The organism is Paenibacillus sp. UNC217MF (genome assembly GCF_000686865.1).
In the GTDB taxonomy this organism is placed as follows: Bacteria; Bacillota; Bacilli; order Paenibacillales; family Paenibacillaceae; genus Paenibacillus_B; species Paenibacillus_B suaedae.
The window spans coordinates 403,700-834,549 of record NZ_KK366027.1 but is presented as its reverse complement, the minus strand read 5'-3'; the positions used below and the strand labels follow the sequence as shown (position 1 = coordinate 834,549).

368 protein-coding genes, 10 pseudogenes, 1 riboswitch and 1 other annotated feature (1 of these 380 cut by a window edge) are annotated in these 430,850 nt (G+C 44.8%); of the genes and pseudogenes, 316 read left to right on the top strand and 62 right to left on the bottom strand.

Annotated features, from left to right (window positions below; translation table 11 throughout):
- Positions 1-816 (top strand): exosporium glycoprotein BclB-related protein (locus tag BP95_RS30995; RefSeq protein ID WP_036667301.1); only part of this gene is annotated, 816 nt, incomplete at its 5' end.
- 120 nt (positions 817-936) lie between these two features.
- Here the strand turns inward: BP95_RS30995 and BP95_RS0119720 are convergent.
- Positions 937-1,227: a YxcD family protein gene (locus BP95_RS0119720; protein WP_021253956.1), complete on the bottom strand. Its 291-nt coding sequence runs from the start codon at positions 1,225-1,227 to the stop codon at positions 937-939.
- Entirely contained in the window at positions 1,227-1,670 is a 444-nt protein-coding gene (locus tag BP95_RS0119715; protein ID WP_021253955.1) for an import inner membrane translocase subunit Tim44, read from the bottom strand. The genes BP95_RS0119720 and BP95_RS0119715 overlap by 1 nt, the downstream gene beginning before the upstream one ends.
- Positions 1,671-1,818: 148 nt before the next feature.
- Here BP95_RS0119715 and BP95_RS0119710 point away from each other — a divergent pair, with 148 nt between their 5' ends.
- Positions 1,819-2,379, top strand: a complete 561-nt coding sequence (locus BP95_RS0119710; RefSeq protein WP_021253954.1) for a DUF309 domain-containing protein — start codon at positions 1,819-1,821, stop codon at positions 2,377-2,379.
- A gap of 44 nt (positions 2,380-2,423) precedes the next feature.
- On the opposite strand, the gene BP95_RS0119705 is transcribed toward BP95_RS0119710, so the two are convergent.
- A complete protein-coding gene (locus tag BP95_RS0119705) occupies positions 2,424-2,966 on the bottom strand; it encodes a PadR family transcriptional regulator (protein ID WP_021253953.1) in 543 nt (180 codons plus the stop codon).
- Positions 2,967-3,230: 264 nt separating this feature from the next.
- Between BP95_RS0119705 and BP95_RS0119700 the strand changes: the two genes are divergently transcribed.
- Both BP95_RS0119700 and BP95_RS0119695 read left to right on the top strand, forming a co-directional pair.
- A complete protein-coding gene (locus tag BP95_RS0119700) occupies positions 3,231-4,313 on the top strand; it encodes a CobW family GTP-binding protein (RefSeq protein ID WP_036667298.1) in 1,083 nt (360 codons plus the stop codon).
- Between the two features lie 51 nt (positions 4,314-4,364).
- The gene (locus BP95_RS0119695) at positions 4,365-5,345 is read left to right on the top strand and encodes an AraC family transcriptional regulator (protein WP_021253951.1); all 981 of its coding nucleotides are present in this window, start codon (positions 4,365-4,367) and stop codon (positions 5,343-5,345) included.
- 217 nt (positions 5,346-5,562) lie between these two features.
- Here the strand turns inward: BP95_RS0119695 and BP95_RS0119690 are convergent, their stop codons facing one another.
- The 3 genes from BP95_RS0119690 to BP95_RS0119680 form a co-directional block, all read right to left on the bottom strand.
- Positions 5,563-7,404, bottom strand: a complete 1,842-nt coding sequence (locus BP95_RS0119690; RefSeq protein WP_021253950.1) for an ABC transporter substrate-binding protein — start codon at positions 7,402-7,404, stop codon at positions 5,563-5,565.
- Between the two features lie 117 nt (positions 7,405-7,521).
- Entirely contained in the window at positions 7,522-9,024 is a 1,503-nt protein-coding gene (locus BP95_RS0119685) for an ABC transporter permease (RefSeq protein WP_021253949.1), read from the bottom strand.
- 12 nt (positions 9,025-9,036) lie between these two features.
- A complete protein-coding gene (locus BP95_RS0119680) occupies positions 9,037-10,479 on the bottom strand; it encodes an ABC transporter permease (protein ID WP_028533065.1) in 1,443 nt (480 codons plus the stop codon).
- Positions 10,480-10,611: 132 nt separating this feature from the next.
- Here BP95_RS0119680 and BP95_RS0119675 point away from each other — a divergent pair, with 132 nt between their 5' ends.
- Positions 10,612-12,345, top strand: a complete 1,734-nt coding sequence (locus tag BP95_RS0119675) for an ABC transporter ATP-binding protein (protein WP_021253947.1) — start codon at positions 10,612-10,614, stop codon at positions 12,343-12,345.
- Between the two features lie 104 nt (positions 12,346-12,449).
- Here BP95_RS0119675 and BP95_RS0119670 read toward each other — a convergent pair whose 3' ends face one another.
- Together BP95_RS0119670 and BP95_RS0119665 are read right to left on the bottom strand one after the other, a co-directional pair.
- Entirely contained in the window at positions 12,450-13,070 is a 621-nt protein-coding gene (locus tag BP95_RS0119670) for a beta-class carbonic anhydrase (RefSeq protein ID WP_021253946.1), read from the bottom strand.
- Positions 13,071-13,098: 28 nt separating this feature from the next.
- The gene (locus BP95_RS0119665) at positions 13,099-13,443 is read right to left on the bottom strand and encodes an iron-sulfur cluster biosynthesis family protein (protein WP_021253945.1); all 345 of its coding nucleotides are present in this window, start codon (positions 13,441-13,443) and stop codon (positions 13,099-13,101) included.
- Positions 13,444-13,614: 171 nt separating this feature from the next.
- On the opposite strand from BP95_RS0119665, the gene BP95_RS0119660 reads away from it, so the two are divergent.
- The 23 genes and pseudogenes from BP95_RS0119660 (at position 13,615) to BP95_RS0119540 (ending at position 41,037) form a co-directional block, all read left to right on the top strand.
- Positions 13,615-15,132, top strand: coding sequence for a carboxypeptidase M32 (locus tag BP95_RS0119660; RefSeq protein WP_021253944.1), 1,518 nt, complete (start codon positions 13,615-13,617; stop codon positions 15,130-15,132).
- A gap of 311 nt (positions 15,133-15,443) precedes the next feature.
- On the top strand, positions 15,444-16,448 hold the full coding sequence (locus BP95_RS0119655; protein ID WP_021253943.1) for an ABC transporter substrate-binding protein: 1,005 nt from the start codon (positions 15,444-15,446) through the stop codon (positions 16,446-16,448).
- 38 nt (positions 16,449-16,486) lie between these two features.
- The gene (locus BP95_RS0119650; RefSeq protein ID WP_021253942.1) at positions 16,487-17,287 is read left to right on the top strand and encodes an ABC transporter ATP-binding protein; all 801 of its coding nucleotides are present in this window, start codon (positions 16,487-16,489) and stop codon (positions 17,285-17,287) included.
- Positions 17,265-18,122: an ABC transporter permease gene (locus BP95_RS0119645; RefSeq protein WP_021253941.1), complete on the top strand. Its 858-nt coding sequence runs from the start codon at positions 17,265-17,267 to the stop codon at positions 18,120-18,122. The genes BP95_RS0119650 and BP95_RS0119645 overlap by 23 nt, the downstream gene beginning before the upstream one ends.
- Before the next feature lie 167 nt (positions 18,123-18,289).
- Positions 18,290-19,276, top strand: a complete 987-nt coding sequence (locus tag BP95_RS0119640) for an aromatic acid exporter family protein (RefSeq protein ID WP_028533063.1) — start codon at positions 18,290-18,292, stop codon at positions 19,274-19,276.
- Positions 19,277-19,400: 124 nt separating this feature from the next.
- The gene (locus tag BP95_RS0119635) at positions 19,401-19,961 is read left to right on the top strand and encodes an outer spore coat protein CotE (protein ID WP_021253939.1); all 561 of its coding nucleotides are present in this window, start codon (positions 19,401-19,403) and stop codon (positions 19,959-19,961) included.
- 258 nt (positions 19,962-20,219) lie between these two features.
- Positions 20,220-21,887: a putative amidoligase domain-containing protein gene (locus BP95_RS32080; RefSeq protein ID WP_051614146.1), complete on the top strand. Its 1,668-nt coding sequence runs from the start codon at positions 20,220-20,222 to the stop codon at positions 21,885-21,887.
- Positions 21,888-21,962: 75 nt separating this feature from the next.
- Complete coding sequence (gene mutS, locus BP95_RS0119625) at positions 21,963-24,746, top strand: DNA mismatch repair protein MutS (protein WP_021253937.1); 2,784 nt, start codon at positions 21,963-21,965, stop codon at positions 24,744-24,746.
- Positions 24,747-24,788: 42 nt separating this feature from the next.
- A complete protein-coding gene (mutL, locus tag BP95_RS0119620; protein WP_028533062.1) occupies positions 24,789-27,143 on the top strand; it encodes a DNA mismatch repair endonuclease MutL in 2,355 nt (784 codons plus the stop codon).
- Between the two features lie 55 nt (positions 27,144-27,198).
- A complete protein-coding gene (locus tag BP95_RS0119615; protein ID WP_021253935.1) occupies positions 27,199-27,990 on the top strand; it encodes a class I SAM-dependent methyltransferase in 792 nt (263 codons plus the stop codon).
- Positions 27,983-28,924 (top strand): tRNA (adenosine(37)-N6)-dimethylallyltransferase MiaA, encoded by a 942-nt coding sequence (gene miaA, locus BP95_RS0119610; RefSeq protein ID WP_021253934.1) that lies wholly within the window; start codon positions 27,983-27,985, stop codon positions 28,922-28,924. Before BP95_RS0119615 ends, miaA begins: the two co-directional genes overlap by 8 nt.
- Before the next feature lie 50 nt (positions 28,925-28,974).
- The gene (gene hfq, locus BP95_RS0119605; RefSeq protein WP_005549853.1) at positions 28,975-29,214 is read left to right on the top strand and encodes an RNA chaperone Hfq; all 240 of its coding nucleotides are present in this window, start codon (positions 28,975-28,977) and stop codon (positions 29,212-29,214) included.
- A gap of 207 nt (positions 29,215-29,421) precedes the next feature.
- Entirely contained in the window at positions 29,422-32,139 is a 2,718-nt protein-coding gene (locus BP95_RS30985; protein WP_081819949.1) for a penicillin-binding protein 1A, read from the top strand.
- 307 nt (positions 32,140-32,446) lie between these two features.
- The gene (locus tag BP95_RS0119595; RefSeq protein WP_028533061.1) at positions 32,447-33,430 is read left to right on the top strand and encodes an AAA family ATPase; all 984 of its coding nucleotides are present in this window, start codon (positions 32,447-32,449) and stop codon (positions 33,428-33,430) included.
- A gap of 82 nt (positions 33,431-33,512) precedes the next feature.
- Positions 33,513-34,799: a GTPase HflX gene (gene hflX, locus BP95_RS0119590; protein WP_021253931.1), complete on the top strand. Its 1,287-nt coding sequence runs from the start codon at positions 33,513-33,515 to the stop codon at positions 34,797-34,799.
- A 39-nt stretch (positions 34,800-34,838) separates the two neighbouring features.
- The gene (locus tag BP95_RS0119585; protein ID WP_021253930.1) at positions 34,839-36,095 is read left to right on the top strand and encodes a methionine gamma-lyase family protein; all 1,257 of its coding nucleotides are present in this window, start codon (positions 34,839-34,841) and stop codon (positions 36,093-36,095) included.
- A gap of 207 nt (positions 36,096-36,302) precedes the next feature.
- Positions 36,303-36,713 (top strand): MerR family transcriptional regulator, encoded by a 411-nt coding sequence (locus tag BP95_RS0119580; RefSeq protein WP_021253929.1) that lies wholly within the window; start codon positions 36,303-36,305, stop codon positions 36,711-36,713.
- A gap of 42 nt (positions 36,714-36,755) precedes the next feature.
- Positions 36,756-38,084 (top strand): type I glutamate--ammonia ligase, encoded by a 1,329-nt coding sequence (gene glnA / locus BP95_RS0119575; RefSeq protein ID WP_021253928.1) that lies wholly within the window; start codon positions 36,756-36,758, stop codon positions 38,082-38,084.
- A 229-nt stretch (positions 38,085-38,313) separates the two neighbouring features.
- Entirely contained in the window at positions 38,314-38,781 is a 468-nt protein-coding gene (locus BP95_RS34315; protein ID WP_021253927.1) for a kelch repeat-containing protein, read from the top strand.
- A 523-nt stretch (positions 38,782-39,304) separates the two neighbouring features.
- The gene (locus tag BP95_RS30975; protein WP_021253926.1) at positions 39,305-39,616 is read left to right on the top strand and encodes a hypothetical protein; all 312 of its coding nucleotides are present in this window, start codon (positions 39,305-39,307) and stop codon (positions 39,614-39,616) included.
- Between the two features lie 64 nt (positions 39,617-39,680).
- Positions 39,681-39,944, top strand: a pseudogene (locus BP95_RS0119555) (PBSX family phage terminase large subunit); the annotation flags it as partial.
- A gap of 39 nt (positions 39,945-39,983) precedes the next feature.
- Positions 39,984-40,181, top strand: coding sequence for a hypothetical protein (locus tag BP95_RS0119550; protein ID WP_152521952.1), 198 nt, complete (start codon positions 39,984-39,986; stop codon positions 40,179-40,181).
- 400 nt (positions 40,182-40,581) lie between these two features.
- On the top strand, positions 40,582-41,037 hold the full coding sequence (locus tag BP95_RS0119540; protein ID WP_021253924.1) for a hypothetical protein: 456 nt from the start codon (positions 40,582-40,584) through the stop codon (positions 41,035-41,037).
- 133 nt (positions 41,038-41,170) lie between these two features.
- Here BP95_RS0119540 and BP95_RS0119535 read toward each other — a convergent pair whose 3' ends face one another.
- Both BP95_RS0119535 and BP95_RS0119530 read right to left on the bottom strand, forming a co-directional pair.
- Complete coding sequence (locus tag BP95_RS0119535) at positions 41,171-42,064, bottom strand: SDR family oxidoreductase (RefSeq protein ID WP_231515147.1); 894 nt, start codon at positions 42,062-42,064, stop codon at positions 41,171-41,173.
- A 14-nt stretch (positions 42,065-42,078) separates the two neighbouring features.
- Entirely contained in the window at positions 42,079-43,740 is a 1,662-nt protein-coding gene (locus tag BP95_RS0119530; protein WP_028533056.1) for a thiamine pyrophosphate-binding protein, read from the bottom strand.
- A gap of 865 nt (positions 43,741-44,605) precedes the next feature.
- On the opposite strand from BP95_RS0119530, the gene BP95_RS34060 reads away from it, so the two are divergent.
- The 3 genes from BP95_RS34060 (at position 44,606) to BP95_RS0119515 (ending at position 47,516) form a co-directional block, all read left to right on the top strand.
- The gene (locus tag BP95_RS34060; RefSeq protein ID WP_028533055.1) at positions 44,606-44,719 is read left to right on the top strand and encodes a hypothetical protein; all 114 of its coding nucleotides are present in this window, start codon (positions 44,606-44,608) and stop codon (positions 44,717-44,719) included.
- A 304-nt stretch (positions 44,720-45,023) separates the two neighbouring features.
- Positions 45,024-45,278 (top strand) — a binding site (T-box leader).
- A gap of 105 nt (positions 45,279-45,383) precedes the next feature.
- The gene (trpS, locus tag BP95_RS0119520; RefSeq protein ID WP_028533054.1) at positions 45,384-46,370 is read left to right on the top strand and encodes a tryptophan--tRNA ligase; all 987 of its coding nucleotides are present in this window, start codon (positions 45,384-45,386) and stop codon (positions 46,368-46,370) included.
- A gap of 513 nt (positions 46,371-46,883) precedes the next feature.
- The gene (locus BP95_RS0119515) at positions 46,884-47,516 is read left to right on the top strand and encodes a LysE family translocator (protein WP_021253920.1); all 633 of its coding nucleotides are present in this window, start codon (positions 46,884-46,886) and stop codon (positions 47,514-47,516) included.
- 59 nt (positions 47,517-47,575) lie between these two features.
- Here the strand turns inward: BP95_RS0119515 and BP95_RS0119510 are convergent, their stop codons facing one another.
- Positions 47,576-48,394: a DUF817 domain-containing protein gene (locus BP95_RS0119510; RefSeq protein WP_028533053.1), complete on the bottom strand. Its 819-nt coding sequence runs from the start codon at positions 48,392-48,394 to the stop codon at positions 47,576-47,578.
- 374 nt (positions 48,395-48,768) lie between these two features.
- Positions 48,769-49,398 (bottom strand): transcriptional repressor LexA, encoded by a 630-nt coding sequence (lexA, locus tag BP95_RS0119505; RefSeq protein WP_021253918.1) that lies wholly within the window; start codon positions 49,396-49,398, stop codon positions 48,769-48,771.
- Between the two features lie 276 nt (positions 49,399-49,674).
- Here lexA and BP95_RS0119500 point away from each other — a divergent pair, with 276 nt between their 5' ends.
- The 5 genes from BP95_RS0119500 (at position 49,675) to BP95_RS0119480 (ending at position 52,623) form a co-directional block, all read left to right on the top strand.
- Positions 49,675-50,037 carry a LysM peptidoglycan-binding domain-containing protein gene (locus BP95_RS0119500; RefSeq protein ID WP_021253917.1) on the top strand — a complete coding sequence of 121 codons (363 nt, stop codon included), beginning with the start codon at positions 49,675-49,677 and terminating at the stop codon, positions 50,035-50,037.
- Between the two features lie 179 nt (positions 50,038-50,216).
- On the top strand, positions 50,217-50,432 hold the full coding sequence (locus tag BP95_RS0119495; RefSeq protein ID WP_021253916.1) for a DUF896 domain-containing protein: 216 nt from the start codon (positions 50,217-50,219) through the stop codon (positions 50,430-50,432).
- Positions 50,433-50,496: 64 nt separating this feature from the next.
- Complete coding sequence (locus BP95_RS0119490; RefSeq protein WP_021253915.1) at positions 50,497-51,027, top strand: hypothetical protein; 531 nt, start codon at positions 50,497-50,499, stop codon at positions 51,025-51,027.
- A gap of 56 nt (positions 51,028-51,083) precedes the next feature.
- Entirely contained in the window at positions 51,084-51,890 is an 807-nt protein-coding gene (locus BP95_RS0119485; protein WP_021253914.1) for an HAD family hydrolase, read from the top strand.
- A gap of 286 nt (positions 51,891-52,176) precedes the next feature.
- Positions 52,177-52,623: a FixH family protein gene (locus BP95_RS0119480; protein WP_028533052.1), complete on the top strand. Its 447-nt coding sequence runs from the start codon at positions 52,177-52,179 to the stop codon at positions 52,621-52,623.
- 127 nt (positions 52,624-52,750) lie between these two features.
- Here the strand turns inward: BP95_RS0119480 and BP95_RS0119475 are convergent, their stop codons facing one another.
- Entirely contained in the window at positions 52,751-53,293 is a 543-nt protein-coding gene (locus BP95_RS0119475) for a 1,2-dihydroxy-3-keto-5-methylthiopentene dioxygenase (RefSeq protein WP_021253912.1), read from the bottom strand.
- A 165-nt stretch (positions 53,294-53,458) separates the two neighbouring features.
- On the opposite strand from BP95_RS0119475, the gene metH reads away from it, so the two are divergent.
- From metH to chrA, 21 genes are all read left to right on the top strand, one after another.
- Positions 53,459-56,896, top strand: coding sequence for a methionine synthase (metH, locus tag BP95_RS0119470; protein ID WP_021253911.1), 3,438 nt, complete (start codon positions 53,459-53,461; stop codon positions 56,894-56,896).
- Positions 56,897-57,155: 259 nt separating this feature from the next.
- Positions 57,156-58,073, top strand: a complete 918-nt coding sequence (gene rnz, locus BP95_RS0119465) for a ribonuclease Z (RefSeq protein WP_021253910.1) — start codon at positions 57,156-57,158, stop codon at positions 58,071-58,073.
- Positions 58,074-58,193: 120 nt separating this feature from the next.
- Complete coding sequence (locus BP95_RS0119460; RefSeq protein WP_028533051.1) at positions 58,194-59,189, top strand: metal-dependent hydrolase; 996 nt, start codon at positions 58,194-58,196, stop codon at positions 59,187-59,189.
- 471 nt (positions 59,190-59,660) lie between these two features.
- The gene (locus BP95_RS0119455) at positions 59,661-60,755 is read left to right on the top strand and encodes a Gfo/Idh/MocA family protein (RefSeq protein WP_021253908.1); all 1,095 of its coding nucleotides are present in this window, start codon (positions 59,661-59,663) and stop codon (positions 60,753-60,755) included.
- 475 nt (positions 60,756-61,230) lie between these two features.
- Positions 61,231-62,061: an HAD-IIA family hydrolase gene (locus BP95_RS0119450; RefSeq protein WP_036591119.1), complete on the top strand. Its 831-nt coding sequence runs from the start codon at positions 61,231-61,233 to the stop codon at positions 62,059-62,061.
- A gap of 83 nt (positions 62,062-62,144) precedes the next feature.
- Entirely contained in the window at positions 62,145-63,032 is an 888-nt protein-coding gene (locus BP95_RS0119445; RefSeq protein WP_021253906.1) for a DNA-formamidopyrimidine glycosylase family protein, read from the top strand.
- Positions 63,013-63,924, top strand: a complete 912-nt coding sequence (locus BP95_RS0119440; protein ID WP_051249911.1) for a deoxyribonuclease IV — start codon at positions 63,013-63,015, stop codon at positions 63,922-63,924. The genes BP95_RS0119445 and BP95_RS0119440 overlap by 20 nt, the downstream gene beginning before the upstream one ends.
- A gap of 72 nt (positions 63,925-63,996) precedes the next feature.
- The gene (locus BP95_RS0119435) at positions 63,997-64,338 is read left to right on the top strand and encodes a cyclic-phosphate processing receiver domain-containing protein (RefSeq protein WP_021253904.1); all 342 of its coding nucleotides are present in this window, start codon (positions 63,997-63,999) and stop codon (positions 64,336-64,338) included.
- A complete protein-coding gene (locus tag BP95_RS0119430) occupies positions 64,335-64,703 on the top strand; it encodes a thioredoxin family protein (RefSeq protein WP_021253903.1) in 369 nt (122 codons plus the stop codon). The genes BP95_RS0119435 and BP95_RS0119430 overlap by 4 nt, the downstream gene beginning before the upstream one ends.
- 297 nt (positions 64,704-65,000) lie before the next feature.
- Positions 65,001-66,071: an SAM-dependent methyltransferase gene (locus BP95_RS0119425; protein WP_021253902.1), complete on the top strand. Its 1,071-nt coding sequence runs from the start codon at positions 65,001-65,003 to the stop codon at positions 66,069-66,071.
- A 188-nt stretch (positions 66,072-66,259) separates the two neighbouring features.
- Entirely contained in the window at positions 66,260-67,786 is a 1,527-nt protein-coding gene (locus BP95_RS0119420) for a serine/threonine protein kinase (protein WP_021253901.1), read from the top strand.
- Positions 67,783-69,039: an SAF domain-containing protein gene (locus BP95_RS0119415; protein ID WP_028533048.1), complete on the top strand. Its 1,257-nt coding sequence runs from the start codon at positions 67,783-67,785 to the stop codon at positions 69,037-69,039. The genes BP95_RS0119420 and BP95_RS0119415 overlap by 4 nt, the downstream gene beginning before the upstream one ends.
- A 60-nt stretch (positions 69,040-69,099) precedes the next feature.
- Positions 69,100-69,837 carry a hypothetical protein gene (locus BP95_RS0119410; RefSeq protein ID WP_021253899.1) on the top strand — a complete coding sequence of 246 codons (738 nt, stop codon included), beginning with the start codon at positions 69,100-69,102 and terminating at the stop codon, positions 69,835-69,837.
- 31 nt (positions 69,838-69,868) lie between these two features.
- On the top strand, positions 69,869-70,648 hold the full coding sequence (locus tag BP95_RS0119405) for a CpaE/TadZ family protein (RefSeq protein WP_021253898.1): 780 nt from the start codon (positions 69,869-69,871) through the stop codon (positions 70,646-70,648).
- A 3-nt stretch (positions 70,649-70,651) separates the two neighbouring features.
- The gene (locus tag BP95_RS0119400; protein WP_028533047.1) at positions 70,652-72,574 is read left to right on the top strand and encodes an ATPase, T2SS/T4P/T4SS family; all 1,923 of its coding nucleotides are present in this window, start codon (positions 70,652-70,654) and stop codon (positions 72,572-72,574) included.
- Positions 72,564-74,600, top strand: coding sequence for a hypothetical protein (locus BP95_RS0119395; protein WP_028533046.1), 2,037 nt, complete (start codon positions 72,564-72,566; stop codon positions 74,598-74,600). The genes BP95_RS0119400 and BP95_RS0119395 overlap by 11 nt, the downstream gene beginning before the upstream one ends.
- Before the next feature lie 18 nt (positions 74,601-74,618).
- On the top strand, positions 74,619-75,089 hold the full coding sequence (locus BP95_RS0119390) for a hypothetical protein (protein ID WP_021253895.1): 471 nt from the start codon (positions 74,619-74,621) through the stop codon (positions 75,087-75,089).
- Positions 75,090-75,188: 99 nt separating this feature from the next.
- A complete protein-coding gene (locus BP95_RS0119385) occupies positions 75,189-75,563 on the top strand; it encodes a hypothetical protein (RefSeq protein ID WP_021253894.1) in 375 nt (124 codons plus the stop codon).
- Between the two features lie 11 nt (positions 75,564-75,574).
- Complete coding sequence (locus tag BP95_RS0119380) at positions 75,575-76,126, top strand: hypothetical protein (protein ID WP_021253893.1); 552 nt, start codon at positions 75,575-75,577, stop codon at positions 76,124-76,126.
- The gene (locus BP95_RS0119375; RefSeq protein ID WP_021253892.1) at positions 76,113-77,087 is read left to right on the top strand and encodes a hypothetical protein; all 975 of its coding nucleotides are present in this window, start codon (positions 76,113-76,115) and stop codon (positions 77,085-77,087) included. The genes BP95_RS0119380 and BP95_RS0119375 overlap by 14 nt, the downstream gene beginning before the upstream one ends.
- A 266-nt stretch (positions 77,088-77,353) precedes the next feature.
- Positions 77,354-78,577 carry a chromate efflux transporter gene (gene chrA, locus BP95_RS0119370; RefSeq protein WP_021253891.1) on the top strand — a complete coding sequence of 408 codons (1,224 nt, stop codon included), beginning with the start codon at positions 77,354-77,356 and terminating at the stop codon, positions 78,575-78,577.
- Between the two features lie 134 nt (positions 78,578-78,711).
- On the opposite strand, the gene BP95_RS0119365 is transcribed toward chrA, so the two are convergent.
- On the bottom strand, positions 78,712-79,380 hold the full coding sequence (locus tag BP95_RS0119365) for a thiamine diphosphokinase (protein ID WP_081819932.1): 669 nt from the start codon (positions 79,378-79,380) through the stop codon (positions 78,712-78,714).
- Positions 79,381-79,596: 216 nt separating this feature from the next.
- Here BP95_RS0119365 and BP95_RS0119360 point away from each other — a divergent pair, with 216 nt between their 5' ends.
- Complete coding sequence (locus tag BP95_RS0119360) at positions 79,597-80,091, top strand: low molecular weight protein-tyrosine-phosphatase (protein ID WP_028533044.1); 495 nt, start codon at positions 79,597-79,599, stop codon at positions 80,089-80,091.
- Between the two features lie 120 nt (positions 80,092-80,211).
- On the opposite strand, the gene BP95_RS0119355 is transcribed toward BP95_RS0119360, so the two are convergent.
- Positions 80,212-80,943: an alpha/beta hydrolase gene (locus BP95_RS0119355; RefSeq protein ID WP_028533043.1), complete on the bottom strand. Its 732-nt coding sequence runs from the start codon at positions 80,941-80,943 to the stop codon at positions 80,212-80,214.
- 320 nt (positions 80,944-81,263) lie between these two features.
- Here BP95_RS0119355 and pdhA (BP95_RS0119350) point away from each other — a divergent pair, with 320 nt between their 5' ends.
- The 9 genes from pdhA (BP95_RS0119350) to BP95_RS0119310 all read left to right on the top strand — a co-directional run bounded on the left by pdhA (BP95_RS0119350) (position 81,264) and on the right by BP95_RS0119310 (position 92,613).
- Entirely contained in the window at positions 81,264-82,331 is a 1,068-nt protein-coding gene (gene pdhA, locus BP95_RS0119350; protein ID WP_021253887.1) for a pyruvate dehydrogenase (acetyl-transferring) E1 component subunit alpha, read from the top strand.
- A 94-nt stretch (positions 82,332-82,425) separates the two neighbouring features.
- Positions 82,426-83,403 (top strand): alpha-ketoacid dehydrogenase subunit beta, encoded by a 978-nt coding sequence (locus BP95_RS0119345; RefSeq protein ID WP_021253886.1) that lies wholly within the window; start codon positions 82,426-82,428, stop codon positions 83,401-83,403.
- A gap of 35 nt (positions 83,404-83,438) precedes the next feature.
- Positions 83,439-84,713: a dihydrolipoamide acetyltransferase family protein gene (locus BP95_RS0119340; protein ID WP_021253885.1), complete on the top strand. Its 1,275-nt coding sequence runs from the start codon at positions 83,439-83,441 to the stop codon at positions 84,711-84,713.
- 4 nt (positions 84,714-84,717) lie between these two features.
- The gene (gene lpdA, locus BP95_RS0119335; protein ID WP_021253884.1) at positions 84,718-86,136 is read left to right on the top strand and encodes a dihydrolipoyl dehydrogenase; all 1,419 of its coding nucleotides are present in this window, start codon (positions 84,718-84,720) and stop codon (positions 86,134-86,136) included.
- Between the two features lie 228 nt (positions 86,137-86,364).
- The gene (locus BP95_RS30970; protein ID WP_021253883.1) at positions 86,365-86,841 is read left to right on the top strand and encodes a zinc ribbon domain-containing protein; all 477 of its coding nucleotides are present in this window, start codon (positions 86,365-86,367) and stop codon (positions 86,839-86,841) included.
- Between the two features lie 296 nt (positions 86,842-87,137).
- Positions 87,138-87,932 (top strand): thymidylate synthase, encoded by a 795-nt coding sequence (gene thyA / locus BP95_RS0119325; RefSeq protein ID WP_021253882.1) that lies wholly within the window; start codon positions 87,138-87,140, stop codon positions 87,930-87,932.
- A gap of 85 nt (positions 87,933-88,017) precedes the next feature.
- Positions 88,018-88,503 carry a dihydrofolate reductase gene (locus BP95_RS0119320; protein ID WP_021253881.1) on the top strand — a complete coding sequence of 162 codons (486 nt, stop codon included), beginning with the start codon at positions 88,018-88,020 and terminating at the stop codon, positions 88,501-88,503.
- Positions 88,504-88,722: 219 nt separating this feature from the next.
- Entirely contained in the window at positions 88,723-90,210 is a 1,488-nt protein-coding gene (locus BP95_RS0119315; RefSeq protein ID WP_028533042.1) for a glutamate synthase subunit beta, read from the top strand.
- A gap of 102 nt (positions 90,211-90,312) precedes the next feature.
- On the top strand, positions 90,313-92,613 hold the full coding sequence (locus BP95_RS0119310) for a type IA DNA topoisomerase (protein ID WP_028533041.1): 2,301 nt from the start codon (positions 90,313-90,315) through the stop codon (positions 92,611-92,613).
- Between the two features lie 129 nt (positions 92,614-92,742).
- Here the strand turns inward: BP95_RS0119310 and BP95_RS0119305 are convergent, their stop codons facing one another.
- Complete coding sequence (locus BP95_RS0119305) at positions 92,743-93,501, bottom strand: HAD family hydrolase (RefSeq protein WP_028533040.1); 759 nt, start codon at positions 93,499-93,501, stop codon at positions 92,743-92,745.
- Between the two features lie 84 nt (positions 93,502-93,585).
- Positions 93,586-94,509: an ArsR/SmtB family transcription factor gene (locus BP95_RS0119300; protein ID WP_021253877.1), complete on the bottom strand. Its 924-nt coding sequence runs from the start codon at positions 94,507-94,509 to the stop codon at positions 93,586-93,588.
- Positions 94,510-94,632: 123 nt separating this feature from the next.
- Between BP95_RS0119300 and BP95_RS0119295 the strand changes: the two genes are divergently transcribed.
- From BP95_RS0119295 to BP95_RS0119240, 12 genes are all read left to right on the top strand, one after another.
- Entirely contained in the window at positions 94,633-95,814 is a 1,182-nt protein-coding gene (locus BP95_RS0119295; protein ID WP_021253876.1) for an MFS transporter, read from the top strand.
- A 118-nt stretch (positions 95,815-95,932) separates the two neighbouring features.
- Positions 95,933-96,661, top strand: a complete 729-nt coding sequence (locus BP95_RS0119290) for a phosphonate ABC transporter ATP-binding protein (protein ID WP_021253875.1) — start codon at positions 95,933-95,935, stop codon at positions 96,659-96,661.
- A 124-nt stretch (positions 96,662-96,785) separates the two neighbouring features.
- The gene (locus BP95_RS0119285) at positions 96,786-97,397 is read left to right on the top strand and encodes a DUF3298 and DUF4163 domain-containing protein (protein WP_021253874.1); all 612 of its coding nucleotides are present in this window, start codon (positions 96,786-96,788) and stop codon (positions 97,395-97,397) included.
- Positions 97,398-97,624: 227 nt separating this feature from the next.
- Positions 97,625-98,926: a hypothetical protein gene (locus tag BP95_RS0119280; RefSeq protein WP_021253873.1), complete on the top strand. Its 1,302-nt coding sequence runs from the start codon at positions 97,625-97,627 to the stop codon at positions 98,924-98,926.
- A 27-nt stretch (positions 98,927-98,953) separates the two neighbouring features.
- Positions 98,954-99,652 carry a response regulator transcription factor gene (locus BP95_RS0119275; RefSeq protein ID WP_021253872.1) on the top strand — a complete coding sequence of 233 codons (699 nt, stop codon included), beginning with the start codon at positions 98,954-98,956 and terminating at the stop codon, positions 99,650-99,652.
- Positions 99,631-101,088, top strand: a complete 1,458-nt coding sequence (locus BP95_RS0119270; protein ID WP_021253871.1) for a sensor histidine kinase — start codon at positions 99,631-99,633, stop codon at positions 101,086-101,088. Before BP95_RS0119275 ends, BP95_RS0119270 begins: the two co-directional genes overlap by 22 nt.
- A gap of 191 nt (positions 101,089-101,279) precedes the next feature.
- A complete protein-coding gene (locus BP95_RS0119265; protein WP_021253870.1) occupies positions 101,280-101,795 on the top strand; it encodes a response regulator in 516 nt (171 codons plus the stop codon).
- Between the two features lie 45 nt (positions 101,796-101,840).
- Positions 101,841-103,682, top strand: coding sequence for a HAMP domain-containing sensor histidine kinase (locus BP95_RS0119260; RefSeq protein ID WP_028533035.1), 1,842 nt, complete (start codon positions 101,841-101,843; stop codon positions 103,680-103,682).
- Positions 103,683-103,866: 184 nt separating this feature from the next.
- The gene (locus BP95_RS0119255) at positions 103,867-104,652 is read left to right on the top strand and encodes a transporter substrate-binding domain-containing protein (protein WP_021253868.1); all 786 of its coding nucleotides are present in this window, start codon (positions 103,867-103,869) and stop codon (positions 104,650-104,652) included.
- Positions 104,653-104,804: 152 nt separating this feature from the next.
- Positions 104,805-105,461 carry an amino acid ABC transporter permease gene (locus tag BP95_RS0119250; RefSeq protein ID WP_021253867.1) on the top strand — a complete coding sequence of 219 codons (657 nt, stop codon included), beginning with the start codon at positions 104,805-104,807 and terminating at the stop codon, positions 105,459-105,461.
- Positions 105,454-106,176, top strand: a complete 723-nt coding sequence (locus BP95_RS0119245) for an amino acid ABC transporter ATP-binding protein (RefSeq protein ID WP_021253866.1) — start codon at positions 105,454-105,456, stop codon at positions 106,174-106,176. The genes BP95_RS0119250 and BP95_RS0119245 overlap by 8 nt, the downstream gene beginning before the upstream one ends.
- Positions 106,177-106,435: 259 nt before the next feature.
- A riboswitch (cyclic di-AMP (ydaO/yuaA leader) is annotated at positions 106,436-106,604 on the top strand.
- A gap of 9 nt (positions 106,605-106,613) precedes the next feature.
- Positions 106,614-107,324: a 3D domain-containing protein gene (locus tag BP95_RS0119240; RefSeq protein ID WP_021253865.1), complete on the top strand. Its 711-nt coding sequence runs from the start codon at positions 106,614-106,616 to the stop codon at positions 107,322-107,324.
- A gap of 85 nt (positions 107,325-107,409) precedes the next feature.
- On the opposite strand, the gene BP95_RS32685 is transcribed toward BP95_RS0119240, so the two are convergent.
- Positions 107,410-108,582, bottom strand: coding sequence for a polysaccharide deacetylase family protein (locus BP95_RS32685; protein WP_081676915.1), 1,173 nt, complete (start codon positions 108,580-108,582; stop codon positions 107,410-107,412).
- Between the two features lie 393 nt (positions 108,583-108,975).
- On the opposite strand from BP95_RS32685, the gene BP95_RS0119230 reads away from it, so the two are divergent.
- The 7 genes from BP95_RS0119230 to BP95_RS0119200 all read left to right on the top strand — a co-directional run bounded on the left by BP95_RS0119230 (position 108,976) and on the right by BP95_RS0119200 (position 113,854).
- Positions 108,976-109,677, top strand: a complete 702-nt coding sequence (locus BP95_RS0119230) for a dihydroorotate dehydrogenase electron transfer subunit (protein WP_021253863.1) — start codon at positions 108,976-108,978, stop codon at positions 109,675-109,677.
- A complete protein-coding gene (locus BP95_RS0119225) occupies positions 109,658-110,593 on the top strand; it encodes a dihydroorotate dehydrogenase (RefSeq protein ID WP_021253862.1) in 936 nt (311 codons plus the stop codon). The genes BP95_RS0119230 and BP95_RS0119225 overlap by 20 nt, the downstream gene beginning before the upstream one ends.
- A gap of 45 nt (positions 110,594-110,638) precedes the next feature.
- Complete coding sequence (locus BP95_RS0119220) at positions 110,639-110,986, top strand: prenylated flavin chaperone LpdD (protein ID WP_021253861.1); 348 nt, start codon at positions 110,639-110,641, stop codon at positions 110,984-110,986.
- Between the two features lie 293 nt (positions 110,987-111,279).
- A complete protein-coding gene (locus BP95_RS0119215; protein WP_021253860.1) occupies positions 111,280-111,957 on the top strand; it encodes a PspA/IM30 family protein in 678 nt (225 codons plus the stop codon).
- Between the two features lie 180 nt (positions 111,958-112,137).
- On the top strand, positions 112,138-112,569 hold the full coding sequence (locus tag BP95_RS0119210; RefSeq protein ID WP_021253859.1) for a DUF350 domain-containing protein: 432 nt from the start codon (positions 112,138-112,140) through the stop codon (positions 112,567-112,569).
- Between the two features lie 31 nt (positions 112,570-112,600).
- On the top strand, positions 112,601-113,107 hold the full coding sequence (locus BP95_RS0119205; protein ID WP_021253858.1) for a DUF4178 domain-containing protein: 507 nt from the start codon (positions 112,601-112,603) through the stop codon (positions 113,105-113,107).
- Positions 113,108-113,116: 9 nt separating this feature from the next.
- Positions 113,117-113,854 (top strand): DUF4247 domain-containing protein, encoded by a 738-nt coding sequence (locus tag BP95_RS0119200; RefSeq protein ID WP_021253857.1) that lies wholly within the window; start codon positions 113,117-113,119, stop codon positions 113,852-113,854.
- Positions 113,855-113,986: 132 nt separating this feature from the next.
- Here BP95_RS0119200 and xerS read toward each other — a convergent pair whose 3' ends face one another.
- Entirely contained in the window at positions 113,987-115,075 is a 1,089-nt protein-coding gene (gene xerS, locus BP95_RS0119195) for a tyrosine recombinase XerS (protein ID WP_021253856.1), read from the bottom strand.
- A 146-nt stretch (positions 115,076-115,221) separates the two neighbouring features.
- On the opposite strand from xerS, the gene BP95_RS0119190 reads away from it, so the two are divergent.
- The 10 genes from BP95_RS0119190 (at position 115,222) to BP95_RS34055 (ending at position 126,528) form a co-directional block, all read left to right on the top strand.
- On the top strand, positions 115,222-116,583 hold the full coding sequence (locus BP95_RS0119190) for an MATE family efflux transporter (RefSeq protein ID WP_021253855.1): 1,362 nt from the start codon (positions 115,222-115,224) through the stop codon (positions 116,581-116,583).
- 570 nt (positions 116,584-117,153) lie between these two features.
- The gene (gene abc-f / locus BP95_RS0119185; protein WP_021253854.1) at positions 117,154-118,911 is read left to right on the top strand and encodes a ribosomal protection-like ABC-F family protein; all 1,758 of its coding nucleotides are present in this window, start codon (positions 117,154-117,156) and stop codon (positions 118,909-118,911) included.
- Positions 118,912-118,965: 54 nt separating this feature from the next.
- A complete protein-coding gene (locus BP95_RS0119180) occupies positions 118,966-119,610 on the top strand; it encodes a histidine phosphatase family protein (protein ID WP_021253853.1) in 645 nt (214 codons plus the stop codon).
- A 343-nt stretch (positions 119,611-119,953) separates the two neighbouring features.
- On the top strand, positions 119,954-120,943 hold the full coding sequence (locus BP95_RS0119175) for a LacI family DNA-binding transcriptional regulator (RefSeq protein ID WP_021253852.1): 990 nt from the start codon (positions 119,954-119,956) through the stop codon (positions 120,941-120,943).
- Positions 120,936-121,814: a ribokinase gene (rbsK, locus tag BP95_RS0119170; protein ID WP_028533032.1), complete on the top strand. Its 879-nt coding sequence runs from the start codon at positions 120,936-120,938 to the stop codon at positions 121,812-121,814. The genes BP95_RS0119175 and rbsK overlap by 8 nt, the downstream gene beginning before the upstream one ends.
- A gap of 1 nt (position 121,815) precedes the next feature.
- Positions 121,816-122,214, top strand: a complete 399-nt coding sequence (rbsD, locus tag BP95_RS0119165; protein WP_021253850.1) for a D-ribose pyranase — start codon at positions 121,816-121,818, stop codon at positions 122,212-122,214.
- 147 nt (positions 122,215-122,361) lie between these two features.
- On the top strand, positions 122,362-123,843 hold the full coding sequence (locus BP95_RS0119160; protein WP_028533031.1) for a sugar ABC transporter ATP-binding protein: 1,482 nt from the start codon (positions 122,362-122,364) through the stop codon (positions 123,841-123,843).
- 1 nt (position 123,844) lies between these two features.
- On the top strand, positions 123,845-124,813 hold the full coding sequence (rbsC, locus tag BP95_RS0119155) for a ribose ABC transporter permease RbsC (protein WP_021253848.1): 969 nt from the start codon (positions 123,845-123,847) through the stop codon (positions 124,811-124,813).
- An 18-nt stretch (positions 124,814-124,831) separates the two neighbouring features.
- Positions 124,832-125,749 carry a ribose ABC transporter substrate-binding protein RbsB gene (gene rbsB, locus BP95_RS0119150; RefSeq protein ID WP_028533030.1) on the top strand — a complete coding sequence of 306 codons (918 nt, stop codon included), beginning with the start codon at positions 124,832-124,834 and terminating at the stop codon, positions 125,747-125,749.
- Between the two features lie 623 nt (positions 125,750-126,372).
- Positions 126,373-126,528, top strand: a complete 156-nt coding sequence (locus tag BP95_RS34055; protein ID WP_231515168.1) for an IS3 family transposase — start codon at positions 126,373-126,375, stop codon at positions 126,526-126,528.
- A 119-nt stretch (positions 126,529-126,647) separates the two neighbouring features.
- Here BP95_RS34055 and BP95_RS30955 read toward each other — a convergent pair whose 3' ends face one another.
- Positions 126,648-128,648 carry a CAP domain-containing protein gene (locus BP95_RS30955; RefSeq protein WP_051614145.1) on the bottom strand — a complete coding sequence of 667 codons (2,001 nt, stop codon included), beginning with the start codon at positions 128,646-128,648 and terminating at the stop codon, positions 126,648-126,650.
- 345 nt (positions 128,649-128,993) lie between these two features.
- Here BP95_RS30955 and BP95_RS34640 point away from each other — a divergent pair, with 345 nt between their 5' ends.
- From BP95_RS34640 to BP95_RS0119070, 13 genes are all read left to right on the top strand, one after another.
- Positions 128,994-129,302 carry a hypothetical protein gene (locus BP95_RS34640; RefSeq protein ID WP_028533029.1) on the top strand — a complete coding sequence of 103 codons (309 nt, stop codon included), beginning with the start codon at positions 128,994-128,996 and terminating at the stop codon, positions 129,300-129,302.
- Positions 129,299-131,854 carry a flippase-like domain-containing protein gene (locus tag BP95_RS0119125; RefSeq protein WP_028533028.1) on the top strand — a complete coding sequence of 852 codons (2,556 nt, stop codon included), beginning with the start codon at positions 129,299-129,301 and terminating at the stop codon, positions 131,852-131,854. The genes BP95_RS34640 and BP95_RS0119125 overlap by 4 nt, the downstream gene beginning before the upstream one ends.
- 225 nt (positions 131,855-132,079) lie before the next feature.
- On the top strand, positions 132,080-132,457 hold the full coding sequence (locus BP95_RS0119120; RefSeq protein WP_028533027.1) for a CidA/LrgA family protein: 378 nt from the start codon (positions 132,080-132,082) through the stop codon (positions 132,455-132,457).
- Positions 132,454-133,146: an LrgB family protein gene (locus BP95_RS0119115; RefSeq protein ID WP_021253842.1), complete on the top strand. Its 693-nt coding sequence runs from the start codon at positions 132,454-132,456 to the stop codon at positions 133,144-133,146. The genes BP95_RS0119120 and BP95_RS0119115 overlap by 4 nt, the downstream gene beginning before the upstream one ends.
- A gap of 288 nt (positions 133,147-133,434) precedes the next feature.
- Positions 133,435-134,589 carry a hypothetical protein gene (locus BP95_RS0119110; protein ID WP_021253841.1) on the top strand — a complete coding sequence of 385 codons (1,155 nt, stop codon included), beginning with the start codon at positions 133,435-133,437 and terminating at the stop codon, positions 134,587-134,589.
- Positions 134,590-134,970: 381 nt separating this feature from the next.
- Positions 134,971-136,647 carry a DUF4855 domain-containing protein gene (locus BP95_RS30950; RefSeq protein ID WP_051614144.1) on the top strand — a complete coding sequence of 559 codons (1,677 nt, stop codon included), beginning with the start codon at positions 134,971-134,973 and terminating at the stop codon, positions 136,645-136,647.
- A 131-nt stretch (positions 136,648-136,778) separates the two neighbouring features.
- Positions 136,779-138,461 (top strand): DUF4855 domain-containing protein, encoded by a 1,683-nt coding sequence (locus tag BP95_RS0119100; protein ID WP_028533026.1) that lies wholly within the window; start codon positions 136,779-136,781, stop codon positions 138,459-138,461.
- 249 nt (positions 138,462-138,710) lie between these two features.
- The gene (locus BP95_RS0119095; RefSeq protein WP_197035313.1) at positions 138,711-140,024 is read left to right on the top strand and encodes an erythromycin esterase family protein; all 1,314 of its coding nucleotides are present in this window, start codon (positions 138,711-138,713) and stop codon (positions 140,022-140,024) included.
- 273 nt (positions 140,025-140,297) lie between these two features.
- Positions 140,298-143,945: a DUF4855 domain-containing protein gene (locus BP95_RS32675; protein WP_081819928.1), complete on the top strand. Its 3,648-nt coding sequence runs from the start codon at positions 140,298-140,300 to the stop codon at positions 143,943-143,945.
- 463 nt (positions 143,946-144,408) lie between these two features.
- A complete protein-coding gene (locus BP95_RS33240) occupies positions 144,409-144,579 on the top strand; it encodes a hypothetical protein (protein ID WP_155987312.1) in 171 nt (56 codons plus the stop codon).
- Between the two features lie 6 nt (positions 144,580-144,585).
- Positions 144,586-146,520: an LTA synthase family protein gene (locus BP95_RS0119080; protein WP_036667286.1), complete on the top strand. Its 1,935-nt coding sequence runs from the start codon at positions 144,586-144,588 to the stop codon at positions 146,518-146,520.
- Between the two features lie 127 nt (positions 146,521-146,647).
- Positions 146,648-148,342 (top strand): stalk domain-containing protein, encoded by a 1,695-nt coding sequence (locus BP95_RS0119075; protein WP_028533023.1) that lies wholly within the window; start codon positions 146,648-146,650, stop codon positions 148,340-148,342.
- 178 nt (positions 148,343-148,520) lie between these two features.
- Entirely contained in the window at positions 148,521-148,709 is a 189-nt protein-coding gene (locus BP95_RS0119070) for a hypothetical protein (protein WP_021253833.1), read from the top strand.
- A 138-nt stretch (positions 148,710-148,847) separates the two neighbouring features.
- On the opposite strand, the gene BP95_RS0119065 is transcribed toward BP95_RS0119070, so the two are convergent.
- On the bottom strand, positions 148,848-149,834 hold the full coding sequence (locus BP95_RS0119065) for a DMT family transporter (RefSeq protein WP_021253832.1): 987 nt from the start codon (positions 149,832-149,834) through the stop codon (positions 148,848-148,850).
- Between the two features lie 149 nt (positions 149,835-149,983).
- Here BP95_RS0119065 and BP95_RS0119060 point away from each other — a divergent pair, with 149 nt between their 5' ends.
- From BP95_RS0119060 to BP95_RS0119050, 3 genes are all read left to right on the top strand, one after another.
- Entirely contained in the window at positions 149,984-150,544 is a 561-nt protein-coding gene (locus BP95_RS0119060) for a helix-turn-helix domain-containing protein (protein WP_021253831.1), read from the top strand.
- A gap of 50 nt (positions 150,545-150,594) precedes the next feature.
- Positions 150,595-151,041: a thiol-disulfide oxidoreductase DCC family protein gene (locus tag BP95_RS30940; RefSeq protein WP_051614143.1), complete on the top strand. Its 447-nt coding sequence runs from the start codon at positions 150,595-150,597 to the stop codon at positions 151,039-151,041.
- A 115-nt stretch (positions 151,042-151,156) separates the two neighbouring features.
- Positions 151,157-151,993, top strand: a complete 837-nt coding sequence (locus tag BP95_RS0119050) for a hypothetical protein (RefSeq protein WP_028533022.1) — start codon at positions 151,157-151,159, stop codon at positions 151,991-151,993.
- Between the two features lie 103 nt (positions 151,994-152,096).
- On the opposite strand, the gene BP95_RS0119045 is transcribed toward BP95_RS0119050, so the two are convergent.
- A complete protein-coding gene (locus BP95_RS0119045) occupies positions 152,097-153,221 on the bottom strand; it encodes a mandelate racemase/muconate lactonizing enzyme family protein (protein WP_028533021.1) in 1,125 nt (374 codons plus the stop codon).
- A 118-nt stretch (positions 153,222-153,339) separates the two neighbouring features.
- Here BP95_RS0119045 and BP95_RS0119040 point away from each other — a divergent pair, with 118 nt between their 5' ends.
- From BP95_RS0119040 to BP95_RS0119030, 3 genes are read left to right on the top strand one after another with little or no spacing between them, the layout of a single operon-like run.
- Positions 153,340-153,735: a hypothetical protein gene (locus BP95_RS0119040; protein ID WP_021253827.1), complete on the top strand. Its 396-nt coding sequence runs from the start codon at positions 153,340-153,342 to the stop codon at positions 153,733-153,735.
- A 32-nt stretch (positions 153,736-153,767) separates the two neighbouring features.
- Positions 153,768-154,364, top strand: a complete 597-nt coding sequence (locus tag BP95_RS0119035; protein ID WP_021253826.1) for a gluconate 2-dehydrogenase subunit 3 family protein — start codon at positions 153,768-153,770, stop codon at positions 154,362-154,364.
- Positions 154,361-155,932 carry a GMC family oxidoreductase gene (locus BP95_RS0119030; RefSeq protein WP_021253825.1) on the top strand — a complete coding sequence of 524 codons (1,572 nt, stop codon included), beginning with the start codon at positions 154,361-154,363 and terminating at the stop codon, positions 155,930-155,932. Before BP95_RS0119035 ends, BP95_RS0119030 begins: the two co-directional genes overlap by 4 nt.
- Before the next feature lie 236 nt (positions 155,933-156,168).
- On the opposite strand, the gene BP95_RS0119020 is transcribed toward BP95_RS0119030, so the two are convergent.
- The 3 genes from BP95_RS0119020 to BP95_RS0119010 form a co-directional block, all read right to left on the bottom strand.
- Positions 156,169-156,603: a MarR family winged helix-turn-helix transcriptional regulator gene (locus BP95_RS0119020; RefSeq protein WP_021253824.1), complete on the bottom strand. Its 435-nt coding sequence runs from the start codon at positions 156,601-156,603 to the stop codon at positions 156,169-156,171.
- Positions 156,604-156,669: 66 nt separating this feature from the next.
- Positions 156,670-159,180 carry an excinuclease ABC subunit UvrA gene (uvrA, locus tag BP95_RS0119015; RefSeq protein ID WP_028533020.1) on the bottom strand — a complete coding sequence of 837 codons (2,511 nt, stop codon included), beginning with the start codon at positions 159,178-159,180 and terminating at the stop codon, positions 156,670-156,672.
- A 242-nt stretch (positions 159,181-159,422) separates the two neighbouring features.
- On the bottom strand, positions 159,423-160,532 hold the full coding sequence (locus BP95_RS0119010; RefSeq protein WP_021253822.1) for a nitric oxide synthase oxygenase: 1,110 nt from the start codon (positions 160,530-160,532) through the stop codon (positions 159,423-159,425).
- A gap of 235 nt (positions 160,533-160,767) precedes the next feature.
- Between BP95_RS0119010 and BP95_RS0119005 the strand changes: the two genes are divergently transcribed.
- The 8 genes from BP95_RS0119005 to BP95_RS0118975 all read left to right on the top strand — a co-directional run bounded on the left by BP95_RS0119005 (position 160,768) and on the right by BP95_RS0118975 (position 168,947).
- Entirely contained in the window at positions 160,768-161,742 is a 975-nt protein-coding gene (locus BP95_RS0119005; RefSeq protein ID WP_028533019.1) for a helix-turn-helix transcriptional regulator, read from the top strand.
- A gap of 83 nt (positions 161,743-161,825) precedes the next feature.
- Complete coding sequence (locus BP95_RS0119000) at positions 161,826-162,512, top strand: AlkZ-related protein (RefSeq protein ID WP_028533018.1); 687 nt, start codon at positions 161,826-161,828, stop codon at positions 162,510-162,512.
- Positions 162,513-162,592: 80 nt separating this feature from the next.
- Entirely contained in the window at positions 162,593-163,486 is an 894-nt protein-coding gene (locus BP95_RS0118995) for a hypothetical protein (protein ID WP_028533017.1), read from the top strand.
- A gap of 105 nt (positions 163,487-163,591) precedes the next feature.
- Positions 163,592-164,500 carry a helix-turn-helix transcriptional regulator gene (locus BP95_RS32075; RefSeq protein ID WP_231515167.1) on the top strand — a complete coding sequence of 303 codons (909 nt, stop codon included), beginning with the start codon at positions 163,592-163,594 and terminating at the stop codon, positions 164,498-164,500.
- Positions 164,501-164,613: 113 nt separating this feature from the next.
- The gene (locus BP95_RS30930; protein WP_051614142.1) at positions 164,614-165,624 is read left to right on the top strand and encodes a hypothetical protein; all 1,011 of its coding nucleotides are present in this window, start codon (positions 164,614-164,616) and stop codon (positions 165,622-165,624) included.
- A 37-nt stretch (positions 165,625-165,661) separates the two neighbouring features.
- Complete coding sequence (locus tag BP95_RS32070) at positions 165,662-166,651, top strand: hypothetical protein (protein WP_051614141.1); 990 nt, start codon at positions 165,662-165,664, stop codon at positions 166,649-166,651.
- 24 nt (positions 166,652-166,675) lie between these two features.
- Complete coding sequence (locus BP95_RS32670; protein ID WP_021253815.1) at positions 166,676-166,867, top strand: hypothetical protein; 192 nt, start codon at positions 166,676-166,678, stop codon at positions 166,865-166,867.
- Between the two features lie 334 nt (positions 166,868-167,201).
- A complete protein-coding gene (locus BP95_RS0118975; RefSeq protein WP_028533016.1) occupies positions 167,202-168,947 on the top strand; it encodes a methyl-accepting chemotaxis protein in 1,746 nt (581 codons plus the stop codon).
- A gap of 76 nt (positions 168,948-169,023) precedes the next feature.
- Here the strand turns inward: BP95_RS0118975 and BP95_RS0118970 are convergent, their stop codons facing one another.
- Entirely contained in the window at positions 169,024-169,656 is a 633-nt protein-coding gene (locus tag BP95_RS0118970) for a LysE/ArgO family amino acid transporter (RefSeq protein ID WP_021253813.1), read from the bottom strand.
- 156 nt (positions 169,657-169,812) lie between these two features.
- Between BP95_RS0118970 and BP95_RS0118965 the strand changes: the two genes are divergently transcribed.
- The 8 genes from BP95_RS0118965 to BP95_RS30915 all read left to right on the top strand — a co-directional run bounded on the left by BP95_RS0118965 (position 169,813) and on the right by BP95_RS30915 (position 177,984).
- A complete protein-coding gene (locus tag BP95_RS0118965) occupies positions 169,813-171,291 on the top strand; it encodes an aminotransferase-like domain-containing protein (RefSeq protein WP_155987309.1) in 1,479 nt (492 codons plus the stop codon).
- Positions 171,292-171,381: 90 nt separating this feature from the next.
- Positions 171,382-171,585 carry a helix-turn-helix transcriptional regulator gene (locus BP95_RS0118960; protein ID WP_021253811.1) on the top strand — a complete coding sequence of 68 codons (204 nt, stop codon included), beginning with the start codon at positions 171,382-171,384 and terminating at the stop codon, positions 171,583-171,585.
- Positions 171,582-171,785, top strand: coding sequence for a hypothetical protein (locus BP95_RS0118955; RefSeq protein WP_021261482.1), 204 nt, complete (start codon positions 171,582-171,584; stop codon positions 171,783-171,785). Before BP95_RS0118960 ends, BP95_RS0118955 begins: the two co-directional genes overlap by 4 nt.
- 179 nt (positions 171,786-171,964) lie before the next feature.
- Complete coding sequence (locus tag BP95_RS0118950; RefSeq protein WP_028533013.1) at positions 171,965-172,297, top strand: YbjQ family protein; 333 nt, start codon at positions 171,965-171,967, stop codon at positions 172,295-172,297.
- Positions 172,294-172,518, top strand: coding sequence for a hypothetical protein (locus BP95_RS0118945; protein ID WP_036667284.1), 225 nt, complete (start codon positions 172,294-172,296; stop codon positions 172,516-172,518). The genes BP95_RS0118950 and BP95_RS0118945 overlap by 4 nt, the downstream gene beginning before the upstream one ends.
- 368 nt (positions 172,519-172,886) lie before the next feature.
- Complete coding sequence (locus BP95_RS30920; protein ID WP_051614140.1) at positions 172,887-176,066, top strand: glycoside hydrolase family 10-like protein; 3,180 nt, start codon at positions 172,887-172,889, stop codon at positions 176,064-176,066.
- A gap of 286 nt (positions 176,067-176,352) precedes the next feature.
- Entirely contained in the window at positions 176,353-176,973 is a 621-nt protein-coding gene (locus tag BP95_RS0118935; RefSeq protein ID WP_021253806.1) for a 50S ribosomal protein L25, read from the top strand.
- A gap of 237 nt (positions 176,974-177,210) precedes the next feature.
- A complete protein-coding gene (locus BP95_RS30915; protein ID WP_231515146.1) occupies positions 177,211-177,984 on the top strand; it encodes a M15 family metallopeptidase in 774 nt (257 codons plus the stop codon).
- Between the two features lie 64 nt (positions 177,985-178,048).
- Here the strand turns inward: BP95_RS30915 and BP95_RS33235 are convergent, their stop codons facing one another.
- Both BP95_RS33235 and BP95_RS0118920 read right to left on the bottom strand, forming a co-directional pair.
- Positions 178,049-178,168: a sporulation protein YjcZ gene (locus BP95_RS33235; protein ID WP_138186242.1), complete on the bottom strand. Its 120-nt coding sequence runs from the start codon at positions 178,166-178,168 to the stop codon at positions 178,049-178,051.
- Positions 178,169-178,318: 150 nt separating this feature from the next.
- Positions 178,319-178,525 (bottom strand): DUF1657 domain-containing protein, encoded by a 207-nt coding sequence (locus BP95_RS0118920; RefSeq protein ID WP_021253804.1) that lies wholly within the window; start codon positions 178,523-178,525, stop codon positions 178,319-178,321.
- A gap of 163 nt (positions 178,526-178,688) precedes the next feature.
- Here BP95_RS0118920 and BP95_RS0118915 point away from each other — a divergent pair, with 163 nt between their 5' ends.
- From BP95_RS0118915 to BP95_RS0118875, 9 genes are all read left to right on the top strand, one after another.
- Positions 178,689-179,552 carry a DUF421 domain-containing protein gene (locus BP95_RS0118915; protein WP_021253803.1) on the top strand — a complete coding sequence of 288 codons (864 nt, stop codon included), beginning with the start codon at positions 178,689-178,691 and terminating at the stop codon, positions 179,550-179,552.
- A 31-nt stretch (positions 179,553-179,583) separates the two neighbouring features.
- Complete coding sequence (spoVAD, locus tag BP95_RS0118910) at positions 179,584-180,603, top strand: stage V sporulation protein AD (protein WP_028533010.1); 1,020 nt, start codon at positions 179,584-179,586, stop codon at positions 180,601-180,603.
- A gap of 376 nt (positions 180,604-180,979) precedes the next feature.
- Complete coding sequence (locus tag BP95_RS0118905; RefSeq protein ID WP_021253801.1) at positions 180,980-182,740, top strand: ABC transporter substrate-binding protein; 1,761 nt, start codon at positions 180,980-180,982, stop codon at positions 182,738-182,740.
- Between the two features lie 243 nt (positions 182,741-182,983).
- The gene (locus BP95_RS0118900; protein WP_021253800.1) at positions 182,984-183,475 is read left to right on the top strand and encodes a ribonuclease domain-containing protein; all 492 of its coding nucleotides are present in this window, start codon (positions 182,984-182,986) and stop codon (positions 183,473-183,475) included.
- On the top strand, positions 183,472-183,753 hold the full coding sequence (locus BP95_RS0118895; protein WP_021253799.1) for a barstar family protein: 282 nt from the start codon (positions 183,472-183,474) through the stop codon (positions 183,751-183,753). Before BP95_RS0118900 ends, BP95_RS0118895 begins: the two co-directional genes overlap by 4 nt.
- Before the next feature lie 745 nt (positions 183,754-184,498).
- Positions 184,499-186,436, top strand: coding sequence for a B12-binding domain-containing radical SAM protein (locus BP95_RS0118890; RefSeq protein WP_021253798.1), 1,938 nt, complete (start codon positions 184,499-184,501; stop codon positions 186,434-186,436).
- A 47-nt stretch (positions 186,437-186,483) separates the two neighbouring features.
- A complete protein-coding gene (locus BP95_RS30910; protein WP_021253797.1) occupies positions 186,484-187,743 on the top strand; it encodes an MFS transporter in 1,260 nt (419 codons plus the stop codon).
- Positions 187,744-187,766: 23 nt separating this feature from the next.
- Complete coding sequence (locus BP95_RS0118880; protein WP_028533009.1) at positions 187,767-189,062, top strand: CapA family protein; 1,296 nt, start codon at positions 187,767-187,769, stop codon at positions 189,060-189,062.
- Between the two features lie 28 nt (positions 189,063-189,090).
- On the top strand, positions 189,091-189,642 hold the full coding sequence (locus BP95_RS0118875) for a GNAT family N-acetyltransferase (RefSeq protein ID WP_021253795.1): 552 nt from the start codon (positions 189,091-189,093) through the stop codon (positions 189,640-189,642).
- 140 nt (positions 189,643-189,782) lie between these two features.
- Here BP95_RS0118875 and BP95_RS0118870 read toward each other — a convergent pair whose 3' ends face one another.
- Complete coding sequence (locus BP95_RS0118870; protein WP_175460738.1) at positions 189,783-190,607, bottom strand: undecaprenyl-diphosphate phosphatase; 825 nt, start codon at positions 190,605-190,607, stop codon at positions 189,783-189,785.
- Between the two features lie 486 nt (positions 190,608-191,093).
- On the opposite strand from BP95_RS0118870, the gene BP95_RS30905 reads away from it, so the two are divergent.
- Positions 191,094-192,770 (top strand): M28 family peptidase, encoded by a 1,677-nt coding sequence (locus BP95_RS30905; RefSeq protein ID WP_051614139.1) that lies wholly within the window; start codon positions 191,094-191,096, stop codon positions 192,768-192,770.
- A 43-nt stretch (positions 192,771-192,813) separates the two neighbouring features.
- On the opposite strand, the gene BP95_RS0118860 is transcribed toward BP95_RS30905, so the two are convergent.
- Positions 192,814-193,710: a hypothetical protein gene (locus tag BP95_RS0118860; protein WP_021253791.1), complete on the bottom strand. Its 897-nt coding sequence runs from the start codon at positions 193,708-193,710 to the stop codon at positions 192,814-192,816.
- A gap of 431 nt (positions 193,711-194,141) precedes the next feature.
- On the opposite strand from BP95_RS0118860, the gene BP95_RS30900 reads away from it, so the two are divergent.
- From BP95_RS30900 to BP95_RS0118840, 4 genes are all read left to right on the top strand, one after another.
- Entirely contained in the window at positions 194,142-195,053 is a 912-nt protein-coding gene (locus tag BP95_RS30900) for an ATP-binding cassette domain-containing protein (protein ID WP_051614138.1), read from the top strand.
- Positions 195,046-195,750 (top strand): ABC transporter permease, encoded by a 705-nt coding sequence (locus tag BP95_RS0118850; protein ID WP_028533008.1) that lies wholly within the window; start codon positions 195,046-195,048, stop codon positions 195,748-195,750. Before BP95_RS30900 ends, BP95_RS0118850 begins: the two co-directional genes overlap by 8 nt.
- A 334-nt stretch (positions 195,751-196,084) precedes the next feature.
- The gene (locus BP95_RS0118845) at positions 196,085-196,351 is read left to right on the top strand and encodes a CD3324 family protein (RefSeq protein ID WP_021253788.1); all 267 of its coding nucleotides are present in this window, start codon (positions 196,085-196,087) and stop codon (positions 196,349-196,351) included.
- A gap of 266 nt (positions 196,352-196,617) precedes the next feature.
- Complete coding sequence (locus tag BP95_RS0118840) at positions 196,618-197,667, top strand: phosphotransferase enzyme family protein (RefSeq protein WP_028533007.1); 1,050 nt, start codon at positions 196,618-196,620, stop codon at positions 197,665-197,667.
- A 74-nt stretch (positions 197,668-197,741) separates the two neighbouring features.
- Here BP95_RS0118840 and BP95_RS0118835 read toward each other — a convergent pair whose 3' ends face one another.
- Positions 197,742-199,340 carry a M3 family metallopeptidase gene (locus tag BP95_RS0118835; protein WP_028533006.1) on the bottom strand — a complete coding sequence of 533 codons (1,599 nt, stop codon included), beginning with the start codon at positions 199,338-199,340 and terminating at the stop codon, positions 197,742-197,744.
- A gap of 351 nt (positions 199,341-199,691) precedes the next feature.
- On the opposite strand from BP95_RS0118835, the gene BP95_RS0118830 reads away from it, so the two are divergent.
- The 3 genes from BP95_RS0118830 (at position 199,692) to BP95_RS0118820 (ending at position 203,424) form a co-directional block, all read left to right on the top strand.
- Entirely contained in the window at positions 199,692-200,534 is an 843-nt protein-coding gene (locus BP95_RS0118830) for an aldo/keto reductase (protein ID WP_021261505.1), read from the top strand.
- 191 nt (positions 200,535-200,725) lie between these two features.
- The gene (locus tag BP95_RS0118825) at positions 200,726-202,345 is read left to right on the top strand and encodes an AraC family transcriptional regulator (RefSeq protein WP_139170645.1); all 1,620 of its coding nucleotides are present in this window, start codon (positions 200,726-200,728) and stop codon (positions 202,343-202,345) included.
- A gap of 110 nt (positions 202,346-202,455) precedes the next feature.
- Positions 202,456-203,424 (top strand): ABC transporter substrate-binding protein, encoded by a 969-nt coding sequence (locus tag BP95_RS0118820; protein ID WP_028533004.1) that lies wholly within the window; start codon positions 202,456-202,458, stop codon positions 203,422-203,424.
- Positions 203,425-203,508: 84 nt separating this feature from the next.
- Here BP95_RS0118820 and BP95_RS0118815 read toward each other — a convergent pair whose 3' ends face one another.
- Positions 203,509-204,045, bottom strand: a complete 537-nt coding sequence (locus BP95_RS0118815; protein ID WP_021253782.1) for a superoxide dismutase family protein — start codon at positions 204,043-204,045, stop codon at positions 203,509-203,511.
- A 256-nt stretch (positions 204,046-204,301) separates the two neighbouring features.
- Here BP95_RS0118815 and BP95_RS0118805 point away from each other — a divergent pair, with 256 nt between their 5' ends.
- The 8 genes from BP95_RS0118805 to BP95_RS0118770 all read left to right on the top strand — a co-directional run bounded on the left by BP95_RS0118805 (position 204,302) and on the right by BP95_RS0118770 (position 213,592).
- Positions 204,302-204,646: a CHY zinc finger protein gene (locus tag BP95_RS0118805; protein ID WP_021253780.1), complete on the top strand. Its 345-nt coding sequence runs from the start codon at positions 204,302-204,304 to the stop codon at positions 204,644-204,646.
- Positions 204,647-204,946: 300 nt separating this feature from the next.
- The gene (gene gap / locus BP95_RS0118800) at positions 204,947-206,005 is read left to right on the top strand and encodes a type I glyceraldehyde-3-phosphate dehydrogenase (protein WP_021253778.1); all 1,059 of its coding nucleotides are present in this window, start codon (positions 204,947-204,949) and stop codon (positions 206,003-206,005) included.
- The gene (locus BP95_RS30895; RefSeq protein WP_021253777.1) at positions 205,966-206,145 is read left to right on the top strand and encodes a GapA-binding peptide SR1P; all 180 of its coding nucleotides are present in this window, start codon (positions 205,966-205,968) and stop codon (positions 206,143-206,145) included. Before gap ends, BP95_RS30895 begins: the two co-directional genes overlap by 40 nt.
- Positions 206,142-208,871 carry a pyruvate, phosphate dikinase gene (ppdK, locus tag BP95_RS0118790; protein ID WP_021253776.1) on the top strand — a complete coding sequence of 910 codons (2,730 nt, stop codon included), beginning with the start codon at positions 206,142-206,144 and terminating at the stop codon, positions 208,869-208,871. The genes BP95_RS30895 and ppdK overlap by 4 nt, the downstream gene beginning before the upstream one ends.
- Before the next feature lie 222 nt (positions 208,872-209,093).
- Positions 209,094-209,702 (top strand): helix-turn-helix transcriptional regulator, encoded by a 609-nt coding sequence (locus BP95_RS0118785; RefSeq protein ID WP_227774997.1) that lies wholly within the window; start codon positions 209,094-209,096, stop codon positions 209,700-209,702.
- A gap of 16 nt (positions 209,703-209,718) precedes the next feature.
- Positions 209,719-210,522 carry a pyruvate, water dikinase regulatory protein gene (locus tag BP95_RS0118780; RefSeq protein WP_021253774.1) on the top strand — a complete coding sequence of 268 codons (804 nt, stop codon included), beginning with the start codon at positions 209,719-209,721 and terminating at the stop codon, positions 210,520-210,522.
- 41 nt (positions 210,523-210,563) lie between these two features.
- Positions 210,564-211,541 (top strand): class II fructose-bisphosphatase, encoded by a 978-nt coding sequence (glpX, locus tag BP95_RS0118775; protein WP_021253773.1) that lies wholly within the window; start codon positions 210,564-210,566, stop codon positions 211,539-211,541.
- A 335-nt stretch (positions 211,542-211,876) separates the two neighbouring features.
- Entirely contained in the window at positions 211,877-213,592 is a 1,716-nt protein-coding gene (locus BP95_RS0118770; RefSeq protein ID WP_028533001.1) for a methyl-accepting chemotaxis protein, read from the top strand.
- 472 nt (positions 213,593-214,064) lie between these two features.
- Here BP95_RS0118770 and BP95_RS0118760 read toward each other — a convergent pair whose 3' ends face one another.
- The gene (locus tag BP95_RS0118760; protein ID WP_028533000.1) at positions 214,065-215,591 is read right to left on the bottom strand and encodes a flavocytochrome c; all 1,527 of its coding nucleotides are present in this window, start codon (positions 215,589-215,591) and stop codon (positions 214,065-214,067) included.
- 465 nt (positions 215,592-216,056) lie between these two features.
- The gene (locus BP95_RS0118750; protein ID WP_021253768.1) at positions 216,057-217,013 is read right to left on the bottom strand and encodes an endonuclease/exonuclease/phosphatase family protein; all 957 of its coding nucleotides are present in this window, start codon (positions 217,011-217,013) and stop codon (positions 216,057-216,059) included.
- A gap of 281 nt (positions 217,014-217,294) precedes the next feature.
- Here BP95_RS0118750 and BP95_RS0118745 point away from each other — a divergent pair, with 281 nt between their 5' ends.
- From BP95_RS0118745 to BP95_RS0118715, 7 genes are all read left to right on the top strand, one after another.
- On the top strand, positions 217,295-218,476 hold the full coding sequence (locus BP95_RS0118745) for a multidrug effflux MFS transporter (protein ID WP_028532999.1): 1,182 nt from the start codon (positions 217,295-217,297) through the stop codon (positions 218,474-218,476).
- 222 nt (positions 218,477-218,698) lie between these two features.
- Positions 218,699-219,244, top strand: a complete 546-nt coding sequence (locus BP95_RS0118740; protein WP_021253766.1) for a hypothetical protein — start codon at positions 218,699-218,701, stop codon at positions 219,242-219,244.
- Positions 219,245-219,484: 240 nt separating this feature from the next.
- The gene (locus tag BP95_RS0118735) at positions 219,485-220,201 is read left to right on the top strand and encodes a lipoprotein BA_5634 family protein (RefSeq protein ID WP_021253765.1); all 717 of its coding nucleotides are present in this window, start codon (positions 219,485-219,487) and stop codon (positions 220,199-220,201) included.
- Positions 220,202-220,241: 40 nt separating this feature from the next.
- Entirely contained in the window at positions 220,242-220,934 is a 693-nt protein-coding gene (locus BP95_RS0118730) for an ABC transporter ATP-binding protein (RefSeq protein WP_028532998.1), read from the top strand.
- A gap of 17 nt (positions 220,935-220,951) precedes the next feature.
- Entirely contained in the window at positions 220,952-222,934 is a 1,983-nt protein-coding gene (locus tag BP95_RS0118725; protein WP_028532997.1) for an ABC transporter permease, read from the top strand.
- 85 nt (positions 222,935-223,019) lie between these two features.
- On the top strand, positions 223,020-223,715 hold the full coding sequence (locus tag BP95_RS0118720) for a response regulator transcription factor (protein WP_021253762.1): 696 nt from the start codon (positions 223,020-223,022) through the stop codon (positions 223,713-223,715).
- A 4-nt stretch (positions 223,716-223,719) separates the two neighbouring features.
- A complete protein-coding gene (locus BP95_RS0118715) occupies positions 223,720-224,955 on the top strand; it encodes a HAMP domain-containing sensor histidine kinase (RefSeq protein WP_028532996.1) in 1,236 nt (411 codons plus the stop codon).
- 133 nt (positions 224,956-225,088) lie between these two features.
- Here the strand turns inward: BP95_RS0118715 and BP95_RS0118710 are convergent, their stop codons facing one another.
- The 4 genes from BP95_RS0118710 to BP95_RS0118695 form a co-directional block, all read right to left on the bottom strand.
- Entirely contained in the window at positions 225,089-225,472 is a 384-nt protein-coding gene (locus BP95_RS0118710; protein ID WP_021253760.1) for a hypothetical protein, read from the bottom strand.
- A 222-nt stretch (positions 225,473-225,694) separates the two neighbouring features.
- A complete protein-coding gene (locus BP95_RS0118705; protein ID WP_028532995.1) occupies positions 225,695-226,306 on the bottom strand; it encodes a flavin reductase family protein in 612 nt (203 codons plus the stop codon).
- A gap of 4 nt (positions 226,307-226,310) precedes the next feature.
- Positions 226,311-226,925, bottom strand: coding sequence for an alpha/beta hydrolase (locus tag BP95_RS0118700; RefSeq protein WP_021253758.1), 615 nt, complete (start codon positions 226,923-226,925; stop codon positions 226,311-226,313).
- 2 nt (positions 226,926-226,927) lie between these two features.
- A complete protein-coding gene (locus BP95_RS0118695) occupies positions 226,928-227,872 on the bottom strand; it encodes a ring-cleaving dioxygenase (RefSeq protein WP_028532994.1) in 945 nt (314 codons plus the stop codon).
- 201 nt (positions 227,873-228,073) lie between these two features.
- Between BP95_RS0118695 and BP95_RS0118690 the strand changes: the two genes are divergently transcribed.
- Both BP95_RS0118690 and BP95_RS30890 read left to right on the top strand, forming a co-directional pair.
- Positions 228,074-229,576, top strand: coding sequence for a GMC oxidoreductase (locus BP95_RS0118690; RefSeq protein WP_231515145.1), 1,503 nt, complete (start codon positions 228,074-228,076; stop codon positions 229,574-229,576).
- Between the two features lie 216 nt (positions 229,577-229,792).
- Positions 229,793-230,240: pseudogene (locus BP95_RS30890) on the top strand (NAD(P)H:quinone oxidoreductase, type IV).
- A 21-nt stretch (positions 230,241-230,261) separates the two neighbouring features.
- On the opposite strand, the gene BP95_RS0118680 reads toward BP95_RS30890, so the two are convergent.
- Together BP95_RS0118680 and BP95_RS0118675 are read right to left on the bottom strand one after the other, a co-directional pair.
- Complete coding sequence (locus BP95_RS0118680; protein ID WP_036667278.1) at positions 230,262-230,876, bottom strand: diadenylate cyclase; 615 nt, start codon at positions 230,874-230,876, stop codon at positions 230,262-230,264.
- A 32-nt stretch (positions 230,877-230,908) separates the two neighbouring features.
- Entirely contained in the window at positions 230,909-231,523 is a 615-nt protein-coding gene (locus tag BP95_RS0118675; protein WP_021260955.1) for a diadenylate cyclase, read from the bottom strand.
- 257 nt (positions 231,524-231,780) lie between these two features.
- Between BP95_RS0118675 and BP95_RS0118670 the strand changes: the two genes are divergently transcribed.
- Positions 231,781-232,323: an NADPH-dependent FMN reductase gene (locus BP95_RS0118670; protein WP_036667277.1), complete on the top strand. Its 543-nt coding sequence runs from the start codon at positions 231,781-231,783 to the stop codon at positions 232,321-232,323.
- Positions 232,324-232,389: 66 nt separating this feature from the next.
- Here the strand turns inward: BP95_RS0118670 and BP95_RS0118665 are convergent, their stop codons facing one another.
- On the bottom strand, positions 232,390-232,824 hold the full coding sequence (locus BP95_RS0118665) for a hypothetical protein (RefSeq protein WP_028532990.1): 435 nt from the start codon (positions 232,822-232,824) through the stop codon (positions 232,390-232,392).
- A 1,041-nt stretch (positions 232,825-233,865) separates the two neighbouring features.
- Here BP95_RS0118665 and loaP point away from each other — a divergent pair.
- From loaP to BP95_RS0118585, 16 genes are all read left to right on the top strand, one after another.
- Complete coding sequence (gene loaP, locus BP95_RS30885) at positions 233,866-234,495, top strand: antiterminator LoaP (protein ID WP_051614137.1); 630 nt, start codon at positions 233,866-233,868, stop codon at positions 234,493-234,495.
- 45 nt (positions 234,496-234,540) lie between these two features.
- A complete protein-coding gene (locus tag BP95_RS0118655) occupies positions 234,541-235,689 on the top strand; it encodes an acyl-CoA dehydrogenase family protein (protein WP_231515144.1) in 1,149 nt (382 codons plus the stop codon).
- Positions 235,690-235,720: 31 nt separating this feature from the next.
- Positions 235,721-236,944 (top strand): class-II aminoacyl-tRNA synthetase family protein, encoded by a 1,224-nt coding sequence (locus BP95_RS32065; RefSeq protein WP_139170646.1) that lies wholly within the window; start codon positions 235,721-235,723, stop codon positions 236,942-236,944.
- A gap of 89 nt (positions 236,945-237,033) precedes the next feature.
- Positions 237,034-238,092 carry a pyruvate dehydrogenase (acetyl-transferring) E1 component subunit alpha gene (gene pdhA, locus BP95_RS0118645; protein ID WP_028532988.1) on the top strand — a complete coding sequence of 353 codons (1,059 nt, stop codon included), beginning with the start codon at positions 237,034-237,036 and terminating at the stop codon, positions 238,090-238,092.
- 20 nt (positions 238,093-238,112) lie between these two features.
- Positions 238,113-239,105 (top strand): alpha-ketoacid dehydrogenase subunit beta, encoded by a 993-nt coding sequence (locus tag BP95_RS0118640; RefSeq protein WP_028532987.1) that lies wholly within the window; start codon positions 238,113-238,115, stop codon positions 239,103-239,105.
- Positions 239,106-239,111: 6 nt separating this feature from the next.
- Positions 239,112-240,212 (top strand): dihydrolipoamide acetyltransferase family protein, encoded by a 1,101-nt coding sequence (locus BP95_RS32060; protein WP_028532986.1) that lies wholly within the window; start codon positions 239,112-239,114, stop codon positions 240,210-240,212.
- Between the two features lie 240 nt (positions 240,213-240,452).
- Positions 240,453-241,157 carry an ABC transporter ATP-binding protein gene (locus BP95_RS0118630; RefSeq protein ID WP_021253744.1) on the top strand — a complete coding sequence of 235 codons (705 nt, stop codon included), beginning with the start codon at positions 240,453-240,455 and terminating at the stop codon, positions 241,155-241,157.
- Between the two features lie 2 nt (positions 241,158-241,159).
- A complete protein-coding gene (locus BP95_RS0118625) occupies positions 241,160-243,484 on the top strand; it encodes an ABC transporter permease (protein ID WP_028532985.1) in 2,325 nt (774 codons plus the stop codon).
- Positions 243,485-243,612: 128 nt separating this feature from the next.
- Positions 243,613-249,459, top strand: a complete 5,847-nt coding sequence (locus BP95_RS0118620; protein WP_028532984.1) for a type I polyketide synthase — start codon at positions 243,613-243,615, stop codon at positions 249,457-249,459.
- Positions 249,460-249,506: 47 nt separating this feature from the next.
- Positions 249,507-250,205: a thioesterase II family protein gene (locus tag BP95_RS0118615; protein ID WP_028532983.1), complete on the top strand. Its 699-nt coding sequence runs from the start codon at positions 249,507-249,509 to the stop codon at positions 250,203-250,205.
- Positions 250,206-250,213: 8 nt separating this feature from the next.
- Positions 250,214-251,149 carry an ACP S-malonyltransferase gene (locus BP95_RS0118610; RefSeq protein ID WP_051614135.1) on the top strand — a complete coding sequence of 312 codons (936 nt, stop codon included), beginning with the start codon at positions 250,214-250,216 and terminating at the stop codon, positions 251,147-251,149.
- Positions 251,150-251,176: 27 nt separating this feature from the next.
- Positions 251,177-251,425, top strand: coding sequence for an acyl carrier protein (locus tag BP95_RS0118605; protein WP_028532981.1), 249 nt, complete (start codon positions 251,177-251,179; stop codon positions 251,423-251,425).
- Positions 251,426-251,691: 266 nt separating this feature from the next.
- Positions 251,692-252,567 carry a 3-hydroxyacyl-CoA dehydrogenase family protein gene (locus BP95_RS0118600; RefSeq protein WP_028532980.1) on the top strand — a complete coding sequence of 292 codons (876 nt, stop codon included), beginning with the start codon at positions 251,692-251,694 and terminating at the stop codon, positions 252,565-252,567.
- 101 nt (positions 252,568-252,668) lie between these two features.
- The gene (locus BP95_RS0118595) at positions 252,669-253,919 is read left to right on the top strand and encodes an MFS transporter (protein WP_028532979.1); all 1,251 of its coding nucleotides are present in this window, start codon (positions 252,669-252,671) and stop codon (positions 253,917-253,919) included.
- A gap of 26 nt (positions 253,920-253,945) precedes the next feature.
- Positions 253,946-261,127: a type I polyketide synthase gene (locus BP95_RS0118590; protein WP_028532978.1), complete on the top strand. Its 7,182-nt coding sequence runs from the start codon at positions 253,946-253,948 to the stop codon at positions 261,125-261,127.
- Positions 261,118-270,819 carry a non-ribosomal peptide synthetase gene (locus BP95_RS0118585; protein WP_028532977.1) on the top strand — a complete coding sequence of 3,234 codons (9,702 nt, stop codon included), beginning with the start codon at positions 261,118-261,120 and terminating at the stop codon, positions 270,817-270,819. Before BP95_RS0118590 ends, BP95_RS0118585 begins: the two co-directional genes overlap by 10 nt.
- 54 nt (positions 270,820-270,873) lie before the next feature.
- Here BP95_RS0118585 and BP95_RS34310 read toward each other — a convergent pair whose 3' ends face one another.
- Together BP95_RS34310 and BP95_RS0118575 are read right to left on the bottom strand one after the other, a co-directional pair.
- Positions 270,874-270,996 carry a hypothetical protein gene (locus BP95_RS34310; RefSeq protein WP_260612126.1) on the bottom strand — a complete coding sequence of 41 codons (123 nt, stop codon included), beginning with the start codon at positions 270,994-270,996 and terminating at the stop codon, positions 270,874-270,876.
- Between the two features lie 218 nt (positions 270,997-271,214).
- Positions 271,215-272,162 carry a choline kinase family protein gene (locus tag BP95_RS0118575; RefSeq protein WP_036667395.1) on the bottom strand — a complete coding sequence of 316 codons (948 nt, stop codon included), beginning with the start codon at positions 272,160-272,162 and terminating at the stop codon, positions 271,215-271,217.
- Positions 272,163-272,477: 315 nt separating this feature from the next.
- On the opposite strand from BP95_RS0118575, the gene BP95_RS0118570 reads away from it, so the two are divergent.
- The 37 genes and pseudogenes from BP95_RS0118570 to BP95_RS0118385 all read left to right on the top strand — a co-directional run bounded on the left by BP95_RS0118570 (position 272,478) and on the right by BP95_RS0118385 (position 311,494).
- Positions 272,478-272,774 carry a BMC domain-containing protein gene (locus tag BP95_RS0118570; RefSeq protein WP_028532975.1) on the top strand — a complete coding sequence of 99 codons (297 nt, stop codon included), beginning with the start codon at positions 272,478-272,480 and terminating at the stop codon, positions 272,772-272,774.
- A gap of 23 nt (positions 272,775-272,797) precedes the next feature.
- Positions 272,798-273,091, top strand: a complete 294-nt coding sequence (locus BP95_RS0118565; protein ID WP_028532974.1) for a BMC domain-containing protein — start codon at positions 272,798-272,800, stop codon at positions 273,089-273,091.
- A 36-nt stretch (positions 273,092-273,127) separates the two neighbouring features.
- Complete coding sequence (locus BP95_RS0118560; RefSeq protein WP_036667273.1) at positions 273,128-274,270, top strand: 1-propanol dehydrogenase PduQ; 1,143 nt, start codon at positions 273,128-273,130, stop codon at positions 274,268-274,270.
- Between the two features lie 33 nt (positions 274,271-274,303).
- A complete protein-coding gene (gene cutC, locus BP95_RS0118555) occupies positions 274,304-276,862 on the top strand; it encodes a choline trimethylamine-lyase (RefSeq protein ID WP_231515143.1) in 2,559 nt (852 codons plus the stop codon).
- Positions 276,863-276,949: 87 nt separating this feature from the next.
- The gene (gene cutD / locus BP95_RS0118550; protein ID WP_028532971.1) at positions 276,950-277,912 is read left to right on the top strand and encodes a choline TMA-lyase-activating enzyme; all 963 of its coding nucleotides are present in this window, start codon (positions 276,950-276,952) and stop codon (positions 277,910-277,912) included.
- 84 nt (positions 277,913-277,996) lie between these two features.
- A complete protein-coding gene (gene eutS, locus BP95_RS0118545) occupies positions 277,997-278,350 on the top strand; it encodes an ethanolamine utilization microcompartment protein EutS (protein ID WP_028532970.1) in 354 nt (117 codons plus the stop codon).
- 72 nt (positions 278,351-278,422) lie between these two features.
- Positions 278,423-279,127, top strand: coding sequence for an ethanolamine utilization cobalamin adenosyltransferase (locus BP95_RS0118540; RefSeq protein WP_028532969.1), 705 nt, complete (start codon positions 278,423-278,425; stop codon positions 279,125-279,127).
- The gene (gene eutJ / locus BP95_RS0118535) at positions 279,085-279,924 is read left to right on the top strand and encodes an ethanolamine utilization protein EutJ (RefSeq protein ID WP_021255528.1); all 840 of its coding nucleotides are present in this window, start codon (positions 279,085-279,087) and stop codon (positions 279,922-279,924) included. Before BP95_RS0118540 ends, eutJ begins: the two co-directional genes overlap by 43 nt.
- Positions 279,925-280,245: a bacterial microcompartment protein gene (locus BP95_RS0118530; RefSeq protein WP_028532968.1), complete on the top strand. Its 321-nt coding sequence runs from the start codon at positions 279,925-279,927 to the stop codon at positions 280,243-280,245.
- The gene (locus tag BP95_RS0118525) at positions 280,232-280,495 is read left to right on the top strand and encodes a EutN/CcmL family microcompartment protein (RefSeq protein WP_028532967.1); all 264 of its coding nucleotides are present in this window, start codon (positions 280,232-280,234) and stop codon (positions 280,493-280,495) included. Before BP95_RS0118530 ends, BP95_RS0118525 begins: the two co-directional genes overlap by 14 nt.
- 302 nt (positions 280,496-280,797) lie before the next feature.
- Positions 280,798-281,454: a cupin domain-containing protein gene (locus BP95_RS0118520; RefSeq protein ID WP_028532966.1), complete on the top strand. Its 657-nt coding sequence runs from the start codon at positions 280,798-280,800 to the stop codon at positions 281,452-281,454.
- A 77-nt stretch (positions 281,455-281,531) separates the two neighbouring features.
- On the top strand, positions 281,532-282,287 hold the full coding sequence (locus BP95_RS34305) for a BMC domain-containing protein (protein ID WP_419181940.1): 756 nt from the start codon (positions 281,532-281,534) through the stop codon (positions 282,285-282,287).
- A gap of 27 nt (positions 282,288-282,314) precedes the next feature.
- Entirely contained in the window at positions 282,315-283,787 is a 1,473-nt protein-coding gene (locus tag BP95_RS30870; protein WP_081819923.1) for an acetaldehyde dehydrogenase (acetylating), read from the top strand.
- On the top strand, positions 283,787-284,434 hold the full coding sequence (locus tag BP95_RS0118505; RefSeq protein WP_028532964.1) for a phosphate propanoyltransferase: 648 nt from the start codon (positions 283,787-283,789) through the stop codon (positions 284,432-284,434). The genes BP95_RS30870 and BP95_RS0118505 overlap by 1 nt, the downstream gene beginning before the upstream one ends.
- A 12-nt stretch (positions 284,435-284,446) precedes the next feature.
- On the top strand, positions 284,447-284,728 hold the full coding sequence (locus BP95_RS0118500) for a BMC domain-containing protein (protein WP_019419483.1): 282 nt from the start codon (positions 284,447-284,449) through the stop codon (positions 284,726-284,728).
- Between the two features lie 96 nt (positions 284,729-284,824).
- Positions 284,825-285,106: a BMC domain-containing protein gene (locus BP95_RS0118495; RefSeq protein ID WP_021255535.1), complete on the top strand. Its 282-nt coding sequence runs from the start codon at positions 284,825-284,827 to the stop codon at positions 285,104-285,106.
- A 241-nt stretch (positions 285,107-285,347) separates the two neighbouring features.
- Positions 285,348-286,526, top strand: a complete 1,179-nt coding sequence (locus BP95_RS0118485) for a histidine kinase (RefSeq protein ID WP_028532962.1) — start codon at positions 285,348-285,350, stop codon at positions 286,524-286,526.
- 4 nt (positions 286,527-286,530) lie between these two features.
- Complete coding sequence (locus BP95_RS0118480; protein WP_021255537.1) at positions 286,531-287,286, top strand: response regulator transcription factor; 756 nt, start codon at positions 286,531-286,533, stop codon at positions 287,284-287,286.
- 149 nt (positions 287,287-287,435) lie between these two features.
- Positions 287,436-288,512 (top strand): DMT family transporter, encoded by a 1,077-nt coding sequence (locus BP95_RS0118475; protein WP_021255538.1) that lies wholly within the window; start codon positions 287,436-287,438, stop codon positions 288,510-288,512.
- 4 nt (positions 288,513-288,516) lie between these two features.
- The gene (locus BP95_RS0118470) at positions 288,517-288,804 is read left to right on the top strand and encodes a hypothetical protein (protein WP_028532960.1); all 288 of its coding nucleotides are present in this window, start codon (positions 288,517-288,519) and stop codon (positions 288,802-288,804) included.
- A 545-nt stretch (positions 288,805-289,349) separates the two neighbouring features.
- Positions 289,350-289,472, top strand: a complete 123-nt coding sequence (locus BP95_RS34300) for a hypothetical protein (RefSeq protein ID WP_268632104.1) — start codon at positions 289,350-289,352, stop codon at positions 289,470-289,472.
- A gap of 308 nt (positions 289,473-289,780) precedes the next feature.
- Positions 289,781-290,494: a class I SAM-dependent methyltransferase gene (locus tag BP95_RS0118460; RefSeq protein ID WP_028532959.1), complete on the top strand. Its 714-nt coding sequence runs from the start codon at positions 289,781-289,783 to the stop codon at positions 290,492-290,494.
- Positions 290,495-291,058: 564 nt separating this feature from the next.
- On the top strand, positions 291,059-291,718 hold the full coding sequence (locus BP95_RS0118455) for a hypothetical protein (protein ID WP_028532958.1): 660 nt from the start codon (positions 291,059-291,061) through the stop codon (positions 291,716-291,718).
- A gap of 410 nt (positions 291,719-292,128) precedes the next feature.
- Positions 292,129-293,106: a sugar kinase gene (locus BP95_RS0118450; RefSeq protein ID WP_051614134.1), complete on the top strand. Its 978-nt coding sequence runs from the start codon at positions 292,129-292,131 to the stop codon at positions 293,104-293,106.
- A gap of 41 nt (positions 293,107-293,147) precedes the next feature.
- Positions 293,148-293,810: a bifunctional 2-keto-4-hydroxyglutarate aldolase/2-keto-3-deoxy-6-phosphogluconate aldolase gene (locus BP95_RS0118445; protein ID WP_028532956.1), complete on the top strand. Its 663-nt coding sequence runs from the start codon at positions 293,148-293,150 to the stop codon at positions 293,808-293,810.
- A 181-nt stretch (positions 293,811-293,991) separates the two neighbouring features.
- A complete protein-coding gene (locus tag BP95_RS0118440) occupies positions 293,992-294,891 on the top strand; it encodes a carbohydrate ABC transporter permease (RefSeq protein WP_021255543.1) in 900 nt (299 codons plus the stop codon).
- 29 nt (positions 294,892-294,920) lie between these two features.
- Positions 294,921-295,745, top strand: a complete 825-nt coding sequence (locus BP95_RS0118435) for a carbohydrate ABC transporter permease (RefSeq protein WP_021255544.1) — start codon at positions 294,921-294,923, stop codon at positions 295,743-295,745.
- A gap of 257 nt (positions 295,746-296,002) precedes the next feature.
- A complete protein-coding gene (locus tag BP95_RS0118430; RefSeq protein WP_028532955.1) occupies positions 296,003-296,953 on the top strand; it encodes a hypothetical protein in 951 nt (316 codons plus the stop codon).
- 100 nt (positions 296,954-297,053) lie between these two features.
- Positions 297,054-302,210, top strand: coding sequence for an InlB B-repeat-containing protein (locus BP95_RS0118425; protein ID WP_028532954.1), 5,157 nt, complete (start codon positions 297,054-297,056; stop codon positions 302,208-302,210).
- Between the two features lie 300 nt (positions 302,211-302,510).
- Positions 302,511-303,851, top strand: a complete 1,341-nt coding sequence (locus BP95_RS0118420) for an ABC transporter substrate-binding protein (protein WP_028532953.1) — start codon at positions 302,511-302,513, stop codon at positions 303,849-303,851.
- Positions 303,852-303,972: 121 nt separating this feature from the next.
- Complete coding sequence (locus BP95_RS0118415; protein ID WP_028532952.1) at positions 303,973-305,769, top strand: sensor histidine kinase; 1,797 nt, start codon at positions 303,973-303,975, stop codon at positions 305,767-305,769.
- A gap of 6 nt (positions 305,770-305,775) precedes the next feature.
- A complete protein-coding gene (locus BP95_RS0118410) occupies positions 305,776-307,407 on the top strand; it encodes a response regulator transcription factor (protein ID WP_028532951.1) in 1,632 nt (543 codons plus the stop codon).
- An 88-nt stretch (positions 307,408-307,495) separates the two neighbouring features.
- Positions 307,496-308,611, top strand: coding sequence for a glycoside hydrolase family 88 protein (locus BP95_RS0118405; protein ID WP_028532950.1), 1,116 nt, complete (start codon positions 307,496-307,498; stop codon positions 308,609-308,611).
- 446 nt (positions 308,612-309,057) lie between these two features.
- The gene (locus BP95_RS0118400) at positions 309,058-309,546 is read left to right on the top strand and encodes a TetR/AcrR family transcriptional regulator (protein ID WP_231515141.1); all 489 of its coding nucleotides are present in this window, start codon (positions 309,058-309,060) and stop codon (positions 309,544-309,546) included.
- Between the two features lie 75 nt (positions 309,547-309,621).
- Positions 309,622-309,903, top strand: coding sequence for a hypothetical protein (locus BP95_RS0118395; protein ID WP_028532948.1), 282 nt, complete (start codon positions 309,622-309,624; stop codon positions 309,901-309,903).
- A gap of 33 nt (positions 309,904-309,936) precedes the next feature.
- Positions 309,937-310,011 (top strand): annotated as a pseudogene (locus tag BP95_RS34045) (hypothetical protein); the annotation flags it as partial.
- 409 nt (positions 310,012-310,420) lie between these two features.
- The gene (locus tag BP95_RS0118385) at positions 310,421-311,494 is read left to right on the top strand and encodes a phosphotransferase enzyme family protein (protein ID WP_081819947.1); all 1,074 of its coding nucleotides are present in this window, start codon (positions 310,421-310,423) and stop codon (positions 311,492-311,494) included.
- Between the two features lie 6 nt (positions 311,495-311,500).
- On the opposite strand, the gene BP95_RS0118380 is transcribed toward BP95_RS0118385, so the two are convergent.
- Positions 311,501-312,181, bottom strand: coding sequence for a DUF4386 domain-containing protein (locus BP95_RS0118380; RefSeq protein ID WP_028532945.1), 681 nt, complete (start codon positions 312,179-312,181; stop codon positions 311,501-311,503).
- A gap of 378 nt (positions 312,182-312,559) precedes the next feature.
- Here BP95_RS0118380 and BP95_RS34040 point away from each other — a divergent pair.
- From BP95_RS34040 to BP95_RS34440, 22 genes and pseudogenes are all read left to right on the top strand, one after another.
- Positions 312,560-313,178, top strand: a pseudogene (locus BP95_RS34040) (phosphoenolpyruvate synthase); the annotation flags it as partial.
- A 742-nt stretch (positions 313,179-313,920) separates the two neighbouring features.
- Entirely contained in the window at positions 313,921-315,582 is a 1,662-nt protein-coding gene (locus BP95_RS0118370; protein ID WP_028532943.1) for a phage tail sheath family protein, read from the top strand.
- A 17-nt stretch (positions 315,583-315,599) separates the two neighbouring features.
- A complete protein-coding gene (locus tag BP95_RS0118365) occupies positions 315,600-316,121 on the top strand; it encodes a phage tail protein (protein ID WP_021260932.1) in 522 nt (173 codons plus the stop codon).
- Between the two features lie 86 nt (positions 316,122-316,207).
- A complete protein-coding gene (locus tag BP95_RS0118360; protein ID WP_152523825.1) occupies positions 316,208-316,876 on the top strand; it encodes a T4 family baseplate hub assembly chaperone in 669 nt (222 codons plus the stop codon).
- Positions 316,873-317,670, top strand: a complete 798-nt coding sequence (locus BP95_RS0118355) for a hypothetical protein (protein ID WP_028532942.1) — start codon at positions 316,873-316,875, stop codon at positions 317,668-317,670. Before BP95_RS0118360 ends, BP95_RS0118355 begins: the two co-directional genes overlap by 4 nt.
- Positions 317,667-318,950 carry a Pvc16 family protein gene (locus BP95_RS30865; protein WP_051614133.1) on the top strand — a complete coding sequence of 428 codons (1,284 nt, stop codon included), beginning with the start codon at positions 317,667-317,669 and terminating at the stop codon, positions 318,948-318,950. The genes BP95_RS0118355 and BP95_RS30865 overlap by 4 nt, the downstream gene beginning before the upstream one ends.
- Complete coding sequence (locus tag BP95_RS0118345) at positions 318,947-321,022, top strand: ATP-binding protein (RefSeq protein WP_028532941.1); 2,076 nt, start codon at positions 318,947-318,949, stop codon at positions 321,020-321,022. Before BP95_RS30865 ends, BP95_RS0118345 begins: the two co-directional genes overlap by 4 nt.
- On the top strand, positions 321,006-321,368 hold the full coding sequence (locus tag BP95_RS30860) for a hypothetical protein (protein ID WP_036667269.1): 363 nt from the start codon (positions 321,006-321,008) through the stop codon (positions 321,366-321,368). The genes BP95_RS0118345 and BP95_RS30860 overlap by 17 nt, the downstream gene beginning before the upstream one ends.
- Entirely contained in the window at positions 321,365-323,098 is a 1,734-nt protein-coding gene (locus BP95_RS33615) for an eCIS core domain-containing protein (RefSeq protein WP_051614132.1), read from the top strand. The genes BP95_RS30860 and BP95_RS33615 overlap by 4 nt, the downstream gene beginning before the upstream one ends.
- A gap of 19 nt (positions 323,099-323,117) precedes the next feature.
- Positions 323,118-323,609 (top strand): Imm6 family immunity protein, encoded by a 492-nt coding sequence (locus BP95_RS30845; protein WP_051614131.1) that lies wholly within the window; start codon positions 323,118-323,120, stop codon positions 323,607-323,609.
- 159 nt (positions 323,610-323,768) lie between these two features.
- On the top strand, positions 323,769-323,942 hold the full coding sequence (locus BP95_RS34035; protein ID WP_081819921.1) for an Imm70 family immunity protein: 174 nt from the start codon (positions 323,769-323,771) through the stop codon (positions 323,940-323,942).
- 370 nt (positions 323,943-324,312) lie between these two features.
- Positions 324,313-324,975 (top strand): hypothetical protein, encoded by a 663-nt coding sequence (locus tag BP95_RS0118320; RefSeq protein ID WP_028532940.1) that lies wholly within the window; start codon positions 324,313-324,315, stop codon positions 324,973-324,975.
- A 29-nt stretch (positions 324,976-325,004) separates the two neighbouring features.
- Positions 325,005-325,349: a LysM peptidoglycan-binding domain-containing protein gene (locus BP95_RS0118315; RefSeq protein ID WP_028532939.1), complete on the top strand. Its 345-nt coding sequence runs from the start codon at positions 325,005-325,007 to the stop codon at positions 325,347-325,349.
- Positions 325,342-326,466, top strand: a complete 1,125-nt coding sequence (locus BP95_RS0118310; RefSeq protein WP_028532938.1) for a hypothetical protein — start codon at positions 325,342-325,344, stop codon at positions 326,464-326,466. Before BP95_RS0118315 ends, BP95_RS0118310 begins: the two co-directional genes overlap by 8 nt.
- Positions 326,463-326,981, top strand: a complete 519-nt coding sequence (locus BP95_RS0118305) for a phage baseplate assembly protein V (protein ID WP_028532937.1) — start codon at positions 326,463-326,465, stop codon at positions 326,979-326,981. The genes BP95_RS0118310 and BP95_RS0118305 overlap by 4 nt, the downstream gene beginning before the upstream one ends.
- A gap of 45 nt (positions 326,982-327,026) precedes the next feature.
- Positions 327,027-327,362 carry a PAAR-like protein gene (locus BP95_RS0118300; protein ID WP_028532936.1) on the top strand — a complete coding sequence of 112 codons (336 nt, stop codon included), beginning with the start codon at positions 327,027-327,029 and terminating at the stop codon, positions 327,360-327,362.
- Entirely contained in the window at positions 327,359-327,724 is a 366-nt protein-coding gene (locus BP95_RS0118295; protein ID WP_028532935.1) for a GPW/gp25 family protein, read from the top strand. The genes BP95_RS0118300 and BP95_RS0118295 overlap by 4 nt, the downstream gene beginning before the upstream one ends.
- On the top strand, positions 327,721-330,264 hold the full coding sequence (locus tag BP95_RS0118290) for a putative baseplate assembly protein (RefSeq protein WP_028532934.1): 2,544 nt from the start codon (positions 327,721-327,723) through the stop codon (positions 330,262-330,264). Before BP95_RS0118295 ends, BP95_RS0118290 begins: the two co-directional genes overlap by 4 nt.
- A 32-nt stretch (positions 330,265-330,296) precedes the next feature.
- Complete coding sequence (locus BP95_RS0118285; protein ID WP_028532933.1) at positions 330,297-333,014, top strand: putative baseplate assembly protein; 2,718 nt, start codon at positions 330,297-330,299, stop codon at positions 333,012-333,014.
- Between the two features lie 18 nt (positions 333,015-333,032).
- Positions 333,033-335,195: a hypothetical protein gene (locus BP95_RS0118280; protein ID WP_028532932.1), complete on the top strand. Its 2,163-nt coding sequence runs from the start codon at positions 333,033-333,035 to the stop codon at positions 335,193-335,195.
- Between the two features lie 61 nt (positions 335,196-335,256).
- Positions 335,257-337,626 (top strand): DUF6519 domain-containing protein, encoded by a 2,370-nt coding sequence (locus tag BP95_RS32050; protein ID WP_028532931.1) that lies wholly within the window; start codon positions 335,257-335,259, stop codon positions 337,624-337,626.
- A gap of 661 nt (positions 337,627-338,287) precedes the next feature.
- The gene (locus tag BP95_RS34440) at positions 338,288-338,515 is read left to right on the top strand and encodes an aminoglycoside phosphotransferase/kinase family protein (protein WP_028532930.1); all 228 of its coding nucleotides are present in this window, start codon (positions 338,288-338,290) and stop codon (positions 338,513-338,515) included.
- 391 nt (positions 338,516-338,906) lie between these two features.
- Here BP95_RS34440 and BP95_RS0118265 read toward each other — a convergent pair whose 3' ends face one another.
- Together BP95_RS0118265 and BP95_RS0118260 are read right to left on the bottom strand one after the other, a co-directional pair.
- Positions 338,907-340,184 carry a dicarboxylate/amino acid:cation symporter gene (locus tag BP95_RS0118265; RefSeq protein WP_028532929.1) on the bottom strand — a complete coding sequence of 426 codons (1,278 nt, stop codon included), beginning with the start codon at positions 340,182-340,184 and terminating at the stop codon, positions 338,907-338,909.
- Between the two features lie 109 nt (positions 340,185-340,293).
- Complete coding sequence (locus tag BP95_RS0118260; protein ID WP_028532928.1) at positions 340,294-341,328, bottom strand: DctP family TRAP transporter solute-binding subunit; 1,035 nt, start codon at positions 341,326-341,328, stop codon at positions 340,294-340,296.
- 86 nt (positions 341,329-341,414) lie between these two features.
- Here BP95_RS0118260 and BP95_RS0118255 point away from each other — a divergent pair, with 86 nt between their 5' ends.
- From BP95_RS0118255 to BP95_RS0118160, 19 genes and pseudogenes are all read left to right on the top strand, one after another.
- Positions 341,415-343,019, top strand: coding sequence for an ATP-binding protein (locus BP95_RS0118255; protein ID WP_028532927.1), 1,605 nt, complete (start codon positions 341,415-341,417; stop codon positions 343,017-343,019).
- Complete coding sequence (locus tag BP95_RS0118250; protein WP_021255560.1) at positions 343,003-343,824, top strand: response regulator; 822 nt, start codon at positions 343,003-343,005, stop codon at positions 343,822-343,824. Before BP95_RS0118255 ends, BP95_RS0118250 begins: the two co-directional genes overlap by 17 nt.
- A gap of 394 nt (positions 343,825-344,218) precedes the next feature.
- Positions 344,219-345,703 carry an Lsa family ABC-F type ribosomal protection protein gene (locus BP95_RS0118245; RefSeq protein ID WP_028532925.1) on the top strand — a complete coding sequence of 495 codons (1,485 nt, stop codon included), beginning with the start codon at positions 344,219-344,221 and terminating at the stop codon, positions 345,701-345,703.
- A 256-nt stretch (positions 345,704-345,959) separates the two neighbouring features.
- Positions 345,960-347,006: a Cfr family 23S rRNA (adenine(2503)-C(8))-methyltransferase gene (locus BP95_RS0118235; RefSeq protein ID WP_028532924.1), complete on the top strand. Its 1,047-nt coding sequence runs from the start codon at positions 345,960-345,962 to the stop codon at positions 347,004-347,006.
- A gap of 12 nt (positions 347,007-347,018) precedes the next feature.
- Positions 347,019-349,607 (top strand): phosphoenolpyruvate synthase, encoded by a 2,589-nt coding sequence (gene ppsA, locus BP95_RS0118230; protein WP_028532923.1) that lies wholly within the window; start codon positions 347,019-347,021, stop codon positions 349,605-349,607.
- Positions 349,608-349,747: 140 nt separating this feature from the next.
- A pseudogene (locus tag BP95_RS30825) lies at positions 349,748-349,985 on the top strand (glycosyltransferase); the annotation flags it as partial.
- Positions 349,986-350,352: 367 nt separating this feature from the next.
- Positions 350,353-351,288 (top strand): acetamidase/formamidase family protein, encoded by a 936-nt coding sequence (locus BP95_RS0118220; RefSeq protein ID WP_231515164.1) that lies wholly within the window; start codon positions 350,353-350,355, stop codon positions 351,286-351,288.
- A 14-nt stretch (positions 351,289-351,302) separates the two neighbouring features.
- A complete protein-coding gene (locus tag BP95_RS0118215; protein ID WP_028532921.1) occupies positions 351,303-352,670 on the top strand; it encodes an APC family permease in 1,368 nt (455 codons plus the stop codon).
- Between the two features lie 94 nt (positions 352,671-352,764).
- Positions 352,765-353,067 (top strand): ArsR/SmtB family transcription factor, encoded by a 303-nt coding sequence (locus BP95_RS0118210; protein ID WP_028532920.1) that lies wholly within the window; start codon positions 352,765-352,767, stop codon positions 353,065-353,067.
- A gap of 134 nt (positions 353,068-353,201) precedes the next feature.
- Positions 353,202-354,596, top strand: a complete 1,395-nt coding sequence (locus BP95_RS0118205) for an aldehyde dehydrogenase (RefSeq protein ID WP_028532919.1) — start codon at positions 353,202-353,204, stop codon at positions 354,594-354,596.
- A gap of 55 nt (positions 354,597-354,651) precedes the next feature.
- Entirely contained in the window at positions 354,652-355,326 is a 675-nt protein-coding gene (locus tag BP95_RS30820) for an NAD(P)H-binding protein (RefSeq protein WP_231515140.1), read from the top strand.
- Between the two features lie 214 nt (positions 355,327-355,540).
- Positions 355,541-356,371: a sugar phosphate isomerase/epimerase family protein gene (locus BP95_RS0118195; RefSeq protein WP_231515139.1), complete on the top strand. Its 831-nt coding sequence runs from the start codon at positions 355,541-355,543 to the stop codon at positions 356,369-356,371.
- A 124-nt stretch (positions 356,372-356,495) separates the two neighbouring features.
- Positions 356,496-356,774 carry a hypothetical protein gene (locus BP95_RS0118190; protein ID WP_028532917.1) on the top strand — a complete coding sequence of 93 codons (279 nt, stop codon included), beginning with the start codon at positions 356,496-356,498 and terminating at the stop codon, positions 356,772-356,774.
- A gap of 201 nt (positions 356,775-356,975) precedes the next feature.
- Positions 356,976-357,752: an NUDIX hydrolase gene (locus tag BP95_RS0118185; RefSeq protein ID WP_028532916.1), complete on the top strand. Its 777-nt coding sequence runs from the start codon at positions 356,976-356,978 to the stop codon at positions 357,750-357,752.
- Between the two features lie 159 nt (positions 357,753-357,911).
- Entirely contained in the window at positions 357,912-358,493 is a 582-nt protein-coding gene (locus BP95_RS0118180) for a cysteine hydrolase family protein (protein WP_028532915.1), read from the top strand.
- Positions 358,480-359,964, top strand: a complete 1,485-nt coding sequence (locus tag BP95_RS0118175; RefSeq protein WP_028532914.1) for a nicotinate phosphoribosyltransferase — start codon at positions 358,480-358,482, stop codon at positions 359,962-359,964. Before BP95_RS0118180 ends, BP95_RS0118175 begins: the two co-directional genes overlap by 14 nt.
- A gap of 16 nt (positions 359,965-359,980) precedes the next feature.
- Positions 359,981-360,595, top strand: a complete 615-nt coding sequence (nadD, locus tag BP95_RS0118170; RefSeq protein WP_028532913.1) for a nicotinate (nicotinamide) nucleotide adenylyltransferase — start codon at positions 359,981-359,983, stop codon at positions 360,593-360,595.
- An 18-nt stretch (positions 360,596-360,613) separates the two neighbouring features.
- Complete coding sequence (nadE, locus tag BP95_RS0118165; protein ID WP_028532912.1) at positions 360,614-361,432, top strand: ammonia-dependent NAD(+) synthetase; 819 nt, start codon at positions 360,614-360,616, stop codon at positions 361,430-361,432.
- A 406-nt stretch (positions 361,433-361,838) separates the two neighbouring features.
- Positions 361,839-362,219: a hypothetical protein gene (locus BP95_RS0118160; protein ID WP_028532911.1), complete on the top strand. Its 381-nt coding sequence runs from the start codon at positions 361,839-361,841 to the stop codon at positions 362,217-362,219.
- Between the two features lie 131 nt (positions 362,220-362,350).
- Here the strand turns inward: BP95_RS0118160 and BP95_RS34635 are convergent, their stop codons facing one another.
- On the bottom strand, positions 362,351-362,464 hold the full coding sequence (locus BP95_RS34635) for a stalk domain-containing protein (protein WP_442952337.1): 114 nt from the start codon (positions 362,462-362,464) through the stop codon (positions 362,351-362,353).
- Positions 362,465-362,539: 75 nt separating this feature from the next.
- Between BP95_RS34635 and BP95_RS34630 the strand changes: the two genes are divergently transcribed.
- From BP95_RS34630 to BP95_RS0118145, 3 genes are all read left to right on the top strand, one after another.
- Positions 362,540-362,971 carry a hypothetical protein gene (locus tag BP95_RS34630; protein WP_028532910.1) on the top strand — a complete coding sequence of 144 codons (432 nt, stop codon included), beginning with the start codon at positions 362,540-362,542 and terminating at the stop codon, positions 362,969-362,971.
- A 92-nt stretch (positions 362,972-363,063) separates the two neighbouring features.
- Positions 363,064-364,524, top strand: a complete 1,461-nt coding sequence (locus BP95_RS0118150; protein WP_028532909.1) for an alpha/beta hydrolase family protein — start codon at positions 363,064-363,066, stop codon at positions 364,522-364,524.
- A gap of 65 nt (positions 364,525-364,589) precedes the next feature.
- Positions 364,590-365,054 (top strand): MarR family winged helix-turn-helix transcriptional regulator, encoded by a 465-nt coding sequence (locus BP95_RS0118145; protein ID WP_021252308.1) that lies wholly within the window; start codon positions 364,590-364,592, stop codon positions 365,052-365,054.
- Between the two features lie 361 nt (positions 365,055-365,415).
- Here the strand turns inward: BP95_RS0118145 and BP95_RS0118140 are convergent, their stop codons facing one another.
- Positions 365,416-366,534, bottom strand: coding sequence for an alpha/beta fold hydrolase (locus BP95_RS0118140; RefSeq protein ID WP_028532908.1), 1,119 nt, complete (start codon positions 366,532-366,534; stop codon positions 365,416-365,418).
- 144 nt (positions 366,535-366,678) lie between these two features.
- On the opposite strand from BP95_RS0118140, the gene BP95_RS0118135 reads away from it, so the two are divergent.
- From BP95_RS0118135 to BP95_RS30815, 4 genes are all read left to right on the top strand, one after another.
- Complete coding sequence (locus tag BP95_RS0118135) at positions 366,679-367,236, top strand: TetR/AcrR family transcriptional regulator (RefSeq protein WP_021252306.1); 558 nt, start codon at positions 366,679-366,681, stop codon at positions 367,234-367,236.
- 178 nt (positions 367,237-367,414) lie between these two features.
- On the top strand, positions 367,415-367,597 hold the full coding sequence (locus BP95_RS0118130) for a DUF4177 domain-containing protein (protein ID WP_028532907.1): 183 nt from the start codon (positions 367,415-367,417) through the stop codon (positions 367,595-367,597).
- A 222-nt stretch (positions 367,598-367,819) separates the two neighbouring features.
- On the top strand, positions 367,820-369,562 hold the full coding sequence (locus BP95_RS0118125; RefSeq protein WP_021252305.1) for a Rieske (2Fe-2S) protein: 1,743 nt from the start codon (positions 367,820-367,822) through the stop codon (positions 369,560-369,562).
- A 215-nt stretch (positions 369,563-369,777) separates the two neighbouring features.
- Positions 369,778-370,053 (top strand): GNAT family N-acetyltransferase, encoded by a 276-nt coding sequence (locus BP95_RS30815; RefSeq protein ID WP_081676748.1) that lies wholly within the window; start codon positions 369,778-369,780, stop codon positions 370,051-370,053.
- Between the two features lie 205 nt (positions 370,054-370,258).
- On the opposite strand, the gene BP95_RS0118115 is transcribed toward BP95_RS30815, so the two are convergent.
- Complete coding sequence (locus BP95_RS0118115; RefSeq protein ID WP_021252303.1) at positions 370,259-371,212, bottom strand: alpha/beta hydrolase; 954 nt, start codon at positions 371,210-371,212, stop codon at positions 370,259-370,261.
- Positions 371,213-371,326: 114 nt separating this feature from the next.
- Between BP95_RS0118115 and BP95_RS0118110 the strand changes: the two genes are divergently transcribed.
- Complete coding sequence (locus BP95_RS0118110; protein ID WP_021252302.1) at positions 371,327-371,842, top strand: TetR/AcrR family transcriptional regulator; 516 nt, start codon at positions 371,327-371,329, stop codon at positions 371,840-371,842.
- Between the two features lie 116 nt (positions 371,843-371,958).
- Here the strand turns inward: BP95_RS0118110 and BP95_RS0118105 are convergent, their stop codons facing one another.
- Positions 371,959-372,966, bottom strand: a complete 1,008-nt coding sequence (locus tag BP95_RS0118105; RefSeq protein WP_021252301.1) for an aldo/keto reductase — start codon at positions 372,964-372,966, stop codon at positions 371,959-371,961.
- A gap of 112 nt (positions 372,967-373,078) precedes the next feature.
- On the opposite strand from BP95_RS0118105, the gene BP95_RS0118100 reads away from it, so the two are divergent.
- Positions 373,079-374,056, top strand: a complete 978-nt coding sequence (locus BP95_RS0118100) for an arsenic resistance protein (protein ID WP_197035305.1) — start codon at positions 373,079-373,081, stop codon at positions 374,054-374,056.
- 374 nt (positions 374,057-374,430) lie between these two features.
- Positions 374,431-374,892: a hypothetical protein gene (locus tag BP95_RS30810; RefSeq protein WP_051614130.1), complete on the top strand. Its 462-nt coding sequence runs from the start codon at positions 374,431-374,433 to the stop codon at positions 374,890-374,892.
- An 85-nt stretch (positions 374,893-374,977) separates the two neighbouring features.
- Here BP95_RS30810 and BP95_RS0118090 read toward each other — a convergent pair whose 3' ends face one another.
- Positions 374,978-375,259 (bottom strand): hypothetical protein, encoded by a 282-nt coding sequence (locus tag BP95_RS0118090; protein WP_021252298.1) that lies wholly within the window; start codon positions 375,257-375,259, stop codon positions 374,978-374,980.
- A 171-nt stretch (positions 375,260-375,430) separates the two neighbouring features.
- Here BP95_RS0118090 and BP95_RS0118085 point away from each other — a divergent pair, with 171 nt between their 5' ends.
- The 12 genes from BP95_RS0118085 (at position 375,431) to BP95_RS0118030 (ending at position 388,364) form a co-directional block, all read left to right on the top strand.
- Positions 375,431-376,108, top strand: coding sequence for a response regulator transcription factor (locus BP95_RS0118085; RefSeq protein ID WP_028532906.1), 678 nt, complete (start codon positions 375,431-375,433; stop codon positions 376,106-376,108).
- Positions 376,105-377,910 (top strand): sensor histidine kinase, encoded by a 1,806-nt coding sequence (locus BP95_RS0118080; protein ID WP_028532905.1) that lies wholly within the window; start codon positions 376,105-376,107, stop codon positions 377,908-377,910. The genes BP95_RS0118085 and BP95_RS0118080 overlap by 4 nt, the downstream gene beginning before the upstream one ends.
- 197 nt (positions 377,911-378,107) lie before the next feature.
- A complete protein-coding gene (locus BP95_RS0118075; RefSeq protein ID WP_028532904.1) occupies positions 378,108-378,809 on the top strand; it encodes a GDSL-type esterase/lipase family protein in 702 nt (233 codons plus the stop codon).
- A gap of 30 nt (positions 378,810-378,839) precedes the next feature.
- Positions 378,840-380,246: an MBOAT family O-acyltransferase gene (locus BP95_RS0118070; RefSeq protein ID WP_028532903.1), complete on the top strand. Its 1,407-nt coding sequence runs from the start codon at positions 378,840-378,842 to the stop codon at positions 380,244-380,246.
- Positions 380,247-380,285: 39 nt separating this feature from the next.
- Positions 380,286-381,434 (top strand): DHHW family protein, encoded by a 1,149-nt coding sequence (locus BP95_RS0118065; protein WP_028532902.1) that lies wholly within the window; start codon positions 380,286-380,288, stop codon positions 381,432-381,434.
- 21 nt (positions 381,435-381,455) lie between these two features.
- On the top strand, positions 381,456-381,950 hold the full coding sequence (locus BP95_RS0118060) for a DUF4358 domain-containing protein (RefSeq protein WP_036667265.1): 495 nt from the start codon (positions 381,456-381,458) through the stop codon (positions 381,948-381,950).
- Positions 381,951-382,083: 133 nt separating this feature from the next.
- A complete protein-coding gene (locus BP95_RS0118055; RefSeq protein ID WP_028532900.1) occupies positions 382,084-382,773 on the top strand; it encodes a response regulator transcription factor in 690 nt (229 codons plus the stop codon).
- On the top strand, positions 382,774-384,312 hold the full coding sequence (locus BP95_RS0118050) for a sensor histidine kinase (RefSeq protein WP_028532899.1): 1,539 nt from the start codon (positions 382,774-382,776) through the stop codon (positions 384,310-384,312).
- A gap of 211 nt (positions 384,313-384,523) precedes the next feature.
- On the top strand, positions 384,524-385,687 hold the full coding sequence (locus BP95_RS0118045) for a TolB family protein (RefSeq protein ID WP_028532898.1): 1,164 nt from the start codon (positions 384,524-384,526) through the stop codon (positions 385,685-385,687).
- Positions 385,688-385,716: 29 nt separating this feature from the next.
- Positions 385,717-386,421: a stalk domain-containing protein gene (locus BP95_RS0118040; protein WP_028532897.1), complete on the top strand. Its 705-nt coding sequence runs from the start codon at positions 385,717-385,719 to the stop codon at positions 386,419-386,421.
- 281 nt (positions 386,422-386,702) lie between these two features.
- Complete coding sequence (locus BP95_RS0118035; RefSeq protein ID WP_036667261.1) at positions 386,703-387,710, top strand: fatty acid desaturase family protein; 1,008 nt, start codon at positions 386,703-386,705, stop codon at positions 387,708-387,710.
- A 30-nt stretch (positions 387,711-387,740) separates the two neighbouring features.
- Positions 387,741-388,364: a LysE/ArgO family amino acid transporter gene (locus BP95_RS0118030; protein ID WP_028532895.1), complete on the top strand. Its 624-nt coding sequence runs from the start codon at positions 387,741-387,743 to the stop codon at positions 388,362-388,364.
- Between the two features lie 170 nt (positions 388,365-388,534).
- Here the strand turns inward: BP95_RS0118030 and BP95_RS0118025 are convergent.
- A pseudogene (locus BP95_RS0118025) lies at positions 388,535-388,810 on the bottom strand (helix-turn-helix domain-containing protein); the annotation flags it as partial.
- Positions 388,811-388,913: 103 nt separating this feature from the next.
- Here BP95_RS0118025 and BP95_RS32645 point away from each other — a divergent pair.
- Positions 388,914-389,099, top strand: a pseudogene (locus BP95_RS32645) (two-component sensor histidine kinase); the annotation flags it as partial.
- A gap of 330 nt (positions 389,100-389,429) precedes the next feature.
- Here BP95_RS32645 and BP95_RS0118015 read toward each other — a convergent pair.
- Positions 389,430-390,761, bottom strand: a complete 1,332-nt coding sequence (locus tag BP95_RS0118015) for an FAD-binding oxidoreductase (protein WP_231515138.1) — start codon at positions 390,759-390,761, stop codon at positions 389,430-389,432.
- Positions 390,762-391,380: 619 nt separating this feature from the next.
- Between BP95_RS0118015 and BP95_RS0118010 the strand changes: the two genes are divergently transcribed.
- Complete coding sequence (locus tag BP95_RS0118010; RefSeq protein ID WP_021253306.1) at positions 391,381-391,614, top strand: glycine zipper domain-containing protein; 234 nt, start codon at positions 391,381-391,383, stop codon at positions 391,612-391,614.
- A 171-nt stretch (positions 391,615-391,785) separates the two neighbouring features.
- Here the strand turns inward: BP95_RS0118010 and BP95_RS0118005 are convergent, their stop codons facing one another.
- From BP95_RS0118005 to BP95_RS0117995, 3 genes are read right to left on the bottom strand one after another with little or no spacing between them, the layout of a single operon-like run.
- Positions 391,786-392,298 carry a DUF3231 family protein gene (locus tag BP95_RS0118005; protein ID WP_021253307.1) on the bottom strand — a complete coding sequence of 171 codons (513 nt, stop codon included), beginning with the start codon at positions 392,296-392,298 and terminating at the stop codon, positions 391,786-391,788.
- A 14-nt stretch (positions 392,299-392,312) separates the two neighbouring features.
- Positions 392,313-392,618, bottom strand: a complete 306-nt coding sequence (locus BP95_RS0118000; RefSeq protein WP_021253308.1) for a spore coat protein — start codon at positions 392,616-392,618, stop codon at positions 392,313-392,315.
- 29 nt (positions 392,619-392,647) lie between these two features.
- Positions 392,648-392,848, bottom strand: coding sequence for a hypothetical protein (locus tag BP95_RS0117995; protein WP_021253309.1), 201 nt, complete (start codon positions 392,846-392,848; stop codon positions 392,648-392,650).
- Between the two features lie 264 nt (positions 392,849-393,112).
- Here BP95_RS0117995 and BP95_RS0117990 point away from each other — a divergent pair, with 264 nt between their 5' ends.
- Complete coding sequence (locus BP95_RS0117990; RefSeq protein WP_021253310.1) at positions 393,113-393,742, top strand: LysE family transporter; 630 nt, start codon at positions 393,113-393,115, stop codon at positions 393,740-393,742.
- On the opposite strand, the gene BP95_RS30805 is transcribed toward BP95_RS0117990, so the two are convergent.
- Together BP95_RS30805 and BP95_RS0117980 are read right to left on the bottom strand one after the other, a co-directional pair.
- On the bottom strand, positions 393,684-395,081 hold the full coding sequence (locus BP95_RS30805) for an amino acid permease (RefSeq protein ID WP_021253311.1): 1,398 nt from the start codon (positions 395,079-395,081) through the stop codon (positions 393,684-393,686). The two genes, BP95_RS0117990 and BP95_RS30805, sit on opposite strands and share 59 nt — an antisense overlap.
- Before the next feature lie 355 nt (positions 395,082-395,436).
- Entirely contained in the window at positions 395,437-396,177 is a 741-nt protein-coding gene (locus BP95_RS0117980) for a class I SAM-dependent methyltransferase (protein WP_028532892.1), read from the bottom strand.
- Between the two features lie 414 nt (positions 396,178-396,591).
- On the opposite strand from BP95_RS0117980, the gene BP95_RS0117970 reads away from it, so the two are divergent.
- The 8 genes from BP95_RS0117970 (at position 396,592) to BP95_RS34025 (ending at position 403,900) form a co-directional block, all read left to right on the top strand.
- Positions 396,592-397,161, top strand: a complete 570-nt coding sequence (locus tag BP95_RS0117970) for an RNA polymerase sigma factor (RefSeq protein WP_021253313.1) — start codon at positions 396,592-396,594, stop codon at positions 397,159-397,161.
- On the top strand, positions 397,154-398,635 hold the full coding sequence (locus BP95_RS0117965) for a DUF4179 domain-containing protein (RefSeq protein ID WP_021253314.1): 1,482 nt from the start codon (positions 397,154-397,156) through the stop codon (positions 398,633-398,635). Before BP95_RS0117970 ends, BP95_RS0117965 begins: the two co-directional genes overlap by 8 nt.
- Positions 398,636-398,671: 36 nt before the next feature.
- Positions 398,672-399,676, top strand: coding sequence for a hypothetical protein (locus BP95_RS0117960; protein ID WP_028532890.1), 1,005 nt, complete (start codon positions 398,672-398,674; stop codon positions 399,674-399,676).
- A gap of 323 nt (positions 399,677-399,999) precedes the next feature.
- Positions 400,000-400,515 (top strand): RNA polymerase sigma factor, encoded by a 516-nt coding sequence (locus tag BP95_RS0117955; RefSeq protein WP_021253316.1) that lies wholly within the window; start codon positions 400,000-400,002, stop codon positions 400,513-400,515.
- Between the two features lie 164 nt (positions 400,516-400,679).
- Positions 400,680-402,041, top strand: coding sequence for an ABC transporter substrate-binding protein (locus BP95_RS0117950; protein ID WP_028532889.1), 1,362 nt, complete (start codon positions 400,680-400,682; stop codon positions 402,039-402,041).
- Between the two features lie 143 nt (positions 402,042-402,184).
- Positions 402,185-403,177, top strand: coding sequence for a hypothetical protein (locus BP95_RS0117945; RefSeq protein ID WP_028532888.1), 993 nt, complete (start codon positions 402,185-402,187; stop codon positions 403,175-403,177).
- Positions 403,178-403,518: 341 nt separating this feature from the next.
- A complete protein-coding gene (locus BP95_RS34295; RefSeq protein ID WP_268632145.1) occupies positions 403,519-403,644 on the top strand; it encodes a hypothetical protein in 126 nt (41 codons plus the stop codon).
- A 43-nt stretch (positions 403,645-403,687) separates the two neighbouring features.
- Positions 403,688-403,900, top strand: a complete 213-nt coding sequence (locus tag BP95_RS34025; RefSeq protein ID WP_231515137.1) for an RNA polymerase sigma factor — start codon at positions 403,688-403,690, stop codon at positions 403,898-403,900.
- 96 nt (positions 403,901-403,996) lie between these two features.
- On the opposite strand, the gene BP95_RS33215 is transcribed toward BP95_RS34025, so the two are convergent.
- Together BP95_RS33215 and BP95_RS0117925 are read right to left on the bottom strand one after the other, a co-directional pair.
- Positions 403,997-404,152 (bottom strand): hypothetical protein, encoded by a 156-nt coding sequence (locus BP95_RS33215; RefSeq protein ID WP_155987305.1) that lies wholly within the window; start codon positions 404,150-404,152, stop codon positions 403,997-403,999.
- Between the two features lie 83 nt (positions 404,153-404,235).
- A complete protein-coding gene (locus BP95_RS0117925; RefSeq protein ID WP_021253321.1) occupies positions 404,236-404,808 on the bottom strand; it encodes a DJ-1/PfpI family protein in 573 nt (190 codons plus the stop codon).
- 957 nt (positions 404,809-405,765) lie between these two features.
- Between BP95_RS0117925 and BP95_RS34435 the strand changes: the two genes are divergently transcribed.
- The 5 genes from BP95_RS34435 to BP95_RS0117895 all read left to right on the top strand — a co-directional run bounded on the left by BP95_RS34435 (position 405,766) and on the right by BP95_RS0117895 (position 410,214).
- Positions 405,766-405,894, top strand: coding sequence for a hypothetical protein (locus tag BP95_RS34435; protein WP_268744441.1), 129 nt, complete (start codon positions 405,766-405,768; stop codon positions 405,892-405,894).
- 373 nt (positions 405,895-406,267) lie between these two features.
- Positions 406,268-406,528, top strand: coding sequence for a hypothetical protein (locus tag BP95_RS34430; protein ID WP_028532887.1), 261 nt, complete (start codon positions 406,268-406,270; stop codon positions 406,526-406,528).
- Positions 406,529-406,579: 51 nt separating this feature from the next.
- Complete coding sequence (locus BP95_RS0117905) at positions 406,580-407,926, top strand: extracellular solute-binding protein (protein ID WP_028532886.1); 1,347 nt, start codon at positions 406,580-406,582, stop codon at positions 407,924-407,926.
- 117 nt (positions 407,927-408,043) lie between these two features.
- Positions 408,044-409,153, top strand: coding sequence for a hypothetical protein (locus BP95_RS30795; protein WP_051614128.1), 1,110 nt, complete (start codon positions 408,044-408,046; stop codon positions 409,151-409,153).
- An 89-nt stretch (positions 409,154-409,242) separates the two neighbouring features.
- Positions 409,243-410,214, top strand: coding sequence for a hypothetical protein (locus BP95_RS0117895; protein WP_028532885.1), 972 nt, complete (start codon positions 409,243-409,245; stop codon positions 410,212-410,214).
- A 339-nt stretch (positions 410,215-410,553) separates the two neighbouring features.
- On the opposite strand, the pseudogene BP95_RS34625 reads toward BP95_RS0117895, so the two are convergent.
- Positions 410,554-410,724, bottom strand: a pseudogene (locus tag BP95_RS34625) (transposase); the annotation flags it as partial.
- A gap of 219 nt (positions 410,725-410,943) precedes the next feature.
- On the opposite strand from BP95_RS34625, the gene BP95_RS0117885 reads away from it, so the two are divergent.
- The 10 genes and pseudogenes from BP95_RS0117885 to BP95_RS0117845 all read left to right on the top strand — a co-directional run bounded on the left by BP95_RS0117885 (position 410,944) and on the right by BP95_RS0117845 (position 420,208).
- Positions 410,944-411,600 (top strand): response regulator transcription factor, encoded by a 657-nt coding sequence (locus tag BP95_RS0117885; RefSeq protein WP_028532883.1) that lies wholly within the window; start codon positions 410,944-410,946, stop codon positions 411,598-411,600.
- 3 nt (positions 411,601-411,603) lie between these two features.
- Positions 411,604-412,599, top strand: a complete 996-nt coding sequence (locus tag BP95_RS30790) for a HAMP domain-containing protein (protein WP_231515136.1) — start codon at positions 411,604-411,606, stop codon at positions 412,597-412,599.
- Complete coding sequence (locus BP95_RS0117875) at positions 412,577-412,927, top strand: hypothetical protein (protein WP_021253329.1); 351 nt, start codon at positions 412,577-412,579, stop codon at positions 412,925-412,927. Before BP95_RS30790 ends, BP95_RS0117875 begins: the two co-directional genes overlap by 23 nt.
- A pseudogene (locus BP95_RS34020) lies at positions 412,920-413,321 on the top strand (carbohydrate ABC transporter permease); the annotation flags it as partial. The gene BP95_RS0117875 and the pseudogene BP95_RS34020, both read left to right, overlap by 8 nt.
- An 82-nt stretch (positions 413,322-413,403) precedes the next feature.
- Positions 413,404-413,655, top strand: coding sequence for a CysS/YqeB C-terminal domain-containing protein (locus tag BP95_RS34620; protein WP_442952336.1), 252 nt, complete (start codon positions 413,404-413,406; stop codon positions 413,653-413,655).
- A gap of 391 nt (positions 413,656-414,046) precedes the next feature.
- The gene (rsgA, locus tag BP95_RS0117865) at positions 414,047-415,114 is read left to right on the top strand and encodes a ribosome small subunit-dependent GTPase A (RefSeq protein ID WP_021253331.1); all 1,068 of its coding nucleotides are present in this window, start codon (positions 414,047-414,049) and stop codon (positions 415,112-415,114) included.
- 14 nt (positions 415,115-415,128) lie between these two features.
- The gene (locus tag BP95_RS0117860) at positions 415,129-416,127 is read left to right on the top strand and encodes an aminoglycoside phosphotransferase family protein (protein WP_028532880.1); all 999 of its coding nucleotides are present in this window, start codon (positions 415,129-415,131) and stop codon (positions 416,125-416,127) included.
- A 345-nt stretch (positions 416,128-416,472) separates the two neighbouring features.
- The gene (locus BP95_RS0117855; RefSeq protein WP_028532879.1) at positions 416,473-418,881 is read left to right on the top strand and encodes an NPCBM/NEW2 domain-containing protein; all 2,409 of its coding nucleotides are present in this window, start codon (positions 416,473-416,475) and stop codon (positions 418,879-418,881) included.
- Between the two features lie 255 nt (positions 418,882-419,136).
- Positions 419,137-419,547 (top strand): annotated as a pseudogene (locus tag BP95_RS30785) (alpha/beta hydrolase); the annotation flags it as partial.
- Positions 419,548-419,677: 130 nt separating this feature from the next.
- The gene (locus BP95_RS0117845; RefSeq protein WP_028532878.1) at positions 419,678-420,208 is read left to right on the top strand and encodes a GNAT family N-acetyltransferase; all 531 of its coding nucleotides are present in this window, start codon (positions 419,678-419,680) and stop codon (positions 420,206-420,208) included.
- A 124-nt stretch (positions 420,209-420,332) separates the two neighbouring features.
- On the opposite strand, the gene BP95_RS30780 is transcribed toward BP95_RS0117845, so the two are convergent.
- A complete protein-coding gene (locus tag BP95_RS30780; protein ID WP_081819919.1) occupies positions 420,333-422,204 on the bottom strand; it encodes a S8 family serine peptidase in 1,872 nt (623 codons plus the stop codon).
- Between the two features lie 663 nt (positions 422,205-422,867).
- On the opposite strand from BP95_RS30780, the gene BP95_RS0117835 reads away from it, so the two are divergent.
- The 8 genes from BP95_RS0117835 to BP95_RS0117800 form a co-directional block, all read left to right on the top strand.
- Positions 422,868-423,326 carry a cupin domain-containing protein gene (locus BP95_RS0117835; RefSeq protein WP_021253337.1) on the top strand — a complete coding sequence of 153 codons (459 nt, stop codon included), beginning with the start codon at positions 422,868-422,870 and terminating at the stop codon, positions 423,324-423,326.
- A gap of 312 nt (positions 423,327-423,638) precedes the next feature.
- The gene (locus BP95_RS0117830) at positions 423,639-424,886 is read left to right on the top strand and encodes an MDR family MFS transporter (RefSeq protein WP_028532877.1); all 1,248 of its coding nucleotides are present in this window, start codon (positions 423,639-423,641) and stop codon (positions 424,884-424,886) included.
- A 346-nt stretch (positions 424,887-425,232) separates the two neighbouring features.
- Positions 425,233-427,164 carry a fructose-bisphosphatase class III gene (locus BP95_RS0117825; protein ID WP_028532876.1) on the top strand — a complete coding sequence of 644 codons (1,932 nt, stop codon included), beginning with the start codon at positions 425,233-425,235 and terminating at the stop codon, positions 427,162-427,164.
- A 324-nt stretch (positions 427,165-427,488) separates the two neighbouring features.
- On the top strand, positions 427,489-428,382 hold the full coding sequence (locus BP95_RS0117820) for an NUDIX domain-containing protein (RefSeq protein WP_021253340.1): 894 nt from the start codon (positions 427,489-427,491) through the stop codon (positions 428,380-428,382).
- Complete coding sequence (locus BP95_RS0117815) at positions 428,382-428,933, top strand: NADAR family protein (protein ID WP_028532875.1); 552 nt, start codon at positions 428,382-428,384, stop codon at positions 428,931-428,933. Before BP95_RS0117820 ends, BP95_RS0117815 begins: the two co-directional genes overlap by 1 nt.
- A gap of 41 nt (positions 428,934-428,974) precedes the next feature.
- On the top strand, positions 428,975-429,811 hold the full coding sequence (locus tag BP95_RS0117810; protein ID WP_028532874.1) for a TIGR02452 family protein: 837 nt from the start codon (positions 428,975-428,977) through the stop codon (positions 429,809-429,811).
- A 6-nt stretch (positions 429,812-429,817) separates the two neighbouring features.
- Positions 429,818-430,303: an NTF2 fold immunity protein gene (locus tag BP95_RS0117805; RefSeq protein WP_028532873.1), complete on the top strand. Its 486-nt coding sequence runs from the start codon at positions 429,818-429,820 to the stop codon at positions 430,301-430,303.
- A 239-nt stretch (positions 430,304-430,542) separates the two neighbouring features.
- Positions 430,543-430,850 carry the 5' portion of an STM4015 family protein gene (locus tag BP95_RS0117800; protein WP_028532872.1) on the top strand. It continues 538 nt past the right edge of the window, so 308 of the gene's 846 nt are visible here — the first part of the coding sequence; its start codon is at positions 430,543-430,545; its stop codon lies beyond the right edge, outside the window.

Sequence of the window (430,850 nt, the reverse complement as noted above, 5' to 3'; positions counted from 1 at the left end):
GGAGCGACCGGCGCCATCGGAGCGACAGGAGCAACAGGAGCAACAGGAGCAGGAGCCACGGGAGCAACAGGTGCGACAGGAGCAACCGGCGCCATCGGAGCAACAGGAGCAACCGGAGCAGGAGTCACGGGAGCAACGGGTGCAACAGGAGCAACAGGAGCAGGGGCAACCGGAGCCACAGGTGCAACGGGAGCAACCGGAGTAGCCGGGGTAACCGGAGCCACGGGAGCTACAGGAGCCACCGGAGCAGGAGTTACCGGAGCAACTGGTCCAGCGGCACCTTCTATTATTCCATTTGCGTCGTTCTTACCAATATTGCTAACGACTGGTTTCTGTGGAGTAGCGGGTATTGGTGGTCTCATTGGATTCGGCAACAGCGCACAAACTCCTTCGGTACTTGGACCTACGATAGACCTTACCGGAGGACCTGGGATACCTTTAAATCTTGCATTTACAGTTCCATGTGGAGGAACCATTAAATGTATAGCTGCATACTTTAGTGTTACTTCAGGGCTCTGCTTAGACTGCTTGGGTGGGGTTAATCAAACGTTAACGATTCATGCTCAACTCTGGCAATCCACTGTGCCAGATAATATCTTTACACCAATAGCAGGAACGTTAGTAGATCTGCAGCCATCATTGACGGGAGTTATTACGTTAGGTGAACACGTAAATGGGTTGCTGTCGGGATTGAATATCGTAGTCCCACCTCAAACTCGCTTGCTTTTGGTATTCTCCGTTACGACTACTGGATTGACAGAGCCAATTTCGATTGCAGGTTATGCAAGTGGAGGAGTCACTATCATTTCGAATTAACTGAGAGTCGAATATCCTTCCTGCTCTTTGTTTGATACGAAAAAAAGGCAGCCTCTTGGGCCAACGATGCATCATCGTATGACTCAAGGGCTGCCGCTCTATTTATAGCTGCATCTTATATTATAGGTTTGTATCGATATCTGCCCACATTTCCTCATCCACGTCAAGCTTAATCTGATGACGGAATACACGTTGTCCGTATTCCTTGCTCATGTACTGTTCAATGGCTTCCAGCAGATTGGACTCAATCAAGTATTGGGAGCGATCATGCACCCATACTTCTGCTGTGAATCCATGCTCTTCATCCCAGCACAGCTCAACATTTACATCTTCGGGTCGAACCTGCTTGCGCATCGCGATGTGAAGGCATACAGCATTAATGAGTTCGTCCATAGAGAGACGAAATTGCATTAATTCCACCGCCCAGGACCTGGTGTAGATGGGTTGCGTTTATTTCTGAACCTCTTCACTACCATCATAACAAGGCTGATGAGAAGGAATATTGCCATTACGTTGATCATAAGCCCAAGGATGTCTCCCAGAAATCCAAGATTGCCGAACATGCTGCCGAACAACATTCCAGCTAATCCACCAATCATTAAGCCTTTCATTAGGCCGCCGCCACTGAAAAATCCACGTTGCTGTGTCGGTGCTGTGCTTGATGTATTGCTCTTATTGGTGTTGTCCGTACGATTCACCTGATTCGTAGACTTGTTTGGAGCTGGCTTGTACTTCTGAACTCCTGAGCGGAATGAACCTCCGCGCTTGGCATCAGCCACGTCTATCACCGTCGGTGTTGTTACCGCGAAGATAAGGAAGAATGCCATAACGACCATGATCCATTTATTACGCATGAATTGCCTCCCTATTGATGTAATATTTGTTGACAAGTAATAATACGTGTTCGAGTAAAAAGAGGTTTCAAATAAATATTGAAATTGATACAATAAACGAAATTAAGTTCATTGCAACGAGGACTGTTTTTATAGTAGGAGGAATACGATGCGATATCCAAAAGCGTATATTGAATATTTGGCACATTTCCATGGGCCAAGAGACTGGTTCGAATGTCATGAAATTATGGAAGAGTATTGGAAAGAGGAGCCCTCTGCGGAACGGAAACGTCAGTGGCTTGCTCTTGTACAAATTGCTGTAGGCCTCTATCACGAGCGCCGAGGTAATGTGGCAGGGACATTGAAAATGTTATCAAGTGCACTTGGACATGCGGAAGCGATCGACTGGGGGGCGCTTGGAATTAATGGTGAGACCCTGAAGCATGAATTGAAGGAACGGGTAGCATTACTCACAGATGAGAACAAGATGACAAACGCAGCTTCCACATACTCGGAGTGGAACTTTCCAATAGAGGATCAATATCTGCTTGAATTATGTATCCAATCTTGTGCGGATAAGGGATGGACTTGGTGTATGAATGGCAGTCAATCAATTGCAGCGGTTAGAGACAAGCACCTGCTGCGCGATCGGACAGACGTCATCGAAGCGAGGCAGCAAGCATTCAAGGCTAGAACCACCAATAGAAAGTCGACACGATCAGGAAAATAAGGATCCCGTCTGTAGATACCAAGACACGGACGGGAACCAGATGTTTATGAATCAGAATCCTCTTGTTCTAACATTTGAACAACCCAGCGGCACCATTCAATTTGGGCGGCAGCAAGAGAAATTGCACGATGAAGCAGGATATAGTCGCCGAAATGCTTGGATCGAATATGGCGATCTTCCTCAGAGATGCGATCAAGCAATTTCTCAAAATAAGCCGTTTTGGTCTCCAGTTGTTTCATTCGGGTTAGGAATAATGGAATCGTGATTTCTTTCTCGGTCATCCAAATGCACTTTGTTTTTAAGCTGAGCTCATCACGTGTCATTTGCTCCGCAGGAGGTTCGCCCAGCCAATCCAATACAACAGACTTCCCTTGTTCAGTAATGGAATAGACCTTCTTGTCGGGTTTGTCCCGCTGTTCAATTCGCACAAATTGAACCAAGCCCTCTCGTTCGAGCTTTGCCAATAACGGATAGATCTGGCTGTGCTTCGCTGGCCAAAACGGCTGGATACGGAGCATAAGATCATAACCAGAACAGGAATCGCTAGCTAGAAGGCCTAGCAATCCGTATGACAATGTATTCAGCAACCCTAACACCTCCTCTTTCTTTCAATGTACCCCTTCTGTCGTTTCTACTTCATTCAACTTGTAACCATAGCAAGAATGCAAATGATACAATCCCCATTATATGTAAGAATATACATAATATCAAGTGTGATTTGAAAGATCTCAGCAGTTATTATTTCCCTCATATCGGATGTGGATAGATCCCGTAAGTGGCATGGTTGCTTCGCATAGAGCATGAGGGTATGATGAGAGAGCAAGCATGATTAGGAAACGGGGTTATTGTCAATGCGAACATCACAACAAAATCAAAATCGAGACCGGGCTATACCGGTTATTATATTATCTGGCTTTTTAGGAACGGGTAAGACGACATTGTTGAAGCAGTGGCTGCAGTGGAGCACGGAAGAGAATCTAACACCTGCTGTCATTATGAATGAAGTTGGTGAAGTGAATTTGGACGGTCAGCAGTTGCCGCCTGAAGTGGCGATGAAGGAAATGCTCGGTGGCTGCATATGCTGTTCGTTCCGCGGCGACTTCAGCACCAAGCTGTATGAGCTTGTACAGGAAGAACAGCCGGATGTCATCTATGTAGAATGTACGGGAATAGCAGAGCCGATGGAACTGGTCGAGTCTATTACCGAAGTTTCTCTGTATTCAGATATTGTGTTGACTAACATCGTCACGGTTGTCGATGCCAAACATCTAGGAGACCTGCTAGATGATGAGACTGCCATCCAGAAAGCGAACCGCAAGATGATGCGATTGCTGGAAGAACAGGTACGAGCAGCAAACACAATCCTATTAAATAAATCTGATTTGGCAACAGCTGAACAGCTCGATAAAGTACAGCAGCATGTGAAGCAATGGAATGCACACACTAGCCTTGTCATTACTGATCATGCCGTCGTCGAACGAGAGCTGTGGATTCAGAGCTGTGTACATGCAGGAGGATCGTTATTGCTTGTTGAAGATGATGTACAATCCAGCGAAAATACGAATAATACACATGTGCAGCATGGTCATGATCATCTCCATGTGGAGCATGCGAAGAAGGATTCACACCATCATTCTCATTCACATGCTCATGATTTCGTCACAGCGTGGACGCATCCATTGTCTGAGCCGGTGGACAGTGAACGATTTGAAAATTGGCTGTCCACGCTGCCTTCAAATGTGTATCGTGCTAAAGGGATTGTAAGCTTTACTGATACGACGAAGCGTTATATGTTCCAATTTGCATATCGTCAATCTGAATTTATTCCGATAGCGCCTCAAGGCAAGGTGAAGGATGTGCTTGTCGTTATCGGTGAGCATTTGGATACGGGAATGCTTAAGCGAACTTTTGAAGCGGCCGTTTACAAGGCTTAGGTGTTTGTTGTTGAGTAGATGATTACATCTTAACATGGAGATCGTACAGGGATGAGCCAAATCGACTTTCATCATAATTTCAATCGATTTTTTGACGGACTTGAAATAAAGCGGATGGATTCGAACCGCAACGAACAATTACTGCTCCCTTCTCACATAGGTGAGGGAACGATTCGAAGATTTATTCCGCGTACCGATATTGAAGTTATTGTCTCGAATTATACGATGAACCGTGAGCGAACCATATCGCTGCAAACGGAGGCAGCGATGGTTGAACTGCAGTATTGCTTGCAGGGGACTAGGGAAGTGAGCATAGCTGGTGAGCGAAATGAAATCATCCCAGGAATATGCTCCCTGCAATTGATTAAACAAGCAGATGCGAGGTTTGAGTTTACTGGCAATACGACGTACCATATGGTCAGTATTGGTATTCCGATTCACACTTTTCATCACTTTATGGAGGAAGGTGATGGGACGAGAAGGGTGGATTTCTCGCAGCTACTTGGCAGCCAAGATTATGGGTGTGAATATGAACGGATTACGCCTGATGCAACCTTACGTTTGCATCAGCTGCTTGAAGCATCCTTGATGTCCAGTACTCGAAATATTGAATTGGAATGCCGTGCTATGGAGTTATTAGAGGAAGCCTTCCAACTGTTCTTCTCGAATCCCAGAACATCTCATACGAAGAAGATGAGTAGAACGGATATGCAGAAGGTTAAGCAGGCGAGAGAAATTATGGTGCAGCAAATGTCAGATCCGCCCTCATTGCTAGAGTTGTCTCGCATGGTGGGCTTGAATGATTTCAAGCTGAAAAAGAGCTTTAAAGAAATGTACGGAGCAACTGTATTCGGCTATTTACGAGAGAAGCGGCTGGAGAGAGCACTGTTTCTGCTGCAGCAGGGCAAGCTGAATGTGACGGAGGCCGCTTATGAAGTGGGTTACTCGAATGCCAGTTATTTCTCGGAAGCTTTCCGCCGCAAATATGGTGTGAATCCTGGAAGCTTAGTCCGTCAATCAGAACGAATATAACATCTTTACTACAAACATGTCTATTTATACAGTAATGCAGAATGACCTCATTTCCTAATAATTTGATAATCTTGTAGACCGCTCTTGTGAGTGGTCTTTTTTTGATGGACGACACCGCAAACACGAACACGCAGTATGGTACCGTTCAGAGATCGAACAAGGCTCTGTGTCTCTTACAAGGGGAGGGCATAGAGCCTTGCTGCATTCGAATTGATATTTAGGATTTGGACGCTACTCGATACTTGTCTAAGAATTCCTTTACCTTCTCAGGATCTGCCTTCAGTTCATTCCCGGTCTTTACGATTGGGCTGACCGTCGAGGCTGCCTTGAAGATATGGTTATTGTAGAATTTCAAGAAGTCTTCTTGGTTGATAGAGTATAGAACTGCTTTTCGCAGGTCTGCACTCTTGGCTACTTCTCGATTCGCTGTGTTGAAGAGCAGGTAAGATACTGCATTGCTCTCAATGCTTTGCAAGGACAGCTTGCTGTCATTTTTCACAAGGTCAAATTTTGTTTCAGGCACTCCATAGTTGACATAGATTTCACCGCTTCGAAGTGCGGCCAATTGGCTGTCAGCATCCTTTATGAAGCGCAAAATGACTTTATTGATTTTCGGTTCATGCTTTGTGCCTCTCAAGTAACCCGGATTTTTGTATAGAATCGCTTCATAATCATTTTTATAGGACAAGATATATGGTCCGCTCGTAACCAGTACGTTATTGTATTTGTTTCCTTCCGTAACTGTATTCTGATCTCCATATGGAATGTCCTTGTTCACATCGAACTTCGCTACATCGTATGTATTGATGCGCTCTACCTGCTGCTTCGATACGATTCCTGCCGACTGATGGGCCAAATAATTTAATACTTGAGGGAAAGGTTCAGTTGTTGTCAATTTGATAACTTGATATTTGCCGGTCTTGCTGTTCGCATCATTTTTATTCGTGACAAGTGAGGAAATCTTGTTTTCAAGTCCTTGCTCTAGCACAGTCTTAATTGTGTCACTGCCTCCTGAGAGCTTCGCAGTTACCAGCTCCTTCAAATCTGAGACAATCTCAACGGACTTAATATGCTCATGCAGGCTGTACGTGCGATGATCGGGAACAGAGTTCTTATCCTTTGCCCGATTCAGGGAAAATACAACATCGTCAGCTCCAACGCGCTCGCCGGTATCAACAGCAAGCTTGTTCTCAATTTTGGCAAAATGGATATCATCTCTCAAAATAAAGTAATAATCCGAGTTGCCTTCAGCAATTGCGTGATTGTAGGACAAGGAACCGTCTGAAGTGATGCGGTCATCATCGGTCAGATTAATGAGACGTACATACATATTCGTATTGATCATGTTGATCGATCCATCATTGCCTTTAATCGGATCAAGGGAGGTCAGCGTTGAAGATCCTTGCGCCAAAATGAGAGGAGTTGCTTGACGCTTGGACGTATCCTTAAAGTCTACATCCTCCCAGGCAAAGGAACGAGACTTGGACAATCTCACGGAATCTCCATTCAGCAGGTCTTTATTGTAAGCTTGGCTCTTTAACGAAATATATAAGGGCGCAATATAAGCTTGATCAAACACGAGCCGCTGCTCCAATTGCTTGTATGTCTCGATAAACTCCGCAGGGGTCTGTGAGGCCGCTTTGTCGATCAATGCATCGATTTCCGGATCAGCGAGGATACTGTAGTCTCCTCCTGATTTGAATAGGGAACGTACGGCATAATCAGGATTTCCCGTTACGGTGGTCCAGCCTGACAGTGCGATATCATAGTTGCCAGCTTCCTTCTGAGCCTTGAAGCTGCCGTAATCCGGCTGCAAGTTCAGCTTCACGTTGAAGCCATTTTTGGTTAGTTGATCACGAATGATGTTAAGATCGGATTCGCCAGTGCTCATGCCCAGCAGTTCGATGGTCACTGGTGCTCCTGTTTCTGTTTGCGGTTTATTTTCAGCGCTCTTGGCAGGCTCTTTGCCAACGGTATCGGATTTCGTACTTACCGAGCATCCGCTTACTAACACGAGTACAGACAATAGTAAGATGAAGAACTTGCTTTTGGATAGCATATGAGTTCCCTCCCATAATTTCGTATTTATGATTCTGACTTCTTTGTTCGTGCGCATATTTTTGCAGCATGACTTGCGGACATTTTTGCCTATATTAGGCCAAATAATCGCATTCCCTTAGTGCATTTTCGGATCTAGTGCATCTCGTATTCCATCGCCAAGGAAGTTAAAGGACAATACAAGTGCGATGATAGCAATGCCTGGGTAGATAGCGAGATATGAATGCGACTCAAGATAAGTGCTGCCAAGCTTCAAAATGTTGCCCCATTCTGGGATATGCGGCTCAACGCCAAGTCCTAAATAACTTAAGCTGCTTGTTGAAATAACTGCGCCACCGATTGTAAGTGTCGACTTCACAATCATCGGGGCAAGTGAATTCGGTACAATATGCTGGAATATAATTGCCAACTTCCGTTGACCAAGGGCCCTAGCTGCTTCTACGTATTCATATGTAGCTACGACCATGACGCTAGCTCTCATCGTGCGGGCATAGCTCGGAATTGATCCGATGCTTAGTGCAGCAATGAGATTGATCGTGTTGGCGCCGAATGCCGCGATGATGGCGATGGCAAGCAATATCCCTGGAATAGCGTAGAGTACATCGAGCAGCCGCATAATGATATTGTCCGTCCGGCGTCCATAGAAGCCGGAGATGGCGCCGAGCACACCGCCCACAATGACAGGGATTGCTGTGGAAATGATTCCGACAATGAGTGAAATACGAGCTCCAAATATAATTCTCGAAAATAGGCATCTGCCAAAGTTGTCGGTGCCGAGCGGGTAGGTAAGGCTCGGTGTTTGCAGAATCGAACTGTAATCATTCTCCACAGCGATGCTGTAGTCGAAGGTGAAGAAGCTGCAAATCGAGATCGAGAACAAGAAGAGGATAAAGAATAACCCTGACATGGCTGCTGCATTCCGTGTTATTCGTTCCCATACTTCCTTCCATTTCGCACCAGTCTCATCATACCGATTGTTCAGAAGCAGCATGACTCCAAGCAGCAGAGCGAATAAATTCCCGGTAATCGCTGTGAACAGGAGTAGAATCGCAACGATCCGTATCCATGGCTGTATTCGGTTCTGTATAATGCCGCAAGCTATTAGAATGAGGATTATGAGTTGAAAAATGGCGATCACGAGCAGGATCAGCATCGCCGCTGGGAACGTATCGGCCACATAGGGCTTAAAAAGATTTAGAGCAGAGACACCGATAACAAAGAACTGTGTAAGCAGCATGTATACAGCTAATGAATAATGCAGCGAAGCTCTGCTTTTCAACAAATGAAGGGAGGCGGCTGCAATAAATACATTCCCAGTGAGAAGGCTTAGTAATAACAGATAACCGACAGATCGCGTAGAGGTTCTGATGTCGCCGCTTCTGCTGATATCATGCTTAATCTTGATCGTGACACCCAACTGAAGCAAGGTGAAGAAGATATATAGGACAGCAGCGGTGAATACATAATGCCGTACAGCTTGTTTTGTTACATCATAACTGTTCACCAGCAGGAGTAGAGACAATAAGGATGATACGATGGTCGCGAAGCTGGCGTACGTATATCCTCTGTTTGTTTTCAGTCGGTTTGTGTTATCGCATCGTTTGTCTAGTGATTTGTTCATGATTCACCTGCTTTAGTATTGTTTCATCTTGGTACGAATCCGTGGGTCAATGAAGGCGTACATAATATCCACCGCTAAATTGACCAGTGATATCGTAATCGCCGTGTAGACAACACCTCCCATAATGGCGGGAATATCAGGAATGAACTGCTTATCGATGATATAACTGCCGATACCGCTAATATTGAACACCTTTTCAGTAACTGCAGCTCCTCCAAGCATTGCTCCAAATTGCAATCCCACAACCGTCAGAATCGGAATGAGGGCATTTCTTACCGCATGCCGGAGCAGTACCTGCCGATTGTGCAGCCCCTTCGCTCTAGCAGTTACTATGTAGTCCTCATGAATCACCTCAAGAGTAGAAGCGCGGGTCATGCGGGCTACGGATGCTGTCAATCCTGTTCCAAGTACAATGACCGGCATAATGACAGACAGCAAATTATTCGGATTATAGGTAGCAGGCAGCCATTTCAAATGGATGGAGAAGTTGAGAATAAAGATCAGCCCCTGCCAAAAGTTGGGTATTGATAAACCGAGCAATGCGATGAAGATGAACGTATAATCGAACAATGTATTAGGTCGTGTTGCAGAAATGATGCCGATCGGCAGTGCAATGAGGAGAGCAAGTGCAAGTGAAATAATTGTTAGCGTTAACGTAATTGGAAATTTGGCTGCGATGGCAGGTGATACTTCTTCGTTGCCTGCAAATGAACTGCCTAAATCAAATGTGGCGATGCCTCTTAATGTGTTCCACAGTTGAATGAAAAAGGGTTGATCCAAGTCGTGCATCTTATTGAACGCCTCGATCTGCTCCGCTGTCGCCGTTTCTCCCAAAATATTAACTGCAGGATGGAATGGGGACAGCTTCAATATGGTGAATACGACAATAGAGACCCCGATAATTACAAGCAGACTCATCATCAATCGCTCAAATATGTATTTGAGATATGCGTTGTGATACAAGAGCACAAGCAGATACATCGGAAATCCGGGAAGTAAGGTCAAGATGATAAACAGCGGGTATCGAAGCAAGGCTTGAAAGGTGTCAGAGTAGGTAGTGCGTCTATGGAGTCGTTGGTCAAGCTGCTTAAGGGTATGTTCTTGTACGGCTTGGCGGAATTGTTCTTCAGTCAACTTGTGAACCTGGCGATTGAACTGGAGATTGTCTATGTTCTCACCGAAGAAGCGATGCTTGCAGCGTAGTTGATCCTCGAAGTCGGCTTGAAGCTTCTCTTTGTAACCGGAAGCGAGGAGTTCCTGCGTGACCAAATCTCGTGCCGCTTGGACGTTATCATCCCTTCGTTTAACCTGATAGATAATGTATGCCGCAAGGTGGACAGGCAAGCCGAGCAGTATGGCAAGGCGTGCATAGATTGGATTCAGGCTCAATTTTGTATAGTTGTGGCTGATTGTCTCTGTCCATTTTGGAAGCTTAGGCGCTTCAGTATATTCCATTTGCATGTAGTATAAGCACCTCCTTCACTTTTAAATTGTATAATTCCGATGGATATAGTATATTTTATTTCAAGGTTTTGTCAAGAACTGTTAGCAAACCTATTCATCACTATGATAGACGGGAGAGCGGGCATGGAGCATATCCTTCAAGTTCAGGATTTATCGGTAGCATTTCAGAATCGGGAGCAAGAGATTCATGCGGTTCGAGGCGTAAGCTTTGTGGTCAACCCAGGCGAGACACTCGGAATTGTGGGCGAATCAGGGAGTGGCAAGAGCGTTACTGCACGATCCATCATGCGCCTGCTGCCTTCGTCGATAGCATCAAAGCAGAGTGGTACGATTATTTTCTTAGGTGTGGACGTGGCGATTTATTCAGAGTCCGACATGGAGAATGTTCGTGGACGTCACATCGGGATGATTTTTCAAGATCCGATGACTTCGTTGAATCCCACGATGAGCATTGGAAGTCAAATTGCAGAGAGCTTGATCAAGCATCAGGATATGACAGCTGCACAGGCAAAGGCGGAAGCGATCAACATGTTGAAGATGGTTGGGATCCGCAATAGTGAAGTGCGTTATTCTCACTATCCTCATGAATGCTCAGGCGGCATGCGTCAAAGAGTGATGATCGCTATCGCCCTTGCCTGCAGGCCGGCACTCCTTATTGCAGATGAACCGACAACTGCACTGGATGTAACAATTCAGGCGCAGATCTTGAGTGTTATGAAGCATATGCAGAGAGAATTTGGTACTTCAATCATTCTCATTACGCATGACCTTGGTGTCGTAGCAGGGATGTGTGATCGTGTGCTCGTCATGAAGGAAGGAGAGATTGTGGAGGAAGGCTCGACCGTAGAGCTATTCGCCAATCCACAACATCCATATACGCTAAAATTATTGAACGCGCTTCCCCGATTACATGAGAAGAAGGTGAAGTCTGCCCCATTCGTTCGTCCTCGGTCGGCTGATCAACGTCCATTGCTGGAGGTTCGTTCCCTGAAGCAGCATTTTGATTTGGGCAAAGGGAATATTGTAAAGGCAGTTAACGATATTAGCTTCTATATCCAAGAGGGGGAGACGCTTGGCGTCGTGGGCGAATCCGGCTGCGGCAAATCAACGACAGGAAGAGCGATATTGCGCCTGCATGAGCCGACTGGCGGTGATGTGCTGTATCAGGGCATGTCGGTAAACCGATTGTCAGCACAGGAGATGAAAATCGTTCGCAGGCATATGCAAATGATCTTTCAGGATCCGTACGCGTCATTGAATCCGAGATGGAAGGTTATCGATCTGATCGGTGAAGCGCTGGATGTTCACCGATTGGTCTCAAGCAAGCAAGAGCGGAAGAAGCGGGTAGAGGAGCTGCTCGATATGGTTGGGCTAGAGCCATCTCATGCTATGCGTTATCCGCATGAATTTTCTGGAGGGCAGCGTCAGCGCATCGGAATCGCTAGAGCGCTTGCGGTAGAACCGAAATTCATTGTGTGTGACGAACCACTATCAGCGCTTGATGTATCGATACAAGCCCAAATTGTGCAGCTGATGCAGGAGCTTCAGCAAAGTCTTGGCTTAACCTACTTGTTCATTGCACATGACCTGTCTATGGTCAAGCATATTAGTGATCGGGTAGCTGTGATGTATCGCGGCAAAATCGTAGAGTTGGCAGAAAGCGAAGTATTGTATTCGAACCCGCAGCATGCGTATACGAAGTCATTATTAGCCGCAATTCCTGTACCAGATCCGCAGATCGAAATGCGGAAGCCACGTGCATTCATGGAAGAATTGGGGGAATCCGATCCGTATCAGCTGGATCGTTCCCGATTGGTCGAGGTTGCCTCGGGTCACTGGGTGTCCATTCTTTCGTAGGTCAAGCATATATGGGATATTTGACAATAATAACAAAAAAGCTCCTGTATCAGAACGCAAGTTGGTTCTGGTACAGGAGCTTTGCCCGTGTTTATGTAACGGGATTATCGAGTAGCAGAGGGCGAATGCTGCCCATGCCCTGGTTCGGTATCCTTATCTTCCAAGAAGCGATATCCGTCTGCAACCCATTCCAATGCCCCCGTATCTGGATGGATGACCATGCCATGCACAGGAACGTCAGAAGGAAGAAGCGGGTGCTTGCGCAGCACTTGTACGCTGTTCATTACCCCTTCATGGACGTCATTGAAGCCTCGCAGCCAGTGGTGCAGCTTAATGCCGGAGTTCGTCAGCGTATCCAGAACAACATCTTCAACGCCGCGCTTTTTGGCTTTGTCGATAATTTGTTGAGAGTTCAAGCCAGTCATCCCGCAGCCATAGTGTCCGATAACGATAACCTCATCGGCTTCCAGTTCATAAATAGCGACAAGCACACTGCGCACAACACTTCCGAATGGCTGTGAAATGATTGCACCTGCGTTTTTAATAATTTTTACGTCGCCATTTCGCAAATTCATTGCTTTTGGAAGGAGCTCGACGAGTCGAGTATCCATGCATGTGATAATGACCATTTTCTTGTCGGGGAATTTGTCAGTCAAGTACTGTTCATATTCGCGTTTCTCGACGAATTCACGGTTGAAATCTAAAATGTTGGACATGTTGGACATGTTTTTCCCTCCCTTGCATGTTGACGCTTCACTTGTTGTCACGTCGATCCTTGCATGCGACATGTGTTGAATAAATTTGTTGTGCACTGCTCAGCTTGTAAAAGCCGCCTGTCCCCGATACATCAAGGTTCAATTTCTCATCAAAGAACACCATGTGATGCCGGTTCATGTAGATGTCAAGCGGGGCATTGCTTTGCAGTTGCACGTCATCTGCGTCAGCCTGCGGGGCGATCCATATGGCGGGCACGCCGTTGACGGCGCAGCCGCAGCCTTCCGTATCGTGTACAAGCTTGATAATTCCGCCATCTGCGGAGCTGAGACGCTGCTTGAGCTGCTCTTCGGCAGCTTCAGTCACTTGAATCCAAATTGACATCGAATCTGCTCCTTTATGGCTTGACATGTTCGAGTAAGTGTACAAATAGAAATGTAACAATGATTCCAAAATACGAATCGTTATTCATAATCGCTTTCGAATGTTGATTATATCGTTTTCACCGCGTATCATCAAGAAGGAAGACTATACATAATTCGAGGTGAAATAGGCATGAATGCGCAAAATGAGGCAATCTTGCAGAAATTTCGGGATATAACAACGAAACTGAAAAGTTATGGTGAAGCATTAAGCATTTTGCATTGGGATCTGCGTACAGGTGCTCCGCGCAAGGGGGCTGAACAGCGTTCTAAAACAATCGGAGCATTGTCCGAGGATATGTTCAAGCTGTCCGTATCGGATGAGATGGGAGAATGTTTAGATGCATTGGAGCAGGCTGATGTATTCGGCGAACTGTCCGATGCAGATCGTAAAATGGTTACAGATGCGCGTAAGGAATACAACCGCAGCCGCAAAATTCCTCCCAAGCTGTATCAAGAATATGTCGTATTAACCTCGCATGCAGAGACGATGTGGGAGGAAGCGAAGGAAAAGGCTGATTTTGAAATGTTCGCTCCGTATTTGCGTGACATCGTAGCGAAGACGCAGCAATTGATCGACTATTGGGGCGTGAAGGACACGCGCTATGACACGCTGCTTGATATGTATGAGCCAGGAATGACGGTGGAGAAGCTGGATGCCATCTTTGGTAAACTGAAAGAAGGTCTTGTGCCGCTTGTGCATGCTGTGCAGGAGAAAGGGGAACAACCGGTTCATGATTTTCTGCATCGCGATTATGCAATTGAGCAGCAGAAGGAAATCAGCCTGTATTTGCTGAAGGAAATGGGCTACGACTTCGAGGCAGGGCGCTTGGATGAGAGCGTTCACCCATTCATGATCGGGTTGAACTCAGGCGATGTTCGTATTACGACGCATTATAAGAAGGATGATGCGGCGAGTGCGATATTCAGTTCTTTGCACGAAGGTGGCCATGCCTTGTATGAGCAGAACATCACTAAGGAATTCGATGGCACTCCATTGTCAACCGGAACATCGATGGGCATTCACGAATCGCAATCCCGATTCTGGGAGAACATGATCGGCCGCAGCCGTCCGTTCTGGAATCGTTACTACGGGGAATTGCAGCGTCTGTTCCCAGAGCAATTGAACGAAGTGGATGTTGATACCTTCTACCGTGCAATTAACCGGGTAGAACCTTCCTTAATCCGTACGGATGCAGATGAAGTGACGTACAATTTGCATATCATTATCCGTTATGAGATCGAGAAGATGCTGTTCAATGAGAATCTGCCTGTTGAGGAGCTTCCTCGCGTGTGGAATGAGAAATATGAGTCTTATTTGGGCGTGCGTCCGAGCCATGCTGGAGAAGGGGTCTTGCAGGATGTGCACTGGTCAGGCGGCGGATTCGGCTACTTCCCATCGTATTCCCTTGGCAACATGTATGCCGCTCAAATGATGCATACGATGGAAAGCGCGCTTCCTAACTTAGAGACCCTCGTTGAAAATGGCCAGTTGGAGCCAATTAAGCAATGGTTGACGGAACAAGTGTATCAATACGGGAAGCTTTTGACTCCATCCGAGATCATTATGAAGGTAACGGGAGAGGCATTGAACCCGCAATATCTGGTCGATTATTTGACGAAGAAGACGAATGAAGTTTACGGCATGTAACCGAATCAATTTTGAATGTAGAACGCAGTCCCGGGTGGGGCTGCGTTTTTTTATGATTTATACTACTCATTCGGCGGCAGGGAGCACCTCAATCGCAACGATGGAGGATAAGCTTTTTTCAAGCGTTGCCATTTGATTAGGGTCGGGCGAATAACCATTTCAGTAATGGGTGCATACAATGCAATAACCGAACAACAGGGCAGGTTCAATTAGGTAAGAGTTTACGCGATTATGGGTCGAGCAGATTGACTCAGAAGAGTACGAACAGGTTCCATGGTATACCCATTCCAGATAAGGAGGACAGATATCGGATGAGACACAAGTGGCGAATAGGTACCTTGGCCATCGTAGTTTTTGCTGTGCTGGTGCTTAGTGGATGTGGTTCAAGCAGTGATTTAGTGAAGATCAAGGTAGGAGAAGTGACGCGCTCTGTATTCTATGCCCCTGAGTATGTGGCGCTTGGCAAGGGATTCTTCAAGGAGGAAGGACTGGACGTTGATCTACAGACGACTTCTGGCGGAGATAAGACAATGACAGCGCTGCTCTCAGGGGGAATTGATGTAGCGCTTGTTGGCTCAGAGACGTCCATCTATGTTGCACAGCAGGGGGCTGAGGATCCGGTTATTAATTTTGCGCAGCTCACGCAAACAGATGGCACGTTCCTCGTTGCCCGTGAGAAAAAGGACGGCTTCGATTGGGATCAACTGAAGGGAAGTACTTTCCTCGGACAGCGCAAGGGCGGAATGCCTCAGATGGCAGGTGAATTTACGCTGAAGAAGCATGGCATTGATCCACACAAAGACCTGCAGCTCATTCAGAATATTGATTTCGCCAATATTGCGTCAGCATTCGCTTCAGGGACTGGCGAATATGTACAGCTATTCGAGCCGCAGGCTTCTATTTTTGAGAAAGAAGGCAAGGGGGTTGTTGTCGCCTCATTCGGTGTAGAGAGCGGCAAGCTTCCTTATACGGCCTTCATGTCTAAGCAAAGCTATATCTCTAAGAACAAGGATGCTGTACAGAAGTTCACGAATGCGATCTATAAAGCGCAGCAATGGGCAGAGAAGCAGTCCGCTGAAGAGATTACCGATGTTATTCTGCCATTCTTCAAGGATGCTGACCGGGATATTGTCGCAAGTGCGGTTAAGCGGTATAAGGAACAACAATCGTATGCCGCAGATCCAGTCCTGGATGAGCAGGAATGGAACAATCTGCTGGATGTGCTAGATTCGGCAGGGGAGTTGAAATCTCGTGTACATCACGAGCAGATCGTTACGAATGAATTTGCCGAGAAAGCGATAAAGCTGGTGAAATGACGGATGCCCATAACGCTCATTCGAAGGGAGGCGCCTCAATGATACCTGCAGTAGAGCTATCCCGTGTGACTCATGTCTATGTGACAGATCGAGAAGCGAAGCTGGCAGTAAATGAACTAACCGCTTCCATCATGCCGGGCGAGTTCGTTAGTCTGGTTGGGCCGAGCGGCTGCGGAAAGACGACAATACTATCCATTATCGCTGGCCTGATGAAGCCAACCTACGGATATGTAAATGTAAATGGTCAGCGAGTGAGCGGTACCTCATCTCATGTCGGCTATATGCTTCAACAGGACTATCTCTTCCCTTGGAGATCGATTCTTGACAATGCATGCATGGGGCTGGAATTGACAAAACAGTTAACCCCTGAGATGAAGGAGAGAGTTGTTCAACTGCTTAACGGAATGGGGCTCGAAGGGACAGAGAAGCTGTATCCTCATCAACTGTCCGGTGGAATGAGGCAGCGTGTTGCACTGGTCAGGACGCTTGCGACGGAACCGGAGCTTATGCTGCTGGATGAACCCTTCTCTGCCTTGGATTACCAGACGAAGCTGCAATTGGAGGATTTGGTCGTGGAAACTTTGCGTCTACGAAATAAGACGGCCATTCTCGTTACCCACGATCTGTCAGAGGCAATAGCCGTTAGTGATCGGGTGATTGTGTTGAACCGTGATCCAGGCAGCATTCGGCGAACATTCGTCATACCAGAGTCAATCCGCAACTCCCAACCCTTCTATGCACGTGAGCAGGAAGGATTCAATGATCTGTTCCATGACTTGTGGAAGGAACTTGAGGCGTCAGATCGGAGGGAAAGCAATGAGCCGACATTCGGATCTTGATGATTCACCGCCCATACCCCATCCCTCAGATAATACGAAGGAGCTAGTAGCATCGACCTATGCGCAATATCGCGCACGCAGACGTGCACTGTCAACATCAGTTACGGTGACTCAGCTAATCATTCTAATCTCCTGTATAGCGCTCTGGGAGCTAGCAGGCCGACTGAGGTGGATCGATGTTCTGTTATTCAGTTATCCGAGCAAGGTAGGCGCGCAAATTGTGCAGGATGTCATGAACGGTTCCATTTGGCCCCATTTAGGGATGACAGTAGGTGAGACGATTGTAGGCTTTGTACTCGGTACTGTTTTCGGCACTCTGCTTGCCGTGCTCATTTGGTGGTCAGAATTTCTTGCGCGAGTGCTAGATCCGTACATGGTTGTCTTCAACAGCATGCCGAAAGTTGCGCTTGGCCCCTTGTTCATCGTCGGGTTTGGAGCGGGATTTACAGCCATTGTGGCTACCACTTTATCCATCACCGTAATCATAACAACCATTGTTGTGTACAATAGCTTTCGGGAAGTCGATCCAAACTACATCAAGGTTGTCCGTGTATTTGGGGGCGGGAAGCGGACGATATTTCGCAAGGTCGTTCTGCCGGCCTCATTTCCTGCGATCGTGTCCACGCTGAAGGTGAATGTCGGGCTTGCATGGGTAGGTGTAATTGTTGGTGAATTTCTTGTATCCAAGGTGGGGCTTGGATATTTGATTATATATGGATTTCAAGTGTTTAATTTTACACTGGTTATGTCATCGCTTGTCATTATCGCAATTGTGGCTACACTAATGTATAAAGCAGTTGCGTTCGTAGAGCGGAAAATCGTGAATCGTACGTAATCTTTATATGTTCTCGTGGTTTGCCGAAGTGTATATGGAGTGAAAGGGGAATGCCAATGAATGGCATTCCCCTTTTTTTGCAACACGTCATCCGAGTCGATATAATGAACATGTATCATAAGAAGATAACATTACATAAGGGTCTCATTGAAGGAGCGTACTCGCACATGGTGTTCGGATTTGTTGGTATTCGTGTCATTAAGACAGCGATCGCGTCAATATTGGCGATAATCGTTGCTAACCTTGCAGGAGCAGTGAATCCGCTAGGAGCGGGCTTGCTAGCTATATTAGGAGTGGATGTTACCCGCAAGCGCAGCATAAAGACCGTGTCGGCGCGATTTCTGGCATCGGTTGTCGGCTTGCTGCTAGCTTCATTATTGTTCGGGCTTCTCGGTTTCGAGCTATGGGTGCTGGCTTTATACATATTAGTTGCATTCCCGATTATCGCTAAGCTTAATTTCAAGGAAGGAATCGTAACAAGCTCAGTCGTTGTGTTCCATATCTATGGCGCAGGAACCTTAACGCTGCATGGCGTGTTGAACGAAGTGCTTCTGCTGGCCATTGGACTTGGTGCAGCCAGTGTCGTCAATCTGGTGTATATGCCGAATGAAGAGGATAAGCTTGTCCGAATTAAGAAGGAAGTCGATGCTTACTTTTCCCTGATTTTCACACAAATTAGCTCCAATCTAAGGGATACAACCTATGTATGGGATGGACACGAAATTATTGATGCGGATGAAAAAGTTAATGAAGGAATCTTTATTGCCTCGAAGGCCTTGGAGAATCGACTCATGCGTACGGATGATATTCATGCCGATGAGCAGTGGCTGATTTATTTCTACATGCGCAAGGCACAGCTGGAAAATGTGCAGGGAATCCTTCAGCTGCTCTCTCAAGTGTATCAATCATTCCCTCAGTGCTATTTAGTAGCAGATGTATTCGATCAATTGAGCGAGGATGTGAAGGAGCCGCATTATACGGGCAAGACAGAACAGCTTCTGAATGATTTGGACGAGGTATTCCGTCAAATGGATTTGCCTGTTACACGTGGAGAATTTGAAGTGCGTGCAGCCGTCTTGCAAGTAATTCGCGAGCTTCAACAATATTTGAAGATAGCGAAAAGAGATAAGAAACAACTTCGACTTGGCGTGTAACCCGCGTCAGGCCAGCATATGTTGACTCTCAAAAAATGCGTTCACTCTTAAAAAATTGTTGTCACCCTAGACGACTGTCCTGCATACACTTTAATTGAATGATTGTATGGAGGAGGTCCACAGGATGGCAAACACAGAAAAACACCACTGCCGGGAAATCATCACGAAAGCAGTCTGCGGCAAAGGTCGTAAGTTCTCTGTCGTCACACATACCGTCTCTCCGCCTAATCATCCGACAAGCATATTGGGGGCTTGGCTCATAAACCATCAATATGAATCGGTGCGGGCAGGAGACGGCATTGAAGTAATTGGTACTTACGATATCAACATCTGGTATTCATACGACAACAATTCCCAAACTGACGTTGCGAAAGAAACGGTGTCGTATGTAGATCTCGTTCCGCTGTCGTATGTTGATCCGAAGCATCGTTCTTCCACTGTTGAGGTATCTGCGGAAGCAGTTCAGGAACCGAACTGCGTTGAAGCGAGTGTATCTTCGCATGGACGTGGTGTGACTATTCGTGTTGAGCGGGAATTCGTTGTGGAAATGGTTGCAGAGACAAAGGTATGTGTTCTCGTTTGTAAGGACGGGTGCAATGATTTCGAAGACAAGGATTTTGACTTTAGTGTTCAGGATGAGAGCTTCGACGACTTGGAACCGGACTTGACGGATGAGGAGTTGTAATCATCGCCGCAGGCCCTGACCGCTTGCGGCGGTTTCTCATTTCCTATTGAGGATACTCTCAACCAACATGCGCATGGTGGGTGAGCTGCTGCAAAACCTGTGCTTACAAACTTGATGATATACCCACAGGATATGCAGTAAAGGAAAGATTGTAGAGGGCGGGAGCCCTCCTTTTTTTTGGATTCGCAACAAAAATTCAGGTAATGTTGTTGGTTGGCCTCATAGCTGCAATGTGAATTAATCAGGATGTAATCATATATGCTGGATGCGAAGGGGGAGGCGACGTTGAGCCGAGACCTTGCTTGTGAAGATAGCGTGGTTGTCATAACGGATGACCGGGAAGCCGCCAACATGTGGAAGCAGTATAAAGTGAAGGCGGTCTCCAATACGAGATATGTGCGAGACGGAGCTAGGTCAATTGCTGCTCAGGAGCTTGGGAAATTAATCGTATGGTGGAAGCGCAGTATGGCACAGCGGAATCGGGAGGATGCGGAGAGAGTAGTGGATCGTCAGGAGGAAGAGGGCGCAATCGTACTCAATCGCTATGCTGCAAGTTGGCGCTCAAGCACCATGCGTGAACGCTTGAAGCTATGGGGGTTGCCTGTGGCCGAATGGGCTACGTGGGCAGATGAATTGCCGCCGAATTCGGGCCAGCATTACGTTCGTTCTATATGCTTCTGGGTCAATGGCTGTCGTATCGTTGCTGCCGCACAGAGTTCAACTCCTCCGCAGGGTCTTCCCATGTATCTTGCGCTTGATGATTGGTCCAAGCCGCCTTATCGCCGGCTTGCCCGGCTGGCTCTGCGAGCTGCATATGCAGTAGGCTGGGACATCGCTGCGGTTACCCTGCGCTGCACACCATCTTCTGCCGTGGAGGGAATGACAGACTTGCCGGCGGGTGTGCTGGATGAGCCACAGTTGGGTGATGTAATCGTGCATATCGACCCTATACCGCAGCGAATTCCATCATGGGTACGGGAGAGGTATGCTGCAGCATGGCATGAGGAGACAATACAGCATTCACGAATTCGGAACAAGGGAACACAACTGAAGCTTGGGATGGATGTAGAATTAATTCTATATGATACCCATGCCGAGAAGATCGTCCCCGCTGTTCGGTACTTGCCCAAGGGTGGGGCCGCAGGTTGTGATGCCGTGCGTCTGCAAGGACGTGTCATCTATCCTCTGATGGAGCTTCGTCCGGAACCTGCTGAGCGTCCTGCCCAGCTTGTGGAGCATTTGTGCAGGGCCATGCAGCTTGCAGACCGTATCATTGCAGAGAAGCGTGCTTCTCACTTGCAGGATTCCAAGCTCGTATGGCTGGGTGGATCGCATCCAGCAGGGAAATTCTCGCTTGGAGGGCATATCCATGTAAGTGGAATTTTGCTAACCTCAGACTTGATAAGAGCGTTGGATACTTATGTAGCTCTGCCGCTGGCCCTTCTTGAGAATCCAGCGGGTTCATTAAGGAGGCGTCCAGGGTATGGGACGTATGGGGATGTGCGCGAACATGATCATGGCGGTGAGGGCGGATTTGAATACCGAACACTTCCATGCTTTATTATGACGCCGGTCCTGGCGTTAGAGGTGCTAACCTTATTCCGTACGGTTACAGTGGTGTATCCAAAGCTGACTAGGCGAGACAGTGTGCGTGAAGAGGTGATTCAAGCATTCCATGCTTATCCGACAAGGCGCGATAATTATCTCACAGATGCAGGAAGACAACCTATGCGCATGCTGGCGTTAGAGCTTATGGATGACTTGCTGAGAGAAGTGAGGAAGTGCAGGAATGAATGGAGAGATGACAGCCTATCGGTGCAGGCCGAGCATGCTATTCAAGCGCTGTCTCATCGCATAAGAGCACAATGGATATGGGATGAGCATGAGGATTTGCGGAGTACATGGCTGGGATCGAGTGAGCGGTGACCGCGTGAAATGCGCGTGAGTCCCCGCTCTTTTTTTGATATAATAGAGTTCTACTTATGTTATCGGAGGGTGTTTATGGTGAAGCTGACACCGATGATGGAACAATATTTGAGCATCAAGGAGCAGGTTAAGGATGCCTTTTTGTTTTTCCGCCTCGGAGATTTTTACGAGATGTTCTTTGACGATGCGATTCAAGCATCGAAGGAATTGGAGATTACACTGACGGGTAGAGGCAGCAGCGGTGCAGAGGATCGTATCCCAATGTGTGGCGTGCCTTATCATTCGGCAGATAATTATATTCAGCGATTAATTGAAAAGGGATATAAGGTTGCCATCTGCGAACAGGTGGAGGATCCAGCGGAAGCTAAGGGAGTCGTCCGCCGTGAGATCGTCCGCATTGTGACGCCAGGCACAGTCATGGAAGGCAAGCTGATCGACGATAAGTCGAATCATTATCTAGTCTGTCTATCCCAAGGGAGTACCAGCAATGCACTGGCTGCCTGTGACCTGTCCACAGGGGAACTGATTGTTACTTCAGCACCGATCGGGCAATCTTGGCTTATTGATGAGCTGAATGTCTATATGCCGACAGAAGTTATAGGCCATCCTGCATTGCTGCAGGAGGCGGAGCCGCTTACGAAGGCGTGGAATCGTTCTGTTCTGTTTACCGAATGGAGTCGCAAGGATGAAGCATTGGCAAGGCAGCAGTTCGGCGAAGCCGTCTGGACTCGACTTGAGGATGAGCGGCAGCAGGCGCTTGCTATGCTGATGGGGTATTTGCAAGAAACACAGAAGCGCTCATTGAGTCAGCTGACGAATATTCGAACTTACGACCCGGATCAATATCTGGTGTTAGATCCTTTTACACGTCGTAATTTGGAGCTTACGGAAACCGTGCGTGAGCGTGCTAAGAAAGGTTCCCTGCTCTGGCTGCTTGATCGCACCGAGACGTCGATGGGGGCAAGGCTGCTTCGTCGCTGGATTGACAAGCCGCTCATGAATCGGCAGGCCATTGAGGAGCGCTTAGAGGCCGTTGATACGCTGTATCATCATCTCATATGGCGAGAAGAGCTGCGTGAGCAGTTGTCCTCGGTTTATGATCTGGAGCGTCTTGTAGGCCGGATTGCCTTCGGTACGGCGAACGGTCGTGATCTCGTTGCACTGAAGTCTTCACTGAGTCAGATTCCGATGCTGAAGCAGTTATGCGAGCAGACATCGTCTGCAACACTTCACAATCTTGTTAGTGAATTGGATGCATGTGGAGATATCCACGATTGGATTGAACGTGCGGTGGTGGACGAGCCTCCGGTATCGGTACGTGACGGTGGACTGATTAAGCCAGGATACGATGAATATCTTGATCAGCTCCGAGAAGCCAGTGTGAACGGCAAGCGCTGGATCGCTGAACTAGAGCGCAGAGAGAAGGAAGCGACCGGAATCAAGTCGCTTAAGATCGGATACAACAAGGTATTCGGCTATTATATCGAGGTAACGAAGTCGAATTTGTCATCCCTGCCGGAAGGACGATATGAGCGTAAGCAGACGCTGGCGAATGCAGAACGATTCGTAACGCCTGAATTGAAGGAGAAGGAAGCGCTAATTCTCGAGGCTGAGGATAAGATGCTCGGCTTGGAGTACGAGCGCTTTAGCGAGCTGCGTCAGCGCATTGGAGGCGAGATTCGCCGCCTGCAGGCATTGGCAGAAGCAGTTGCTGAAATAGACGTCTACCAATCACTCGCTGCAGTCAGTGCAGCTAGGAGATATGTTCGTCCGGCATTCACGGAGCAATTGGATATGCATATTGCTGAGGGACGTCATCCCGTTGTGGAGGCCGTCATGCAGGGCGGAGACTTCATGGCGAACGATACGGAGCTGACAGAGCAGAATGAGACGATGCTGCTCATAACAGGGCCGAATATGGCAGGTAAGAGTACGTACATGCGTCAAGTAGCCCTGATATCGATCATGGCGCAGATTGGCTGCTTCGTTCCAGCTGAACGAGCGTCTATGCCGATTGTCGATCGGATCTTCACGAGAATTGGAGCTGCAGATGATCTAATTGGCGGTCAGAGTACGTTCATGGTGGAAATGATGGATATACAGGTGATGACAGAGAAGGCAACGCGCCGCAGTTTGGTCATCATTGACGAGCTGGGTCGGGGCACATCAACGAGTGAAGGGATGTCCATTGCACAGGCTGTAGTTGAGTATGTCCACGATCGAATCGGCTGTAAGGCGCTCGTTTCGACCCATTTCCATGAATTGGCGCATATGGCGGATCGTCTGCCAAGATTGAAGAATGTATGCATGGCCGTGCAGGAAAGCGGCAATCAAGTTACCTTCCTGCGTAAGTTGATTTCAGGCGCAGCCAGCACAAGTTATGGTATCTATTGTGCACGCCTTGCGGGTCTCCCTGATCAAATTATTGATCGTGCATACGACCTGTTGAAGCAGTATGAGACAACGGATCGTGAAGGGACACATGCATCCCCTTCGAGTTCGCAGCAAGAGATTCCTGTCAATCATGTGGAACAGCTGTCCTTATTCGGATGGGATCAGACTGCGGTATCTGCGGATAGTCCCGTTCAGGCACCCGTACAGTATGTGAAGCCTGTACAAGACGGTAAGACAGATGACGAGCAATCTGTCATGAGTATGGCAAGTACTGCCGAGACCCATCAAGCGGCACAGCAAGAGGGGCCGGATCATTCCATTCAACACAGTGCTGAAGTAATAGCAATGAAGGAGTTCATCGGCACTTTGACAGATGTAGATGTGATGTCAATGACTCCATTGGAAGCAATGAATCAACTGCATGATCTGATGAAGCGGGCACGTGAAATTACTCGTGAATCCTAATGAATAGAGCATGAGAAATCGAGAGTTAAGGAGGTGTGAGAGATGGCAATTATTAAAATATTGGACGAGCACATTGCCAACCAGATTGCCGCAGGCGAAGTGGTGGAGCGTCCTTCATCGGTTGTGAAGGAGCTGGTTGAGAATTCGATAGATGCAGGAGCTACACGTATTGATGTATCCGTTGAAGAAGGGGGCCTGCAGCTCATCCGAGTGAAGGACAATGGTTCTGGTATAGCGGATGATGATGCGGAAAATGCCTTTTTGCGGCATGCGACGAGCAAGATCCAGACAGGGAAAGATCTATTCTCGATTCGCAGTCTAGGGTTCCGAGGAGAGGCACTTCCGAGTATTGCGGCTGTTGCCAAGGTTGAGTTGGTAACGTCGACAGAATCTAGCGGGTTAGGCAGGCGGCTTGTTATTGAAGGCGGTGCGATCAAATCGTATGAGCCCGCACAGTCCATGCAAGGGACGGAGATTACGGTACGTGAACTGTTCTATAATACGCCTGCACGGTTAAAGTATATGAAAACAATCCAGACGGAGCTGGGGCATATCTCTGATCTCATCTATCGTTTGGCGTTATCGTATCCAAGTATAGCGTTTACCTTGAAGCATAATGAGCACACTCTGCTGCAAACGATTGGCAATGGAGACTTATTGCAGGTTATTGCCTCTGTATATGGCGTTCAGACAGCGAAAGGAATGCTGCAGGTCAAGGGAGAACACTTGGACTTCGAGGTGCAAGGCTATATTGGCAAGCCTGAATTAACGCGCTCAAACCGCAATGCGATGTCATGGATGATCAATGGCAGATATGTCAGAAGCTTTCCGCTGAATCAAGCGATACTTCGTGCGTACCATACGTTCTTGCCGATCAATCGCTACCCGATGCTCGTGCTTCATGTGACGATGCACCCTTCTCTCGTGGATGTGAATGTGCATCCTGCCAAGCTTGAGGTTCGCTTCAGCAAAGAGGCAGAGTTGTGCGCATTCATCGAAGAGACCGTGAAGCAATTGCTGCATAAGCAGCGTCTTATTCCTGAAGCGGCTCCGAAGAAGGCGAAGGTGCGAACATATGTCGAGCAAGCAGAGCTTCAATGGGAAGCTGCGGAGACGATAGCGGCCAATCAAGAGAAGCAATTAAAGCCAATGGGGGCGCTAGTCATTGAGTCTGATCCATCCTCTGCCACGCAATTAGCGGAGGAAGATCGGGAGCAGTCACGAAGCAATGCTGAAACATCCCATCAACCTAACGTGCAGCGACAACCTGAACGAACGGGGAAATGGAATCAGCCCGCAGCAACCGAAATGTCTCGTGTTGCTCCAGAGGCCTTGCAACCTCCAAATGAATCCGTTATTGATTCTATTGCTCTAAGTGGCTCGGTAGAACAGAAGAAGACGGAGCAGCAACAACTGCAAGAGATAGGTCGCAAGAACGAGGATGAGCTGGCTGTAGCTGCAAGTGCAGATCAAGTGGCTATTAAGTCCGCTGAATCGACTTCTAGTAATGAGGACGCCGTAGACAGTCCGGCGAAATTCAAGCAAACAGTGGATCACGAATTGATTCCATCAACTTCCTATGATGCAGAGAAATCCTCGATTGCGAGCGGTCAAGAGGAGAGAGAGAGAGAGAGAGTTCGAGAGACGTCTCCTTCTTATGGTAGCCGCAATGCGGGAAGTTCCAATACGAGTGCTTATTCGGATCCTTATTCGAATGCTAAGCAGCAAGCAGGGCAAGCCGCAGTGAAGGCCGGTGCGGAGAAATGGAAGGAATGGCTGACGGAGGAAGGTAGTACGGACAACGCTGCATTGCCGAAGTTCCCAGCACTTTCTTACATTGGTCAGCTGCACGGAACATACTTGATCGCTTCAAATGAAGAGGGGCTCTATTTAATTGATCAGCATGCAGCGCATGAACGAATCAATTATGAATATTATTTTGAGCGATTCGGCAAGCCGGTAGAAGCCTCTCAAGAGCTGCTTCTGCCGATCACATTAGAGTTTACCCCTGCTGATGCGGAGCGGATTCGATCGCGTATGCATTTGCTGGAGCAGGTCGGGGTCGTCATGGAGCCATTTGGGGGGCAAACATTCCTAGTTCGTTCCCATCCATACTGGTTCCCTAAAGGGGAAGAAACGGATATTATTCAAGAAATGACGGACTGGGTGTTGAGCGAGAAGGCGCCCGATATTGCAAAATTAAGAGAGGCCTCAGCGACGATGTGCTCTTGTAAGGCATCGATTAAAGCGAATCAGCGCTTGACAGCAGCTGAGGCGGAGACGCTATTCGTCCGATTGGGAACATGCCGCCAGCCATTTACATGTCCGCATGGCAGGCCGATCGTCATTCGATTTACAACTTACGATCTGGAGAAAATGTTTAAGCGGGTAATGTAAGAATACTGGGGATTTGTAATTCCCTTTCCACAGCGTATATAATGAGGAGGAGCAAATGATAGTCACGACAGGCGAGTATACGTCACCAGAGCTTAAGGAGCGGGCGCGGAAGATGGCCAAGCTGTTCGGATGGTTCTATGCTGAACGGCGCGATCAGACCTTGCCTCGCATGCAGCGTAGATATGGCGACGATGAATTTCTCGTCTACCTGAACGATTGTGTCCGCTATTTGAAGTTAGGGGTCACCGAGCTGACTTATCATCCGAGTATGGCCTATGTGCGGGCGAAGCGGATTTTGTCCGGAGATGCGGACGGGATGATTACAGCGAGTGGTGTTACGCCTGGCGATGAGGTGTTAGACTGTACGGCAGGCCTAGCAGGGGATTCTCTGGTGTTTGCCGTCGCGGTAGGCCCTAAGGGGAAGGTTACAGCGCTGGAGAGTGAGCCATCACTTTTTGCGCTTGTGCACGAAGGGCTGCAGCTGTATGAGAGTGGTGTGGACGAGGTTACGGGAGCGATGCGCCGTATTGTGATGAAGCAGGCTGAACATCTAAGCATGCTCAGTTCACTGCCAAGCCGTTCCGTCGATGTGGTATACTTTGATCCGATGTTCCGCTCTCCCGTTACAAGCTCGGCATCGATTGATCCGCTGCGTACGATGGCGAACCATAAAGCCTTGACGCTTGAAGCGATTGCGGAAGCTTGCCGTGTGGCGCGCAAGAGAGTGGTCATGAAGGAAGTAAAGAACAGCGAAGAATTTGCCCGGCTAGGATTCACCCGTGTGTTACCATCCGGAGCGAAATTGGCATATGGGGTGATTGACATTGCTGGAGGCAACGATGAGTAATAAACCGAGGCTGCTTGTACTCATTGGACCGACTGCGGTTGGAAAGACGAAGCTTAGTCTTGACTTGGCTAAGAAATTCCAATGTGAGGTTATATCCGGTGACAGCATGCAGGTATATCGGCAAATGGATATTGGTACAGCTAAGCTGCCAGTAGAGCAGCGAGAGGGCATTCCACACCATTTAATGGATATATTAGATCCCGATGAGCCGTATTCGGTCGCCGATTTTCAACTTCAGTGCCGGACACTTATCGACGAGATCGCGAACCGCAATCATACCCCATTTATCGTCGGGGGAACTGGGCTCTATGTTGAATCAGTATGCTACGGGTATGAATTCAGTGAACACGGTGCAGATGAAGCATTCCGTCAAGAAATGGTGGAATTTGCAGCTTCTCACGGTGCAGAAGCGCTTCTGGAGCGCTTGCGGGGAGTGGATCCGGAAACTGCTGACAAACTGCATGCCAATGATCAGCGCAGAGTAATTAGAGCCTTGGAAGTATATCATCTTACAGGCGAGCCATTTTCGAAGCAATTAGGCCGTCAGAAAAAGGAATCGCCGTTCGATCTGTGTATCATAGGTTTGACAATGGATAGGCAGATGCTATATAAACGAATAGAGGCAAGAGTTGATATGATGATGGAGGAGGGGCTGGTGGAAGAAGTTCGCCGGCTGCTCGAACAGGGCTACTCGCGAAATCTCGTATCGATGCAAGGCCTTGGCTACAAGGAAATCGCAGCGTATATTGAAGGTGACATGTCACTCGATGCTGCCGTTGAACTGCTTAAGCGCGATACAAGAAGATTTGCGAAGCGCCAGCTCTCTTGGTTCCGGCACATGAAGGATATTCACTGGGTTGATGTCACAGAATCAGATTGTGCAGATCAACAATTTGAACAAATTTGTAAGCTCATAGCAGGAAAGTTTCGATAACAGGTTGAATATATTTCAACACAATCTCATGATTATTGGGGGTACGGACGATGAATAAATCTATTAACATTCAGGACACTTTTTTGAATCAATTGCGCAAGGAAAGTATTCCAGTGACCGTATATTTGACGAACGGATTCCAGATTCGTGGTGTCATTCGCGCATTCGATAACTTTACCATTGTCATCGATAGCGAGGGACGTCAACAAATGGTGTATAAACACGCCATTTCCACATTCACGCCACAACGTAACGTATCCCTGATGCAAGATCATCAGAACGAGGCGTAAATTAGATGGATTGGGGCAGATTGCCAATGAAACTTTTTGCCCCTCCATCACGTCTAATGGAATATAGTCGCTGCCGAACAACCCTGAAGGGTTGTTCTTTTCATTCGTAGTCATATTGGGTATAAGTATGAGGGATATGCTTCAATCGTATCTCAACAAGGTATGAAGAGAGAGACAATCAAAGGAATAAAGGGAGTCGGATTGCAGATGACGAGAGAAAAAGAATCAACTCAACGTACGCGCACACCGGCACATGGAAATCCTAAGCGCAAAGCTAAGAAGAAAAAGAAATGGACTTGGAAAAAGACGTTTTGGCTTATGTTTTTCACGACGGCATTTGCCGTGTTCTGTGCCGTTGGCGGTTATTTGTTCGTATTATTGAACGGGGAGCGGCTGATGCGTGAATACAAGGATGCTGATATGTTCAAGCTGGCTGAGGTATCAACTGTATATGATGTGAATGGTACAGAGCTTGCTAAGCTTGGTAAAGGCATAGAGCATCGAGAGATTGCGGAGCCAAGAGATATTCCGGAATTCGTTAGCAATGCCTTCATAGCGACGGAAGACAGACGCTTCAAGGAGCACTCCGGGGTTGATCTGTGGTCAATTGGGCGTGCGATGGTTAAGGACGTTGTGTCACGAAGCCTTGCAGAAGGCGGAAGTACCATTACACAGCAGCTTGCTAAAAATATGTTCCTGACGAGTGATAAGACGTTCTTCCGGAAGGCAACGGAAGTGTCGATTGCGCTTTCGTTGGAGAATCATTTTACGAAGGACGAAATAATTACGATGTACTTAAACCGGATCTTCTTCGGTAAAGGTGCGTATGGCCTTAAAGCTGCTGCTAAGGTGTATTTCAATAAGGATGACTTGAATGATCTGAAGCTATGGGAAGTTGCGACTTTGGCAGCTATCCCAAAAGCGCCATCACGATATAATCCGCTGTCGAGTCCAGAGCGATCGAAGGAACGCCGGGCTGTTGTTCTTCAGCTGATGTATGAACAAGGCTATATTACGGCTGAAGAGGCGAAGAGTGCTGCAGCGGTGGAATATGATCCGAAAATGTCGGGGCACGCGGCTAAGTCGGAGGATAAGCAAAATGAAGCATACAACGCATTCATTGACTACATGGTAGAGGAAGCGACTGAGAAAACGGGTCTTACCGAGGATGAGCTGTATCGCGGAGGATATCACATTTATACGACGATGGATGCGAATGCTCAGCGCATTATGTACGATGCGTTCAACAATGACGATATGTTCGAGCAGAGCCCGGATGATACGAAAATGCAAGGCGCAATGGTTATTACGGATCATAGCAATGGCTCCATCATCGCGATGGTAGGTGGGCGGGATTATGCTCGCAAAGGATTGAATCGTGCTACTGTAAAGCGTCAGCCGGGATCGTCCTTCAAGCCAATCGTGTCCTATGCGCCAGCGCTGGAGACGGGCAAGTACTTCCCGTGGTCGAAATTGAGCAATGAGAAGCAGTGCTTCGGCAAATATTGTCCTACGAACCTTGGGGGCTACACGACATCAGTAGAGATGACGGAAGCGGTTAGACGTTCCATCAATATCCCTGCTGTATGGACATTGAATGAAATTGGAATGAAAAAAGGGTTTGAATTTGCGAAAAGCCTCGGCTTCCCTCTGACGAATGACGATTATAACTTGTCAATCGCATTGGGCGGGATGACGTACGGGGTTACTCCGATCAATATGTCAGAGGCTTATAATGCATTCGCTAACGGAGGAAATTATTATGATGCCTATGCGATTGCAAAGATTACAGACCGCAAAAACAATGACTATTATGTGTATCACGTGCCGAAAGGCAAAAAGGTCATGAGTGAGAAAACGGCTTACTATATGACTGAAATGATGCGCGAAGTCGTTACGAATGGTACGGGTAAAAATGCACAAATCAGTGGTCGTACTGTTGCAGGTAAAACGGGTACGACGCAGTATTCTGTGCCAGGCTACACTGGCAAGGGCGACCGTGATGCGTGGTTCGTTGGCTATACCCCGGAATGGACAGCAGCCGTCTGGATGGGGTATGACAAGACTGATAAAAATCACCTTGTCCATGAGAGCAGCCGCAGAGCATCGAAAATGTTCAGCGAGGTTATGGGTAAGGCGCTGCAAAGCAAGAAGTCGGGTTCCTTCAAGAAGCCGGATAAAGTGGAACAAAAGCCGGAAGAACTGCGGGCGCCTAGCGGGTTGAGTGCATCGTACTCTGAGAATACAAAGAGTGTGGCACTGAGCTGGAACAGCGTATCTGGTGATAATATTTCTTACCATGTTTATCGGAAGTCTTCTAAGGACAACACATTCACACAGCTGCTCAAAGGCTTGAAGAGCAACAGCGCTGAAGATGTTGGTGTCTTCCCTGGAGAAACGTACACGTACTATGTTACAGCGGTAAATGCATCCGAAGAGTCAGGAAGATCGAATCAATCTTCCGTCACGATTAAGGAGGAGACACCGGAAACGCCAATTGATCCACCGGCAGTAGATCCACCGGCCGTTGATCCGCCGACAACGGAGCAGCCTACGAACCCGGATGAGCCGACACCGCCAACTGTACCGGAAAATCCGGATTCGAATAATAATCAGCCGGAAACTGGCGATAACGGTACAGGCATTGGAGACGGCGGTTCTACAGGGACATCTAGTGGGGATGGTTCCTCAGGATCTACAGATACGACGGATTCGAATGCATCTAATGGAACTTCGGGGATGAATAGCTTTGGAACGAAAGGGTCGGATCGCATTATTAACTCTGGCGGTCAGAAGGATAAAGACAACAGCAGCAAAGATAAGTCTGCAGGCAACGGGGCAGAGGATTCTTCGGTAGAAATTCAATCTGTTACTGGGAAGATAATGAATCACAAGCAGAATAAGAATTCGAATAAGGCTGCTTAAGCTAAGAAATAGACCGTGCAAACCGTGAGCAATAGCGGTGTTCTTCATCCACATAAGGTAGCGTAAGGCGATGTGCAGAGTGTGCAGGAGAGAGTTCCTGCACACTTTTTTTGTGATTATGTTTGTGACGTAGTATATATCCATGTTCGGATTGCAATTCCCCTTGATATGAATCATGCTCAGGAATAGCTATAGTAACGAAACTGCTAATAACCTGTCAGACGATAGAATATATTGGAACATCGACTATTTGTGTTCACTGTTGTGAGGAAACATGATTAGGATGAACGTCGAAAGGGTGACAATCATGAATGTTAGGCTTCGAGCGGCAAATTCCGAAGGAAATGCACGTCCGTCTCGTCAAATAAATGTCGTGCTGCGACCTGTGGAGCAATCCAATCAGGAGACAGCCGTAAATCAGACAAATGGAGAAGCAACAGCGGATAGCTTGGCTGTCCCACAGGATGGGCCATTTGGCGAGGTTCGCAAAGAACTTGATCGACTTGTCGGCTTGAAGCATATGAAGGACATTGCCTATGAGCTCTATGCGATTTTACAGATGAATCGTAGACGGCAGGATGCGGGGCTGATCTGCCAATCACATGTATATCATATGATCTTCAAGGGCAATCCTGGCACGGGCAAGACGACTGTAGCCAGGATCATGGCGAAAATGTTCCAGCAGCTAGGAGTGCTCAGCAAAGGGCATTTGCTCGAAGTAGAGCGGGCTGATCTGGTTGGCGAATATATCGGACATACGGCACAGAAGACGCGAGATTTAATTAAAAGGGCAATGGGTGGCATTTTGTTTATAGATGAGGCATATAGCTTGGCCCGTGGCGGAGAAAAAGATTTCGGAAAAGAAGCAATTGATACTTTGGTAAAAGCCATGGAGGATCATAAAAATCAATTTATCCTCATATTGGCAGGGTATTCGGATGAGATGGATTGGTTAATGCAGACGAACTCTGGGCTGCCTTCGCGATTCCCAATACAAGTGGATTTCCCTGATTATTCGGTAGATGAACTTCTGCATATCGCAGAATCTATGGCAAAGGATCATGATTATGTACTAATGCCGACTACACAGGCGCAGTTAAAACAGGTGATTTTGGATGAGAAAATTCTAGCCCCTAATCTGTTCAGTAATGCGCGCTTTGTTCGAAATGTGATGGAAAAGGCGATGCGTAATCAAGCGGTTCGCCTCCTTCAGCTATATCCGCAGCAATCTCCGGGCAAGCTGGAATTAATGACATTGAAACCAGAGGATTTAAAATGGGAGCGAAAATGAGGTATACTGAACAACGTATATGGTCAATGATCATAGTTCGATGGAAATATGGATGATGAACCGATAAGGAGAATGTACGCGAATGCGAAAAGAGCCTCACCAAACGAATCAAAATATACCCGATCGAGCGGTGCTCGTGACTTTAATAACAGATGATGTCAAGCGGAGCGGGGTTGATCCCCAATATTCGCTTGACGAACTGGTGCAGCTGGCGGAAACGGCTGGCGTTGAGGTGTTGACCACCATGACACAGCAGCGTGAATTCCGTGATCCTAGATGGTTCATAGGAAAAGGCAAGGTACAAGAACTCAAGGCGGTCATTGATGAGATGGGTGCAACGACCGCTATTTTTGATCAAGAGCTGTCTGGCGCTCAAGTCCGCAACCTGGAACAAGCGTTGGATGTGAAGATTGTAGACCGTACTCAGCTCATTCTCGACATTTTCGCACAACGAGCAAAAACAAGAGAAGGTATCATTCAGGTGGAGCTGGCACAATTGTCATATCTGCTCCCTCGTCTATCCGGACACGGGAAGAACCTGTCGCGTCAAGGCGGTGGTATCGGCACAAGAGGGCCCGGGGAATCTCAATTGGAAACGGATCGCCGCCATATTCGAGGACGTATAACTGACTTGAAGCGTCACCTGCATGAAGTCGTTCGCAACCGCAATCTGCATCGAGAGCGCCGCAAGAAGACAGGAGCGTACCAGGTTGCGCTTGTCGGCTATACGAATGCGGGGAAGTCAACGCTGCTGCGACAACTGACTCAGGCGGATGTGTATGTGGAGAACCAATTGTTTGCGACGCTGGATCCGACTTCTCGCCAGTGGGAGCTTCCTAGCGGCAAGGAAGTGGTCTTAACGGATACGGTTGGCTTTATTCAAAATTTGCCTCATGATCTCATAGCGGCTTTTCGTGCGACATTAGAGGAAGTGAACGAAGCTGATCTCATTTTGCATGTGATGGACGCTTCTTCGCAGATGCGAGAGGATCATATGCGGGTCGTAGAGGATATTTTGCAGCAATTAGGAGCGGGAGCCAAGCCGCAAATTGTTCTCTATAATAAGAAGGATCTGTGCACCCCAGAACAACGACAGATGCTGCCGCATGATAAAGATCACTTTATTATAAGCGCTTATGATGAAGGGGATCTGGAGCGTATTCGGCAGGCAGTGCAAGATCAATTGTCCGGCCAAACGGTTACCTACCGAATATCCGCGGATCGTGGGGATTTAATTGCCTTGATCTATCGACTGGGAGAGGTTCTGGAGCAGGAGATTGACGAGAATGATCTGCTGCTTAAGGTTCGGTTGGATCGGCTAGCTGCTGAGCAGCATGGATATAAGTTGAAAGATTACATCAATAAATAAGCTTTCCTTCATGGGAATGGATCAAGGGGAATGGATAATATGCAATTTACAGCAAGACTGGAGCAATTGGAGCAGCAAATCGAAGAGAAGATTGCTGGGCAGGTACGGGGAATCGAGCGAATCGCAGAGCGGAATCAATGGAAGGTTATACAGGCGTTTCAGAAGCATCATGTGAGTGATTTTCACTTTGCGGGATCGACGGGGTATGGCTATAATGACCGTGGACGCGAGGTGCTTGATGAGGTATATGCTGAAGTGTTCGGTGCGGAAGCGGGATTGGTGCGACCTCATTTTGTATCAGGCACACATACGATTGGGACGGCTCTATTCGCCGTACTTCGCCCTGGCGATGAATTGTTATACATTACGGGGACACCGTACGACACGCTGCATAAGGTGATTGGCAAAGAGAATGATGGGACAGGCTCTCTGCGTGATTGGGGAGTATCCTATAATGAGGTGCCGCTGACTGAGGCAGGAGATGTAGATTGGGAGCATGTGCGTGAAAGCATAACCGAGCGTACGAAAGTCATAGGCATTCAACGTTCACGCGGTTATGGATGGAGAGCATCCTTCACGGTTGAACAGATCGGTGAGATGGTACGGCAAGTAAAAGCGATTAAGCCGGATGTTGTTGTGTTCGTGGATAATTGCTACGGGGAATTTACAGAACTGCAGGAGCCGACGGAGCTAGGTGTTGATGTAATGGCCGGCTCGCTTATTAAGAACCCAGGAGGCGGTATTGCTGAAACAGGCGGCTATATTGTCGGTAAGCGCCTGTATGTGGAAGCAGCGGCCTCTCGCTTAACTGCACCGGGAATTGGCGGAGAAGTCGGAGCTATGTTAGGGATGACACGTTCGATGTATCAAGGTCTCTTCTTAGCGCCAAGCATCGTTGGACAAGCAGTGCGAGGCAGTGTGTTTGCAGCAGCCTTGTTCGAGGAGCTTGGGTTTGAGACCTCGCCGCATTGGAAGGCGTCTCGTACTGATTTGATTCAAGCCTTGCGATTCCATACAGCCGATCATCTAATCGCGTTTGTGCAGGGGATTCAGAAAGCCTCGGCCGTTGATGCGCACGTCGTGCCTGAACCATGGGACATGCCTGGTTATGAGCATCCAGTCATTATGGCGGCAGGTACCTTCATTCAAGGGGGAAGCTTGGAGTTGTCTGCCGATGCGCCGATTCGTGAGCCATATACAGCATACATGCAGGGTGGGCTTACGTATGCGCATGCGAAGCTCGGAGCGCTGACAGCACTGCAAACCATGGTTGATCGAGGCTTGCTAGAGCTATAAAATTATTTTGTTAGATTTCCTGACATCCATTGACACGTTTGCTTCCAGGGGATAAAATGAGAACAAGAAAGGCATAGCACATACTCTGATCGGAGTAAATTCACTGATGAGCGACCGCGCGTAACAGGCGTTGTTAGACTAGGATGTCAGTTAGCGCACACAGCACGTAAACTTTCTTTTATGACAAACTAGGAAGGTTGATAAGCAGTGGGAGATGAAATTCGCAGAAATATGGCGTTGTTTCCAATCGGCATCGTGATGAAGCTGACGGATTTGACGGCTCGTCAAATTCGTTACTACGAACAGCATGAATTAATTATGCCTGCTCGTACTTCTGGAAACCAGCGTCTCTTTTCCTTCAATGACGTAGAGCGATTGCTTGAAATCAAGTCACTTATTGAAAAGGGAGTCAACATAGCAGGCATTAAGCAGGTACTGAATCCGGTAACGAAGGAATCGGAAGAGGCAACTGTGCTTAGTGAAGCTTCGGAGAGCAAACGCAAGGAATTGTCCGATCTCCAATTGCACCGCATGTTGAAGCAGCAGCTTATAGCCGGTAATAGACCGGGGCAAGTATCGCTGATCCAAGGCGAACTGTCTCGTTTCTTTACAAAATAGATATGAATCTAATCATGCTTATGGAGAAGGAGATGTTACCCTGTGGGTTATACCAGAGAAGACATTGAACGCATTGCGAAGGAACAAAATGTACGATTTATCCGTCTGCAATTTACGGATTTGCTCGGTACGATTAAGAATGTCGAAATTCCGGTAAGCCAATTGCCTAAGGCACTGGATAACAAAATGATGTTTGACGGTTCTTCAATTGAAGGTTATGTGCGCATTGAAGAATCCGATATGTATCTTGTCCCAGATTTGGATACTTGGGTTGTCTTCCCATGGGTAACGGAAGATCGTGTCGCTAGATTGATTTGCGACGTATACACAACGGATGGAACGCCGTTTGCAGGATGCCCGCGCGGAATTTTGAAGAAAGCCTTGAAGGAAGCAGAAGCACTTGGCTTCACGTCTATGAACGTAGGTCCAGAACCGGAATTCTTCCTGTTCAAGACGGATGACAAGGGCAATCCGACGATGGAACTGAACGACCAAGGCGGTTACTTCGACTTGGCACCGACGGATCTTGGTGAGAACTGCCGCCGCGAAATCGTGTTGAAGCTGGAAGAGATGGGCTTCGAAATTGAAGCTTCTCACCATGAGGTAGCTCCTGGTCAGCATGAGATCGATTTTAAATATGCAGATGCAATTAAGGCAGCAGACCAAATTCAAACCTTCAAGCTCGTCGTGAAGACGATTGCTCGTCAGCATGGCTTGCACGCTACATTCATGGCGAAGCCGCTGTTCGGTGTGAATGGTTCAGGTATGCACTGTAACATCTCCTTGTTCAACGGTAAGGAGAATGCGTTCTACGATGAAAGCGATAAGCTTGGCTTGAGTCCGGCAGCACGCCAATTTATGGCGGGGGTATTGAAGCATGCTCGCGGATTTGCGGCAATCACGAACCCAACGGTCAACTCCTATAAGCGCTTAGTTCCTGGCTATGAAGCTCCATGTTATGTGGCATGGTCTGCAAGCAACCGCAGTCCAATGGTTCGTATCCCAGCATCCCGTGGTTTGAGCACGCGTGTTGAAGTCCGCAACCCGGATCCAGCGGCGAACCCGTACTTGGCTCTAGCGGTAATTTTAAAAGCAGGATTGGAAGGCATCAAGAAGAAGTCAGACCTTCCAGCTCCTACGGATCGTAACATTTACGTTATGACAGAAGAAGAACGTCTGGCTGAAGGCATCCCAAGCTTGCCATCGAGCTTGAAGGAAGCATTGGAAGAGCTTCTGCGCGACGAGACGATTTGCGATGCACTGGGTGATCATGCATTGCAGCACTTCTTGGAATTGAAAGAAATTGAATGGGATATGTACAGAACGCAAGTTCACCAATGGGAACGCGATCAATACATGACATTATATTAATTCATCTAAACCCTAGAGTCGTAAGGCTTCTGGGGTTTTTTATTTTGGGGGCATTGTCTGCGGAATCTAAATGGGAATGTACTTGAAGGGATTGTGTACAGAGGGATATCCCCTTCTCAACTTAAGAAATTCGCTACCGGTAAAGGAAACACGAACAAAGATGAGCCTACAGTTCACATTCCAGCATTAAGGATTTGATCACCATAGCGACAACGTAAGAGTTACGTATGTGTTAGATCAAATTGTGCGAGCCATACGGATAGAGAATGCAACTACATGGAGTCCATTCCCTAGTTTAAACGAGGCAAGAACTGGTGCGGGATCTGTTGTTTTAAACGGCAAAATATATGTTTTTGGAGGAACCAGTAATACTACAGCTAACAAGGCTGTAGGAACTGTTGAGGTATTTGGAGACGATGATAATACTAAGCCAGAACAACCTATTCCAGAACCAACAGGTGAAAGAGCTATCTTAGTTGTCACAATGAATACTGGTCTTGAAAAAGAATTCGATCTTAGTATGGAAGAAGTAAATGCCTTCATCACTTGGTACGAAAATAAGCAGGCTGGCTCGGGAACAGCTTCCTATGCAATCAACAAGCACAATAACAATAAAGGGCCATTCAGCGCACGTAAAGACTACGTTATCTTTGATAAGATACTAACGTTCGAAGTGAATGAGTACAACACCAAATAAATTATTACCGCTCCTTTTTTTCAAAGGATGGATTAATTACCGTTTAAAGTTGTCATGGATTTACCAATGTAAGATAGTAACATAGACGTAAAGGGAAACACGAACATGCGCGGCGAACAACTCCGGGTACGGACGCAATGTAGCGATATACCGTACACTTCCGGTGGAAACCGCGCAGCGTCTAACATCTCCAAAGGAAAATGTTATAAGTTAGCGAATCAATGTTATAAGTTAGCGAATCAATGTTATTGCCGTCTCAATTACAACGTCAATCACTACTTCTAACACGTCTTTTGCAAATTGTTCTAAACGTTCCATAGTATCACCTCCTGTTGTTAAGTAATAATACGGAGAAATCTCTTTCTGGTTCACAGGTAATTTTAACCTTTTCGTCCATATAGCCGCTCCTTAGGGGGGCGGTATTTTATTTTAAATAGAATATACTAAATCTATTGCCTATTTCCATATATTAGGATACAATTGGGTTGTAAAACAAAAATACCAATATGTGGAGGATGTTACGATGAAAAAAGCACTAATCGTAATCGGTACAACTGCAGCATTACTGGCAAGTGTTTTGGCTCCTACAACAGGATTTGCTGCCGCAAAATCAAGCGCAGTAAAGATTGCTGCTGAACACGTGGGCGCAAAGATGTGGGTGAAAGATATTCTCAGTAAAGACTACTATTTTGGGGAAAAAAATGTTCCAAAGACTTATTTTTATGTGAGAGGGGAATATGCTGGTACACTCGATCTTGTTGCAATTAGATATGATGGTAGTAAGAAATTGTATGGAGTTTACCAAGGTTGGCTTTATAAACAAGGGCCCAAATAAACCATAGATTATCAAAGTCGCTGATTATTCAGCGGCTTTTTTATTGTATTAAGAACGCGGAGTATTCCGTGTAATCAAGGCTGACAATAATGTCGTGGAAGAAATACGGGATGTCGCTTCGGCGCTTGTCGAAGGATTGATTAAATACAACGATTGCTGCAAAGAAACACTGCGTGAGTTTTCAAGCTATGTATGGGATGAGAAGGCAGCAGCAAGGGGAGAAGACAAACCAGTCAAGGAAAATGATCACCAAATGGACGGAGATCGGTATTTCGTTCGTGGTGTGGTCAAACGTAAAGGTGGCGTGTACTTCCCGGATGCTTCTTAAGAAAGGAGGATGCACCTGTTTTTTCAGTTTGGGGATGAAATGAAGAATATCGAGACAATTTTGAAAGATGGAGCCATGACCGCAGCTATTCTTCCTGACATCATTCAGATAGAAATAGGCGACTGGAAGAAATCAAAGAAACGCGAATGGATGATTACCGGTGAAAACTACTACAAGAATGAAACAGATATCCTTGAACGTGTACGCATTGCTATAGGTGCAAGTGGAGCTCAATAAGCTTCCAAATGCGTTTACACGAAAGCTTATTTATCAGAATGTAGGCTTCGGCAAGCCAATAAGCATTCAAACAAAAAACGAAGGCTATCATGAAATGCTTACTGACATCTTCAATGATGCTATGATGCGCCATATACAATCAAATGGTGAAGAGGCGTTAAGTAAATTGATGGGGCACGGGTTGGTCGAGCCATTATGCCATTACGTGAAGTAGTTGAATTGGCTGGAGGAAAGTCAATGCTTGGGATGGAAAGGAGTTATGTGTGATTATTTGAAAAAAAGTAGATAACTAGGTATAAAGACAATTATCATATTATATTTACAAATATACCCTATTGAGTTAATATGTTGATATATGGGTGTGAATCCCTACTATACTAAATGAAAGGGAAGTGAGGCTATGAAAGCAAAAAAAATGTTTGTCGCGTTTTTGATGGCAGTAGTAATGGTAGTGACTTCGCCTTCTGTTTTTGCATACACGGGTTTCGGTGATACCCTACAAGAAGCTGTGATGCTTTATAGATGGGGGTACTCATATGAAGACCAATTCACTTTACCAATTGATAATATCAATGACTATGATTACTATGTGATCGATTATACAAATGGTGATCAGAGTGCAATGGGTTTCCATATTAGTATGAAGCCCCAGCCAGGAGTTATTTACGATCTTCAGCTTATCGAAACAGATTCAAACGGGAGAATTATTAAAGTAACCGAATACAATGACAACACAATTGAGAAAAATATTTGGCATTCGCTTTATAATGGGCATAAGGCATACATCAGAGTATCCTCACATGGGTTTAATGATTACGGTAAAGATTACACTCTGAAGTTTAAGAGAGTTGTATAACTGATATAACACGAGTATGAGCCGTAGGGAATCCCGCGGCTCTTTTTAGTTTTGGCATCTTTATATGGCTTGCGAGGACGATAAAAGAACGGGAAAGGTTTCGATTTTCGGATCTACACGAAGCTGGATCTCCTCAGCTGTTCACAATAACACCACCTGTAGCATGAATGAACTGTCCGGAAATATACGATGCGTCTTCCGATGCCAGAAATACATACGCGGGTGCGACCTCGCAAGGTTGCCCTGCACGTCCCATTGGATTTTTTTCTCCCCACTTCGCGACTTGAGCGGCAGGAAAGGATGCGGGAATAAGAGGCGTCCATATGCTTCCTGGGACAACGCCGTTTACTCGAATGCCTCGGCTGTGCAACGATTTTGAGAGCGACCGGGTAAAAGCAACGATGGCGCCCTTGGTGGCTGAATAATCGATGAGCTGTTCATTCCCCTCATAGGCAGTGAGGGAGGCGGCATTGATAACGCTGCTTCCCTTTTTCATATGGGGAAGGGCGGCCTTCGTTAAAAAAAATACCGAAAAAAAATTGGTTCGAAACGTTCTTTCCATCTGTTCGGATGTAATACTTTCTAAATTGTTCTGAACATGCTGCTCAGCCGCGTTATTCACGAGAATATCCAGTTTGCCGAATTGTGTGACAGTCTGTTCCACGATTTGTTTGCAAAAATCTTCTTGGCCAAGATCCCCGGCAATACACAGACATTTACCCCCTTTTTGCTCGACAATCTGTTTGGTTTCTTCAGCATCTGTATGTTCGTTGAGATAAACAATGACGACATCTGCGCCTTCTTTGGCGAAGGCTACCGCTATGGCTCGTCCTTGGCCGCTGTCTCCTCCGGTAATGATGGCCACTTTATTTTTGAGTTTGCCGCTCGGTTTGTAGTTCGGATCGTCATAAATGGGACGCGGGTTCATCAGAGACTCAATACCGGGCTGCTCATCTTGGTGCTGAAGTGGATAAGGAGGTTTGGGCATGGTTACGGAGGTAGGATGTTTTTCGGTTGCCGATGTCATATAATCATGCTCCTTTATTTTTGGATTTGAAAATCCGGATGCGTTATTTTTGCCGTCGGGACATCGATGAGGTAAGGTTTGGAGGTTGATTTCGCTTCATCTAAGGCGATGCGAAGCTCATCATTCGTTTTCGCTCGTTTGGCTACCCATCCAGACGCTTCTGCAATTTTGACGAAATTCGGGTTCGATATTTCCGTCCCAAACGGGCGAAGATGCTTCATCATCATTTTGTCGTGTTCCATTTGCAGGGTTCCATTATTGAAAACGATGACTGTTATGGGAAGTCCGTAACGTGCGGCTGTAATCAAATCCGCCTGTACCATTCCTAATCCGCCGTCCCCTGTAACACAAATGACTTGCCTGTTCGGAAATGAACATTTTGCTGCCATTGCGGCCGGCAATCCAAACCCCATCGTTCTCCAACGCTCCGACAACACCAAATGATGGGCGGTTCCCCTGAAGTTTCTTAGAAACCATAAGGTAACATCTCCTTCATCCAGCGCAATAATGGCGTCCTTGTCAATGTGTTGTTCAACGACGCTGACGATCAATGCGGGATGAAGTGGTGACGATGAGATGGCGCGTTCTAGTTTATTTTGTTCATTCCAGACTTGTTTACAGTGGTTCACGAGCTGCAACCAATCTGGATTTGAACGGTAGTCTGTTATGCCTTCTGTAAGTGCTTGAATTATCTCTGCGATATTACCGACGATCCCGACTTGTGACGGAATGACCTCGCCGATAGCTGATATCCGTTCTTCGATATGGATCACTTGCGCATTTTTAGGGACATGATATTCCGGCCACCAAGAGGTACCGATGGCAAGGACGACATCCGCTTGTTTGCATAAGTCGCTTGCAAAAGGATTCCCGCCTTCGCCCAAACCGCCGAGCAGGTAAGGGTGAGAATCCGGAATTATTCCCTTCGCTCCGTAACTCACGACAATTCCGCATCCCCAGCTATCAGCCAGTTTCCGGATCGCATCACAGGCATGATTTGCTCGATTGCCAGCAAGGATCAAGGGGCGTTTCGCCTTAAGCATAAGATTCGCCGCTTGTTGGAGTTGGCTCTGTCCAGCTATTTGATTTATTATTCGAATAGGTTCGCGCGGTTGTGTCCCACAGGGAAGTGTCCATAGATCGGAAGGGATGGAAAGATGAACGGGAATTGCCTGTTCCATTGCCGTAAACATGGCCTGTGCTAAGGTGTCAACGACTGCATTAGGATGAACGACAATTCGGCTGAACCCGGTAATCGCCTGAACTAGTCCCTGCTGATCAATATACTGCTTATACGCTGTTCCGATCTTGGGGGTAGGCGCTTGACCTGATATAGCCAAGACTGGAACGCGATCTAAGTATGAATCTCCTAGGCCAGTCATTAAATTAGTCAAACCAGGTCCCATTTGCGCGGCGCATACTCCGATTCGACCGGTTAATTTGGCTTCGGCAGACGCCATCATGGCAGCGACAGACTCATGTTTTACCCCAATCCATTCCAAATCATTCTGGCGTGAGAGACCTTCCATCAATCCAAAAATGGTATCCCCGATCACCCCGTAAATCCGCTTAACGCCCCATAATTTCAGTTGGTTGATAATCACATCCGCAACCTTTTGAGTTTCGGTTCCTTCCTGCAATTGATTTCCTTTGGCAACTTCCGGGAATATACTCATTTTGGCGCCAGCTCCTTGCCTTTTTCTTAGTATGGATGCGTAGCCTGTTTATTATGAACAAGCTTGGATGAATGTTACGGATGCTTCGTTGGTTTTGATAGTGAGGGATTAATCGACCTTTCGAGAATGGGTCAAGAAGTAATCGGCACTTTCTACAGTCCATAAAATGAGGCAAGTAGGTAGCCGATGTTGAAGTAGAGAATGAGCTGTATAAGCGCACTTGTTAGGTCGTTTTACCTATGTGTCGGTGCATAGAAGCTGTAGGCTATCTGATGATAGCTTGGAATCGGGAGTTGAATACGGTGTCTATCCAAAAACAATGAGCATGGTTTATAGCGGAATATGAAACAGGCTTAATAAAGCACTGCGGGAACGGAAGTCTGTGGATCTTAGTATTTTTTACAATGAATAGGGTATAGCCGAGACACGCACATAACTACCTTAATACTATATGTATTGTATCTAGCGAGAGGAGGGCATCTCAAATGAGTGAAATTGGTCATCATCATCGCTTTACTTCTACAGCCATAATATTGGTTCTGTTTATTTTGTTGGTCATCGTACTCTGTGGCAGCTTTTGTTAATTTGATAAAATGATCTGAGCTCACACAATTCCCCCATAGGCATTTCACGAGGATCAAATTTACTAATGACGCATCTTCAGTATTGATAACTTGAATATCCTGTTGTCGAGGGGGCATAAAGGCCAGTTCGAATAAGAGCCAATTCAATGGACGGAGTCGTGGAATTCTACCCTTTGAAGGGGCAACACCGCCTAATTAATTCAGTATAGGAAATAGCCGGGTCAGAATGAAGGTAACATTTATACGATGTAAATGTGCCAAACGAGAGGAGGTTAACGCATATGGGTGAAGTTGTTGGAGGTTTCTCATGTGGATTTGGAGGTTTCACTTCGATTGGTGTAATCTTGGTCTTGTTCATTTTGTTGGTTATCATTTCCCGTTCATTTATTTTTTAGCATCTAAGTAGACTGATTTCATAGCTCTGTATCTGTACACTGCAAATCTGTTTGAAATACTGGTGTTGTGCTGGCACACCGGTAAGCAAATAAGAGCCGTATGGGCATCCCCCGGCTCTTATTTCTTTTTCCTAGATGTAATTTTCCATTATCCCCTAAATTCATCCATAGCGGGATCCTTCGTAAATACAACAGTATTTGGATCGATTCAATCAAATGATTCCCAACGAGCTGCGAAAGATGCAATTTTATTTGATTTACTGATTGTTATCCATTATAATACTTTCAATTATATATGAACGGATCAACGATGTTGATGAAGAGCAAGTACGTATCAGATAATGAGGTTCAGAGAGTCGGTGGATGCTGTGAACCGATCCTCACCTGATGCCGAATGGGCTTCTGAATCGCTCCGCTGAATTGAGTAGGCTTTGCCGGGATTCTCTCTCCGTTATCATGAGAGGAGTATCGTATTGATGGTTAAACCATCTTGCCGTACTTTAGAGTGAATCGCTAACAGCGATTAAAAAGGTGGTACCACGAAAACCTCGTCCTTTATTGGGCGAGGTTTTTTTATATTACTTGAAAGGGGTGATGGCCATGGATGATGGTTGGTGGATCACAAGATTGCATTTCAGAAATAACATTATGAGGAGGAACATAAGTGAAAGAACGAATTTTGACAGGCGATCGGATTACAGGAAAACTGCACCTTGGCCATTACGTTGGCAGTTTAAAAAATCGTGTGGAGTTGCAAAACCAATACGAAACTTTTTTAATACTTGCAGATGTTCAAGCCCTGACTACTCATTTTGAAAAACCTGAATCAATTAAACAAAACTTGCGCAATGTGGCATTGGACTATTTATCAGCAGGTATTAACCCTGATAGCGCAACAATATTTATTCAGAGTTTGATCCCAGAGATTGCTGAGTTAACCACTTATTTTTCCATGTTTGTTACGGTCAATTCGTTACGTCACAATCCTACTATAAAAGCGGAAGCCACAGAACGTGGATTCCATGATATGTATTACGGATTCCTGGGCTACCCCGTAAGCCAGGCGGCTGATATTACCTTTTGTAAGGCGACTTTGGTTCCAGTAGGAGAAGACCAAGTTCCTCATATCGAACAAACAAGGAAAATTGTCCGGCGGTTTAACCAACTTTATAAACCTGTGTTAGTGGAACCAAAACCACTTGTAGGTGATGTTCCACGACTGGTCGGATTAGATGGAAATAATAAAATGAGCAAAAGTCTAGGTAACTCGATCAATTTGGACTCCACTCAAGAAGAGGTTAGTGAGAAGCTAAAGAAAGCGACAACTGATCCTGCGCGGATCCATAAAACGGATATCGGACATCCTGAAATTTGCCCAGTCTACGCTTATCATCAAGCATTTCGTAAAGAAGGCTCCGATGAGATTTATGAAAGTTGTAAAAAGGGGCAGATTGGATGTATGGAGTGCAAACGAAAGATATCGCAAAGTATCAACCATTTACTTGAACCAATGAGAGAACGGAGAAGAATGTATCAAAACGAACCCAAAAAGATCGATGAAATTCTTATGTCGGGTACAGAAAAAGCACGCCTTGTAGCAAAAGAAACGATGTTAGAAATACGTGATGCAATGAGTATGAACTATTTCTAAGCTGATTGTTTGTTGTACCCAATAGAGTATTAACTTTATACATTCAACCCTACGCTAAGATATTGTGTAAAAGATAAACAGCCAATTTCCTACATGTTAGGGGAATTGGCTGTTTGCTCAGTTATATCACTTGGATGAAATAGCGTACTTAAATAGAACGCAAGTTCACAGATGGGAATATAATCGATATATAACATTATTTGCAGTTGAGTTGGTTAAACGAGGTAAGGAATTTAATGTAGTGCATTATCTGATCACCCAGGAACGATTGTAACGAATTTATCTCAGAATTTATCGGAAGAAGAAATGCGCTCAAATGGAGCTTTTGAGTAGTTAAATATGATGAAGTATTTGGTTCTCTTACATACATATCAATAGTGGTTCATTTTTAGTATATGTCAACTTGCCTAAATATTTTCAAGTTTGTCATGCATAAATATATAATATTATGTATTTATATAGTATAGTGTATATTGACTAGCAACTATTACATATAGAAAGTAGTGTTGGAAATTGAATCTTTTCTTCACGTATTTACTAGCGGGGCTTGCCGTTGCAATGCCTGTAGGCGCCATGACCGTTGAAATGACGAAGCAAGGGATGAAAAAGGGTTTTATGCATGGCTGGGCTGTTGGATTAGGTGGAATGACCATTGATTTTCTATTAATCGTTGCCTTATATATGGGCTTGGCTTCCGTGCTTGCCATCCCTGTTATTCAAATCCCTATGTGGCTCATCGGAGCATGTTTTTTAATTTATTTAGGCTATGATTCCATCAAAAACTCGGATCAAGGCATTACATTGGCTGGCGATAAACCGAATGCATCATTTTTCAGTTCCTACCGAAATGGACTGCTCGTCGCTATATCGCCAGGTAATCTTGTGTTTTGGATTTCCGTTTTTGGTGCGGTGCTATCTGATTCGTATGATACGACACAACCGGCTAAATTTCTAATCGTAGGTGCAGGAATATTAGCTGGTATCCTCCTCCATGATGTTGGGTTGCTTGCCATTGTGGCTGTCACGAGAAGAGTAATGAGCCGAACTATGATTAAGCGGATGTCTATTATCGCAGGACTGATTTTATTTGGGTTCGCGGGGTATTTCTTATATGAGTTTTTAGTAGCAATTCAAGGAATACTGTAACAAAACCTAGAGCTGTTAGGGCTCTAGGTTTTTTGCTTTTGTATTTAAAAGATTGCGTTTTACTTCTGAAATGTCGACTCATTGAAGCGAGTATGACTATTTCTCTTGAAGTGTCCTCCTTTTACATGCTTCAGATGGGCGACGATCATGAAGGAAACGATGACAAGCAAAAACCATGAGCTGAATTTTCCCCACTTTACGAGATTCCAGCCGTTCGTCTGATGTGGATAATACCATGCGCCCAAGAAAGTCCCGATGTTTTCAGCCACCCATATAAAAAATCCGATTAAGACGAACGACAGAACAATCGGCATTCTTCGTGTCACGCCTAATACGGTATATTCCACGTAGGTTCTAAAGAAGATGACGAATAGCAAAATCATCAAAACCCAACGCAAATCGTAAATGAAGTGATGAGTCATGAAGTTGAAGTAAATCGCCGCACCTAGCGGAATCGTTAACCAAGCAGAAGGGTATCGATTTACCTTGACCTGCAGTCGTCGCCACGCTTGACATAAGTAACTTGCCACACTTGCGTACATAAATCCGCTATATAGAGGAACACCCAGTATTTTAGACCAACCGTCTTCCGGATAGCCCCATGATCCCATGTGGATTTTAAATATTTCAAGTGCAAGACCGATGAAATGGAACATACAGATTACTTTACATTCATCCATTGTTTCTATCCCAAACCGGATCATTAGAACCTGCGCCAAGATACAAACAAGCAATAGGAAATCATAGCGATGCATAAATGGAATGTCTATGATCTTCGTGAGTGCCAACATCGCGAAAATATAAGCGGGGAACAAGCAGGACATTGCCTGGTGCCAGCCAAAATTGAGGAATGATTTTAGTTTGAAAAAGTTATTCATAGTTATCTCCTACCTTGTGTTCGTGAAAATGAATTTTGAACAGTTATACGAGGTGTATCATTAGGTATTATCCTATTCAAATAAATACTTTTAGTCAATAAAAAATTATTGTTATACAATAAATATTTATTGCTAAAGTTGATGTGTGTATATATTCGATGTGGTATAAATCTCTCGAACGATTAGGGTTTATAAGAGTGAACAGTGGTGAGGTTGTTTCGATGAAGATAAGGAGAGAAAGTCGAATTTTATGAAGCTTCTTTTCTAGATGAGATTGTTCAGGTACTGTTCAGCAAATGATATGAAATAATAAGAAAGCAAAAATGCCTCGCTCCCTTCTTAAAAAGAAGAGAACGAGGCATCAATGTAATGTCTTAATGAAAATCACGGAACAAACCAATAACTTTGCCCAGAATCGTTACATGCTGTAAGCGAATCGGTTCATAGGTTGGATTCTCAGGCTGCAAGCGGATATGATCCTTCTCACGATAGAAAGTCTTAACCGTTGCTTCATCTTCTTCAGTCATGGCTACCACGATATCACCGTTGTTCGCTGTCTGCTGCTGACGCACGATGACAAAGTCGCCATTATGTATACCAGCCTCAATCATACTATTACCCATGACCGACAACATGAATACATTCTCGTCATCTCCCACCATATGCATAGGAAGAGGGAAGTAATCTTCAATATTCTCTGTTGCGGTAATTGGCTCGCCTGCAGTTACTTTCCCAACGACCGGCACGCGTGCGAAGGAGCGAGAGAAGTCTGTTGAACGTTCAGATTGATCATGGCTAAGCAGTTCAATAGCACGAGGCTTCGTAGGGTCACGTCGAATGAATCCCTTCTTCTCGAGTCGATCAAGATGACCGTGAACAGTGGAACTGGATGCTAGACCAACGGCTTCGCCTATTTCACGAACAGAAGGCGGATAACCTTTAGCTCGAACTTCATCACGTATAAAATCAAGGATAGCTTGTTGACGACTTGATATTTTAGACAAGGGTATCAACTCCAATGAATACTCTTTTGACAAAATTATACCACAGAACCTCCGTTCGTACAAACATAAGTTCTAAAGATTCTGAAGAAAAAGATTGTGAGAAGTTCGTAAATTACGAGAGAGAAACAAGAGAAAGTTAAATGAGGCTAAATGCTTATTTTTCGATAATATAAAAAGGGGAACGAACGTTCTAAAAAGGCATTGACTCAAACGTGTGTTCGTGTTAGATTAAATTATACAAGATAACAGAACAAGTGTTTGGGAGATGAGTCATTTATGATGTATACAACATATCGTTCAATCTATAAGGTGTCGACAACAGCTTCACAACCTATTCAGAAGAAGCGTTTGTTTCCTTTACGTGTTCGATTCATCATGAGCCTGATTGTATTGTTGTTCATTACTTGTGGAAGCATTGTTCAAGCGCTTGGCATGGATGATAGCCAAACGGAAATTGTAAATGGAGCTGCTGTGGAGCGCGTACTTGTTCAGCCTGGAGATACACTCTGGGGGATTGCATCCTCTTATAAGCCAGAACATACGGATACGCGTCAGTTTATATATGAAATCGTTGAGATGAATCAATTGAAAGGTGATATCTTACCGGCAGGAGAAGTATTGCTCGTTCCGATCCGATGAGTCGGGGTCATTGTCGAATTTACGGTTGAGAAGCTTTGCATTCCTATACATAAGAGCAGAAGGTAGGAGGCCCGAAGAGGCCTCTTTTTTGCGATATAAAAGCTTTCTTGCTGCTTGCTTGACAAGCTGTTACCTCCATGTCAAAGTAGAACATATGCTTACACACATGGAGGTACCTGATGAATATCGACAAGCTTATTGCACGAATTAATGAATTGGCCCGCAAACATAAGACAGTTGGGCTGAGCGATGAGGAAATGGAAGAACGCGCGAAACTGCGCGAGGAATATTTGGTTCTATTCCGCAAGCAGGTACGCAATCAATTAGACACTATTCGCTATGTAGAAGATGAAGAAGGAACAGATAACTCTGGATCGAACGGGATCGTTCATTAAATGAACCTTCATCGATAACGATGGATTCACATTATTCGTTTACTATACAGGGGGTTGCGAATTCATGTCTCGCAGTTGGGAACGTAAAGTCCGTCAAAATAGTGAAAAGTTAAACAAACAGCGAATGAAGCAAGGCAAGCCGACGTTCGCTGCTGGCAAGCCTGCACACGAAGAGTTTAAAGGACGCAGCTTCATTATGCCAATCGCTTTAATCGCCTTCGCCATTATGTATGGATTGTTGGGCGGTATCATTACGGACAATCAATATCCAACTCTATATTGGATCACAATCGTGTGTTACGTCGGATTGGGGATTATATTATTCCTGAGAAGACCATTTCTTCGTGTTGGAGCAGGTGAGGTATCTACGATTCGCTGGAATCGTCTCCGTACTCTGTCTGCAAAGGATATGAAGAAAATTGCGATCCAACCTGGTTATGTTGTTATTGAACACACGGGGAAAGGTGCGAATTGGATTTTCTCGCGAGTGCTGAATCGTTATGATACGAATGCAATGGGGGAACGTCTTCGTTCCTTCGCAAATCAACATAAGATTGAATTCGAAGATACATCGAAGAAAGACTCGAAAAAATAGAGAAATCCGATATAGAGGATTCGTTATCATTGTCGCTGTGATGGGAGAGATGAAACTTGGCTATTCGTGCTGTACTGTTCGACCTGGATGATACTTTGTTATGGGATGAGCGTTGTGTTGAGGAAGCTTTTGCTGCAACTTGTAAATACGCGCAAGATAAGACTGGGGTCAATGTAGAACAATTGGAAGCATTGGTTCGTCAAGCTGCTCGTGAATTGTTTGCCTCTTATGAGACTTATCCTTTCACACAGAATATTGGGATTAATCCCTTTGAAGCGCTGTGGGGGAGATTTGCAGAGGGAGAACATCCTGAATTTCGATTGTTGGAACAGCTTGCGCCGATGTATCGACAATCTGCATGGACACAAGGTCTTCAAGCCGCTGGTCAACCTGATGATGCATTAGGTGCCGAGCTGGCGGAGCGATTTATGAGTGAACGTCGTTCTCGTTCGTATGTGTACGATGAGACTTATGAGGTGCTGCGACAATTGATTGCGCAATATCCACTATTGTTGTTAACGAACGGATCGCCTGATTTGCAGCAGGAGAAGCTGAATGGAGAGCGTGAGCTTCTATCCTATTTCGATCATATCGTTATCTCTGGACATCATCCACAAGGGAAGCCTGATCCAGAACTGTTCAAGCACACGATGTCATTGCTCGGCATCGAACCGCATGAAGGGATCATGATTGGCGACAAATTAACGACGGATATTCTAGGCGCGCAGAATGTTGGCATGCATCATGCGTGGCTGAACCGCAAAGGCGTTGAATTGTCTGGCAATATTCACCCTGAATATACGATTGCAAGCTTGCGTGAAATTGAGCAAATTATTGATGAGATAAATTCGAAGGAATCATAAATCGGCGGGGATGTAATTACTTACTCCGCGTGTATGACAAAGAGGCCTGTGGGAACACAGGCCTTTTTGATATACGGTAATCTTCGCGAGGTGTCGGCAAGATTAGTGTGAGTGCCTTGATTTGATTACCCTCCACATGAAACTACAAGGGTAAATGTGACAAATGTCATAGGATCGTCACACAATGATGCTCATTATAGCCCAATGGAGTCATGAGGAATTGGAGAATGCTGTCTATAATGTGATACGATAAATCTAGGATACAGTTGAGGAGTGAACGACGATTATGTTCAACAATAAGAGTAAATTAATCGTACTAACAATGGCAATAGGAGCAATGCTATTAGCCGGTTGTGGAAATAGCTCGTCAGCAGGTGGCGGTCATGAAGGACATGCAGGTCATGGCTCCAGTGATAAACAAGACAGCAAAAATGAGATGCGAGCAATGATTAAGGTAAACTTGCAAGTGCCGGAAGAAATCAAAATCAATGAAGCTGTCACCATCTCTGCACAGGTCACACAAGAAGAGAAAGAGGTAGATGATGCAGATAAAGTAGAGTTCGAGTTGTGGCTGGATGGGGCTGACCACGAGAAGATTGAGGGGAAGCTCACGAAAGATGGCACGTATCAGATTGAGAAAACGTTTGATAAGGCTGGTACCTACACGGTCATTTCTCATGTGACTGCTCGTGACATGCACTCGATGCCGAAGAAGCAATTTACTGTAAAATAAGAATCTAAATACATAACAAGAATTTATGCGAAGAAGGGGCAGCCTCAGAAGATCCAAATCGGGATCTTGTGGGGCTGCCCCTCTTAATATCAGTAATGGGACGTTTTTTATCGATTATGATTCCGAATTAGGCCTGTTGGAAAGTAGGATCCGAATACGGATGCGCGATCCATCCTTCTGTTTCAATGAATAGTCGAACTGCAACAATTTGACGATTATCCATCAGAGTGAAGTAGTGCGGCTTTTCTTCAGGGACGGAAATTACATCCCCAGCCTCCAATTCAACATCCATATAACCAATGTCGTCGCTTCCCTTAATTATGAAAATACCATTTCCGGCCGTAATAGCTCTTACTTCGTCTTCTGTGTGCGTGTGAACCTGTTCAAATTTCTTTAGCAGCTCTTCGATATTGGGAGTAGCGTCTGATAAAGAAATCAAATCCCACGTACGATAGCCTCGTCTTTCAGCCAAATCACGGATTTCTCCTTCATACGTGTCTATAATGGCTTGCTTCTCTTCATCGGATAGTACGTACTTATCACGCAAAGATGGGGCAAGTTTGTTCGGATCCCAGTGTTCATACAGCACTCCTTGCGCTGATAGGAAAGAACGAACTTTTTCTTCGCCACTTATGATTTCGTTCGTGTTTCGGATACGTACCTGTGCCATTTGCAAAATCCCCCGTTTCCCAATGCGATTTATTTATTTAATTATAGTACAGAGGAAATGTTTGGGCAAGAAACATTTTACGATGACTCATTCATGAGTCTTTTCTAATCGGATCACATCTGCTAAACTAGGGTTTAACGTTTAAGACAGAGGGTGGGCAGAGCGATGAAAACGAGAACGATACAGGAACAACTACAAGAACGCATTCTCATTTTAGACGGTGCAATGGGCACGATGATCCAACAAGCCGATTTAACGCCACAGGACTTTGGAGGCGAACAATTGGATGGGTGCAATGAGATGTTAGTCCTGACACGTCCAGATGTCATTTCTAGAATACACGAACAATATTTAGAAGCGGGCGCAGACATATTAGAGACAAATACGTTCGGGGCCACCAGTATCGTGCTTGCCGATTATGATATTGCTGATCAGGCACGTGAGTTGAACGTTGCCGCGGCTAAGCTTGCTGTCGAGGCAGCTGCAAAATACAGCACACCAGAATGGCCGCGTTTCGTTGCCGGTGCTATGGGGCCGACGACGAAGACTTTATCGGTTACCGGCGGGGTAACATTTGATGAGCTAATTGACAGCTATTATGAACAGGCAGTCGCGCTTATTGAAACAGGCGTTCATGCGCTCCTATTGGAGACTTCACAGGATACGTTGAACGTTAAGGCGGGTTCGATTGCGATTCAACGGGCATTCGAGTCTACGGGCATCACGCTGCCGCTCATGATATCGGGGACGATCGAGCCGATGGGGACAACGCTTGCTGGTCAAAATATTGAATCATTCTACATCTCCCTAGAGCATTTGAAGCCAATCTCGATCGGATTAAACTGTGCGACTGGGCCGGAATTCATGCGCGATCACTTGCGTACCCTTGCTTCCATCGCGAACTCTGCGATCAGTTGCTATCCAAATGCAGGGCTTCCCGATGAGAATGGTCACTATCATGAATCACCAGAATCGCTTGCCCGCAAAATCGCAACCTTTGCTGAGCAGGGCTGGCTGAATATTGCAGGGGGATGCTGTGGAACAACACCTGAACATATTCGCGTACTAAGAGAGACATTGCTCGAATATGCTCCACGTACTGCATTCGGCGAACATCCTCCGGCTGTATCCGGGATTGAGACGGTATATGTGGAAAATGAGAGCCGCCCTTATATGGTAGGGGAACGTACAAATGTTCTCGGCTCGCGCAAATTCAAGCGATTGATCGCTGAAGGTAAAATCGAAGAAGCCGCTGAAGTCGCACGTGCACAGGTGAAAAATGGAGCACATGTCATCGATGTGTGCGTTCAGGATCCAGATCGCGACGAAGCTCTTGATATGAAGGAATTTCTGCAGGAAGTTGTAAAGAAGGTTAAGGCACCGCTCGTCATAGATACGACAGATGCCAAGGTATTGGAACTGGCGTTGAAGTATTCGCAAGGGAAAGCGATTATTAACTCTGTTAACTTAGAGGACGGACTAGAGAAATTCGACCATGTCGTACCGCTTGTTCATCGTTATGGTGCCACCTTGGTTGTAGGTACGATTGATGAACGTGGTCAAGCGATTACGCGTGGAGATAAACTTGAGGTGGCGAAGCGATCCTTCGACATCCTTGTAAATGATTATGGTATACAGCCTGAAAACATTATCTTCGACCCACTCGTGTTTCCAGTTGGGACGGGCGATGAACAATATATTGGTTCTGCAAAAGAAACAGTGGAAGGGATTCGCCTCATTAAGGAGACCATTCCGAAGGTTCAAACGATTCTAGGAATCAGTAATATCTCGTTCGGTTTGCCTGAGGCTGGGCGTGAAGTATTGAATTCCGTCTTTCTATATGAATGCACGAAGGCTGGATTGGATTACGCGATCGTCAATACGGAGAAGTTGGAACGCTATGCATCCATCCCAGAACATGAACGCAAGCTTGCGGAAGATTTATTGTACGACACAAACGATGATACACTGGCTGCATTCGTAGCTGCGTTCCGCAACCGTAAAGTCGAGAAGAAAGAAAAGACTAGCAACCTGCCGCTTGAAGAGCGGTTAGCTTCATATGTAGTAGAAGGCACGAAGGAAGGTCTTGTTCCTGACTTAACGGAGGCGCTTCAGAAGTACTCGCCGCTTGAGGTCATTAATGGTCCGTTAATGGAAGGGATGGGAGAGGTCGGACGACTGTTCAACAACAATGAGCTCATCGTTGCGGAAGTGCTCCAAAGTGCAGAAGTCATGAAGGCTTCGGTAAGCTTCTTGGAACCCCATATGGAGAAGAACGAGTCTGCTGTTAAAGGGAAAATTCTACTCGCAACGGTCAAGGGCGATGTGCATGATATCGGCAAAAATCTAGTTGAAATCATCTTATCGAATAATGGGTATGAAATCGTCAACCTTGGTATCAAGGTTCCGCCAGATCAATTGATCGAAGCCTATCGCAAGGAGAAACCAGATGCAATCGGTCTGTCGGGCTTGCTTGTGAAGTCTGCACAGCAGATGGTCATAACCGCACAAGACTTGCGAACAGCTGGAATCAATGTGCCGATTCTTGTTGGCGGTGCGGCATTGACGCGGAAATTTACCAAGAATCGGATTAGCCCCGAATACGATGGATTAGTTTTATATGCGAAGGACGCCATGGAAGGTCTTGATCTTGCCAATAGAATTATGGATTCTTCAGAACGCCAGAATTTAGTGGAAGAGCTCCGCGCTCATAAGGAGCGTCTAGCTCGTGAAGCGGAAAATCAATCGAAGTTGCCAGAGCTTACACGTGCGGTACGCTCGGACATAAGAGAAGCAGAGGTATACATTCCGCCGGATTTGGAACGTCACGTTCTTCGAGATATTCCAATTCCTCAAGTCATCCCTTATTTGAACTTCCAGATGCTGCTTGGCCATCATTTAGGATTGAAGGGATCTGTGGAACAGCTTCTGAAGAATCGGGATCCTAAGACTGTTGATTTGAAAGAAACCGTTGATCAGATTTTAGTGGAAGAATCACAAGCAGGTGTGCTAAAAGCGAACGCGATGTATCGTTTCTTCCCGGCTCAATCGGAAGGGGATTCTATTCATATATACAATCCGGACAACGTTCAGGAAGTACTGCATACCTTTACCTTCCCGCGTCAGCAGGTTGAACCTTACTTGTGTCTTGCAGACTTCCTCCGTACGAAAGAAAGCGGAGTAATGGATTATGTAGGCTTCTTGGTTGTAACTGCTGGGGACGATGTTCGCGGCAAGGCCGATCAATGGAAGGAGAAGGGTGAATACTTGCGTTCTCATGCGCTTCAATCTGTAGCGTTGGAGCTTGCAGAAGGACTGGCAGAACGAATTCACCATATGATGCGCGAAGTATGGGGCTATCCTGATCCAGAAACGATGACGATGAAGGAGAGATTTGGTGCTAGATACCAAGGCATTCGAGTCTCATTTGGCTATCCAGCTTGTCCAAATCTTGAGGATCAAGAACCATTATTCAAGCTCATGCAGCCTGAGGATATCGGGATCCACTTAACAGAAGGATTTATGATGGAGCCAGAGGCATCTGTATCCGCGATGGTCTTCGCTCATCCGCAAGCGCAATACTTTAACGTGGATAAAGCATAAATAAGGCATAATTCTAATTCATTTTCGATTTATCAACGGAAATGGTAAGTTGTCTATATTAGGGACGCCCTCTTATCTACAGATACACAATGAGCTCCGTATTGCCGGCAGGCGTGCGGAGCTCATTATATCTTTGCATAGTGAGGCATACTATGCACGTTAATCATTTATACAACAAATAGTTAACTAGGTTTAAAATATACATATCACCAATCTTAGCTGGATGGATTACTTCAGAAGTAGGAGGTATTACACGAGTATGGATATATACTTCTTAGGAACAGGAGCAGGCATGCCGACAACTAGGCGCAATGTAAGTAGTATGGCGCTGCGTCTGTATGAGGAACGCGGAACCTTCTGGATGTTTGACTGCGGGGAGGGAACCCAGCATCAAGTGCTGCAATCTCCATTAAAGCTAGGCAAGTGCGAATTTATTTTTATCACCCATTTGCACGGGGATCACATTTTCGGGTTACCGGGACTATTGTCCAGTCGTGCCTATCAAGGTGGAGTTTCTCCACTCACCGTCTTTGGCCCGGTGGGACTGCAACGATTTATACATACTGTGTTCGAATTAAGTGAAACGTATCTGCCTTACGAGCTTCATATTCAGGAGGTGGAGTCTGGAGTCATCTGGGAAGATGAACAATTTGCGGTTACGGCACTGCCTCTTGAACACCGCGTTCTATCCTTAGGCTATCGAGTGCAGCAGAAGGAGAGGCCAGGCAGACTTGATTTGAATCTGTTAAAGGAGAAGAATCTGCCGCCGGGGCCGTTATATGGACAATTGAAACGAGGGCAAAATATTGTGCTGCCGTCTGGTGAGTTGGTAGAAGCGTCTTCTGTTGTTGGAAGCCCAATTCCCGGTAAGTCAGTGACGATACTCGGCGACACTCGTCCATGTGAGAATGCAATCAAGTTGGCTCACGGTGTTGATCTGCTTGTGCATGAGGCGACCTTCATGGACGATAAACGTGAAAATGCAAATGAGTTTGGCCACAGTACGGCTTGGCAAGCTGCAGAAATAGCAGTATCAGCAGGCGTTAAGAAGCTTGCGTTAACCCATTTCAGTTCACGATACAATGATGAACGGATGGAGGAACTGCTGCAGGAGGCGTGCGAATTATTTTCTAATACCGTTCTTGCTGATGAACATACGATCGTTACAACATCTTAATATCACCACAATGCACCGTTAATGGTTCCTCGATACGCTATCCATAACTGGGTTAGTTGGATATGCAATTGCCTAGGCAATTGTATGTTCAGCAACCGTGATGCTAAGGAGGAGTTATGGATGGATACAGCGAGTCATTTGCTGCTTGGGACTTCATTGCCTGGAGCTGCTTGTATGCACCCTCAGGTTGCGGAGCAGCCGGGATTGTTCTCTGCAATCTTTACCGCCACACTCATTGCTTCACATGCACCTGACTTTGATGCAATTACACGAGTTCGCAGCTATGCTGCCTATTTGCGCCACCATCGGGGCATTACTCATGCGATTCCAGCATGGTTCGTATGGCCAATTGTCATTGGTCTGCCGATCTCATGGTTATTTCAAGTGGGGGACGAATGGCCGCTCGTTCTGCTGTATACTTGGCTTGCAATCATGGTGCATATTGGCTTGGACTGGCTGAATGCATATGGAGTTCAAGCTGGAAGGCCTTTTTCGCTCAGATGGCTTCATGCTGATGTGTTATGTTTGTTTGATCCTTTCTTATTTGTCGTTCATCTAATAGGGGTGATTAGCTGGTTATGGCTGACGCGAACAGATGCTGCATGGTTATTTATCGGAGGATATGCGGTGACTCTGTTGTATATCGTGTGGCGTTGGAAGGTTCACCAGCGTCTCCTGCATCGATTGCAGGAGCAATTTCCAGGCGGCCTTCATTATCAACTTGTTCCAGAGGTCACTTGGCTTAGCTGGCAGTACGTTGTTGAGTATGAACAGCATTATGAGACAGGTTGGATACGGCACTGCAATCCGTTGCGGTTATCGTCAGCTGTAACTTTTGAGAAACACAGCATATACAACAAACTGTTCATAGACGACCGAGTTATGGAGCCAGCCCTAACGACAGATGGAGTACGGGCATTTCTTGGATTTGCTGAACGAGTGATCGTTCGAACACAGCGCTGGAGCGATGGCTACAAAATCATATGGAATGATGTTCGCTTCTGGCATCGAAGGGGGCTGCCGTTCGGCGTTGAGGTAGAGCTTGATGAGCAGCTTCGAGTAGTTAGAACGAAAGTCGGTTGGAGTAAAAAAGGCTGGGAGCCTCCTTATGTATAACAGAAACGTACTGCTTGAATAGCTGCAGCATTCCAACTGAGAATAATATGCAAAGTGAATCTACATTAGGAATGACTGGCTCATCTACAAGAAACGGAGCAATCCGTTTCTTTCTTTTTCATCAAGGTTATGATACAAATCGTTGGCGATTGACTTGAAATCCAGCAGTCTGATACGAGCGGAAGGGGAAAAGCAGGGGAATAGAAAAGCAATTGTACATAAAAAGTTTCCCGGGAAAGCGCAGAACCTGACAAATAGTCCGGCTTGCAGCTTGTTTGCATCACGCACTGCCTGCAATCGACAGTCTCTGACATCACTCTTCGTCGAAGCGACGCCTTGTTGAGCCGATTATATGCTCTTGCCAGCCTTGAAATGGTTATTTACAATGTAGAAATAAGTTATTTCATTTCCCAAGGCACTTCTATTCGAAACATCTTAGTCGTTGCTGGATACAAGGAAGGTGGATCTGCTATGAATACACTTGGATTTACGATCGTAGGCTTCGGCAATATCGCTAAGACGCATATGATTGCACTGCGTACGATGCCGATTATCAAGCAGCTTCCCGTTACACCGGTATTGAATACACTCGTTACCCGTCGACCTGAACAGACGTTGGATCAGGCACGCCAAATTGGCTTTGTACATGTTACTTCCTCCTTGGAAGAAGCTTTGCAATACGATGGAGCGGAAGCAATTAGCATTTGTACGCCGAATGCGCTCCATGCTGAGCAAGTCCGTATGGCGGTTCAATATAATCAAGCCATCTATTGCGAGAAGCCAGTAACAGAAAGTGCCTCTTCTACCGCGCAAGTGCTGAAGGATGTCCCTTCAACACTGACACAGCAGCTTGCATTTGTCTATCGTTATCATCCGGCAGTTATGCGGATAAAGGCATGGCTAGAAGAAGGGATGATCGGCGATGTGCTTCAGTGCAGACTGGCATATTTGCGTTCAGGATATTTAAGTGATGCCAGGCCTTACAGTTGGCGGGTAGACAACTCGTTATCTGGAGGAGGAGCTATTACGGATATCGGTGTTCATGCACTTGATTTACTCCGTCATTGGTTTGGTGAAATGAAGAGTGTGGATGGCAATACCGAAACATTTATTAAGAGCCGTAGAGCAGGAAACGGAACGGACGAACGGTTGGCTGTTCATGTAGATGATTGGGCACTTATGAATTATGTAACAGAGCAAGGCATTCAAGGAATCGTGGAAGTATCCCGTATTGCATTAGGTCAGGATGCGTTCCGTGTGCACATTGTTGGAACGAAGGGCAGCATCACTTGCGATTTGGAAACCGATAAGAAACCGCAGCTGCATCTAGTCAGCGGTCGTCATGGGGCGACACCAGAACCAGAATCACTTGCACTGCTTCCTGATGAGAAGGCAACAATGGGCATATTCCAGGACAGTCATTTCGCTGCGCTGCATCACTTTATTTTGCGCCACTGCGGGGATGAACGTTGGGATAACTTGGCTCCAACACTTGAAGATGGGCTTGTCGTAGAACGCTTGGTAGATCAAGTGATTCACGCCTCACAAGCACGGAAGCAGCGGTAAACGTTCCGAAGCACACAGAATGTAGGCGCAAGATATTCAATCCCAACACGCCAAGCAAGGCTCCCGCCCCTCTACATGGGAATAGCGGGAGTTGTTCTATTTCATCGCGTCTGTTCTATGTATCGGAACACTCACTAGCGGCGGGAGTTCTCTACAATCAATAGGAAGCGAATAGGAATCGCCCTTGGATTTGATAAGGGGCTCTGTCCTTTTGGCTCGGAATTGCGTATACTAGCATTGATTCAACTGTATGGGCTTTGATGCTATGGATATCAGAGCAGCAATCTGTGGGGGACTCCAGACAGGTTTTGATTTTGAATCCAATATGTGCTGGGGGATTTTCAGATTCTCTACTCGATGATTTGATGAGTACTTCCCATTAGATGGTGGAACGATTGTTCTTGCAGGTAGGTTGCTATTTTCCACAGCATGATGCAGGCATGTGTTAGGCAAGGAAGGAACGTGTATAGAAATGATGACAGAAAAATCGCGCAACAGCATATATGCGCTTATCGATTTAGATGGAACCATGTATCATGGGACTTCTCCGATTGAAGGAGCGGACAAGCTAATAGAGGAGCTTGGCCAACTTAGAGTTCCTTATCTGTTCGTAACAAACAATTCAACGCGCACGCCGGAAGAAGTGGCCAATCACTTGCAGCATTTTGGTATTTCTGCGGGTGCTCAAGATGTTCTCACCTCTGCTCAAGCGGCTGCATCGTATATTCAGAAGAGATTTTCGGATAAAATGGTATTCATGATAGGCGAGCTTGGCTTGCAGCAAGCGCTGGAGGATTCCGGAATATCGTGGACGGATCAAGCAGATGATGTGTGGAACTCTGAGATTGGAGTTGTCGTTCAGGGCTTGGATCGAAGCTTGACCTATGCCAAATTGGAGGCAGCTGCTTGTGCTCTACGTGGGGGAGCTGTATCCATCTTGACTAATCCAGATGTTATGCTGCCATCAGATCGTGGATTTTCCCCTGGTGCAGGTACAATAGGTGCCGCTCTCCAATCCGCTTCTGGTGTGGAACCTATTATTATTGGGAAACCAAGTGAAATTATTATGGATGAAGCGATGAATAGGCTTGGGTGTACGGCACAGGATGTTATTGTTATTGGAGACAATATGATGACTGATATTCTTGCTGGAGCGAATGCAGGATGCCGCACAGCACTTACCTATACAGGAGTAACGACGCCTAACAATTATGATTCATTTTGTGCTCGTGCCGGTGTGGAGCCAAACATGGTGTTTCATAACATGAAGCAAGTACGTGAATGGTTCATTAAGGAAATGCTATAATGTATATCTTGGAATGTGAATGATTTAATTAATAACATAAAATACAAGGCGATCATGAAAGTGATTAGGAAGGAAGATGCAAGGTGCCGGAAATTCCAGAAATGGAACGCTACCGCAAACAGCTGGATCAGTTGATTACTGGAGAACGCATTCGCAGCCTTCATGTACAGCGTGAATCTTGGTTGAATACGGATCTCCATAGCTTGACAAATGGCTTGGTTGGAAGACAAATTCTGTATATTGAACGCAAAGGGACAGATTTAATATTGCATCTTGATGATGGCCGTAGACTTGTTTTTCGTGTAGGAACCGGTAGTCGTATGGAAGCAGTTTCTACCCTTCAAGCAGTTGCTCAAGGAGCAGCAGGACATATAGAACCAGATGAAGAACAGCAACTTGATGTCTCCCATGCACAATTCGCAATTACTACCGATCATGCACAGATGTACATTCATGGTGCACGAAGCTGCCAGATTATGTGGTTAACAGCGAAGCAGGTGGAGGAAATGCATCTCGAGATGGGGCCAGACCCATTATCTCGCTATTTGACAGCAGAGCGCTTCGCTCAGCGGTTCGCTAAGCGTCGTACGACTTTGAAGTCCGCATTGACCAATCCGAACATTATCGCTGGGATAGGAAGTCAGTTGGCGGATGATATCGCATTTGCTGCTGGACTGCTCCCAACTGTACGTACGGAGAAGCTTGAATCAGAACATTGGAATCGTGTGTTTTACGCGATGCTTGATGTGTTGCATATTGAAATTGAGCAAGATGGTTTAGTGAATACGCAGACACAACAGCACCAGCCCGAAACAGGGGAAACAACGGGCATAACCATTCATGGCAAGACAGGAGAACCTTGTCCGAAATGCGGCACAGCGATTGAAGTCACGATGATTCAACGTCGTCCTGCGAACTTCTGTCCACATTGCCAGATTGATCCTGCAGCGGATGGCTCCGAACAAGAATGAATCCCGCCATGCTGCGCGCGCATTTGGTTGTCATTTGCCTTTACGGGGAGGATATGCGCACGCAGCGCGATTGGCAGTTCAACTGCAGCAGGAAGCAGGAGTTCGAAGTTATCAGTTTTTTAGCAAAAATCCGCGAGGCTTATCGATTAAAAGTGGATATGAGGCCGATGCTCAGACTGCGCGCGAAATCTGTTTACAGCATGGCATCCAGTCCATTGCGCATACGCCATATCCGACAAATTTAGCTGTGGATGCAAGCCGTTCACCTGAGAAGTTTCAGCTTACGGTTCAGTCATTACTGAACGATCTTATGATTGCAGAGGCTTGTGGAGCGGTAGGGATTGTCGTACATTTTGGTTCGTATAAGGGGATCTCAAGTACAACCGCCACAGATGCGGAGAAGCTGAGTTGCTACGAAAATATTATTGTTACACTGAACACTGTTCTTTCCGTATGGAGTGGTCGAGCTAAGCTGCTGATTGAGAATCAGGCCGGGAATCACGGTGGGTTAGGTGCTACGTTGGAAGAATTGGTGAGTATCCGGCAATTCAGTCAATATCCCGAAAAGATCGGTTTTTGCTTTGATACCTGTCATGCGTACGCAAGTGGCTTGTGGAACCCCTCTGCAACGAGTGAACTTCTCATGGCGGGGAACCGTCATGACTATTGGAAACATGTGCATGCAGTTCATTTGAATGACTCTCGCGAGCCCTATCGTTCCAAGCAAGATCGACATGCAAATTTGGGGCAAGGCTATATTGGAATTGACGGATTTACGGAGCTCCTCAGAGCGAAGGAATTGGAGCGAAGTATGTTCGTGCTGGAGACGCCAGGCGATGCTTCTGGAGGGCATATGCAGGAATGGAAGCTTATCCAGGATATTTTGCAGTAGACCAATCATTGTACGGTAGTTATGCTGCTGCTTGTTATCAATGGGCATCGGATAGGTAAGGAAGTGATAATGATGATACATGTGTACTTGGATGATTACCGTCGCTGTCCAGAAGGCTTCGTGCTTGCTCGCAATGCGGAAGAGTGCCTTTTGCTATTGGAACATGAACAAGTGGGGATCCTGTCCTTGGATCATGATTTGGGTGAAGATGAGCGAACGGGAACGGAACTAGTTCGAGAAATGGTTGTACGTGGCTTATATCCGCAGACTGCGATTTATTTGCATACGTCGAGTATGATTGGCAGAAAGCGAATGTTCGAGATGCTCTATGCGAATAAGCCTGAGCATGTTGAACTAAGTAATGGGCCGATGCCAGAGTCTTTGCTTATGCGGATACGAGGAAATAAGGTATGATTGAAATTTCGGAATTACAGCTGAAGGCAGCACAGGTGCAATCACAGAGCTTGTCTGCTGTAGAGCTGTTTTTTAGGCAATGGGATGCAGTATTCATACATAGTCCTTTTTGTGGGACTTGCCAGTTAGCATCTCGGATGCTGAACATTGTAGAAGTAACGAATCCGAAATTGGAAATCGCAGCGGTCAATGTCAGCTCTATTCCTGTATGGGTGAACGCATTACGAATTGAAAGTGTCCCTTGTTTGCTTGTATGGGATCATCGAGAAGGCATGGGCAGCGTTGACAAGATATATGCCTTTCATTCTGTATCTCACATTTATGAACGTTTGAATCCTAGGAGAGAAGAGGAGACCTCTTCATAAATTTAATCCTAATGTGAGCAAGGAGCAGCTCGTAACTCAATCATTCACTAGAGAATATTTGAATGTCCTTATAGGGCTGTTCTTCATGCAAGGATTATGCTGGTTAATGGCCGGACGCAGAATGATCTGATACACCTGATTGGGTGTCTCGTGTTGATTGTCTTAAGCAAGGAAATGTTCCGAATCGTGTAGTTTCGGCAGATAATTAAAGACGTAAATAGATTATAATTGGTTAACATAATGAAATGGAAACAGCTGAAGCAAGTTAAGTTGCTTAGCATTTGGAGGTTGCACTGCTTGGAATTATTACATCCGCTACAATTAGACACAAATTATGAATATGGATCACACTGGATCGTCACGTCCAATCATGGCTATATTGCCTACGCGCAGGAAGAGTGGCGAAGAAGGTTCGGTCAGTTGAAGAGTCGAATGATGGTTTCTGGTGAAATTGCACTAATGGAATTGCCTGTTGATCGCAACGAGGTATTCCAAGCGATGGAGTCTGAGCCGACGATGTTCATTCGCTATTTGCAACCAGTTGACATTGCATTCGACATTCAAGCATTGCAGACTGACACAGTTCAATCATTTGACAGTTTGCTTACTCATTTGATTCATGATCTAGAAGGTTCTATAGAGGGCATGCGACTAGGCGTCCATGTTCGTTCCAGCGCATCGGGTGATTCACTCGACAAGGAACTTCGAGATGCGCTGCGTGCTGCTGTTGAGCGTACTGGAGCATCTGTCGCGATCCAAGATCCCGAGCGAATTGTATCCTTATTTATTCATGATGGCGTTGGTTATGCAGGCCTCATGACAACAGCTGAAGCGGGTTCAGATTGGCCAGGAGGTACGGTACGCTTCCGCAAGGAAGAGGGGCAGGTATCTCGAGCAAAGTTCAAACTACTTGAGGCGGAACGGACTTTCGGTTTGGACTTTACGGCTTATCGGAATGCCCTTGACATTGGAGCTGCGCCAGGAGGTTGGACAAGTCTTCTTCTGGAGCGAGGTGTGCAAGTTACAGCAGTCGATCCTGCTGCAATGCATCCGAGCTTGATTGATCATCCGAACTTGACTTACTATAAGAGCAATGCAGGGGACGTGGCTTTGGAACCTGGAGAATTCGATTTGCTCGTATGCGACATGAGCTGGAGCCCTAAAGTTACAGCGCAGCTTGTTATTGGTTTATTGGATTCGGTTATGCAAGGCGGTACTGTCATTGTGACTGTAAAGCTGATGCACAAAAAACCACTGCAGACGATACGGGAAGTGAAGGAAATGTTCCTTGAGCATCTTCACATTATTCGTGCGAAACAATTGTTCCATAATCGCGATGAAATCACTCTGTACATGATGAAAATGTAGTGTATGCTGCGGCGTACTAGCATTGCCTGATTGGGAAGTTTAGTATTCTTTAGAAAAAAGACTAGACATATACTTCCGAATGGCATAAAATAACAACAAATGAATATGAGCGAAGGGAAGCACCCTGATTGTTCCAAACCGATAGGTTTGCAATCAGGGTGCTTTTTTTGTCGCCTGGAGGGAGAATTGTGGCGCATTCCATAACGAACCATTTGCAGGCTGGACACTTATTGCAAGACAGATATCGAATCGTTCGGTTGCTCGGAACAGGGGGAATGAGCGTTGTATATTTAGCCAATGACGAGCGATTGATCGGCAAGCAGTGGGCGATTAAGGAATCAAGACCAGCGGCGCAAGATGTGAGACAGCTTGTTCATGAAGCATCTATTTTAACATCGCTTCGACATCCACATCTTCCGCTTATTGTGGATTTCTATCCACCTGATGCCAGCGGCAGAGCATATCTGGTGATGGAGTATATTGAAGGGCACACGATAGCAGATCGGCTGCGCATGAAGCCTCTAAGTTTTGAAGAGACGATGCATATTGTCATTCCGGTATGTGAAGCGCTTGCCTATTTGCACCGGCAGAATCCGCCCGTTGTATTCCGAGATGTAAAGCCATCTAATATTATGCTGGCGAAGGATGGCCAGGTGAAACTTATTGATTTTGGAATCGCTAGGAATGTGAATCCTTTATCTAATCAAGATACGGTTAAGCTTGGTACAGTAGGCTTTGCTGCTCCGGAGCAATATCGGGGACAACAGACCGATGCAAGAACGGATCTATATGGGGTAGGTGCACTCATTAGTCATATGTTGACCAGCGGCATATGGAAGGGAGAGCGTCCGCTAACCGCATCCATGCTGGCAGAAGATGTGCCAGAGAGCGTTTTTTCGGTACTGACACGATTACTCGCAAAGCGGCCTGAAGAACGCTATCAAACTGCTGATGAACTAATTGATCATCTACGACGTTACTATTCAGGACATTCTGAAAGCCAAGGAGTTAACCGTGATGAGGTCAAGACATGGCAAGCCTCGAATGCAGGGGTGGTGATTGCTTTTCTGGGTGCTGCTTCAGGACTTGGAACTACACAATCAGCGCTCATGTGTGCCGCCATGCTTGCGAAGAAGGGGCGGAAGACGCTATATATCGATGCTAACGTTAAAGATCCATCTCTTGTTCCATTATTGGCTCAGGAATATGAGGGTGAAGAGGAGCTGTATTTAGCTGATGGGGATATGTTCAAATTGTTTGGAGTGGATTGCATGGAATGGAAGTATGGTGCGAATCCAATGCCAGCCTTGCTCGGATCCTACGACTATATTGTGTTAGACCTTGGTTGTGATGATCATGGAGAACGAATGGATGAATTCATGAGGGCTCATATCCCTGTGCTCGTGGGAAGCCTCGCTCCTTGGAGAAAGAGTGATTGTACAACAATCGTTGGGGAATTTGAGCGAAGAGGGTTCCATCGTTGGGTACTAGGCATTCCTTATTCGAATCGTTCTTATCCTGGTGGAACAGTGAAAGGGCGAGGAGCAAAGGTCACCTCCTACATTCCGATTCAAGCTGATCCGTTCGTATGTTCGGACGATACAGCCCTTTGGGTGGAACAATTAGTTGGACCGAAACAACGGAGAGGGCTTATCTATCATCTGCGGCGGTGGATGAGTCGGAACAGAACAGAGAGAGGAGAGAGAAGAAGTTGAGAAGATGGACGAGGAAGACTAAGCAGATGATTGCGGCGTCGGTAGGAGGAGCAGCGGTAGCTGGGCTGCTTGTTGGTGGGTACCACTATTGGGCAATTGGCAAGAATGATGCGGTTCATCGTAAGGCAGTAGCGCATTACGAAGATGAGATTGCCAAGCTGCGCAAGCTTGCAGATGCTGAAGTGCAAAAACGAACAAGCGTCTGGGTTTTCAAGCAGCCTCTTCTTGCAGGCAAACGCATTCGATCCGATGATATTGTCAAGATTGAGATGTCGTCAGACCTAGCCCCGAAACAGGCGTTGAATCATCCTGATCAAATTATCGGGAAAGTATTGAAGATTGACACGGTTCCCCGTACACCTGTGATATCTACAATGCTATTTGAAGATGAGAAGATGACTGATGATTTGCGCTGGGTGGAGACAGCGGTCATTCAGCTTCCATTACGACTGCAAGAGAAGGATATGATTGACGTAAGAATCCGCTTCCCGAATGGTCAAGACTATATCATTCTTAGCAAGAAAGAGATTAAAAGCATGCAATATCCGACCATTTGGGCACATATGGACGAACAAGAAAGACTGCTGTTCTCAAGTGCTTGTGTCGATGCTTTTGTTAACGGAGGGCAAATCTATGCGCTGCGATACATTGAACCTCAAATACAAAATGAAGCGGTGCCGAATTATCCGGCCAATGAACAAGTGATGATGTTGATTGAGGCGGATCCGAATATTGTAAAGAAGGCAGATACAGCATTGACACGATTAGTTCGAACACGGATGGAGAAGGAATGGGAAAGACAGAGTGCCAACAAGAGTCAAGCAGAAGGCTGGAACAACTTGCAGGGGAATCGTACAGACGTAAGTTATGTTTCTACGCATGGAGAGGGTTCGGCTGAAACTTCAGGTTACTCACCTTTAACCGGCAGAGCAGGGGCGGCTAATCGTAATTCACCATTTGTTGGACAACCTGATTCTAGTTCCATGAAGTCTTCAGATCCGTCACTTTACGGAAATCAACGGAAGACAGATGTTTATCAACAGGATCACGATTCTCGCCAGCAACCGAAATCGAAGGATGGTGAGCAAGATATCGCTAAGAAGGGCGGTACAAGAACTCATGATGCCGCAAATCCCCAAGATAGGATATTACCTCAGGACGATCTGAATCAAAATTCGACGGTGGAGGTAACGAGAGGGGAAGAGGTAAGCTCTATTTTCGCAGAAGCGGTACCGGGTTCGAAGAAGCAGTAACGATGAGGATTTTCTACAAAGAGTAGTTACATAGATGAATATACAGGAGGAGTTAGGAAAATGACGATCGGAATATTCGTGGGCGCTTGCGATAAGAGCGATCATGTAGTGGCGCTAGCGACGTTCCTAACGAGATTAGAGGAGAAAGTGCTTATTGTTGATGCAACAACAACAAGACGGATTGGGACTGAGGCAGGTCTACTCACGCAATCTCAGCAACCTATAATGCACTGGAATGGTTATGATGTGCTGTCAGGCGCTATATCTTGGGACGATATGATTCAGTTGCTTGAACGGCATGGGAGCAGTTTGGATACTTACGAACATATTATTGTTGACACGGATCGCGCATTGTTTTGTAATGCTCAACAATGGAAGCAGATCGACACCCGCTTGCTTGTGCAAACGATGGAAAGATACTCATTGCAGAAAAACAGAGAATGGCTGCAAGCATTCCAGCAGCAATACGACGGAGATGAGGAGTTTGAATTCGTGCCCGTAATCCTGCGTTCGCTCATGCCGGATGATGAGTTTGCGTTTATGATCGAATGGTATTATTCCATATTTGAGCACCGGTGGGCTCGAGAATGTATCGCTATAGAAGAAGATGAGCGTAATTGGACTGCACGCATGTCAGACTATCAGGATGGTCAATTGCAAGCATCCAACTATCCACGTGCTACGAAGCGTGCTTGGCGCATCCTTACAGAGCATTTCACTGGTAAACTGACAGAACGTGCTTGGAAGCAGTGTTTAAGAACGCCTAAGAAGGGACGAATGAAACATGTCGCTCTGTAAACATTGGATGATTTCGTCAATCGGAAGAGGTATGGCTGGAGGAACAACAGTTGCTGCGTGTACGGCAATTAGTCTCGCTTGGCACTATCGGATGAAAGTGCTGCTCATACATGTCAAGGGCAGAGGGGAAGGAGTTGAGAAGTTATTTCCTCCCGCTTTTGATGTTACGCGCCAGGCTGGAACAGGCGGGCGGCTAATAACCCCTAACGGCTGGAGTGCACTTGCGCGTGTGCTTCGACACCATCAAGTTGAGGAAGAATCGATCTCCTCCTACATGATAAGTGTGATGAGTCGATTAGATATTCTCCCCGGTTATGACTCAGAGGAGATGGAAGATACGCTGCATGAGCATCTTTTACTTCACGTGCAGAAGCTAGTGAGCAAACGATATGATCTTGTGCTGTGGGATATGAATGAGCAGGATATTATCGCTTTGAAACTCATTGGTAAAATGAATATGCATGGTACGATTGCAGTGTTGCCGCAGAACCGATCAGAGATCCATTGCGCAATGGAGAAAGCAGGAAAAAGCGCAGATGCATTCGTGATAGGACAGTATGATGCGGATGTAAAAGTAAATCCAATGAACGTAAAACGAATGTATTCACTCCATCAGCCCTTTTTCACAACGCCGTATGCAGCAGCTTACCGCAATGCAGCAGACGATAGAATGGTGATGGACTGGTATTTGCGCCAGTCTCAGCGACATGAAAGAGGGAAACGTTGCCCTTTCATCTTAGAGAATATGAAGCTCAGCAGATATATTCTGGAAGAGTCCGGCTATCATCAAGGAAGAAAGGCAGGAGGATAGCGGATGTCAATATGGAGTTATTTAGGATTCTCAATTTTGGGTGTTTCGGTTCTATTCCTAGCGATGTTCGTTTATTGGCGCTTGTTCCGAAATCCTAGCAGACACACCTCTTATCGTACGATGGATGAATGGACATGGGACATGCTGGATCAAACAGTGAAGGATACGTTTCTAGCATGGACGAGTGATCTGCCGCTAGATTTGTATCGTAATGAAGAAGAATATTCTCGTGAAATGAAACGGCGTGTTTCTCTTCGCAAAACTCTCCGTTCATGCTGCGGTGGGGATATCGCAGATAAGGAGTATATTAAGGAATGGATTGTGGATATGCTCAAAGAGCAAATTAAGCTCAGCAAAGGCAATTCAGAACAGTTATTACCGATAGATCGACCCGAGCTTTTAACTTCACAAGACAAATTTGATCTATTACTGTACGCCTTTAAAAAGCGGTACAGCTTTGATGCCTTTCATAGGTTAATCGATAAATATGGCTGGAGTGAGCGTAAACGCATACCGATGGCACAGGGTGTTCATCAATTGCACGATGCAATTACGGAGGAAGATATCGATGCAGCATATCGGTTAGAAAGAATTCAATTCAGTTGGGAGGATCGGATCTGGATAATCGCACAGCGGTTGTATCAACGTTATAAGGGATTCTCTGTTATTGATGAGATACGCGACATGCGGATAGATGGTGTGTCAGGTGGAGTAAGTGGTATTCCAGATGAAGCCATGACAAGAGGGGGCTACTGGCAAAGTTCGAACACAGCTTCACCGACAAAGAATCAAGGGGATTTAGTTGTTGGCGGCCTACAGCGGGCATGTGATAGTGTATGGATCTTCTATAAGGGGAAGTCGATTAAACTTTCCTTCCTATCATTTGGATCGGAGGCTGAACTGCGCCGGGTATGCCACAACATATATAAATACCAGACGCCTGGATCATTAACGGAAGCGGACGGCTATCGGATCAATCATATGAAGGACGGTTCGCGTGTCGTTGTGCTGCGTCCGCCATTTGCAGAATCTTGGTCATTCTTTGTTCGTAAGTTTGATACGCAGGCTGTATCACTTCAGCAGCTTATACGAGACAAGAACGCTGAGCTTCCTACTGAATTGCTTCATTTCTTAATGCGAGGGGCAAGAGTGACCGCCATCACAGGTGCGCAAGGATCGGGGAAGACGACTCTGTTAATGGCATTAATTCAATCGATTTATGCGTTCTATCCGCTTCGAGTACAGGAACAGGCTTTTGAACTGAATCTTCGTAAGTTATATCCCAGCAGGAATATCCTTACGCTCCGAGAGACAGAGCGCATAGCGGGGCAGGCTGGTTTGGACGTACAGAAGAAGACAGACGGAACTGTACATATTTTAGGTGAGGTGGCAACGGATCCGGTTGCAGCTTGGATGGTGCAGATGGCTCAAGTCGCGAGCCTGTTCACCGTCTTCACGCATCATGCCAAGACATTTCCTGATTTGGTGCTGTCGCTTCGGAACTCGTTGCTTAAGACGGGAATGTTCCATAATGAGTCGATAGCCGAGCAGCAGGTAAGCCAAGTGATTCATTTCGATGTTCATCTCTCTCGGGATGCCGAGGGCAAACGATATATTGAGCGCATTACGGAATGTATTCCACTTCTTAATCATAACGAAGGCGAAGAAATGATTGACACACAAAGTGATGTGAACATGACATGGGATCGCTATATCGAATCCTCGCAGCGTGTGCACCGACATATGATGCGTACTCGATCCTTCACTTACCGAAATATTATTGAATATCATCAAGGCCGATATTACCTCGTGAACCCGATATCCGTGAAGCAGAGAGAAGCGATGGAAGCCGAAATGACTGCTGAGGATAAGCAGCGATTCCGCGATTGGCTTGCTCAGGAGGGAGGATATCCGGTTGCTAGTTAGCAGCTTGTTACTATGGATTGCAAGCGGGGCAATAGCTGTTTCTTTCATGTTATGGATGTTGTCTAGAAAGTTAATATCGACTGGGATTGCGGAGAATAAGGTACGTGCCCATGGAAATCAGAATGGAGTTAAGGCCCTCACACAATTGTATAAAAAACTGTTGAGGGATGTCTATCGTTGGAGCATGAGTGTTCCTGTGCTCAAAAAGAAGACGGCGTCACTCCGACAACAGCTTGCACCGTTATACAGTTATGACGAGTGGCTATTGCGTGAGCGAACAGCCTCCATACTGCTAGGAAGTGGAATAGCGATTCTCATTGCGCTCTCAATATTCGTCTCCTTCGATCAAAATCTGCTGTCATGGATCATGCTAATTGTTGTACTTAGTGTGGCGGAAAGTCTATATCGTGATGTTATGATCACACGTGCCGAAGTGAAGCTTCTTCATTTATCCTCCATGTCGATTGGGCACATGCGACATGCCTATCATCGGTACAAGATGGTGGATGCTGCACTAGAAGATACGATTGAACGCGCGCACCCGATGCTCGTACCACATTTACAGCGTATTGCGAAGTTGATTAGCGATCCCGATTCCGATTCCGCTATGGCTGCTTATGAGGAGGCAGCTCCGAATCGTTATTATAAGATGCTTGGAGGCTTATCCAAGTTGGTAGCTGAGTATGGTGATCCGAAGGGAACAGCTGGGTCTTCCTATTTGAAGGGACTTGCCATGATAGTTCGTGAAATGCAAACAGAGCTCGTTATGCGTGCACGGCTCGATTATCTGCTTGGGGGATTAAAAGCAATTGCCGCTATTCCTGTCCTTTTCACAGATCCACTGGAAAGGTGGGCGACGACCTATTTTCCGTCCATGGAACTGTTTTATCATTCGAAGCTTGGTTGGTGTCTGCAACTAACCGTTTTCTGTTCCGTCTTGATGTGCCATCGCATATTACAACAGCTTCATTGGAGAAGCGCGATGGCTGAGGATCAATCACAGCGAACTGGGTGGATCAGAAGAGTACTGGAGCAGCGAATCATTCGAAGATTACTGGATGTCTGGGTGAACAGTAGGCAGATTGGGTCACTTAAGCGTGCTCAGCGCTTATTACATGAAGCAAACGAATCGATGACCTTAGGGCATTTCTATGGCCATCGCTTCATACACGCGATCGTAACTTGTGGAATCTGCTTTGTGTTAATTGTCTCATTGCACTTGGGATCTACGCAATGGATATGGAATCAGCTGAATACCAAATCGCTAGAAGCGGGACTAAGTATGGAGTTAACTAAGCAATGGATACTAAGTTCCAACCCAGAGACAGGCAATCACGGACTTCAACTCGCTCTGAAAACTGCGATCTTGAAGGAACACCCAGACTGGAGCTATCAACGAATCGAACAATCGACGAAGTCGCTCGTACCACTTGCTATTTATCATCGTGAGATGAAAGTTTCATGGTGGGAAGTTCTGCTTCCATTCACCGTTGGGTGGGGTGCATATTATGCATTTGTTATGATTCTACGGATCCGTATTCGGATTCGACACTTGGATATGCGTACAGAGATCAGTCAAATGCAGTCTCTTTGCATGCTGCTGCGTGCTTTCGAGCGGATGACGGCTGAATCGATGATGGAGTGGATGAGTCGCTGCACGACTATGTTCCGCCGCCCTTTACAATTGTGTCTGCTTAATTGGGAGAGTGGTTCGGATCATGCGCTACAACAGCTGCGAATCCATGCGTCATATCCAGACTTCGTCAGGCTTGTGGACAAGCTGGAGCTAGCTCACAATCATATTCCGCTTAATGAGGCGTTCGATGATGCAGAGCAAGACTGGTTCTATGAACAGGATATGCTTAGACAGCATTATGAGACAAGTATCGAAGCCAAAGCAGGCTGGGGAAGGTGGCTGGGCTTCGCTCCGATGTATGCCTTAATTTTTTTGTATCTCGTGGTACCCCTTGTATGGATGAGCGCAGAGCAAATGCGTTCTTCCTTTGAACAAATCCGATCTCTATAACAAAGGAGTGTATAAAGTATGAATAATGCCCAATCTGCATTGAAGGTGGCAGCAGGGATTTTCCTTACCATTGCACTAATTACAATTGTTGTGTTGTTGTTCGTTAGTGCGCAGGAAGCGACAAAAACGGCTCAAAATGAATTTTCATCGATCCAGACAGAGTTAAGCAAGGCATCATTTACGGTTTATGATAATACATCGGTTAGCGGTTCTCAGGTCATTAATGCAATACGTAAATTTTTCAAGCAAGATCAATTCGGGATTCGTGTTGTAACTGGTAAAAATCGTGCAGGAAAATCGGATGGAAATCATTATGGATATTACGTGCTGCCGAACGGTGAGATTGCGGGGAACAATCGAAATGACAGCATAGATTTGGCATTGAATGAATCATCTGATAACTACGTGAATCCTAGCGGAAAGTTTAAAGCAAAGCTAATCGTGGACTCCAGCAACGTAACAAGAGGGATTGTATTTGAACAGCAGTAGGATTCGGGGTGTCACCCTGAGTTTTCTTATATACATATCTCCACTGTGGAATTTTGGGAAACTTATATTTTGACATCAGTGCTTGAAAAGGGAGGCAGTATGCATAATGCGAGTCGAATAGCTGAACTAGCAGTAGCATCGATACTGTTTTTGGTCGCATTGACGGGGGCCTTACAACTCATTGGAAGTACGTCCTTTACGATTCGACAAGTAGATTATGCCAATCAAGTGAAGGATCGGAATGTTAGAGCTACGATGGAGCCTATACGATCTAAGCCATTAACGGGAGCTGATGTCATTCTATTTATCAGTCAGTTGAGGGAGAATGTTGAGCTTGAGGTTGAAGGCATGAGCGTCAAATCTCCAATCCCCCTTGAGAATATTCAGTTCAATTCGATATCACGAACGAAACAATATCATCTTCATATCGAACGAAATGAAGATGGAGACATCCGTAAAATGATCTTCAGGTAGGAGGTAGCTGATTGGGCAATGCAGTAGTTAAGCTGCTTGGTGTGATGATAGGAGTGCTGCTGCTCTTTCTTTACCCGATATTAGAATCATATCAGCGGCAGGATGACCTAGCTGCGATGTATGTGCAGCGAAGTGCATCTACATTCTCAGATGCCGTAAGGGATAAGGGAGTGATCACTCCTGTCATGTGGAATGATTTTATGGCGGAAATGGTGAAGACGGGTAATGTATATGAGGTGGTTGTTGAGCATTATGAGAAAAAGTATGATCCGATCTATAGGGATCCCGTTCAAGTCAATACATTTACTGGGGACTTTCTAATCCGTTACCAACTAAACAATAAAGTGATGCTGATGGAAAAGCTGTTTCCGGGAGATGGACAATCTGTTGAATCTCCGTCCCGTACGTATAAGCTGAGCATTGGAGATTATTTCTATGTGTCCGTAAGCAATACGAATCGAACACGTGCGGCTATGATTTTGGACTGGCTGACAGGCTCATTTGGCCCAACTGAACGGATTCGTATTCCTGTCGGAGGAATGGTTCGAAATGAAAGTAGTTAAATTTTCAATACTCTTTGTTCTGATCTGTTTCCCTTTGTTTTGGGTGAATAAGCTACAAGCAAGAGAGGAAGCGAGCAAGCTGCAGCTTGAACTGAAGTATAATGACGCTATGAATCAAGCCGTTGATGATGCAGCCCGTACACTGCAGATATCTGCTGTGTGGAAGGAGACGGAGGAAGGATATGAGTCACAGAAGCGGCTGGAACTGCGTCGTAATGATGCGGTTAATTCATTCTTTATGACGTTATTTCTTAACTTTGGTTTATGGAATGAGGAGAAAAAGCAGGATGAATTGAAACGATATATTCCGGTGATTGCAATCATTGGCTATGATGGTGTTGATATGTATGCAGAGGATGATTATATCGGCCGTAATGGTGAATCCCAGATGCAGCATGTATGGAAGCCGAAGTTACCTTATGGGTTTATGGATCAAGGTGGAAATGTGATCGGATTTACGTTAGATGACTATATTACCGTGTATCGTCCATCATCGGGGAGCTGGCTTGCAGGATATCAACGGGAGTTAAAAAGCACGGCTTCAGATGTTCCGATACTACAGGATGATCAGTTATTTGATGCGGTAAGACGTACGACAATCGTAGATACCATTCAACAAGCGCTGGCCAACACCATCAATGAACACAACGAACGGGCTTTACGAAATGGTGTTTCCTATACATTCACCTTGCCTTCCATTTCAGATGAAGAATGGCATAATACCATCAACGACGTGGGTGTTATGGCCTTCATACAAGGGTTTCCTTTAGGCTTTTCTTCGTATAATCATTATGCTCTCGGCGGCTCACGGCTGCTTAAGAGAAACAATTATCATGGCGTAATCATGAATGGCATTAAGTATGCATTCCCCGAAAAATGCGCTCCATCGAATGCTTTGGAATCCTATCATTCATCAGCTGATGCGGCCAAACAAGGATATTTTTTGAAATCATGTCCCTAATGAGATTTCAACTTAATAGGGGTCTTTGCTGTAATACATATCGCAAAGCGACGTTTTAATGAGCCGTCCTGAAAACAGCAGGGCGGTTGTTTGTTTTACTGTAAATTTGCTGGGCTGCTTCTGATTCACAAATTTAAACGCAGTTTGCACAATAATAAGATTATGTAAATCTATTGCTTCAATTCGGATGGTACCTCATCATATAAGAAATGAAGGAACAATGAAGATATATTCGTGCGAAATAGAAGAGGAGTAACAGGAATCGGATGAGAACCTATTGGCATGGAGTTAGAGAAACATTTGTGACCGCATTGCGGCTAGGATTGACTTCTTTTGGAGGGCCGGCTGCGCATATAGGCTACTTTCATAAAACCTATGTACAGCAGTTGAAATGGTTAGACGATCAGCAGTTTGCTGAATTGCAGGCGATTAGTCAAATGCTTCCCGGCCCATCCAGCAGCCAACTTGGAATTGGAATAGGTATGAAGAGAGCTGGATGGCTTGGAGGGGCGATGGCGTGGTTGGGCTTCACGCTGCCGTCTGCTTGTCTGCTTGCCTTATTTGCCTTCGGAATTAGTTGGCTGCCCAATCAAGATCCTGGGTGGCTGCAAGGATTGAAGCTTGCGGCAGTTCCGATTATTATTCAGGCGTTATGGGGAATGAATAAACAATTGACACCTGACGCGCTTCGAAGAACGATCGCAATTGTTGCCGCAATTCTATCCCTTCTTCTTATCGGCGTTTACGGACAGCTCCTTATTATGGGGGGTTCACTTGCTGCAGGTGTCGTCCTATTCCGAAATCGGGCGGAAATTAGCGAACCAGCGATCAGGACCAATCAAAACCAATATGAGTGCATTGAAGAAGGGAAGTCAAACATTTCACGTACATTTGCAAAATGGATGACTCTGTTATTTTTCGGACTGCTTATCGGGTTGCCAATGCTGGCGTATTATATACCAAGTGTAGTGACACAGCTTATGGAAGTCATGTATCGTACCGGGTCAGCGGTGTTCGGTGGCGGACATGTTGTCCTTCCTGTACTGAAGCATGAACTGATGACGGCAGGGTTGCTGGATGATTCTTCACTGCTCGCAGGGTATGGGGCAGCACAAGCAGTACCAGGGCCTTTGTTTACATTTGCAGCATTTGTAGGTGCTTCTATTCATTCAGGTGGATTTGGAATCGTCCTTGCCATCGTTGCTACTTTATTTATTTTTCTCCCTTCTTACCTGCTAATGGGGGCAGTACTCCCTTATATGTCGCATGTTCGGCAATGGAGTAGTGTTCGGGCAGCTTTTCAAGGGATCAATGCCGCTGTTGTAGGGTTGCTGCTTGCAGCACTTTACGATCCTGTCCTCACAACATCGGTAACGAGTCCGATTCACATGTGTATCGTGCTAATTGGTATATTATCACTAATTGTATGGAGGCAATCGCCCTGGATTACCGTTCTGCTGTCAGCCATGCTAGGTATGCTGTTGTTGTAAGCGGTGATGTAAAGATTATTTACAAATAAAAAATACGCCATTCGAACGTTCGCAGGTAGTTACATCATAGAACGATTGAATGGCGTATTCCTTTTACGAATGACACTTTGACAGAGATTGAAATCCACTTTATATTAATCGCGACTGCAAATAATTAAGAGGTAGCCTTCTCGCACACGAACCGAAGCAGTATCACCGTCATCCCATTCGTTGCTTATTCCTAGGGATTGTCCAATCTGCAGGGTTGCATCATGAAGCGGGTACTTAAATCCAGTTAACGTAATACCAGTTACCGTTGAGCTCAGTGGTAGCAATGATACATACGGGAAGGAATTCGTCTGTAATGTAACACTCGAATTCGTTAGCATAATGATATTGTGTTCGTCAACGATTTGACACTTAATTCCTTCATCGACGGCTTTGCGCAATAAATGAATATTAGATAGCGTATGATCAAGTCTCGTGCCGGTTACGCCGAATAGCGTAATTTGCGTTGGTTTCATTGCGAGAGCATGATTGAAAGCAAGTTCGGTGTCGGTATAATTTTTATCGACGGCGTCACAATCCATGTATTTCCGGCTCGAAGCGCGGATATGCTCCCGTTCATCCTCTGTTACGGAGTCGAAATCTCCTAAGGCCTGATCGGGAATAATATTGTGCTGTACCAGATAGAGAGCTCCTCGATCAGCGCCGATGATGTAATCCATCGTACGAATCTGGTCTGCTATTTTCTCGGAAATGGTTCCACCCGCTACAATGGCAATATGAGCGGGTGTTGAAGTAACCTGTTGATCGTTTGACAACGTTATGACCTTCCTTTATATCGCAATAAGTATGATGACAAGTTGAATCCCTCCCATTATATCGAAATATGAATGGGGAACCAAATAAATATATCCATTTGCAATAAATAAAGACTGCCGATACAATAAGTGAATCTTAACAGGATATACACCTTACATAATGAAATACTAAGTAAGGCAAGAAGCTAAGGTATATAGAAAAGGGAGGGATGTTACGTGGCTGAAAGTACGAAGGTGAACGTGTTGTTCGTATGCCTGGGAAATATATGCCGTTCTCCTATGGCTGAAGCTGTATTCCGTGAGCAAGTGGAGCAAGCAGGCTTAAATCAGGTGATTCAGGTGGATTCAGCAGGTACAGGGGATTGGCATGTTGGTCATCCTCCGCATGAAGGAACTCGCAAGCTGTTGGACGAACACGGGATTACTTATGAAGGGATGAGAGCACGACAGCTTCATCCGACAGATTTTCAAACCTATACGTACATCGTATGTATGGATCCGAGCAACGAACAAAATGTGCTGGCTTGGGAAGGGTCGGACAACAGAACCTCTGAAGTTCTGCGATTTATGACTTTGCTTCCTGAAGAGAATCGTGAAGAGGTGCCTGATCCGTACTATACAGGCAACTTTGAAGAAGTATATCGTTTAGTTCAAGCGGGGTGTGTCCGATTGTTAGAGCGGATTAAAAAGGAACATCCTTTCATGTCATAAAATATTTATCGGTTTGATGAAAAGTAGTGACATACATCCTTGTATGCCACTACTTTTTTTGTGTTTAATAGGGGTGATCCCCATCAATGCTTGTATGCTCATATGGAAATAGACAAGCAGCTAGTCAAGAAAATGACGAAGAGCATCTGGGACGTGTTTTTGCCAGAATCCCCACAAATGATGCCCTTCATGCTCGGCATAGAGAACATGAGCATTTCGATCCGTAAACAGCTTGTGTGTATTCCGATTTAATTCAACAAAATTATAAGTCCCTGTATCGGTTGTGAACGCAGTCTCTTGTAGACCGACGATCATAAAGAGATGCAGCCATGATAGATCCTGCTCCTGCGCGATAAGCTGCTGCGAGTATGGGTAGTAGGCGCCGGACAAGGAGATTACCTGACGGAATTTGTCAGGATATTTTAGCGCTAGGTGTAGGGAAACAGTGCCACCGAGTGAATCACCTGCGAGCGTGATTTCCGTCCAATCTGTACGTACCGGATACATTCGCTCAATTGCAGGTACAATCTCTTCTGCAAAGGCGCGAGTATAGGATTCAAATCGTTCTCCATCCGGGGAATACTCAGAAGTACGGATTTTCTTATTCACATCAACTCCAACGATGATGAATGGCTCCATGTCACCTTCGATAATGAGCTGATTCGCGTGTGTCGCAATGCGACCAAAATTAAAGAAATCTTCTCCGTCCTGACAATAGACAACGGGATAACTGAGTATTTCCTGATATCCTGGCGGCAAATAGACGCGAACGTGACGACTGCCTCCTTCAAGAAATTTGCTTGGAATGTCGTGTTTTACAATGGTTCTCTTGAATATTGAAGAATCTGACATGCATAGCACCGCCTTATGCAAAATTTTATCAATGTTGGTGAATACTAATTTCGATGGTCTTGATTAGGGACTCACTATAGGAAAGAAATAAGAATCTTTGACTTTCTACTATATAATGTCCGCGAACAAGTATCGACTATGTGAGTGAGTTCACAAATTTGTAACACCCTGTTATAGTCCGAAACAACAGCTGTTATAACAACAATTCAACAAAATGTTCACTTTTTTCGCGTTTTCTTTTGACCAATCGACTAAAACAGGTGTATAATAATTCTATAACAGCGAAACAAAATCTTCAAACTTTTATTGAGGTGAAAAACATGAGCAAGTTCCCATTTGAAGTTCAGACGGAAGAGATTCAACCGTTGTCCGTCTTGTCTCCGGAAGGAGAAATTGTTAACCCGGATATGGTTCCGGATCTGACTGACGAACAATTGAAAGAAATCATGTACCGTATGGTATTTACACGTACATGGGATGATCGCGCAATCAACCTTGGCCGTCAAGGCCGCCTTGGTTTCTATGCACCGGTGTCCGGTCAAGAAGCTTCCATGGTAGGTAGCGTATATCCATTGCAAAAAGAAGACTTTGTTGTACCAGCATATCGTGACATGCCGCAAATCGTATGGCACGGATTGCCTTTGTACCAAGCTTTCTTGTACTCCCGTGGTCATCAACATGGTGGACAAATTCCAGAAGGCGTTAACGTAATGATGCCGCAAATCATCATCGGCGCGCAAATCTTGCACGCGATGGGTATTGCAATGGGCTTCAAGTTGAAAAAGCAAGCACAGGTTGCAATCACATACACAGGTGACGGCGGTTCTTCCGAAGGCGACTTCTACGAAGGCTTGAACTTCGCAGGCGCATTCAACTTGCCAGTTATCTTCTTCGTACAAAACAACGGCTATGCAATCACAACTCCATTTGCGAAACAAACAAATGCGAAGTCGATCGCTCATAAATCCGTTGCAGCAGGTATCCATGGCATGCAAGTAGACGGCATGGACGTGCTTGCCGTTATCAAGGCTGTTCAAATCGCTGCAGAACGCGGACGCAAAGGTGAAGGCGCAACGTTGATCGAAGCGTTGACTTACCGTTACCGTCCACACTCCATGGCGGACGATACTACAAAATATCGTACAAAAGACGAAGAAGCAGAATGGGCAATCAAAGATCCACTCGTGCGCTTCGGCAAATACTTGGAGAAAAAAGGTCTTTGGACAGAAGAAGACACAGCTCGCGTAAAAGATGAAGCAAAAGCAAAAGTGAACGAAGAAATCAAACGTGCTGAAAAAACAGAGAAAATGACTGTTGCAGGCTTGATCGACAGCATGTTCGAAACAACTCCGAAATTCTTGGAAGAGCAAAAAGCGGATTTCCAATAATTCGGACAGCGTTCTGAAAGTTAACGGGCCTCGTTGATGCGAGGACAACGATTCCATATATGGTTCTGTGATAACGGTAAGGAGGAAACAAGCAATGGCACAAATGAATATGAAAGAAGCAATTCGCGACGCAATGCGCGTTGAATTGAAAAGAGACCCTAATGTTGTGGTCTTTGGTGAAGACGTTGGCCATGTCGGCGGTGTATTCCGTGCGACTGAAGGTTTGCAAAAAGAATTTGGTGAAGAGCGTGTATTTGATACTCCGCTTGCAGAGTCCGCAATCGGCGGTATGGCAGTAGGTTTGGGCGTTCAAGGCTTCCGTCCTGTTGCTGAAATCCAATTCGTAGGTTTCATCTATGAAGCACTTGACCAAATGTGCGTTCAAGCAGCACGCATGCGCTTCCGTTCCGGCGGCCGCTACAACTCGCCAATCGTATTCCGCACACCATTCGGTGGCGGCGTAAAAGCTGCAGAATTGCATACAGACTCCCTTGAAGGTTTGATGGTACAAACACCAGGTATCAAGGTTATTGTTCCTTCCAACCCTTACGATGCAAAAGGATTGATGATTTCCGCAATCCGTGACAATGATCCAGTATTCTTCATGGAACACTTGAACTTGTATCATGCATTCCGTGATGAAGTGCCAGAAGGCGAATATACAGTTGAAATCGGTAAAGCGAAAGTTGTTCGTGAAGGTAAAGACGTAACAATTCTTGCATACGGCTTGATGGTTCACACAGCAATGAAAGCTGCTGCTGAACTTGAAAAAGAAGGCGTGCAAGCAGAAGTTATCGACCTTCGCACATTGGCGCCGCTTGATATCGACACAATCGTTGAGTCTATCAAGAAGACGAACCGCGCAATTGTGGTACAAGAAGCGCAAAAGACTTCCGGCGTAGCTGCAGAAGTTATTGCACAAATCAACGAAAAAGCGATTCTTCACTTGGAAGCACCTGTACTTCGCATTGCAGGTCCAGATACAGTGTATCCTTTTGCACAAATCGAAGATCAATGGTTGCCATCACCAGCTCGTATCGTAGCAGGCGTCAACAAAGTATTGAACTTCTAAGATAGAACCGGAACAGAGAGAAGGAGGATTTTACTGTGGCTAAATTTGAGTATCGCTTCCCTGAACTAGGGGAGGGCCTTCACGAAGGCGAAATTATCAAAATGCACATTAAAGCAGGAGACAAGGTAACTGATGATGATATCATCATGGAAGTACAAAACGATAAAGCTATCGTTGAAGTTCCTTGCCCTGTAAATGGTACGGTATTGGAAGTATTCGCGAAAGATGGTCAAGTATGCCATATGGGCGAAGTAGTAGCGATCATCGACGCTGAAGGTGAAATTCCTGAGCAAGATATGCCAGAAGAAGCAGCTCAAGAGGAAGCAGCTCCTGCACCAGCAGCAGCTGAAGCTCCTAAAGCTGAAGGCGTAGCAGCAGCACCTAACCGTGATGTACTAGCAACTCCAAGCGTTCGCAAGCATGCTCGTGATCTTGGCGTGAACATTGCTGAAGTTCCTGCTACTGGCAAGAACGGCAAAATCACTCGTGAAGATGTAGAAGCATTCGCTAACGGCGGAGCACCTGCAACAGCTCCAGCAGCAACTGAAGCTCCTAAAGCTGAAGAAGCGAAAAAAGCAGCTCCAGCGGCAGCAGCAACTGGACGCGATGCTGAAGAAGAGCGTGTACCATTCAAAGGTATCCGTAAGGCGATTTCGAATGCAATGGTTAAATCGGCTTACACAGCTCCACACGTTACAATCATGGACGAAGTGGAAGTTGGCGAGCTTGTTGCATTCCGCACACGCTTGAAGCCAATGATGGAGAAGAAAGGTACAAAAGTAACTTACCTTCCATTCATCGTAAAAGCACTCGTTGCAGCTTGCCGTCAATTCCCTGCGATGAACGCAATGATCGACGAAGCAAACAACGAAATCGTGTACAAAAAGTACTACAATATCGGTATCGCAACAGATACAGACAACGGCTTGATGGTTCCTGTAATCAATGATGCAGATCGTCGCAGCATCTGGATGATCGCTAACGATATTAAAGATTTGGCTAGCCGCGGTCGTGAAGGCAAACTTGCTCCGAACGAACTGAAAGGCAGCACAATCACAATCACAAACATTGGTTCCGCTGGCGGTATGTTCTTTACTCCAATCATCAACTTCCCAGAAGTTGCAATCTTGGGTACAGGCCGTATCTCCGAGAAGCCAGTTGTGAAGAACGGCGAAATCGTGGCAGCGCCAGTTATGGCATTGTCCCTCAGCTTCGACCACCGTCTGATCGATGGCGCGACAGCTCAAAACTTTATGAACTACATCAAGCAACTGCTTGCTAATCCTGAGTTGCTTGTTATGGAGGTGTAACCAAATGGTAGTAGGAGACGCATCTTTGAACATTGACACTTTGGTTATCGGGGCAGGCCCTGGCGGTTACGTGGCAGCGATTCGCGCTGCCCAACTCGGCCAAAGCGTACTCATCGTAGATAAATCCGAACTCGGCGGTGTGTGCTTGAACCGCGGTTGTATCCCATCCAAAGCGCTTATCAGCGCTGCACACCAATATGAAGTAACACAACACGCTTCTGCAATCGGTATTACTGCAGAAAACGTAAAAGTGGACTTCACAAAAGTGCAAGAATTTAAAGGCGGCGTAGTTAAGAAATTGACTGGCGGCGTAGGCGCTTTGTTGAAAGCTAACAAAGTTCAAATCTTCAAAGGCGAATGCATGTTCATCAATGAAAATGAAGCACGTGTCTTCAACGATCAAGAAGCACCGCGCTATAAATTCAAAAACTGCATCATCGCAACAGGTTCCCGTCCAATCGAATTGAAGCCTTTCCCATTCACTGGACGCATCCTGTCTTCGACAGAAGCTTTGGAATTGCCAGAAGTTCCTAAGTCCATGATCGTTATCGGCGGCGGCTACATCGGCGCTGAGCTTGGTCAAATGTACTCTAAGTTCGGTACGAAAGTAACAGTTATCGAAGGCGCGGACATGGTTCTTCCTGGCTTCGACAAAGACATGACACAACTTGTATCGAAAAACATGAAGAAATCCAATGTTGAGATCTTCACTGGTGCGAAAGCAGAATCTGCTACACAAACAGACAAAGACGTTACTGTGAAATTCACAGTTGGCGGCGAGTCCAAAGAAGTGACAGCTGACTACTTGCTCGTAACAGTTGGTCGTCGTCCGAACACTGACGGTGAGCTTGGTCTGGACATGATCGGCGTGAAAATGACTGATCGCGGCTTGATCGAAGTTGACCATCAAGGACGTACAAGCATTCCGCATATCTTCGCTATCGGCGATATCGTTGCTGGCCCTGCATTGGCTCACAAAGCTTCTTACGAAGGTAAAGTGGCTGCAGAAGCAATTGCTGGAATGCCTAGCGTTGTAGATTACAAGTGCATCCCTGCAGTATGCTTCACAGATCCAGAGTGCGCAAGCGTAGGCTTGTCTGAATCCGAAGCGAAGGAAAAAGGCTTCAAAGTTAAAGCTGGTAAATTCCCTTATGCAGGTAACGGTCGTGCGTTGTCCCTCGGCGGCAGCGTTGACGGTTTCGTGAAGATCGTATCCGATGCTGACACAGGTATCGTCCTCGGTTCTCAAATCGTAGGTCCTGAAGCATCGAACTTGATCGCGGAAATGGGCTTGGCAGTTGAAATGGCTGCAACTGTAGAAGACTTGGCGTTGACAATCCACGCTCACCCAACACTTGGTGAAATCGTGATGGAAGCTGCTGAAGTTGTTCTTGGTCACCCAATCCACACAGTAGGTAAGTAATCCCCTCTCTCTCTCTGAGGGTTCTGTATACGTTCTGTTACGGTTCTGTTTATATATTGATTTGCTTTTGCCCTTGCAGCAGCGCTGCGGGGGCTTTTTTTTACCGAGATGTGAATAGTACTGGTTATGTAAGGTGATTCATGTAATAAACAGAGATGTTTTTCTCTATATTACTAATATCTAAAGTTATCATGATCAGTACTCATTTACGGAATGGAGAGGATTACGGTGAGCAGTTTTTTTGATAAATTAAAGCAAGGTGCAGCGGAAGCAGGAAAAAAAGCACAGTCCACAATAGAGGTAAATCGGTTGAAATTTCAAATCTCTTCAAAGGAAAAAGAAATTACGGGTATCTACAGTCGTATGGGAGAATGTGTGTATCATGCCATGCAGAATGGGACAATAGAAGAAATAAGCGATCAACTGCTGCTGTTTAGTGAACAGATTAATCAGAAGAAAGCAGAAGTTCAGGATGTTGAAAATCGGATTCGTACGGTGCAGAATGAGAAACTGTGTCCGTCTTGTAGTAAAGCTGCTACATTAGATACAAAGTTCTGTTCAGGCTGCGGACATCATTTTGTAGGGCATTTTTCAGAAGAGGAAGTTGTAGATATAAAAGTGATGGTTGTATGTCCAGTGTGTCAGGTAGCAAGTGATAAAGGGTCGAGCTTCTGTGCGGAATGTGGTCATAAATTCGAAGAATAACGATAAGACATTCTGTACGGTTTGCCCATTGTGAGTCAATGGGGTGAACGTTATTTTAACGTTGGGTATTTCGTGAATTCTATCTTTTTTCTTATCCGGGCATATGATGGCCGGATTTTTCTTTGATTAAGCTTACATTTTCGAGAGAGATTCAATGAACGTCTAGCAAATCGCAGATTCGTAACCGATTAACATGATAATGATAATGGAATGGGATACCGATGATTTTTTTACTCTGGAATGGTACACTAGGTAAGATACACTTCAGAACGGTAAGGAAAGAGAGTGAATAGAGAATGAAATCATATTTGGCATTATTGCAGGATATTTTGGATCATGGCGTGAAAAAAGAAGATCGTACAGGCACAGGTACGATTTCCGTATTTGGTCGCCAGCTTCGATTTGACCTAAATGAAGGATTCCCGCTCGTGACGACGAAGCGTCTGCATCTTCGTTCGATCATCCATGAGTTGTTGTGGTTCCTTAGCGGCGATACGAATATCGGCTATTTGAAGGAGAACAAGGTAACGATTTGGGATGAGTGGGCGGACGAGAACGGTAATCTTGGCCCTGTATACGGCTCGCAATGGCGGAACTGGGAAACGAAAGACGGTCGTACGATTGACCAGATCGCGAATGTGATTGAGCAAATTAAGACGAATCCGGATTCCCGCCGGTTGCTCGTATCCGCGTGGAATGTAGGTGAGGTCGATCAGATGAAGCTGCCTCCATGCCATTATTCCTTCCAATTCTATGTGGCAGATGGCAAGCTGAGCTGCTTGTTGAACATGCGCTCTGTGGATACATTCCTTGGTTTGCCTTTCAACATTGCAAGCTATGCGCTGTTAACGCATATGGTGGCGCAGCAATGTGATTTGGAAGTAGGCGAGTTCGTCTGGAGCGGTGGAGACGTTCATATTTACTCGAATCATCTGGAACAGGTGAATACGCAGTTGCAGCGCGAGCCATTGCCGCTTCCGAAGCTGGTCATTAAGCGCAAGCCAGAATCAATCTTTGATTACCGCTTTGAGGACTTTGAGTTCGAAGGCTACGAATATCATCCAGCAATCAAAGCGCCTGTCGCTGTGTAATCGATGGTTGTTGTGCAATAACGCGCACGAATATTACATTCGACTTCTGTGACTCTGCTAAGAACGATCAAAGGAGGAATTGAAATTGTCGATTACGATGATATGGGCGATGGACGAACAACGGCTTATTGGCAAGGACAATGGAATGCCGTGGCATCTACCGAATGATATGAAGTTTTTCCGAGAGAATACAAAAGGCAAAACCGTTGTGATGGGACGCAAAACGTACGATTCGCTGAACGGAGCACTGCCGAAACGGCGCAATCTTGTCTTGACACGCAACCCAGAGTGGTGTACAGATGACGCTGAGGTTATCTCGGACATCACTTCCGTGCTTGAGCTTGCTCAAGATGAAGAAGTGATGATTATTGGCGGAGCCCAAATTTATAATTTGTTTATGCCGTATGCGGACAAGCTGCTTGTTACGCGAATCGCGCAGACATTCGAGGGTGACGAGCATTTCCCAGAATACGATGAGCGTGTATGGGAGCTTGAGTGGGAAGAGCCAGGAATCGTTGATGAGAAGAATGAATACGATCATCTGTTCCAATCTTTTGTACGCAAAAAATAATTGAGATCGTAAATGTGTTGATGTGATATTGTGTGAAGAAATGCAAATGATTTGTTCATGACTCCATTGGAATATAGGCGTAAATTGAGTAGGATAGGTTGAAAAACATGTCGAAGAGTGCAATGAATGTCTGCATGGAAATCCATGAAACCGCAACAAAAGAATGACCAATCAACCTTACTCATACAAATATACGGATGGACGGATGGAGGAAATCGCATGTCAACACCTACTGGATTTATGGAGTATCGCCGTCAGATTCCGGCTGATCGCGATCCATTGGAACGGCTTAAGGATTGGGAAGAGTTCCATAAGCATTTAAGTGAAGAAGAGCTTCGCACACAAGGCGCCCGCTGTATGGACTGCGGAACCCCATATTGTCATACAGGTATTGAAATGACGGGAGGAACATCAGGCTGTCCTGTGCACAATTTGATTCCAGAATGGAATCAGCTCGTGTATCGAGGGTTATGGCAGGAGGCACTTGAGCGCCTGCATAAGACCAATAACTTCCCTGAGTTTACAGGGCGTGTATGTCCTGCACCATGTGAAGGCTCTTGTACGGTAGGGCTAATTGGACAGCCTGTTACGATTAAGACAATAGAAGAAGCTATCATCGAACGAGGATTTGAAGAGGGCTGGGTGAAGCCCGATCCTCCAGCTCAGCGAACAGGTAAGCATGTGGCTGTTGTAGGATCAGGTCCTGCTGGCCTAGCTTGTGCCGCGCAATTAAATAAAGCCGGCCATTCCGTAACCGTCTTCGAGCGTTCAGATCGTCTTGGTGGCCTCCTCACGTATGGGATTCCAACGATGAAGCTGGAGAAACAAGTTGTAGATCGCCGCATTCAGCTATTGGAGGCGGAAGGCATTCAATTTGTGACGAATACGGAAATCGGCAAGGACATCCCAGCTGATCAGTTAGTTGCCTCTCATGATGCGGTAGTTTTATGCGGAGGCGCAACGAAGCCGCGTGAGTTCCAAATAGAAGGAAGCAATTTGCACGGAATCCACTATGCGATGGATTACTTGAATGGTACGATTAAGAGCTATCTTGACTCCAATCTGGAGGATGGTCAGTATATTAATGCCGAGGGCAAGGATGTGATCGTCATCGGAGGCGGAGATACTGGAACAGATTGCGTTGCAACTGCGCTCCGTCACGGGTGTAGCAGTGTTACACAATTTGGTACGCATGCGAAGGCTCCGCTAGAACGAGATGCAAGTACAAATCCTTGGCCGCAGTTCCCGAACGTCTACACGCTGGACTATGCCCATGAGGAAGCCAAAGCCTTATATGGCAGAGATCCTCGTGAATTCTCCATCATGACAACGAAGTTCGTCGGTGATGAAGATGGACAGGTGAAGGAACTGCATACGGTGCAGATTGAACGGATTGTCGATGAGACTGGACGGAAAATTTATCAACCGATTCCCGGTACGGAACGCGTATTCCCGGCACAACTCGTGCTGATTGCGATCGGCTTCGATGGGCCGGAACAGACCATTGCAGGGCAACTCGGACTGGCAACCGATCGTCGGACGAATGTGAAGGCCGACTATGGCAAGTATGCGACGAATGTAGGTAAAGTATTTGCCGCAGGAGATATGCGCCGTGGACAGAGTCTCGTCGTATGGGCGATCAATGAAGGACGAGAGGCTGCAAGAGAAGTGGATCGATATTTGATGGGAACTACACTATTGCCTTAAATGTGAAAGTAGTGAATAATAGAACATAGTAACGTTAGTAAGAAGCTGCGCTTATTCTCACATGCGCGGCTTCTTCTGTTGTGTATGGAAAGAGGTGGTAGGATGAAGACACTTGTCGTGGCTGAGAAGCCTGATATGGGACGCAACATCGCTTCTGTCATCGAGCCAAAGGGCCGTAAGCACCGAACACATATTGAAGGAGATCACTACATTATTACATGGGCAATCGGCCATTTGCTCGGATTAGCAGAGCCGCAAGCCTATGATGCGAAATATAAACGATGGAACTTCTATGATCTGCCGATTCTACCGAACAGCTTCAAGATTGTGGCGGAACGCCGCACGAAGGATCAGTTGAAAATGATCGGGGAGTTGGCGAAACAATGCGATACAATCGTGAATGCGTGCGATGCCGGGCGGGAGGGGCAATATATTTTCGCCCTAATTCAACAGCATTACAAATGGAAGCAGCCCGTTAAGCGCTTATGGATATCCGACCTGACAGCAGACACGATTCGCCGAGGATTCGAAGAGATGAAGGGTGCAGAGTATTATGAAGGGCTTACAGCTGCAGCAAGAGCCCGAAGTCAGGCAGATTGGATTATTGGGATGAACGCTTCTCGCGCCTTTACAACGAAGCACAAGGCACTATTGTCGGTTGGACGCGTTCAGACACCAGTCCTTGCGCTTATTTATGACCGGGAGCAGGAGATTGCGGCGTTCCAATCCGAATCCTATTATGAGGTTACAGCTGTATTTCAGCAGGGAGATACAACTTATAAGGGAACTAGACAGGGCGACCGAATTACGGACGAGCAAAAGGCGACTGAGATTGCTGACAAAGTGAGAGGGAAGAGCGGACGAATTGCCGACTACCAGATCAAAGAAGGCAAGGAGTATCCGTACAAGCTTTATGATTTAACACTGCTGCAGCGGGATGCTAACGCGCGTTTTGGATTCTCGGCGAAGAAGACACTGGATATAGCCCAAGCATTATATGAGAAGCACAAGGCGATTACGTACCCGCGGACGAACTCGAACTATGTGACGGAGCAAAATATTGGTGGCATGCATCAGGCGCTCAAGATGCTAATGAGTATGCCGGGTTATGCGGACTTGGCGGCGCAAGCAGAACCGAGTCGGGTTCATAAAAATAACCGCAGCGTGTGCAACCCAGACAAAGTTGAGGATCACCATGCCATTCTGCCAACGACGAAGCGCCCGGGCACCTTATCGCCTGAAGAAGGCAAAATCTACGACTTAATCGTTCGTCGCTTGCTGGCGCACTTCTATCCAATTGCAGAGTATACACTTTATACGGTGTTAACCGAGGTCGAGCAGGAATCATTCAAGACGAGCATGAAGCAATGGCGAATACGGGGGTGGAAGCTCCTATATGATCATGATAAGGAGAAGTCCCGCACTAAGCGTTCGAAAAAGAAAGATGAGGATGAAGGGGATTCTCAATCATCCTCGGATCAAGTAGAGGAACTTAACGATACGGAGCAGTTCAACCTAGACAAGAATCAGCCTGTGCATTGTCGCGAAGCGGAGATGGCTGCCAAGGCAACACAGCCGCCAAAGTCTTATACAGAGGGCACATTGCTGAAGGCAATGGAAAGCGCAGGGAAGCAGCTGGATAATGAAGAGCTGCGTGAAGTAATGAAGGATGCAGGGCTGGGAACCCCTGCGACGCGGGCGGCGACAATTGAACGGCTGAAGCAAGTCGGATATATCTTGATGACTGGCAAACGTCTTACACTCGCAACCAAAGGTAAGACAGCTGTTGAGCTGATTCGCGGGGCAGGGGTACATCTTCTAACCTCACCAGAGATGACAGGGCAATGGGAGAGACGATTAACGCAGATTGCCAGAGGAGAGGCATCGGAAGATGTATTCATGGAAGCTGTGCGCAAGTTCACGCTTCATGTCATTGATTGTGTCGGCAAGCAAAGCCCTGTATCAGCCGAAGTTCTAGCATTGATCGAATCGGACAAGTCATCCAAGGGGAGAGGCAAGCCGCAAACCAGCGCCAAGACATCGAAGAGCTCCAAAGTGAAGGGTTCGGCGACGCAAGCTTCTGGTTCTAGCCGCTCATCAGAAGGAAGCGGACAACATGCAGCACCTGAAACTTTCGGCATATGTCCTCGTGAAGGCTGTGGCGGTACGATCATTGAAGGGCGCAAGGGGTTCGGCTGTTCGAACTATAAGCTAGGCTGCAAGTTCGTTGTGTGGAAAAAGCAGTTGGCTACAGGGAAGACGATATCTCCGGTGATGATGCGTGAGCTATTGGAGAAGGGAAGCACGAAGAAGCTTAGCTTTACCAGAGGAAGTGCAGCGGTGAAAGGAAGATTGGTTCTAGCCAATCGATCAACTGGGGATTTGAAAGTGGTTGAAGAATAGCGGAACACGAATATTCGTTTCTCCATTAGAAGCATACATGAAGAAGCCATATGCCCGCCCCATAGGGTGGAAACGAGACAGCATGGCTTCTTCATGTTGTGTTCCGGATTGAACTTGGGTCTGCTTGATCTAGCTCAGCTTGGAAGCGAGCAGCCATTCCTCGATAACACGAGGTACGTCAGCAAGCTTCTCTAAAGTATACAGTGCTCCTTGGGGCTCGATCTCAATGTCAATGACGTTGTAGAGCCACTCATTCGGACGCTTTAAATAAATGGCATGAAGTCCAGCTAAGAGGGCGGGCTGCACATCTGTCCGTACGGAGTTGCCGATCATCCATGTATTGGCAGGTGAGAAGCCTTGCTCCTTCACAATCTCTGCTAATGCTTCAGCTGTCTTATGCTGACGAATGAAGATGCGATCTCCGAAGTAGGCGGACAGCTTCATTTGGTCAATCTTGCGCTGCTGGATAACAGGCTCGCCGCCTGTATACAGGTACAATTCATGACCTTGATCACGAAGCAGTTCTAGTGTTTCAACCATTCCTGGATAAGGCTCAATTTCCATGTCATACACGCTAAGTCCGAGCTTCCAGAGCTGTTCCTTCTCCTCTTCAGAGGAATCTCTGCCTGTCAAGTTGCACAAGTGGTCGTACGTATCAATGAAGGAACGAGGGAAATGCTCGCTCTGAAACCCGTTTTTCTGTACGCCAGCGATGTCGAACTTAGATTGGACGGACTTGATTTCTTGCGCGCTCATGTTCGATGAGTTGAACCAAGTCGTCATCGTATCCAAAAATTGATGAATGACAATGTCAAAGTATTTGTTGCAATAAATGAGCGTGTCGTCCATGTCGAACAGTATTGTTTGTTTTGGCATTGATGTAGTCAATGTGATTTCCTCCTTGCGCCTTTCAGACATGACAAGCGTCAGGAGGATAGCGATAACCTTCCATTACGCATACTTTGTCAGTCGTTACAATTGTACTTGCACATAATCTTCTAGAAATACGGACAAGTCGGACAACCCTTCCCGACGAAGGGCGATGGATTCCGAATCGCCGTCCCAATAGGTACGTATGTATCCAGCGGATCGAAGAACGGCCAAATGATGCTTCACGGTTCCTTTGGATAATGAGAGATGCTGTTGGATATCAGCGAATGAGCGTGAACCTTGACTAACGAAACGCAGCAGCTGCAGCCGTTCTTGGTCAGCAAGCGCTTGCGTCATGCGAAGCAGGCTGTGAGACGGCACGCAATCATCTTCAGCGGGCTCGTCAACCGCGTACAGGACAAGCAGCTTGTTCTTAAACGTGCACGTATTGTTCATAGGACGATAGTGCCACATTGGGGCAAGAATGCATTCGCGAATATGATTCTTCTCATCACGAATGACGATGCCATTCGTTGCAACTTCGACAACTTCTTCTGGAGTTATTTTGCTCATTAAGAGTCGCTTCTCATCCGCATCTTGCAGCAAAATAGGCTCCCATTGTGGCAAGGTGTGCGAAATGTAATGCTCATACCAGCATTTCAATGCGGGTACATAATATCGTTGGCAATCATCTCTGGTGAGCGAAATCTCTAGCAGGCCATACTGCTCCTGAACGTGCTTCCATTGCTGATCAGTTGTCTGTTCCAGATGCTCGATGTACCCTGTAATATGACTGCCGCCTGTATATTCAAGCGCTATAGCATACAGCATGTCATAATCCGTTAGTGAATAACGCTTCACCTGACGAGCATGCTCCTCCCATTCACTGGGCATCATATGCTCTGCTTGACGTACCCACGTCATGCCGTTGTCAACATTGCGAATCCATTTGCGGTGTACAAATAGCATGAAGCTTCCAATAAGTTCATATACCGATGAACAGTCGATACGAACATGATAGGTCATGCCTGCGTAGCCTCCTTGGTAATGACAATGAATGTCTACATTTATTATGAATTGTATTGCATAGCATTGTCTACTATAATTGTGAAATGTTCATTTGATAGAGATAAATGGGGAGGTTTAAGAATGGCATCTTGGCGGAACACGACAGATTCCCCAACTTGGAAATTTATAATTCTGATTATTGTTGTTATGATTACAGGTCTTAGTCAGGGGTTATTGCTGCCCTTACTTACGATCTTCTTGGAGCGAATGGGGGTTCCATCCGATCTGAATGCATTGAATGCTACCGCCCTCTACTTAGGGGTATTCTCCATGATGTTCCTAGTAGAGCGGATACTCATTCGGCTCGGCTATAAGAAAATGCTGCTTGCCGGTATGGTGTCGGTTACGATCGCACTAGCGTTATTTCCGTTCTTCCCGAACATTTGGGTATGGTTCGTTCTGCGAATTGTTGTTGGTCTAGGTGACAGCGCGCTGCATTATGCGACACAGCTGTGGGCCGTGTCAGTCAGTCCAGCGAATCGACGGGGAAGAAACATCTCCCTATATGGGATGGCGTATGGGGTAGGCTTCAGCTTCGGGCCATTAGGCATTAATTTGTTGTCTATCCATGATTCAGCACCGTTCATCGCGATTGTTCTCCTGTTCCTTATTGTTATGGCAATTGTATATGTGAAGCTGCCAAATGAAGAAGCTGCGATGATGAAGGACGGATCGAGACCGGAGAAACGCTATCGCCGTTCCTACCAATGGGCCTGGTTCGCTCTGATGCCAGCATTCCTATACGGTTACATGGAAGCCTCGATGAATAGCAACTTCCCTGTATACGCGCTTCGTCTCGGCATGGAACAGCATTGGATATCGTATTTGCTTCCATTCTTCGGGATTGGGGGACTTATTCTTCAGCTGCCGTTAGGCATGCTTAGCGACCGCATCGACCGCAAAAAAGTATTGATGGCATGCGGTATCTTAGGGGGATTAGGGTTCCTTATCATCCCGTTTGTGGGTACGAACATCTGGGGAATTCTCATTATGTTCATGCTCGTTGGAGGCTTGGTTGGTTCTTTCTTCTCATTAGGGCTCGCGTATGCAGCAGACATATTGCCTAAGGAATATTTGCCGTCCGCTAACGTGATTGCATCCATTCACTTCAGCTTAGGGAGCATCATTGGGCCGAATTTAGCGGGCATTGGGATTCAATACGTATCAATTGGAAGCATGTTCTACTTGCTCGGGGCTTGGTATATTGGATTCTCACTACTCGGCTTCATCTTCAGACGGCGCAATAAAACGCTTGCAAGTTAGGGGCTACCTTCCTTACACTATAGAGTACATGTTCGTGAATCGCTGCGCACACATAAAAAGTCTCTCGCAGCAATCAAGCAGCGAACTGCCATTGTCGGAATGGAGAGGAGTCTTGACGGTGATTAGAGTAGATCAGTTAGTGAAGCAGTACCCTCCTGAACAGAAGGTATTGAAAAATATTAGCTTCGAGGTGCAGCCGGGCGAGTTCATTGGTGTAGTAGGTGCGAGCGGCAGCGGGAAGTCGACACTGCTGAAATGTTTGGCGCTTCAGGAGAGATGGACAAGCGGCAAATTTGTCGTTGACGGTGTGGATATCTTCGCGCAGCAGTTGAGCGGAAGACGCAAGGTGAAGCGGGAGTTCGCATACTTGGAACAGAACCCAGTGCTGTCGGACAATCGCAAGGCATTGAAGAACGTCTTAATCGGACGCTTCCATCAAACTCCGTTATGGAGAATGGCTACCGGAATGATACGCTCAGACGACTACATGGGGGCAATGGATACCATTGAACAGCTTGGCCTATTGGACAAGGCCCATAAGAAGTGTAGTGATCTGAGTGGTGGGGAGAAGCAGCGGATTGCCATTGCCAGGGCGCTTGTACACGGAGCAGACGTGCTGCTTGCAGATGAGCCTGTTCTCGGACTAGACCCGCAATCGGCTGAATCTGTATTGTCGACATTCCGAGACCTGTGCACGAAGCAGCGCAAGATCGTTATTGCGGTATTTCATCAGGTTGAACTAGCAGAGAAATTCGCTACACGATTGTGGGGACTTCATGACGGCACTATCGCAGTCGATGTGAAGGGCAGACGGCTTCTTCAATCAGAGAAGGCTCTCATATTATAATGAAGATTGGGAAAAAGTAAATAGGCAATTGTCACGCCATCTCTTATGAATGCATATGTTGAATGGAAGGGAAGAATGTTCTTTTCTTACCGAATTCACGCATTCGTAGGAGGTGGCTTTATTTATGCTGTATCCATTGCCGATTCCGATCGAGCCTCATGTTATTCGCAAGCCGAACCTGGAGGTGTACGTTCCTGTCGTTGTGGATCCGAAGCATCCACAAGCGGCGGAGCGTATGAATCATACCATACAAAATCAGGTCAGGGAATTAATTCGAACTTCCGGCTATGAGGAAGATCCGAAAAATATTCAGGTTCAAGGTTGGTACGAAATCAAATTAAACGAAAGAGGATACCTTAGTCTTACTTTAAGTGTATATGACTATCCCTATCATGCAGCCCATGGGATGACCTATCAGCGTGGGTTGACCTTTGAGACAGAGACAGGCAAGCTGATAAAGCTACCTGATTTGTTCAAGCCGGGGGCCCCTTACGTAGACGTGTTGTCTAAGCACGTCGCCGCACAGATTAAAATGCGAGATATCCAGACGCTAGAGCCATTCAAATCGATTCGACCGGATCAGGATTTCTATATGACGGATAAATCGCTCGTTCTCTTCTTCCAGTTGTACGAAATTGCGGCGTATGTATATGGATTTCTGTACTTCCCGATATCTGTATACGAGTTAAATGACATTAAAGCAGATAATGGCATTATCGATAAGTTGTCATACTAAGCATCGAAGAAAGCATCGAGGCTCAAATATAGTGCGAAGCATGTGTGCTGAGCAAGGAGGATGTTTTCTTTCCAATGAATCATCGCTTTGTCACGGGTTTGTCACCATTAGGTGACTCTTTTTTTTTATAATGAGAGAGTATGCCTGTAAATAGGCTACATAGATGATAAGTAATGTGTTTCGACGAAATAACGAATAATAGAAGCATCAAAGGAGGAATGGCATGTATGATAAAAAGCCGAACAATACGAAAAGCATCGCTACTCCTTCTACTGGCTAGTGTCATGTTAAGCGGCTGTCAGTGGGTTCAAGACCCCAAATCCATGCTTAAGGAACCACGATTGTCGACAGATAAAGCGAATTTAAAATCGATTATTGACTCCCAAAAGCCTGAAGGAGCAAATATCATCCGGCCGCGCAATGCAGACGATCGCAGCACGATTCGCATTGCGGATTTGAACAATGATGGCAAGGGTGAGGCGATTGTATTCTATGAGACGCCAGACAAGGAAGTTCGAATCCATGGTATGATCTTTAAATCGGATGGTGACACATGGACGAAGGTATTCGACTTCGATGGTGAGGGTACTCAGTTGGACAGGGTAGAGCTAGTTGACTTGACAGGTGATAAGAGTCTTGAGCTTGTGGTAGGTTACGGCAGCAATGACCCGAAGCTGAATAAGGGACTTGTTGTGTATCGATTCACAGACACAGAGATGGTTAGACTGTTCGAACAGCCGTATTCTCAATTCGTGATCGATGATCTGGATCAGAGCGGTAAGAATCGATTGTTTATATTGAATAACCGCTCAGGTCAAATACCTGTCCTCTTTTCATTCGATTACCAAAACGGCAGGATGGTTAAATTTCATGAGTTGAAGTTATCAACTGGTACTAATGCGTACACGAATATGGTGTCTGGATTTATATCAAAAGACCGTAAAGGACTCGTGCTTGATGCGGATGCAGATGCAGGGGCCAACAACTATATATCAAATATTATTGGAATGAATAAGGATCACATGCTTGAATCCCTATTGCAAGAGGGCTTAACTGACAACAAAAGGATAGATATTAAGAGCTCTGACATGAACGGCGATGGCATTATTGAGATCGGTATTCCAGAGCAGCCTCACGGCTGGGATCTGTATCAATCTCATGAAATCCCTTATTTTACGAACTTCTTCCAATGGGATGGACAGCATGGCTTGAAGTTAGTGGAGAAGCAATATCGCGACCATATGGATCGCTTCCATTTGACTTTCCCAAAATCTTGGTATGGACGTGTGACTGTGGATACAAAATCGAAAAAAGATGAAATGCTCCGCTTTGTCGATCTTCATACGAACGAAACATTCGCCATTATCCGATTCTTTACACCGGAGGCATGGGAGTCTTATAAGGAAAAATGGACATACCTCAGTTCGTTTGGTGACAAGATTATCGGCATTTACAGCAAGGAGCCACTGAATGCGAAACAAGGGGTTCCTAAAATGCCAGAACTAGACAAAAGTGATAGTGATTCTTAAAGGAAATGAAGTAAGGAGATAGTAGAGATGACGAAAATACTCATTCTTGAAGATGAAGAATCAATCCGCAGCTTTATTGTCATTAATTTAAAGCGCAATGGATTCGATGTGGTGGAAGCAGATAACGGCAATGATGCTTATCAAATGATCATGAGCGATCCGACGATAGATATCGCACTACTAGACGTGATGGTACCGGGTATTGATGGCTTTGAGGTGTGCAGACGAGTAAGGGAACAGAATGAGCGGCTCGGAATCATCTTCCTGACTGCTAAGGTGCAGGAACAGGACAAAGTATATGCCTTATCTGTTGGTGCGGATGATCATGTGAGCAAGCCGTTCAGTCCTACTGAGCTCGTTGCGCGCATTCAGTCCTTGCTGCGCAGGGTCAGCTCTTATCAGCACACTACCCAGAAGGTAGTGTATCAATCTGGTCCGTTCTCACTTGATTTAATTGCGAAGCGATTTACCAAAAATAATCAAGCAATCGATTTAACTCCTACGGAATTCTCGCTGGTACAGTTTTTCATGGAGAAGGAAGAGATGACATTAAGTCGAGACGTACTGCTTGATCATGTATGGGGCAAGGATTATATGGGTGATCCTAAGATTGTGGATGTAAACATTCGCCGTTTGCGTCAAAAAATTGAGGATGAGCCATCATCACCAAGATTTCTTGAAACGGTATGGGGGCACGGGTACAAATGGAAGGGAACAACTCCTTGATTAAGCCGGGCATACGCCGCTCGGTAGTCATGCATTACTTCATCGTCGTCTTTATGACGATGCTGATGCTGGAAGTGGTCTTTCTCATCTCGGTGCGAACGTATTATTATGATTCAGTATCCAGCAATTTAACTAACCATGCATCCGTAACGACGAAATACTATCAGCAATATATAAGTCTTAGTTCCAGTGAAGATGATCAAGGCATATTGCCGGAGCTGCTCGAATTATTCAAATTGCCGGGCGCCGAGGTGCAAATTCTGGATCGGACTGGGAAGGTGCTTATCTCCTCCAGTGGGTTCCGAATTGACAAGCCGATCAACTCACTCGATGTGATTACTGTACAGCAGCAAGGGAAGCTGGAACAATGGATCGGCAAGCAGCCTGGAACCGGTGAGTCGATAATGGCTGTGTCTGCTCCATTGTTAGAGAGAGGCGACATCAGCTACATTGTCAGACTTGTCACCTCACTAGAAGTAGTGAACAGTCAGTTGAATAGCATTGTGCTCGTGTCTATACTGGTTTCGATTACGATATTAATCATTGTATTAGTGATTAGCCTTGGGCTGGCGAATTCGATCGTGAAGCCAATTAATGAGATTACGGCTGTATCCGCTCAGATGGCGCGGGGACGATTCGATGTCAGAGCCAAGGATGGATATAAGTACGAGCTTGGGGAGTTGTCTAAGACACTCAACTTCATGGCTCATGAGATTGTGCGAAGCAACCAATTAAAGAATGACTTTATCTCATCGATCTCTCACGAATTGCGGACTCCATTGACGGGAATCAAGGGATGGAGCGAGACCTTGCTGTCTGGTCCGTTAGATGAAGGGGAGACGAAGCTGGGGTTGAACGTTATTCATAAGGAAACGGATCGCCTAATTGGTCTTGTTGAGGAATTGCTCGACTTCTCGAAGCTGCAGGAGAATAAATTGCAGTTCCACTGGCGGCAGGTATCCATCGCGACAATTATCGAAGATACGATCCTGCAAGTGAGAATGAAAGCAGAGAAGAAGCAAATTCGATTGGAGGAACGCGTCAGAGGCAACGAGCAAATTCTGAATGCGGATCCGAATCGATTGAAGCAAGTATTCCTGAATCTGATTGATAATGCGGTCAAGTTCTCCCCAGAAGAGTCGGTGATCACGATTCATACGTCGTGGGATGCGGAGAAAGTGGTTGTTCGTATTGTTGACCAAGGAATTGGAATAAGCGAAGAACACTTGACCAAAGTAATGGACAAGTTCTATCAAGTGAATCCTAGTCATGGCGGTACAGGGCTCGGACTGGCGATTACGTACGAATTGGTGAAGGCTCATGGAGGAGAAATGTCCATCGAAAGTGAGCCTGAGGTAGGGACGACGGTTATTGTGACCTTGCCGGTCAACATGCCGATTGAAGCAGATACGATAGAGGAATCTACGGATTTATGATCTCTTCGAATATCATTTGAATTTATACTGCCTTTGCGTGATTAATTCATGCAAAGGTCTTTTTTTCGGGGAAATTAAGAAAATAGCATATCTTACTTCGACAAAACATACTATAATATGTATCATAATCATCCATGATGTTGTCGTAATAACTCGATTGTTGTCGTCCTCATCGGAAGGAGGATAGGATAGTGGAACTATTTTTATTCGTTATATTTTCCGCGTCTGTCCCATTTATTATTTACTTATACTTTGTCATCAAGCAGCGTTCATGTGTACAAGAAGCAGCGGTTACGGTAGATCGTAATGCGCTTATGCATGGACAGATGGACGAAGCTGAAGACGTGACGAGTCACTGCTCCATTCTTGTCGTGGAAGATCAGATGCCTATACGGATTCTATTGAAGGAAGCACTTGATGAACTGCCACTGGAAGTAAGGGAAGCAGAGACGGGAGAGCAGGCGCTTGATTCAATGCGTGCGTGTCCAAGTAAAATTGTGCTCATGGATGTGAGCCTACCGGATATGAATGGCCTGGATGTACTGCATACGGTTCGTACAATGCGTCCAGATACCGAAGTTATAATGATGTCTGCCTATAGCGATGCAGACAAGGTTAACGAAGCGAAGGCGGCAGGAGCGATTGGCTTCTTCTCGAAGCCGTTCGACTTAGAAGAACTGCGCGCGTACATATCATCCAGACTGTAACGGGCTACGATATCTTGTCTTGACAATTGTCAATCGGAGGATGTTATGTTCAGAACGATACATAGCCAACTAAGCGCCCGGGTAGTGACGACACTAGTGGCTGCGTTGGCCATAATTTTTTCATTTTCGTATGAAGCTGTTCGTTCGATTATTGAGACGAGCATGCAGAACAATTATTTGAATCAAGTTAAGATGGCCGCTCACGATGTTGAAGCGGCCATTCGTCACCACAAGCTAATGGTGGAGACGTATGCGAGGGTCATTCAGGGCATATTCGACACATCTGGGCGAATCAAGGCTGAAGTGAATCAATTGACAGAATGGTATGCATTTCAACCGAAGGACCTCGTATTCGGGTACTGGTTCACCATGCAGACTGGTTCGAAATGGAAGGAGAAATTTACATCCTGGTTTGGTCATGATGAATCCGGTCTGCTCCGTAATTTCAATAAACAAGAACATGTGGACGAGTCACTGCCTCAGTATCGAGATGACCCGCAATACGACTATTATCATGGTTCAGTGAAGAAGAATGGAACCTATTTGACAGCACCATACATTGATCCTTATGTAAACCTACCGATGATATCCGTCAGCACGCCTGTATACGACTCAGGAGGCACACTGCTCGGTGTGGCCGGAGTTGATATACGGTTTGGCGATTTGAAGCAGTTAGCAAACAAGCTAAGTGTACACCCCAGCAGCAAGATTCTACTTACTTCCCTACAAGGCAATTTATTATACGACCCAGATGAAGAACGAACGATTTATGACAATATATACACCAATCTTAATGAAGATACAGCGACTTTATTACGCAAAGTAAATGACTCTAAGGAGTCTATTATCATTGATGACTATCGTGGGAACTCCATGTATATATTCTCAATTCCGCTTGAGGAGACGAACTGGAGAGCAATCATTATGCTGCCTGCGGGAGTTATTAGCAACGTGTTGCTCTACGTATGGGTCGTAACCCTAATTACGATCAGTTTACTTATTATTGTGATTTACTTCCTAATAAACTGGTGGATCCGTCGTTTAATCGTGACTCCACTGCATCATTTAGTTGAGGCGTCTCATCGTATTGCCGGTGGGGATTATGACGTGACAGTGAGAATCGAATCCAATAATGAATTTTGCCAGCTCGGCTCAGATATTAATCGGATGAGTGAGGCGCTGCGTCAGAAGGCACAGATGGAGCAAGAAATGAAGCGTATGAGCGCGCTGCAGGTTGTGGGAGAGATGGCTGCCGCGCTTAGTCATGAAATTCGAAATCCGCTAACGACAATCAAAGGATTTCTGCAGCTGCTTCGCAATAAGCCGGAGCATGCGGATGAGCATGTCTATTTCCGTACGATGATGGAGGAAATTGAGCGGGCGAATACGATCATTACGGAGTATTTGACCTTGGCTAGACATAAATTCGTCCAATTTCGTCCTCATTGCTTGAATGAAATCATTACACAATTATACCCGCTTGTGCAAGCATCAGCGTCGGCTCGCTGCCAGGATATCCGCCTGGACATATCACCAGTTCCTTCTATTGAAATGGATGAGAAAGAGATGAAGCAGCTTCTTCACAATCTCATTCGGAACGGACTTGAAGCGATGAGTGAAAACCAGGTGATGACGATTCGAACTCGTATGAAAGGGGATAGGGTTCTTCTATGTATTGAAGATGAAGGGCCAGGCTTCCCAGCCGAGGTTTTAGCCAGGGCAGGAACTTCTTTTGTCACGACGAAGGAGAAGGGGACAGGACTAGGCTTGTCCATCTGCTACAGTATCGTTGAGCGCCATGAAGGAGACCTTATCATTGAATCAGTGCCAGGTCGCACAGTTATCACAATTAGTCTCCCGCTATTCCGCAAGAAGCAAGAAGGATAGTTTGGATGTTGCCATAATTGACCAATGTATTATAAAATGGAAGAGTTATGCGCTAATATTCTACTTTTAAATCCAATTCCTAAGAAATAATGGTTGTATAACTATGCATCTACGTGTATAATGATGTTACCTCACTAAGAGCGAGCGGGGAATATTACACATATACAGAGCGGGGTTGGAGCAAATGAAATCATTAAAAATTGTTGCAGCATGCACACTCATTCTATCATTATTAGTAGGTTGCGGTGCGAAGGAAGACCGTCTAGCAACTGTACAAGAGAATAAAAAGCTGGTACTCGGCACGAGTGCTGACTATCCACCATTTGAATTCCGTAAAACAATCGACGGCAAGGATCAAATTGTCGGTTTCGATATTGAGATAGCGAAGGAAATTGCGAAGGATTTGGGCGCTGAATTAGAGATTAAGGATACATCACTGTCGTCATTGCCTGAGGAACTGAAGACAGGCAAGATTGACATCGCAATCGCGGGCCTAGATCCAACGCCTGAGCGGGAGAATGCAATGGAATTCTCTACACCTTATTACTTGGCGGAAGCAGGGGTTATTGTACGTGCTGCAGACAAGGATAAGTATAAGTCACCTGAAGATTTGAAGGGCATGAAGATCGGCGTACAGCTTGGCTCAACCTTCGAGGATGTCGTTCAGCAAATCCCTGATGCGAAGAAGGAAATGCTGGATAAGGTGAACGACCTCGTTCTTGCACTGGAGTCGAATCGTTTAGAGGCTGTCGTTGTGGAGAAGCCTGTGGCAGCGGCATTTGCTGCGAATCGCAAGGAAGTCGCTGTCGCGCCTGTGGAATTGAAGCCAGTAAGTGAAGGATATGTAATTGGAGTACGCAAGGGCAGTGTGAAACTGCGTGATGAAGTGAATAAGACGCTTGAACGCTTGAAGCAGCAGGGCAAGCTGGATGAATTCATTACACAAGCGGTACAACTGGCGGAACAATAAGATCAGATGGATTGCATCTATATGCGGTCTATACGGATCTCGATGTGATATGTTCGCTCCTCGTGGGAATTCAACCAGTGAGGAGCTTTTTCTCTTTATATAGAAGAAATGCAGATTAACAGTCGTGATAGATAGGGAAGGGGAAGTTTGTCATGTTCGATTGGTTCGACATGTTATGGACGTATAAATTAGGATTTGTATCCGGTGCTGGCATAACCGTGCTGCTATCCGCGATATCCGTTCTGTTCGGATTACTATTGGGAGTGGCCATTGTCTTGATGAGAATGTCTAAAATAAAGCCGCTTAAATGGTTTGCTGTCACCTATATCGAGGTGTTCCGTGGGACACCTCTGCTTGTACAATTATTCATTATTCATTATGGACTTGCAGAGTATGGCGTAGAATTCAGTGCACTAACATCTGGAGCGATTGCTCTATCCTTAAATAGTGGTGCGTATTTGGCTGAAATCTTCCGTGCCGGCATACAATCGATCGACCACGGTCAATTGGAAGCAGCTCGTTCTCTCGGAATGTCAAAACCAATGGGAATGCGCTTGATCGTACTTCCACAAGCGTTCCGCAATGTTATTCCGGCGATCGGCAACGAATTTATTACGATTATTAAGGAGACTTCAATTGTCAGCACCATCGGGATTGCAGACTTGATGTTTGAGACAAATATCGTTCGTGCCAAAATTTATTCAGCGATGGGACCACTGATTGGAGCAGCGTGTATCTATCTCATTCTAACCTTCACTTTATCGAAAGTGGTGGCACGTTTGGAAAGGAAGTTGAGCGAGCATGATTAAAATTCAAAATTTGCATAAATCGTATGATAAATTGGAGATTTTAAAAGGGGTAAATGTCTCTATTGATCGTGGTGAAGTGGTTGTAGTCATAGGCCCTAGCGGATCCGGAAAGAGTACTCTCCTTCGTTGCATTAATTTGCTGGAAACTCCGACACAAGGGGATATCCGATTCGAGGATCAGTGCATCACTGACAAGTCGCACAACATTAACAAAACACGTGAAAAAATGGGGATGGTATTCCAATCGTTCAACCTATTTCCCCATATGACCGTGCTGCAAAATATTACCCTTGCTCCAATAAAGGTGAGACATGTGCCAGAAGCTGAAGCAAATAAACTAGCAATGGAGCTGCTTGGTAAGGTTGGCTTGGCGGATAAGGCCAAGGCATTCCCTAGACAATTGTCCGGTGGACAGAAGCAGCGTATCGCGATTGCGCGAGCACTTGCTATGCAGCCGCATGTGATGCTGTTCGATGAGCCGACATCAGCGCTTGATCCAGAGATGGTCGGCGAAGTGCTTGAGGTCATGAAATCACTCGCCGGAGAGGGAATGACGATGGTAATCGTAACTCATGAGATGAACTTCGCACGTGAAGTGGGCGATCGTATTTTGTTTATGGATGGCGGCAATATTGTGGAGGAAGGTTCTCCAGACCAATTATTTAACCATCCTAAGCATGCTAGAACGCAGGATTTTCTAAGCAGAGTATTGTAAAGAGGTATTGTAAATATATAGGTGTTCGAATAGGCATCCTTAGGGGGTGCCTATTGTTGTTTGCTGAATTATGTAAGCGTTTTCGTTTACAAATCTGAAATATGTGCTATGATGGAAACAGAAAGATTACAAAAATGTCATCTCTGATTACAAATTTGTTATGAAATAAAAAAAATTTGAAGCTTCAATCCATTGGGGGGCGCGGGTTCCAGAGAGTTACCATCATATTCCTGCGCACAGGTTACAAAATTGTGATATGATGCAATCCGAGCCGAAACGACACACCCGTACGGGGGATTATTGACCGGTGTTCGATATTACGAGAACACCTTGGGGTGAATCGCTTATTCCGCAACTTGGAATGGCGTAGGGGAACTCCTTGACCCGAATCCGACAACTAACCCCGCAGGCTAATGCACAGGAGGAAAACAAAACATATGCGTAAAAGAATTACACTAACGATTACAGCAGCTTTACTTGGACTTGCGTCCATTCTTCAAATTTTGCCGGCACAGGCTGAGCCCTATACGGTAAAAGAAGGAGAAACGTTCTATTCAATTGCTAAGAATTACAACATGAGTGTTGAATCCGTATTGTCGGCAAACCCGACAATTAATCCGAAAAATCTGTATGGTGGACTCTCCATCGAACTTCCAAGCCCTGTTGTTCAAAAGTCGGTATTGGAAGGGATGCCAGTCAATAATGCTTTGGGTGTAGCAAAAAATGACGAACAGGCAGTCAAAACGGCTTCGAATAATCAGAAAGCAGCAGTACAACAAGCTGCTCCTAAAAATGTAGTTCAATTGTCCTCTGGACGTACAGCGACATACAAGAAAACGATAAGCATGCGTGCAACAGCCTACACAGCTCATCCGAGTGAAAATGGCAAATGGGGCGCAGTAGATGCATTGGGTAATGCATTGAAACTAGGTACAGTTGCGGTCGATCCAAAAGTGATTCCGCTTGGTACGAAATTGTATATTACGGGATATGATTTCAAACACTTACCGACAGGCGGTATGGTTGCTGTAGCTACGGATACAGGCGGTGCAATCAAGGGGAAAAAGGTTGACATATTTGTACCGGTAAGCAAGAAGACAGGCAACACATTCGGCGTGCAAGACGTTAAAGTATATGTGTTGAAATAATATCTACTATTATATATAGATGTAGATGAATACTTACAATAGCAATTGAACAACAAGCCTCGCCATTATGGCGGGGCTTGTTTTCTTATTCCTTCTTTTCCTTCTGATCTTGGAGTAGATCAGGCAGGGTGACGAATTCATATTTCCGCTCCCTTAACTGCTGAATAATTGATGGGAGTGCTTTCACGGTTCCATGCAGATACCCATTTTGTGTGCTTCCGCTGGCATGCTGCAATACGATGGAACCTGGGCGTACCCCACGCATCACATTTTGCAAAATACGTGAAGCGGTTAATCCACGCCAATCGTTTGTATCTACATCCCAATTGACGACCATGTATCCATTATCTCCTGCCCAGCGCAATTGCTCTTCGTTGATTTCTCCATATGGCGGACGGAAGTATCGAGGCTTATATCCGGTAGACTGCTCGATAATGCGTTCAGTATCCTTCACCTGGTGTTCAAAAGCTGGAAGCGTCAGCTTTGTCAGCAACGGATGATTGTACGAATGATTACCGATCACATGCCCCTCGCGCACCATCCGCTCGACGAGTCCTGGATAAGCCTTGGCACGAGAGCCAACAAGAAAGAAAGTGGCTCGGATATTGTGCTCCTTCAATATATCCAATACAAGCGGCGTAATGCGGTTATCCGGTGCGTCATCGAAGGTGAGCGCAACTTGTCGTTCTCCATGACGCTGCTTCGCATTCAATTTAAAGATATGTGGGTATTTCAACCGTAGTTCCGCAATCGTGAGATGCTGTTTCTTCATCTTATGCATGCTGGAGCGGGATGATTGTGAAGCTTGCGCCGCAGATTGCGACGGGGTTGATTTCTGCCACTTGTGCTGGCGTTCATTCGAAGAGGAAGAACGCTGCTTCTGCTGGCTAGATTCTGACTCTGCCTGCTGCGACTCCAGTCTCTTCTGACTTTTCTGATTATCACGCTCTTTATGCTCAGCTGATATGGTGAATTTAGGCATCTCAAGATGATCCGATGAAGCTGCATTCTCTTGCTTCCCCTTAGCATGTGGGGAATGCATGTTTACAGAGTCTGCCTTGAAGATACGTGGTACTGGATGAGTGCGATCTTGTCTCCACAGACTGTCTGCTGATGAATGGATCGATTCTGACTGATTTGGCTTGCTTGGTGGAAGATTGGGTATGGGAGGCGTTGCTTCCTGCGAACGATGGAAGCAGCCAGTAATACAGAGCAAACAAAGGGATAATACAGATAAGCAGATTCGACAATGTTGCATAGCGCCATTCCCCCATTCCATAAACAGTTCAATGTTCTTGTTATGTCCTTGGGGTGGTAGAAATATGCCCTTCCACTTACCTAGTACGGTAGGGAAATAATCTCATCGACTATAATTGTTAGGATGTTCACTTGTAACTTCTTGCTAATATTCTGAAAATTTGCGAAACCATTGTCATAATTCATACGCTAATGTGACATGGGTCACAGTGGGATGTCAACCAGAACATGCATAGTAGAAGTGTAAAGGTGAGAAAAGCTTATGCATAGGCCATATAGGCAGCAATCCATAAGGTTGTGAATGTGGGCTTTTCTTACGAGCAGGAATCTGCACATCTCAATAAACGTGAGAAGGATGCAGACTGTCCTTACTCGTGAAAAAAGGAGCATACTTGTGTATACGATTCTTTCCAACGAACGCATCTCTGAAGGCATTTACCTCATGACGGTGGAGGGTCAATTTCAAGCAAGCATGGGTCAATTCTTTATGCTGCGGGCCTGGAATACGGCACCTATTCTGTCTCGTCCAATTAGCATCTGCAATTTGGAGAAGGATAGCATCCAGTTCCTGTACAAGATTGCAGGAGAGGGTACGCGTTTAATTGCACAGCTGCGTGATGGAGACCGTATCCAGCTAGAGGGGCCATTCGGCAATGGCTTCCCGCAAGTGGAGGGACGAACTGCACTTATCGGAGGCGGTATTGGCATTGCACCCTTATTATATACGGCGAAGCAGTTGGATAAACCGGATATCTATCTTGGCTTTCGAGGGCAATCCTATTTAACGGAAGCATACGAACCTTACGCGAATGAGTTGGTTGTCCGTGTAAACGGCAACCTCCTAGATGACGTGGACTTAAGTAAATACGATAATGTGCTGGTGTGTGGTCCATTGGGAATGATGAAGGCAGTTGCCTTGCAAGCAGAAGGCTTGGATACGAAGGTGTATGTATCTTTTGAAAAACGTATGGCCTGCGGAATCGGGGCTTGTTATGTATGCTCAGTAAAGAATAAAAACGGCAACCGCAAAGTATGTGCGGATGGACCTGTATTTTTGGCGGAGGAGGTGGAATGGCATGCGGAACTTAGCTTGTAATGTAGCCGGCATTCCGTTCAACAATCCGATCGTGATGGCATCGGGAACGTTTGGCTTTGGGCAAGAATATGCCAAATTATATGATATTAACAAGCTGGGGGGCATCTCCTGCAAAGGACTCACCCTACATCCACGTCTAGGGAATAACGGAACCCGGGTGTGGGAGACACCAGGCGGCATGATGAATAGTGTTGGGCTTGAGAATCCTGGTATCGATGCATTTTTGGAAGAGGAAATGGAATTCTGGGAAACGATTGAGCCCGTGAAGATTGCCAATCTTGGCGGCAGTAATATAGAAGAATACGTCCTCGGGGCCTTGAAGATAACGAAGGATGCAGAAGAGCGGCGCAAAGCACGTGTTCGGGCTGTTGATATGATAGAATTGAACATTTCATGCCCGAATGTGAAGGAAGGCGGTATTGCCTTTGGTGTGAAAACAGACGTTGCTCGTGAGGTCATTCGCGAAGTACGGCAAGTCACTTCACTGCCGCTTGCTGTGAAACTATCGCCGAATGCTGAGAATATTGTAGAAATGGCCGTGATGTGTGAAGACGAGGGAGCAGATTGTGTCTCTTTAGTAAATACGTTCTCGGGAATGAAGATTGATATTTATCAGCGGCGCAGTGTTTTTTCCAATACGTACGCGGGCTTGTCTGGGCCGGCTATTAAGCCAATAGCGCTGCGCATGGTTCATCAGGTGTCCCAGCATGTATCTATCCCCGTCATGGGCATGGGCGGCATCGCCTCCGCTTCGGATATTATTGAATTTATTATGGCCGGGGCTGAGGTGGTTCAAGTAGGCACATACAACTTCATGAACTTGCGTGCTGGCGAAGAGTTGCTTGCTGGTCTTCTAAGCTTCATGGAAATGGAGAACATTCAAAGTCTGGATGAGATTCGCGGCATTATTAAGTAAGGCCTTCTGGACAAATGTATTTCATTAAAGGGGGGCTCTGAATACATGCAGGAGCAACGACCGGGTGCAGACATAACCATTCAATATCGCAAAATTGGGCGAGACTACCTGTTCATCATTGCCGGGGGAGACGAGCATATTGGGGCGGTATCTACCGCATATAGGGATCCGAGTACGGATGAGCACGAATGGGTTGTGCAGACGAATAGAGTTCCTGGGCATAAAGAATATGTACTTACAGAGCCAATGGCTAAGCAAGCGGCGAGTCAGCTTCAGGCTACGGTTACCGTATGTGCAGGGATACATTATGATAATCTAAGTTTGGCACATATTGATGCAGTTGTTGATCATGCGTGGTCACAATTTTTGCTTATGCTGTCCACCCTTGATTAAATAATCACAATGGTTAGAATACGGAGAAGAAGATTGGGCAATCCTGATCTTCTTCTTTTTTTATGGCTACCTACGAGTCATTATGTAAAGAAAGTATGAATGGAATGAAGATTTCTTTAAGCAGCGAGAGGAGTATACAATTTTCCACATTTCCGTATACAATAGAGATATGATTTTTTTGTTTTTTTGAAACAACTTCGGAACTGATTCGTATGAATGTGTAATGAAACATAATATTGAGCTGATGGGTATTTTGTTTCAATGGTTATGCACACAAAGGAGGAAACAATACAATGTCCGTATTTAAACGTTTGCGTGATTTAACGATGTCTAATATTTATGCCTTGATCGAGAAGGCGGAAGATCCAATTAAGATGACAGATCAATACTTACGTGACATGCAAGAAGATTTGGAAGAAGCAGAACGTGCAGTAGCCCAGCAGATCGCGATCGAGAAGCGCTTCAAGCAGTCCTATGAAGAGCAAGAAGCACTTGTGAATAAGCGTGCTGAGCAAGCAGCAATTGCAGTACAGGCCGACAATATTGAATTGGCACGCCGCGCTCTGGAAGAGAAGAAGGCAGCAGAAGCGAAAATGAACGAGTACAAAGCGAGCTATGATCAGAACAAAGCTTCAGCAGACGCTCTTCGCGCGAAGCTGGAAGAAATGCGCAAGCAGTACACAGATATGAAGAACAAACGCGAAACGTTGGTCGCTCGTTTCAACGCTGCGAAGGCGCAAACGGAAATCAACAAAGCAATGGCGGGATTCAGCTCCGATACTGCGATGTCAGGCTTGAAGCGTATGGAAGATAAAATGCTTCAAATGGAAGCTCAAGCAGAAGCAAGCAACGAAATCCGTGGAGCGGGAGGCAAGTCGCTCGATGATGAGTTCGCGAGCTTGACGAAGGATAAAGGTGTCGAGGATGAATTGGCAGCTCTGATGAAGAAGTACGACAAATCTGCCGAATAATCGGATACAGAAGACGCTTGTTATCTGTGTTACAAGCGTCTTTCTTTATTCTTGTACATGTATATGGGCTCGTTAATGAAATAAAATGAAGAGAACACACTTTTACACGAGATTGCCGATTCTGGACAAACTGCTGAGTAAGCAGGCTTTCGTCCAAAGGGCAATGGGGGAGGATTCGAATTGAGTTTCGGATTAGAAAACTGGTCAGTCCTGCTGGAGAATGTGCCGCGTATTGCGGTGTGGACAGCGATAGGAGCGGTGCTCTTATTCATTCTCATGATTGTAGACTCCTTGTTTACAGGTTATAAGGATGTCCATGAAATGAGACAAGGCAATGTAGCGGTAACGACTCGCTTTATTATGAAGCTGTTCTCGCAAGGCTATATTTTATCTAGTTCTATTCGTGTCGCTTACAGCTTAGGCGAGGCATTGTTGATGTCTCTCTTCTCATTTGTCATATTGCTTATTCTAGAATTGCTAATCCGCTTGTTGTTCCGTACTGTATTCAACATGAACCTGGAAGAGGGAACGAAGCAAGGCAATATGTCGTATGCACTCGTGGCTGGTTCGCTGCATGTGGTTGGCGCGTTAATTATTGCAGCCTGCATATAACAAGGGATTCAACAGGAAGGAGGCAGAACTAATGAGCTTATGGAAACGCATTAAAAATATTATGGCGAAGCCGGAAGCACCTCAACCAGAGAAAACGCCCTCAACTCTTGGCCCCGGGGATATTTGTGAAATCTCACTCGTCAGTTATGAAGTTATTGGCCGTACAGATTGGCGTATGCGCAATTCTGCATGGCTGACACTGAGAGACGGATCACACATTAAATATTTATTCGTTGAGCAAAGAGAGCAGGCCTATTATAGTCTGTACGATTCTATTGACGGACGTCTGGATGATGTAGAGGAAGTTCCTACAGAAATTGAACTAGATGGTAAGTGGTATTACATGGAAGACCAATATAACGGCAGAGTCGTGTGTACAGGACAAACGCCATTTGGCGTATCTGGGGAGCAGTACGTGTGGCATTATCAAGCCGATGATCGTAAGCTGCTTCGCATTGAATGGCAGGATGGACGATTCCAGTTGTATGAAGGAGATTCCGTCATATCCGCCGACGTACGTATTCTGCGCGGTTCTTAAGAGGCGCCTATGCGAAAATTCGGATTGGATTCAATCAAATGGCTTGTCATTTTCAGCTTACTGATTCCGTTGCTAACGGCTTGTGGACAGTATGATGTAGCGGAAACGTATCCGCTGGAGTCTGTTAGTCGTGATGGTAAGAGCACTTCCTATATTTATCGCGCTGAGAATACGACCGTGCCTGAAGTGGCCAAGGAGATTGCGGATAAACGCAAGCCGAAGCAGACTTCTGAACAGAGCGATGAGCGAATGTTTCTCGTCTATGATAATGAGCTCATACAGGTGCAGCGCGACAAGGACAAACCAGAAGATTCGATTATTGAAGTGGCTTCACAGGAATACGTAAGGCAGAATTATGATCGAAGCTTCTTGGAGATGTACCTGCAATACAAGCTTCTCGATACACTGTTCGATTCATTAAGCGGGTATGGGAAGTACCGGGGTTATAATGAGCGTCGTACATACGAGCCGACGAAATCATACCAAAAGCCTACGGTGGAGGATAAGAAGAAGGCTCCTCCAATGACAGTGGATCGCAAGGGATCCATCTTCCGCAGAGGCTCCTCGACAGATACGTCGAAGAATACGGGGGGCGGGTTCTTCTCAAGGCAGCCGAAGGATAATAGCAATCGCGGCTCCATATCACGAGGGGGTAGCGGGGGAAGTTATAATCCACCGAAAGTAAAAAAATCGAAACCGCCGAAGACTCGTTCCGGTTCGGGAAGTATATTCCGCCGAAAGCGATAGCAGAAGGCAAATAAGAACCGCTCTTCTAGGATAGAAGAGCGGTTCTTATTTGATACTATTTCATTATAGTTGGTACACAATGGATTTTCCATCCAATCCTCCTGATATTCTTCCAGGGGAAATTAGAAGAGATTACTCTTCCTCGTCCTGCCGCCGCTCAATAGCTTCAGACATCGTCTTATCTGTCAGGTGTGCATAGATCTCCGTTGTCTCTGTCGAAGCGTGGCCTAACTGTTCCTTTGTTTTGTAGATGTCATTTTGCAAATAATAATCTGTGGCGAATGAGTGCCGAAGCTTATGTACAGTTAGAGCAGGCTTGCCGTATCTCTTTGCATATTTAATAATCATCTGCTGAATAGCACGCTTCGTCATGCGGTTTCCTTCCTTCTCGCCATTCTTGATCGCGAGGAAGAAGGCTTTTTCCTTTTTAGGCGCTGCATACCGAGTTGATCTAGCCTCCAAGTATTCGGCCAAGTCCTGTCTTGCGCTGTCACGGTAATAAACTGGAGTCTTGAACGTCTCATCATTATGACCCTTGCGGTATACATAGACGAGCTTGTTGTTCATATCGACATCATCCATGTTGAGATTCACAACTTCGCTAACCCGCAACCCGGAATTCAGGATTAGGCTGACAATGGCAGCGTCCCGAACTGCATTCTGCGCATGCGCATATGCAGCTTGTTTGTTATTGGCTACATCTTGGGCATAACCATCCCGCACATAATGAATGAACCCGTTAATTTCATTATCTTCAAGCAGCTTACCCTTCAGCTTAGAGGCGCTGTCTTTTGGTTTATGCACGCGTTTGATTTCGATCTTGGCCATTACATTGCGCTTCAATAGCGGGTAGAAGTTCTCATCCTCCGCAATTTGGCTCAAGTAATGGAATAAGGAGCGCAGGGATGACAGCTTGCGGGACACAGTCACACGAGCATTGGTTGTTTCTTTGTATGTCGTCAAATAAATGCGAAACGAAGTGATATGCTCCATGCGAAGCGATTCCAAATCTAATAAGGTAACATCCTTCTGATCATGCGCATCGGTTAATCGCTCGGACACGAGCCAGCCCAGAAATATTTCGTAGTCCCGCACATATTCCAACAAGGAGGATGGAGATAAATCGGGCATTTTATATTCAATGAATTGTTGCACGTACCAGGGCAGGGACGGCAGCTTGTGCTGAAGCACAGCACGGTCTCTCGTCTTCTGAATCGTCATATTGGGCAGAGACCTCCTTCCATACTCCTTCTATTGTAATGAACGAGTGATCCCGCGTAAAGGAGTCAATGGTCAAATAGTTGTTCAAACCAATGGGGAGAGATGCTACAATGGTTAAAGTTGTGCATACAAGGAGATAAGAAGACATGAAACAGACTTACTCATTAAAGCAAAAATTGATTCAAATGCTACATATTTTATTGCCCATATTCGTTACGCAAGTGGCGATGCAGCTGATGACATTCTTTGATACGGTCATGTCAGGCAACTACCGAACTTCTGACCTGGCAGGTGTAGCGATCGCTACGAGTATTTGGGTGCCTGTATATACAGGTATAAGCGGGATTTTTCTTGCGGTGACGCCAATTGTGGCGCAGCATATGGGAGCAGAACGCAAGCAGTTAATTGCTCCAAGTGTGACCCAGGCAGCATATTTAGCGGTCATCTTCGGAGCTGCTGTCATTGGGATCGGTATATTTGCGGTTGATCCGATTCTAACTTTTATGAAGCTGGATGCGGATGTTCACCGGGTGGCAAGAGAATATTTGACTGCAATCGGATTCGGAGTCATTCCATCCTTCCTTTATACCGTAATGCGCGCCAGCATTGATGGACTTGGCTTAACTCGGGTTACGATGATCATTACCCTGCTGTCCTTCCCAATTAATGTGCTATTGAATTACTTGTTTATTTTTGGAAAAATGGGACTTCCTCAGTTCGGTGGGGCAGGGGCTGGAATAGCAACGGCAATTACGTATTTCATTATTACATGCATTGCATTTGCATTTTTGCGTCGTAACGATCGCATGCGGGAAATGGGCATGTTTCGTTCTTGGAAGGGGATATCGCTTACCCATTGGAAAGAGATTCTTCGCATCGGGATGCCGATCGGCTTATCGATTTTCTTTGAAGTAAGTATTTTCTCCATGGTAACCATATTCATGAGTGAATATGACACGGCAACAATTGCAGCACATCAATCGGCTCTCAATTTTGCTTCATTATTATACATGCTTCCGATGAGCATCGCGATGTCATTAACGATTCTCGTTGGATTCGAGGTAGGCGCTAAGCGATTCAAGGATGCGAAGACCTATGCGAGACTTGGTATATTTACAGCGGTGGGCTTATCCGCGCTATGTGCGGTATTTCTGTTCTTGTTCCATAATGAAGTGGCAGGCATGTACACGAAGGAAGCGGGTGTGCGTGAGATTACATCGACGTTCCTGATGTACGCGATATTCTTCCAGCTGTCTGATGCAGTTGCGGCACCAGTGCAAGGAACGCTTCGCGGCTATAAAGATGTGAATGCCGTGTTCATGATCGCATTCGCCTCATATTGGATTGTTGGTCTACCGTTAGGCTATGTACTGGCGAACTGGACGGATCTGCAAGCGTATGGCTATTGGATCGGACTGATTAGCGGTCTAGCAGCAGGCGCTGTTGCGCTGTTCACACGGCTTGCAATTGTAGAGCGGAGAGTAATGAAGAACGTACAAACAAATTAGTTAATGATTTAATAAAAATTGCATTTATCAAACTCATTTCAGTAAACTATTTGAAACAAGAGGGCATCTGCTCTCTTGTTTTTTGTTAGGTGATGTTATATTGAGTTCATGATTTAACCAACAATTTGCTACCCGCAAATTTTTTATATGAAGTAATGTTCAATATTTGTATACTTTTTTAGTTTAATGTGATAGGCTAGAAACGAATATGTAAGAGGAGGTATCTATTTAAGGACATGTGGACTAACTAATTGGACTCGTTATGGAATTGGATAACAACGATCCAGTGCTCTGCCGCAATGGTGGAACGGTTAGAAAACACGTGTGCCTATTTACAGATACTCCTTATCGTAATAGTTCGGACAGAGGAAGCAGTGCAGGCTGAATTAGCTTGCTCCTGTTTTGTTTTGCCGCGACTTGTACCTATGCGTAAGCTACAGAGTGCTTATGGAGGGTATGCTATTTGTTTACGTTAGGGTTTCTTTATCGCACAATCTAATCGTGACTCATCGGCAGAGGCCGGTGAGTTTTTTTGTTGCGCTTAGTTGCGCGGATAAAGGAGGTAAACGTATGACGTTGTTGTTAAGCTGCAGAAATTTAGCGAAAGCCTTTGGAGATTTACAGGTGCTACGAAATGTTCAGCTCGATATTGCCAAGGGGGATCGCATTGGACTGGTCGGATGCAATGGTGCAGGCAAAACGACACTCGCCCAGTTACTATATGGAACAGTAAAGCCGGACACAGGTGTGATCACTTGTTTCGGAGATTCGATTGACATTGGATATTTAAAGAAATCGACTTCGTATTCAGTTCAAATGTTCAGTGAGATGTCGGTGTGCATGCTGGAGAAGGATGGGGCTTCCTCATTCATGACTGCAACAAGCATGATGGGCGTAAGACAGGTGCAGTCGTGGGAAATGGAGAGAGCTCGTCATCTGAGCGGAGGGGAGCGCACGAAGTTGGCGCTAGCTCATATCTGGTCAACTCGCCCTCATTTATTACTTTTAGATGAGCCTACGAACCATCTAGACTTGGATGGTGTGGAATGGTTGATTCGAGAACTGAATTCATACGATGGTTCGATGCTTGTCATCTCGCATGATCGATATTTTCTCGACCGGACGGTTCAGCGCACTATTGAGCTAGAGGATGGGGTTGCTCATGAATACATGGGGAACTACAGCGCGTATCGCGATGAAAAAGCTCGAAGATATCAGAATCAGCTGCATCAATATGAGACGGAGCAAAAGTATAAAGCAAAAATAGAAGTTGAAATCAACCGCTTGGAACAGTGGTCTTCCAAGGCGCACCGAGAAGCAGGCAAAGTTGGTAAAATGGCAGAGATGCGCACTGGGATCAAGGAGTTCTATCGTACCAAGGCTAAGAAAATGGATCGACAGGTGAAATCGAGGATAAAAAGGCTTCGTCGAATCGAATGTGAAGGAATTCAGAAGCCGCGAAAGGAGCAGCAGATTTATTTTGAATTTGATCATCCCGACAAACGGGGGAGACGAATGTTGGAAGCCAATCGGATTCATAAATCTGCAGGGAATAAGCTGCTGTTCCAGGATAGTTCATTTACCGTTCAGCGTGGAGATAGAATCGGACTTCTAGGGCCAAATGGGTGCGGCAAATCAACACTTATCCGGATGTTAATAGGGCAGCTTCAACCTGATCGTGGAGAGATCTGGCTAAGTCCAAGCATCAAGCCCGCCTACTTATCTCAGGAGCTGGACGATATGGATGTGGAGCAATGCGCATTGGAATGGTACGGGTACGACTCTGATAGTCTTGCCGAAGTCCGAACGGTACTCGCTCAGATGGGGATAGAGGCAGAAATGTTGATGAAGCCGATGAAGCAGCTGAGCCTAGGAGAACGGATGCGTCTCAAAATCGCGAACTTGATCGTCAATCGTTCAGACGTGCTTGTTTTGGACGAACCAACGAACCATTTGGATTTACAGAGCAGGACGCAACTGGAGGAAACGTTAACCTCGTATTCTGGAACGATGCTGATCGCTTCCCATGATCGGTATTTTCTCGAACGAGTATGTCAAAAATGGCTGGTTTTTCATGACGGCAAAGTGACACTGTCACAACGCTCATTAAGTCAGGCAGTGCAAGTTGGCGATGATGGACAAGGTTCGGATCAGATGGCCTCCTCAGATGAGGTGTATGATCGGTTAATGGTAGAACATAAGTTATCCCACATTTTAGCCGAGCTATCACTATGTAAACCAGGAGATAAGAAGTATACGGTACTAGATGAGGAATATCGGTTGTGGCTCCACAGAAAGAAGCATTTGGATCAATCTAGGCATAAATAGCTGAATGTAACGAATCATAGGAGTACATACGTGCATGAGAGGGTGTCCAACAATATGAGAATGAAAAAGTATGTACTCCTGCCAATATATATGGCTATTCTGATGTTCATGTCGGGTTTCCAAAGCGGAAGTATTGTGCGAATGAATATGCCTGAAAATGAATTAGACTCTGTGGTGCACGCCTTACAAAAAGGCGGATATATTTTGTATATGAGGCATGGCGAAGCTACGGTTGGGCAGGATCGACCGGCCGTGGATTTTCATGATTGCTCGACGCAGCGCAATCTGAGTGATACCGGAAGAGAGCAGGCTAAAATGCTTGGGGAGTCTATGCGCAAACTCAATGTTCCTGTTCAATATCCAGTTGTTGCGAGTCCATATTGCCGAACCCGAGAATCGGCAGAACTTGCCTTTGGTTCAGGCAATGTGGCTGTCGATCCTTCTTTGGCGGCTATGGCTAAGCTTAGCGATAGCACAATTTCAGCTGTAGAGAAACAAAGCATTGTGACGCAGGTAGAGAAAATGTTCGAGGTAGTACCCCCGTCTGGAACGAACAAAGTAATCATCGGTCACGCTTTTCCTGTCGGTGTTGCTGTCGGTGAGATCCCTTATATGGGGTCTGTTGTGATTAAGCCCAAAGGGCCGGGGAATGGGTATGAGATTGTCCAAAAAATCAGTCTTCAAGATTTCATGAGATAGGATTCCGAACAAGCAAAAGTTCCTTCATTTCGGAAGAAGGCGATCCGCCCTCCGTTTTACCGCATTACAGGATGATTGTAGAACGACACAAACATTGGTTCAAGACATCTTTACTAAATGGGAGGAAATCCAAGGTCAAGGACTAATGTTTGTGTCGTAGATTTTCAACTACAAACACTCCTCAGATTCTACTTGATCAGAACCGCAGCCTGCCATGACCACTAAAAAGATGCTGCCAGCCATCCCACCTAGATAATGGAACAGCCATAAACCTTGTCAAAGGTAAATGATTGTGTTATTTTATATGTGTAACCGGTTTCATATTTAGAGGTGAGTAACAACGATGGCAACGATTAGAGACGTAGCGAAACATGCGGGCGTATCCGCAGCAACCGTATCGCGGGTAATCAACGACACTGGATATGTGCATGATGATACCCGTAGGAAGATTGAAAGCGCAATCAAAGAACTTCACTATACGCCGAATGAAGTAGCTAGATCCTTATACAAGCGAAAATCCAGACTGATCGGTTTCCTACTCCCTGATATCACCAACCCTTTTTTTCCTGAATTGGCGCGTGGGGTGGAGGATAAGATGCAGGAGAATGATTTTCGAATCATTTTTGGCAATAGCGATGAAAATATACAAAAAGAAAAAGAATATATCCAGACCTTCGTACAAAATAATGTGGTTGGCGTGATTGCATCCACGAATCATCCGGATGCAGATATTTATCGGAAGCTGAAGATTCCGGTAGTATTTCTCGACCGTACGGTGGACAATCGCCCGTCGGTATATGCGGACGGACATGAAGGTGGAAAAATAGCTGCCCATGAAATGATTGCCCGCGGCAGTCAGCGGATTACGGTCATGCAGGGGCCGGCTTCCATTCGGCCGGCACAGGATCGTTATCAGGGCGCAATTAATGTGTTGAACAGTCATGGGATGGATTACAACGTAATCCAGACTACATCGTTTTCGTTCACGGAAGCAGGAAAATGGGCGAAGGAATTGTTCGAGCGTTATCCGGACACGGATGGCATCATAGCCAGCAACGACATTGTTGCTACGGCGGTGCTTCATGAAGCGCTTAGGCTTGGCAAGAATGTGCCGGATGACGTGCAAATCATCGGCTTTGACGATATTCCGCTCAGCAGTCTCTTAACACCAGCACTGACGACGATCAGGCAGCCCGCTTATGATATGGGCAGAGCCTCGGCAGACCTTTTAATACAATTATTAGAGAATGAACATGTAGATCAGAAAATCATACAAATGCCCGTGACATTTACAGAGCGGGAAACAATGAGGAAGGTGGGGCAACATGGCTAAAATTATTGTAGTAGGAAGCTCATCGATTGATTTGGTCGTTACATCATCCAAACGCCCGGGGGCCGGTGAAACGGTTCTCGGGGAAAGCTTCAAAACCGTTCCTGGAGGCAAAGGAGCGAACCAGGCCGTTGCCGCAGCGCGGCTCGGAGCCGACGTAACCATGATCGGGCGCGTAGGAGACGATGCATTCGCAGCGCAAATTTTGAACAACTTTAAGCAAAACAACGTTTGTGTCGACAATGTGGAACCGGTTCCACACATGGAAAGTGGAACAGCGCATATCATTTTGGCAGAAGGTGATAACAGTATTGTTGTTGTGAAAGCAGCTAATAATGAAGTTACCCCGGAATATATCGACCATACGAGGGAAGCTTTTGAAGGAGCGGATATGGTGATGATCCAGCAGGAGATTCCGGTGGAAACCGTTACTCATGTCAGCCGGATCTGCAAGAACCTTGGGATTCCGCTGCTGCTCAACCCAGCGCCAGCACGTCCACTTGATGATGAAGTAATCGAAAATGCCGCTTATATTACACCAAATGAGCATGAAGCGAAAATCCTGTTTTCATCTCTAACCGTTTCCGAGGCGCTGCGCAAATATCCGAACAAACTGTTTATTACCGAAGGCAGCAAAGGAGTACGTTATTTCGACGGCTCTAATGAAGTACTCGTACCATCTTACAAAGTGGCCGTGGTGGATACGACAGGCGCAGGGGATACCTTTAACGCCGCTTTTGCGGTCGCACTGGCTGAAGGAACAGCGATTTACGATAGCGTCCTTTTTGCCAACCGTGCAGCTTCCTTGTCTGTAACGAAGTTTGGTGCGCAGGGCGGCATGCCATATCGTCAAGAAGTGGAGGAGCAGATGTAACATGAAAAAACAAGGCATCTTGAACAGTCATATTTCGAAAATTTTGGCCGATTTGGGCCATACAGATACAATCGTCGTCGCCGACGTCGGTCTTCCCATCCCGGAAGGGGTCAAGAAAATTGATTTGGCGCTAACGTTAGGTACACCAAGCTTTGAGGAAACGGTCAATGCCATTGCAGCCGATATGGAAATCGAAAAAGTGGTGATTGCGAAAGAAATCAAAGCGCAAAATCATGAAGCAAATGCTTATATTCAGCATAAATTCGGAGATTGTGAAATCGAGGATTGTCCTCACGAAGAATTCAAGGAACTGACTCGCAAGGCCAAAGCTGTGATTCGCACGGGCGAGGCTAAACCGTTCGCTAATATCATTTTACAAGCAGGTGTCTATTTCGGTTAGCAAGCGTGTGCTTTCGAAGACAGTTTTGCCGAGAAGAATAATCAGAGGAGCAATGCTCGCAAAACTAAGCGTAAGCTTCCGAAGTAGTTTTGCTACGAAGTCATCCATAGGAGCCACGCTCCGCAAAACTTTTAAGGAGGAGCCATTATGCAGATTCAAATGAAAGGAATCCACAAAGCCTTCGGCAGCAACCAGGTACTATCCGGCGTCGATTTTGACCTGCGCGAAGGTGAGGTTCACGCCCTCATGGGTGAGAACGGTGCGGGCAAGTCCACCCTAATGAACATTCTGACGGGCCTGCATGCAAGAGATAAAGGAACCATCCTGATCGACAGCAAGGAAACGTATTTTGCCAATCCGAAAGAAGCGGAGCGGCAAGGTATCGCTTTTATCCATCAGGAGCTAAATATATGGCCTGACATGACCGTGGTGGACAACCTGTTCATCGGGAAGGAGATGTCCTCGACTTGGGGACTTCTAAAATCCAAGGAAATGAAGGCGCTTGCAATCGAGCAATTCAAAAGACTCTCCGTTGACATTCCGTTGAATATGGAAGCAGGACAATGCTCAGTGGGACAACAACAAATGATTGAAATCGCCAAGGCACTGTTGACGGACACCAAGATCATTATCATGGACGAACCAACCTCGGCGCTGACGGAAAGAGAAATTCAGAAACTATTTGAAGTCATTCAGTCCTTGAAAAAAGAAGGAGTATCGATTGTTTACATTTCACACCGGATGGAGGAGATCTTCGAAATTTGCGACCGGATCACGGTTATGCGTGACGGCCGGACGGTAGACACCAAGCCAATTCCAGAAACCAATTTCGATGAAGTCGTAAAGAAAATGGTCGGCAGGGAGCTGACTGAACGCTACCCTGCTCGCAATCCTTCACCAGGTGAGGTTGTCCTGGAGGTAGAGCATGCAACTCGCAAAGGATCGTTTGAAGATGTAAGCTTCAGCGTTCATCAAGGTGAAATCGTTGGTTTCTCTGGCCTGATGGGTTCTGGACGCACCGAAATCATGAGAGCACTGTTCGGATTGGATCGGCTGGATCAAGGCGAGGTCCGTATGTTTGGTAAGAAGGTCGAGATCAGAAAGCCGGTCGACGCAGTTAATCATGGAATCGGTTTCATTACGGAAGACCGCAAAGACGAAGGCTTGGTACTGGACTTTTCCGTTCGGGATAACATGGTTCTTCCAAGTATCAGCGGTTTTACAAAGAAAGGAATCATCTCGACGCAAAGTGAGAAGGTGTTCGTGGATGCCTTAATTAAGCGGCTGCAGATCAAAACACATTCAGCGGAAACCGCAGCTGGAAATTTGTCCGGCGGTAATCAGCAGAAGGTGGTTATTGCCAAGTGGATAGGCATCGGTCCGAAGCTGTTAATCCTCGACGAACCGACACGGGGCGTAGACGTTGGCGCTAAGCGCGAAATCTACCAGTTAATGAACGAACTGACAGGCCATGGCGTTGCCATCATTATGGTATCTTCCGAATTGCCTGAAGTGCTCGGCATGAGCGACCGCATCGTTGTTGTTCACGAAGGGCGAATCACAGGAGAATTAACGAAAGCAGAAGCGACACAGGAAAAAATAATGACGCTGGCGACAGGGGGAAAGTGATATGACAACCATCAATGATACAAAAACAAGCAAAGGCTTTCAACTATCGCAAATGACGCAGAAACTCGGACCACTACTTGGTCTATTCATACTGATTGTCATTGTATCCATTCTTAACCCAAGTTTTTTGGAACCGCTTAACATTTTGAACTTGCTGCGGCAGGTATCCATCAACGCGCTGATTGCGTTTGGCATGACCTTCGTCATTCTTACGGGCGGGATCGACTTGTCCGTCGGCTCAACCCTGGCATTATCAAGTGCGTTTGTAGCCAATATGCTCGTAGCCGGATATGATCCGATTCTGTCAATCCTCGCCGGCTGTTTGCTCGGTGGTGTGATGGGGATGATTAACGGTCTTCTGGTTACACAAGGCAAAATGGCTCCGTTTATCGCTACACTTGCAACCATGACGATATTTAGAGGACTGACGCTTGTTTATACAGACGGAAATCCGATTACCGGGCTTGGTGACAGCATGACATTTCAATTGTTCGGACGCGGTTATCAGTTCGGCATTCCGGTTCCAGCAATCACGATGATTATTGCCTTCGCAGTATTGTGGGTGATTTTGCACAAAACTGCATTTGGACGCAAAACCTATGCAATCGGCGGTAACGAGAAAGCGGCTATCGTATCCGGTATTAAAGTGTCACGCGTTAAAATCATGATTTATTCCTTAGCAGGTATGCTCTCCGCTTTGGCCGGGGCTATCTTGACTTCGCGTTTGAACTCGGCGCAGCCGACTGCAGGTACATCTTATGAACTTGACGCAATCGCAGCGGTTGTCTTGGGCGGTACAAGCCTTTCCGGAGGCCGTGGACGAATTGTCGGTACGCTGATTGGTGCGCTCATAATCGGTACTCTGAACAACGGACTTAACCTGCTCGGCGTATCTTCCTTCTATCAAATGGTGGTAAAAGGTATCGTTATTCTGATTGCGGTGCTCATCGACCGGAAGAAATCTGCTTAAGCGAGAGGAGAGAATCACATGAAAAAGCTAACGATAATACTGTCAGCGTTATTGCTCATTTTAACTACCGGCTGTTCTCTGGAGCCTCCAAGCTGGGCGAAGCCAAAAGCGGGTGGGGACTTAAAGGATATGAAAATCGGTTTGTCCGTCTCTACATTGAATAACCCGTTCTTTGTTTCCTTGAAAGATGGCGTTGTAGCCGAAGCTAAAAAACACGGCATAGAAACAATTGTCGTCGACGCGCAAAACGATTCGGCGAAACAAAGCAATGACGTTGATGACCTGATGCAAAAAGGCGTTAATGTACTTCTGATTAACCCTACCGATTCCGCAGCCATCTCGACTGCCGTTCAATCGGCGAATAGTCTTGGTATTCCTGTCATTACGCTCGACCGTTCGGCGGATCACGGCAACGTTGAAGCACTGGTGGCTTCAGATAATGTCAAGGGCGGCCGCATGGCGGCTGAATTTATCGAGAACCTGGTCGGCAAAAATGCGAAAGTCATTGAGCTTGAAGGTGTAGCGGGAGCATCAGCGACCCGTGAACGCGGCAAAGGCTTCCACGAAGTGGCCGACCAGACTTTGAAAGTTATTGCGAAGCAAACGGCGGACTTTGACCGTACAAAAGGTCTCAACGTGATGGAAAACCTGCTTCAAGCAAATCCTGATGTACAAGCTGTGTTCGCACACAATGACGAAATGGCGCTAGGTGCGATTGAAGCCATTAAGAGCACCGGCAAAAATATTCCGGTTATCGGATTTGATGGCAATGACGATGCATTAAAATCGATTCAGGAAGGCAAGCTGACAGCAACCGTAGCACAGCAGCCTGACCTGATCGGACAGCTTGCGGTGCAAGCCGCATATGATGTGCTGCAGGGCAAGACAGTGGAAAAAACCATTCCTGCGCCGCTGAAGCTGGTGACTAAGGAATAAGTTGTGAAATAAGCGTGGACGATTATCTGTTTAAGAAGCTTCCTTAATAGCAAACAGGCTCATGTTTGGGCCTGCTGCTGTTAAGGGAGCTTTTTTTGTTAAGCACTAATCATGATGCTGGGTGAACTATGAGCCGAGAGATGGACACTTTAAAAAAAGTGCCTCTCTCGGGTTCTTTACGTTTATAATTGAATTTATTTATTGAGAATGGAGTATGAGCATGCGGTATAGCGAGTTACAAATCAAATAACTTGAGGGAAATCCAAACGTATTGCGTGTATCAGAGTCGAATATATCCTTCACTCCTGCCTTTGATTTAGATATGTTTAGTTCACGTAAACCAAAGGAGAGTTTGAAGCGTTGGAGATCTATTTACGCCGCTCATGGCGAAGCAGATCTTCTTGAGGAACGGCGAGGCAAAGGAAGCGCTGGAAGACCCTCCAGTAAGGAGCTTTCAGTCGAGGAGAAATTAAGACGAACTGAGGCAAAGATCAAGCTTCTGGAGATAGAAAATGAGGTTCTAAAAAAGCTGAAGGACTAGAAAGGCAGGCGAAGCAAGACAAACATTAAGCACACCATTGCTCTTCGAGCTGATTAATCGAACCATTCGTCAATTCGGTCATATGAAAGACGAAGTAGAGTACAAAGATTGTACAAGTATTGACGAACTTCGGAATCGCATTAACGAGTATACTCACTTTTACAATACCGAGCGATATCAATGGACATTAAAGAAGATGACTCCTAACGAATATAGGAATCATCTTCTGGCAGCGTAGTGCTTTCTTTATCCTGTCTACATTAAGGGTTATAGTTCATCTAAAGTACAAGGAGTTCGTTTTATTACATTCGAGATATGTTCACCCTAAAAAGGTTCATACAAAATCCACTATTAGCATTATGGCTTGGGTGTATATTCACTGACATTCATCGCATTGGCTTCGACAGAAATCCAATACGTAACTCCAGGTGTCTTCAAGTCTAGGTTTAAGGAATCTTCTGTGTACGGGCCAGATGTGACTTTGAAGTTGCCTTCATGATCAACGGATACCGTTACATCTTCAATTTGTTTTGGCTTCTTCCCGCCCGTCTGTACCATCATCGTCGTCTGTTGGCCAGCAAGAATGGTGAATTTGCCTTCTACCGTTAAGGTGCGATCAGGATGATAGGTAGCGATAAGCGTATAATCTTTGATCACTTCAGGCTTTATGTAGACTTCTCGTTCAGGTAAAGGAGGCAGGAATTCAACAGGTGTCCGACTGGCTGGTCTTGCGCGCAATGACTTCAGCTTCGGCTTCAGTTCTGTAAGCAATTGAACAGCCTCTCCGCGAGTCATTGTACGGTCTGGCTCAAAGCCAGTGAGCGTTGAATCCGTCGTCCCTTTCATATAATTCATACCAAGCACATACCAGATGGCATTATATTTGACGTAATGGACACCGTCAGCCGCAGCTATAATTTCTGCAACCTTCCCTCTCGTAATCGGCTTATCTCTAGCTGGAATGCTAGTCAATCCAAGCAGCGGGATGTTTCGTATTTCAGCAATCCGGTAGGCAGCATCGGCGGCATGGTTCTTTTTATCTGGTGCGTAAGCCTCAATATGGATTTGATACTGCTGCAGGAACATCGTCCAGAATTCAGCTTCTGTTACCGTGCTTGCGGGCTTGCTTGCATTCAGTGGCGGATAAGTCTTCGTCTTTAAGCGTGGCAGAACCTTGACCTGAATTCGTTCAGAGGACAGATTCCCCACATGAGCGGTAACGTAATAATTGCCTGCTTTTATTCCCTTGAAGGTAGCAGGGGACACGAGCTTAAGACCTGCTGCGTTGCTGCTGACATAACGTACTTGGTCTGTCAACGGTTCCGTGACATTATCGTCATATCGTCCTGTCATCTTAATGGAGGTCTCTTCGCCTTCATTAATCAGAATCTCTTTCAGAGCTCCCGATATGCTTACTAATTGATGGCCCTTGCCAGTCTTGAATGACCAGGATAGGCGCTGTGTCTCGGATGAGCTATCGGTACGGTATGCCAGATTGACGCGATATGTATGATAACCCTGCAATATGGACTTCGGATAAAGGAACAGGGTACGCCCGTTCGAGACTTCTTCATAAAAAGGAACGTTATTTCCCTTCTCGTCCGTGATGCTTGCTTCATGCCAATCCAGCTTGCCAGGGACTGACGCGGAAATAATATAGCCTGAATGCTCGACATTGAACTGATCCAATGGATTCGGCACTTCATTCCCGTAGAATCCTACTGGCACATTGGTCATCCCTTGATAAGGATAGACAAAGATACGGTTACTTTGCATGGAGGACTGGTATGAACCGCCTAGATTCACAACAGCTGTTCCATCAACAAGCGCGATCCCGATCTCGTTATAGGCAGAACCTAAAATAATGTCACGATGATAGGCGGTATCCAGCCATCTTTGCATGGCCATCGTGCTGCTCTTCTGTCCAAAATGCATGTCTTCACCCGTTCGGTATGAAGTTCCATAATTCCAGCCGGCGGCTTTCATTCGTTCAAAAGGTCCAGTCCCCGTGAACCCTTCCAGTCCCATTTTTTCTTGATGGGCACTTAAGGTAACCTTCTTTCCGCGTTCGTGCAAATTATAATATTTTGCATGATTGATGGCTGCTTGCGTTATTTCTTTATTAAGCTTTAACGGTGGCAGGCCAACGCTTAGGCGAACCTCATTCAGCATCTCAAGGGCATCTAATTGATCCTGCGTGTAAGCCGTTGAGTCGGCGCTTGCGGCTGCCTTATTAAGCGGCATAAAAATAAAGTAAAAGATTAGCGCAAGGAATAATGCAAGAAGCCCAAGGCGCGCAAAGTTCATGCGGAATCGCCTATGGCTTAATTCGCTATTCCAATTTGTGATTCTAAACATGATGCATAATCGTCCCCTCGTAGAAATGTGTAGATCCATGTAATAGTTCGACAGGACGATACCAATTCCTTTTTATATAAGTCAAAATACCCATGTAAATAAAAAACCTTGGAAATATCTCCAAGACTCTTCAAATGCTGCCTTCTCTTTTAACAACAACCCTATAGCTATGATGCTATGGTATTGTAATGTAATGGTTGTCGCTTTTCTATGAATGAAAAGCTAGCTTAATCAATTGATGCGGTCAGATTTATTTGCCACTCAGATCCAAAACTACGTATAATATCAATTATACGCAGTTTTTTTGAGGCTATTTTGCAGCATAATCGAGGGAGAAAATGCGTTATGGATCGCAAGCATTGTGCGGTGACAAGTTTCTATAAAGCACTAAATGAATTCGAGCTGACGAATGTGAATCCATCCATCGGTGTGAAGAAGTTGAAGACGGAGATGAATCGTGCACCGGTACGGTCTACACTCACGTATCTGATAAGCAGAAGGAAGGAGCCGTCAATCCTCTGCAGACCTTCATCAATTGAAGCAGATATTTGCAGCAATGCAGCTGATGCGTTTACAATAAGAAGGCAAACGAATAACGAACCTGCCCTCACTACACACTATATGGTATCAGGGAATAGAGGAGGGGTTGAATGAATGCAATCAAGACGAAGCTGCAAGCGTTATTGCATAATAAGCGGCTTGTTCAGACGCTGAAAATAGCCTTTCCATTAGCAGTCATCATTTTCGTCTTTATTCAAGGAAAGAAGGAATTATCCAGATTTTCACTTCGGGAATCGCTCCATGCGATACGATTAATATCGAGTGAGTATTTTACGGGGCTCATAGTTCTAGGCGGACTAGCGGTTGCGACCATGTTTTTCTATGATCGCCTGCTGCTGCGTTCGATTAAAGCTCCTGTTACCATAGGGAAAACGTTTCGAGTATCCTGGATCGCGAATACCTTTAACGGGATTGTCGGCTTTGGTGGGATCGCAGGGGTAGGGATTCGAACCGTTTTGTATCGTCAATTTACAGGCGATGCCAGCAGGCTGCTGATTGCAATTGCATGGATGGCGCCTTCTATGATTAGTGGGTTGTCCCTATTGGGCATCTTAGTACTGCTGCATGTGTTCCCTGCGAGTGAACTGCTCGCCGCTAAGGGGTGGCTATGGGTTGTCTTAGTCGGGGTCGCTTTGTTCTTCCCCGTGTATTTACTCTTCTCACGTTGGAAGGGAAGAGCGAATGCGAACGCCAAACTGACATTCGGATATACGGTTGTGTCATTTATCGAATGGCTCGCTGCAGGATCAGTTGCTTACGTTATCTTGCTCATGCTGAAGGCAGACGTCTCCTTCGCTGAAGTCATCGGTGTATTTACAGTTAGTGCCATAGCCGGCCTTATCAGTATGGTGCCCGGTGGATTCGGAACATTCGATATTACGTTCTTAATCGGCTTGCAAGCATTAGGAGTTGCAGACAGTACAGTATTTACAGCACTGCTGCTGTACCGGACCGTGTACTATTTCATCCCGTTTACACTTGGCTTAATCTTCGCAGCATTCGAGTTCGGTGAAGTTGCGGTGAAGAAGTTCGAGGATCACCCGACGTTAGGTTCATATATTGAATCTGGCAGCATCTTGTGGTTCGTACAGCGCTCGTTATGGAATTCGCTGTCTGCTTGGTCAGTCGTAATCTTGTTGTTTATGACTTCCATATTTTTATTTACATACACGTTCACTGAGCCATCATGGGAATCATCCATGTTCGTTCTTCCGTTATTCCATGGTCAAGTATTTCCAATTGTGAATGGTATCTTACTTGGTGCCAGCCTGTTGATTCTGCTGCAATTGAAGGGACTCTTCGAGCGAACAATTCGGGCATATGTGATGACCCTAGCAGCCTTAGCGATATGTACGCTGCTGACGTTCCTGCTAGGAACGACGATTCGCCATACGTTGTGGCTGTGCGGGATGCTGCTGTTCCTGTTCCTCATTCGCTCACAGTTCACTCGTTATCGATTCCCGTTAACGAAGAGTACGATATTCTTCACAACCTTATTCGGATCACTACTCATGGTTCTGTACATGATGCTGGGATACATGCTGGCAGAATTCCATGAGAAGGTTGCGGATGCAGCAACTTACACACTTAGCTATGGCCAATTTACAACAACGCTAGTTACTGGTCTGCTAGTAGCGGCTATTATGTACGTAATTGGGGTACTTGTATTCGAGCGCCATCTGAAGAAGCCGCTCGGTAGAGATTGGCGTAGTGATGATCAAGTGCTTCTGACAGGCATTAATGGCTGGATGTATCAGAATGTTGCGGACAAGCGTGTCTTCTCAGTCAACAGCGGCAAAATTCGCTTTCCCTTCATTATTAAGGGACGGCGGGTAATTATGCTTGGCATGCCGCAGCTGGAGCGTATGAAAGCGAAAGAACATGATGCTCTGCATTCTCTGTACGAACATGCGGATCGCTTCGGTCTGGATATTGTGTTCTATCAAGCAGGCATAGATGGCATGCCACTGCTTCATGATTATGGCAATGACTTCTTCAAAGTAGGGGAAATTGCACGGTATGAATTCACCGAGCCGAGCATGGCATCGCCGGTGCACCGGTATGAGCTAAGCAGCTTCCCGTTGGAAGCTGAACATGTTCAGCAAGTCATAGACGCGGCAAACAGCTGGGAGTCTGCAACACTAGGGTATATCGAGACGCTTCAACGATTGCTGACGGTATCGGATGCCACGCTCCAACTCGTTCGCTTATATAATGAAACGGATGGAGATCTCTTGCTTGGATACGTTGTGCTGAGAGTCGACGAGGCCTCTGGGACGGTAATGATCGGCGATATTCGCTCTTGCCGCGGCTTATGTCAACCCGAACAGGATGAAGTACTGCAGCAGCTGCGTGATATCATCGTATGGATCGGTCAGCATCATCAGTGCAAGCAGCTTGTCAGCGGATTAATTCCGTTGTCCCATGTTGAGTCGGATCGTTCACCCTATTTATGGACAGAACGAACTGCTGTTGCGATCTTCCGAAGAATCCGTGAGCTGTATCCAATGAATAACTATAGAAGGATATGGTTAGCATTATTCGATGTTACGTGGGAGCCGCAGTATATTGCTTTCCGCAAGCAGCGTCATATGAACTGGACGGTATGGCGGGTAACGCGCATTATTCGGCGTTTGCAGCGATAGTGTGATTCATTTCATATGAAAATGATAAAATTTTGAAAGTTACAGAAAATACATGAAAAGGCTTGGAGGCTGCTCCAGGCCTTTTTTATTGTGAAAAACCGCTTACAGCTCTGCTTTTCGACCGTACTCGCGGGTGGGACACGCTTGATAGTTCTGTTACAATAGGGGTGTTTCAGAATAGGAACGGATTTTCATCAAAGTCTTATCATCAGAAGGTGGTTCCTTATGCTAGGATTTGCAATTTTATTAGGCTTCAACATCGCAGGTGTGTGGCTGCACAATTTGCTTCATCTCCCGCTGCCCGGCAACGTGCTTGGCTTGGTGCTGTTCCTGATTGCACTTGGCATGAAGTGGGTGAAGCTGGAGTGGGTTGAACAATCCGCTCAATTCCTGCTTGATCATATGTTGTTGTTCTTCATCCCTTATGTAGTCGGTATTATGGCATTTATGCCTGTTTTGAGTGCACATTGGTTCAGCATTTCTGTTGGAATTATCGGCAGTACACTGGTGGTTCTCTGGATGACAGGCTTCGTTGCTTCGAAGATGGAGAAGAAACCGGATGAAGCTAATGAGATGCCGACAAGAAAGGAAGATGCAGCATGAACCTTTTATCATGGACACAACAGCCATTGTTCGGAATAGCTGCAACGATCGTTGTGTATGCATTATCCCGTGTACTGCATGTGCGTTTCAAATGGATGCATCCGATCCTCTTTTGCTCGGCGGTGTTGATCGGTTTTCTCGTCATTGGCAATATCCCGCTCCAGGATTACAAAAATGGGGCAGATATTTTGGCACTTATTCTTGGGCCAGCGACAATCGCGCTCGGTGTTCCTATTTATAAATATCGTGAGCTAGTCAAAAAGCAATTTGCTGCAATCTGCTTGTCCATTACGTGCGGCTCTATCGTGGGAATTGTGAGTGTGGCGGCGATCATGATGAGTTTAGACGGGGCGAGGGAAGTTATGCTGAGCATGCTGCCGAAATCAGTCAGTTCTCCAATCGCAGTTGAAATTTCCAAGTCTTTGGGTGCTATGCCTGAACTGTCTGCTGTATTTACCGTATTCACAGGGGTTGTTGGTGCATTGTTCGGTACAACCTTCCTGCGTATGACTGGTATTCGCGGCGAAGTGCCGCTTGGGATCGCAATGGGGACGGCTGCGCATGGATTCGGGACTGCGAAGAGCTTGGCGGACTCAGAGAAGCAGGGGACATTCAGTGGATTGGCAATGGGGTTAGCGGGCCTGATTACCTCCATTCTTTTCACACCGATTTATATGTTCCTTATGTAAGAGGTAAGAACCTGATCTATGGTCAGCATGGATTGGTTAATAAGAAGATCAGGACGTTCTTCGCAATCTGCGGGGGGCGTTTTTTTGTATGATCTGTTATCTATGATGCAACGAATGAAGGGGAGCCCCCCTACTGTTGCGTCTCATATGTATCGTTATCCCTTCGGGGAAATGAAATGAAACATTTTTGGTTCTATCACGTTGATACTTATGTGGACTTATCTGAGCATACAATTCAGATGTATCACTAATTTCGTATAAAAGGTATGAAGGAAAGGAGTTGATTCCTTGAAAGCAACGATATGGGCATGGGGGATCCTTTTGGGATTAAGTTTGCCGTCTCTCGCAGGTGCAGCAGGTACATACTCTGCCGAAAAGGTGTACACCGATCAGCAGAGCGGAGCGGTCTATTATAATGTTGAGCGAATTGATCTGGAGGCGCGTGAGGAGCGTGTCGTCGTTCAAATGGCTGATGGGCAGTGGAAGAAATGGGATCCCAGCATTCGGAGCATGCGAGTAGAAAAGGGTCAGCAGCATCCTCTGCTCAAGACCAATTATGCAGATAATATTGAAGGCGGGATGCAGTATACGTATGATCCTGAGGATCAGGAAGTTGTGAAGGGTAAAGTGTTTCGTTCCTCGCCAGACCGCAAATGGGGAATCCATGAGCGGCTATATTTTGAACCGACTGCAGAAGGGTACATGACCACGGTTCATAGCTATATACTGCGCAACAATCAAACAGGGCATACGAAGGAATGGCTTCGAACTAGCTATTCAACAGGGGCTGTCTGGCTCTCAGACAATCGCATCATATACAGCCGGTTGAATGGAGAGAAATCGAATCAAGAGGAGATTGTGATCTTCGACCCTGCAACAAGTCAATTGGAACGAATCGTATTCGGCAATCTTAGAGGCGTTGATCCTGAGAAGGGATACGTGGTATATACATTGAATAAGCCGGATCGTCCTCTATATGTGTTGGACTTGAAGAAGCGGATATCCAAGCCGTTGAAGGATTGGGCTGCTGCGGAGGCATATTTGCCGAAGATGGACAATGCCAAGGATGCTACCGCAGATTTACCGACGGACTTCGATCTGGATGCATTGCCCGAGGAAAAAATAACGATGAAGATCCAGCGAGATTACGAGGTTAAGGTTGATAAGGCATCGATTCGCGTGCCGATCGTATTTGAAGAAAGAGGGTATATTCGTATCCCTGTTAAACCGCTCGCGGATGCATGCGGCTGGCAGCTTATCAAGCTAGAGAAGCTGAAAAAGCAGAATGGCGCTCATCGATTTAAGCTTGTGAATGGCAGCCGAACCATGGAGCTGAATGCGGAGAATAGTGTGTTGGAGGAAGGAACACTCTATGTTTCTCCTGATCAGATTAAGCAGCTTGGATATAAGTCAGTTCATGTGACTTACAATCCAGAACGCTAATCCATACTCATAACGATAAGGTATTGGTTTCGATAGGGCATGCATCTGCATGCCCTATTTTTATTCGTCCATAATAGGCGCTGCAACCGATCCACAATACCATCATGCTGTGTTCCATATGCTATCTTACGGTGGTATATGTTATTGTCGTAAACATGCCTCCTGCTGGATTGGTAAATGATTCAATTCATCTCCTTCGGAAGGTGATGTGCTTGTTCTTGGTTCGTATCTGGTAAGTGGACAATAAGTCGATAAGTATGGACTATAATCAAAACCATAAACCTGTACAGCAGGTATAATAGTTGCAACATCTTGAAAACGCTTCCTTCGCGAATGGAGTTCGCATTTCACACATTTCACGTAACGAAAGGAGTCGAATTGATGATCAAGATGAAGAAATGGGCCAGCTTCATTGTTGCTGCCGTCATGCTTCTGTCCACCTTTCACACAGCCTTTGCCGAAGAAAATGAGCTCAAGGAGCTAGATGGAATGAGGAATGTAGCGAGCGGAATATCTTATTCTTATTCTCAGCCCCCTCATGAAAATTACCCAGATGATGGATTGAAGTTGACAGATGGCAAATATGGAGATGTCAATGACTTCATGGATGGGAACTGGACGGGATTGTTGAAAGGGAAGACAAGAGAAATCACATTTGACTTAGGAGAGTGCAAGTCGATCGGCCGAATTAAATCACACTTTCTCTATAACAACAGCGTAGGCATTTATACACCGACCATAGTGTCTTACTATGCATCCGAGGATGGCCGGAATTGGGCTCCAGTGAAGTACATGAATTCTCCAGCCCCGCTATGGTCTGATATTCCGACAGCTGGCTATGAATATGTATGGGATGCTGCAACAGATCGAGTTCCTCATCCTTCCAGTCAAGCGAAGAAGATCTATGCGCGCTATGTGAAGATCGCAGTCACCACACAAATATGGGTGTTCATGGATGAGGTAGAGATCTGGGGTGTTGACGGCAAGACGTCTGATGCGTATGCTCTTCGTCCAGTAACACCATCGTATTTGAAGCCGGGTAATGATACAGCAGGAATCCGCGATCTGTGGCTTATGTACAATGGAATGTACGATAACAATCGAGGCAATTGGACGAAGGAGAAGCTCATGCCGTATGTCAGCTACGTCGATAGTAATGGTCAGCCGACAGACTGGATGTATGACGGCACACTCGTGCTAGGCCTTCGTACGCCGGATTTCCAACGGGATTTTGGGTATTCAGCAAATCTTGAAGATTGGAAATGGTATTTGGATAAGACGTTTAAGCCGGGCGGAGACCTGAGCGCATTGAATGACACGGTTAAAGAAGTGGGAGAGAAGTTGAATGATCCGAACCATAAGATGAAGGTTGTTATCATGATCCCGAATCCGGGTGAGGGGATATCCAACTTCGGAGATATCGACGGAGATGGCATTTCTGAGAGCTTCGTACCGAGTGAGGTAGGGGAAGAGCAGTCCTACGCGAATCGGCAGAAGGCTGTTGACTGGTATTTGGATCAAGTCAGAACAAAATGGATGAAGGGCCGCTATGACAGCTTAGAGATCTCTGGCATGTACTGGCTGGACGAAGGGGTGTCAAACGGGAAGACGTCCGATGAAAAGTTGATTAAGCATATTGGAGAGATTGTGCATAAGCGCGGACAGAAGCTGTTCTGGATTCCATACTTCGGTGCGAATAAGAATTATGCGGCTCGCGCTCTGGGATTCGATGCAGCAGCACTTCAACCGAACCACTTCTGGGACGGCAGCAATCCAGAACGAATTGAGGACGCAGCTTATTTGGCGAAGCATCATGGTCTTGGTGTTGAGTTAGAGACAGACGAAGCAATGTTCGAGAATGAAGCCTCACGCGGCAATTATATTGATTACTTGAACGGTGGGGTCGATTATGGGTACATGACGGATGCGTTCAAGGCCTATTACCAAGGGGTTGATTCCTTGCTCACCAGTTCACGCAGCAGTGACCCTCGGATTCGTGAGCTATATGATTGGATGTATCAATTTGTAAAGGGAACGTATCAGAAGCAGCCTCGATAAGCCTCGATAAACGATGAATGGGGAGCGCAGCGAAGCACGGAATAGACATAAGTCATCAAGAATGGGTGATCAACCCATGCTTACTCAATACACGATTTTATCGAAAAATCGACGAGAGGGGGTTTTTATTGATGATTAAGTTGAAGAGAGTCGTGAGCTTCGTCGCAGCTTCTATCATGCTGCTGTCCACCTTCCAAGCTGCATTAGCGGTAGATATTGAACCTACAGTGGCCGCCGATGGGATGAGGAATTTGGCAAGCGGGATTTCGTATTCCTTCACCCATCAGCCACCTGATGAAAATTACCCAGACGATGGAACGAAGCTGACAGATGGAAAGTATGGAGATGCCAATGATTTTATGGACCCGAACTGGACCGCATTGTTAAAGGGAAAGACGCGTGAAATCATATTTGATTTGGGCGAAAGCAAATCGATTGGGAAGATTAAGTCTCACTTTCTCTACAATCATGAAGTAGGCATCTATACACCAGAAATTGTCTCCTATTATGCCTCAGAAGACGGGATGAATTGGGCCCCTGTAAAATACATGAATTCTCCGGTACCGCTCTGGACCAATATTCCGACTGCAGCCTATGATTATGTGTGGGACGCAGCGGTAGATCGAGTTCCCCATCCATCCAGTCAAGCGAAGAAAATCTATGCCCGGTATGTGAAAATTGCCGTTACGACAGAGATTTGGGTGTTCATGGACGAAGTGGAGATATGGGGTGTAGATGGAAAAACAGCGGATGCATATGCGCTTCGCCCAGTCACACCTTCTTATTTGAAGCCGGGCAATGATACGGCAGGCATTCACGATCTGTGGCTCATGTACAACAGTATGTATAGTAACGATCGTGGCAATTGGACAAAGGAGAAGCTCATGCCGTACGTCAGTTATGTTGACAATAACGGAGAGCCGCAGGACTGGATGTATGATGGAACGCTTTTATTAGGCATTCGTACGGCGGATTACCAGCGGGATTTTGGGATTAACGCAGTACTTGATGACTGGAAATGGTATCTGGACAAAATGTTCAAGCCGGGCGGGGATTTGAGCGAGTTAAATGCTGCTGTGACAGAAGCAGGGAATAAGCTGAATGATTCGCATCATAAGATGAAAGTCGTCATTATGATTCCGAATCCTGGTGAGACGATTTCCAATTTTGGAGATGTCGATGGGGACGGGATCTCTGAGAACTTTGTGCCTAGTGATGTTGGCGCGGACCAATCCTTTACGAATCGGAAAAAGGCTGTTGATTGGTATTTGGATCAAGTAAGAACAAAATGGATGAAAGGCCGATACGACCGTTTGGAATTGGTTGGAATGTATTGGATGGCCGAATCGATGGGAAGAGACAATTCATCGGACGAGAAGTTGGTCAAGTATGCTGGAGATATCGTGCATAAGAGAGGACAGAAGCTGTTCTGGGTTCCGAATTTTGGTGGCAACAGGAACTATGCAGCACGTGCGATAGGGTTCGACGCGACAGCGCTGCAGCCGAACCATTATTGGGGTGGAACTAACCCAGATCGGATTGAAGATGCGGCGTACTTAGCGAAGCATCACGGTCTAGGTATTGAGATGGAGATGGATGAGGATGCATTCACGAATGATGCATCACGCGGCTATTACATTGATTATTTGAATGGAGGGGTCAACTTCGGCTATATGAACGAAGCATTCATGGCTTATTACCAAGGTGTAGATGCCCTGCTCGACAGTTCTCGCAGCAGTGATCCGCGGATTCGTGAGCTTTATGATTGGATGTACCAATTTGTGAAGGGTACGTATCAGAAGCAGCCTCGATAATTGGTTCGGCTTATAGAAGATGGCTACGGTGCACTCCGGGTCATCTTCTTTTTATTTTATTGAGCAATACTCTGGTCATCCATCGATGTTTTTAGGCGTGTGTACATGCAGAAATAACTTAATGATTTCGTAAGAATCAAGTTAGAAATATGAGAGATTTGAAAAATAAAATAGAAAACATAGCAGACAACAAAATGTCAAGACGAGATAAGGTGGAAGCAAATGAAACCGAAAATGAGGTATGTAGGGATGTCTATCGTGCTTGGAGCATCAATGCTGACTGGAGGGTGTGGGGAGATGAAGGAAGATAAACAGGTGGAACCTACCGTAGCCGCTCAACCTGTCAAGTTGAGTGTCGTCGAATCTATTCAATCACAGGCAAAGGCGCTAAAGACGATCGATCCTATGCAGCCATTCGATGATATGATGCCGCTCAAAGACATGATTGGGAACGCCGATTATGTGGGATTGGGAGAAGCATCACACGGAAGCTCTGAAATATTTACGATGAAGTTCCGTCTCGTCAAGTTTTTAGTTACCGAGATGGGTTTTACGAATTTCGGAATCGAAGAGGATTGGGGCAATGGCTTAAAGCTGAATGAATATATCCACACGGGAAAGGGCAATCCAAGAGAATTTTTGAAGCTGCTATACCCGGCCGATGAGATAGTTGCGATGGTTGAATGGATGAAGGACTATAACGCTGACCCGTCACACGAGAAGAAAATCCAATTTATCGGACTCGACTTGAAGGCTTTGGAGCAAGATGTCTTTACTAAAGTGGTTGATTATGTGAAACTGCATCATCCTGAAATCCTATCTGAAGTTGAGGAGAGCTATAAGGAGTTATCGGCTGCGGCTGTAAGCTTGCAGGAATATATGAAACTGACACCAGAGAAGAAGAAGAAATTCAACGCGAATGCAGCAAAAGTCGTAAAATTGCTCGAAAATAAGACGGTACAGATGAACAATGGGATTGCTGCATCCGAACTCGTCTGGGTGATGGGTACGGCTAAGGTGATCGAGAATTTCACGGCAATGATGATTCCTAGCGATTATCCACAGATTGTAACGCTGCACGATCAATACTTTGCCGATCATGCAGAATGGGCCAAGCAAGCATTAGGCGGTAAAACGATGGTGTGGGGACATAATATCCACGTAGCAAAAGGCGTAATTGATAGGGAAATGTACCCGAAAGTAGCGGGTCAGTTTTTGGAAGAGCGCTTTGGAGATAAATATGTGGCTATTGGGACTACCACTACCATGGGGAAATTCACTGCATTCAGCGAAGGCAAGCTCGCGACGGATACGATTCAGCAGAACGTGAACAGCTCCAACTATAAGTTAGGCGAAGTTTCTGATGAGATGTTCATGCTGGATGTTCGCAATCTTAAGGATCAGGCCAAGGAATGGGCACAAAAAGAGCTGCCGTTCTTTGATGGTATCGCTCAAATCATCCCTGACCGGCCACAGTATTTTAATGCTTCGCTGTCGGAACAGTTCGATATCCTTATCCACATCCGTGAAACGAGTCCGTCTCAGTTTAGTGAGAAAAAATGATGAAGCCGAATGACGAGATAACAGAACTACAAGTGTTAATACAGATGTTCAAAATAAAGGGGCTGCCGCATGGCAGCTCTTTTGCATGACTTCTCAGAAAATAGGATATTTATTAGTTGAATACTTTATCCAGTCTGATATGATGAGATAGGTTGAATTATCCAAAAATGAGAGGTCGATTCATGAAGGGAGTGGGGACGAAGAGAATTGTAAGCGTTTTGCTATCAATTTTATGTAAACGCTTTATTGCAAAGATTAAAGGAGAGTGAATTTGTGAAAGTAAAGAAAAGCATAAGCCTACTGACTGCTTCCTTCATGCTTGCTTCTGTGATCATGACATCGTTTTTTTCAACTGTAGTGTCTGCAGATTATTTGCCCAAAAATAGTGACAAATCCAATGGTGCTTCAAATATTGCGATTATGAACACCGGATATGATAACCGAGAGAATACGAATGGCACGAAGAGAGGGGAGTACGGGAAGGATCATTTTCTCCCTTACGTAGGATACTTGAATCAAGATGGAGTTGCAGAGGATGCGTTCTTCGATACATTCCTCCTGCTTACGAAGACATCCCCCTACAAGGGCAGTCTCACTCGCTATTACCCATGGGCGGCAGGAAGCAAGCCGGGAACTTGGCAGGATTGGAAATGGTCAATAGATCGCTTGTTCAAGAAGGGGTTGCAGCTCGATGGCTTGGATTCCGCAGTTGAACAGGTAGGCAAGGATTTGCATGAACCAAATAAAAAGGTAAACGTGTACGTTACATTGCCTTTCCCAGATCCACAGAGCAAGGACTTTGGGGATTTCAATGGCGATGGCACAGTGAAAAATCTAAAAAACTTGAATACGCGCAAAGAGTTGATCCGCTGGTACATCGACACGCTGACCGCTCGCTTCGAGCAACAGCAGTATAAGCACTTGAAGCTGAGCGGCTTCTATTGGCTCCAAGAGGATCTCGATACAACTGTACCTGGGGAGCAGGAGAGTGCGGATTTCGCATCCCAGTATTTGCAGCAGCACGGCATGCGTCTGGGCTGGCTTCCGTGGTATGGTGCAGGGGAGAAGGCGAATGGGAGCCGGCTAGGCTTTGACTTCTCAGCCCTTCAGCCGAACCATTATGGCGACGACAGCACCACAATTGAGCGGGTGGAAGAGATAGCGGACTTGGCTTATGCCAATGAAGCGGGAGTCAAAGTAGAGCTTGATCAGCGTATTGTGGACGCTCCCCGGTATCGTCAAGCATTTTACAACTATTTAATTACAGGTGTGAAGAAGCAGTTTATGAATCAGTCTCTACTTGCGTATTATCAAGACGTGTACGCAATCTATGATCTCTATCATTCTGAGGTACCGGCGGCGAAGCAGATGTATACGGATCTATACAGGTTTGCCACGGGCAAGTTTATTCCACCGCAAGGGAATTTTGCAGGCAGAGTAGTTGATCGTCAAGGCAACGGTATCGCAGGAGCAACGTTAACGGATAAGGCAGGGAATGCTGTCACCACTGATACAGATGGTCAGTTCGCGATGAACGGTCTGTATGCAACAGAGAATTCCTTTGTCGTAGAGAAACAAGGATTACCCAGCAAATCTATTGTCATCAACATCCATGATAAGCAGACGATGTATCGCGATATTATTCTAGAGAAATCGGGTGAACCAACAGTAACCGAATCTCGCTCGCTAGTTGACTTTGAAAGTGATGTCAAATCCGGCACAAATAATGGCGACCATGTCAAGCGGGCAACGGTTACAGACGCTACCTATGTGTTGCAAGGAGAGAAGTCACTGAAGATCGATTTCAGGGCTTATCCAAATAGCTGGATCGCAGCGTATATCGACTCCGATTATGACGGGTTCAAGAAGGAGCATCCGGAGGAATCCTATCCAGCCTATGATCTAAAGGATTGGAGCGGGTATGACGCTGTTAGCTATGCGGTGTACAATGCTTCGTCCAAGCCACAAGAGATACGTGAGGTATTTATGTATGAATATGATTGGGGCAAGACCTATGCCAGAAACATCATGTTCCCGCCTGGTCAATGGACTATTATTACGAAGTCGATTCAGGAGCTGAAGCAGGCAGGAATCAATACGGAAAATATCATTCGCTTCGCCCTAATGCGCAACAGGCAATCGGAGGACGCCACGATCTACCTTGATTATCTAAAGCTATTAAAATATGAAGCGAACCGTACTGCTCCGGAATATCGGATCATGCTTCCTTCTAAGCTGGCAACTATGGATGTCGGTACATTGTGGTCACCAGTCGTGATCGACAAAAACGATGCACAACAAAAGAAAGTAAATGCGGTCTTCGTGAGCTCGGACTCAAGCATTGTTGAAGTGACCTCAGATGGCAAGCTGCATGCTATCAAGCCTGGAACTGTCGTGATTCGTTCACAAGTAGATCCGGTAGAAGTGGAGTCTGTCGTGATTGAGGTTGCTCCTTGGGCCTATAATCAGATAATGGGGAATGAAACACCACTATCTATCAACCATGGCTTCCAAAATCCAGTACTTCACGATCCATTGCAGGGTGGAACGCAATATGTCATGAAAAACGGCAGCAACTTGAAGATTGCCCACAAGTACAATGACGGCAATGATATGTGGATTGTGTTCGATCATGCCGGTGCGAATAAGCTCTACGGGATGAAAGAATGGAGGCTTAGTCCGAATGTGGACAAGGATGCCGATCCCGACTTGACGCGCCCATCGACTATGCTGTGGCCTGATATATCGGACTGGATAGGTCCTTATATCGTTGGTGCTAATGATAATGGCAACGGCAAAGGTCAGGATTTCACGGGTGGCAATCATAATTATGATGGCGGCGAGAACAGTTCTACGACAGGAAGAACCGTTAAATATAATGTGTGGGTGGACGGGAAGCAGCTTCAAGATGGGACAGCAATCGCCGGAACCAAGGTGAAAATTGAGGTTGTGAATCGGATTCAGGGCTTCAATACGAAGGAGCAGGACGGACGTGGTCGTGAAATCTTGCAGGAGACGGTTACGTATGAAATTGAAGGCGGCAAAGTACAAGTTCATACGGAAATTATGCCTCTGGAAGAGATTACGTTATATCGTTATTATGGATTGCAGTCCGTCAACGGAGCATGGAATCAAGAAGTACGCTACTATGCAGGGGAGACGGAAGTAGGCAGAAGCGGCTCGGGCGTGTATAGTGATTCGGGAACGAAAGCCCAGCATCCAGACGTAGATAAGTATTGGCTGAGTTCAGGAGTACAGGATGGGAGCCAGCATCAGCTGCTCGTGACGCTGAATCGCAATTACGGACTTGGTAAATTGCAATATCTGGCTGATGATCAACCGATTGTCTTTACTCAGGAGTATGGGAAATCCTACTTCCTGCAAGTCTTTAACAAATCAGTTGTATTGGAACAGGGAGAGAAGGTTGGCTGGCAGGGAACCTATCAATTCTTTTCTACTCCAGCACAGGAAAGAACGATTAGACTGCTGAGCCAATATGCCAACGGGTATGCTGTACCTACAGAAGATGCTATCTACCATTGGGAAGTCATCGGTGATGCAGTAGAGAAAATCAGTGAATCCAGTAACAGCGTGACCATGAAGGGGGTAAAACCAGGTACGGCAGCGGTTAACGTTACAATGAACTACAATGGCAAGTCAGAAGCCTTCCGTTCTACGGTACAAGTAGGGGACAGCGGAATCGTAGATACAACTGAACTTCAGCAGCTGTATGAGGAGGTATCGTGGTTGCTTCAGCAAACAGGTAGCGAATTCATTCAGGCCAAATGGCAATTGGGAGAAAAAACAATTGAGGTCATGAGATGGCTGAAGTCAGAAGGTTACACGCGAGCGAATGTAGATGAAGCTGTCCGGAAGCTCAAGGAGGAGATCGCCATTTTTAAGAAGAGCACACAAATTTAGTATGGCTCTGCTCCTTCTTATATCGTTGTCTTAAAGCAACTGGAAACAGGAAAAATAGGATGAAGGCAAGCGTCCCAATTCATTGGGTCGCTTTTTTATGGTGCAGAAGTAGAATCTAGCACTAAGGCTCACTAGTAGACATATCCTTGTGATCCATAATAACCATATTCATTCGATAGGATCTGTATTATAATAGGTCGGTATGTAAAAATGTAAATATTGCTACTACAGATAGGTTGCCTATTAGTACTGCTGCATTCTTCGGGGCGAGTTCGTATAGTATTTATACTGCCCTTATTCCTAACTCCTATAGATATGAGGTATTCGGGATTCTTCTGACGGTGCTGTATGCCCAGTATTGTAGACAGAATGGCGTTTGTCACGAATTTAGTTTACCCATTCCCTTGGTACAATCATCTCGGCGGCGTGGTTCATTCATAGTCTGCGAGGACAGGCTCGCCGTGTGCTTACTAGCATTGTAGCGGCGTGTGCAGTCATCACCCTATTGAGCAATATAATGGGACTTGTGAAGGCGCTGGATACCGTTAAGCAAACATATGATGCGCAGATTCAATCGGCTTTTATGCACGACCAGACAACGTCACCACGACAGAACATCATTGCAAAGGAATGAACGATAATGAGCAATATCTCACTGGCCAGAGTGGAACGCAAGCGTGTTCAACTTCCGCAAGGCGCGCTGCTGACCCTGCTTCTGGTGGTCAAATTAACGCTGCTTCGCCACTTTGTCTATGATTCGATTACCGTATCAGGCTTGTTTACTGATATTATTTCCGTACTTGTTCTTGTCAGTATCTTCGAGATGGTGCTGCCTCGATTCGGCAAAGGTACGATATATTGGACCTTTCAGGTCATTTTCTCTATTTTGATGTTTGCTGCAACACTGTACCATATTCACTTTAATACAGTCCCAACCTTTACTGCATTTGATGAAATGGGACAGGTTCCACAAATACGCGGCAGTATCGGGCCGCTTGTGAAGTTCTCACACTTTTTGTACTTTGCAGATATCGTGGTGGCTGGAATATTTGTTGCGATTCGTTGGTTGATCCGCAGGACGTATTCGCAGCAGCAAGCTTGGATGGATTCATCCCCGCCACAACGTTATGCAGGTTGGATATGGAGAACTGCCGCGGCCTTGATTTTGATCGGCTGCATGAGCTATTCCTGGTTCGTAATAGACAAGGCAGAATCGATCAGCAATGAGACGGTGAAGTCAGAGAAGATTGGCTATCTCAACTATCAAGCTGCAACAGCGCTGAAAATCATACGTGAGAATGAGATCATTGCGAATGGGAATTTGGATGAGACGAAAGTGAAGATCCAAGAGCTTCAAGCGGCATATCCTTATCGTAAGGAAAACCCTCCGTCTGGACAGCCGGAGGGTTTCGGATTGGCCCGCGGTGCCAACGTGATTGTTGTTCAACTGGAAGCCTTTCAGAACTTCCCGATTCAGACCAAGCTGGAAGGACAAGAGATTACACCTGTACTGAATAAGCTCGTGAAGGAGAGCTTTTACTTCCCGAATATTTATCAGCAAATCGGCCAAGGAAATACATCGGATGCGGAATTCTTGTCCAATACGTCCATATACCCGACCGGAACGGCAGCGATGTCCACAGGCTTTGGGAAGAGAGTGCTTCCGAGTATGCCTCGTCTTCTTCATGACTTGAAATATCAATCGGCAACGTTTCACGTCAATGATGTGACATTCTGGAACCGGCATTTGCTCTATCCTGGACTAGCATTTGACCATTACTATGACAAGGCGTACTACACGAACGATTTCTTCAATGATTTTGGTGCTTCTGATGAAGAATTGTATAGAGTCGGTGCGGAGCAAATTCGGGAGATGACGAAGCGAAATCAGCCATTCTACGCTCAATTCGTGACGACATCCAGTCATGCGCCATTTGTTGTGCCGGACAAGCTGCGGAAGTTGACGCTTCCTGCCGATATGGAGGGCTCGTACCTAGGGAACTATTTGACTGCAATCAATTATACCGATTATGCACTGGGACAGTTTATCGAGGAGTTGAAGAAGCAGGGGATATGGGATAAGACAATGCTTGTCGTGTATGGCGATCACTTTGGCGTGAATCCGAAGGAAGCCAGCGATAAGGAAATAACTGATCGACTCGGTGTTCCTTATTCGAATGAAGTGAGCCGCTTCAATATTCCGTTGATCATTCATGTACCGAAGCAAGCTGAGTCTAAGATAATCGAAAGAACGGGCGGTCAAATCGACATTATGCCGACAGCTGCCAACCTGCTTGGTATATCCCTGCAAGAAAAGCAATTCCTTGCACTTGGTCGCGATATGTTGAATACAGAAAATAATGTAGTTGGTATGCGCTACTATCTGCCAACAGGCTCCTTCTTCAACAATGAAGTGATGTTCGTACCTGGTGAAGGGTTCGATGATGGTACAGCGATATCGCTAAAGACATTGCAGCCCGTGCCTATGAAGGAAGCGTACCGCAAGGACTATGACTATATTCTCTCTCTTATGAAGCTGTCGGATGAATACGTTCAGCTGCTGCCGAAGCGATAAGGGGAGTCATTTCTACCTTCATGGAACGAAAATGTTGGTAAAAAGTCACTCGTCTATGATTCTCGCCATGCTATAATAAGTTGGTAGATTATGCCGAATTATGGCGATATATGATGGAGGGGTCAACGTGAGAAAGAGAATATGGACGTGGCTGCTGGTTGTGTCATTGCTTCTAACGGGAATTGGGAGCAGTATACAGCCAGCTTATGCTGCCGCAGCTTCTTCAACCGTAGGAACAATGAAGCTGTATGATTATTCACTGCTGGAATGGAACGGGAAGCGCGAGTTCCTAGGCAGGCACTATGTAGAGACATCTACGGATGGACTGTATCTCGGCTTGAAGCCATTTACAGACATCTTCGGGTTCCAAGCGGATTGGAACAAAACATCGAAGACATTGACATTGAAAAATCAAGAGCATACCTTCGTATTCACAGCCAACAGCAAGCAGGGGAAGGTGGACGGAGCTGCACTGCCGCTGCCTGAAATTGTTCTGTTCGAGAAAGGTGGCGTTGCTGTACCTTTGTCTTACGGTGCATTGCTGAATAATGTGAAGCTGGAGCTCGTGAATCAGTTGGACAAGGTACATGTTGCGGCGATTCCAAATGAAGATGCATATAGTAACGCGTATGACAAAGTTAGCGGTCCATATCATCAAATGTATAGTACATACGAAAAGGCGCTAGCTGCATATGAGTTGGCATTGAACGATAAGCTTTACTATGTTCAAGGTTACATTGATCAACGAACACCGCTGTACGTGATAGGTTCGAGCACCGCAGAAGGCAGTCATACGCTAGCAAACTCATCCACAGCGGGCATGATCATACAGAATCCAGACAAGAGTGGATACTCTCAGAATGGATATGCGGGCTATCATTACTATCTCCGAACTGAAAAGAAAAAGAATATATTCGGAGAGACGATTGATGTGTACGTATTTGGTGCTCCAACGGCTGCTATGCAAAAAAATATCACCGCGAAGAAAAATGCGTATACGAAGGCAGATGCCAACCTTCGCAAATCAAATAAGCAGTTCGATTCCGTGGTGAATAATTGGATCAATGCAGTGAAAAAGCATTACAAGGGTGCTGGTAAGCCGAATGATCCGAACACACTGGCAGCTATGGCAATCCACTTGAAGGCATTATATATGGACACTGGCGCTTATGCCTTCGATGATGAGGCGAAATCCGTTCTAGCTGTTTTGAAGAAAACGAGTGAAAGTACTCATTGGGGTGTTCGCAACGTATTCGACGAGGGAGATTTCCGTGAACGATTCCAATATTTCTTGAAGAAGGACGTAAATGTAGCACTGAGTATCGCACACACTCCTGAACAATATAAAGCTGCTGCAGAGATTTTATATAATAAGAAGAACTATAGTGTAGCAAAACTTGCGGCGGATGAAGCGCAAGCGCTTGGCGCGAATATGAAGCAAATGCTGACTGAACTGAACAAGCTGGCTGCGGAAGATAAAGAACAAGAACAATTCAAGGCATGGCAGCAATCTTATGTTGCCCTGATGAAGAAGTTCGAAGCGGAGCTTGCGAAGTACAATCCAGAGAAGAACGGGGAAGAGGGAGCAAGCGCACCGCAGGCAAACAAGGAAGAGATTGATGCTCAGTTCTCGAAGCCGTTAGCTAAGCTGAAGACGGAGCTAGCAGCTCTAAAGTCGGTAGAGAAAAATCATGAAGAGGCAAGCTTAACGTCCTTCGAAGGGGCAATCCGTTATCTAACGATGAATCCGACAGATTATGTCGCGGCGGCAGCCTTACTCGATGCAGCGATTAACTTTTTAGAAACAAAGGGCATGAAATAAGAAAATAAGAAACCCCTATAAATTCTCCCTATAAATTGCTGCAGTCCTACCGTAACCGTAAGGTTTCGAGGGGGCTGCAGCTTTTGTATATATACTTATATTGTGTTGTGATTTAATTCACATACTATCATTCAATTCCATGATATAGTGTAACCATAAAGAACAGGGAGTGATAAAGATGAGAACATTCAAAACATTTGACACAACGGATCAAGTAACTCGCAACTTCCTTCAACTTTGCTATATGTGTGACGATAATGACAGATGCACGACAGAAGAAGAGTGCAGACAATGCTGGGCTGACCAGGGTCTTACAGATAAGCCGGAAGAAGAAACACGTGAACTGCTGAATGCTTATTACGCCTAACAAGAAATGACTTTCGTTTCAAATACTTTGTGAAAATATTAACTTACCATGGTTAGTTTTGCCTCCACCTTATATAATAGAAAGAGCGCCGCATACTTGATAGGCAGTATGCGGCGCTCTTTCGCTGTTTCTGGTGTATTAGGCTGTTCTCTTAGACAGTGTTGGTGCTGGCTTAGGCTTTGCTGGTGCAATATTGCGGTTCGCCAGGCTCGTCGCAATCATCCCGGCGATAATGACAAACATCCCAATTAGCGACCAGCCTTGTGGGAATGTTCCGTTGAGAAGCAATACCTCGCCAAGCACGGTGAAGATCAGTATGCCAGCCTGTGTGGACTCAACTCCAGCAAGCAGTGCTGTATTATGCTTCGCCATGTCTGTTGCCAAGAAGAAGAGCAGACTTGCGATTACGCCAGAACTGATGGCAAGCAGCATTGCTTGTCCGAACTGAGTGGCGGATGGCAAACCTACGGACATAGTTCCGTATATGCCAAGCAGGATAGCTATAGGCATACTGCCAAGTGCCATGCCGAGTGTGCGCTGGAAGGAATCCAGCTTGTTGCCGCAGAGCGCCATCATTTTACGGTTGCCAAGCGGATAGAAGGTAGCTCCGATAATAACAGGAATGAAGCCCAGCAGTAATTCCGATAACGTAACATTGCTTGCTTCAGACACTTGCATGAGTACTACACCGATAAGTATAATGACGGAAATGCGCATGCTCTTGAACGGAATGGATTGGCGTACTCTTACCGGGCCATTCGGTGTCTGGCGTGTCTCGAAGAACAGTGGCGACAAGCACGCGCCAATTAAGATCGTAATTTGCCATGTTCCCGATGTGAGCCAAGACGGTGCATAGACAGCTGCAAAGCTGAGCAGCGAATAGAACGCGACTCCACACAGGGAACCCCATGTTAGCCACTGCAGGGGATGCTTACGCATTTCACGGAAGAGAGGCGTAAGGTTTTTGCGAAATGCGACAATCGCAAGCAGTATGGGAATCGCAAGTAGAAAGCGCAGCGATGCGGTCCAAGCCCAGCTTGTTCCGGACAGGTTCATCGCGCGGTTAATAATGAATGTGGATGAAAAAAACATGGATGCTAAAATGCCAACAAATATGGCTCTCATGATGCTCACCTTACCTCTACTTGAAAATCATTTTCAATTGTGTATCCAGTAAAGTATAATATACTATATTATTTTTAAAGTAAAGTATAATGTAACAAATATTTGCATAATGATTGTAAACTTTTCGTTCGAATTGGGGGAAACATTCGATGAATGAGCACGAAACGAAGCAATTGATGCAATCGGTAGGCGCGAATTTGCGGAAGCTGAGGAAAGATAAGCAGCTAAGTCTTGAGGAATTGTCCGCTCTGTCAGGGGTTAGCAAGCTTACTCTTGGCAACATTGAGCGTGGAGATACGAACCCGACAATCGGGATGATGTGGAAAATATCGCGGCATTTGTCCGTTCCTCTAATGACGCTGCTCATGCCGGATAAGTCAGTGCGCATCTCTCGATCAGGTCATGGCCCTACCTATGAGAGTGAATCCGGCCAATGGATATTGGAGCCTGTTTTTACGGATCTGCGTGAGAAGATGGAGATGCTGCGTGCACGGTTAAAGCCCAATTGCGTCTACGAACCAGAGCCAAATCACCCATGGACAGTGGAAATTGCTACGGTAATGTCGGGTACGGTGCAATTGACCATTGGAGAAGATACGTATACGCTGCACCAATTTGATTCCATTCAATTTTCCGCTACCGAAACGCATATGTATGCCAATGTAGGCGATGAGGAAGCGGTCGTGCAATTTACGGTGTTCTACTCGTAACGGGATGTGAGGGATATACAATTGTTGAAGGAAGAAGCGGGTGAGGACAGATGAGCATACGTAAACGCCGCATGCTTGAGGTGTATTATGATAGTTGGTGTCCGCTTTGTACGGGAATACGTTCACGATTGGAACGATGGGATTGGCTGCATGTGCTGCGATTTTACTCGATACGCGATCAGCATGTGACGGAACGGATTCCGGTGTCCATGGACAATCTGGTGGACAGCATGCATGCGCGGGAATCAAGCAGCGGCCGCATTCTTTCCGGTATCGAGGCGGTGCATGAACTCTGTATGAGGGTGCCGATATTAATGCCGATGAGTCCGTTCATATGGCTCAGCATGAAGCTGGGAATTGGCGGGAGACTGTATCGATACATCGCTTCAAGACGTACGATTGTTCCTGCTGGCCAATGCAGCTCTAATGGCTGCGAGCTTCCGGTGCGGAGGAATGTGCAAGGCGATGATTCCGATTCGCATTCAAGCAGAACATAACGTCCTTACGCATAGGCATAGGGCATATTTCTTTTTTTTGCAATGCCACCATTGCTCGTATCGACCATTCAGGTATGAGGATGCGCAAGCAATGATTGAGAGAAGGTGTTAGAACGTGGCCAAGCAGCGTCATCAAAGTACAACAGGAAAAGTGACAAAGCCACGACGGGTGAGTGGTTGGTTTATCTTTTTTCTACTAACGGATCTGCTTGTTTTCGGTGGCTTTGCTATTATGTACAGTGAATCTAAGGGCTGGGAAAAGGAATTGCAGAATGCGGTTCCTGTTGAAACGGTGACTCCAGAAATGACAGGCGTCGTAGCGATAACAGGTACGCTTACCTCTCGAAATCCTGCCCTGGATGAACATTTGGCTTCATCTTATGCGCTGCTCGTGAAAGAGGATCGAAGGTGGTCGTGCAATTCTCGCAATTGCAGTTATGTGGCAACAATGACGACTACAGTGGGTGATGTGAACGGGTTATCGGTGAACGGGATCCCGCTTCAGCCGTCCGTATTCCGCTTGACCGATCTTACTGTGCCGCTGCACGAGGGGACGCTCCGCAATCCGGACGAGGAGGTCGAGAACAACCGCGTGCTGGTAGTGGCGCCGAAAGAGACGGCACTGAGCTATGCGGGCGTTCCAAATGGCGATGAGGTTACCATACTCGGGCAGGCAGAGGAAGGACAGCTGAAACCAATGTCATTTCCAAATGGCACGGATTCCGTCTTGTATGGAGGCTTGCCGCCCTATGCACCGAAGGACAAGCCGGAAACGATCGAAAGAGGATATGTCGTAGGTTCGTCGCTGGATGCTATCATAGCTCATGAGAAAAATATGCAGAATGACGTCATTTGGACCGTGCTCATCGTTGGCTTACTGCTGCTGCCTGTAACGCTGCTGCTGGCCCCATGGCCGAAGAAACAGCGAGGTTCAAGGAGCCTGAAGCGATAATATTTCTCGTAAATGGATACATAAATACGAATTGCAATATTGTTGGGCGAAGCCAGAGCTTCGCCTTTTTTCGTTGCGCAAAAGAAACGCTGGTCAGATTCAATTACCAGAAACGCGATCCGTCCCAGCGGTAATGGCTAAGCATGTCTTCATCGATGGCTGTCCCGATGCCGGGGCCGTTCGGAATATTGACGGTTCCATGATGAATGTGAAGCGGAACCAAGGCCGTAAATGGATTGTCCATTACGTCCCACTCTATCGGTTCAACCGCTTCGTCGGCGTCCATTTTGCTCCAGGCAGGCAAGCAAGCGTGAGCGAACAGCGCGTAGCAGCGGGCTAAAGCGCCATCGAAGGTATGCGGGGTTACGCGAATGGTCGCTGTGCGTGCGAGCTTTAGTACGTCGCGATAGGCATCGATACCGCCAAGATGAAGCGGATCGGGCTGAACAATATCCAGCGCTTGCTGAACGATGGCTTGATGGAACAGCGAGGGAGTCGTGGCATTTTCACCGCCTGCAACCGGAATGTTCAGTCGAAGTCGACAATGCGCGAATTGATCCCATGCGTTCAAGGGCAATGGCTCTTCGAACCAGAGCCAATTTTCGTATTGATTGACCAGGGAGTTCCAGCTGCTGGCCGTGGCAGCATCATAGCTTCCATTAGCGTCCAATGCAATTCCTACACGCTGCCCGTACCGTTCTTGGACGGCGCGGACATGGCGAATATCATCAGCGAGTGATTTCCCGCCTACTTTTATTTTCACGTTAATAAACCCCTCTTGAACCGCCTGCTCCATATCCTTTAGCGATTGGGCTACCCAATCCGATGCATCTGAATACGATTGAAGCGATGCGTACAAGGGGAGTGAACGTCTAACCGCGCCACCCCAAAGCTCGCAAATCGATAATTTCGCGCTGTGCGCAACGATTTCCGTCAACGCCATGCTGACCGCAGCTGCGGGTCTATCATGCTTTTGCTTGGATAATGCAGTGATAATGGCATTTCGTTCCCGGGCATCCTTGCCAAGTAGGAATGGAATGACGGCGTGTTCAAACTCAGCTTCCAGAGCAGGCAGCCATCCCGAACATTCACCCCATCCAGTAAGTCCGGATTTCGTCGTAATTTTGATCAGGTAAGCGGAACGGAACTTCTTCAAGCCATTAGCATCTCCGTAGGGACGGGGGATTCGATATAACAACGGGTACGTGTCGATCTTGTGAATGAGCAAGAGTAACCTCCTAATAAAAATGATGACCTATGTTTTAAGTATGGGATATGTTGGAACACTTTTATAAGCGGCTATCGCAAAAGAAAAAAAATATGATTCGTAAGAAAGAGGGAACGCGATGGGATGGGAAGGTTGGCCAATCGAGAGGATGCTCATTTTATTCGTCAGTTTAGCCTTTTGTTTAATCGGCATACAAGTGACGATGTCTCATTATCGGCAAAATTTTCACCATAAAGCGATGTGGGTACCCGTGCTGGCAGCTCCGTTGTTTTTTGTGTTCGGGTTGATTCTCGTCTGCTTTCACGTGGCATGGCTGCGTGTTTTTTTCCAATTCCTCATGTGGGTTGGAGCTTTGGCGGGACTGGTCGGTTTTTATTTTCATGTTCGTGGTGTAGGAAAGCGGGTCGGGGGCTATCAATCACATAACTTTCTAATTGGGCCTCCTGTCATCATGCCGCTCATGATTACCGCGATGAGCCTGCTTGGGATAATAGCGCTGTATTGGCGAGCGTAATGGTTGAAGATGACTGTACTGGAGTGAGATTGATGGTGAGAAGAACGCGGTATCCTTCATTCAATGTACTGGATGAACGCGAGGCATGGGATACCCATACCCAAGCCATCGTGACGAGCAGAATAAGTAAGTCGCAGTCCTGCACCGTGTTAGATGGTGAGGAATATAAGCTGCTGCAACAGGTATGTTCCGCGCTCGTCGATGACGAGAGAGAGGAAGTAATTCAATATGTGCTCGCCCACGTAGACCAGACATTAAAGGATACGACGACGGGAGAAGGGGAACGCAGAACGGGCGTGCCGGAGCGCAAAATGCTTATTCTTGAAGGGATTCAGCATTTAGACAAGTTCCTGTTGCAAGTTACGGGGAAAAAAGCGAGCAAATGTGAAGCACAGCAGCTTACCGAGGTGCTTCGGCAAATTAGCGATGGACGAGCGGATTATTCGAAATGGCCCAGCGATCTTCAACGCGAATGGTTCGTGAAGATGCTTAATCTGACTGTCGAGGCGTATTGCTCGCATCCTATCGTATGGTCTGAGATGGGGTATGCCGGCCCTGCATACCCGCGCGGCTATGTTCGCGGCGATATCGGACGGCTTGATCCATGGGAGGCGAAGGAAGAAGCATGATACTGCGTAAATTTGCTGATGAGGCGGACGTTGTAATCGTTGGCGCCGGTGCCGCCGGCGGCGTGCTTGCTAAGGAATTGAGCGAGGCTGGGTTCCGCGTCGTTGTACTGGAGGCCGGGCCGTTTCGCGATCCGCAGCAGGACTTTGCAAGCGACGAGCTCACCATGAAAAACTTAGGCTGGCAGGACACCCGCATTGTAGACGGAAAAGACCCGCTGACGATGGGGCATAACAACTCCGGTCGCGGTGTAGGCGGAGGAACGGTGCATTTTACGGCCGTGTTTCTTCGATTCCATGAATCTGACTTCCGCACCAAGACACTGGATGGCGTTGGAGAAGACTGGCCCATACGTTATGAGGATCTTGAGCCGTATTACTCGCGCATTGAGAAAGAGATTGCGGTATCCGGCCCGAAGCATTTCCCTTGGGGCAGCTACCATGGGCCTTATCCGCATCCAGAACGGGATCCGCTGAGTCCGAATGCTTATTTATTCATGAAGGGCTGCGAGAATTTGGGGATTCGTTCGTCTGTTCCGCCGCTAGCCATCATATCCGCGCCGTTCGACGGCCGTCCGCCATGCATCAACAGGGGCTTTTGCAACCAAGGTTGCATGCCGAATTCGAAATTCAGCACGTTAATTGTGCATATTCCGAAGGCTATCGCTGCAGGAGCGGAGGTGCTAGCCGATTGCATGGTAACCCAAGTGCTAACGGGAAACGACGGCAAGGTAACGGGCGTAACGTTCGTGCATGAAGGCGTGACCTATGCGCAGAAGGCAAAAGTAGTCATCTTGTCCGCTTTTGCGGTTGAGACGCCAAGACTGATGCTTCACTCCGCGAATAGCCGCTATCCGGATGGTCTTGCTAATAGCAGTGGTTGGGTTGGCAAAGCGATTATGCCGCACAGCAGCGAGGACGTTTATGCCAAGTTCGACCGCGATATACGGCTGTACAAGGGAACTCCGGTACTGGCAACGACGCAAGACTTCTATGAGACGGACAAAAGCAGGGGATTCGCGCGAGGCTACACTCTTCATGCTCATGGCGCCAGACCTGTCGGGTTCGCTCAAGGCCTGAGCAAGTCGAGGACAGGCCCGATCTGGGGAAGCCGGCTTAAGGAAGAGCTGCTGGACTATAATTACTACGGAAGAATAACGATGGTAGGGGAGGTGCTGCCGAACCCGGACAATCGGGTAACGCTTGTCGGTGAGAAGGATGAGAATGGAGTGCCGCGGGCCAAGGTAACGTTCAGCTATGGAGAGAATGACCGGAAGCTAATCGAGCATGCCGTTGGCAAAATGAGCGCAATTCTGGAAGCGGAAGGCGGCGATGTCAAATATGTCGTGCCGGATACCGCTCATCTCATGGGTGGCTGCCGAATGGGCACGAATCCGCAGACTTCTGTCGTCAATTCGTATGGGCAATGCCATGATATTCCCAATTTGTTCGTCTGCGATGCCAGCATGTTCGTGACATCCGGCGGAGCTAACCCGACGAATACCGTAATGTCACTGGCTCTGCGAACCGCCGATTACATCAAGGAACAAGCGAAGAAGCTGGAGCTGTAATAAGCTTCCTTCATTAAATCGTTTGAGTAATGTCAATGACGTGGAAAGACCATAGGAACTTTTCGTTCCTATGGTCTTTCTTGCCATTTCATTCGGAGCAATAAACGATTTACCTTCCAACTTGATTGAGAAAAAACTGGCAGGATTGCAATTCATTGCGGATATTTATGCTGGACGGGTGTAGTTACGGTTATGAATAACTATCATGCTTGTTATTGCTATGCGTAGTTTACTTCCTACTCCATATTCCCCGTCAGTGATTGATTTATCTTCCCGCATAAGTTTGCAAACTGTCGCAGCTCGTCATCACTGAGCCCATCGCGAATTCGATTCATGATGCCATGGCGAGAGATTGCCGCCTTCTGGAGGAAGGCGTGACCTTGTTCAGTAATTTCATGATACATGTAGCGTCGATCATGAGTATCGCGTGTTTGTGTAATCATGTTTTTATCGATAAGTTTCTTTGTTAATTTGGAAATCGCGGATAATGTCGTATGGATCGAATCTGCAAGCTCTCGAGTCGTTTTTGCTCCATTCGTAGCAAGCAGATCCAATATATTGTATTGAGCGGAAGTGATTCCTTCGACATTGAACCGATTATGCTCCGCGACCAGCTTGCATTGGAGCATCGTAAATTCATTTTCGAAATCGCATGTGTTATGTTCGGTCAATTTCTCCTCATCCTTTCTACTCGCACCTTTTCGGGAACTTGGCACGCCATTTCCTATGGCTATATTTTATAGATAAGCCCCTATAATGGAGTCATTGCTGGATTTCAACGAATCGGGCGTACCGGTGGCGATTACGGTGCCACCCTCATGCCCTCCTCCTGGGCCAAGCTCGATCACCCAATCCGAATTTGCAATAAGTTGGGTAGTATGCTCGATCAGTAGAACCGAATCCCCGCGATCGACGAGCCGATTCAATACGGCAAGCAATTTGCTCGTATCCTGGTCATGCAATCCGACGGAAGGCTCATCCAATATGTACAGCGTGTGGCCGCTGCGGGCATTGGACAGTTCTGCTGCCAGCTTGACGCGCTGCGCCTCGCCTCCAGAGAATGTGCTGGATGGTTGCCCCATTCGTAAATATCCTAAGCCTATATCGCATAAGCAATCCAGCTTGGCTGCGATCTTCGGAATATCGCGGAACAGTTCTCTTGCTTGCCCGATGCTCATGCCCAATACATCGGCTATGGAATGTCCATGCCATTGCACAGACAGTATTTTCTCACGATAACGCTTCCCGTGGCAAGTCGGACAAGGAATCAAGCGATCGGCCATGAAGTGCATCTGAACCTTAAGACTGCCCGTGCCTTTGCAGGATTCGCATCTTCCTCCAGCTACATTGAAGGAGAAATCAGAAGCTTTCAACCGCAAGCCTTGTCTAGAGGCCAATTCCTTGAACCATTCCCGAATGTCATCGAATACCTTTGTATAGGTTGCAGCATTAGAACGGGACATTTTGCCCATCGCTTGCTGATCGACAACGACGAGATGCTGAATATGTTCTATACCGCCAATTCGGCTGGAAGCATTCGATGCCGAACCAATTGATTGCAACTGGGGAAGCAGCTCTTCCATGACAAGCGTGGACTTGCCGGAGCCCGACACGCCAGCAATGGCGGTAATGATGCCCAGAGGAATGTCCACCGTAATATGCTTTAAGTTGTTTGCGTGTGCATCGCGGATGGTTAATGTGCGGTTCCAGCTTCGAGCGGTTGAACGATGCCGATTCAGAGATTCACGAAGGCTTTGAGCCGTCATGGATTCCGGATGATTCAGCAGCTTATTAACCGTGCCTTGGAAGACAAGCTCTCCTCCTAGCTCTCCTGCGCCTGGACCGATGTCCACTACATAATCGGCTTGTCGGATAACATCGATATCATGTTCAATAACAATTACAGTGTTGCCGAGTGAGGCCAGCTTACGCACCGAACGCATCAGCTTGTCGGTATCCTGCGGGTGCAAGCCTGTCGTAGGTTCATCAAGTACGCAGATCATGCCGCTCAAGTTCGAGTTCAGCAAAGAGGCCAGCCGCATACGTTGCGCTTCTCCGCCAGACAGGCTGGAAAAGCTTCGATCTAGTGATAGATAGTTCAGTCCCGCATTCATGAGACTTCGTGTACGTTCCCGTAATTCCCTGCAGATAGGCTGAGCCGCTTCGACGTATCGATCAGGCAGAGCAGAAGGTAGGTCTTCAAGCCAATTCAGCAGTTGAGTTAGAGACATAGACATGAGATGGTGGATGGGCGTCCCGTTCACCAGGACGTACGAGCTTGTTGCGTTCAACCGCGAACCATGACAGGACTCGCAAGGAACAGTACGGAGGAAGCGGGCGAATTCCAGCAGCGATTCCTCGTCATCATCACCCTCGTAATATCGGCGCAGTAGGCTGTTCACGGCACCTTCATATTTGCCTTGCTTCATATTGGATGGGGCAGGGGCATCAGGGCGAAGCTCGCGAATGCGTGGATCGTCCGTGCCGTACAGCAGCATGTGACGCACGATGTCCGGCAATTCGCCGATCGGCTGCTGAAGATCTTCTTCATACAGAGGAAGGTGATAATATTTGGCTGCACGCAGGAGAAGCGGGGCAAAGTGCCACAGGAATCCCCTTTTCCATACTTGGATGCCTCCATCTTGAATCGATAAATCGGGACGTACAATTACATCGAGAATGGGCACTATTTGTTCGCCCAGACCGGTACACGCCGGGCACGCACCGAGCTGTGAATTGAAGGAAAAGTGAGCCATGGTTATATTTTCAACGGGTTGTCCGCAAGAAGGACACGCATAGTGCACCTGATGGGAATGTTCTTCCTCAGACAGACGAACAGGGGTCGTACGTATATCCGCATAACTGAACGCAGCTTGGCAATGCGGACAAGCACGCTCTCCAATTGCCGTATACAGCAAACGCAGATATGTATAAATCTCACTATATGTTCCAACGGTAGAGCGTCGGCTAAAGTTATGATGATGCTGACTAACGCTGACGATAGGAGACAGACCGTAGATGTTGTCATAATCCGGCCGCTGCACGTTGTCTGCTGCATGACCGGAAGCACTAACAAATTTGCGCTCACCCTCTTGGACAAGTATGTTAAACAGCAGGGTTGATTTCCCTGAACCAGATACGCCGGATACAACGGACAATTGATTTCGTGGAAAACGAACAGTGACATCCTTCAAGTTATGTTCCCGAGCCCCTTGAATGACGATCCACTCGGGTGATGATGTAGTCATGTTAACTCCTCCTTATTATTTGAAAAGCTCAATAGTTGAGAGAGGAAACTATTGATTACAGAAATTAATATAGACCTGTACGTAGAAGTTGTCAAATGGCGCTAGAATGAGACTCTGAGACTCATTACGCTACGTGCACCCGCAATTGGTTGTCACAATGTTCTGTGTTACGGAATAAAAAGAAAGGAGCCTGCTCGGCTATTTTGGCGAGCAGGCCCTTGTGAGAACAGAATAATTGATGATCATGCTTCGTTAATATACGGTACAGATTGATAATAGAAATTCGGATTCACAATCGTATTGTCGTAGCTTTGGTGGAAAATAGGCGTTGCGGCGGGTGACATCGGTGGAATCAGCCATGTCCAGTCGCCTGTATGAGCACGGTCACAACTCTGTTCCTGCTCCTGGAACTTAACGAATTGTTGTGCTGCCGTATGGTGGTCTACGATGCTAACACCCGCTTCCTTGAAGGAGTGAAGCACTGCGGCATTAAGCTCAACAAGAGCCCTGTCCTTCCACAGTGATGTATTCGACACCGTAGACAGCCCCATTTGCTCTGCGATGACTGGCAGCAAATTGTATCGTCCTTCATCGGCCAAATTCCGTGCGCCGATTTCTGTTCCCATGTACCAGCCATTGAATGGCGCGGCAGGATAGGAGATGCCGCCGATTTCAAGGCGCATATCAGCAATAAGCGGCACGGCATACCAACGCAGCTGCAGCTCGGCAAACCATTCGAACTCAGGATGGCTGAGCGGCACCTCTATAACGGAGGACTTCGGTATCTCAAATACCTGCGGTGGGTTCGTACCTGTCTGAATGACAAGAGGCAGTACATCGAACGGTGTGCGTTCTCCCTGCCATCCAAGTGATTCACATATTCGGGTAAATGGGAGCGAGTGTGGATCTCCCATGATGCCTTGGCTAGTCTCATAGCCAGCATAGCGAATCAACTGATGATTCCATATCCGAACAGGATGCATTCCGTCTGGATGAGCAGGTGGAAAAATCGTGATTGCAGGACGTATCCGGCCATCATTTGTTGCGAAGTCAATATGTTGGACTAACGCGTCTGCGATCTGCTTATCCTCGGTTAAATGTCTGGCATCAACCACATGCAAGGATGACCAGAACAAGCGGCCAATACAGCGATTGCTATTGCGCCAAGCCATCTTAGCTCCGTGAGTTAGTTCTTCTGCAGTATGCGAATAAGTGCCAGTATGTTCAATCTCGGAATGTATTTGTGATAAGCGCCCCTCTATGTCAGCAGGGAGCTTGCCGAGCTCTTGATAGCATTGCCTAATAAATGTTGAAGCTTCTTCTAGAAGCGTATGCTTCGCGTATACGTTCATCTTCCGATGTCCTTCCTTGCGACGAAAGCGCCGTAATGTGTCGGATTAACTATATCAGATTCTAACAGTTTGGTATGTACCATTGATGACGATGTCGATGAGATGTAACAATTTCAGCCGGAAAATCGTCGCAAAAATTTTGTTACCCGATCATAAATGGTGACATACAAGCTGTCACCATTCACATGATATAATCAGGACAAACCGTGAAAATTATCCAGCTAAGGAGAGGCCATTGAAACGAATCGATCGATTAATTGCTATCATTATCGCCCTACATCACCGTTCCGAAACGGCTCAATCGTTAGCAGAGAAATTCGAAGTCTCCCGCCGTACCATTATCCGAGATATGCAAGCATTGGGCGAGATGGGAGTACCGTTATATGCGACAGCAGGTTCAAGCGGGGGCTATCGGTTAATGGATGGCTACATGCTCCAGCCGCTTCAATTATCGACCACAGAAGCATTAACCGTGCTCTTCGCGCTGCAAGGCATGACACAGCTTCCCGATTCACCATTCAATCAGGAGCGTTGGACGGTCATGGACAAGCTGAAGCAGATCGTATCCAGTGAAGTACTGACTGAGGTGGAACCGATGTTAGAGCGTGTCGAGCTGTCCGTACCTACAAGAAACTACCGTGCTCCGCAGTTGAAGCAGCTGATTGCGCATCTATCACAGGCGAAGCCCAAGTGGCTCCATATATTCTATCGTTCACAGAAGCATCAGCGTTGGTTGTATATCCAGCCGAAGCGGATATATTCGGCACATGGGTTCTGGTATTGTGAAGCTTATTCGTTAACACATGGTGAAGACCGATCATTTCGTGTCGATCGTATGTCTCAAATCTCGATAGCCGAAGATGAAGATGTACGCACAGTACAGGGCAACGGGGACAACGGCAAGGGCAGCCCAATAAAGCGGAATCTAGAAGCCGTGAAGAAGGAAGACCCGATCCGAATCCGGGCAAAACTGACCTATCGCGGCATGCTGCTTGTCGAGCAAGATGAACATATTGGGGAATTGGTGCATGAAACCGGTGAAGATGTAGGAGAGGTTGAGTTTAACTGTCCCCAGTCAGAATGGGAATGGGCACAGCGCTTCTTCTATGGCCTTGGCTTGGATGCAGAGGTGTTGGAGCCTGTGGAATTGCGAGAAGCCATTTATAAGCATGCTCATCAGGTATGTGAGAGGTATAAGGGAACAAAGTAGGCCTTTAGGTCTCTCTTTGATACATAGCGTTTGGAACAGAGGAAGAAGATGTTAGATCAGACGAAGAAGGGATGAGATCGAAGATGAGCGCGAATACGAATTTGATTCACAATTATAAAGAAGCAGTTGAGCTTATTCGCCAAGTGGGTATTCTGCCGCTGGCCAACCTCGCACCCCATCACCCTTCACTTGCGGGTGTGACAGAAGAATCGGCATGGCATAGTGACACCGATGCGGATCCGTGGCGTTGGCGGGTTCAATTTCCTGGGGATGGGGTTGCTGCCTACGGCAAGTTCATCAAGAAGAAAGGGGTGTTTATCTCGCTGGAGTGGGTACCGATTGTCCGCTCGGTGCTTGGCGATACTCGTTCCGTCAAGGAACGGTATGCAGCAGGTGAGATGTCGCCGGAGGCGAAACTGTTGTATGGCATCATTGTTGAACATCCCGGTATCGATACGAGGCTGCTGCGAGTGAAGGCAGATATGAAATCCCCTGATCAGAAGAAGGCATTCGACAATGCGTTAAATGAGCTGCAGGGGACGATGGATATTGTCATCTCGGGTGTGACAGAACGGCGAAATAGCGCTGGCGAAGTGAACGGATGGAATAGCACCTCCTATGAGACGATTGACCATTGGCTGGAGAATCTGGGTATCGAGACGTCAATGATATCTGTACAGGATGCGAAGGAACAGCTCTATGAACGTCTTGCTCGTTCTACGACTTCGGAAGCGTTAACTTATTTTACTAAAAACATGAAGCTGCGTTAAACATGCAAGTGACGAAGCGGGGAAATAATGTTTATGTGAAAGTAAATTAATTACATTAAATAGTAATGGAGTTGGTATAAATGTTGAGTGTAGACAGCTTCAATCGTGCGCAGCGCTTTATTTACGAGAATGCGAGACTGCTCGACCGCAGACGTTTTGAATATCATTTCGACCAAGGGAGCAAGGCAGCTGTTATCATGGCCCTTACAGGTTTTCAGAATGAGGATGGCGGCTTCGGTCAAGCGCTGGAGCCTGATATTCGTTGTCCGCATAGTCAGCCTGTACCGACAGAAGTAGCACTATCCATTATGCACGAGATTGACGAATATGACCGAGGGTTAATCGTTGGAATCGGTAGCTATTTGAAATCGGTTACAGTGGGCGATACTGGAGGATTCCCTCTTATTCAGACGTCGGCGAATGAATATCCACACGCGCCTTGGTGGACAGTCGCCGATGATCGTCAAGCCTCCATAAATCCTACGGGACATATTCTTGGGTATTTGATGAAGCAGCATACCGTACCTGAGCTCAGCCGAGAAGAATGGTTCCAGCAGGCTGAGCAGTTCATGTGGAATCAGCTAGAGGCAGCCGATAATGAAGGCTATCACAGCAATATACAATATATCTCCTTCTTAACTGCTCATCCGGATAAAGAACGAGCAGAGAGGGCATTGCAGAAGGTGAACGAATGGCTGCAGCTGCCAGGTGTCATTGAACGCAATACGAAGGCGGAAGGGTATGTTCATAAGGTGCTGGATTGGGCACCAACGCGTCACAGCTACTGCGTACAATTTGTCACTGAGAAAGAAATCGAAGAGCATCTGCAATCCCTTGTGGAGGAGCAGCAGGAGGATGGCGGTTGGCCAATAAGCTGGCCAGCAGTGAGTCCAGCAGGCGAGATGGAATGGCGGGGATACGTAACCGTCAATCGGCTGCTGACGTTGAAGTCATATGGATGGTTGCAACGCTAACAATAACGACGATAAGGCCAACTTCCAACAATTACGAAGTTATGCACAACAAGTGATTTTGTTGTTTTGTCTATGTCTACAAGGGGGAACTTGGATTTGAGCAACATGCATCGAATTTTATGGTTTGATCAAGAAGTACGATCGAATCATTTTCCGAATTGCACTCAATTAGCACATCAATTCGAGCTGTCTACCAGACAAGCCAATCGAGATATTGAATACATGGTCAACTCTCTTGGAGCTCCTCTTCAGTATGATGCCAAAAAAAGAGGCTATCGGTATACGGATGCGACATTTGCTTTGCCAAGCACGTATATTACGGAAGAATTAAGACGAACGCTAGCATTCTTGTCTCATCGTTATCAGGATTACAATTATGGCGGTTATGATGAATACCAAGCGAAATTGCCAATTATGCTGCAAATATCAGAATTGTTCCGTCGCTTGTCAGACGTTAATGAGCTGCAGTCTCAGCAAATTCCAGCTTATGAGATCAATGCCGAGATCATTGACATAGCAAATCAACTAAGCATGTCCATTCAGAACAACCAAGTGCTTACCATTCAATATGACGGCATGGAAGGAGCAGAGACGTATACGTTTCACCCCTATAAGCTGTGCTACAAGCAATACGTCGATTACGTCATTGGATGGTGCGAGCAGGAGGAGGAGCAGAAGATGCTTCGCTTGGATCGAATCATCCGAATGGAACGAGCAGCGGGAATATCTCGGCTAAATGGTGAACTGCCCTCTACCTTCGGTTCATCGAATCTTCCTGTTCAGCCATTTACGGCAATCATAGAGTTTATAGATAAGCCTTCGGAAGCATGGAGAGATTACAATCTTATGAAACGAGAAGATTCGGTGGTATTCGAGATCCAATTTTTCGATGTGTCCTTATTTATAGATCAGTTGATGTCAACAAGAGAATGGGCAAGGATTGTGAAACCGAAATGGCTGAAAGAGAAGGTAAAAGCAAGATGTGAACAAATAATGGGGATGCTTAGCGAATAGGCGTAAATATAACAGGAAAGACAAAAAACAAAACGAATTTTAAGGTATGACATTATATGTCGTACCTTCTTTACTATAATTGGATTATCGCGATAAGAGAGGAGCGGCCGCTCATGAGTATAGGAACTACTCTATCTCTTTCTTTTCAAATTGAACATCGTTCTTACGTGGATGCCCTGCATGCTGTTCTCACGGGTGCTGGTCTGTACGAGGGTTCGAAATATATGCTAGGCGGAATGACAGGTCTATTATCTAAGTTTGTTATTCACAAGGAATTATCAAGGAGCTCAGTTACAGCGTACGGCAACTTGGGAGAAGAACATGGCAATGCGCTCCTTCGAATTGGGATTGAATCAAATCAATTTGCTTGGCATACGCGTCAACGTACGTTTGAATTGGCGCAGCAGGAGTCGATACGTCATATTCAGCACAGCATCGATCAAGGAATAGGCGTCGTCTATTGGAAGCCTGAGTTTGCCGTGATTACGGGTTATGACGATGAGGACGAAGTGTTCTTCTATCTAGACGGTTACTCGAAGGAACAACAAGTGCTGCTGTATCGGAATTTTGGCATCATCGATAATCCTACGCCATTCTGGTACTATCAAACGATTATTGGTGCAGTGGACATGCCGTACCAAGAAATCTACCGAGAGTCGCTAATTACAGCAGTTACAGATTGGGATACGCCGCATCGAACTTTGCCGGATCTGGACTTTGCTGCAGGCTGTAAAGCATACGAATATATGATTGCCGCCCTGTCTAGCCAACACTATCATTCGCATGGGGGCGCTTATACCATTAGCTCTTATGCTGGTATCAAGCGTGACATGATGAATTATCTGGCTACTATCCAAGGAAAGCTTGGTATATCTGATGAGGTCATTCAACTTTATCAACTTGTAGATGAGGCATTTCAAGTAATGAAAGCGACGGTTCAGAATGGTACGGGACATGAGCTGTGCATCCAATCAGACCATGTACCACAGCTAATCGAGCAGGCTCACCTTGCGATGGAACATGAACGAGCAGCGATTGAAATACTGCGCACTGAAATCGGTTACGAGGAAGTCATGCGTTCGCGTTCCAACAGTCTCCACTGGGGATCGACGGCGCCAAGATAATTGCGGTCAACAACTAAGAATAGGTGCAGGTGAAGAGATGACGTCTATTATCCTTGAAAATATGAAAATCGTACCGGAAACAAAAACGTTTATCGATCATTTCCATAGTGTACTGCTGGCCGGCGGGCTAACCACGTATCCGAAGCATACGATTGCGTGTATGTCATCATTGGCCTTCCGCATGTCCGTTCATCGTCAGTTGGATGCTATATCTGTGACGGCCTATAACTGGCCTGCCGAACACTTTGTTGCTGCGGATTTGCTTGGTCTCTACTCAGAGACGTATGCAGGCTACAATACAGATCCGGTCTTCCCGGTCTCTCGTAAGTATGCAATCGAAGAAATGAAGCATTCTCTACAAGAAGGTGTCGGACTCATTTATTGGCACGATCAGTACTACACGATCTATGGCTATGACGAAGCGCAGCAGTGTTTTTTCGCAGTAGATTCGTGCGGGAATAGCGGATGCAAGGTGTCTTATCAGACACTCGGGCAAACGGGAAATTCGTCGATTGTATTTATACAGCGGATATCCAAGCGCAGCATTTCCATAGATGTACGTGATCTGATTACGGAATCGCTGGTGCAGGCGATTTATAAATGGGAGCAGCATGATAGCATTTTGCCGCCAGAGCAATTTGCATGTGGCGAACAAGCTTATGATGCAATGATAGAGGAAATCCAGTCGGGTACGGCGGATTGGGATGGGGCGGAGCAAACATTGTCCATGTATCGTACCTTCAAGCACTACATTGCTCGTTATTTGCATGATATGAAGCAATCGATGGATGGGCTGGAGCAACTGGCAGAGAAATATCGAGTTCTAGCTGACTTATACGATGATATTGTTGCAATCCTCCGAAGATTACGACACGACTGGAATGATGCGCACGAAGAGGGGCTATGTCACGAGATGGTGACCACTCTTATCTCTGCCCAACAAATTGAAAAAGATGCTATAGAAGCTATGAAACAGGTGGTGAAGGACGTTCGCGAAGCGCGCGGAGCCACACCACATTTACGATAATAGATACGAAAAAGGGGAAACGAAATGGCTAAAACAAAACGTGGTAAAGCATTATGGAACGTTCCATCACATGGACGGGGAACATGCCCAGTGTGTGGAAGCACACGGATTAAAGTATTGTACACGCAAACAAAAAGCGATGGCACATCTCTTAAAGTTTGCAAAAAATGTGTAAAAGCGACTCAATATCGAATTGATATGGCGTTATCTGGTTAGTAGTTAGTGATTCGTAGTTATGCTGTCTGTGCATGCAGAATCTTACCATCAACATCCTTGCCGATTATTTCGGCAAGGATGTTTTTTTGTAGATGACTTCGTTTAAAAGGGACGTTTTTTCTCCTTACTCGGATATATATGCTCTTGTTTTCTGAAAAATATCTACAACATTTTTAAACGTGTCTATTCATTTTTGTCGAAAAATGACGATATATAGCTCATTGACATAGACTGATTGGTCAGTAAATACGGACAAGGTTTATAGGCAATAAGGATTCGAATGGAAAGAACTCCTGTATATAACCTGTTTGTCAGTCAACTAGGGGGCTATTGAATGAAAAACAAAGGCTTAGTGATGAAATCTATCATCGTCGTGACCGTTCTTCTTATGGTCATGTCTATTGTATTCATATCATCCTCATATATGATGGAGCGAAGAATCTATAATGATGAATTACTATCCCTTCATACTACGCTTACGAAGAATATCGAGATAGAAAAGGAGGGTATTGCAGGAGCTGCTAACAAGCTCAAGTCAATGGATTCCTCACAATATGCAAAGGATAAGAATATTGTTTGGATTCAGGAGAGCTTGAACAGCATGGTACGCGACAATTTCATTTCGAATTCGTACTTGCTTGCTCCCGGTTTCACGGAACGTGATGGAAAGTTCTATCTGAAGGTGCTTCAAGGCAACGATTCCTTCGTTGAATTTGGAAATGCGCCAGGAAGCGAGTATGAGATCAAGCCAGAGCTTGTCGATGCGATCCATGAGATGGAGCGGACAGGTGTTGGCTTTAGTGACATCTATGAAGATCTTGATGGCGAATGGATTACGGTGCTGAAGCCGATCAATAATGACAGGAATGAGACGATAGCGGTGTTTGCCGTAGATTTCAATAATAAGAAGATTGACGGCGATCTGAATGCCATGTTGTGGAAAATTATTGGTATCGGCTCATCGATAGGTATCATATTCATTATCGTGATCGCCTTCTTAATACGCCGATTAGTTCGGCCGCTTACACAGCTGTCCGTTCTGTCCACGAGAGTGGCGGCCGGCGATTTAACGGTATCTATTCCGGTTCGCTCGAAAGATGAAATCGGCGTTCTATCTGATAGTTTTAACACGATGATTGCTCAAATCAAGCACTTGGTTACCAATGTCAAGACGACCGCTGATCAGGTCGCGGAATCGTCACAGCAACTAACGGTAATCGCCACGCAAACATCTCAGTCTAGCTATGAAATATCCAATTCTATTCAAGAGGTTGCAACTGGTTCAGAATCGCAGATGCAAGGGGCTGAAGAAAGTAAGGCTGCTATGGAGGAAATTGCAATCGGCATCCAGCGGATTGCTGAATCATCCTCTGCCGTATCAGAACTGAGCATCGACGCAACAGAGTCGGTTGATCAAGGCAATCAGGTTGTCCAGCTGACGGTGAAGCAAATGGCACAGATCAGAAATTCCGTCAGTCGTTCTGAAGGGATTACGCGGTCTTTGTTGAATCAATCCGAGAAGATAGAGCATATCGTCAGTATCATTGGCAATGTAGCGGTGCAAACCAATCTATTGGCGCTCAATGCATCTATTGAAGCGGCACGGGCAGGCGAACATGGACGAGGCTTCGGCGTTGTTGCCCAAGAGGTGCGCAAGCTTGCAGAGCAAACGAAGGACTCTACGGAACAAATTGCTGAGATGCTGAATACGGTAATTGCACATACGAAGGAACTGGCCGAAGCGATGGGAGAAAATACGGAGCAGGCTGAACAAGGTACCTTGATTGTGCAGGAGGCTGGGGAGCATTTCAACAAAATATGGACATCCGTGCAGCAGGTCACGGAGCAAATTCAAGAAGTATCGGCAGCCGCTGAAGAAATGTCTGCTGGAAGTGAGGAGGTTGCTGCCACTTTGGACAACCTTGCTACCATAGCAAAGGATTCCTCACTGAATACACAGAGTGTTGCCGCATCGACCGAAGAGCAGCTTGCTATTGTGGAAGAAATATCGGATACAGCTACCTTATTGAATCGCAAAATGCAAGATCTGCAAGAAGAACTTCGAATCTTTACGGTTTAAAAATGAACAAGACTCCCTGCTCGCTGGAAGAGCAGGGAGTCTTGCTTGTATTACGTTCCTCATATAAGGATCGCAGTTATCCAATTACAGTCAGGCCACCGGTTAGCAGTTGAACCAACATGTATACCGCAATCAACCAAATGGTAATTGCGGATATCTTGTTCAACCAAGTGAGGATGCGGCCGTCAGCATCGATTTTATTAGTGAAATGACCTGCTACAGCTAGTCCCAGGAACCACAGCCACGATACTGCGATACAGGCTATCGTAAACATCCACTTGAGTTTATCAGAATATTGCAAAGAGTTCGTTCCAATAACGCCAATCGTATCGAGAATCGCGTGTGGATTCAGAAGAGAGACGGACATGGCGAACATCATTTGCTTCGGGATACTCATAGCACTTCCCTGACTGCCATTCAACTTGCTTGACGACTTCCACAAACTCCAACCCATAAATAACAGAAAGAAGAATCCCAATAGATACAGTCCGTATTGAAGCCATTTCCACTTCCAGATGAATAGCGAGATGCCTTGAACTGCGGCTAGAATAAGCAGGGTATCGCATAATGCCGCTGTTATCACGACAGGGATGGCCTTTACGAACGGCTTAGATAAAGCCCCTTGATTGAAAATAAACACATTTTGTGCGCCTAACGGCAATATAAGGCCAAGTGCGAGCAATATTCCGTGAACGAATGCCTCGACCATTGATATCTACCTCCGTATGTCATCATCCATAGAACCGGTTCTAAGACAATATCATAACGCAGCAATTTACAATTGTCCCCGACCATTTGGTTGAGTTCAAGACCAACCAAATTCTATAATAAGCTTATCAATCAACTTGGTGCAGGAGAGGAACATATGCCAAAGACGTGCAGCATTGACTACAGCGATTGGAGACTCGAACGATCCTCATCGATCGCGCTGTATAAACAAATCGAGCATTATATGAAATCTAAAATTTTGTCTAAGGAATGGGAAGCGGGTGCGAGACTCCCTGCACAGCGTGAGCTTGCGAAGCAATTGGGTGTGAATCGCAGCACGCTGGTGGCGGCCTTGGATTGCTTGACTGATGCGGGGTTTATTGAAGGGAATAGCGGAGGGGGGACGGTTATATCGGACATGGCCCATCGTGTCGACAGCATGTCTCCTATTCTGCCGAATTGGAATGCGTATGTGGAAGAAGGCTCACATTATCCCAATTTACCGATTATTCAGACGATAAATAACATGGAATTCTCACCGCAAATGATTCGTATGGGCACGGGTGAGCTTGCCCCTGACTTATTGCCAACAAAAGAGATGGAGAAAACGATACGCGGTGTAATCGATCATGGAATATCACTTGGGTATGAACAGCCGCTTGGGCACTATCCGCTGCGAGAACAGCTCAGCAAGCAGTTGTCGGAGCAAGGCATCGAAGCCGCGCCTAATTCGATATTGATTGTCTCGGGGGCACTTCAAGCACTGCAGCTCATTGCAGCAGGCCTCGTTGGTCGTGGATCAACGATGCTCGTAGAGAAGCCCTCCTATTTATATTCTATTCATGCCTTCCAATCGGCCGGACTAAGAATGGTTGGTGTACCAATGGATCAAGGCGGTATACAAGTGAATGCTCTGGAGCAGTATGCATTACAGTATAAGGCTTCGCTGCTGTATACGATACCAAGCTTCCATAATCCAACGGGTACGGTGATGGAGCAGGACAGAAGAGAAGCATTAATGAACATTAGCAATCGCATTGGATTGCCGATTATTGAAGACAGTGCCTACGAAGCGTTATGGCTGGATGCCCCGGCGCCACGATCATTGAAGTCTATGGATGAGCATGGACAAGTCCTCTACGTAGGAACGATGTCCAAGTGTGTTTGCCCTGGCCTGCGAATGGGCTGGATTGTTGGTTCGAAGCAGGTGATAGAACGCTTGGCAGATATTAAAATGCAGATGGATTACGGCTCCAGCTCATTATCGCAACAAGTTGCGGCGGAGTGGCTCCGATCGGGTCTTCACGAGTCGCGCATGCAACACATTCGTGTTCAGCTGCGTTTGCGAAGAGACTTTTTGCTTGACCAGTTGAGACAGCATTGGTCATCTTTTGCAGCATGGAGAGTTCCCCAAGGCGGTTTTTACATATGGGTGACCATGGATAGGTCAATTGCAATCGAAGCCTTGTTCAAGCATGCGCTAGCTTGTGGAATTCTGTTGAATCCAGGTCATATCTATGATCGCTCGAGCAAGCATCAACTTCGACTATCGTACGCTTACGCAAGCTTTGAAGAAATGGAGCGAGCTATCCATTTGATTGCGATGTTGGTAAAGAATAAGAATGTCACCGAATGATAGGGTGTCAAAAGTATTTGACATAAGACTATTGATCATTATAATAAAAGATGTAAAATGTTTTTTACATTTGAGGAGATAGAACTCGTTATGAAAAACAAGATTTCAGAACTGCGCAAGCGAATGGGCATGTCACAGCAAGAGCTGGCTCAGCGGTGTGAAGTGAGTCGGCAGACGATTAACGCGATTGAGAATGATAAGTATGATCCAACCTTAGCGCTAGCGTTCAAGCTGTCACGAACGTTAGAGGTAACAGTCGATCAGTTGTTTACTTATGAGGAGGCATCAAGATGAGAAAGCAAGATGAAATGGAACGTTATCATAATGACAAGTCAGCGAAGAACGGCTACATGTTCTATACGATCGCATTGCTGGTGTGGGGGCTGTATGATTTTACTGTCAAGGGGAATAGCGGATTGCAATTTACTATCCTATTAATCGGGAACGCCATCTTCCTATGGACACGTGTCTACTATAAGCGAAAAGTAATGTAATAATTACCGTGAAAAATCGATGAGATAGGGTCACTTATCTAATCATATAAACTTATTTATAAATTAAAATAAATAATGATGAAGATTGAACGCAAGTATCGTCTCAACCGTACTATAGATACATTTTGATTCATTATGGGTTTCCGTCTAGAAAAGGCGGTTGAGGAGGAGTATTGACGATGATTATCGTAACGACAGAGCAAGTGGCCAATTATGAAGTAAAGGAAGTACTCGGTACAGCATTCGGACTGACCGTTCGCGCACGAGGGTTGGGGAAAGATATCGCTGCTGCGTTTAAAGGACTGGTAGGAGGCGAGATCACTCAATATACGGAAATGCTAGAGGATGCACGGAAGCAAGCGCTGGATCGCTTAGTAGCGAACGCACAAGCGATGGGTGCAGATGCTGTCATTATGGTGCGTTTTGACTCTGGTGAAGTCGGAACCAATATGAGTGAAATTGTTGCATACGGCACGGCTGTAACGCTTCGGCCGAAGCGAGAAGTAAGATGATTACGTTTTTGATTGTTTATTTTTCATTGCAGCTGCTCTTTTTTATTGTGTTTCTTATCGTCTCGGCCTTCCGAGATCGCCGTCACCAAGCGAATGAACATGAACATGTGCCGGAAGGCTTCGAGAAGACTTCAGAAGTTAGTATCGATCCGTCAACAGGGAAAAAGGTAACGGTTTATTACAATCCGCGTACAGGACAGCGATGGTACCACGTGGAGTAACAATGGAAGGATGCAATCTACGAATGAACAATCTTGTTAACGTGGTTGCTTTCAATAGCCAGATACCTCGATACTCAAGTAATACCTTAGCGTTGGCTAGGCTGGTTCGTAAGTCGTAACGGTACTTATGAGTTAGCGCTGTCAGCTGCTGGGGTATTTTTTTCATTCTCAGCCACAGAGAACAGTGATATCGAATTACATCCCCAGTCCTATTCATTAGACAAAAGTATACTTTTGTCGCTATATACATTCGGTTTGAAATATTTTAAACTTAAAATGCTTCAAAGATTGAAATAAAATTTCATTCATCTAGAGCCGACATACGATGATGTTCTCATTACTCGATATCCAAAGGGAGGGAATTAACATTGTATTTTGCAAGGAACCGGGCTCGTATCTTACTCATGTCGATGATGTCGGTCGTGCTTATGTTCAGCACAATTGTAAACGCTTCCGCAATGAGTTCCTCTGATTTATCCTCTTCATCCTTATCGTCATCTGAAGCGCAGGCAGAACCGCTCGCATCAGGCAGTACGGCTTCATCCCAGATTATTGAAGACTTCGAGCAGCTTCAACAGCTGTCTGCAACCTCAGTAAGAGTAGTCCCTGGTTCTGTTAAGGCGGTTCTAACCTCACGACCGGAACCGGTACAACATGATGAACATGCAGTAAAGCTCACCTATGATTTCACGGAAACGACGGGAACATCAGCGGCTTATCTGAATTTCTTGAACGCATCTGGGGGAGTAGGGCGTGAGATAAAAGGATATCCATCTTCAATCGGAGTGTGGGTGTATGGGGATGGAAATAAGCACTGGCTGCGAGGTCAACTGCAGGATGCTGGCGGAGCGAAGCCCACGATTGACCTTACTACTAGCAGCGGGCTCAGCTGGAATGGCTGGAGGTACGTTACTGCGAGTTTGCCTACTAATCTTGTTCAGCCTATCAAATTGAATCAGCTCTATGTGGTAGAAACGAATGATCGGAATAAAAATAGCGGCGCTATTTATTTTGATAGCCTGCGAGCTATTTATGGATCGACAAATATATATGAGCTAACGATGATCGGCTTGCCTCCTTTGCAGGTAGGAGAAACAAAACGGGTTCAGGTGTTAGCGACTTCTGCTGGTGAAGCAGAACAAGTAGATGTGACGAAGGAAGCCGTACTTATCAGTGATGATCCTTCCATTGTCGCTGTAAATCCAGACAATTCACTTACTGCTGTGGCCGAAGGGCGCACAAGACTAACGGCTCGCTACATGCAAGCACCAGAATCCGTAGTTGATGTAGTCGTCAGCCAAGCCGCTCCAGTCATTCAGCAGTTGAACTTGTATGGAGCACCAGCTATGGAGATAGGTGAGCGCGTGAAGACCCATACATTGGCGCGATATGAAGGTGCTGCGAAGCCTGTATCCATGCTGGAAGGAGTTAGCTACAATAGCAGCAATCCGGAGGTTGCTTCCATTGATGCAGCTGGTATGGTCACTGCACAAGCGAACGGAACGACTGTTATGCGGGCGGTATATGGCGAATTCTCCTCCGCTTATGAATTGAAGGTATCCGTGCCTCAGCCGAAGCTGGAACGACTTGAGCTGACCGGCTTGCATGCAATGACTATCGGTGAGTCGCTGCAAGGGAAGGTGACAGCATACTATTCCGATGGCTCTTCCTCAGAAGTATCGACAGGCGTTGTGTTTAAATCCAGTCAGCCGCACAATGCAACGATAGATGCTAGCGGGAACGTCATGGCTCTTCAAGTAGGCATTAGCTCCATAACTGCTGCTTACGGAGGCAAGACTGCTGATTTCACACTTGTCGTGAACAAGGATACAATCCTGCCTAAGCGGCAATTGCGAGCGGGTTGGATTGCTTCCGTCGTCAATATTGATTGGCCGCGTGAAGGCGTAGTTACGGAAAGAGAGCAGAAGCAAGACTTTGTTAATCTTCTCAATGAATTAGAAACAGCAGGCATGAATGCTATTGTGATGCAAATTAAACCGACTGCAGATGCCTTCTATCCGTCTAAATATGCACCTTGGTCGGAGTGGCTCACTGGCGTACAGGGCAAGGATCCTGGCTATAACCCGCTTCAATTCATGATTGATGAAGCACACAAGCGCAATATGGAATTCCACGCATGGTTCAATCCGTATCGTGTAAGTATGCAGCCAGATATCAACAAGTTAGTTCCCGACCATCCTGCAAGATTGCATCCAGATTGGGTAGTTTCTTATGGCGGCAAGCTCTACTTCAATCCAGGGGTGCCGGAAGCGAAGCGATTCGTAATGGACAGCATCATGGAGGTCGTCAACAATTATGACATTGACGCGGTTCATTTCGACGATTACTTCTATCCGTATAAGGTAGATGGGGTAGAGTTCCCTGATCGCGCGACCTACCAGCAGTATGGAGCTGGTTTCTCCGATATTACGGACTGGAGACGCAATAATGTGAATACCTTCATTGAGGAATTGTCCAAAGAAATGAAGCAGGCGAAGCCTCATATGAAATTCGGCATCAGCCCATTCGGCGTATGGCGCAACAAAGCGACAGATCCGACAGGCTCGGATACAACAGCTGGGGTTCAGAATTATGATGACCTCTATGCAGATACACGCTTGTGGATTCAAAAGGGATGGATTGATTACATTACGCCACAGATTTACTGGTATTTTGGCTTTACTCCTGCAGCCTTCGAGAAGCTTGTGGATTGGTGGGTGAAGGAAACAGAAGGAACACATACACAGCTCTATGTTGGTCACGCCGATTACAAGGTGAATGATCCGAACACGCCAGCCTGGCTCAATCCCGATGAGCTTCCAAATCAATTGAAATACCTGCTCAACTTCGATACGGTAAAGGGGAGCATGCATTTCAGCACCGTCGATATTCTCAATAATCCGCTTGGGTTGAAGGATCGACTAAGCGGGGACAGTTACCGGTATAAAGCCCTTGTGCCAGAGATGCCGTGGCTTCCAGCTAATACTCCATCTGTACCGAAGCTTACAACTGCACATGTCACCGATAAAGGAGTTCACCTGTCATGGGAGGACGTTACGAACAGCTCGGCTGCTTACTATGTGATCTATCGGGCAGAGGGCGGCGAGTCGATTAATGTCAATGATCCGAAGCAAATCGTGAAGACGATACGTAAAATAAACGGCGCATATCAATTTCACCTTGATACGACAGGTGAGCTAGGCAAACAATATACGTATGCGGTTACGGCGGCTGACCGTCTGCACAACGAGAGTGCGCCTAGCCAATCCAAATGGATCTGGAATGAACCGCTTGTCTCAATTGAGTTGAAGGGCGATACGAATATGACAGCGGGGAAACAACAGCAACTGAAGGTGTTCGGAGTTGGCAAGAGTGGGAATCGAGTGGAGTTGACGAATGATCTTCGCTTCACATCCAATCAGCCTTCGGTGTTGTCCATTAACGAGGCAGGCATGGTGAAGGCGAATAAATCGGGTACCGCTGTTGTGACCGTAAAGTATGGAAGTTTCTTGCAGAGCATAATGCAAATTAAAGTGTCACAGAAGTAGTTGGACATATCACAGCACGATATTCGTTACAGCATATTCAGTGGAAATAGAAGCATACGAGAGCCAGTGCCAGTGTTCCTTGCGAATGCTGGCATTGTTTATGTGAAATGACAGAAAAGGAGTTGCGATCAGGATATATCTCTATTTTCAGAAAATTTGCGAAAAAATTCTGAAAAGTTGTTTCAAATAAGATTAATGAGGTTAATAATAGACATGTCCTGCAACACACATCGCAGGACGTCACTCTGGTGAAGTGAGAGGATTGCTACAAGGAGGCAGTTTCAATATGAACGCACAAGGCAAAACTTATCAACTGAAAGCAGAGAGAAGAACGGACTTTACTCGCTCTTCCCTTCGTGAATTACGTCAGAAAGGCCGGATCCCGGGCGTCGTATACGGTGCGGATATCGAGAGTACTGCATTGCATGTCGATTCAAGAGACTTCGTCAAGCTTGCACATGTTGGCCGGACAGAAGTGTTCCAACTGCAGGTGGAAGGCATGAAGCCAGTCCAAGCGCTGATCAAAGACGTTGTCAAACAAGATGGTGCTTATACGCATGTAGATTTCCAACAGGTATCTGCAAATCACCCAATACGTATTCATGTGCCAATAGAATATATCGGTACACCTGCTGGGGTCAAAAAAGGCGGTATCTTGCAAACGCAAGAAACAAGTTTGGAAATCGAAGGTCTGCCCGCACATCTTCCTTCTGTGATTCAAGTGGATATTTCCCATTTGGGCATAGGTGGTAAGATGTTGGTGGAAGACGTGCAAATTCCAGAACATATCCATCTCTTGTCCCATAAGAATGAGCTATTGGTTTCCATTGTTACACAGCGGGGCATTGAAGAGGCAGGGGATGAAGAATCAGAAGCGGCAGCAGCACCGGCTTCTGTCGAAGCATAGCACTTTATTTCATTTAACTAAATTAAATATAAACAGAATGAAGAGTCTGCCAAGTGCGAATGGACGAGCACACAGCAGGCTCTTTTTTCATGCATACAACTGCTAATTGGCTCACATGAATCATGTCTCATCGATCCATACTAACGATAGGCGATGGGGGGTGATGGATTGCGATTTGCACGAGTAATGTCCATGCTGTTATTGATTCCATTATGCAGCAGCTGCAGGATACAAGGGATGGAACACCCAAGATATGAAGTGACAGTGACTGAGACACAGATGAACGCTCTTCATCCAAGACAAGCAATCGATGTTGTCGCGATGCAACTGGATGATTTGAAGTCATTCCAGCATACGATGTTGAAGATGCATCAGATCCCAAGTGAACTTAATGTCAAAATGGATAAGGCTAGAATCGGCAGTATCGGGATCCTCGTTAATAAATTTCACGAACTCCCTCTTGATTACCGGCCAGATGATCTGGTTTATCCAAACGCACCCTTTATTTTTGACGAGCGGGTAGATAAGCGCAAATTGCGCAAGGAAGCAGCTAGAGCTCTGGAGCAGCTAATCGCTGGTGCTAGACAAGACGGTATTTATTTGGCAGGTGTATCTGCGTTCCGATCTCATGCTGCTCAGACGGCCATATATCATAGCAATGTACGGCGTTATGGCAAGAAAAATGCGGAGTTGTATTGTGCGGAACCGGGGCATAGCGAACATAAGACAGGGCTCGCCGTAGACCTCACGCGCAGCGATGGAAGATGTGCAGCGGAAGCTTGCTTCGCGGACATGAAAGAGGCTAAATGGCTGCAGAATCATGCACATGAATATGGGTATATTGTTCGGTATCCAAAAGGAAAAGAGCACATTACAGGATATCAATACGAGCCATGGCACATCCGTTATGTTGGGAAGAAATTGTCCGCTCTATTGACAGCACAGGGGATCACGTTGGAAGAATATTATGATTCATCTTATCCGTATTGGTCTGCTCCGGAGAATGGATAACGACGTCGATGGCAAAAGGAAAAACCACCCAAGCAATGCCTGGGTGGTCGCCTGGGCGCAGCTCTTAGAACAAGAAAGAACGGCTTACGATTACGAGCAAAATGAAAAGTACCAAGATAACGCCAGTACTTGTAAAGCCAAATCCACCGAAGCCACAGCTTCCACAGCCTCTTACATCAGACATGTTCAAATCCCCTTTCGTTTGGTAATGATGTATTACCGTATAAGTGTATGAAGGAAACGGTGTAGGTGATTGGACGTTTGACGGGTTGCATCACGTCTGTTATGTAAATAAGCCATGCATTTCATGCATGGCTTGTATGTTCTGCTAGGATTAGAAGCCTTTATATTGAGGCTCCTCCGTTTCTAATTGCTGCACTCGGTTTTCCACTTGGTCGACGATCTGCTGCGTTTGCTCTGCGGCATTCGTATATAATTGCTTTGCTTCTTGATTCTGAGTGGCCAATGCGAAAGACTCCAAGTCAGCTTGTACACCTTTTAGCGAAGCTAAGCATGTTTTCACTTGAGATCCAACTGTCATGCTGTACACCTCCCTTCCTCCTCCGAACTACAGAGGATAATTTGTCCCGAAAGAGGAACAGCCATACCTCCAATAATTAAATTAACTCACTTCATAAAATCATGAGCATCTACAAATAATGACGTAGTGGAATGGAACTTTTTCTTATCAAGGAGGATGTATGATGCCACTTTGGCTGGAAATCACGCTTCGAACTTTGGTTGCGGTCGTTGTCTTGTTCCTGATAACGAAGATGTTAGGGAAGCGACAAGTTACTCAATTATCCGTATTTGAATACATAACCGGCATCACGATCGGAAGCCTTGCTGCGTATGTTTCCTTGGATTTGGAGGACAATTGGTATCTTGGGATTGTGTCGCTGGGTGTGTGGGCTTCAGTATCATTCGGGATCGAATTCTTGCAATTGAAGAGCAAGACGATGCGGGATTGGATTGACGGCAAATCTACAGTTCTCATCAAGAATGGTAAAATTCTTGAAGACAACTTAAAAAAGGAACGCCTGACCTCTGATGAATTGATGCTGAAGCTTCGCATGAAGGATGTATTCAAGGTAGCTGATGTGGAATTCGCGATGATGGAATCAAGTGGTGACGTAAGTGTTTTGCTCAAAAGTGAAAATATGCCCTTTACTCCAAAACATCTAGGGATTAAGGTCGCACCTGAGTATGAACCGCAAGTGGTTATTATGGACGGGCAGGTTATGGAGCAGCCGCTTGCAACGATTGGCCGCGATAAAAAGTGGCTGAGCGAGCAGCTGACTTCGCTTGGTGTAAAGGCGGTTCAGGATGTATATTTTGGCCAAGTAGATAGCTTCGGGGAGCTGTATGTTGATCTCTTCAACGATCAAATTAAAGTTACGATTCCGCAGAAGCGGGCTAATACGTTAGCAACGATGAAAAAGTGCGAAGCTGATCTGGAAATGTTCTGTCTATCAACGGAAGATGAGAAAGCAAAACAAATGTATGGACAGTGCTCTCGCACGTTGCAGCACATTATTGAGAAGGTACGACCATTACTCATCCAATAATCGAAGGTATGCGATAAAGTGAGGTGGCTTCATGCTAGTAGGTAAGCAATCTTGGAAATTCGAGCGAGCTCCTTATATTATAGGCACTTCAGCCATCGTTGGGCCTGAGGAAGGGCAGGGGCCGCTTGCCGCTGATTATGACCTTATCCACGAACAGCTTGATATTTACGAGACGAGCTGGGAGAAGGCAGAACGCAAGCTTCTTGAACAAGCAACAAGTCTTGCGATCACCAAGGCGAACGTCAACACGAACCATATCGAATATTTTATTGGCGGGGACTTGATGAACCAAATTACGAGTAACAGCTTCGCGGCTCGAACTCTGTCTGTTCCCTATATTGGCGTATTCGGTGCGTGCTCAACTTCCATGGAATCACTTGCGCTTGCAGCGATGATTATTGATTCCGGGAATGCGCATTATGCTCTTGCAGGAACATGCAGTCATAACTGCACAGCGGAGAAGCAATTCCGTTACCCTACGGAGTACGGTTCCCAGAAACCGCCTACGGCACAATTCACCGTAACCGGGGCAGGCGCTGCAGTATTGTGCAATCGCGGTAGTGGGCCGCGGGTAACCAGCGCTACAATTGGGAAGGTAATTGACTTAGGTATAACCGATCCGTTCAACATGGGGGCGGCTATGGCTCCAGCCGCAGTGGATACCTTGCGGGCGCATTTTACTGACACCGGGAGAGAGGCAAGCTATTACGACATGATCGTAACCGGGGATTTGTCTGCCGTGGGCCATCCTATCGCTTCAGACTTATTGAGGCAGTCCGGGGTATCGATGGAGGATACCGTATTCGATGATTGCGGCTTAATGATATTTGACCGCAACAAGCAAGCCGTACAAGCTGGAGGGAGCGGCTGCGGCTGCTCTGCTGTTGTCACCTATGGGCACTTGATGAAGCGGATGATTCGAGGACAATTGAAACGAATGTTAATTGTGGCCACCGGTTCACTGCTGTCGCCACTCTCATATCAACAAGGTGAGAGCATACCATGTATTGCTCATGCCGTATCCATTGAGATGGATTCGGAAGGTGAGTAAGAAGATAATATCACAACAAAAAATTACTATTATGGATCTTGTGTAACAAGATCCCTTTTTATGTAATAATGTATTTTGTTTTCAGACATATGGTTAATTATTCATATGTCTTCCGTGGGAATATCGATCTGTATGAAAATCCTCTCCACGACTACTCCTGCAAGAAAATCTAAAAAACTACTTTACAAAATAAAATAGATAAAGTAGTATAGTGAGAAATATTGAGATGCCTATTTATGGTAAGTGGATATATATGCAAAAAATCATTTGGAGAATAATCGGAAATCTCGTTTTTTTGCTGCTGCTTCCATGTTTAAAATAGTGCATAAAAAACATCACATCATTGGATTTATTCCAGAAATAGGGGGAGTTTTGTATGAAGAAGAAGTGGAGTTTGTTCTTGAGTACGCTTCTTGCTGTATCGATCGCGTTGTCCGCGTGCGGCAGCGACAAAGCGAAGGAACCAGAGAAGAATGCACAATCGAATGAGCAGGGTTCTGGCCAAGAAGAGAAGAAAGATGATGCGGCAGGGGAAGGCGAAATCGTCTCTGAGGGTGTCATTAAGGCCGCAGATCCTTCCAAGTCTCCAGAATTGGCCAACAACCGTAAAGATATGGTGATTCTCGGTATTACAGCTCCTAAGGGTATTTTCAACCCGATTTACTCGGAGACTTCATATGATGCTTATTTAGTGCGTTCCTTGTTCAAGGGGATGCTGGAGTATGATAAAGACGGTACATTGAAGAAAGCATTGGCGGATGACTATCAAGTGTCTCCTGACAATCTGAAATATACATTCAAGCTGAAGGAAGGCTTGAAGTTTAGTGACGGTACGCCTCTTACAGCAGAAGACGTAGCGTTTACATTAACAATATTACATGATAAGTCTTACGATGGACCATCTGATATCGTGAAGAATGCACATATTAAGGGTGGACAAGAATACCGCGACGGTAAAGTATCTTCCATTGAAGGTATCAAGGTAATCGATCCGTTGACGATTGAATTCACGACTACAGAAGTAAGCGCGTTAGCACTTTCCACAATCGGTGGTGTGGAAATCATGCCTAAGGCTTACTATGGCAAGGATTACAAGCAAGGTGACCTGGGCTACATGCACGATTTGTTCACGAAGCCAGTTGGCGCAGGCCCTTACAAGTTGGATAAGTTCGTAGCTGGACAAGAAGCTCAGCTTACGGCAAATGAGAACTACTACTTGGGCAAGCCTAAGGTAGAGAAGCTGATCTATAAATTTACAACAGCCGAGACTAACGTTCAATTGCTGCAAACGGGTGAAACGGACATGGATGAACCTACAGTATCCAAAGACCAAGTTGAGCAATTGAAGGAAATGGGCTTCTTGGATACCACCTTGTACCGTACAAATGGCTACGGCTACATCGCTTTCAACCATAAGTTGGATAAGTTCAAGGACAAGCGTGTACGTCAAGCGTTGGCATACGGCTTGAACCGTCAAGAAATCGTAGATGCGGTATTCCAAGGCTATGCAGATCCTATCGACGTTCCACAATCCAAGCAATCCTGGTCTTACACAGATGATGTAACGAAGTACAACTTCGATCTGGAGAAGGCTAAGCAATTGCTTGACGAAGCTGGATGGAAAGTTGGCGCTGACGGCAAGCGTGAGAAGAATGGCGAGAAGTTCGTCATTCACTTCACGGCTTCTACTCCTAGTGAAGTCAATGATGCAATTATTCCAATTGCACAGAAGAATTATGGCGATCTGGGCATTGAATTCATTGCTGACCAAATGGAATTCAACGCGGTTATCGACAAGCGTAAGAAGGGCGACTTCGACATGCTGTTCATGGCATGGTCCTTAACACCAGATCCGCAATCTTCTGAAAATGTATTCACAACGAAGGGCCACCAGAACGACATCGGATACAGTAATCCGAAGGTCGATGAGTTGTTTATTCAATCCAATTCGACGCTTGATGTTGAGAAGCGTAAAGAAATCTTCCATTCTATTTATAAAGAGTTGAACGAAGATCTTCCTTACATCTACATGTACCAACGTCGAGATATGTACGCAACGAACGCACGCGTTCAAGGCTTCGATATGTCGCCTTACCGTGATTTCTCGTACTCGCTTCCTAACATTCAAATTCAATAATCGAGCAGGATGATGTTCTCGGAAAGTCCAGCAATTTGCTGGACTTTCTTTTTTAATTTGGTAAATAGACATGCCTTCTGTTCGCTTACATGAAAAATATCTACACATTAACCTTGTCCAAATCTCTACTTCGATATCGTTACATAATAAGAATTAAGAGAATTTTATTCTCATTGCTCATTCATGTTACAATAGTGCCTGATCACACTAGCTGTAAGATAGACATATGGAGGGAATTATACGTTGAGATGGATGAAATCGCTGTTCGTCCTGTTCCTTACCTTGATGGTACTGGCAGGGTGCGGCACGACACAGATTGATAGTGAGAAGAAGGTTGCGACAGATCGCCCTTCGACAACAGTAGAGACTAACGAACCTGCCCAATCGAAGCCCCTTACAGATTTCGAGGAAGTGGCGAGTTATATACGGAAGAATCATTCTCTGCCTGATAATTTCATCACGAAAAAGGATGCAGAGAAGCTGGGCTGGAATGCGAAGGAAGGCAATCTAAATGAAGTAGCTCCAGGAAAGAGCATTGGTGGAGACATCTTCCGCAATCGAGAAGGCAAGCTGCCGAAGAAGAAGGGGCGCATCTGGTATGAAGCAGATATAAACTACTCCAAGGGATTCCGTGGGAAAGATCGTCTTCTCTTCTCAAATGACGGGCTGATCTATAAAACAGAGGATCATTATGATACATTCCAGCAGATGAAAGGGAAGGATGGAGAGCGATGACCAGACAAATTATTGAATTGGATGGACGACTCTTAACCTCGATTACGAAGCTGCATGATGTTCTTAGCGAGGTATTAGAATTGCCTAATTACTATGGACGGAATTTGGATGCGTTATGGGATTGTTTGACTGAATCTCAGTCACTTCCACTCACGATTCGTTGGACGCATTACGAGGCAAGTAAACGACAACTCGGTAACTACTGCGACGAGCTACAGCAGTTGTTTGAAGATGCCAAAGTCGAATTGGATGACTTCTATTTTGAGATTAGCAGCTAGAAAAAGTAAGTTAATAATGTATTAATAGACAGTGAAAAAAGAGTTTAATAAGATAGGTCATTACATTAGGATTAACTCCATAGTGTGAGGTAAATCAATACACCTTCAAGAAGTCGCTCTTATTATCGTAAAATATGAGTGATACCCTTGTAGGTGTTTTTGCGTTGCTAATGGTGAGCTGCTCTGTGGACGTGAAGAATTTACTTTCACTCGATATATGACTAATGTGTTTACTCCTTCTCAATCAATGTTATTTTAATTTTTATTTAAACTTTTTTCCTTCTCTATTTCATTTCTACTGTGAAAAATTGATGTTGTATCTGTTCAGTATAGCTATTTTATTCAAATGAAACGTTGAATTGTGTTCTAGTATGGGGGATAATGAATAATGGAAAATATTGTTGACTAAAAAAGAAGAAATTGGTATATTAGTAAATGTGAACGTTAACATTTCAAATACAAGGAGGTGGACTATATGAAAGAAATTATCATCGAAGGAACAGCAATTGAAGGACAAAAGTTTAACTATCATTGGCCAGATTGATATGTATATTTTATATAAAGAAGGTGTTGCTGTTTAGCAACATCTTCTTTATATATGTTTCTATTAGATATAAATCAAGAAAATACCAATATACATAGTTGGTGTAATTGAGGCTTGTTGTTAAAATGGATGCCTTAATCGTGAGTATATAGTTGAATCTGTATGATTGTACTAATTCGTATTTTCATGTTGGAGGGCTAAATGATCAGTGATAGAGACATTCTGCTTATCTTTCCGCCGTTAACTGAAGCTAGATTTTTTCCTTATTTAAGTCTTCCTATGCTAACTTCTTATTTGCGTAAAAATGGGGTTTCTGTAGTTCAAGAGGATTTAAATATTAAACTAAGTCAAAAACTAGCTTCATATAAATCAATTCTTGAATATAGAGACATAATTATTAGTAAAGTCGGCGATAAATCGAGGATAGCGATAGAAATTAGAAGGCACATGTGTGATTTTATGTTATCAAACTATGAGGCTATATACGGTTATATATTCGAAAAGAATGAAGATAAAAGGAGTAAGCATCTGAAAGGATATGAGTTAGACTTTGTAAGAAAAATAATTGAGATGATTCTAGAAGGATCGTTGTTAAAAAAGGAATTTTGTTCTTTTGATGATATAGATAATGAAGTTATTAAATTTAATGCTTTTATGATCAATGATATTTCTGGAAGAGAATTTTTGTCTGACATAAAAGAAATTATTAAGAATGGCAATTATCAAATAGTAGGAATCTCTGTGGCCTTCTATAGTCAAGTGTTTCCTAGTCTGATAGCTGCAAAAATAATTAAGAGTATATGTCCAACCGTAAAGATAATATTTGGGGGGCCTCAAATAACTCTTTTTCATGAAAAAATGATTAATTTGAAGTGCATAAAAAAGTATATTGATTATTTGGGAATTGGTGATGGAGAAGAGACGCTGTTAATGCTACATAAATATCTAAATGGCGAAGAAGTTTACTCCAATATTCCGAATATTATTGACACAAGTATTTCTAAGGTAAAGCAAAAGCTACATGTTTCAAATTTACACATAAACGAAAAGCCAATTCTAGACTTTGATGGTTTGCCGATCAGGAACTACATGTCACATGGAATGCAATTAGGGGTTATTTCATGTGCTGGTTGTTCGTGGGGTAGGTGTACTTTTTGCTCATATGGAAATAGATCAAGAAGTACTCGCAATTACCAGCAGAAAAGAATTGGCCAAATTGCAGATGAGTTTGAATTTTTGATTGGGAGATATGGTATAAAACGTATAAATTTTGTTGATGAGAATACTAATATCAAATTAATTATGAAAGCAATGAAAAGGCTGAAAGAACGTGGTTATAAAGCTGAATTTAGCATACGTTGTAGGCTTGAAGATACGTTTCTAGATAAAGAACTGTGCTTTGAGTTGAAAGATCTGGGCTGTACCCAACTGTCAGTAGGATATGAAACGTTTTCTCAAAGAGTTTTAGATATTATTGATAAAGGGGTAACATCAGCAAACTTTCAACAAATCGTTGATAATATCTATGATGCTGAATTAGAGCTGAGATTAAATATAATAGGCGGTTTGCCCACAGAGACAGAAGAAGAGGCTAAAGAATCGTTACATTTTTTGAAAAAAAATGAGAACAAATTGGGTATTGATGTAATTCAAATGTTAGTAGCAGAACCACGATCATTCTTAACAGAGAGAGAAGAAACGGCAAGTGTTGGATTAGAAATTAAAAAAAATAGTAACATTCTTATAGGTAATAAGGTAATTAATTACGGCATGGGAAGAATGGGATATGAAATAGAGTATAAAGAAGGAGCCAATTATGAGGAGAGGAAAAAGTGGATGATGCAAATCTTGCATCAAGTTAAACCAGCTTTAAATACAGAGATTCAAAAGAAAAATGAGACAACTGATAGTACCGGAAAATATAATACAAGGTTACTTCCATGGGTCAAATGTATAAGTGTAATTGAAGAGGAACGGGAAATAACGTATATAGTAAATTTGTTGTTTGAAAAAATATATTTATTCCCAGAAACGCTGTTATTAAATAATGATAATATCGAGCCTAAATCAAGTGATAATGAAGAAGATGCATATCAATTACTACAGCAATTCATTGAGATTGGGTTAGCAGAATGTTAGTTTAATTTCATGATTTTCATTAAAAACAATAAAAGGAATCTATATTTATGACTTCAAAAAAAAATATCGAAGTGCTAAAGGGATTGTGGGGACATTATTCATTTAGACAACTTTGGATCGGTCAAACTATTTCGGTTTTAGGTTCTCAAATCTCTTACATTGCAATTCCACTAATAGCAGTAATATTGTTAGATGCAAATGCTTTCCAAATGGGTTTGCTCACAGCTTCCTCTACAGCACCATACTTTCTTATTGGGTTATTTGCTGGAGTTTGGATAGATCGGATTAAGAGAGTTCCAATATTAATTAATATGAATCTTATTACAGCGTTTTTCCTTTTACTCATTCCTCTGTTTAACTGGCTTAATGTGATGAATATTTGGATTTTGTGTGCGATTTCTTTTTTTACAGCATCTTGTTCAATGGTATTTCAATTTGCATACACCTCAGTATTACCATCAATTATTAACAAAAATGACTTAACTGAGGGTAATAGCAAGCTGGAGATTTCTAGAGCGATGACACAGTTTGTTGGCCCAAGTATTGCAGGTGTAATTATTCATGTTTTATCAGCGCCTATTTCTCTCTTTATAAATATTATTACATATCTTGTATCTATATTCTTTTTTAAAAGAATTAATATAGATGAAAAGGAACCTACGGCAACTAAAAACACGATCCTCAAGCAGATAAGACAAGGGTTTCACCATATATTTACTAATCCATTTTTAAGAACGATTTCTTTGTCCACGGCAATTTTGAACTTTTCTCGATGTGCATTTGATGCTGTTTACATGCTCTATGTCGTGACTGTGTTTTCTATAGACGCTAGCATTTTAGGTATAATATTTGGAGTAGGCAGTTTAGGGGCATTATTAGGGGCTTTTACTGCTAATAAACTCGTTAAAAAGATAGGAACTGGAAACACTATTCTCATTTCCACCGTAATTGTAGGGGTAGGATTCTTAATTGTTGCTATAGTAACAAAATATATAATTGTAAACATAGCAATATTATCTATATCACAATTCTTTATATCTATGGGTAATACTGTGTTTTTTATTAGTCAAGTGAGTATTAGACAAGCGGTTACGCCAAATGAAATTATGGGACGAGTTAACGCTACTCAGGTGTTTATAAGTCGAGGAGCTGTTCCAATTGGAGCATTACTTGGAGGACTCAGTGGGATGTTATTTGGATTGCGCGAAACCATTATGGCTGCAGGGTGTTTATCTTTGGGAGCTGTATTTCTTTTAGTAATGTCTCCTGTGAAAGGAGTTAGGCAAACAAGCGATATAGAAATTTGAAAAATGTAGAAGGAATGATTTTCTTGAGTAATTCAATTACGTTTACGGCAACTGGGGATAGTTTGATTGCGCGGAGGTTGCCTAGTGGTGATGTTAGTATGGATAATATAAAATCCATTATTCAACTAGGGGATGTTCGATTCACTAATTTAGAAACAACGGTACAAAGTACAGAATCCTTTCCCTCGGCTGTAAGTGGGGGAACTTGGAGTTCAGCATCCCCAGAAATGTTTTGTGATTTACTAGGCTATGGATTTAATTTGGTAGCTTGGGCCAATAATCATACGCTTGATTTTTCTTATGGAGGATTAAGGTCTACTGAACAGTTATTAAACAAGTATGGGATTGTACACGCTGGTGCAGGCAATAATTTGGCAAGTGCAAGTGAACCAAGATATTTGGAGACGAATAATAATCGAGTTGCGTTAATCGCAACAACGTCTAATTTTGATCGTACTTGGATTGCAGGAGAACAAAGAAGAGACATGATTGGTAGACCAGGTATCAATCCGATGAGATTGAATACGATATATACGATTAATGCAACACATATGAAACAATTAAAAGAAATTGCTGAGAACTGTAAAATAAATTCAGCTTATCAAATTCTTACGAATAAAGGCTATATGAAAGAACATCCCGATTGTTGGTTTCCATTTGGTGAGTATATTTTCCAAGAAGGGGATAGTGAGTCAACGATCATAAAAATAGATCCCCGTGATGAAAATAGAATCGTCAATTCAATTCGTGAAGCTAAGAGGCAATCAGATTATGTTGTTTTAAGCATTCACACACACCAACCGAATTCTGATGATTTAGAAGAACCAGCAGATTTCATAGTTAATTTTGCGAGAAAATGTATAGATGAAGGAGCACACGCAATTATCTGCCATGGACCACATATTGTACGGGGGATAGAGATTTACAAAAACCGACCTATATTTTATAGCTTAGGTAATTTTATATTTCAAAATGAATCAATAACCTCTCAGCCATCAGATTTTTATGATAAGTTTGGATTAGGTCACGAACATAATATTGCGGATGTTTTTGATAAAAAGGAAGAGATCGGGCTAAATGGGCTATCGAGAGACTATAAAGTTTGGCAATCTCTAATACCATATTGGAAAATGGAAAATGGAGAGTTACGCGAATTGGCATTGTATCCTATTGATCTTGGTTTTGAAAAACCAAGATATAAAAGAGGATGGCCTGAACTAACCTCTAATATGGAGGTTTTACATAATGTAGCTCAACTTTCTAGAAAATTTGGGGTTGAAATTGAAATTATGGATGGAGTAGGAAAGATTCACTGGTGAATTACTTACGATGGAGGTTTTTGTGTGTATGTCTGTAATAATAGGTGAAAAGGTGATATTACGTGAATATCAACAAGCAGATATTGAATATATTTTGAATTGGGTGAATGATCCTGAAATAACTTCTACCTTAGGATCATCTTTTATATATCCCAAGACACGAAATTCAACAGAAAAATTTTTAAATACAATTATGGATGGAAAAGCAGAAATAAGAGGTTTTGTAATAGCCGATATTAATACGTTTGAATATATAGGACAAATTGATTTATTTGATTTTGATTGGTATAGTCGATCTGTTTCATTACAAATTGTTATAGGGAGAAAAAAACTACATAGGAAAGGATATGGATCCGAGGCTTTACGATTACTACGGGACTTTTGCTTTAATACACTAAACATGAATCGAATCGAACTTGAAGTTTATAGTTTCAATAGAGCCGCATATAATTGCTACGTAAAATGTGGTTTTAAAGAAGAGGGGATACTTAGAGAGAAAGTATATAGGGATGGCAAGTACTATGACAGTGTAATTATGAGTATACTTAAGTCAGAATGTTTAAGGTCTAATTATTGTTAGGTAAACATAATATAAATCACTTTTTTAGAAAACCAGTCGCCAACTGATTTTAGGCGACTGGTTTTCTAAAAAATTATGAATATTTTTACTGACTAATCTTGCAGTCATTTTTGTCTCTTTTGTGTTGTGGAATGTATTCTTTACAAGAAGAAAAAATAAATGACGGCTGCCAATACGATGCGATAGATAGCAAATGGTACGAGTTTCACTCGATTAATCAGCTTCAAGAAGAAGCGGATAGAGATGAGAGCGAATAGGAATGCGCTAATGAAGCCGACGATGAAGAACGGCAGCGCATCCATGGAGAAATCCTTCCAATGCTTCAGCAGGGATAATCCGCTCGCTCCAGCCATGACAGGTACGGCCATAATGAATGTAAAATCAGCAGCCGCACGGTGACTCATCCCCAGCAGTACCCCGCCTGATATCGTAGAGCCAGAACGGGAGAATCCTGGCCATAGACCAAGACATTGGAACAAGCCGATGCCAAATGCTTGTTTGTATGTTACCTGATCCACCGTCTTTGCCGTTGGCTTCGCAGGGCGGAACCAGTCTGCTGCGATCATGAGCACTGCTCCGAGCACAAGGCCGATCAACACAGTCTGGATGGAAAATAAGTATTGATCAATATACTTTTCGAACAGTAATCCAAGCACTGCTGCTGGGATTAATCCAACGAGCACTTGTGTGAGCTTCAATCTGGAATGTCCCGCTCTACCTAGCTCTGGATCAATTGGAGCGCGCTTCAACCCAAGCAGCTGGAAAAAACGATCCCAAAACACAACGACAACCGCAAGGATGGAGCCAAGCTGGATCACGACCTTGAACATATTCGCCATTTGAGGGCTAAATATCTCTTTTGAATGAAGCATAAAGTCATCCACTAGAATCATATGCCCGGTCGAAGAGACCGGAGCAAACTCAGTCAGGCCTTCTACCACGCCTAAAATAAATCCAACAAACATGTCCCACCAATTCAACGATAGTCACTCTCCTATGTAAGGCCTGTAAAATAGAATGTGCAATAGCACAGATTGTATTATATAGCGATCTTGCACATTGTGGTAGTGCTAGTTTACATAATATATAGTGTGTTAACAAATGATTTACATACAAATAGTACGGGAGTTAGCGCCAATCGAAAAATCATCTAGTATAGTATACAAATCCCGAACCATCAATTTGGGAAGCTCTGTCCAGCGGGGATAAAGGATTCTTTATCCATGAATAAAATAACTTCTTCGGTCGACGATACATAATCCGTGTCTGTATTGCTACGTTCAGTGCTATGTTCAAATATCAGATCAACAACGATTTTTTAATGATTTGAAGTAGTTCGCGCTCAGATTTATGTCTTGTACTTATAAGGGAGGTCATATATGATAACTCTATCTAAATAGGTAAATTATTCCTATATCTAGAAATAAAAGATGATTAGGAGGTAGTCGATTGTGGGGAAGACGGTCAGAGTGCACCAGACGCACATGACAAGATGGAGTGCGCTTGGTATCGCTGCCATCTGTATCATGCTTGTTCTCGCAACACTATGGTCAGAACAGCCGCCGGCGCCAAAAGGAGAGAATGCGCCGATCGAACAATTTTCAGCGGAAAGAGCTATGAAGCATGTGAGTGCCATCGCACAGCTGCCGCATCCATCAGGTTCGCTTGAGAATGAAAGGGTTCGAACCTATTTAGTTGAGCAAATGGAGTTATTAGGGCTACAGCCAATTGTGAACACGTATCCATGGACAGGGCAATTTAATGGCATTTCCGAGTCGTTCGAGCTGCACAATATCATTGGAGTACATAAGGGAACCAAGCCGGGAAAAGCATTGATGCTGACCGCTCATTATGATTCTACACCATTTGGCCCAGGGGCTAATGACGACGCGGTTGGAGTTGCAGCACTCTTGGAGACGGCACGCATTCTACAGGCCAGTCCGTCGATGGATCGGGACATTTGGTTCGTGCTGACCGATGGGGAAGAGAAAGGATTGCTTGGTGCAGAGGCATTCTGGTTTGACAATAAAGTTCGTGAACAGATCGGCCTTGTCGTGAATTTCGAGGCAAGAGGTTCGAGAGGACCGTCAATCATGTTCCAAACGAGTCGAGATAATGGTAAGCTGATTTCTGAATTTGCCTCTTTCGCGGTGTCTCCAGTCAGCACTTCTCTGTTAGGCGACTTGTATCGGACGATGCCGAATGAGACGGATTTGACCGTCTCACTAAATGCAGGCATACCAGGGCTGAATTTCGGATATATCGACGGCTGGGACAAATACCATTCCGAACAAGATACGCCCGATAATGTCTCAATGGCTACATTTCAGCACCATGGTGAGAATGCACTTGCAGCGGCGAAGCAGTTCGGAAGTATGGATTTGGAGCAATTGAATGGTTCCGATAGGGTCTATTTTAACTGGTTCACGATGCTCCTTCATTATCCTGCTTCCTGGACGATACCGATGTCTATCCTGATTGGAATTGGATGGCTATTCTGCCTCGCGGTGTTATTCAAGAAGAGAACGATTACGTTGAAGGGAATGGCACTCAGCTTCTTGCTTACACTTGGAAGTATCATAACATCTGTTGTGATTGCTTACTTGGTGTTTGTAGGGATTATGTATATTGGAAGTTCAGTGGCGGGGATGCCACTTGAATCGGCTTCCATTCCGGCTCAGGTCAATCTTGCTTTTGTACTGATCGCGCTACTTGTTCATCTCGTAATCACGCGTCTGACTCGGCATAGGGTCAACGTCTTGGAAATGATTCTAACCGGAATGTTGTTCTACTTCCTGCTTCTAATCGTTGTGTTAGGGCTTATCCCTGGAGCAAGCTACCTATTCCTGTTCCCGCTTCTTATTCACTGCAGCATCATCGGGTGTACACTGCATAAGCGCAATCCGGTTATAGTCTTGCAGCGGCCATGGGTGAGCCTTGTATTCGCGCTTGCTCCATTGACGCTGACAACAAGTTTATTTCATGTGCTATATACGGGAATGCCGCTTCAGATTACGGTATTCACCACGGTTCTGTGCGTGTTAATATTGACCTTGCTGCAGCCGCTTATGACGAGTCTAACGATGGTTCGGGGAAGCCGTTCCGCGAAAATTGTGGATAGCAAATAAGTAAAACAGAGCCCATGTATGCATCATGGGCTCTGCTCGTGTATTATTCGGTTTGCTTGGAGTCGCGACAGTGCCATAATAGTTTCATCACATCAACCCGCTCATACGAGCACCATTGCTCCCATTGCTTGATTGCGCCTTCTAATCCACCGACCTGTGGCTGCACTGTTGTAATTGCACGGTTGAAGCGGGAACTGAATGGAATGAACGAGAGCGGCGAACCGGCGGTGATATGAATTTGGTTCCACCTTTTATGGGTAGTCGTAGTTGTACCATCCGTATCGGCCACATCCATTTCAAATACCGTAAATGAGTGGATATCTCCCTGCTTGCTGAGCATAGACATCGCTGGTGCGGTAATTTCGTTCATACTGTGCGTATAGTTTTGTATAGCGTCAGGCTGTACCGAGATATATTCAACATAGAATGCACATTCTGGCGGCAAGTTCGACTCAGCTCCGATTACACAGCTAGGGATAAGGTGAGCCGATACGGTTCGGCTGTGTGAGCGGTGCTGGTCAGTCATGCAAGGATCGACATCCTTTACATACGTCTGTTCCAGAGCCGTAAAATCCGCAGCACTCATGTCCGGAGAAAGCTTATAAATGAAAAGATTGCTCCATTGCGTTTTGTTCGTTCGTCCTTGTACAACGAGAGAGGTGCGGAATCCCCATGCCTCTACCAAATCTCCATGCGAAATCATGTGCTGTAGAAGAGCTTCGTATCGTCGTTCCCAATCCGGAATTGCATTTGTCTGTACCGTTCGTAAAACGTACTTCGCTTGATGCTTTGTCATTGGTTCTGGGGGAGGAAATTCGAAACAATTGCGATTTGCAGGTGTAATCCGAAAGCTTCTACGTATCCAGAGTATAGATGCACAAGCAATAATAATGACGAGGAGCATTACCGTTCCCAAACTTGACATGATGATTGTAAGCATAAGTTGTAGTCCTCTCTATTGTTCATTTACAACCCTAATGAAGTTGCTTGCTTTGTTTTTCTCCCAGGCTTTCTTCGAGCGAACGTGAAGAATTTCATTGATCAACGTACATCACAATCTGTAGCTACAACATCTAATTGTAGCGAACCTTTAAGCTAACAACATCAATCGCAGGAAGGATATTGATTCCATCTGACGATGTAATCTTACGCGGGCAAGAAAGAAGATGTTCATGATGCTCATGTAAAATGGGGATCGGAACAGAGTGTTCCTCAACGGTTCGGTCATGATCTGGATATCGAATAACTGCGGTATGGATTGACAACGTTTATTCTTCTTTGCATGCTGTTACAACCTATTAAGATAATGGTACTATATAGCATGTGCATGTTTGTTTTTAGTGGAAATGATAGATTCGGGAGGATATCTGATTGGAAGGGTTAGTAAAGTTGGAGCAAGTGACGAAGAGCTATGATCGTCGAGTCATCCTGCAACGTGTAGAATTGTCTATCGGAGCGCATGAAGCAGTATCGATTACAGGAACGAATGGATCGGGGAAAAGCACGCTGCTCCGCTTGATTGCCGGATTAGCCAAGCCAACGAGCGGAATGATTCATCGTCACGGAGGAAGCAAACAGCGTATTGGCTTCGTTCCTGATCGACTGCCGAAGCTGCGGCTTACACTGATCGAGTACCTATTTTCCATGGGTGGTATGCAAGGGATGAGCAAGGAAGCCATATCTGCACGGCTGGATGAATTGCTTGCCTTGTTCAAAATGGAGGATGCAGCTGCACGAAGAATGAATATTTTCTCCAAAGGGATGCTGCAAAAGGTGAACCTCATGCAAGCTGTACTGAATAAGCCTGATTTATTGCTGCTGGACGAGCCTTTATCCGGATTGGATACGGACTCACAGCGAGAGCTTATTCGTCTGCTCGGACATATGAAGCAGCAAGGCATTGCAATGGTGATGTCATGTCATGAGGCATCTTTGGTCGATCAGCTTGCGGATCGATGCGTAAGCATTCACCGTGGCTCTATTTCAATTACAGAGGTTCGTCCGCTCGAGGAAGATGTGCAGATTGAGGTGACGGTACCGACATCTCTGTCTCTAAGTGATGAGATCGCTCGAATAGAAGGGATTCTCGGTTATAAAGAGCATGATACAATCTCGGACAGGTATGTCATACGTTCGAGGCAGCATGATTCAGATCGCGTGCTGTTAGAGCTGCTAATGCGGAAATGTTCGATTGTATCCGTTCAAGCAAGTGCCGCCCATGGATATACTGGTTCAAATTATGCGCAGCAGCCTTCTCGACAGGAGGGACGCGAATATGCTTAAAGCAACCATATGGTACTTGCTGCGCAACTACAGTCGATCGTATCGCTACATACCGCCGTTATTCACGTTCTTGATTAGTTTGGGCTTGTTCTATACATATTCACCGAATCCGATTATGGGCAGCTTCTCATTCACGACGATGCTGATTTATATCATGGCAGCATGGTTCAGCTACAGCTTCCTGAAGACGGAGCATGCGGTTCAGGAAGAACTGACAATCTTGCATGTGAAGAGCCGAGCACTCTATTTGATCGGGCTTATTTGTTCGGTTGCGCTTATCATGTGTTTTATTGTTGTGGTTGCAATTGTTTACCCAATCGTGTTCGATAAATTTGACGAGCCTATTCGGTTCGAGCATCTCATTGTCGGGCTGTTCACGCACCTCAGCTCTGCACTCCTGGGAATTGCGATATCGCTGTACTTTGCGAAACGGGTGGAGCGTGCTAGCTATGCAATTGGCGGGATACTGCTTATTCTTGCACTGTCCTTCTGTCAAGGAGCACTTATCGCAAAAGCAGGCATAGCAGGTGCGCTTCTATCATGGGTATTTCCGCCTGCCTATCATACGATGAATATGCTGCTGAACTATAGCAGTTATACGATGACATCAACTGTTGGTACGATCGGGTTATCTATTGGATATGCGGTGCTACTGATGATTCTGCTCATTCAAGTGCTGAAGCGGGTTGAAGAGTAGTCTGCAGATCATGGGCGCAATTATATGGAGGTACATCATATAAACGAGAGACTCTTACGAAGCGAGGAGTAATATATGGGGAAAATCAAAATCAGCTAAGGGCTATCGCTAGTTTATTACTTTATTTTCTTTGATAAGGAGAATCGCCATGACTGATAACGGTAGGTTACAGATGCGCTCTATGCAAAGTCTGAACTATGAACAACGGCGGTTGTTTGTATAGAGCTGAAGCCTGAATGAAATAGATACCGCCATGACTTCAAATGAAGTTATGAAGTTGATAGCTTAGACTTTGCTCTCTTCACAGTACATTTCTGTAAGGAGTAGAGCGAAGATGAAATATGTAAATGCAGATCGAGTATTACCCAAGACATTGATTCAAGAGATTCAAAAATATATCCAAGGCGGACTGCTATATGTCCCTGCGCCGAAGTCGCAGCATAAGAAATGGGGCGAACAATCGGGAGGCAGGAAGATGTTGAACAGGCGGAACACGGCTATTCGTCATTCCTTTGCAGCGGGCTCAACGGTAGATGAGCTTGCAGAGCAATATTGCTTATCCTCGGACAGCATTAAGAAGATTGTATATACAAAATCATAGTGATTTGGATGTAAAGACTGCATCAGAGGGATCTGGTGCAGTCTTTTTTATTAGCAACATGTTGCAGCTTCTTGCAGCGTGTTTGTAATGTTTGTTTTAAATGATTTTTTCCCTATGTTGCTTGGAGTGCACCTACTACAATAAAGGCTGTAAGAGCAGCTTATGAATGTGTCGACCGAGAAATAGTTCGATAAGAACATCCAAGCTTCGATACGAACTTCATGTGGCAAAGTGCTCGAATATGCTCAATATTGGAGTGGAGAAAAATGATTTCATTCTTTCAATTCGACACGAACGAAGAGAAACATGTGCTGCTGGCACGGGCGAGAAATGTGGCGCTAAATGCTATTCAGAAGTATGACATCGCATGGAAAAAAATCCAATTCATACAGTTGTCGGATACGATTACGTATAAGATTGAAGCGACTTCTCAAGAATGTTATCTACTGCGTATTCACTCGGATCGGTGCAGTCGAGATGAGATTGCTTCCGAACTCGCCTTTCTTCAGATATTGCATCATTCGAAGGAGCTGACAGTGCCGACTGGGGTGGCGAGCAAGGATGGATCCTATGTAATTGAAGTGGAAACGGAAATGGGTTATTGCAGGCCCTATGTCACGTTGATGAGATGGGTAGAAGGGGAGCATGCTATGGCATTAACGGATAGCCAAGCGTATCGAACCGGTACGATGATGGCACGACTCCATGAGGAAGCTGCACATTATGTTCCTTCCTCTGATTTCACACGTCCCGCCTGGGGCATTGACAGTTTTAGGAAGGAGTTCAAGAAGCTCGAACGATATTACCCTCGATTTTTAGCCAAGCAAGGTTGGGATCTCTATCAAGCAGCGGCCGATAAGGTTATTGCTCAAGTTGCCGGGATGGAACGAAATGCTGATACATATGGTCTGATTCATGCTGATTTGCATACAGGGAATGTTGTATATACCGGGGAAGAGCCACGTCCGATTGATTTTGGTCGGTGCGGTTATGGTTATTATCTTTATGATATGGCGGGTGCACTATTAGGACTTGGTGTAAAGCAGCGCAAGCAGTTTATTGCAGGATATGAAAATGTGAAAAAGCTGTCCAGCGGCTATATTCAGCAGGTGGAGTGTTTTTTTATCATGTTTATGATCGAGAACTACTGTCATCATGCTGCAAATCCGGAAGAGACGGAAAATCTGAAATCCGAACAGGTATTTGCACAAACGTATTTGCATGCCTTTTTGCAAGATTCGTCGTTTTTATTCCGCCGAGTTGATCCGGTTCAAATAGGAAGTCCAGTGAACCCGGTGAACATCACTTCTCATTAGAACGTGCAAGGGGAATGCGTAGCGAGATATTATTCTCTCTTGCATTCCCCATATGTACGAGTACGATTGTTGTATTATTGTTTGCAGTGCGAGCTTACGAACTGTTGGACAAAATACTTAGGATGAAGTGGCTCGCCCGTTGCACGTTTCAATAGATCATTCCATGTCCATGTCGCGCCAGGGAAGAAAACTTGCTCCTTTACATAAGTTCCAGCTTCTAGAGAGAACAAGTCTCGCGAAATGTTCGTCATGATATAATGATGCAGTTGGGAAGCGGTCAGTTCACCTAATATATAGCTTTGATAGCTTACGGGAGCGAGCGTGAAATGCATCTTGGCGGCCCAGTCCGGATGCCGGGTATCCTCTGGCGCTTGCAAGTGCTGGATCTCTTCTACGAGCTGCCACCAACGTTCATTCACATTGGTATGCGGACGCTCATACAACTCGCGCTCGAACTTCACAAATGTAATATACCATCTCATACTGACCAGCATCTCGCGTTGAAGAGTATCGCGCAGGGCAGAGGCATGGGAAGCAAAGGCGGTTGGTTCCGGCTTAATGAAGCGGGTAATCCAATCCTGATCCTTTGTCATTCGGCCAAAGAGCATCGCAATCGCTTCGGTAGTAAGCGTATGGGCAGGCTTGCGTAGAAGGAAAGGCAGCGCTGCGTCAATATTTTTCTCATATGCCGCATGACCGAACTCGTGCAGCATCACACTCATCCAAAATTCGCTCGGATTCATGCTCATCATGACGCGTGGTTCGCCCGTACGTCCCATATCCGTGCAATACCCATATGGATATTTCTTATCGCGCGGATATAGGTCACTGCGTGCGATTACATCTGTGATATTGAGCCCCATACTTTGAAACGTCTCTGCTGTAATGGCTTCCATCCTTTTATTTTGTAAATACTCAGCCATACTCCATTCACTGACGGCAGGCGTACTTTGAAAGAACGGATCTGAATAATGCCACGGCCTAAGCTGCGATACCGTAATACGAAACTTTTGAGCTAGTTCCTCGTCAATTTGCTGCTTCACGAGCCGATACGGTTCTTCACTCTGGACAAGCAGCTCATCGATTAAGGCAAATACGACGTCAAGATCGAGATCCTGCGCGCTATATTGCATCTGATAATAATTGTCGTAACCAAGTGTGCGAGCCTCTTCATTGCGCTGCTGGATAAGCTGCAGTGCGCGATCGCAGACCTGCTTGCCGATTTGCTTGCTAGCGAGCCATGCCTGCTTGCGTTCTTCCGGATCAAGACTCGTTTCCAGAATCGTGCGAATATCATTATTCGATACATGCTGGTTCTGTATGGTAGGACGGTAGGAATTGAAAATGTCCACTAGTTCCTTCGTCATGCGAGTAGAGCGTTCAGCCAGCTGCGGATCTAACTGTTGATTGATCATCAAGTGGTGAAGCTCTGTAAGCTGACGTTGTTGTAATGATGTAAGCTGCTTATTCTCTAGGTGCTTCGTAATGAGGGCGAACCGCTCTGTATCTGATAAATAACGCTTCCATTCATTTTGAGCAACCTCCAACGCATCATTCCATGATTCCTCACCTGTAGAAGTTACCATCCATCCTGCTTGACCAATCTTTACGCTTAGCTCCTTAAGAATCTTGTTCTCACGCTGCAAAAAAGACTCCACATCCATGACATCCATAAGAATTCTCCTCTCCATAACACTACTAGCACAATGTGTAAGTTTATAGTTATTACCATACCAAAATAATGAAATTTGGAATTTTTGATTTATGGCATTAATCGTACAATTAGGTAGGTATTATTGACGTATAGCTGGCTGTACCGGGGAAATGAATAGAGCAGGCAGCTCCAATTAACAGTTACTTAGAGGTAACAAGGTTACTTCTAGGTTACTAGAACACTTCAAAGTGCGTACTTCCTTTTCGAATTCATGTAAGCCATAATGCATGTATCGCATTATATTGATATTCGCCGATCACATGATGTGAACGGGTGGACGATCATGAAGAAGACTTAGGAGGAACGTGAAATGGCAGCGAATTTACAAGATAGAGTGACATTGCATAATGGAGTGACAATGCCGTGGTTCGGACTTGGTGTGTTCAAGGTGAATGACGGTTCCGAAGTTGTCGATTCCGTTGCGGCAGCAATCAAGAATGGATACCGCAGTATTGATACTGCGGCTATATATGGAAATGAAGAAGGCGTAGGACAAGGGATCCAAATCGGATTGAAAGAAGCGGGTATCGCGAGAGAAGACTTGTTCATCACTTCGAAAGTGTGGAATGCGGACTTGGGTTATGAATCTACGCTTGCAGCCTATGATGAAAGCCTGAAGAAGCTCGGTCTCGAATATTTGGATTTGTATCTAATTCACTGGCCGGTAGAAGGTAAGATTAAAGACGCATGGAGAGCGTTGGAGACCCTTTATAAAGCTGGCCGCGTGAAAGCAATTGGGGTGAGCAACTTCCATATTCATCATTTGCAAGATTTGCTGAAGGATGCAGAAATCAAACCAATGATCGACCAAGTCGAATTCCATCCACGTTTGACACAGCAAGAGCTTCGCGAATTTTGCTTGGAGCAAGGCATTCAGTTTGAGGCATGGTCTCCGCTTATGCAAGGACAACTGCTTGATCAACCTGAATTGCAAGAGATTGCTAGCAAGCACGGAAAATCGGTTGCACAAGTAATCTTGCGTTGGGATTTGCAGCATGGCGTCATTACCATTCCTAAATCGATTAAGGAACATCGGATCGTAGAGAATGCCTCCATTTTCGATTTTGAATTGTCACCAGAAGAGATGGAGCGCATTGACGGATTGAATCAACATCATCGTGTTGGTCCAGATCCCGACAATTTCGACTTCTAAATTGGATAACGAAGGGCTGCCCAAGTCACTAGTGTGACAAGGGGCAGCCTTTTTACGTTTATTGAACGGTCATCATGCATCATCTATAGACAAATGAAAACGAACATGAGAAAATAAATGACTGATATTGAGAATCATTATTAATTAAATAATAATCGTGGTTAACGAATGATAGGAGTAGGGGGAAAGTGGTGAAAGAGGATATACACAACGCCTTTTTACATAAGACCTTGTTGGAAATCAAAGAGATGGAGCAGGTTGCAATTCACGATAGTAGGAAATGGGAGAAAAAAGAGCTTATATCGCATATGTTACTGTTTGTAGTGAAGGGTAAAGGAAAATTGTACATGAACGACGGATGTAATGCTGCAGAGCTGCTGCCGAATACTGTTTTTCTATTGCCGGTCGGATCCGTTCTTGCAGCTGAATGCGCCGCGAAACATGGACTGCACCTCTATAAAATCGAGTTCGACATCTATCGCGCAATGGAATGGAGCGATAAGAGAAGAGTATATGAGAAGGAGTTGACTTTGCCTGTTAGCGGGGAAATACGGGTCGAGCAGCAGCATCACATTAGACGCTTGATTCGATTATTATGCAAGGACAGCCCCTCTATAACGCGTATGGCTCATTCCCCTTATCAGCCTCATCTACATGATATATTAAGCGTCATATTTGAAAACAGGACGTCCAGGATATTAGATAGCACCGACAATTTGCTGGATTGCACAATTGAGTATATGCAGCAGGCATTTTCCACAAATATTACCTTGGCCAAGCTAGCAGATCAGGCTGGTATGAATCCTTCTTATTTCTCTCAACTATTCAAAAGGAAAATGAAGAAGAGTCCAATCGAGTATTTGACCGATCTGCGCATGAATCAGGCGAAGAAGCAATTGCTGCAGCCAAACGGTAAAATACGCGACATTGCCCAAGATGTCGGATACAAGGATGAGTTTTATTTCAGCAGGCGATTTAAGACATACAGCGGAATCGCACCAACCGCATATATGAAGCAGCAGCATATACATATCGTGTCACTCTCTCAGCCATACACAGACCATCTTTTAACACTGGGCGTGAAGCCATTAGCCATACATATCGACAAAGAAGCGCCAATGATGTCTATGCCAGTCTATGATCGAATGTGGGAACGATATCGAGAATCGTTATTGATGAATAAGCCCGATATGATTTTGTGCAAGGATCACATTTCCCAGCAAATGAACAGGTATTTTGGGGATATCGCTCCCATTGTAACGATTCCTTGGAAGCGTTTAGACGTGTTCGGACACATGCGCGAGATTGCCCGTCTTGTGGGTAAAGAAAATGAAGCTTATGAATGGATAGCACGTCACGAAGAACGAGTCGATCGCGACCAAAAAAAAGTAAAAGCAATGATCGGGGAAGGTACGGTTGGGCTGCTTACATTTGTCGATCATAAAGTAAAACTATATGGCGCGCGCAACATTGGACATGTGTTTTATCGATCTTTGAATTTATCACCACCTGAACAAATTCGAAGAGAAATAGATAAGCACTTGCCTGGAACGGTCTTTAATTGGATGTCTGCGACCACAGCAAATTTATCTGATTGCGATACGGACTATTTGTTCCTTGTAACGAAGTCTGGAGAGTGGGCGAGAGATTCCATAAAAGAGTTACAGCAGAGCGAAGGCTGGCGCAGTCTCCCTGCCGTGAAGTATGGTAATGTGCATGTGTTGGATTGGGACAAATGGATGATGTATTCTCCACGGTCAATTGAAAGTCAACTCAGCGAGGCCGTAAGTCTGCTCATGGCTGCAAAATAAAAATTATACAAGTAGATATCTAAAGATATGGCATGGATTAATGGATAGAGTTCGATCATAATAATGATTATCATTTTCATTTAAACAACATATAAAGGGGTTTTGGCATCATGATTACACGTCATCGCATGAAGATACTTACTTGTATCTGCACATTACTCGTAATGATTACTGCAGCATGCAGCGGGCAAGTGCCCTCAAATAAACAGAGTGAATCGGGGAAATCATTACAGGTTCAAACGGCCACTTCCGATACGAAGCTGCCAGCTGATATTGCAGGAGCAGACAAACGGATTGCGGTATTATCTATTCCTTTTACGAGCGACTTGCTTGCTTTAGGAATTACCCCGATAGGAGCGGTCACGCAAAAAGGTAAAGAGTTTCTCCCACATGTAGCTGATCTCTTGCCACATACGCAAAATTTAGGGAATTCCCAAGATCCCAACCTTGAAGCGCTCGTGAACGTGGAACCAGACCTTATCATCGCGCAGGAAGAGCTGATAAAAGGCAAGGATGAACTTGAGAAGATTGCGCCGACAATTGTGCTTAATTTCAAGCAATCGACCTGGCAAGAACAGTTGCAGCAACTCGGTAAGGCGTTAGGTAAAGAAAAGGAGGCCGAAGCGTTCATTGCCGATTATAAGCAAAAAGCCGCTACAGCAAAAGAATCTATCAAGCAAGTGCTTGGTGACGAGACGGTGTTAGTGCTGCGCGTCATGAAAAAAGAGCTCAGAGTATACGGATTAGATCGCAATTATGGCTCATTGCTTTATCAAGACTTGGGGATTAAGCCCGCCAAGGGCTTAGAAAGTATAGGCCGAGGAAAGGAAGGGCCGCAAGCCATCTCCAGTGAGCTGCTGCCGGATTTCGATCCCGATCACATTCTGCTTGAGGTATCTGCTGACAAGGCTGCGCAGCAGCTGTTCAAAGAGTTGGAGGATAGCTCCATCTGGAAACATCTAAAGGCGGTTAAAAACGGCAACGTTCATACGATTGAACAGCAGCCATGGTTAGATTACTCGGCTCTTGGCCAGCTTAAATCGTTGGATGAGGCGGTAAACCTATTTACGCGCAAATAGGTGACGGCGTCTAGCAAACAATAAGGGGCTGCCATTACATCATCAAGGATGACGGGTGGAAGCCCCTTACTCTTATGACCATTCCTATTGAATGACCCCACATGCAATGCGATCACCTGAGTTGCCTGACGGATCAGTCTTATAATCATCAGGCTGTGCATGGATGATTAACGCTGTACCGCCTGACTTCAACAGCGAATTCGGCTTATCCTTCTCCAGCGTGACCATCTCGGTTGTGAAGGTGGCTTGCGCTTTGCCGTCTTCTCCTACCTCAAGATTCGGCAAATCTCCACTATGGTAACCCTTCGGATTCTCAAAGCCATGCTCCTTATGAGTCGGGTTCAAGTGGGCCTCAGCGGTCTTGAAATCAGGGGTATCGCAACGGCCTACCGCGTGAAAGTGTATGCCATGCTTACCTGGTGACAGACTTTGGACATCGATCGCCATTTGAACCTTATTGCCGACTTGAGTTAGCTGTGCCGTACCGATGGAATCCCCTTTCGTGTTAATGATATTTACGTTTACACTGGGAGACTTCACTCCGGCCATTGTTTCCTTAGCTACACATGCGCTAAGCAGCAGACAGCTTGTCAGCAGGCACGCGAATACGAATTTCTTCATGTTGACCTCCTTGAGTAATATCGTGTCGGTAACAGTGTTCACCTATTTTTCAGAAAGAAAACCGTCTTTCTTTAATTTTGCTCGTGGCTGGAGAATGAAGTTTGCAAATATGGTATGCTTGTACAAGAAGAAACGAGACAAGGTACTATACAAGGGGCTAGCACGATACATGATGTTTGCGATAGATATGAAGCATGCTAATTTGAAGATAGCAATAAGAAAGTAATAGGAAGAGAGCCTAAAGCGAGGGTTGAGCATGATTCAGGTGAAAGGTGCAATTGATACGAAGACGAGATGCCGTCATTATCATTCAGAGGTGGACGTAATTGCGATTAAGTTCAAATGCTGTGGTACGTATTATGGCTGCTATTATTGTCATGAGGAGGCAGAGGATCACGAGCCTATGGTATGGCCAATAGCGGAATGGGGTACGAAGGCGATTTTATGTGGCAATTGCCATACGGAGCTCACGATTCATGAGTATCTTAGTTGTAACTATGAGTGCCCGATATGTCGAACCTCATTTAACCCAGGATGCAAGAACCACGATCATTTGTATTTTGAACAAGAGAAGGTAACGGCGGTTGTGAGTAAAGGCTAGAGAAGCAGACGGAAAATATACTTTCTTACTATGGAATACACAAAAGATGACTTCTGAATGGATCAGAGGTCATCTTTTTTTGTGGGATCTAGCTATGGCTAGGAATGTGCAGTTGTTTGTGGTCATTAAGACATGCTTGATGTTGTTTATAGTATGTATTATATGCACCCAATTTTCATTATAATACACATTTAAACCGTTGATTACCGAAATAAAATCGAATATAGTGTGTATTATATATTGAAATTCCATTTATTATGACGTAATATATGAGTTGAGCAAAGGAGGTTCAAACGATATATGCTGAAACGACTCGGTGTGAGTGGTACAGGAAGAATCGGCAGATTAGTTATTCGCAGTCTGTTCATGAATGGAAACGGTGCATCACTTGGCCTTATTAATTCTACCTGTGCACCTGATCAATTGGCGCATCTCTTGAAGTATGATTCGATTCACGGTCGCTGGGAGGAAGATATTAAGGCGGGAGATCAATGCCTTATCATTCGGGGACATCGGATTCCGTTAGTAAGCGAACGCAACCCAGAACTGCTGCCATGGAGAGAGCACGGAATTGATGTTGTCGTTGATGCAACAGGGAAGTTTAAGAGTCGTTCAGAAGCATCCCTGCATCTGCAAGCGGGAGCGAAGCGGGTTGTCGTGACAGCCCCAGGTAAGGATCTGGATTGTACTATCGTAATGGGCGTGAACGAGCACGCATATGATCCGCAGGAGCATACACTTATTTCTACTGCTTCCTGCACAACGAATTGTCTAGCTCCGCTTCTTCATGTTCTTGATCAGGAATTTGGCTTGGGCTACGGTTGGATGACGACGGTCCATGCGTATACGAATGATCAGAAGCATCTGGATAATGCACATTCGGACTGGAGAAGAGGCCGTGCTTGCGGCAGCTCCATTATTCCAACTTCAACAGGAGTTGGCAAAGCCTTGAAGGATATTCTGCCCCATCTGGCGGAGCGGGTTCAGGGTCTGTCCTTGCGAGTTCCCGTGCAAAATGTATCCTTAGTCGACCTTACTGCTCACTTGCACTGTGAAGTTACGAAGGAAGACATCGTCCGCGCATTTACAAATGCGATTAAGGAAGGCATGGGGCATTATGTAGAATACAACGAGGAGCCGCTTGTCTCCTCCGATTATATTGGCAACAACAAATCTGCAATTATTGATGGGTTATCAATTCAAACATCAGGGTATCAGGTGAAGCTGCTGGCATGGTATGACAATGAATGGGCATACGCATGCCGTGTAACGGATTTCGTCAAGTATATGTTCGTCCAATCCGAGGAGGTAGAACAATCATGCGGAACCAAATCGATGAGCTCATTGATCAGTATGTAAAAGAGAACGACTTGGGCACAATCATTTGCCGATATTGTGATGACATTATTGATACACTGCCTACGAATGGCGTGAAGACGAAATATATGGTGTGTGACAAAGAAGCGTGCCGCGAGCAAGAGGGGAGTGCTACGGCTTGATAAGTGTGCGCGTGAATTCGTTCCGAAATGGTGGCAAAGAGGATGCTGAGCTGCTGGGCGGCAAAGGTGCTAATTTGGCTGAAATGACGAAGGCGGGACTCCCAGTCCCGCCAGGCTTCACCATAACGACAGAAATGTGCAGACAGTATTACAGCAATGGATGCCGACTTCCCGAGGGATTAATGGATGAAGTAATGCGTGCAATGGTGGAACTGGAAAGAGTACAGCAGCGCCGATTCGGCAGTGCTGAATGCCCGCTGCTTGTATCGGTTCGATCAGGCGCTGTGACATCAATGCCTGGAATGATGGATACGATACTCAATCTTGGGCTTACAGATCAGACAGTAGAAGGATTGGCTAAGCTCACGCACAATCGCAGATTCGCTTATGACTGTTATCGCCGCTTCATTCAAATGTATGGCTCTGTTGTCTATAATATCGAGGCTGTCCATTTCGAACGCATACTTCAGCAAGAAAAGCTGCTCGCTGGGTGCACCGAGGATCAACAGCTTACGGAAGAATCGCTGTGTTCTCTTGTTCAGAAGTTCAAGCAGCTCATTGAAGTGCGCTCGGAACGCCTATTCCCCCAGGATGTGAAGCAGCAGCTTCAAGAAGCAGTTGAGGCTGTATTTCTGTCTTGGTCGAGTCCAAGAGCGAAGGTATATCGGAAGGTGCATCACATCCCACACGATCAGGGTACTGCTGTCAATATACAGTCGATGGTATTCGGAAATATGGGGGAGACAAGTGGAACAGGCGTGTTGTTTACACGCAACCCATCAACAGGAGAACCCGACTTATTTGGTGAATACCTCATGAACGCGCAGGGTGAAGATGTAGTTGGTGGTACAAGAACGCCAGTTTTGATCTCGCAGCTCGAAGTAACGATGCCACATGCCTATGAGGAGCTGGCTTTATGCGCTAAGCAGTTAGAGCTTCAATATCGGGATATGCAGGATATTGAGTTTACGATCGAGAACGGGAAGTTGTATTTGCTCCAGACCCGCAATGCCAAACGCAATGCTAGAGCTGCCCTGCAAGTTGCAGCCGATCTAGTGAAGGAAGGCCTGATTAGCAAGGAAGAGGCCGTAATGAGAATTGATGTGCAGCACCTGAATCATATGCTTCATCGTTCGCTTCATACAGCTGCGGGCTATCGTGCAATCGCGACTGGGCTTCCTGCTTCACCAGGCGCGGCATGTGGGCAAGCGGTGTTCGACGCCGACACAGCAGATGAGTGGAAGCGACTAGGGAAGTCGGTTATTCTCCTTCGGATGGAGACAACACCGGAAGATATCCATGGTATTGTTGCCGCAGAAGGGATCGTAACACTGCGTGGCGGTATGACCAGTCATGCTGCCGTTGTAGCTCGGGGGATGGGTAAGCCGTGTGTGTGCGGCTGTGAAGCGCTGCAGATTGATGAGGAGCAGCGTCAGCTGATCGCCGAGGGGAATGTCCTTCGAGAGGGAGATTGGATTACGATTGATGGGGGCAGTGGACAGGTAATACCGGGGAGAATTGAGCTTCAAGATGCCAATGTATCACCCGAGATGCTGCTCATCTTGCAATGGGCGGATGAGATTCGTGCGATGAAGGTACTCGCGAATGCGGATTCACCAGCTGATGCCCGCAAAGCAAGAGAATTCGGTGCGGAAGGTATCGGCCTGTGCAGAACAGAGCACATGTTCCTGTCACCGGCAAGAGTGCCTATCGTACAGCAAATGATTATGGCAGATAAGGATATCGATCGTCAGCTGGCATTGAATCGGCTTTTGCCAATGCAGCGTGCAGACTTCGAAGATATGTTCCGTGAGATGAACGGATTGCCGGTTACCATTCGCCTGCTCGATCCCCCGCTGCATGAATTCCTCCCGAATCTTGAGGAGCTTACAGAGCGATTGGATGCACTTCGCTCCTCGGGACAAGAAGAACGTGAGCAGGAATATGAGCGCAAGGAGCTTGAACGGATGATCCGCCGAGTTCGGGATCTGGAAGAAACGAATCCAATGCTCGGACAGCGTGGCTGTAGACTTGGAATTATGTTCCCCGAAATTTATGAGATGCAGGTAGAAGCAATATTCCAAGCTGTGCTGCGTTGTCTTCGTGATGGTGTTGCAGTTCAGCCCCAGATTATGATCCCACTTGTCGGTCACGTTAATGAACTGCAATTCCTGCGCAACATTGTCGATCTCGTGGCGGAACAGGTATTGGGTGAAGAGAGACGTAATTGCATGTATAAGGTAGGAACGATGATCGAAGTGCCTCGCGCGGCATTAACAGCAGGCGAAATTGCTCGTTCTGCGGATTTCTTCTCCTTCGGTACGAATGATCTGACGCAAATGACATTTGGCTATAGTCGAGATGACGCGGAGGGGAAGTTCCTAACGCATTACGTGGAAAATAAGCTGCTTCCTCATAACCCATTTCAAGTGCTGGATACGGAAGGTGTTGGCAAGCTGATTGAGATGGCGGTCAATCAAGGCCGCTCCGTAAACCCGACGCTCACGACCAGCATTTGTGGGGAGCATGGTGGCGACTATGAATCCATTATGTTCTGTCATCAGATCGGCTTGGATTATGTTAGCTGCTCTCCGTATCGACTTCCAGTCGCCCGTATTGCAGCGGCACAGGCGCAGATCCGTCTGGGAGGCGCATTAAGGCGACAAACAGAATCACATGCAGGAGAACGACCAGTAGATCAATCATCACAAGAAGCAGCGGTATGATTAGCTTGACCTTATAACCCTGCGCATGACTTACGGGGCGGAGTGCATGAACTTCTGCAATCAGGAGTTACGCACTTTCCGCCCAGAATGCTATAATCTTGTCAGAAGATGAACAGAATCCTACGTATTTCACGTATGGGCAGGGATCGTGATTCAAGGCGACCTTTATAGCATGAAACGGAGGGATGCGCTATCGAACTAACAACGAGACAGTTAGAAATTATTAAAATCGTCAAGAAGCATGCCCCCATTACGGGAGAACAAATCGCGGAGATGTTGACGGTCAGTCGACCTACGATTCGTGCGGATTTATCCTTGCTGGTCATGCTCGATTATATTGCGGCAAAGCCCAAGGTAGGCTATTTTCTCGGGGAGAAGGCGGAGAAGAAGGAGTCGGATTCCTACGTCCTGCGCAACATGAAGGTCGGACAGGTTCAGGGCATGCCAGTTGTGGTTGATGTGAAGACGACAGTACAGGATGCGGTTGTCACCTTATTCCTAGAGAACATCGGCAGTCTCATTGTAACCGATGAAGGCGGCAAGCTTGCAGGTGTCATTTCGCGCAAGGATTTGCTTAAGGTTACATTAGGCAACCCGAATGCGTCCTCGATGCCTGTCAGCATGGTGATGACCAGACAACCGAATATTGTAACGATTACGCCAGAGGAATCTGTATTGGAAGCTGCGCGTAAAATGATACATCACCAAGTAGACAGCCTTCCGGTCGTATCTTACCCAGAGAATCGTTCTGATCTGGAAGGGAATGTCGTAGGACGAATAACGAAGACGACGATCATCAAGCTGATGCTCGACAAAGTAGACCAGGATTAGCAGGGGGACGAAGCGTATGGGGAACGCGTCATATACGATAACCGTGTGTTCAGATTCCGTCGGGGAGACGGCAGAGGCTGTAGTGAAGGCGACAATACGACAATTCGAAGCGCCGCAAATCAGGATTAAGCGCTATATGAATGTGCGCAATGAGGAAGAGCTCCGCATGTTGATGGAGGAGGCTGCCGAATCCGGAGGATTTGTCGCGTATACGCTCGTTCAGCCTGAATTGCGGGAAGCCATTAAAGAGCATGCAATCCGTCTAAATGTTCGAGCTGTGGATGTTATGGGGCCGATGATTCAAGCTTTCGTCGATACGTTTGCGGATCAGCCGAAGCGAATGCCAGGATTGCTGCATCGTTTGGATGCCGATTATTTTCAGCGCGTTGAAGCCGTGGAGTTCGCTGTCAAGTGTGATGATGGCAAGGATCTGCATGCGATCCTGAAGGCGGATATTGTGCTGTTAGGGGTCTCTCGCACCTCCAAAACACCGTTGAGCGTCTTCTTGGCTCATAAGGGGAAGAAGGTTGTCAATTATCCGGTAGTGCCTGAAATTCAGCCGCCGGAGCACTTGTACAGCATCTCCCCAAGTAAAATAATCGGTTTGACGATGAACGCTGAGCATCTATTGAAGATCCGTTCTGAGCGGCTGAAGACGATGGGGCTTCCTGTCTTAGCTAGATATGCTTCGCTCGATCGCATCGTCGAGGAATTGGAATATGCCCGTTCATTGTTCGACCGATTAGGTTGCCCTGTCATCGATGTGACGGATAAAGCAATTGAGGAAACTGCAGGCATTGTCATGGATTTGATTACGTGAGTGAAATCAACTTGTCGTAGATAAAAGGGAGAGAAGTGGAGATGGATCGTCAGCTAGCTCTGGAAATCGCACGTGTTACAGAGGCAGGCGCTCTGGCGTCAGCCTCCTGGATCGGCCGGGGTGACAAGCATGGCGCGGATTATGCCGCTACCTCTGCTATTCGGGAAATGTTCGATTCCGTTCCGATTAATGGGACGGTTGTAATCGGTGAAGGTGAAATGGATGAGGCACCAATGCTCTATATTGGAGAGAAGGTTGGGAGCCGCTTCGGGCCGGATGTTGATGTCGCAGTGGATCCGCTAGAAGGAACAGAAGTTGTCGCGAATGGATTGAATAACGGAATGTCAGTCATCGCTATTGCAGAGAGGGGCAATCTTCTGCACGCTCCAGATATGTATATGCAGAAGCTAGCCGTAGGCCCGCTGCTCGCAGGCCACGTCAATTTAGATGATCCGATTGAGGTAACACTGGAGAAGTCCGCAGCAAGGCTGGGCAAGTCTGTAGAAGATCTCACGGTCATGATTCTTCAGCGAGATCGCCATCGTGAACTTATTGAAGCCCTACGCAGCAGTGGAGTTCGGATTAAGCTGCTTGATCATGGGGATGTATCCGGTGCGATTGTACCGGCAATTATCGAGAGTGGCGTTGATCTGTACGTCGGTTCTGGCGGAGCACCGGAAGGCGTGCTGGCTGCAGCAGCTCTCCGCTGTCTTGGCGGAGAAATGCAGGGTCGGCTCATGGTGCAGAGTCGGGAACAGCTAGAGCGCTGCAAGCGGATGGGGATTCAGCACCCTGATGCATTGCTTCGAATGGAACAGCTTGTAGGTTCGGGCGACATCATATTTGCAGCGACGGGCATCACGAATAGCGACTTGCTGAATGGGGTTCGTAACTTACCTGGTCAGCGTGTGGAGACGCATTCGGTCATTATGCGTGCGAATACAGGAACCATACGGTACTTGCGGTGTGTGCACAATATGTCGATTAAGCTTAAGTATGCGGCAGGGATGCATGGATAGAAGCCGATTTATTTCATTTCAAATGAGATGGCCATCCTTCACCTGAATGAAGATGCAGCAAGTGAACATGATCCTCTACGATCACAAATTCAACTTACTTCTCTTTTTGTAGACGAGACCCATCATGAATATACGTGCGAGAGCTGTAATGCAGCTGCTGGTAGCGTACGTTCAATGATGGGTTTTTTTGTTGTGTTTATTTGACGATCAGAGAGCCTTGAATATGATGTATTTGCAGTAAGTTTTCAGAAAAACAGATAAAAAGTCATAACATCTATAAAAATTATGTCTGATTTTGTCGATAATGATAAAGTTAACTAGAGGGGAGAGAAAGCATGAAGTTTAGATTTAAAGACCTGAACACTTCAATTAAAATTTTTATACTGGTTGGTGTCGGCATTTTGCTGCTGGCATTAAGTACGTCGATTTCGTATCGCGCCATGAACGAGATCAATCATAAGAACGACACCATTTTCAAGCATAATCTGATGTCGATCATGTGGGTGAAGCAGATTATGGTGAATAACCGTTCCATTGACTCAGCCATTTTCGAATTAATGGCAAGCAGTGATGATCGGCGGAATAGTGAGCTCAAAGCATCTATTGCTCGTTTCCGTGGTGAAAGTGATACACTCATGAAGAAATATAAGGAAGTCTTGCAAACAGATGAGGAAAAAACATTCGTAGCTGAGTATGAGAAGGCGCTAAAGCCATATCGCGATAGTAATATTCGTGCTATAGAGTTGGCAATCGCGAATAAGAACGAAGAGGCATATGACTATTACGTAAGCAATGTACGCGATTCTCGCAGTAAGGTACAAGAAGTGTTGACCGAGCTTGTAAAGTGGAATGAAAATTTGGCGGATCAGCAAGCGAAGAAATCAACGGAGCTAACGAAAGCTTCCACCACGACGAACGTAATCATCGGAATGATTTCACTGCTTGTATGCGTGCTGGTTGGATATGTGATCGCCAATCTGATTGTGAAGCCGCTTCGACAAATGCAAACCTTGATGAAGCAAGCAGAACAAGGAGATCTCACGGTTCGCGGCTCCTATGATTCGAAGGATGAGATCGGGCTGCTGATGAAGGACTTCAACAAGATGATGGACGGTTTGTCCTCGATTATGAGCACGGTGCATGAGCGTTCGGTGCAACTGCTTCACAATTCACGCTTAGTCTCTGACAATGCGAATGAAACGGCGCAAGCGACAGAGCATATTGCCGCTTCAATGGAACAGGTCGCATCGGGTGCGCAGCTGCAGCAGACAGCATCGGAGGAAAATGCGATTGCGCTTGAAGAATTTGCACGCGGTATTCAATCGATTGTCGAAAATACATCGAGCGTTGCGGAATTGGCCAATCATTCGGCTATACAAGCTGAGCAGGGCAATGCAACGATCGTCGATGCGATGGAGCAGATGAAGTCAATTAATCAATCTGTACAAACAACGGAATCTGCTGTTGAACAGCTGCATGATCATTCTCAGCAGATCGAGAACATTATTGATGTCATTACGAATATTGCAGGGCAAACGAATCTTCTTGCGCTCAATGCCTCGATTGAAGCAGCAAGAGCCGGGGAGAGCGGCAGAGGGTTCTCAGTCGTTGCTGGAGAGGTACGCAAGCTGGCTGAACAGTCTAGTGAATCAGCCAAGCAAATAGCCGAGCTTATTGTGGAAATGCAAAACAGCACGCAGGAAACGGTAAATGCAATGGCTTATGTACGTCAGGATGTTGCGTCAGGTATGAAGGTTGTTGCGCAGGCAGGGCAGATGTTCGAGCATATCATGGCGCTGGTGCAGCAAGTGACAGGGCAAGTACAGGAGACATCAGCTGCGACAGAACAGATGTCAGCAGGTACTGAGGAGATTACGGCTTCAGTTGACGAAATGGCGAAGATTGCAGCAGATACGTCTTCCACCGTACAATCGGTGGCGGCTGCATCTGAGGAGCAGCTTGCCTCTGTAGAGACCATTTCTGCTTCGATCGGGCAGTTAAAGCAAATGGCGGAAGAACTGCAGGAGATGGTGAATCGTTTCAAGCTATAATCGCATGGAGAATAGGGATTTCATTGTATTACCGGTTGCTAGAAATAGCGGCCGGTTATTTATTTTGTAAACGAAGCAGAAACATTATGTACAGAAAAAGGATGTGTCGCAGCACATCCTTTATGTATACGATTATTTATAATAGGAGTCGATGAGTGGAATAAAGTATCCACCGCCGCCTTTGACTTGGAAGCTGATAACAACATTTTTTACACCGCCAATATTGGCTTCAATTAGTGCTTTTCTCAATTCATCCCACTCTTTTTTATTCACACAAATGAAAGGAAATCATAGCTAGATAGTAGAGGAACAGAGATCTACAATCAATAGTTCTAATTGCTTATTATTCGAGCAAACTATCACTTTCCCAGCGTAAAGAGGGAGTGATTATTGGGAGGAGAGAGTGTACAGATAAATAAAACGCTTGGACTACGAAGAGCCCAAGCGTTTGAGGGGGGGAGATATACTAGCTTTATTGTGCTTTTACAAATTCAGCAGATTTAATACCTGCTTGACGACCGAAGATAATGATATCTGCAACGGAGTTCCCGCCGATACGGTTCTCGCCGTGCAGGCCGCCGATGACTTCACCTGCTGCGTAGAGACCGGTTATAGCCTTGCCATCCTTGGTTACAACTTCGGTGTTTGTGTTGACTTTTACGCCGCCCATTGTGTAGTGGATACCAGGAGCAATTTTGATTGCATAGAATGGTCCAGCGGACAATTCGTTGTCCATGCCTGTTGTTCTGCCGAATTCAGCATCTTTTTTGTCTTTCACCGCGCCGTTCCATGTATCAAGTGTAGCTTTGAGCTGGTCGCCCGGAACGCCCATTACTTTGGCCAAATCTTCAACCGTTTCACCTTGGATGACAAATCCCATTTTGTCGTATTGTTGAATAGCTTTTGCACGGGATTTCACGCCAGAATCAAATACAAGGTAAGCTGCTTTGTCAGACAGTTTATTAATTGCTGCCGTTACGTTATCGCGAGTATCCAGCTCGTTCGTGAATCGTTTGCCGTCTTTATCAACCAAGATTGCACCTTCACCGCGAACTGCTTCCCCGATAAGATAGGACTTCTCTTGCTGTACAGTAGGGTGAACCTGAATTTGATCCATATCTACAGTTACGCCGCCGAGCTTCTCAATCATCGTAATGCCGTCACCAGTGCTGCCGATTTGGTTCGTTGTTACGAGACCTTTCAAATCAGGGCGAACAGAGGAGATCATGTCCATGTTAGCACCATAACCGCCTGTTGTGACAACAACTGCGTTTGCGGCAATGTTCTTCTCATCCTTCTCTTCGAAGAGGACTTTAACGCCGTTCACTTTTCCGTCTTTTTCTGTAATATCAGTAACTTTCGCATTTACGAAAACCGGAATTCCTTTGGACTGTACATTCTTGACCAAGCCGCTGACGAGATATTGTCCAACAGCAGATCCGTCTTCAGGACGGTGTGTACGTTTTTCCTTCATACCGCCAGTAATCGTAAGGTTGTTCAAGCGAATGCCAATGGAATCCAACCAGTCGATTGCGCTTGCGGAATTGTCTACGAAGTAACGAAGCATTTCTTTGTCGTTCGTACCGTGACCACCTTTTAATGTTTGTTCGAAGAAGAGGTCGTTATTGTCTTGAATGCCTTGCTCTTTTTGGAACTTGGTTTGAGATGCATTCATACCCGAAGAGGATTTCATCGTATTTCCGCCGGCTGCTGGCATTTTTTCGAAAATAACGGGATTCATGCCTTTGGCTTTGGCCTCAAGAGCAGCAGTCATTCCCGCTCCGCCAGCACCGATGATGATGATATCATATTTGTCTTTCAGTTGATCGATAGGGGTATAGCTCGCTTTAGAAGCGCCGGACACAGCTTCTGTTTCTGGTTTCTCCGTTTTTGCTGCGTTGTCTTGACCCTGCGTCTTGTTCCCATTACCACCGCATCCTGCGATGATAAGCATGATCGACAGAAGAAGAATCATTGTTGCTGTAGCTTTCTTTCTCATGTGAAACCCTCCACTTTCTATCTCTTTATAAATGAACATAGTTTCAATACCCAGAATAAAATCAGACGAAGCAAACCAGATGTTGGGGTGGCTATGTACTCCAATTTTCCCGTTATTGACTGACGGCTATTTTGGGTGCTGTTTCGTGCTGAAAGGGTATGTGTTGATGTTCATTTCAATTTTAATCTACTTTCAACCTAGTGTTTGTGATGTATTTCACAATAGAAGGTGATTTTTATCATATTTATCATGCGTAAATATTGGTAATTCTGATTTCTGCACTTGATTCCTTCGAGCTGTGTGATAAGCAGTACGCTTGAATTCATTTGTAATTGGAGTACTTTGGAAGGGATGTCACTCATTGAAATAGGTGAATAAAAAGGCATTTTCATGAGCGCATGCCCGTTCTGAGGAGGGATGCTCATTGAAAATGCCTCTGTTGAAGAGTATTCTGTCCAATCTAGATTAGTAACAATTTTTGTTCAGCTTTAATGCTGCGGAAACTCCCGCATGATCGGAAGGCCACAGTCCTGTTTCGGTTCGATCTTGCTGCTTCTCTCCAGCATTATCTGCCTTGAGGGGTATCCATCCATTTTTGAAAAGAATGTAGTCGATTCTTGAGAGTAAGGAAGATTGATTATTCAATAGGTCGGCGTCTTGACAGCAAGTAAATCCATTGCCTTTACCGACTTCTACCCACGTGTCATGGAAACCATCTGCTAAAAATAAGCCGTAGGTGGGGGTTCCGGTCCCATCTGCATTTGAATTCAAGTCCCCTGTAACAATCAAGGGAAGCTGGCTATTTCCTGGCCCATCAATAATCTCCTGTGCTTGTGCAACCTGTATAGCTGGAGAGAGTGGTTCCAAATGAGTATTAATGATTCTAAATGTACGTCCATGCCAACACACACCAATGGAAGACCATCCTCGTACCACTACAAAAGGTTGCCCACCAATTTGAATAACAAGATTCGTATTGAAATTTGCTTCAGTCTTTTGAACGATCTTAAGCTTGCTGCTTGTGCGGATCAAAATAGCATCTCTATCAAGAAATCGAACAGTGTTGCCATGACTATCCGGAAGCTCTGCCGAGAAATTATGATTGACAGCTGCCACTTCATAACGCAATCCGAGTTCCCGCAGTTCCTTTAGTAGTAAGCTGATAAAGTCATACGTGACGGTTCGAAAGCTTGGGATCACAAGCTGAATTCGTTCTGCTTCCTGCAGGCTAATAAAGTCCGGTTTCTTGCTAGCAATCTGACGTGCTATGGATTTCACCCGAGTGAGGATATTTGTTGCGAGAAACTGGCGGAACACCTCGGTTACTCGCTCTGGTATCAACACGGGCGGTGCTGTAAATAGTGGGGAGGTATCTGCGCCCAAATACATATTCCATGTTAATAAGGAAAGATGCTTGCTCATCTATCATGACCCCCATTCTTTGATCTACTCTATTATAGTAGATGTAATTTGAGAGAAGTTGGAGACGGCGTAAGCAAGAAGGTTACCAATACAATCTTGTTCGTGCGTGGTAATATTTATGGGATTCTGATATAATCCACAATATATTTACCCCTATAACATTGTAAGGTGATCACTTATTATGGCACTCTCATTTGCAAGATTAATCAAATGCAAACCCCCGATACCCTGACATTTCGATGATGTAATTGAGATTTCCGAAATTATAGGGGGAATGTAACTTGGCACAAAAAATCTCAACTCCATCATTGCTTTTGTTTATTATTCTTGTGGGATTTCCACAAATCAGTGAAACGATATACACGCCTTCCTTGCCGGATATTGCTAGTCAATTGCAGGCAAGCAACAACATGATTCAGCTTACGCTCAGCATTTATTTTCTTGGTTTTGCGTTTGGCGTGTTTTGCTGGGGAAGGTTATCGGATGCAATTGGCAGACGTCCTGCTATGCTGTGGGGCATTTTCGTATATGGAATCGGTAGCCTAGGCTGTTACCTGTCAGGTTCCGTGGAATGGCTATTGGTAAGTCGGTTCATTCAGGCATTCGGAGCAAGTACAGGCTCGGTTGTCACGCAAACGATCTTGCGAGAAAGCATCGATGGCTCGAAGCGTCATGCTGTATTTGCTCAAATCTCAGCAGCTCTTGCCTTTACACCCGCTCTAGGGCCGCTGATTGGAGGCTGGGTCGACCAGTCGCTAGGCTTCAGGGCTGTATTTCTAACCCTTGTTGTGATGAGTGTGGCAATATTCGCGTACACGTTCGCTTCTTTGCCTGAGACGAGAGTTGCTACGACGACTTCGAATGTGAATACAATAGCTGTCGTCAAGCGCCTCATTGCAGACGGCAGGGTATGGGCATTTGGCTTTCTAATCGGCGCAACAAATGGCATTCTGTTCAGTTACTATGCAGAAGCTCCTTTCGTTTTTATTGAATACTATGAGATGACGCCCGGCATCTATGGCTTCTTTGGTATTTTTGTTGCGTTGTCATCAATAGTAGGAGCCATGTTGTCGAAAAGACTATTGTCCACCTATAAGCCAGAGCAGATCATTCTGATCGGCTGTCTTGTAACCGCACTCGGTGCAGGAGCGTTGGTCGGGTTTACGCTTAGTGGATTAAGCTCATCGCTGTTGTCCATGGGTGTATTTGTCGCCTGTATCTTCATCCTGCTGCTCGGTATCGGTATGGCGATTCCGAACTGCTTAAGCTTGGCGCTGGTGCGCTACAGCGATGTATTGGGGACAGCAGGAGCTATTTTTGGATTAGGGTATTATCTCATCGTGAGTCTGATTACGAGCGGAATGAGCTATTTGCATAATGACTCATTAGTGACGATGCCTATGTACTTCTTCGTGCTGGCAGCTATTATGGTTACCGTGAGCAGACGAATTTCGAGTGAGTAAGCAATGTAAACGCATAGCAACTAGAAGTGTTACTGCATAGAGACAGAAGCCGATTTTCTGAAATAGAAAATCGGCTTCTTTTGCTTTTTTTCATATGACCAAATGATTTGCATATAGATCTTAATCAAACAGTGAGGTTGAAGGAATTCCAAGTTCTGAGCGGAATGGTTAAATATGTATTTCAGTTCATCTATATTACTTCATATAGGAGTTGAACCACATTTGAATAATACATTCAAAACTACCTTAATCATCTTATTATCAGTGCTAATTGTATTTGGAATCCCAACGTTCATATTCTTAGAAGTCTACCAATTTCCTAAGAAGATCGATGTGGTTCGATCTGCTATAACTTATAATGAGAAAGACCCTTCATCTTTTAAGAAAACCTCGATTTACATATCCGGGACATTAGTTCGGCCTTTTCTACGACAACATAAATTCGTAGGTTCCATTCGAATTGACGGCATCGATATTTCGAACAAGTATATATCATTAGATACGTATATATTTGAAAAAATAAAAGGGATTAATTCAGGAAGCTTGCTTTATCATAGCCCAGACCTCAAAAAGTATAAAGAGGAAGGAGCTATCTGGGCAGGTATGATTTGGTTTGATGATGATTTTCAGGATATAAACATAGAGTGTTTCAAAGAGATGAAGGAGAATGTGGACTTTATTGTCACGGCTGATTCTTATGAAGCTGCGCTTCTTGTTCAACAGAAGATGAGGAAAGCTTTTGGATCTGGCTTTATGCCGAGTGAATAGTTCGATTTGAAATGCGTGGTATTCAATAGAGAAGTCCGTAAACACATAAAACAGCGGCAGTCTCGGGCAATTTTGGTCCATGACTGTCGCTATTTTATCTGGAAAAGTCACGTGTTCATTTCGATTCTTACTAAAAAGTAAGGAAAATGATGAAAATGGTTAGACAAGAGTCATTAACTTGAGAAGCAAAGTCATCTATAATCCAGACATCAGATGAATTTGATAAAAGGAGCAGACAGGATGAAAAAAATAATTGGTTTCGTGTTGGTTATCGCTATTTTTGCAGGAATAGGATTTGGGGTAAAACGTTATATAGAAGGACCATCGCAACCGGCCGATGGAATTGTAGTGATTGGAACGAATCAAGATGTGAGCAAAGTCAAAGAGAAGTACAAAGATGTAAGCAAAGAAATGGTTGACTACAAAATGAAATTGGTTACAACAACAATAACTACAAAAATTGCAGAGCAAGATCGGGATGAAACGGGTGAAGAATTTTCAACTCGGTATATCAAGTATTCGGTTATTACTCGTTCTACAGCTGAGCAATTCATGAAGAAGGGGATTATTAGAGCCAGAAAAGAACCTGGCAGTGTGTCTATTCTTTCAGATCCAGTTACCTCCATCAAAGAATTATCGAATGGTAAAAACTTGTTATTCTCTTTATTTGACGAAACGAAGAATAACCAAATCGATTTGAATGGTCAGATGGTGCCTGTACAGTATGTGAAACATCAGGCGTGGATCGGGTATATGCCAACTATGGATCTTGTTATTGTTGACGACCAAACTTACAACAAATTAAAGGAAGCAGAGTCAACGCTCTCATTAATTCATTTCCAAAGATACAGCTACGATTATAAAAATAAAGAGAAGGTGAACAAGATTTTGGATGAAGTCAGAAGTGTGTATCCAGATAGCGAAGACAAAGTAAACTTTGTAGATGTTCAAGATTAAGTGTAAGAGTTTGAACTTTACATGATAAGTGGGTGACAGTATGGAAGTTGTACGCATGGAAAATGTAGTGAAGAGCTATGGCGAAGGCAATAGTAGGGTAGACGCGTTAAAAGGGATTTCCCTCTCGATTCAACAAGGAGAATTTGTCTCCATCGTAGGTGTGTCCGGCTCCGGGAAAAGCACACTGCTGCATATATTAGGAGGGTTGGATCGGCCGACTTCAGGACAAGTATTCATTGGGGAAAATAGTATTTACGATTATTCGGATGATGAGCTTTCGATATTCAGAAGAAGAAAAGTCGGATTCATTTTTCAATTCTTTAACTTGATTCCGGTATTAAATGTTCAGGAAAATATCGCTTTGCCCTCGATATTAGATAATGAACAGGTAGATATGACGTATCTCGATGAAATTATAGAAACTCTAGGGCTTCATGAACGGAAGACTCATCTGCCCTCCGAACTATCTGGCGGCCAGCAGCAACGGGTCTCCATTGGCAGAGCGCTTATCAATCGTCCGCATTTGATACTGGCCGATGAGCCCACAGGCAACCTAGATACGAAAAATACGAAGGAAGTCATGGATTTATTACGTTTGACAGCGAAGAAATACAATCAAACCATTGTGTTGATTACGCATGATTTATCGATTGCATCGGCTTCCGATCGGGTCATTACGATCGAAGACGGTAGTATCATTTCAGATCAACGGCTAGCTGCGAATCAGGCATAGACTGGAGGAGAATGAAGTTGATCAGCAGTTACAAACAACTAAGCAGCCGATATTTAAAAGGGAATATCAAGCGAACCATCTTGACCCTGGTCGGAATCATACTCTCTGTAGCGTTAATTTCCACGATTGGCCTGTTTATGAGAGGATCGCAGCTCTCCCAAATTGAAAACATCAAAAAGCTGAATGGGTTTTCGTTTCATGTCGGCATATCCAATTACGATGAAGCAATATTGAATAAAATCAGATATAATCCTCAAATCGCATCGTATGGATTGATGTCTCAGGGCAAAACAATCCCACTTGGGGACGTTTCGGTACAAATGAGTTTCGCCGATCATCGTGCAATGGAGTTTTTACCCTATAGCCTTTTGGATGGCCAATTACCTGCAAATGAGCATGAGGCGGCTGTAGATTCATGGACGCTTCCTTATATTAATAAAAATCTTAAGCTCGGAGAATCCTTTCAATTGGATGGAGAAACCTATAAACTTGTTGGGTTGCTCGACAATCGCGAGTTTACACAGAAAAGTAAAGTTGGCCGCTTATTAACCTATAAGCATGATTTTGCCATCGGTGAAGGCCAAATATTAATTACAATCAACCATAACGCGAACTTTAATGAAGTTTTGGACGAGATCAAATCATTTACGGGAACTGAGAAGCTGGTGATCAATGAAGAATTGATCAGAGTGTTGAAGCCGCAGTCGAATCGTTCGATTTTGGCCGTGCTCGTCATCGTCATCAGTATCGTTGTGGTTGCGACAGCTGTCGTCATCTATAACGCTTTTCAAATTAGTGTCGTTGAGCGGATGAAACAGTTCGGATTGCTCCGAAGTATTGGCGCTACGCGCAAGCAGATTCGACACATCGTCATGAGAGAGGCTGCTGTACTGGCTGTTATCGCGATCCCGATTGGGATTGTATGCAGCATCCTGGCACTTGCAGCTCTACAGTTCATTTTCTACCTGTTATTAGAAACGGGTGCAAGCGTCTCGTTCTTACATATCGATTGGTCGATCATATTGATCAGTTCGCTCATTACCCTGACAGCGGTGCTGGCGTCCAGCTATTATCCTGCTTTTTTTGCAGGCAGAATATCTCCCTTGCTGGCAATCAGCAGCAGGTTATCGATAAGGAAAGAATCGATCAAAAAACAAAAAAATACGGTGCTGAAAAAGCCGGTTTCTTTTCCAATGAGCCTGGCCTTGAAAAATGTAAAAAGAAATAAAAATCGATATACGATTACCATCTTATCCATCATTATAAGTAGTGTATTGTTTATTACTTTTTCGTCGATTATGGATATCGCATTTGCAACCAAATACGTGAACAATGAGTCCACGAAATCGGATCTAACCATCTATCTGCAAGATGATATACATGGTAAGACATCAGCAAGACAACAAGTTATGGAGCAGTTGAAGTCGCTTAGTAATGTATCTGAAGTTAGCCAACAGGACGCTAGTTTTCGAATCAAATTGAAGGATGTCAATCAATCTAGCGCGACAGTTGCGGACATCCAGCAGACCGTTGGAACCAAGCACTCGATTACAATCGTTAATCAGCTGGACGAGAATAAAACAAGGAAAGAATCAGAGCTTGTGATTAAAGTGCTCGTATATGGTTTTATTGCGGTTATTTCTCTGATTGGCAGTGTGAATATCATTAATACGATTACGATCAGTATCATCATTAGACGAAAAGAACTGGCTGCATTAAAATCAATAGGCATGTCGCAAAAAGATCTGAAAAAAATGATTATCTATGAAGCGCTCATTTATGGTGTTTCTGGAAGTTTACAAGGGATATTTTTCGGTTGTATACTTTCTTATATATTATATTTGGCTGTTTCCGGTATCAAGAAGCTTGAATGGACGATTCCTTATTCGGCTTGTCTCATTACGTTTGCTGCTGCATTGTTCATCAGTTATGTATCAGTTCTGATTCCGCTGCGCAAAATCCAAAAGGATAATATTATTGATGTGATCAGGGAAGAATAATACGAAGGGCCTGGCTATGTGTATAGTCAGGCTATTCTGATTTTGTTGGCCTATGGCTGAAATAGAAAGAGGAGGAGGCCACGCGTTGAGCAACATATTGCTGGTTGAAGATGATGATGCTCTTGGTCTAGCTATCGAATTTTCATTGAAAAATGAGGGGTATGAGCTGGTCAAAGCATCTAGTGTCAGAGAAGCGAAGCAGCAGTTTGATCATCGTACTTTTCATTTAATTATTCTAGATATCGGCCTTCCAGATGGAAATGGCTATGATTTATGCATGCATTTTAAAAAACATAGCGATACACCAGTTATTTTCTTAACCGCCCTTGATGAAGAAGCAAATGTGGTCATGGGACTGGATATTGGTGGGGACGATTATATTACGAAGCCCTTTCGCGTGAAGGAACTCATGTCCAGAGTGAAAGTGCAATTGCGCAAGCAAGCGCGTCTAGGGACTACTTCCACGATCTTAACATCTGAGAATATCAAAATCGATATGAACCTAGTCAAGGCGTACAAAAATCAAGAGAGCATTCCGGTAACGAATTTAGAATATAAACTTCTTCTCACATTCATGATGAACGCCCACAAAGCACTGAAAAGAGATGAGCTCCTTATGAATATAACGGAAGGTGATGAGGTTTTCTTTGATGAAAATACGTTATCTGTATACATTCGACGATTGCGAGATAAAGTAGAAGATGATCCGAGAAATCCGCAGTTTATCGTCACACAAAGAGGATTGGGCTACCGCTGGAGCAAGGATGTGAGCAGAGAGTAAGATGATGAAAAATATCGAGTTGAAAGGCTATATCACGATACTGGCCGTTCTGTTAACGTTATTTACCGTTTATCAATTCATTACCCAACAACTGTTCTACAATCAATTGAAAAGCGATTCCATTGCATCTTGGGGGGAAATTACCGCAAGATTGGTTGAGCAAAACCCTGAGAATGAAGCGGAAATTTTGAAAGTCTTAACTAGCCATTCTACGGACTCCATTCTATATCAGGAAAAAGGGAGAGAGATTTTAAGGCATTATGGACTATATGAAGGTCTGGAGTCACAGCTTTTCCCACTTCTAAATAATCATATTGTTAGCCATAACCAATTTATGTTTTGGGGATTGGTGTGTTTCGGATGTATTCTGCTTCTGGCAAGCTATTTACAGCACAAGATGATCTTCCAGAAAATTAGACAGCTTACTTCGGCTGCCAAAAGAATAATCGATGGGGATTATTCGGTTGTTATTAATGAGAACAAAGAAGGGGATCTCGCGAAACTGGCAGTTTCCTTTCGTTCGATGAAAGATATTATTCGCAAAAGCATGCAGGATTTACGTGATGAGAGGGCATTTCTAGTACAAATGCTGCAGGATATATCTCATCAATTAAAAACACCGCTTTCCACGATATCTATCTACAATGAGATGATGATGAATGACAGTTTACCGCGCCAGCAACAAGTTCAACTGTTGGGAAATAATGATGTGCAGATCTCAAGAATGAATGTGTTGATTCACAATTTGTTGAAGGTAGCGAAAATCGATGCAAGAGCTATTTCATTTGAGAAAGAATCGGCCAATTTAGTAGAGACCATTGAGGACGCTCTAGATCGCTTACAGAGCATGATTACCAATCAGCATATATCGATTGATTGGCATACCCCGGAGGAAGTCGTCGTTGTTCACGATAAAGTATGGATGCAGGAAGCATTATTGAATCTGCTGAAGAATGCGATAGAACACTCCGAACCGGGTGAGAAGATTAAGATTGCAATCGAAGATACACCGATTTATACAGAGCTTGTGATTCAAGACTTCGGAGAGGGAATTGCTGCTGAGGAATTGCCACATATTTTTGAACGATTCTACAAAGCTAGAGGCTCCAAAAAGCATGACTCGGTAGGGATTGGCTTAGCCTTAGCCAAATCTATTATCGAAGCACATCAAGCCTTGATTAAGGTGGAAAGTGAGAGATACGCGTATACGAAATTTACGGTTACGTTCATGAAATATTAATGTTCACTTCTTAACCACAAAAAACAGCGGCAGTTCGGACGATGTGTTGTCCATAACTGTCGCTGTCTTCATTTCTAGCAGATCCATTTCTTGTTATTGCAAGAAATGTGGTTGGTATTATATCAACCTCAGGTCAATTAATGAAATAAGTAGCCGTGATGTGGTTGATTGTATAGGTGGAAGGTGCCGCAAACTGCAAATACAGATACCCGTCTTCAGTCGCAGTGAAAATTCTTCCTACATTGCTGTTGAAAAATGTCCCGAGATGATTGCTCGAGTCATATACCGAAAAATACGAATAGCTCCCTTGTGCATAGACCGTAAGCTGTTGGCCTTTCTTCAAATAGATCCCTTCCAGTGAGCTCAGTTCATTGGGACGAAGTGCAAAGTACTTAACGAACTTCTGTGTTTGTTGAACCTCAGGCTTGACAGCATCGACAGGTGCAGTGGAAGCATATGCAGGTGCTGCTGTAGCCAGGGCGACCAGTACTGATAATGACATAAGCAATTTCTTCAAACGGATTCAACTCCTCTGATAGTTTTGTAAGTAATATCTGGAAGTTATGTTAAATATAACTCAATATCGGATTCTTGTAAACACTAAATTCCGATTTTTTTTGTAGGAAATGAAAAGATATCAATACGTGAAGAAAGGCTGCCAATCATTTTGGCAGCCTTTACTATGATTAAAGATATTGTGATTCATTGATTTGTAGGATTGCGAACTCAAAACTATCAATTAATTGGGTCGATCAATGCTAAAGATTTCATCTAACTTCGAGTAGTTGTTACCGGCTAATCGGCTCACTGGCTTTAATCGTTGTGCATCGATACGCCCGCCCTCAACCAATTCTTCCGCAATGTGAAAGCACACGACTCTCCCGATAATGAGATCACATGCTGGAGACGAAGGCGATCCGCCGAGAGCAAGAGATTGCTCTAACGTACATTCCATGCGGATTTTGGCTTCGGCAATCCCTGGAACCTTAATCTTGGTGCTTGGGATGGAAGTAAGTTGAGCGAAGTCCACTTCGCTCTCATCTGGCGGAAGATTGGCCGCGGTTAGATTGATTGCCTCGATGTAATCCTCATCCGATATATGAACAACAAACGAGCCAGTTTCCATCATATTTCTAGATGTATCTTTGCGAACGCCATTTTTTCTTTGAACGGATACAGAAACCATGGGCGGATTGGCAGAGATGATATTGAAATAGCTATAAGGTGCGGCATTTAATACGCCTTCAGCTGACAATGTTGTGATGAACGCGATCGGTCTTGGAAGGATACTGCCGATTAGCAGTTTATAATTATCCCGCTCGGTTTGCTCCTCCGGATAAATGGTTAGCATGGGCTCACCCCTGATTGATATGGCTTTGCAACCAAGATGAGGCTGCATGAACCTCAGAATGCGTTAATTGATGGCCTTGCTGCTCCCAATGTACGGTTACATGTGCACCTGCTTGGGTTAACAGCGTCTGCAGTTCTTCCGTCTCTTGCGGTGCGCAAATCGGATCGTTCGTTCCTGCACCGATAAATACAGGCGTACCGGACAGGTCGGGCAGTTTCAGCCCGCGACGCGGAACCATAGGGTGATGCAACACTGCTCCTCTTAGAGAACCTTGGTGGTGAAATAAGAGGCTTCCGGCAATATTGGCTCCATTGGAGTAGCCGACTGCAATGAAGTTGTTGCGATCAAGCTCATACTTCGTCGCTGCTTCATTCAGAAATTCATTCAGCTCATTCGTTCTAAAGATAAGATCCTCTTCATCAAAGACACCTTCGCTTAATCTACGGAAAAAGCGAGGCATGCCGTGCTCAAGTACATTTCCTCTGATGCTCAGCACGGAAGACTCCGGCGATACGATTTGTGCAACCGGGAGCAAATCATGCTCAGTTCCGCCAGTACCGTGGAGCAGGACGAGTGTAGGCTTTGATGGATCCGTGCCTTTTTGAAAAATATGCTGCATAATTATTTCCCCTCCAATTCGCGTACTTGGATAGGAGGCAGTAGCTTTTCGATTTGTGCCCGGTGTGGTTCATATTGTGCAGGCAGCTTCAAATCCGTACCAAGCTCCTCAAATGTCTCATCACGGGTGAATCCTGGAGGATCGGTAGCAATCTCGAATAAGATTTCTCCCTGCTCACGGAAATAAATTGCATTGAAATATTGACGATCGACGACCGGAGTTGGGTGATAGCCAGCTTGTGCAACATGCTCTCTCCATTCCTCATGATCCTCAAAGTCTTTGGCGCGCCATGCGATATGGTGCACGGTACCGTAACCGCCCGAGCCGCGTTCCATTGGTGCGATATTAATGTCGATTACATTGCCCAGATCGGCGCTGCCTTTGAAGCGCATCCAGTCTCCTTCTTCTCCGATCTTTTCGAATCCCATCACGTTCTCAAGCAATTCAGAGGTTGCCTTCGGATGAGTGCTGTACAATACAGCTCCTCCAAAACCTTTAACGGCCTTGTCCACCGGGATTCCTCCAAAAGACCATTTGCTATTTGGGCCATCCTCTCGTTCTACGATTTCGAGCTGCAGCCCGTCATGATCCGAGAATTGCAAGTATTGTTCGCCAAATCTGTTTGTTCGGGTTGTTTGTACACCGAAATGTTGCAACCGCGCTTCCCAGAAGTCCATGGAGCCCGTAGGAACGACAAACGTTGTCACTCCCACTTGTCCGCCGCCGACGCGGCCTTTCCGTCCCGTTTCCCAAGGGAAAAATGTCATAATCGTTCCGGGACTTCCGTTTTCATTCCCGAAATAAAAATGATACACCTCAGGAGCATCGAAATTCACTGTCTTTTTTACAAGACGAATACCTAGTATCCCTGCATAAAAATCGATGTTTTCTTGCGCGTTTCTAGCAAATGCCGTGATGTGGTGAATACCTGTTGAATGTTTCTCCATGATAATTGCTCCTTTTGCATTTATTTTTATTGTTTCCCATAACCTCTTTTTCAATTTAGAAGACCTTCGTATTGGAAAGCTGCTCTCCTTTTCTAATAGTTATTAATGATGAGCTGCTTTATAAAAGTTAGTATAACACAAATTATCTCGAAATCAAGATATTAAAATGAAAGGGAGCAGAATGCTTAATGAATTTGGAATATGAGACAAGAAGCGGGTAATAAAATGGTGTGGACTCTAAGATGGAGAGGAATGATCCATATGTGGGTGTACCCTAATAATTGGATACCTACCAAATCGCTCGATGAAATGGCCAATACAGAATATGACGTGCTTATTGTGGGGAGTGGCGCAGGTGGTGGAGCAATGCTATATAGATTATGCGAGTTATGGAAAAACCAAGGGGCAAAGCGAATTGGGATTCTTGAAAAAGGGGATAAACTATTTCATTCGCATGCATTAAATATCCCCACCATGAATGTCGACCGTATGCGTGATCAATTATGGCCCGATAATTCTACTCCTATCGGGGAGCGGCTTCCGGAATTTTCAGGAGCTAGGTTAACGTTTGCTCTCGGCGGGAGAACATTGTTTTGGAATGCTGCTTGTCCTCGACCCGCAGAGTTTCAACTTCAATCTTGGCCTATTCATCCAGCTGAATTGGACGCATATTTTAGGACTGCAGAACGTGTATTGCATTGCACTACATCTTATGCCGATGGCTCTACCATGCAAAGGATTCTCTTGAATCGGCTTCATGCAGGTGGAGTACTAGAGGCAACTGATATGCCTCTTGCCATTGATATGTCAGGCCCACGTATGGGGGAAATTCATTCTAATGCATGGTTCAGTTCCATTCATTTTCTTGCTTATGCCCTAAATGATAGACCTTTTGATCTTGCAGTGAATGCCTATACGACTCGGGTGCTCGTCGAAAATGGAAAAGCATCAGGCGTAAGTGTAATATCTCCGGATAAAAAAACGCATACCATTCGAGCCAAAAATGTTGTCATTTCTGCAAGTACATTGGAAACACCTCGCATTTTGCTCAATTCGAGCATACAAGGAGCAGCAATCGGACGCTATTTAACCAATCATTCATTTGTATTGGGTACGGGGAAAATAAGCCGTCGGGAGTTTTCTGATAATCTTGGTAACCTGGCAATCTTGAAACGTGAAACAAGAGAATCCCCGTATCAAATACAAATCTTAGGTCCTAATCAATTCTTCTCATACCAGCAATTCGAGGATAAAGTGCTCCCGGATCAACTGAGTATCGTATATGCTGCCTTTGGTTTAGTGGAGTCGCGGCCAGAGAATAGAGTTTATTCAGATCCAAACCGTCAAGATGAATACGGCGTGCCTTTAAACCAAGTTGATTTTTCTTATAGCAACAAAGATTATACAGTGATTCAGCAAATGCGTGATGGTATTGCTCGATCGGCAAATGCAATGGGAGTAATTTTAGATGGGGAGCCTACCTTATTTCCGCCAGGTAGCGATGTTCATGAATCTTGTACCTGCCGAATGGGAACTGACCCCGCTACCTCAGCGACTAACCGTTATGGAGAAATTCATGGAGTTTCCGGTCTTTACGTCGCTGATAATAGCGTGATACCCGTTCTTGCTGCAGCGAACCCAACAAATTCTACGGTTGCATTAGCATTTCGAACAGCCGATCATATTGTGCGTACGAATAGGTAAGGGCAGTTTTTACTTGGGAGCGTTCATGGTTTCAGGCATTTATTCAGCGATTCAATAATGAACCTCCCAGGATAAAAACATTCTTTTGCGATTGACCCGAACCTATCCCGCCGTAGATGGAAGAAGACGTATGAAACATGAATCAGGAGGTGACACTCATAGTAAGTTTGTTTTGAAGTAAATGATGATTCCAAGTGAAGAATAGGAGCAAGTAGGATGGGTGCAGTTAAACTGGCGGTTATTTTTTACAGCATGACAGGAACGAATTATCGCTTGGCTCAATGGGCAGCGGAAGGCGGCAAGGAGCAGGGGGCACGGCACAATGCCCGGACAATTGAAACAGTTTTTAGATACCACAGGGAAGTTATGGTTCCATGGCAAGTTAGCTAATAAGGTGGTTAGCGCGATGGCTTCAGCTCAAAATCCCCATGGCGGGCAGGAGCAAACCATTCTGGGAATCTATACCGCTATGTATCACTGGGGTGCCATTATAGTTTCTCCAGGGTATACGGATCCATCCCTTTTTACAGCCGGGGGAAATCCTTATGGGACAAGCGTAACTGTACAAAACGGTAAAATGGTAGAGGATGTTCAGGCTGCAGTAAAACATCAAGCCAAACGTACCGTAGACGTCGCAAAATGGATCGCAGCAGGCAGTAATTAGTGTGATTGTGTCCGTTGTTGTTCAGGAAGCTGAGAAAGGAAAGAGATTGCCTTCCAATGAGAAATAGGCTGTTCCGCCGTTCGTGATTAATATAATCAATGCATCACACTTTTCTGACAAGCCGATTGCTGATAACTCCCGGATATCTGCTGCTCGATCCCAAAAAATTTGCTCAGTTAATGGCAAGGTGTTGGAAGCGGAAACAATCAAATCAGATTGAATGAGAACAGCTCCTTCTTGAAGCAAACTATCAGGTTGAAATATAGATTCTAATAGTTGACTTGTAATTACCGCATTAATGGGTATCCCCCCGTTTATAAACGGTGCTACAGGGTCGACAGCCTCTATTACAATGAGAGCTTCTTGGCGTTTTCGGCTAAGTTTATGTATGGCTAGAGATAATTCAGTACTGCATCTCGTATACTTGGACAACATACGATTAAGTAAGTATGTCGATGCAGTCGTTTCCAATTCAAGCAGTTCTCTAGACAACTTTTGGACAATGTCGATGATGCCAATATCATTATGACTGAGAGTGGCGATATTTTGATTCACCTTTTTTTCGATTTCCGTTAGCCTTTCGTTCATTTCGATCCGAAGCTGCGAAAAATCATTATGGATACTGTGTTTTTTCATATTCAACATTGCACTCCTAATAGTGATTAAATTCACTCGTCAGGAATTTCAAATCCATATAACGAGCCGTTAAAGGTAAATGATTTCGCACCTGTTTCCTCAGATACGATGAAGGTTAGAGCATCTGTATTTTCGGATAATCCAATCGCTGCCCGATGCCTAGTACCGAGCTTGGTCTTGTATAATTTGCGGGTTAGCGGAAGTACGTTTGCTGCTGACACGATAGTATCTTTCTGAATTAAGACAGCACCGTCGTGCAGCGGGCTCCCTGTGTGGAAAATGGAAACTAACAGCGTACTTGAGATCTCTGCGGATAGAGGAGTGCCAACGGTGATCAAATCGTTTATATTATCTTCTCTTTCAATGATAATAAGGGCACCTTTCCGTTGATCGCTCAGCAGCTTAATGGCTTTGAAAATTTCATTGCATTGCGTTGTATAGGGATGAAGAAGTCGACTCAAATGATAGGCGGAAACCAGCTTTCCCGTATCAGAACATATTTTAGAGAGCAACTTCAGATTTTTTAGAATATCGATATCTTCCTGATCCATGCACGCCAACATGCTCTTAATCTTCGTGGACAGCTGTTGAAATTGATTATATACATCAGTCTGCTGAGGAGAAAATAAATCGCAATTACTTTCCATACGCAACCTCCTTTACATCATATTGTTTCCATTCCCTTTTAAATTATGAGTGATTTCATTCATCCAAGTGGTCTTACATATTCATGTTCTGAATTATTTCCCAGCGCAGAAAAGTTGACGAAAAGAGAATCATCATGTTACTATACATCTCGAATTCAAGATATACGAGTTCGAACATTTATGGGTTTTGAAAGGTGAGAGTAAGGATGAAGTTTATAACCAAGTTCTTTACTTCAAAAAATAAGGAGGAAAAAGCAATGGCAGAATTAAATATCGGAATCATTATAGGATCAACACGTGAAGGTCGTGTAAGCCCGCAGGTGGCAAAATGGGTTAAAGACATTGCAGATCAACGGGGAGATGCGAACTATACAATTATTGATATTGCAGATTACAAGTTGCCTTTACTAGGTGAACCAGGGCAAGATGCTTCTGGTGCACAAGGTTGGTCAGAAGTGATTGCGAAACAAGACGGGTTTGTATTCATCGTACAAGAGTACAATCATTCCATTACAGGTGCTCTCAAAAATGCACTGGATTATCTACGTGTAGAATGGAATAACAAAGCTGCGGGTATTGTATCTTATGGCTCTGTAGGTGGTGCACGAGCAGCCGAGCATCTGCGCGGTATTATGGGTGAGCTATTGATTGCAGATGTGCGTGTACATCCAGCATTGTCGCTATTCACAGATTTTGAAAATGGTACTGATTTCAAACCAAAAGCAGTCCAAGCCGATTCTGTTAATCAAATGTTAGACCAATTGATCCCTTGGTCCAAAGCTTTATATACAATTCGTTAATAGACCTATAACAAGTAACCCCAAGATTCATGTTTTAATAGTACGAGTCTTGGGGTCGTTTATCGATTACGTCATTTCTTTGTTTCGGAGCCACATTGCGATCACGTCTGTAATAAGCAATACGGTGACTATGATTAACGGTTGTTCAAACTTACTCATAGGTAAGGGGATGGCAAAAGAAATTACTGCATTTATGCAAGCCATCCCTATAAATAACGCGGCAATTAGTACCAAGTAATTATGTAAGCTGCTTATGTTGTTGCGATATACAAAATGGATGGTTAGTAATGCAATAAAGAATAAATAATAAAATAGTGCCCCAAAAGTAGATGACCATTTTTCATACTGGATGGCAGTATCGAGTTCTAGCGAATGATTAAGTCGGAAATAGTCAAGCATTCCATAACTGTAGTAAAAAATAAGCGTCAAAATGGAATAAACAATAAATAATGTTCTAGACAAGGATGTATGTGAACGAAGCGCAGCGGATACATTCAACATTGTCTCCTCCTCAATCTATTTCTCCAATTACAAATTCAGTTATTTATTGCCATGGAAAATGATATCACTCATCCAGTAATTAGTAAATACACCATAATGATTTACGTAATTAAAACAATGTATCCCCTCTTGGATTGGGTCATTTTCCTTAATTTCTTGAACCCAGTGTCCTTCATCAGTCATGGTTCCCCTTACTCATTTCAGCAGATCTGTCATGACCGATATTTATAAATCATTACGGTTTGAAACTGTTTAATTTGTGAGGGAAATGCAATAAAACCGCTTCACAATACCCCCGCGGAAGAAGCACGAGAGCATGTTATCGGTTGGCTATGAAGAATTATCATTAGATCTTAAGTCATTATTTTATCTGCCTTAACCAGGTTAATACCGTGAGCGTTCCTGATTAAGAGATAAAATTAGGAACTTGACGATTTCCTTAAGCCCCTTTACTATGAAAACGAGACACCCTTTTCTTGGCAAATAAGTGTGAAAATCCAAAACCAAAGTTGCTTGAAGTAAACGTTTTCAAATGCGCACTTTAGTCATCTCCTATATATTTACACTAGATCATTAAGAGGGTATAATGTCTAAATATAACCATAGATAACAAAGAAAGGTCGCCTTATGTGTCGAATTTGTCGTCGAAGCGTTTGATGAAACGACAGGGTTTGGCAAAAATGAGACGATGAAAAGGGAAAAAGGCATATATTAAGCGTACATAAGACTTACTACAATCACTCTGTAAAGATTAATCGTTGTTTAGGCACGTTAATTTTTCTTAGTGTACATAGTTCTTGTAGGCAATAGTCTATTTTTTTAAAGAAGATAGATTAGTGGCGAAGCTATGCCTTTAGAGTAAAAATGATGGATTAATAAAATATTGTAGACATGGATGAGGAGCGACTTATGAATTCCTGATCCTTTTTTTGTTCTACGATAACGATACATAAGCGCAGTAAACAGGTTTACATAGAAAATAGTTCACGGGTTAATAATTGAATTTCAAATCCGGACAGAATCTGAATTAGGAGAAATAGTATGGGATGGTATGCGCTTTTTGTGGAAACGGGCAGTGAAGACATTGTTCAGAAATGCTTGAAGTCACAATTCGGCCAAGCAGATTTGTATTCATGTGTTCCGAAACGGCTAGTTCCTGAAAAAAGAGATGGGGAATTTTACAGTGTCGTCAAAACTTTATTTCCTGGCTATCTATTGATTCATACGAAGATGACTCCGACCATGTATTATGAGCTAAAAAAAATACCGAAGTACTATCGATTGCTCCGCAATTCAACGTTTATGCTAGACAAAGTTAATCGAAGGGCTCAGAAGTCAATGGGATCACTCTTAGAAGTGGGACATCCAGACAATAATTGCGACGATTTTTTCAACGAAATAGATGAGGGCGAAATCAGACAGATCCTGCAGCTCATCAATCATGAAAATATTATCGAGTACTCAAACGTTATTGTGGAAGATTCCAAGGTATGTGTTCAATCTGGGCCGTTATATGGCTTAGAAGGGATGATCAAAAAAATTGACAAGAGAAAAAGAAGAGCACAAATTACGATTAGTTTTTCGGGTGGTGAGCGCTTGATTGATGTAGGAATTGAAATCTTGATGCCGGATAGACATGACATGCAAGAGGTTAATGAAGATTTGGGTTAACGAAAGGCGATAGACTCCATCACTAAAAAGAAGAGGGGTAATATTTTGTTTATCGAAAATCTTGAACTTACGAAGCAACAAAAAGAGAAGCAAGAGGAATTTAAAGCTTTTGTTGATTCTGAAGTCGTACCCGTAGCAGCGCATATTGATCAAGAGGAATGTGTGCCCGATTCCGTGCTTCAGAAGATAATGGAGAAAGGGTACTGGGGAGCACCGATCCCTGCTGCATACGATGGGGCTAACATGGACTACATTACTTACGGGTTATGGAATGAAGAGATTGGTCGCGGTTGTGCAAATTTACGGAATATCATTGGTGTTCAAGGGATGGTCACTTCCTCTATTCTACGGTGGGGCTCCCAAGAGCAGAAGCAGTACTGGCTGCCACGGATGAGTTCAGGCGAGCTCATGGCTGCATTTGCGATTACAGAGTCCCAAATCGGAAGTGATATCAAAAACCTTCAAACGAAAGCTCAACGAGTGGGAGAAGAGTACGTTATAACAGGACAAAAAAACTGGATCACCTTCGCACAAAGAGCGGATGTCTTTTTGGTATTTGCACAATGTGAGGGACAAGCCGTAGCCTTGTTAGTTGAACGAAATACACCGGGCCTAACCATCCTTCCGATAACTGGCATGTTAGGATTCAAAGGATCCATGTTAGCTGAATTGCGTTTTGAAGAATGCAGAGTGCCGACCGATAACTTGGTTGGTAATGTCGGCTTCGGGCTATCACTTGTTGCTAATAACGGCTTAACTCATGGACGGTATAGTACAGCTTGGGGAGCCGTTGGCTTAGCTCAAGCTTGTTTGAATGCGAGCTTAGACTATGTAATGGACAGAAAACAATTTGATCACTATTTGAAAGAGCATCAATTGATTCAACAAATGATTGCGGATATGGTGACCAATACGATCGCTGCAAGGCACCTCTGCTTCAGAGCAGGCCAGTTATGGGACAAGAATGAGGTAACCGCTACCTTTGCTACTTCGTTGGCCAAATATTTTTCCTCTGTCCATGCCTTTAAGGCGGCGAAGGATGCGGTTCAAATACACGGAGCGAACGGTTGCAGCCGCAACTACCCTGTTGAGCGATATATGAGGGATGCCAAGATTATGGAGGTTGTAGAAGGAAGCACCCAGATTCAGCAGGTCTTAATTGCACAGGATGCATTTCATCTATTAAAAAACTGATTTGAAAAATCAATCAGAATAGAAGAAAGGAATGAGTATTACGATGAATAATAGTCATTGCATTCTACTTGATAAACCAATCTCCATTAACCACGCCGAGGAGTTAGAAAGACGGATATTTTTCGTCTCTGCCAACATCCAGCAATTTCAACTGATTAAAGGTGAGAGTACGATTGATGGCATTGAGGTCAGCCTCTTGCCAGAAACCGACCCAGTTGAAATTAAAAATAAACTCATCTCTGTGATCGAAAACGAAATTTTGCTTCAAATGGTAATACCACCACGAGTTGTTTGGGAATCCAATAAAAGCGGGACGAACTTTCAGGATGATGTATTTGATAAACTGCTTGAAAACCAAATGGTTTATGAGATGGGGGAAGGCCAGGTATGCTTCGGAGATAAGCTGATCCTCTTAATGGATTCCTTAGATCGATTGATTAAAGAGATGACGATATCTCAATTTGGAGCAACCGAATACCGCTATCCAACATTAATTTCGGCAAAAGCCTTAGAGAAATGCGGATATTTCAATTCGTTCCCACATTTCTTAATGTTTGTTACGAGGCTTCATAATGATATTGATAACTATCAAGATTTCCTTGATGAGTACAAATCTCACGACAAACTCGATTCCTATTTACTTCCCTACTGTCAAAATGTCGACTACTGCTTGCCTCCAACCATGTGTTACCACACCTTTCATCAATTTCAAAATACGCAGCATGCTGAAACCCAAAATCGTGTCGTTACAGCTATCGGAAAATCGTTCCGTTATGAATCCAAGTATCATCGCACCTTAGAAAGACTATGGGACTTTTCGATACGTGAAATTGTGTTTATGGGATCCAGAGATTTCGTGTTGGATAGCCGCCAAAAATTTATGGAATCATCGTTTTCTCTGTTTCAAAGATTAGGATTGGAAGGACACTGCGAGATTGCTAGTGATCCATTCTTCTGCAGCCATGATACGGCGGCGAAAATATTTAATCAAAGAATGCAAGAACTCAAATACGAGCTCCGATTAAAAGTTGCAAGCGATCGAACCATTGCAGCAGCCTCTTTTAATTTTCACGATCACTTCTTTGGTGAGCAATTTAACATTAAACGTGGTGAAGAAGATTGGGTTTCAACTGGATGTGTTGGTTTCGGTATAGAAAGATTAGCATATGCGTTTATTTGCCAACACGGTTTGGATGAGAAACATTGGGCAAAGATTCTATCGAATGCATGTCCAGAAGCTCTTCTCGCTGATTAAATCGCGCTACGATGAACCTTCGACTGCTTGCCTGTGATGAAGCAACCTATCAAAGCTGTTTTTAAAATTTTATAATTATGGGGGACTGGATGGAGCAACAGCGTCTATTTCAAATCTTAGAACTCGATGGCACATTGCGAATTGACAATATGGTAATCAACGAGAAATTGGCCATGGAGATGTACAAGCTTCTTGTATTAAATCGGGTATTTGATCGGAAGCTGGTGAACATGCAGCGAAAGGGCCAAATCGGTACTTATGCTGCGTTCGAAGGGCAGGAGGCAAGTCAAGTCGGAAGCGCTATGGCTCTGATGGAGCAGGATTGGATGTTTCCTACCTATCGAGATCATGCAGCGATGCTGACCTTCGGATATGAGATGGTAAAAATCATTTGGTATTGGATGGGTAGGATTGAGGGGTGTGTCCCACCCGATAACCGAAATATCCTTCCTCCTTATGTCCCAATTGCGACACAGATTCCCCAGGCAGCAGGGGCTGCCTGGGCTAGTAAATATAAGAATGAACGTGCTTGCTCTCTTGTTTACTTTGGCGATGGAGCCACCTCAGAAGGGGATTTTCATGAAGGATTGAATATGGCCTCTGTCTTCAAAGCGCCAGTAGTGTTTTTCTGCCAAAACAATGGCTATGCAATTAGTGTTCCGTTCTCCCGTCAAACTGCCAGTGAAACCATAGCGCAAAAAGCAATCGCTTATCAAATGGAGAATGTTCGGGTTGACGGTAATGATGTATTTGCTGTGTATGTTGCGACCAAAAACGCCTTGGAAGCTGCAAGAAGCGGTAAGGGGCCAACTCTAATAGAAGCGGTAACGTATCGATATGGTCCTCACACGACTGCTGATGACCCAAGCCGCTATCGAAGCACTGAGGAAAGTGAGTCATGGAAATCACGAGATCCAATACTGCGTTTAGAAGTATATTTGCGCAGACAGGGTGTACTGGATCAAGATGTACAAGAAAAAGTTGCTACAGAAGCGGAACGATTAGTGAATGATGGCATTCAATATGCACTCACAATTCCAAAATCGGATCCAGCGATCATGTTTAATCACGTGCTTTCCAATAAACCGTGGAATATTCAAGAGCAGGAGAGCAGCTTCAATCGCTTTATGCAAGAGCATCATCAATAGATTTCACGGAGGGACTGGATATGCAGAGGGACTTGAATCTCGTTCAGGCAATAAATGAGACCTTGGATTTGTTATTGGCCGAAGATGACAAGGTACTTCTCCTAGGACAAGATATCGGTAAAAATGGCGGTGTCTTCCGTGTGACCGAAAACTTGTTTCATAAGTATGGTGATCAGCGCGTAGTAGACACTCCTTTATCTGAAGCCGGTATAGTAGGTTGTGGAATTGGTTTGGCGTTGAATGGTCTTAAACCCATTGTCGAAATCGAATTTTTGGGATTTATCTATCCTGCCTTAGAACAAATCTTGTCACATCTCTCAAGACTGCGCATGCGGACACAAGGCAAATATGAAGTTCCGTTAATCATAAGAGCTCCCTTTGGGGCTGGGGTACGTGCTCCTGAGCTGCATTCGGAGAGCATTGAGTCTCTTTTTTTCCAATCACCAGGGTTAAAAGTCGTCATACCTAGCAACCCCTATGATGCCAAAGGTCTTCTTATTGCTGCGGCAGAAGGCAATGATCCCGTCATATTTCTAGAGCCTATGAAAATTTATCGCAGCGTGCGTCATCCTGTACCACAGCATCGATATTCGGTTCCACTTGGTAAGGCGAACGTTATGAAAGAAGGAACAGATATCACAGTTATCTCTTGGGGCTCCATGGTTTGGAATGTGGTTCAAGCGGCGGAGCTGCTTGAGAAGTCCCACGGCATTCGTCTGGAAATTGTGGATCTTCGTACCTTGTATCCGTTTGATATCGAGACGATTCAGGAATCCGTAAGGAAAACGCAGCGGGCCGTGATCGTACACGAGGCTCCATTGACAGGTGGTGTAGGAGCAGAACTTGTCGCTGTGATCCAGGAGCGAATGTTCAGTAATTTGAAATCTCCAGTAAAGCGAATCACGGGATTCGACGTTCCCATCCCTCAATTTTCAACCGAAGATTATTATCTGCCGTCTACCGACAGAATTGTTCATGAAATCGAACAAATGCTAGTTTCACTGGAGAGGTGAGCCGTTATGAAGTATGAATTTTATTTTCCGGAACTTGGTGAAGGACTTTTTGAAGGATATATTGTAGCCTATCTCGTCAAAGAAGGAGAACACGTCGTTGAGGATCAGCCGCTTGTAGAAGTCCAGACGGATAAGGTGACAACTGTGCTTCCTTCACCGGTTGCAGGGGTAATTGACAAACTGCCTTATCATCCTGGAGATGTCGTCACAGTTAACGATGTAATCATTGTCATTGATCACGGGAAGGGGGCAGCAGCGTCAGACGCAGTAAATTTCGAGTGGTTAACAATGGACGCGACGAAGGGAAAGAAGGCTGCATGGAATGATTTTGGCATCAACCTAGGTGCCTATCCGAACGTAGTCGTGGACAATTCGCACGATGATTCGATTGTAACAATGACCTCCATGCGCAAGGAAATAGCGAATATTGTTACCAAATCAGTGCAAACCATTCCTCATGTAACGGTTTATGCAGAGGCGGATATTACAAATCTGCTCATGCATAAGCAAAGATTACAGATGAATCATGGCGTACGCTTCACATTGACACCAATCTTTTTGAAAGCATTATCTCTAACGCTAGGCCAATATCCGTTGTTTAACGCTCATGAGCATAACGGTTCATTGAAGCTCTTTCCAGCTCATAACATTGGGATTGCGGTAGACACGAACGACGGAGTCGTTATTCCTAATATTAAACAGGTGAATGAAAAACCAGTTGATGCATTGGCTGACGAGATTAATGATCTCATCGAGAGAGCAAGGTCAAGAAAATTGTTATTTACAGATTCACGAGAGGGAACAATTACAATTAGTAATGTGGGAGCAATAGGGGGAGGCTTCGCAACGCCAATTATTTTTTATCCCCAAGTTGCTATTGTTGCCTTATATCGTGCGGATAAAAAAGCAGTTGTCACCGAGAATGACGAGATTGTGGTTAGAAAAATGCTTCCGATTACGTTAACGTTCGATCATCGTTTCTTTGATGGTGCAGACGGACTCCGATTCATCAATACCTTTAAGGCTAATCTAGAGAGTCAATATGAAACATATTTAGATGAACTCCATTTTCACAGCGTAACGTCTAATTCCTCATTAAACGAATAATATTTATGGAATGACACCCTTGAATTAGAATACTTTCCCATCCAATCCAACATCCAAGACATTCATTTACATACATTTGCAAAAGAGACCTAAGGGTGTACCTCACTTGATTAACTTATCGAATATCGCTGACATCTGGAATAGGAACGAAATGTAGTTTGACTTTTTCCATCTCCCTAGGAAATTGGGAAGCGAGTCAAACCCAAATTCAAAAATATGCTATGAGGAGATGTAAGAAGAGTGAAAAATCTGATCGAATTCAGAAACGTAACAAAAGAATATAAAGTAGGGGAAGTACCGATCAAGGCTTTGGCTGGTGTTGATTTTTCCATAGCAGAAGGGGAGTTCGTTGTTGTTCTAGGTGCCAGCGGCGCCGGAAAAAGTACGATTCTGAATATCCTTGGCGGCATGGATACGGCTTCTACTGGACAAGTGCTTGTTGGCAATCAAGAAATCACGAAGTTGAGCGAGAAAAAATTAACTGATTACCGTGCTGAGAAGATTGGCTTTGTATTTCAATTTTATAACTTAATTCCGAATTTGAATGCGCTAGAAAATGTTGAATTTGCCACGGAAGTATGTAAAAACCATCTGGATGCAAAAGATGTGTTATCCAAGGTTGGATTAAAAGACCGCATCAAAAACTTTCCTTCCCAACTATCTGGAGGAGAACAACAACGCGTAGCGATCGCGCGAGCCGTTGCGAAGAATCCGTTGCTCTTACTGTGTGATGAGCCGACAGGGGCATTAGATTATGTGACAGGCAAAGCCGTGTTAAAGCTTCTTCAAGATTTGAACAAGGAAACGAAGAAGTGCGTGGTCTTGGTCACACATAACTCTGCAATTGCTCCTATGGCGGACAAAATAATAAAGGTAAAGAGCGGGATGATCGAGAGCGTGACGATCAATCAAGACAAACAGAATGTTGAAGGGATCGAGTGGTAATGATGAAGTTATTTCTAAAATTACTCAGAGATATCAAACAATCGATCGGACAATTTCTCGCGTTTGTGTTGGTTATCGCAGTGGGCGCTTTTTTCTATGCAGGCTTGTTCACGTTAAGCGGCAATCTTAGCGATTATACAAAGGCTTACTATACGGCACATAATTTAAGCGATTTGAATGTTTACTACGATCACATATCCAAGCAGGACGTCACTAATTTAAGCGAAAACCAGGGGATTAACAAAATCGAAGCACGGTATACCTTGGATGCGACACAAGTTTTTGAAAATTTGAAGGCTGCAATCAAAATTCACTCGATTCCCGCAAATAATGAAATTAACACACCTACAGTCATTGAGGGCCGAATTCCGTCAGGAGCGGATGAGGTCTTGCTCGATTCCCATTATGCTAAAGAGCATAAGTACCAAGTCGGTTCTCAAATTCATCTCAGCGTGAATGACAATCCGATGACATTCACCATAAGCGGCTTGGGCGAAAACGTGGAGTATGTGAAAAAGAACGAAATTCAAGATCATAAATCCTCTGGAGTGGCCTATATAGCAGAAGCTGCTATTCCACGAATTGCTGGCAGCTTAACCTATAATGAAATCTTGGTTGATGCGAAGGAAGGTTACGATATTGACCAATTGGGCCAAACCATTAAAGCGCAATCCACAGAACTCACCTATGTGAACCAAGTCAGTAAAGAGCGCACATTCGGCTATTCCCAACTGAAGCAAACCATTCATAACAATAACTTAATGAGCAAGGTCATCCCGCTCGTTCTCTTTATTATCGAAGCGATTATTCTATTCCTCACCATGACGCGAATTATTGATTCGCAGCGAAATCAAGTAGGTATCATGAAGGCGCTGGGTATAAAAAACCGAAACATCATGCTTCATTACATGGGCTACCCGTTACTTGTAGGGATTATAGGCTCCATACTAGGCTGCATAGCTGCTTCAAGTATATTTATTCCATTAGTTAAGGTATCCAATGCTAAGGCCTACTCGCTGCCTGACATTGCCTTCTCTATGTCCTTAACTTCCGTGATTCCTCCCATTCTTGTCTCTAGCGCGTTCGGAATCCTGTCCTGTTACTTAAGCGGCAGAGCCATCCTTCGAGAATGTGCAGCTCAGGCAATGCGCCCCAAACCACCTAAGAAGATGAAGAAGCTGCTCGTCGAAAGAATTCCAGGTATCTGGAGTAATATTTCTTATAACTACAAGCTCATCTTGAGAAATATATTTTTAAATAAACCAAAAGCAATCGCGAGCTCAGTTGGCGTTGTGGTGAGCACGGTATTGTTGATTACAGCTTTTGGTACGATGACATCCTTGCAAAAGGTTGCCGATCAAATTGAAAAGGTGAACACCTATGATTTAAGAGTCGATTACACGAAAGAAAGTGCCCCGAAGACGATACAACTCCCCGCGGGCATTAAGAGCAGTTATGATTTATCCAACTTTTCCGTGGAATTCATAAAAGGAGACACTAAACAAAATGCTACGTTAATTGTTACAGAGAAAGAAAACAGTCTTATCCACTTCTTCGACGAAAAAGGCAATTCGATCGCTTTGAACGATAATGGTGTGCTGGTACCCCAATCGTATGCCAACAACTATCAGATTGCAGAAGGGGATAACATTCAAATCAAGTTCACTTCGCCAGAGTTTGCCAATAAAACAGTTGAAATGAAGGTAGTACAAATATCCACCCAGTTTTCGAACCCTTCGTTCTATATTACGCCATCGTATTTGCAAAGCTTTGGCATCGAATACAAACCAACGTCGCTAGTAGTAGAATCAAGCAGCGCTTCAGACCTTCCTAGCGTTCGTCATTTCTTCGAACAAGATAAACAGGTAGATACGATTGCGGATAAGGCAGACTTGAAGAAATCCGCGCAATATATTTTGAAGCAAAATAGCTTTATTTTCATTATGTTTATTATCAGTGCCATCATACTTTCTTTTGGCGCAATCTATACGATATCCTCCATTAACATTTATGAGCGAAATCGTGAGCTGGCCACATTAAAGGTATTAGGCTATCCGAAGCCCAAAATAAACCGGCTTATCTTCTTCGAGAATATTATCCTTACCACCTTTGCGGTTATTATCGCGTTACCGATTAGTGGCTACATGTATACCCTTGTCGTGAAGGCGTTGTCCAGTGCCCATCAGCAAATTCCGAATCAATTAAACCTATTCGTCATGCTGATAGCGGTTATTCTTGCATTCGTGCTTACTATTCTTTCAAGCTTACTGCTACGGAGAAAAGTATCACGAATCAATATGATTGAATCGTTGAAGAGTGTGGAGTAGTGAAAAAACAGCCTTACGTTCTTTGAGAACTGTAGGCTGTTTTTTTATATGCAGCAAGAGATTCTCAATCGTTAAGAAACCAACCAAGAAGCCAAGAAAGGAATCCTTTAAGGAGGAGATGAGACAAGATGAGTGCAGAAAAATCCTTTACCAAAGCTGAGATTACGGCGTATTTGGCAGAATTAGTGGAAGACATTTTGGATGAAAAAGTGGAGGATTACAACGAACCCTTTATCAACTTGGGATTAGTCTCGGTTGACATTCCACTATTTACGAAAAAAGTGTCCATGCAATTTGGAATGGAAATCGAAGTGACATCGATTTTTGAGAACTCGAACATCAATCTGTATGCAGACTTCTTATACAACGCATTAAACCAATCAGATGCTTTTGCAGTGAGTAATGAGGATCTGGACGGTGCCTCGGATGGGCCTAATTCCGATGATGATGTTGCAATTGTCGGAATCAGCTGCCGCTTCCCAGGGGGAGCCAATAGTCCTGAGGAATATTGGGACGTGTTAATGAACGGAATTAATGGCATTTGTGATATGCCTGCGGATCGATGGGATGTTGATCACTATTTTAGCGATAACAAAGAAGAGCCTGGAAAGATGTATTCCAGGAAGGGTGGATTTCTAAACATACCCATTGATCGATTTGACCCGAAATTTTTTAATATGTCACCCAAAGAAGCCAAGTCTCTCGATCCGCAGCAGCGACTGCTGCTGGAACTGACATGGGAGGCATTTGAAAATGGGGGCATCAATATTGCTCAGCATTATGGAAGCAACACGGGGGTATATATCGGAATCGCCGGAGAAGAGTATTCGTTCGGCCACTATAAATCGGGAGATTTAACTAAAATAGATGCCTACTCGCTTACTGGAACAACGTTCAGTACCGCTTGCGGCAGAATCTCCTACACGTTTGGGTTTGAAGGGCCTTCCTTCTGTGTGGACACCGCATGTTCTTCCTCCCTGACTGCACTTCATTTAGCTAGCAAAGCGATTAAATCTGGTGAGGTAGAAACCGCAGTCGTGGGTGCGGTGAATTTGATGATTTCACCAGCCGTTCATGTGTGCTTCTCCAAACTGGAAGCCATATCTACCGACGGACAAAGTAAAAGTTTCGATGCTGCAGCAAATGGATATGGTCGAGGTGAAGGCGGCGGGGTGTTGCTCTTAAAACGCCTGCGTGATGCCAAAAAAGATAACGATAATATTCTTGGTATCGTAAGAGGCACCGCGATCAATCAAGATGGCAAGAGCAATGGATTAACGGCACCGAATGGGTTAGCTCAAGAGAAAGTAATCACGAAAGCATTAAAAGAAGCAAGATTGAATTATTCCGATGTTGATTATATGGAAATGCACGGAACCGGTACTAAGCTTGGTGATCCGATTGAGGTGAAGGCCGTTGTCAATACCTATGGCAAAGATAGAGCTATGGACAATCCGCTTCAGATTGGTTCGGTGAAATCGAATATTGGGCATTTGGAAGCGGCAGCAGGAGTGGCTAGTATTATCAAGGTGCTATTAGCGTTCAAAAATGAGGTTATTCCTGCAAATTTGAACTTTAATGAGCCTAACCCTTTTATTCCTTGGGAGAAATCACCGGTTTCCGTTATTGCTGAAAATACAGCTTGGAAAAGCGAAGGTCGAGTAAGAAGGGTGGGCGTTAACGGTTTTGGCTTCGGAGGCTCCAATGCCCACATCATCTTGGAAGAGCCGCCTAAGAGTGGAGCGCCACAGTCAAAAGATACTGATCCTATCACTATCGTAAAAATAGCTGCCAAAAGTGAAAAGGCATTAGTCGAAAATGTGAAAAGCAATCTTGCATATTTGAAGAGAAACCCTCAGATTGCGCTCAACGATTTTGCGTATACCAATAATAAGGCCAAGGCTGATTTTGCTTACAGGCTTACGGTTACGGGGCAGAACCGAGAAGAGTTAGTGAACAGGCTGCAAGCCTACATAGATACGAACAACAAAGCGGGGATCTCCACGAGACATCGTGAACACATCGATATGCTTCAGGACACCAAGCTGGTGTTCTTGTTTACGGGACAAGGATCGCAGTACGTCGGCATGGGGAAGGAGTTGTACGAACATAACCCTTCGTTCCAATTAGCTTTTGACCAATGTGATCGATTGTTTGAGCCGTTTATCAATAAGTCGTTAGTAGAAATGATCTATAGCGATAAATATACCGGGAAAGATATTGCGAGAACCCTCTATGCACAGCCTTTAATCTTTTCAATCGAATATGCATTACTCAAGTTCTGGGAGAGTGTAGGGGTTACTCCTGAAATCGTGCTGGGCCACAGCATAGGGGAATATACTGCAGCAGTTGTGGCTGGAATTCTGACAGTTGAGGACGCAGTGAAGCTGGTTGCACTTCGCGGTCAACTGATGGATTCAGCTCCGGGAGAGGGAGCAATGTCGGCTATTTACACGAGTAAGACTGTGATCGAAGATCTGTTGAGAGGCTATGAGGGTAAGGTGTCTATTGCCCTGCATAATGCAGAAGAGAGTATCGTAATATCCGGAGAGCGGGATGCTGTTGAGGCAATCTCGACGGAAGCAGAGAACAGAAAAGTGAAAGTGAATCGACTGCATGTATCCCATGCATTCCATTCTCACTTAATGATTCCGATATTGGAGCAATTTCGAGATGTTGCGCAGAATGAGGTGGAATTTAGAAGCAGTAGGCTGACCTATATATCGGCCACCCTCGGGAGAGCCGTGGAACAAGATGAAGTATTAGACGCCGACTACTGGACGAATCACATCAAGGATAAAGTCGATTTCTACCATGCATTATCCCAATTACAGGAAGCGCAAAACACCATATTCCTCGAAATTGGAGCAAACAACACATTATGCTCGCTTGGCAAGCTCATCCTGAATAAAGAGCATCTGTTGTTGAACTCTCTTGATATGAAGAAAAATGCATGGGAGCAAATCATGCATTGCTTAGGAGAACTGTATTGCCATGGCGTATCGATCCTGTGGGAAGGGCTTGAGACAAGCTTCAATCGTTCATACAATCGAGTAGCATTGCCTGCGTATGTGTTTGATCGGGAAGCTTCTTACTGGATGCAGCCAGTGTGCTCTCATGAGGACAGCAAGCCTGCGCTTGCAGGTACTGACTACCATCCGCTTATTGGACAGAGAATCAGCACTCCATATCTAAAGAATAGTGCCTTGTACCAATCTACGTATACAGTAGAGAATCCGTATTTCATGCAGGAACATATTATCTTCGATACCGCGATAGCTCCTGCTGCTGCTCATATGTCTATGCTCATCTCGATTGCTAAGGATTTCCGTAATCCTGTAAGCAGTACGATATCCAATGTGGAATTTCATGCCCCATTAACAGCAATACAAGACGAGAAGCGGGTTGTGCAATTCGTTATCGAGGATACTAATCTTGAGCAAATGAAATTTGAACTTGTAAGTGCAGATAAGCAATCACAGCATGAGAATTGGATGACACATTGCAAGGGAAATATTCTCATGTCCCAAGAACAAGAGCGTGAATCAGAGAAGCGTGTGTCGATTGATGAGCTCACAAACAAGTACCCTGAAGTAACATCCGGATACAATGCCTATGATGTAATGAAAAAGTTTGGTTTTCAATTAGGGGATGGCTTTACCCGAATCTCGAAAGTATGGAAGGGTGAAGCTGAAGGACTCTGCTATATCGATCCCAAAAAGGACATTCCAAATGGCAAAGACTACATCGTGTATGCAGGTACGATAGACTCTATCTTCCAATCTATATTCTTTGTATCCGAATTGAGCATGAGAATGGACTCGCAAAGTGAGGCGTATGCATTAAAGACCGCTATTCCCATCTCGTTAGGCAAATTGAAATATCACTATAGAGATGCCGAAAGCTATTGGTGCCATATTAAGGTGGATGATTCTCAACAATCCGGCGTAGTGGGCGATATCGATGTCTACAATGAAAAGGGAGAAATCGTCTTTGAAATTGAGAGGTTAATGGCGAAGGTAACGGAGCGGGATACCTTACTCAAAGAAATAAATAATAACGGCGAGCGTCTGCTCTATCAAGTGGAATGGATGGAACAAGGTAGAGCCAGCAAGAATACAAAAGCTGGCGGTAACGAAAAAATGGTACTCATCGGTAATGACCCGGATATCATCGATCGATTCCATGAAAGGTTAAATGGTTATGGAATACCTTCGATTCGAGTCATACAAAGTGATAAATATGTAGAGCATGATGATGATATCTTCTTTGTTGCGTACACCAATAAGCACGACGTAAAGAGGCTGCTGGAAAATATCGCGAGTCGATATGGAAAGGATACGTGCAAGCTTATTTATATAAGTACAGCAGATGAGGCTAAGCTAAATAATCTGACTGCTGACCAATTGAAAGATACCGTTGAAAAGGAATGCAGCGGGTTATTGCATCTCGTTCAATCGATAACTGAATTAAATTACTCCAACAAAATGAAAATCAAGGTAATAACGAATAATGTGCATCAGATAGATGACGCAGTGAAAGGTGCAGCTACATCACTCTATCAAGCTCCGTTATGGGGATTTACCGAAGTTATTCGTCTTGAGCATACGCTGTTATGGGATGGCATTATTGATACAGATACCCATATGCTAAAAAACGAAATAGACGACATTATCAACGAGATCCTACATGGAGAAGAGAAGCAGGTCGTGCTCGGAGAACAGCATAAGAGGTATATTCCTCGGCTGATTAGAAACTCCAAGAGCCGTGCGAATAAAGAGGAGCTTGCGATTCGAATTGATGATGGCGCCGCATATTTGATCACAGGCGGCACTGGTTCCATTGGTCAAGTTTACACAGAGTATCTGATCAACAGAGGCGCCAAGAACATCATATTAGTAAGCAGAAGCCAAGCCTCTGGCAAATTGCTTGAAACGATGAACTCGTGGAAGGAAAAGGGAGTGCACATCACCCTTGAACAGGCTGATGTGAGTGACGAGGCTGACGTAATCGCAATGGTACAGAAGTTGAAACAGAACAACCTGACGATTAAAGGCGTCGTTCATGCGGCCGGTATCATTGATGATAAGATGATCAAAGATCAAACCTGGAACAGCTTCGAAAACGCATTCAAGACAAAGGTATGGGGATCCTTCCACCTGCATCATGCATTGCAGGATGAGAGCTTGGATTTCTTTGTGATGATGTCATCTATTTCATCGGTAGTAGGGAATATGGGGCAGGCCAATTATGCGGCGGCCAATTACTTTATGAATAGATTTGCAGCATACAGAAGAAGCCTGGGAATGCCGGCGATGTCGATTTGCTGGGGACCTTGGGAAGAAGCTGGGATGGCGACAAGCAACAGCAATATATTAAAGAACATTGAGAATAAAGGGCTACATGGAATGTCCAAAGAGCTAGGCAAGAAAATGATTGACAAGGTATTTCATAAGGATCTTGCTTCCATTGTCGTTGTCGATGCAAATTGGGAGCTATTTAGTCAGCGGACTGGCGTGGATGAAGTGACAGCGTTTTTAAGCAACTTCATCACGAACAATCATTCGCGAGGAACACAAGGTGAACAATCGGCGGCAAAAGAAGATGTTATCGCCAAGCTGCATGAATTAAGTGAAACGGAGAGATCCGAATATCTATTATCCTTGCTGCATAAAGCTGCAGCTGACATTATCGGATTTCAGGATATCAATCAGTTATCAGTTGATAGTTCCTTTACCGAACAAGGAGTAGATTCCTTAATGATCTTCTCCTTAAGAAATGAAATAAAGGCACTGTTGGATCTGCAAGTCGACATCTCTGTCTTCTTCAATTATCCATCCTTACGGAAATTGAATGGCTATTTAGTAACCGAAGCTATGAGCTTTGAAGGGACAGAACAGAATGGCAGCAACGCAGCCAATAATGAAGAATCCGTCGAGGATATTTTGTCCGAGATCAACTCCCTGCTTAATTAACGACGATGATTTACCTGTTACTTCGTACTTCGGAGGAGAACGTACCCATGAAATTGTTCTGTTTACCGTTCGCAGGCGGCTCCAAGCGTGCGTACTCGAACTGGAGTAAACTCGCAAATCGCGCTATGGAAATTGAAGCCATCGAAATAAAGGGAAGGGGTGAGAGATTCGGTCAGGACTTCTATGAGGATATGACGGAAGCAGTCGACGATATCTATTCTTTAATAAAAGATCAAATTCAGAAAGACGACTATGCGCTATATGGACATAGCATGGGAACGCTTCTGGCCTACGAACTGTACTATAAAGTTACTGCAGAAGGACAACGGAAGCCAGCGCATATTTTTTTCTCAGGCAGGCAATCACCCATTGTGAAAAATAACATGTATGTCAGTTCCACGATGCCTGACGATGAGTTTATTGCAAAAATCATTGCCTTGGGAGGCACCCATGAAGAGCTCTCGCAGAGCAAAGAATTAATGAGGTTTTATCTTCCTGTATTAAAAAATGACATCAGAATCATGGAAAACTACGAGTTTCAGCAAAGAGCAGAGAAAATTAAATGTGACATCTCCGTATTTATTGGGCTTGAAGATAGGATTGATGGAAAGCAAGAGATTGCATGGGATGACTTATGCGAACAAAGGATCAAGTTCTATCATTTTATGGGGGATCATTTTTTTATTAACGATCATACCCGTACAATCGTGAATATTATGGAGGGCGAATTATTGCCTGAAAAATGAGGGTGGTCATGAACAAGTTAACGGATAACAAGCGGGCATTTCTTTTTCAGGGTGTTGGAGCGGACTATCGGGAGCTCTTGGGCCTGTTGGAAGAAGGCCAGCTTCATGCCTTGAAGGATTACTGCTACACGGTAAATAAGGAGATTGGAATTGATTTGCTCGGCTATCTGTTCCACTCTCAGCATATCGAATGCGACAGGATGTTCTACGATTGGATTACGATTTATACATGTGATTATCTTGTGTATCAGCAATATGTGAATTCAGGCATTAAACCTGCCATAATGGCTGGTTACAGTATGGGCTTAATTACGGCTATGGCTTGTGGCAAGTCCATTTCTTTTGCCGAGGGACTGCGAATGCTTCAAACGATTTATGAATACCCCAAAGGCTTTGCTATTCCATGCAGTATGGGGGTCATCGTTGGGAAGACGTACAATGAGGTTCACGATCTCATCGCCCGAGGAACATCGGAACATGACGTATATATGGCTAGCGAGAACAACGATACGTGTCTTGTTGTCTCAGGAATTAAGGACAGCGTTGATCAGGTTCTGAGACTCGCTGAGCAAGAGGGAGCAATCAAGGCTTCAACCATCAATGCTCCCTATGCGTTTCATTCACCATATGCAGCAGAAGGCATTGACAGGTTCGTGCATCTTGTCGAGGAGATTTCGATTTGTGATGGCGATATCCCGATATTATCCGTATTTTCGCAGACTGCCATCCAAAGCGCTTCTGATTTAAAGAATGAGCTCATCAAAAATATGACAAGCCCAATGAATTGGAATGCCTCCATCCTCACGTTAGGTCAGTGGGGGATTGAAAGTTTTGTTGAAGTTAGCTTGGAGGATTCCCTTACGAAAATATCAAGACTCATCAATCTGGATGCTGAATTTTTAACGTATAAAAAGTTCATGCGATTGAAAATGCCAAGCAAGTAAAAATACTATTCAATGAGGTGTATCACGATGGAAGAAATCAAAAACAGAACAAGAGCATTTTTGAGCCAGTTTATTAAGAAGAAAGAACTGCAGGATCAAGATGATATTTTCGCGACTGGAGATGTCAACTCTCTCTTTGCTATGCAGCTGGTGATGTTTATTGAGAAGGAGTTCGGCATCGGCATTGATAACACAGATTTGAATTTGAACAACTTCCGGTCTATTGAAGCCATTTCTACGTTCGTCGCAAGCAAAAGTGCTGCAGTAAGTCAATGATTATAAGAACATAGGAAATGAGGCTTGAAGCAGTTAACCGTTCTCGCTCTCTTTTCTGACTTTTCTCTACGGCACTTGGTTTATTGGATGGATTGAGTCCTGCTCAAGAGCACTTCTTGGCTGTCGAGTCGGGATAGTATTAATAGCTTCTATGCAGGACTCGAAACTATGTATGTTTGTGAGCTTGAATTTAATAATTCGCGTTAAGGTATAACGATTCCAGCTCGTTCTATGCCTTAAACGATGCGAAGGGGATGGGTGTAAACATGAAGGTGATTGGAGTCATTGGTGCAGGCGTTATGGGAACTGGCGTTGCGCATAATTTTGCATTAGCCGGGTATGACGTAGTACTTGTTGATATTTCCGAAGACATTCTTACGAGAGCTAAAGAGAAAATTGCCAACAACATTCGTTTTCAAGGCTTATACAACAAAGATTTCGCGGCGGAGAAGCCGGAAACCATTCTGAATCGAATCTCCTTTACTATGGATTATGACCTATTACAAGATGCAGACTATATCATTGAGAACGTGCCGGAGAAGTGGGAGATCAAGAGAGACGTATATCTAAAGCTTGATCGAATCTGCCCCGATCATTGTATTTTTTCTGTTAATACTTCCTGTATTTCGATTACCAAGGTTGCTGCCCTTACAAATAGGCCGTCAAAGGTCATTGGCTCTCATTATATGAATCCAGTCATCATGAAACCAGTGGTTGAACTGATCAAAGGATACCATACTTCGGAGGAGACCATTGAAGCTACTGTTCATCTTCTCTCGACCTTGAATAAAGAAGCGATCATCGTTAACGACTTACCAGGCTTTGTGTCTAACCGTATTTCCCATTTGTTTATGAATGAGGCTGCATTCGTGGTTCAGGATCAGGTTGCAAATCCGAAAGATGTAGACGACGTATTCAAAAAATGCTTTGGACACAAAATGGGCCCGCTTGAAACCGCTGATTTAATCGGTCTGGATACCGTTGTGCAATCACTGGACATTTTATACGAGAGCTACCAGGATTCAAAATTCCGTTGCTGTCCGCTTCTTCGTAAAATGGTTGAAGCCGGAACACATGGAAGGAAGAGTGGACAAGGATTCTACTCTTACCCGGTGTACGATGGCAGTTTTGTAAAAGCATAATCAAACAAGTGTTGGACAAGGGAATCGTGTTCGGAGGGCGAGTGGATTATCACCCCAAACTGAACGCGATTCTTTTGTTTTAGCTCTCGACAGGAGGAAACATGGAGAATACAAGCGAACCTAAAAAGCGGTTGTGGTCGATGAATTTCTTTCTACTCTGGCAAGGACAGCTGGTTTCTGCGCTAGGCGATTCCATCTATGAAATTGCCTTAACCTTCTGGGTACTGTACGAAACCGGTTCACCAGGTTTGATGGGGGCATTACTGGCGACATCGTTGTTGCCCAAAGTTCTCATATCACCCTTTGCAGGTGTCATTGTAGATCGAACAGACAGAAGAAAAATGATCCTTTTAATGGACTTCATACGAGGGGTATGCATTCTGTTCGTCGGCATTGCAGCCATATTGGGATATCTCGAAATTTGGATGGCTTTTGTTGCGGGGATTATTCTCGGCACATGCGCTGCATTTTTTAATCCCGCAGTAACCTCAACGATCCCTGACATTGTTCCCTCTTCTCAGATTGTACAAGCTAGCGCCAATTTAAGTATGTTGCGTGCCATTTCTCAAATCATAGGGCCTTCATCTGGCGGTCTGCTGTATTCTCTCATAGGCGCACCCATTTTATTTTTATGTAATGGTATTTCTTATATCATTTCATTTATTCTCGCATTTTTCATGAAGGTACCGAAGTCAACGAGTCAGGATCAACAATTCAACTTCTGGCAGGATATGAAAGATGGATTTAAGTATATCTGGAAAATGAAAGGGCTAAGAGACTTAATTGTTTTAGCTGGTTTTTTGAATTTTTTTGCAACGATAAGCATTGTGTTGCTTGCACCGATGTTTAAAAATGCAGAGAACCTAGGTGAAGTTAAATACGGGCTCGCCATGGCCATCTTTACATTAGGTATGCTTGCGGGAATGATATTTACTTCCGTATTTCGGATCAAGCCTGACCACAAAAGTATGGTACTAACCGTATCAGGATTACTGGCAGGGATTGTTTTCTCCATCGCAGTCATGATGAATAACTTTATTATCATGGCTATTATGTTATTTATCGGCGGCATTTTCAACGCAATTGTAAATGTACTGATCGAATCAACGGTGCAATTAACTGTTTCTCAGGAAATGAGAGGCAAGGTATCCTCGCTTAAGGGAACTCTTACGATGGGACTTGCACCGCTGGCGATGTTTATTGGAGGTATATTAGGCGAATTTTTCCCAATAAGATACATTGTATTTACAGGCTTCATGGCAATGACCGTATTGTTTATCCCTTTATTTTTCTTAAAATCCTTTAAGGCTTTTATTCAATACAATCCGGAACAGCAAAAAATTGGAGCGTAATTTCGAGAGGAAAAGGGAGTGAGTGTGTGGAGCAGGAAATTGATAAGTATAAATCGGCTCTCAAAAAAGCGGCCGCCAAAATAGAAGAGCTGTCCACGATCATTCAAGATCAGAAGAGCAATGAAGAAATTGCGGTAATTGGCTATTCATGTCGCTTCCCAGGAGAAGCATGGAACGCTGAAGGATTCTGGCAAGTAATGGCCAACCGAATGGATTCTGTGACCGAGATTAAATCGGATCGATTTGATTATCGCAACTATTACAGTGATGATCCTGAAGAAGAAGGCAAGATGGTTACGAAGAGCGCATCCTTTTTGCGTGATAATATCAGAGATTTTGATAATATTCATTTCGGTCTATCAGCCATTGAAGCTGCATCAATAGACCCTCAGCACAGACTCTTGTTGGAGGTAAGCTGGGAGGCTATGGAGAATTCAGCCTTGAATATAGAGGAGCTGAAGGGGAGCAGAACAGGTGTATTTATTGGAATCAGCGCTTATGAATATGCCAATGCCGAATTGTATTCGGGTCAAGCTTCCGATATAACGGCTTATTCAACTGCAGGTGTCTCACTTAGCTCGGCAGCGGGTAGATTATCCTATTTCTATGATTTCAAAGGGCCTGCGATCATCTGCGATACGGCCTGTTCGTCATCTATTTCAGCCTTGAATATTGCCGTCGACAGCTTGCGGAATAACCAGTGCGACATGGCCATTGTCGGGGGCTCGAATCTATTGCTTACACCAGAGCCATTTATAGGGCTTTCCAAATTCAGCGGTTTGTCTAAGGACGGAAAATGCAAGGCGTTTGATAATGATGCAGACGGTTTTGGAAGAGGCGAGGGCTGCGGTGTCATCGTTCTCAAAAGATTAAAAGATGCCAAGCAAGCTGGAAATGCAGTTGCGGCCCTTATCAAGCATGTAGTGATCGGACAGGATGGCAAGTCAAACGGATTTACTGCTCCAAACGGATTGTCACAACAAGGCGTAATCAGACAGGCACTACAACATGCAAATTTGACTGTTGACGATATCGATTATATCGAAACACATGGTGCTGGCACACCATTAGGCGACCTCATCGAAATCCAATCGTTATCAGAGGTCTTTAAGCATAAAAAGGAGCCTCTCTTTATCGGATCCGCCAAACCGAATATTGGGCATTTAGAAGCAGCTTCAGGCATGGCCGCATTGATTAAAGTCATTATGTCTCTTGAGAATAAGAAGATCTTGCCTAACATTTATACTCAAAACCCAAATAAGAACATTTCGTGGGGGAAGGTTAAGATCGCGGACGAGTTCATGGACTGGCAGAAGACTGAAGGAGTCAGAAGAGCAGGGATTAGTTCTTTTGGTTTCAGCGGAACGCTGGCGCATGTCATCCTTGAGGAGCCCCCTCAGCCTCATGACAAGGATGAGCAATTGGATGAACTGCCAGCTCATCTATTGACCTTGTCAGCCAAGAATGAAAAAGCTTTAAAAGGATATATAAGCGCAATGAAGGAGCAATTGGTGAAGGAAACTGGCTCCATCAAGGATATTGCTTATACGTCCAATATTAGCCGCTCATTTTTGAACTACAGATTTGCAGCAGTGGGGAAGAACAAAGAAGATTTACTGGATAAAATGGATTTGGTTCTGAACAACTCTAGCCACCATGAGCTCCTCATCCAGAAGAGTACGGCCAAAGACAACAAAATCGCCTTTTTATTTACGGGCCAAGGCTCCATCTATGACGGAATTGCTAGAGAATTTTACACCACATCAAGAATATTTAGAGAAACGATGGATCTGTGTAATGAGAAGTTTAAAGCGATACTCGGCCTGTCGATACTAGACGGGATCTACGGGGAAGACACTACGCTGCTCACTAGACCGATCTATTCACAGGCAGCCATATTCTCCATTGAGTATGCCTTAACCAAGCTGTGGGGTGCGTTAGGGATAAAACCTGACGTTATTATCGGTCACAGCATAGGCGAGTATACGGCAGCCTGCTATGCAGGGCTTATCAGCTTGGACGATGTGATCCTGATGATTGCACAGCGTGGCAGAATGATGGAATCCATTGATGTCGAAGGCAAGATGGTCGTCATTCTGACGAATGTGGAATATGTGAAAGCTGCATTGGAAGAAAGCGGATGCAAACATGTTACCATTGCTGCCATTAACGCTCCTGACAATGTTACGATTTCGGGCCGAAGCGATGAGGTCGATATCGTAATCGAAACCTTGCAAACCAAACACAGAGTCTTTTTTAATAAGCTCAATATTCCTCATCCTTATCACTCCATGTTAATGAAGGAGTATGAAGGCATGTATGAGCAAGGCATCGGAGACATCACATTCTCAAACCTGCAGACAGCAATGATATCCAGCATTACGGGACAAGTGGAACAAGAAGAAGTGTTGGGTAGAAGCAAGTATTGGGTCGAGCATCTATCCAAGCCGGTTAACTTCCAAGGTGCCATGCAAGAAGCCAAACGACTTGGCGTCAATATTTTTATTGAAATCGGAGGCGATGCAACCCTAAGCGGGTTAGCTAACCAGTGTCTACAAGATGATGAGATCATGTTTGTACCTTCTATGAGACGAGAATCGGAGAACTACACGCAATTTTTTAATTCCGTCTCTGCTTTATTTATGAAGGGAATGGATCTGGATTGGAACACATTCTATCAATCCTATGCTACGTGTAGAGTAAAGCTTCCAAACTATCCATTCCAAAAGAAGGAACTGTGGAGAGAGGTACGAAGAATAGACCGTGCAGCCGCGTATCCAATTCAAGAAGCAAGCTCCTCCAAGGAAATAAAAGAACTGCCGCCTATTTCACAACACTCACAGCATCCACAACAGCCGCAAGCTCGCGGGAATCGCTTGCGATCTAACCCGAAAGAGAAGATCAAATCCGAATTAAAAGAAATGATACAGATTTTAACGGGGCTCAAGATCGAAGAGATCGAGGATGACCTCAATCTGCTGACGCTCGGATTTGATTCTTTAGTACTTATCCAACTCAATAAACAAATTACGAATAAGTTCAACATCTCGATTACATTAAATGAGTTCTTTATTAACTTGGATACCGTTGAGAAGATCACCGAGCATATTAACAAACATACGGATTGGGTGGATGAAGAGGAGATCAACGAAATTGGTTATGAGACTGAGTATGATGAACCGGTGAAACCGATCTCAGAGACCATAAATACGATCCCGGATGCAGAGCCAATGAACAGCTTGGCGGCAGCTGGTCAGGCGCAGAACCATTCGTTAGGTGCACTCGATGGCATGGATGCTTTGCAGAATATTTTCAATACGCAGATGAAAATCATGTCCGAACAGCTGGATATTCTGAAGGGTTTTACGAATCCCAGTCAGAAGCCATTGGCAGTTAGCAAGAATACGCCAAACTTGAAGCAGAGCGAGGTCATTGTGAGCAGCCCAAAGGCTTCACCCTTGGCTGTGGACACCAAAAGCCATTATGTACCCTACAAAAAGCTGGAATTGATCGATAATGAAAATTTCAATGAATTGCAGCTTACCTATATTCGAAACATTGAGAAGAAATATACAAGATTCACCCAAAAATCAAAAGAGAATATTCAAAGATACAGAAAAGTATATGCGAATAATCGAAATGTAGCGGGATTCAGACCGGTCATGAAGGAAATGATCTATCAGATCGTGGCGGACACTGGACAAGGATCGAAGCTTCGCGATATCGACGGGAATAGCATTATCGATTTGACGATGGGCTTTGGCGTTAACTTGCTTGGACATAACCCGAGCTTTATCAATGAAGCATTAACGGAGGAGCTCCGCAGAGGAATGCCTCTAGGCCCAATGGGCAGACTGGCTGGAACCGTTGCCGAACAGATCAGCCAATTAACAGGCGTCGAGCGGGTAGCTTTCTATAATTCAGGAACGGAAGCCAATATGGTGGCTGTACGAATCGCCAGGGCAAGCACAGGCAAGAAGAAGATCGTTACTTTTGCGGGATCCTATCACGGCACCTATGACGGCTTGCTTGGATTGTCCTCCATTGGTGATGACGGAAGCCTAACGACGATCCCGTTGGCTCCAGGTATTATGGAGAGCGTTGTCAGTGATTTAGTTATGTTGAATTACAATCAAGAGGCTTCGCTGGATTATATCAGAAATCACGCGAATGAAATCGCCGGTGTCCTAGTTGAGACCGTTCAAAGCCGAAGACCGGATGTTCAGCCTAAGGAGTTCCTGAAGAAACTTAGGCAAATCACGGAAGAAAACGGAGTTGCACTCATATTTGACGAGATCATTACAGGCTTTAGAATTGACCCAGGCGGAGCCCAAGCGTATTTCGGTATCAAAGCAGATATCGTGACCTATGGTAAGGTTCTTGGCGGGGGGATGCCGATCGGGGTTGTATCTGGAAAATCCGAGTTTATGGACTGTATTGATGGGGGCATGTGGAGCTTTGGCGATACGTCGGTTCCGCCATGTGAGCAGAAGAGAACGTTTGTGGCCGGAACCTTCTCACATCACCCGCTCGCCATGGCTGCAGCTCACGCTTCATTAACCTATATAACGGAGAACAAGGATACGCTTTATGACAGACTGAATCAAAAAACCAATGACTTTGTACAACGAGTAAACGCGTATTTCGAAGAGCAGCATGTTCCAATCAAAGTCGTGAATTTCGGTTCCTTATTCAGATTTGTGTTTCGAGGGGATTTCGAAATCTTCTTCTTCGGCTTGCTGGAGAAGGGTGTGTATGTATGGGAAGGACGGAATTGCTTCTTCTCCACCGAACACACGGATGCGGATATCGAAAATATATTTACTGCCATCAAAATGACGATTGAAGAGATGCGTCAAGCCGGATATTTTGGCGACTCCTCATTGAACCAGCATGCTATTCAGTTGCCTCAATCCACCCGGTTGGAAGAGCAGCAACCTGTAATTCCGATGTCTATCATTCAGCAACGATTATACACTCTAAGCTCCATTGGCAAAGATGATCCCTATAATATGGTGACCGTACTAAAAGTTAGGGGAGCGCTGGATCGTCATAAATTTGAAGCCGTACTCAATGAAATCGTGATGCGTCACGAGAGCCTGCGCACACGCCTGTTTGTTGAAGATGGGGAGTTTAAGCAAGAAATTCTTGAACAGGTGGAGTTTACAATCGATATCGTCAAAAAGGGCTTACATGAGGATTTGGATGAGCTCATTCAATCATTAGTTACCCCTTTTGATCTAGCGGAAGCTCCTTTGTTGAAGGTCATCCTAATCGAAGAGGGCAGCCAAGAAGGTACGATGATTTTCAACTTCCATCATACGATAGCAGACGGCATTTCAATGAGTATCTTCGTGCAAGAGTTCATGCGCTTGTATGCGAATGAACGACTTATGCCTGTGAATAAGCAGTATCGAGATTTTGTTGAATGGGAAACCCGCTACTTGGCATCGGACGAAAAGAAGCAGAGCGAACAGTATTGGCTGAGCAAATTATTCGGTGAACTGAATGTTCTGAAGCTCCCTGCCGACTATCCAACACCTCCAGAGTCTGATTTCACGGCCAATACGGTTCATATGCAGATCGGATCCGAGTTGGTTCGTGATTTGAAAACAGTTGCTTCGCGTCATCAATGCTCTTTATTTATGTTGTTGGCTGCAGGGTTTAATCTTCTACTTAAAAAATTAACTGGAAATGAAGACATTTGCATAGGAACTCCAGTGACAAACCGGGCAGATGGTTCTTTTGATGAGAGTATTGGTATGTTTACCAACACCATCGTGCTGAAGAACAATCTTTCAGATGATAAGACGTTTGCAGCGTTTGTCAAGGAAGTCAAACAAAATTGTATTGAAGCGTACTCCCATATGTATTACCCGTTCAATTACCTGGCAAGCCTCATGAAGAAAGCGAAAAACAGCAGGGAAGGCTTCCTTAATGTACGGTTTGTCTATGAAAAAACGGATGAAAGAGTACTCACGATCGATAATTTAGAAATTAATACCTATGAATATAAGAGTGCATTATCCGATTTTGATTTTGTCATTGAAATTCTTGAGGAAAATGGCACATTCCATATCGGGATGACTTATAAAACAAGCCTGTTCAAAGAAGAGACGATCGGGAAATGGGGACAAGACTATCAAAGAATCTTAGAGTTTATTATTACTCATAACGATCCTAACGAAAACTCTAGACTTACACTCAAGGATTTTGGCAATATCGGACAAGATAACACGAACAAGCATACGCAGAATGGAATACCCGCTCGTGATGCGCTGCCAGTGCCTAGCGGACGTACCGTAGCAGGTGCGGGTTTTGAGGCTCCGCGTACTGAAATCGAAGAGGAATTCGCTCACATATGGGAAAAAACATTAAGCTCTAGTCCGATCGGTATCAACGATGATTTCTTCCAAATGGGCGGGGATTCGATTAAAGCCATTCAGCTCATCTCACGAGCCAGAGCTAAGGGCTACATCTTCGAGGTTGATCACTTATACAAAAACCCCACGATCAAGCAGCTAGTGAAAGTAATAGAGTCGAAGCATCACAAGCAGATGCAGAATTCCTTAGCTGGGGAAGTAAAGTTAGCTCCGATGCAAAAGCAATTTTTTGAACAATTATCTGTTGATCAACATCATTGCTGCGAGAGTAGAATGCTGCACAGGGCAGCGGGCTTTCAGGCTAACACGGTAAAGGAAGTGTTTGATCAATTGATCATTCGGCATGACGCATTGCGAATGGTGTATCAGCAGGATAACGGCAATGTCGTTCAAATCAATCGAGGAGCCGGCGAAGCACAGTATGACCTTCAGGTATATGAGAATGCAACGGATCAAGAAGTTATCGAAACATGCAATGAGATCCAGAACAGTATGGATCTTGAGAAAGGGCCGCTCGTAAGACTGGGCTTGTTCCAAATGAGCTCGGGGGACAAATTATTCATCGCTATCCATGGTCTTCTTATCGATGAGATATCTTGGAGCATTCTGCTAGAAGACTTCATGAATGGGTATACGCAGGCAGAGCAGGGATTGGGCATCGTGTTGGCGGAGAACACGACTTCCTTCAAGGAATGGTCAGACAAACTGAACGAATATGCAGACTCTTATCGTGTGAAAAGGCAGGCTGACTATTGGAAAAGGTTACATGACACGACGGCCACCAAAAAATTGCCAAGGGAGAGAGGTAAACTTGCATGGAGTTGAACAAACAAGTTCAAGAGCTTGGTGTACAAGTTACCGGAGAGTTGCTGAATAATATCAACAATGCATATCATACGAATCTTCTTGATATTTTATTAGCTGCCTTGGCCCTGACGATTCGAGACTGGACAAGAGAAGAGAACACATTGATCAGCTTGATTGGCCACGGCAGGGAAGAATGGGCACAGCCTATGGATTTGAGCAGAACTGTTGGGTGTTTCCGTTCACAATTTCCAGTTGTCCTCAGAGCTTACGATGATCTCGGCGACACAATCAAACATACGAAAGACATGCTGCGGCGAATTCCGAATCAGGGACGCTTCTATGGTATCCTCAAGTACTTATCCACTGAAGACTTGAACCTTGCAGAGCCCGAAATTGGCTTTCATTATGTAGGCAGAATCGATCCAGGTGCTAGCGGAGATGGATTTGAAATTACGAATCTGGGTTCCAGTGAATACTCATCCAAGTACCTAACAAGCTCACATGCTCTAGATATCGAAGCTATCCTCATCGCAGACAATTTGAAGCTCACTTTCATATACGAGCAAGATGATTTTATTCCAGGAACGATTGAGAAGCTGCTAAGCGTATATCAAAATCAATTGGATCGCCTTATTCAACATTGTACAACCAAGAAGGAAGCGGAAATTACCGTTACCGATATTACGCTAGAAGATATAACGATGGAACAATTGTCCGCATACAAGAATGAGCTTCACAATGTTAAGAACATCTACCCTCTTGCGCCTATGCAAGAGGGTATGCTTTATCATGCTTTGACAGATGAGCAGGATACGTACATCAAGTTGTCCTGTTTCCAGGTGGAAGGGCATATTGATCTGGATATGCTGGATCGAGCTTTTAACATGGTTATCGATCGACATGATATTTTACGGACAGTATTTGATTATTCATCGTTTCAACAAAATATGCAGGTCGTTTATAGAAAGCGAAGAGGAGCAGTTGAGTACATCGACATCACCGAGCAGGGCGAAGATAATGAAGCATATCTGGAGGATTTAATCAGGCAATATCGGGCAAGACGATTTGATTTAAGCAAGGATGTACTGCTTCGCATTGTACTTGTTCGAATGCAAGAGAACAGATACAGTATGATTTTTCATCTGCATCATATTCTTATGGATGGATGGTGCAACAGCTTAATTCTTATAGAATTGTTTAAAATTTATAATGAAATCAAGCATGGGATTCCAGCGAGTCTGAACGATGTCGTACCTTATTCTACTTATATCGATTGGCTCAAAAACAAAGATATCAATGAAGCTAAAGCGTACTGGAAAGATTACTTGCATGATTGCAAAGAAGTCACGAGGATCCCTTTTGAAAGAGAACATAAAATGAATGAAGTCATCAATAAAGAGATGGCATTGGAGTTGGACGAGGAAAGATTGTTATCCATCATTCGCATTGCTCAGGAAAGTAGAGTTACGGTAAATACCGTGATCCAGAGCATTTGGGCGATTCTTCTTAGTAAATACAATAATACCGATGATATTGTTTATGGGTATGTTGTCTCAGGGAGAAATGCGGAGATCGAAGGCGTAGAAGTGATTCCTGGACTGTTTATCAATACAGTCCCGCTTCGTGTGAAATTTACAGACAATTTGCAATATCCTGAACTCGTGAAGCAGATCACCAACACTACACTGCAGAACAACAAACATGATTTTGTAAGTCTTGCGGAAATTCAAAATCTGAGTGAGGCGAAAAGCGATTTGATTCGCAGCCTCCTTGTATTTGAGAATTATCCGATTGATGAGAAGCAACTGAACGAAGAAATATTGAAAAACAATGATTTGAAAATACTCAATTCCGTGTTTGTACTGCCGCATCAGCTCATTGAAGGATCAAACTATAACGTAACGCTAGTTGTCAACCAAGATGACAAGATGATGATCAATTTCATCTATAATGAGAACGCATTGGCTGAAGCGGATATGTCAAAGATCATCCGAGCGTTTGATGCGATTGTGAATCAGATTATTGACAACACAAATGTATGCGTTGATGATGTTGACATCATTGACGAGCGCGAGAAGCATCACATTCTTCATGTGTTTAATGATACGCTCAGCAACTATCCGAAGGATAAAACCATTATCCAACTGCTTGAAGAGCAAGTAGAGAGAGTACCGCAGCATATCGCATTACGCTTCCAAGACGAACAGATAACCTATCAAGAGCTTAATGAGAGAGCCAATCGTCTGGCTCATTATGTAAGACAAATGGGCGTAGGGAACAATGTCATCGTTGGTATTATGGGTGAACGTTCCGTTGAAACGGTGATCGGCATTGTAGCAGTTCTAAAGGCTGGCGGAGCTTATTTGCCAATTGATCCGAAATACCCGGTAGACCGAATGAGGACTCTGCTTGCAGACTCCAACACTGGAATGCTCCTTGCCCAATCCTCTCATATGGAAGCATTACTTCATATCGATAGCCAGATCGACATCGTGCTTACGGATCGAATCGCAGTGGAATTGTCATCAGAGAGCTCAGATAATCCGTTGCTGATTAACAGCCCTTCAGATTTGGCTTATGTCATGTATACATCCGGCTCCACGGGAAGACCAAAAGGGGTTATGGTAGAGCATCAAAGTGTTGTGCGGCTTGTCCAAAACACGAACTACATAGAGTTTGCGGAAGGAGACCGGATCTTACAAACTGGGGCGATGGTCTTTGATGCCTCCACATTCGAGATCTGGGGAGCCTTGCTGAATGGAATCGAATTGGTGTTGGTTGAGGAACATATCCTCTTACATGCGGAACGGTTAGGGGAGGAAATTAGTAGAAATCAAATTACAACGATGTGGTTGACCTCTCCGTTATTTAATCAGCTCGTTCAACAGGACGTGACGATATTTAAGGGACTGAAGCATTTAATCGTGGGTGGAGATGCGCTGTCTTGGGAGCACATCAATCAAGTCAGACAGGCTTATCAGGGCCTGAAGCTGATAAATGGGTATGGTCCAACCGAAAATACAACCTTCTCAACCTCCTATGCTATTGAGGAAGAGTTCGGCAGCTCTATCCCAATTGGAAAAGCAATTAGCAATTCGAAAGCCTATATCGTAGATCGTCATCACCATTTACAGCCTATTGGTGTGGCGGGTGAACTATGCGTTGCCGGAGACGGTCTTGCTCGCGGTTACGTCAACAATCCAGAATTGACGGCGGCGAAGTTCGTTCCGAACCCGTTCGAAGCGGGGGCACGAATGTATAAGACCGGAGACTTGGCTCGCTGGCTGCCTGATGGGAATATCGAATATTTGGGCCGGATTGATGAACAGGTCAAAATTCGAGGCTTCCGCATCGAACCAAGCGAAATCGCCCAGCAATTGCTGCTGCATGAGGTGATCCAAGATGCAATCGTAGTGGCCCAAATAGGAGAGGACGGACAAGCGTACCTATGCGCGTATATTGTGAGCGAGATGGAACTGTCTGCATCAGAACTGCGGAATCATGTGTCTGCATCGCTGCCGAGCTACATGATTCCATCGTATTTCGTACAGATGGATCGGCTGCCGTTAACCCCGAATGGAAAAGTAGACCGTAAGGCATTGCCGGAACCAGATGGCAAAGTGGTTACTGGAGCCGAATACGCAGCGCCTCGAAATGACATGGAGAGAGCAATCGCCCAGGTATGGGAAAAGATATTAGGCGTGAGGAATGTTGGACTCAATGACGATTTTTTCGCCTTAGGCGGAGATTCCATTAAAGCGATCCAAGCAATTGCCCAAATGAGCAATAGAGGGTATTCATTTGAGATTAAAGATTTGATGGGCAATCCTAGAATTAAAGACTTGATCCCGCATATCAAATCGACAACAAAAACCATAGATCAGGGCGAAGTATCCGGCGAGATCGAGCTGACACCAATTCAGCAATGGTTCTTAGCGCAAGAACATCTTGACAAAGATCATTTCAATCAGGATCTGATGCTTTTCCGTGAAGATGGCTTCAGCGTGGATAGAATCGAACGTGCTTTCGATCGTATTGTGCAGCATCATGATCTATTGCGAGCCATATATGTTGACCAGGTGTTAATCAATCGAGAAGTAACGAATAGATTATATGATTTTCATATTTATGACCTTAGAGGAAAACCGATTACGGATAATTATATAACTGGCTTATGTACTGAACTCCAGGCCAGTATGAAATTAGCGAAGGGCCCGCTTGTCAAAATAGGGCTGTTCCAAACAGACAAGGGCGACCATTTGCTTATATCCATTCATCATATGGTTGTAGATGCCGTGTCATGGAGAATTATTATAGAGGACTTTGATTCGCTCTATCAGGATCCAGAAAAGAGTTTGCCGTTGAAGACTAGCTCCTTCCAAGAATGGGCTTCCAAGCAGAAGCAGTATGCTGGCGGATTTACATTGCAAAATGAGCTGGAATATTGGAATCGTCTTAGCCAATGGGACGTGAAAGAGATTAACAAGGATCATGAGCCTTCAAGTATACAAGGCGCTAAGATCATAAAAAAGACGATTATGCTGGATCAGGCCTATACCGAGAAGTTATTAACCAAAGTCAATAAGGCGTATACAACGGAAATCAATGATATCCTTCTCTCAGCCTTAACCGTATCGATTGCTAATTGCAATCAAACGGAGCGCATACTCATTAATTTGGAATCGCACGGAAGAGAACAAATCGTAGATGATGTGGACATAACAAGGACAGTCGGGTGGTTCACCAGTCAATACCCGGTGATTCTGCACGCCCAAGATCATATTTCGGATGTAATCAAATTTACGAAGGATACACTCAGACGGATCCCTCGCAAAGGGATAGGCTATGGAATGCTTAGATATTTATCGCCTTTTGATTTGAAGGTGATACGCAACCCAGATATCAGCTTTAACTATTTGGGACAGTTCGATGAGAATATTTCTGGCGACAACTTTACGTTATCCGATATATTACCGGGGGATTCGGTGAGCCAAGAAAGCGGCAGATTGTATCCTCTTACTATCTCAGCAATGGTGCTGCACAAGCAATTCCGTCTGACCTTGAGCTACGTCAGGGAAGAATTTAACGATGCAACGATTGACAATATGCTACAGTGTTATATGGACAATCTTAAAGAGATTATCGATCATTGCATCTCCCAGGAGCATGTAGAAGTTACCGCTTCGGATGTTACTGATGAGAACATATCCTGGGCAGAATTAGCTCCGTACCATGAGCAAATCAACAACGTGAAACGCATGTACCCGCTCACTCCAATGCAGGAAGGTCTTCTGTTCCATTCGATGGCGGATAAGGGCGAGTACTACCATGTCAATATGGAGCTTAGGGTAGTCGGAGAACTTAATGCGGAGTTATTCAAGAAGAGCTTTGTAGAGCTTGTTGCTCGTCATGACATCTTGCGAACGAATGTTGACAGCAATCATTTCAAAGAAAATATGCAGATCGTGTACAAATCCCGAGAACCCGAGTTCACGTATCTCGATATAAGAGACTTACTGACCGATAAGGAAGCGTATATCGAACAGCTGGTCATAGAGGATAGACGAAGAGGCTTTGATTTAAGCAACGATATCCTTATTCGATTATTTATAGTAAGGATGAGCGAGCGGGAATACAGTTTACTGTTAAGCAATCACCATATTATTTTGGACGGATGGTCATTTGGGATCATTAGCAGTGAACTGTTCGACATCTATAATCTACTGTTGCGTAATACGCCTTTAGAAGCGAAGAAAATACAACCTTATGAAGCGTATATCAAGTGGATTGGTTCGCAGGATAAGACGGCAGCTCTGAACTATTGGTCAACGTATTTGAAGGGATACGACACGACAATCGATATTCCATTCAAGAAAGTTTCAACCGTCCAAGGGAAACCGCAAGAGGTTATTCTACGTCTAGATAAAAGCGTTACAAAACAAATTGAGCTGCTAGCGCAGCAGCATACCGTTACAGTAAATACAATTTTCCAGAGTATATGGGCGATCCTGCTGCAACGATATAATCATGTGGATGATGTTGTGTTCGGATTTATTGTATCGGGCAGGACAACTCAAATACATGGAATTGATGAAATGGTAGGGTTATTCATCAATACCATTCCATTACGAGTAAATGCGACGCAGGAGAAACGATATACGGAAGTGCTGCGGCAAATAAAATCGGATTTCCATGAGAGTGAGCCCTATCATTATTGCTCAATAGCGGAAATCCAAAAGCTGACTGAGGTTGGCAATAGCCTCATCAATGGGCTGATGGTCTATGAAAATTATCCGATGGATCAAGATATGATTCATAAAGATATTCAAGATCAGGTCAATCTTCGTATTCATTCAGCCCGGATATTTGAGGAAACGAACTATAGCTTCAATATCAAGGTCATTCCAGGGGAAGAGCTGCTTGTCAAATTCAACTATAATGACGGGATCTACGATGAAGAGAGCGTCCATACGATCAAAGGCCATTTCCTTCACATTTTGAACCAAATCATGTCCAATCCGCATATCCGCATTGATGAACTTGAGACTGTGGGAGAGGATGAAAGAGACGAAATTTTAGTTGATTTCAACAACACGGATATGGAGATTCAATCAGAGGAAACAATTCAAAGTCTCTTTGCATATCAAGTGATGAGGAATCCAGAGAAAACGGCAGTACGGTGCGGTGAAGATTCCATTAGCTATAATGAGTTACATCAGAGAGCGAATGCGTTAGCTATTCAACTCAGAGAGAAGGGCATAGGTGCGGAGTCGATCGTGCCGATCATGATCGATCGCTCCATCGACATGGTTGTCGGCGTACTAGCTATCTTGCAGGCGGGCGCTGCCTATCTGCCTATTGATATAAATTATCCGGAAGAACGAATCAATTATATGTTGCAGGACAGTAAAGCAGAGCTTATGCTATCTACCCATACACTTGCGCAGAAGAGACCTCTAGAAGTTAATGAAATGATTGATTTGGAAGATAAGGCGTTATACGCACGCTCGATTGAACAAATCGATAATATCAACCATCCTCACGATTTGGCCTATGTGATCTATACCTCAGGAACGACCGGCAAGCCTAAAGGAGTAATGGTCGAGCATAAGGGCGTCATTAACTTGAAGCACTGGTTTGAGCGCGAGCTTGGAATCGGTAACGATGAGAATATACTGCAATTTGCAAGTATAGCGTTTGATGCGTTCTCATGGGAGCTGTACATGGCATTATTGCTTGGCAATACCCTTTATATTCCGGATCAAGAGGTGCTACTCAACACGGATTTATTGAACGAATTTGTGAGAACTCACGGCATCACCACCATTACTTTACCTCCATTTGTCGCGGGTAATTTGGAGGCAGGGAACGGATTGAAGCGGGTCATTACGGCAGGAAGTGAACTGAAGTACGAACAGATCTCGCATTTGCTCGGACAAGTAGAGGTCATTAACGCCTATGGCCCGACGGAGGATACTGTATGTACAACAGCATGCAAGCTGTCCGAGGTTCAGCAAACGAAAATCTCTATTGGAGCTCCGATCGCAAATCATCGCGTATTGATACTGGATGCCAATCATAAACTGGTTCCGGTAGGTGTAAATGGTGAACTGTGCATCGCAGGTGTGGGGCTAGCAAGGGGCTACTTGAATAACGAGCAATTAACGAAAGAGAGATTTATTCATAATCCATATCGGCCAGAAGAGATTCTATACAAAACGGGTGATGTGGCAAGATGGCTGCCTGATGGAAATATCGAATATGTAGGAAGGATCGACCATCAGGTTAAAATCAGAGGATATCGAATCGAAATCGGCGAGATTGAACAGACCCTGTTACAGCTGCCAGAAGTGTCCCAGGTTGCAATTATCGATAAGGAAATCGATGGATCGAAAGTTCTCTGTGCCTATTATGTAGCAGAGAAGGAAATCGCCATCCATTCTTTACGGGAATCGTTAAGCAAGAAATTGCCGGCCTATATGATACCCGCATATTTCCTGAGAATGGAGTTGCTGCCATTTAATCTAAATGGAAAAGTGGATCGCAAGCGATTGCCTGAAATGGAAGGCGATATCAAGACGGGCGCTCATTACGAGGAAGCCGAAAATGAAATCGAAAAACGAATGATCGACATTTGCAAGGATGTACTGGGATTGCAGCAGTTGAGTGTTAGGGACAATTTATTTGAAGTTGGCGGAGACTCGATACGAATTGCAAAAATATACAAAGAACTAAAAAAGGTGAATATTCACATCTCTATTAAAGATATATTCTATTATGAAAATATCCGTGACCTCTATAATAACTGGGCGAACAAAAGAATGGATAGCCAAGAAGAAGAAGGATCTAAGATCTTAGAGCGGATTTCACTAAACGAATCAAATTGGGAGCAAGCTTTAGCCGACCAACTCAATGACTTTAGCAATGCGATTGTAACCAACAACAAGATAACGAGCGTGTACCCACTATCCGCGATGCAGAAAATCCTTCTTGATACCAACCAAACGTATAGTGGGGCGATCATCGATTTTAATCACCAAGTTAATGTGCAGCTGCTGAAGAAGAGTATTGCGTCTGTCATTAACGAACAGGGGCTGTTACGAAGTACATTAATCCAAACTGATCATCGAATCATGATCCAAGAGTACGGGGTGGTTCAAGGCATTGATATCCCTTATGTAGACTTGGAACATGTGAGCGAAGAACAGAAAGAACGTATACAGTCCTATATCCATGAGCGGTTTGGAGATCATGCGGATCGTACAAATGTATTGAATAATCTGCTGTACAACATGATCATCATTAAAATCTCAGACAGTCATTATAAGGTGTATATGCCTTGCAGTCATCTCATCTTTGATGCAATGAGCTTCGATATCATACAATCAAGTATCCAACAAGCCTATGCAAACAATGGGGAATCAAGAGGGCAAAGCATATTGCAATATGAGCATTATGTTCAAGAACAGTCGAGAGGGCCTCAAGGGATAACGGAAAAGGATCTGATCGAGAGGTTCAAGCTGACTGATTTTCAGGATAGCTTTAGCCAGTATTTCAAAAAGTACAAGGAAGCATCATTGATTCATACAACCATTTCGATTCCGTTGACTGAAGAAATACGCGAGTCTGTACAAGAGATGTCCTGGGATATATCCATGAACATCTTTTTAAAAATTGTTGAGTTCGCTTTCGAGCTTGATTCGGTACCGTTTGCACTTATGCATACAGGAAGAAAATATACATCCCATAACTATTATCATACTATGGGGGCATTTATTGATATTCTGCCTCTGAGTCTGCCGCGAGATCAGCACCTGGCTATGGAAGACATAAATGAACTCATTCGCTTTGCCTATGAGAAAAACATTCATTTTGCAGCGTTACTGTCTCAAGAAGAGCCGAAGAACAAGTATAAGAAGGTACGACGTGCATTAAAAGAGATCTACAGCTCTGAAACGATTACGCTCCCGATTTTTAACTACCTTGGATTGTTCGATTCACATGCGGAAATGAAGAATGAGCTTACTGCAATCAAGGAGATGTTCAGCAGCAGGACAAGGAAATTATCTACGGAGATCACAATCGCGGTAGTAGAGGATCAGCTCATGATTAAGCTATTTTGTGAGGAGCACAAAATACCAAGGATTACAAAAGAGCTTCAAACCTATATGAATAATGTAAAGGAATATTTGCCGCTAGCATCGCGGTGATATGTCTATAAGGTATTTGCAATTCGTTTTACACGATGTAGCCCGATGAATGGTTCATTCATCGGGCTTTTCTTTTTTGTCGCGCATATCCGGCTCCAACAGCACGACTTGCAGGCTAAGTTTCTTACACAATGTAATGTCCTTCTGACCGTCCTCAGCCAAACCAATGGCTTGCATATCCTTATGTTCCTTCAGAATCTATGTAGGCTGCGCTCAGACCAAACCCTTCAGATGGTCTCCATTCCATCCTACTAAATTACAAAAACCTGTACTTTTTTATCTTTTTAGATAAGAAAGTACAGGTTTTTTTTATAGTATCTGACCAGTCAAACGTTTTTAAAGAGACTGGATTAATCTCCAAAGGTTTTTCATTACAGCGCAAGCGACCGTTAGTGCTAGCGCATCACCATGTCGGCAATAGGATAATCCGGTTGTGTGCTTAATATTTGAATATTCCGACGCAGGCGGTTATAGCGCAGTGAGCAGTAATCCAGGTAATCATCCCCTGTATAATGGCGCAGCAGGGCCCATACCGTCCATAACAAATCTTGGGCCATCATATAGCATTTGACCTTCATCAGATCATCCTCTGTAAACGTATTGCCGTAATAGGCTTCAAACAGTTGCTCAATCGCCTCTTCTGTCAAACGCGATTCGATGATATATGCAGCAATATCAAAGGCTGGATCATTCATTCCGGAATATTCCCAATCTATCAAATAGACACTGCCGTCCCCATCTACGAGAAAATTCTCCGGAACCGTATCATTATGGCAAGGGACGGAAAGGACATTTTTGAGATGGTTCTGCATGAAACGAAGCAATTGCTCTTTTAAGGTTGCGTAATCAAAAAACAATTCACCGTTGATCTGCGTGACAATGGTTTCATATTTGGCAAGTTCACTGAGCCAATCAAACTTGTTCGGGAAGTGCTTGGGACTACCGTGAATTTTCTTCAGTAAAGAGGGAACGGCCTGCAAGCTTGGCGAAGCCAAGGGTCCTGCCGCGGCAAGCGTTTTGCTATTGGGAATATATTTGCTGATCTTAATACCGCTTTCCTCATCAAAATATATACATTCTGAATTTACGCCAAATTCCGAAGCGATGCCGTTGTTCACACGCTCTATCCTGCGATCGATCATTTGATCAGTCAGGTTACCGGGCTTGCGAATCACATACTCCGTTCCGTGGATATTCATAATGTAGTTATAATTGGTCAACCCGCCCGCAAAACGAGATTTGTCAAAAACAATACGCTCATCTTCAAAAAAAAGACGGAGTTTTTGCTGCACTAGGTCTTCCATATTCATTTGTTTGGATAAAAAGTCGTTTAGAGGTTTCATGATGGCCTTTTCTCGGCATTCCATATACATGCTTTAACAATGTATACATTCGCCGCACAGATTTTTCCACAATTATAGCAAGATAGGAGAAGTAATTCAATGAGATAGACACGCTTGAGGACGTTCTGGTACTTGTCGTGCAAGAAAGACGTTTTTGTACCAGATTGTCGGTAAAGGGGGCATTAGAATCCTAAAATCAGCTACCGAATCCTCCATAATCACGGGGAGAACCATGTTAACCTGCTAGTAAGAGTTAAATATCTACGATTACAGCGATTTCACAAATAAAAATGACCCATGTGAGGTGAGATTCGAATGGAGTACCGGGGAGAAGAAGCTCTCGGGCTTGTGGAAACATTGGGCATGGTTCCTGCCATCCAAGCAGCGGACGCTATGCTTAAAGCAGCAGATGTTGTTCTAGTATCCTATGAGAATGTTGGTTCCACACTCGTAACGATAATGGTAAAAGGTGATGTTGCAGCGGTTCGTTCGGCAGTAGAGGCAGGCGCTGAAGCGGCAGGAAAGATTGGCAAAGTCACTGCCCATAATGTGATGCCGCGTCCGCTCAGTTCTATTGCAGGAATTGTGAAAGCGCATTCTATAAACGCATAATTGCCGGGGAGGGAGAGAGGTTCATGAGCAAGCATGATGCACTGGGTTTCATTGAAACCTTTGGAATTGTATTCGTCATGGAAGCGGCGGATGCTATGTGTAAAGCGGCCAATGTAGATTTGATCGGTTATGAAAACGTGGCGTCCGGTTACATATCTGTCCTTGTTCGCGGAGATGTAGGGGCTGTAAGGGCTGCAGTAGATGCTGGCGTCGCCGCAGTACAGGCGATGGGGACTGAGGTGTACAGCTCAAACGTTATTCCTAATCCACACCCAGACATTGAAAAGATCATTGTCCGCTATGCCCTTCCTGCTTAGGGACAGATTATCGACAGAAATTCAAGGGAGGTGGCCGTGATAAACGAAATCTTTGTTATGAAATCGAAGGTATATTCAGGCGAACAGTCACTGCAGAATCTGGCGGAAATTCAAGGCAAGAAAGCCTTCATCGTATCCGATCAGATGATGGAGAAGATGGGATATCTCGGTCAGGTGGTTGAACTGCTGCAAAGCGGTGGAATTTCCTCGGCAGTGTATACCGGTGTGAAGCCCGATCCAAGTGTGAGTATTGTAGCCGAAGCGCTTCAAGTGTATTGGGAAAGTGGCGCTAATGTGTTGCTGGCGCTGGGCGGCGGCTCTGTCATTGATACAGCGAAGGGTGTTCTGTACTTCGCCCGGCAATATGCGTTAGAGAAAGACGAGCCTTTTGTCAAACCATCGTTTGTCGCCATTCCTTCCACCAGCGGCACCGGATCAGAAGTGACAGACTTTTCGGTGATTACGGCGGGCGGAGACAAAATGGTTATCGTGGACAATTTTATCGCACCGGACATCGCGATTCTCGATTCCACCCTTACCAAGCAATTGCCAAACAAAATCGTGGTGGACACCGGAATGGACGTTCTTACCCATGCGCTGGAGGCTTATGTCTCCACCAAAGCGACCGACTTTACCGATGCCTTAGCTGAAAAAGCCGTCCAATTGGTATTTGCTCATCTGGAAACGCTTTACCATGATCCGGCAGATGCAGAGGCGCGGGATCGGGTGCAGAATGCGTCCTGTATGGTGGGAATGGCGTTTACTAACGCTGGTCTAGGTATCATTCACAGTATGTCCCACGCCTTTGGCGGAACGTTTCACATTGCTCACGGGCGGGTGAACTCCCTGCTATTAGAGGCGGTAATGGAGTATAACGCCAACTTGGGCGGAAAAACGATAGATAGGGTTTGTGAACGCTATGCTAGGCTTGCTTCACTGCTGCACTTGCCGGCCCGAACCGCCCGTGAAGGAACCGTAAGTCTGATCCAGGCGATTGGAAAGCTGAAACGATCTATCGGTATCGAAAACGGAATTCGTGAGCTTGGCGTTGACCAGGATGCTTTTGATGAGGCGCTGTCCCGCATGGCGCGGACCGCAATGGCTGACCGCTGTACGCCAACCAATCCTCGTCAGCCAACGGAGGAAGAGTTGGAGTACATTTTCCGTAAAAGCTTTTAAATAATATAAAACTTACAAGATTGCGAGGGAAATATGTTGGATATTCATGAGTTTTCAAGCAAATTCGCCGAAGCTACGAAAGCCATGGCTCCTCAAGAACGAGCAGCGATCATGAAGCTGTTCCAAGGAATTTCTAAGGGGCTATCAGATAAGGGAGCTCAGTCGCAGGTCGAAAACAGCCTCGGTAAGCTTCATAAGGAAGAATGCGCATACCCGGAAGGAATGACCGAGCGTTTGCGGGCTTTGAAAGAACATTATTTGACCGCTACGCCAAGCATTACAACCTTCCGTGCCAGAGCCTTTACTCAGGTATACAAGGAAAATCCAGGTCTGCCATCGATCATGCTGCGTGCCAAGGCTTTCCGCAAAGCATGTGAAGAGGCTCCGCTGCTCATCCAGGACAACGAGTTGATCGTTGGTCATCCTTGCGGCGCGCCGCGCGCGGGCGCCTTCTCGCCTGACATTGCTTGGCGCTGGACCCGGGATGAGCTCGACACCATTCACAACCGTCCTCAGGATCCATTCTATATCTCTGAGGAAGACAAGCGAATCATGCGCGAGGAGCTCTTCCCGTTCTGGGAAGGCAAATCGGTGGATGAAATATGTGAGCAGCAATACCGCGATGCTGGTCTTTGGGAGTTTTCCGGCGAAGCATTCGTCAGCGATCTTTCCTATCATCAGATTAACGGCGGCGGAGACTCCAACCCCGGCTACGATGTCATTCTAATGAAGAAAGGGATGCTGGATATCCAGCGGGAAGCCAAGGAGCATCTTGCGAAGCTGTCCATGCAAAACCCGGAAGACATCGACAAAATCTATTACTATAAATCCGTGTTAGATACGACCGAAGGCGTAATGGCGTATGCCAAACGGATGTCTGACTACGCATACCAGTTGGCTGCTAAAGAAACAGATCCGAAGCGCAAGGCTGAGCTGCAAAAAATCGGCGAGATCAACGCTCGCGTGCCGGCTCATGCGCCGACTACATTCCATGAGGCAGTGCAATCGGTCTGGACCGTAGAATCTCTGCTTGTGGTGGAAGAAAATCAGACAGGCATGTCTGTCGGTCGTGTGGATCAATATATGTATCCTTTCTATGAGGCGGACAGAAAAGCTGGCCGTCTGACAGAGTTTGAAGCTTTCGAGATTGCAGGCTGTTTCTTAATCAAATGCTCGGAAATGATGTGGGTTTCCAGCGCGGGTGGCTCCAAGTTTTTTGCCGGCTACCAGCCGTTCGTCAATATGTGTGTCGGCGGGCAAAAACGAGAGGGCGGCGACGCCACCAACGACTTGACTTATCTGCTCATGGATGCAGTACGTCATGTCGGCGTTTATCAGCCTTCGCTCGCTTGCCGTATCCACAATAGTTCTCCTCAGAAATATTTGAAGAAGATTGTGGATGTCGTCCGTGCGGGATTGGGCTTCCCGGCCTGCCATTTCGATGATTCCCACATCAAGATGATGCTGATGAAGGGCTGCAGTATCGAAGATGCCCGCGATTACTGTCTGATGGGCTGTGTGGAGCCGCAAAAATCCGGACGCTTGTATCAGTGGACCTCCACTGGATACACCCAGTGGCCGATTGCCATTGAGTTCGTCCTTAATCGTGGCAAAATGCTCTGGCACGGAAGCAATCCGGGATTGGACATGGGCGATTTGAGCAACTTCAAGACCTATGAAGCATTTGAAGCAGCGGTGAAGAAGCAGGTAGAATACATCACCGAGCTTTCCGCAGTCGGTACCGTAATCAGCCAGCGCGTACACCGCGATTATGCGCCGAAGCCGCTTATGTCGATCATGTATGAAGGCACAATGGAGAGCGGCCGAGACGTTTCCGCTGGCGGAGCCATGTATAACTGGGGACCTGGCTTGATCTGGTCCGGTCTGGCAACTTACGCCGATTCGATGGCTGCCATCAAGAAGCTGGTTTACGATGACAAAAAATATTCGCTCGAGCAAATCCGTGACGCGTTGCTGGCTGATTTCGAAGGTTATGAGCAGATCCACAGGGATTGTCTGGATGCGCCAAAATTCGGCAACGACGACGATTATGCCGATCGCATTGCCGCCGATATCACGGGGTGGACGGAGAACTATCACCGCAAATTTAAAACGCTGTACTCTACCTTCAGCCATGGTACGCTTTCGATTTCGAACAATACGCCTTTCGGCGAGATGACAGGTGCTACCGCCAATGGGCGCAAGGCTTGGCTGCCGCTGTCCGACGGTATCAGCCCGACTCAGGGGCATGACAAGAAGGGCCCGACGGCTATCATCAAATCGATTAGCAAGATAGATGTCGAGGCCATGAATATTGGTATGGTGCATAACTTCAAGCTATTGCGTGGGTTGCTGGAAACACCTGAAGGGGAGAACGGACTGATTAATCTGCTCAGAACAGCCTCCATTCTCGGAAACGGCCAAATGCAGTTCAGTTATGTGGATAATGAAACGCTGATTAAAGCGCAGCAAAATCCTGATCAATACCGCGATTTGATTATTCGGGTCGCTGGCTATAGCGCGTACTTCGTGGAATTGTGTAAAGAAGTGCAGGATGAGATCATCAGCAGAACGATGATTGAGCATTTCTAAAATAGCCCCGTGCCTCTTCTCTGGCGCTGTACGTCAGGGAAGGGACATTCTGGCATTTAGATATGCGGAAAGGAAGGAGCCACAGCTATGGATTCAGGTATGCCGGAAAGGCAGGCACGTATTTTCAATATTCAAAAATATTCCATATACGACGGCCCCGGTATCCGGACGCTTGTTTTCTTCAAGGGATGTCCCCTGCGCTGTCAGTGGTGTGCGAACCCGGAGGGTTTGGAAAAGAAATATCAGGTGATGTACCAGCGGGATTTGTGCAACGATTGCGGCGCATGTGTTGCGGCGTGTCCCCGGGGAATCCACCGTGTGGACACTTCCGGCTCACAGGAGCCGTCCAAGCCGCAGCATGTGGTGGACCGGAAGATCGAGTGCATGGGCTGCCGGGAATGTGAGAAGGTTTGTCCCGCACGGGCGCTCTCAATCGTCGGGATGAATATGACGGTATCGGAAATTGTGGAAATTGTAGAGCAGGATATGCTGTTCTACACGACGTCCGGCGGCGGCGTCACGTTGGGCGGCGGCGAAGTATGTGCGCAGTCCGAGTTTGCGGTCAATTTGCTCAAAGAATGCAAGCGCTCCGGAATCCATACGGCCATTGAAACCTCTGGGCATACCAAACCGGAAGCGATTTTGGCCATGGCCGAATTTACCGATCTGATCTTATACGATCTGAAACATATGGATGCGGATCGCCATTATCAACTGACGGGTGTACGCAACGAGCGCATTCTCGAAAATTTGCGGGAACTGATCACCCGCAAACATAACGTGGAGGTGCGGATGCCGCTAATGAAGGGGCTCAATGATGATGAGGAGACCATCCGCAAAACGGTAGAGTTTCTGCTTCCCTATAAGGAATACCAGAATTTTAAAGGCATCGATTTGCTCCCTTATCACAAGCTGGGCATTAACAAATACAGGCAATTGGATATGGTTTACGCCGTTGAACGTGATTTAAGCCTTAATGAAGCCGATCTGGAGCGTATTGAGCGACAAATCAGCCAATACGATTTCCCGGTACGGGTTATCAAACATTAAGTGCATGCTTTCAAACCCAGTTTTATTCGATAAAGCTACCGTTTTACAAGCTCGCAATACTTTTAGGAGGAGGCGAGGTCTTTGATGCAGCAGCCTGCTGGGCCGGATCTCGGGCGGATCATTCAGGAGTCGGTGCCGGGCAAACAAGTGACGCTGGCCCATATGATTGCTTCACCTGTGCCTGACATGTATGAAAGACTGGGCATCGATGAAGCGGGGGCTATTGGCATATTAACACTGTCGCCCAGCGAAACCTCCATTATAGCCGCCGATATCGCGACCAAGGTGGCAGATGTGAAAATCGGCTTTCTGGATCGCTTTGCTGGTTCGGTGCTTCTCACCGGAGATATAGCCAGTGTGGAAACGGCGCTGCGGGCCATCATTGAGACGTTGGGCGATTGTCTTGGTTTTACGACGGCGGAAGTTACACGGACATGAAAAAACGTATATTGCTGGTTATCGGGGAATTGAAACGTTATTTGTTCGGGTAATAAGAGTGGAGTTGATACCATGAAATTTATTACCGAAATGGAATTGCGCAATATGTACAGGTTAGAGCCTTTTACTTCATATATGGTGGAGCATGGAAGCCGATTGACGCCGGAAGCGCGCCAGTTTTTGACGGATCGCCAGATCACACTTTCCTATGGTACGCAAGAGCAAAATCAAGAACAAAAGCAAGAGCCACTACCGAATCCAGAGCGACAGGCGAAAAAGCCGGATTGGCGGCGTGGAAAGCTGCGCTGTCAGATGCAATCCGTCTCAGCCCTGTTCTTGTTAACCGGGCAGGAGCTGCTGGAGCGGGATGTGCTTCTGGCCCAGAAGGTGCTAGAGCTGTCAAGGCAGTTTTCGGCCCTTCATAAAAGGGAAGGAGGCGGCACATCCACTGCCGACTTATCTTTCCAGGGTTGTACCGGTATTACAGCCGATGGTCTTTTTGATGATGCAGGAGATTGCTTTGAGGTAACCGAGTTTCACATTCAATTGGAGAAAGGCAGAGAAATTGCGTTGCTCCACCGTCTGCGATGCGCTTTGCGGGAGCTTGGGTTTGGGATGTTGGAAGCCGCAGCAGGCAGCCCTCAAGAAAAGCCGGAGGAACCTATTGTTGCTGGAATCAACTTTATGATTAATGAATTGAGCTCGCTTATTTGCAGAACTACAGGAGGTGGAACATGCCAGAGACAAAACCCTTTGCATACTGCGATCAACTCGTAAAGCAATTTGAAACGGTCATCCAGAAGCCGATTCCAGGACGGTCTTCGTTCTACTATACCGGTGTGGATCTGGGAACGGCCTGTGTGGTGCTTACGGTGTTGGATGACTCTCGGAAGCCGGTGGCGGGAGCTTACCGTTACGCCGATGTCGTCCGCGACGGAATGGTCGTGGACTACCTTGGAGCGATTCAGATCGTGAGGGAGCTTAAAACACAGTTGGAGCAGCAATTGGGTACAGAACTTGAATATGCAGCTTCGGCGATTCCACCGGGTACCGATTTACTGGATGCTGGCGCCATCAAGCATGTGATCCAAGGTGCGGGTTTTGAAGTTACGGCTTTGCTGGATGAACCTACGGCGGCTAATGCCGTGCTGCAAATATCCAACGGAGCCATTGTAGACATTGGCGGCGGAACGACTGGCATTTCGATTCTGAAGGATGGCAAGGTTGTCTATGTCGCAGACGAAGCAACGGGAGGCACCCATTTTTCTTTGGTGGTTGCCGGGGCATACCAGATGAGTTTTTCTGAAGCGGACTGCTTTAAGCGCGACCCTGCCCATCACCAAGAATTGCTGCCGCTGCTTCGGCCGGTTATTGATAAGGTTTCCTCTATCATCAACCGCCATGTGGTGGGCCATGAAGTCAAGGAATTGTACTTGGTAGGCGGAACTTGCTGCTTGACCGGTATGGAGACGATCATTGAGCAGAGGACTGGCATTGCTACCTATAAGCCTAGCAACCCACTGTTTGTCACGCCACTGGGCATTGCTCTGAATTGCACGCGGGAGGCGATGTAAGTGGAATTTCGGATTATCAAATCTCCATCCAAGGGGACGCTGGACATTTTGCTTCGTCGCAGAGGAGCGCCCAGTAGCCGGGAAGTTCCCCAATGCGACGCGGTCGGTCTGGTGCAGGGAAGGCTGATTGACATGGTATGGGCCGCTGATGTAGCTGAAAAAGTGGTGGGTGTGACAGTGGAGGATATTCGCGGCAGCTGCCCGCAGAACATGATTCTTCTCGCTATTTTTGGTGACACGGTTTCTGTGGAGGACGCCATCGCCGAGATTAAGCAGAGAAGCGGAAAAGCGGAGAGGACGGACTGCTATGATTGCCGCTGAATTGATTCACAATATCTGGTCTACCCGTAAAGCAGATTCCCTTGTGGGAATGAAACTGATGCTGGCCGAGGTGATAGGAGGAAGCGACGACGGGCACCGCTTGATCGTAGTCGATACGATCGGCGCTGGCATAGGCGATCGAGTGATTGTCTGCACCGGCTCTTCGGCCCGCAAAATGCTGCATACAGACGATGTTCCTGTAGATGCCGTCGTCGTAGGCATCATCGACGCGGACTGCATGTTCGAATAAATAATCGAACAGAAATCTTATAGAGGTTGTTCAAAAAGTCCCCCTTTGATCACGAAGAAACACTGAATGCATATTCGACATCGAATCTTGAATTCAGCCGGGCCTAGGTAGAAGCTTCCGAAGCATGTTTCCTGCGGAAACATTTCAGGTGCTCACGTACCCAAAACGTACGCTCCGCTCCTCAGGTCCTAGCTTCATCCAACTGAAGCGTTTTGAAAAAACGCACATCGGAAGCATAAGCTTCGGTGCTGAAAGTTTGACTTATTGAACACTTACTTATAATTCGAAAGGGGGCGAGAACTGTGAAAAAACTGATATGCGCTGCGGATGTGGAAGAATGGGTGGCTTCCGGACAGAAGCGGTGCTGCATTGACCGAAACACGATTGTGACACCGGCAGCCCATGATAAGGCAAGGGAGCTGGGGCTGGAGTTTACCGATGAGACATGTGGCACTTTGAGTTCCGAGGCCGCAGACAGCGAAACTCAGGATGATCTCGACATGAATGCCATTTTCAAATTTTTCAAGATGTTATCGGAAAAAGGAATGGTTGAAAAGCTGTTGGGGATGACTCTTGATCCACCTTATCAGGCGGAGACGGATCCGACGGGCTTAAAACTTGTACGGGGCCGAACGGTAAAAATGGAAGCTTACGATACGGGAACATCTGGTGCCAAGGTATACCGTCAAGAGGTAATCGGGAAGCCGGATTGTTCCATGAGCGCAGGGTTTATGACTGTCGATCATGGTTGCTTCGAGCAGGAGACGGCCCACGAAGAAACTTATATCGTGATGGAAGGCACGCTCGACGTCACTTTGAACGAGAGAACCTTCACCGCTCATGAGGGAGATGTACTCTTCATCCCCAAAGGAGTGAAAGTGACCAAGGGATCGTCGAACTGCGCAAGGATGTTTTATATGACTTACCCGGCGGGCGGTCCTGATCGGAAGCCACAGTAATTGGAGGTGATAGCATGCAGGCGCTTGGATTAATTGAAACGCGGGGACTTCTTCCGGCGATTGAATGTCTGGATATCATGCTCAAATCAGCTCAGGTAGAACTGATAGAAAAGTGCAATGTGGGTGGCGGGCTAGTGACGATCGCGGTAACCGGCGATGTCGGCGCTGTTCAAGCATCCGTGGAAGCAGGTGCCTCCGCGGCGCAACAATTGGGCAGTGATGTTCTTATCAGCCGACATGTTATTCCAAGACCCCACAACGACATAGCGAGCATCATCGGCCGGCGCAGCGTTTCGAATTTTACCAAGGAGAAGGACGAGCAGGCGCTGCCAGTACAGCATATTCAGGCGGCGGAACAGTATCCAGAACAGCAGCCCGAGCAAACGTCGGAGCAGACCTCGAAACGTTACACAGCGTCTGATGTTCAACTGGGCGATGCGCCCAATATTCCACTAGACACGGCTCCTAAAGTTCCACTGGAAGCAGCGCCCGAAGTCTCATTCAATACCGGTGGTGATGAAGACTTCCCTGTACTAACAGCCGATCCCGCTCAGGCTCGTGCGTCTAAAGACGTCAGTCCAGAAACAGACAATCAAGATCCGGTAGATGGAGAGCAGGCAGTGCTGGACAATCCATTCAAACACCAGATTGACGTGCAGGTAAAGGAAGCAGGGCTTGACAAAGCAATGGAGCTGCTGGAAACGATGACAGCCGTGAAGCTGCGCGGACTGGCCAGAGAGTACGGCCCTGCGTATGGGATGAGCATGACGACGATTTCCAAGGCAAACAAGGTGAAACTGCTCAAGCGGTTCCGCCATTATTATCAACAGTAAACAGTAAGCGAGAGGAGGATGTTTCACTTGGAAAATTATGATTATGATTTGCAATCGATTCAGGAAACGCGGGATTTGGCTCGTACAGGAAAAGCAGCCGCCGATATCCTTGCCGGGTACGATGCTGAACAGATTGACAGAATTGTACAAAACATGGTGCGGATAGCGGAGGTTAACGCCGCCGAACTGGCTGCGCTAGCAGTGGAGGAAACAGGATTTGGCAAGATTGAGGATAAGATCTTCAAAAACCGTCTGGCTTCCACGGAGCTGTATGAATCCATTCGGGATACGAAAACGATTGGGGTTATCCGCGAGGACAAGACAAATCAATTAATAGAGATTGCGGAGCCTGTCGGACTGCTCATGGGTATTATTCCATCAACAAATCCGACATCCACTACGATTTTCAAATCGATTATTGCAATAAAGGCTCGTAATGGAATCATCTTTTCGCCGCATCCATCGGCAAAGAAATCCATTATGCGGGCCGCCGAACTCATGCATGCAGCCGCTGTTGAGGCAGGGGCTCCCGAAGGAATCATTGGCTGCGTTGCCATGCCTTCTATGCCGGCGACACAGGAACTGATGAAGTGTGAGGAAATCGCCATGATTATCGCCACAGGCGGCTCGGCGATGGTGAAATCTGCCTATAGTGCGGGTAAACCGGCGCTGGGTGTGGGGCCGGGTAATGTACCGGCCTATATAGAGCGCACCGCTGATATTCCAAAAGCAGTAGCGAATATCATAGCCAGCAAAACCTTCGATTACGGAACAATCTGCGCATCTGAACAGGCTGTTATCGTGGAAGAATGTATCCGTTCTCAGGTAATCGCGGAGTTTGAGCGTCAGGGCGGTTACTTTATGAATCAGGAGGAAACTGCTAAAGTCGCAGCAAAGCTGTTTGTAAAAGGCCATGCCATGAATTCAAGACTGGTGGGACGTTCACCTCAGGTGATTGCAGAAGCGGCCGGCATTCAAATTCCTGCAGGGGTCAAGGTGCTGTTAGGTGAACAGCAGGGCGTGGGAGAGAAATTCCCGCTGTCCTATGAAAAGCTTACTACCGTATTGGCGTTTTACACCGTACAGGACTGGCATGAGGCTTGCGATCTAAGTGTTGGGCTGCTGCGTAATGGAGGAATTGGACATAGCTTCTCCATCCATACTCAGAATCACGATATGGTCATGGAATTTGCACAAAAACCTGTATTCCGCATTTTGGTGAATACGGGCTCCACTCAGGGCGGCGTGGGCGCAAGCACCGGGCTTGCCCCGGCCTTCACTTTGGGATGTGGTACCTGGGGGGGCAGCGCCACTTCAGATAATGTAGGACCACAGCACTTGATTAATATCAAGCGTGTGGCTTATGGCATTAAGGACTGTACAGCACAAAAACATTATTCTGCTCCCTCCCCGCAACAGCCGAAGCAACAGGAGGATGCAATGCTGTTGAATCTGGTCGATGAGCTGATGTCTATTTTGCAGAAAAGCGGTGACTGCTAGTGGGGAGCTATGATCAAGTACTTTCATTATTGATGGAGGTGGTATCCGGTGCCGGCAAGGCGGGGGAGGAGCCGCGCTCCATCCCTTTAGGGATTTCGAATCGCCATGTGCATCTTTCTCAAGCTGATGTGGAGACGCTCTTCGGATCCGGATATACGCTATCCAAAATGCGTGATTTGTCCCAACCTGGACAGTATGCATGTAATGAGACTGTTACGGTCTGCGGTCCCAAGGGAGCGATTGAAAAAGTGCGGGTTCTCGGTCCAGTGCGGAAACAGACTCAGGTAGAAATTATGCGGGGAGACTGCTTTAAGCTCGGCGTGAAAGCTCCAGTGCGCTTATCCGGGGAGATTGAAGGCACACCTGGCGTCACATTGGTCGGTTCCAAGGGAAGCGTATATATTACTTGCGGCTTGATGGTTGCACAGCGCCACATTCATATGACGCCTAATGATGCCCTTTTCTTCGGCGTAACCGACGGAGAAATGGTCAGCATTCAATTTGATGGTCTCCGGGGCGGAGAATACAATCAGGTCGCAATCCGAGTTAGCAGTGACGCTGCTCTCGACTGTCATATTGACGTTGAAGAGGCCAACGCGATGGATCTGACATCGGCGTCTGTGGTCAAAATCATAAAAAATCGCTAGGAGGAAATGAACATGAGATCGGAAGCTCTTGGTTTGGTTGAAACAAAAGGTTTGGTAGGTTCTATCGAAGCAGCGGACGCTATGGTCAAAGCTGCCAATGTTACCTTGATTGGCAAAGAGATGGCAGGTGGAGGCCTTGTTACCGTAATGGTACGGGGCGATGTAGGCGCTGTGAAGGCAGCAACGGATGCTGGGGCCGCCGCTGCGAAGAATGTAGGGGAACTCGTATCGGTACATGTGATTCCTCGTCCCCACAGTGAAGTGGAGAACATCCTTCCGTCTACTAAGGCATAATTCAATAAATCATATATATAAGCCTAAGCTTCCGAAGCAAGTTTTGCTCGGTGAGCTAGCGCTTTATTCTCACAAAACTTTTAGGAGGAATGTAACATGAAATCGGAAGCATTGGGTTTAATTGAAACAAAAGGTTTGGTAGGTTCTATCGAAGCAGCGGACGCTATGGTCAAAGCAGCCAACGTCACCCTGATTGGCAAAGAGATGGTAGGCGGCGGGCTTGTCACCGTAATGGTACGAGGCGATGTAGGAGCAGTAAAAGCGGCAACGGACGCTGGTGCCGCAGCCGCACAGCGTGTAGGGGAACTGATATCCGTACATGTGATTCCTCGTCCTCACAGTGAAGTGGAAATTATTCTTCCCGCTGCTAAGCTATAATTTATATCGATGTTCTGCAAAGGGCCAAAACTCGGTAAAACGGGTTTTGGTCTTTTTATATTTGTCTGTAACAATCCGCTTGTCGAAGTGGTGTATTTCTATAAATAGAGCTTTGAGGAAGGGGGATGTACTATTTCCAAACAGTTTGTAAATTGTTATAATAGAGATATTATATTGTGAAAAATTTAGCATGTAACGTCTATTTTCCCGTTCATTATCGGTGAAAGGGTGCAACGAGATTATGCTGAAAACCGATAGTCCGATCGCAACCAAAGTATACGCACGATACAGCGGCATCCTGTCTCTTTCCAAGTTCTCGCTGCTGCTGCACGATCACAATGGAGACGTTTTGCTAGAGTTCAATCCGTCACCTGATTTCTGCAGGCATTTTTGTTGGGAGAATCCTACGCGACCTTGTGCAGATTATTTGAAGCGCTTTAATACCGGCGAGCAGGGGCGATTTGTTTGCTGTTACGGCCTGGAGAACATTTTGCTGCCTATTATGGTCAAAGATGAAGTTGTTGGCTTCATATCGGGGATGCAAGCGTATTCCCAGGAGAGGGAATATCAGAAGTATCTGATTAACACGGCGGAATTGGCTGAAATGAAGGGGCTGGATTTGGAAGTTGTCGCGAAGGCGATATCAGCTTTTCCAACCATTGACAAGGATAAAGCAGATATTCACGAGCAGCTGTGCCATCATATTGCAAGGAATATTGCGCTCGACATCGCCGAAAGCGCGCAGGACAACACAGGGATTATCAATCGACTGTCTGCGGAAAAGGAAATACTGGAGAAGAAAGTGATTGACTTAGAAGCAAAAAACATGTCTCTTGTCATCAATCCACATTTTCTGTTCAATACTTTAAATTCCATTGCCCGCATCGCCTATTTCGAACACTCCCATACGACGGAGGAATTGATCTATTGCCTGTCCGACTTGCTGCGATACAATGTGAAGCAGGATGATCAGTTTCATACCATCGCATCCGAATTGGATAATATTGAGAAGTATTTGTATATACAAAAGGCGCGCTTCAAAAATCGCCTGCAGTATGAAATCATTGTTCCGAATGAATTAAAGGCTTATCGTATTCCGAATTTGGTGATTCAGCCTATTGTGGAAAACGCAGTCATACATGGGATTACCCCTAAGCGTGACGGGGGAACCATTCGTCTGATTGCCGAAAAGTACAGAAATGATATCACCATTTCTGTAATAGACAACGGTAACGGGTTCTCACCGGAGGTACTCAAGCTCATTCATCAGCCGGACAGCAAAATCGGTGTTGGCTTCCGGAGTACCGACAGCCGTTTGAAGCGTTATTTCGGAGAAGAGTATGGGTTATCGATTGTGAAATCGGATTATAGCGGGAGCACGGTTAACATCCGCATCCCCACCCAACCAATTGCGAGGTGATGCAATGAGCGTAGTTATGTTTGTTGAAGATGAACCGATAGAACTGGAGTTTCTTCAATCCATCGCGCAGGAAATTCTGGGTGCTGAAGATAAGCTGCTTATTTGCGATACGGGTATGCAAGCGATTAAGCTCGCCAAACAATATCGGCCGGATATTATTTTTATGGATATCATGCTGCCTGAAATGGACGGAATATCCTCATTGCAGGAAATTCGCCGCTTTCTCCCCAATGCCTCCGTGACGATTTTGTCGGCCAGCTCGGATTTCTCCTATGCACAGGCGGCAATCAGTCTGCAGGTACACGAATATCTGCTTAAGCCTGTCAAGCCGGACAAATTGCGGCAATTGATTCGTAAGGGGCTGGAGAGGGCCGCTCAATCAGAAGAAGATGGTGTAACAGAAACTTATCTGATAGAATCCGCTCAAGAATTTCAGCGCTTTATTCAAGAAGCCGTCGATTATATTCAGCAGAATTACAAAGATAAGCTGACCCTGCAAATGGTGGCGAGTCATGTGTACATGAATGCTCAATATTTTAGCCGCATATTCAAAAGAGAGCTCGGCGTTACATATACGGATTATGTGAACAAGCTCAAGATTGCACATGCCTGCAAGCTGCTTGAGACTACCGGGTATCCCGCCTATCGCATCTCCACAGAATGCGGCTTTACCGATCCGTCTTATTTCAACCGGGTTTTCTATAAGCAAATGAAAATGACACCGAAGGAATACAAAAAAAGTGTTCTAGCTCGAGTGTGAAGACGCTTTAATAGATAGAATCAAGGAAACTCCCGTCCGACTAATGTCGGGCGGGAGTTTTTTTATTTAAAGATGTCGTCCTAAAAGTACGAAAAGTACCAGATTGAAGAAAAAAGTGATTCAGGAAGTCCAAATAAGAGGTACGGTTAGTGACAGGCGAAATGGCCGCATTGCTTTACAATGAAGATACATCTACGAAGACAAATCTACTTAACAGAGGTGTATGGATGATGAAGGAAGCAGTGGCTTCGGCCGGCATGCTGAAACAAAAGATGAACAGTCGTTTCCGAAGAAATGGAATCGCTTACGGACTGATTTCCGGGTTAACGTTCGGCCTTTACAGTACCGTCGTTGCCCTGGCTATGATGAAGGAGCCTTTTCTGGGGGTCGTAGGAGCGTTTGCTGCGCCTATAGTGGCATCGGCGATCAACGATGCTTTGGCGGCGATCTGGCTACTGATTTGGAACTTCAAGAATGGGATGATCAAAGAAATTGGCCGCAGTCTGGTAACAATACCAGGGTTGATGGTCGCAATTGCCGCGGTGTTTGGCGGTCCAATCGCCAACGGGGCCTATCTGGTTGGAATTGATATGGCTGGAGCGGCGGCTATTCCTATTTCGGCGCTTTGTCCGATGTTTGGTGCTATTTTCGCGCGAATGTTCCTGAAGCAGAAGATTGATAAACGGGTGGCCGTCGGCATGTTCATCTGTGTTATCGGAGCTGCGCTCATTTCTTATGTCAAGCCTGAAGGTGGCGTGGATAATTTCACACTAGGCATTATTTTTGCTCTGGTGGCCGCGCTTGGCTGGGGATTGGAAGGCGTATTTGCTACTTTCGGGATGTCTATGCTTGATTCCAATATCGCCATTACCATTCGCGAGGGCGTTTCCGGACTCGTATATATTGCTGTGCTGATACCTATCTTCAGCGCGACAGATCTCTTTACTTCCGTACTTGGCTCTGTATCGCCTATGCTCATTATTGCGGCTGCAGCCCTGTTTACGGCAATCTCTTTCCTGACGTGGTATATGGCCAATAGTATGGTTGGCGTTGCCGTCGGAATGTCGCTCAACATTACCTATGTACTGTGGGGGGTTGTCTTTGCCGCTATCTTCCTCGGAAGTTCGTTGACTCCTACAATAATTGCCGGCGCAGTTATTATTACACTTGGAGCGCTTTTAGTTTCGATGAATCCAATGGATCTGTTCAAGAAGAAGGAGGCGTAAGCAAATGCCATTGTTGCCGATTCGCTCCCGGGTGCTGCTTTTCATGTCCACTGTGCAGCAAGCAAATATTGATGATGCAATGGACGCATTGAAAAGCGAATATGGTGGAGAACGTCAATTTACAAGAGCAAACTTTCTGGATCATATGCTGTCCTTGCAGGCTAACGGACTGATTGACGAGGTTCATTACGAGCTGGATGCTAACGGGGAATTATGTATGTACTATGCAATCAACGATGAGGGAATTCATACGATCAATAAATATTTGCCTAAAAAGTGGACGCAAAAATAAAACAATTTCACACAACTAGGCCTAAGGCCGGGCTCAGATTGAAGACGAACTCCCGTGAAATACTATACCGCGGGAGTTCTTTATGTTTGTTGTCCATTTTTCAAATACGAAATTGAAGTTATCAGATGGGCGACCATTCTTCCAGATGTCAGAAGAAAATAAAGTTCTAGACTAAAAAATAAAGCGATAGACTGACGATACTTCATTAAGATAACGAGCAGAATAGTTTAACTTACACAAAAGATTTGACCAATTCACTTTGGCCAATCTTTTTTTTCTTGAAGGGTAAGGGAAGGGAATTATATACAACTGGACATACTCATGATAAAATAAAACGTAATTACGTAATAACATAAAATAATGAAAGCGGTGAATGATAGTATTTCGGTTGAAATTAAAATTGAAATTTCTTAAAAGATAGGTCAAATAACTTCAAGAAACGGTTCAATCGTTGGTACGGAAACCTCACCATGACTTACAAACCAATATTGAAAGCGGCGTTGTCGCGCTGATCTCATACTCTGGGCTCTATAAGAGGTCTGGATATGATATTCATTTTACTGCTTCTCGCTGCAAGCTCGGAATTGCTGGAGACCAGCGACTACTTGAGCATGTCCGAAGTCAGAGATAACCAAGCATTTATTAGGGGAAAGCAGAAAAAAATATGATTCGCATTTGTTGCTAGTGGTCATAGTTGAAAATTCAATTTTTGAGTACAAAGCTAAACATTGTAATGAGGTCAATATCTTCTTGCATGAGGATGGAAGTGCAACGGTTTCTGATAACGGCCGAGGCATTCCTACCAAAGCCTCAGTACAAATAAAATTGTAGCTGAGAACACACTTATAGACATGACCCAACTAAGACAAGGTGAAGCCTATCAGGCCCCTGGCTTGGAAAATGGAATCAGTATCGCAGTTCCATTTATCCTCTGTTATCCATTCATTTTCATTTCAAAAATAAGGAGGAATAGTATATGCCAGTGGAAATTATTTATAGAACAGAACATGTGTTTGAAATGCTGGACACTCTTCTTAAGGAACAATCCAAGTTTAATTGGGATCAATTTTACTCCGATAGGGGCAAACCCATTCCCTTCTTTGTGAATGTTCCTGACGAGAATTTAGTGGGGTATTTCGAAAACAAACGATTAAACCCTGGAAAGGTGCTTGAACTTGGCTGTGGTCCTGGCCGTAATGCCATATACTTAGCAGAGCGTGGATGTACTGTGGATGCCATAGACCTATCGAAGGAAGCAATTGAATGGGGAAAAGAGCGTGCAAAAGAAAAGGAATTAACGGTGAATTTTCTTCATAAGAACATTTTTGAGTTGGATATTGAAGAGGCTTCATATGACATTGTTTATGATTCAGGCTGCCTGCATCATATCACACCGCATCGTAGAATCAGCTACTTGGAATTAATAAATAAAGCCCTAAAACCTGATGGATTATTTGCCATTACTTGTTTTGTCTTAGGTGGCAAATTCGGCGGGGCCGAGATGTCAGATTGGGACGTGTATCGGGTAAGAAGTTTAAAAGGAGGTTTAGGATTCACCGAAGATAAGCTGAAATTAATATTCCATGACTTTGAAGTTATTGAGATGCGCAAAATGAGAGAAGTTAAACAACCAAGTCATGTATTCGGTACTGAAGCTTTATTGACTGCACTATTTAAGAGAAAAAGCTAGGAGCTTATAAGAACCATCAGCTTCATGCCTCAGCAACGGCGTTATCATAAGGGAACCCTTTCAACGTTCGATTTGGAACGTAGTATGCGGTTCATCGATCAACTTGTTTTTGAATTCGCTACCACAATATTCTTCTTCTCTTTAGGAATGCGATTGTCCCTCTCAGAGAAGGAGCCTGAGTGTTTTGCTTGTTTGATCCGTCGATCCAGTACAGATGCAGTCAGTTTATATTCGTTTACATTTCGCCATTTCTCTTTTAAATTCATCTGTGAATGTACGTCTTCTTCTTGGCATTGTAGAAGAATGTAAGAACCCTCTGTGTCTGGAGAGTTCTTTTTGTGAGTGATCCGGGATATCCCTGAACTTCGAGATTAGCGTGTTACAAGCTCTCCGAGATAAACTACGGTGCATAGAAATTTGGGTGGTATTACCCCTTGTTGTGATGGTGAATGCACTCAATTCATGACTTCGCAGAATAGCGGAACAATATTGTATTAAAATGGAAACTGCAACTCATACTAAGACAACCTGTTTTAATCCACACATACGGAGGAGCAGATAAATATGAAAAACAAATGGTTGCTGGCGCTGCTTGTAACCTTAGTACTCGTTGTTAGCATGACGCAGGTTACAGCACCCGTGCAGGCAAATGAGAAAATGAGCGAGAAGAAGGATTCGGTTTGCCTGAGTCCCAAAATGGTGCAGCTGAAAACCGATATGCAGAAGGTTTGGATCGACCATACGATATGGACGAGAAGCTATATTGTCAGTGCTATCTCGAATCGTCCTGACCAGAAGGACGTACTGGATCGGCTTTTACGGAACCAGCAGGATATTGGAAATGTAATCAAACCTTATTACGGGGAAGCCGCAGGCAATAAGCTGGCTGAAATTCTAAGAGAACATATTTTAATCGCAGTTAAAATCGTAGAGGCGGCCAAAGCGGGCAACCAGGCAGATGTGAAGAGGCTAGAGGAAGACTGGCATAAAAACGCTGATGAGATCGCAAAATTTTTGAGCGATGCGAATCCAAACTGGCAGTTTAAAGAGCTTCAGGATATGCTGTATACGCACCTTCAATTGATTACGGAAATCGTGCTGAGCTGTCTCAAAGGAGATTGGAAAGCGGATATTGCAGCAACCGACAAAAACGAGATCCATATGATTCATTTAGCCGACATCCTGACAGAAGGCATTGTCAAACAGTTTCCCGAAAAATTTTAAACGAATTGCATTAGTGATTGCAGAGTAAAGCTTTTTATGTTCCCACAAGGGTAACTATAAAAAGCTTTTTTTCGTTTCATGGAGCAAATATAGAAATAGCTTATACATTTCGATCCAAGCATTTGGATCGTTTTTTTTGTAAACATGTCAAATTCGTTTGAGAATGCACGAATATATATCCTGTACCGCAAATTTCGACTGTGTATAGTTAAGACAATCATATTTATGAGCTTTGGATTAGAACCAAATATATGTATAGCCGAAAGTATAAACATGGATATTCGTTATGTATCATCCAAATCCTGAAAAGCATTGACCGAATGAACGATTCAATAGAATTAACCCATAAAATGGGGACTGTTATGGATTACCCATGACAGTCTTTTCATTACCTAAGGGGAGGGAAGTCGATGAAGGATCAAAGTATGTCCCATATGCAAACAAGCCCTGAGGTAGTTACCTTTGGGGAATCGATGGCACTCATGCTGCCTATGGGAAATAAAGGAATCGAATACAGCCATACGTTGGAATGCACCTTCGGTGGGGCCGAAACCAACGTAGCCATCGGTTTGGCTAGGCTTGGCATTCGTGTCGGATGGTTCTCTCAACTAGGTGAAGATCCGCTGGCGACGATGATGATCAAAGCATTGCGGGGCGAAGGCGTTGATGTCTCACGCGTGAAGTGCACAACTGCTGCTTCAACGGGTCTCATGATGCGTGAGGTAATAGCCGGACAATCCTCCGTTTATTATTTTCGGCGAAATTCGGCTGCGAGTCTAATGTCGCCTGCTATGCTGGATGAGGCGTACATAGCAGGTGCTCGCATTTTGCATGTAACCGGCATTACGATGGCAATAAGCGAAACGGCATGTCAAGCAGTTATTGAGGCTGTGCGTCTTGCACGCAAGCATGGCGTTAAAGTCAGCTTTGATCCAAATCTGCGCCTGAAGCTCTGGAGCGTGGAGAAGGCTCGGCAATTCATTCTGCCTCTAGCGGCGGAAGCAGACTATTTCCTGCCAGGGCTTGATGAATTGAAGCTGCTCTATGGAATTAACGACGAAAGTGCTTTGTTCGCGAAGCTGCATGAGCTTGGCAACGTATGCGTCGTCAAGGGCGGAGATTATGAAAACGTTTTATTACAGGGCGGAAAGGAAGCTAGAATTCCTTATTTTGCTGCTGATCACGTAGTAGACACCGTTGGTGCTGGCGATGCCTTCTGTGCCGGCTTCCTTAGCGGTTTACTAAGAAATAAATCCCTTGAGGAATCTGTTCGCATCGGAAATCTGCTTGGATCTATGGTGATCCAGACGGAAGGCGATTGGCAGGGTCTCCCAACAATGGCACAGGTAGAAGCGAAGCTTAGTAGAAAAGTGCATGTTGAACGTTAAATCCAATGAATCTATCTATAAATGAAAGGCAGGAGAGGAAATTGAAGAAACTGAGCATTATTAATCGGATTCATGAAGAAGGAGTTGTAGCGGTATTACGGGGAGAGAATTGGCAGCAGGTGGTGCGACTATCCGAGGAAGCCATTGCTGGCGGCATTAAGGTGATTGAGATTACGATGACGGTTCCGCATGCGCTTAAGGCGATCGAAGAGCTTGCCAACCGTTATTCATGGAATCATCCTGATTCAGCTCAGAATGCGATAATTGGCGTCGGTACGGTGCTCGATCCTGAAACGGCACGCCAAGCAATGCTAAGCGGCGCTGAATTTGTAGTGAGCCCTACGTTGAATCCAGATACAATTAAGCTGTGCAATCGTTATCGCGTTCCAATCATGCCGGGCGTTATGACCATTCACGATATCCAAAGCGCTCTAGATTTAGGAGTGGATGTCGTAAAGCTGTTCCCGGGAAGTCAATTCGGGCAAGGGATGATCAAGGATATCAAAGGCCCATTGCCTCACGCGAATGTAATGCCGACCGGCGGAGTGAATGTAGAGAACTTGGGTGACTGGATCAAAGCAGGTGCATTTGCAGTAGGAATTGGTTCGGATCTTACGAAGGAAGCCATTGAAACAGGCAATTATACACTCGTTCGTGCCAAGGCTGATCAGTATGTGAAGGCATATAAGCAAGCGCGCAACTAAAATAATTTTATGAAGCGTTCTCTTTATAGACTCAGAGAACGCTTGTTTTTTATCAAGTGCATGAGCTGAGAAAAGTAAAATTCGTTTCAAAATGAACGTTTTTAGTTCTTATTTGCGACTTTCGTTCTTATTACAATGACACTATAGAACAAGACGTATTTTCTCAGAGGAGGAATAAGAAATGAAAGGTAAGAAATCACTAGGAATTAGCGCTAGAGAGACACTAGCTGGCTATATGTTTGTAGCCCCCTTAATGATCGGATTAATGGTCCTAACACTTATTCCTGTTGTGTGCTCTCTATTGCTGAGCTTTACGGAGTGGAATTTCGTAGCGGGATATGGCGCTATTAAATTCGTAGGCTTTGATAATTTTATTCGTTTGTTCCAAGACGATGTGTTTATACAAAGCTTATTGAACAACTTGGTCTTTATCATAACGGTTCCGATAACCTTGATCTTATCGCTGTTGCTGTCGATTCTCATTGACAAACATGTTTATTTCAAAGATGGATTTAAGGTTGTTTATTTCTTGCCTTATATCTCTAGTGTCGTTGCCGTCGCAATGGTATGGCAGGTTCTTTTCCATCCATCATTAGGTCCGGTAAATCAGCTGTTAATGTCATTTGGCATTGAGAATCCACCTAAATGGTTGGCAGATATCGATTATGCATTGCCTTCCCTCATGATGATTCAAGTTTGGATTATGCTTGGCTATAACATTATTATTTACATTGCTGCGCTGCAGTCCATTCCGAAGGATCTGTATGAAGCGGCGGATATCGATGGCGCAGGAACATGGGTGAAATTTCGTCAAATCACAGTGCCAAATGTTTCACCAACGACCTTCTTCTTGCTAGTAACAGGAATCATCGGTTCCTTCAAGGTGTTCGATCTCATTCAAGTATTAACGCAAGGCGGACCTGCGAATTCAACAAATGTAATCGTTTACGATTTGTATGACACTGCATTCAATCAGTTGAAAACAGGCTATGCCTCTTCGATGGCGCTCATATTGTTCCTCATTTGTTTATTCATAACAGCCGGACAATGGATTGCCCAGAAGAAATGGGTTAACTACTAGAAGAGATCTAGAACGGAGGAATAATATCCATGAAAAAAATTTCGGTTTCAAAGATCATTTTCACAATGATTATGGCTGCTATAGGACTTCTATTCCTGCTTCCTTTCATATGGATGTTATCGACATCATTCAAGCCTGAGGCGGATGTCTTTACATTCCCAATTGAATGGATTCCGAGAAACTGGAATGCGCTTGAGAACTATGCGGAAGTGTGGACAGGGAGCTTCGTCAAATATTATGCAAACTCGATTTATGTAACAGTGGCAACCACTGTGCTCAATGTATCGGTGTGCGCACTTGCGGCTTATGGGTTTTCCAAAATCCAGTTCAGAGGAAGAGATACGATGTTTCTTCTCGTCCTCGCGCTTTATATGGTTCCACCTCAAGCTTCATTAGTTCCGCAGTTCCTGCTCTTCCGTTCCTTACATTTGTTTGATTCTCATCTTGGTCTTATCTTGCTGAACGGATTTAGCGTAATTGGAGCTTTCATGCTTAGACAATTCTTTATGAGTGTCAGCAACGAATATATCGAATCAGCCAAAATAGACGGAGCTGGACATGCGCGAAGCTTCTTCCAAATCGCGTTGCCGCTTATTCGTCCAGCCATCGCAACCTATGCGATCCTCAGATTTATTTGGACATGGAACGACTATCAGTATCCGCTGATTTTCTTGAAAAGCAAAGAGTTGTTTACCATTCAGCTTGGGATCAGATTGTTCGGTGACCAATATGGAGATACGTATTCCTTGATGATGGCTGGTGCTGTGTCAGCAATCTTGCCGCTGGTCATTATCTTTATCATCGGGCAGAAGCAAGTGATTGAGGGGATTGCGCTCGGAGGCGTTAAGGGATAGAAATGTTTAAAAGGATAGAAGCACTACAATTAGATAGATAGTTAATTAGAAGAAATGAACCATTGCGTTCATTTCTTTTGTCTTACGGGGGGAGTATCCGGTCAAAATCGTCTGAGAAAGGTCAAAATATGAAATTGGTCGGTCATATGAAAATAGATATATTTATTAATAAAAGCGTTTTCAACGAGTGTTTTATTCTTATCATCTATGACTATTACCTGTCCTGAGCTAGTTGCATATTAGAAAGGTGGGTTGATATGGGTTTTACAAGACGAAAACCAACAGTGATCATATGGTTTACAGCCGTAATACTAATTGTACTTGCTGTATTCATGATAATTTTAACTAACAAAAAAGCTGCATTGCCTGAGAATTGGTTGTTTACAGTGGATGGATACGCTGTGACAGATGAAGAATATCTATTTTATATCAGCGAGCAGAGAGCGGTAACAGTAGATTATTTCTACAGAACCTATGGTGCGCAAGTAGATGAAGGTTTCTGGACACGTCAATACGGCGAAAATCAGGAAACACCATCTGAGTATGCCAAAAAATCCGCGATGACTGCATTGCTAAGAGTTAAACAGGAGCAAATGATTGCTGACGAGCGGGATATTGCCCCATACAAAAGTTTTGATGAGCTAAAGTCCGACATGGAAGACGAAAACAAGAAGCGGGCTGAGATGGAGGATACAGGGGATACCTACTACGGTTTGCCTCAGTTAGATCTATATCAATACATGCAATATGTAAGTGGCGCCCGTTGGCCGGAGTTGGTTGAAACCCAGATCAAAAAAACGAAAATGAGCGATGCTGAGTTACAAGACGAATATGCTTCAAGGAGCGCAGAATATGTTCTCACTGCTGATGAATTAACAGCCATGTTCGCAACATCTGGACAAGCGATGGAAGAGAAAGTACTAAATCGATTAGATATATCCAAGGATGATACTGAATCTCTACACTTCTGGGAGTCATTGGCGGCCGCTTCTGTAGGTGAGACGGTAATCGGTAAATATATGGGTGAGGATGTCATCGCCACATTAATGACAAAGCCGGAAATAACCAACCTTACACTGGAAAAAGTGAAAGATTCCATGATATACGGGCGGGCTGAATTTGACTTGCGGGCGTTGATTACATCTAGAGCTGATAAGACGAAGATTGTGTATAACGGCAATCAATTCAATGAATTAGAAGTGAAATAGGTTACATTCTATTCTTACGTTTATATAAATCTGAATCTATTTTGGTTCTCATAGGTTCAGATTTATATAAATATCAATTCATAGAAAAGGAGATTGCCAGATGAGACGATCCAAATGGATGCAAAAAACTTTATCGATTGTTACGGCAGCAACTTTGACATTCTCAGGTCTGACTGGTTTATTGCCTGTACCTGACGTTTCGGCTGCAGAGAGAGTGGTTGAATCTTTTGACTCTGTTGCACTGGAACTGACACAAGCGACGGATCATGCAGGCAGAGTGAACCTTACTTACAAAGGTGCACCATTAAGCAATCTGATTAAAGGGCCGGTTATCGATGCGTTCAGCTATGATTCAAGCAATTCGAACTTACTAACGGTTGATGATAACGGAAACGTTACATTAGCTAATGGTTATACATTTGCGGATTCGGGTGATCCAGGCATCCCAGTGACGATCACAGCCACGACGAGTTATTATCATGACTCAGATGTGTTATTCATGGAGGACTTCGAGAACAACAATGGTCCGCTGACCTCAACGAGTAAACTTGGTTCATCATTTACACTGTCTGCTGCCCAGTCCCGCTCTGGTTTGAAAGCGATTACACCATCAAGTGCAACGAATACGGAGAATGTAAGCCAAGACGTGGCTCTGCCCGCCGGAAGCAACTATAAAATGACGGCATGGTATTACGACCCGTATCCGGATGAAGAGAAGACAGCGACTGCAAGAACCCATTTTGCGATTTTGGATGGTAAAAACGCCACCTTCGCCGGGACATTCTATCAAAGTCCACAGGTTGACGTTATTCATAACCCGACAAAATATACATGGGCATTTGCACCATTATCAGCCGGTTCAGCAGCGAAACGTTGGAAAGACAGCGGGGTTGAACGCTCCACAGGCTGGCATAAATTTGAGTGGCTCATTACACCGAATGGTGCGACTTTGCAAATTGACGGAATTCCAATTCCTGATTCAGCAAAGTACGATATTTACAAAGGCATGAAGAGCGGTACAACCATTCAGCCTAAAATCGCTGGAGGGTGGAATAATCAATCAGGCAACATCTCTTATGTTAATAATAAACATCTTATCGACGACTTTTATGTTGTAAAAGACGTCACTCCAGTAACGGGTACTAGAACATTAACATTGAAGTTAACACCTTCAGGTGGAGTGTCAGATTTGGAAATTATCACTCAACCAGTAGCGGCAAAAGTTAACCTAGGCGAGACAGCAACATTTAGCGTTACGACATCAGCCGCTGCTGCATCATACCAATGGTATGTATCTAACGACGAAACAGGGTTAAACGGGGCGGAAGTCGTCGGAGCCAATGATGCGGTATTAATGCTGACAAATGTTGACTCAGCTTCACAGCAAGGAAAGTTCTATTATTGCCTAGTGACTTCGGCAGAGGGAGCTGTTGTAAAATCTCAATCTGCACCGTTGTTGATTCAGACAAATACACAGGTGAATGCGCCAATTAACCCGACGCTTGACCCGAACACGGGTATTTATACAGGCGGTTCCAATTACGGGGATACCCTTGTAACACTGTTCAAAGATGATGAACCCGTTGGTTATTATTTATCTAAAAATGGGGGGCCCGACCAGCTTAACAATCATGAAAGACATCATGTTCTGCCATATGCGAGGGCATTGGGAGCGGGTAATTACACCGTTTCAGCTATCGTCATGAATACAGAAATGAACATAAGTGAAGAAGTTACAGCTAAGGGAATATTAACGATCGAGAACTTATCTACAGCGGTAAATGGTAGATGGAACGGTTCCTATGCTACTTGGGATAGCGTTGCTCATGCATCTGCGTATTCGGTTCAGCTCTTCAGTAACGGAATTGCAAAAGGAAGTCCCGTCGCAGCAACAAGTAATGATGTAGCTTTGTCCCCGAGCTCCCATGATACGTTTAAAGTCAGAGCGATAGGCAGCGCAACGACACGCTTCCTGGATTCTGATGAATCAGGGGAGAGTGCAGCATATTCATCAAACATTGCGCTAGTACGCCAAAGTGAAACTTTACAGGCAGGAGAGCGCCAGCGGCTAATCGTTGATACTGCCGATAGGTTCGTAGCTGATAACATTAGCTTCACCCCAGCAGAGAAAGACAAAGATAAGATCGAAGTTGATGCTGCTGGATTCGTAACAGTTAAGAAAGGCTATGTTCCAACAGAGAACGAAGTCGTAACCGTGAATGCGAGCGTTGATTACATCAATAAGGCTGACACGATGTTCTACGATGGATTTGAAGGGGATAAGAAGTTTACGACTGGTGAGAACGGGTACGTCCAAAGTGACGTGATGTCCCGCACTGGAGTAAAGGCTGCGACAACGAGTGGCGCTGGCCAGGTGGCTACTGTCCCAGGAACCTATAATTACGCCCCTAAAGCCGGCAAGACAACAATCGTCACTGCCTGGTACTACGACGATGGTGGGGTATCATCCGGTGATCACGCGGTATTTGGCTTTACTCCGTCCGCGAATGAACATATCACCATAAATTATGGGAATGCGGATGGCAACTGGGCGGCGAACCAGACCAACTACGCAGTTAGAATCGGATCGACGGGAAGGTTCTATCCAGTCGATGTAAAGCGCAGCAAAGGCTGGCATAAATTCCAATGGTTCGTTACATCAACGGGAACAACCTATAAAATTGATGGACAAGTAATAAAGAGACAAATGGCAGATGGGAGCGCATTTAATACTAATGTAGCGAACAATGTTCTTAAGATTGATGCGTTGCAACTTGCTACGAACTGGGGCAATAAAGCCGGAACGATGAGAGATATACAGAACAAGCATTTTATCGATGACGTATATGTCATGGATAGTGCAGTAACAGCCCAAACAGCAACAGCATCTGTTACATTAAAACTCTTACCTAAAGTGTACACTCACTCCGAAGACAGCACTTATGTGCTTGGTTTGGAAGATTATAAAATTATCGTCAATCCTGATTTAGCGGATCTAGCTGGTGTGAAAATCGGTAATGCAACCTTAGAACAAGCTGTGGATTATACGGTTAGCGGCAATGTATTAACGATTAACAAACAAGCATTTGTAAGAAACAACATTTCACCAGGAAAATATACCGTTAGACTCGACCTGAACCCTGCTGAAATTACTTTCGAGTTGAACATTGCATCTCGTGAAGTCCGGGATTATTATTTCTCCAATAATGGTGATGATCATGCCGATGGACGTACACCAAAGACAGCATGGAAATCCATTTCCAAAATAAATGAAAACGTATTCCTTCCAGGCTCAACCATCTATTTGGATGCACACAGCGTATGGAATGAACAAATCAGACTGCGCGGCAATGGTGAAGAAGGAAATCCGATTACACTTACTAAATATAATACGACCGATCCTAACCAACGACCTATTATTAATGGTGGGGGAACAGCGTCAAGCCCATCAGGTATTACTGTAAACGGAACAATTGAGTTGTACGACGTCAATTATTGGGTAGTCAGCGGAATTGAAGTAACGAACATCGGCACTACAGCTGGCGACGGCCGCTCCGGTATTGCAGTGATGTCCCGTATATCCAAGCTGGGACAAGGTCAATTTAACATTCAAGATTATGCGGATGCTCGCATGCAAGGAATTGTCATTCGAGATAACTATGTTCATGATGTGAATGGATTGCACCAAGCGAATGGAGCCAGTAAGATATCCGGGGGCATCATTATTAATGGTTATGTAGATGTACTGGTTGAAGGCAATAAGACCCTTCGTTGTGATAATGAAGGCATTCGCAACAATGCTTATGGGCCAAACAACCCGGGGACTAACAACACGGGCCTCACTTGGAGCAGCTCAAGCTATCCTTGGGCATCTAACGCTGTGTTTAGAAACAACTGGGTTTCTAGTTCGGTTGGAGATGGCATTGTCCTGTCCGGCGGGAACAATTCCCTTGTAGAACGAAATGTCGTTACGGACAGTGGATACAGCTATTTAAGCGATAAGAGCGGTAAACTGGTACCGAACTGGGGTTCAAATAATACAACACCAACATATCTTGGTTCACAGAACTATGCCGCAGCTTGGATTATGGCAAGTAAAGGCACGATCTTCCGCTACAATGAAGCTGTAGATAACCCTTATCATGCAAGTAATGACGGTATGGCTTGGGATATCGACAATTATTGTCAGGACAATGTGTATGAATATAACTACAGCCGGAACAACTATGGCGGTTGGTACTTGCAGATGAATGCTGCCAAGGGCAACATCGTTCGCTATAACATTAGCGTGAACGACGGTCGTAGCCCGGACTTTAACAAGAGTTATAACAGTCTTGTATTACTTGCGGGAGGTTCTTCAACAAGCGAAGAATTAAGCGGATTATTCTATAACAATATCATCATCTCTCCATTGAAAAATAACAGTTCGTTAGTGTTTGACCCAGCGGCCTCCAACCTGCATATCTACTTCCAAAATAACATATTTGCTTACACTGGTGCTAACAGCAGCGTTGGTCTGAAAGGCGGCGGAACATCCGCTCCATTTAAAGCCGGACGGTTTACGAACAACATTGTCTATCCAGCTAATCTTTTTGGAAGTATGAACGCAGGCGGGGGCGGATATTTAGGTGCAGGTGTAACAACAGCTGCCAACCGCTACGTAACGGAAAATGAACTATATTCCATATTGAAAGATTATAAGATTGCACCGGAACATTGGATTGCCAGCAGTGGAACCGTTGATGCTAATCTTGATTACAGCGTGATGGACGGATTCCGAATTGCCGATGGCGACAACATAGCCTATGGCTCAGGTATCAATGTAATAAGCCCGTATGTTGATCGTGCGAACGCTCTGCCTCATATGACAGAGAGAACGGACTTCTTCGGCAATCCACTTGGCGACAGGACGCCTTCGATCGGCGTACACAACCCTTATGTGGTAACTTTTGATTCCAATGGTGGCAGTGAAGTTACGAAGAAGTTCGCTGATATAGGGGGGACAATTACCGAGCCAACAGCACCAACCAAAGCTAAAAGTAAATTCGGTGGCTGGTACAGAGATGCAGAATTAACCAATGCGTGGAATTTCGCTACTGATATGGTTACAAGCGATATCGTATTATATGCGAAGTGGCTTGGAGATAAAGAACTTACTGTAGAGGAAGATCTATTGGGTTTGGAAGTCCCTAAAGGCGCTATGATGAATCAAAAAACGGTTACGGCCTCTGTGTATGATGAGGCAACTGGCAATTAATTGACGTTACTGTCAGCATGGACGAATTCATAGGGAAGCAGGATTTTATCTCCTGCTTCCCTTAGATTGTGGAGATATCCTCGTTAATTGGACAATCTGCGGATTACTTGGGATCCGAGGTATAGTGCCTATAACCATGGCGATCAACATGATCGACATCATGATCTACTTTTTTAATAAAGAAGTAAAAATAATCTTACCTCAGTAAAAATTGTCTGCTTTGAATGGATTTTAATCATGTTACGATTATACCGACATTAGGAAGTTTACTTTCGACATCATCATATGAGGAGGGTCTACATGAAAAAGATAATTCAAACTGTATTAGCAGCATCACTAGCTTTATCGCTAACTGCTTGCGGCAGCAACAATTCCTCTGATTCTTCATCAACCCCAGCAGCAGATGGCACTTCTGCAGGGAAAGTAACATTGAAGCTGAGCACTTGGCAAACAGATGCGAAGGCGCAATGGAGCAAAATCATACCAGAATTCGAGAAGGCGAATCCAGACATCAAAGTAGAGCTTGATCTCCTAAACGAAAAAGGCGATTCGGTTGCATCTATGCAAAAACTTGATTTGATGGCTGCATCAGATGATCAATTGGATATTATCGAAATGCCGTATACAAACTACTCGCAGCGTGCTTCGATTGGTCTGTTGGAACCACTTGATAGCTACATCGAAAAAGAAGGCTATAAGTACGGTGACGAATACCTAGTAGATACTCATGTGGATGGGAAAATTTTTGCGCTTCCTTCCTCCCTGCAGCGTTGGTTCGTTCTGTTAAACAAAGACATGCTGGACGCAGCACAATTGCCGGTTCCACAAGATTGGACTTGGGCTGATTTCGAAGATTATGCTAAAAAGCTCACAAAAGGTGAAGGCGCTTCCAAAGTGTATGGTGCATACCTCCATAACTGGCCAGACCTTTACAACTTGCAGTTAAAGAGTAAAGAAATCGATAACAATTTCTTGAAAGCGGACGGAACCTCCAATGCGACGGAGCCACTCCTTACATCCAGCTTGAAAATGCTGAAAACGATGATGTACACAGATAAAACAGCAAATCCATACGAAGACATTATTTCTCAAAAGCTGCATTATCGTACACAGTTCTTTAACGGTGCAGCAGTGATGGTACCAATCGGCGACTGGATGGTTGCTGAATCGGGCGGTACGGATGCAATTCCTGCAACCTTCCATGCAGCGTTTGCTCCCATTCCTAAGCTGGAAGGTACAGCAGAGCATTATTCCCCAGTACAACCTACTTACATGGGGGTTGCTGCGAAGTCCAAAAACAAAGAAGCAGCATACAAATTCGTTAGATGGTATACAACTGAGGGCTTGGAGATTGGCGGTCGCGTATTCTCCGGTTGGGCTAAATCGGATTCTGACAAGTTGACAGAGAAAATCGTCAGCACTTCGAAGGATCCTTCCAAGGTAGATATGGAATCCTTGAAATATACCATGAAAAACACGAAGCCTGGTCAAGCACCAGTTCCGGTTCCTTACGTTGGTGAGGTCGAGAAAGCCGCCATTGCAGAGGTTGAATTGTACTTGTTAGATAAACAAGATATCGCTAAGACAATTGAAAATATGGACAAGAAGATCACAGATGTAATCAATAGTAACAAAAAATAGAAAATGTGATCTTGTTGCTTGACCGAAATTAAATCAAATCATTATATATAGGTAACAGGGGAAATGAGATAATCGTTTCCCTGTTCCTATTCTACAAGGATGAACGTTTGAGGGTTCCATTATGAAAATAGATCGATATTCACTTCGAACAAAACTGGTTATTGCGGCATTGATGTGTTTTATGATCCCACTTATTGTGAACTACTTTCTAACTACGTATGTAACCAAAGATATTGTGCTGCAAAAAGCGGTTTCTAGCACGCAGGATACGTTAATATTAGTTGATTCCAATGTATCCGGTACTGTTGAACAGATGCTATCTTTGTCGAATATCATTTTAATGAATAATGAAATCAATAAACATGTAACTCTTAGCAAGGAGCAGTTTGCCAGAGGTAATAACGCAGGTCAGCAGTTAGAATTCATGCGTTTGATTTCTAATCTGGATGATCTGTTTGCCCAGAATTCAGATATGTACATCACTGTGTTGGGTTTAAATGGGTTTGCGTATACGAATTATTCTTTTAGTGATTTTAACCCAAATTTCTTTCATGGAAAAATTGAATTCAAGGAACTGGATAAGCTTGCTGCTTTCTCAACGGCATGGATTGGTTTACAAGATAATTACTACGGCAATTTCGAAGCGAAGCAGAAGTCACCGAAGTTACTTACCATCGCTCGTACGATGAAAAACTCAAGTGGTCATTCGCTGGGCTATGTGATTGTCAGCGTGAACGAAAGTAAGATTCAACGTCAGCTAAACAGCTATTCGGAACAGAAAATAATACTGATGGATGAATCAGGAGCGATCTTATCTCAGTCTCAGTCGGAATCCATAAACATCGGACAACAATTTCGATACACTGATTATGCAATTAACGAGAATACGCTCGTCTATAACAATGAAAAGTATATCTATGTTTCAGAGCCCGTAGCTGGAACCAAATGGTCTTTACTCAGTCTAGTTCCCTATTCTTCGGCAGTGGGCCCTAACAACCAGATATTAGTAACCAGCTTCATAATGCAGTTTCTATTCTTTACAGGGTTCTGCATTCTTCTGATGATTCTGATCTCGGCGATCACTAAGCCAATCACGAAGTTAAGTAAATTTGTTGCCAAGGTCAATATGGGGCAATTAAATATCCGTTCGGGGATTAGAGGACAGCATGAGGTAGGCCAACTTGGCAAATCGATTGACCAAATGCTGGATCGAATCGAGATGATGATCGAACAGATTACGCTTGAACAGACACAGAAGCGCAAAGCAGAGCTTGAGATGCTTCAAGCACAAATTAATCCGCATTTCATGTTCAATCTGTTGAATTCGATTCGCTTAAACATTCTGATTCGCGGCGATCAAGAGAATGCGAAGTTAATCGGTTCGTTATCTTCATTGCTGCGGATGACCATTAATCGGGATAATGAATGGATATTGCTCCGCGACGAGGTCGAGACCATTCAGCATTATATACGTCTGATGAACTTCAGGCATGCAAATCAGGTTCAGTTAATCGAGAAAATTGCCGTGGGTAGTGACCACGTCTTCGTTCCTCGATTTATGCTCCAACCGATTATCGAAAACGCTATCATTCATGGATTTCATCAGTATGGCGGCCAAATTGAAATCGAATCGCATACGGTTAATGTGGAGGAAGAAAGCCGCCTCTTGATTAAGGTTCATGATAATGGCGTCGGAATGACACCAGAACGATTACAAGAATTGATAACCAAACTTGAGAATGGGCAGGGAGATGCTGCGCCTAACAAATCAGGCTTCTCTGGCATTGGCGTGACGAATGTTTATCAGCGATTGAAATTAATATATGGCGAAAAGTTTCTGATGCGGATTAACAGTGAAGTTGATGTAGGAACTACAATTACGCTTCAATTACCCCAAGTAAACCGTGAAGTGGAGTGAAGCTACATGTTTACAGCGATTGTAGTAGATGATGATTACCCTGTTCTTCAATATTTGTCTCAAGCCGTCAAATGGAACCAGCTTCACATCGAATTGCTCGGTACGTATTCCAATGGATTAGAAGCGTTGGAAGCGATTCGGATGTGCGAGCGATTGCCAGATATCGTGATTACGGATATTGGCATGCCGAAAATGAATGGACTCGAACTGATTGCGGAGTATAGCTCAATTAACCCTGACTTTGCGGCGATTATTATATCCTGCCATGATGAATTTCATTACGCTCAACAAGCACTTAAGCTGAATGTGCAGGACTATATACTGAAGGAAAGCTTGGAAGTGGAGCAATTAGAGCAGATATTAAAGAAGATAACACATCGATTAGGCTCCAAACAGGATCAATTGGCTGAATTTCAACATTACAAGCAACTTGGCAAAATGAATCAGACTGCTGTCAGAAACAAGTTTTTGAAGGATACCCTGTATCAAAATTCCTGGTCGAAGCATGCTTGGATTGAAAAGGCAGGAATAAACGGTATTAATCTTCAATCAAAACAGTACGTCACCATGATCCTCTCTGTAGATCGGTTGAATGAGATGACTCGTGTGCACAGATTGAATGATCATACGATTATTTTTGCGGTGGAGAATGTGCTTCAGGAGATTTTGAGCGATAAAGGGAATTTCGTTATTTTTAACTACAATAGTCGCGACTTGGTTGTTCTCTATTTAACGGATGATCCGAGTGTTGAGCAGTCCTATGTGTATCACATGATGCAGACCTGCATTACAAACATCAAACAGTACTTAAAAATCCATGTATCCGGCTTCATTGGTCGAACGGTAAGCAAACCCAAAGAAATTCAAGATGCTCTGCTTCCTATGCTGCAGGAGTTGGAGCATCGATTTTACAGTGCAGAATCCAGCGTGAGTACATGGTCCAAGCAGGAATTCAGCAAAATTGATATGTATCAAGAGTATGCAAAGTATTATTCCATCATTAGCGAGCATATAGCTGCTAAGAATCAATCCGGACTCGTGGTGACGATAAGAGATTGGTCGAATTGGGTGAGATCCTCTCATTTTCATCCTGATTATGTAAAGGAATGGGTGCTGCAATTACTTTTGGATTTACATATGAAAATAAAAGTTACGCTTCATTTTCAAAGCGAGTTTTCCGATGAGAAGCTCTATTTAACCATAAGCCAAATCGTAACCTTGTCGCATTTATCGGAGTGGTTCCTAGACTACTTATTGCGTATGGCTGCTAAGTTAAGCGAGATTACGATATCCTCACGTCCGGAAGTGATTAAGGCGCAGCAATATGTCATTCAGCATGTGTCGGAGCGGATAACGCTGGAGGAAATGGCCAGCTATTTGAATCTCAATTCGAGTTATTTCAGTCGGCTGTTTAAGCGAGAGTTGAATATCAATTTTATTGAGTATGTGAATCGAGTTAAACTTCAGAAGGCCAAGGAGCTTCTGCTGCAATCGAACAAAACGGTGGAGGAAATCTCAGATTTGCTCGGTTATTCGAACAAAAGTTATTTTATTAAACTATTTAAGCGTGATGTAGGAACAACACCAAGAGAGTTTGTCTCGTGGGACAGATCACAAAGGATGATGGAAACAGTTTAGAACCAAACAGCACCTCATTTAGTCGATTGACCATACATGCAATTATCAGCATACCTACAAAGTTTTTTCTGATAGGAGAGTAGAGTTCATGTGGCGTAAAGCAATTGAAGATGCACAGGCTAAAATAGCAAATAATCTACGGAATCATCCAGAATTGCTTCCTCATATTACAGGAGACAAGTGCTATGAATGGGGAGAGAACAACGATTGGATCGAGGGTTTCTATATCGGTATGATATGGCTTGCTTATGAATATACGCAAGATTCTTATTATAAAGAAGCAGCAGAAAAATTCTTGGAGAACTTTACGTATCGTTTAGATCATCATGTGGATTTGGATCATCATGACATCGGCTTTCTCTATTCTCTGTCCGCCGTTGCCCAATATCGCATAACAAGGAGTGAAGAAGCAAGGCAGGTAGCCTTGCAGGCAGCACGAGTGCTTGCTAATCGCTGGCGTCCGAAGATGGGTATTATTCAAGCATGGGGCACAGAAGGAGATCCTGAGAACGGCGGCAGAATCATCATCGATTGCATGCTGAATCTTCCTTTATTGTTCTTTGCCTATGAGCAGACAGGTGAACAGGAATACTATGATATTGCGTATAAACATGCACGCAAGAGCTTGCGTTTCCTAGTTAGAGGTGATTCCTCTTCCTACCATACCTTCTATTTCGACCAGGAGAATGGCAATGCTCTGCGTGGAGGCACGCATCAGGGCTATCAGGATGGCTCAACCTGGACACGAGGACAAGCTTGGGGTGTCTATGGCTTTGCGCTTGCTTATCGATATACGCAAGATCCTGACTTCCTTGCTGCCTCTAAGCGTATGGCGAAATATTTTATCGATCATCTGCCAGAGGATCATGTTGCTTATTGGGACTTTGACGTTACTGTTGAAGCGTCAACCCCTCGTGACAGCTCTGCTTCTGCAATCGTTGCCTGCGGCTTGATTGAGCTTATCGGCATGCTTGATGTGGAAGATCCAGATCATGAGTATTTCACCAATTCACTGCATGAACAGATGGAGTCACTTGTTGCGAACTTTTCAACAATGAATATGCCAGATGCAGAAGGTTTACTGCAGCATGGCTCTTATCACGTAAGAGGAGATCGTGGGCCGGATGATTATATGATATGGGGAGATTATTATTATCTTGAGGCTTTGGTTCGTCTGCAATGCGGAATTAGAAGCTACTGGTAATGTAAATGAACTGTTCATCACAAGTACTGAGCTGTAACCATAGACAAAGCACTTTAAATAATTCAGCGGCAGTTTTAGACTTGATAATCCAGTCAAAGGCTACCGCTGATTTTTATGATATCGCAGGAAGGGGAGATTCAAATGAACTTCGTCACAAGCTACATAAGAACGCTGTGTCATTAGGATTTCTCTTTTTCAAGAAATACTGATCTATTGACGACTAAATACGATTATGATTAATATGAATGGATTAAAATATATTCATTCATTTCATGAAGTGCTTACTGAATTTTATAATGAGGAACTTGATGGGCTTGTTTTCGTTCGTCCAAACATGAATGAAATAAAAAATTATTCATTCGTGTTTATTGAGAAACTCCAATAGCGGCTGGGAATTATTCCATTCCAAAGGATTTAAGGATACGAATATTTCAGATATTGCAAAAATGGCAGGAATAGCGGTAGGTACTTTTTATAACTACTATCCCTCGAAAGAGAGATTGTTCTTTGAGATTTATATGAATGAAAACGAAAAATTCAAAAAGCGGATTATCGAATCCTTCGACATGAATCAAGATCCCGTAACGATAGTGAGACAAATCGTGGAGCAGAACATTAGTGCTGCCAACTCGAGTAATATCTTAAAAGAGTGGTATAACCATGATCTCTTCCGGGAATTGGAACACTACTATGAAGAAATGAAAGGGGAAGATGATTCCATTCGCAGCCTTTATACTGGACTATTCAGAAAATGGAAAGAAGACGGAAAAATACGAGATGATATAGATGAAGAACTTTTGCCGGCCTTTTTGGATTCGTTAGCCTATATCGATGCACACAAGGAAGAGATTGGGCTTCGTCATTTTCCACAATTGATACAGTATCTAGCAGAGTTTATCATGAAAGGCTTGACGGAATCTCCAACGTTAAAATAAAGAAAGACACGTTAAGGCAGTAGGCAGCGGCCATACAAATTTTATAGGGTAATGCTGAAAGGAAACTAAAATAGAATGAAAAAAACGTGGGAGATTAAAGATCCGTATGCAAGCACGGATTTGTTAATAAAGGGAAGCAGTATTAAAGAAGCTATAGTGAATGAAAACATAAACGTGATTCTTTCATTTTTTGTCGAGGATTGTGATTCTCTTTCCGTAACAGAATGGGGGCTATCTTACTGCGATAAGAGAAACATGGTATTGTTGAAAGTTCTGTATGTTTCAATAAAGGGTGATCAAAAAATGGAGCTGCACATCGAGGCAGAACCAAAAGATATCTTTGGCATCGATACGTAAACGCCTTCATTTATGAGTTGGGACTAGGTTAACATGCAAAATGGATTCGACCACAGTCAAGTGTTTGTATCCGTTATCGTTCAAAGGATGGTGTTCCCACAAGCTTCGGAAATGGGTTTGGAGCTGTTGGAAGTCGCAGATGTGATAGGACCTTATCCAGAAGTCAGTAATAGTTTACATAATGTAATTATGGTAAACATATGGAATGGGGTGATTCAGTTGAAGTGTAGACAGGAAACCCATGACGCGATCTATGCTTTTTTCAATAAATTGACCTCATCTGGAATTTCATCGGCTATCGCGAATGCCCTTTAATTTCGGGTTGGATCTGCTCAGTTTCAATTAGATACGCCATCTAGCTCCGTATGGGGTTTTTAGGTAGAATAGGAAGTAGAAAATACTGGAAGGAGTGACTTATCAATGCTAAACAAGGTGGTTGTAAATTAGCTCCATTTGTAGAAATTATGAATATTTTGAAGGAAGGTGCTTAAAGGGATTGCAAACTAAAGTAAATATCATGACTCATAACGATGCTGTTTCAATCGGAGATAGCTATTTACTTCCAGTAGTAACCGAGTTGTTCGGATTAGAAGGCTATGAAATTAAGCTTATTCCGGCACATGACGGAGGGCGGAATGTCGTATATACCTGTGAGAAAGAGGGAGCTGACGCTAAAATTCTCAGAATCGCCTTCTTACCTGACAGGAAGCGGGGAGATTTCCTGGCCGAAGTGGAGTATATCCGATATTTATTTGAGCATGGCGGAAATGTCTCGAATGTAGTCTGCTCCCAAAAGGGGAATCTGCTGGAAGAGATCACGCATAAAAATCATACCTTCTATATCTGCCTGTTCGAAAAGGCCAAGGGAAAATTGCTTGTGGAAAATCATTATCGGTACCGGGAAGGGGTTCCTCTCTCCGAATACTTTTATAACTGTGGTAAAACCCTGGGGAAACTGCATCACATATCGAAAGAGTATACTCCTGTCCATCGCAGGTATAGCTTTTTTGACAAATATAATGTCGAATATATCAATAAACTGATACCCGACTCCCTCTCTCTTCTTAAGAAGAAGCTGGTAGAGCTCCTTCATACCTTAGAAGGATTGGACAGAAGCCATGAGTCTTTCGGTATGAACCATTTTGATTACAACGATGGGAATTATTCGATAGATTTTGATAACGGGCAAATAACCGTATATGATTTCGATAACTCTTGTTACTGTTGGTACATGTTTGACTTGGCAGGTCTCTGGATAAGCGGGGTGGGCTGGGTACAATTTGAACCAGATGCTGCTAAACGTAAAACGTTTATGGATAATTATTTTGAAATAGTCCTCGAGGGATACAGATCCGAGACCCAGATCGAAGATTCGATGATGGATCAGTTACCTTTATTTATTCAGGTGTGTGACATGGAAAATATCGTCGACTACTTCGAGGTGATGCAGAACAGCGGTGAGGAGCCAAGGAGTGACGAGGTAATGTCGTATCTCATAAAATGTATGGAAGAGGATATCCCGTATAAGGGCTTTTTCCATGACATTTACTCATGTGAAGAACCCTTTGAGTATGAGGAACGGAATATTTAATAGAAACTATTCCGCCCGATTGAATCCTTTCATGATCAGCCATATAGCCAATACCAATTGTTGAAAAGCAATCGGCACGTTCAGTATCATGTAGGTTGTGTCCAGTCCGATGAAGCGAATCATAAATAATAGACTTGCCAATATTGATAGTGTTGAGCCAATAAAACCCAAAAATGACAACCAAAGGGGAATGATTTTGCTTTGGATGAATATGCAGGTAAACAAGAACATAGCTAAAACAAATGTCAGTGTTGTTGCTACATGGTTCACTATATCCCGACCGTTCCGCAACAATTCACCCAAGGTGTGGAAATAGGATACATTCAGAGCATCAACCTTTGCAAATTCTTGACTTACTGTCAATAACAGCAGAAGAATGATAACACCAATCATAATGAACACACCTGAAATGATGCCAAAGCCAACAGAGCCTAGAGCAAGACCTTTATTATGCTTGCTTAACATCGGATACAGCAAAATCGGAACCCCAACATAGGCAGCAACCATTAATAATTGAGAAAACGCTCCTATCAGTACCTGACCTTCATTTTTAGAAGCGTTGACCAGATAGTCTGCTCCATCAATAACAGGCACAACACTACATATCCCTGCCACTAAACCGACTATGAATAACAACCCAATCATTACAGCAGACTTTCTACTTGAATGGATACTCTTCCTCTGCATAATGAACCTCCTTATCATATCTATCGTGGGGGCTACTATCAAAATACTCCGAGTCGCTAACTGACATGACAGGGCTCGGGAAGAATTGCTAATAAAGTTGAATCAATCAAGTTGAAACGTGGATTGAACCAAGTTCGATGATGTGACTCATGAAAATGAGAACCTTATGGCAAATGTATTTTTTAATTTATATGGTTAGGGGAGAGATGGAATGAGTTCTTTGATCCTCGGCTTTCAGGAAATGGAGTAAACACAGATGCAAAATGGTTTCGACCACATTTAAGTGTATTTATCCATCATCGTTCAAACAATGGTATACCCACAAGTCTCGGGGATTTTGTTCACCGCTGTGGGGTTTCAAGCACCCCATCGACAACCGATAAGACCATCGTTTCGGAGTTGATTACGCGTTGTCAAAAATCGATTGAATCGTTGAAACATCGCATCCGAACGAAATCAGGATCCGATTTTTTATTTGATTTTATGCTAGAAGATAGATATCCAGGAATTAAAGAAGATATTATTCGGCTCACAGAGTTTAGGTGGTAACCGCTATGGATGCTTCAACATAGATCAATAAAAACATATACGAGTGGCTAGATGAAAAAAAGAAGCAGATCTGCTTTCTCAATCTGTACCTAACACAATTACTTCGAATGGGTCCGGATTGCTGGATGTCACAGATGTAATCCGTCCTTATCCAAAAGTTATTTATGGTTTACATAATATAATTTTGGTTAACTTCTGGGGGGGTGGACTGATGCAGTTGAAGGGTAGACAGGAGACCCAAAACGCGATCTATGCTTTTCTCAATAAATACGGAATGCGATGTGCCGGAGAGATCGATATTACCAGAACGCGTTGGAGTGAAGAACCAGCTACATTTGTCCCGTTGAGCCTTGGTAACATCAAAAACTTTGAGCCTTATGCTAACCAGCGGAAGTTTGAGCAAGGGCTGCAAAAAGCTTTTGTAAAAGAACAAGAGTTATTAGAACGAGAACGAAGATCTATTATTTCACTTTCGAAGAGCTTAACGAGTACGCACAAATAAACGGGATGACTACATCATCAGCAAACGAAATGATGGGTACAACGATTATAAAAACAAACTCCGCCATGTGCCATCTTGAACATGGAAGAAGCTGATCTGACTTTACGGAGCCTAGTTGGCCACCATTGCAAAAATGGACAGCGAATTCACCTGCATGGAACAGAGAGGTATGTCGAATTATTGTAATCTTTTCTTGTGCCTGTGATGTTTCTACCTATTAAACACGATCCGCAAAAAGTGCTCAACAGAAAGAGGAGAGCAATAGTACTCGGCTAACGATAAAAGCGAAGCAGCAAATACATGGTAAACATCGCACCAACAAGGGCTTCTCATCTGTGATTAAAAGAGTATTGAGGCCATTTTTTCGTGTTAATCGCGTTTTTATTTTATATTCCCAAGTTCTTGACAAGAAGATGAGGATATTACTGATACATAACTCTCCGCCTCATTGAGGCGCAAGTAAGAAAACGGAAGCTATATAAAATGTTGTATATATTTAATGAGAAATGGAGAATTTAATCCAGTGGGGAACATATAGGGAATGTTTTTACACATGCTTACTGAATTGGCGATGTTAATCAGACCGAGTACTTGAAAATATTGATGAAACTTTAAGCCCTTTTTTAATTAAGTTTAAATGCCGTTGATTATATCCTGCCTACTGGCAAGTCATCTCTAAGGAGGATTCATGCCAATACAACCTACGTATCCGGGAGTCTATGTTGAGGAAATCCCCAGTGGGGTACATCCTATTGTTGGAGTTAGTACATCGATAGCGGCCTTTGTTGACTTTTTCCCTCGTGGACCTGTCAACAAGGCAACGCAAATAACCAGTTTTGGTGATTTTCAGCGTATTTTTGGAGGGTTGGATAAGCGTAGTGAAGCCAGCTATGCAATTCAGCAGTTTTATCTCAATGGCGGGCAACTTGCTTGGGTTATCCGTGTTAACAGCGAAAAAATGAAAATGGCTCCGGCAACTTTTACGTTGGGAAGCACATTGAACGTTACTGCAGCTAGTCCGGGGACGTGGGCCGGTGATTCGACCAACCACCTCTCAAATAAGGTGCAGGTAGCAATCGACAATAATACCCCTGATCCTACTAGTCAGTTTAATCTCGCAGTGCGTGAAGTTGCAACCGTGAATGGGAAACCGAAAGTAGTCAATAGTGAAATTTATCGAAATTTAACCATGACTAAAAATACTCCGCGTTACGCGGTTGATGTCGTTAATGCGGCCTCAACTCTCATTCAGCTGACGGATCTTAATACCGGTACAGGCACTGCGACAATGCCATCGCCCACAAGCACAACAATTAAAGATGTTATTACATCAAGCGTTCTTACTGATCCCGTGAGCGATGCGTATAAATCCCTTGACGGTGGCAAAGATGGGAACCTGTTCGACAGCGAGGGTCAATTGAAGCCCGATCAATTTACGATCTTCAGCGAGGCGTTAATCGGTCATGAGACAGAGAAAACGGGTATGTATGCGTTAGATAACATAGCGCCATTTCATTTCAATATTCTCTGTATACCAGCCACGGCCAATCTCGAAACCAAAGACTACCTCGCGACTTATGTTGAAGTAATTAAATATTGTGAGGACAAGCGCGCCGTTGTGCTTGTGGACATTCCGACCACCATCGATACGGTTGATAAGCTGACAAATAATTTTTTGAAAACACTGGACAGTTTGCGAATCAATCCCAATGCCACAACCTATTTCCCACGGCTGCATATTCCTGATGTACTCAACGAAAATCGCCCGCGTAATGTTGGACCAAGCGGCACGCTTGCGGGGATATACGCGCGGACTGATGCCACGCGGGGTGTCTGGAAAGCTCCAGCAGGAACTGAAGCAACGTTGGTAGGAGTGGATTTGCCTATCAAGTTGAATGATCAGGTTAATGGAAATCTGAATTCGCTCGGGATAAATGTATTGCGTAATTTCCCCATTTACAGCACGGTGAGTTGGGGGGCCCGAACGCTTGACGGAGCGGATATAAAAGCTAGCGAATGGAAGTATATCTCAGTAAGGCGTACTGCGCTTTTTATCGAACAGAGTCTCTATGAAGGTCTGAAGTGGGTCGTGTTTGAGCCTAATGCGGAGCCCCTCTGGGCGCAAATTAGGCTCAACGTAGGCTCTTTTATGCAAAATCTTTTTAGACAGGGTGCATTTCAGGGACAAAGTCGAAAAGATGCCTATTTAGTCAAATGTGACTCGGAGACCACTACGCAAAACGACATCAACAACGGGATTGTCAACATCGTTGTAGGCTTTGCCCCGCTAAAACCCGCGGAGTTTGTTATCATTCAGTTGCAACAGATGGCCGGTCAAATTCAAGTCTGAGAGAGGATGGAGACGAGATGGCACAATTTTCTGCCAATCCCCAGCGGTTCGATCCATATAAAAACTTTAAGTTTCGTGTAAAGTGGGACGGGAAATATGTCGCTGGTATAAGCAAGGTCGGAGCCCTTAAACGTACAACCGAGGTGATCAAGCACCGAGAGGGTGGAGATCCAAGCAGCAGCCGCAAATCACCGGGAAGAACTGAATATGAAGCCATTATCTTGGAACGCGGAGTGACCCATGATCCCGAGTTTGAGCGTTGGGCAAGCAAGGTGTGGAACTACGGTGCCGGCTTGGGGAGCGAAGTTTCACTCAAGGATTTTCGCAAAGATTTGATTATTGAGCTTTATAACGAAAGCGGTCAACTTGCACTCTCCTATAATGTTTTTCGCTGCTGGGTATCAGAATTCCAAGCCCTACCTGATTTGGACGGCAACGCTAATGCAGTTGCGATCCAACATATCAAGCTTGAAAACGAGGGCTGGGAGCGCGATATAAGCGTAACCGAGCCGGTTGAAGTCAGTTTTGACTTGGCCTAGATATGAAGGGTTTAAGGGAACATGAAATCCTGCAGATCTGGGAGCGAGGTCGAGGTCAAGTCTGGGTTGACCGAGCTTTAACGATTTTGGAACAAGTCTTTCCTGATTGCAAACGCGAGCGATTATCTAAAGTACCCATCGGGCGGCGTGACAAATTACTCTTTGCCGCCCGTACTCTAACCTTCGGGCAACGTTTGCCGAGTCTTGTTGCTTGTCTGTCCTGTGGTGAGCAATTGGAGTTTGACTTCGAAGCAGCGGATCTGGGAATTTCAACTGATGTGAGTGGGCTAAAGATAGGGCCGGCAGAAGAAGAAAGAATGTTTCGTGAAGAAAAGTATACTGTCGATTTTGCTTTATTGACAAGCGCCGACTTGGGTGCGTGTCGCGCAGAAAAGAGACTAGAAGTAGTACGTAAAGAACTTGCACGACGCTGCGTTAGGCGAGCATGGCTGGATGGCCGGGAGATTCCGGCTGAAGAATTGCCGGAAAATATTATCGTCGCGCTATCCAAGCGCGTAGAACAGAGCGATCCGCATGCACTGATTGAGTTTGATCTGATCTGCCCGGCGTGTGGAGAGTCTTGGCAGAATCAATTTGATATTGTGACGTTTTTCTGGAAAGAAATTGAGTTCCAAGCCCAGCGTCTTTTGCGAGAAGTACATATGTTGGCAATGGCTTATGGATGGCCAGAGTCAGATATTCTCGCTTTGAGCACTACCCGCAGGCAATTTTACCTGGAGATGGTGACGAAATGAACGATTTTTTCACACAAATGGCATGCAAAACCCTTTTAGTCAGCTCTTCGGAAAGTTCATCCGCGTTCGCTTTGCCAGACCTGAAAGAAGGAGCCTTAGCCAGCTTAGCTTTTCAGCCTCAAATTGCCGCACCTCTGTTGACGCCAGAACCTGCCATGCTCGGAGAATCGAGAGTGGAGCTATTGGAGCGTAATGTAAGCGGTGAAGAAGAGGTCGAGCCTTCCTCTCTCGTGAAGAGGTCGAGACCACTTGTCCGTCGAGAGAAGGCGAACAGCGAATCTGATCGAGAAGATGAAGAATTTAGTGCTTTGCGGTCGGAAAGTCCTCGACATCACGAACGTATAACTACCGCTTCTCGACAATCAGCAGATCAGAAGGAGCGGCTGCAGTTTTCGGAAAGATTGCCAATTGTGCCGCAGCCAGCCAATGTCTTCTCTCCGAACACAGATGTGCAGAAGTCTAATGGTGTGCCGTACGAACAAGATCAGACTGAGCAACCGCAGCAGTTAATCAGGCCAGTAGGTATGATCCGGTTTGAGTCAGTCTTTTCGCCTACCTTGCAGGTACAGCAAAATCAAGGCGTTCAGCCAGGAGAACAACCGAGGCAGCCTGCAATGCGGGAAGCTGAATCCACAGCCTCCACAGCTGTACCTCATGTGATTAAGGTAAGCATCGGGCGTGTTGATGTTCGGGCGCTTGTTACGTCCACTCCACCACGTCAGATGTCTCAGATAACAGCGCAACGCTCTGCTTTGCAAGAGTACCTGGAAGCAAGGAATCAAGGAAAGCTATGAGCAATTTTCTTGCCGTAGCGACTGCCACCGCGACTCTGAAGAACCTGTTGCAGTCCACAATTGGGATGGATGAGCATGACGTGCAGGGGGTCACTGTGACTACACAGCGCCCGAAAAAAGAGATGCCTAGCCCATGTGTGAATATTTTTCTGTATCAGGTGACACCCAATCCTTACTGGCGTAATAATGATCTTCCGTCGCGGAATGCTTCTAATGCTAAACTTGTTCAACGTCCGAGGATAGCCCTAGATTTACACTACCTAGTTACTTTCTATGGAGAAGAAAGTCAACTGGTACCGCAGCGTTTATTGGGGAGTGTGATGCGCACCATCCATACATATCCGGTGCTCACTCGCAAAATGATTCAGAATACGATAAAGATGAGTCAATACCAATATTTGTCTACTTCCGACCTTGCAAATGAGATTGAACTTGTAAAGTTTGTGCCATTGACCCTTAACACGGAGGAGTTATCAAAGATCTGGTCTGTGTTTTTCCAGGTGGATTACGCACTCTCTATCGCTTATCAAGCTAGCGTAGTCTTTATTGAAAGCGATGATGCTATTGCTGCGCCATTGCCGGTGCGCCAGCCGGTTGTTACCGTTGTACCGTTCAATTATCCAAAGATTTACAAGATCAACCCACCAGCAATCGCCTACCACGCGGGAGCGCCGTTAACGATTCATGGGAGCAGTTTACAAGCAGGAAATCAGAGCAGCGTCACGCAGGTGGCTTTAGGCAACAATTTACTGACGCCTGATTTTCCTTTACATGCCGAGCGCCTTGTGGTTCATCTGCCGGACAATGCGCGAGCGGGGATCAACGCTGTTCAGGTAAGGCAACAGATCGACGTGGGCGATCATCAGCTGCGTCCTGGCTTTGAATCCAATGTCGCCACTCTAATTATTCAACCTGTACTAGAGAGCATCAGTTTCAGACAGATAAGCAATCCCGTTACCGTTTTACCAGAGATCCAGCATTTCGATGCTAACATTGCTCCGGCAGTTAGTGTGCAACAGCGTGCCGAGCTGCTGCTCAATGAGTTCGTTCCAATACCAGCTTCCAACACATCACCACCACAGCCGTTGACCTTTACAATCCCTGGACTGCCACGGGACACCGATAGCAATTCTTTGATCTTTGAGACGACGGGTATTCCTCCAGGAACATACTTGGTGCGAGTTAGGGTTGACGGAGCGGAGAGCAATCTTGAAATTGATACACGACAGGGGAGTCCGACATTCAACATGCCCTATAAGCCAACAGTGGAGGTTTTATGAGCAGAGTAATGATAAAGAATTGGTATGATGCCAATCAGGAGTATCTTTCGATCGCTCTGGCGAGCATGCGCAATAGTCTTGAGTCTTATTCGCTCGAGAAGGAGGAGAAAAAGGGCGAAAGCACGATGAACACGATCGGATTACGTTCTAGAAGAACACGCCCTACGTTCATTCAGCGTTTGATAAGTCAGTTCCGTCCTAATCACGTTGAACATGTGATTGATACTCCAATCAAACGACAGATTCTTCCTGTGAAAGAAAAAGTGCTTCCGGACATGACACCGCCTGCGGCTTTGGAAGCACTGTGCAGCGCGCTGCACTTGTCTCAGTTCGAACGTAATATCCTCCTGTTATGCGCTGGCATTGAAATGGACTCCCGTTTTGCGCGGCTCTGTTCGGCTATCCAGGGAGACCCTGCACGTTCATACTCAACCTTTAGTTTGGCCCTTACGCTTTGGCCCGACGGCCATTGGAGCGCGCTCACTCCGGAGTCTCCGCTACGCCGATGGAGGTTAATCGAGATTGGCGCAGGTCATGAATTGGTTTACAGCCCGCTGCGCATCGATGAATGGACACTTCATTACCTGGCTGGCACATCATACATGGACGAGCGCCTGGTTGGTTTGGTCGATCCTTTGCGAGATTCGGACACACTTGTACCTTCGCACGAAGCCTTAGTTGAACAGGTTACAGGTGCCTTGACTCAGACCAAAGGAGCGGCTGTCATCCAATTATACGGAGCTGAAAACGTCATAAGGCGTTCTATTGCCGCTAAAGCCTGTTCGCTCAAAGGAACCAACCTTTTTGTCTTATCCGCCGACCTCATCCCTACCTCGACGGCTGATTTTGATACCTTAATCTCTCTCTGGGAACGGGAGGCGTTACTGTCAAAATCCACTCTGTTTCTGGACTGCGACAGATTGGATGAGATGGATACCTCTCGGATAAATGCACTGATACGTTTGGTCGAACGGATGAATGCCCCGATGATTGTTTCCAGCCGTGAGCAGCGACGTACTCAGCATCGTCAGATGTTAGTACTAGAGGTTCAGAAACCTAGTGCAGGCGAACAAAAGTCTGTCTGGAAAAGTGTGATAGGAAAAGATATACCTGATGCGAGCGCTAAAGCTGATGCGCTAGTTTCTCAGTTCAATCTTGATACAATGACCATCTATTCGATCGGCGCCCAAGGTTTTGACCAGCAAGAGGCTCTCTGGGATGCCTGCCGCGTTCAAACTCGTCTGCGTATGAGTGATCTCGCTCAACGCATCGATTCACCCGCGACTTGGATTGATCTGGTTATACCTGAACCGCAGATGCAAATGCTGCGCGAAATCGTAGCCCAAGTACGCCAGCGTGGTGTTGTTTACGAGAACTGGGGGCTTGGCGCGCGCTCTAGCCGTGGCCTGGGAATCAGTGTACTCTTTGCCGGTCCCAGCGGAACCGGCAAGACCCTTGCGGCGGAGGTGCTTGCAAACGAACTCAGATTGGATCTTTATCGCGTCGATCTTAGTTCAGTGGTTAGCAAATACATCGGAGAGACCGAAAAGAATCTACGTCGTATTTTTGATGCTGCCGAGGATGGCGGTTCCATCCTGCTGTTTGACGAAGCCGATGCACTCTTTGGCAAACGCAGTGAGGTCACAGATAGTCACGATCGCTACGCAAACCTTGAGGTCAGCTATTTGCTGCAACGCATGGAGACCTATCGTGGCCTAGCTATTCTAACTACTAATATGAAAAGCGCTCTCGATCAAGCTTTTTTACGTCGTATCCGTTTTGTAGTGCAGTTTCCGTTCCCAGATGCCCAACAGAGAGCTGAGATTTGGCGGCGTATATACCTGCCGACCACACCCACTGAGGAATTGGATTTGGGGCAATTGGGACGCCTGCAAATCGCGGGTGGTAACATTCGTAATATCGCCCTGAACGCCGCCTTTCTTGCGGCGGACGAAGGGAAGCCTATAGGAATGACTCATTTGCAGCGAGCAGCCCAGAGTGAATTTGCCAAGTTAGAAAAGGCACTCGCCGAGATTAAGATTGGAGGTTTCTCAGATGCAACCAAGCATTGAGCTGCATATCGAGGAACTGGTTCTACACGACTTTCCTGTTAGGGATCATTCGCGTATCGGTACTGCAATTGAGCGTGAACTGATGCGCCTATGCATTGAACAAGGGGTACCACCCGAACTATTAAGGGGAGGCGAATTGGGTGATATCGCACCTGGTTCCTTCCATATGAACCAGGGAGTCATGCCAGAAGCGATAGGCAGAAAGATCGCACATGCGGTATATAGAGGCTTGAGTTTGGGAGCACAAAGCGTTTCCAAACCGTCTCGATACTCCAATTTGGGCAATAAAAACGCTGTTCAGACAACTCAGGGTTGGAGCAACAACGCAGGAGGGCAAAAACGATGAGCGACCAGACACGTATCTATACGAAAACTCCGCCGGCAAAATCAACTCAGTTAGAGTCAAACAAAGGGTTGCTACAGCGCAGTGCCACGCGAGCAGAGAAGCCTTCGGTAATCCCCCCGATTGTGCATGAAGTGTTGAAATCGCCTGGCCAGCCCCTGGAAGCATCCACACGAGCCTTCATGGAACCGCGTTTCGGCCATGATTTCAGCTGCGTACGCGTGCATACAGACGCGCGAGCTGCTGAATCGGCTCGGGAAGTGAATGCGCTTGCATACACCGTTGGACAAGATATAGTGTTTGGTGAGGGACAGCACAAGCCAGAGACGACTGCCGGAAAAAAGCTGATGGCTCATGAATTGGCTCATGTAGTGCAGAACAACAAATACACTTCTCTAACCCAATTCAATGTAAATCGCCCAGATGATCCTACTGAACGGGAGGCAGAGGCAATTACATCATATATTCTAACAACCTCTATCCCGCTTAATAAACAGAACTTTTCTCGTCCATCAGCTTTATTGCAACGAAAAGAAGCACTACAAAGCATCAATCCAGAAGTCTCCCAAACAACAATGCCTTCTGTAGATCCGAAAATCTCCCAATTACCATGGAATCACTATGTAGACTTGTTTGATGCAGTACATTACGATTTAGATTATCGTAGTTCTGGAGGAAGACTTTCTGAGTGGTTGCAGGTACTTTACCCTGACGGAATTGTAATTGATATCCATATTGATGATATTATTGAACAATCCATGACTTCAGAGAATGCTCGGAATGCTATGGCGCAAGGGCATGTCGGTTCCGGAAACCGTATCTTTCCACAAGTTATGAACTCTCGTACAACGCCCCGGTTATGGAAGGCAAAGGTAGAGGCTATAGAAATTATGGAAGAATCCAATATTCAATTCATGAAAGCGGCTTTGCCAGCTGTGATGTTTGTTATTACCATGCCAACGAGTGGAGCCATTAATGCCGAACCAGCAGAAGAATCGTCCTTTACAGTGGTGCGCAGTAAAGTTCCACGACAAAGTATCAGACGCGTATCTCCTTCGCAATCACAATCACAGGTTAAACCAACTGAAGTTGCACTTGAAAGTACCGAACAAAATATTGCAATGCTTGATAAGGAGAACGTCAAGGAAACTGTCACAAAACAACCTGTATCATCTGTCAAACAGAATAAGGGAAATGTATCTAAAGGGACTGTTAAAGGTGATATTGAGTTAGGAAAAAATGACTTAGATACTTTACGCAAAAAGTGGAGTGTTCCAGAGACTGATACAATTGCTATAGGAAGAACAGATGTAAAAGGGCTTGAAGGAAAAAGTTTTGAGGGTGGCTCACCAGTGGTCAGGAAGGAAGCGGGCCTTCCAGATTTGGATGATATTATGCCGGACCGACCTATACAAGCCCCAAGAAAAAGTCCACAATTTACGAGACATGCCGAAGAAGGAGTAATAAATGATTTCGTTGCTGCGGTTGAAAAAGCGGGACTTAAACCGGAAGAGGTTAAAGGCACATTTTATATTCATCAGTCTAATACCAAAGGTGTTTGTACAGCGTGTATACAAGGTATTTCTAACCCCAATGTTAAGCCGGGGATATTTATGCAATTGTCACAGAAGTATCCAAACCTTATTATTAAAGTGACCTCTGAAGTTGAAGAAGGAGTAAAAGCTGCTGGCAAATTAGACTTCATTCTCAAAGGTGGAAAATTAATCGAATAACAGGCAGGAGGTATTGATTTTGAGTAACTGGGCAGTTTTATCTTCGGATAAGCAAATTATTTATTATTTGGGGCTTAGCGAGTTTGTTATCCAAACTTTAAATGGAGATAATTACTATTTGGATGCTCGAAAAGCTTTGGATATTTGTTGGGAGTGGTTTGAAACAAAGACTCCCACAGGAGATGAAATATACACTTCGTTAGATGATGGTACAGAATTCGGAGGTTTATTTATTCAAATGCAAATGGATGAACAAGAAGAAAATGAGATGAAATGGGATTGTATTGTTGATGCTGTTTCATTTGTGAATAAACAAGCGTATATTTTTGAAGGTGCAAGGTATTTACCTGCTCCAATTGAAAATGTCGATGATGAGTTAATTAATCATTTTTTAGAGTGTTTTTATTGTATCAGTCCCAAAAACAAGGAAATTGCAGAGGATTACTTTGAGCACGTATTGCATGGAGATATAAGAACTAAATCTGATGCGGTTAATTACTTCGGTAAGTAATACAGGTGGTTTCGCTCAGTTCAAATATTACCTAAAAGCTCTTTATCTTACTGCCTTGACCGAGTGCTCGTCACTCAGTCAAGGTTTTTTTTGTGCCTATATTATCTATTCCCTGAACAATAGAATACGCTAAAAAACGAAACTATGCGCTAAAAATGCATGCTGAATCAGCAGATGATAAAAAAGGTTGTATTACGAATGCGGACACAGCTCATGCAAGTAATTAGAGTACGAAAATCAATCCCATCCGCAACCAAAAAACCGCCTTGGGGGGAAGATATCAGTCCGAAAGTAACAAACTTATCAAATTATTTTGCGACAAGCGATGGTTAGACTTTTTTTGAAGTTCTCTATACTGCATTTCAGGTAGCAGAAGAAGATAAGTGCGATATGAATATTCGTAAACTTTAGAACTATTTTGACCTTGATTGGCTTCGTTCCTTTCAAGGTATTTTTTTGGCGAGAGCACTAACCTAAGGAGTAAGATTCGCCAAGTATTCGTTTTAATCATTTTAGTACAAGTTTACTAAGATGCATGTCACGGGTGTTGAAAATAAAATAATTTTAGTAATTTCATAGCGGAGTATGGAAGATACTAAGACTTATCTCCTTGTAATATTTTGTGCATATAAAACAATATATAGGCCATAATACGTTTATTGTAATTTATGTAAAAAGGATAGCGAATTAAAAGGAGCTTCCCATGACCACATTCCCAGGCTCACCACGCATTCAAAAAGGCGGCATCGTGCTGCTTGACCCCGCTAGTGGCGCGGTACAGCGCATCATCGCACTGCAATATAATCCAGATACCTTGACGCGTACGCTTCAGATCCATGGAATCTCGGCGGAAGCGGGTGATCGTGTGGAGACAATGCGGCTCAAGGGGCCGCCTACAGAGATTTTTAAACTGGAAGCTGAGATCGATGCGACTGATCAATTAGAAATCGTGAACCAGACAACTGTCGATGTCGGGCTCTATCCGCAGCTTGCAGCGCTGGAGACGATTGTCTATCCGAGCAGCAGCACGTTGCAAGCTAACAACGTGTTAGCGGCAGGAGGCACGCTGGAGATTATGCCTGTAGAGGCGCCGCTGACTCTGTTTATTTGGAGCAAGAATCGAATTGTGCCAGTGATTCTGACCGAGTTCAGCATTGTTGAGGAGGCTTTTGATCCCGCACTTAATCCTATTAGGGCTAAGGTCAACCTTTCAATGCGCGTACTTAGCGTCAATGATGTCGGCTTCAATGAACGGGCAAGTAGTCTTTACATGGCCTATCAGCAACAGAAAGAGCGCCTCGCCAGCAGGAATACAGGTGCCAACCTGAGCTCACTAGACATCGGAACGAGCGCCTTTACGGTGTAGAACATGAAATTTCTGGAGAAGGGGCATTTATGATTAATCCAATGTTGTTAATCAATCCAGGATACTTTCCGCCAACCAGCCGCTATTACGGGATCGAGACGGATACATATCAGGCTTCAAATGGTACTAAGATCACGTACCTTCGCCGACGTTTTATACCTCAGCCAGATCAATTTGATCTGCTTACTGAGCATGTAGTTAAAGATGGAGAACGGTTAGATGTGATCACCGCTCATTATATGAACGATCCAGAGCAATTCTGGCGTATCTGTGATGCCAATAATGTTCTTGATCCTAATGAATTGACCGAGGTTGCAGGGAGAGTGCTGCGTATAACCCTGCCTCAAGGCATACCGGGGGCAAGAAATGCTTAAGGGCTTTTATCTCACGTTAATGATGGGTATGGGCGTACCCCAGGCGGCGCCGAAGGCCGTAGTTGACGCGCTGCTCAGCGCGGAAGTTACCGTCAGCTCTGGGCAGCGCAGCGGGTTCCAGCTGACCTTTGGACTGAGCAAGCTTTCTTTGCTGAACACGACACTATTGCCCAACGGCTATTTTGATCCTCCGACACGTGTGATACTGACCGTCACGGTAAACGGTACACCCCATGTCGTGATGGATGGTGTGATTACCCGGCATACCATTACGCCAAGCAGTGATCCGGGGAAATCCACCTTGATTGTCATAGGAGAAGACTTGTCCCGGATGATGGACTTGGTTGATTTTAGCGGGATTCCCTATCCTGCCATGCCCAACGAAGCACGCATTGCACTGATCCTGGCCAAATATGCTGTCTTGGGCATTGTCCCGTTAATCATTCCAAGCGTTCTCGTCAATGTTCCTATTCCAACCAAGCAAATTCCGCAGCACCAAGGCACTGATCTCCAATATATTAACCGGCTCGCGGGCGAAGTAGGTTATGTCTTCTACGTCGAACCGGGTTTGCAACCGGGGACGAATATCGCTTATTGGGGGCCGGAGATCAAGTTTGGCGCGGTACAGCCGGCTTTGAGCATCAATATGGATGCGCAGACCAATGTTGATTCACTGAGTTTTACTTTTGATGGCTTTTCCAGCGTGCTCTATGAATTGCTAATACAGATTCCTGAGACAAAACAAACGATTCCGATACCTATACCGGACGTAACACCGCTCAATCCACCGTTGGGTCAGAAAATTCCCCTGCCCCTACGGGTACAACGAATGCCACAGGCAGCAAAATACACCCCGCTGCAGGCTGCAGCGATTGGGCTAGCAGAGGTTGCGAAGTCAACTGATGTCATCACTGGCTCAGGCTCTTTGGATGTTCTGCGATATGGGCAGGTATTGAAAGCGCGCCAACTGGTCGGTGTTCGTGGAACAGGATCGACCTACGATGGTCTCTATTATGTAACCAGCGTGACGCATAGCATTAAGCAGGGTGAATATAAACAAAATTTCTCGCTGAGCAGAAATGCTTTTATTTCTCTACAATCGAGGATACCAGTATGAGTAAGGATACAACTCCCAGATTTTACGGCAAATATCGTGGTACAGTGATTAACAATGTAGACCCCGAGCAGCGCGGGCGGCTAATGGTACAAGTCATAGGAACCACTAACGTCATGCCTTCGACATGGGCTATGCCTTGCCTTCCGGTAGCCGGTGCACAGATGGGATTCCACGTTGTACCGCCAATTGGCTCGGGGGTATGGGTGGAATATGAACAGGGAGACCTGGACTATCCTATTTGGTCAGGTAGCTGGTGGGGTTCAGTGGCTGAGGTGCCACCTATGGCTCTTGCGGGTTTACCAACAATGCCAAATATTTTGCTCCAGACAAGCGGGCAAAATTTCATGGTGATCAGCGACCTGCCTGGAGGGCCGGGCATTACTCTCAAGGTCAATTCTGGGGCTATGATTATCATCAATGACGAGGGTATAGTCCTTTCAAACGGCAAGGGTGCAACCATTTCGATGATTGGCCCAACGGTATCTATTAATGGGACCGCTCTGACCATTACTTAGACGTGAAAGGAAACTGCAGAGTTAAAAGAGCGGGAGGTAAGGTTTATGACAGCATTTCTTTTTCACGTAGGCGCCAGTGCAATTTGTTCACATGGGGGTCAGGTATCTACTCTTTCGAGCAATAAACAGGTTCTGGTGAATGGTATGGCGGTCGTTGTGCAGAGCGATATCTCACAGGTTGCTGGCTGCGCGTTCACCGTACCACCTGGCAAGCCTCAACCATGCGTGACAGTGCGCTGGCTAACTCCGGCCGTAAGGGTTTTTATTAACGGCCAGCCAGCGATTCTTCAAAGCAGCTCGGGAATTTGTCAGAGTGCTGAGCAGATTCCGCAGGGGCCGCCAACGATTATCTCAACCCAGACGAGAGTGAGCGGTACATGAGAAAATTCGATTATCCACTGCACATTGATGGCCGGGGAAGAACCGCACATACAGATGACGATGATCATCTCCGGGATCTGATTGAGCAGGTGTTATTTACTTCACCTGGTGAGCGCGTGAATCGTCCGACGTTTGGCTGCGGGGTACTGCAGATGATCTTTGCACCCAACAGTACTGAACTAGCTGCGACCACGCAATTTTTAGTTCAAGGAGCCTTACAGCAGTGGCTAGGCGACCTTATAGAGGTGCAGGCAGTACAGGTCGATGCGCAAGAATCTACAATTGAAATTACGGTTCAGTACCTAGTGAGGAGGACGCAGAGACAGCAGGTGGCACAGTTTAGGCAGAGAGGTGGAGCATGAAATATTATTGCAGCAATCAGCGCAGGCGAGGTGTGGTTAGCAAACACGCTGAATTCAACGGCATAGACTTTTTGGAAGTTGTGGATGCTCGGGACATGCCCATTGCACAGCGCCAGCGAACGTTACATCTCCATTTTATCAATCCGCTCACTATCACGTTAAGCACTCAGAATTTTCTAATCTCCGGGGGCGAACGGATCAAGCATATAACCGTGACTGATGTAAGGCCAGGAGTCGATAATGCAATGCTGGAGATCAGAGTCTCCGAGCCAGGGGATTTCTCTACCTACACACTTTCCTTAGTGCAAGACACCGACCAACTCCAACCACCGGCTGGATTTGACGCTTTACTCTCATCCGTTGATTTTTCCTTTAAAATTGAATGTGCCAACGATTTTGACTGTAAACAGTCAGTGGTGTGTCTGCCGGAAATTCAGCAAGAACCAATCATCAACTATCTGGCTAAAGACTATGCCAGTTTTCGCCGCGTAATACTGGATCGATTGGCGATGCTGGTACCGCAATGGCAGGAAAGTCATCCCGCTGACGTGGGCATCACGCTGGTCGAATTGCTCTCTTACGTCGGAGATTATTTGAGCTATCAACAAGATGCTATTGCCAACGAAGCATATCCAGGAACCGCGCGGCGGCGGATCTCCATGCGCCGTCACGCGCGCTTAGTTGATTATCCAATGCATGATGGTTGCAACGCACGAGTCTGGGTACAAATTCAAGTGAGTAATGACCTGACCCTACCGGTTCATACCCAACTCCTCACCCGGAGCAGCGGCCAAACGAAAGAGCCGATAATTCAGATGGGTTCACGCGAATATAAGCAAGCGCTATCTGAGGGAGCCGAGGTTTTCGAAACTATGGAAGACGCCCCACTCTTCGCGGCCCACAATGTGCTTTCTTTCTATACATGGGGCGATAGAGAATGCTGCTTACCAGCGGGATCTACACGCGCGACGTTGTTTGGCAAGCTACCAAATCTACGAGTGGGAGATGTGTTAATTTTTCAGGAGAAGCTCGGGCCAAATACTGGGACTGAGGGTGATGCAAACCCCGCACATCGTTGCGTTGTACGTTTGACCAGCGTAACAGCCAATCACGATCCTCTTGGAGGCTTCTTTCTCACTCCTTCAAGTAGTGACCCGATCGATGTCACCGAGATTACCTGGGCCGAAGCTGATGCGCTGCCATTTACACTCTGTCTATCAGCTCGAACAGAGACGACGCATGGGAACAAATACGTTAACGACATCAGCGTCGCGCTGGGCAATGTTCTCCTAGCTGATCATGGGCGCACAATTACCCAATCTTTAGGACATGTCCCGCTAATGCAAATGGCGCGTGTGCAACCATCCGGCTCGACCAGCCAATCAGATGTTCCTGAGCTAGTTCCACCGCTTTTTCGCCCTCAGTTGCAGTACGGACCTCTGACTCAGAGGTGCCGAGTTAAACGAATTACCAGCATCGGGAAAACCGTGCTTTCGGCTGGGCGTCGGCACCAGCAGATTATATTTTTCGACCCGCTGGCGCCCGCCAGCTCGGCAATGCAATGCGATCTCAGGTTGGCTATGCCTGCGATAAGTGTCACCGATAGCTCAGGTGCTCCGTGGAATGTTCAACGAGACCTACTAGCCAGTCATACTTTCGACAAGCATTTTTTGGCGGAGGTTGAAGACAATGGCCTGGCCACCCTCCGTTTTGGCGATGATATCTATGGTATGCGGCCTAGGTCGGACATCGACCAGGGCAAGCCGTGTTGGGTGGCTACTTATCGTATAGGCAATGGCACGGCAGGCAACGTGGGAGCTGATACCATTGCGCAAATTATCTCCAACGACCCTTCGATCATTGCGGTGACAAATCCGCTGCCCGCACAGGGTGGAATCGATCCTGAAAGTATGGAGCATGTACGCTTGAGTGCGCCATTTGCTTTCAATTCCCAGGAACGGGCCGTTACTCTGGCAGACTATGCTGAGATAGCTCAGCGACATCCTGGTGTCCAGCGCGCGGTTGCGACGTATCGCTGGACGGGAAGTTGGCGCACTGTTTTTCTAAGCATCGACCGCTTTGGGGGGGGAGAGGTCGATACTGCTTTCATCTCGGAAATGCAGCAATTCTTGGAACGCTATCGAATGGAGGGTCAGGACATCGAAATCAATGGGCCGCGATACGTTCCGCTGGAAATCACATTGAAAGTCTGCGTAAAAGATGGCTACTTCTGGAATGATGTCAAGCAGGCGCTGCTTTCTGTTTTTAGCAATCGACTATTGCCCGATGGCAGGCGAGGCATTTTTCACGCAGATAACTTTACGTTCGGGCAAGATATCTATCTTAGCCCTCTCTTCGCTGCGGCACAGGACGTACCTGGTGTCTCTTTTGTCGAGATTACCACCTTTCAGCGATGGGGGCAGCCTGCTACAGATGCAAGCAGTGCCGAGATGCTCAAAATCGGAGCACTAGAAGTGGCTCGCCTGGACAATAATCGAAATTTTCCTGAACGCGGTATTCTGCATATAGAAAAGCTTTAAATATGAATCGTTCTCAAAGGAGGATAGTACCAATGGTAATAAGTCATCCGAATGACTGCGACTGTGGTTGCTGTGAGGGCCTGCATGTGGAGACGCCGGTCGCGATTTATAATCCGCCGGGTCTGGCGACTATTGCCTATCGCGTCGGCAAGCATAGTACCTTTAAGCAAAGTATGCTGGCACGACTCTCTGAATCGCAGCGGCCTGAACTGGCGAATTTGACTACGCGCAGCGATGACGATTTTTCCATCGCTCTGCTGGATTCCTGGGCGATAATTGCCGATATCTTGGCTTTCTATCAGGAGCGTATAGCCAACGAATCCTATCTGCGTACTGCTACCGAGCGGTTTTCACTGATTGAACTGGCTCGCAGAATCGGGTACGAGCTTCGACCCGGGGTGGCTGCTAACGTCTATTTGGCCTTTACCATTGAGAACGCACCGGGTGCACCTCATGTGACAACCATTCCCGTAGGAACACAGGTACAGAGTGTTCCTAATCCGGGCGAACAAGCTCAGACGTTTGAGACCGTTATGCAAATCCCGGCAAGGGCCGCCTGGAACACTATGACGCCTCGCCTGACCACGCGCCATCCTTTTATGCCAGATGGTAGGCTGTTCCCAACATTCTACTTTGCCGGCACAGCGAACAATCTCAAAAATGGTGATGTTTTGCTCATCGTTCCAGACGATGATCCAGACCACAAAAATATCCCTATGTTTTGCCAGATTACTTATGTTAATGTCCAATACGATCTCAAACGAACACAGGTAGATATCAAGAGAGTGGCCGGCTCTCATCCCGTCGCTGATTTTTTGAGTCAGAATCTGCTATCGATCCTCGTCCCTGCGGCCCCGGTACAAGCTCGGGTCACCAGTAATTATTTTGATCAGGCACGCACAGCACAGGGAATCAGTGCGGTAGAGCTCAACACAACCGCACTCGTCGAAGGTTTTTCTATACCGGCCATCTTCGCCAATTTTCAGGCGAGCCAAGCGCCTCCCCCCAGTGTGTTAACTTTTCGTGCGCGGGCAGCGATTTTCGGCAATAACGCATTAAAATTTGAGGCGCTCCCTGAGAATCTTAGGAAAGGTCCCTATCATGATCGTAACAATAGCTGGGTAGATGAAGTTAACCTTAATAAGTATCCAATTCCTGAACCGGGTGGAACTCGCAGGAGCAGTGAGGTTTATCTCGATACGATGTATCCATCGATTGTACCCGAGAGCTATGTTGTGCTGCGTAATGAGAATGATTGGAGCATTCATCAGGTTCAAGAAACGACGGATGTATCCGTAGCAGATTTTTGCCTGACTGGTAAAGTGACTAAATTGACGCTGGATAATAGCGAGAATTTTAGCTCGTTTGGCATTCGTACAACTACCGTCTACGCGCAAAGCGAGCAGTTGACGCTGGCAAGGTTACCCATTCTTGATCCCTTTAAAGGTTCTGTTATTGATATCGATGGTCTGATAGAGGAGCTTTTCATCGGACAGGGACTGGTGATCTGTGGCGAGCTGGATCAGAACAAAGGGAATCAAGCATGTGAATACGTCACGATTCTGAATATCGAGTATCGCACCGAGGATGAGGGTTTTACGCGCGTCACCTTGACGGGAAGCGGCCTTCAAAATTCGTATGTTCGTAATAGTGTAGTTATCAACGGTAATGTCGCGCCTGCCACACATGGCCAGAAACACGAGGAGACATTGGGCAGCGGTGATGGGAGGGAGATATACCAGAACTTTATTTTGCGCCAATTGCCGCTAACGTATATAAGCGCTACTGGTTCGAGTGGAACGAAGTCCACACTGCAAGTATATGTGAATGATATCCTGTGGCACGAAGTACCCTCGCTTTATGGTCATGGACCAAAAGAGCACATCTATATCACGCACCAAGACAAAAATGGATCCACTACAATTAAGTGCGGTGACGGCATTACCGGAGCAAGGTTATCTAGCGGGCAACAGAATGTACGAGCGGTCTACCGCACCGGCATCGGCCTGGCGGGCATGGTCAAACCAGGCCAGTTGAGTTTGCTATTAACTCAGCCGGCGGGTGTAAAGGGAGTGACCAATCCCATGGTCGCTAGCGGGGCTGCTGATCCAGAAACGCTGGACGATGCTCGGCAAAACGCCCCCCTGCCTGTTCTGACGCTAGGCCGTATCGTCTCTCTGCGTGATTACGAAGATTTTGCGCGCGCCTTTGCCGGGGTGGGCAAGGCGATGGCCACTTGGACCTGGGACGGTCAGCGGCGCGGGGTATTTTTGACCATAGCAGGTGTGCAGGGAACGGAGATTAACACCTCCGAACAGCTCTTTACCAATCTGCTGACAGCCATTCAACAGGCTGGCGATCCTTTTGTTCCGCTACGTGTACAATCTTATAGAAGACGGTATTTCACTCTGAGCGCTGCGGTGACAATCAATTCGGATTATCTCCCGAATAATGTGAGACTAGACATCGAGACAAAGCTGCGGAATCAATTCTCATTTGCAACGCGTGCCTTCGGGCAACCAGTCTTTTTGAGTGAAGTTATCGCGGTTATTCAGGATGTGCCAGGAGTAGCGGCAGTGCAGATGAAGGCCCTCTATCGCAACCATCCAATGAGTCATGATGCTGGAGGATTACATGAAATATTAGCCGCTTCAGTGCCGCAGCCTGAAGCGGCTAATAGAGTCGATGCTGCAGAACTGCTTACATTGGATCCCAGGCCGCTTGATCTCACTATGATAGTCAAAAAATAGAGGAGTGTATGTATTCTAATGAGTTTTAATGTAGATCGATTGTTTCAATTGCTCCCGGCAATCCATCGAATCCGCGATATCGAGCAGGGCGACGGCATAAAAGGAGGTCCCCTTAGGGAACTTCTGGGAGTAATTGCTGAAGAAGTGGGCATAATAGAAGGGAACCTAGCGCAACTCTACGATGATCAGTTTATTGAGACCTGTACAGAGTGGGTCATACCATATTTGGGAGATTTGTTCGGCGTACGCAGCTTGCAAGCGACTATTCCGGGAACGGTCAGCCACCGCGCATTTGTCGCAAATACGTTGGCCTACCGACGGCGCAAGGGCACTGCACTCATGCTTGAGCAGTTGGCGCGCGATATCACGGGATGGGATGCCCATGTCGTCGAGTTTTTCCAGCACCTAGCAATGTCGCAATCCATGCATCATTTGCGACATACGAACTTTGCCGCCCCAAGTCTACGTCATTGGGAAGCGTTAGAGTGGATAAACACGCCATTTGATCGTATTCCCCGAACCGCAGATGTTCGCAGGGTATCCAGCCGCCGAGGTCGCTATAACATTCCCAATATTGGCATTTTTTTGTGGAGACTTCGTGCTTATCCGCTGACTTCTTCGCCAGCGCCTGTATTTCAGGGAGATGAATTGCGCTATACGTTTAGTCCGCTAGGGAACAACACGAAGCTTTTTACTTATCCAATGACTGAAGGTGAGTTTACCGAGCTTGCAGGGCCGCTTAACGTGCCCGCGCCGATCAGCAGGCGCGTGTTAGATAACTATCTGAACGACTCCTATTATGGTAAGAATCGAAGTATTTTTCTACAAATCGATGGGAATGACTTGCCGGCTGAGGGTCAACTTCCTTCAGAAGCTCTCAACATTTGTAATCTTAGCGACCTAATGGATGCTCATGGCAACATCATTGGCTGGGCGCACATGCCTTCGGCTGGCGAGAAAATCGCACTGGATCCGGTATTGGGGCGGCTTGCCTTTCCGCCCGACCGAAAGCCGGCCAGCGTCCGCGTTACCTTCTATTCAGGATTTAGCATGGATCTGGGGGGAGGCGAATATGAACGCACTTCGACGTTTGACCCTGTCTTGCAAACAATTGCGCTTCAATCGGTTCCGCAACCGAATTCCACCATCCAAGATGCACTTGCCACACTCAATGGGAGCGGAACAGTACAAATTATGGATAGCGGTCGCTATCAGGAGACACCAACCATTACCGCGGCAGCCAACCAGCGGATCGAACTGCGCGCCGCTGATGGGAAACGCCCGCTTCTGCTGTTAAATAATACGCTGCGAATCAGTGGCGATGAAAATACAGAAGTAATACTCAACGGCTTGTTAATCAGCGGTGGGACATTGCATGTGAGCGGTAAATTACAAAAACTTACATTGCGTCACTGTACACTCGTGCCAGGGTTGACGCTTGATAATCTGGGGGAGCCCCAACAGCCTGGAGCGGCTAGCCTGATTGTCCAAGCTGATCCGGAGTTTCCTATAACAATCCTGATCGACCATTGCATTACCGGCCCGCTGCGTATGCCGGCGGATGGAGTTCAACTAACCGTCAAAGACAGCATCATCAATGCGCCTCCATTGCGTACGTCACTTAATAATATAAGCCCGCAGCATGGTATCGCGCTGGCTTGCGACGCTGCGGGTTCTGTTCCAGGGCCTGCGAGTATATTGGAACGTGTCACCGTCTTCGGGAAGGTTTCAGTGCAGGAAATCGTCCTTGCCTCGAACTGCTTATTTACGGAGCAGGTTACAAGCGTTCGACGTCAAACTGGCTGCGTGCGATTTAGTTATGTACCGGCTGGATCAAAAACGCCGCGTCGTTATCGTTGTCAGCCCAAGCTAGCTGTCCAGCAGGCAATAGCCGATGCCTTAAAGGTGAATCCGGCTCTCAGCCGAACCGCGCAGGATCAGATTGCCAATACGGTGCGCGCGCGGATCAAACCAAGTTTTACGCAAGAGATTTACGGACAGCCAGCCTTCGCACAGCTGAACTGGCATACTCCGGAGGAGATTCGAACCGGTGCGGACGATGGGGCTGAGATGGGGGCTTTGCATGATGTCTTTCAACCACAGCGTGAAGCGAATCTGATCTCGCATCTCGATGAATTTCTCAAGTTTGGCATGGAAGCAGGTTTAATTTATATTACCTAGCATTTCTGGTGCCTCTTTGAAAATCAAATCAGTAAAATCAATACATAAGGGATGATCTATCATGAAAGGCGATTTTAGCAGGCAGACATTTGATCGACGCAAACACTATAGCGGTGTACTGATGCAACAGGGCCGCGTCCAGCTTGATGCAGATTGGAACGAGCAGCAAGCCATTGCCAAGTATCACGAATTGACTGAAAACTCTGACGTTATTGGTACCGCTGGAGCCCCCATAGAAGAGGCAGGCTTTGCTATCTGCGCCCATGATGACAAGCTGCTGATTGGCGGCGGTCGCTATTATGTTGACGGCCTTCTGTGTGAGAATGAAGCTACGATCGATTATATGCAACAGCCGGATTTTCCTAACCCGACTGATCCGAGTGCAATCCTAAGCAACCAGTCGTTGGGAATTGTCTACTTAGACTCATGGCAACGCCACCTAACCGCCTTGGATGACCCCGCTATACGTGAGCAAGCGCTAGGTGCCGATGGGCCAGATACGACGACGAGGCTAAAGACAGTCTGGCAAGTCAAAATCATGTCGGTCAAACCCGATTTCTGTTCTCTTATCACCGCTTTAGAGAAAGTTGAGTCGGACTTAAACAATTTTATGAAAAAGAATCCGACTTTAAATAAGTTCAACAAGACGCTCACTGGTATCGTAACAGCAATACTTGCATTTCGGACTGGGAAAGATACGGATCAACTAGAAAAAATAATCGGGATTTATTCCCAAACTATCAATGCATGCATTAGATGTTTGCGAACGCTTCAATCAGCACAGTCGAAAGATGTTATACATAGCATACGGGATAACATAGAGAAGCAGATTCTGCTGCTCTTGGGCAGCTTTTTGGCATTGGAAGCCAATCTGTGCAAACAAGATTTTCCTGAATGGAATAATATGATCGTAGAACCTGAGAGGTTTCTCAATGCACGTACTCAACCCTCTACTTCTACCTGTGATCCCTGCCAACTGCCGCCAACTTCCGGCTACCAACGGCTGGAGAATCAGCTTTACCGTGTGGAAATTTTGCAAGGGGGGGATCCGGATCAGGACACAGTCACTTTTGTTTGGTCGCGCGACAACGGCTCGGTTGTAACCTCCATCGTTACTCCTGTCACCGCAGGCGCCACCGAAGTAACCGTTGCAAGCCTGGGAACGGATACAGAGCTTGGTTTTGCTAAGTCGCAACTAGTGGAAATTACCGACGACACTTTGGAACTATCTAGCAAGCCGGGACAACTGGTAACGATTATGGATATCAACCCAGCGAGCCTTCAAGTTGCTTTTGATAAAGCGCTTGATAATAACTATTCAGTACAACCCAAAATGAGGCGATGGGATGGAACGGGGAACGTCACTTTAGGCCATTGGATCGCACTGGAGGATGGCATCCAGATCCGATTCTCTGGAGGGAATTATAAGACGGGAGATTACTGGCTAATTCCCGCGCGCACCGCCAGCGGGCAAATCGAGTGGCCAAGCAATTCAGATGGCACACCACTTGCACAACCTCCTATGGGCATGAAACACCACTATTCCCGCCTGGCGCTGGTTTGGAGCGATAATGATCGTCAACTGCCTCATGAAGATCCAAGTTCTCTCAATGGGCGGAAAACCGAGCAGAGCAGATTGCTGGAATCCCCGCCAGTGAGCGCGAATGCCTCTCCAATGGGCCTGTCTTACAAATTGCTCTCACAGATTGACACGTCCATTGTCGAAAAGGAGTTAAGTCAGGGGTTGCTTGGCATGCTTAGCTCTGCCAAAGAGCCACAATCAGGTATTTTTAAGGTGCTGGATTGCCGGGCTATTTTTTCGTCCCTGACTGCTGCTCAACCTTCAACTCTTCATGTTCTTGAAACAAGCTGGAAAAATGATTACATTCATCATAGAGAACAACTCTATGGATTGGACATTGTTTTTGACGGAAAGCCAGATCGAAACTCGCTGCTCAATGGTATCACAGTAATCGTCACCTTGTTAGACGGCGAGATTACTCATACATTGCCTGGTGAAATTGAGGTCATGGACTATATCATTCGATGGCGATTCCAAAAACCGCTAGGGACAAGGAATAATGATTTCATTAAAACCTTGGAGGAGTCTTCAGACCATCCGAAGCTTGTGCGTGTTACCCTCAAAGGACATGCTATCTGGCGGATTGATGATTGCTCAAATCATATCGAACGTTTGCATAGTCAACAAGGACGTCGAACTTACCTAGATGGACAAACGTTCGGCATGCCCGGCGTTCCAACATACTTGCCTATAGATGTAAAGATTCTCAGTATGTCAGGCTATCCGCCGACGCCATCTGAACCATCGGAAACAACGGAACCATCCTATCGAATTCCGATCGATCTGCACTTTCCTTCAGGTGCAGGTGAGCGCGCGAGCGATTTCGAGAGCTGGTTTTATATTCAATAATGGAACTAGCACAGCTACTAATACATAACGGACTCAAGACATTTTCCGGCCGACGAGTATCAATTTCTACGGATGATCAGCCGGGAAGGATACACGGAGACGGTTGTTGAAAAGGGCCTGTCTCCTATACGGAAATATCGATCCTAAACTTAGACAACATTTTGTGTCTGGAACGCTTGGAAAGATAAGGGTCTGATGAAATCCAGAACGGAAGCGAGATGAGATTTATTAACTTCTCGCGCAATTAACGACTAGGGGATCTATTGAAAAAGAAGCAGTTTGCCGAGGCAGCTGCTCCTTTGCGTTTATATAGAACCTTTGAAAAAACACCACCTTATCAACCTAATGGGTGATACTGTTGAAATTCTCATCTGACATTTTGACTGTAATGAATTGCTAATAAAAATCATTGAAACATGAAAGTATCCCATACTACCACTGTATCCATAGGAGAAATATTACTACTTAATGTTCTCACTTCTTTCGCCGCCTGAGAAATCTTTTTTCCATTTTGTCATATGCGCCAATCCAGAGTCGATGGTCAGAGTTCTATCTTTCTACAAATCTCGAATAGAGATTTTATATGTTATATGTCATAGCTCCCCTTACTGCATTCCAATCCATCTTTTAGAAAACTACACCTTGAGCCATTACAGAAGAATTGGACAGGAACCTGCATATTTTCGGTAAGATCCATTTTGATTATTACGATGGGAATTATTTGATAGATTTTGATATCGGGCAAATAACCGTATATGATTTCGATAATTCATGTTTCGCTTGGTATATGTTTAGTCTGGCAGGTCTCTGGATAAGCGGAGTGGGCTGGGTACAATTTGAGCCAGATGTCGCTAAACGTAAAAAGTTTAGGGATGGTTATTTTGAATAGTCCTCGAGGGATACAGATCGTAGACTTAAAATCGAAGATTCGATGTTGGATCAGTTACCTTTATTTATTCAGGTGTGTGACATGGAAAATATCGTCGACTAGTTCGAGGTGATGCAGAACAGCGGTTCGGAGCCAAGGTGTAGAAAGCGATCTATGCTTTTCTCAATAATACGATGTGCCGGAGAGAATGATGGGGGATGCTGATCTAGAAGATGGAAGTCACTTCCTCTACGGATCCTAGCTGGACACCATTGTTTATCTATACCAAGTTCTCGTCACCATTGTAAACAGCGTATAAACAAAAAGGATGAGCAAGATCCACATTTATTGATGGATTTAAACTCATCCTTTTTTACAATTATAAATAATCGCAATTCTATTTCTGAGAGCCTTAATTATAGGCAATGTTGCCGCTGCCGCTCTTTACAGTAGATTCATCAGCTTCTAATCGATTCGGATCAAATTCATTCTCCATCTTGGCGATAACAACTGTTGCTACACCATTACCGATCAAATTCGTAATTGCGCGAGCTTCGGACATGAAACGGTCAACACCCAGCAGTAGGGCCATGCCTGCGATTGGAATTGATGGGAAAGCAGCTAAAGTTGCAGCAAGTGTAATGAATCCTGATCCTGTAACCCCAGCAGCACCTTTGGAAGTCAGCATTAATACGAACAGAAGGGTAATTTGCTGCCAGATGCTTAGATCAACGCCGGATACCTGAGCGACAAACAGCGCAGCCATTGACAGATAAATCGATGTACCGTCTAGGTTGAAGGAGTATCCTGTTGGAATAACGAGTCCTACGACGGATTTGGAAGCACCGTATGCCTCGAGCTTTGACATCATTCGCGGCAGAGCAGATTCGGATGAAGAGGTACCAAGCACCAGTAAGATTTCTTCTTTAATATAAGAGATAAACTTGAAGATGTTGAATCCGAATACTTTGGCAATGAATCCGAGTACGACAATAATAAATAGGAACATGGTCAAATAAACAGAACCCATCAGCTTGCCAAGTGTGAACAACGAGCCAAGGCCAAATTTGCCAATCGTATATGACATTGCACCAAAAGCGGCAATTGGTGAAAGCTTCATAATGATATTAACGATACCAAAAAATACGTGTGAGAGCTTATCGAATAAAGAAATGATGGCTTGCCCCTTTTCACCAATAGCGGTTAGAGCAAAACCAAACAGGACTGCAAATAACAATACCGGAAGAAGCTCACCGCTAGCAAAAGCCCCGATAACATTATCAGGCACGATGTTCATGATGAAGCCCATTACACTATTATCATGCGCTTTCTCGGCATACTGCGCAACGTCACCTGTAGCCTTTGAAATATCGATTCCAGAGCCTGGCTTAACTATATTTACTACAAGTAGGCCAATTGTAAGTGCTATGGTTGTTACAATCTCAAAGTACAATAATGCCTTACCACCGATGCGTCCGACCTTTTTCATATCGCCCATGCTTGCGATTCCATGTACTACGGTGAAGAAGATGATTGGTGCAATCACCATCTTAATAAGCTTGATAAAGATGTCTCCAAGCACCTTCAGTTCAACGGCATATTTAGGGAATAATTGTCCGAAGAGAACCCCAAGAAGAATCGCGAATAATACTTGAACGGTCATGTTTTTCATGATTTTTTTTAACTTCATGTTCATACCCCTCGCTTTCACCTTTGTAAGCGCTTTTATTAGATGTGCTTAAGTGTAAGAGAGAGGGGAGAAGGTGACAAGCATATGGTCATATTGTTCTTTTTGGTCTTTAAGGCCCAGAGATTTCGCTCATGATATCAGCCCCGATTTTCAATGCGAAATCTTTATAGAGCTCCTTTGAGGCAATCCTCCATTCCGCTGTTTGCTCTTTCGTTAATATGGAAATCTGCAAATTCTGGTTCGTATTCATCTCGTTCATATGAGACTCATTTCTAGCTGCTTTCTTATTTGCCTGCTCTGTTGTTTCATTCATTGCTTCCATGAGTAGCTGTTGTACATCAGAAGGCAGGCTATCCCAGAAGGATTTGTTGAAAATAACGGCATAGCCCAAATAACCATGATTGCTAATCGTCATATATTTCTGTACTTGGTAGAGGCGTTTGCTTACGATATTCGATATCGTATTTTCCTGACCATCTACTGAGCCGTCGGCTAGATTGCGATAGGCGTCGTTAAAAGGAATAACACTTGTCTTCCCTCCCCAGTTCTTTATATGCCGTTCAATTAATGGACTTGGCTGTATGCGAAACTTTAGTCCTTTGAAATCTTGAGGCCCCAGAATAGGCCGTACATTGTTCGTCACTTGTTTAAAGCCATTGGACCAGAAGGCGACTCCCTTCATGCCATACGGTCTTAGCGTTTGGAATAGCTTGTCTCCAAGCGAACCATTCAGCTTGCTTTCAACCTCATTCTGATCTTTGAAAGCAAATGGCAGATCCATTACTAGCCATGCTGGATCAATCTCGCTCATGGTTGAGAAGGATGGGGCTATCATTTGAATATCACCACGCTGAAGTGCAGCAACTTCATTATTCTCACCATATAGCATGCCATTTGGGAACACTTGTATCTCGACGCGATCCTTTGATTTCTTCTTCACTAGATCAGCGAATTCAGCTGCAGCGAGGCCCTTTGGTGTGTTCTCTGCAACTACATGACTGAATTTGATGACGATCCGTTGCTTAAGTCCAGTTTGTTCATCATCCTGATAGAGATGCTCATTCAAGTTTGGCTGATATCCGACTAGATATGCAGCTAACAACCCAATAATAATGAACGCACCAATGCTTGCAATCGCTTTCAAATTTGTCTCCTCCTAGTTGCTAAATTAGACTTATTATTGCACAATAGCAGATAAAGGTAAATATTTCGAAAAGGAGGGCAATAGACTTGAACCGAATAGGAATCTATTGGAAAATTATTTTACTTTCATTCGGTTTGGTTCTGTTCTCCCTCCTTATTGCTGTAGAAGTCTTGCTAGGAAGCTTGACTAGCGTCAAAGAAGAAGGCTTACGTCAACGGCTTATTACGACTGCCCAAACCGTTGCTAATCTACCGGGAGTGGCAGAATATATCAATGAGCAGAATGGTGCTGAGCATATTGCTCCCGTTGCTGACAAAATTCGCATGCTGAATGAGGCTGATTATATTGTCGTGCTGGATATGAATCGCAAGCGCTTATCACATCCTCTATCGGACCGAATAGGAACTTACTTTAGTGGCGACGATGCGGATGCAGCTTTTGCTGAGCATATGTACGTTTCCAAAGTAAAAGGTGAAGCGGGTGTTGGCTTGCGGGCATTCGTGCCAATCATGAACGCGAAGCATGATCAGGTTGGCGTTGTAATGGCTGGAGGACTGCTGCCTACCATGAAGGATATTTTTCCCGAGCAACTCAGATCGGTTATGGTAATGATTATATTAGCGCTTTCGTTTGGAATGATGGGCTCAGCGATGCTTGCCAAACATATCAAGAAAGAGATGTATAATCTAGAGCCGCATGAAATCGCCACGATGTTTCGTGAACATACGGCAGCATTCCAAGCTATGCATGAAGGCGTAATCGCCATCGACAGCAAGGAGCGAATCACGATTTTCAATGAACGGGCTAAACGCATTTTTGGTGTGTCCAAGGATGTTATTGGGGTGAACATTTGGGATGTGATTCCAGACTCTCGCTTGCCTGAAGTACTTAAGGTAAAGATGCCGCTCTTGAACCACGAATTGCTGGTTGGCGATACGCTCATTTGGAGCAATCGAATACCCATAATCGAGCAGGGTGTTACTCAGGGGGCCATAGCGATTTTTCAAGACCGCACGGAGGTTACGCATATGGCAGAAGAACTGACAGGTGTGCGAGAATTTGTGAATGCCTTGCGAGCCCAAAATCATGAGCATATGAATAAAATGCATACCGTTGCGGGGCTTCTCCAGCTTGGAAAACATGAAGAAGCATTAAGATATTTGTTTGAGGTATCTGATCAACATGAAGAGACAACAAGATTTATGCAGGAGCATTTTGAGGATGATGGAGTTGCAGGCTTACTGCTTGGTAAGATCAGTCGCGGAAATGAGCTTGATATAGATGTTATCGTCGATCCGAATTGCGGTTTGCGTCAATTTCCAGATTCGCTTGATCGGCGAGATATCGTACTTCTGGTAGGCAATTTGATTGAAAATGCATTTGATGCACTTTCCAATATCAAGGTTGATCAGAAGACAGTGTATCTGTACATTGGACAAGATGAAGATTATTTATCGATCTTAGTTGAGGATAATGGCTGTGGTATGACAGAAGACACGAAAGCAAGAATGCTGGAACGCAGCTTCTCGACCAAAAGTGGAGAGCATCGTGGGATAGGCCTATTTCTGATAAGTGGGATTATTGCAAAAGGTAAAGGGCAGCTTCGGTGTGAATCCTCCCCAGGACTCGGAACATCAATGGAAATCGTTTTTCCGATGAAGGAGGCGACAAGAGATGCAGGAGCAATGTAAGTATATCGTGCAAGTATTGCTGATTGAAGATGATCCAATGGTTCAGGAAGTGAACCGCATGTTCATCGAACGGGTGAATGGTTATAAAGTGATTGGGACGGCAGGCAACGGTCAGGATGGCTTGCGGATGATCGAAGAACTGAAGCCGGATCTAATCTTTCTGGATGTGTTTATGCCTTTATTTGATGGAATTAGCACGCTGCAGGAAATTAGAGCGCGTAATCTACCAGTGGATGTGATCGTAGTTACGGCCGCCAAAGAGACGGAAACATTGCGAGCGATGATGCGAAATGGTGCAGTAGATTATATTATCAAGCCATTTAAACTAGAGCGGGTTAGACGGACATTGGAACGTTATCGTGATCGATACGAGACGTTAACCGACGATCATACAGTTACCCAAGAGCAGCTTGATCGTATTCTGCAAATGGGAGATGAGATCCGAACGGATAGTACTGTGAACGATGGATCTTCTCTACTAGAGCAGAGTCTAGGGCAGAGTGTAATACGAGACAAGAACATTATCGAATCATCATCACCTGCTGAATTGTTTATACCTATGGAAGAACTGCCAAAGGGTTTAAATCCAGTAACACTTAAACAAGTGCTTGCGGTAATGGCTGATAAAGGTGGTAAGCTATCCGCTGAAGAAACAGCTGAAGGGGTTGGGATTGCGAGAGTGACAGCAAGAAGATACCTCGAATATTTGTCAAAGACAGGATATGTCTATCTAGAGGTGAATTATGGAGGCGTAGGGCGACCAATTAATCGGTATGTGCTTCATTCAAGACCAAAAAGAGACTAAAATAATCCGAAGACGCCTTTTACGTGACTATTAAAATTACAAATGAAAATGTAACACCGAAGTGGGTGGCGGCTAATTACTCATGACTCATAAAGATTAAATGCTGCCATTTCTTATTGCAATGAAATTTCTGGTATGTTACTATTGCGCTAACACTTACGATAGGAGTTGAAGAGGATAATGTAGAATTTCTTGCTAACTTTTAAGGAATAAAACAAGTTCTATTTGTGCTGTTTTATTCTTTATTGGCAAGAAAGTTACCTTATTCTTTTCACTCAAAATATATCCTTATCTGACTCTGCGTAGGGTTGGATTTGTTTTATTTTTTTGAGCTGTAAGAAAGGTCAACTTTCTTGCAGCTCTTTTTTATTTGTGAATTAGGGAGGTTTCTGGAATGTCATTGATCAAGGTAACGAATCTGACGTTTGCCTATGACGGCAGTTACGACAACATTTTTGAGGATGTAAGTTTACAAATTGATACCAACTGGAAATTAGGCTTTACGGGGAGGAACGGCCGGGGCAAGACTACGTTTCTTAATCTGCTGCTCGGCAAGTATGAATACAGCGGAACGATATCCTCTAACGTCAGTTTCGAGTATTTCCCGTTCCACGTCGAACACAAGGAAAATTATACATTCGATGTGGTAGCTGATATCTATCCCGACTACGAGCACTGGCAGCTCATGCGCGAGTTTTCGCTGCTGAAGTTGGCAGAAGATGTGTTATACCGACCGTTCGACTCGTTGTCTAACGGAGAACAGACGAAGGTTATGCTGGCAGTCCTGTTTTTGAAGGAGAACAGCTTTTTGCTTATCGACGAGCCGACCAACCATCTGGATCTGCATGCTCGGAAGCTGGTAAGTGATTATTTGAACGGGAAGAGCGGCTTTATGTTGGTGTCACACGATCGGGCGTTTCTCGACAATTGTGTAGATCATATCATTTCGATCAATAAGACCAATATCGAGATTCAGAACGGAAATTTCTCAGACTGGTGGGAGAACAAACAAAGACAGGATAATTTCGAACTGGCTGAGAACGAAAAACTGAGGAAAGACATTAAGAGGCTGTCCGAAGCGGCCAAGCGAACGAGCAACTGGTCGCACGAAGTAGAAAAAACGAAAAACGGCACCCGCAACTCCGGCTCCAAGGTCGACAAAGGATACATCGGTCACAAGGCCGCCAAAATGATGAAGCGATCCAAATCGATCGAGCAAAGACAGCACTCTGCGATCGAGGAACGATCACAGCTTCTGAGAAACGTCGATAGCTCGGAAAGCCTGAAAATATCGCAGATGACTTATCATAAACACCAATTGGTCGAGCTTGATCGCGTTTCGATTCATTATGGAGAGAAGAACGTATGCCGCGATATCAGCTTTACTATCGAGCAAGGGGATCGCATCGTGCTCTCCGGTCCGAACGGCTCTGGCAAATCCAGTTTGCTCAAACTGATTTGCGGCGAGGAGATTCCTTATTCCGGTGTGTTTCGGAAAGGGAGCCAGTTGAAAATTTCATACGTTTCACAAGATACCTCGCAGTTGCAGGGCAATTTGTCGGAATTCGCCAGATCCAGCGAGATTGACGAAAGCTTGTTCAAAGCGATTTTGAGAAAACTCGATTTTTCGCGCTTGCAATTTGAAAAGGACATTGCTTCTTATAGCGGCGGTCAGAAGAAGAAGGTACTGATTGCGAAAAGCCTCTGCGAACACGCTCATTTGCATATTTGGGACGAACCGCTTAATTTTATCGACGTCATTTCCAGGATGCAAATTGAAGAACTGCTGCTGGAGCATGCGCCAACTATCCTATTTGTGGAGCACGACAGCGAGTTTTGCAAACATATCGCAACTAAAATGGTGGAACTGAACATATAACACACCCTAGGAGGATGAAAACAATGAGCATTGAGGTTGAGGTTGTAGATGATGTTGTGAACCGGTTCCAACCGGCTGACTCGGTTCACAACAAGATAAATCTGTTGCCGGAGGTATACCAATTTATCGACAGATGCACGTAGCGATGATGTCCGCAAACGCAATCGTGTTTTTGCCTCAGTAGTTGGTTAATGACGCATGAAAGCTCCAGATGATGGTTGCTTTTTTGCATTTTCTCCGGCGGTAAGGAGAACACATGAAACCAACCTCGAAATATGAAACGATAGGACAGATCCTGTCCGATTTCAAGCAGCCCGCGTACCGGTATGGGCAAATTATAGACGCTATTTTCAAACAAAAAATCGCTGAATACGAACGGATCACTATACTGCCGAAATTTTTACGAGAAGAGTTGGCCCGAACGCTTGGCCCGAACGTCTCCAGCGTTATTCCGGTAAAGGAACTCACATCGCAGCAGGTCAGCAAGGTCCTATTTGCCATCGGTGGGGATGAACGCATAGAGGCCGTACGACTTTCCTATAAACGGGGATGGAAATCGTATTGTATTTCCACGCAGTGCGGCTGCGGGTTCGGGTGCCGCTTTTGCGCCACGGGTACCATCGGGCTGAAACGAAATCTGACCGCCGACGAAATTACCGACCAATTGCTTCACTTTCACTTGAACGGCCACGCCTTGGACAGCGTGTCCTTCATGGGCATGGGGGAGGCGCTCGCCAACCCGCACCTATTCGATGCGCTGGCGATTTTGACCAATCCAAATCTCTTCGGTTTAGGACATCGAAGGATTACCATTTCCACCATCGGCCTGTTGCCAGGAATCGAGAGGTTGACGCGGGAGTTTCCACAGGTCAATCTAACCTTCTCGCTGCACTCGCCGTTCGACGATCAACGGAGCGAACTGATGCCGATCAATAAGCGGTTTTCGCTCCACGACGTGATGAATGCTTTGGATCGCCATATCCGACATACAGGAAGAAAGGTGTATATCGCATATATTTTACTTCGAGGGTTCAACGACTCGGCGGAGCATGCGAAAGCGGTTGCTGCGCTGTTAAGGGGAAGGGGAGCTTGGGAACATCTCTACCACGTGAACCTCATTCCCTACAATTCAACAGAAGTAACGCCTCAGAGCTACTTGCCAACTGATCCAGAGAGGATCGAAACGTTCGTGCGGACGTTGAAAATGTTCGGTGTGAACGTTACGGTCCGAACTCAATTCGGAGCGGACATTAACGCGGCATGTGGTCAGTTGTACCGAGCTGATTCTAAAATGAATGGATAGGGGAGATAGGGTATGAGTTCTTTCGTTCTCGGTTTTCAGGAAATGAAAAATAACCAGCTATTGCTCGTTGGCGGAAAAGGGTTGAATGTAGGGGAGTTATCAAAAATTGAAGGAATCCAAGTACCAGAAGGCTTTTGTGTGACAACAGTAGGATATCAAAAAGCAATGGAGCAAAACGAAACGTACCATTCTTTGCTCAATCGACTGACGATGCTAAACATTGAGGATCGAGATCAAATTGGTGAAATCAGCAGGAAGATTCGAGAAATCATTCTGGAAGTAGAAATTCCTTCTGATGTTGTGCAAGCAGTATCTCAATATCTCTCCCAGTTTGGCGAGGAACATGCATATGCTGTGCGTTCCAGTGCGACTGCTGAAGATTTGCCATATGCCTCTTTTGCTGGTCAACAAGATACTTATTTAAATATTATCGGCAAAGAAGCCATCCTGCAGCATATCAGCAAATGTTGGGCCTCCCTATTTACGGATCGCGCAGTCATTTACCGGATGCAAAATGGATTCGACCACAGTCACGTTTATTTAGCCGTTATTGTTCAAAGGATGGTGTTCCCACAAGCTTCGGGGATTTTATTTACCGCTGATCCGATTACGTCTAACCGAAAGGTGATATCCATCGATGCCAGTTTTGGACTTGGAGAAGCACTGGTCTCTGGCCTGGTCTCTGCCGATTGTTATCAAGTAAAGGAAGGGGAGATCATCGATAAGAGGATCGCGGCCAAAAAATTGGCGGTCTATGGACGAAAAGAAGGCGGAACAGAGACACAACAGATCGATCCTAAGCTGCAAGAGACTCAAACCCTGACTGAGAAACAAATTTTACAACTAGCACGCATCGGAAGGCAGATCGAAGCCTATTTTGGTTGCCCACAAGATATCGAATGGTGTCTGGTTGAGGATACCTTTTACATAGTTCAGAGTCGGCCAATCACGACGTTATATCCGATTCCGGAAGCGAATGATCAGGAAAATCGCGTTTATGTATCTGTCGGTCACCAACAAATGATGACCGATCCTATGAAACCGCTGGGATTGTCGTTTTTCCAGTTTACAAATCCAGCACCCATGCGTAAAGCCGGTGGCAGGTTGTTTGTTGATGTGACCCCAATGCTGGCGAGCAGAGACAATACATTACATTACCTGGGACGAAACGATCCGCTAATCAAAGACGCATTGATGACCGTAATAGAGCGAGATTTTATAAAGACGTTGCCAGTTGATACCACAGCACCAAATCCGTATAAAAGCACCGCAGATAAAATGCGTGAAATTGAAAACAATCCGTCAATCGTTCCTGATTCAATTAAGCGTAATCAAGAATCGCTCGAAGCGTTGAGACAAAATATCCAAACGAAATCAGGATCGGATTTGTTGGATTTTATTTGCGAAGATCTCGAGCAATTAAAGAAGATTGTATTTGATGTGCAAATTATAGATGTGATTCTGGTTGCAATGGATGCTGCAGCATGGATCAATGAAAACATGAACGAGTGGTTAGGTGAAAAACACGCTGCAGATACACTTTCTCAATCTGTACCGGGCAATATTACTTCGGAAATGGGTCTGGCGCTATTGGATGTCGCAGATGTGATCCGTCCTTATCCAAAAGTCATAGATTATTTAGAACATGTAAAAGAGGATCACTTCTTGGATGAACTGCTTAAGTTAGAAGGCGGGCAGGAAACCCGACACGCTATCGATGCTTATCTCGCCAAATATGGAATGCGCTGTGCCGGAGAAATCGATATGACGAGAACGCGTTGGAGTGAGAAACCAACTACGCTTGTCCCCATGATTCTCGGCAACATCAAAAACTTTGAGCCTAATGCGAGCAAGCAGAAGTTTGAGCAAGGACAACAAGAAGCTTTGAAGAAAGAAGAAGAGTTATTAGAGCGATTAAAGCAATTGCCGGATGGCGAACAAAAAGCCAAAGAAACAAAAAGAATGATCAATCTCATCCGGAATTTCAGCGGGTTTCGAGAATATCCAAAGTACAGCTTGATTAATCGCTACTTCGTGTATAAGCAGGCTTTACTGAAAGAAGCTGAACAACTCGTAAAAGCGGGCATTATTCATGAAAAGGAAGATATCTTCTATCTCGCTCTTGAAGAACTCCACGAAGTCGTACGCACCAATAAACTGGATTATCACATCATCAGCAAACGAAAAGACGAGTACAACCACTATGAAAAACTAACCCCACCACGTGTTATCACGTCTGATGGCGAAATCATTGTAGGGAAGTACAAACGAGATAATCTCCCCACGAATGCTATTGTAGGTCTGCCCGTGTCTGCCGGAGTTATAGAGGGACGTGCACGTGTCATCTTGAACATGGAGGATGCTGAACTCGAAGATGGAGATATATTAGTCACCGCCTTTACGGATCCTAGCTGGACACCATTGTTTGTATCTATCAAAGGCCTCGTCACCGAAGTTGGCGGACTAATGACCCACGGAGCCGTTATCGCGCGTGAATATGGCTTGCCTGCAGTTGTAGGAGTGGAGGATGCTACCAAGCTGATCAAAGATGGACAACGAATTCGTGTGCATGGAACAGAAGGGTATATCGAAATATTGTAATTCTTCAGCGCCGTGCAGGAATTCCTGAAAGTAGTCTCCACAATTCCGAAACAAAGAAGACCGAGGAAGCTATTCCTCGGTCTCTTTATGTTGTTAATCAAGTGTAAAGCCATAAAATTCGCTGCGTCTTGATCGCATAAGTCGATATGCAGAAGGTTTGGATCGACCATACGATATGGACGAGAACCTATATGGTCAGCGCCATTTCTGATCGTGCAGATCAAAAGGATGTACTGGATCGGCTCATGCGGAACCAACAGGACATAGGCGATGTATTCAAGCTCTATTATGGAGAAGCCTTGGTAATAAGCTGGCTGATCTTCTTAGAGAACATATTCTAATGGCAGGGCTGCCAAAGCAGGCAATCAGGCGGATGTATACACATCTTCAGGATATTCCGGACAGCTTGATACAGTGTCTGCCTTAACACCTTTAATATAGATGTGACTCCTCCTTGTGTTGTGTCCTTCTACATCCTATTTTTAGTGTGATTTCTTCTATTTGAGTAGAAACTTGCTATAATTAACCATAGAAAGAGAGGTGAATATTTGCGGCCAGCGGTTTGCCATTATTCAACGTGTGGGCTCAAAAGAAACCGTGAGGTACGAAGCTGGACGGAGGCATTCTATTTTCGACAACGGCTGCAAACTGCTCCCTATCGTTTTCCGTTATACGATAGAAATAAGCTGAAGCTTCCGCTTATTTGACAAACTTTATGAAAGCAAAACTTGAAGGAGGCTTGTACATAGTGTTTACTGTATCCAACGAGCAATTTTTCTACTCATTTAGCAAAGATAATTCGCAAGCTTTGCGCGTTCCATCCAATTCCCGTGTTGTCATCCATACCTTCGATTGTTTTAAGGATCAGATTCAATCGGAACAAGCTACGTTCCAATCCATCGACTGGAATCAGATCAATCCGGCCTCGGGAGCGATCTATGTCGAAGGCGCTATGCCTGGCGATATCCTCAAAGTACATATCAACGAAATTGAATTGGGCAAGCAAGGCGTTATGGCTGTAGGGCCCGGACTTGGCGTCATGGGGCACCGTATCGATGCCTTTCAAATCAAAATCATCCCCATAGAAAACGGCAAGGCGCTATTTAATGACAAGCTGCACATTCCTTTGACCCCTATGATCGGAGTGATCGGCGTTGCCCCGGCTGGTGAGCCTATTTCCTGCGGCACTCCCGGGGCGCATGGCGGCAATATGGACACGAAGCTGATCACCACCGGAGCGACGCTCTATCTTCCCGTTTTCCATGAAGGGGCGCTGTTTGGCCTCGGCGATTTGCATGCAGCGATGGGGGACGGTGAAGTCGGCGTCTCCGGCATCGAAGTTTCCGCTCGTGTAACGGTAACGCTCGAAGTCATCAAGGGGACAAGCATCCCGTATCCTTTTGTGAAAAATCAAGAAGGGATAGCTTCGATCGTATCCAAGCCTACGCTCGATGAAGCGGCACGTAAGGCTGTAGAAGTCATGATCGATGCGCTGCTTCCCCACATGGAGCTGTCCTTGGGCGAGCTGACGATGCTGTGCAGTGCCATCGGCCAATCGCAAATCTCGCAAATTGTCGATCCGCTCATGACAGCAAGATTCTTCATGCCGAATAGCGCGCTGGATGCTTATCATGTCAAATTATTCGAACAGTCAACAATTTCCGGGAGAGATGAGGGATAAGTCTGAAGACTAACGTGACGTCACAGCCGGAGCGTCTGGCTAATTTGGAACAGTTCGGGTACAAACAAGAGCTCAAGCGTTCCTTATCGTTCTGGGATTTATTGATTTACGGGCTTATATTCATGGTCCCAATCGCTCCATTCGGCATTTACGGCTACGTGGCGCAGGGCTCGTTCGGGATGGTATCTCTCGCTTATTTGATCGGCATGGTCGGCATGGTGTTCACGGCGCTGAGTTACGCGCGAATGTCGGAAGCGTTTCCGATTGCTGGATCCGTCTATTCCTACGCCCAACGCGGCATCAATGAACATGCCGGTTTCTTTGCCGGGTGGGTGATTCTGCTCGACTACATACTTATTCCTTCGCTTTTGTATTTGATCAGCGCCTCAGCCCTAGGAGCAATAATTCCCGAGATCCCATCCTATGTTTGGCTGCTGATCTTTATTGGCATCAATACCGTTATCAATATTTTCGGCATCGAGATTACGGCAAAAGCAAACAAAATCATAGTCACGCTGCAACTGCTCATTCTTGCTGTGTTCATTACTGCGGCGGTTATTGCTGTTGCGAAAGGGGTTAACGGCGCCACCTTTACATTTAAGCCCCTATATGACCAAGCTCATTTCAACATCGGCACGATCATGGGGGCGGTATCCATTGCGGTGCTAAGCTTCCTTGGCTTCGATGCAGTATCAACGCTTGCAGAAGAGACAAACGGCGGCAAAAAGGCTGTCGGTCGTTCCATCGTCTTCTCTCTGCTGGTTATCGGCATCATGTTTATCGTCCAAACCTGGGTTGCGGCGCTTCTGTGGCCGGATTACACGACTTTCGAGAACGCTGATGTCGCCTTCTATCAAATCGCCGAGCTCGCAGGCGGACCTTGGCTGAAGTGGACAACCATTATCGCCACGGCACTCGCGTGGGGGATTGCCAACTCGTTGGTGGCCCAAGCGGCCATTTCCCGCATCCTGTACAGAATGGCGCGGGACAAGAAGCTCCCGGGGATCCTGGCCAAAGTCCACTCTAAGTATCAAACGCCTTATGTGAGCGTCCTGATCGTCGCGGCAATTTCGCTGATCGTCACGCTCAGCTTTTCATCGCATATCGCCATTCTGTCCTCGCTCGTCAATTTCGGAGCATTGACAGCCTTCCTGTTTCTTCATCTGTCGGTAATCAACTATTTCCTTCGGAAGCTGAAGAGCAGGGATTACTTGAATCATCTGCTCTATCCGCTCATCGGACTCGTAATTATCGGCTACGTCTGGTACAGTCTTGACGCTGCTTCCAAACAGTTCGGGTTCATTTGGATGGGCATTGGGATTGTGTATATGATCTATCTGAAGCTGACAAAGAAGGATGCTTCGATCGCGGGGGATCTGTAGATACTTGTTATCTTTATGGATTAACAAAACGCTTACTTCAAGACTTTAAGTATTTAAACCTTTCGTTATAACGTTATGAAAGAAAGGATAGAGTATGGGACAACAGGCATTAACTCAATTTCGCACATGTATTCCATTTTTTCAGCTGTTAGTTGATCCGCATCGTCAAGATATCATCCTGTGGCTTAGTGAACAGGGGCCTATGTCAGTTGGTGAAATAACAGCGCAATCTACATTATCGCGTCCTGCGATATCTCATCATTTGAAATTGCTGCGGGATCAAGGCTTAGTTACGATGGAGAAGATCGGTACAGAGCGGTATTACTCCGTAACCTTGAATCCTGCTGTTGATTCGTTAAAAAAACTACTTTCGTTACTTGAAGATGAGTGCCTTTAGAGCAAATCTAAAGGCATTTGTAATCGTATATACGTCGAAGAGTTTGAACGTTTAGATATTTAGATGTTCGGAATTGTTGAATGGATAAGAGCATAAAGAGTTTATATAGTGAGAAGAGATAAGGAGTGTATCGGATGAATCAAGTAGAGAAGATGGAAGTGGATAGCATAATAGCGCAACATAAAGAATTTTTTCAACAAGGGACAACGAGAACATTAGAATTTCGACTTGAACAGCTGAGCAAATTAAAAAATGCTATTAAGCGTAATGAAGACCGAATTACACAAGCACTGTATCAGGATCTAGGGAAAAGCGAATATGAGGCGTATTCAACGGAGATAGGCTTTGTATTGGATAGTATGAAGAACACAATGAAGCAGGTGAAGAAATGGATGAAGCCCCAGAAGGTAAAAACCCCTCTAGCTTTATGGCCGTCTAGAAGCCGTATTGTCAAAGAGCCATATGGGACAGTACTCATTATAGGGCCTTATAATTATCCATTCCAATTGCTGATTGAACCGCTTATTGGAGCAATTGCAGCAGGAAATTGTGCGGTACTTAAGCCTTCAGAACATACACCGAATACAACACGGGTCATTCATGAAATGATTAACGAGATCTTTGATAAGAGCTACATCCGCGTCGTAGAAGGGGAGAAGGAGATAACGTCAGCACTTATTCATGCACCTTTTGACTATATCTTCTTCACAGGAAGTGTACAGGTTGGAAAGATCGTGATGGAGGCTGCTGCCAAGAATTTGGTTCCCATAACATTAGAACTTGGAGGGAAGAGCCCCGTCATTGTAGACAAGACTGCGAACTTAGATGCAGCAGCGAAAAGAATTGTATGGGGCAAGTTTATGAATACAGGCCAAACTTGTATTGCTCCAGATTACATGTTGGTCCATTCGGAAGTCAAAGACGCTCTCATTTCAAAGATGAAAGAGGTCATCGTGAATTACTATGGAGAAGATCCGATGGACAGTAAGGACTATGGCCGCATTGTGAATGAACGCCAATTCGATAGATTGAATTCAATTCTGGAAAAAGATAGGAATAACGTAGTCTATGGTGGTAAATCAGTAAGAGAGAAGTTGTATATCGAACCAACATTACTGGAGGCAGTATCTTGGTCGGATGCGGTGATGTTAGACGAGATCTTTGGACCGCTTCTACCGATTCTGGAATACGATCAGTTAGACCATGCGATTCACACCATTCAAGAACATCCGAAGCCATTAGCCCTGTATTTGTTCACAGAGGATAAGAATTGTGAGGAAGAGGTGCTGCGTAGAATTTCCTTTGGTGGCGGGTGTGTAAACGATACGATTCTTCACATTGCGAATCATCATTTGCCTTTCGGTGGTGTTGGGAATTCGGGCATAGGCGCCTATCATGGGAAATATAGTTTCGACCTTTTTTCACATCATAAGAGCATTGTAAAGAAGACCACAAAAATCGATACCAGTTTTATTTTGCCTCCTTACAATGAGAAGAAACTGAGATTGGTCAAAAAGTTCTTGCGTTAGAATTTTATCTCTTACCGATATAGATATCATTAGGATTGTAGCAAGGATGGGATTGATGAACATGGAAGCGAAACGGTCAGCATTAGTGGTAGGAGCAACGGGTTTCATAGGGGCCGAGTTAGTGAAATTGCTTTGTAACAGTGAAGAGTACGAACTGGTGAAAATGATCGTTAGACGTCCTGGAACGTATTCACACCCGAAGATAGAAGTACTTGTTCGTGATTTCGATAAAATCATGCAAGAGGATATTGGAGAAGTACAAGATGTGTTCTGCTGCTTAGGCACAACGATCAAAAAGGCAGGGTCTCGCGAAGCATTTCAAAAGGTGGATTTTGAGTATCCGCGCACCATAGCAGCTTTAGCAAAAAAGCAAAAGGTCGAACATTTCATCATAATTACCGCAATTGGGGCAAATGAAAAATCATGGTCTCACTATAATCGTGTAAAAGGGATGATCGAGAGCGAATTGATTGCGCTGGATTTTCCGCGGCTGTCCATCTTACGTCCTTCGCTTTTAACAGGAAATCGTGAAGAATTTCGGTTAGGGGAAAAGGTTGGGGAAATAATCTTGAAAATGCTGAATCCAGTACTTGTGGGATCTGCGAGAAAATATCGTTCTATTTCAGGAGAACAGGTCGCATTTGCCATGAAAGCTATCGCCTTACACAGCAAAGAACAGAAAGTTACCATCTATACTTCTGATGAAATTGCGAAGTTTTCACCGCTTTAGAAGTACGACCGACTACAAGACTGCCTATCTATTGGCAGTCTTTATTATAATACAAGCCAAAACGGGTGCCAGAAGCAATCAAAGTGTATTCAGATGGAACAACGAAATTACTGTGAGGGAGAGAAGCTCACTGGTGATATCATCATACGTTCTTGCAATGATATCATTTATTGTCTACTTCCAATATTAAGTATACTATAATGAGATAAAGTCTATGAATTATGGAAAAGCTATGATAAAAAAGCAAGAAAGGAAGAGGCTTATGCTTACCATTTATGATTGGTTTGGTTATGAATTGCCGAATAAGGAACGTTTTCAGTTAATAAAAGAAGCTGGATTTGATGGCGTTTTAATATGGTGGAGTGATGGCTTTGGTCGTGACTGCTTTGGTCGGAACGATTACCGCAAAGGGCCGCAAATAGCGCGAGAAGCGGGACTATTTATCGAAAATATCCACACACCAATCCAAAACGAAAACAACCTCTGGCTTGACAATCTGGACGGTGAAACCGCAACGGATTGCTATTTGCAATGTGTTGCAGACTGCGCTGATTTTGAGATTCCGACAATGGTGGTGCATTTGCCTAACGAAGACAATCCATATAACACATTGGGATTGGATAGAATCAAGCGAATCACAGAAAAAGCTGAACAGCTTGGTGTCAATGTTGCAATGGAGAATTTATGGAACCTTTCCAATTTAGCATATGTGCTGGAGCAAGTAGATTCCCAGCGTATCGGATTCTGTTATGACTCCGGACATCACTACCGCCATTATCCAGACTATGATTTATTATCTGTGTACGGTTCTCGGCTGATGGCACTACACTTACATGATAATAACGGAAGTTATGCCCAACATGGATTACCTTTTGATGGCACGATTGATTGGTCTACAACCCTGAAAAAAATCGCGGAGACGGGTTATTCAGGCGCGATTGCAATAGAGGCCATGAATTGGGATTATGCGGATTTATCAGCTAAAGAGTTTTTACATAAAGCGTTTGAACGAGCAAAAAGGCTGGAAGAATTAAAACGGAAATAATCTGCAACAATCATGGATATATGCAGGATACATATTCTACAAAACTATCATACAGAATCATTACATATCATTAGTCTTTTGTGTTGGATGAGAAAATATATAGAAAATAGGGGATTGTACAATCATGACAGAAGGAAAAACAACAAAGAAGTCATCGCTCAAATACGTTGTTATCGGTGTATTACTGATCATTTTAGCCGTTACGAATCCGAATAAAGATGACTTTACTGATTATGTGAGTAAGAAAGCAGATGCAAATCACTTTGTAGCATCTGTTGCTTTTAAGCTTCTGGGGATGGAAAGAGATAATTATATTTTCTTCTCTAAGTTCTCATTTTATAACGTTAATGGAGACAAAGTTATGGTTTATGGTTTATTAAATGGTGTCTTTTTTAGTTTGTAAACAATGGTTTAACCATACATATAACCGTGTTGAGACATGAAACTTTGAAAGAAGCCTCCCCCAAAAGGAGGCTCTTTATAATTAGTTAGAATAAAGGTCTTTAAAAACATGGAATATATAGGTTGACAAAAGGTTGAATTACTCGTAATATACAATTAACACATTGGTAATTGTTAAAAGAGAGAAAAGGTTGTGCTTATCGTGTCAAACAAAGAGGCTTTGGAACAATATGATGTCAAACAATATCGAACGCCAGATGGATATACATCTGATATTGCTGTTTTTACGATAGTACCTGTTACAATCAAAGAATTCAAACCGCCCGAGATGGAGCTCAACATTATGCTCATTCAGCGGAGTATGCTAAACAGCGAAGGAAAGCCGAATATCGAAGCAGGGAAGTGGGCATTGCCGGGTGGCTTCGTTAATCCCAATGAAACTGCCTATGAAAGTGCACAACGTGAGCTGCAAGAAGAAACAGGTGTAGAGGACATTCATCTTGAACATTATGGTGTATACGATAAACCTGGACGTGATCCGCGGGGCTGGATGATTACCAATGCACACTTTGCGATTGTGCCAGAACACAAGTTGTCCCACAGACAGGCAAACGATGATGCCGCAGATGTACAATTGTTCTCGGTGAAAGAGGTTATGTATCTCGATCTTGCGTTCGATCACGCACAAATCATCGCAGATGCGATTCATGTGATTCGCCAGAAGCTTCTCGAAACGACTGTCGCCAAGGAGTTTCTACCCGCAGAATTCACGTATTCGGAGCTGCAAGCCGTTCTCCTTACGGTCACAGATGATTCCGCAATTGCTTCGGAACCGGCATTTGCAAGAAAGATCAAATCGTTGCCCTTTATCCAAGAGGTTGTAGGGAAGAAGACTACCCGAACATCGAAACGACCGACACAGCTGTACCGATTTGTCGAAATGGATCTAAACAAATCCATTTACCATACCAGAATGTGATGGATGTTAGCTGATTACAATAAGATGGTGACTAAAGGAAATAGCATTTCGAAGGGGATGTGTGAGGTGTGAAGTGCTAACTTAACTTTATTGTCACTACTCTTTTTTACAATAACAATTAACAATTATGAAATAGTTAAATTAAAGGAGGAGTACACAATGAAAAAGAAAGCACTCATTAATATCGACTATACAAAGGACTTTGTTGCTGCGGATGGGGCATTGACTTGCGGAGCACCAGGGCAAGCGATTGAAGGGCGAATGACTGAAATTACGAAAGCGTTTATTCAAAGTGGTGATTTCGTTGTTTTCGCTATCGACATTCATAAGGAGAATGACGCATTCCATCCGGAAACGAAGCTGTTCCCGCCGCACAACATTGAGGGAACCGATGGTCGGAAGCTATTTGGTCAATTGGAGGATCTGTATCAAGCAAATAAAGACGCTAATAATGTCTATTGGATGGACAAAACAAGATACAGTGCATTTGCTGGTACAGACTTAGAGCTTTTACTTCGAGCAAGAGGGATAAATGAACTTCATCTAGTAGGCGTTTGTACGGACATTTGCGTACTCCACACCGCAGTAGATGCTTACAATAAAGGTTTCGATATTGTCGTTCATGAGGATGCCGTTGCAAGCTTTGATGCCGAAGGTCATGTATGGGCACTCAGACATTTCAAGGGTTCGCTCGGAGCTGCAGTAGTCAAAAAGGAGGAAAACAAAGATGAAAAAAATTGAGCTTCCGGTATTCAATCATGGTGATGACAGTCTCGCGCTGCATACCGATAAATATCAAATTAATATGGCGCAGGTCTACTGGCAAAATGGCATGCATAACCGTAAAGCAGTTTTTGAAGTGTACTTCCGCAAGCTTCCTTTCCAGAACGGATATGCGATCTTTGCAGGCTTGGAGCGGGTCGTTCGTTATTTGTATGATTTCCGCTTTACCGATAGCGATTTGAGTTATCTTCAGGAAGAAGGGTATAGCGAAGAATATCTAGATTACCTTCGGGCCATTCGTTTCACAGGAACCGTTCGTTCGATGAAAGAAGGGGAACTGGTTTTTGCGAATGAACCGATTATGCGAATTGAAGCACCACTGGCGGAAGCACAGCTAATTGAAACTGCGATACTTAATATCGTTAATTATCAAACACTTATTGCAACAAAGGCATCTCGAATTAAGCAAGTAGCAGGTGAGGATCATTGCATGGAGTTCGGAACTCGGCGAGCACAAGAACTGGATGCCGCGATTTGGGGTACGAGAGCTGCGTATCTTGCGGGATTCGAAGCAACGTCGAATGTAAGGGCAGGGAAGTTATTTGGCATCCCTGTCTCGGGCACCCACGCTCATGCAATGGTTCAAGCCTATCGAGATGAATATAAGGCATTTAAAGCGTATGCAGAAACGCATAAAGACTGCGTATTCCTTGTTGATACCTATGACACACTGAGATCTGGTGTCCCTACGGCAATCAAAGTGGCGAAAGAGTTCGGTGAGCGTATCAGCTTTAAGGGCATCCGACTTGATAGTGGAGACTTAGCGTATTTATCGAAAGAAGCCCGTAAAATGCTTGATGAAGCAGGCTTCCCGAATGCCAAAATCTTTGCCTCAAACGATCTCGACGAACAAACCATCATGAACCTGAAAACACAGGGGGCTAGAATAGATGTGTGGGGCATTGGCACCAAGCTGATTACAGCGTATGATCAACCCGCTTTGGGTGCCGTATACAAGCTGATCTCGATTGAAGACGAAAACGGAACGATGGTCGATACGATCAAAATCAGCTCGAATCCTGAGAAGATTACGACCCCTGGACGCAAGCGTGTATTCCGTATCGTCAACAAGGCGAATGGGAAATCAGAGGGCGACTACATTGCACTGGAACATGAAGAACCGCAGTCGGAACAGCGCTTGCATATGTTTCATCCCGTTCACACGTATATTGCAAAATTCGTAACGGGATTTGAAGCGAGAGAACTTCATCATACCATCTTTGAAAGTGGGAACTTGGTGTACGATGTTCCTTCGCTTAAAGACATTAGGGAGTTTGTAAAAGAAAATCTTGATGTATTATGGGATGAATATAAACGGACGCTCAATCCAGCAGAATACCCTGTTAACCTCAGTCAAGAATGCTGGAATAATAAGATGCGGTTGATTGAAGAAGTTCGAAATAGAGTTCAAGCGGCTCTCGAAGCTTAGAAGGAGGCTGGATGAGATGGCGAAAATCGGGATTTATGGTTCATCCTTTGATCCGATCACGAATGTCCATCTTTGGACAGCAAGCACCGTAGCGCATCGTTGCAAGCTGGACAAGGTGATTTTCCTGCCTTGTTCCAGTAAGCGGCAAGATAAACAAATGAATGTGTCGGATGAACATCGAATGAGCATGGTTCGGATTGCGATTGAGGGCAACGACAAATTTGAAGTTGACGATTTTGAGATGAATCAACCTGGTTGGGAAATTGCCACGTACAAAACAATGAAGCATTTTCGTGCGAAATATCCGAATGACGAAGTGTATTTCATCATGGGTGCTGATCTGCTCGTCGATATCGGTGAAGGGAAATGGAAGCGGGCTGAGGAACTAATTCGTGATAATAAGTTTATTGTCATGGCAAGAGACGGCATTAATATGCTGTCGGCCATTAGCAAATCTCCAATTCTTCGGAATGCAGATGATGGCCACACGTTTCATCTGATCGACAAGGGGCTGGCAATGGAGATTAGCTCTAGTTATATCAGAGACGAATTCAAAATGGGTGGAGAACCGCGCTACTTGGTTCCTGATAGAGTTTACGATTACATTCAAATCAATCACCTATACAAATAATGAAAGGGGATGCGGGATATGAATAAGCAAATCGAAATCATCAACGTATTGCATGTAAAACACACGATTGTACCTACGGAAGAAATCCGTAATCGAGTGAATTTCCTTAAGGAGTATTGCCGTACAACGGGAGCGAATGGATTTGTGTTAGGAATCAGCGGGGGGCAGGATTCGACACTTGCTGGTCGATTAACCCAATTGGCGGCTGAAGAGCTTCGTGCAGAAGGTTATGAAGCCAAGTTTATTGCGATCCGTCTGCCTTATGGGACACAACAAGATGAGGACGATGCTCAGCTTGCTTTGCAGTTTATTAAGCCTGACGATACGCTGACATTCAATATTGAGACTCCTGTGAATGCTATGGCAGAAGCTTATGAGGGTGCTGACGGAAGGGCCCTTTCGGATTACCATAAAGGGAACGTGAAGGCAAGAATGCGTATGATTGCACAGTATGCTGTGGCAGGCGAGCATCAATGTCTTGTTGTGGGAACCGATCATGCCGCAGAAGCAATCACTGGCTTCTACACCAAGTTTGGTGATGGCGGAGCGGATATTCTCCCGCTAGCTGGACTTACGAAAGGTCAAGGGCGTGAACTTTTGATCGAGCTGCATGCACAGGAACGTCTATATCTGAAGACGCCAACAGCAGATCTTCTCGACAACACGCCGCAACAAGCTGATGAAGCTGAGCTTGGCTTGGAATATGAGTTGTTGGATGAATATCTTGTCGGTAACGAAGTTGCTCCTGAAGCGAAGGAGAATATTGAAACCCGCTATGCGGTGACACAACACAAACGTGAACTGCCCGTAGCACCATTCGATCAATGGTGGAAGTAAGGAAATAGATTAGTATAAATTATTCAATATTTTGACGATACCCCTTTCGTTGGGAGTGAAGCTGTGATAGTCAAGAAGTAATTCTTAATGATAATAAAAAGAGATATTTGCTGCAAGGTGTTTGAAACAGTTGTCAAACAAGGTGTACGTCTTTAACTATTCTTACGCATACTAACAACGATTGGGCATGTCAATTATACAACTGTACCAAACACTTTTAGTTAGGATGGTTTATTGGAAATGTTGATTTTCCTATTCTGGATGTATAACCCAAAAATAGTAAAAAAATTCAGTGAATCATGTCATGACGCTCCCCTAGTTGGCAGCATGTTTGAATTGTAAAATGATACATAGAACAACATCCCAGATTCCTTTCCGCCTCAAAATTATTTTGGGAGGTAATACTATGTTAAAAGAGCTTTCTGTTTCAATCCTTGCAGCAACTACGTTGTTCTCTGCTAGTTCTGGTGCAGTTCTTGCGGAGCCGCTTCAAGCCTCTGCTGTTGAGGCAAAAGCAGTGAGTCAAGCCGCAGAAAGGGTACTGGCCAAAATTGTATGGAACGACGTACCCGGTGCTGCTTGGTATGAGATCTCCATCAGGAATTTAGATACCGACCGGCAATATTTTAACAGGGAAAATAATGATAATAAGCATCTCACCTATGTGGACAGTGGTCATAAATACAGATTTTGGGTTGGTGCATTTGATAAAAATGGTAAATTGATAAAACAAGATAGCACAACTAAAAGAATAAATGATGATTCATGGATATATCTTGAGTTGTAATCAACTCTAAAGTACAACTGAAATCGATTGATTTGGCAATTAAAAAGGAAAAATAAATAAGTTCAATCAACAAAAAAAAGCAACGGGACATGGCCAAAATGTCTGTTGCTTTTTTTGCTTTAAAACTTGGTCTAGCGTGTGCGTGTATCATCCCACTTTACTTGCGCATCCAATGCTTCGCTAACGAATCGATGTGGGACGAGGTTTCGACCGCGATCCGTTATGGTGGGAAGGTGCTCTGTTATCGTATTTTCTTTTACAATTAGCTTAATGTAGGTGCAGATTCAGCATAGGCGATTGGAAAGATAGACGGCATCAATATGCTGTCGGCAATTAGCAAATCCCCAATTCTCCGCAATGCAGATGATGGTCATACGTTTTATTTGATCGACAAGGGACTGGCAAATGATAGATTTGAAACAATACGCTGTATTGAAGGGCACGTTCTACCGAATGCGGGGACTCAGGAGGATTTTCCGTGCGTTGGTGATTTTAAGACGATAATCCACGCAGATTATCAACTCAAAGAGTTGCAAGGTGAGACAATAGGAGATGTTGAGCTTGTAACAGATATGGTTGAAACTTCCGATGGTGAAAGTCTGCCATATAAGGTGGTTTGGAAAACACAAAAAAATTTGAGCGTTATGGTGATCCAGATTCATGGCGAATGGAATACGACCTCTATGCATCGGATTACGCCACGGTGGGACATCGTGATTTTCCAGGTTGACGAACAGGAAATAAATAGATAATATTGAATTATAGTTTACTTTACTAAAGTAAACTAATTTGTAAGAGGGTTGATTAAAAAGATTTACTTCATTTTAAAAAGGAGATGAAATGAGTGAGGTTGTTTGAAGGTATTCTGATATTTGTTCATATCGCTTGGTTGTTTTCTTTTTCACTCAGGGCGGATGCCAAAATCAAAATAAGTGCCAATATAGCCGCATTCGCTCTGTTAACTCTTCACATGGCAGCAGAAGGTTATCGCTGGCAGATGGCGGTGACCTATACTTTGTTTGTTGTTCTGACTGTAGTCACGTTTATGCTATATTTTCGAAGGAAAGATAAGACAGAGAACAGAAAAAAAAGGAAAGCACAAAAACTTTTATTTGCCTTGCTGCTCATTCTGTATGCGTTCGGCAGCGTCGCTCCTGCAACATTGATTCCCGTATTCCAACTTCCCAAGCCAACCGGATCGTTCGAAGTGGGGATAAGCTCTAGACACTTGCTTGAAGAATCTCGAACGAACGCCGCTTTGCCGGAGCGAGTAGGAAAAGAGCTCATGATCCAAATATGGTATCCCGCCGAAATCAATGACGACATACAACCTATCCGTTACCAATCCTTTCCCTATGCAGAATGGGCAGGAACTATGGAATTTCTTTTTTCTACGCCCCGCTTCTTTTTTGACTATCTCAAATATGGCCGAACCAACAGCATACAAGATATTGCCGTGTCCAATCAACAAGACCGATACCCCATCCTGTTATTTTCCCATGGGTTTGGCAGCACGAGAATGCAAAGCTTTTCTCAAATGGAGGAACTGGCCAGCCATGGCTATATCGTTGTCAGTGTGGATCATATGATTGATGCGGCCTTTACGCAATTTCCCGATGGGCGAGAAGTCATGAGTAAGGCCGATGCTTATTCGTATTCATTTACGATCGAAGATGAACGAAATGTGAGGGCAAGATCGGAAGATATGACGTTTGTCCTCGATCAATTGACGGTATTGAATGAGTGGGATCCCGAAGGTTTGTTCACCGGCAAACTGGACATGGAACGAATCGGTATTTTGGGGCACTCCTACGGGGGTTCAACCGCTGCTCAGTCGTTATTGGACGATGCAAGAATTTTGGCGGGGGTCAACATAGACGGCCCATTGCATGAACCGGTAGCAAGCAAAGGGCTCGAACGGCCATTTATGTTTATTTTGAATAAAGACTATCTGGATTTAGACGATGAGGAAATTAAATATACATCTATCACGCCAGAGCAATTCCGGCAATATCATAGTCAAATTAAAAAGCTTGCGGATTATCACTTTAGAGAGGGGATTAGGGCAGATACTTATCAACTTATTTTTAATGCCGGAGATCATTATTCTTTTTCCGATTTTCCATTTTTATCGCCGCTGTTGTCGAAGGGGATCGATATAGAAGAATTTCATCAAGTGATGAATCGCTACATTGTAGCTTACTTTAATCATTATGTTATGAATGAAGAGATTGATCCCTTGTTGTTGAAAGAGGAGCATGTAAATCAGTTTTATGACTATGAAGCGAATAGAAAGAGGAACTAGTATGATTTGACGAAATCGAAATACTTTTTTATGCTACAGGTAACTTTATTGATTGAGGTGCGGCGATGCAAGATTATCTTAAAATAGTAGAACAAATCAATCAAGCCTTTGAGCAATTCACGGCGATCGTTCAAAGGGAGGTAGCGGAAGCGAAACAACTGGAACATTTCCACCTGACCCCGCAGCAGGAGTTCATTATGTACTATATCGTCCGTAATGAGCCCGTAACGGCGAGACAAATCGCTTTATATTTGGACGTCTCGATGAGTGCCGTCAGCCACGTTATGCCCAAACTCGAGGAACAAAAAATGATCGTTCGCTGGACGAATCCGGAAAATAAAAGGGAAGCGCTGATCCGATTAGGGGAGCGCGGTCTGGAATATTCCGCTTTGTTGCACCGAATCGATGAGTTGTTGGTAAGGGATTATTACTCCAAGGTGAGCATGGATGACCTCGAAGCGGTTCATAGTACTCTTCAGAAATTGGTCAAAATATCGAAAATGCAAGCAAAGAAACAGGAGGAGTTGTAGTAAGAACGTTATTGTTTCAAACAGCTGCCTCCTTCGGGGCAGGGTGTCCGCCCGTTTATAGAATCAACATCAATCAGTCAATAGACTTTCATTGTAGCTAGGAAGCAGGTTTTAATGAACTTAAGGGTAAAAAACACATCACACCGGAGAGTCATCTTGAACTCGTGGACGACATTTATAACGTAGACGAAGAATATTTTCAAAGGGACGATTCATTATATAGGTGTCATTCCTAATTTCCGTGGGAAAGGATTTATTAACGGCTTGCCTTCAAAGGAAATTATTTCCTAATCTGTATGATATGCTGCGTAGAAGCAGCCCTATATAAGGCTGCCTCACCCTACACTAGGTGAATCCGGCATTATTCTTGCAAAAATTTGATCATTTCGTTGAAAGCCAAATCGCGGTGTCCTGCCTGGCAGTGCTGCTCGCCGCCTGTTTCCTTGGTGAACACCTTCGTCGTGATGGACGCCGCGTTGCATAGTTCATTTTGAATTTGCGGCAGTCGGCTGATCGGAACATACTGGTCATCTTCTCCGGCCAGCAGCAATACATCTTGATTGATTAACGAGCCGATCCCGGCCATCGTATGCTTCTCGAAATTTTTGAGCAGAGCGAACGGCGTTTTCTCGCCCGTGTTTTCCATTCCTTTCATGACTTTCCAGCTCAAATCGATGCTTTCCTTCATCATGTTTTCGATCATGGCATTAACTTGATCAGCTTCATTGGCATCCAAAAGGGTGCTTAGTTTGTTCCAGACATCTTCAGGCATTCGAATCTTCAATGCATCCAGACCGCTATAGAAAATATTGAACGCAATCACTTTATCGATTCGTTTCTCAAAAGCGGCGGCCCTCATCGCCAAATAACCGCCCCATGAAGCCCCCAAGATGCTTACGCGATCGATTTTAAAGTAATCGATAACCGCTGCAAGCGGCTTTTCCCAGTTATGAATGAATTTCAAGCCGTTTTTAAGTGCCGTACCTTGTCCCGGACCATCAAAAACAATAATATGATAGTGAATTCCTTTTATGAAGTTCATCATCTTAACCATTTCTTCCATGTATGAATCATATCCGCCAAATACGAGCAGCGTTTGCTTGGCGCCAGGCGTCACCAATTTAATCGCTGGCAGATAGGAATGTTCATACGGAATTTGATAGGACTCATAGTCAAAATCATGGAAACCCTTGTAGAAAGTCTCGCGGTATTTTTGATACATATTCTCTTTAGCCGGATTCGACGGATTCAGATAAAATTCAGCAGCCTGATAATAGACGGAAGCCAGATCATAATCCTGGCGTTCTTCCCGCATAACCGCATATTCCAGCCAAGATTCATACCAGCTGTTCATATCCTTCAATCTTGGAATTATTCCTTGCAAATCGCTGTTTGCCCGTTCGTCTTCCTGATAGTAATCATTTAAAAAACGGTTGATTTGCAAATTGAATTGTTCATTGGCAACATAGTGTTTAAACATACAATCCCTCCTTTGCGTTGTTACAAGGCCATCTTATTGGAAGGGGCTTTACCCAGCAACAAGCAAAAAAGTTCTTTGCGTACGAAATCGAACGATATGTACGCCAAGAGTTCGGAAAACAACTTTTAGAAAGGAATCGATTGTATGGTGGAAGATGTTCGCGTATTTAAAACAAAGAAAAACATTGCTGATGCACTTATTCATTTACTGGAAGAAAAGGACTTTGCCCACATTACGGTAAAAGATATCTGCACCCTCTCTTTATCGAGCAAATCCACTTTTTACAGCCATTTTATCGATAAATACGATCTTCTGGAGAAACTTGTTCAACAGCATGCAGCTTCATTCGAGCAAGAAATATTGCGGCGTTTTGACTCCATGAAACAAGACAATGTGGCTGAAGTTATCGAAATGATCGTCGAACAAACGGTTAAGCAAAATACCGTAATTTCCACACTGTTAAACGTACATGTACCTTCGGCGGATTTGCATGTGGAATTCGAGAAGATTTTATATCAAACTTGTTTATCCTTTCTGGAAAAGGAAGTTACGGCGCCGGCTATATCAATGGAATATCTGTCCCACTTGTATGTGGCAAACGCCATGGTATTGTTGCACTGGACTTTACAACATGGCAAGGATGAACATGCGATTGACCTTGCTTATCAAATGCAAAAGTTTATTTTTGACCGAATTTCATAAGTGAAAATATGAGATTTAGACTACATTAACCATGTAATGAAACATATTTTATGCTGTTAAACGACTCAAAGGTACCCTTGTTTGTGATCAGAAGTGTAAAAAAATGAAAGTACTAGACTGAAAAATAAAGTGTTAGACTGAGTATATCAAGCAGGGGGCTCACGAGGAGGATACATACATGTATTCGTATCATTTTGAGAAAGTAAAGATTGGGTTGTCGTCGCAAAAAAACGTAGAAACTAAGGTGCAAGAGATCATCCACGAACATGCTAAGGACGGCTGGCGCTTAGTTCAAGTTATCCCACCATATCATGGGGCGACTACTCTGAGTTTCGAAATCATCTTTGAGAAAAAAGCATAAATAGCTAAGAGGGAAATAGATTATCGCGGTTCGATAGTCTATTTTTTTATATATTGAAGAATTCCAGCTAACAGATGGTGAGAATTCCATTAGGGAAAAAGGTTATGACCTAAGGCATAGAAAAAATAATATCGACTTTCTAAACAAATATGTTTCAAAAGTGTTGGAAATAAGATATCCTAAATATGGGAGTCATCTGATATTGAAAATGGAGGCGTTTTCATGAATGGTTGGATTCAGGCTGGTACGGTAGATGAGCTGAGAGAGCGGGGATCGAAGCTAATCAAGGGTGGCATCGTTGTTTTTTATCACGAGGATAGAGTGCATGCGCTTGACAATCGGTGCCCTCACCTTGGTTTTCCGCTTCACATGGGAAGTGTGTGCAATGGAATTTTGACATGTCATTGGCATCATGCACGGTTTGACGTATGCAGTGGAGGAACGCTTGACCCTTGGGCGGATGATGTACCTGTGCACGATATAACCGTTAATGACGGATTCATTTGGGTCAACCCGAATTCCCGGAACGGCAATCAAGTTCAACTGTATAAAGACCGACTTCTGAGTGGTATTGAGCAAAATATCGGCCTTGTCATCGCCAAGGCCGTAGTCGGATTAATAGAAGCTGGCGTTCCTGAGACGGAAATCGCTGCAATTGGGATCGAAATAGGAGTCAAACAACGTAGGCAAGGGTGGGGATCTGGATTAACGATCCTGACCGCGATGGTCAACATCCTACCTAAGCTTGATAAACAAGGTCGAATTCTTGCGTTATTTCAAGGCTTGCTACATACGGCGCGCGACTTTGCCAGAAGTGGAACCCGCTTCTTGCTCGATTCTCTCCCTAATACAGACGTTTCCGAAGAACGGTTAACAGAATGGTATCGTGATTGCATCGAAGTTCGGGATACGCAAGGCGCGGAAAGGGTGCTGCTGACCCTCGTGAAGGCAGGGGCGGATGAGAAGCGATTATTCTCTATGATGAGCATGGCGGCAACAGATCATTTCTATATTAACGGAGGCCATACACTGGATTTTCATAATAAAGCATTTGAGAGCTTGAAGTATGTCGGGCAAGAGCAGCGTAATTATGTCCTTGCTTCACTCGTTCCGATGTTTGGAAGCGCATCTCGAAGCGAAGAGCTTCATAGCTGGCAGTCTCCGATCAATTTGGTTCAGCCATTAAAAGAAGCGTTCGAGGAGCTGTCTAATAAGGGGATTGCATTTGATAGCAGGGAGGAATCTGGCATCGATGAAGAGGCGCTGCTCCTTGCTCTACTCGGAGACGATCCGCTCAGGACGGTTAGCATGCTGAAGGAAGCTTTACTCAATGGCGCCTCTCCGGTTCGAATCTCGCAAATTGCCACATTGGCAGCGGCTGAACGGGTTGTCCGGTTTCATATGCAAAACGATTTCGGAGACTGGATTTCGGTGCTGCACACGTTTACGCACGCTCACGCTGTTCACGAAGGTTTGATTCGTTCCGCCGACCCATGGTTGGTTCGTGGGATTTTTCATACAGCAGCTACGATTTACCTTGATCGGTTTTTGAACATCCCTGCGGCACCGAGAGCGTCTGCAATTGGTGCGACCAAGGAAGTGCCGCAGCCCGCCGAGCTGCTTGAGATTCTCGACAAGCAGCAACAGGTGGCGCCGGCAGCGGAATGGGTAATCCGATATCTGCGCAGCGGCGGGAAGCCGGAGCCTTTATTTAATGTATTGGGGCATGCGCTGCTTCGAGAGGATGCGGAATTCCACTCCTTCCAGATGTACGAGGCGGCCATAGCAGAATATGACCGCTGGGCTTCCGAGTCGGGAACGTTCGCAGAGAAAGCCCGTGAAACTCTGATTCTTGCGGTTACCCGTTATTTAGCGGCGCATGCTCCTACCTCACGTGAGACTCCTCATACGGCGACAATCGCATGGAGGCTCCATCGAGGAGAGAAATTGTTCGAAGAAGAATGAGTGTTAGACTGGCCCGAATATATAGCCATCGGCAGCCTTAGACCGTATCAATAAAGTTCTATACTGCCGATGGTTTATTGAACTAAGATAACTATAACTGTAGCGAGGAAGCAGTTTTATGGAACCTAAGGAGGAATTGAAACGTGCTTGAACTCGTGGAGAACATTTGTAACGTAGATGAGGAGTATTTTCAATACAATAAAGAATGGTGAGAACTGGCCTACTATAATGGAGAAATTGTAGGAGTTATCCAGCCTGTTGTATTTAAGGGATGCGAGAAGAGTGGATTGATGGAAGGGACGATTCATTATATAGGTGTCATCCCAAAATTCCGTGGGAAAGGATTTATTAATGATTTGCTTTTAAGGTCAACAAGAGTATTGCAAGAACTTGGAGTTTGGAGAATTTTTGCCGATACGGATGTGGAAAATATCCCGATGCGGAATGCTTTTGAGAAAGCAGGATACGAAAAAATAAAAAATGATACATAAAGGGATTACTCATACTATTATCCTCTAGTGCTGAACATAGGCTTGGAGTCCAGCACGTGCTCGGTCAAAGTCAATATGACAGTGAGGATACATAGGCCGATTCGGTTGGAGCAATGGTATACGTCCTGAGAACCATCTTCACGAATACCAACTGCAATATACACGGCCTCTTTGGAGACCGTTTCATGTTAATTTGAATATAGTACTAGAATTCCTTTATTTCATTACTGTTTGAAAAAATTGAACTATTCAAAGAATTTACAATTAAATTAAAAGTGTCAGACCTTGTCCACTGGGGAAAATGGGCGGTGTTTTTTATACTGAAATAGACTTTAGGAGATGTAATACTTCGATAAAAATCAAAAACTATTTCGGAGGAAGCATGATAATCATACTCACCTTCGATAAAAGCTATTGGAACCTTAAAGTTATTATAAGCAGAAAAATCAATTTCTGATACCTCGTGCCATAGCTTAACTATGGACTGCTCAGAACCTTTTAGTCGTTTTACACAATCCATTAATGAATAGTTTTTGGAAAAAATAAAATAGCGATATAATGAAAAATACGTATTTTTTCCATAAAGAGAAACACCTTGCTTGATTAGTTGACTCATAAAAAACATTAGATCAGAATACCAATTATTTTGATTAAATTTTGTGTTTAGAGAAGAAATTCTATTTTTAAGACGATGATTATCAATATGACTTACAATATATTCTTTACTTTTTTCAAACATTTTTTGCGAACAAATAACTTGTCCAACTCCAATATAAAAATGTATCAATTCGGGATAGGAAATAATGAATTTCATTCCAATAATGCTTCCCCATGAATGTCCCATTAAGCATATTTTCTCTTTTTTGAATTCAACAAGTAGTTTTTCAATTAAGACCTTCAAGTCAAGAACAAAATCATTAATAGAAATATGTTCATCTTCTCTAAACCTATAGTATGACTTCCCAGCACCCCTTTGCTCCCAAATGATTAAAGTATAGATTTCGGATAAATCTGAATTAAAATGCTCAACAAGAGGTAATGCTGCATCACCAGGTCCGCCATGTAAATATATTAAAATAGGATTATCCAAATTAGTACTTACTACTTGAACATATTGGTTAACACCATTTATGGTATACCATTTGCTGTAATTATACATTTTATCTCCCTACCTTTGTTGACACAGATGTGTCATATAAGTATAGTCTATATATGAAATAATTGATTTGCAATCAATGGAAACACATTGGTAGAAGGTGTGTCAGGAGAAAAAATGGGGAAAAGAGAAGATATAATTAATGGTCTATTTTCTGTGATGGAAAAATATGAATTTACACTGATTACGGTTACCCAAATAACGCAGGAAGCTAGCGTAGGAAGAAAAACCTTTTATAGATATTTTAAGAATAAAGAAGAAGTGCTTGAAGAATCTATAAATTTATTATTCTTAGAGTATTCTTCCTTTCAAGAAAATTATTTTTCTTCTAAATATGAAGTGCTAATTCATAATCATTTTTTATTTTGGAGTAATCATTTAACATTTCTTAAACTTATGTATAACAACGAACTAATGTTATATATTTTTAAGCAATATAAAAGGTATGTTCCCAAGATTAATAAAAATTATTTAACTGACAAAAAATTTAATCATATCACTGCAATTTATGCAAATGCGTTTACTACTGGAATATTTTGGTCAATGCTTTGCACATGGATAGAGAATGGAGCAAAAGAATCTCCCGCTGAATTAGCAAGTATATGTATACAGTTTTTGCAAAATAGAGTATAAGAAAATGGCTGCTACCAAAATAGAAATTGAAAAGTGAACTCGTGGCATTACTGCTTACGGGGCAAAAAAAGGAGTGTCTCAACGTGCCAATTTCGACGTTAAGACACTCCTTTTTATTACAAGTTGATTGGTAATGGTGCATCAGGTGCTACCAGTTGTTGTTCGCGCATTTCTTCCCAGAACGCTGCCGGAATTACTGTATTCAAGGCAGTTTTGTCTTCGGCAATTCGCTCTGGGCGGCTAGCACCAGGAATGACAGCAGCAACCGCCGGATTAGCTAATGAAAATTGCAAAGCAGCAGCCTTGATGCTGATTTGATATCGATCCGCAATGCTTTTGATTTGTTCGACTTTTGCCATAATTTCAGGAGATGCTTTTTGATATTCGAAGTGTGTACCTCCAGCAAGAACCCCAGAGCTATATGGACCACCAACGACAATGTCCATATTGTGTTTTACAGCCGCAGGCATTAACCGTTGCAGCGCACGCTCATGGTCGAGCAAGGAGTAACGTCCAGCAAGCAGTGTTATATCTGGTTTTACTTCTTCCAAGTCCAACAAGAGTTCAACTGGTTCTACTCGGTTTACGCCGAGTCCCCAACCTTTAATGACGCCTTCTTCACGCAAACGTGTAAGCTCACGGAATGCACCTGTTCGTGCTGTTTCAAATTGCGAAAGCCACTCATCCCCATAAAAGTCCTGCGCGACATCATGAATATATACAAAATCGATACGATCTGTTTGTAGACGTTTCAAACTGTCCTCGATCGAGCGAAGGGTTGCATCCGCGCTATAGTCATTGATGATTTTATTTTTACGGCCGAATTCGAAAAGCCCACCTTTTTCACCTAAATCACGTGCAGATGGATCTTCCAATTCATCCGAAATAATTCGACCTACTTTTGTACTCAACACATACTCATCACGATTTCTTTTCGACAGTGCTTCGCCAAGACGAATCTCTGCCAACCCTGATCCATAAAGAGGAGCAGTGTCAAAGTAACGAATGCCACTTTCCCAAGCCGCATCTACTGTTGCGATTGCTTCTTCTTCTGGGATGTTCCGGTACATATTACCTAGCGGTGCAGTACCAAAACCTAGTTTACCTTGCAGTATATTTCTCATTTGAATAAACCCTCCTAAGATTTGTTCTGCATCGAATTGAAAAACTGATGAATCAGTAAACGATACTGACAAGATGGTTATGATATAATTCGAATAAAAAGAGGAGAATGTATTGGTGTTTTCAAGGGAAAGTTTAGAAAAGAACCAAATCGGCGTGTATGCAGTGACATTACTTGTAGGAGGGGGAGTGGGCTTAGTCAGTCCACGCTTAGGAGGCTTGCTAGAACCATTGGTTTCATTTGCGATTGCAATCCTTTTATTCAGCATGTTTTGTCAGATTCCATTTCTGAAATTAGGAGAAGCACTCGGGAATAGACGTTTCATAGGGGCTTTACTGCTTGTGAATTTTATCTTAATTCCATTGCTTGTACTCCTATTAATTCAGATTTTCCCTCAGTCTGGACCCGTTCTGATTGGAGTTTGCTTGGTACTGCTAACTCCATGTATCGATTATGTCATTGTCTTTACTCAATTGGGCAAAGGGAATGAAAAGTTAATTCTTGCGTCTACCCCAATACTTTTTGTTGTTCAAATGATTATGCTGCCTATATATCTGTGGCTATTCATTGGTGCTGAGGCATCTGAGATCGTAAGAGTCGGTCCATTTGTTGAAGCTTTTGTTTACTTAATTATAGTTCCTTTATTCTTTGCATTACTCATTCAATATGTAGCCAGAAGAAATCCACGCGGCATGAAAACACTAGACTTTACCGCATGGCTGCCTGTCCCGCTTATGGCACTTGTTCTCTTCATGGTGATAGGCTCTCAAATTGATAGGGTCGTTAAGGATTTTGATGTGATTATTGCTGTTATACCTATTTATGTATTATTCCATATCATTTCTCCGGTATTTTCACGAATCATATCGGCTGTTTTTCGTATAGGTCCTTCAGAGGGGAGAGCACTTATTTTCAGTGCTGGAACACGCAATTCGCTTGTTGTACTTCCTCTTGCGCTTACCTTGCCAGGGGAGATGGCTACCATAGCAGCGTCTGTGATCGTAACCCAAACCATTATTGAACTGATAGCGGAGCTTATGTATATAAAAGTAGTACCTAATTTTATTTACCGAGATGTAAAGGGAATATAAATATAGATTGAGGACAGAGGCGGCCGGACAGCAACGATCGGCTGCCTTTTTCATCTAAACATCTGTCATTATAGGTACCTCTCTCATGCTCGGCACGTTCGTTGCCAAGAGACTGGTGGAGCGTATGAGTATTGCCTCATTCCGATATGTATTGGATGTTCTCCTCTTGTGTTCAGGACTTTCGATGCTGTGGACTGGATTCGCTCTGTAGTGATAGTTCGACAATATAACGGAATTTTCTGCACTAATATTTACTTTACAATTCACAAAATAGTTCAACAGAACCTCATCTGTTTAAATATGGAATGTTATAATCATTATCAGTGATGGGTACTTACCCCATCAAACATTCTCACTCCAGGAGGGGTTGCCAATTGTTCAAGAAATCATTAATGATCACTTCAATGGCCGCTGTTCTATTTTGTAGTGCGATACTTCCGGCAACACAAGCATTTGCTGCTGCAAAACCTGCACCTGTAACATCAGTAGCCGTTAAAGTTATGGATGGACAAGCTGAAGCTTCCGGAAAATTGGGTGTGCTGGTTAGAGGTGCTCTTGGTGTAATTAAGGGATCTGTTACTACTGGTGGTGAAGTACTCTACAATGTTGCAAAATGGCTTAATAAAGATACAGCAAAATATTTTTCCAACAACTCCAGCAAAATCATTGAAGGTATCGATAATGCAATAGCCAAAATCGATACGACAAAGGATTATGCGACTGAAGACATCAGTACCATTGTTCTCGATGGCCTTCGCATGGCAGGAGTTCCTGATTCATACGGTGTACCAATTGCTGAAGCAATTGCTACGACAGTTGACTGGCTTCTGCTGTAATTAACTTTGGTTAATTCAAAACCAATCTCCTGCCCGGTTATTACAAACCGTATGGGGGATTGGTTTTTGTGATATAAGCAGCTGCTTATACTTTCTTCTTTGCGACTTCTTGATATAATGTCTCCAGATGCTGCTGAGCGTCTCGAAGTTCATCTTTTCCCCTTAATGTAATATCGTACTGGGAAGCTGTGATAGTTAAATAGCCTTCGTTCGTCAGATGATCCAGCTCTTGTTTTATTTGCTGTGGACTAAATTGATAGCCGTGGCTGTTAATCTCAGGTTGGATCTCCTCAGGTGTAAGTGCATGTTGATTCGCATGATACAACAGGTGGATTCGTGTAAATGCGTTTTCAAAATCAGAATGCATGGTGAAAAATCCCCTTTTCATAAATGGTATTCAATCATAGTTATCATTGTTTTTCTATCCCTTCATTATGCATTCCCCCGATGAAACAGTTGAAATATATACCGGATCATGGTTAAACTTCTTGTAAGATCAGCTTGTATTCACTCTACAATAATCAACGGGGTATCAAACATGACAAAAACAATCTTAATTGTCGAAGACGAACATATATTGCGGGAAATTATGAAAGATTATTTTAGTAGCGAAGGATATAACGTTCTAGAAGCAGGGGATGGCAAAGCAGCATTACAACTATTTCAGGAAAATAACGTGGATCTGCTTATCCTTGATATTATGCTGCCAGAATTAGATGGCTGGTCCGTATGTCGTCGAATTCGCAAAACTTCAAATGTACCGATTATTATGCTAACCGCTCGCGTCGATGAAGATGATACACTGCTTGGATTTGAACTGGGTACGGACGATTACGTTACCAAGCCTTACAGCCCACCAATCTTACTCGCTCGAGCGAAGAGATTGCTAGAAAACCGACAAATGCAAGAAATGGACAACGAAATCATCTCTAGTAGCGGCATTTCAATCTATGTGCAGTCTCGCACGGTTACAGTAGACGGAGTTAGCTGTGGCTTAACTCATACTGAATTTGAAATATTAACATACTTAATGAAGCATAAAGGGATTATTATCACGCGCGAACAATTGATAACAAGAATATGGGGATATGACTTTGAAGGCGATGAACGGACGGTAAACAGTCATATTCGGAATTTGCGTCAAAAACTAGGGGACAAATCTGATTGCATCGTAACGGTTGTTCGGTCTGGCTATAAATTTGAGGAGATAACATGAAAAAAGGTATCGTATTCAAATTATTTGTGTTAACAACCGCATTATGTTTACTCATCCTCGGCATCATTTATTTTGGCCAGACCGTATTTTTCAAGAAATATTATATTCACCAAAAGGTAGAGAATGTGAAAGCAAGCCTTGAAGCATTCGCTCAAAACTATGCTAACCCAGACAATCACACGGTAGAGATACAGCGGTTGGAACAGGAATTTTATCGAGAGCATAATACATGGGTAACTGTACTGGATCAACTCGGCAATATTAAAGGAAGCATTGATGACTCCTCAATCGAAATTGAAATAAATGGTGTTAGCGGTGGGAATTACGCGACCAAAACCATCACAATCCCTTTATATAGCTTTACTGATTTTCAGGGAATCCGACAAGGACATGAATTTCTACGAAAAGGAACCGACGCCGTAATTCAAGTCCTTAGAAAAGGGACAGAAGTTATTCCTTATCGAATGAGCATATATAACTTCGCACTTACGTGGGAGAATAATCAAATCGCAAAAAAAGAGCATGAGCTTTTTCCAAATGGATATGAAGGAGATAAGAATGCTGGGAAATTCCCTGTATTTTCCCTATACGGAACCATAACGAAAACGAAGCTTCCTGCAAAAAATGAACCTATACGATTTATTTATTCGAACCACCTGTTCTTAGACCGAATCAGAGCATTTCAAGCGGAATTGCTGGTGAAGAATGCAGAGGAGGCAGCAGCTACATTAGAAGGTACGTACGAAGAGAATGATATCAAATATAAACAGTTTGTTTTGCCTATAAAAGACAAAGAGGGGAAGGACGCTTATCTATTTGCAATGACCTCCCTGCAGCCAGTTGATGAAGCTGTACAGATGATCCAGGATTATTATCTTTATCTCATTGTATTCGTTCTGGTTCTTATATTGCTGGCCTCGTTCTATTATTCTAAAGGTATCGCAAGACCTTTATTGCGAATTAATCAAATGACCAAGAAAATAACGGAGCTGGATTTCTCTGAAAAGCTTCCGATTACGTCAAAGGATGAAATCGGGGATCTCTCCCGCAATATTAATGAGTTATCGGACACGTTACATTCCTATATCCAAAAGCTTCAGCATGACATTGAAAAAGAAAAGCAATTGGAGCATACACGCAAGGAATTCATTTCCGGTGTATCGCATGAATTGAAAACCCCTCTGAGTGTCATCCAGAGTTGTCTGTCGATCTTGAAGGATGGGGTAGCGAACCACAAGAAGGATTATTACTTTGCTGCGATGGAAAGTGAAGTGAAGAGGATGGATCTTCTCATCGTGGACATGTTGAAATTAGCGAAATATGAATCAGGTACCTATAAAATACAACTAGACACGTTCCGTATCGATACAGTCATTGAAGAATCATGTAAGAAGCTCTCTACAGAAATTGCTGGGAAGAAATTGAGTTTACATGTATCTCTTGTTCCGGTCGAAGTCGTGGCCAATCAACTCCTCATCGGTCAAGTAATCGTCAACTTTATCACGAATGCGATACGCTACACACCTGAGGGGGATTCCATACATATATCCATGAATGAGGAGCAGGAATCGGTAAAGATATGTATTGAAAATACAGGTGTCCATATTCCTTCAGAGAAAATCGAGAAAATATGGGATCGCTTTTATCGTGGAGAAGCCTCCCGCCATCGTTCTACTGGGGGGACTGGCCTTGGACTGGCCATTTCCAAAAAAATATTGGAATTGCATGAAGTCGATTATGGCGCATGTAATACAACGGACGGTGTTCTCTTCTATTTCTACCTGAAGAAAAGCAATTATTAAATAAGCCTAACCCATTCAGATTCGTTATATATGCGAGCAGTTTCTTGATAATATCAAGAACTGCTCTTTTTTTATTTGATATCAATCTCGTCTGCACTTTATCTGCATCTCTCCACATTAAACTATCCATTGTTATGAGATAAGGACGTCACGTACATTAATGGACAAAAAGTGAGTCACAGGAGGGGTAGAAGATTATGTTGAACACATGGAAAACGATACTTCTGGCTGGGATGATTGTTGTCTCCTTAACAGCTTGTGTAAATCAAAATGGTGGGGCATCTCTGCAGGAAGGTGATACAGAAACGTCAGCAAACAAAGACGCAAAAACACTAAAAGAAGCCTCAACATCAATGAATGAAAATGATGAACTGAAAGCATTATTCAACAAAAGTGTTTTCTTTGGCGACTCCATTACAGAAGGATTTATGTTTCATGATGTTTTGGACATCAGGAATGTATTTGGAGAGGCCGGAAAAACAGCCTTTTTCGCCTTAAAAGACAATGACGTGGCCAAACTGGTCGAGAGAAATCCGGAACATCTATTTATCGCACTCGGCTCAGATGACATCCTTTGGCCGACGGAGAATCCATTACAGTTCGCGATTCAACAATACGGTTTGCTGCTCGATAAAATGAAAGAGGAGCTCCCTCATACCAAAATAACGATATTGTCGGTGACCCCGGTAACAGAGAAAGCGTTAAAAGAAGAGCCGAGGTACTCCAATATTGCCGCGTACAATCAAATGTTAAAAGAACTGGCTGGCAAAAAACAAGTGAAGTATGTAGATGTGTCCTCTATTGCTGAGCAGAATCCAGCCCTCTATGATGAGGACGGCATTCATTTCAAAGCTGAATTTTATCCGCTTTTGCTCGATTTTCTGAAAGGCGAACTGTAATACGCTTCTCATGAAGGAGGTCGACAAGCGTTGGTATTCAGCAGTCTGATTTTTTTGTACTTCTTCTTGCCGATAACACTTCTGATTTATTTTATAACACCGAATCAGCTGCGTAATGCAATTTTGATTGTAGCAAGCTTAGTGTTCTATGCATGGGGAGAGCCTGTTTACATCTTTCTCATGCTCTTTTCAACGGTAATCGATTATGTGTATGGGCTGCTTATTGATAAATATCGGTATCGAAAAAGCACAGCTAGAGCGTTATTGGTCTGTTCCCTTGTCGGAAATCTTGGGATTCTCGGTTTCTTTAAATACTACGGATTTCTGGTAGAGAACATCAATTCTTTGTTCGGCTTGCATTTCGAAGTGACGACACTTCCGCTCCCTGTCGGCATTTCCTTTTACACGTTCCAGACCATGTCTTACATAATCGACGTGTATCGAGATAAAGTTCCCGTTCAGAAAAATCTCATCGCTTTCGGTACCTATGTGACGATGTTCCCACAGCTAGTTGCAGGGCCTATCGTTGCATATGGTGATGTATCGAAACAACTCGCAAACCGCCAGATTACAATATCGTTATTTGGGGAAGGAACGCAATTATTCATTCGAGGACTTGCAAAAAAGGTACTGCTTGCAAATCATATCGGCATGCTCTGGTCAAGCATCAAAGCTACAGCTATGTCTGAAGTGACAGTAGCAACTTCCTGGATCGGTATCCTTGCCTTTACGTTGCAAATCTACTTTGATTTCAGCGGGTATTCGGATATGGCACGTGGTCTTGGAAAAATGTTCGGCTTTGAGCTCACAAAGAACTTCAACTATCCGTATATAGCAACCAGCGTGTCAGAGTTTTGGCGTAGATGGCATATGTCACTAGGATCATGGTTCCGAGAGTACGTATATATTCCTTTAGGCGGGAACAGGGTAGGGATCGTAAAGCAGCTTCGCAATTTGTTTGTTGTGTGGTTTCTGACCGGTTTGTGGCATGGTGCAAGCTGGAATTTTATCATATGGGGCCTTTATTTCGGATGCTTTATTGTGATGGAGAATCTGTTCCTGCACAAATGGTTGCAGCATCTCCCTCGTGGAATAGGGAATTTATATACACTTCTCATTGTCATGGTTGGATGGGTATTCTTTGATCTTGATCGTTTATCAGCAGCCCTAGCATATGTAGAGGCTATGTTTGGCTTAGGCATACACCATTTTGTTGATAACAACACTTATTATTACTTGTCGACGAATCTCATTATATTGCTGCTTGCGATCCTGGCAGCGACGCCATTGCCGAAGAAGATGTTTTTAGCACTAAAGCAAAGATACCCATTTGGGAGCGCAATTTTATCGCCAATCCTGCATGTTCTGTTCCTGTTTCTTTCTACAGCCTATTTGGTCAATGACACGTATAATCCCTTCTTATACTTTCGATTTTAAGAAGTCGTACATCACAATTTACTGAGGAGGTGATTTCTTTTGAATCGTTATGACAAGTTGTCTCAGTCTGTTATCGCTATATTGTTTCTTTCATTAATCGGCCTTGTTCTGATACTCAACCTGATCTTGCCGAAGCGGGAATTCTCAGAGTCAGAAAATCGGAAGCTTGAGCAGTTACCTGCGTTTTCGTTTCACAGCTTTATTTCGGGGAGGTTCACCTCCAACTTTGAAAAGTTTATAACGGATCAATTCGTAGCTAGAGATGTATGGGTTGGTATAAAGTCTAATGCGGATCAAGCGATAGGTAAAAAAGAAAGTAACGGTGTGTACCTTGGTAAAGACGGCTATTTAATTCAGAAATTCTCTGTAATGAAAACAGGAGCGCTTGAAGAGAAAATCCAATCGATCAATGCCTTTCATACAGAGACACCTGAACTTAATAAGTATGTGATCCTTGCTCCGACCGCTGTTAGTGTGATTCAAAGCAAGCTCCCTAAATACGTATCTGAGAATCGAGAGCTGGATGCTCTACATACCGTAAAAACATCATTGAATCCAAGCATTCGCTATGTCGATGTATACCCTGCACTGTCTTCGCATCAGAATGAATCGATCTACTATAAAACTGATCATCATTGGACAAGTAAGGGTGCTTACTATGCGTACCAACAGCTAGGCAATTGGATGGGATACAAGCCGATGAAGGAAGCGGAATTCGACATACGAACGGTAGCGAACGATTTCTATGGCTCCTTATATTCAAAGAGCGGATTTCGGAATTTGCACTCGGACAGTATAGATTTGTATGTACCAAAGAATGAAGGGAAGGTTACCGTCGATTATGTCGAAGAGGAACAGTCCACGAATTCGATGTATGCGATGGACAATGTGAAGAAGAAGGACAAGTACACTGTGTTTTTTAACGGCAATCATTCTCTTATTCAGTTGAAAACAAGTCATTGGGAAGGGAAGAAGCTGCTAGTGGTCAAGGATTCCTATGCAAACAGCTTCGTGCCTTTTTTAACATCGCATTTCAGTGAAATTTATATGGTTGACCTTCGCTATTATGAAGGAGATGTAGCAGCGCTTGCGAGGCAGTATCAAATCCATGACATGTTGATTCTGTATAACATGAATACATTCATTGAAGATCCATCGATCAATTATTTAACGAACGAAGAAGGGTAAAGGAGGAGCGGAATCATACCCATGAACATTTATCATTATATTGCTAAAAATAAACGATTCTTCGCATTGCTCATATTCATCTTTGCAATTAGCGTGTTATCGGGATGTGCTTCGGAGCAGTCAGACATCAACGTGTCTGCTGCCAAGATAGAGCATCAGATGAAACAATCAGTCAAGTTGGATAAGCTGAAAAAAGGGGACGCGCATAAGCTGAAGAAGCTGTACGACCTTGGTTCGGAACAAGTTGAAGACTTCCTGCTATATACTGCTTCCTCTAACGTTAGAGCGGATGAAATTGTTGTTATTAAAGTGAAAGACGAAAAGCAAATAGACAGTGTCAAGGCAAGTATTACAAAAAGAATCGATGCTCAAGCCGTTAAATTCAAAGATTATCGCCCTGATGAATATGCTCTGCTTGAAAAACATGTACTCAAGGTGAAGTCTCACTATGTTCTGTTTGTGGTCTCAGCTGATGCTGAGCAGATCGAAAAGGCATTTGACTCGGCATTAGAGTAAAACACGTTATGGTTTTCTTGTACACTTAGCAGCAAACTTATGTTACCATCAAATAGGTATTATATTCCATAAGGACTCATAACGTCAAAAATAGATTGTTGAGGTAACCCTAAATAAATCAGTGGAGATGTCCATGATCAAAATACTTGTGGTGGATGACGAGAGCAGCATCCAGGCGGCCTTAGTGTACGCGCTGAGCAGGGAAGGTTATGAAGTGGAGACGGCTGCGGACGGTAAGGAGGCCATGGAAAAGGTGGAGACGTTCTCACCTGACGTAATGGTGCTAGATGTCATGATGCCTTGTGTAAGCGGTTATGACGTATGCCGCAAGCTGGATGGACAGCCGCGGCCTGCGATTCTGCTGCTTACTGTCAAGAATGATATTGTCGATAAAGTGCTGGGGCTGGAGCTGGGCGCTGACGATTTCATGACCAAGCCTTTTGATATGCGGGAGCTGCTGGCCAGAGTCAAGGCTCTATCACGCCGGGGAGGCTATGTACATCAAATGCAGCAGGAGCAGCAGGAGGATTTACTGAGACTAGGAGATTTGACCGCAGAGATATTCAGCCGCACGGTAACTATCGAAGGAGAACTGCTGGATTTAACGCCTAAGGAATTTGAACTGCTGGTCTTGCTGATGCGCAATCCGGGGCGGGTCTATTCACGGGAAATGCTGCTGGAGAAGGTGTGGGATATGGATTTTGCGGGCGGTACTCGTACCGTAGACATCCATGTGCAGCGTCTGCGCAAAAAGCTGGGCAGTCACAACGGGCTTATTCAGACCGTGTACGGAATCGGCTATAAAAGCATGGGGTCACCCTAGATGACCGGAAGATTTCGGCTGGGTCTGAAGGGGAAAATGTCTTTGTTGCTTGCTTTGCTGCTCGTTTTTGTAGTGACCTGCCTGAGCGTGCTGGTGCTGAGCGGCATCCGGGAGAACCAGCGAACCATGTTGGAGCAGTCTTTTACCCGGCAGGTTGAAGCTGCCAATCTGCGCGTGCGGGAGGAATATCTGACTGATGGCAGGATGCCGCCGGATCAGTTTATGAAGCAGATGGGTCAACGGCTGGCCGTGGATTTGGGCGCACAAAGCGGTATGGCGGTGACGATGTATACAGTGGATGGCTCCATTGCCGGCACCTCAGTGCCATTTCAGCCACAGGCAGATGTGCAGGATGCGCTGCAATTTACAGCACAGGGGCAGTCGGCGTACATTACTGAAGGGGATCAGCTGTTGTTTCTTGCTCCTCTGTACAATGCCGATCAGCGCCTTGGCACGGTGCAGTTTCATGCTTTGCTCACCGAGCAAAATACGTTTTACGCCCAGATTCGCCGGTTGTTTCTATTTGCCGGAGGCATCGTGCTAGGTGTCGGTTTTCTCATCGGTTACTTGTATGTCCGGCGGCAGGTTAATGTCATTGACAAGATGAACAGGGCGGCAGCGCAAATTGGGCAAGGCAATTATCTATCGGCCCCTTCGGTAGTCAGAAAGGATGAGCTGGGTGAGCTGGCACATGGAATCTATGAAATGAGCAGAAGCATCTCGACGTCAGTCGGTGCTTTGCATGAAGAAAAGCAGAAGCTGGTAGAGACCGTGGGGCGACTACGAGAACTGGAGCGGCAGCAAAAGCAGTTCATCGGCAATATCAGCCATGAGCTGAAGACGCCGTTAACCTCGATAATCGCCTACGCCGATTTGTTGAATATGTACAGCGATGATCCTGCCCTGTTGGATGATGCCGGAAGGCGCATCCATAAGGAGGCACAGAGGTTATACAGTCTTGTGGAGAAGGCAATACAGCTGTCAGCGATGGATGTTTACGAGTTTGAGACACATGCGAAGGCGGTTCCGCTGCAGCCATTGCTGGAGGAAGCAGTGGCCCAGCTGCAAGGAAAGGCGGATAGCTGCAGGGTTACGATCCTTACTTCGCTTGCTGCAGGTGAGGTGTGGGCTGATCCAGAGAACGTGATGCACATCATGCTAAATTTACTGGACAATGCGGTGAAATATAACCGGCCAGGCGGACATATTCACCTGCTTAACTACACTATAGCGCCAGCAGACGAAGCACACCGGATGATTATCGAGGTTGCCGATACAGGAATCGGTATCCCGGAGGAAGCTGTATCCTGCATTTTCGATCCGTTTTATACGGTCAGCAGAGACCGATCCAGAACCAGCGGCGGGACAGGACTTGGGTTAGCGTTGGTTCGCAATCTGGCCGAAAAGCAAGGAGGAACTGTACAGCTTGCCAAGACGGGAGCGGACGGTTCGCTGTTCAGGGTCGAGCTTCCACTACATGCTTCGAATGAAAAGGTCAATCTATACACCAATGACAAAGGCGAAGCCCGGAATGAATGAAATCATCCGGGCTCTTCACAATGGTTAAGCGTTCATCTGATTCCAGCTTTCTGAATTGTTTACAAGTTCGTTACAAGCCAGATATATTTGCGCAATATTGCCTCACTATTCTAAGGGCATGGGGGAGCTTGCAGCCGGTTGGTTCGGAAGGTGACAACAACTGGATCAAGCGACCTGGGTCCGAATAACATTTTGAAGCAGGAGGACCCCGATGAAGATCAACGAAGGAATATACATCGCCGGACTGCTTGCCGCGACTTTGCTGTCAGCTGGCATCTTATTCGGCTGTGATGCAGAGCAGAAGAGCAGTACGCTGGTTACAACAGGCCAAATCAGCACTGGAGATGGAGGAGAAAAACGTGAACTGACAGTGGTCAAGGAGAGCAAACCGCCTGCTGAGCAGGGAATTGCCGTTCAGCATATACACCGGATTGATGGCGCAAATATAGAGAAATGGCTGTCAGACCATGAACTGGATATCCAAGTAACCACGTTGGAGAAGCAGGCCACCGCTGCGAATGAAGCGCAATATAGCTACCGCCGATTCCGTTTTGATCTGGAGACTGGAAAGCGGCTGAGCATCAAGGAACAGACAGGAGCGGGAAAGGAAGAGTTCATCAAAGCATTCCTATCCCCTGATGGGAAATACAGCTTCATTCAGACTTGGAAGAATAAATATGAGGCTGTAAATGCGATCAAAAATATGGCTACAGGGGAGCAGCGTGAAGTCGCGGTCGACAATTATATGGAAGTAGGCGGTTGGCTCAATTCTGCCTCCTATATTCTAGCAGCCGGTTCGAAGGAGGGGCGAGGCGAGATATGGAACATATCCGTAGACGGTACCCGGGAAAAGATCGAGCTGAAGGATTCCGAAATAGAGTGCTTCACCGAATTTGCTGTGGGTAACGGAATGATATATTACACAGATGCTAAAAGCCGCCTGAAAAGCTTCACCCCCACACGTTCTAAGCCAAACCTACTTGCAGCTGATGTCTCCACCTTAAGCCTGTCTCCTGACAGTCAGCGGATTGCCGTCTCCACGGCGGGCAGCGGCGGGCAGGGAGAATCGCGCCTGCTCATATACGATACGGGTGGTCATTTGCAAGGCTTGCTCATTGGCAAAGGTGATCTATTGTCCCACCAAACCTGGTCTCCCGATTCCTCCAAGCTGGCCTTCGCTGTTTATACCGAGGATAAGGGCGGCATGAATGGGATTTATATTTTTGATACAGTCTCCGGTAAGGTTTCGCCGCTAGGGTTACCGTATTATCCGGCATACCCGCTAAGCTGGAACCCTTCCGGCTCCAGGCTGGGTATCACCGTGGATGACAAAGAGAAGCTTGCCGTAACCCATATTGTCGATTTCAAAAAATGAATTTGTTCAATAAAAAGGAGAGATTCGTTGTGAAAAAAGTACTTCTGTCCACTATCGTATTGGGAATGACTCTATCGGGAGCCGCCGGTGTATATGCCGGAAGCAAGCTGGAGAATATCAACGCTTATCTCAATCACGGCATTATCTTTAAAGTAAACGGATCCGATCAGTCCTTAACAGACAGTAATGGCAATCGGCTGGTGCCGATCACCTATCAAAATACGACGTATTTGCCTGTGCGGGTCATTTCCGACATGACTGGAATCAATGTCGGGTATGATGCAGCCAGCCAGCAGATTCGGCTGGAAACGAAGCAGACAGGCGATAGCCAGCCAGCAGGGGAATGGACAACGGTCAATTACAATAAAGCACAGATAAAGGCGATCAAAGAGGCTTACGCCGATTTTGAATCTTTTGAGACGGCCTATGCTCCTAAGCAAATGGCCAAAAACGACAGCTATGTTAAAGTGGGAGCGACAGAGGATGGAGTCAACCTGATCTTTAAACATATGATCGTTAATGTGTCGCCACGGGATTATTCCTCCGACTATAAATTCAAGGAGGTAAAGCTGTCCAATGGCGTCAACGCTAAGTGGTATACACCTTCAGATACGCCACTGCTGAGTTTCAAACTGGACGACCGGACGGTGACGCTCAGCTCCCCTGACGGTTCACTGAGCAGCAGCCAAATCGAAAAGGTAGCTGTTAGTGTAGCTAAACTGACTAATAATTAATAAGATCCCCCTGATGAAGTTGACATCAGGGGGATTTGTTTTGACACCGTTAAACCTTTAAAGAACTGTTTACACAAAGTATCAGATAAGGTAATATATAGATGTTAAATATATAAAAATTACCATTACAAGCCCCTTTATGGAAGGCGGTGGAGGCTTGTATCGGAGATAATCGGCGAATTCAACCCGTTGCCCATCAAGATATGTCACCTAGTATCATTACTTCTTTAATAAGACAGAATCCTTGTTGATGTAGAGAAACCTAAGAAGGAGGCATAATGATGGAGGAAGATGTACGCAGCGAGAAACATATCGTGAAGAAGGCGATATTCTCAACTGAGATACGAAAGAAAGTACAAAAGCTGCAGAAAAGGAACAATTGGTATAATTTTTTCGCAATTAGCTACGACTGGCTGATTATTGCAGGAGGTATCTATCTCGCTAAAGCTTATCCAAGCTGGTGGATGTATTTGATTAGTCTCTGCTTAATTGGCAGTAGGATGAGAGCCTTCGACAACTTAATGCACGAGGCTAGTCATATTCTGTTATTCGAGAACCGCAACCTGAATAAGTGGATGGCTTGCTTTTTTGTAGCATTTCCTGTATTCACTTCCTACACGACTTATTGCAAATCACATTACATGCATCACAAGCACCTGTGGGATCCAGAATATGACCCAGATACGAAACGCTACGCGTTGATCGGGCTGGATAAGCCACAGGACAGTATCAAACAGTTTCTGATTCGTCACATCCTCAAGCCCTTAACCCTAACACATGTTCCCAAGTATATTTACGGTACGATTCGCGTAAACATCCTTTCCAAGGAAGAACCACGGTCAGAAAAGCTTGCCAAATCAATTTATTGGCTTACAATAATAGCAAGCAGTATTTCTTTCGGTTTTTGGAAAGAACTTTTATTATTCTGGTTTGTGCCATTGCTAACGACCTTTCAAATTTTTCGATATTGGGCTGAGATGGCAGAACATTCCGGTCTGAAGACAGACAATGAACTGTACGCAAGCCGCAACACGTTCGGCAATCCAATTGAACGTTTTTTAATTCACCCCCACCACGACAATTTCCACCTAGTTCATCACCTATTTCCGGCTGTACCTCATTACAACTTGAAGAAAGCCCATATAATGCTAATGGAGGACGAGGAATATAGGAAGGCGCATCACTGTACTGGATTTTTTAAATCATTTGTTCCCGGCTTCTTTAGCGCCATCGAAGACATCTGTGGAAGGCACTTTGGCCGCAATAGCCGCAATAAAAGAATAGAATAGCATTTCAGCAGGACAATAGGAGGAAGGATCTTGACTGTTGCATTTTTTCATGGCGTCGCATTAGCTTTTGGTCTCATTATTCCACTTGGGGCGCAAAACGTATTCGTATTTAATCAAGGAGCATTGCAGAAGAGATTTTCACGAGCGTTACCCGTAATTCTAACTGCCGCATTATGTGACACCTTGCTAATCTTGCTGGCTGTGCTGGGTGTCTCACTCGTTGTGTTACAGCTTGCATGGCTGCAGCTTATTCTCTTTGGTGCTGGGCTGGTATTTCTAGTCTATATGGGATGGTCCGTCTGGAAGAGTGAGCCTCCTAACACGGAGCAGGACGGGAATGTATTAAATGCCAAGAAGCAGATATTGTTTGCACTTTCTGTCTCGTTGCTAAATCCTCATGCAATCTTAGATACGATAGGCGTCATTGGCACAAGTTCACTAAGTTATACGGGGAATGAAAAATTTGTATTCACTGTTGCCTGCGTCGTTGTATCTTGGTGCTGGTTTTTTGCGCTCGCGATTGCAGGGAAGGCCGTAGGAAAATTAGATAGCAATGGTAGGTTAATCCGTAATATCAATAAGATTTCGGCCATTATTATTTGGGCTGTCGCGATATATATATTAAAGCAACTGATTGAACAATTGATGGCTTGAGACTTGAGAGAGTCACATGTACTAGTTTGTCGGATGACAAGAACATAGTGACGTTAAAAAAACCGCTAAAATGCGGTTTTTTTCTTTATGTCATTATAAACAGGAAGCCGTTTAATATCATCATGGCCTTACCGCTTGTATATTGTGCAATATCAATCATTTATCCATCTTTATAAAAGCCTAGCTATTTTTAGAGCTAACTGGATTTTCAGTAATTCCTCTGCGATTTTCAAGTCAGTGTTTAGAATTTCATTGATTTTTTCAATGCGATAGATCAGCGTGTTTCTGTGGATGAACAATGTTTTAGCTGTTTCACTTATATTAAGATGGTTATGCTCTAACGTTACGATATAGCTCGTTCCGTGCAGCTGGTCATGTTCATAAACCTTACCAAGACTTTGAGTAAAGAAAGCTTCTAATTCCATCTCCTTAATATTGGAGTCTAAGATCGATTCTTTCTAGTTTGCATGTACGATGACGTTCGTACTCGATTCTTACTATAATAATGATGAATAGGGCATTCATTGTCAAAAAGGGCTGAGGTGAGTTATGTCAATTAGAGTCAAACTACTGCTGTCTTATACAGCGATGCTTATCATTAGCCTTTCCGTCTTTTTCTTGATTGCTGGTCTGTTCACGACTGCGGCGACAGGCGACATTCATAGCATTCGGGATTTCTATAAAGTCCATTACCAGCTTAATCCGCTGACAGAACAAGAAGAGTCGATCTTCCTCGGCGATGACATAGGATCCATGCGAGTTGAGAACCAGGGAGCCGGCGTGAATCTGGCTAATAGTAGTGGAGTGACACCATTGCAACATGCAAAAAAAACATGGGTACCAAGCAATGGTTGACGTTTTAACGAACGCCGGCGGGAAATAATCAATCGAAAAAGGATAGAGCCCTGATGATCTCAGTGGGGTTCTATCCTTTTTTGTTATTAGTTAATGCGCACAGAGTCAAAGTACCGATAAGACGAGATGTATTAGAACCATCGCCGCGTTATCGCTCCAATAGAAAAAAAGTATTTTCGTAATGCTTAGATTAAGATAGGGTAGTGCAGTTTAGCAGCGGGTGGGCGGAATGCTTTGCGGGAAATGAAAGAAATTTTTCGGATCATACTTCCTTTTAACCCGTGTTAGTCGTGCAAAGTTAGCGCCGTAGTAAGCCCGGGGCCATTTCTTAATGAAGAGGTCTGGTGTATTGACGTAAACTCCATGAGTAAATGGAAGCATCGCTCGGCGAAAGTCTTCCACCCAACGGATTCCCCGCTTGTTCTCTACTGATGTACCCAAAGTAGCCTGGATTGTCACATCTGACCAAGCCTTACGCCAAAAGTAAGCTATAGCCCGCCTTGGCACGTTGGCGACCGCCGCGTTCAAGCCATGAAAAAAGGCGCCTGCCGAGGAGGTGGGTGGATTTTCGATAAAGCGCCTAATGGTGAATATGCCTTTGTCAGGCAGGTGTTCAACATAGGGAGCTACGCCCTTAAAAGGATAAGGCTGCGAAACCTGGGCATCCGCTATTCGGTTTACGGAATCGATCCATGTTATCTCTTCAATGGATACGTTCCTTGGAGAGCCGGTCAGCAGTAATGGCTGGAGTAATTGTTGCAGCTCTGTGGTTGTACCGAGAAATACGCCTTGAAAAAATATAGGTTTCTCTGGGGGCCCTTGTTGTCCGTTATTAATAGCGAGAAGGGGACCCAATCTTGGGTCTGAGCCGGGAGCAGTAAGCTGTTGCCATGTTCGAATTACTGGTTCCATATCACGTAAGTCCCAGGTGATTTCAGCATAGGCGACATTTTCAATGCGGTGAGTACGGAATCGGTACTTGGTACAGATGCCGAAGTTTCCGCCTCCACCGCCACGCAACGCCCAAAATAGGTCAGCATGATTGTTGGCGTTAGCATGGAGAACACGTCCGTCGGCAGTGACTATTTCAGCATCGAGTAAGTGGTCCTGTGTGAGACCATATTGTCGAGAAAGAATACTGTGACCGCCTCCTAAGGTAACCCCTCCGATGCCTGTTGTTCGGCAGAGTCCGACCGGAACGACAAGTCTCTCCTCCCAGAGCGCTTGGTTCAACATACCGCCGCGAATCCCAGTCCCTACAGTGGCAGTGTTGTTCTTCCGGTTCACATCTACCTCATGCAAGTTGGTCACGTCAATTACAATTCCTCCAGTAACGACTGATAATCCCTCGTAACTGTGACGTCCGGAACGCATGCGAAGGGGGACGTTATAATAACGAGCCCAGCGAACAGCGTTTACGACATCTTTAGTTTCCCGAGCGAAAACAATGACCCGAGGGAATTTGTTGAAGTAGCGGTTAAACTCCTGCCGCGCGCTTTGATATTCTGGATTACTTGGTCGAACAATATCTCCAGTTAGCACAGGCGGACTACCACGCCTCAGTACATGAACGGTTTTTCCTCTACAGGTACTAGTCCCAGTATTTTTCGCTTTTCTCCTAATCTTAAGGTGTTTCAGTACAAGCCCCTTTCTTGGGAAGCCTTTTGTTGGTGTTTTTTACTCTACGGAGCTTCTTTCCACCCATTCATCACACATCCCATCGCTTTGTTATTTCCCCTCTAGAAAACAGTCGATTTGAAAGTCATCATTAGTAAATGATCGGTATGATAAAGGTGTATGGATGATTGCCTGAGGCATGCTGTTTATTTCCCACTATATCATTGAAGCGATGCTCAATACCCATTATCAGGAGTTTTCGAAGGAGATCACACCATGTTATACATCATGCCTAATCAACTGCATCATCATGAACAGCATTAGCACACCTGGGTAGATGCTCTCCAAAACATGGGGCATTTAGGAGCTCTGTGGGAGTTTGAAATACAAATATAGTAGAAGCCATGCATTCATTAAATTTTTCCTTATTGGTTGTGCGTCTCCAGCTTGGTGAATCAATTTAGTTAGGGTAGGGAAAGATATGTTTTGGAATGATACGCAGGCAACAGCAGCGTTTCCTATCACAAAATGAGGAGTGACAAAAATGGCTAAACACAACGAACGTAACCGAAACGATGATTCTAAACACAACACGGCTGGTCTGGGAACTGGAGAGACTGTAGGAACAGTAAGTGGTGGTGCTGTAGGTGCTGTAGTTGGTTCTGCTTTGGGCCCTGTAGGAACTGTTGTAGGTGGTATCGTAGGCGCATCGTTAGGCAATAAGGCAGGCGATCAAGTTGATAATAATACCGGATCTGAACAGGATAAACAGGACTAGCTCCATATTTTAGTGAGAAATCAGGGTGCCGAGGAAACTCTGCACCCTCTATTTTGCTCAATTGTCAATATTCTGCTCTTGATACCGTTAATATCCACACCGCTACGCGATGATTAATCTAAACAACAGATGGAGTGTTACGTATTTTGCTCTAACTTGTCGTTTATTCTTCTAATCTGTTTCCGGTCTCTTTATTAGCAGAGGAGGCGGAATTAGCCACCCTTTTTCCTTACTCATTTCAAGAGCTTTCAATCCAAGAGCTGCTTTAGTCATGTGGTATTTTCCAAACAGTGCTCCAATGTCTTCCCGAATGGATTTCCCCATTACTTGGCTGCAGGCAACCATGCTGGCTGCCGTATCAGCAGAAACCAACGGTGCAATTTCTTGATCCGCAAGTCGAGCCCCAACAGGTATTTCCTCAAGTTTGGCTTCCGGTCTCTCAGGCGGGTACGGACTAGGTGCTATTCCATTCTCGATTAATATTTGATCGCATTCCTTTGCTTCAAGCTCAGCCTGGTTAACTAAGTCCTCTAATAACCTTTTTAGATCCTTGTCCCCAGCATGGTTGAGGTAAGCTCGATATACAGAGACGCACCCTTTAGCTTTGGTTGAGAATGCCCATACATCGAATATCTCTCCATAATGTAATGGCTCATCTTTCGGATTACCGGTTAGAATTCCCATATTCTATGCTCCTTTTACCTTTCAGCGTTAAATAAATGTAAGGATGTATTTGCAGCATTTATGTCTACCTGCAACTGCTCGTGCACGTTGTAAGGATGGTAAAAACCTTTTCCCACCATGTAGGAAGTGATTGCTTCATGGGTTTGAATGGCCGTGTCCAAATGTTTTTTTAGTACATTTCTGATTTCCGGCGTTGCGGCTTCTGTAATGGCAACCGCCAAATCTTTAACTCCGGATTTTGCGGTGATAAGCATGTCAGAGGCAATGATTTGATCGGACATTCCGTTCATTCCGGTAAAATTTTTAGCTAAGTGATTCATAATTCGTTCACCTTTCTGTGATAGTCACTTTATTGTTGGATGCGAGTCAGAATGTTTTTATAGTCGGCTATCGCTTGAGCTGAGTTTTGAATGTCGGTTTCCATCAATGCTTTTAACTGTTCGCAAGAAACCAAATTGTACATAGATGCCGTTTTGTTCATGCAGGTGTTTTTGCTATTCATCAGTTCATGGATCTCCAATACCTCATGCGTTGCAAGTTGATTATTCACAGCAAATCCTCCTATCCAGTCATGCAAATTTAGGTACAGATTGAATCTTTTAAGTAATGTGCTCCAAGAGAGTAGATTTATTCACCTTACTCGAATGTTTTGAATACGCTATGGGTAAATTTGCTGAGTTATCTGAAAGATAAACATTTTTTGAACGTAAGCTGCCACCATCAAGATTGCAGCTTTCTGTTTGATCTAAAGTAGTCGTACAAGCCACATTCCCCTCATATTATCTATAAGCAGTGTATATGAGGAGGTACGAAAGTGAATATATTGATTAACCATTTTCTGTTAGGTTTATCATTGGCCGCTCCCATTGGCCCGATCAATGCCGCTCAGATGGATCGAGGGATAAGGGGGGGATTTTTGCATGCTTGGCTCGTCGGCCTTGGTGCAATGGTTGCCGACGGAGTATTTATGCTGCTCGTTTATTTTGGAGTGATTCATTTCCTGAACATTCCGTTTATGAAGACGTTTCTGCTGCTGTTCGGGTTCTTTATCCTAACTTACATTGGTATCGAGAGCCTGATTAACGCAGGGAAAACCGGAAACGAAATGAGAAGCAGCAAAGAATCACTAGCCAAATCGTTCAGCGCCGGCTTCATAATGTCGATCTCCAATCCGCTCTCGATTTTGTTCTGGGTCGGAATATACGGCTCCGTTCTGGCTGACATGATTGCCAAGTACAATGCTAAAGAAGTTCTATTATATAGCTCGGCGATAATGGCTGGCATTTTGTTGTGGGATGTTCTAATGGCACTCGTAGCCAGCATGTTCAGAAAATTTTTAACTGCTCGCCTGTTGGCAGCGATATCGATTATCTCCGGTTTATCTCTTATCGGATTCGGCCTTTATTTCGGTTTCGAAGCCTATCGCGTTTTGTTTCGGGTGTAAATCGACTTTCTTCAAAGGAATCATGTTCCTGCTTGTTCCAAAAATGCCTCATGATTAGAGTGACGCACCCTATGACCGCAACGAACCCGAGACTGATGAAAAATCCCGGCCTGCTGATTTTATGGAATAGGGTGCCGCTCAAGGCTAATACAACTAATGCCATGCCAATGTAACGCTTTGCCTTTCCCCATCCATTCAATCGAAGCAGCCTGCCTGACGTCAGCAATATAAAGAGCCAATTATAGAGCAGCATCATGCCCGCGGCGGTCGTAATATACTCATATATGCTCTCTGGCATCAATAAGGCGAATAGAACCGATCCGGCAAGCCCGGTAGCCGTTAATCCAATGGCTGCCCATGGTTTCCGTTCTTCCTTCTTTCTTGTTTTTGCGAAAAAGGCGGGGGCATCACCATCGGAGGCCAGTGTTACTATCATTGATGTAACGGCAAATAGGGAAGCCGTCATCGTTGAGAATCCTGCAATAATGAGCACCGCGTTGAAAAAATGCGGGACAAACGTCAGCTTGTAATCCACTAATGCGACTACGAATGGACTTTCTTTCGCCGCATAGGATTGCCATGGCTCCAACATAAGCACCAGACCAATTGATACGACATACGTCAACATTAGAAGAAGCAGCATACTCTTGCCTGCCTTCGGGGCGTCTTTGGGATCTTTTAACCGCGTCGTCATTAGTCCTAACGCTTCCAGACCTCCATAACCATAGAATGCGAATATTAAGGCCGCCCAAAACCCCGTTATCCCTGTAGGCAGCCAATTTTTTGGGAAATCCGGGCCATGGGAATTCGTTTTTAATACGCCGAATAACGCCAAAGCAGCAATGATGAAGAAGACGAGGATCGCAGCTATTTTCATCACGGCGAAAATACTTTCCATTCGTTCGAAGCCTTGCGTACCCCAAGTGATGATTAACAATCCAAGAATTCCGAAGCCTGCTGCAAAGCACCACATCGGGATCTGCGGGAACCAGAATCGGGAAAACAGGGATAGGGCCGTTAGCTGGCTCCCCATAATCAGCAATTCCGCCGACCAATATACCCACCCGCTGCTGAAGCCTGCCCACTGACCGAATGCTTTCTTTGCGTAGGAGCGAAAGGAGCCCTCCATCGGATCTTTTGCCGTCATTTGAGATAGATAATCATAGACAAGGTAGGCCCCAAATGCAGCCAATGCGTATGCAATGACAGCTGATGGGCCCCCGACTTGGATCGCGATATGTGAACCTAAGAAGAACCCCGTTCCGACTGTACAAGCTACACCAAGCAAAGAGAGCTGCCACCATTGCAGTTTCTTAGTATTCTTACTGTTTTCTGACATACGCAGTGCCTCCGGAATAGCTCATTGTTTAATCATGTTATTATTTTCTGGAGACTTAAGCATTATGCAAACTTGTAGCGGCTAATGGGATTGTAACCAAATAAAAGAGGATATGGTGGCCGTTATATGATAGGAGTGAAGCTGAAATAGCGTTTAGAGCGATCTAACCGGTATTCTTGCTTTCAGAGGCTCGTATCGGTTCATGCGGGTTAATTGAAGAAAGACGCGTTCTGATGTCGTTAATTAGGCATATGTAACAGTCTTTCATATGTAATAGGGGTAGTACCAGCTAGCTGACACCACCCGTATACAAATGAATTAATATGTAAGATTCTTTACCGCTGGAGAGTTCTGTTTATCGTTTTCTTGCTTTGATTACAAAAGTTACAGGGAGCATCTTCGCTTTTTTTGCAAAATCGTTGTTATCGTCCTGCGATTGCAAAATTTCATCATCAGATTCCTCAATCATTTGCTCAATGACAAATCCCGCTTTTGCCAACGCATTCACATAGGTTGAAAGTTTACGATCCGATAATGTTAGCGCACCTTCATCAAGAGATACCGAATACCAAGATTCATCAAAATAACATTTATTAAAAGCAAGCATATCGTTTTCTGCAACAACACATTTGTGTATGGGGTGAGACCAACTGAAAATAAATACGCCGTCTTTTTTAAGGTAAGAAGCGATTCGGCCAAAAGTACCCTCAAGGTCGGTGGTCCAGCCTATGGCATAAATCGAATAAACAAAGTCAAAATAATCCGTTGGTATGCCACATTCTTCTTCCATGGGAGAGCAGATCAATTTTGCTGACAAGTCGCATGCCGTCAAGTGATGCTTTGCCTTTTCGAGTTGTTGTTCTGATATATCCACAGCCCATAGTTCAGATGCTTTGCGTTCCCCGTGATATTGCAAGGATTGACCGTTTCCACAGCCTATCTCCAGCATCTTTTTCCCTGAGACATCGCCAAAAAGCTGGCATTTTTCTTCGGAGACAAATGCTCCGTAAAAAGGAAGCACGATTGCTCCTAAGAAGTCGCTTCCTTTTGTATTCCAATAGAAGCTGTTTGTTTGATACACAGAATTCTTGTCCATGTCAAAGCCCTTTTTAAACGCTTTAATGAAATACAAAAATATATTAATTATAATGAGGTTGTAGGCTGGTCATTACTTTTCTCAGAGGACAATCCGGATGAGACACAGATACACACTGAAACGCAGGCTATGGTCCCGGTCGAGCTATCTCTGCCTGATGGGTATATCCTCGAACCGGTTGATTTACGGATATGGAACCATATTTGACGGCAGTTTTTCAGTTGACTTGTTTGAGTCGCGGTTGCGGCTCTTTTTTTGTATTTCCCAGAGTCAATTACAGATGTAAAAAAGCTCTGTCAATCTGATCATCAACCAGTTCACCCAAGTAAGGGAAAAGTTTTTTTCTCTATTTATGAACCAAAATACGAGAACTGGTGAATAAGAAGTGAAAGGAAAAATGAGGAGGTCTTTGAAGTGAAAGAAAGCAATCATTATCCAATACCCAGGGAGGGAAATCCAGATGATTTTGAAACACTTGTTCAACCTCACTTAACTAGTGCATTTCGAGTTGCTTATTTGATCGTCCATGATTACCATCTAGCTCAGGATGCCGTTCAAGAAGCTCTATGGGAAGCGTATCAATCCCTTTATCGATATGATGAACGAAAAGGGACATCATTTCGAGCTTGGTTTATGAAAATTGTGACACATCGTGCACTTAATATAGTGCGAAGAAAGAAAAAAACGGAAGAATATATGGACACTATTGACCCTGGGCAAAATCCATTGGAGAGTATTCTGCAAAGGGAGCAGGAGCAGCAGATTTGGCAAGCGATTCAGTTGATGACGCCGAAGCATCGCTCTGCCGTTATTCTTTACTATTATGAAGAGTTTAGTATAGCTGAAATTGCCAAAATCCTCGGTGTGTTTGAGGGAACGGTAAAATCAAGGTTACATAAGGCCAGAAAGTTAATTGCTGAAAACATACAAGCGAAGAAAGAAACGCAGGTAATTACTGAGATGGGAGTGGTCGTGCATGACTAATCTTGACCAACAGATTACACAAACTCTAAAAAAAGTAGCTGGAGAATTGGATCAGCCTAATTTTGTGATCCCTTACGAAGTGGTAGCCGCTAAAAGAAAAAGGTCGCGTTTACTAGGCACTTGGGTACTTCCCGTCTCCATTAGCTGCGCTCTGCTTTTAACGATTTCGGTGAGTCCTACCTTTGCGGCCTATGTTAAATCATTATTTGATAGTTCTGATCAAGAACTGCAACATGCAGTGCAAGAGGGTTTTTCACAGAAGGTAAATGCCTCTGTTACTGATCAGGGCTATACCCTTGAAATAGAGGAGATATTGGCCGATCCAATGAGAATTGTAGCCGTTTATTCGATCAAGGATCAGCAAAAGAACTTTATTCATCCGGATAAGCTTCAAATAAGTAACGTAGAGGTAACAGATTTGAAAGGGAATGTCATTAAAGAAACTGAAATATATCAGTTAGAAAAGCAAGAAAATTACGGATATCTCACTCTAAAAAAACCCGGGGAAACAGAAGAACAGAAGCTTGTATTACAGTTCGAGGGAAATCAGATCGACTCGGTTAAGGGAAATTGGGCCTTAAAGATTCCTTTTGATTTAGAAAAAACAACAAAGGCTTCTCAGGTGCTGCCAATCGATAAGACGTATACCACACCACAGGGACTGCAAATCAAACTAAACAGCATTATGCATTCACCAACTGCTGCTCTTGTGGATTATGAAACGAAATGGACGGAAGAGGCAAAGAAAAGATTAGTAGAGGAAAGCAAACAAGTGAAAGGAAAATTAGATTCAGCTGATCCTTATGTTCGCTATGATGATTTTAAACTGAATTTTCATGTTGAAGATGAAAAAGGAGAGAAAGTAAGTGATTTAACTAGGGCGCTTGATGCGCCACGCAAGGCCTTGGGAGAATACGGTCATTCGAATCGGCAGTATGGATTTGCTCCACTGTCTCCTGATCATCAATATACGCTAGTATTGGACTCTTTAGTAAAAACAGAACCGTATGAGCTAGGCATATCATTTGAGCCAAAACAGCTTGCCGACAAACCTGTACGAGTAGATATGGATGGCAAAACGATTGAGATCAAGTCCGTATCCTTTGATGAACCAATAAATGAAGCATCTCCCAAGACTGAGAAGCACGTTACGATTTTACTAGAGGCTTATTTAAAGGATATAACCTATATTAATATAGCAGATACGATTTTAATGGATGATGACACAGATAAAATTATAAATCGTTTTGGTTGGACGATTAAGGATGAAGCGGGCAAAGTATACGATGTAACAGGTGGAGACTTTAAAATGATAGGAAAAGATGAACAAGGCAGAAACCATATCCGAATGAAATTGCAAAGCTATGACATGAAAGAACTCCCTCAAAAGCTTAGTCTTACTTCAGAATTGGCAGAAAAGAGCTATGACCTGAATTGGAAAGTACCATTGCCAATGCCAACAGAAGACAAATAAGTCACTTAGGTTTTGCTCATTTTAGGAGGAAACGAAATGAATGTGAAGAAAACCGGTGTCGCTGCAATGCTTGTATGTGCACTATCTACAGGAGTTTTATCCGAAGCGGCTTATTTGCCAAGGGCTTTTGCCCAACAAGCGAAGGCCAAAATCGAGGTTAGCGAAGAAATGATTGCGAAGGTGAAAAAGGCAATAAAAGATGCCATGCCAAATTCGGCTTATGAAATTGTCGATTATTCGCAGGTAGGAATGCCGAATTTGCCTGACGGGGAGTACATTCGTTTCGAGCTAAGGGACAAACGTGGACATATAGTCGTCAATTCACAATCCGAAGAAATCGTGCTTTTCAGCCTGGTGGCGGATCTCAAGGATGTACCTTTGTCCATTCTAACTGCAGGCAAAAATAAACTGAAAGAATTGGATCCGAAGATGGCGCAGGTAAAAGACGCATCTAGAGGCAAGGATACTTGGACCCTGCACGGTATGAATTTAGCTACTTTTGTCACTATTGATGGAAAAAGCGGAAAAGTAACAAAGGCAAACATTAGCTATGCGAAGGCACCAGATAAATCTAAGGTTGATATTGCGCGTAAAACGATGAAGCTCTTAAACGGCGGACAGCACGTAAAGGTGCTTGATGGGGTGAACCTAAATTATAATCCTCAGAACAAGGAGGGAAAGGTGCTGAAGTTCTTTGATGAAGGATTGAAGAATTCTATCCTGCACAAAGTGCACATCGGAGCGGATACCGGGAAAGTATGGGAGGCCGAATTGCTTCGAGAAAAAGAATACTATAAATCCGACGATGAATATAAGCAAGCGTTTGCCCAGCCGATACTCACGTCCGAACAGGCGATCACCAAGGCTGCGCCGACGGTAAAGCAGCTATTTGGCGTTGATTTGAAGGGATCGAAGGTAGCGATACAGCTCGATCGCTATACGTTCACTAAGCAAGGACAGCCGACCGTTATCGCGCTTGTCAATCCAAAAGGGACATTCCATACATTCGAGCAGCAGCCGATTAAGGGCCTGAAAAATTAACAAGTAAAAGCGATGAAATCATAAGAAGATCACAATAAGCTGCAAACAGAACAAAGGATCTGTTGGAAAGGTAGAAAACTACCGCCAGGCAGATCCTTTGTCAGTTACCCTCATTAGCGTGATATGAACTTAATAAAAGGGTACTTTTTTTAGACTTAATGGAACCGGGAGTTACCATGATTGCAAAAAAATCGAATGAAAACAATGTTGCTAGAGAGCCATAGTGACAGAATCTTCGGTTTAAAAAAACCATCCGTAAATAATTATATTTGCAGATTCCAGAACTATTTTGAGCACTCATGCCTCGTTGCCGAGGAGGAACTATGGTTCAGAAGATGATGATTGACCGTGCGCAGCGGGGCGATAAGAGCAGCTTCGCGTTTGTAATACAACAAATTCAAGACGAATCGTACCGAATTGCTAATAGCTGTCTACTCGATGAAGCCGCCAGCATGGACGCGGTATGTGATGCTGTGGAAGAAGCCGTTATTCATATCCAAAAACTCGATAATCCGGAAAGATTCAATATTTGGTTCAATCGGATTGTGATTCAAAAATGCAAATCCCATTTGCTCAATAGTAAATTAAGCGTCTACATCGATGATAAAGAAGTTAAGGGACTTGTGAAACGCCAAACGACGGAAGAGAATTTGGAGTTGCAAGCCTTTATGAAACAACAGTCGCCAATGACGCGATTGCTTATTCAACTGAAGTATGCAGAAGGATATACGATAGAAGAAATTACGGAGATGACGGAAATGCCGCTCAACACGATCAAAACGAAAATTGATAACACGACGATCAAGCTGTTTAAACAGAGCCGTAGAGGGAGGATGTAATATACCCAGTGACTGTCCGGTAATTTCCTTCGCATATGCAGCAAATGAGAGCATGTAATAATGGAGCCGAAAAAGAACAGGAAGCATCGCAGTCGGTACATATAAAATTAAGCTGACTCGGCGAATGCCGAGAGGCTATTCAAATACAAGGAGGAGAGAAAGGCTTGAGTAAAAGATGGAGGTTGGGCATATTGCTGCTGAGCATGTTGTCTGTATTAACGGGATGTTTTTTGGAAAAGCCGGTATTACATCCATTGGATGAGGACAAGGCGAAAATAAAAGTGACTTATTACAGTGAGGGATCGTTCTACCGCGATTACGGAGGATATTTCCATGTCAAATTCCCGAATATTGAGGTTGAAATCATTAGCACTGCTGAGGCGGATACGGCAGCAGATATGGAAAAACTGCTGGACAAGCACAAGCCGGACGTCGTGCTGCTGAGTGAGCATATGTTCGAATCGTATGCGCAGCAAGGAAAGCTCTATGCGTTGGATGACATTATTGCACAAGAAAAATTCGACCTGGAAGGCTACATGCCGGGCCTAATCGAAATGATTCGTACGAAAGGAAGAGGGAAGCTGTACGGGTTGTCCCCTTATTTTTATAATCAAGTGATTTATTACAATCGCGACTTGTTCCAAGCGTACAACATCGAACTGCCACGCAACAAGATGAGCTGGCAGGAAGTGCTGTCTTTATCCAAGCGCTTTGACGATATGAGAACTGGCAATAACGAAATTTACGGTTTGTATCAAAGGCCTTCCGAATTATTGATAAATATTGCATCGACTTCTTCCCTTCAAGTCGTTGATGCGAAGGGAGCGAAGATGCGCATCCGATCCGACGGGTGGAAGCAAGCCATTCGGATGGCAACGGATGCGGTGCGGAATTATCCGCCCGGACAAGTAGAAGGAATGAACAATCTGTTCCTTCAGGGGAAGGCGGCCATGGTCATGGATGGCCCTTGGTTCGCCAAAGAGCTGCGGCGTGCCCCTCTGCGCGATAAAAAATTGAGCTCTATCAATTGGGATATCGTTACGGTACCGATCGACTTAGCAAGACCTGACGAGTCCTCCAAGGTGCGCTTGTCGGAAATTTTTGCGGTAATGGCGGACTCCGCGAACAAGCGGGCTGCCTGGGAGTTCGTCCAATTCGTCAATGGAACGAGCATGGAGAAGGTTGCTTCCCGCAATCCGATATCTACTTTGCCGACGAGAAACCAATTTTTCAAGGAATTGGAAGGCAGGAGCACAGAACCGTTCTATATGTTGAAACCCAAGTCATCTACGGAATCTTCCCCTGTTGAAGGGAGCTTGGGATTCTGGGTAGGGTACGGCAACAAACATGTGCCGGAAGACTTCTACTCACCGTTCAGTGAATTGTTGGACAAAACTTTGCAAGCGGTCATGCAGCGCGAGATGACGCCGGATGAGGCGGTCAATGAACTGGAAGCGAAGGGGCAGCAAATGCTGAACAAGGCGCATACAGAGGAGAGGGAGAAAAAAGAGCAGACCTCTCCCTGAAAAGTTGATTACAGGGGAACCTTCTGTATTCTGACGTTCTCTTTCAAGTGAATAATAAAGGATTGCCCTTTTGTCTTATAACGATCCAATCGTTCGATTATGAAGTATACATTATAATATTTCAACTTTAGGAGGGAATCGAAATGAATGTGAAGAAAACAGTTGTCGCTGTAATGCTTGTAAGTTCACTCTCTATAGGGGTCTTATCCGAAGCGGCTTATTTGCCAAGGGCTTTTGCCCAACAATCGAAGGACAAAATCGAAGTTAGCGAAGACATCATTGCGAAGGTGAAAAAGGCAATAAAGGATGCCATGCCAAATTCGGTTTATGAAATTGTCGATTATTCGCGGGTAGGAATGCCGAATCTGCCTGATGGGGAGTACATTATGTTCAAGCTTAAGGATAAACGCGGAGACATTATCGTCAATTCGCAATCTGGAGAAATCGTATCTTTCAGCTTAGTTGCAGATCTTAAGGATGTACCTATGTCCATTTTGACAACGGGCAAGAATAAATTGAAAGAATTGGATCCGAAGATGGCACAGGTGAAAGGCGCATATAGAGGACAGGATACATGGATCCTGCAAGGTCAGAATTTCGCTTCTGTCACGATTGATGGCAAAAGCGGCAAAGTAACAAAGGCAACAGTTAGCTATGCGAAGGCGCCAGACAACTCCAAGGTTGATATTGCGCGCAAAACGATGAAACTATTAAACGGCGGGCAGGACGTAAAGGTACTTAATGGGGTGAACTTGAATCATAACCCTCAGAACAAGGAGGGCAAGGTACTAGAGTTCATTGATGCAGAATTGAAGATATGTATCCTCCACATCGGAGCCATTACCGGGAAGATATGGGGGGCCGTATTGCTTCGAGAAGAAGAATCCTTTAAATCCGATGATGAATATAAGCAAGCGTTTGCCCAGCCGATACTCACGTCCGAACAGGCGATAGCCAAGGCCGCGCCGAAGGTAAAGCAGCTATTTGGCGTTGATTTGAAGGGAACGAAGGTAGCGATACAGCTCGACCGCTATACGTTCACAAAGCAAGGACAGCCGACCGTTATCGCGCTTGTCAATCCAAAAGGGACATTCCATACATTCGAGCAGCAGCCGATGAAGGGCCTGAAAAATTAACCCGAATAGCGATTGAAATCATAAGAAGATCACAATAAGCTGCTTACAAGACAAAGGATCTGTTGGAAAGGTAGAAAACTACCGCCAGGCAGATCCTTTGTCAGTTACCCTCATTAGCGTGATATTAACCGCTTTTACGAACAATACCTCTATAATCAAAGACATTTTTAGACTTAATGGAACCGGGGGTTACTATGAGTGCAACAAAAATCGAATGATAACAATGCTGCTAGAGAGCCACAGTGACAGAATCTTCGTTTTAAAAAACATCCGAATATAATTATATGGTGAAGATTCCAGAACTATTTTGAGCACTCATGCCTCGTTGCCAAGGAGAAACTATGGTTCAAAAGATGATGATTGACCGTGCGCAGCGGGGCGATAAGAACAGCTTCGCGTTTGTAATACAACAAATTCAAGACGAATCGTACCGAATTGCGAAAATGCAAATCCCATTTGCTCAATAGTAAATTAATTGTCTTCATCGATGATGAAGAAGTTAAGGGACTTGTGAAACGCCAAACGACGGAAGAGAATTTGGAGTTGCAAGCCTTTATGAAACAACAGTCGCCAATGACGCGATTGCTTATTCAACTGAAGTATGTAGAAGGATATACGATAGAAGAAATTACGGAGATGACGGAAATGCCGCTCAACACGATCAAAGCGAAAATTGATAACACGATCAAGCTGTTTAAACAGAACCGTAGAGGGATCATGTAATATAACCCAGTGACCGTCCGGTAATGACGGTCTTGGATGGAGTTCGGAGATAGCGGAAGAGCAGGTTAGGAGCGCACTCAGAAAAGCGCAAGGAGATCATCTGTACCAGTCCCGTTGCGAAGCAACTGCACATGACGAATCCTTTTCGATGGCCTGAAACGTCAATCGAATCCGCTGTCTGTCTTTCTCGTCGGTAACCTGCTCCAACGGATGTGGTTCTCCCTTTTTAAGATATCGTTTCAGCTTCGGCATCGGCTTGCTCCAGAAGCGGTAGCCGAAGGCGCCGAGTTGAGTAGCTGTCGTGTAGCATTATCTATTTCTGACTTGATTTGAAATTAAAAATATAAACCTTTGCCCACTGGCTGAACAGTTTCTAGCACAGTGTCAACCATTTCTTCATTAATTAGGGTTCTTATAATCCAAGCTGAGAGATCTTGAGCAGCAAAACAACCTGCGGCAGTCGAGATATTTCCTTCGTTTACGAAACTTTGCTCAATAACGTCTACATCAAATTCTTTAAGTTGTTCTACTACGGATGGATATGTAGTTGCTTTTTTGCCAGTTAACAATTTTTTAGCTCCTAGTAGTAGTGAACCAGAACACATAGAGCCTATTAATTGTCTTTGAGGATCTACATGAATGCTATTAAGATATTCTTGATTTAGATATAAATCTTGTACACCCTTACCACTTGCAAATATTACAGCGTCAGCGGAAGGAATATCAGATATGCTTCCTGTCATGGGGATACGTAAGCCAGACATGGATATATGAGTTTTTTCCGTTCCTAATAGTTGGACATTCCAATCAGAAATACCGCCAACTAGACGTACACGATTTAATAAATCCCATGGTAAAAAAACATCTATATCAGTAAAGTTATCGAAACAGACTATTGCAATTTTCATTCTCTAGCCCTCCATTATAAAAATATTAAAAACATTATAACAATTTCAAGTGGAGGTAACGAGGTTTAAATTGTTTAATAACTGGATATAGCCCCAGCGTTACCAAGCTGAATTCGATTCGTTATTGTCGGCTGCGCTGAAATCCATTATTAACAAAGAGGAAACGCTGGACGATGCGGTTGCCGAGCTTCAGATCAAGCGGCAAGAAATGTTAGATCGATTGCGGTAAACCAAGTAGGGGTAATAAGCGAATTAAAAAAGGCTCTTTGCTATACTGGATGGGAGAAGCCTCCATATGCAAAAAGCAATCAAAGTATATGCAGGAAAGAGATTAAGCTGAAGAGTGTCGGCGAGAAGATAGAATCCTCTCCTGATGGTGCAAAGGTTGAATCCATAGACGGAAAATATGCTAAATTAACAAACGGCTTTAGATGGATGCTTGAGGATACGGATGTATCGGTTGAAAGGAGCTGGGAAAGGTAACTAACGTATTTCATAAAGCGCGTAAAGCGGTAACGACTAACAAAAAAATACGGAAAAAGAGGCTAAAGACGTGGTCGCTCCGCTTGCCAAGGAATTATTCAGTATCGATATTACGGGATACGAAGTAAAGTGGAATAGCTTATATCAAGACTACTGCTTCGTTAAAGATCAAGAAACCAGAGTAAGAGTGGCATTAGATGCCAATAAAAAGGTAGTGTACCTTAAATCCGGGGATAATGCACTTACTGGAGGAGAAAGCCCTGTTAGAAGTAGACTAGAGGAATAATGCAAAAAAGTAGAAGTAGAGATTATCCATTTGAAGCATCCGAAAGGGTGCTTTTTTTATGTGCTCCGATACTTCTATCCAAACATTAATGTTCTCTTAATTTTTATTCATATAAAGTTTCGTGGTAAAGTTCTATTCCATTCATTAGCATTATAGCTATCAGTTGTTCCATTATAGGAGGAAATAAAATGAACATTAAAAAAGCAATTCTAGCGTCTTTGATCGTATCCAGTATGTTAGTGGCCGTGGCAGGACCGATTCCTGCAGGAGCCGAGGCTGCGCAAGGGCAGAAGCAAATAGTTAACAAGAAGGTTTAAATTGACCAGAAACTGGCCGCCAAGCTGCAAAAAGCGGTAAAGCAATTTGCGGGGAAAGAGGTAAAGTTGCAGGATACTGCCGAGTCTACATTTAATACAGAGGCGTAAGTTAAATCGGTAGATGGAAAGTATGTCGTTGTCTTCGATTATAAAAAAGGTAAAGTATCGGCGGTAGAAGGAACGATTCCACTCGATAAAATCAGTAAAGAGGCTCAGGCGAAGATCCTGAAAGCACTGAAAAGTGTATACACGAAGAAAACATACGTCCTTGATAAAGAAGTGGTGCAGCAAAAGCAATGAAAACGGCATTTGTTCATGATTTTGAATTAACATCCGCTCAACTTCATTCTGATGGGGACAAGGTTCAAATGTCTTGAACGTGTATCATAAAACAAGAAAAAAGGTAACGACCAACCAAGAGGTTACGGAAAAAGATGCAAAGGAAGTGGTCGCTCCGCTTGCCAAGGAATTATTCAATATCGATATTTCGGGATTGGAATCGAAGTGGGACAACCTATTTAAAGATTATTATTTTGTTAAAGGCAAAGAGACGGTATTGAAAGCAGCATTGGATGCTGATAAGAAACTCGTGTACATCATATCGAGTGGCTCAGGGTTAATGGTGGGGAATTAGATGTTAGGGTTCATTGCAAACTGCGCTTGAACAAAGAGGGAGATAGAAAATATGCATAATAGATGGAAGATTGTGATCTTGCTGCTTATGATCGTTTCCTTAATGAGCGGCTGCTTCGGCAAGAAGGAAGTGCTGGAGCCTTTACAGCCAAGCAAAATCAAGGTGATCTATCAGACTGAGGAAGCATTTGACCTAGATTATGGAAAATATTTTAAGATGAACTACCCGCAATTTGAAGTTGAAGTCATCCCTAAAATTCAGGTACTGAAAAATCTCGGGAAAATGATTATTCCAGATGAATATGATTCAGAGGTAAGGAAGTTGTTGGAGCGCTCTGGAGCAGATGTGCTATTGCTGGATCAGCAAAATTTTGAGCAATTCGCCGCCAATGGGAAGCTGTACGGCATAGATGAAGCGATTCGGCAGGACAACTATGATATCAAAGGGTTCATGCCGGGACTGATCGATGTGATCAAAAATTTAGGCGACGGCAAGCTATATGGGCTGACTCCTGCAGTCTACAATAAGGCTTTGCGCTATAACACCGCATTGTTCCGGGAGAATCAGATCGATCCGCCAACGAACAAGATGACCTGGCGGGAGGTTTTCGAGCTAGGTGCAAGATTTTCCAATATCAAACACGGCGATCGTCCGGTGCGCGGCGTTTTTTTTGATGACTTGAGTGGTGTTGGCGATTTGATGTACGATATCGCCAAGACCTACGGATTGCAGCTGTTCGATCCGAAGGGAGAGAAGGTGCTCATTAATTCCAAAGGCTGGAAAGAGGCGATGAGTCTGGCTACGGATGCAGTACGCAACAATGTGGTATATTTCGACCCCGTAGCTCAACTCGATTCGTCGCAAAACCTCTTCGACGACGGCGTGGCCGCGATGACGTTCAAAGGTGTCCCCCATGCGGGAGAAGTCGGATTTAACACGGATAAGGCGCCGGTAGAGTGGGAAGCTGTCACGGTACCGATTGATCCTGCGGATGAATCTACAGGCGTGTACCTTGACTCTCTCTTTGCGATTGCCGCCGACTCGTCTAATAAGCGAGCTGCCTGGGAATTCGTCAAGTTCGTGTGCGGCCCGGAAATGGCTCATGCCCGTTCGAAAACGATGGACGGCACTTTGCCTTCGCGTACCGGATATGTGAAGGAATTCAAGGGCAAGAGCATGGAAGCGTTCTATATGCTGAAGGTCAAGCAGGCTGACTCCATACGGCAGAGCGGTCGTGTTCCATTCAAGTTCTTCACGCTGTTCGATGAGCCGCTGCGGGAAGAGCTGCAAGCCGTTGTCGATAACAAGAAGTCAGTGGATGAAGCGGCTGCCGTATTGGAGGCCAAGGCGCAAGAGTTGCTTATACAAGCGCGAGCAGCGTCAGGTAAGAAGCCTTAAGGAATAGTAACGTGTTCTTAATTGATGTTAATGGAATGTTATGTGGTTATTTACCAATTCCTACGCTAAAATATCTAATCGATTTTATATTCAAGTAATTACATAGGAGGATTTATCATGAATTTGAAGAAAGCAATCGTCGCAACACTGGTCGTATCCAGCATGCTGACTACATTGGCAGGCCCGATTCCTGCGGGGGCCAAGGCGCAAGAACAGAAACAATCGGATCACCGGACGATTCAAATAGATCCGAAGCTTGCTGAAAAGCTGAATCAAGCGATAAAATTATTTGCCGGGAAAGATGTTGAATTGCAGAAGGTGGGCAAGCGTGAATTAATTTATAATAAGGGTACTGCAGGTCTGGCAGAAGTTCGATCGGTAGATGGAAAATATTGTGTACAATTTGACAGTCTTAAGGATAAGGAAATTATCTTGTGGGTAGGCGGCCAAACCACGATCGACCAAATCAGCAAGCAGCATCAAGAAGAAGTCTTAAAGTGGTTGAAAGTAATAGATGCGAAGTATGCCAAGTATGCAAAGAAGAAGTACGCCTTTGAACAAGAAGTTTGGGTGCGTAAACGAAACGTTAGAGCATTTAATCCTCTTGACAGAGTAAAGCTATCTAAGGAGAAACGGTACGAATTGAAAGGAAAAGATTTCTCCACTTTCTCAATCGATTTTGATGATGATGGTCAACTGAAAACTGATTATCTCCGTATTGATTTTGATAAGAAAGAGCTTGATCCGAAATTGCTGTCAACAGTTATAGCTGCTGCGAAGACGGCGTTTCAACATAAATTTGAAATGACAAGTGCTCAGCTTGCAGTTAATGTATTCCCAATAACGGCTCATGGGAAAAATAAAGCAGAGGCAGCGTGGGTATTTCATGATGGCAAAGTTACGGTTTATGCGGATCCCAATACAGGAGAAATAAAAGGCATGTACAATGAGTTTGGAATAAGAGTACGAGATCATAAGGGAATTTCAGATAAAGAGGCGAAAGAAGCGGTTACCCCGTTAGCGAAGAAATTATTTAATATCGACATGAATGGACATAGCGTGAAATGGGATGAACACAGTAAGGATTATTATTTCACCAGCAAAAATGGCATGAATGTGAGAGCAGCGCTCGATGCGAATAAAAAGATTGTATACATATGCGCCGGGAAAGCTGCTGATGCGCAGTTCGACGGTTATGTAGCAGATATGGAAGTGAAATCAAAATAAACGTTGCAAATGAACCATTTAATTATATTTTGACTCAGTATCAGCGATATACCAGTGGTACGCAATGAGAATATGTAGGAGGATTTAGTATGAATTTAAAAAAAGCAATTCTAGCGTCTATGATCGTATCCAGTATGTTAGTTGCCGTGGCAGGCCCGATTGCTGCAGGAGCCGAGGCTGCGCAAACGCAGAAGCAAACGGATAATAAGAAGGTTCAAATCGACCAGAAGCTGGCCGCCAAGCTGCAAAAAGCAGTAAAGCAATTTGCGGGGAAAGAGGTAAAGTTGCAGGATGCTGCCGAGTCTATAGTTAATACAGATGCACGGGTTAAATCGGTAGATGGAAAGTATGTCGTTTGCTTCGATTATAAAAAAGGGGAAGTATGGCAGGTATACGGAACGATTCCACTCGATAAAATCAGTAAAGGGGCTCAGGAGAAGATCCTGAAAGCACTGAAAAGTGCATACGCGAAGAAAACATACGTCCTTGATAAAGAAGTGGTTCTAAGTCGCCTTTATGATGGTAAAAATGAAAAATTAAAAGATGATTATTTTTCGTATTGGTTGACAGGGAAGGATTTTGAGGCACATTGGGAAGCATCGGGTAAGGCGGAATTTGAGAGTAGAGTTTTAATAAAGCTTGCCAAGGAAGAGCTCGATTCAAAGTCGCTGGAAACGGCAGCAAAAGCGATGAAAACGGCATTTGATCATGATTTTGAAATCACAGAAGCTCAACTTTATTCTAAAGGTGACAAAGTTCAAACGTTATCACTTAAGGATAACGATGTTTCACTTCAGATGGAAGCAAAAAAGGGAAAGGTCTTGAACGTATTTGATAATACAAGAAAAAAGGTAACGACCAACCAAGAGGTTACGGAAAAAGATGCAAAGGAAGTGGTCGCTCCGCTTGCCAAGGAATTATTCAATATCGATATTTCGGGATGTGAAGTGAAGTGGGACAACCTATTTAAAGATTATTATTTTGTTAAAGGTAAAGAGACGGTATTGCAAGCAGCGTTGGATGCTGAAAAGAAACCCGTGTACATCAAATCGAGCAAATAGACGTTAACTGTATTCGTTTTGCAGTAGTCTCATAAGAGAAAAAAAGCAGTCTATCCTCACTTGAGGAATAGGCTGCTATTGCTCTATTAGCTTTACCATCCGCTTTGCGTTTACAACAGCTGGACAGACGACGAAATCGGCGTCCTTGTTATATTCGAAGCCTTCGCTTACGTTTATGCCATTTGCTGTTGTCTGTTCGAGCAACGCCAACAATTGCTTCCCTTCGTCGGTGCTTCCCGGTGTCACCTCTAGGGCGGTAATAATTTCTTCTTCCGTCATTGCAAAATGTTCTTTGTACCCAAAAAACGATTTGGAACTGCTCTTCCAGCCGAAGCGCGCATCTGGAAGCGAGTCTTCTGGATTGATCCCAATAAACCATTTGTATGCCGGATTTACTTGAGCTTCCTGTATGATTCGCTCATCCGAGAGATTGTACAGGATCTGTAAGAACAACAAACGAAACAGTAATTCCGGTTCGTTTGCCGGTCTGCCATAATACTTACAGTATGAAACGATGCGGTTAATTAAGAAGGTCACAATAAACTGCTTACAGAACAAAGGATCTGTTGGAAAGGTAGAAAACTGCCGCCAGGCAGATCCTTTGTCAGTTACTATATTGGTAGTCGTGATCCGGTAACGATTTTCCTCCGCCTCGCAGTTGCACTTGCTGTCGCAATCTATTCTCCTTATTATGGAACATAAGAACTGCTTGCAAGGAGTGCTGAGGTCATGACACAAAAAATATTGATTGTCGAAGACGATATTCATATCTCGAAAATTATTAAAATGAACCTCAATCTAGTAAACTATGAGACCGCCGAGGCTTACGACGGCTTGGAAGCGCTAGAGGCGCTGAAGCGGGGGCCGTTCGACCTCATCCTGTTGGATGTAATGATTCCGCATCTGGACGGATTCGAATTGATGGAGAAAATTCGGCCCTACCGCATTCCGGTCATTTTTCTGACAGCGAAAAACTCAGTATACGACAAGGTCGACGGATTGAAGCTCGGAGCGGACGACTACATCGTCAAGCCCTTCGAAGCGATTGAGCTGCTGGCCCGGATCGAAGCTGTGTTGCGAAGATATGGAAAAGAAGAGCGGCTGATGGCATTTCAAACGATTCAAGTGGATTTGGACAAAAGAGAAGTCATCAAACAAGGGATACCCGTCGAGCTAACGCCGAAGGAATACGACTTGCTTATCGTTCTGCTGAAAAACAAAAATATTGCCCTCTCCAGAGAACAGTTCATCGAAAAAGTATGGGGATACGACTATTATGGGGAGACGAGAACGGTTGATATGCATATCAAATCGCTTCGCAAGAAATTGGATCTCCATGATCATATCAAGACGATATACAAAATGGGCTACCGGCTGGAGGACTAGGGGATGAAGTTTTGGCAGAAAATTTATGTCTTCACGATCCTCGTATTTCTCCTCATCTTTCATGCAGCTTCCATCATGGTCATTGAGCGGAGCCATAACAAAATGCTAGAGCAAGAAATCAACAACGCGATGAGTCAACATATGAGTATCCATACGAGCGTTGAGGCGATTGTACCGATTTTGCGCATCTATGACTCTATTGATTACGAGAAAACGGTATTAACGAGAATTGCCAATGAATTTATACATAAAAACAGTGATCAACGGGTGTACCTGGATATCAGGGACAAAACGAACCGGCCGGTGTTCAGCAATATAAATTTTCCGCTGCCTGCTCAGCGCAACGAGCTGGACAAGCTGAAGGAGAATGAAATCCGCTATATTTTGCGGGACATCGACCAGCGCACGATTCTCTTCACTTCGAACCTGGCGAATATCAATCATAAACCTTATATGTTTACTTACATGGTAGATGTGACTCCCGTATATCAGGATCGGGTGGATCAATATCATTTTTTCTTTAAGGTGGATTTGGCTGCCTGCTTCCTGTTTATGTTGATTATGTTCTTCGTGAGCAGAGGATTGACACGATCCATAGACCGGCTAAACAAGACAGCGAAGGTTATCGCTCAAGGTGGCTTTTCGGAAAGGGTTCGATTGAAGTCCAAGGACGAAATCGGAGTGCTCGCCAACAACTTTAATGAAATGGCGGCAGTCGTAGAGGATAAAATTTCGGATCTTGAACGGCTCAATGAACAAAAGCAACGGTTTATCGATAATTTTACTCATGAGTTAAAAACGCCTTTAACTTCCATTATCGGCTATGCCAATTTTATGAGGACGACCAAGTACAACGAGGAGGTGTTCCTCGACGGCTTGAATGTGATTTATTCCGAAGGAAAACGATTGGAATCGTTATCCCTGAAGCTGATGGATTTGATTCTGCTTCAAGAGGATCGCTTCGAAATGGTGCCGCATGAGCGCTTTCTCAATAAATAAAGCTTCCTATGAGAAGAGAGCGAAGGAACTGCTGAAAACGGGGAAGGTGGAATCCGATCAAGAAGTCGGCCCTATGAAAGGCCAAGTATTTGAGATTATCCAAAAGGATATTGACGATTTAGAGAAGTTTGTGAACGGAGCCAACTATCATGTTTTGGAGAAGCTCGTGAGCGGAACCATTTCTATTGCTTCTTCGCCTCAGAAAAATACTAACAAAATCGATCAAATTGTGCAGGAAGAGTCGATTGCCTATTTCAGCGGGCAGCAAACTCCGGAAGCTGTGGCCGAGCTGATTCAAAATCGGGTAACCACGTTACTGAATGAATAAGCTGCTGCGCAATGAAATGGCCGTGGCTGCGCTCTTCCTGTCGCCAAGCTTTCGGCTTTGCCATCTTTTATTTGATTCCCTTTATCATGGGGGTTCTGTATTCATTTCAAGATAGCCCGGGGAACGGCTCTTTTGTCGGATTTCACAATTATGAGTCACTGTTGGAGAGCGCTTCCTTCCGCAAAGCGGCAGCTAACACTTTTTTATTTACCGGTGTATGCATACCGCTAATCGTTGCTCTGTCACTATTTTTGCCCATCTTCTGAACCAAAGGCTGTTTATCCGCAATTGGCTGCAAACTGCCTTTGTAATGCCGCTCGTAGTGCCCGCCGCTTCCATTGTGATGATGTGGCAAATTGTATTCGACTGGAACGGAACGTTGAACGATTGGCTGCCGGTGACAATTTTATCCTCTTCGAACAATCCTTCGGTTACGGCCGATACGGATTCATTGGAATCGATAACAGTAACAAAAAATACGAGAAATCTTCCTGTATCATCATTACCCATGGAGTGAACAGGATCCGTATAAAGATGAATTCAATCTTTGGAACCTGGATGATCATGCATGTGGAGAAAATGCGAATTCTATCTTGTATGAACGTCGAAATGCAATTAGGGAAGGGGATAAGAAAAAGGCCACAAATTTAAAAATGGACTTACGTGAACTAGGAATCGTTGTGAAAAATCAGGGCGAGGATCAATATGTACGAAAGATCAAATACTAATTTCCTATTGATTTCCACAAAGGTTTATGTAAAACTATAGAAGTGAAATTGTAATTCCACTTTTTCCCTCGAAAGGAGATGTTTTAAATGGCTGCTTATATGGTATTGGTGATTTTAACTTAGCCGAATATCGGGCATAGTAAATTCCAATCTTTAATTATAGCTTGGAATGAGAGCAATCGGGAGAACTACCCGTGTTTTTTTGCTATGCCGTAAACAGTAACCTTTCGTGAATACTGCTGTTAGCGGGATACGATGTAGGTCGTATCCCTTTTTGATTATAAGCCGACTTTTGGCTTTTCGCCGCGAAACAGCAGCTTCTTAGGAGGCTGCTTGTTCGCGGTATTTTTATGCCCAAAAACAACTTTAATTTTAGGAGAGGATCGGCTCAATGATTGATTTAAAACAATACGGCTATATCGAAGCCGAAACGCCGCCGATAGGATTAATACCCGGAAGGGTTACGGAACTTCAGCGGGACCAATATACCGTCATCACCGAACAAGGAGAAGTGACGGCTGTATTGAAGGGTGCATTCTACCACTCTGTGGGGACTCGAGAGGAGTTTCCGTGCGTTGGCGATTTTGTATTTCTACAATACAACGAAAGCGGCGCTTCGCGCATTGCCAAATTGCTGCCTCGCCGCTCGAAATTTTCCCGCGCTGATTATTCGGGACACGCAGCAGAGTATGTCAAAACCATTCTTGAGCAAGTCGTAGCAACGAATTTTGATTACGTATTTATCGTGTCGTCTCTAAACTGGGATTTCAAGGTCAGCCGCATTATGCGTTACCTGACACAGACACGGCAAAGTGGTGGCCAGCCTGTCGTAATCTTAACAAAAGCTGACTTGGTCCCGGATTTCAGCGCACCGTTAGCTGAGGTTCAGAAAACCGCCCCTGGTGTGCCGGTACACGCAGTTTCCAGTCATACCGGGAGTGGCTTAGACGAGTTGAGTGAATATCTGCAACCAGGAAAAACCGTGGTATTCCTCGGCATGTCCGGCGTGGGGAAATCCTCGCTGCTAAACGCATTGATGAATCAGGATGTAATGACTGTCAAGGGTATCCGCGAGGCCGACAGCCGGGGTCGGCACACAACAACGCATCGCCAGCTTTTCATGCTCCCTTCAGGCGCGATGGTTATTGATACGCCGGGAATGCGTGAACTTGGGTTGTTCGGTGCGGACGACGGGATCAGCGCGGGATTTCACGATGTGGAGGATTTAATCACACAGTGTCGCTTCAGTGACTGCCGCCATCAGACGGAGCCGGGCTGCGCAGTTCTTGTCGCTCTTGCCGATGGATCATTGGCGCCAGAGCATTGGGAGCGTTACCTTGTACAGAAGCGTGAAAACAAGTTTGTGGATGATAAAACGGGGTATCTCATAAATAAACGGGCGTGGCAAAAGTCGATTGCCATGCAACATAAGGGTAAAAAGGGAGGACACAAGAAATGAACAACCATGATGAAATGTTTGTAAAGCCCGAAATACTGGTGCTTGTTGTGAGTAAAATGCTCGGCAAGACGATAATCCGCGCAGATTATCAACTTAAAGAGTTGCAAGGCGGGACAGTAGGAGATGTTCGGCTTGTAACGGGCATGGCTGAAACTTCCGACGGTGAAAATCTGCCGTATAAGGTAGTTTGGAAAACACAGAAAAAATGGGAGCGTTATGGTGATCCGGATTCATGGCGAAGGGAATACGATCTCTATGCATCGGATTTCAACAAGGTTTTCTTCGATTCGTTCCGTTGTCCGGAGTGTTATCACGCCGAAATAAATGGCGATGAGATACAGCTATGGATAGAATATATTGATGGTGTGTCAGGCTTAAATCTAACCTCAGAAATGTATGAACGTGCAGCCGAGGAATTGGGGCGGTTTCAAGGCAAGCTGTACGCTGAACGACCAAACGTCTTGCAGAATTTGACCAATTTAAGCAAGGTTGAGTTTACAAAAAACTACTATCTGCGGTATCGGTCATGGAATGTTTTGTATGATTACATACGCTCCGACGACTGCGAAATTCCGAAGCACCTATGTAAAATGCTTATAGACTTAGATAACAATGCGGACGAAATATTCAGTCGCATTGAAAAGCTGCCAATCGTACTTTGCCACAGAGATTTTTGGGTGGCAAACATATTCGATTCGGACAGTAAAATCGTACTTATCGATTGGGATACCGCCGGATGGGGGTATCTGGGCGAGGATATCGCGAGTTTATTAGCGGACGAAGCGGATGTCTGTCATATGGTTGAATACTACCAAAGATGCATTCCGGCGTATTACAGGGGTTTTTCGGAATATGCGGATGTGTCTCACAACTCCGATCATTGTATTTATGAACTAATCCTTGTTATGTTCGGATACAGGCTTGTGGAGTGGTATAAATTCGCTGAGTCGCCCGAAGATAAATCAATGCACCTTAATACCTTGCAAAAAATCTATGAGATGAGAAATTTGTAGATCCTGTCTAATAAATCCTTCTGCTATGGAAATGGCATACGCCTGCTTCGTAGCATTAGGATTTTTTTGTTCAGGCAAGAACATTGCCGACATTCATGATGAGATGCATCAATCGATTTGTCAATAGAAACTTACAGCTTATGTTGTGAGTTTGTTTTTTTTATTAAAAGCAGAATAAAGATGGAATTGAAGCAATAGAGATAAACGGTGTTATTTAACAAATGTAAAAAAGTGGAATGTAGTAGTATCATTATAGTCTGAAATCCATTTATTACTTACCAAGATGGATACGCCAGCATTTAAATGCTAGCTATGCATATATTTCATTTGTTCTAGGAGGATTTGATGAGAAAACTTAAGAAGTCACTTCAGGTTTTATCTCTTACGGTGGTAACAGCGGTTGTAGTAGCTGGCTCGCCATCTTGGGCACTAGCCCAAACTTCAGAGCCAGTCACCACACCAACAGAGCCAGTCACCACACCAACAGAGCCAGTCACCACACCAACAGAGCCAGTCACCACACCAACAGAGCCAGTCAGTACACCATCGGAGCCAGTCATCACACCATCGGAGCCAGTCATCACGCCAACGGATCCAGTCATCACGCCAACGGAGCCAGCCATCAAACCATCAGAGCCAGTCATCAAACCATCAGAGGAAGCCATTACAGAGCTAAATAATCTTGTTGTTCAGCGAAATTTTGAAGTAAAAGCGCTTGGAGATATATGGGCGGAAGGCGACCGAGAACGTAGATTGATAAATGCTAGAAAAATATATCAGCCGACAGGTTTATATGCAAAACCCAATGAACAAATTAAGATTGAAGTTTCAGGTAACAAACCAATTACAGCGGTTATTGGGATCCATCGTCATGATAAAGAATGGGCGCTTTTTTATCCATTACAACCAGGCATAAACACAATTACCTCACCAAATGGCGGTTTGTTATCATTTGATAACAGCAACAATGAAGGTAGTATTAATGTAAATATAGTGAGCGGGGGGAGTCCTGTTCCATTCTTTGTATTAGGCAAGAATACAAATGCGGATTGGCAGGCAATGATGAATGCATATCCTAATGCACCTTCTGTTGTTCTTCAATCAGAAAGAGCTCTCTTTGTCTTCTATTATGCTACTGCTAGAGATCATATCTTGAATCAAGACCCAACTACTCTTTTACAGACTTATGATACGTTTATTACAGCGCAGGATCAAATATCTGGACTATCTAGTTCTGATTCTGATCCTAGGCATCGGTTAGATAGGCATTTGATTGGCTTTATTGAATCAGAAAATACCATACCAGGAGCGTATGCATATGCAAATTGGGATGGGGCAATTATGCCTAAAGATACTGGAGCAAGTGCCGATGCTTTAGACCTTACAAGAACGGGTTGGGGGCAGTATCATGAGGCAGGTCATCTGAGACAACAAGCACCTTGGAATTGGGATGGGATGACTGAGGTGAATGTAAATATATATTCTATAGCCGCTAAGAAGGCTCTTAAGCCTACTGAACCTGCAAGATCCCCAGGCGAGTACTTAGCTGCTTTCACGTTTGTAGATCAGCCAACCAAGAATTTTGCAGACTCTAATTCAAAATTAGAAATGCTGTGGCAGCTTAATCTTGCTTTTGGGGATAACTTCTACCCACAGTTACATCGATTATATCGTGAGATGGCACAAGCAGATCTGCCAACTACAGATGATCAGAAAAAGCAGGCATTTATTCTAAACACTTCAAAAGTAGCTCACTATGACTTGACGCCTTTCTTTGATAAATGGGGTTTACCTGCAACAAATGACACAAAAAACAAGATTAATGCATTGGGTTTACCTCTTCTAACCGCACCAATTTGGTTTGGGTCAGATTATAACATCATTAAACCGACTGATGGAATGGATAAGGTAAAAGGTATTGGGGGTATCATTGCCGCAACAGCAAATAGCGAAGAGACTTCACAGGGTAATGCCGCAGTATATGCATTTGATGGAGATACAAAAACTATCTGGCACAGTGCATGGAATAACCCAAATCAGTTTCCTTACCATATTACAGCAAAATATTTAAATCCTACAACATTCACCAAGCTAACCTATCTACCACGACAAAGTGAAGAAAATGGAATTATTACAAAATATAGAATCCTAACTAGTCTTGATGGAGTATCCTTCAATGAGGTTGCCACAGGCACTTGGGCAAAGGACAAAACAGAAAAGACAGCCACTTTCACACCTACTCTTGCCAAATATGTTCGACTTGAAGTACCTCAAGGTGGTGGCACAAATGGTTTTGCATCTGCAAGTGAGATTAAACTCTTTGAAGCACCACAACCTGTGACAACGTATCTAAGCGATATTAATTGGTTTTCTGCCACAGCAGGTTGGGGAACAGTCCAAAAAGATCGTAGTGTTGATGGAAATACACTCAAGTTAAATAACATTACCTATGCAAAAGGTTTGGGCACACATGCTAACAGTGAAATTGTCTACAAACTGAATGGGCAGTACACATCCTTTGCTGCGCTAGTTGGGGTAGATAATGAGGTAGGTACTGTAGGTTCTGTGGAGTTCCAAGTTGTTGTAGACAATCAAGTTGTATTCACTAGTGGTAAAATGCATAATAATATAGCGCCAAAAGAGGTAAACGTTAATCTTACTGGAAAGAATGAGCTAAAACTTATTGTCACGGATGGTGGAGATGGTATTAACAGTGACCACGCTGATTGGGTAAATGCTCGTCTTATCAAATAGTATTGTTAGGTAACTTTACTAGTAAGCGTCATATAGCTCACACCTTGTTATCAAGGTGTGGGCTATTTTGCTTTTCTTTATTTTCTTTGAACAACTAATATAGTGTTTTTTTGTTCATGCTCTGTTCATATTGCATTCATTGAGGGGACATCTTGGTCGGCTAGACTTGCAATTAGTGGATCACAAGGACAATGTACAGATAACAAGAGGAGCTGAAGAGTTTGACACAACAAGCAGGAAAGGAAATAAGGAAGATCGGGGATCTACAGTCTGGATTATGTGAACCAATATCCTAACGAAGTGAGAGCGTTTATCGGGCTGGATAGCAGTGTTCCCTCGCTGAGTGAACAGAAGATTGATTCGTCAGTGACAGAGCCGATTAAATGGTTCCGCGACTTGGGCTTTGCCCGTATACAATTGAAACTGGGTGCTGACCCTTATGATGGACTGCCTTATGATGAACAAACGAAAGAACAATTGAACATTTTGATACACAAAAACATGTATAATACAACTCAATTAAATGAGGCAGTGAGCATGTATTCCAACTTTAAAGCAGCAGAACTGCAATCTTTCCCTCCCAATTTACCTGTTCTTTTCTTTGTCCAAGCGAATCATCCTGTGACGGATCGATGGATCCCTGAACATGAGAAGCAAATAAAGGATTGAGATTAATCGTAGATAAAGCATATAGCCTCTTATATAATGAAACTATCTTCAAAAATGAAGGGACTGAACTATGCGCAGATGTCAATATTTTAAACCTAACTATTAACATATAATGGAGGTAAAAGTATTGATTACAGAGTTACACACAGAACGTTTGCATTTGAGAAAAATGAAGATATCGGATTCGTCTAGTTTGTTTAAAATTTGGTCTGATCCAGACGTTACTAAATTTATGAATGTTTGTTGTTTTACTAATGAAAATCAAGCAAAGGAAATGATTAATCTTTTTGATGATCTTTCCCGAGATCGTAAGGCTATTCGTTTCTCCATCATTAAAAAAGAGTCCAATGAGATTATAGGTTCTTGTGGTTATAATGCCTTAGATTTTGAAAATGGCAAAGCAGAGATTGGATACGACATTGCTAAATCATTTTGGGGAAGAGGATACGCTACAGAATCTATCTCTTCTTTGTTAGAACATGGATTTTCGTCTTTAAAGCTGAATCGAATCGAAGCAAAGGTTGATCCTAGAAACGTGATTTCTATGAAGCTATTACAAAAGCTCAACTTTACATTTGAAGGAACACTCAGACAATATGAAAGAGTAGATGGAAAGTTTAACGATCTCAATATTTATTCAAAATTAATATCAGATTGATTTGATTCTCAGCCTATATTGGATTGTAAGTAGTATCTGAAGTAGGGGTTATCGAAGATAATAACAGAGAGATAGGGAATGGATATGCCCCTACCTCTCTTTTATTTAATCAAGTTTTATTCTTTTAGCATGGACCGAGCACAGTCCAAACATCGTTGGGGCCACTTTTCAGATCTGGATATTCATTTTGCGTCCACCATTTGGCTTGATACTTCACTCCATGATAAGAAACAATGTCACCTTGAACATAAGTGGAGGAAGCGCTCCATGGAGCAGGGCAGGGGTCAACTTGAACTTGAACTGTCACCGAGTTACTTGCCGCAGACAAATTACTAAAGCCATCTCGAGCCTTGACAGTAAACGTATATGAACCACTAGTTAATCCACTGATCGTAGCAGAGTTGCTAGTCGATCTTGTTTTAGCAAAAGGATCGTTATTTACGTAAATGTCATAGCCGATTAATCCAACATTGTCCGTAGAAGCTGTCCAATTCAGGTTAACTGTGCCAGAGGTAGTATTAACAACTAGATTGGTTGGTGCTAGTGGTGCTTCTGTATCGGTAGGTACAGCACCTGGCGTAGGTAAATTCGTTATAATTTGTTGCAAATTAGGTAGGGTACCGATTCTATCATTTGCTAAATCGGAAGTCGGGGTATTAAACGGTAACCATCTCAGTATTCTACGAACTTCATCTGGCGAATACGGCACGCCGAATTTGGCTTTAGCAATCCCTTGCAGTTGTAGAATCGCACCTACGATGACAGGTGAAGCGGAAGATGTTCCATTGAAGTAGTCGGTATAACCAGTTGTCGAAGCAGTGCTTGTTGAACTTAAAGTTGCAACGTTCTCACCAATACCGTAAGCATCGATTCGGTTGCCATGGCTGCTGAAGCCAAGTCTGTGGTGAGGTGCAGTTGATGAGCCCGCTCCAACAAATATTGCTCCAGAATCTTTGAAATCTGGGAGATCCCGATTGAAGATGTATTTATTATCCCAATGCTTGTACTGATCGAGATCAACACCACCATTGGCTCCCGCTTCTACAACGACAATCCCTAGGCTTGTTGCATATTGGATTGCATCAAACTCTGCCGACTGTGTTTCGATAGGTAACCAAGGGCCGCCGTTATAACCGATCTGTATTTCGAGCAGAATAACGTCACCCGGAGATAATACTTGTGTGGCCGCTAAAATTGCTTCTGCTGTACCACCTGTACGAACTAAAGAGGATACAATCGGCGTAGCTTTGTTAGCTAGCCCGATATTGCCAATAGCATTGTCAACTGCGGATACAACCCCGAGTACAGCCGTACCGTGACTAGCATCTCCATCATTAGTGCCGCCGGGCAAAAGCTGAATGTTGTGAGCGGCTAAATCTTCATGATTTAGTGCCCAATTCCACTCGATATCGGCCCACTTGGTGCCTTTGCCATCGCCACCTTCAAATTGCCAAGCATAGGGAGCGTTAGTACCTAGAGGATCTGCTTGCGCATAACTTTGCAAGGAGAAGCGCGGATCATCACTTGGAAGGACTGGTGTTGTGTTCGGAAGAGGCGCATTGGCCAATTCTGGTTTTTTACTTACGTATGCTTCCTCAACGAGCGGGAAGCCTCGCAACGTTTGCAATAACTGTTCGACGTCAGCACCAGCGGGAATTTTGGAATAATAATAGCGATCAAACACGGATGCAAAAGGATTAGCAGCTAAGCTCTTGTTAGCTGACGGTAAGAATTCCTCTGAGATTAGCGGATCAAACGATAATTCTGGTACAGCTGAGAGCGGCGATATTTCTTGTTGCAGTTGAAGTTTTCCTTCATTACTTGGCAGGAAGGCTTGTTCTTTAAGTTTGACGACAATTTTTTCTTCAAATACTGAAGTTGCAGTGTTGGAGAATGATGTACTCGTTGGAAAGGACTGTCCACTCTCTGAAGCGTAAGCTCCATTTGACCAAGTACCTAATGAAAAAAGCAAGGTTGAGGCTAGAGCGACGGACAACGTTTTTTTAAATCGGGAAAAAGTGTGTTTAATCGTAATCTCTCCTTTCCATTCTCTTGGATTCTTTTGTTGCTAGCTAAATAAATAGGCTAACAATTGTCAGTATAAGGTAAGGTAAAAACTGGTTCAATCCCGAGGTAAGCGTAATCAACGACAGCAATATACAGATATCACTTTATAACTTCTATTTACTCTATTTCACATAGGTTCAGTAGGAAATAATGTCGAATCCCCTTTTAGGGCAACAAAAATATCGGTTGGATACAATGTTATATCAAATGTTGAGCACGATTGGAGGAATAGATGATGGCAAAGGATTCAACGTTGAAGAATGTTCACAAAAATGTTTAGGTTTATCTATTGTAAATAGCTATGTAGAGGATAAACTAAAAGGGAGCATGCAATTTGAATCTACAGCGTGTGGAACAATAGTTTCATTCACGTTTAATATGTAATAGAGGACTACAAAGGCGTAGTCTTACTTAAAGCAAAGAGGCTTAAGGTTATAACATTCCTATGGAATCGGTATAACTTTAGGCCTCTTTGTGTTTATTATCTGTTTGGAAGATCAGGAAAGTGTACCACAGCTCTATTGGTTGCTATGCTCATTCCAAGTAAAAAGGGTCCCAAAGAACTGCACCTAGAAATTAGAGGAGGGTACTTATGAGTATCGATAAAAAGATGATTGAAGAGATGGTTCGTAAAATCATCATGGAAAAAGTAGGGTCTGATGCGATTGAACAGAACGTTCATAGAGGTCCTGGAGGGATTACTTCTGTTAAAGTGCCAAACATGAAAGTAACAGAAGAGGATCGTCTCGATACAGGCAACCCGAATGATATCGTCTATTGTAAGGATCTTTTCTCTCTACAGGAAAGTCCAAGACTTGGCTGCGGTATCATGGAGATGAAAGAAACAACCTTTGACTGGACACTTAACTATGATGAAGTTGATTATGTGATTGAGGGACATCTGGATGTTATCATTGATGGTACAAAGGTGTCAGCTGGTCCAGGAGAAGTGATCCTGATTCCAAATGGAAGTAAGATTCAATTTTCTGTGCCAGAATATGCACGATTTATCTATGTAACATATCCGGCTAACTGGGCAGAACAAGCGTAACATTCCAAGATCGTTGACGAGGAACTTCGGCTGTTGGTGGCATCACATTAGGGCTCGTAGAATATATGAAAAAAGACGCTCTCACATAAGAGCGTCTTTTTATGATTTCATTTTCGAACAAATGTTCGGTTTCTGGAGCAGTTAAATTAAAAATGGGTTCCATCGATTTCCATATTATGAGTATAACTTATTAAAAATTATAAGTCTATATTTAATTTCCCAAGTACTTTATCATTGGTTTACCTGGCCGGGGAAAACGGTGAATATTCGTAGACCTATACGGATGTTTGCGTTAGAGAAGAGGGAGAACATTTGAAATTACATGTTTGGGATGTGAATTTGAAAATTCGCCTAATCGGCGAGGGACTGTTCAATTTATTGTTTTGGATGTACTTCCCTTTTATTACGGTCTACTTTAGTGAAGCGTTAGGTAAACAGACAGCAGGGATGTTAATGTCGATCCCGCCCCTCATTAGCATACTTGGCAGCATGGTTGGAGGGAGTTTAGCGGATAGGGTGGGACGTCGTCCTATGATGTTGGCAGGCGCTTCCCTTAAAGCGTGTATGTTCGCATTGTTTGCTTTGTCCAGTTCACATTGGGTTAATTATTTCGCCTTTATTGGCATTGGATTAGGAGGTGCCCTCTATGGACCTGCCAGCGATGCGATGGTAGCGGATCTTATTTCCGATAAGGATCGCCGGCAGGTGTTCGCCACATTTACGACAGCTCATAATATTGGTGCTGTATTAGGACCCGCATTGGGGGCATTTTTTTTCTTTCAATACCGAAGTGAACTGCTATGGACTTGTACAATCGTCATGCTGTTCTATACGGTTGCAATCTTTCTGAGAATTCGTGAAAGTATGCCGGGTACCAGCCAAAAGGTTTCATTACATGCAGTTTCAACTTCGATAAAAGAACAATGGAAAGGCTATGGAGTCATCTTTCAGGATAAAATATTTGTTCTATATATTCTGGCAGGCGTTTTCTCTATTATAACAATCATGCAATTGGATCTGTATTTAGCGATATATATCACCCAATATGTCCCGTCACAATCCCTTCTCACTTGGAATGATTGGTCGCTCCGGCTTACGAGTACAGAAGTATTTGGATGGATTCTTGGGTTAAATGGTCTGCTGTTCGTTCTATTTGTCTTACCCGCTACAAAATGGTTAAATCGCTTAAGAGATCGCGACGTGTTCATTCTGTCATCGGCATTGGCTGGGTTAGGCATGTTCGCTATTGGATTAACGACGCATATTTGGTTACTATTCCTCATCACGATCGTATTTACGTTTGGAGAAATCATACGTTCTCCGGTGACCAATAACTTTGTAAGTCAGTATGCACCTGTGAATGCGAGAGGGCAATATATGGGGGCATCGAGGTTGCAATTCACGATTGGGAGATTCGCAGCACCCTTGACCGTTATTTTATCGGCACGGGTACCTCCAATGGGGGTTTTTACTTTCATCCTTGTCTGTGCACTCATTAGTATCATTCTTTATATAAAACTTTTTAAGATCTATGCATATGATGAGTCTGTATCCAGATAGGGAAGGAGGAACGTTAAACGCGCGATCTCGGATCTCATTCCTTCTGGGCACCTTCAAGTTCATAAAAGCCCTATATCAGGGAAGTCTTCATACTTGTCTTTGATTTAGGGACAACATAGTGTTATGTTGGTACAAATGCCCTTATGAAATGGCTTAGCCTTTGGATGAGCTATTTCAAGGAGGAACTCATCTGTAAGCCTTGATGGACTAATGTTTTTTTCCTTTACTGTCTACAATAAGTTTGAAGGTACGCGGCTAGCCCCAACTCATAAACCTCTTAAAGGCCGAGGGGCTTCTAAGTTCGCTCAGCTAGACATCACCGTTTCCCTGAAGGAGGACAACTGTATTGGATGCGCAGTTTCTAGATTTATTGGCCCAGAAATATGATACGGAAGAAAAAGTCGTAACAGAAATCATCAATCTTAAAGCGATCTCCAATCTACCCAAGGGAACTGAACATTTTGTCAGTGACTTGCATGGGGAGTTCCAGGCTTTTCAGCATGTACTCAGAAACGGTTCTGGTACCGTAAAAGAGAAAATCAAAGAATTGTTCCAAGAGGTTTGGACGGATAAAGAAATCAATGATTTTGCGGCGTTAGTTTATTATCCGGAAGAAAAAATACAGCTGGTTAAAGGAGACCTGTGCAATCAACAAGCCTTGAACCGGTGGTATAGACAAACGATTGAACAAATGCTTAAGCTCATTTCTTATGCCTCCTCCAAATATACGCGCTCGAAATTGCGTAAAGCTCTACCGGAGCAGTTCGTATATATTATAGAAGAGCTTCTGTACAAGACGGATTCTACCAACAATAAGGATCCTTATTATGAGGAAATATACCGGCAGATTATCTCCTTGGGTCAGGCGGATAAGCTGATTATCGGCCTTGCTTATACGACCCAGCGCCTAGTGGTTGACCATCTTCATGTGGTCGGAGATATCTATGACCGCGGGCCGGACCCCGATAAAATTATGGATACGCTTATCAACCACCATTCTGTAGACATTCAATGGGGGAACCATGATGTCCTGTGGATAGGCGCCTATGCGGGTTCTCTGGTCTGCCTTGCGAATATTATCCGGATCTGCGCCAGATACGACAATTTGGACATTATCGAAGACGTATACGGAATCAATCTTCGCCCGCTGCTGAACTTGGCGGAGAAATACTATAATGACAATCCAGCCTTCAGACCGAAGCTGCAGGCCGATCATAACGTATCGGAGCAGGAAATCCTGCAGATTACCAAAATCCATCAAGCCATTGCCATAATCCAGTTTAAGCTTGAAATCCCGATTATCAAAAGACGTCCTTACTTTCATATGTCTGAAAGGCTTTTGCTTGAGCAGATCGATTACGACAAAAATGAAATCAAGATCGGCAGAAAAACGTACCCGCTGGAAAACACCTGTTTCGCTACCGTAAATCCGCAACAGCCTGAACAATTGCTGGAGGAAGAACAACAGGTGATGGAGAAGCTGCTGTTCTCCGTTCAGCATTCCGAAAAGCTGGCCAGACATATGAATTTCCTTATGAAGAAGGGTAGCCTTTATTTAAAATACAACGGGAATTTGTTGATCCACGGCTGCATTCCTTTGAATGAAGAAGGAAACATGGAAGAAATGCAGATTGAAGACAAGAGCTATTCGGGTCGTCAGCTGATCGATGTTTTTGAATATTATTTGCGTTACGCCTTTGCAAATCCGGAAGAGACGGATGATCTGGCTACGGATATGGTATGGTACATCTGGACAGGGAAATGTTCCTCGCTCTTTGGAAAGAGAGAAATGACCACCTTTGAGCGGTACTTTATCCAAGATAAAGAAACCCACAAGGAGAGAAAGAACCCTTACTACCATTTGCGGGAAAATGAGGAGATCTGCCGGAAAATCCTGCAAGAGTTTGATTTGAATCCGGATCATGGACATATCATTAACGGGCATACTCCGGTTAAAGAAATTAGTGGAGAGAACCCTGTTAAAGCAAATGGGAAAATGGTCGTCATTGACGGCGGTTTTTCCAAAGCCTATCAATCCACAACGGGTATCGCCGGATATACCTTGTTGTATAATTCCTTTGGCATGCAGCTCGTCGCGCATAAGAAATTTAATTCAAAAGAAGATGTGTTATGTAACGGAACGGACGTATTGTCTGTAAAAAGACTGGTGGACAAAGAACTGGAACGGAAACTGGTGAGGGAAACCAATGTCGGGGAGAAGCTGCTGCAGAAAATCTCGAATTTGAAGAATCTCCTGGAATATCGCTACATGAAATGAAACAGCTGCTAAATGAAGCAACTGTTAAAGGTAAAAGAGCCGCCCGAGGGTGGTCAAGACCCCATTTAATGGACATAGAAAAAGAAGCAAGCTGTCGTCGGTACTCTACTGGCGGCAGCTTCTTTAGCTTTCTTTGTGATTGAGGCATTGTCGTAACAAATGCCTTTCCTCATTACGTTTCTTCTTGCATCTCTCTTTCTATTTTGCTATATTTGATATTAACAAAATGATATTATTAAAATGTTACTAACTATAAATTGATGTTGAGGAACTCATTTCGAAGAGCTGCACGGCTAGAATAAATAACAATGGAGGTAAAGACGCTTGAATTTGTTGGATCGCGATGGACTTTCGGAAAGTGAATTTTTCGAGCAGTACCGTGCCGGGGATTACGAACGGCCTTCGGTGGCGGCGGACGTGGTTATTTTCACAGTAACGAAAACGGAGGTGGACAGCTACCGCAAACTTCCGGAAAAAGAGCTGCGTATATTGCTCATTCGCCGTGGAGGCCATCCATTCTTGGACAGTTGGGCGCTTCCGGGCGGATTCGTCCGGCCGAATGAGACGACGGAGCAGGCGGCGGTGAGGGAGCTGCGTGAGGAAACGGGTGTGGATGACGTATATTTGGAGCAGTTGTACACCTTCAGCGATGTTGGTAGGGATCCCCGCACATGGGTGATGAGCTGCAGCTACATGGCCTTAATTAACAGCGATCAGGTGCGGCTGAAAGCAGGGGATGACGCTGTCAGCGCAGCCTGGTTCAAGGCAACCTATCGGCTCCTGCGTGAGCGTAAAGAGTTTATTGAGGATGGGTTTGTGAAAACGATGGAATACGAGCTCAAGCTAAGCAGCGAAGAGGAAGAGCTTACGGCAGTTGTGGAATGGACGATGACGTCAAAGCCGGCCTCGACGTCGACCTCCTACTCCATCGTATCAAATCACGGATTGGCTTTTGATCATGCGAAGATTATCGCCTGCGCTATTGAACGACTGCGGGGAAAAGTGAATTATACCGGCATTGCGCTGCACTTGATGCCGCACCTCTTTACTTTGACGGAGCTGCAGCAGGTTTACGAGGTGATCTTGGACAAAGAATTATTGAAAGCCGCCTTCCGGCGTAAAGTGGCGCATCTTGTAGCGGAGACCGATCATTATACTGAAAATGCGGGACACCGTCCTTCCCGCTTGTTTCGAAGAAATTTGGAGGAATATCGATGATGATATACAATATCGAGCAGTTAAGAAAAGCATATATTGCAGGTAAAACGTTCAAGTTTGTCTTTTTCTGGGGCCATACACCGCCAAAAGACGGCGGGGTTGACAAAAGCTGTTTTAGCCAATGGTGGATGAGCCCTTTCGTGGTAGAGGGACACGAGTATTCCTGTGTCGAGCAGTTTATGATGTCCGAGAAAGCAAGACTTTTTGGAGATGGCGAAATGTTGGACGCGATTCTTAAAGCTAAGCATCCTAAGGAAATGAAAGCCTACGGGCGTGCAGTTAGAAACTTCGACAAGGACATTTGGGACAACGAATGCTATGGCATCGTTAAAAGAGGCAATTTGGCCAAATTTTCGCAGAATCCGAAGCTTGGCGAATATCTCAAGTCAACGAAAAATCGTATTCTCGTCGAAGCCAGCCCACGGGATCGCATTTGGGGAATCGGCATGGGACAGTCCAATCCAGATGTGGAGAATCCACTAAAATGGCATGGTAGGAACCTACTCGGATTTGTGCTGACCGAAGTGAGAGACGAATTACTGCAAGATTAACATCTACCGGATTTGTTATTGATGAAAGAAGAGGGAATGAAATGAAACGAAAAGAAATTGCTGAGGAAACATTACGAATACAGCGGCAAGGCTTCTATGAATATAAGGGGCGGCGGGTAGAATTCGTCACTGCACAAAAGCAATCCGAGGCAAATAGCGAGCTGATTACACCGGATCAGGGAGAGACACTGGTACGAGGAATTGACGAGCTGCCTAAGTTGCCGCCAGAACCCGTATATTCTGTCGCCAACGAGACCACAGTAAAGTCGATCTTGGATTTTACGGAGCTAGGGAAAGGGCGCGTCGGCGTGTTAAACTTTGCCAGCGCGAAAAATCCCGGAGGTGGATTTCTAAACGGGGCGATGGCTCAGGAAGAAAGCCTGGCGGCCTCCAGCGGATTATATGAAACACAGCTGCGCAATGAACGTTATTATAAGGCTAATCGGGCCTGTAAATCGATGATGTATACGAATCACGCCATCTATTCCCCGGACGTAGTGTTTTTCCGTAACCAGCGGTTCGATCTTATAGAGCGGCCGGTGACAGCTTCAGTATTGACTCTGCCCGCCGTGAATTATGGGCAGGTTCTGCTTAAGGGAGAGGATCCCCGGAAAGCGAAATGTATGATGAAAGACAGGATGCGACTGGCCTTAGCCATATTCGCCCAAAAAGGCGATAAAAACCTCATTTTGGGTGCCTACGGCTGCGGTGTTTTCCGGAATGACCCGGTGAAGGTAGCAGGATGGTGGCGGGAGCTGCTGAAGGATGAAGGCTTAGGATACCTATTTTCGGAAATTCGTTTTGCGGTCTTAGACACTTCTAAAGAAGGCAAGTGCATTCATGCTTTTGAAAAGGAGTTCAATGGGAACAGAGGGTGAATCAAAATGAGCTATATGGATGCTTTGGAGCAAATAATAGCTGAGCAGGAGCAAGAACGCGACCGTCTTCGAGTTAATCAAATCACCGTACGGGCCGACTATAAGAAAAAGAGTAAAAGCAATGTTTATCAAAAGGAAAAAGTTATTGAATATGGCTTTGTAGAACGTGATTTGGATGATGAGAATTTATATGGCAGGTTTGAGCTCTATTTCGCCGATCGCGACACTCTTCTCCAGGATAATCGGTTTGGAGATGAAACTGCTTTTGGTGAGCTTACAGATGTACATGCAGTTGCAACGGCAATCTTCCCCTATTTAGCAGAGCATTATCCCCGTTTTTTGGAGGAAACACCCTTTGCTATCAGCTATAACCCGATTGCAGAAGCTTGGATTATCGAGGGAACTCTTCCTCCGGGATCTTTTGGCGGTGTCATTTATATTGCTCTTGCAAAAGAAACTGGGAGGATGCTCATGATGTATGCAACAAGATAAATTACAAATGAAATGAGCAGATTTCAGCGAGGTAATAACACTCGTTGTCATTTTCATTTGACAAGAACATAAGGAATTAGTTATATGCAATTTTGGCTTTCACAGAAAGAGATACGGCTGTCGGATCCCTTCCGCAAGGCAATTATTTTAGGGGATATTTATGGATTGGAAACATTTGATACTTACAAGTGTGGCTATTATAATGAACAAGTTAGTATTCATTTTCAGGAGGTAATGTTATGTCCGAATGTAAACTATCTGTCGATTATGATCAATACGAGGATGGTGTCAAAATCGTAGATTTAATAGAGGAGCTTGCAGGCAAGGATGAGAGCTTGCAGCTTGAATGTCTCATAATCGGTGACTGGGGCGCCGCCTATGAGAGTGATTCTAGTGTAGTTGTTGAAGCCCTTGTTCGGTTGAAAGACCGCTTTCCGCAGCTGCGGAGCTTATTTATTGGCGATATGTCCTCTGAAGAATGTGAGGTCTCTTGGATCAATCAATCTAATTTAGGGCCGATTTTATCTGCTTATCCTGAGCTTCGTTC

Coding starts and splice junctions, on each gene's coding strand:
- BP95_RS0118415 (WP_028532952.1), top strand. CDS start 303,973: ATGAAAATAGATCGATATTCACTTCGAACAAAACTGGTTATTGCGGCA.
- BP95_RS30910 (WP_021253797.1), top strand. CDS start 186,484: ATGACTTCAAAAAAAAATATCGAAGTGCTAAAGGGATTGTGGGGACAT.
- BP95_RS32075 (WP_231515167.1), top strand. CDS start 163,592: ATGCATCGAATTTTATGGTTTGATCAAGAAGTACGATCGAATCATTTT.
- BP95_RS0118730 (WP_028532998.1), top strand. CDS start 220,242: ATGGAAGTTGTACGCATGGAAAATGTAGTGAAGAGCTATGGCGAAGGC.
- BP95_RS0118075 (WP_028532904.1), top strand. CDS start 378,108: ATGTTGAACACATGGAAAACGATACTTCTGGCTGGGATGATTGTTGTC.
- BP95_RS0119430 (WP_021253903.1), top strand. CDS start 64,335: ATGATTGAAATTTCGGAATTACAGCTGAAGGCAGCACAGGTGCAATCA.
- loaP (WP_051614137.1), top strand. CDS start 233,866: ATGGGATGGTATGCGCTTTTTGTGGAAACGGGCAGTGAAGACATTGTT.
- eutJ (WP_021255528.1), top strand. CDS start 279,085: ATGCCAGAGACAAAACCCTTTGCATACTGCGATCAACTCGTAAAGCAA.
- miaA (WP_021253934.1), top strand. CDS start 27,983: ATGAGTAATAAACCGAGGCTGCTTGTACTCATTGGACCGACTGCGGTT.
- chrA (WP_021253891.1), top strand. CDS start 77,354: ATGAGAACCTATTGGCATGGAGTTAGAGAAACATTTGTGACCGCATTG.
- BP95_RS0118670 (WP_036667277.1), top strand. CDS start 231,781: ATGGCAGAATTAAATATCGGAATCATTATAGGATCAACACGTGAAGGT.
- BP95_RS0118110 (WP_021252302.1), top strand. CDS start 371,327: ATGGGGAAAAGAGAAGATATAATTAATGGTCTATTTTCTGTGATGGAA.
- BP95_RS0119645 (WP_021253941.1), top strand. CDS start 17,265: ATGAGCCGACATTCGGATCTTGATGATTCACCGCCCATACCCCATCCC.
- BP95_RS0117810 (WP_028532874.1), top strand. CDS start 428,975: ATGAAACGAAAAGAAATTGCTGAGGAAACATTACGAATACAGCGGCAA.
- BP95_RS0117885 (WP_028532883.1), top strand. CDS start 410,944: ATGACACAAAAAATATTGATTGTCGAAGACGATATTCATATCTCGAAA.
- BP95_RS32050 (WP_028532931.1), top strand. CDS start 335,257: ATGAAAGGCGATTTTAGCAGGCAGACATTTGATCGACGCAAACACTAT.
- BP95_RS0119260 (WP_028533035.1), top strand. CDS start 101,841: ATGTTCAGAACGATACATAGCCAACTAAGCGCCCGGGTAGTGACGACA.
- BP95_RS0118175 (WP_028532914.1), top strand. CDS start 358,480: ATGAAAAAAATTGAGCTTCCGGTATTCAATCATGGTGATGACAGTCTC.
- BP95_RS0119460 (WP_028533051.1), top strand. CDS start 58,194: ATGGATACAGCGAGTCATTTGCTGCTTGGGACTTCATTGCCTGGAGCT.
- BP95_RS0119010 (WP_021253822.1), bottom strand. CDS start 160,532: ATGAACGTATACGCGAAGCATACGCTTCTAGAAGAAGCTTCAACATTT.
- BP95_RS30930 (WP_051614142.1), top strand. CDS start 164,614: ATGAGTATAGGAACTACTCTATCTCTTTCTTTTCAAATTGAACATCGT.
- BP95_RS0118830 (WP_021261505.1), top strand. CDS start 199,692: ATGGCAGCGAATTTACAAGATAGAGTGACATTGCATAATGGAGTGACA.
- BP95_RS0117875 (WP_021253329.1), top strand. CDS start 412,577: ATGAGCGCTTTCTCAATAAATAAAGCTTCCTATGAGAAGAGAGCGAAG.
- mutL (WP_028533062.1), top strand. CDS start 24,789: ATGGCAATTATTAAAATATTGGACGAGCACATTGCCAACCAGATTGCC.
- glpX (WP_021253773.1), top strand. CDS start 210,564: ATGGATCGTCAGCTAGCTCTGGAAATCGCACGTGTTACAGAGGCAGGC.
- BP95_RS0119070 (WP_021253833.1), top strand. CDS start 148,521: ATGAGAACATTCAAAACATTTGACACAACGGATCAAGTAACTCGCAAC.
- BP95_RS30915 (WP_231515146.1), top strand. CDS start 177,211: ATGGAACACCCAAGATATGAAGTGACAGTGACTGAGACACAGATGAAC.
- BP95_RS0118760 (WP_028533000.1), bottom strand. CDS start 215,591: ATGAGAAAGAAAGCTACAGCAACAATGATTCTTCTTCTGTCGATCATG.
- BP95_RS0118370 (WP_028532943.1), top strand. CDS start 313,921: ATGCCAATACAACCTACGTATCCGGGAGTCTATGTTGAGGAAATCCCC.
- BP95_RS0119250 (WP_021253867.1), top strand. CDS start 104,805: ATGTTCGATTGGTTCGACATGTTATGGACGTATAAATTAGGATTTGTA.
- BP95_RS0119450 (WP_036591119.1), top strand. CDS start 61,231: ATGACAGAAAAATCGCGCAACAGCATATATGCGCTTATCGATTTAGAT.
- BP95_RS0119490 (WP_021253915.1), top strand. CDS start 50,497: ATGTCTCGCAGTTGGGAACGTAAAGTCCGTCAAAATAGTGAAAAGTTA.
- BP95_RS0118455 (WP_028532958.1), top strand. CDS start 291,059: ATGAAAAACAAATGGTTGCTGGCGCTGCTTGTAACCTTAGTACTCGTT.
- BP95_RS0118140 (WP_028532908.1), bottom strand. CDS start 366,534: ATGTTTAAACACTATGTTGCCAATGAACAATTCAATTTGCAAATCAAC.
- BP95_RS0118805 (WP_021253780.1), top strand. CDS start 204,302: ATGATTCAGGTGAAAGGTGCAATTGATACGAAGACGAGATGCCGTCAT.
- BP95_RS0119100 (WP_028533026.1), top strand. CDS start 136,779: ATGATTAAGTTGAAGAGAGTCGTGAGCTTCGTCGCAGCTTCTATCATG.
- BP95_RS0119650 (WP_021253942.1), top strand. CDS start 16,487: ATGATACCTGCAGTAGAGCTATCCCGTGTGACTCATGTCTATGTGACA.
- rnz (WP_021253910.1), top strand. CDS start 57,156: ATGGATATATACTTCTTAGGAACAGGAGCAGGCATGCCGACAACTAGG.
- BP95_RS0119440 (WP_051249911.1), top strand. CDS start 63,013: ATGGCTCCGAACAAGAATGAATCCCGCCATGCTGCGCGCGCATTTGGT.
- mutS (WP_021253937.1), top strand. CDS start 21,963: ATGGTGAAGCTGACACCGATGATGGAACAATATTTGAGCATCAAGGAG.
- BP95_RS0119655 (WP_021253943.1), top strand. CDS start 15,444: ATGAGACACAAGTGGCGAATAGGTACCTTGGCCATCGTAGTTTTTGCT.
- BP95_RS0118495 (WP_021255535.1), top strand. CDS start 284,825: ATGAAATCGGAAGCATTGGGTTTAATTGAAACAAAAGGTTTGGTAGGT.
- BP95_RS0117925 (WP_021253321.1), bottom strand. CDS start 404,808: ATGAAAATTGCAATAGTCTGTTTCGATAACTTTACTGATATAGATGTT.
- BP95_RS0118280 (WP_028532932.1), top strand. CDS start 333,033: ATGAGTTTTAATGTAGATCGATTGTTTCAATTGCTCCCGGCAATCCAT.
- BP95_RS0118430 (WP_028532955.1), top strand. CDS start 296,003: ATGGGTTTTACAAGACGAAAACCAACAGTGATCATATGGTTTACAGCC.
- BP95_RS0118380 (WP_028532945.1), bottom strand. CDS start 312,181: ATGCAGAGGAAGAGTATCCATTCAAGTAGAAAGTCTGCTGTAATGATT.
- BP95_RS0119585 (WP_021253930.1), top strand. CDS start 34,839: ATGCAATTTACAGCAAGACTGGAGCAATTGGAGCAGCAAATCGAAGAG.
- BP95_RS0119695 (WP_021253951.1), top strand. CDS start 4,365: ATGAGCCAAATCGACTTTCATCATAATTTCAATCGATTTTTTGACGGA.
- BP95_RS34630 (WP_028532910.1), top strand. CDS start 362,540: ATGCTGTCGGCAATTAGCAAATCCCCAATTCTCCGCAATGCAGATGAT.
- BP95_RS0118405 (WP_028532950.1), top strand. CDS start 307,496: ATGTGGCGTAAAGCAATTGAAGATGCACAGGCTAAAATAGCAAATAAT.
- BP95_RS0118420 (WP_028532953.1), top strand. CDS start 302,511: ATGAAAAAGATAATTCAAACTGTATTAGCAGCATCACTAGCTTTATCG.
- BP95_RS0119550 (WP_152521952.1), top strand. CDS start 39,984: ATGAAGAATATCGAGACAATTTTGAAAGATGGAGCCATGACCGCAGCT.
- BP95_RS0118000 (WP_021253308.1), bottom strand. CDS start 392,618: ATGAATCACTTAGCTAAAAATTTTACCGGAATGAACGGAATGTCCGAT.
- rbsB (WP_028533030.1), top strand. CDS start 124,832: ATGAAAAAGCTAACGATAATACTGTCAGCGTTATTGCTCATTTTAACT.
- BP95_RS0119475 (WP_021253912.1), bottom strand. CDS start 53,293: ATGGCACAGGTACGTATCCGAAACACGAACGAAATCATAAGTGGCGAA.
- BP95_RS0118595 (WP_028532979.1), top strand. CDS start 252,669: ATGGAGAATACAAGCGAACCTAAAAAGCGGTTGTGGTCGATGAATTTC.
- BP95_RS0118085 (WP_028532906.1), top strand. CDS start 375,431: ATGACAAAAACAATCTTAATTGTCGAAGACGAACATATATTGCGGGAA.
- BP95_RS0118715 (WP_028532996.1), top strand. CDS start 223,720: ATGAAAAATATCGAGTTGAAAGGCTATATCACGATACTGGCCGTTCTG.
- BP95_RS0118995 (WP_028533017.1), top strand. CDS start 162,593: ATGTTGAGTGTAGACAGCTTCAATCGTGCGCAGCGCTTTATTTACGAG.
- BP95_RS0118290 (WP_028532934.1), top strand. CDS start 327,721: ATGAAATATTATTGCAGCAATCAGCGCAGGCGAGGTGTGGTTAGCAAA.
- BP95_RS0119385 (WP_021253894.1), top strand. CDS start 75,189: ATGCATAATGCGAGTCGAATAGCTGAACTAGCAGTAGCATCGATACTG.
- nadE (WP_028532912.1), top strand. CDS start 360,614: ATGAATAAGCAAATCGAAATCATCAACGTATTGCATGTAAAACACACG.
- BP95_RS0119255 (WP_021253868.1), top strand. CDS start 103,867: ATGAAATCATTAAAAATTGTTGCAGCATGCACACTCATTCTATCATTA.
- BP95_RS0119615 (WP_021253935.1), top strand. CDS start 27,199: ATGATAGTCACGACAGGCGAGTATACGTCACCAGAGCTTAAGGAGCGG.
- BP95_RS0118145 (WP_021252308.1), top strand. CDS start 364,590: ATGCAAGATTATCTTAAAATAGTAGAACAAATCAATCAAGCCTTTGAG.
- BP95_RS30895 (WP_021253777.1), top strand. CDS start 205,966: ATGCGGAACCAAATCGATGAGCTCATTGATCAGTATGTAAAAGAGAAC.
- BP95_RS30790 (WP_231515136.1), top strand. CDS start 411,604: ATGAAGTTTTGGCAGAAAATTTATGTCTTCACGATCCTCGTATTTCTC.
- BP95_RS0118425 (WP_028532954.1), top strand. CDS start 297,054: ATGAGACGATCCAAATGGATGCAAAAAACTTTATCGATTGTTACGGCA.
- BP95_RS0118955 (WP_021261482.1), top strand. CDS start 171,582: ATGAGAAAGCAAGATGAAATGGAACGTTATCATAATGACAAGTCAGCG.
- BP95_RS0118815 (WP_021253782.1), bottom strand. CDS start 204,045: ATGAAGAAATTCGTATTCGCGTGCCTGCTGACAAGCTGTCTGCTGCTT.
- BP95_RS34055 (WP_231515168.1), top strand. CDS start 126,373: ATGAAAGACGAAGTAGAGTACAAAGATTGTACAAGTATTGACGAACTT.
- BP95_RS0119660 (WP_021253944.1), top strand. CDS start 13,615: ATGAATGCGCAAAATGAGGCAATCTTGCAGAAATTTCGGGATATAACA.
- BP95_RS0118970 (WP_021253813.1), bottom strand. CDS start 169,656: ATGGTCGAGGCATTCGTTCACGGAATATTGCTCGCACTTGGCCTTATA.
- rbsK (WP_028533032.1), top strand. CDS start 120,936: ATGGCTAAAATTATTGTAGTAGGAAGCTCATCGATTGATTTGGTCGTT.
- BP95_RS0119115 (WP_021253842.1), top strand. CDS start 132,454: ATGAACCTTTTATCATGGACACAACAGCCATTGTTCGGAATAGCTGCA.
- BP95_RS33215 (WP_155987305.1), bottom strand. CDS start 404,152: ATGCCGAAGCTGAAACGATATCTTAAAAAGGGAGAACCACATCCGTTG.
- BP95_RS0118780 (WP_021253774.1), top strand. CDS start 209,719: ATGGGGAACGCGTCATATACGATAACCGTGTGTTCAGATTCCGTCGGG.
- BP95_RS0118915 (WP_021253803.1), top strand. CDS start 178,689: ATGCCACTTTGGCTGGAAATCACGCTTCGAACTTTGGTTGCGGTCGTT.
- BP95_RS34305 (WP_419181940.1), top strand. CDS start 281,532: ATGCTCAAATCAGCTCAGGTAGAACTGATAGAAAAGTGCAATGTGGGT.
- BP95_RS0118210 (WP_028532920.1), top strand. CDS start 352,765: ATGGGACAACAGGCATTAACTCAATTTCGCACATGTATTCCATTTTTT.
- BP95_RS0117980 (WP_028532892.1), bottom strand. CDS start 396,177: ATGGACAAGAATTCTGTGTATCAAACAAACAGCTTCTATTGGAATACA.
- BP95_RS0119530 (WP_028533056.1), bottom strand. CDS start 43,740: ATGAGTATATTCCCGGAAGTTGCCAAAGGAAATCAATTGCAGGAAGGA.
- BP95_RS0117805 (WP_028532873.1), top strand. CDS start 429,818: ATGAGCTATATGGATGCTTTGGAGCAAATAATAGCTGAGCAGGAGCAA.
- BP95_RS0118195 (WP_231515139.1), top strand. CDS start 355,541: ATGAATTATGGAAAAGCTATGATAAAAAAGCAAGAAAGGAAGAGGCTT.
- BP95_RS0118285 (WP_028532933.1), top strand. CDS start 330,297: ATGGTAATAAGTCATCCGAATGACTGCGACTGTGGTTGCTGTGAGGGC.
- metH (WP_021253911.1), top strand. CDS start 53,459: ATGAAAACGAGAACGATACAGGAACAACTACAAGAACGCATTCTCATT.
- BP95_RS0118675 (WP_021260955.1), bottom strand. CDS start 231,523: ATGGAAAGTAATTGCGATTTATTTTCTCCTCAGCAGACTGATGTATAT.
- BP95_RS0119680 (WP_028533065.1), bottom strand. CDS start 10,479: ATGGAATATACTGAAGCGCCTAAGCTTCCAAAATGGACAGAGACAATC.
- BP95_RS0118960 (WP_021253811.1), top strand. CDS start 171,382: ATGAAAAACAAGATTTCAGAACTGCGCAAGCGAATGGGCATGTCACAG.
- BP95_RS0119275 (WP_021253872.1), top strand. CDS start 98,954: ATGACGAAAATACTCATTCTTGAAGATGAAGAATCAATCCGCAGCTTT.
- BP95_RS0118060 (WP_036667265.1), top strand. CDS start 381,456: ATGAACATTTATCATTATATTGCTAAAAATAAACGATTCTTCGCATTG.
- BP95_RS0118320 (WP_028532940.1), top strand. CDS start 324,313: ATGACCACATTCCCAGGCTCACCACGCATTCAAAAAGGCGGCATCGTG.
- BP95_RS0119300 (WP_021253877.1), bottom strand. CDS start 94,509: ATGACCTATCATGTTCGTATCGACTGTTCATCGGTATATGAACTTATT.
- BP95_RS0118005 (WP_021253307.1), bottom strand. CDS start 392,298: ATGGGAATTCTAACCGGTAATCCGAAAGATGAGCCATTACATTATGGA.
- BP95_RS0118295 (WP_028532935.1), top strand. CDS start 327,359: ATGAGAAAATTCGATTATCCACTGCACATTGATGGCCGGGGAAGAACC.
- BP95_RS0119410 (WP_021253899.1), top strand. CDS start 69,100: ATGACGATCGGAATATTCGTGGGCGCTTGCGATAAGAGCGATCATGTA.
- BP95_RS0119200 (WP_021253857.1), top strand. CDS start 113,117: ATGCGAAAATTCGGATTGGATTCAATCAAATGGCTTGTCATTTTCAGC.
- BP95_RS30940 (WP_051614143.1), top strand. CDS start 150,595: ATGAGCATACGTAAACGCCGCATGCTTGAGGTGTATTATGATAGTTGG.
- BP95_RS0118180 (WP_028532915.1), top strand. CDS start 357,912: ATGAAAAAGAAAGCACTCATTAATATCGACTATACAAAGGACTTTGTT.
- BP95_RS0118205 (WP_028532919.1), top strand. CDS start 353,202: ATGAATCAAGTAGAGAAGATGGAAGTGGATAGCATAATAGCGCAACAT.
- BP95_RS0119345 (WP_021253886.1), top strand. CDS start 82,426: ATGGCACAAATGAATATGAAAGAAGCAATTCGCGACGCAATGCGCGTT.
- BP95_RS0118385 (WP_081819947.1), top strand. CDS start 310,421: ATGACTCATAACGATGCTGTTTCAATCGGAGATAGCTATTTACTTCCA.
- BP95_RS0118500 (WP_019419483.1), top strand. CDS start 284,447: ATGAGATCGGAAGCTCTTGGTTTGGTTGAAACAAAAGGTTTGGTAGGT.
- BP95_RS0118115 (WP_021252303.1), bottom strand. CDS start 371,212: ATGTATAATTACAGCAAATGGTATACCATAAATGGTGTTAACCAATAT.
- BP95_RS0118705 (WP_028532995.1), bottom strand. CDS start 226,306: ATGCTAACCATTTATCCGGAGGAGCAAACCGAGCGGGATAATTATAAA.
- BP95_RS0118820 (WP_028533004.1), top strand. CDS start 202,456: ATGATTACACGTCATCGCATGAAGATACTTACTTGTATCTGCACATTA.
- BP95_RS0117895 (WP_028532885.1), top strand. CDS start 409,243: ATGAATTTAAAAAAAGCAATTCTAGCGTCTATGATCGTATCCAGTATG.
- BP95_RS0118345 (WP_028532941.1), top strand. CDS start 318,947: ATGAGCAGAGTAATGATAAAGAATTGGTATGATGCCAATCAGGAGTAT.
- BP95_RS30975 (WP_021253926.1), top strand. CDS start 39,305: ATGAAAAAAGCACTAATCGTAATCGGTACAACTGCAGCATTACTGGCA.
- BP95_RS0118575 (WP_036667395.1), bottom strand. CDS start 272,162: ATGAAACCTCTAAACGACTTTTTATCCAAACAAATGAATATGGAAGAC.
- BP95_RS0119225 (WP_021253862.1), top strand. CDS start 109,658: ATGCGGAACTTAGCTTGTAATGTAGCCGGCATTCCGTTCAACAATCCG.
- BP95_RS0118050 (WP_028532899.1), top strand. CDS start 382,774: ATGACCGGAAGATTTCGGCTGGGTCTGAAGGGGAAAATGTCTTTGTTG.
- BP95_RS0118950 (WP_028533013.1), top strand. CDS start 171,965: ATGATTATCGTAACGACAGAGCAAGTGGCCAATTATGAAGTAAAGGAA.
- BP95_RS0119715 (WP_021253955.1), bottom strand. CDS start 1,670: ATGCGTAATAAATGGATCATGGTCGTTATGGCATTCTTCCTTATCTTC.
- BP95_RS34035 (WP_081819921.1), top strand. CDS start 323,769: ATGCTGAATCAGCAGATGATAAAAAAGGTTGTATTACGAATGCGGACA.
- BP95_RS0118435 (WP_021255544.1), top strand. CDS start 294,921: ATGAAAAAAATTTCGGTTTCAAAGATCATTTTCACAATGATTATGGCT.
- BP95_RS32065 (WP_139170646.1), top strand. CDS start 235,721: ATGAGTATTACGATGAATAATAGTCATTGCATTCTACTTGATAAACCA.
- BP95_RS0118395 (WP_028532948.1), top strand. CDS start 309,622: ATGAAAAAAACGTGGGAGATTAAAGATCCGTATGCAAGCACGGATTTG.
- BP95_RS0119175 (WP_021253852.1), top strand. CDS start 119,954: ATGGCAACGATTAGAGACGTAGCGAAACATGCGGGCGTATCCGCAGCA.
- BP95_RS34295 (WP_268632145.1), top strand. CDS start 403,519: ATGGTTCAAAAGATGATGATTGACCGTGCGCAGCGGGGCGATAAGAAC.
- pdhA (WP_021253887.1), top strand. CDS start 81,264: ATGAGCAAGTTCCCATTTGAAGTTCAGACGGAAGAGATTCAACCGTTG.
- thyA (WP_021253882.1), top strand. CDS start 87,138: ATGAAATCATATTTGGCATTATTGCAGGATATTTTGGATCATGGCGTG.
- BP95_RS0118585 (WP_028532977.1), top strand. CDS start 261,118: ATGGAGTTGAACAAACAAGTTCAAGAGCTTGGTGTACAAGTTACCGGA.
- BP95_RS0119480 (WP_028533052.1), top strand. CDS start 52,177: ATGTTCAACAATAAGAGTAAATTAATCGTACTAACAATGGCAATAGGA.
- BP95_RS0119220 (WP_021253861.1), top strand. CDS start 110,639: ATGCAGGAGCAACGACCGGGTGCAGACATAACCATTCAATATCGCAAA.
- BP95_RS0118625 (WP_028532985.1), top strand. CDS start 241,160: ATGAAGTTATTTCTAAAATTACTCAGAGATATCAAACAATCGATCGGA.
- BP95_RS0118905 (WP_021253801.1), top strand. CDS start 180,980: ATGAAGAAGAAGTGGAGTTTGTTCTTGAGTACGCTTCTTGCTGTATCG.
- BP95_RS0119405 (WP_021253898.1), top strand. CDS start 69,869: ATGGCTGGAGGAACAACAGTTGCTGCGTGTACGGCAATTAGTCTCGCT.
- BP95_RS0117960 (WP_028532890.1), top strand. CDS start 398,672: ATGAATGTGAAGAAAACCGGTGTCGCTGCAATGCTTGTATGTGCACTA.
- BP95_RS0118920 (WP_021253804.1), bottom strand. CDS start 178,525: ATGACAGTTGGATCTCAAGTGAAAACATGCTTAGCTTCGCTAAAAGGT.
- BP95_RS32685 (WP_081676915.1), bottom strand. CDS start 108,582: ATGCAACATTGTCGAATCTGCTTATCTGTATTATCCCTTTGTTTGCTC.
- pdhA (WP_028532988.1), top strand. CDS start 237,034: ATGGAGCAACAGCGTCTATTTCAAATCTTAGAACTCGATGGCACATTG.
- BP95_RS30820 (WP_231515140.1), top strand. CDS start 354,652: ATGAACATGGAAGCGAAACGGTCAGCATTAGTGGTAGGAGCAACGGGT.
- BP95_RS0118045 (WP_028532898.1), top strand. CDS start 384,524: ATGAAGATCAACGAAGGAATATACATCGCCGGACTGCTTGCCGCGACT.
- BP95_RS0118035 (WP_036667261.1), top strand. CDS start 386,703: ATGGAGGAAGATGTACGCAGCGAGAAACATATCGTGAAGAAGGCGATA.
- BP95_RS0119635 (WP_021253939.1), top strand. CDS start 19,401: ATGGCAAACACAGAAAAACACCACTGCCGGGAAATCATCACGAAAGCA.
- hflX (WP_021253931.1), top strand. CDS start 33,513: ATGCGAAAAGAGCCTCACCAAACGAATCAAAATATACCCGATCGAGCG.
- BP95_RS0118250 (WP_021255560.1), top strand. CDS start 343,003: ATGCAGGAGCAATGTAAGTATATCGTGCAAGTATTGCTGATTGAAGAT.
- BP95_RS0117905 (WP_028532886.1), top strand. CDS start 406,580: ATGCATAATAGATGGAAGATTGTGATCTTGCTGCTTATGATCGTTTCC.
- BP95_RS0118875 (WP_021253795.1), top strand. CDS start 189,091: ATGTCTGTAATAATAGGTGAAAAGGTGATATTACGTGAATATCAACAA.
- rbsD (WP_021253850.1), top strand. CDS start 121,816: ATGAAAAAACAAGGCATCTTGAACAGTCATATTTCGAAAATTTTGGCC.
- BP95_RS0118440 (WP_021255543.1), top strand. CDS start 293,992: ATGAAAGGTAAGAAATCACTAGGAATTAGCGCTAGAGAGACACTAGCT.
- BP95_RS0118750 (WP_021253768.1), bottom strand. CDS start 217,013: ATGAGCAAGCATCTTTCCTTATTAACATGGAATATGTATTTGGGCGCA.
- BP95_RS0118080 (WP_028532905.1), top strand. CDS start 376,105: ATGAAAAAAGGTATCGTATTCAAATTATTTGTGTTAACAACCGCATTA.
- BP95_RS0119700 (WP_036667298.1), top strand. CDS start 3,231: ATGCGAACATCACAACAAAATCAAAATCGAGACCGGGCTATACCGGTT.
- BP95_RS0118540 (WP_028532969.1), top strand. CDS start 278,423: ATGAAATTTATTACCGAAATGGAATTGCGCAATATGTACAGGTTAGAG.
- BP95_RS0118845 (WP_021253788.1), top strand. CDS start 196,085: ATGAAATATGTAAATGCAGATCGAGTATTACCCAAGACATTGATTCAA.
- BP95_RS0117815 (WP_028532875.1), top strand. CDS start 428,382: ATGATATACAATATCGAGCAGTTAAGAAAAGCATATATTGCAGGTAAA.
- BP95_RS0119720 (WP_021253956.1), bottom strand. CDS start 1,227: ATGCAATTTCGTCTCTCTATGGACGAACTCATTAATGCTGTATGCCTT.
- BP95_RS0118525 (WP_028532967.1), top strand. CDS start 280,232: ATGATTGCCGCTGAATTGATTCACAATATCTGGTCTACCCGTAAAGCA.
- BP95_RS0117855 (WP_028532879.1), top strand. CDS start 416,473: ATGAGAAAACTTAAGAAGTCACTTCAGGTTTTATCTCTTACGGTGGTA.
- BP95_RS0119095 (WP_197035313.1), top strand. CDS start 138,711: ATGTCTATCGTGCTTGGAGCATCAATGCTGACTGGAGGGTGTGGGGAG.
- BP95_RS0117955 (WP_021253316.1), top strand. CDS start 400,000: ATGGTTCAGAAGATGATGATTGACCGTGCGCAGCGGGGCGATAAGAGC.
- BP95_RS0118975 (WP_028533016.1), top strand. CDS start 167,202: ATGAAAAACAAAGGCTTAGTGATGAAATCTATCATCGTCGTGACCGTT.
- BP95_RS0119035 (WP_021253826.1), top strand. CDS start 153,768: ATGGTGAGAAGAACGCGGTATCCTTCATTCAATGTACTGGATGAACGC.
- BP95_RS0119125 (WP_028533028.1), top strand. CDS start 129,299: ATGAATGCAATCAAGACGAAGCTGCAAGCGTTATTGCATAATAAGCGG.
- spoVAD (WP_028533010.1), top strand. CDS start 179,584: ATGCTAGTAGGTAAGCAATCTTGGAAATTCGAGCGAGCTCCTTATATT.
- BP95_RS0119500 (WP_021253917.1), top strand. CDS start 49,675: ATGATGTATACAACATATCGTTCAATCTATAAGGTGTCGACAACAGCT.
- rsgA (WP_021253331.1), top strand. CDS start 414,047: ATGATTGATTTAAAACAATACGGCTATATCGAAGCCGAAACGCCGCCG.
- BP95_RS0118400 (WP_231515141.1), top strand. CDS start 309,058: ATGGCAGGAATAGCGGTAGGTACTTTTTATAACTACTATCCCTCGAAA.
- BP95_RS0118460 (WP_028532959.1), top strand. CDS start 289,781: ATGCCAGTGGAAATTATTTATAGAACAGAACATGTGTTTGAAATGCTG.
- BP95_RS0117945 (WP_028532888.1), top strand. CDS start 402,185: ATGAATGTGAAGAAAACAGTTGTCGCTGTAATGCTTGTAAGTTCACTC.
- BP95_RS30985 (WP_081819949.1), top strand. CDS start 29,422: ATGACGAGAGAAAAAGAATCAACTCAACGTACGCGCACACCGGCACAT.
- BP95_RS0118450 (WP_051614134.1), top strand. CDS start 292,129: ATGAAGGATCAAAGTATGTCCCATATGCAAACAAGCCCTGAGGTAGTT.
- BP95_RS0118860 (WP_021253791.1), bottom strand. CDS start 193,710: ATGCTTACAATCATCATGTCAAGTTTGGGAACGGTAATGCTCCTCGTC.
- BP95_RS32670 (WP_021253815.1), top strand. CDS start 166,676: ATGGCTAAAACAAAACGTGGTAAAGCATTATGGAACGTTCCATCACAT.
- xerS (WP_021253856.1), bottom strand. CDS start 115,075: ATGACGATTCAGAAGACGAGAGACCGTGCTGTGCTTCAGCACAAGCTG.
- BP95_RS0119315 (WP_028533042.1), top strand. CDS start 88,723: ATGTCAACACCTACTGGATTTATGGAGTATCGCCGTCAGATTCCGGCT.
- BP95_RS0119205 (WP_021253858.1), top strand. CDS start 112,601: ATGAGCTTATGGAAACGCATTAAAAATATTATGGCGAAGCCGGAAGCA.
- BP95_RS30860 (WP_036667269.1), top strand. CDS start 321,006: ATGCAACCAAGCATTGAGCTGCATATCGAGGAACTGGTTCTACACGAC.
- BP95_RS0118365 (WP_021260932.1), top strand. CDS start 315,600: ATGGCACAATTTTCTGCCAATCCCCAGCGGTTCGATCCATATAAAAAC.
- BP95_RS0118090 (WP_021252298.1), bottom strand. CDS start 375,259: ATGCATTCTGATTTTGAAAACGCATTTACACGAATCCACCTGTTGTAT.
- BP95_RS0118695 (WP_028532994.1), bottom strand. CDS start 227,872: ATGGAGAAACATTCAACAGGTATTCACCACATCACGGCATTTGCTAGA.
- BP95_RS0118160 (WP_028532911.1), top strand. CDS start 361,839: ATGTTAAAAGAGCTTTCTGTTTCAATCCTTGCAGCAACTACGTTGTTC.
- BP95_RS0118265 (WP_028532929.1), bottom strand. CDS start 340,184: ATGAAGTTAAAAAAAATCATGAAAAACATGACCGTTCAAGTATTATTC.
- BP95_RS33615 (WP_051614132.1), top strand. CDS start 321,365: ATGAGCGACCAGACACGTATCTATACGAAAACTCCGCCGGCAAAATCA.
- BP95_RS0119685 (WP_021253949.1), bottom strand. CDS start 9,024: ATGAACAAATCACTAGACAAACGATGCGATAACACAAACCGACTGAAA.
- BP95_RS0119280 (WP_021253873.1), top strand. CDS start 97,625: ATGATAAAAAGCCGAACAATACGAAAAGCATCGCTACTCCTTCTACTG.
- BP95_RS0118605 (WP_028532981.1), top strand. CDS start 251,177: ATGGAAGAAATCAAAAACAGAACAAGAGCATTTTTGAGCCAGTTTATT.
- BP95_RS0118135 (WP_021252306.1), top strand. CDS start 366,679: ATGGTGGAAGATGTTCGCGTATTTAAAACAAAGAAAAACATTGCTGAT.
- ppsA (WP_028532923.1), top strand. CDS start 347,019: ATGAGTTCTTTCGTTCTCGGTTTTCAGGAAATGAAAAATAACCAGCTA.
- BP95_RS0118055 (WP_028532900.1), top strand. CDS start 382,084: ATGATCAAAATACTTGTGGTGGATGACGAGAGCAGCATCCAGGCGGCC.
- BP95_RS0119710 (WP_021253954.1), top strand. CDS start 1,819: ATGCGATATCCAAAAGCGTATATTGAATATTTGGCACATTTCCATGGG.
- BP95_RS0118890 (WP_021253798.1), top strand. CDS start 184,499: ATGATCAGTGATAGAGACATTCTGCTTATCTTTCCGCCGTTAACTGAA.
- BP95_RS0119665 (WP_021253945.1), bottom strand. CDS start 13,443: ATGTCAATTTGGATTCAAGTGACTGAAGCTGCCGAAGAGCAGCTCAAG.
- BP95_RS0119510 (WP_028533053.1), bottom strand. CDS start 48,394: ATGAATAACTTTTTCAAACTAAAATCATTCCTCAATTTTGGCTGGCAC.
- BP95_RS0118665 (WP_028532990.1), bottom strand. CDS start 232,824: ATGTTGAATGTATCCGCTGCGCTTCGTTCACATACATCCTTGTCTAGA.
- BP95_RS0118610 (WP_051614135.1), top strand. CDS start 250,214: ATGAACAAGTTAACGGATAACAAGCGGGCATTTCTTTTTCAGGGTGTT.
- BP95_RS0118680 (WP_036667278.1), bottom strand. CDS start 230,876: ATGAAAAAACACAGTATCCATAATGATTTTTCGCAGCTTCGGATCGAA.
- BP95_RS0118125 (WP_021252305.1), top strand. CDS start 367,820: ATGAATGGTTGGATTCAGGCTGGTACGGTAGATGAGCTGAGAGAGCGG.
- BP95_RS0119375 (WP_021253892.1), top strand. CDS start 76,113: ATGAAAGTAGTTAAATTTTCAATACTCTTTGTTCTGATCTGTTTCCCT.
- BP95_RS0119285 (WP_021253874.1), top strand. CDS start 96,786: ATGCTGTATCCATTGCCGATTCCGATCGAGCCTCATGTTATTCGCAAG.
- BP95_RS0119270 (WP_021253871.1), top strand. CDS start 99,631: ATGGAAGGGAACAACTCCTTGATTAAGCCGGGCATACGCCGCTCGGTA.
- BP95_RS0118355 (WP_028532942.1), top strand. CDS start 316,873: ATGAACGATTTTTTCACACAAATGGCATGCAAAACCCTTTTAGTCAGC.
- cutC (WP_231515143.1), top strand. CDS start 274,304: ATGTTGGATATTCATGAGTTTTCAAGCAAATTCGCCGAAGCTACGAAA.
- BP95_RS0118565 (WP_028532974.1), top strand. CDS start 272,798: ATGAGCAAGCATGATGCACTGGGTTTCATTGAAACCTTTGGAATTGTA.
- BP95_RS0118615 (WP_028532983.1), top strand. CDS start 249,507: ATGAAATTGTTCTGTTTACCGTTCGCAGGCGGCTCCAAGCGTGCGTAC.
- BP95_RS34060 (WP_028533055.1), top strand. CDS start 44,606: ATGGGTGAAGTTGTTGGAGGTTTCTCATGTGGATTTGGAGGTTTCACT.
- BP95_RS30950 (WP_051614144.1), top strand. CDS start 134,971: ATGATCAAGATGAAGAAATGGGCCAGCTTCATTGTTGCTGCCGTCATG.
- BP95_RS0118600 (WP_028532980.1), top strand. CDS start 251,692: ATGAAGGTGATTGGAGTCATTGGTGCAGGCGTTATGGGAACTGGCGTT.
- eutS (WP_028532970.1), top strand. CDS start 277,997: ATGCAGCAGCCTGCTGGGCCGGATCTCGGGCGGATCATTCAGGAGTCG.
- BP95_RS0119675 (WP_021253947.1), top strand. CDS start 10,612: ATGGAGCATATCCTTCAAGTTCAGGATTTATCGGTAGCATTTCAGAAT.
- BP95_RS0119670 (WP_021253946.1), bottom strand. CDS start 13,070: ATGTCCAACATGTCCAACATTTTAGATTTCAACCGTGAATTCGTCGAG.
- BP95_RS32080 (WP_051614146.1), top strand. CDS start 20,220: ATGCTGGATGCGAAGGGGGAGGCGACGTTGAGCCGAGACCTTGCTTGT.
- BP95_RS30805 (WP_021253311.1), bottom strand. CDS start 395,081: ATGTCAGAAAACAGTAAGAATACTAAGAAACTGCAATGGTGGCAGCTC.
- BP95_RS0119640 (WP_028533063.1), top strand. CDS start 18,290: ATGGTGTTCGGATTTGTTGGTATTCGTGTCATTAAGACAGCGATCGCG.
- BP95_RS0119000 (WP_028533018.1), top strand. CDS start 161,826: ATGAGCGCGAATACGAATTTGATTCACAATTATAAAGAAGCAGTTGAG.
- BP95_RS0119080 (WP_036667286.1), top strand. CDS start 144,586: ATGAGCAATATCTCACTGGCCAGAGTGGAACGCAAGCGTGTTCAACTT.
- BP95_RS0119190 (WP_021253855.1), top strand. CDS start 115,222: ATGAAACAGACTTACTCATTAAAGCAAAAATTGATTCAAATGCTACAT.
- BP95_RS0118485 (WP_028532962.1), top strand. CDS start 285,348: ATGCTGAAAACCGATAGTCCGATCGCAACCAAAGTATACGCACGATAC.
- BP95_RS0118835 (WP_028533006.1), bottom strand. CDS start 199,340: ATGGATGTCATGGATGTGGAGTCTTTTTTGCAGCGTGAGAACAAGATT.
- uvrA (WP_028533020.1), bottom strand. CDS start 159,180: ATGACTACATCATCACCCGAGTGGATCGTCATTCAAGGGGCTCGGGAA.
- BP95_RS0119435 (WP_021253904.1), top strand. CDS start 63,997: ATGATACATGTGTACTTGGATGATTACCGTCGCTGTCCAGAAGGCTTC.
- BP95_RS0118840 (WP_028533007.1), top strand. CDS start 196,618: ATGATTTCATTCTTTCAATTCGACACGAACGAAGAGAAACATGTGCTG.
- BP95_RS0118305 (WP_028532937.1), top strand. CDS start 326,463: ATGAGTAAGGATACAACTCCCAGATTTTACGGCAAATATCGTGGTACA.
- BP95_RS0119160 (WP_028533031.1), top strand. CDS start 122,362: ATGCAGATTCAAATGAAAGGAATCCACAAAGCCTTCGGCAGCAACCAG.
- BP95_RS34435 (WP_268744441.1), top strand. CDS start 405,766: ATGAACATTAAAAAAGCAATTCTAGCGTCTTTGATCGTATCCAGTATG.
- BP95_RS0119060 (WP_021253831.1), top strand. CDS start 149,984: ATGAATGAGCACGAAACGAAGCAATTGATGCAATCGGTAGGCGCGAAT.
- BP95_RS0118010 (WP_021253306.1), top strand. CDS start 391,381: ATGGCTAAACACAACGAACGTAACCGAAACGATGATTCTAAACACAAC.
- BP95_RS0119535 (WP_231515147.1), bottom strand. CDS start 42,064: ATGACATCGGCAACCGAAAAACATCCTACCTCCGTAACCATGCCCAAA.
- BP95_RS0119310 (WP_028533041.1), top strand. CDS start 90,313: ATGAAGACACTTGTCGTGGCTGAGAAGCCTGATATGGGACGCAACATC.
- BP95_RS0118315 (WP_028532939.1), top strand. CDS start 325,005: ATGATTAATCCAATGTTGTTAATCAATCCAGGATACTTTCCGCCAACC.
- BP95_RS0118850 (WP_028533008.1), top strand. CDS start 195,046: ATGCTTAAAGCAACCATATGGTACTTGCTGCGCAACTACAGTCGATCG.
- BP95_RS0119180 (WP_021253853.1), top strand. CDS start 118,966: ATGAGAATGAAAAAGTATGTACTCCTGCCAATATATATGGCTATTCTG.
- BP95_RS32070 (WP_051614141.1), top strand. CDS start 165,662: ATGACGTCTATTATCCTTGAAAATATGAAAATCGTACCGGAAACAAAA.
- BP95_RS0118935 (WP_021253806.1), top strand. CDS start 176,353: ATGAACGCACAAGGCAAAACTTATCAACTGAAAGCAGAGAGAAGAACG.
- BP95_RS0118245 (WP_028532925.1), top strand. CDS start 344,219: ATGTCATTGATCAAGGTAACGAATCTGACGTTTGCCTATGACGGCAGT.
- BP95_RS0118690 (WP_231515145.1), top strand. CDS start 228,074: ATGAGACAAGAAGCGGGTAATAAAATGGTGTGGACTCTAAGATGGAGA.
- cutD (WP_028532971.1), top strand. CDS start 276,950: ATGGATTCAGGTATGCCGGAAAGGCAGGCACGTATTTTCAATATTCAA.
- BP95_RS0119245 (WP_021253866.1), top strand. CDS start 105,454: ATGATTAAAATTCAAAATTTGCATAAATCGTATGATAAATTGGAGATT.
- BP95_RS0119295 (WP_021253876.1), top strand. CDS start 94,633: ATGGCATCTTGGCGGAACACGACAGATTCCCCAACTTGGAAATTTATA.
- BP95_RS0119540 (WP_021253924.1), top strand. CDS start 40,582: ATGAAAGCAAAAAAAATGTTTGTCGCGTTTTTGATGGCAGTAGTAATG.
- rbsC (WP_021253848.1), top strand. CDS start 123,845: ATGACAACCATCAATGATACAAAAACAAGCAAAGGCTTTCAACTATCG.
- BP95_RS33235 (WP_138186242.1), bottom strand. CDS start 178,168: ATGTCTGATGTAAGAGGCTGTGGAAGCTGTGGCTTCGGTGGATTTGGC.
- BP95_RS0118190 (WP_028532917.1), top strand. CDS start 356,496: ATGACAGAAGGAAAAACAACAAAGAAGTCATCGCTCAAATACGTTGTT.
- BP95_RS0118870 (WP_175460738.1), bottom strand. CDS start 190,607: ATGTTTGTTGGATTTATTTTAGGCGTGGTAGAAGGCCTGACTGAGTTT.
- BP95_RS0117965 (WP_021253314.1), top strand. CDS start 397,154: ATGACTAATCTTGACCAACAGATTACACAAACTCTAAAAAAAGTAGCT.
- nadD (WP_028532913.1), top strand. CDS start 359,981: ATGGCGAAAATCGGGATTTATGGTTCATCCTTTGATCCGATCACGAAT.
- abc-f (WP_021253854.1), top strand. CDS start 117,154: ATGACGTTGTTGTTAAGCTGCAGAAATTTAGCGAAAGCCTTTGGAGAT.
- BP95_RS0118700 (WP_021253758.1), bottom strand. CDS start 226,925: ATGCAGCATATTTTTCAAAAAGGCACGGATCCATCAAAGCCTACACTC.
- BP95_RS0117835 (WP_021253337.1), top strand. CDS start 422,868: ATGAGTATCGATAAAAAGATGATTGAAGAGATGGTTCGTAAAATCATC.
- BP95_RS0118965 (WP_155987309.1), top strand. CDS start 169,813: ATGCCAAAGACGTGCAGCATTGACTACAGCGATTGGAGACTCGAACGA.
- BP95_RS0119455 (WP_021253908.1), top strand. CDS start 59,661: ATGAATACACTTGGATTTACGATCGTAGGCTTCGGCAATATCGCTAAG.
- BP95_RS0118130 (WP_028532907.1), top strand. CDS start 367,415: ATGTATTCGTATCATTTTGAGAAAGTAAAGATTGGGTTGTCGTCGCAA.
- BP95_RS32060 (WP_028532986.1), top strand. CDS start 239,112: ATGAAGTATGAATTTTATTTTCCGGAACTTGGTGAAGGACTTTTTGAA.
- gap (WP_021253778.1), top strand. CDS start 204,947: ATGCTGAAACGACTCGGTGTGAGTGGTACAGGAAGAATCGGCAGATTA.
- BP95_RS34300 (WP_268632104.1), top strand. CDS start 289,350: ATGATATTCATTTTACTGCTTCTCGCTGCAAGCTCGGAATTGCTGGAG.
- BP95_RS30955 (WP_051614145.1), bottom strand. CDS start 128,648: ATGTTTAGAATCACAAATTGGAATAGCGAATTAAGCCATAGGCGATTC.
- BP95_RS0119030 (WP_021253825.1), top strand. CDS start 154,361: ATGATACTGCGTAAATTTGCTGATGAGGCGGACGTTGTAATCGTTGGC.
- BP95_RS34640 (WP_028533029.1), top strand. CDS start 128,994: ATGGATCGCAAGCATTGTGCGGTGACAAGTTTCTATAAAGCACTAAAT.
- BP95_RS0118620 (WP_028532984.1), top strand. CDS start 243,613: ATGAGTGCAGAAAAATCCTTTACCAAAGCTGAGATTACGGCGTATTTG.
- BP95_RS34310 (WP_260612126.1), bottom strand. CDS start 270,996: ATGCAAGCCATTGGTTTGGCTGAGGACGGTCAGAAGGACATTACATTG.
- BP95_RS0119065 (WP_021253832.1), bottom strand. CDS start 149,834: ATGAGAGCCATATTTGTTGGCATTTTAGCATCCATGTTTTTTTCATCC.
- hfq (WP_005549853.1), top strand. CDS start 28,975: ATGAATAAATCTATTAACATTCAGGACACTTTTTTGAATCAATTGCGC.
- BP95_RS0118735 (WP_021253765.1), top strand. CDS start 219,485: ATGAAAAAAATAATTGGTTTCGTGTTGGTTATCGCTATTTTTGCAGGA.
- BP95_RS0118640 (WP_028532987.1), top strand. CDS start 238,113: ATGCAGAGGGACTTGAATCTCGTTCAGGCAATAAATGAGACCTTGGAT.
- BP95_RS0119040 (WP_021253827.1), top strand. CDS start 153,340: ATGGGATGGGAAGGTTGGCCAATCGAGAGGATGCTCATTTTATTCGTC.
- BP95_RS30795 (WP_051614128.1), top strand. CDS start 408,044: ATGAATTTGAAGAAAGCAATCGTCGCAACACTGGTCGTATCCAGCATG.
- BP95_RS0118235 (WP_028532924.1), top strand. CDS start 345,960: ATGAAACCAACCTCGAAATATGAAACGATAGGACAGATCCTGTCCGAT.
- BP95_RS0119355 (WP_028533043.1), bottom strand. CDS start 80,943: ATGTCAGATTCTTCAATATTCAAGAGAACCATTGTAAAACACGACATT.
- lpdA (WP_021253884.1), top strand. CDS start 84,718: ATGGTAGTAGGAGACGCATCTTTGAACATTGACACTTTGGTTATCGGG.
- BP95_RS0118310 (WP_028532938.1), top strand. CDS start 325,342: ATGCTTAAGGGCTTTTATCTCACGTTAATGATGGGTATGGGCGTACCC.
- BP95_RS0119215 (WP_021253860.1), top strand. CDS start 111,280: ATGTCCGTATTTAAACGTTTGCGTGATTTAACGATGTCTAATATTTAT.
- BP95_RS0119495 (WP_021253916.1), top strand. CDS start 50,217: ATGAATATCGACAAGCTTATTGCACGAATTAATGAATTGGCCCGCAAA.
- BP95_RS0117860 (WP_028532880.1), top strand. CDS start 415,129: ATGTTTGTAAAGCCCGAAATACTGGTGCTTGTTGTGAGTAAAATGCTC.
- BP95_RS0118470 (WP_028532960.1), top strand. CDS start 288,517: ATGCCATTGTTGCCGATTCGCTCCCGGGTGCTGCTTTTCATGTCCACT.
- BP95_RS0118945 (WP_036667284.1), top strand. CDS start 172,294: ATGATTACGTTTTTGATTGTTTATTTTTCATTGCAGCTGCTCTTTTTT.
- BP95_RS0118770 (WP_028533001.1), top strand. CDS start 211,877: ATGAAGTTTAGATTTAAAGACCTGAACACTTCAATTAAAATTTTTATA.
- BP95_RS30865 (WP_051614133.1), top strand. CDS start 317,667: ATGAGCAATTTTCTTGCCGTAGCGACTGCCACCGCGACTCTGAAGAAC.
- BP95_RS0118410 (WP_028532951.1), top strand. CDS start 305,776: ATGTTTACAGCGATTGTAGTAGATGATGATTACCCTGTTCTTCAATAT.
- BP95_RS0118300 (WP_028532936.1), top strand. CDS start 327,027: ATGACAGCATTTCTTTTTCACGTAGGCGCCAGTGCAATTTGTTCACAT.
- BP95_RS0119390 (WP_021253895.1), top strand. CDS start 74,619: ATGAATAATGCCCAATCTGCATTGAAGGTGGCAGCAGGGATTTTCCTT.
- BP95_RS0119690 (WP_021253950.1), bottom strand. CDS start 7,404: ATGCTATCCAAAAGCAAGTTCTTCATCTTACTATTGTCTGTACTCGTG.
- BP95_RS0118480 (WP_021255537.1), top strand. CDS start 286,531: ATGAGCGTAGTTATGTTTGTTGAAGATGAACCGATAGAACTGGAGTTT.
- BP95_RS0119120 (WP_028533027.1), top strand. CDS start 132,080: ATGCTAGGATTTGCAATTTTATTAGGCTTCAACATCGCAGGTGTGTGG.
- BP95_RS0119595 (WP_028533061.1), top strand. CDS start 32,447: ATGAATGTTAGGCTTCGAGCGGCAAATTCCGAAGGAAATGCACGTCCG.
- BP95_RS0118105 (WP_021252301.1), bottom strand. CDS start 372,966: ATGAGAAATATACTGCAAGGTAAACTAGGTTTTGGTACTGCACCGCTA.
- BP95_RS0118895 (WP_021253799.1), top strand. CDS start 183,472: ATGACCAGACAAATTATTGAATTGGATGGACGACTCTTAACCTCGATT.
- BP95_RS0119400 (WP_028533047.1), top strand. CDS start 70,652: ATGTCAATATGGAGTTATTTAGGATTCTCAATTTTGGGTGTTTCGGTT.
- BP95_RS0118570 (WP_028532975.1), top strand. CDS start 272,478: ATGGAGTACCGGGGAGAAGAAGCTCTCGGGCTTGTGGAAACATTGGGC.
- BP95_RS0119240 (WP_021253865.1), top strand. CDS start 106,614: ATGCGTAAAAGAATTACACTAACGATTACAGCAGCTTTACTTGGACTT.